Below are 461,373 nucleotides of genomic sequence, written 5' to 3'. Positions count from 1 at the left end.
AATATTTATAGGTCAGATGAATATTATGATCGATGTGAATTTGAAAATAGGACAGGAACCCGCGTGACACTGTTTGCTTTTATTGATCAGAGATTGGCGGGTTGTTCGCATTTGAAGTATGTGTCGGACTATCCGTATTTTAAAGCACAGAATATACCTGAGATCAATGATCTGAATGTTTTCCCTGAATACAGGAGGCTTGGAGTTGCAAATAAGTTGATCGAAGAGTTTGAAGGTATTACACAGTGCAACTATAAACGTATAGGAATCGGTGTAGGATTATTTAAAGATTATGGTGCAGCACAACGGATTTATTGCAGAAGAGGCTACATACTCGATGGGAATGGTGTTATGTATAACAATAAGGAAGTTAAACCAGGTGAAATGGTGCGCGTTGACGATGATTTGAATCTTTATTTTATTAAAGAACTTGTTTAAGAATTAGTACTAGGAGGTATGTCTATGAATTACGAATTCAATCGTGAATGGCTCATCAAAAAGTTTGGTGAAATTAAAAGACGGACTTTAATGGTGATCGATCAGCTAGATGATGCAGAGTTGAACGATTCATCGGATTCTATCAGTCATAACATTCCTACTTTATTAAGACATATTGAAGGAAATATCAACGAGAGAATTAGAAAAAGCATCTGCAAAGAGGAAGTTATTCGAGATCGGGATCAGGAGTTATCTAAGACGTTTATGACAAAGTCTGAAGCAGAAGCGTTAGTTCATATCAATATGGACTATGTAATAGATGTGATCAAACATTTACCTCAGGAAAAGTTCGAGGAAACTCAAATTGTGAGAGGCAAAGAGCGATTACACATTGATATGCTGCATCAGTGCGCAGCGCACTACTCGGAGCACATGGGACAAATATTATATATAGCCAAACAATGTTTAAAGGAAAACTATAAATCCACTTCTGTATGAGTGAAGGCAAATAAGGATAAGTATAAGAAAGTGGGTCAATTAATGAGTTTGTTCTCTTTTGTCGTATCTAATCAACCATTACCCGAGATTAACTTAACTGATACTGTAACGATAAAGTATGGTGAGTATAAGAAGTTGAACATACCACAAGCTGAAAACTCCATATTAAATCTTATCAATGATAAGAAAGATGATTTAGATATACTCATATTGGATCCGTTGAAAATGGACTATCTCCGTATTATGCTCTGTACTAATCCACCCTATGGCTTAGAAGAGTATATTCAGAAACCTTACACAAAAATCATGACGGACTTGAGATATGGTCAATATGGTTCGGGGATGGTCAACAACATATCGATAAGTTGAATATACAACTATCCGAAATGCAATTATCAGACCTGGAATTCTTAAATAGTACAAATATGAACTATTGTATAACATTTGAGTAGAAAATAATGGAAGTTCAATTGGGGTTTGATGATATAATAGAGATTGACGAGTGGATGGAAGAGTAACTTTTGTCCACTTTTTAATTTGCACATTTTCGACGCTATAAAAATTTGGTAGGAATGGAATGATGGTAAGTCCAGTAGAATTAGATGCAGCGTATCGTCATGTCATAGAGCAAGGTGCAAAGTTTGTAATAAAGAGGATGAAAAGTAGAAAGAGTTAGTTCAAGTATTACATTAATTAATTGAAATACGAAGCGGCTCTCTGAAAAAATATCAAATAGAGGGAAAAACTCGTTTTAACTGGTGGTGTAGACATGATCAGAAAAGCAGAAATCGTAGATCTCGATCTTATGATTCAAATTGACCTAGATGATGAAGGTGTTACGACTTCTGATTCGAATATGACGGAACAAGAACTGAAGGATCACTCAGACAAGATATTGAAATTTGTCACCGAAGAAGATCGTGGTGCATTTATTTTTGAAGAGGAAAAGAGTAACAAGAAAGTTGGCGTACTCATGTACTCTATCAGTAACAGAGATCGGAAATTACCTGTGAAAACCGTGTACGAAGAGCTGGATCGAAGTTTGTTTCAATAAGACGGACGATTCATAACAGTCTTTCAATTATGGGTGGATCGCGAACATAGAAGAGGTGGAATTGCAACTAAGCTTAAACAAAAACTCGAGGAATTGGCAAAGACAATTGATGTCAATTTAATATACACACATACCGAGGAGAAGAATTCACACGTAATTGAGCTTAATGAGAAGCTTGGATATAAGATAATTCGAAGAGGTCCAATATGGGATGAAATTGTAAGAGTAAGTCTCATCAAACAACTAAAGGGAGAGGAATAGAATGTCTATTTTCACATTAAAAACAGCAATGGAGTACGCCGCTAATGATGATATTGAAACTTGGATTCATCTTTTTCTAAATGGAGAAGGTGGTAATGTTGGGTTATCGAATGGGCTAAAACTAAATAAAAGATACTGGTTAGGACCCATAGAAGTTGATATCAGCAGCTTGGATAGAATTGTCGGACCTGAATTACATATGGAGTATGTGGAGAATGAAGAGAGATGGAACTACAGGATCGATCAAATCTACTCACGATTAGAAGAGGGTTGGGATATGCCACCCTTAATTGCTGAAAACAGAAATGGGTTATTAAGTGTAAGAGATGGTAATCACAGATTAGGCGCTTTACAAAAAATGAAGAGGGAAAAGTGCTATGTGATTGTATGGGATGACACAAGTGTAGGTAACATTTTGAAGGATTTTCCCTACATCAAACAGGAGCCACATTCATGCCTATAAACTCACGGATCTATGAATATCAGCTAATCGAAATTATTGGTCTTGAGGATCTGTTTCAGTTAAACATCCGCGCGAATAAGAGGCTAATAGGAATTAAACATGATTCTTTGGAATGAGGTATGAAAAATGGAGTTAAGGCAGATGGCATCGGCATTCTTGTTTCATGATCATCATGTGCTAATGATGCGCAAAGAGAGTAGTCGTAATTTTCAAAATGAGTTCTGGATGGGATTAGGCGGACACGTCGAACCAGCAGAATTAAATGATCCGAAGCAAGCTTGTATACGTGAAATTAAAGAAGAATCCGGAATTACAGAAAATAGAATTGAGGATTTAAAACTAAGATACATCCTGTTTCGAGTGAAGGAAAATGAAATTTGGCAGCAATTTGTATACTTCGGTAAAACAACAGATGGGAATATAATTCTTCAGAAGAAGGGGAGTTATTCTGGATTGAAGAGAAAGAGATATTGCAAATCCGAACATCTAAGATTGTAAATTTCATGCTGGAACACTATTTTGCAAATCACGATTCAGAGGATGTAATGATAGGGACGATAGCCTTGAATGATGAAGAAGAGCCGATTATTCAATGGGCAAAAATGATTGATCCGATAATTTTCTAGAGGTAAAACGTAGCTCGAATAAATGGGAGTAGGTGAACATGGTGATTGACTCAAATATTCAAGTGCTATTGGCAACGGCGAATGACGCAAGTGATCTTGCTAAACTTAATGATGCTTTTAACTGATCAGGCGTTACAGAGAAACAAATTATCGAAAACTTGGCGAACCCCAATGAGCTTGTTGCGTTAGCCGTAATGAATGAGGTTTCAGTAGGGTTTGCCTGTGCACAATGTTACAGATCAATCTGCTATTCGAGGCCAAATGCTGAAATTACTGAGTTGTACATTGTGGCAGAAGCTCGAAGAAAAGGAATAGCAACATTGTTAATCAGTTTTATTGAAGAGGAGCTCCGTTTACGGGGGGTTAAATCAGTAAAAGTATTAACAGGTCAAGATAATGAAGTTGCTATTAATACCTATGAAAGATCGAATTATATCAAAGAAGATGAACAATTACTGCAGAAGAGATTGTGATCGGAGATTTCATCAAGCCAGCTACTATAAAGGAGCACATAATGACGAATGCGGAGCTTTTAAACATCTTAAGCAAGTACGAGATCCAGCAGCCTGAGATTATTTTCTTACGACATAATGAGAACAGAACCTATCGAATACAGGATCAAGTAGGTAGATCATATTTACTTCGTATTCATGATCCCATTGTACCTGACATGAGAGGTCTTCAACATACATACAATGGCATTCTTGGAGAATTGCAAATGCTTGAGAAATTGGGGAGTTGGAGTACTAGCGAAGTACAAACCCCAGTTAGAAATAAAGATGGGGAATTAATAACGATTATCGATATTGAAGGAGAGTTGCTAAATTGCTCTGTCCTTACTTGGCTGGATGGGAGGGACTTGAATAAGGACGATTTTAATAATCTTGAACTTGTAAAAATGCTGGGATCACAAATAGCAGAACTACACACCTTCTTTCAACAATACGAACGCTCAGGCATGGAGAAACGTCCGAGTCAAGGTAAGGCATATAATGAGCGGATGATACGAGTTATTCATTCAGGTGTGCAAAAGAATTTGTTTACGCCATCTGACGCTACCTCAATTGAGCAAACGCTGCAGTTGATTAATTCAAGATTAGATGTCCAGAGTGATGAGGTAGGACCTGATTTTATTCATGGGGATTTGAGTTTGGGAAATATGATTATTACATCTGGGGGAGCGATCCGTTTTATCGATTTTGGCTTCTTTGGAACAGGATATGCCTTGTTAGATGTGGCGATGGGGGCTTTAATGCTGCCTTCCGATCGAAGGGACATTTTCCTAGAAGGATATTTTAGGAATCGTAACTACACAGCAAATGAACTCTTACAGCTTGAAGGTTTCATGTTGGTCGCGATTATCGGATATTACGTCTTCCAGATGGAAAATGAAAATGTCCAATCATGGATGCGTGAGAGAATGCCGAAGTTATGCGCTGAATATTGTGTTCCGTTCCTTAGAAGTGAAAGCATCTTTTATAACGTATAAAACAGTTCTCAATATCGAGTAGGTGTAAATATGACTACAACCATTGGACTAATTAGACATGGAATAACGCAGTGGAATGAACTTGGTAAGGCACAGGGAATTTCGGACATTTCTCTAAACGAAACTGGATTTAAACAGGCTAGAGAACTTGCTACAAGAGTTTCAGGTGAACACTGGGATCTTGTATATTCAAGTAAACTGAACAGAGCATTCCAGACAGCGGAAGTTGTTAGTACGTCATTAAGGATTCAGCCCATACTTATAGATGACCGTCTAAGAGAAATTAACTGTGGGCTAGTTGAAGGCACAACGGAAGAAGAGCGAATTGAGAAATGGGGAGCGAATTGGCGTTCCCGGAGCTTAGGGATGGAATCTTATGAGGATGTTGGTAGACGCGGAATAGACTTCATCAAAGAAGTTAGTGTCAAACATGCAGGTAAACGAATTCTTATCGTTAGCCACGGTGCATTAATTGGTTTAACACTCCAACATCTCCTTCCTGACGTTTTCATTAAAACTTATATAGATAACACCTCAATAACAATCTTACAGCTGAGAGATGAAGTATGGGAGTGTGTTCTTTACAATTGCACAAAGCATCTCTCAGTGTTTGGTTAAAAACATTTATAAATATTTCTCTCTATTGAAATGGATTCGGTTATCCAGATAAGCTCAGTATAGTTCCCAAAGTTAGGGGACTATGAGTGTTTACATATACGACATTGAATCTGTGGGGGAAATATTATGAATAACTATAAATTAGAACAAGCTGACAAGAATGAATTTGCGGTATTTCAAGTTGTATATTCTAACACCGATGTTGAGATGTGGTAAGACCTAATAAAAATTAGAGAGGCAATGAGATCAGGTTACGATGGTGGAATCGACTATGAGATGTTTGGTGTTCCCAGCGATGAGAAGATGATGGAAGATATAACGTATCTGTTACAAGCTTACAAACATAAGAATTTATCGATATATATGGTAAATGAATCAAATAAAGAAGTAGTTGGAGTTTGTATTGCTGGTACCTATGAAAAGATGCCTTTAGGATTCGCGGAAATAGGAGAAATTAGTGTAGTTCCTGAGCATAGGAATAAGGGAATTGCTAACTTCATGCTTAATTATATAAAAGAGGAAGCGAATACTTATACAGAGGTTGTAAAGCTGTGCATTACTGTCGGTAATCCCGCAGAATTACTTTATAACAAAGTAGGTTTTCAAGCAGGTCCTCGATTCGCTAGAATGACAAGATCCATTTAATTAGGAGGAGAAGTATGTTTAAGTCCATTCATCCCACTTGTTTTCTGGATTGTTTATTATGTTTGTGCTTATCTTATCAATCGTAAAAAGCGACAAAACTAATCGAATGGAGATGGTTTCATGATGACTTGTCCCAAATGTGGTGGTCAGGATATTGTAAAAGGAATTCAAAGCGGCTATGCCAATGTTTTTCCTGAAGCGGGTATTTTCAAGATGGGTTCTGAAATTGTACATGTACTCTGTGCAAGTTGCGGCTTTATCATTGAGAGCTATGTAAAGAAACCAGAGAAATTTAAGGGGAAATAAATATATTTAGTGTTTTGAAAAGAGACTATTTCCGGAGGGAAGATTGAACATGAAAATTCAACAGATTAATAGCAGAAATATCGTATTTTCGGATGATCGAGCGGATCGTTTCTTTGACTTAAACATTCATTTGATAATGGGAACGAAGAACAATTATTTAATTGATACAGGACTGGGTTCTGAGTTTGTGCAACCAGTTCTGGAGTACTTAGAACACAGTGAGAAGTCATTAGTTATTATTAATACGCATCATCATTGGGATCATGTTTTTGGAAATCATGTATTTAAAGATCACTTAATCGTATCTCATCAGTTGTGTAGGGAGTTAATTATTAAGAATTGGGACGAAATGCTTGATAAATATTCTAAATTTGGTATGGGTACGGTGGAACAGCACCTCCCTAATTTGGTCTTTGAGAATGAATTATATTTTCCAGAAGATAAGGTCAGATTGATCTACACACCAGGTCATACCATTGATTCCATAAGCGTAATTGATGAAGAAGAGAAAGTGATTAATGTTGCGGATAATATTGGAGATTCGATGGATGAGATTATTCCGAACCTTTATTGTGATAAGCAATTATTTGAAGAAACCATAAAGAGATATAGTGAAATGGATATGGAAACATGGATATCCGGTCATAATGTGGTGCTACAGAAGGATGTAATAGGGAAAATAGAAGAGGCGATGAAAAAGCATTCTTATTAAGGAAAATTCAACTGTGTTTGTCGAAATTATCGTTAAGGATGGTTTTGCAGCTTCTTATCATGAATTGGATATGGATCAGTTTCGTGGATTTGTATTTCGTGGTCTAAATAAACAGATGAAATTATAACATTTGGAAGATAAAGTGGATTAATCCACACATAAAGGAGTAAACCGATGATCAATTTACAGCAAGTTCTTGCACTCGACTTTGCCTATCTGGACACCTTCACTTCACGAACGGATACCGAGTGGGGCTCGATATTTTTTAATGCTGAACAACCCAATTATTATGATGCTAATCATGCCCATATCAGTGATGTGTGTACGGATCCAGAATCAGTTATAGATGAAGTGATCCATTACTATCAATCTATAAATATCATTCCAAGATTTTATATCTATAACGTGGATTACCAAGAGCGGCTACTTACCGAACTAACCTCAAGAGGTTTCGGGTATGAAGAGTTTATCACCCCAGTTCAATTATGGGATCGTAAAGTGATTGAGACAACACATAATAACAAAATTTCTATTGAATTGGTTACTAATATTAATTACGACGAAGCATTAGAGATAGAGGGAAGTATTAAGGAATTTGGTGGTAAAGAAACAATTGAGAAAGTATTTAAAGCACAATTCAATCACCATGCATTCACCCATTACCTCCTTCGATATGATGGAGTAGCTTGTTCAACTGCTTGTATTTTTGATGATGGGAAGCTAGCACGCATGGAAAGTGTAGCAACAATAGAACAGTTCAGGGGAAAAGGATTGGTTGGCGAAATAATTAGACACATTCAAAGAGAAGTAGTTAATAGAGGTTTACAGGACCTTTGGGTAATCCCGATTAATGAATCCGTTGAAAAAGTGTATCAAAGATACGGATTCCAAACAGTTAATAAATTAAAGACGGGACATGCTTTTCTTAGTGGAAGAAGTATCAAGGAAATTCAAGGATAAGTAAGGAGATAGTCGATCATGATCGTATATTTGGATTCTCTTTAAACTTTTTATACGATGCTCAAGAACTCGACCTATATTGTGCTTGCCTATGATCAAGATAGAAGTAAAGTAGTCGGATTTATTAATGCCATATCAGACAAGGTACTCAGTGCATATATTCCACTACTAGAAGTTATTCCAGACTACAAGAATCAAAGAATTGGAACTCAATTAGTGGAAAAGATGCTAGAGCAGCTAAATGAATACTACATGATCGATTTATTGTGTGATATCAAGCTGCAAGACTACTATATGAACAAAGGCATGATAAAAGCAACTGGAATGATGAAGCGAAATTATAGAAATCAATATCTGGTCGTGTTTAATTCTTTTTCTGTGATCTATGCAAAACGAATAACAAAAAAATAATTTTTACATATTTTTCCTGAAAGGAACTTCCATCCCTTACGATGAAATATACAGAATCACATAATTCGAACCTGCAAATGCGCAGATGTTTGGAAACCTTGATCGGCGACTTGCTGATCAGGGTTTCTTTTGTAAAGAGGAGATTCAAGATTTAATAGGTTGTGAATTTGGCAGGTTGCTTCACTTTTATATGTAAAAATAGATTGGAGGATGCACAGATGCGAGTGACCAAAAGCACTAATACACTGAAGAATGCTTCACCTGAGGATGTAGTTCAGGCATTTTCTCAATATCCTGTAATTCGGTTGTTTATGCAAGAGCAGACGCAATTTGATACACTCCTCTCTTTTTTACAAGATGGTACGGAAGAGAACATGCAGGCACTCAATCAAGCGTTTCGAACCTTCTACACCGAGATGAGATTGATAAGATACATTTCCTCATTAATTCACTATACATCCATCGACTACGACAAGAGATATCGCAGATATGCGCAGCGATTCCCTCTGACCTTGGATGAACCGTTGACTAACGAGGATACAGGTGGTTCGAGTAAGCGGGAGCAGGTAAGAGCAATGGATTCAGATCAAGTGGGTGACCGATTAGAGCAATTGGATATCGATATCAAGCTGCATACGGCGATACTAGAACTCACTGCCAAAGAAAAGTTAATCCTCACACGTATCTATATCGAACAGCTTACAGATACCGAAGTTGCTAAGCAGCTTGAGCTATCCCAGCAAGCCGTCAGTAAGATGAAGAATCAAGCACTCAAAAAATTGCGTAAAGCCGTGAAGGATGAATAGGGTTCATGAATGATACGAAAGGAGAATCGATATGGGAATGCTGACATCTTTAGTCCATGAAGCGAAGAATCACAATCCGCAGGCAATGGAAGGTATCATCAGCATGTTCGCACCCAAATTAAAAAAGTCCCTGTATCAGACTACACAGCAGCAGCGTGACGACTTGAAGCAAGATGTATGCCTCAAAATTATGGAGGTGGTTCATCGTTACGATCTAGAGGCAGTACCTGGATTTTTCGAATATCTCAAAGAGACGGAGTTGGATAATGGGATCAAAGGTAAATAGAAGGGAGAGGAGATTGATGTATGAGTTATCTTTCAAAATGATCTCAGCAACCGCCGGTTGTATCATCAATTACTTCTTCGGCGGATGGAGCGAATTACTCGGATTTTTTACATTAACGATTATCATCGATTATGTTACAGGTATTCTTGCGGCGCTAAAGACGGGACAAGGGTTAAGCAGCTCCATTGGATTTTGGGGCATCACGAAAAAAGGTTTAATGCTTGTCGTGATCCTCCTTGCACATCGGATTGATCTATTATTTGAAGTGGATTATGTCATGATCGGAGCCATATACTTCTACCTTGCGAATGAATTGATCTCCATTGCGGAAAATTATGCGAGAATCGGGCTGCCGATGCCAGAACAGTTCAAGAAGATTATTAGCGCTATGAAATCGCGAAGTGACAATTCGACAGACTCTCAGAAAAGCGGATAATTCCTCACTTATTAAATCCGTCCTTGTATAACATGATACGATCCTCTCGCACTCGCGTAGAGGATTTTTTGTTGTCTTCTCTAACACTTATCATTTTTTGAAAAATAATCCTTCGCAAAAGGTTGTGAATCTCACTCGTAAACACTCTTTATAGATTAAGCTGGCCAGCGGATAACCAATCTAAAGTTAAAGGGGAAATGACAAATGGTAGATTTCACAATTGATGCTGGACACGGTGGATATGACCCAGGTGCGAATGGACCAACAGGTTTAACAGAAAGTGCGACTACATTAAAACTTGCACTTAAAGTAGGAAGTTTACTTACGGCTAACGGTGTGTCTGTCAATTACACAAGAACAACAGACACTTTCGTCGGACTTTCGGAGCGGGCAAACTACGCGAATAATACAGGGGCTAATTACTTCCTAAGTATCCACTTGAACAGTGCAGGTGCAACGGCTACTGGTACGGAAACATACGCATTTGACCCAGGTGGTTCGGATGAGCGATTGGCATCTTTTGTCCAGAGTAATTTAGTGTCTGCAATAGGCCTTCCGAATCGTGGTGTGAAGTTCGCGAACTTTGCGGTACTAAGAGAAACGAATATGGCAGCTGTTCTAACCGAGGTGTGCTTTATCTCGAATCCAAGCGAAGAGTCACTGCTTAAGACAGATGCCTTCTTGACGAAAGCAGCAACAGGCATTGCCAAAGGGGTGGTCGCGTTCCTCGGACGTACTTGGAATGGTGGTGGCACGACTCCTCCAGCCAAGCTATACCGTGTTCGTAAAACATGGGCAGATGCTGCTTCGCAAATCGGAGCCTACAACGTATTGGAGAATGCGATTGCCTTATGTGATCTGAACCCGGGCTATTCCGTATTTGATGAGAATGGGGTGAAGGTTTACCCGAACACATCTCAGCCATCGGATGGATTGTACCGCGTTCGTAAGACATGGGATGATGAAACTTCACAGGTCGGTGCATACAGCATTTTGGAAAATGCAAAGATCGAGTGTGATAAGCATTCAGGTTACTCTGTATTTGATGAACATGGGATTAAGGTGTATCCGCTGAATGCTGCGCTATGGAGAGTGCGTAAATCATGGACAGATGCGGCTTCACAGGTTGGAGCATATAGCATCCTAGACAATGCGAAGGTGGAGTGTGACAAGCATCCAGGCTTCTCGGTGTTCGACGATATCGGTAACAAGGTGTATCCCCCCATACGCTGACGATGATTCGAACAACACGATGATGGCAATTATGGGTACGGCGAAGGCGACGGCAGAACAGATGGTTTCTTATTCTTTGAAAGCTTACTCCTCGCCGAAGCTGCCGAACTGCACAATTCAGCAGCTTGCCCAGATGTTCATTGAGGAAGGGCAAGCGGAAGGTGTTAGGGGAGATATAGCCTGGGCGCAATCGCTTCAAGAGACCGGATATTTCCGTTATGGCGGTGCGGTCCTTCCTTCTCAGAACAATTACGCTGGGATTGGTGCAGTGAATTCGGGTGCTACTAGTCCTGCTACTTTCTCAAGTCCAAGGATAGGCGTCAGAGCACAAATTCAGCACTTGAAGGCATATGCGAGTACAGTAGCTCTTAATCAGGCAGTTGTTGATCCTCGATTTGGCTATGTGACCCGGGGAACCGCTCCTTATGTGGAATGGCTCGGTGCTGCAGACAACCCGAATGGAACCGGCTGGGCTTATCCAGGGGCTGGGTACGGCGCAAGCATCATCGCAATGCTAAGTGGAGTGCTCAGTGAACCGAAGTAAGCGTATGGTGTTGTAATCTAACGGTGCAGGGATTTCTCTCCTGTACCGTTATTTGCGTGAAACACATGGAACGAGATAGAAGGAATACCGTATCGTGACATCGAATAAACGCTTCAGGACATGTAAAGAAAGGAACAATCATGCAATGAATCTTACTCACTTTATAGAAGATATTATCCATAAACACAATGAAACCCTCCCATTCTCCGGGGCTGTTCTAGTTCGTGACAAGTCTAGTGTTTTTGAAAAAGGTTACGGCTACGCCAATCGATCCGAGCATATTCTCAATCGTACTGATACAAGATTCGGGATCGCTTCAGGTTGCAAAATATTCACCGCTGTGGCAATTTGTCAGCTTGTGCAAGAGGGTTTACTTTCTTTTGATACCTACTTAAAAGACTGCCTTGATCATTCTTTTCCTGAGTTCGATCCGGGTATTACGATCCATCATTTATTAACCCATAGCTCGGGTGTGCCGGATTATTTTGATGAGGATGTGATGGGTTCTTTCGAAGAGTTGTGGAAAGACACCCCTATGTACTCCCTTCAGTCCCCAACAGATTTTCTACCCTTATTTCAGAGTAAACCTATGCAATTTGCTCCAGGAGAAAGATTTTCATATAACAATGCAGGTTTTATCTTGCTAGGTTTAATCGTGGAACAGCGAAGCGGGATGGCATTTACAGATTATGTGGAGAGCCGTATTTTCCAAAAATGTGGGATGCTAGATTCAGGTTACTATAGAATGGATCAGCTCCCTGAGCGAACAGCGAATGGATATATCGATCAAGATGATCGAACTTGGAGGACGAATATTTACTCATTACCGATCAAAGGCGGACCAGATGGAGGAGCTTTCACGACTGTGTGTGATCTAATTAAGTTCTGGGATGCGCTGTTTAATCATCAATTACTATCGCCAGAAATCACGAATCGAATGCTAATTCCACATGAACAAGAAGGTGAGCAGACTTACTATGGTTACGGAGTCTGGATTTTGAAGCGCGATAACAAGATTTTCAAATACTTTGTAATGGGCAGTGACCCAGGTGTCATCATGCAATCCTCTGTATATCCCGAAAGCAAGATCCACGCGCATATTATCGGTAATATCAACAAGGGTGCGGGCATGATCGCTGGTAAGATTGATGAGGTTATCGAGAAGATTTAATGTTGTTTCTGAGAGAAGGTGTTCTTACATGATGACTCACAAAGAAATGATCCATATCGTTCAATCACAACTGGCGATTGATCTCAATTGCACGATTGATGACTTGAATAGTGAAACCGACACGGTCATTTTTGTTGAGACCAAAGATAATCCCGGACGCAAGCCTTTTCCAAGAAAAGAGTGTCACTTTGATATATTGTCCATGGGGAAATCCATTGTTGTGTCAGCAACACCGGAAAGACTAGCTATTGCTAGAGAACAGATGCAAGGTAAGACTCGAGATTATATCTTTTCCTTACCGTTCATCAGAGGTTTGTACTTACATTTCCTGCCGGATATTGAGAAAATAAAGCCGATGTTGCCACCAGCTCATTTTACCTATGAAATAGTTGATAAGGATGAAGTCTATCAGTTATTCGGGCTTGATGGATTTAATAATGCACTTATAAAGAACGTGAATCATCCTTATCAGACAGTATTGGTTGTTCTTGCTAAGAAAGATGGGAAAGTTGTTGGTATGGCCGGTGCGGACAATGTAAGTGCGAAGAACTGGCAGATTGGTGTGGATGTACTTCCAGATTATCGTAATCATGGCTTGGCCGCGTATCTCGTGAATAGATTGACGTTTGAAGTGCTGGAGCGTGGCTCTGTGCCACTTTATGACGTTATCGCAAGTAATATTGCCTCCCAACGAGTGGCTAACCGTGTAGGGTATTATCCCGCTTATGTGACGGATTGGCGCCTTAATTTCAACGATTATGAAACATAAGATGTGACACTACTAATGAGTAAGCGAACCCTCCTATTTATGCTGATATGTATAGCCTTAGTGGGCTTAATTGGATGCAATACAGATAAAGAAACGGCAATGAAACCAAGTCCAATCTTTTATTCAAATGATAGCCCGATGGTTGAAGTTAAAGGAAGATTAGGCATTCTTGGACCAGATTTTATAGCGAATCAAGTGAATAAATACATGTGGCATTTTTGGGGAACGAAAGAAGAATTGGCATTAAAGCCATTTCGAGTAGAAGCAATAAACATGCGTATGAATGAGAAAGTTATGGCACTTGTAACAAATAGCGGAACACCTCGAGAGGAACATGTTTGGGAATACAGCGGGCTAGGTGGCCCTAACAATGGTGCAGACGCTCATATTCCATCTAGTCTTCAATTACCTTCAAGTGGGCAGTGGCAGTTAAATACTTACTTGGGCGGCAAGTTTTTTGGTGCTATCATTGTAGATGTGATGGAGAAGAACTTGTAATTATAGAAGGAGGATATTTAATGTCACAGGAAGCTTTCCAATTCATTGACTTTATCTTTGTGTTCTTTATTATCATCCTATCACTGCTGTTTGTTAAGAGTATTTTCTTTAAAAGGTATTTGCAAAATATCAATGGTTTCTCACTTGCAAGTATTTCTCTTATTAGTGTAATCGTCTCAAGTGCTCTACTCTATTTCTTAGGCTATGCCGCTGATGAATTACCCAAATTAGAATTAGTAAGACATAACACTTTCAAGTACCTGGCAATTGTTATTCTTGCTATTATTAATTCAGTCATTGCAGTAAAGATAAGGAACAACACTCCATAATGCATCTCCAATATCATAAACTGAGTTTACGTACGCCGCAGCCTAAGAGAAGAAAGTTCTAAGGTTGTGGCGTTTTATTTATATATAAACCAATAAAAATTCCATGTGAAAAGAGGAGTAAGTGTATGCAATTAGAAGCAGGTAAATTTAATTTGGAAATGAAGGATATCTCGAGCTCTACTTTTAAGAATGTGAATGCACAAGAGTTAGATTTTCATAATGTAAATTTGTCAAAAATGAAAGTAACGAACGCGAATATGAGTGAGGCAACGCTAAGTGATATTAATGCAGCGAGTTGGAATTTATCCGATATTAATTTATCTCATTCATCTATTCAAAACGCGAACATGAGTCATATGCAAATTGATCATGTTCATTTATTCGGAACAGAGTTCGCCAATATTGCACTCCCTCAAGAAGGAGACTACAACTATCAACCCGATGGCGACTACAAATCCATTAAATTCACGAACTGTGACCTAACGAATATGGAGATTACAGACTGTAATATCACTGGATTAACAATCAACGGAATTAACATAGAAGACTTAATGAAGAAACATTTAGGTATCATGTAACAACGTATTTTTGCATAAATTGTAACTTATATTAAGGGGAGCGTGATTACGATGGAACTTCAAGAAATCAATCACAAGTTAAAGGAAACGAGAGATGACTTGTTAGTACTCCTTGCTCGGTTGAACGAAGAACAATTAATTAAACGTAAAGATTCCGACAGCTGGAGCATTGCTCAAATCTTTCAGCATTTAAGTAAGACCGAAGAGCTTTATTCCATCGCGATCAAAAGAGGATTAAAGACCGATGAAGATTCTATTATGGAACATAAGTCAATGGATGTATTGATTGATCGAAGTAACAAGTTAGAAGCTCCTGATATGGTTATACCAGTTGATGAAACGCTAGATCACAATGAAATCATCGCTAGACTTCGTAATTCAAGAGAAAAGTTGCATGCCATCCTAAATGCAGTTGAAGATCCAAGCATTCTGAGCAGAAGATCCTTTGTTCATCCGGTTTTTAAAGAAATGTTATTAATCGATTGGGTGGAATCCTTATATGTACACGAACAAAGACATATGAAGCAAATTAACGAGATTCTAAACGAATGTAAATGAGTGATTGTTGATAGCAAAATGATGAAGAGATTAATTGTCGGAACTATTGTTATTGCAATCATACTAGCAGCCCTCATTGGACTATTCTTGTATCGTAATGGATATTTCAATGAAAATATATCTAGAAGAGAAATCCAATCATCCGATATACCGAATATTTTGCTTGTTAAAGTTATGCCGGTTATACCGGATTGGGAAATTGATAAAATTGTAGAATACAATGATCATTTTACCTTACCAACCTGCACGATCCATTTTACAAATGGTCTTCAATTATTACTATCGAGGAGCCCAATGCAATTTAAAGAAATGGATCAAACACTAACGACAATAGGCAATACGACGTACACGTTATTTTCAAATAACCAGAATAAAGTGTATCAGTACAATACAGGGATGTTGTATTATTCCTTTCAAACTACAAGAGGTCCGAATGAAGAAGTTATCGAAGCTTATTTGAGGACAAAATCAAGCAAATAGACGAAGTATATTTCCTAATGTTACACCCTAGAGTATCGTGTCGGTCGTATGTAGTATTATATTTGCTCTTATCGTTTGGACGATAGCGATGATGCCGATCGTCACTGCTAAATAGAGTAAAGTTTTTCATGAAAAAAAGGCTGCCGAGAACCTCTCGACAGCCAGTGGATGGCTACTACGCCATCCTTTTTCATTTTCAACAATCCAATAATAATATCCACTTACACAAGCGTCGCACTTGCCTCTACGTCTTTCAGAACCATCTTCGCCGCGCTACGTGCGCTAGAGAAGGAGCGTTCAGCAAGCTCTCCCTTGCCTTGGCAACCATCGCCGCAGAAGTAGAATGGAACATTCTCTACGCGATTTGGTAACAAGGAGTTCGTGGAGATGTTCTTAACGGACGCAACCATTGCCTTCTTAGACACACGCTTCACAGCAACGTGATCTCTCCAGCCTGGGTAATAAGTATCGAACAAAGCTTCCATTTGGATTGTTTTCTTTTCCAAGTAAGCCTTGCGCTCTTCTTCGCTGTCGAAGTTATCGCTGAGGTATGCGATCGCCTGTAGCAATTGTCCGCCTGGCGGGACTAAAGTGTGATCAGTTGCAGATACATCTGTAATAAAGAGTTTATTATCCATATCCGAGATGTAGCTGAACGGACGCGCCACAACTTTACTAAGACCGATGTCGTACACCATTACTTCTGTAGAAGTATTGTTCTCATAGTCGGATAAGAATGGCTCCCAAGGCGTATTGCGAAGCAATTTCACGACTTGTTGAACAGGCATTGCGAAGATTACTTTATCAAAAGCCATCTCGCGATTTTTCGTTGTTAATACGAATTTCTTGTCTTGATACTTAATGCCATCCACGCCTTCTTGCAGTGCAATCTCAAAGCGGCTCGAGTCTGTAATCTTGGTGCGTAGTCCGTTTGTGATGACTGCCCATGAGCCTAGCACATAGTTCACAGGGCGCGTGGATAGGAATAGATTGTGGTAATATTCTGAAATTACTGAGCCAGGTACTTTACGGGCTTCTTCTGGTGTGATAAAGAAGTTCGAGCATACAAGATGCTCCCACAATTCTTTAATGTCTTCACTTGCATCGGATTCTGCGAGGTAATCACCTAGTGTTGCGTAATTTTTCACGTTATGAATATGACCGATAATTGCGGCAATTTCGCCGACAAATCGAACCTTCTCGAGCGGGTTAAGCAGGTCTGTACGCATTAAGTTAACAAAATCCAGTGGTGCTGGAGTCAATTGACCATGTTTGGCATACATCACTTTACGCTTATCAACTTGCTTCGAGGAGAATGATAGACCTAATTCCTTTTCAAGGGCAGAAATATTATGACGATCAATGCCGTAGATGGCATGTGCACCATAGTTTAATGTGAAACCAGCTTTTTCATACGTAAACGCACGTCCGCCAAGCTGAGGACTTCTTTCGAATAGAACACCTTCAATTAAACGATTCTCTGATAAATAAGCTGCTGCTGTAAGTCCCGCAAGCCCGCCTCCAATAACTGCGACCTTCATTACAGACTCCTCCTTGATTTCCGGTTCTAGTTGAAAAGGAATGGATGTACCTTCGACTCGAAGTCCTGCCCATACCCAAGACAAGTTACTGCGAAGCAAATGAGTGAGAACATCATCAGATTCATCTTCTGCACACCAGCGTAGTAAAGTCCCCATGTACGTTGTGATCAATAATTCTGCCTTTCTGGTATCTGGCAACCAATGACCAATAGCTTCACGAAGCGTTGTCATGAATTGTTCCTGTACGGCACCCGCGGTTTCATTATGAAGCGCAAGAGCAGTCATAGAGCGCATGAGACGTGGATAAGCAACTGCATTAGACGCTAAGTCTACAAATAGGCGATTAATATGACCCTCAACCGATAAGACTTGGGATGGTTTATGCAGCATCCAAGCGTTCACGATCTGGATTTGTTTAAGTGCGATCTCGCATATGATTTCATCTTTGGCTTGGAAGTAGTGGTAAAAAGTTCCTTTGGAAATGCCGCTTTTGGCGATTATATCATCAACGGAAACGCTCTCAAAACCATGTTCTGTAAACAGCTGGAGTGCCGTTTCGACCACAGTTTCCCGCTTTTTTCGAGTACTGGCTCGCATGAATGGATTCATTCGGACATCCCCCATTTCAAATGCTTTTCTTCAGTATATCGCGAGGTGGAATGAATCGTCCATAGGAAATTAGACTGATAGTCTAAAATATTTAAAAAACTTAGTTTTTGCGATTTACTTTATAATTCGGTATTATAGTGATAAAGTGTAATAGAAGGGTTGGAGTTCAATGGATTGTATCTTTTGCAAAATTGTTAATGGCGAGCTTCCTTCGAAGAAGCTGTTTGAGAACGATGTTGTGGTAGCTTTTCATGATATTAACCCTGCTGCACCCGTTCACGTAGTCATTATTCCTAAAAAGCACATCGCTTCCATGAATGATGTGGAAGATGAAGATTGGCCAATTATTGCGGAGATGAACCGCGCAGCACAAGTTGTTGCTCGTGAATTAGGTATTGCGGAGTCTGGATACCGAACCGCGAATAATTGTGGGAAAAATGGGGGCCAAGAGGTGTTCCATTTACATAATCACCTGCTTGGTGGAGCAAAGCTTAAACCGCTTGCTTCTGTTTAATACCCAGGATTGACTTGCGTGGCATAAGATGGTGTTGCAAAAGTAGCCCGTTTTTTATTGACAGGTGGCCCATCTTTCACGTATAATGTAGTTTGATGAACCGCTTTGTTGTCTTGGACGGTCTATTCGGAGGGAGGGAAAACTGGTGTCGGAAACTCGCGTTCGAAAGAATGAAACTATAGATGCTGCTCTTCGTCGTTTTAAGCGTTCCATTGCGAAAGATGGCGTTTTAGCAGAAGTAAAAAAACGCAAACACTATGAGAAGCCAAGTGTGAAGCGCAAATTGAAGTCTGAGGCTGCTCGTAAGAGAAAGTTCTAGGAGGCAACACGTTACATGAATTTAAGCGAACGATTGAACGAAGATATGAAACAAGCGATGAAGAGTCAGGACAAGTTTAAACTCTCCGTAATCCGTATGGTTCGTAGCGCGGTAAAAAACATTGAAATCGACCAGCGTAAGGCTTTAGATGACAATGAAGTGCTTGACGTTCTTAGTCGCGAGATCAAACAGCGTAAAGATTCCCTCCAAGAATTTGAAAAGGCAGGTCGTAATGATCTGGCTGAACCACTTAAAGCAGAAATTGACATTCTCATGGAATACCTACCGCAACAGTTGTCTGAGGAAGAAGTTAAAGCAATTGTACAGCAGACCATCCAAGAAGTGGGAGCTTCCTCTAAAGCGGATATGGGAAAAGTGATGAGTGCTCTTATGCCGAAAGTAAAAGGACTTGCTGATGGCAAAATTGTTAATCAGTGCGTTCAACAATTATTATCTTAAGACTTAAACATAAGACCGGGAGAAGGTGACTTCTTCCGGTCTTTTCTTTGTTTTGAAACCAAATTTGTCGAATTACGTATTACTTAGTATCTGATATGACAAAATGATTGAGAAAGGGGGCGCTTCCGATGGTTGGTGCACTTGCATCATCACCTTATCTTTATGTAATCTTGCTCCTTATTGGTTCAGTTGGAGTCTTACTCGAAATTCTGTTTCTTAAAAAAGGATTATTCTTACTTGCTGGTGTGGTCGCATTTGGTCTTTACTTCGTGCTACAATTCACAGGCGGGTCAGCGGAATATACCGATTTGATCTTGTTCGGAGTTGGGGTTATATTCTTACTTTTGGAATTAATCGTTGTGAGCTTTGGCATCCTAGGGATAGTCGGCGGTTTGTGCGTATTTACTGGCGTTATCCAAGCGGCTCCGAACCCAACTGAAGCATTGTATGCTGCGATCGTAGCGGTTGTGCTCGCAGTTGGAATCGTCTTAATTGTCCTGAAGAAATTTGCTCGGAGTAGTTCATGGCAGCGTTTCATCCTCAAGGAACAATTAACGACTGAAGAAGGTTACATTTCTGCACCAGACCAAAGGTTTCGCCTTGCTCAGCGAGGTGTAGCGCTTACGCCGCTTCGTCCTGCAGGCACAGCTTCTATCGATGGAACTCGTGTGGATGTTGTGACACAAGGAGAATTTATTGCAAGTGGAAGTCAGATTGAAGTCATTCAAGTTGAAGGTGTACGTGTTGTTGTGCAATTGGTAAAAGAAAACAAGTAGTTCGTCGGTTAATTTGAAGGAGGAAAAAGAATGGATCAACAGATTTTTAGTTTTATCATTATTGGACTTGTTGTGATTGCCCTTATTATTTTCTTTAGCTTTGTGCCAGTGATGTTGTGGATTTCCGCATTGGCATCAGGTGTGAAAGTTTCCTTGTTAACACTAGTTGCGATGCGTATTCGTCGTGTAACACCAAGTCGTATTATTAACCCTCTAATTAAAGCGACAAAAGCAGGTATTGATCTTAATCTTAATCAATTAGAAAGTCACTACTTAGCTGGTGGTAATGTTGACCGTGTTGTAAACGCATTAGTAGCTGCACACCGTGCCAACATCACGCTAGAATTTGAACGTGCAGCAGCGATTGACTTAGCTGGTCGTGATGTCCTTCTAGCGGTACAGATGAGTGTTAACCCGCGTGTAATTGAAACACCGGTTGTATCTGCAGTAGCTAAAGATGGTATTGAAGTACGTGTAATTGCTCGTGTAACGGTTCGTGCGAACATCGACCGTCTAGTCGGTGGTGCGGGTGAAGAGACGATTATTGCGCGTGTAGGTGAGGGTATTGTAACAACAGTAGGTTCCTCCGTTTCCCATAAGAATGTACTTGAGAATCCAGATCTTATTTCTCGTACGGTACTTGATAAAGGTCTTGATGCAGGTACAGCATTCGAAATCTTGTCCATTGATATTGCAGACGTAGACGTAGGTAAGAACATTGGTGCACACTTGCAGACTGAGCAAGCAGAAGCTGATAAGCGTATTGCACAAGCAAAAGCAGAAGAGCGTCGTGCAATGGCAGTTGCACAAGAGCAAGAGATGGTTGCGAAAGTTGTTGAGATGCGTGCGAAAGTTGTGGAGTCCGAGTCTGAAGTTCCACTTGCTATGGCAGAAGCATTCCGCTCTGGGAACTTAGGAATTATGGATTACATGAACTATAAGAACGTAAGCGCGGATACGCAAATGCGTCAATCGATCAGCGAAATGAACGACGGCAAATCGGATAAGGAATAAATCATATGGAGAAAATCCTAGATTTTATTTTTAGTAATTGGATTTTTGTGCTCATCATTATTAGTGCAGTATCTTCGCTCTGGGGTAAACTATCGAAATCTCAAGAAACTGGCGAGAAGAGCAAGCCTGTGAAAGAGATGCCTTCGTTCGGAGGCGGATCAGGTTTACCTCGCAAGGAGCGAGATCTCTATCCTGAGGTTAATGAGCACGAGGACGATGATGAATTACAGATCGACAAGAGAGGGCAATTTGCCCCTGCAACAGCTGCAATGGACAGCGATACCGTGATTCGGACTCGCATGGTCACGCGCGGTCATGTGGAAGGTCCACTCGATTCGTATGAGCTATTAAAGCCAGCCGCACCTATGCGGGTAGCAAAGCCTGCTAAGTTAGCTGGTGAGAAGAAGAATACGGGATCGGTATTGTCACGTAAAGACATGACGCAAGCCATTATTTGGTCTGAAATATTAGGACCGCCGCGTTCGAAGAAACCGAATATCCGTTAATACAAACAACAATGGCTAGGGAAGACATATAATGTCTGCTCTAGCCATTTACATGTAACGGTTTAACTACTAACTGTTTCTTCACTGTATTGCATCTTGGACTCTGCACTGATGAGCGTCCCAATATGATGACCGGTTAAGATTTGTTTCATGGAGCCTGGTTTGTCGAAATCGAATACATGAATCGGCATTTTGTAGTCTCTTGCCAGAATAAAGGCAGATTGGTCCATCACCTTCAGGTCATGGAGCAGCACATCATTATAGTGCAAGGAGTCATATTTTTTGGCGTCGACATGATACTTTGGATCTTTATTGTAGACACCGTCTACACCTTGCTTCGCAACGAGAATGGCGTCACACTCGACTTCAATGGCACGTTGAACGGATGGATAATCGGTCGTGACGTAGGGTTGACCATTTCCGCCTGCGAAAATGACGATGTATCCTTTTTCCAAATGATGAATGGCCTTTAAACGGATGTAAGGCTCTGCGACAGAGCTGACCGGGATAGCAGTCATGACCCGAACTTCGGCATTCGTTCTAGCTTTGAGTACACCTCTTAACATTAGGCTGTTAATGACGGTTGCGAGTGTGCCGATGTTATCTGCTTCTGCACGTTCAATGCCCCAAGTCTCACCCATATTCCCTCGAAAAATATTGCCCCCGCCGATCACAATGGATACTTCAATCCCCATCGTTACCACCGACAATACTTCACTTGCAATGTGCTCCAGCTGCATCGGATCAAATCCAAAGTCATTACTGCCGGCAACAGCACCGCCGCTGAGCTTAATCAGAACTCTTTTGTACATGTTCCCCACCTCCATCAGCATAAAAAAACACTAAAGCTTAAATAGCCTTAGTGTCATCAATGGGAAAATATGAAATGGAAATAATCGAAGTGCTCCGCATTAACTTCCGTTTCATACTTCCACCTCCTGAATATTCTTAATATTTAACTATATTCCAAACCGTGTGAAATTACAATCCTGAATTGGAATCTTCATAAAATTCATGGCTGTCGCATAAGGATGTTAAAAGCTATGCCTATGTCTGCATGATGCTGTAGATAGGGGGAGGATGGGAGCATGGGCCGTATAACACGTAAATTGAATCAATTAGCTGCAAAAATGTTGGATTTACCACAAGATGTTGTTCAGGACTTGCCGCGTATTACGCTGATTGGCAACGTTCAATTGTATTTGGAAAATCATCAAGGGGTGCTCCACTTCTCCGATGAACTTCTTAAATTGCAGCTCAGTAAAGGACAGGTGGAAGTGACAGGCAAGAAGCTTGTCATTCGAGCGATTTTAACAGAAGAAGTGTTTATTGAAGGCATAATCGATAGTGTGAGGTATATTCCTTGATAATAATGGAGCGGGGGGATTGGACATGCAGTCGCCGATAATCACTTGGTTGCGTGGTTCTGTTTGTGTAGAAATAAAGGGTAAAGACACAGATGGTTTTCTAAATGCGGTATTATCGCGTTCCTTGCATGTTTGGGATATTCGTTATCAAGGTGCTAATAAGATTCAATTGGAGATAAACGTAAGTGACTTTTTTAAATTACGCCCGATTTTACGTCGGACAGGCTGTAGAGTGCATGTGACTGCACGCCGAGGTGCGCCATTTGTCCTTGAGAAAATGAGTAGGCGAAAAGTGTTCTTAGGTGGAATTGCTGCTTTTGTAATCGCTCTTTACATGCTGACCTCACTCGTGTGGCAAGTATCGATCACAGGTAATGATAAAATATCGGATACGACCATATTGGAAGCTGCTGCAAAACAAGGGGTATATCGGTTTCAATGGAAATTTAGGCTCAAGGATACCGCTGAACTAGCCAAGCAGTTGCAAGCAAGCCTTCCAGAAACGTCATGGGTAGGTATTGAGATGAAAGGCACTCATTTACATATTCAAGTCGTAGAAGCACGTATTCCGGAGAAGAAGCCGCTTCGATCGCCACGTAATCTTGTGGCATCGAAGAATGCACTCGTTACGGAGATACTAACGACCAAGGGTAAGCCGCTTGTCAAACCACAGATGTATGTGAGACAAGGGGATGTGTTAATATCGGGCTATATTGGGGATGAGAATCATAGCCAGATTGTCGTAGCTGAAGGTAAAGTTAGAGGGATTGTATGGTACACGTCGAATATTGAGTCACCACTCACACGTCAGTACAAAGTGTTAACGGGTGAAAGCAAGAGTCGCAATTATTTGGTGATTGGCTCTCGTGCGCTTAAACTTTCGGGTTTTGGCGATCCACCATTTAACCAATATGAAACAAATGTGAAGCGCAGTACGCTGCAATGGCGTAACTTTTCGCTGCCGATTGGCTGGATGTCGGAGAAGCTCATGGATATGCGTGTAATTGAACAATCCATTGATGTAGATCAAGCTAGAGAGATGGCAATAGCCCAAGCACGCCAAGAATTACTTTCCCAGACTGGTGCAGATTCACGCATAATTTCCCAAAAAATTTTGCATGAGAAAACAGAGAGTGGTAAAGTTTATATGGAAGTTCATTTTGAAGTAGAAGAAAATATTGCGCAGGAACAACCTATTGTTACACAAGGAGAATGAATCTATTGGCAGATTACAGTTCACATGCAAAAATTACACTTCGTAACCCGTCAGAAGCACTTGCTTTATTAGGTCCTCAGGATACCTTCCTTAAATGGATTGAAGAACAGACCGAAGCTCAAATCCTTACAAGAGACGCTGAAATAGCGATTCAAGGATCAGCTGCCGAAACTGCTTCACTTGAGCAGATGTTTAATGTGCTATTGGAACTTATTCGTGCAAATTACGTAGTGACACAGAGAGATATTCAGTACGCATGGGAGCTTGCAAGAGAAATGCGTGCGGATCAACTTCTCGATTTATTTAAAGCAGTGATTACGAATACAAGTAAAGGTAAGCCGATTCGTGTTAAGACGATTGGTCAGCGCAAGTATGTTAACCTGATCAAGAAGCTGGACATCGTATTTGGAATCGGGCCAGCTGGTACGGGTAAAACCTATCTTGCTGTTGTGCTAGCGGTTCTAGCACTAAAAGAAGGACATGTGAAGCGTATTGTACTTACACGTCCAGCTGTTGAAGCTGGAGAAAGTCTAGGATTCTTACCAGGCGATTTGCAAGAGAAGGTAGATCCGTACTTACGTCCACTCTATGACGCGCTGTATGACGTTCTAGGGACGGAACCCGTTGCGAAGATGTTAGAACGCGGAATGATCGAAATCGCGCCTCTAGCCTATATGAGAGGTCGTACACTCGATGATTCATTTATTATCTTGGATGAAGCCCAGAATACGACACCTGAGCAGATGAAAATGTTCCTCACACGCCTTGGATTTAATTCTAAGATGGTTATTACAGGGGATGTTACGCAGATTGATTTGCCTAGAGGGAAATCGTCTGGCTTAAAGGAAGCGGAACGTATTTTGAATCGAATCGAAGATATCGGTTTTATGTATTTTTCAGAAGGAGATGTCGTCCGTCACTCACTCGTTCAGAAAATTATCGTAGCGTATAACGAAGATAAGGAATGATTCCATTGACCCCAACACCCGTACATGCGTCAGACAATCAAGATGGTCGTCTTCAAGGCTGGAGATACAGCAAATGGGTACGATTTACAATGTTTGTCGTTCTTGGCATCATGTTTTATTTTTCCCTGATCAACCCGCTCGTTCCGCAGACGTACAACATTGTGAAAGGTCAGCGTAGCGACAAGACGATTTATGCACCTAAGCAGTTGGAAAATAAAGAGGCAACGGATCAAGCGAAAGAAGATGCAGCAAAAAAGGTAATGCCTGTTTACAAGACGGTTAATTTTAAAAATGAAGACATAGTCGACGCAATCTTTTTCAAAATTAATTCAATAAACAGTGATACCGAAGCGAAATACGAAGAAAAAGTAAATATGTATCGGACTGTGATTCCGTCAATCATTCAAGAGGCAGAAGAGCAGATGATTAAGGGCTTTGTGGCAAGTGGTCTGTATGGCCCTGAACTCATTAAGGAAATTCGGCAAAAAATAGACGATCAAACCTATCGAATCTCGGATGAGCGTTTCTACAAATTTCCTCGACTAACGAAAGAAGAAGTAGCAGAAATGCTGCCGGTTGCAAGGGAAATTGTATACAAGCTAATGTCGGATCAGATTACAGATGCACAAGTAACGCGCTCTAAGGTCGTAGAGCTTGTGAATACATCGAATTTGTCGAAGAATACAGCGCGTGAGCTTGTAACGGAAATTTGTCGCTCTGTTATTACCCCGAATCGTTTCTATGATGATAAGGGCACAGACGAAGCGAAAGCGAAAGTGAAAGAAACAGTTAAGCCCGTTTTAATTAATAAAGGTGATCTGCTTGTAACTTCAGGTGAACTCATTACGGATGACTTGTACGAGCAGCTCAAAGAATTCGGATTATTGAAAGACAAAGCGAACTATTGGCCGCACGCTGGTTTATTCATTCTGGTACTTCTGTTCTGCTTCCTGATCTTTATGTTGGTTAGACAGAGCCGGCAACCAATTCGACATAATAATGCGCAGCTGCTCATGTTGTTCGTCATCATAGCAATTAGTATTATCATTATGAAAATATTTGCGATCGCGCAAAACTTGGAGTATCAGAATCTAGCTTATTTAGCACCAACTGCTGTTGGAGCCATGCTCATCGCAATTCTACTTGAAGCGCCGATTGCGTACATTGCAGCTATCTTATTATCGATATTGGCTTCGATTATTTTTAATATGGATCACCTGCAGCCGTTTGATTATCGATATGGGTTTGTGACCCTTGTGGTCAGCTTTGTATCGGTATTCTCGATTCAACGTGCAAGTCAGCGCTCTTCGATCTTGAAGGCAGGTCTTGTGATCTCCCTTGCAGGGGTTGTAGCTATTGGTTGTTTATTAATGCTAGATGGAGGACTGAATCGCAATGAGTCCTTGCTTTCGCTCGGTTATGGCGTTGGAGGCGGATTACTAACATCGGTTCTTGTGATTGGTTTACTTCCATTCTTCGAGACGGCGTTTGGTATCTTGTCACCGCTTAAGATGGTAGAGCTGTCGAACCCGAATCATCCGTTACTTCGTAAGTTGTTGACGGAAACGCCAGGTACGTATCATCATTCGATTATGGTGGGCAACCTAGCAGAAGCGGCTGCTGAATCAATTGGCGCAGATGGATTGTTATGTCGTGTAGGCTCTTATTATCATGATATTGGTAAAACAAAGCGTCCAAGCTATTTTATCGAGAATCAGACGAGTATCGAGAACCCGCATGATCGTATTGATCCAGAGCTGAGCACTTCAATCATTACCGCACATCCGCGCGATGGCGTTGAGATGCTTAAAGAATACAAGATGCCGAAGGCGATTCGTGATATTGCAGAGCAGCATCATGGGACAACCCTCTTGCAATATTTCTACCATAAGGCGAAGCAGCAAGCGGCAGAGGGCGAAGAGGTATTGGAGGAAGATTTCCGTTACCCTGGGCCTAAAGCGCAGTCTAAGGAAGCAGCTGTTGTTGGTATTGCGGATTGTGTAGAAGCGGCGGTTCGCTCGATGCGTAACCCGACGATGGAGCAAATTGATTCGATGGTACGCAAAATTATGAAGTCCCGTCTGGATGATGGGCAATTTAACGAATGTGATCTAACACTCAAAGAATTGGATACGATTGCGAAGACACTGAATGAAACGCTACTCGGCATTTTCCATTCAAGAATCGAATATCCAAGTGACCCCAAAGCGGAGGGAAAGTAAATGGCTAAATTAAGATTAGATTGGGTAAATGAACAAGAAGGATTAGATATTTCTGCGGCTATGATTGGACAACTTAAAGAGTTGCTAGAGATGGCAGCTGAACAAGAAGGAATAAGCGAAGGTGAAGTATCACTTTCTTTCGTTGATGATGAGACGATTCAGGAGCTAAACAAGCAATATCGCGGTCTTGATAAACCGACGGATGTTCTGTCTTTTGCGATGCAAGAGATGTTCGATGGTGAACTTGAGATCAATTATGATGGCGATTATGAGGAAGAAGAAGTTGAGATTGACGCTGAAGATGAAGAAGACGGTGACAGCGATGATGCAGACGATGACGGCTCCGATTTGCTGGCTCTAGGCGATATTATCATCTCGATTCCAACGGCTCTGGCGCAAGCAGAAGAATACGGACATTCAGTTGAACGTGAAATTGGCTTCTTGTTCGTACACGGCTTCTTTCATTTGATCGGGTATGATCATGAGAATGAAGAAGCGGAGAAAGAGATGTTCGGTAAGCAAGAGACCGTTTTAGCGAAAGCGGGGCTTACTCGTTGATAAATCGACCTGCTTTTCATAAAAGCTTTGTATATGCTTATGAAGGCATTATTTATACGCTTCAAACGCAGCGCATGATGAAATTTCATTGGTGTGCGGCGATTATTGTGATGGCGGCTGCACTCCTTGTGCGGCTGCCTCTTTTATCTGCGCTATTTGTCCTCTTATCTATTTTTCTTATTTTTGCGGCAGAAGTGATGAACACAGCAGTTGAGGAAGCAGTTGATCTTACAACGGATCAAATCCATCCAATTGCGAAGATAGCGAAGGATTGTGCAGCGGGTGCAGTGCTCATTTGCGGTGTATTTGCTATACTAGTAGGTGTAATCGTTTTTTGGGAACCTGCGATACTGCTTTTGCAGGGTGAGCTTCCATATGTGGATAAGAAGCTGACTGTACAAACGGTTGCTTTTACATTTATACTGATTATCCTCATTACTGGACTTCCACACTTAATTTGGGGCACTTTAAATAAGCCGGTTACGATCCATGCGTTTGTGGCATTGCTATTTGCAGGTGCGACAATGACCGGGTTTATCACCTCAAGTGGTGTGCTTGTTGGAATGGGATATGTACTTGCTATTCTGATATCAACTATTGTGATATGGAATAGACGTACACTTCGATCTGCCTTTCTAGGCGTAATTGTTGGTTGTGTAGTTACGCTACTCGTAGCGGTATACTATACATAAAACAGGATCACGATAGATCAAGTAAAGGGGTAATGAATGATGGAAGTTAAACAATTAATGGAGCTAGCCGCTCAGGCTAGAACGAAAGCATATACACCTTATTCGGGGTTTCAAGTAGGGGCAGCTTTGCTTGGAAAAGATGGAGTTGTACACATGGGTTGTAACGTGGAGAATGCAGCTTACAGTCCAACAAACTGTGCGGAGCGTACTGCACTTCACCGCGCAATTGCGGATGGTTATGCACCAAGGTCGTTCGAAGCTATTGCTGTAATTGGAGATACAGATGGTCCAATCTCACCATGTGGCGTATGCCGCCAAGTACTAGTTGAATTGTGCGATCCGGATATGCCGGTATATATGACTAACTTAAAGGGTGACGTGCTCAAGATGACTGTAAGTGAGCTGTTGCCAGGTGCTTTTGGACCGCAAGATTTGAAATAAATAAGTTCCATAAATTAAGATCAGCTGGGGGACATTCATGAGTCAGAAACAAAAATTCAAGTCCGGGTTTGTATCCATTATTGGACGCCCGAATGTTGGGAAATCAACGTTAATGAACCAAGCAATTGGACAGAAGATTGCAATCATGTCTGATAAGCCACAGACAACGCGGAATAAAATTCATGGCGTATATACAACAGACGAATCACAAATCGTATTCCTCGATACACCTGGTATCCATAAGCCGACTTCCAAGCTTGGCGATTACATGATGAAGACAGCGCACAGCACATTAAACGAAGTAGATGCGGTATTGTTCCTCGTCGATGTTGTAGAAGGTTATGGCGGCGGTGATCGTTACATTATTGAGCAATTGAAGAATGTGAAGACGCCAGTCTTGCTTCTACTTAACAAAATTGACATGGTACAGCCTGAAGAGCTTTTGCCGATTATTACGAAGTATAAGGACATGTATCCTTTTGCCGAAATTATTCCGGTATCCGCACTTAAAGGAAATAACGTAACGACAATGCTGGATCAAATTATCAAATATTTGCCAGAAGGTCCGCAATACTATCCAGCTGACCAAGTAACGGATCATCCAGAGCAGTTCGTCTGTGCAGAGCTTATTCGTGAAAAAATTCTGCATAAGACGCGGGAAGAAATACCACATTCTATTGCTGTAGGGATTGAAGATATGAAGGTAGAACCTAGTGGAATGGTTCGCATTCATGCTGTGATCTTTGTAGAGCGTGATTCGCAAAAAGGAATTATTATCGGCAAGCGTGGTGCATTGTTAAAACAAGTAGGTCAAGAAGCACGCAAGGACATTGAAGTGCTGCTCGGCTCCAAGGTATACTTGGAGCTATGGGTGAAAGTGAAGAAAGATTGGCGTAATCAAGAGCGCGTACTCAAGGATCTCGGATTCCGTGACGAGTAATTACTTGTTTATTCCTGCCATTTATTGCAACGCATAGGCTAAGGCTCTTCGCAACATCCTATACGTATCAACTGCTTCACCAACCGATGTTGAACGGAGAGGATGAGCGTCATGAGAGATTTTTCATGGAACATGTTCTGTGCAACTGGAGATGTGGATGCGTATTTGCTCTACAAGGAAATTAGTAATGGCATATCGGATAATCTGGATCAAGATGTTGAAGAGGTCAGTGTGAATGAAGATATGATAAGTGAACATTTAAGTTAGCTTATACTCTTGCGAAGAGCTAAAGCGGCATGGGGGAAGAGCAAGTATGATTCATCGGGTTGAAGGTATCATTCTGCGGGGAATTGATTACGGAGAAGGCAATAAGATTATTACTTTATATACGAAAGAAATGGGTAAGGTTAGCGTCATGGCACGCGGGGCGAAGAAAGTGAAAAGTCGCCTCGGTGCGGTGACGCAGCTTTTTATTTATGGTGATTTTGTCTTTTACAAGCAAGGTGAAATGGGTACACTCAATCATGGTGAGATTATTAACTCGTATCGAAAGCTGAGAGAAGATCTGTATCTATCTGCTTATGCATCGTATATGACAGAGCTTGTAGATCGAATGACGTCGGCTGAAGATGCAAGCGGTTACTTGTTCGAGCAGTTAAAGGCAGGGCTGCAAGCACTGGATGAAGGCAAAGAGATGGTGGTTGTAAGCCATCTTTTTGAAATGAAAATGTTAATGCTGACTGGTTATTCACCTGAGCTTGATGCTTGCGTGAGTTGTGGTGAGGTAGCGCCGAATATGTTCTTTAGTGCAACACTCGGTGGTGTGCTGTGTGCAAGATGTCGCAATAAAGACACGAGGGCTATACCCATTACTGAGGGAACTTGGAAACTGCTCCGATTATTCCGTGATATGGATATGCGCAGGCTCGGTAATATTGGGCTGAAGGAACAAACCATTGCACAGTTGAAAGCATGCATGCGAGCATATATGGATACTCATGTTGGTATTCAGTGGAAGGCGAGATCGTTCATCGAGCAACTGGAAAAGTACGAATTATAATATACGTAACTTCGTGATACGTTTCGTTGACAATGGCATTTCAGTTTGCTATTATTTTGTATTACTAATACTTATATAGCGTGCAATGAAGGATAAAGAGTAGTCGATAACCGAAGTCTAGCGAGCCGGAGATAGTGGAAGTCCGGTCTAACGAATCGATGAAGGGCGTTTCCCGAGTGCGTTTTGATGAAGGTGGGCCAAGGCATCCGATTGCCAAGGTCAAATAGGGTGGAACCGCGGGTACATACGTATCTCGTCCCTATGTCTGTGTACCAGACGTAGGCGCGAGATTTTTTTGCGTTTATATGTCTGAAAAATGTTTAGGTGGTCGTCATTGCGATACATCAAGCGGAGAAGAAAAAGCACTGTAGGAGCGAAGCGTTCGACTTTGAAATAAGTGAAATCACCATAAATTCTAATCAAATTTCATGGTTTTCACGGAGACCGAAGTGCTTTTTCTTCGCAGTGGTGTAGACGCCATATCGATCATACTCACAATTTTGGAAGGGGCAAGTGCTATGAATTTTCAATCCATGATCCTTACGTTGCAGCAGTTCTGGGCAGAACAGAATTGTATCATCATGCAACCGTACGACAATGAGAAAGGCGCAGGTACATTCAACCCAATGACATTCCTGCGTTCAATCGGTCCAGAGCCGTGGAACGTTGCTTACATCGAGCCTTCTCGTCGTCCGACAGATGGTCGTTACGGGGAAAACCCGAACCGTCTCTACCAGCATCATCAATTCCAAGTCATCATGAAGCCATCACCAGACAACATCCAAGAACTATACTTGGAGAGCTTGCGTAGACTTGGTGTAGAACCGCTGGATCATGATATTCGCTTCGTTGAAGACAACTGGGAATCACCAACACTAGGTGCTTGGGGATTGGGCTGGGAAGTATGGCTTGACGGCATGGAAGTAACACAATTCACATACTTCCAACAAGTGGGTGGTATTGATGCGAGCCCAGTATCTGTAGAAATTACGTATGGTTTGGAGCGACTAGCTTCATATATTCAAGATAAAGAGAACGTATATGATTTGGAATGGGTGGAAGGCGTGAAATACGGTGACGTATTCTTCCAACCTGAATATGAGCACTCCAAATACACTTTCGAAGTGTCTGATGCGAAAATGCTCTTCGGCTTATTTACAACTTATGAAGCAGAAGCAAAGCGCGCATTAGAACAAAACTTAGTATTCCCTGCCTATGATTATGTACTGAAATGTTCCCATACGTTTAACTTGCTTGATGCTCGTGGTGCGATCTCTGTAACCGAGCGTACAGGTTACATTATGCGTGTTCGTAACTTGGCACGTGCTTGTGCTTCAACATTCTTGGAAGAGCGGGAACGTCTAGGATTCCCATTGCTGAAGAAAGGGGATGCGTAAGATGACAAAGGATCTATTAATTGAAATTGGTCTTGAAGAGGTGCCAGCACGTTTCGTATCCGATGCAGTGAATCAGCTTGCTGATAAATTAACGAAATGGTTGCAGCAATCCCGTGTTGAATTTGGTGATGTGAACGTTTATGGTACACCTCGTCGTCTGACTGTTCATATTCATGAAGTAGCGGACAAAGGTTCCGACATGAGTGAGCAAATGAAAGGCCCTTCCCGCAAAATTGCGAAGGATGATAGCGACAACTGGAGCAAGGCTGCTCTAGGGTTTGCACGTTCTCAAGGCGTGGAGCCGGAAGATTTATATTTTCAAGAGCTACAAGGTGTGGAATATGTGTATGCCACGAAGAATACCCTTGGGATAGATACTGCTCAGTCACTTAGTGAAGCGCTTGAAGGTATGATTACGTCCATGACGTTCCCGAAAAACATGCGTTGGGGTGCGAATGAATTGAAATTCGTACGTCCAATTCGCTGGTTAGTGGCCCTCTTTGGCACAGAAGTGATTCCTTTTGCGATCACAGGTGTGGAAGCAGGCAGAACAACTCGTGGTCACCGTTTCTTAGGAACTGAAGTAGAAATTGCAGATGCATCGTCCTATGTAGAGACACTTCGCTCTCAGTATGTTCTTGTTAACAGTGAAGAACGTCGGGAGATTATCATTAAAGGTATTCAAGCTATTTCAAAAGAAAACGGCTGGGTTGTTCCGATGCAAGAAGATCTTCTTGAAGAAGTTGTCTACCTAGTTGAGTACCCAACACCGCTTGTTGGTACATTTAGCCCTGATTTCTTGGAAATTCCGCAAGAAGTATTAATTACTTCGATGCGTGAGCATCAGCGTTATTTCCCAGTACTGGATGAAGCGGGTAACTTAAAGCCGAACTTCATAACAGTTCGTAATGGTGACAGCCGCTCCTTAGAGACTGTTGCTAAAGGTAATGAGAAAGTACTTCGTGCTCGTCTATCTGATGCGAAATTCTTCTACGCAGAAGATCAGAAAGTGACGATTGCGAGCCGTCTAGAACGCTTGGAGAACATTGTCTTCCAAGAGGAGCTTGGTACAATCGGTGATAAAGTACGTCGTATTGTTAAAATTGCGGATAGCCTTGCAACTCTAATTCAAGTTGATGAATCAGTGCGCAGCAACATTCGTCGTGCGGCTGAAATTTGTAAGTTCGACCTTGTATCCCAAATGGTGTATGAGTTCCCTGAATTACAAGGAATTATGGGTGAAGACTATGCCCGTATTGCAGGTGAAAAAGAAGAAGTAGCTGTTGCAATTAATGAACACTACAAGCCACGCTTCTCAGGTGATTCTTCACCAGCTTCAATCGTAGGTACTCTCGTGTCTATCGCAGATAAGATCGATACGATCTCTGGCTGCTTCTCAATCGGAATTATTCCGACTGGATCACAAGATCCATACGGACTTCGCCGTCAAGCAGCTGGTATCGTGCAAATGACACTTGATCATAAATTACCTGTATCACTTACTCAAATTTTCGGAGCAGCGATTGATGTGCTTCAAGATTCGAATTTGGTGAAACGTGATGCACTAGAAATTAAATCCGATATGCAGGACTTCTTCGGTCTTCGTGTGAAAAATGTATTGACGGAAAAAGGTATCCGTTATGACGTGATTGATGCGATTATGGGCGCAGGTATTGATAACTTAAGCGCTGCAGTACGTAAAGCAGACGTTCTTGGAACAGCTGTTCAAGAAGCAGCATTCAAGACAACGGTTGAATCTTTCAACCGTGTTGGGAACTTAGCTTCGAAAGCTGATTCAGCTGCTACTGTTCAAGCAGACTTGTTGCAAGAACAAGCAGAACAGGATTTATTCGCAGCTTGGCAATCTGCTCGTCCAGCATTTACGGGCTATTTGGCAGATGAACAAGAAGCGAAAGCGCTTGTCGTGCTAACAGATATGAAAGATGTAATCACGACATTCTTCGACAGCGTCATGGTCATGGCAGAAGATGAGAACGTTCGTCGTAATCGCCTTGCATTGCTTCATGGTATCGCTGCTGATTTACGTCAATTTGCTGATTTCTCGAAGCTTGTTTGGCAATAAATTTGCTTACCATCTGTTACCAGCTAAATCGTGCAACTTAATGTGTTAAAATTCGTATGATATTTAGGCAGGACTTTTGTCTAGTTTCAAAGAATAATACGAATCGTATCAAAAACAAATCTCATCTCATGAATGAATTGAGGATACTTGAAGTATGCCTACTGCACATCGCGTTATCGTCGATGCGGATTCTTGTCCCGTCAAGCATGAAATAATTGCTGCGGGACAGGCTAATTCCGTACCTGTTGTACTTGTTGCTTCTTTTGATCATGTACTTAAAGAAGCAGGTGATCATGTGTCGATCGTGCAAGTGGATCGCTCCGATCAATCCGCAGATTTGTATATTGCCAATCATATCAAGCGGGGCGACATACTCGTCTCAGGAGATTTTGGTTTGGCAGCGATGGCCCTTGGCAAAGGGGCTTATGCAATGTCTGTACGAGGTCAACAGTATACGAATGAAAATATTGACTATTTACTCGATCGGCGTCATGCGCAAATGAAAATGCGACGCAGCGGCAAGCACTCTAAAGGGCCGAAGCCGTTTACGGATGAGGATCGAAAAAATTTTCTACAAAGTTTGACACGACTTTTGCAAATATTGCAGGAGAACAGCAAACCAAGCGCGAATAGTAATACGTGCATTTGAAACGAAGGTGAATTGAATGGGCAATGGACGCATTCCTGACGCCATAATTGATGCGGTATTGAAGCACCATGATATCGTTGACGTCGTTGGAAGGTACGTAAGTTTATCGAAGCAAGGCCATTATATGAAAGGGCTGTGTCCTTTTCATTCTGAGAAATCGCCTTCTTTTACAGTTACACCAGAGAAACAGATTTATCACTGTTTTGGGTGTGGAGCAGGCGGTAATTCCATTCAATTCATAATGGATAAAGAAGGATATTCCTTCGGGGAAGCCGTGCGACAATTAGCAGAAGATGCAGAAATACCGATTACTTGGGAGACGAGTTCTCCGCAAGAAACGGGTGCACAAAGAGATCGTTCTGCTGTCATGAAAGCACATGAGCTTGCCACGAAGCTTTATCAATATATTTTGCGAAACACAGATCAAGGTAGAGGGGCACTTGAATATCTTCGCTCAAGAGGACTTACTGATAAGCATATCGAAACTTTCGGTATTGGGTATGCACCTCCGATGTGGGAAGCTCTTGCCAAGCAGCTAGAGAAGCATGAATTTGATCTTTCTCTGATGGAGAAAGGCGGTTTGCTATCTGCTCGTCACGAAGGTGGCGGTTATATTGATCGGTTTCGGGATCGCATTATGTTTCCAATTCATGATGCATTGGGTAATGTCATTGCATTTGCAGGTCGAGCACTTGGAGATGTGCAACCCAAATATTTAAACTCTCCGGAGACGATGCTCTTTAATAAAAGTCGTTCTCTTTTTCATTTGCATGGAGCTCGTCCTCATATACGCAAGACGGGGACAATTGTACTTTTTGAAGGTTATATGGATGTAATTAAAGCTTGGGAAGCTGAGGTTCTTACCGGAATTGCGACGATGGGAACTGCACTGACGCCAGAACAAGCGGATATGATATCTCGCATGGCAAAACAAGTGATCCTATGTTACGATGGGGATTCTGCGGGTCAGGCTGCTGCTTACAAGAACATACCTATTCTTGAAAAAGCAGGCTGCGATGTTTCGATTGCGATGATACCAGATAATAAAGACCCAGATGACTATATTAGCAGTTTCGGTTCCGAACGTTTTGTGAAGGAAATTATTGAAGCTGCTGTCCCTACGGTTCGATTCCAATTGCTGCATATCCGCAAAAATTTCAAGCTAGGTGAAGAGCGAGATCGATTACGTTATTTACACAAAGCGATGGAAATGATCGCAGAGCTTCCTTCTCCACTGGAACGTGGACATTATCTGCGCGATTTGTCATCCGAATTTCATGTATCCTATGAAGATTTAAAGCATCAGGTGAATGAGACGCGGCTTAAAGAGGAAAAAAACAAATCGTTAGGGGATAAGAAACAAAATCCGTGGAATAATGTTATGAATAATGGGAGGAGTGAGGAGAGAAATGCCCTCTATCCTGCTTATCATAACGCCGAACGGCAATTACTAGCTCTAATGATGCATGACGGAGAAATCTGCATGTATGTACAGGAACATTTGGGAGACGGATTTAACATTGAAGCTCACGCAGTGTTAGCTGCTTATTTATACGCTTATTATACGCAACACCAGGAGCCTAGCCCGAGTCGTTATATGACGATGCTTGAAGATGATGGGCTTAAACGACTTGCAGTCTCGATTGCATTAATCGGGGATGCGCATGCTGTCAGTCATCAAGTTATTGACGATTATATTCGCGAAATTCGCAAATATCCGAAGCAACAAGCCATTATACGTAAAAGAGAAGAAATGACGCGTGTTGAACGGGAAGGAAATCCACAGCGTGCAGCACAAATTCTTACAGAAATCATTTCCCTAGAAAAAGAGCTTCACCTGCGAAAGTAGATCGTGACCTTCTAGGGAGGAGGGAGTTAAAATTTATGGCCAACGATCAACGTACTGAACTTGAGACGGATCTAACTTTGGAGCAAGTAAAAGAACAGCTGATTGAAATTGGAAAAAAACGTCACTCGCTGACTTACAAACAAATTATGGAGAAACTCGCTCCCTTTGAGCAAGATCAGGATCAGATCGATGAGTTCTATGAACATCTATCCGAACTTGGTATTGATGTCGGTAATGAGTCAGATGATGATGACGATGACGACAACGATAACATGCCAAACAGACGTGAGGAGCGGGAATCAGACGATTTCCATTTTGATGATGATCTGTCATTGCCCCCGGGTATAAAGATTAATGACCCAGTACGTATGTATTTGAAAGAAATTGGTCGTGTACCTCTATTATCTGCTGATGATGAAGTGGATTTAGCGAAGCGAATTGAACTTGGAGATGAGGAAGCGAAGCGTCGCCTAGCTGAAGCGAACTTGCGCCTTGTTGTATCGATCGCGAAGCGCTATGTAGGTCGTGGGATGCTATTCCTGGATCTGATTCAAGAAGGTAACATGGGTCTAATCAAAGCCGTTGAGAAGTTTGACTTTACTAAAGGGTTTAAGTTCTCGACATATGCTACTTGGTGGATTCGTCAAGCGATTACTCGTGCAATCGCGGACCAAGCAAGAACGATTCGTATTCCTGTTCATATGGTGGAGACGATCAATAAGTTGATTCGTGTTTCCAGACAACTATTGCAAGAACTAGGACGCGAACCTACTCCAGAAGAAATTGCTAAAGAGATGGAACTTAGCACAGATAAAGTTCGTGAGATCATGAAGATCGCTCAAGAACCCGTATCACTTGAAACACCGATTGGTGAAGAAGATGATTCACACTTAGGCGACTTTATTGAAGACCAAGAAGCATTAGCACCTGCGGATGCAGCGGCTTACGAATTGCTTAAAGAGCAGCTTGAAGATGTGCTAGATACACTCACAGAACGTGAAGAGAACGTACTTCGTTTACGTTTTGGTCTAGATGATGGCAGAACACGTACCCTTGAAGAAGTAGGTAAAGTGTTCGGTGTTACGCGTGAGCGTATTCGTCAAATCGAAGCGAAAGCACTTCGCAAGCTTCGCCATCCAAGCCGTTCCAAACGTTTGAAAGATTTCTTAGAATAGTAAATGATCAAACAGAGATCACGTTTTTTTCCTTTCTTAGGGAAGAAGCGTGATCTTTTTTACTAATTAATCGAGGAGAATTCGCCGATAATGTTAGGGGAAGGTGATCAAATGGATGCAGATAAACGAAAGACGATCATGAATGAAATTACCCATTGGCGTAGAAGTAAACTTCTCCCGGAGCAATATTGTGATTTTCTAATGAACCTATATCGCGATGAACATACAGGGCAAGCCTATCCGAAGCCAAGTGGGAAAGCAGCTGTGATTTCGAATAGTCATTGGCGTTATTGGTTGTATGCGGTGCTTGGACTTGGCTTGTTAGGGTTCTCATTATTTCATTTTGCGAGTATGAGTTTGATACTTCAAATGGGGATTTCTTGTGTTTTTGTGTTAGGCTGTTATATGATGGGCTTAGGACGCAAGAAGAACTCGCCATTCGTGTCCACGATGTTATGCTTAGCTGCGTCATTAATTTTACTGGTGTCGGGGATGTATGTGATTTCGAAGACTACATATAATGAACCGACTTATTACGTTGAATTCATTGCATGTTGTGCGATGATCTGGTTAATTATTGGACTTACGAGCAAGCAGTATATCTTGCATTTGTTTGGATGGTTGGCACTTATCTTCGTATATGCGTGGTTTATAAATGCCAAGCTAGATCATGTGAATATAGCGTATTTACAGCTAGGTTGGGTAGGATTAGTTGGTTTGTTTACTTGGTTAGGATGGCTGACACATCACCGAAGCAAAGAGCATGCAAAAGTACTATTCATCGTTGGGGCTGTTTGTTGGTTCGTCCCTGAAGTCATGAATTTGGTAACAGGCCATGGCGGAACGCTTGAATTTGTACAGATGCTGTTATTTGGCAAGCTGGCAGTGGGTGCGTTATTATTATTTGTTTTACGAAAAAAATGGACAGAGTGGGTTGTATAATTACATGATTAAATTATCTAAACGATTAGAAATGATTGCACAAAGAGTGCCACAAGGCTCTCGAGTTGCTGATATTGGTTCGGATCATGCTTTGCTGCCAACATATTTGGTTCAGCAGGGCATGATTTCTTTTGCTGTGGCGGGGGAAGTAAATGAGGGGCCTCGTGATGCTGCGCAAAATCAAGTGCGTATGGCGGGACTTGCTGAGAAGATTTCCGTGCGATTAGGCAATGGTTTAGCTGTTATTGAGCCTGGTGAAGTGGAGACAATCACAATTGCAGGGATGGGCGGCAGCCTTATTTCCACCATTCTTGAGGAAGGTAAGCATAAGCTTACAGGTGTGCGTACGTTAATCTTACAACCAAATGTCGGAGAAGACTTTGTTCGCCGCTGGTTAGATGAGAATGGTTGGTTACTTACAGGTGAAACTATTCTTGAAGAGGATGGCAAGATCTATGAGATCTTAACTGCAACACGTAATGAGTCTGATGAGAATCGTGAAGCGTTTGAAAGTATGCGTGGACAGCTCTATGCACAGCGTGTGATCGGGCAGAATGGGGAAGTGAGTCTTGATAAAGAAATGCTTATGCGCTTAGGGCCGTGGCTTGTTGCAGAAGCTTCTCCTGTATGGGTTAATAAATGGCAATCTGAATTGTTGAAAATGGATCGTGTGCGTTCAAGTATGGGACAGTCTGAGCAAGAATCTGCGAAGCTCAAGAAAGAAAGCCTGACACAAGAGATGAATCAAATTCAGGAGGTGCTGACATGTTTGCAAAAGGTGCAGCTGTAATTCAGTTATTTGAGGAACTAGCACCGAAGCATTATGCCATGCCGGATGACAAGATCGGCTTGCAGTTAGGAACGCTAAATAAGGAAATCCGTCATATTCTCGTGGCGCTTGATGTAACAGAAGCAGTTGTGGAAGAAGCGATCAGCCAAGGAGCGGATCTCATTATTGCGCATCATGCGATTATTTTCCGAGCACTCGCACATCTTCGGACAGATACGACGGCGGGGCGTTTATATGAGAAGCTCATCAAACATGATATTGCGGTTTATATTGCACATACGAATCTGGATGTTGCAACTGGCGGTGTGAACGATTTGCTTGCTGGACAGCTGGGTTTAACAGATCTTGGACATCTGGAAGATGTACACACAGAGAAGTTGAACAAATTGGTGGTCTTCGTGCCGAAGACACACCATGAAGAAGTACAGCGTGCGCTATTTAACGCGGGAGCAGGTCATATCGGGCAGTATAGCCATTGTTCCTTCAACACGGAAGGACAGGGGACATTTATGCCCGGAGATAGCACGCAGCCATTCATCGGTGCGCAAGGCAAGTTCGAACGCGTAGACGAAGTACGCGTGGAGACGATTGTGCCTGAGGCAGCGGCTCGCCGCGTGGTTCAGGCCATGCTCAAGGCTCACCCTTATGAAGAGGTGGCCTATGATCTATATCCCCTTGATCTCAAGGGGAGAGTGTTTGGGCTTGGCCGGGTAGGTAAGCTCCCGGCTCCTGTGACGCTTGCTGAGCTCGCAGGTACTGCGAAGCAAGCGTTCGACGTGCCGACGGTTCGCGTCGTCGGCGACTTAACCCGCACCGTGCGCAAGGCGGCGGTGCTGGGTGGATCTGGCGCGAGGTACTGGCGCAGCGCCAAGTTTGCAGGCGCCGATGTGCTCGTCACCGGCGACATTGACTACCATTCCGCGCACGATGCGCTCGCGGATGGAATGACGATAATCGACGTGGGCCATAACGTCGAGAAGGTTATGAAAGAAGCCGTTGCGAAGTACATGCGCGAACGCTTTACAGAGAAGCGTTATACAACGACGGTAACGGCATCAACCATTAACACGGAAGTGTTCCAGTTCGTCTAGAATGCGTGAAATAGCTCCCACTTATTTTAAATGGAAGCATGGGAAGTCATTTGTAAGTCATTCTCAGTTGTAACATCGGTCAATTCCTAGTATAATCAATCGTTAGAGACGGAAAGTTTGACAGACAATCGCTGGTTGCAGGAGACTGTAACGAGAGGAAAGTCCGGGCTCCATAGGGCAGGGTGCTGGATAACGTCCAGTCAGCGCAAGTTGAAGGATAGTGCCACAGAAATGGACCGCCGATGACGCTTATAGCGAACAGGCAAGGGTGGAACCGTGGTGTAAGAGACCACGAGGAGCGTGGGTGACTACGTTCCTGGTAAACCCCACTTGGAGCAAGACCTAAGAGGGACGCAGCTAGCTTGACTAGCAGCTTTAGCCCGAAGCGCGTCCGGGTTGGTCGCTTGAGCCATATAGCAATGTATGGCCTAGATAGATGATTGTCACTTCAATAGTGGGAGGAGTTGCATCCGTCGTACCACTGGAAGTACAGAACCCGGCTTACGGAAAGCTTTCCGCAATGCACGCGAAGAACTACCCAATTTTGGGTAGTTTTTTTGCGTTTATGAAGAAGAATCAGCCTAAATAATAAAATAATGGAAAAATGGGATGCTATAGGTGGTGAATAACAAAGAAAATAAACGAATGTAGATGTATGGAGGGGTTTGCATATGAAGAGGAAAACGAATATTGTGCTGATGGTCTTACTATCCATTATGCTTATAGTTGCAGGGTGCGGCGGCAATCAGGCTAAGAAGGGTGAAGAGGCTACTCCCGCACCGAAAAAGGAAGAGAGTGAAGGTACATCAGGCGCATCGAAGGCGACTTATACCCCGATTGGTGAGCTAAAGGACAGCTATGACATTGTCATTGTAGGTTCAGGCGGTGCGGGAATGTCAGCTGCGCTTGTCGCTAAAGCGGCTGGAATGAATCCCGTGATTTTTGAGAAAATGCCGGCAGCAGGCGGAAATACGAATAAGTCGTCCTCAGGTATGAATGCTTCAGAGACGAAGTTTCAAAAACAGCAAGGCATACAAGATAAGAACGATTTATTCTATGAAGAGACGTTAAAGGGCGGGCATGATACGAATGACAAGGAAATGCTACGTTATTTTGTCGATAACTCCGCGGCAGCAATTGATTGGTTAGACTCCATTGGTATTACCCTAAGTAATATTACGATCACAGGCGGTATGAAGGAGAAGCGTACGCATCGTCCTGCAGACGGTTCAGCTGTTGGGCAGTATCTTGTAAATGGCTTAGTAAAAAATGTGCAAGAAAAGGGAATCCCGCTTTTCGTGAATGCGAATGTAAAAGAAATTACGAGTAAAGACGGCAAAGCCACTGGTGTTAAAGTTAGCTTTAGTGAAAATACGGATAAAACCATTTCAGCCAAGTCTGTCATCATTACATCCGGAGGATTCGGCGCGAATATGGACATGATTGCGAAAGTCCGCCCAGACTTAAAGGGCTTGGTGACGACAAACCAGAAGGGCAGTACAGGCGATGGTATTAACATGATTGAAAAGATGGGTGGTACAACAGTCGATCTTGATCAAATCCAAGTTCATCCGACGGTACAACAAGAACAGTCTTACCTCATTGGGGAAGCGCTTCGTGGGGAAGGGTCCATTCTTGTAACGAGTGATGGCAAACGGTTCACGAATGAGATGGCAACACGTGATACCGTAACGGCAGCCATTAATAAAGTTAAAGATAAATCCGCTTGGCTTGTATTCGATTCTGGTGTTCGTTCTCGGGCCAAAGCAGTTGAGCAATATAACAAGATGGGTTTTGTGAAAACAGCGGATTCGGCAGAAGCGTTGGCAAAAGAAATAGGTGTTCCTGCTGATGAACTCAAGAAGACGTTAGATGGCTGGAACAGTGCTGTTAATAACAAAAAAGATGCAGAATTCGGAAGAGCGACAGGAATGGAACATGATCTAGCAACAGCTCCATACTATGCAATTAAAATCGGACCAGGTATCCACTATACGATGGGTGGTGTAAGAATCAATACGAATACAGAAGTATTGGATAAGAGCGGGAAACCGATCCCTGGTCTTTATGCAGCTGGTGAAGTAACAGGAGGCTTACACGGTCAAAATCGGATTGGCGGTAACTCGGTGGCTGAAATCATTATTTTCGGTCGTCAAGCAGGTACGAAGTCGACGGAATACGCTAAGGCTGTTAAATGAGAACGGTGTTCCTGTCAATCATGTTCAACAACAAACAACCCCATCTTCACAATATGTGATGGATGAGGTTGTTTTTATTTTATATGTGAATTGAAAATTATTTAACCGACATTTGAGCGGCTCTTACTGCTTTGGCGACATCAATTATTCCATGCCCGTAAAGCGGATCTCGACCTGCTACACCTAAGTCTTGTGCGGTGCTTCGTATCATATCCATGACTTCAATATTGTGAAGGGCAGGATTAATGGAGCGTATCATAGCTGCTAATGCTGCCACATGTGGGCTTGCCATTGATGTACCTGACAATGCCGCATACTGGTGTGGAGGATACGTTGAAGCAATACTAACCCCAGGAGCAGCTACATCAACATAATCCCCGTAATTAGAGAATGGTGCTCGATTACGATTGATGTCCGTCGCAGCAACTGCGAACACCTCGGGGTAATAAGCAGGGTAGGAAGGGCGACCCGTATTGTCATTCCCGCTAGCTGCTACAAGTACAACATCGCGCTCATACGCGTACTTGATGGCATCGTGCAAAAATTCGGATGGCGCATAGTTGCCCAGACTCATGTTAATCACTTTCGCACCATGATCCACCGCCCAGATAATACCTTGTGCAACCGTATACGTACTGCCTGCTCCTGTTTGATCGAGGGCTTTGATCGGCATTAGTGAATTATTCCACACCATCCCTGCAACACCAAGACGATTGTTTACAACAGCTCCGACAACCCCTGATACATGAGTGCCATGACCTACATCATCATTTGGCGTCGTCGTAGGGTCAACGAGGTTGTATCCGTTTATCAGATGAGCTTGTAAGTCAGGGTGTGTAAGATCAACCCCTGTATCGATGACTGCAACAATCGTAGTGTTATTACCGCCCCGCTCGGCTTGCCAGCCTGCTTCTGATCCAATTTGTTTCAAGTTCCACTGGTAACGATCATACAGGACGTCATTAGGTTCAATTAATGCAGGTGTATTCGCTGCTGGCATGGAACTACCTTGCCCTTGTACTGGGCGGTAGGGATATGGAGGGCCAAAGTATACACTTTCATCCGTCTGACGAATTTGCGGGCGATTATAGTGCAGCGTATTCGTTACATAGAAGAAATGCGGCTCTGCATAAGCAACATTCCATTTATGGAAGTATTTCACCAGATCTTTTGCCACAATACGGCGCGACTTGAATACATAAGTTCCATTCACATGTTGGGTGATCTTACCATCAGTCTCTTTAAGAATCTGGTTCAGTTCAGACTTTGTGGGACGACGATGGAACTTAACGACAACTTCGTGGGTTTCGTAGTGGCTTGTCCCTTCATTATCTTCAGGGGTTACGACGCGTTTAGGTAGATGTGTTCCTGACTCAACAGTCTTCATATGCACGCGATTCGTATTTGGAAAAGGTTCTAACCGCATATTCTTATGTTGATGGTCAGCCACTTTCGTAAGGATACGCTGATTCACAACCGCAATGACTTGTAATTGTGTTTCTTGAGATCGCTCACCAAGGACAAAGTAAGATGAGTCGCCTACTTTGAACTCTTTTGACATATAAGATTTGGAAGTACTCGCACTGAGTTGTTTTTTCGCTTCATCAATGAATGGTTTGGAGGCCGTAACAGCATCTCCTTTTAGCTGTCCAATCGTCTGCGGTTTATTCTGTGGGTTTGAAAGCTGCTCCCAGATCATATATTGAATATGCGGATGCTTCTGTTGCCAATCCGTTAGAGTTGGCTTGCTTTCAGTAAGAAGCGCTTGTAGGTCAAGTTGACAGCTGCTTCGACACAGTTCCTCTGTTACTTTAATATCTTGTGCAACAAGGGCATGTTTCATGGCGACCTCTTGTTCAGCGGAAGGAACAACTTGCGATTCGTGTAAATTGGAACGAGGGTTATTGTTGATACACGAAATAAGTAGGGAGCTTAGGAGTAACGTGACACTGTAAGTCAATAATTTGCGGCGCATCAAGGTAGTAGTGCCTCCTCTAGTTGTACGTAATTCATCCTCTCGTTAGAGTTCGAAGAAGAGGTCGATTTTATGCGGTTTTCTATTCACTTGCCTTATGTTTGGATATTACTTTTATTGAGAAATTGTGGTAGGATAGAAGTGAAATTTTATCGTAAATTTTTCGTGTTGGAATGAGACGGAGGAGGTCTTGCTGCAGTGGCAATGTTTAACGTTAAGAACATTTGCGAATCAAGTCGTGCTAGATTGAAGGATTCCATTGATAAGATGGAACAGTTCCTTAACCATCACTCGCTTTCGCAGCTAAATGTTGAAAATGATCCAGCAATGGATGAATTCTATCGCAATTACTTGCAAGATACTCGTCATTTACTAGTATTCTGTGAAGTATCATATGAGAAGTTGGGGGTTGCACTACGTCGTCCAACATTTAATACCGATTATGCTGAAAAAGCACTATATGATGTATTCCACTCATGTGTAAGCAGCTTTTTCTATCCGAAGAATGAATGTTATTCCGAAGATGGTCGTTATGCCTATACAGGTCAAGACGCCATTCGGTTTCGGAAGAAGCCTTGCCGTGAAGCACGCGATCTAATAATAGATTTATCAAAAATATTCGAAGAGCTCCGCGAGGAGTTAGCTTACTACGAGACGGATTACGTGACACAGCGCCGTTTACAAGGCGAGAAAATTTAACCTCATCCATAATGAATGAAGAGATGGCAAATGCCGTCTCTTTTTTATTTTCGTAAGATTCTGGAACTTTAGGGGATCTGGATTGTCTAATTATTGAGGTGATCGATTTGGAGGGCCATTATTTAGCTTCTCTTTCTTATACAGATGATGCGACGACCGTACTTGGTGAGCTTATGCGAGAATATGGGGATGATGTATGGAGATTCGCTTATTTTATGACAAAAAGCAAAGACCTTGCAGATGACATCTCACAGGATGTGTTTCTCAACGTATATGAAAAGTTGTATACATATAGGGGACAATGTTCGATCAAGAGCTGGTTGCTTACGATTACGCGTAATCGGTGTCTGAATGTAATGAAATCGTTCTTTTTACGAAAAGTCTCGCTTGTAGGCTGGATTTTCTCTACACAGACCGTACGTTCTGCCGAACATGAACTGTTTGACCGATTGGAGACTAAACATATTTGGACATGTGTCATGCAGCTGCCTATAAAGTTTCGCGAGCCATTGTTATTAGAAAGTCATTATGAGATGTCGATGAAAGATATCGCATATGTACTTGGTATTTCAGAAGGAACAGTAAAATCAAGATTACATCGTGCACGGAAGAAGTTACAGATGATATTGAGCGAAAAGGAGGGGGAGTAACATGACGAAGCGTAATAATGAATGGCAACAATCGCTGAAACAATCTCCTTTTACTCAAAATTATTTTACAAGAGAACATGAACAAGCAGTCTTCAATCGGATTCAAATGGATAAAAGGGGAGAGAAGGTGAAGGTAGGTAAGGTGAACAGATGGTTTATTCCTGCTATGATGATCAGTTGCCTATTCTTTCTCATGGCGGTTGCTATTCCATTTGTAGTGAAAGAAATCGAGCATCGCGCAGCGGTAAAGAAAGAATGGGATGTAAGGCAGGAATATTGGCAGGATGGGGGGCGGGTATTTAGTTTATTTCCTGGAGGAGATGTTCCTGCGGGTAAAATTAATGGATATAAGATCATAGTGGACCAACCGATGGAATCACTAAAGAATATGCAATTTTTCATAAAAGCTATCCATCAAGGCTCGGGTAATACGCAAGAAATAAAAACAAGTTTTAATGTGAAGCGTTATGAGGATAATTTAACTTGGGTTACGACGAGCTTTGGTTTACCACTTAGTGGTCATTGGAAATTAGAGCTGTACGGAGATGAGAACGAGCAGGGAGTAATTCGTTATTTTGGAGATGTTGTCATTGATATTCCAGAACATTCATGGGAAGTTAGTCCGACATTTAAGTATAATATTTATCAATTAAGAGGGATAGAAAATCGGATGGGAGTTATGGATCATGAAATCATAGCTGGGAAACCGAATAAGTATATGTGGTTCTTTTGGGGAGATAAATCTATTCTGAGAGGTGAATCTCCGGTATATGCAGTGCGTAAGGGGACGAATGAGTTGATTCTAATAGAAAAGTCTGGATTTAGTTATGGTAGCGCTTTTGAAATTGACCATGACAATTCTATAATTACTAGCTTAAACATACCCAAACCCGGTATCTGGCGTTTGATGGTATACGCTAACAACAACTTGTTCGACAGCGTCGTAGTTGAAGTAAAACAAGCGCCATAAATCATACGCCAATTAGTTTTTACCAAGAATCATTCTCAAGAATAACTCCATATCATCACGGGAAAATTGTTAATGAGGTGATGAATATGGATAAGCCAATCGTTAAATGTTCAGTTGCGAACTGTCACTATTGGGGACAGGGCAATAATTGTAATGCAGAGTCGATCATGATTGAGATTGATGCACATGCAAACAATCAGTATGATTCGGAGTTTGCTTCTGAATTTGAGGAGCACCAAGATCATGCGAGTTCAGCTGCCAAGACCTGCTGCCACACCTTTAAAGCTAAAGCAAAGTAATGAAAGCAAGACCTCAGGAAACTTTAAGAAACGAGCAGGCTTTTCTTACGGAGCAGGCTCGTTTTTTAGTTCTTGAGACCCTGTTTATGGCACTTGTCTAATCTTTTGACTCCCAAATGCCGTTAATATCATGTATAATACATATTATTAGGCTTTGGAGGACGGCAGATGAACCAAATTGAACCGCAAAAGATGAAACAACTGCTGCAAATGCAAATGCTTGATCGCACACCTTTACTCTCTTCAAATAAAGGTACGAATTCGACAAGTGATAGTGATGCTTTTGGTAATGTGCTTTCGCTTGTGATGTCACAACAGGGTGGACTATCTGCGGAAGATACATCCGTACAAGCTGAAGCTTTTAATAACCCATTAGATCGTCTGAATTCATCAACATCCATTATTCCAAGCTCGAACCATACACAAACATTCTCCGGAGATTCTTCGTATGATGCATTGATCGAACAAGCGAGTCAGCAGTATGGTGTTGATTCAGCACTTGTAAGAGCAGTTATCAAACAGGAGTCGTCGTTTAATCCTAACAGTGAATCACATGCTGGTGCTAAGGGACTTATGCAGCTCATGGACGAGACAGCTAAAGGCTTAGGTGTAAGAGATTCATTTGATCCTGTGCAAAATGTACATGGTGGTACGAAGTATTTATCAGGTTTACTTGATAAGTATAATGGCCATGAAGGTGTGGCGCTCGCTGCCTATAATGCTGGACCCGGACGAGTGGATCGTCTAGGTATTCGAACGAATCAAGACTTGCAAGAGAAATTGCAATTTTTGCCGAAGGAAACTCAAGGCTATGTTAGCAAAGTACTTGGTTATAAACAAGGTTACCGTATGTAGGTCAGAAAAAAAGCTGAGCCCGTTGCATTGGGAGCGGCTATTTTTATTTTTGTCACATATAGATAGAAGGGACGAGTCTTTTTATGTTATATCTAGACCATGCCGCTACGACCCCTCCTTATGATGAAGTTATTGATTCCATCACGGAGGTTATGCGCAAGTTTTATGGGAATCCTTCGTCTCTCCATCAATTAGGTGTAGAAGCAGAGCGCTTATTAATAAAGGCTAAAGAGCTCATTGCATCTACACTTGCTGTAAAACCATCTGAGATCGTCTTGACATCAGGGGGTACAGAGAGTAACAATTTGGCTGTTAAAGGTGTTGCCTATCAGCACCGCGGTAGAGGTAACCATTTGATTACTTCACAAATTGAGCACCCCTCAGTACTGGAAGTGTTTCGTGAACTTGAAAAAGAAGGCTTCCGCGTCACATACTTACCTGTCGATGACACAGGGCAAGTTATTGTACAGGCTTTGCAAGAAGCGTTATGTGATCAGACGATCCTTGTCAGCATTATGCATGTGAATAATGAGATGGGACGCATTCAACCGATTCATACGATAGGCAAAATATTGGCGGGGTATCCGAAAGTTATTTTTCATGTCGATGCGGTGCAAAGTATAGGTAAGCTTCAAGTAAAGCCCCATGAGCTAGGTGTCGATTTAATGTCAGCATCTGCCCATAAGTTCCGTGGTCCTAAAGGAGTAGGTTTCCTATTCCGCCGTGAAGGTTTATTAATTAAGCCGCAACTTATTGGTGGCGGTCAGGAACAAGGGTTGCGCTCAGGTACGGAGAACGTACCTTTAATCGTCGGAATGGCGAAAGCGCTTCGTATGACGACAGAACATTTGGATGCAGCAATTAAGCATAAATACGAACTTCGTCAAATATTAAAAGAAGGAATTAGAGATATTCCGGCACTCATACTTACCGGAGCTGAGCAGGAAGCAGAGATGGCGCCTCACATCGTTCATTTCTGTTTCCCAGGAATGAAGTCGGAAGTGGTTGTTCACGCCTTGGAGAAACATCAGTATTACATTTCATCGAAATCCGCTTGTTCTTCGGAAGAATTGAAACCAAGTGACGTCTTAACGGCGCTCGGATATGACCGGGATCGTGCAAGCAGCGGTTTACGGGTATCCTTTGCCGAGACATGTTCAATAGATGAAATGAAAGGGTTTGTGCAGAAGTTGCAACAAACGGTACAGGGGCTGCAGGGAGCAGCAAGAATTAGAGGGGAGAGAAAACTGTAGTGAATTATCCTGACACAATTGTAGTCCGTTTCGGCGAGATGATGCTAAAGGGACGTAATCGCAGACGGTTTGAAACGAGTATTTATCAACATATTAAGCGGGTATTATCACCTTATGGTGAAGTTGAAATTACGTTTGATTATGGACGTATATTTATTGATGGATTAGGTTCTTCGTATGAACAGGTGAAGGGGCATCTAAGCAAGGTGTTCGGTTTGACTTCATTCTCACCTGCTTACTCCACGGAACTAGATGTAGAAGCGATGCAGAAGCAAGCGCTAGCGATGGTGCAATCTTTACCTGAAATGCCGAAGACATTTAAGGTGTCTACACGCAGAGCGAATAAACGTTTTCCACATGATACGTATGAAACGAACAATCTGATCGGTGGATACATCCTGGATCATTGCCCAGGTCTGAAAGTGGACGTGCATAACCCTGAGCTGGAAGTACGTATTGAAGTACGAGAGAAAGCACTTATTTTCTCCCAAGTTGAGGAAGGTCCAGGTGGTTTCCCGCTGGGTACGAATGGCAAGGGAATGTTGCTATTATCCGGCGGTATTGATTCACCAGTTGCTGGGTATATGGCGCTTCGTAAAGGACTTACGATTGAAGCTGTTCATTTCCATAGCTATCCATACACGAGTGATCGTGCGAAGCAGAAGGTAATCGACTTGGCACAGATCCTTTCGGAATATGCAGGTGAAGTAAAGCTTCATCTTGTACCATTTACGGATATACAGACGAGCCTGAACAGTGCGCATAAAGGAAACTTTATGGTAACGTTCATGCGTCGTGCGATGTACCGTATTGCACAGCGTTTAGCGGAGAAGAATGGTGCACTTGCACTTGTTACAGGTGAAAGTCTGGGTCAGGTGGCATCACAGACATTGCCAAGTATGCATGCGATTGGACATGTGGTCGATATTCCGATCTTGCAGCCACTTGTGATGATGGATAAGAAGGATATTGTTAAGATTGCTGAGAAGATTGGCACTTATGAGACATCCATTCTGCCTTATGATGATTGCTGTACGCTATTCTTACCGAAATCGCCAACAACGAATCCGAACTTACGCGTTCTTGAAGGAATCGAGAATACGTTTGAGTTTATGAATCCGATGATTGAAGAGGCGATCGAGAAGACAGAAACGATTGTGCTTCGTCCTGGTGAAAAACAAGCTGTTGAGCTTGAACATGCGCATTTATTCTAAATGGTTATAAAAAGTTGCAATCGCGGATTCATTCATTTGACGGATAGGATGAAAATGTGAGGGGGCGTTACACATGATATGGGACAGCCTGATACTTTTTCTCAAAATCATGCTTATAAACATCATACTCAGCGGTGACAATGCTGTTGTAATCGCAATGGCTTGCAAGAACTTACCTGTATCACAGCGCAAACAAGCAATATGGTGGGGGACATTTGGCGCCATTGCGCTACGGTTATTATTAACGCTCGTAGCGGTGACTGTGCTAAGCATCCCCTACATACAAGCGCTTGGATCCGTGTTCTTGCTATGGATTGCTGTAAAGCTGCTCATCGATGATGGGGATCACTCAGACATTCGCGGCGCCTCAACTCTGGGGAAAGCGATCTGGACGATTATTGTGGCGGACTTGGTTATGAGTTTGGATAACGTACTGGCGATTGCTGCTACGGCACAGAATAATGTAGGGATGGTTATATTAGGTATTACACTGAGTATCCCACTCATTATTTGGGGCAGTACCGTTGTGATGAAGCTGCTCAATCGCTTTCCGATTCTTGTGTATCTTGGAGCGGCGATTCTTGGTTACACGGCGGGGGATATGTTTGCAAGTGATGAGAAGATGCAGATGTATGTACTGCATGATTTACCGGAATGGATTATACCGATTGGAGCAACGCTTATCGTAATTGTGGCCGGTTTAATTAAGAAAATGTCACATAAGCATGATGATGCAAGCACGACCACCTAAACAATTTGTTTAGGTGGTTTTTACTAGCAATTCACAGATAATTAGGCTAAACTATGTGTAGAATGATGTCGAACTTGGCTTGTTTAATTTGGCTTGTACGTCAGATGCATGGCTGAAATATGAAGGGGGAAGCTAAGATGGCGAGAAAGAATTATTCACTAGGTGTAGTACTCCTAGTCGTTGCGTTTATTTTGCTACTGGGTAAATTAGGCGTATTTTCATTTATTGGAGTGCATCTGTGGCCGCTTTTAGTTATCGGACTTGGGCTTTTGCTTCACTGGCTATATTTTAGTCGGCACATGCCTCCCACCGTATTAATTCCAGGCGGTGCACTTGTGACGTACGGTGTTCTATTCTTCATCTGTACACTGTTCGGATGGGGTTTGATGAGCTCGTTATGGCCGGTATTTATACTTGGTATAGCTGTGGGTTTATATGAGGTTAGTATGTTTGAACGACAGACGGGGCGCTCATTCTTAACAGCTTCCATTGTACTTGGTCTTGTGTCGGTCGGGTTGTTTGTTCTAACGCTACTTGTTCAGGGCGGCGTTTACATGATTATTATTTTGCTAATACTTGCAGGTGTTTACATGATCTTTCGTAAACCGCGGTTATGGTAATATAAGAGAATTGCTTTCCATTGATAACCGGTTTAGCTTGCCTTTTGCAGTTACCGGAAGTATAATGATGTTTAGTGTGAAAGCGTCGGGAGGATAATCCGGCGCTTATTTTGTGGGAAAAAAGAGAGGAATGAAAGCATGCACGCAAGAGATAAGATCAAAAATATTGCCATTATTGCGCACGTTGACCACGGAAAAACGACGCTAGTGGATAAGCTGCTACAACAATCAGGAACTTACCGTGATCATGAGCACGTGCAAGAACGCGCAATGGATTCCAACGATCTTGAGAGAGAACGCGGTATTACCATTTTAGCGAAAAATACAGCTATTAATTATAAGGATCATCTCATTAATATCGTGGATACACCTGGTCACGCTGACTTCGGTGGTGAAGTTGAACGTATTATGAAGATGGTTGACGGCGTACTTCTTGTTGTCGATGCATTCGAAGGTACAATGCCTCAAACGAAGTTCGTACTTCGTAAAGCACTTGAGCAAAAGCTAACACCAATCGTAGTTGTGAACAAAATTGACCGTCCGAACGCAAGCCCAGAAAAAGTGGTAGATGAAGTATTAGATCTATTCATCGAGCTTGGTGCGACTGATGATCAATTGGACTTCCCAGTTGTGTATGCATCTGCGCTTCAAGGTACTTCTTCCATGAACGTAGACAAACAAGATGAGAACATGCAATCTCTATATGAGACGATTATTGAGCATATCCCATCCCCAACTGAAGATACAGAACAACCTCTTCAATTGCTTATTACACTAATGGATTACAACGAATACCTAGGCCGTATTGGTGTAGGTCGTGTAAACCGTGGTATTATCCGTGCGGGTCAGACTGTTGCTGTTATGCAGCGTGATGGTTCTGTGAAGCAAGGTCGTATTGAGAAATTGTTCGGATTCCAAGGTCTTAAGCGTCTTGAAATTGCAGAAGCTGGAGCAGGGGATATCGTTGCGATTTCCGGTATTAAAGATATTAATATCGGTGAAACAGTTGCAGATCCAACTAAGCCTGAGGCTCTTCCTGTTCTTAAGATCGATGAGCCAACACTACAAATGACGTTCCTAGTGAATAACTCACCATTCGCTGGCCGCGAAGGTAAATGGGTTACTTCCCGTAAAATTCGTGAGCGTCTATTCAAAGAGCTTGAAACTGACGTATCCTTACGCGTTGACGAAACAGATTCTCCAGATGCGTTCATCGTATCCGGCCGTGGTGAACTTCACCTTGGTATCTTGATCGAGAACATGCGTCGTGAAGGATTCGAGCTTCAAGTGTCGAAACCAGAAGTAATCATTCGTGAAGTTGATGGCAAGAAAATGGAGCCTATCGAGGGTCTGATCATTGACGTTCCAGAAGAAAGCGTTGGCGCTGTTATGGAAAGTCTAGGAACTCGTAAAGCTGAAATGGTAAACATGATCAATAACGGCACTGGTAATATCCGTCTTGAATTCTTGATTCCTGCTCGCGGCTTGATCGGTTACCGTACACAATTGCTAACACTTACTCGCGGTTATGGTGTAATGAACCATGCATTTGATTCTTATGGTCCATATGCAGGCGCTGGCGTAGGTGGCAGACACCAAGGGGTTCTTGTATCTTCTGATACAGGTATGTCCACTCTATACGGCATCTTGTCTGTTGAGGATCGTGGTGTGTTGTTCGTACACCCATCAACTGAAGTTTATGAAGGTATGATCGTAGGTGAACATACACGTGATAACGATATTATCGTTAACATTTGTAAAGAAAAAGCAGTAAACAACATTCGTTCTGCGAACAAAGAAGAAACAGTGAAGATGAAAGTCCCACGCGCGTATTCTTTGGAGCAAGCTCTTGAGTACTTGAACGATGATGAGTATTGTGAAATTACACCTAAATCCGTTCGTCTTCGTAAGAAAATCCTTAATAAGAGTGAGCGTGAGCGTGCGGAGAAACACCGCAAAATGGCTCAAGCTAACGCATAATTGCATAGCAGTCTTAACCATCAGTGGGTAAAAGGGGAGTAGAAGTATGGATACGCTAAATGAGTGGTTTACGGATCATCTTTATATCACGTTCATCATCATTTATCTATTCATGACGTACGTGTATAACAAAGTGTTCCGTGTTAAAAAGCTACCGCTTCTTAAAGCTCTGATTGTGTACGTACTCATGGGGGTCGGCGCATTTATGCTGTTGATTTTCCAAGTCGATGCGAAATTACCGATTGTACTTTGTTTATCTGTTGCGATTTTCCTCATGCTTCTTGTTCGTATTCGCTACTTTGTCGAGGGTAGACAGAAAAAGCAAGCGTCCAAAACACAGAATCATTCTTAAATAGTAATGAACGTGGATGGGGGAAAGCCACTTGAAGCTTCAAGATGCACTCTTTAATTGGTTGCAAATTCGCGTTGTCTCTGAGGCGCGCGAAGATGACAATGCGGCTCGTGAGACGATGGATTTCTTCGAGACGATCTTACGTGAAGACCACAACTTGAGTCACTTTGCTATTGTTCAGACAGATGACTCGATGTATGTGCTGGACTATGTCCATGAAGGCGTTAGTAAGAAGCAAATGTTTGATCGGATTTCCGTGGAAGCATTATTGCACGATATAAACTCCAATCCTAAATATAATTCATAATTGATGATGGTTAAATCAGGTCCCTATTTGCCGACATAACTTGAACCCTTTTCCGATACAATAGGTATAGGAGCAGATCAAAGTTTATGTTTGGCGAGTGGGGTGTCATACATAGCAACGATCGCTTAACGTTCATATAATAAGTAAAACTCATTCCTGCTTGTAGGAGGGTATTGCAATATGACAGAAATGATCGCAGTTCAACCATACCAATTATGCAACGTATTTTTTGATGCGATGAAAAAAGCCTAGGCGCTCCTGCCTGGGCTTTTTTCTTGAGTATAGAAGTTACCAACGAATCGCATGGTAATGGTAATGGAGTTCCAAACGCCTAATTCCGGGAGGTCTCTCACATGGAGAAAATTTACGTGCTCGATACGAATGTCTTACTTCAAGATCCAAATGCGATTTATGCATTTGAAGATAATGAAGTGGTAATTCCGGCTGTGGTGTTGGAGGAAATCGACTCGAAGAAAAGATTGGCGGACGAAATTGGTCGTAATGCCCGTACGGTATCACGACTGCTAGATGGACTACGAACGAAAGGCAGGTTATTTGACGGTATAGCGCTCGATAATGGTGGAATGGTGAAGGTGGAACTCAATCATAAATCATTCGCTAAGATGCAAGAGCTGTTCGTGGAGCTAACGAATGATAATCGAATATTAGCGGTTGCGCTGAACTATCATGTAGAAGAGCAGAGCAAACCTGCGCCAAGACCTGTTATTCTCGTTAGTAAAGATGTGCTCGTCCGTATTAAAGCGGATGTTCTGGGCATTACAGCCGAAGATTATTTAACAGACCGGGTCGTTGATGGTTCCGAAATGTATATGGGTTATTTGAGTATTCATGTCCACCCTTCTGTGATTGATGAATTCTATTCATTCCGGCAATTATCTGTTTCAACTCTTAACTTGGGCTATACGCTTAACCCGCATGAGTTTGTCATTCTGCGTGATGAGCTAGGCACTTCTAAATCAGCACTGTTAAAAGTGAATGCTGATGGTAAGAAACTCGAGCCGCTGTATTTAAGCAATGAGCCTGTCTGGGGAATTGCAGCGCGAAATGCACAACAAAGAATGGCACTGGAGCTATTATTAAATGATGATATTCCGTTAGTCACCTTGAGTGGTAAAGCGGGAACAGGGAAAACGCTACTCACACTTGCATCTGGACTGATGAAAGTTGAAGATGAGCATAAATATAAGAAATTGTTAATTGCAAGGCCAGTCGTGCCAATGGGTAAGGATATCGGTTATTTACCAGGGGAGAAGGATGAGAAGCTGCGCCCATGGATGCAACCGATCTATGATAATCTGGAGTATTTATTCGATACGAAGAAGTCAGGCGATATTGATAAAATCCTAGCAGGGCTTGGTTCTATTCAGGTGGAGGCGTTGACCTACATCCGCGGACGCTCGATCCCGGGGCAATTTATTATTATTGATGAAGCACAGAACTTATCCAAGCATGAAGTGAAGACGATCATCTCTCGCGTTGGTGAAGGCAGTAAGATCGTACTTGTTGGCGATCCTGGGCAGATTGATCATCCTTACCTAGATGCGGCAAGCAATGGGCTCACGTACGTCATTGAACGCTTTAAGAATGAACAAGTCAGTGGACACATTACACTTGAACGCGGGGAACGTTCACACCTCGCACAGCTTGCTGCGGATCTATTGTAAAAGAAAGAAGAGCCTGCTACTCTTATCCAATAATCGGATGGGTAGCAGGCTCTATTGTTAATAGATGATGAATGATTTAGAACGTTATTTTGAGTGAAATTACAAGTTTCCCTGGTTCAATCGTAACATCAGTAGGTTTGACGAAAGCAGATACTTTCTGGGTATTAATGCCGAAATCGTGTTGTTCTTCAAGCAATTTACTTGTCGATTCCGGTAATAGCAGACCGTTAAATTTCATGCCTGTAATATTAAACTTGATGTAGTTGTTTTCTAAGGAATAGTTGCCCTTCATCTCAAAGGCCATGCCTTCTTTCTGACCGCTTGCAATAAGTTGTTTATCAACGAATGTAAAGGCGAGGTCGTTAAAGATGGAGTCTTTTTTACGTAAAAAATCATTCAGTTGCTTTTCAGTAATTTGGAATATAGCGGATTGTAAACCTGTGAATTTAAAGTTATCGCCCTTGGCATCCATTAATTCACCAAAATCATTAAAAGCTCGATTTAGTGCAGAGGTGAATTGTTCAAATAGCGGCAGCCCCCTCAGCTTCCATTCTTGATTGAGGGCATCGATTTGCGTTTGTAATTCTTCTTTCTTGCCGCTAACAGCTAGAGCTTCATCGAGATCTTTTTGCAAGGTGAGAATACGGTCCTTCTGAAGAATGAACTGATCTCTTGTTTGCTGCAAAGCCGCTCGCTCACTTGTGTACTCGGCCTCAATTTCTTTAAGCTTGTTCGTGGATTGTTTGTGCGATTTGAGTGCACGCTCGTCATTCTCTACAATTTGGTTCATATATTCGAGCGTCTGGAGCAGGTCAGTTAATGAGGTTGGGGAAAATAAATATACCCAGATCGACGGACGTTCACCGGTATAATAGGCACGCAGCGTCTTGCCTGCCTTCTTCTTCGTTTTCTCTACTTCTAGCTTTTGCTTTTCTGTCTGTGCTTCGTTCTCATGTAATTTGACGACAAGTACTTCGTCTTGCTTCGATAAATTCAGGAGCTCTCGGTCAATTTCTTGAATCGTTAATCCTTTTTGTAAGAAAGACTGTAGCTCGTCTTGTTTGGACTTGATCACGGTTTCCTCTTCGGCGTGAACGTATACCATAGGGGATACACACATTAAGATTAGGATTAAGGTCAGTAGGATTGGAAAAATTCGTTTCATCACTTGTCCCCCCATGACAGATTACCATAATTTTATTAATTAGATAATAAAAAAATACTTGAATTCCATGAAAGGAGAACAAGTATTTCGAGATTGTTATTATTTTTTCGCTGGATTTAACAGTTTCAGTACGTCTTCAAAGCTCTTAACGTCTTTCGGAATTTCTTTTTTAAACGCAGGAGCTGCATTGATATCATTGAATTGTTGGTTCATAGTTAAGCTATGTTTGTTCACCGCACCATCTGCACCTGTAAATGCGAGGTTTAATTCCGTCGTTTGCTCACGAATGAAACCTTTATCATCGATCACAAAGCGTAATTTACTAGGGGCTTGAACGGTAAATTTCAGTTGATTTTGAGATTTTAACTTATCCGCTTGTTCGTTTGATAAGATGCCGCTCGTTTTCAATGAATCATACAACTCGCCGCTTTTGGAATTAAGCATGTCGTTAATTGCTTTCTCATTCTTATCATTTATTTCAATCGTATACGCTTTTGCAGATGAACCATCTTTCAATTTCGCAGCTTCCTTCTCTTCTTGGAAGTACTTCGGATCTACTGCGCTTGTTATGGATTTAACGAAGGAGGAGAATACGGAAGTTGCATTCTTTAGTCCTTCAGGTTTGACAGTTCCACTTGCTTGGCTCCCAGCTGCTGCTAAATCAATGGAATAGAATTGATTCTCTTTATTAATAGCTGGCATGTGAAAATACAATTTGTTATCTTTAATGAGGACAGGAATATTAAAACCTTCTGTTCCACCTTTAGGGGTAACATTGATATCAGCTTCAAACGCCACAGGATCATAATTGGTAACGCCGTTCCACTTTATTGTGCTTTCTTTGAATACATTGAAAAATGTTTGTGTGACGAGATCCGTCGACGGAACAAGTCCATCACCTAGCTTTATGTCGGCGGATCCTTCAAAGGCATAGGATTTCATTTCGGATTGCTTCGCAATTCCTTGTAATACTGCAGTTTGGGTGGCCTTGTTATCGGTACAAGCAATTAAAAGTGAGCTCATGAGGACCGTAACGAGGACTAAAGATAACCATTTTTTCAACATGATGTTGTCATGCTCTCCTCTCTATTTTGACCAACTCTATTATTATAATAGTTAATGAACTTTTTGTCATGAAATAACGTAACGGGGGAACAAGTGTGGTACATAGGACTGGAAAATTAGTAATTATTGATGCATTGAAACAGCTTATCGCGAATAGTCCGATTGATATGATTTCATTTCGAGATTACATGGATCTATGTCTTTATCATGAAACAGCAGGGTACTACAGGAGCAGGCAGCTTAAGATTGGGAGAGAAGGAGATTTTTATACCAGCTCGTCCGTCGGTACGATTATGGGAGAGATGATTGGTCAATTTATCTTAACAAGTGCGCGGGAGCGAATAAATGCTAGTGATCCCTTGCATGTGGCGGAATGGGGAGGTGGGAATGGGAATCTCGCGCTGCACGCGCTGGATGAAATTCTAAAGAACGCTCCTGAGCGGTATGCGAATTTACAGTGGACAATGATTGAGACAAGCTCATTCCATCGTGAATTGCAGCAGCAAACCCTACATAAACATGCTGATAAGGTAATTTGGGTGGACGATCAAGAGTGGCTATTCGCTCGTAAAGATGATTATACAATTGTGATTGCCAATGAATTGCTGGATGCTTTTCCCGTACATCGAATTCGTTGTGATCAAGGGATCTTGCTTGAGAATTGGGTGGGATGGGACGAGGAGAAGAATCAAGTGATTGAAAGTTGGTTGCCGCTTCAGAATAATGATATTGTTACTTATTTGGAAAAAGGGGAGATTCAGCTCATCGACAACCAAGTCGCTGAAATTAATTTAGCTGCGCCGATATGGACTACAACTATCTTAAACTCTCTACATCAAGGACATGTAGTAGTGATTGATTACGGGGATGTGGCAAGCGAGATTTATAGTGCACATCGATTGAATGGGACACTCCTATGTTATCGTAAGCATCAAGCCCATGATAACCCTTATGTAGATTTAGGGGAGCAAGATATGACTGCGCATGTGGATTTTAGCAGTTGCATGCGAGAGGCAGCTGAGAGTGGAGCAATTAGCATTCAATTGCAAACGCAGCGTGAGTTTCTTGTAGAGCAGGGTGTATTTACACGATTGCAACAGACGATGAATAGGGATCCTTTTTCAATAGAGGCTAAGCGTAATCGAAGTATTCGGCAATTGTTGCTTAGTGATGGGATGAGTGAGTTATTTAAAGTCATGATCATATCCAAATAGAATCAAATTAAAAAAAGGTGCCTCACGTCAACCGTGAAGCACCTTTCTTGTTTAAATCGTAAGTTTAAAGACTGACCAGTACGTAAAGCCCATGAAAGCGATTACCATGTATCCCCAGAACATGAGGATGTATGTTTTTTCTTGTAGTTTCAAATAACCTAGGATTACAAACAAGGCTGTTTGAAAGAAGAAAATCAATGCCATTGGAATCATATCGCCAGCTAAGCTCATTAGACCAATAACTAGTGTCCAAAAACCAAGTACACGGAACATGCGACCCATTACGTTTCCGCCTCCCTTGCAATTGAAGCCATTTTTCTAAATTTTATTATAACCGTAACAAATATCACTGTAAACTTGAAAACATGTCAAAAATGAAAACATTTTGAGAAATCGGAATATATAAAAAGGGACAAGGTATGAGCCCTAAAAAAAATGGAAATAACGAATAGTATCAAATAGATTCTATGAACTCTAGTATGGGCATAGAAATTTAATAATGGGATGCTTACACCCTTTTATGAAACTTAAATAGAACAATAGTTAAATGTGATTTTGAAGTTAGGAGGATTGTTTATATGACAGCAATCAGGCAAGATGCTTGGAGCGAGGATGACGATTTAATATTAGCTGAGGTTACACTTCGGCATATTCGTGAGGGTGGAACACAGCTTTCTGCCTTTGAAGAAGTAGGTGAAAGAATTGGAAGAACAGCTGCAGCTTGTGGGTTTCGTTGGAATTCATTCGTTCGTAAAAAGTATGATGCCGCGATTCATATTGCCAAAGCGCAGCGCCAAAAGCGCAGTCAGCTCAAGAAACATGCCTCTGTGGCAGCTGTATCAAGCACGTTCAGTGTTGATACCCTAGATACTTCTGAACTGACATCAATGAAAAGTGATTCCATTTCGGAAGAGACTCTATCTATTGATTCGGTTATTCGTTTCTTGCGTCAATGGAAAACAACTTATGCGGACATGACGAGACAAATTCGTATGTTAGAGCGTGAGCTTCACGAAAAACAAGATGAAATGATTCGGATTCGCAAAGAGAATGACAAGCTAAATCGACAAGTTAATGATGTGGAGATGGATTATCGCGTCGTTAATGATGACTATAAAGCGCTCATTCAAATCATGGATCGCGCACGTAAGATGACGCTTCTAGGGGATGTAGAAGAAGAGTCAAAAGCTCGTTTTAAGATGGATGCCAATGGAAATTTAGAACGAATTGAATAATTTACAAGAAAATCAGTCCTCTGGCGATGGAATGTCTTCCTTCTCCAGGGGATTTTTTGTAAGATAAGGAAGAAAGGAATGAATACATAGATGAAATTACTAATTATTGGTGCAGGCTCTATTGGGATGTTATTGACAGCTAAGATCGCACCTTATTGCGAGCAATTGACGCTTGTGACTAGAACTGAGGAGCAAGCAGCGCAATTATGCAAGCAAGGATTACAGCTAGGTGATCAGATCGTACAAGCAGGTTCAAAGGTTCACTTTCAAGCTATTGATAGCTTAGGGGTAGAACAGGATCATGTAGAATGGGATTATATTGTTCTTACGGTCAAGCAAGGCGCGCTAGAGGAAGAATTATTAATAAGAATTGCTAGTCTGATTGGTGTATCTACTAAGATTGTCTGTTATCAAAATGGCATGGGACATATTGAGCGTATAAGTGACTACGTAGACCCTATGCGCATTGTCGTGGCAGTCACAACAGAAGGGGCTTTACGCTCCTCGCAAACAGCCGTGAAACATACAGGGCACGGAGTAACATTTATCGGATATGCATCGTCTAATTTGCACGAGCAGTCTAAACTATATGAACAAAGCTTGGTAGATTTCGCACATATGTTACAATTGGCTGGCTTTAACGCGGAAACAACTGAAACAATTATGGACAATGTATGGGGGAAAGTGGTTATCAATTCCATTATTAATCCCTTGACTGCCATTCTTGATGTGAATAATGGAATGTTAATCGAGCATCATTCAAGCCGTAATACGATGCGTCAATTGTTCGAAGAGGCACTGCTCGTTGCAGGTGCAGAAGGTGTACAACTTGATGAGGTGCTATGGGAACAGGTGATGGAAGTTTGTAGACGAACAGCAGGGAATATATCATCCATGCGACAAGATTTACTCGCGAGGCGGTTAACTGAAATCGATTACATTAATGGTGCCTTACTGCAAGTTGGGGAGAAGCATGGGATCGAATTACCCGTCCATGCAACGATGTACAATATAGTGAAAGCCAAAGAATGGATGATTCGTAGTGGGGGGTGAGTCCTATTGCTTGAGTTTTTGAAAAATACATATGTTGTATTAGCGACTGTGCCATACCTAACATTTCTTGTTATATGGGGAATTGCGTATTTGTTTATAAAAGAGAGAAAAGCAGCGATTCGCGTTGCGACAGATATTACAACTTTTTTTCTAGTAGGCTCGGTCGCGGGGGTTGTTAAAACCGTGTTTGGTTTCAGTTTTATGCTCTGGTTTATCATTTTACTCCTTTTAATCGCGTTTGGATTGATCGGTGGACATCGATACGAAAAAGAAAAGAAACCCAATTTAATTCGTGTTGGGCGTACCGTGTGGAGAACTGCTTTTATAATTTTGGCAGCACTATATATAGTTCTTTTACTGGTCCAGCTAATCGGGGCAATCCTCGGTTAGCTTTTTTTTAGATTTTTAATTGACCATTGGTTATATTATAATATATTATTAAAATTGGATTTTTACATAAAAATTTGAAAGCAAAAAAATTACACTAGACAAGCTTACTCGATATGTTATAATAACTCACATCACTACATTACAGTGGTCAATTAATTACGTATCGACTCTGTTGCTTTCTCACCGGGTGTAAAATCAAACACTTGTAAATATTCGGAATATTAACTCATGGTTTTATAACGGGTTTGTGGTGTTCTTCACCTAAACATACAAAACTTAACTACACGAGGGGGACTCTACAATGAAAGCGAAAAAATGGTTAACTACTGCTGTAGCTGTAACGATGGTAGGCTCAGTAACTGCAGGCTGCGGAGGCGGCAATGCAAGTGAAGGATCTAGTAAAGAACAAGCAATTAAGATTAACATTACAGCTGAACCGCCGGTTTTGGATAGCTCTAAAGGTACTTCCAACTCTGCATTTACAGTAATTAACGCACTTCACGAAGGATTGTACCGTAATGACAAGTCTGGACAACCTGTACCAGGTCTTGCGAAGGATATGCCTAAAATTTCCGAAGACGGTCTAACATACACGATTGAACTTCGTGACAATGCAACTTGGTCTGATGGGAAACCAGTAACAGCGAATGATTTTGTATACTCCTATAAGCGTACACTTGACCCAGCTACACAAGCGCAATACAGCTTCATGGTGGCATGGATTAAAGGTGGAAACGCAGTAATGACCGCGAAGACACCAGAAGAAGTAAAAGCGAAGCAAGATGCAGTTGCTGTTAAAGCAATTAACGATAAAACAATTGAAATTAAACTAGAGAAGCCTGTTGCATTCTTTACAGAATTGCTTGGATTCCCAGTATTCTTCCCGCAACGCGAAGATTTCGTACAAGCGCAAGGTGAGAAATATGGTGCTGACGCGGATAAAATTATTGGCGCTGGTCCTTATACACTCACGAAATGGGATCATGGTCAAACACTTGAGTTCGTGAAGAACGAGAAGTATTGGGATGCTGCAAACGTAAAGCTTGAAAAAGTTACTTTGAATATCATAGATAACCAGAATACAGGTCTTAACCTGTATGAAACAGGCGCGGCTGATGTGACTGACCTTAAAGGTGAGCAATTGAAGTTATATGAAGGTAAACCCGATATTCGTACGAAGAATGAATTGACAAACAGCTACATTATGTTCCAACAAAAGAAACAGCCTGCACTAGCTAACGCTAAAATCCGTCAAGCACTTGGAATGGCGATTGATCGTCAAGCCTATGTAGATACGGTTATGATGAACGGTTCCGTTCCTTCAACAGGTCTTGTGCCAAATGGTACAAAGGACGGTAATGGTAACGAATTCCGTAAAGAAGCTGGCGAAACACAACCTAAATACGATGCAGCTAAAGCGAAGCAATTGCTCGAGGAAGGCTTGAAGGAACTTGGTTTAACAGCCTTGCCGAAAATGAAGTTAACTGCTGATGATACAGAGAATGCTAAGAAATCACTTGAGTTTATCATCTCGCAATGGAAATCAAACTTAGGCTATGAAGCGATTGCAGAACCGCTTCCACACAAATTGCGTGTAGATAAAGGTTCCAAGCATGACTTTGATATGATTCTATCCCTATGGGGCGCTGATTATAACGATTCAGTATCTTTCCTTGACATGTGGATCACAGGCGGCGACTTCAATGAAGTTGACTGGTCCAACAAACGTTATGACGAGCTTATGAAGAATGCTGCTCAAGAAGTTGATACTGCTAAACGTTCTAAAGATTTGATCGAAGCTGAGAAAATCTTGATGGACGAAATGGCTGTAGCTCCGATTTACTTCCGCAGCCGTGTATACCTAGTTAGACCGGGTATCGAGAATCTCCTTCTACCTTCTTTCGGTATGGAGTGGGATTTGAAATGGACAGAAGTGAAGTAACACACATCTTGAATACGTGAATTGGAAGGGGACGTTCCCAACACCACGAGAACGTCCCCTTTGGTTTACATTAGACATCTTAGAATAAGGAGGGGCAGCTATGTTAAAGTATATTTTGCGCCGTCTCGGATACTCACTTGTGACGTTATGGCTTATTATTACGATTACTTTTTCACTCATGCATATCTTGCCTGGTGACCCATTAGGTGAAGGTTCAGAAAAATTGCCGCAAGCAACGAAAGAAATGCTCCTTAAACAGTATGGTTTAGATAAACCAATGTGGGAGCAATATGTAACTTATATTGGCAAAGTCGCAAAAGGGGACCTAGGTTTCTCCTATCAATTCCCTGCACAGAAAGTTACCGACATTATTAAACAATCATTCCCTGTTTCTATGGAACTTGGACTCATTGCACTTACTTTAGCTATTATCGTCGGGCTTACGCTCGGAACGATTGCAGCGTTAAATCATAATAAGGGGCTTGATTATTCTGCAAGCTTTATCGCGGTAATTGGTATATCTATCCCGTCCTTCGTTCTCGGACCCTTACTTGCCTACTATTTTGGTGTAGAACTGAAGTGGTTGCCTGTAGGTCTATGGTTAGGACCTGAATATCGCGTTCTACCATCGATTGCATTGTCTTTTGGTACAATTGCAATCCTAACGCGTATGATGCGTACTTCGATGCTGGATGTATCTAGTCAAGATTATATTAAGACAGCCAAATCCAAAGGTTTATCGAAAACTTCGATTGTTGGCCGTCATATGATTCGTAATGCGATTTTACCTGTCATTACGGTACTTGGTCCGATTTTTGTAAGTGTGATCACGGGTACGCTAGTCGTGGAGCAAATCTTCGCGGTTCCTGGTCTTGGAAAGCACTTTGTGAAAGCTGTAACATCTAACGACTATACGATGATCTCAGGGCTCACGATTTTCTATTCCGTACTCTTGATTGTAGTTATATTTATTACGGATGTTATTTATGGATTGATTGATCCGAGAATACGTCTTGGGAAAGGCGGGAAATAAACAATGACAACAGAAAATAAGACAGCAATGGATAAATCAAAATTTGTTCCCGTATCCAAAGACACGTTCAGTGGGGAAACTATTGTTCGTCCTTCCATGAACTACTGGCAGGATGCATGGCGCCGACTTCGGAAGAATCGCCTGGCGATGACAGGCTTGATAATATTGATCACTTTAAGTTTACTTGCTATTTTTGCACCGTTCTTCTCGCAATACGGATATGATGCAGTCGATATTACTTCGAAGAATGCGAAACCCAATGGGACTCACTGGTTCGGTACAGACGGCTTTGGCCGTGACTTATGGACAAGGGTATGGCTCGGTACTCGCATTTCCTTGCTTGTAGGTATTCTTGCAGCAACAGTTGACCTTATTATCGGGGTAATCTATGGCGGTATTTCCGGTTACTACGGTGGTAAAGTCGATGAGGTTATGCAGCGCTTTATCGAAGTGATTTATGCAATTCCATTCTTGATCATTGCGATCTTGCTCGTTATGTTCATTGGGCCTGGTTTCTCCTCCATCGTGATCGCTTATGCGCTCGTAGGTTGGGTTCCAATGGCGCGTCTCGTACGTGGTGCCGTTCTGTCACTGAAAGAGAATGAATACGTACTTGCTTCCCGTACTCTAGGTGCTGGACCATGGCGCATTATTATGCGTCACTTGATTCCGAATGCACTGGGTATCATTATCGTACAAATTACATTCGCTGTTCCATCAGCGATCTTCTTCGAGGCTTTCCTATCCTTTATCGGACTTGGAATTCCAGTACCAATGGCATCACTTGGAGCTTTGCTCAATGACGGTGCTAGTGTAATGCGATTGTTCCCATACCTTCTGTTGTTCCCAACGATGGTATTTAGTTTAATTTTGTTAAGTTTCAACCTGTTAGGCGATGGTCTGCGTGATGCGCTTGACCCTAAGATGCGGAAGTAAGGGGGGATACCGGATGAAAAAAGATAACTTACTAGAAGTGAAGGACCTGAAGGTGTCTTTCAATACGTATGTAGGTGAAGTACAAGCCGTTCGTGGCGTAACGTTTGATTTGAAAAAAGGTGAAGTGCTCGCGATCGTGGGTGAGTCAGGCTGCGGGAAGTCCGTAACGGCGCAGACATTAATGCGTTTGATTCCGACTCCACCTAGTGTAATTAAAAGCGGCTCTATCTTGTTTGATGGAGATACAGAGATTACGAAACTTAGTGATAAACAGATGGAGAAAATCCGTGGGTCTGAGATCGGGATGATTTTCCAAGATCCAATGACATCCCTTAATCCAACGATGACAGTTGGTAATCAAATCGGTGAGGGACTGATCAAGCATCACAACATGACCAAAGCTCAGGCTAAAGATAAAGCAATTGAGATGTTGAAGCTTGTTGGTATTTCAAACCCAGAAGGACGTTTGAATCAATATCCACATGAATTCTCAGGCGGTATGCGTCAGCGCGTTATGATTGCGATCGCTCTAGCATGTACACCTAAGCTGCTTATTGCGGATGAGCCGACAACGGCACTTGACGTAACGATTCAAGCCCAAATTATTGAACTGATGAAGAAGCTATCCAAGAAAACGGACTCATCCATCATTGTGATTACACATGATCTAGGAGTAGTTGCGGATATGGCAGAACGAGTTGTCGTTATGTATGCGGGTAAAGTGGTGGAGCAAGGTACAGTAGATGAGATTTTCTATGACTCCGTACATCCTTACACATGGGGATTGCTTCGCTCTGTACCTCGTCTTGATCATAAAGGTGAAGAACTTGTTCCGATCCCTGGAACACCTCCAGACTTGTTTGCACCGCCTAAAGGCTGCGCGTTCGCTGCTAGATGTCCATATGCGATGCAAGCATGTCTAGAAGCAGATCCTGAGACGACAAGTATAACGGATACTCACAGCGCAGCTTGTTGGTTATTACACCCGGATGCACCGAAAGTGCAGCGTCCGATTGAGGCAGGAGGACACCGTCATGGCTGATAAAATTTTAGAAATTAAAGATATGAAGAAGCACTTTAATCTAGGTGGCGGTCAAGTTCTGAAAGCCGTTGATAACTTTTCCATTGATATTTACCGTGGAGAGACATTCGGTCTAGTAGGGGAATCAGGTTGTGGTAAATCGACAACAGGACGTACGATTATTCGTCTTTATGAGCCGACTTCAGGACAAGTTATTTTTAATGGCGAAGATGTTTCCAAGCTTCAAGGAAAGAAATTGAAAGAGTTTAATCGTAAAATGCAGATGGTTTTTCAAGATCCATACGCATCCTTAAATCCAAGAATGACTGTTGGAAATATTATTGCTGAAGGTATTGACATTCATGGTTTGTGCAAGGGTGAAGAACGAAAAAAGCGCGTGAATGATCTGTTAAAGGCGGTAGGTCTTAACGAGGAGCACGCAAGTCGTTTCCCGCATGAATTCTCAGGCGGTCAGCGACAACGTATCGGTATCGCACGTGCACTTGCTATTGAACCAGAGTTCATTATTGCCGATGAGCCGATCTCTGCACTTGATGTGTCTGTTCAAGCACAAGTTGTGAACTTGTTTAAGAAGTTGCAAAAAGAACGTGGTTTAACTTACTTGTTTATTGCCCACGATCTTGCGATGGTGAAGCATATTTCCGATCGAATCGGGGTTATGTATCTGGGTAACCTGGTGGAAGTTACAACTGCAGAAGAACTTTATGCAAATCCACTTCATCCCTATACAAAATCGTTGTTATCCGCAATTCCGATTCCGGATCCAGAAGTTGAGCGTACTCGTGAACGTATTATTCTGGAAGGTGATGTACCATCTCCGCTTGACCCGCCGAGTGGTTGTCCATTCCGTACGCGTTGTCCGAATGTAATGCCGGAATGTGCACTTTCGATGCCTCCGATGAAAGAGGCTGCACCTGGACACTTTGTGTCCTGCCATTTGCATAAATAAAAAATGATCAAGAACTGGTGGAATTTGTCTGCCGGTTCTTTTTTTGGGAAAAATTGACCGTTGTATAGGCGTTGAAGGAATTGATAAACCTGTAAAAATGTTCTTTTTCAAAAAAATTGACTGATAATAAGCAAAATTCAAAAATTATGGTGGACAATAATCCATTCGTGTATTAAATTTACGTTATCCAGTATTTTATGGATGCGTTTTCACTTGGTGGATGCCTAAGGGTTGGGACGAGATTCGACCCAAACTGACAGCTTGATCGAGTAAAGTTTCAGAATCTTTTAAATAATCATTTTACGGGGGGATTACTATGAAAAAAGCTAAAAAGTTTGTAGCAACAGCTGCAACAGTAACGCTTGTTGGCGGTCTACTTGCTGGTTGCGGTGACTCCAAACCAGCTGCTGAAGGCACAGCAGCACCTGCAACAACTCCAGCTGCAACAACTGGCGGAGAGACGAAGAGCAATGCGAAACAAGAGATTACAATTAACTTTAGTGCTGAGCCACCTGCACTTGATACAACAATGGCGACTGCGTCAGCAGCGCACAACATGCTAAATGCAATCAACGAAGGTTTATATCGTCTTGATAAAGATGGCAAGTTAACACTTGGTCTTGCAAAGGATAAGCCTAAAGTATCCGAAGATAAGTTGACTTACACGGTCGAACTACGTGATGCAACTTGGGCTGATGGCGTTCCTGTTAAAGCACAAGACTTCGAATATTCCTTCAAACGTACTGCTGATCCAGCGAATAAATCGCAATACGGATTCTTCATGGAATTCCTTAAAGGTGGAGCTGCTGTACAAAGAGCGAAAGATCCTGCGGAAGTTACAGCAAAACTGGCAGATTTCGGTGTGAAAGCAATCAACGAAAAAACTTTAGAAATTAAACTTGAGCGTCCATTGGCATTCTTCGATGAGTTGTTGGCATTCGGTCTGTTCTTCCCGCAACGCGAAGATATCGTGAAGAAGAATACAGATAAGAACGGTGCAGATGCAGATAAAGTTATCGGCGCTGGTCCATTCAAACTTGCAAAATGGGATCATGATCAATCCCTTGAGTTCGTGAAGAACGATAAGTACTGGGATGCTAAGAACGTAAACCTAGAGAAATTTACAGTGAACATCGTGAAGGATCAAGCTACTGGTGTGAACTTGTATGAAACAAAAGCAGCAGATGTTACAGGCGTACGTGGCGATCTTATGAAGCCGTACGAAGGAAAGAAAGATTTGAAGTTGAAGCCAGAGCTTACAAACGCTTACTTGCAATTCCAATCGAAGAAAAACCCAGCTCTTGCGAATGCAAAAATCCGTACAGCGCTTGGTTTAGCAGTTGACCTTCAAGCATACATCGATACGGTTTCTCAAGATGGCTCCGTTCCAGCAACTGGTCTTGTTCCTGTTATTACGAAAGACGGTAATGGTAGCGAGTTCCGTAAAGTAGCTGGTGATGTTCAAGGTAAGTTTGATCCTGCAAAGGCAAAAGCATTACTTGCTGAAGGTCTGAAAGAAGCAGGCTTGGATAAGCTCCCTGCTCTGAAATTATTAGGTGATGACACTGAAAATGCGAAGAAAACATTAGAGTTCTTCGTATCCCAGTGGAAAGCTAATCTAGGTGTTGATATTGCACCAGAGCCAGTTGTTCACAAATTGCGTCTTGAGCGTTCTGCTAAGGGTGACTTTGATATCGTATTCTCCCTATGGGGCGGCGACTACAATGACCCTATGACATTCTTGGATCTGTTTGTAACAGATGGTCCATTCAACGAAGGTAAATGGTCCAACAAAACATTTGACGAGAAAATTAAAGCTGCAGGCACTGAAAAAGATGGTGCTGCACGTTCGAAGTTGCTAGTGGAAGCAGAGAAAATTTTAGTTCAAGAAAGTGGTGTGTATCCAATTTACTTCCGCACACGTCCTTTCTTAGTTAGAGAAAATATTGAAAACTTGATTCTTCCTTTATATGGCAATGAGTGGGAATTGAAATGGGTTAAAGTTAAATAAGTTAGTCAACCTAATTATTGCTTAGGCTCAAAGGGACGTTGCTACTTGAGAGCGTCCCTTTTTTAATTCACCAATAAGCCAGATCGGGAGGAACAGCTCAATGTGGAAGTACATCTTGAATCGTTTATTTTATTCTATCGTGACACTGTGGGTCATTGTAACTATCGTTTTTGTCCTCATGCACTTTTTACCGGGTGATCCGTTTGCAAACTCTGAAAAACTGAGTGCTGCAACGAAAGAGATGCTTATGCGTCAATACGGATTGGATAAGCCGATCTGGGAGCAATATCTCGTCTATATGAACAATCTGTTACATGGTGACCTAGGGGCTTCCTATCAGTTCCCTGCACAAAGTGTAACTAAAATTATTAAACAAGGTTTTCCTGCCTCACTTGAACTTGGGATTATCGCATTAATTGGTGCGGTTATTGTGGGTCTAGTATTCGGAACCGTTGCGGCACTGAAGCATCAGAAGGGTGCTGACTATACGCTGAGTTTACTGGCTATTATTGGAATTGCAGTTCCTTCTTTCGTATTAGCTCCACTGTTCTCTTACTATATCGGAAATAAGCTTGGATGGTTGCCTGCTGGTCTTTGGAAAGGTCCAGAACATCGCGTGCTTCCAGCGATTGCGTTATCGTTCGGAACGATTGCTACACTTGCACGTCTCATGCGGACATCGATGTTAGATGTGATGCAGAATGACTATATTAAAACAGCTAAGTCCAAAGGTTTATCTTATACTACGATTGTCAGAAGTCATATGATTCGTAATGCGATATTACCTGTTATTACTGTAATGGGACCTATATTTGTAAACGTTATTACAGGCACATTCGTTATTGAACAAATTTTTTCTATTCCTGGGCTCGGGAAGCATTTTGTAACATCGATTCAATCCAATGATTACACGATGATTACAGGTATTACTATTTTCTATGCGGCGATATTGATCGCAGTTTTATTCATTACAGACATTATTTATGGATTAGTTGATCCTCGAATTCGTATTGCGAAAGGTGGTAAATAAGCCATGGAAACACAACCTCCCAAACAACCACCGACGATCTCTTCGAAATTTACTTCGGTACTAAGTAAGGAAATTAATCGGGAAGTCATCCTCCGACCTTCTGTGAACTATTGGCAAGACGCATGGAGGCGGTTGAAGAAAAATCCACTTGCAATGGCAGGGCTTATTGTTCTAATCCTCTTAAGCATTTTGGCGATTTTTGCACCGATGTTTTCCAAGTTTAGTTATGAAGCGATGAACACGACGATGAAGAATGTTCGTCCAAATTCTGTACATTGGTTTGGAACAGATGACTTCGGTCGTGATATATGGACGCGCGTATGGATAGGAACGCGTATTTCTTTGCTAGTAGGTATATTGGCAGCACTCATGGATTTAATTCTTGGTGTTATTTATGGCGGGATATCGGGTTATTACGGAGGAAGAGTGGATACAATTATGCAGCGTATAATTGAGATTATTTACTCTATTCCATTCTTGCTCGTAACGATTCTTCTTGTTATGTTCATTGGCCCAGGTGTTTCTTCTATTATTCTTGCTTATGCGATAGTGGGCTGGGTGCCGATGGCAAGACTTGTGAGAGGTCAAATTTTGACTTTAAAAGAAAGTGAATATGTACTTGCATCTCGTACATTAGGCGGTAGCTCAGCACGGATTATCTTACGTCATCTTGTACCGAATGCACTTGGTATTATTATCGTTCAAATTACATTCGTTGTTCCGTCGGCGATATTTGTTGAAGCGTTCTTGTCCTTTATTGGACTCGGGATTCGCGTGCCGATGGCATCACTTGGTAGTCTCATGAATGATGGTGCGAGCGTGCTTCGTAACCATCCACATCGATTGTGGTTCGCAACTGGTGTGTTTAGTTTGATTTTACTTAGCTTTAACTTGCTTGGCGATGGTTTACGTGATGCGCTTGATCCAAAAATGCGGAAGTAGTTAGGAGGGGAACCAATGGAGAATAAATCGAGTTTAAAGGATGAACTTGTTCTTGATGTTCAAGATTTAAAGGTATCGTTTAATACGTATGTAGGTGAGATTCAAGCTGTTCGTGGTGTTTCTTTTGATTTGAAAAAAGGTGAAGTGCTTGCGATTGTAGGAGAGTCTGGTTGTGGAAAATCTGTAACAGCGCAGACGCTCATGCGTCTAGTTCCTTCCCCTCCAAGTGTGATTAAGAACGGTTCCATTATGTTTAAAGGTAAGAAAGGAAACGTTGATATAGCGAAATTAAGCAATAAGCAAATGGAAAAGGTCCGTGGATCAGAAATGGGAATGATTTTCCAAGATCCAATGACCTCTTTGAACCCAACAATGACAGCAGGTAAACAAATTACAGAAGGATTAATTAAACATCAAGGTTTATCTCAAGCAGATGCAAAAAAACGTGCAGTAGAAATGCTAAAACTAGTTGGAATTGCGAATCCAGAGGAGCGCGTGAATCAATATCCGCATGAGCTTTCCGGCGGTATGAGACAACGTGTAATGATTGCCATTGCACTTGCGTGTTCACCACGCTTACTAATTGCGGATGAGCCAACAACTGCACTTGACGTAACCATTCAAGCTCAAATCATTCAATTAATGAAAGAGCTCGCTCAAAAAACAGAAGCATCTATTATTCTGATCACGCATGATTTGGGTGTAGTTGCTGATATTGCACAGCGCGTAATCGTAATGTATGCAGGTAAAGTTATTGAAAAAGGGACAGTAGATGAGATTTTCTATGAATCTCGTCATCCATATACATGGGGCTTGCTTCGTTCGATGCCTCGTCTTGATAGTGTCGGTGATGAGCTTGTGCCTATCCCAGGTACGCCGCCAGATTTATTCGCACCACCTAAAGGATGTGCCTTTGCTGCAAGATGTCCGTATGCGATGGAAGTATGTTTAGAAGTAGATCCAGAACAGACGAAGTTAAGTGCAACTCATAGCGCTGCATGTTGGTTGTTGGACCCTGAAGCGCCGCAAGTGGAACGTCCGGTGGAAGCAGGAGGTCGTCAGCATGTCAGATAAAATTTTGCAAATTACAAATATGAAGAAGCACTTCCACATTGGTGGTGGTAGAGTGCTTAAAGCAGTTGATAACTTTTCAATCGAAATCGAGCGTGGCGAGACGTTCGGACTTGTAGGGGAATCGGGCTGCGGTAAATCAACTGCGGGTCGTACCATTATTCGGCTCTATGAAGCGACATCAGGGGAAGTTCTTTTTAACGGGAAAAATGTTCATAAAATGCGTGGCGGCGAGTTGAAGGAATTTAACCGCAACATGCAAATGATTTTCCAAGATCCGTATGCATCGTTAAATCCACGTATGACCGTTGGTAATATCATTGCTGAAGGTATTGATATTCATGGCTTGTCAACGGGTAAAAAGCGTAAAGAGCGCATTTCGGAGCTTCTTCGTGCCGTTGGTTTAAATGAAGAGCATGCTGGACGCTTCCCGCATGAGTTCTCTGGTGGTCAACGTCAACGTATCGGGATTGCGCGTGCACTTGCAATCGAACCACAGTTCATTATTGCCGATGAGCCGATCTCCGCACTGGACGTATCGGTACAAGCTCAAGTTGTTAATTTGTTGAAGAAATTGCAAAAAGATCACGGATTAACGTACTTGTTCATTGCACACGATTTGGCGATGGTGAAGCATATTTCCGATCGTATTGGTGTAATGTACTTGGGGAACATGGTTGAGGTGACAACTTCGGATGCACTGTATGCAAATCCGTTGCACCCGTATACGCAGTCTTTGTTATCTGCGATTCCGATTCCTGATCCAGAGGTAGAGCGCACTCGTGAGCGTGTTATTCTGCAAGGTGAGGTTCCATCACCACTTAACCCACCAAGCGGTTGTCCGTTCCGTACACGTTGTCCGAAGGCGATGGATCAATGTGCAGCGACTATGCCTCCAATGAAAGAAGTTGAGCCAGGGCATTTCGTATCCTGTCATTTGTACTAAATTAGGTGAATTCATGTTCAGAAGAAAGCCGTTTCGAGTTGATTCGAAATTGGCTTTTTTCTTTTGACGATCTTCCAGTAGGAGTGTACAATTTAGAGTAGATTATGTATTATCGAAACATTAGTTACTTATTTTCGATAGGTGACTTTATTGTTTGAAGTAGTCCTGTTGTTTAGATAGAGGAGGAGTGGCAATGCGGCTGGAGCATTGGAAATGGAAAAAAGTGCAGCCTTTGGCTGGCAATTATATAGATGATTATGAAAAGGTACGTGAGTTGTATACATATGACCCGCAAGACATCGGGTCATGGGAGAGGCGCGCGGCGGAGCTAGATCGCCGCGAAGGCGCTCGCGTGGATCGTAGCGCGCTCGCAGACGCGCTAGGCGCTTACAACCGCCGTGCGGGTGCCCCCGCGGCGGTGCAGAGCAACATCGAGCGGCTGCGCCAGCTCGATAGCGTTGTTGTGTCCGGCGGCCAACAGGCCGGACTGTTCACTGGACCGCTGTATGTGATCCATAAAGCGGTCACGGTCTTGCAAGCGGCGCGTGAGGCGGAGCGCCGCCTGGAACGTCCAGCAATCCCTGTATTCTGGATTGCTGGGGAGGATCATGATTGGGACGAAGTCAATCATATGTATTACCTCACCGATGCGGCGCGAGAACCTCGCGTTGATCGTATTCGGGTAGCCAGCAGCGTGCCGCTGCCGCGGACAGCAGTCTCGCGCCTCCCGCTGGAAGCGGAGAAGTGGCAGGACGCTTTGCAGCGACTGCTAAGCACATTGCCTGATAGCAAGTTCAAAGGTGAGTTGAACACAAAGTTAGGTGATTTACTTTGTACAGGCGAGTCCCTAACGCTGCCAGACGCTTTTGCACGGATTATGACATGGTTGTTTGGTCACCATGGACTCGTCCTTCTTGATGCGGATGATCCCGCAATACGGAGGCTGGAAGCACCGATGTTTGAGCGAATCGTGAAGCAGAATGTGGAGCTAAATGCTGCGATTCAGCAGGACGATCAGACCGTGCGTCAAGTTGGTTATACCCCGCAAGCAGAAGTCGCTGATGATGCAGCGAATCTGTTTATTTTTGAAGGAGAAGAGCGGGTGCTGCTGCGCCGTGATGGGAACATTTTTACAGATAAGAAGAAAGCCCGTACTTACACGATGGATCAGCTAGTGGAGATCGCCCGCAAATCACCTGAACGCTTAAGTAATAATGTATTTACGCGACCGCTTATGCAAGATTACTTAATGCCTGTACTTACAACCGTATTGGGCTCAGCAGAAATCGCCTACTGGTCGTTAACGAAATCTGCGTTTGCACTCATGGATATGGATATGCCAATCTTGCTGCCTCGCCTCGAATTTACAATTGTGGACGGAACAGTCGATAAATATATGCAGAAGCATGAACTAACATTTGAAGATGTGGTTTATCGTTTCGCTGATCGTAAGTCTGCATGGTTGGATCGCCAAGATACGGTTCGTTTCCACGAGAGGTTTGCCGCAGTGCGTAAACGCATCGAAGAGGAATATCAAGAACTGATTGGTATAACGACTGAGATTAATAATGGGCTGCGTGATCTAGGGGATAACAACCTGGATAAAATTACAGCACAAGTCGATTATTATGAACGTAAGACCGAAGAAGCTTTTCGAATGAAGCATGATGTCGCACTTCGGCAGCTTGCTCGCATTGAAAATAGTGTGATTCCTTTTGCCAAGCCGCAAGAGCGAGTTCATAATGTGTTTGCCTATTTAAATCAATTTGGACGCGGATGGATTGATTATTTAGTAACATCTGCCCTTCCACTTGATGGGGAACACCGTATTTTATACGTATAGGGGGAATGTAGGGATGACAAGTGCAGCAAACAGTATCATCACAGATTTAGCTCTAGCACCAGAGGGACATCTTAAAATTGATTGGGTTCAAGCGCACATGCCAGTATTAAATCGGATTCGCGAAAGTTTCGAGAAGGAACTGCCGTTCAAAGGTTTAAAAGTGACGATTTCTCTTCATTTAGAAGCGAAAACGGCATATTTGGCAAAAGTCATCCAAGCAGGGGGAGCAGAAGTTACGATTACGGGCTCTAACCCGCTGTCTACACAAGATGATGTATGCGCAGCACTCGTAGAAGATGGAATTACAGTCTTTGCAAAATACAACCCAGACCCACAAGAATACAAAGAATTGCTCATTAAATCACTAGAAACACGGCCTGATCTTATCATTGATGATGGTGGAGATTTGGTGTCGATTCTGCATGCAGAGCGTACGGACCTTCTAGAAGGCGTTCGTGGTGGTGCAGAAGAGACAACAACAGGTATTCTACGTTTGAAGTCATTGGAAAAAGAGGGCAGCCTGAAATTCCCGATGGTTGCGGTAAATGATGCGTACTGCAAATATTTATTCGATAACCGTTATGGTACAGGTCAATCCGTATTCGATGGAATTAATCGTACGACAAACCTTGTTGTAGCAGGAAAAACGGTTGTTGTTGCTGGTTACGGCTGGTGCGGTAAAGGTGTTGCGATGCGTGCCAAAGGTCTTGGTGCAAAAGTCGTAGTTACGGAGATCGATTCCATCCGCGCAGTGGAAGCGTATATGGATGGTTTTGAAGTGATGTCCATGGATGACGCGGCTAAAGTGGGTGACTACTTCGTAACAGTTACGGGTAATCGTGACATTATTCGCGGTCAGCATTACAAAGTGATGAAGGACGGAGCGATCTTGTCCAACGCAGGTCACTTTGATGTCGAGATCAACAAGCCTGAGCTTGAAGCATTATCTACATCCAAACGCACTGTTCGTCGCAATATTGAAGAGTTCGTGCTTGTTGATGGACGTAAAGTGTATTTACTTGCAGAAGGTCGCTTAGTGAATTTGGCGGCAGGTGACGGGCATCCAGCTGAAATTATGGATATGACGTTCGCGCTTCAAGCGATGGGACTTAAATATATCAATGAGCAATATGAACAAGTAGGAAAGAAAGTTGTGAATGTACCTTATGAGCTAGATGAGCAGGTTGCACGCTTTAAGCTTGAGTCTTTGGGAATCGCAATTGATACACTAACTGCTGAACAAAAATTATATCTAGAATCTTGGGTAGAACACGAATAATTCACTTTCAATAATTGAACTTATCCTTTCATGATAACCTGTATTTGACCACGTAGTGTGGCGAATGCAGGTTTTTTATTTTTTTAATCGAATCCTCATAGCTAGGAAACATTTTCCAAAACTGTGCGTCTAGGAAAGTGTATTCCAATAAATAGAGAAGAGGGTCGATATTCATGCAAAGGTGGTTGAAAGTGTCATGGAGTAAAGGATTAATTGTGTTGATGGCGTTTCTAGTTCTTACTGCCTGTTCATCGCCAAAAGGAGCAATGGACAACACTTCAAGTAAGCAAGTGCAATCGAATTCAGGGGCAATGGCGGATTCCAACAGTGCAACTGCAAATGTTGTAGAAGCTGGAAAAACATCACTTGCGACACAGGCAAAGGAAGATCCATCACGTAAAATTATCTACAAGGCTAATCTAGAAATGCCTGTAAAAGACTATCGCAGCGCACAAGAGAAGCTTCGCCAGTTGATTAGCGCAAGCGGGGGCTACATTCTTGATTTTACAGAGAACACAACAAACAACCAGATCAGTGGCAGTTTTATTATCAAAATTGAAGCAGGGCAATTCGCTCCACTACTCGATCAATTGGAGACGATTAGTCCATCCATGCAGCGGAGTGTCAAAGGGGAAGACGTCAGTGAAGAGTATGTGGATCTGACAGCTAGATTAAAAGCGAAACAGACTGTGGAATCACGTTTGCTTAGTTTTATGGAAAAAGCTACGAAAAGCGATGAATTGCTTGCTTACTCGACAGAGTTGGGTAAAGTGCAAGAAGAAATAGAACGCATTAAAGGTAGAAAGAACTACTTGGATCAGAATGTCGCTTACTCGACGATTCAGCTTCAGATGTATCAGAATAACAATCCTGCACCGGTGAATCCAAATAAAGAGACGTTTGGTGGTGAGATTGCGAGTGCTTTTGGATCATCTGTTAAATCTGTTCTAGCTTTCTTTAAAAGCTTAGTTGTATTCCTGACGGCTATAATTCCAGCCCTTATTCCCCTTGCTATTATCCTTGTTCCAATCTGGATACTTGTTCGTAAGCGGCAAAAGCGTAAGGGAAAAGAATGGGATCTTCGTTACCAGAATCGATCCGAAGTATCTCTAAACCGAGCAGAAGAAATACAAGAAGAACCAATAGAGGGTCTACAAGATAATGATGACAAAGAATTAGATGAGAGAGAAACGAATAGCTCTGAAGTAGCACCAAATAACCCGAAAAAAGATAATTAAAAATTATCCAAATAAGACTAAAGAATGTTTTTTTGCAATCCTGCTTCCCAGAAGCAGGATTTTTTGTTTTAATGACGAAAGACTTTAAATGTGGTTTAAAGTGGTGAAAAGTGGGAGAAAGGGGGGCAAGCGAAATGTTCATGGGGGAATATCTTCATTCCATTGATGAAAAGGGACGCATTATTATTCCTGCCAAGTTTCGTGAAGCTCTCGGCGAATCCTTTATTGTCACTAGAGGTTTAGACCAATGTTTATTCGTATATCCACAGACAGAATGGACTGTACTCGAAGGAAAGCTTAAAGCTCTATCTTTAATGAAATCTGACGCCAGGGCTTTCACACGTTACTTTTTTTCAGGGGCAACAGAGTGTGAATTGGATAAACAAGGACGTATTAACTTACCTAACAATTTGATTGGACACGGGCAATTGGAAAAGGATTGTGCTATCATTGGAGTTTCCAATCGAGTGGAGATTTGGAATAAAGCAATCTGGGAAAACTATTTTCAGCAATCACAAAACGAATTTAATGAAATTGCCGAAAAGCTTGTTGACTTCAATTTTGACTTATAACATCACGCTTTTTACAAAAGCTTTTAGGAGGCATTACTTTGTTTCATCATATAACAGTTCTTAAAGAAGAAGCAGTAGAAGGATTAAATATTAACCCTAATGGGGTTTATGTCGATTGTACACTTGGCGGTGCGGGACACAGCTCTCTCATTGCATCGAAATTGGGACCTAATGGACTTCTTATTTCGATCGATCAAGATGATGTGGCATTAGCAAATGCGAAGAAAGTACTGACTCCCTATGAGGATCGCGTACAATTGGTGAAATCTAATTTCCGTATGCTAGAGTCGATTCTTATGACGATTCCGCGTGCAATGGAAACAGGCAAACCGCAAGTGGACGGGGTCTTGTTCGATCTTGGTGTATCTTCCCCTCAGCTTGACGAAGGAGATCGTGGTTTCTCCTATCACCAAGATGCTGAGCTTGATATGCGCATGGATCAGACAAGTGACTTAACAGCGAAACAAATTGTGAACGAGTGGCCGGCTGGTGAGCTTGTTCGAATTCTTTTTGCCTATGGAGAAGAAAAGTTCGCGAAGCGTATTACGTCAGCGATTATGGATGCACGGGCGAAGGGACCGATCGAGACTACGGGTCAACTTGTTGAACTTATTAAAGAGGGCATACCGGCAGCGGCACGCCGTACAGGCGGTCATCCAGCTAAGCGTAGTTTCCAAGCGCTACGTATTGCTGTAAATGACGAATTAGGTGCTTTTGAAGATGCATTAGAGCAGACGATACGTTGCTTAAAACCAGAGGGCAGAGCTTCTGTTATTACATTCCATTCCCTAGAAGATCGAATTTGCAAATTGGCTTTTGCTAGTCATGTCGCGAAATGTACATGCCCGCCAGATTTTCCTATATGCGTCTGTCAGAATGAGGGGGTACTAAAACTAGTTAATCGTAAACCAATTGTTCCAAGCGAAGAAGAGTTGGAACACAACCAAAGAGCACGTTCGGCGAAACTAAGAATAGCTGAAAAGCTTTAAATATTGAATTGTGAAAGGGGAGAGATGATAAATGGCGTATTATCAGGGGAATTTAGCACTTGATGAGAAAAAACGCCCGCAAAGGCGCAAAGAAGTGCCAAAAACTCGGACCAAAACAACGAAACAACAACAAACTTATCCATCACGTAAAACACAGCCTAGAGTTTCTTCGATCCCAACAAAGGTGAAATTGACTCGACTCGCTTGTGTAGCCTTGATCGCTATTGTTTCTGTTCTAGTTATGTGGCGATACACACAATTGTATCAAACAAGCTTGAGCATAAAGAAGACGCAGCAACAAATCAAAGCTTTGCATTCTGAAGTGAGTACGCTGAAACAACAAGTAGAAACATTACAAAGCCCAGAGAGACTACAGCAAAAGGCAGAGGAGCTTGGTTTTAGTCAATCTCATTCAAACGTAACTAAGACAACAACTGAGACTAACCAGAATAAAACGGGGAAACCCGCCAAACAAGGCACAACAAAGCCATAGGTGAGGTGAGGGGTAATGATTAAAAAAACACGAATTCGGACGCTATTAATTGGGGGGCTATTTACCCTCCTTTTTCTTTGTTTAGCAGGACGAATGTATTGGATTCAAGTCGTTCAGGCGTCTGATTGGCAGCAAAAAGCGGAAGAAAAGTGGAATGAGAATCAGATACTAAAACCAGATCGCGGTGCAATTGTAGATCGCAATGGAAAAGTACTGGCGGAAGATGTTCCAGCTTACACCATTTCGGTGAATCCAAAGTTAATTGATCAGAATGGGCATGGAGATGCCATCGTTAAGGGTTTAACGAGCATATTGAAGGATCCGAATGATAGCGGTGCGGAATTAGAAAGTAGAATACGCACAGCTGTGTCGAAGAAAAAAGAAGATGGAACTTTCTTACAAAATGTACCTATCAAAGAAGGTTCTCGCCTTAGTCGAGAAAAGCGAGATGAAGTTCAGAATTTAATTACGGAATTACAGAAAAAACAAAAACGCAAGCTTGATAATACAGGAATTGACATTACCGAAGAGAAGAAGCGGTATTATCCAGGTGGAACGCTTGCCGCTCATGTAATTGGTTACACGAATAAAGAGGATCAGCCCGTTCAAGGCTTAGAAAAGCTAATGAAAGATACGCTAATAGGCGTGCCTGGTCACTTAAAGACGCAAACCGATGGCAAAGGTGTTGAATTTATGAATGCCAAGGTCGATCTTAAGCCAGCGGTGAATGGGAAAACCGTTCGTACAACCATTGATCAGAACATCCAATTTTATATGGAAAATGCATTAAGCAAAATGTACGACAAGTGGCAGCCAAAAAGTATATCCGCGGTCGCTGCTGATCCGAAGACGATGGAAATTTTAGGTATGGCTTCTTACCCGAATTTCAATCCGAATGAATACTCAAAAGTGAAAAATATTGGGGATTTAAACAACATAACGGTTTCCGATCAATACGAACCCGGTTCTACATACAAAATTGTGACATTAGCCGGTGCAATTGAAGAAGGCGTATTTAATCCGGAAGATAAGTTTCAATCCGGATCGATTCAAGTACAAGGTAAGCCTGTATTTGATTGGAATCGTGTAGGCTGGGGACGCATCACGTACTTAGATGGACTCGAATATTCTTCTAACGTTGCCTTCGTTAAATTAGGTACGGAGAAGATGACACATGATAAATTGAAAGACTACATGTTAAAATTTGGTTTCGGTGTGAAGACCAATATCGACTTGCCTTCCGAAGTTAGCGGGTCTTTACCGATGAAATACCCGTCTGACTTTGCACGTTCTACTTTCGGACAAGGGGTATCGGTAAACACTGTTCAACAAGTTGCGGCTTTTGCGGCTATTGCCAATGGCGGTAATTTGATGAAGCCCCATGTCGTCAAGGACATCTTAGATAGCAAGACAGGTGAGGTTTTGCAAAGCTTCCAACCAGAAGTTATTCGTCGAGTGGTATCTGAAGCGACAGCTAAGAAAACGAGCGGTTACTTGGAGAATGTCGTGACAGGTAAGCACGGTACGGGTAAAACTGCAGCGATGGAAGGCTTCCGAGTTGCAGGTAAGACAGGTACAGCCAATAAGGTTATTGAAGGTAAAAGGGGATATGCGGAAAATGTATGGATCACATCATTCTGTGGTTATGTTCCAATTGAAGATCCGCAAGTCGTAATGTGTGTCATTGCCGATGAAGCCGTAAAGGACTACCATCAAGCGAAGGAAGTTGCACCAGTTGCATTTAAAGAAATCATGACACAGACAATGAAATATTTAGGGGTGAACTCTTCGAAAACTGTAATTAAGATGGATAAGAGTGAACCACTTCAATTCAAGGCACCAGATTTAAGCAACATGACCTTTGCAGAAGCGAAGGAAGCAGTAAAGAATAGCGGAATTGTACTCGAACAATTTGGTCAAGGGGACAAGATAGTAACCCAATTTCCAAGACCAGGTATGGATATTAGGGAATCTGAACATATGTATGTGGCGATGCAATCGACGAATACGATTAGTGTACCTGATCTAGCAGGGAAATCACTGCGTGAGGCGATGGAGATCACCTCATTCCTCGGTATTAATATTAAAGTGACAGGAGAGGGGTATGTTGCTTCACAGCGATTAGATGGAGAAGGTTCTGTACAAACATTAGTACTTGAACTAATGACACAAGAGGAACTTAAGAATAGACCTTCGCCATCACCATCACCGCCTCCAACGAACAAAGAAAATAAACCAAAATCGAAAAAATAGACGCTTGTCGTCCAAGCTTGTCATAACCCCTGTTTGTCCCGAATAGGCATGAAGAAAACGATCATGTCTTATGTAGGAAGGGGCTTCACTCATGAAAGCATCTGGGGTGACAGTTAGACGCCGATTATTCATTTCACTTATCGTTGGTACGGTTATATTCGCTGCATTGCTCTTTAGATTAGGTTATGTGCAGCTCTGGAAAGGGTCTGAGCTTTCGAAGATGGCAGAGGACACTTGGCGGAGGGACATTAAATTTGCGGCGAAACGTGGAGATATTGTAGATCGTAATGGGACGCAACTCACTTATGACATTACAACACCTTCCATTCTCGCCGTCCCTGCACAGCTAGGAGATGCGAAAGATACGGCAGCAAAGCTAGCAGCAGTTCTCGGTGGATCAGAAGAGACGATTTATAAACAAATCACGAAGAGGGCTATTTCCAACATGGTAACGCCCACTGGACGGAAGATTACGCAAGAGAAAGCGCAGGAGATTCGTAACTTAAAGTTACCTGGTATATTCGTAGCAGAGGATAGCAAGCGATTCTACCCACTAGGGAACCTAGCTTCGCATATTCTAGGCGTAACGGGGATTGACGGAGGGTTAACGGGTGTTGAGAAAAAATACCAAGATGGTCTAACTGGAATTAAAGGTTCCATCTCTTATCTTGCAGATGCTGTTGGCAGATCCATGCCAGGTTCAAGTGAGAAATATACACCGCCCAAAGACGGCATGACTCTACAACTAACAATGGACAGTCATCTGCAAGCCATTGTGGAGCGAGCGATGGATCAGACAATGGTTCAATATCAAGCACAAAATGTGATTGCACTAGTGATGGATCCTAATAATGGTGAAATATTGGCAATGGGATCACGTCCAACTTATGATCCTGCTAATTATCGGGAATCACCGACAGAGCTATTTAATCGTAATTTACCGATCTGGATGACTTATGAACCAGGGTCGACATTCAAGATTATTACGCTTGCAGCAGCCCTTCAGGAGAAGAAAGTGGATCTGAAGAATGAACGTTTCTATGACTCTGGTGTGATCGATGTGGCAGGTTCGAAGCTACATTGCTGGAAAAAGGGTGGACATGGTAGTGAAACCTTCTTGCAAGTTGTGGAAAATTCTTGTAATCCAGGATTTGTCGTTATGGGTGAGCGATTAGGTAAGGATACATTGTTCGATTACATCAATCGTTTCGGTTTTGGTAAGAAGACAGGAATTGATCTCGGCGGGGAAGCTAGCGGAATCTTGTTCAAGCCTTCTCAAGTGGGTCCTGTTGAACTTGCAACAACTGCTTTCGGACAAGGGGTCTCAGTCACTCCGATTCAACAGATCGCAGCAGTATCGGCTGCAATTAATGGTGGTAAATTGTTTAAACCACATATCGGTAAAGCATGGATTGATCCAAAAACGGGAAAAGCCTTTAAAGAGATGGAGCCAGAGCTAGTTCGTAACGTCATTAGCGAGGAAACGTCGAAGGAAGTTCGTGAAACACTGGAGAGTGTGGTTGCGAAAGGCACGGGGCGCAATGCGTTTATTGATGGCTATCGAGTAGGTGGCAAGACAGGTACTGCGCAGAAGGTTGTGAATGGTCGCTACTCACCAACAGAGCACATTGTATCCTTTATTGGATTTGCACCTGCAGATAATCCGAAACTTGTCGTCTACGCCGCGGTAGATAATCCGCAAGGATTGCAATTCGGGGGTTTGATTGCCGCTCCTCTTGTTAAGAGCATCATGGAAGATTCTCTTAAATATATGGGGATTGAGCCAAGCAAAAATCAGCTGACGAAAGATTACAAATTCGATGAGGTGCCGATCGTCGAAGTACCGAATCTTGTAGGTATGACGGTTACAGACATCTACGAAAATTTGAATCAAAATTTCAACTTGGCGAAATCCGGAGAGGGAAATACCGTTATTTCTCAAGTGCCAGAAGCTGGTACTAGAGTAGACCGTGGGTCAACGATTCGTGTATACTTATCTAATCAAAACAGCAATTAATGATTCAAGTTAATTTTGCTGGAAAAATGTACATACTAGTGCATATACTATATATTTTTAAGAAAAATCATTCTTAATAACATGCACTAGAACTTGGAGGAATGGTATGCAACTCTCGGAATTAGCTCAAACACTTGTGATTAGTCAACTTATAGGAGACTCATCAACATGCATCAATGGCATCCAAACCGATTCACGTCAAGTGAAACAAGGGGATTTATTTATTTGTATTCCAGGCTTTGTCCATGATGGACATGATTATGCCGATAAGGTTATCGATGCTGGTGCAGTAGCACTTGTAACAGAGCGTTTACTCAATGTTTCAGTCCCACAATTGATTGTGAAGGATGCGCGCCATGCAATGGCCGTTCTTTCAAGTCATTACTATAACTATCCAAGTATAGAGATGAAAGTCATTGGAATTACGGGCACGAATGGAAAAACGACGACTAGCTTTTTAGTTGAAAAAATATTAAGTGATGCTGGTTACCAGACAGGTCTCATGGGTACCATTCAGATGAAAATTGGTGACCAGTATACAGAGATGGAACGTACAACGAAAGAAGCGCTTGAGATTCAAAAGTCCATGCGATTGATGCGTGACGTGAATACGGATTATTGCATTATGGAAGTGTCTTCCCACGCACTAGAATTAGGTCGTGTGAAAGGCATTCAATTCCGCTCAGGCTTGTTTACTAATTTAACCCAAGATCATCTGGATTATCATAAAACGATGGACAATTACCTTGCTGCGAAGACGTTATTATTTGGTCGAATGAATAACGTATTCTGCGCAGATCCGGCGAAACGCCAATTTGCCATTCTAAATGGAGATGATCCAGCTTCTGAGAAAATGGGCAATGCGACTGCTGCACAAGTCATTACGTACGGGATTGATAACGATTGTGATGTTCGTGCAACTGACATTCGCATTACATCAAGCGGTACTGCATTTACGGTACATACGTTTGCAGGTCAAGCGCAAATCAGCATGAAACTCGTCGGTAAATTCAACGTATATAATGCACTTTGTGCGATTGCCTCAACTTTAGTGGAAGGTGTGCCCCTTCTTGAGATTAAGCATAGCTTAGAGAATGTGAGTGTTGTGGACGGTCGGATGGAAGTTGTTGATCAAGGACAGGATTTCGCCGTACTCGTTGACTATGCGCATACACCTGACGGCTTGCGAAATGCATTATCTACGATTCAAGAATTTGCGGAAGGCAAAGTCATCACGGTGTTCGGTTGTGGCGGCGATCGTGATCGGAAGAAGCGTCCGATTATGGGGAAAGTAACAGCTGAATTAAGCGATTATTTGTATGTAACATCGGATAATCCTCGGACTGAGGACCCCAATCAGATATTGGCTGATATCGTTCCAGGGCTAATGGATGCGAACTTATCCTCCGATCAGTATGAGTTAATTGTGGATCGCAAAGCGGCGATACAGAAGGCTATTGCCGAGGCAGGCCCCAAAGATGTAGTATTGATAGCGGGTAAAGGACATGAGACTTATCAGGATATCAACGGAGTCAAACATGATTTTGACGATCGCGTGATTGCAAGAGAAGCGATAAGGAGCAAAGTCTAATGATAAATCGTACATTAAGTGAAATCGTGAACATGTCAGGCGGGTCAGCAACAAATGTTGAGCCTGACTTGCGTATAAATGGTTTCTCAACAGATACACGCACGATTGAGCCGGGTGTCTTATACATTCCGCTCATTGGTGCGAACTTTGACGGTCATTATTACGTCAAAGATGCTATAGCCAAAGGAGCAGTTGCTTCATTTTGGCAGAACGATCATGCGAATCCACCAGCAGATTGTAATTTGATCTTTGTTGAGGATACGTTACAGGCGATGCAGCAGCTTGCTAACAGCTATCGCAATCAGCTGAATGTCAAGATTGTTGGTATTACTGGCAGTAATGGCAAGACGACGACAAAGGATCTAGTGGCATCTGTTCTGAGTACGTCGTTTAACGTACATAAGACAATTGGCAATTTAAACAATCACTTTGGTGTACCGATGACCTTATTATCCCTTAAAGAAGATACAGAAGTAGCGGTTCTTGAGATGGGGATGAGTGATCGTGGTGAGATTGAATTGCTGTCTAAGCTTGCTGAACCAGACATTGCAATTATTACGATGATTGGCGATTCTCATATGCTACAGCTTGGTTCTCGCAAAGAGATTGCAAGAGCAAAAGTAGAGATTATTGAAGGATTGCGCCTTGGTGGTACATTTATTTATTATGGAGATGAACCTCTTATTGAAGAAGTGCTAGAGGAGCTAAATGCTAAGTCTCGTAACATGAATAATATTCGCTTTGGTGTTCAAGAAGATAATGAGTATTATCCACAGCACATTCAAATGCAAGAAAGCGGTACTTCGTTTAAAGTAGGTACGCTTGCGAATGCAACTTTATATATTCCACTACTTGGAGCGCATAATGTAACGAATGCTTTGGCTGCAATCGCAGTTGCCAAAGCCCTTGGTGTGTCTGATGAGAAGATTACTGAAGGTTTATCTTCAGTACAAATGACGAGTATGCGTATTGAGAAGCTACAAGCTCAAAGTGGACTTACGGTACTTAATGACGCATACAATGCGAGTCCTGCATCTATGAAAGCGGCGATTACACTGCTTCATGAGCTTAATGGATATAATCGTAAGTTTATTGTTCTTGGTGATATGTTGGAACTTGGACCGGATGAAGAAGAATATCATCATCAAATCGGTACACTCTTACAGCCTGAACGTCTTGCAGGAGTATTCACATATGGTGCTCTAAGTCATCATATTGCCGAAGGAGCAAGAGCAAATTTTGCCGATCAGCTTGTTCATGAATTTACGAATAAAGAAGAGTTGATTGCAAATTTGAGAGGAATCGTAGAGCCAAACGATGTTGTGTTAGTCAAAGGTTCACGAGGAATGAAGCTAGAGCAAGTTGTACAATCATTACTATAAATCTTATTATTTTTCATTGGTTTTTTAGGAGGAGCACATCGTGGAATTGAAAGTCGTTTTATTTACCTTGGGAACTGCATTTATCTTATCGATTATTATGGGACCTTTATTCATCCCGCTTTTGCGCAGGTTGAAATTCGGTCAGACCATTCGTGAGGACGGTCCGCAAGGGCATCTCAAGAAACAAGGGACGCCAACGATGGGCGGCATTATTATTATGCTTGCTTTATCTATTGCTGCACTGCAATTCTCTGATAAAACGATGTCATTCTTCGTGTTGATTATTGCTACACTGGGTTATGGTTTAGTCGGATTTTTAGATGATTATATCAAGATCGTGTTTAAGCGTTCACTCGGTTTAACAGCTAGACAGAAGCTGATTGGACAACTGCTTGTATCGGCAATCGTCTGTGTGCTGCTCGTATCGATGGGGCATTCCACAGAGATTAGTATTCCACTTATCGATGTTAAGTTTAATCTAGGTTGGTTCTACTTCCCGATTATGGTGTTCGTCATGTTAGGAGCTACGAATGCTGTTAACTTAACAGATGGACTTGATGGCTTGTTAGCAGGAACGAGTGCAATTGCATTTGGTGCATATACGATTATTGCGATGAATAACACGCAACCGGAAGTTGCGATTTTTGCAAGTGCAATGGTTGGTGCAGTTCTTGGATTCTTGGTCTTTAATGCGCATCCAGCTAAAGTATTCATGGGTGATACAGGATCACTTGGTATTGGTGGCGGACTCGTAGCTGCAGCGATTTTAACGAAAGCAGAAGTGTTGCTCGCTATTATTGGATTTGTATTCTTGATGGAAGTAATGTCTGTAGTGATTCAGGTCATTTCTTTTAAAACGACGGGTAAGCGTGTGTTCAAAATGAGTCCTATCCATCATCACTTTGAATTGGTAGGATGGTCAGAGTGGCGTGTGGTCATTACGTTCTGGACCATTGGACTTATCGCGGCAGCGTGTGGATTATACATTAATGAGGTGTTGTAATAGATGAAGCATCCGCATGATTATGCAGGAGAAAAAGTGGTTGTTCTAGGCTTGGCCAAAAGCGGTGTTGCTGCGGCTAAGCTTTTTCATCGCATGGGGGCAAGTATTGTTGTAAACGATCGTAAAGATCGGGATCAAAGCCCTGAGGCGGCAGAACTTGAAGATTTAGGCATTGCGGTCATTTGTGGTGGGCATCCAGATGATTTGATCGACGAGAATGTTAAATTACTTGTTAAAAATCCAGGTATCCCTTACATAGCTCCACCTATTGTGCAAGCTCAGCAATTAGGCATTGAAGTTGTGACAGAAGTGGAAGTGGCGTATCCGATATGTGCAGCGCCAATGATCGGGATTACAGGCTCTAATGGTAAGACAACAACGACGACTCTAGTCGGCCAAATATTAGAAGAAAGTAGACTTAAACCGATTGTTGCAGGTAATATCGGTCGTGCACTATGCGAAGTGGCAGAAGAAGCGAACTCCGACAATTGGATGGTCGTTGAACTGAGTTCGTTCCAATTGAAAGGGACTAGTACATTCAAGCCACGTATTGCATGTTTATTAAATGTGTATGAGACCCATCTGGACTACCATGGAGATATGGAAGATTACACAGCTTCAAAAGTAAAGCTGTTTGCGAATCAGACGGCAGAAGATACAGCTGTCATCAATTGGGATGATGCGGCATGTCAAGCAATCATTCCGACATTAAACGCGCATATACTGCCGTTTTCGATAGAAGTAGAGCTTTCTTACGGAATGTATGTTGATGCGGATACAGGTATGTTGATCTATAAGGACGAGGCTGGCGAAACACATGTTATTTTGCATCAAGATGAATTAGGTATTGCCGGTTCGTTTAATGTAGCAAATGCACTAGCAGCAGCAGCGATCACGATTCGTGCAGGTGCAGATTTTGCAAGTATTGCAAAGGTGCTGCGTGAGTTCCATGGGGTGGAACACCGTCTTGAGTTTGTGAAAGAAATTGAAGGTGTGAAATTCTACAACAACTCAAAGGCAACGAATGCGGTCGCAACGATTAAATCCGTAGAAGCATTCAAAGGCAATATCATACTTATTGCAGGTGGGCTTGATCGTGGTTCCGATTATATGGAGCTACTGCCTGTACTGGGTAAGCAAGTGAAAGGGCTAGTCACATTGGGACAAACTCGCAATAAAATCAATAAAGTTGCTGAGCTCGCAGGGCTAACAGCAGTCAAAACAGTCGATAATGAGGATGACGCGAGGGAAGCGATTCACCTTGCAGTACAGGAAGCTTGGACGCTTGCTGAAGAAGGCGACATCGTATTATTGTCACCTGCTTGCGCATCTTGGGATATGTTTCCGTCTTTTGAGCAAAGAGGAAGCATGTTTAAGGAGTCCGTGCATAACCTGTAGAAAGGCTCTTTTCAGCCAAGCTATCAAGTGGCAGCACATGCACCGGACAAGCTGACCGAAGCATCCATTAGCTGAGAAGAGCCTTAACCCTTATTGTACGAGGTGTTGTATGGGTAAAGCTCGCTCTGCTCCAGATTTATGGATCTTGATCACAACCTTGTTGATATTAACAATCGGCGTTATTATGGTGTACAGTGCATCAGCTGTACTCGCGTTTCACGAATTTGGAGATTGGTACTACTACTTGAAGCGTCAGCTTATCTTTGCTGTGCTTGGGGTGGTTGCGATGTTCGTGACGATGAACATGGATTATTGGATTTGGAAAAAATATGCCAAAATTATCTTGTTGATCTGTTTTGTCTTCCTTGTTATCGTGTTAATTCCAGGAGTTGGGGTAGTACGTGGGGGAGCAAGATCATGGATCGGGATAGGCTCATTCGGGATTCAACCTTCTGAATTTGCCAAGATGGGCATTATTATGTTCCTTGCCAAATGGTTGTCGGAAGAACAAGCGAAAATTACGGAGTTTACGAAGGGTTTATTACCGCCTCTTGGGCTTGTCGGACTCGCTTTTGGACTCATTATGCTGCAGCCCGATTTAGGGACAGGTACTGTACTCGTCGGAACTGCTGTACTGATGATCTTTATCGTGGGGGCACGACTTCGCCATTTATCCTACTTTGCTATGGCAGGTGTAGTCGGCTTTATTGGCCTCATCATTGCTGCTCCGTATCGAATGGATCGAATCATGGCATTTATGGACCCTTGGAAGTATCCAAAAGATGAAGGGTACCAGATTATTCAATCTCTGCTTGCCATTGGTCCGGGTGGACTTGTCGGTCTTGGGCTAGGTATGAGTCGGCAGAAGTACAGCTACTTGCCTGAACCGCAGACGGATTTCATATTTGCTATTATTTCAGAAGAGCTAGGTTTTATTGGAGGATCTTTCGTCTTATTATTATTTACAATTCTCGTCTGGAGAGGCATGCGTGTTGCGATTACTGCGCCAGATACATTCGGTTCGCTGCTTGCAGTTGGAATCGTTGGGATGATTGCTGTGCAGGTCATTATTAACATTGGTGTTGTGATTGGGATGTTCCCAGTTACGGGGATTACACTACCGCTTGTTTCTGCGGGTGGATCGTCCTTAACCTTGATGTTAACCGCTCTAGGCATTTTACTTAACATATCCCGTTATTCGAGGTGAATGCTGTGCGCGTCGTACTTAGTGGAGGAGGTACTGGTGGTCACGTCTATCCTGCGCTTGCGATTGCAGAACAAGTCGTTAAGGAAGACGCCCAGTCCGAATTTTTATATATTGGCACAAACTCGGGCTTGGAGCGCGACATTGTCGCGAACTCCAAGCTTACTATGCCTTTTGAGGCAGTTGAAATTTCTGGCTTCCGTCGGAAGCTGTTTTCTCTAGACAATGTAAAGACGATTGCTCGCTTCTTTCGTGGTGTGAGCGATGCGAAGAAAATGCTGCGTGAGTTTAAACCGGATGTCGTGATCGGCACAGGGGGCTACGTATGCGGACCCGTGCTCTATGCGGCAGCGAAGCTGGGCATCCCGAGTATGGTGCATGAGCAGAACGTCATCCCGGGGATGACGAATGCTTTCCTTAGTCGCTACGTCTCAACCGTAGCGGTGTCCTTCAAGGGAACCGAGTCGCGGTTCCCTAAAGCGCGGAATGCCGTATACACCGGCAATCCGCGTGCAACGTCGGTCGCTCTTGCCGACCGACGCCAAGGCCTACGCTCCCTCGGCCTCGCCGATGACGACCAACTGGTCGTCGTCGTAGGCGGCTCGCGGGGAGCGAAAGCGATCAACGAGGCGATGATTACCGTCGCCTCGCAGGCCACGAAACTGCCGCAGCTGCAGTTTCTGTTTATTACCGGGCAGCCGCATTATGAGGCTGCCGTAGCCGCTATCCGCGGCGCTGATGGCGCTGCGCCGCGTAATGTACATGTTGTGCCTTATATTCACAACATGCCGGAAGTGCTTGCCGCGACGAAGCTAATCGTGTCGCGCGCTGGGGCGTCCTTCCTCGCGGAGATTACATCGCTCGGCATTCCGGCGATTCTCATTCCATCGCCTTACGTGACGAATAATCATCAAGAGCACAACGCTCGCATGCTTGTGGATGGTGGTGCTGCTCAGATGATCTTGGAGAAAGATCTTAACGCAGATACGCTTCTAGCAAGCATTCAGCGCATTACTGGATCACCGTTTCGCATTGAAGAGATGGCGAATGCCTCTCGCAAAATGGGCCAATCCGATTCCGCAAAGCTAGTCGTAAGTGAGATGCATAAGCTTGTTCGCAAGCTTTAGCCTCTCGCCCATATGGGCATTTGTCACACTCTACTCGATATTACATAAACTACACTATAACCGTGACAGACATCGAAGCTTATGCTAGTCAAATCTTAGCGCAACACTTTAAGTTTTGGTGGCATATCGTTCTTATGTTCTGTGAAGGAGGTTCCCATGCACGCCTATATATCTGACTTGCAAGCAGCGAATGCTTGTGAGATTCGTTTCCAAGAAAAACTTGCACCTTACACAACATGGAAGATTGGTGGTCCAGCAGACGTCTTCTTAATACCGGAAAATAAAGAGAAGCTCGTCGAAACGCTGCGTATTCTCCACCAACATCAGGTTCCGTGGATGGTCATTGGCAAAGGCTCGAACATGTTAGTATCGGATAAAGGTGTTCGTGGTGTTGTCATTAAACTTGGAAAAATGCTAGATACGTTACACTTCGAAGACACACTCGTGTATGCCGGTGGGGCTTATTCTTTAATTAAGTTATCCGTCATGACAGGTAAAGAAGGCTTAACGGGTCTTGAATTTGCAGGTGGGATACCTGGTTCAGTGGGAGGCGCTGTCTACATGAACGCAGGAGCACATAGCTCCGATGTGTCACGCATACTTAAGCAGGCTGAAGTGCTCATGTCCACCGGTGAGGTGAAGATCTTGCAAGGAAGTGACCTCGAATTCGCTTACCGTCATTCCAGATTGCAGCGTGAACCTGGCATCGTCCTCGAAGCAGTGTTCCAGCTTGAACCTGGTGACCGCAAAGAAATTGCAGCTGCTCTAGCTGCTAATAAAGACCGTCGCTTACGGACACAGCCGTTATCTGCTGCTTGTGCAGGTTCGGTATTCCGTAATCCAGTAGGCACATTTGCTGCCAAGTTGATTGAAGAGGCAGGTCTGAAAGGTTTGCGAGTAGGTGGGGCTGAAGTTTCGTCCTTACATGCGAATTTCATCGTGAACACAGGGGATGCGACAGCCGAAGATGTGCTTACTTTGATCGCTCGAATTCAGGATATGATTTTGACACAAAAAGGAATCAAGCTTGTACCTGAAGTATTGATGGTCGGTGAGCAGTAAATCGGAGGTGAAACATTGGAGAAGTTGGTGATCGAAGGCGGGAGACCTCTATCGGGAACCATCCGAATCCATGGCGCAAAGAACGCTGCGCTGCCTATTCTAGCAGCTAGTATTATGGCGGAAGGAACACATGTTTTGCATAACGTTCCGGAGCTGCTAGATATAGGGGTCATGCTGCAAATTCTCCGTGATCTCGGTTGTCGAACCGAGCAGGAGGGCAGTGTCGTTACAGTTCATACATCTACTATTCATTCCTCGCACATTCCCGAACAACTCATGAGACAAATGAGATCTTCCATCTTTCTAATGGGACCACTGCTGACCAGATTCGGTTTAGTTCGTTTGTATCAACCCGGGGGCTGTGCCATCGGCGAACGTAAGATTGATTTACATTTAAAAGGCTTGGAAGCACTCGGTGTGCGCATTCATGAGAAAGGCGATACCATCGAATGTCAAACAGATGGTCTCAAAGGTGCGGAGATATTCCTTGACTTCCCAAGCGTAGGAGCAACAGAAAACATTATGATGGCGGCTGTGATGGCAGAAGGCATTACCGTCATTACGAATGCGGCAAGAGAACCGGAAATTCAAGATTTGCAAAATTTCCTGAATCAAATGGGAGCTGACATCATCGGAGCGGGAACCGACACGATTACCATTCGTGGGGTTAGCGTGCTGCAGCCCTGTTCATACCGGATTATCCCTGATCGTATCGTAACAGGCACTTGCATGGTTGCAGCTGCTGCAACAAGAGGAAGCATTACCTTGCAAGATGTTTGCCCTCAACACTTAACTTCGCTTATCCATGTGCTTCGGCGCGTTGGTGTGCAAATCCATTGCTCGGATGATATAATACAGGTAAGCGCATTGACTCGACCGAAGTCCATTGAAAGAGTCGTTACAGCGCCACATCCGGCGTTTCCTACAGATTTACAATCGCAAGTTATGGTACTACTATCCTTAGCGGATGGTCTTAGTGTAATGAAAGAAACGATATTCGAAGGTCGATTTAAACATGTTGATGAATTAACTCGAATGGGAGCTGACATCCGTGTGGACTTAAGTTCGGCATTCGTCCGAGGCGTCCCAAGGTTATATGGTGCCACGGTAGAAGCTACCGATTTACGAGCAGGTGCTGCACTGGTCATTGCCGGCTTAGCAGCGCAAGGAACGACAATCGTGGAGCAAATTCATCACATTGACCGGGGATACGATCGTATTGAGCGAATGTTTACTGAATTAGGCGCGAAGATGAGTCGCTACTCACCCCGTATTCATGATGAAGTCAATCAACAGGGTTCATACTAGATGATAAACATCCCCAAGTCCCTTTCTGGCAGCAGAAGGGGATGCAAGGATTTTTTCGTCGTTAAAACTAAATAATAGAGTAGCTTTTGCCGATAATAGCGTGATTAGACTGATAGAGTCAGGTGTTATTTGGTGAAAACTTCCTCGGAGGTGTCTTTTTTTGCGAGAAACAATGCGAATGCCTACGGTGCCGAACCTTTCACCCCCTAAGCCGCCTAGAAAAAAAGGGCGCAAGCTGCTTGTTTTTTTGGTTCTTTTTTTTATGGCTTTACTTTTGTTGCTATTTTTCCGTTCACCACTTAGTAAAGTTTCGAAGATTGAGATTACAGGTAATCAACTTGTCCTTAGTGAAGACATCATGAAAGCTTCTGAGGTGCAGGTAAGCGATCAATTCTTCGGTGTTTCATCAAGTGCTGTGGAAGAGAAATTAAAGCATATGAAAATGGTTTCTAGTGTGAATGTGAGTAAGCAATTCCCAGGTACGATTCAAATCCAGATTACGGAGTATCCGAAAGTCGCTTTCCAATTTGGTGAAGATGGAAGTACCCAATTTGTGTTGGCAGACGGTACAGCCGTTTCCACGCAAGGCTTGTTGTCTGTTGTGGACAAGCCTATCCTAACAGGTTGGAAAGCTGAAGATCCGAATAAAGCCTTGCTTTGCAAGACGTTAGCGACTTTGTCATCGAATGCGCTCTACGAAATTTCGGAGATTAAGCCATTTGAACAGACAGAAGCTTACCCAGATAAAATCAAGCTTTACACACGATCGGGTTATGAAGTCATCACAACAGTCGGCTATTTTCCGGATAAAATGGAGTATTTAAATGCTTACATTCAGAATTTGAAAGAAAATAACTTGAGTTCTAGGAGATTGACACTGCTCGAAGTCGATAGCCATGCTGATTTAGATGGTACTCCTAATAAAGAGGCTCAAGCACCAACTAAAGCGGATGATTCAGTCAAAGATCAGGGGAAAGAACAGGTGAAAGAGGATAAGAATGCGAAGCAGAATACGCCCTCTCAGACGCCTAATGCTACCCCGAAACCGAATCATACTTCAGTAAAACCAACACCAACTCCAACAAGCACACCTAACCGTTAATCAGGATGGATGGAGTGTGAATGTAATTTATGTCAGGGTCTTAACGTAGTCTTAAAAAAATAGCAAAAAAAAGGACTAGCACTACTCAATCTATGAAAAGAATGATAAAATGGTAATGATATAATACTTTTACTAGGAATTCATTCCAGAAAAAGTATTTGCTGTCCTTTAAAACTACGAAGAGAAACTGTGAAAAAAGAGGGAATACGATACTTTTGTTGAATTACAACAAGAATTACGATGTGAATTCTTTTAACACATTAAGTGCAGGAGGTGCCAAAGCTTGAGCGGCAATGACATCATTGTGAGTTTAGACATCGGTACATCCAAAGTTCGCGCTATTATTGGAGAGGTTATTAACGGCTCCATTAATATAATTGGAGTAGGATCAGCTGAGTCTGAGGGTATTCGAAAAGGGGCTATAGTTGACATTGATCAATCTGTACAAGCCATTCGCAATGCGATTGATCATGCCGAACGAATGGTTGGCATAACAATATCCGAAGTTTATGTTGGAATTACAGGCAATCATATCTCTTTACAATCATCTCATGGCGTAGTCGCTGTACAGAATGAGGATAGAGAGATCGGCGAAGATGACATCGAACGTGTTATCCAAGCAGCTAGAGTAATCGCATTGCCTCCTGAGCGTGAAATTATTGGCGTGGTGCCGAAGCAGTATTTAGTGGATGGTCAAGAAGGAATACAGGACCCCCGAGGAATGATTGGAGTCAGACTTGAAGTTGAAGCGACGATAGTAACCGGAGCGAAGACAAGCATACATAATTTAAAACGAGTAGTTGAAAAAGCAGATTTAAACGTCGGCGGACTCATACTTATGTCGCTTGCATCTGGGCAACTCGCTTTAACGAAAGACGAGAAGAATATAGGAACAGTGCTTGTAGAAGTAGGAGCAGGTTCCACAACACTTGCCGTCTTTGAATCTGGCAATCTAGTTGCGACCTCAACTCTACCCATTGGTGGGGAATACATTACGAGTGATATTGCATATGGTCTTCATACACAAATGGATATCGCTGATCGCATTAAACTCAAGTATGGGTGTGCAATTGTGGAAGATGCTGCAGCGGATCAGGTATTCAAAGTAACGCGTATGGGCAGCAATGTCGAAAAGGAATTTTCACAAATTGATTTAGCTAACATAATTGAGCCTCGCGCGCAAGAGATTTTCCAATTGATTCGCGCAGAAGCACATCGTTTAGGACATGGGGATGCATCAGGTGGGTTTGTACTCACAGGTGGAGCCGTATCCATGCCAGGTATGCTAACAATAGCTCAAGTTGAGCTTGCGACATCGGTTCGTATTGCAACACCTGAGTATATTGGTGTTCGTGATCCGAGTTTTACTAGTGGCGTTGGTATCATTCAATTCGTACATAAGAATATCCGCAATCGTCACACATCTCAAAACAAAAAGACTGTGGCAAAAACAGTCTCGAAAACCACCTCTGTTAAAAAAGAAGGCTGGTTTGAACGCATGAAAAACTTGGTTAAAGATTTCATTTGATAATCCGCAACCGATGGATAAGCGAATGTGAAATAAGGGGATGACTATTAATGTTTGATATTGAACTGGATTTGGACCAACTCGCGCAAATTAAAGTCATCGGCGTTGGCGGCGGCGGTAGTAATGCTGTAAACCGTATGATCGAGAATGGCGTTCAAGGTGTAGAATTTATCACTGTTAATACGGATGCTCAAGCGCTACACCTAGCAAAATCTGTTCATAGACTTCAGATTGGTGATAAGCTGACTCGTGGTTTGGGAGCAGGCGCTAATCCGGATGTAGGTAAAAAAGCTGCTGAAGAGTCACGCGAATTAATTATGAACACACTTCGTGGTGCGGACATGGTGTTCGTAACTGCGGGTATGGGTGGCGGAACAGGAACTGGTGCAGCTCCCGTTATTGCAGAAATTGCAAAAGAATGCGGTGCGCTAACAGTTGGTGTTGTTACAAGACCATTTACATTTGAAGGACGTAAACGTTCTCTACAAGCAGAGCAAGGTATTGCTGCACTCAAAGAGAAAGTAGATACGCTCATCGTAATTCCGAATGATCGTCTACTTGAAATCATTGATAAGAAAACACCTATGCTAGAAGCATTCCGTGAAGCGGATAATGTTCTTCGTCAAGGTGTTCAAGGGATTTCTGATCTTATTGCAACTCCAGGTCTCATTAACCTTGACTTTGCCGATGTGAAGACGATTATGACAGAGCGTGGCTCTGCGTTAATGGGTATCGGTATAGCGACAGGTGAGAACCGTGCTGCAGAAGCAGCGAAGAAAGCAATCATGTCTCCACTCTTGGAAACTTCGATTGAAGGTGCTCGCGGCGTATTGATGAATATCACAGGCGGCGTGAACTTGTCTTTGTATGAAGTTAACGAAGCGGCAGACATTGTGCATTCTGCTTCAGACCAGGATGTAAACATGATTTTCGGTGCTGTGATTAATGACAACTTGAAGGATGAGATTCTCGTAACGGTGATCGCGACTGGATTTGAGCATAAGCCAGCTCCAATACCTGGACAGAGAAGACCTGTAAATCCAGGTCCAGGTGTTCAAAGTCATGAGCCTCCTGTAACTCAAAGACCGAATATGCAATCTTTCCATGGTTCCAATAACCATCAAACAACAGATTTTGATATTCCTGCATTCTTACGTAAACAACCACGTAGAACAGAAGAATAGTCAATTCATAATAAGACGAAGAAGCTCTCGATTAAGTATCGAGGGCTTCTTTTTTTGTGATGTCATTTTGCGACAAAAATAGTGGACGCCTGCCCCCAATTTTAGACAGACTTTGATGGGGGTATTCATTATACTGTTCTTATCTCTCAGGAGGTGAGAGAGTGACGGTTTACTTGGATCTCATTTTTTTATTCAACTTTTTCATGGATGGAGCCATTCTTTATACCACAATAAAAATTCGTAAAGAGCCAGTCATATGGTGGAGGTTACTACTGTCGTCAGCGATTGGAGCCTCATATGTCGTGATGATGTTCTTTCCTGCACTCTCTTTTTCGATGACTTTTTTTGTGAAAATCATATTTTCTCTTCTTATGATTTGGGTTGCATTCCCATTTAAGAGTCTTGCAAATTATTTGCGGCATTATGGACTTTTCTATGTCGTTAATTTCGTCGCTGGCGGCGGGATTTTCGGTATTAAGTATGCACTGCAATCATCTGGAGAGATCATGAATGGCATTTGGTTTACTCATACCGGATTCATGTATACGCCTCAAATGACAGTTTTATTCATTGTGCTCGTGGCTATCTTGATGCTTGTATTGATCCGCAAAATGTTTGCAATTCAAAGGCGAAGAGAGCAGCTTACGACATACTTGGCAAAAGTGACGGTAGAGGTCGATGGTAACACGTGGAGTTGTACTGGACTAATTGATACGGGAAATCAGCTGTATGATCCACTTTCAAGGCTTCCAGTTATGGTGATGGAAGTGGGGCAGTGGGAGGCAATTCTGCCAGAGAAGTGGGTAACGCTTATCCGACAATCAAAGACTGAGCAGTTGCTTGCAACGATAGGTGATGAAGAGTGGAAGTGGCAGGATCGGCTTCGACTTGTACCCTATCGAGGGGTGAACCGATCGAGCCAATTCATGTTAGCTATTAAACCGGATCGCGTTATTATTTCACAAGAAAATGGACAAACAGAGTCTGCGAAAGTCCTGATTGGACTCGATAGCGGACACTTGTGCCGAGATGGTTCCTATCAAGCCATTATTCATCCTGCATTAGTTGCAGGAGGTGCTCTGTAAAACTAATATTCGTCTAATTGGGAGGAAGTTACATGCTCGTGAAATGGAAGCTATGGCTGCAAATTCAATATTATCGTCTTTTGTTGGTACTGAAAATTAAAGGCGAAGAAATTTATTACATCGGAGGCAGCGAAGCGCTACCACCACCCCTTACGAAAGAAGAAGAGGAGTACTTGCTAGATAAGTTATCTACTGGTGATGGTGCCATTCGAGCCATGTTAATTGAACGTAATTTACGACTTGTTGTGTACATTGCACGTAAGTTTGAGAATACAGGAATCAATATCGAAGATTTAATATCGATTGGTGCTATAGGTCTCATCAAGGCAGTGAACACGTTTGATCCGGAGAAGAAGATTAAGCTTGCCACCTATGCTTCCCGTTGTATTGAAAATGAGATTTTAATGTATCTGCGTCGAAATTCCAAGATTCGTACTGAAGTTTCATTTGACGAACCGCTAAATATTGATTGGGATGGGAATGAACTACTACTCAGCGACGTTCTCGGTACAGAGAATGATACGATTTATCGCAATATTGAAGAGCAAGTGGATCGAAAGCTACTACAGAAGGCGCTAGACAAGCTGACAGAGCGTGAGCGAATTATTATGGAATTGCGCTTTGGCCTCCAGGATGGGGAAGAGAAGACCCAGAAGGATGTTGCCGATTTACTCGGTATCTCACAATCCTACATATCCAGATTGGAAAAACGAATCATCAAGCGTCTTCGAAAAGAATTTAATAAGATGGTGTAAGCGACATCAATTCTGCGCAGTTACCATGTAAAGCGTTTACAGATGGTGGATCATGTTAAAATGACCACCATTTTTTGCGCATAAAATTCACTCTCAAGGACATAATTGACATTAATGTTTCTCCTTGGGAGGTATTCACGATGACCCGTAATAAAGTTGAGATCTGTGGCGTTGATACTGCCAAACTACCTGTACTAACCAACGTTGAGATGCGTGATTTATTTACCCGCTTGCAGACCCAGAATGAGCGTGGTGCAAGAGAGAAGTTAGTAAATGGCAACCTTCGATTAGTGTTGAGTGTCATTCAGCGATTTAACAATCGCGGAGAATATGTTGATGATCTATTTCAAGTTGGATGTATAGGCCTTATGAAAGCAATAGACAATTTCGATTTAGGGCAAAATGTGAAGTTTTCAACGTATGCCGTACCGATGATTATTGGTGAAATTCGCCGTTATTTACGTGATAACAATCCAATTCGTGTATCCCGATCTTTGCGTGATATAGCATACAAAGCACTTCAAGTACGTGATTCTCTTACGAATATGAATTCGCGTGAACCTACAATTTTTGAAATATCAGAAGCAATCAATGTTCCCAAAGAAGACGTCGTATTCGCACTGGATGCCATCCAAGATCCGGTTTCATTGTTTGAACCGATTTATCATGATGGTGGCGATCCAATCTATGTGATGGATCAAATTTCGGACGAGCGGAACAAAGATATGACATGGATCGAAGGAATTGCACTACGAGAAGCAATGCGACGCTTAGGTGATCGTGAGAAGTTGATTCTATCGATGCGCTTCTTTGACGGAAAGACGCAGATGGAAGTAGCAGATGAGATTGGTATTTCCCAAGCACAGGTTTCAAGGCTGGAGAAGTCTGCGATCTCACAAATGCAAAAGCATGTAAAATCGTAGTCAATGTTTGGCTACTGCCCACATATACTAGAAAAAAACAAGGATATGTGGTGAATTCCCGTGAAAATATCGGATTTTCAAACGAAGGATGTTATTAACATTGTCGACGGGAAAAAGCTTGGAGTAGTTAGTGATTTAGAGCTGGATCTCAAGCAAGGTCGTATTGATGCTATTATTGTCCCGACGCAAGGCAAGTTTTTTGGAATGTTCGGGAGCAGTACAGACGTTATTATCCCGTGGAAAAATATTGTGAAGATCGGGGCAGATGTTGTACTCGTAAAGCTTGACGAAAGTCGCTCTTTTCGAGCAGTTGAAGAAGGTGATACGGCTTATGAGTATAATAAGCAGTATCGTTAACGCACATGAAACACACGTGAGGGGCTAACTCGGATAGCCTGAACCGCGTGTGTTTTTATGTTTCGGGTGTGTTACACTATTAAGGAGCATGTTAAAGGAACGGGGGATCATCATGGAGAGCAGAGAACCGTTTACAAGAGTAGATCAAGAGAAGCACCCGACATTATTGGAGATATCCACATGGATGAAGCAAGGCAGCAGGTTAACAGCGGGATTTACGTCTCGTATTGGTGGTGTGAGTGAAAAGCCGTTTGATTCACTGAATTGTGGATTGCATGTATTGGATCGACCAGAGGATGTTGTGTGTAATCGGCAGCGGTTAGCGAGTGCCATATCGATTCCGTTGGATCGTTGTACATATGCCGAACAAGTACATGGCAATGATGTGGTTGTTGTAACGAGTGATAATCAAGGCAAAGGTCATGCGATTCGCGAAGAAGCCATCCAAGATACGGATGGTATGATTACGAACGAATCTGGAATTGCACTTTGCATGATGTATGCGGATTGTGTGCCGTTATTTTTCTGGGACCCGTCTAAGCGCGTTATCGGTGTGTCACATGCAGGCTGGAAAGGGAGTGTCCTTGATATTGCGGGAGCTACGGTAGCTAAGATGAATGCTGTTTACGGCTCTGAGCCGCAGCATATTCAAGCGGCAATTGGTCCTTCCATTGGAGGTTGCTGTTATGAAGTTGATGAGCGAATAGCAAATCAGGTGACACAACATTATGAATCTTTACAAATCCAAGGTATTTCTACAAATGATATTTTGCTACCTAGTGAACACATTGGTAAATATATGCTAAACTTGAAACTTTTCAATCAAGCGATGTTGCTAAAAGCAGGAATCGTGTCGAGTCATATCGAAGTATCAGGATTATGCACGAGCTGCCATACAGATTTATTTTTCTCTCATCGTAAAGAACACGGGCAAACGGGAAGAATGGTTGCTTGGATGGCGATGAAAGAGTCGTAAGGAATGAGAAGTGAGGTGAAGACAGCAATGACGATGCAGCAGCGTAAACAATATGTGGAAGCTTCGATTGCGAAAGCTTGTCAGCAAGTTGGGCGTGATCCCAAGTCTGTGGAAGTAATCGCCGTTACTAAATATGTTGGTATCCCAGAGACCGCAGAAGTGCTTGAGCACGGATTTAAACATATCGGTGAAAATCGCTGGCAAGATGCGAAAGCGAAGTGGGAACAATTAGGGAATCAAGGGCAGTGGCATTTTATCGGTCACTTGCAGACTAATAAAGTAAAGGATGTTATTGGCAAATTTGCTTATATTCATTCTTTAGATCGAATATCTTTAGCAACAGAATTGAACAAAGCTGCCGAGAAGCTTGGAATTGTACAGCGCTGTTTGATTCAAGTGAATGTATCTGGCGAGCAGTCTAAGTATGGCTTACCACCTGAACAATTGTATGATTTTGCTGAACAGATCAAGTCACTCCCACACCTTCAAATTGAGGGTTTGATGACGATGGCTCCGTTTGAAGGAGAAGCAGAGGATACAAGACCTGTCTTTGGAGGTTTGCGCGAATTACGCGATGAGCTCAATAAACGTCAAATCTTTCCTTATGAAGTTCGTCATCTATCAATGGGAATGTCTAATGACTATGAAGTGGCAGTTGAGGAAGGTGCAACCTTTGTAAGACTGGGCTCCATAATTGTGAAACCAGCGGAGGAGGAGTAGAAGATGGGAGTCATTAAGAAGTTCATGAACTACATCGGACTGCAAGAAGAAGAGCAAGATGTGGAGTATGACAAAACGAGAGAACGTGAGATGGACAAGTTCCAACAACCGAATCAGCAGCATGAAGAAGAGGAAATGGAATTTGTAGCTACTGAGCCGCGTCCACGTCCCAAAAATAATATCGTTCCAATCCATTCTCAGAAAAATTCGCGTGTGATGCTCTATGAACCTCGTTCCTTTGAAGATGCACAGGAATTGGCAGACCATCTTCGCAATCGCCGCGCGGTTGTTGTGAATTTACAGCGTATTCGTTCGGAAGTTGCACTGCGTATAGTTGATTTTTTGAGTGGTACTGTGTATGCTTTAAACGGTTCGATCTCTAAGCTAGGTCCGGGCATTTACTTATGTACGCCTGACTCCATGGAGATTCAAGGCTCTATTTCGGACATCATGTATGAGAACTAGACAATATAAGAAATAAGGCAGGTGAGTTCGTGTCTACTAACATTTTTAACATTATCGACAATCTATTTTTAGTGTATCGCTATATGATTATCGGTTACATCTTACTTAGTTGGTTCCCGAATGCTCGTGAGAGTTCTTTTGGTGCTTTTCTTGCTAGGATAGTTGAGCCATATTTGACGCCATTCCGTCGGTTTGTACCGCCACTAGGTCCGATTGACTTCTCGCCAATCGTAGCTTTGTTTGCACTCATTTTCTTGCAGCAAGGTGTTAAATACGTCATTCAGTTATTCTTCTTTTAGTTGGTGAATGATTATGAATAAAGACTTTTATGCACATTTTCACCCCGATGAGCGCCACTTTGTGGATCGTGCGATGGAATGGGTAGAACGTGCAGCACACAATCATGCGGTGACGAGGACCGATTTTCTGGATCCTCGTCAAGCTTTTATTGTGACTTCACTCGTGAATCGCGAACTGGATGCACACTGTATATTTGACGGAGGTAACTTAAGTGCAGAGCGGAAGCGTGCAATTATTGGTCCTACTTACCGTGATTTATCCGATGAAGATTTCGGACTGGAAGTGCTGCACATTCGATCGGATGATAGCAAATTTATTTCCCTTGAGCATGGCGACTTTATGGGAGCAGTCTTGAACGTTGGAATGAAACGAGATAAAGTTGGCGATATCCATGTACATGTGAATGAAGCGCATATCGTAATTGCTTCGGAAGCTATTGCATTCATGCATATGCAGTTGTCCCAAGTCCATCGGGTGCATGTCCAGACGGAGATTTTGTCGATAGACAAGCTAGAGGTAGCGAAGCAGAACTTTGAGGAAATGAGTTTCTCAGTCGCATCGATGCGCCTTGATGGCATTCTAAGTGATGCATGGCGACTATCTCGTGCTAAGATCGTACAACCGATACAAGCAGGTAAGTGTCGTGTTAATTGGAAGCCGGAACTAAGTCCAAGCAAAGAGCTCAGAGAAGGCGATGTTGTCTCGCTACAAGGGTTCGGACGCTTTAAAGTGCTTGAAGTAGAGGGTCTTACAAAAAAAGGTAGATTGCGTGTGAAAATAGGAAAATATGCCTGAAGAACTAGTCAATTCATGAAGGATTTTTCTTCTTTTTGTCGAAATTAGTGTTAATCGTTTTGTTTCTTTTTATTTATCAGGGGGTGCAGCAATGCCGATCATGCCATTAGATATTCACAACAAAGAGTTTTCAAGATCTTTTCGTGGATATGACGAAGATCAGGTTAATGAATTCTTGGATCAGATTATTAAGGATTATGAAGCATTAATTCGCGAAAATAAAGAAATTCAAAATAAGGTGCTAGCGATGGAAGAGCGCTTAGGCCATTTTGTAAACATAGAAGAAACGTTAAGCAAGACGATCATTGTCGCACAAGAAGCGGCAGACGAAGTGAAGAACAACGCGAAGAAAGAAGCGCAACTTATACTTAAAGAAGCAGAGAAGAATGCAGATCGTATTATTAATGAGTCGTTAGTTAAATCCCGTAAGGTTGCACTGGAAGTGGAAGAGCTGAAGAAGCAAGCATCTATCTACAGAACAAGATTCCGCACACTACTTGAAGCGCAGCTTGAATTGCTGAGTAATGAAGACTGGGCTTCCTTAGAAGCAGCTCCTGCGGAGCATCGTAACGAATTATAGTCAATATTGTAGGAAACATTGACTATAAAGGGTGAATTCGATATACTCCTGTTAACTGAACATGTTCTGAAATCGAGGACTGGGCCCGAGTATTCCGTTGTATGCAGTGTCAGCGAGTTAGGAGATGGTGTGAGCCTAACCACTAGCGCCGGATGAAAATCCCCCAGGAGTATCTCTTGAAATGGAAGTAGAGAGTATCGGGTAATTCCGTTATCAATTAACGAGTGAGAACGATCGGGCTATGTTATCGTCCGGACTTGTCAGCTTCTAAGCAGGCTTGTTTGATTGTCGTTCTGAACTAGGGTGGTACCGCGAGCATAACTTCTCGTCCCTTTTGGGGATGAGGAGTTTTTTTGTTTTTGTATTGAAGGATATATGAAGGAGTGGACAGGTATGGATTATGGCAAAACATTAAACTTACTTAAAACTGACTTTCCGATGAGAGGAAATCTGCCTCAAGCAGAACCTAACATGCAAGCATGGTGGGATGAGATTGACATTTTCTCCAAGGTGAAAGAGAGCCGTCAAGGCAAGCAGAAGTTTATTCTTCACGACGGTCCTCCATATGCGAATGGAGACATCCATATCGGACACGCGATGAATAAAGTTATTAAAGACATCATCGTTCGTTTCAAATCGTTACAAGGCTATGATGCGCCTTTCGTACCGGGTTGGGATACGCACGGTTTGCCAATTGAGCAAGCAATCACAAACTCCGGTAAAGTAGATCGCAAACAAATGGGAATCTCCGAGTTCCGTGAGTATTGCAAGGAATATGCGTTGCAATGGGTGGAGAAACAGAAAACACAATTCCGTCGTCTAGGTGTTCGCGGTGATTGGGACAATCCTTATATCACGTTGCAGCCAGAGTTCGAAGCGCAACAAATCCGTGTATTCGGTGAAATGGTGAATAAAGGATATATCTATAAAGGTCTTAAACCGGTTTACTGGTCTCCATCTTCTGAAAGTGCGCTTGCAGAAGCTGAGATCGAGTATCGTGAGAAAGTATCTACTTCCATCTATGTGGCGTTCGATGTGAAAGATGGCAAAGGCAAGCTTCCACAAGATGCTGCGATCATCATCTGGACAACAACGCCTTGGACATTGCCAGCAAACTTAGGTATTTCCGTTCACCCTGACTTTGAATATGTGGTCGTGAATGTAGAAGGCAAGAAGTATGTAGTTGCTGAAGGATTACTGCCAGCTGTGACCCAAGCAATTGGTTGGGGCGAAGTTGAAGTACTTTCCAAAGTTAAAGGCAGCGAACTTGAATTCGTAACTTGCCAACATCCATTCTATGACCGTGAATCTCTTGTAATGGTTGGCGAGCACGTAACGCTTGATGCGGGTACAGGCTGTGTTCATACAGCTCCAGGACACGGGGAAGAAGACTTTGCAATCGGTCAACGTTATAAGATTGGTGTGCTTTGCCCAGTTGACGATCAAGGTCATATGACAGTTGAAGCACCTGGTTATGAAGGGTTATTTTATGAAAAGGCAAGCAAAGTTGTTGTTGAGAACTTGGTGGAGAATGGTCACTTGTTAAACCAATCCACGATCAAGCACCAATATGCGCATGACTGGAGAACGAAGAAGCCAGTTATCTACCGCGCTACGGAGCAATGGTTCGCTTCAATCGATAAATTCCGTACAGAAATGTTGGATGAAATTAAGAAAGTGAAATGGACACCGCGCTGGGGTGAGACGCGTCTTCACAACATGATCGCAGACCGTGGAGATTGGTGTATTTCCCGTCAACGTGTATGGGGCGTGCCAATTCCAATCTTCTACTGCCGTAAATGTAGTGAGCCACTAGTGAATGAGCAAACAATCGAGCACGTGGCGAACCTATTCGCACAAGAAGGATCAAATGCTTGGTTTATTCGTTCGGAAAAAGAATTGATGCCAGAAGGTTCAACTTGTGGATCATGTGGTCATAATGATTTTGCAAAAGAAAAAGACATCATGGACGTATGGTTCGATTCCGGTTCCTCTCACCATGGTGTACTTGCAGCCCGTGAAGACTTGCAATGGCCAGCAGACTTGTACATGGAAGGTTCTGACCAATACCGTGGATGGTTTAACTCCTCGCTTATTACAGGCGTAGCGATGCATGGTCAATCTCCATATAAAGCGATTCTATCCCACGGTTTTACGCTAGATGGTGAAGGTCGCAAGATGTCCAAGTCACTTGGAAACACAGTTGATCCGATTAAAGTTGCAGATAAACTTGGTGCAGATATCCTTCGTCTATGGGTATCTTCCGTTGATTATCAATCCGATGTACGTATCTCTGATAACATACTGAACCAAACAAGTGAAGGCTACCGTAAGATTCGTAACACGCTTCGTTTCTTGCTTGGTAACCTAGGTAACTTTGATCCGAAGACAGATCGTGTAGATTTTGCAGAGATGAAGGAATTAGAGCGTTACACGCTTATTAGCTTGAATCGCATGATGGATAAAGTAATGAACGCTTATGAGAACTACGAGTTCCACGTGGTTTACCAAGAAATTCACCACTTCTGTGCAGTTGAGATGAGTTCCTTGTTCATGAACGTACGTAAAGATTGCTTGTATGTTGATGCAGCGGATAGTGCGGATCGTAAAGCAGCACAAACAGTGCTTTATGATGTTCTAGTAAGCATCACGAAGTTGATCTCTCCAATCTTACCTCATACTTCTGACGAAGTGTGGAAGTTCATTCCGGGTGTAGAAGAGATCAGTGTTCAACTAAGTGAAATGCCAGCTGTAGACACAACTATTTTTAATGCAGAATTGGAAAATAAATGGGATAAATTCTTAGAGCTTCGTGATGAAGTGTTAAAAGCACTAGAAGATGCACGTAAAGCAAAAGTGATCGGTGATCCACTTGGAGCTGCCGTTCATCTGTATCCAAATGCAGAAGCACATGCTCTATTTGCACAAATGCAAGAGTTAGAGCAGTTGTTCGTTGTATCCCACGTTCATATTCATGTAGCTGGGGAGCAAGCGCCTGAAGGTGCACTTCAATCCGAGAAACTGGCTGTTGCGGTTACAGTGGCTGACGGTGAGAAATGTGAGCGCTGCTGGATGGTGAAAGAGGAAGTAGGAACAATCGAGCAATATCCAACTTTATGCGTAAGATGTTCCGAAGTTGTCGATACTCATTATAAAGAAATGATGGAGTAACCATACAAAATAAACGAGCCTTCGCTTTATGCGGAGAGCTCGTTTCCATCGTTTTTATACGATAATGAGTCAATAACTGGAGGTCAGAAGAATGAATCAGAGTAATGATCCTACACAAGACGAACACAATCAAGAGAAAGATCATGATCCACTTCTAGCCCAAATCAATAATAAAGTCTCTGAACTCACAATATTCATGCAACGACTATATCGACCGGGTAGATTTATTTGGCTTAACTTCTTAGGTGGAATATCCAAAGGGTTTGGAATTGCGGTTGGGATTACAATTTTTACAGGAACGGTTCTTTATCTGTTAGAGAAGCTTGGCGCGTTGGAACTGCCGATTATTGGTGATTACATTACATCACTTGTGAACTATGTGCAGAATGGGCTCGAACTGCGTAAATAATTCTTTTCGCATTAGGAATACGATTCTGGGTTATCATCAAGTTCGAGCAGATCTTCACCTTCGCCATTTTGCATATAGTGTTGATATGTTTTGTTGCGGACTACAGACAACTGCTTACCATACATGTCGGTTGCAAGGAAGCTTTCGAATGGTTCAACATAGCCGTCTGATTCATCATTCTCGATTGTCATTTCATCGTAACCAGACACTTCTCGATTCTCAGACATGGCAGGAGAGTTGGAGTTGCCCCAGCTTGCAACAATTTGCCAAGCGTCTTCACCGTCGAAGCCTGTCCACTCGGAATCTTCATCTCGGCTTGTGCGTCCAAATGCTGGTGACAACACATCTTCCTCAACAGGGCGTCGATCCGATGAATGCTGACTAGGTGAATGAGTTTTGCAATAAAGGGTCGTAGGTACAGCTTGAAGTCGCTCGTAATCAATGGGAGCATTACAAGTGCGACAAATACCGTAATTACCGTTTAACATCGCGGTTAAGGCAACTTCAATTTCTTGGAGATGAGCTTCATAATGTTCTTGTAAACCAATATCTTTCTCGCGTTCGTATAACTCGGTTGCTGTATCACCAGGATGGTTGTCATAGGCTGACAATTCACCGCTGCCTTCGCGTAGTGATTGTGATAGACCGAATGTGCCGTCACTACCTGCGTGTGTTTTAAGAAATTGCTGTTCATTTTGCAGTTGTTTTTTTAATTCCAGTAACTCTGCATTAGTTAAGTGATACACGAAATGTACACAGCTCCCTTCTGAGTGGGTCTTCTTACTCAGTATTGTGAGCAGAGCGGGATATTTTGAATAGAGGTAAATCCTTGCTACAATAGTAGGGTATATGTTTGGATACAAAGGGGAAATGGACATGCGATACTATATTTACGCACTAATTGTCGTGATTGTGGATCAAATTACGAAATGGCTTATTCGTAGTCAAATGGATGTGGGACAGTCCATCTCCGTTATCGGTGAATTTTTCCAACTTACATCCCATCGAAATCGCGGTGCAGCATTCGGCATCTTGATGGGTCAGCGTTGGTTTTTCATCGTCATTACAACAGCAGTTGTCATTGGAATTGTTATTATGATACGTAAAACAATGAAAGAATCAGGACGCGGACTATTCTCATGGGCATTGTGTTTGATTCTGGGAGGCGCAATTGGCAACTTTATTGATCGTCTGGTGTCAGGTGAAGTGACGGACTTCTTCCATTTTAATTTTGTTTTTGATTTCTTTGGTAAGCATGTGGATTATGACTTTGCGATTTTTAATGTTGCGGATTGTGCGATTGTGATCGGTGTTGGATTAGCACTGCTAGATACATTAATCGTGTGGAGACAAGAAAGTAGAGGGAAAGCGAATGAGTAATACGGGCGAACGCCTAGAATTAAATGATGAAACGGTATGGAATGGACAGGAAGAACAAGAATGGATCGTTGACCAGACGCAATGTGGAGATCGCATCGATAAGTTTCTAACTGAATGCTTGGATGATGTGTCACGTACACAAGTGCAGAACTGGGTGAAGGATGGACATGCTCGTGTGAAACAGTCTGTTGTGAAGCCGAATTATAAGCTGAATGCAGGCGATGTTGTAACACTCGTCATTCCGGAGTCTGTCGAGACTGAAATCGGTCCTGAAGATATTCCAATTGAAGTCGTATTTGAAGATAGTGATGTCATTGTAGTCAATAAACCTCGTGGCATGGTTGTGCATCCAGCGGCAGGTCATCCGAATGGAACGCTTGTAAATGCACTGCTTCACCACTGTAAAGATTTATCTGGGATTAATGGCGTTATGCGCCCAGGTATTGTGCATCGTATTGATAAGGATACTTCTGGGCTTCTAATGGCCGCGAAGAATGATCTTTCTCATAATAGCTTAGCGGCACAACTTAAGGAACATAGTGTGAATCGCAAATATTTGGCAATTGTTCATGGGGATGTGGCACATGAGCAGGGCACGATTGATGCTCCGATTGGACGCGATCCTCATGATCGTAAGCTATTTACGGTAACAGAGAAGAATGCGAAGCATGCGGTTACACATTTCTCCGTCATTGAGCGTTTTGGGGACAGCACGCTTGTTGAACTGAAGTTGGAGACGGGCAGAACGCATCAAATTCGTGTGCATATGAAGTTTATCGGTCATCCACTCGTGGGAGATCCCGCTTATGGTGGTCGCAATAAGCATATTACAATGGCAGGTGGGCAAGCACTGCATGCTGCATTATTAGGATTTGTTCATCCGCGTACAGGGGCGTATCACGAGTTTGAAGCTCAGCTGCCAGAGGATATGGAACAACTGCTGCAAAACTTACGTAGTCGCTAGAGATGATGAAACATGGGGGAGAGAACATGGAACATCTTATTAATCCAAGGGTAAAAGAGATTCAAATTTCCGGTATCCGTAAAATTGCGAATCTCATTAGTCAATATGATAATGTTCTTTCTTTAACAATTGGTCAACCTGACTTTCCAACGCCGGAACATATTCTGGAAGCGGGTATTGAAGCGATTAACAATCACAAGACGGTCTACACACCGAACCATGGGTTGTTAGAGCTCCGCAAGGCGGCAAGCCGTTTCATGGAGCAAAAATACGGTCTTATGTACAAAGCAGAAGATGAGATAATCGTGACGACAGGTGCGAGCGAGGCGCTTGATATTACACTTCGCACCATTCTTGAAGAAGGTAGTGAAGTGATTCTTCCTGCACCGATTTATCCGGGTTATGAGCCATTAATTCGTCTAGCAGGTGGCGTGCCTGTACTTGTCGATACGACAGCACATGAGTTTAAGTTAACAGCAGAGCTGATTGCAGCGAATTTGTCGGAGCGTACAAGAGCAATCATATTGTGTTATCCTTCGAATCCGACAGGTCAACTACTGAATGCGGACGATTTGCAGGCGATTGCTAATCTTCTACGCGACAAAAATGTATTTGTCATCTCCGATGAAATTTACAGTGAACTGATCTATGGGCCGAAGCATCATTCGATTGCAACGATTCCGGGTATGCGTGAGAAGACGATTGTTATTAACGGATTGTCCAAATCTCATTCGATGACAGGATGGCGTATCGGATTCACATTCGCTCCTATAGAGCTGACGCAGCATATGGTGAAGGTGCACCAGTACAATGTCACTTGTGCAAGTTCGATCAGCCAATATGCAGCTTTGGAAGCACTGACGAATGGTGTTGACGATGCAGAGCCGATGAAGATCGAGTACAAAGCGAGATTGGATTTTGTGTATGATCGCATGGTATCTATGGGCTTTGAAGTGGTGAAACCTGAAGGGGCATTTTACATTTTCCCATCGATTACGAAGTTCGGATTAAGCTCGTTAGACTTTACGATGAAACTGCTTGAGCAGGAGAGAGTCGGCATTGTACCTGGAGATGCGTTCTCCGCTTATGGAGAGGGCTATGTTAGACTTTCGTATGCATACTCGATGGAAGTTCTAGTAGAGGCGATGGAGCGCCTAGAGCGCTTTGTGAGGTCTTTAGAGGCGTAGATGTAACAGAAGCAATAAAGAAGACCAACCAGTGCGTGTAATTGGGTGGTCTTTTTTACTCTTAAAAGAAAAGCGCAAAAACCTTCAATACAAAGGATTTTACGCTAATCATAAATAGGCATGCAAATTTATGCATGATTCTGCATAGATTTCCAACTGATATATTCGCTCATGAGGCGAATCGCTTGTTCAATCGCACCCTCATCAGGTTCAAGCTTGGCGTGATGCAATCCATAGGGTGTATCTACACCTAGCCAGAACATGAATCCAGGGATTTCATCAAGGAAATAACCATAATCCTCACCAGTCATCGCTTCGCGGCAATGAACGACCTTCATCAAGTCTTGTTCTTCTACAAAATTCATAAATTCACTAGTCAATTCTCCATTGTTGTACACTTGGCGATAATTCGCACCGTAATCGATCATAGCTTCACAGGCGAAACCCACTTCAATTCCTTTGACAAGAGCTTCGATTCTAGACTTTACAAGTACCATCGTATCTGCAGAAAGTGTACGAATCGTGCCTTCCAGTCTTGCTTTTTCCGCGATAATGTTCTGCTTCGTACCGCCTTCAATTTTACCTACTGTAATAACAGCGGAGTTTAGAGGGTCGATATTACGCGAAATTATCGTCTGGAACTGAGTCAGCAATTGAGCAGCGGCTACGACCATATCGTTGGCTTGATGCGGATAGGCAGCATGTCCACCTTTACCTTTGAGATCGATAAACAGCTCTGACGTATTGGCAAATAGAATGCCAGGTCTCGTCGCAATGGTACCGACTGGATATTCCGGCGCAACATGCAGCGCGAATATTTGATCAGGTTTCCAAGCTTTGAACTGTTCACTTGCTAGCATCGGCAGGGCACCACCAGGACCTTCTTCAGCAGGTTGGAAAAGGACAACTAAATTGTCTTTAATCGCATTTTCCACAAAATGAGTGAGAACCCCGAGTCCAATCGTCATGTGCAGGTCATGTCCGCAAGCGTGCATAAACCCTTCATGCAAGGATTGGAACTCATAAGACGTGTCTTCCTTGATTGGAAGCCCGTCCATGTCTGCGCGATAGCCATACGTCATCTTCGGGTTTGTTCCAAGAACTTTGACGAGAATGCCTGTCTCCCAAGTCTGTACTTCTAAGCGATCTTGTGGAAGCTTAGTGATATAGTCGAGAAGAAAGCGCTGTGTCTTGAATTCTTGGAATCCAGGTTCTGGAATTTGATGCAGCTCTCTACGAATCGCCGTATAACGGCTTGTTGCGGTTTCCACTAGAGTAACCTCCTTCGCAATTACAGCTGACGAAGTTCTTGCATGATTTCTGTCTTGGATTTTGTTTTAGCGTCTACATTTTTAATGATCTTAGCAGGAGCGCCAGCAACTACTGCGTTCTCAGGAACGTCAGCAACAACGATTGCACCAGCAGCTACTACAGCACCTTGTCCAATGCGTACGCCTTCAAGAACGACTGCGTTAGCACCGATTAGTACGTTGTCTTCAATAACTACAGGTTGTGCGGAAGGTGGCTCAATTACGCCAGCAAGGACGGAACCTGCGCCGATGTGGCACATGTTACCAACTTGTACACGACCACCGATTGTTACGTTCATATCGATCATTGTGCCAGCACCTATGCTTGCACCGATGTTAATTGCTGCACCCATCATGATAACCGCGTTGTCGCCGATGGATACTTTGTCACGAATAACTGCACCTGGCTCGATACGAGCGTTGATGCCTTTCATATCTAGTAATGGAATAGCGGAGTTACGACGATCGGATTCGATCTCATAATCTGCTTCGTTTGCTTGGTTTGCTTCGAATACAGGCTGAATGTCTGCCCACTCACCGAAAATTACACCGCTGTCTCCTGAGATGAATGCTTTTACATTGTCGCCGTAGTTAAGGCTAGTTAGAGCACCTTTAATGTATACTTTTACTGGTGTTTTCTTTTTGCTGTCACGGATAAAATTAATGATTTCCATTGTGTTCATTTCACTCACGAATGTCATCTCCATTCAATATTATTAGAAACTTGGGACTAACTTGATTATGCATTGATTACATCTTTATAGCATAAAAGAAATGTTCAATCAATGTAAGAATAGATTTCATGAGGTGAAATGATATTGGCTTGTTGACTTTTCTTGTCGAAAGTGCGATAATCTCAGTAATCGAAAAGTACCTTTAAAAACAGTCCAGAGAGGCTGGCAAGGTAAACGCTACAGTATTTAGGGTCGGTTCACGAATGTGAATCGAGCATCTGAGTCTGTCTAGACGCGTGTCTAGATTGTGAACAGATGGATTTGACCTGTCTAAAGTAGAGCTCCTTGCCATTATGGTAAGGAGCTTTTTGTTTTGCAGTCAATAACTGTTGTGTAATTATCTAGGAGGTGCCTATCAATGGCTGAAAAAACGCATTCTTTAATGGATCAAATGGGGATTCGTCGAGCGCTGACACGTATTGCGCATGAGATTTTGGAAAAGAACAAAGGGGTAGATGATTGTATCCTAATCGGAATTCGAACGCGAGGTATTTATTTGGCTCAGCGAGTAGCTGGATTAATCGAAGAGATCGAAGGAGTAACACTCCCAGTAGGAGAGATCGACATCACTTCTTACCGAGATGATCGTGTGCAAGTTCAATCCGTAGAAGAAATCTCAAACGGACTTAACCTTCCGATTAAAGACAAGAAAGTCATCCTGTTCGATGATGTGCTCTTTACAGGACGAACCGTGCGTGCAGCCATGGATGCGCTAATTGATCTAGGCAGACCTGGAATGATTCAACTTGCAGTACTTATTGATAGAGGACACCGAGAACTTCCGATTCGACCTGACTACGTAGGTAAGAATGTTCCTTCATCTAAACTTGAGTCAATTGAAGTCTTACTTCACGAAGTCGATGGTCAGGACGCTGTAGTGATTCAAAACTAAGGGGGAAATAAGATGAGCACGGTACACACAATGATAGGGAAGAGCCTTTTAGGGCTTAAGGACATGAGTGCAAGTGAGCTAGTGAGTATATTGGATCGTGCTGCTTATTGGGAAAACCACCCGAACAAGATTTCTAATGTCATGAACGGCAGATTCGTTGCGAATCTATTCTTCGAGAACTCAACAAGAACGAGGGTTTCATTCGAAATTGCGCAGAAGAGATTAGGTGCGGAAGTGATCAACTTCTCAGCTGCTGAATCTTCTGTGCAAAAAGGAGAGTCCATCTACGATACGGTGCGCACGATTGAATCCATGGGCATGGAAGTTGGCGTCATTCGACTGAAACCAATCGGCTTACTACCTGAGCTTGCAAGACGAATTAAAGCTCCGCTAGTTAACGCGGGTGATGGCAATAACGAACATCCAACACAAGCATTGCTTGATATATATACAATGCGTAACCATTTTGGCAGCATAAAAGGTCTGACTGTTGCGATAATTGGCGATATTCTGCACAGTCGTGTTGCACGCTCAAACTTATGGGCACTGCGCACATTAGGAGCGAAAGTCGTATTCTGCGGACCACAAAACATGCAAGCTCCGGAACTTAATGAGTTTGCAACATACGTAACGATGGAAGAAGCGCTGAAGGCAGATGTGGTCATGATGCTGCGTGTCCAACTAGAGCGTCATGTGAACGGAGAATTACGCTCCGCTGATGAATACAGAGCGAACTTTGGACTAACAGTAGAGCGCGCTGGAAGAATGGCACCACATGCAATCATTATGCATCCCGCACCTGTGAATCGTAATGTAGAGATCGATGACGAGCTAGTTGAACATCCGAAGTCAAAGATATTCACACAAATGAGTAATGGCGTTCCAATCCGCATGGCTGTAATCGAACGCGCTTTGGGCTAGACAATCGGTCAATAAAAAGGTATCTTATTATTAATAATTATCAATAAACTTGCATATTTATACAAACATATCGGAGGTCAACAATGGGAATTTGGATTTTAAACGGAAATGTGGTTGATGGACAGAATACGCAGCAGAAGAAACACATTCTAGTAAATAACGGAATCATTGAGACAATCCTACCGGGTGATGAAGCACCAAATACAGCAGGTCACGAAGTGATCGATGCAACGGATAAGCTGGTGTCCCCGGGATTCATTGATATGCATGTACACTTACGCGAACCAGGTTTTGAACATAAAGAAACAATCGCAACAGGAACGCGCTCCGCAGCTCGCGGCGGATACACAGCAATCGCTTGTATGCCAAATACACGACCTGTTATCGATACACCTGAGACAGTAAAGCTTGTTCTGGATAAAGCAGCAAATGAAGGTTGTGGCGTACACGTACTTCCTTACGGAGCGATTACGAAGAATGAATTAGGGCGTGACCTAACTGACTTCGACGCTTTGAAAGAAGCGGGTGTGGTTGGGTTTACAGATGACGGTGTAGGCGTACAGAACGCCCAGATGATGAAGAACGCGATGTATAAGGCAAAGTCGATTGGGATGCCAGTCATTGCACACTGTGAAGATGATTCCTTAGTTGAAGGTGCTCCGGTTACCGAAGGTGCTTTTGCTAAGAAACATGGACTCAAAGGTATTCCGAACGAATCCGAAGCGATCCACGTTGGACGCGACATCTTATTATCTGAAGCAACAGGCGTTCACTATCACGTGTGCCATGTATCTACTGAACAATCCGTTCGCTTGATTCGCCACGGGAAGTCAATCGGAGTTAAAGTGACTGCAGAGGTTTGTCCGCACCACTTGTTACTATCAGATGAAGACATTCCATCTCTAGATGCGAATTGGAAAATGAACCCTCCGCTTCGTACTCCGCATGATGTGGATAAAATGATCGAAGCATTAGAAGACGGCACGATTGATATGATCGTAACCGACCATGCACCACATAGCGCAGAAGAGAAGGCTAAAGGCATGATGGCAGCACCATTCGGAATTGTCGGACTTGAGACAGCATTCCCACTTTTGTACACAAAGTTTGTAGCAACAGGACGCTGGACACTTGAATTCTTGATCGACAAAATGTCTACAAAGCCAGCTGAAGTGTTCGGCTTACCGTGGGGTGTGCTTGAAGTGGGTCGCCCAGCAGATTTAACAATCGTAGATTTGGATACAGAAAAAGAAGTGGATCCGACGCAGTTCCTAAGCAAGAGTCAGAATACACCATTCGGTGGTTGGAAGCTTAAAGGCTGGCCGGTAGCAACAATCGTGAGCGGCAAAGTAGTTTGGTCCGAGTAGAACAAGCTTTGATATAGATGGAGAAGGGGTTGAGCAGCATGCAGGCAAAATTATTGCTTGAAGATGGAACGTTGTTCGTAGGTAAAGCGTTCGGTGCGGAAACAGATTCCGTTGGTGAGGTTGTATTTAACACAGGAATGACAGGTTATCAAGAGGTATTATCTGATCCATCTTATTGTGGACAAATCGTAACGATGACATATCCTTTGATCGGAAACTATGGGATTACACGCGATGACTTTGAATCAGTACGCCCATTCATTCACGGCTTTGTAACTCGTCGTCACGAAGAAGCACCAAGTAACTGGAGAGCACAATTAACGCTTGACCACTTGCTTAAAGAGTATGACATTCCAGGTATCTCTGAGATTGACACGCGTATGTTAACTCGCATAATCCGTCAGCACGGTGTAATGAAAGGTCTAATCACAACTTCAGATAAATCGGTAGCAGAATTGCTTGAGATGATGAACAAAGAACCGCTTATGCGCGACCAAGTGGCTCGCGTATCAACAAGCAACGTGTTCAGCGCACCAGGCAACAATGAGCGTGTTGTACTCGTTGACTTTGGAGCAAAAAGCGGAATTGTTCGCGACCTATCCAAGCGTGGATGTGACGTAGTAGTCGTTCCACAAGATGCAACAGCAGAGCAAATTCGTAAATTAAATCCAGATGGCGTTCTTCTATCGAACGGCCCTGGGGACCCGAAAGACGTTCCTCATGCAGTGACAATGATTCAGGAACTTCTTGGTGAAATTCCACTCTTCGGAATTTGCTTAGGTCACCAGCTATTCGCACTAGCTTGTGGTGCAGACACAGAGAAACTGAAGTTCGGACACCGTGGTGGAAACCACCCTGTTAAGGATCTTCGCTCTGGTCGTTGCTTCATTACATCACAAAACCATGGCTACACAGTAAATGAAGAGTCCGTGGCAGGCACTAGCCTAGAAGTGACTCACATTAATAATAATGATCGTACAATTGAAGGATTGCACCACCGCATTCACCCTGCATTTTCGGTTCAATATCACCCAGAAGCAGCTCCAGGACCATTCGATTCATCCTACTTGTTCGATGACTTTATCGAGATGATCCGTAAATTTAAAGAAGAACACCCAGAAGCACCACGACAAGCCCAAATGTTAGCGTCTTGGCAGCAATTGAACGTACAGAGCGCGCCTGCAGCGAAAGGAGAACTTCACTATGCCCAAAAATAATGAACTTAAGAAGATTCTAGTGATTGGCTCCGGCCCAATCGTAATTGGTCAAGCAGCAGAATTTGACTATGCAGGTACACAAGCGTGTCAAGCGCTTAAAGAAGAGGGAATGGAAGTTGTTCTAATTAACTCCAACCCGGCAACAATTATGACAGACACGAACATGGCAGATAAAGTATACATCGAGCCAATTACACTTGAATTCGTTACACAAATCATTCGTCAAGAGCGTCCAGATGGACTTCTTCCAACACTAGGCGGTCAAACAGGTTTGAACATGGCTGTTGAACTTGCTCGTGCAGGCGTTCTTGAACAAGAGAATGTAAAATTGCTGGGAACACAGCTTTCTGCAATTGAAAAAGCAGAAGATCGCGACCTTTTCCGTGACTTGATGCGTGAACTTGAGCAGCCGGTACCTGAGAGTGTGATCGTAACAACTGTTCAAGAAGCGGTTGAATTCGGCAGAGAAATCGGCTACCCAATCATCATCCGCCCTGCATACACACTGGGTGGTACGGGCGGTGGTATCTGTGCAACAGAAGAAGAGTTGATCGAGACTGTAGCATCCGGTATTCGTTACTCGCCAATTGGGCAGTGTCTAGTTGAGAAGAGCATTGCGGGTATGAAAGAAGTCGAGTACGAAGTAATGCGCGATGCGAACGACAACTGTATCGTCGTATGTAATATGGAGAACTTTGACCCGGTTGGCGTACACACAGGTGATTCCATCGTAGTAGCACCGAGCCAAACCTTATCTGATCGTGAATATCAAATGCTGCGTTCTGCATCACTTAAAATCATTCGTGCGCTTAACATTGAAGGTGGATGTAACGTACAATACGCACTTGATCCGCACTCATTCCAATACTATGTTATTGAAGTAAACCCACGTGTAAGTCGTTCGTCTGCACTAGCATCTAAAGCAACAGGTTATCCGATTGCGAAGATGGCAGCGAAAATTGCGATGGGCTACACACTTGATGAGCTTGTAAACCCAGTAACAGGACAAACATATGCTTGCTTCGAGCCTGCGCTTGATTACATCGTATCGAAAATTCCTCGCTGGCCGTTCGATAAATTTACGGCTGCAAACCGTAAGCTCGGTACACAAATGAAAGCGACTGGCGAAGTCATGGCAATTGGCCGTACGTTTGAAGAGTCGATGCATAAAGCAATCCGCTCCCTTGAGATCGGTGTTCACCGTCTATGGCTTAAGGAAACGAATCTACTTGACCAAGAAACACTTGAAATGCGTCTTATGAAACCAGACGATGAGCGCTTGTTCTTACTTGCAGAAGCTTATCGCCGAGGATATACAATTGAACAACTTCAAGAGCTTACGAAAATTGATTGGTGGTTCTTGCATAAGCTTGATCGCATGATTCGCTTCGAAGAGCAAATAGTAGGCGAGCTTAACGCAGAACTTATGCTTGAGACGAAGCGTATGGGCTTCACAGACCGTGCAATCGCAGAAATTCGTACACAAGCAGGATGCACAACATTAACGAAAGAAGCAGAGGTACGTGTATATCGTCTAAGCCTGAGTATCAAGCCAGTATACAAAATGGTTGATACTTGCGCAGCAGAATTCGAAGCAACAACACCTTACTACTACTCGACATATGAGCAAGAAGACGAAGTGCTTGAGACAGAGAAGAAGAAAGTAATCGTGCTTGGTTCCGGTCCAATTCGTATCGGTCAAGGTATCGAGTTTGACTACTCGACAGTTCACGCGGTATGGGCCATTCAAGCTGCTGGTTACGAAGCAGTTATCATCAATAATAACCCTGAAACGGTATCTACAGACTTCAGTACATCCGATCGTCTGTACTTTGAGCCATTGTTCTTCGAGGACGTAATGAACGTGATCGAACGTGAAAATCCAATCGGTGTAATCGTACAATTCGGTGGACAAACAGCGATTAACCTTGCTGCTCCGCTTGCAAAAGCTGGCGTCAAAATTCTAGGATCTGACCTAGAGAGCATCGATGAAGCTGAAGATCGTAAGAAATTCGAAGCACTGCTAACTCGCCTTTCTATTGCACAACCAGCAGGTGAGACAGTAACTTCTGTTGACCAAGCAGTTGGTGTTGCATCAAGACTTGGATACCCTGTACTTGTTCGCCCTTCCTATGTACTAGGCGGACGTGCAATGGAGATCGTATACTCCGATGAAGATCTTCTAAGCTACATGGAGTATGCGGTGAAGATTAATCCTGAGCATCCGGTTCTAATTGACCGCTACATGTTGGGTAAAGAAGTTGAAGTAGATGCAATTTGCGATAAGGAAACAGTCCTAATCCCAGGTATTATGGAACACGTAGAGCGTGCGGGAGTTCACTCTGGTGACTCTATCGCAGTATACCCACCACAAAACTTGTCGGATGAGCTGAAACAGAAAGTTATCGACATTACGATCAAGATTGCTCGCGAGCTTCGCGTAGTCGGACTGGTTAATATCCAATTCGTAATCTTTAAGAATGAAGTGTACGTGATCGAGGTTAACCCTCGTTCATCCAGAACGGTTCCATTCTTGTCCAAAGTAACCAATATTCCAATGGCGAACGTAGCAACACGTGCGATCATGGGTGAGAAGCTTACGGACATGGGTTATGAAACAGGTCTATGGAAAGAAGACACGATGGTATCCGTTAAAGTACCGGTATTCTCCTTCGCTAAATTGCGCCGTGTAGATACAACGCTTGGTCCTGAGATGAAATCAACAGGAGAAGTAATGGGTCGTGATGTTAACTTTGCAAAAGCGCTGTACAAAGGCTTGATTGGCGCAGGGATGAAGATTCCATCTGCAGGTACGATCATTGCAACGGTTGCAGACAAAGACAAAGAAGAAGCAGTTGAAATTTTGAGAGGTTTCGCTAGAATCGGTTACAAAATCATGGCAACAGGCGGAACGGCAATTGCGCTGCAAGAAGCTGGTCTGAACGTAACCGTAGTGAACAAATTAAGCGATGGTACACCAAATATCTTAGATATGATTCGCGGTGGGCAAGCACAGTTTGTTGTCAATACACTAACTAAAGGCAAGACACCTGAGCGCGATGGATTCCGAATTCGTCGTGAAGCAGCAGAGAACGGTGTAGTATGTATGACATCACTAGATACAGTACGTGCGCTGCAAAACATGCTTGAAGCAATTAACTTCGCTTCACGCCCAATGCCAGCACACTCATAATTAAATGATAGGAGCGGGGGCAGGATTGTGTCGATTGACGCAATCAGGTACCCCGCTCACTTATGGATATCGAAGGGGGAGCAAATAAGATGTTAACTACAAAAGATGTTGCAGGACGGATCATGGTCGCACTGGATTTTGCGAGCGTGGATGCAGCTGAGAAATTAATTGCTGAACTGAAAGGTATTCCATGTTATATGAAAGTCGGTATGCAGCTGTTCTATACAGCAGGTCCAAGCTTTGTAGCGAAGCTTAAAGAACAAGGCTATCATGTGTTTCTTGATTTGAAAATGCACGACATTCCGAATACGGTAAAAGGTGGTGCAGAGAGCATCACATGTCTTGGCGTAGATATGTTCAATGTGCATGCAGCTGGTGGTAGGGCGATGATGGAAGGCGCACTTGAAGGTGTTGATAAAGCACTAACAGGAATCAATGGTGCGAAAAGTCCAATCGTAATTGGCGTGACACAGTTAACATCTACAAGTGCGGAAGTGCTAAATCAAGAGATCGGTATTGCAGGATCTGTTGAGGATTGTGTGATCCGCTATGCAGAACTAACGAAAGCTGCTGGACTACACGGCGTAGTTGCGTCTCCTCTTGAGGTAACGGCAATTAAAGCCGCTTGTGGTGAGTCGTTTATATCCGTAACCCCTGGCATTCGCCCAGCAGGAGCAGCAATGGGTGATCAATCACGTGTCATGACGCCTGCAGAAGCATTTGCACAAGGAACAGATTATGTGGTAATTGGTAGACCAATTACAGCAGCGCCAAGCCCAAGAGAAGCAATTGAGTCTATAATTGATTCCGTACTTGTAAAAGCATAATTTATAATACTACGACTTTTGAGGAGGTCATTTACGATGACACAGGTTAACGAGATGAATGAACTAGATCAAATCGCAAGAGGAATTGCAGCGGCATTATTAGAAATTGAAGCAGTTGCTCTTCGTCCACAAGAGCCTTTCACATGGACTTCAGGTATAAAATCTCCGATCTACTGTGACAACCGTCTAACGATGTCCTACCCAGAGATTCGTGATTTGATCGCTTCTGGTTTCGCAACGTTAATCGAACAGAAGTATCCAGATGCTGAAGTTGTTGCAGGTACAGCAACTGCAGGTATTCCACACGCAGCTTGGGTTGCACAAAAGCTTGGTTTACCGATGATCTACATCCGTGATAAAGCGAAAGGTCACGGCAAGCAAAACCAGATCGAAGGCGCACTTAAGCCAGGTCAAAAAGTGATCGTGATCGAAGATTTGATCTCCACTGGCGGCTCTTCCATTAAAGCAGCTCAAGCGGTTAACGAAGCTGGCGGACAAGCACTAGGTGTTGCAGCAATCTTCACTTATCAATTAGATAAGGCCGTTCAAGGCTTTGCAGATGCAGGAATTGCACTTGATACATTGTCTAACTATTCGATCTTACTTGAAGAAGCTGTTGAACTTGGCAAAATTAGTGCAGACGATCTAGCATCCTTGCAGTCTTGGAGACAAGATCCAACTTCGTATGGTGTGTAATCGTTGAAAATAAAAAGGCTTCCCATATGGGCAATGTCATAAGTTAAGCTCAAAGAAAAAACGGGAATAAGAATAAATCTGAAACGGCGTGGGACAAAGTCCTACGCCGTTTTTTTTTTGTGCAAACATGGAAAAATGCGTACAGCAAACAAAGCGGATACAATATCCGCTTAAAAAATGTTCATATGAAACGAATTATGCTAATCTGTAGACGAAGCTAACAGCTGATTTTTATCGGATTTTTCGCGTGTTCTTCTACCTGGTCGAATGGGTCGAATCGGCAAAATGTTATTGCGAATCAGAGCTTCAACATCGAGCAGGGGTTTTATCCATTTGGGAAATGACTACTGTAAATCTCGGGAATAGCCTTGACCTCTTTGGTTTGTTTTTTGGTGAGTATCAGATGAATGTCACGATCAAACGCTCCGCATGCGGGCAACCTCAAGCCCGAAAGAATACCACTCGAATCCAAATCCTTTACCCGTATGTCGTAATTCCACCCTTTACGCTCTATATGCGCGAAATTGTTGTAACTTCATAACCTCGATCAGCTATAACGATGGTTTTTCCCTTGATGGGGGAACGACCAACCATCGCAGCTAGCGCCCTTCTCTCACTGCATAACCTTCGTGGCTTAACAATGGCATCTACGTAAAGCCTGTTGCACAAGTCATAGGCTGCGTTCAAATGTAGGAGATTATAACCTTTCGTGTCCGGTTGATTTTGAAAATAAAATAGCTGTCTGTATCCGCAGAGTCCGTTACGATGTGCAAATCCGAACCGTCAACGGCAAGTAGTTGATACCCACGATAGTGCTTGAGACGGCAAGATTTTATTCCTCTGTTGAACAAAAATAGACGTGGTTGCGGTGTTTACGTCATAACCTGCTCTTGTTCTTGACTTTAGACTCTGTGCCTTAACTTAATAACATTGCCCTAAAGGGTGCTCTTTTTCTATGTTTCAAGGTAAAGAATAGGGCTCATTGCGGTTAGAAATCCTTAATAACACTGGCTTTATAAGCAACGTTGGATCTATGTAGTATGATTGTCTCGGATACCTTTTTTAAATGTAGACGACTCCAGTAGAAATATAGTCTAGTCTTATAGACTTAGTAGGTTCGGAGGATATGTCAAGCTCAAACGGTATTTCCAAGGGACAGGTAAACAAATGTATACGAAAGGTAATAATTTATCTCTTTGAAACAAGGGTAAAGTTTCATAATGTTACAGTAAGGACAGTGCTACAAGCTTCTACGACGTGTCGGAATCACGGAAAGGAGGAAAGAGCATCAAGATAAGCTTGAATGGAAAAGACGTACCATTGAAAGTTTGATGTTTCTTGACTCAAGAATCGGAAGGGAGTTAGCATTTATGAGAAGGAGTAAAAGATGGGCAGCTATCGTCATGGTTGTAACCCTTTTAGTCACAATGATACCAGTCGCGCAAGCGGCAGAGTCGCTGCCGCCTACACAAACAGAAGAACAGACGCCATTGGATCCGTCAAGCGGAGTTGATCCGATGAACCCGGTAGAGGTCCCTGATCCAATCGACCAACCGGGAGAGTCCGTTCCGGATGGGGGTGCGGAAGGTGTGGTGTCGGCCGAGGATGGGTTAATGGCAGCAACGCGTAATCTCGCAGCAGGGCTCTCTTATATGTGGTCGGAAGACCCGGAAGCATCCTATCTGGATGACAGCAACAAACTTACGGATGGCAAATATGGGGCATTGAATATTTCAGATCCAGCATGGGTTGGACATCTCAAGAAGAAAACGCGCGAAGTGGTGTTTGATTTAGGGGAGAAGAAGTCGATCTCGAACATTAAAGCGCATTTTCTACAGGATTGGCCAACCAACAATGTACTATTACCTTTGACGGTCTCGATGTACGTCTCTGATGACAAGATGAATTGGGGATTACTCAAAGATAACGCGACCCAAGTGCTATGGATCGATGGACTGCACGATGAGACCTACCAATGGGATGGACACAAGGATGGTATTAAGAGCTTAAGCTCCAATCCGAATGCAAAGTTAGCTTATGCTCAATATGTGAAAGTCACATTCACCATGCATACGCGAGCAATGACTTTCGTGGATGAGATCGAAATTCTCGGTGAAGACGGTAAAATTGCTGGAGCGGAAACGGTTCCAACGCAGCAGCCTAAATTTTTAGCGCCGGGTGAAGCCACGGCGGGAATTAAAAATCTTGGATTGCTGTATAACGGGCAATATTCGGATAATTTGGGAACATGGACGAAGGAACGAATCATTCCGAATATCAGTTATGTGGATAATACAGGGAAACCTGTAGACTGGCTGTTTGACGGTGTCCTTTATCTCGGGATTAACCCACCAACGCCGAATCGTGATTTTGGCGGAAGGGCGTACCTGGAAGACTGGAAATGGTATCTAGAGAAAACCTTCGCGAATAACGGCGATATGGACCAGTTGAATGCAGCGACAATGGAAGTTGCAACAGCGTTGAAACAGCCAGGAAATAAGGAAAAGGTTATCCTTATGATCCCAGACCCAGGTGAGTCGATCGAGAACTTTGGTGCTATCGATGTCAATGGCGAATCTTTAAACTTCAATGCTTCTGATGTTGGCGAAGAGAAAGCGCTTACGAATCGAGAAAAGGCAGTTCAGTGGTGGTTGCAGCAAGTAAAAGATGAGTGGGAAGCCAAGCAATATTCTAATCTTGAGCTTGTGGGCATGTACTGGCTGGAAGAACAAATCAGCACAAGCTCGACAGGACCGGATTTGCTTCGTTCCGTGAGTCAGAGTGTGCATGACATGAAGATTGCTAATATGAACTTAAAGTTTTTCTGGATTCCGCACTTCTTCGCATACAAGAGCTACATGTGGAAAGATGTTGGGTTTGATGCGGTCACGATCCAACCTAATTACTTCTTCGAGCCGACAGACTATGAGCGCTTGGAAGATGCAGCGAACCTCGCGAAGCAGTATGGAATGTCCAATGAACTCGAGTTCGATGATCGGATGCTGAAGGATGGCGTGTTCCGTGAGCGGTACATTGATTATCTGAACAGCGGTGCTGCAACGGGGCTGATGAAAGAGGGCTTCAAATCCTACTACCAAGGGAATAATGCCGTCTATGATAGTGCGGTGAGTAAGGACCCTGCCACACGAGTTCTATATGATTGGCTGTATCAGTTCGTGAAAGGTGACTACAAAATCAACAATGCATTGCCTTCAGAGTTGGAAGTTCAAATGAACGGAAAGCCGTTCCAAAGCGGTGAAACCCTGCCGGACAGCCAATCCGTTTCGTTTACATGGAAATTAAAACAGGATGATGGACTGACGAAAGTAACGGCAAAGTTTGATGGAAAGGTGTATACTGCAGGCGATGTCGTTTCTCTAGCGGGCAAGCTCGGCAAACATGAGCTGGTTATTACTGCAACAGGGGGCAAATTGAAGAAAACATCCTATGTAATTGAAGCAACAACCAATGCATCCGGAATCAAAGCGTTAGTCGATCGTTTTGATCAAGATAAACAGTTTACGAATGCTGCTGTAGCGCCTTCCTTAAGCAACTATCTGGAAATGATGAAGCGCTTCGAAGGAAAAGATCCGGTGCAAGTAGCTAAATATCTAAGAGGCTTTAACGCAAAGTTGGATGAATTCAAGGAAGCGGGCACGATGAAAGATGAGGCGTTCAACACGCTTAAGGAAAGCGTCTATTATCTCACAGGCAATTTGGCGCAGAATAAAGCGGTAGAAGCTTCGTCAACCGAAGGCAACAATCCCGATTACACACCAGCAAAAGCCATCGATGGATTCCCTGCTTCGAGATGGTCGAGTGAGATTGTGGATAATACCTGGTTCCAGGTTGATCTCGGTGAGCCAACATCGATGGATACGGTTCGAATCGATTGGGAATATGCTCGTGCCGATAAATACAAACTTCTTGTATCTGACGACAAGCAGAAGTGGACCAATGTCATACCAAATGACGAAACCATTACGGCGCATGATGGTAAAGAAACCGTTCAGTTCAACCCGGTCAAAGCGAGATACATCAAACTCCAAGGAATTAGCAGAGCTACCGATTATGGGTATTCTATCTACGAATTTGGTATCTATAACCTCTCCGGAGCCGTGGACGTGAAAGCCATTGATGGTCTGCAAGCAACGGTTGACGCGGCAGTGAAAAAAGTAACGCTAGCCGGATTAGTGATGAATGGCGACCTTGCAAAAGTGAATTTGAAAGTATTGGATCCGAAAGGCGCGGTTCATTACGAAGCTCAGACGAAAAGTACAGAAACGGGAAGTTTCCAATTTACATTCACACTTATGGGTGATGTAGAAGGAACCTACGTAGCGTATCTATCCACGGATGGTATGAATGAGCATGAGAAAGTGACCTTTGATTACAAGAAAGCAAGCACTGACGAAGGCCACAGTGGCCCTGGAAGCAGCGAAGGTGACGGAGTTCAGATCGTTGGAGCTCCAAATCCTGATGGAATCCAGCCGCAAGCGGATGGTTCAGTGAAAGTCATAATGAGCTCTAAGCTCGAATCCGATGGAAAAACGGCAGTCGGTGCGATAGGTGAGTATGAAATGCGGAAAGCGATGTCGCAAGCGAAAGCCAATCAAGATGGCAAGCTGAAAGTTAAGATTGAGCTGAAGAACAACGGTAATGCAGCGAATTATGCGCTGGATCTTCCAGCATCGTTCTTTTCTAGCTATCCGAACCTGTTGATTGAGGTCAGTACGCCGAAAGCAATCATTGTCCTTTCGGGTCAGATGTTCACGAAATCGGCAGAGCTTGGTAAGCAGGTGCGCTTTATCCTTGGTGAAGGAGATCGCAAATTACTAAACAAAGCGGCGCAAGCTCAAGTCGGCAACAGACCGTTCGTCGTGCTAGAGGCAAAGATGGATGGTAAGTCAGTCGCGTGGAAGAATGAGAAGGCGCCTGTGACCATCATCATTCCATACGTACGCCCTAACCAAGAAACAGTTTCGAGAATCGGAATGTTGTCGATTAACAATCAAGGTGCGGCTGCTGTGATTGCGGGAGCAGCTTATTCCGATGCTAGCAAGGGAATTCGAATCCAAACCGATCACGCAGGCATGTATGCGGTATTCTACGATCAATCTGCAGCGCAGTTCGCAGATCTCGATAAGACCGCATGGGCACAGGAAGCAGTGGAGAAATTAGCTGCCTTAGGTGTCGTGAAAGGAACATCGGCGACAACATTCAGTCCAGCTGAACAGGTGAGCCGGGCAGACTTTATCCTCATGCTGGTGAGAGCACTTGATTTGAAGTCGGAAGCGAGTGCTGCATTCACAGATGTTCAAGCGCAAGATTATTATTATGAGGCTGTATTAATCGCGAAGCAGTTAGGTATCGTTATTGGCGTGGATGGTGATAAATTCGCACCGAAAGACAATATTACACGACAAGACATGATGGTGATGGTAGCGCGGGCGTTGAAGGCAACGAAAGCGAAGGAGATCACAGGAGATCTCACAGCGTTTGAAGGCTTTAAGGATGCAGACAAAGTATCCGATTATGCAGCAGGCAGTATTGCGGCCATGATCGAGCAGGGTCTGATTCAAGGTGATGGGGGAATGATACATCCACAAAACAATACTACCCGTGCTGAAACAGCTGTGTTCCTGTATCGGTTATTGAATTTTCTATCCGAGTAACAGAGGATAGACCATGAATAAAGGATGTTTCGTAGTCATAAGTGATCGAAATGTCAGTCAGTAGCGTTGATGGACGTTATTGACGTTAGGTTTTTTAAGTCATATTCCCATGCTTTCTTAGCATCGCGTGTCGGCGAATTGTGGTTTTGCACAGCCACGGCTCGCCTCCACCATGTAAATCCACAACCGTATGAGGTTGTGGATTTTTGCTTTCTATTAGTATTCAATAACTATGTATCCGACTCTTGACAAGTGAGGTTTACTACAATAAACTAATTGTTGAAAGGGTTTACTGCAATAAACTCATCAAGATCAAGGGGGCGATCAGAATGGAACCGTACAAATTGTTCGATGCCGAATACAAATTTGCATGTTTGATTTGGGATAATGAACCCATTAATTCTACAGAACTTGTAAAGCTAAGCCAGACAAAGCTTGGCTGGAAGAAGTCCACGACCTATACAGTTTTAAGAAAGCTGTGTGAGCGGGGAATCCTTAGGAACGAGGAGGCAACAGTCACTGCCATTGTTAAAAAAACAGATGCGCAGAAATACGAAAGTCAGACGGTTATTGAAAAAGCATTCAATGGGTCTTTGCCGCAGTTTTTAACCGCTTTTCTAGGTGAAAAGAAACTGTCTGAGGAGGAAGCTGAGGAGTTGAAGCGTATTATTGAGGAGGCAACTAGATGACGAAACTGTTTCTTATTATTTTAAATATGAGCATTACGGCAAGCTATGTTGCACTTGCGGTTATCATCGCGAGATTACTTTTGAGGCGCGCTCCTAAAATATTCTCCTATATCTTATGGTCGGTCGTAGCCATCAGACTCGTAATACCCGGTAGTTTCACTTCAAGTCTCAGTCTATTACGACTGGTACAGCCCCAGGCCAAATCTGGCACAGGCATCATGGAGTTTGTGCCGCAGGATATGGGGATGCTGAAAAATCCTGTTGTAGACGCTGGTATTAGAGGGATAAGCAGCTTTGTAAATTCATCTCTTCCAGCTGCTGCCCCGATGGCAAGCACAAATCCTATGCAACTCATCATGTGGATCGGATGTATAGTCTGGATCACGGGCGCAGCCATTCTCCTTCTTTACAGCGTTACTTCGTACTTGAAATTGTTGGCCAGAATCCGAACGGCGACCCTCGTTAAGGATAATATTTTTGAGACTGACCAGATTGCCACACCTTTTGTCTGTGGTTTTCTGAAGCCGAAAATATACATTCCGACCGGCCTGAGTGAGCATGAGCTATCTTACATTTTACTGCATGAGCAAACTCATATCATAAGACGAGATTATCTGATAAAACCTTTTGCATTTATGATGCTTATCGTCCATTGGTTTAATCCGCTTATGTGGCTGTCTTATGCGCTCATGAGTAAAGATATGGAAATGTCTTGCGATGAGCGTGTCGTGGGCAAAATGGGGGACCAGATTAAAGCAAGCTACTCAACAACCTTGCTATCTCTTTCAGTAAGCAAAAGCGGGTTACCAACCGGTAGTCCGCTTGCCTTTGGTGAGAGTAATGTTAAGGCAAGAATAAAAAATATTCTCACTTATCGTCAGCCCTCTTCTTGGATGGTTGCATGCTCTATGTTCATTATTGCAGCCTTGGTTATAGGATGTACAGCCAATCCTAAGCCTTTACAGCAATCATCGCAGCCATCCTATTCCGGATTTAATATGGATAAAATTATGGAGAACAAAACACTTTATGTGGGTAACCATGCAAAGGTAGGCGGTCTCATCAGTGGAATGCCCAAGCCAATAGGTTTTGAAGGTAAAGGGATTGAACTTCAAACGAAGGCTCAGCCTTATGGATTGATCATCAATTATATAATGAATGACTCTACTGATGTGTTAAAAGAGGGGGCAATGAGCGTCGAATCTTTTTATCATAATTCCATTCTGCTCTTAAGCCTGATTGATAACGTCGATAGTATTACCACTTCGATTGTTGACAACACGGGTCCAAATGATGGGGTAGCTTATAGGTTTACGTTCACAAGAGAACAGGTCGACAAAGTGCTTGGAGAGGATGTCCGGCATTATGCCGCAGACGAAACAAGCCTGAGGCAACTGATCGATCGTTTAAACAGTCTGCCCAATTATGAAATCAGTAACACCATCTAATGTATATCCAAGTAAATAAAACTCGAGCGATGGACACTTTAAGGTGGTCACACTCGGACTTTATAGGGAGGTCAGCTTCAGCGTGCGGGAATCGACGCGGAGTGTCCACCTACATAAACGAGGGCGAGTTCGTTGCGGTTAAGTGATGTTTGCGTTGAGCGGAAGCTTGAAAAGCGCGACATTGCCGTCAAAAACGACCTTTCCGTCATTAACGCCATCCGTTAAGCCGAGCGCTTATGAATACAGGGATTTATCGGCGGTCGGGGAGAATGAGCTTTCAGATATACGCAGAATAAAAATGGGATTTGTATTCCAATAGCCGACGGCAAGATTTTATTCCTCTGCTGAACAAATTTACGTCATAGCCTTGCGATTCCAAGAGTTCCTTATATAGGATGTTACCACCCATGGAGATCAGGAGCTGCATAACCGTTTCAAAGGGCAGCGTTTTATCAAGGGGCTTCGCCACACATTTCTAACAGCTTTTCAAGTTCTGTTTTTCTTTTTCGCACGCAAAAAAAGAGCGAGCTATCTTTTCGATAACCTGCTCTTGTTCTTGACTTTAGACTCTGTGCCTTAACTTAATGACATTCCCATATAGGAAGCCTTTTCTCGTGCAATTATTCAGATGGAAGTTCATCTGGTTGTGGTGTTTGAATGCGACCTTGCTGTTTCCAATAGCGAATGGAGGCTTCGATGACGGATGAAATAACCATCGAGAAGAACAACCATTCAATCTGTAATAATTGATAGCCCAAGATGACAAGAATGACGAAGAAGCAGGCAACAAGGGCAATTTTTTGAATCGGAGCTACTGGCAATTTTCCAATTAGATGCGGTACACCAATAACCATGATCACGAATATTAACGCGGTAATAATCTGCATAACCATGTGTGACTCCTCCTCAAATTTATTTTAACTCTAGCTCTGCGACATTTTGCAAGTAATAGCTTGTTGTCTCAAGACCTTTTGCAAAGTTGCCTAGATCAAAGTTCTCGTTGGGTGCATGTAGATTCTCACCTGGTAAGCCGAAGCCCATGAGGACAACAGAAGCTTCAAGCAAGCGAGAGAATGATTCAACAATTGGAATGGACCCACCGCCACGTACATAGATAGCAGGCTTGCCGTATGCTTTCTCGTAAGCATCTGATGCCGCACGAACAGCAGGGTGATCAATTGGTGTCATATATGGATTGCCTCGTAATACTTTCTTAACGCTTACTGTAACGCCTGTTGGGCAGTGCTCATGAATATGACGTTCTACCTTATCTAGAATATCGTCTGGCTTCTGAGGTGGCACAAGGCGGCAAGCGATTTTAGCGGATGCCTGACAAGGTACGATTGGTTTAATTCCCTCCCCTTGGAAGCCACCAGTTACAGAAGTAATTTCTAGTGTAGGGCGAGCTGTCGTGCGTTCAACAAAAGAGTAGCCTTCTTCTCCATAGAGTGCTTTTAGTCCAAGACTTTCTTTCACTTGATTCTCATCAACAGGCTGCATACTGAAATTGTGACGTTCTTCATCACTTAAGGGTTCAATACCTTCATAGAAACCTTCTACAGCGATACTGCCATCAGCAGAATGTAAGGAACTGAGTAGATCGGTTAATGCATGAATGGCATTCGGAACACCACCGCCAAAAAGTCCAGAATGAAGATCACCGTTAGCGGCTTGAACATGAATTTCAAGTCCAGCTACACCGCGAAGTCCATACTCAATGGATGGCTGACCATCAGCAATCATAGGACCGTCTGAGATCAGCACGATGTCACAGCTAAGCTTCTCTTTATTTGCTTCGAGGAATGCAGGTAGGTTAGGGGAAGTAATCTCCTCTTCACCCTCGATACAGAACTTCACATTTACCGGTAATTTACCGTAAGTATGTAACCAAGCCTCAACAACTTTAGCGTGAATGAAGAGCTGCCCTTTATCGTCAGTTGCCCCACGAGCATAGATTTTACCGTCACGGATTTCCGGCTCGAATGGTTCGGATTTCCATAAATCTAGTGGTTCAGCAGGTTGCACATCATAATGACCATATACGAGAATAGTTGGTTTGCCTTCGGCATGAAGCCAGTCTGCGTACACAATCGGGTGACCTGCTGTTTCGATGACTTCAACATTCTCCATACCTGCAGCACGCAAAGAATCAGCCGTCCATTTCGCACAAGCGTGCATATCCGATTGATGCGCAGAAAGCGCACTTACGCTTGGAATGCGCAAATATTGTTTAAGTTCTTCAAGAAAGCGTGATTCATGCTCTTTAAAATAAGATAAAATTGCGTCCATTCTAATGATCTCCTTTAAACTTCAAATCTAACGGTTAATTCCTATCATCGCCATTATACCGAATTTTGTTATATTCAACAATTTGTCATGTGCATTTATTATGGCATATGTTTCATTAATTTGATGCAGTTTGGGTTAAACTACTCATTAACGAACATCAAGTTATGGAGTGATATGCATGAACTGGGTTTACTGGGCTAAATTATATGATAGTAAATTTCAAGCAGGCTGTTTGGCAAAACGAATGGAAGAAGACTGGTGGATCTATGGTTATGAGTGTCCGCGTGATGTGCAAGTGTTTAGATCGAGGAAGGGTAGATTCGGTGTTCGTTACAGTAATTAATATTTCCTGAAAAAATAACTTGACTGTGTAGTGTAATATCTGTTATATTATTACTTGTCGCTAAGTTGGCGGTAACGTCGCGGGGTGGAGCAGCTCGGTAGCTCGTCGGGCTCATAACCCGAAGGCCGCAGGTTCAAATCCTGCCCCCGCAACCAAATTTCATACGCTTGATCCAAGCCTATTATTGTGGGCCCATAGCTCAGTTGGTTAGAGCGGTCGGCTCATAACCGATTGGTCGGGGGTTCGAGTCCCTCTGGGCCCATTTTTATCTATTACATAGGTAACTCTCTGAATCTAGCAATTGCAATTAGAAATAATGCTTGAATTAATAAAGACTTTGTGCTATAATATAGTTCGTTGATCTTTACTAACTAGATTCAACTCAAGCCGGGGTGGCGGAACTGGCAGACGCACAGGACTTAAAATCCTGCGGTAGGTGACTACCGTACCGGTTCGATTCCGGTCCTCGGCATACTGATTTTTTAAAAATAACGTATTACTTCGTTCTAATGGAGCGTTGTAGTACGTTATTTTTTTATATTGTGGATTCGACAAACTTTTCGAACTTGTATATTTTTACCTAGTCATTGTATATGCGGGTCTATATAATAGACACATATGGTATAGATTGGATGATGTGGGGTGAGATCGGATTGTCGAAAAAAATATTATGGCTTATTCCAATTGCATTAATCGTTTTTTTTGCCTATCAATTAAAAAATGATGCAGAAAAAGACAAAGCAGAGGAGATTCGGGCAGCAGCAGCCTTTGAGGCGTATAAACGCGAAAATGATCTAGTAAGTATGGATCTAAATGAATTCCATAATTATTATTTAAGTAAGACTACTGCACAGCGCGACATGCTAGTGGACTCCTTAAAAGGTAAGTCTGTAGAGTGGACAGGGAAAGTGGATAATGTGGAGAAAGGGGAAGTTCGTGTTGTAGTGAACAAGAATATATCATTCTATGCACAATTTTCTGAATCAGATACGCAAGATCTAATTGAATTAAATCGAAATCAGAAAGTTACCATTCGGGGTAAATTGATTAGAACAGGAATTCTTGCGAACTGGATTATTGGTGAGGCTAAAATAATCAAATGAATAATATCCCTCTAGCATTAGTTGCTGGAGGGATATTTATATTGACCCACTTATTTCTTCTTACTCGGCACATGAATGTCCTGAATGACCCAATGGCCTGGAAGAGAAGGATGCACCATGAGAAATTCGAGTGAACCATACTTTTTATTGCCGTTCTTGGCATTGGTTAATGAATAGCGGATCTGCGAAGAGATTGTTGTTTGAAATGGTTCGGCTATCGACTGGATGGCATCTACTTTCTTCTTAGTTGGTTTAGAAGTTCGAATAGCTGAAGCAAAAGGAATTGTCGTCACTTTCGCACTCGGTTGACCTGTTACCGCTGCATAAATCGCGGCGTCCTGTCTGTTAATCGCAATTGTCCACAGCTCCATAAGCTGTACCGGAGTTAAAGTGGCAAGATAATCAGGTAGCTGTCCTGCTGCCATATAGGTCATGGCTTGATGTGCGGTGTCCAGCGTGAGATTACCATGAGTTACACTACCCGCAAAATGGATGCAGAAGTGACCCTTGAAGTCATTATCCGGTATGCCATCACCGCCATGAGGCATGCCATGCATGGAACCTGCATAGAGGCTTCCCTCGTGTTTGATTAGCACAGCACGTCGTAGCCAGCTCCACTTACCACCGTATATTTTTTTCATGATGGCGGAGTCTGCTTTCGTTAAGGGCTGGACGTCTGCATGTGAGCTGCCAGCTCGCCGCTGTCCCTGAAACTCTTGCCCGGTCTCTAAGTCTTTTATCGTAAATTTGGCGTATTTGGGCAATAGAACGTGAATTTCCTCCCATTTAAGCAGCTTGCCATAGTGCTTAGCATGTAGAGCTGCTGCTTCGGTGCGCAGTTTGCTCATGATCGTGTGATCGAGCTGAAGCATCGTTCCTTTATCAAGATCCATGACCTCGCCTTGTTGCGTCACTGCATAGGAAGGTTGAATCAGATTATTTGTAAAAGAAAGATACATGTCAGCATAAGGAGCGGGGAATGGAATTGGTTTTTGAGCGGCTAGCTCCAAATCTTTTTGCAGATGACGAATATGAATTTCTTGAGTCGTTCGATATGTTGCTGTAGGTGAAGATTGGACGGTTAGATTGGCTGTATCGGAGTCATTAGCTGCAACCACTACGGGTAGGAAAGTTGTACATAACATGGATAGCAGCACGATACTGCCTAATTTTCGGAACCATGGAGATTGGATATATCGCATCGCTTTGCACGCCCTTCATCATTTTCCATATGCACACTAGTTTTTGTCATAAATCCACAAATTATTTAGAAAACTTGGTACAATGATTACAGATTGTTTATAAAGGACGTGATCATACGATGCTGACAACTCGCCGATTAATCGGAATTGTAAGTGTTACTGTATTCGGTCTGCTGCTGGCATATACCCTGGATCTACCGCTATCTGTTGGATTTATCGCCGGATTAATCGTGTTGATTGTCGTCACACTTAAGAGTGGAACATCAGCCATTGTTATGCGCGAAGCGATGATGAAGGGGGTTAAACATACGAAAGAGGTCGTCTGGATACTATCATTAGTCGGTATTCTTATCCCGGCTTGGACAGCCTCAGGTACGATACCTTTTCTTATTGATGCGGGGCTTTCTTTACTCAACCCTGGGTACTTCTTAACCTTTGCATTCTTATTCTCGAGTGTAATTTCGATGATTCTCGGGACCTCGACTGGAACGCTGAGCGCGGTGGGGATTCCTTTGATGGGGGTAGCGGCATCCCTTCAAATTCCACTTCCAATTGTTGCGGGAGCCTTGATATCGGGAGCATTTGTTGGGGACCGTACTTCTCCGTTTTCCTCGGCACATCGTCTAGTTGCTTCATCTACTGGCAGCACAATTCGAATGCAATTTAGAGCACTGTTGCCATCGACAATACTTGCGGTCATCACATGCACAATTGTGTACGGACTTTTTGATTGGTTTGGAAAATGGGGTTCGCAAGCTGCTCTAGCGAATGTGAGCACGTATGCATCTTTTTTCAAATATAGTCCGTATTTGTGGATACCGCTTGTCTTGTTATTAGGGGCAATATTGTTGCGATTTCCAACGAAATACGCATTCTTACTATCGACTGTAGCAGCCATGATGATGGGATCGATTCTGCAAGGAGTGGATGCTTGGCAGTGGGTACATACGTTATGGGTTGGGTATGACAATACACTTGTTCCGTTCTTACATGCCAAAGGATTGGTGGATATGATTGATCTTGTTATACTCATTGCACTAGCAGGGGCGTTTAACGGTATATTAGAAGACACGCGTATGATAGAACCGTATATGCAGAAATTATTGGGATCATCTACGTCTATGGTGTCTGCGACTTGGCGAACGGGGTTATTCGGACTTGGACTTGGGCTATTGTCTTGTACACAGACATTGCCAATTATGATGAGTGGGCGCAATATATTGCCGCTATGGAGCAGTAAATTTCCAACACAGCATCTATCACGTGTGATTGCGGATACTTCATTGGTATTCCCAGCCTTGGTACCTTGGAATTTACTTGCGATTCTATGTATGACACTCATTGGTGTTCCGTTAGAGTCGTATGCGATATATGCGGTGTTCTTATGGAGTCTACCGTTATTCGCAATAGGTTTATCCTGTTATCAGGACTATCGCAAGTCTAAGCAGGGACAAGTTCGAAATATGGAGGCACAGCTTTAAGTTTTAATAGCGATCTTTGTCATCACCTTGATCGTCATTTTCTTCTTTTGCTTCTTTTTGTTCATGAAATTCAACTGTCGTCTGACCGGTAATATAGTCAAAAGGTGTATAGTTACTTTCGGGAAGCTTCTTGCCCTTCACAATTTTGATTGAAATAATGAGAAGCAGGGCTAATATAGGCACGATAAGAGAAAGCATGACGAATAGACCGAAATTTTCCATCTAATCACTCCTTTTTTGGAAAACGAAATAGGCATGACTTGAATTATTCAAGTCATGCCTATTGTAGCATTTATCATAATGTGAAAACCAATATGTTCAATTTAGTACGGAGATAACATTGGGTAGTGATGGTCTGTGCTGTTGGTCTCTAACGAACGTAATGTGTTGAGTACACTTGGAACAATAGTTGCTTTATTACAGGATAGACAGATGATACTTCCACTAAATCGGCATTTGATACTTTGATTCACGTTCATACGACTGGAACAAGATTCACATAACATCATGTCAATCACCTCATCTTGTGGGATGACTTAAGTATAGGTCAAAATGTATGCGCTTACAGTTATAAAAGTCACAAATTTTTCATAGGTGCAGCATTATAGAAAAAGCCGCAAGTCAAATTGACCTACGGCAATCCACAGTTGTATTCTACCTACCCAAAAGAGGGTAAAATTAACGGCACATCATTGTGCAGCTAATAATTACTAAAAGTATGAAGAGCACTAAGATAGATCCTGTCGATGAAAATCCTCCGCAACCATGTCCGACTTCTCCCATTTCACCCAACTCCTTTCATCATTCACGTAGCCGTGAGAAGGTATAGAACGTGGGATATTATGAGCGAACTACGATATCGATTTAGGTGTAGACCACTCCATGACCACAGTTCAGTATATTGATCGAATACCTATTCGGTATGAGACATTCGTGTAGTTACGGGAAAATTATTTGGATGATTTGTACGTATGAGCGCTATTGTGACTGGGTAGAGGCCTCGTGAAAGTGGTGTTATCCCGTACAAGTAAACATTATTTGAGAGCGTTGTGACAAGTCTTCTTTCTTCTAGATATGCTGTAGTAGAAAGAGAGGTGATAAGACATTGACACCATCTGATTTTTTTGCACAAATTGCTCCGATCGCGAAGGAGATTCTTCTGGAAGGCTCTACAATCTTTGCCTCACTACGAATTGCCCAATCTGCACATGAGACAGGTTGGCAAATCCCGTCGTGGCGTAATTTGGGTGGCTATAAAGTTGGTAGTGGCAAGCCGAACTCGTATTGGAGAGGAACGGTCGTGAACAAAGGTACTTGGGAAGTTTACGATGGGAGGAAAGTTAATATTCAAGCTGCATTCCGCGCATATGACAGCATTGAGGACTTTTACCGAGATCAAGACTTGTTATTCGAGAATTCACGCTATGATCGCGTTCGCAAAGCGAAAACAGCAAACGAGCAAGCGCAGATGTTACAAGCATGCGGGTACGCAACAGATCCGAAGTATGCTGCTAAATTGATAGCACTTATGGATATGTATGATTTGCATAAATATGATGAGGAGGTCGTGGAGGTGAGTGAGAAAATAACACAATTGGAAACAAAGATCGCAGAATTAGAAAAGCGATTGTCGGATATGGAAGCTAAACAAACGTTGTCCTCACCGCCAGATTGGGCACAGGAAGCAGTGAAATCTGCTGTCAATACGCTCGGTGCAAATGGCAAGCCGATTCTTTCTGAGCCTAATGGAGGCAGCTATGATTTCTATCGCGTACTGACGGTACTGCATCGCAAAGGGCTTATATAATGTAGAATCCCACGAACCAGTATAGGGTCGTGGGATATTGATTTTGATTTACTCTATGTAATTGGATTAGAAAATTAAACGAAACAAAACTAAGAGACTAAAAATAAAACCAATAACTCCTGTGGGGCGCGTTATGAATAAAGAAGTATCGATTGGCTCAATATCCCCTTTATATTTCCAGCTTTCGTTTACATATTGACTCGAATAAAACATATTAAACAAAGAAAAAAGCCATGATACATCAAGGCTTTTAAGTATGATCTGAGCGGGAATCGAACCCACGACCTCTACCCTGTCAAGTCTCGTTTTGACAACGTTTGTCCAACAATAGTCCATCGGAGGTATAAAATACGTGGGGAAATGGCGCTATATAAGGTTTTCCGTAATTTCGTATATGTAACGTACTCATTCGATTAATTAATATTATATCGTATAGGACCGCTAACTTGCAAATTTTGGGAGCGATACCCTATACAAAAGTTATAACGTCATAACAAATACACACTTTAATATTTCCGTAGACTGCTATTGCGGTACAGTTCTTAAATTACAAGTCTTTTTATTGTGCGCAATTATAATATAATAGGTAAATATAACCTATTAGTAGGGAGGTGACATATGAAGAGGACAGGTTCAACATTTTTTTTATTTTTATGTTTATTAATGATCGTGGGTTGCGGGAACTCAAAGAGTATAGTCGGGCTTTGGGAACGAAATGATGGTAGCGTTTTTAATGGCATGCAAGTACAAGTTGAGAAGTTGGACAGTGGGGAATACAGAGGTATAATTATTAAACTCGGTGCACAAAAAGATTTCAAAGAAAATGATACTAAATGGAAAGACATTAAGAAAATTAAAGAAAATGGTTTTGATTTTGTAGATTTAGGTGTAGGTGCAAAATACGATATGCATATGATGTTGAGTGAGAATGGAGAATCCTTAAAGATGCGGAATCTAACAGGGTCGGAAGAAATCGGATCCGAACAGGCTTGGAAACGCATTAGTAAGTGATCGCTCTATACGGTGATCATGTTATGTTGATAATCTCGTCAGTAAAACGTTAGTTCTGTACATAGCGCCATCTTCCGTAACCGTAACGGAGGGTGGCGTTCTTCTTTTTTACGCAGATTTACCGTACAAATTATCGCTACATGTATCCGACGACTTAATCTTCGTCAATGAATAGCGAAACGTTAATTCCACGTGAATGACACGGTAAATTCACGGCAAATAATTTTCACGTATCTTGTGCGAAATCGATTCGGTCGGCAACGAATTAGTATAACGGCAACAACAGAGAGGAGGACGCGTGTATTGACGGTAAGTAATCTCGTATCGGTTGAGTCGCAAACGGAGTACTCGTTAACTACTGGTGAATCGGAAAGACGCATCTTTGTAAAGATGTACGTCGACGCTGCGAAATGCGGCTTAATCGCAGACATTGGGCCGCAAAATTGGACAATGCTACGCGCAATAGCCTCGTTTATGGATGTGCAGGGCAATTGTTATCCTACACAAGCTCAGATTGCAAAACTGCTCGGCGTTAATCGGCAAACAGCGAATAAATACGTTGATCGATTGGTTGACTATCGCTGGCAGGGACAATCAGTTATAAATGAATATTTCGAGGAAACGAAGTGACTGAGACGATGAAGTCGATGAAGAAAAGATATCGCAACTTACTACGTTCATCGCGAAAAGGTTTTAATAACCTACTATTCATAACAATTGAAACTTCGCGGTCTACTTTCTCTTTATACCCAGTTAATTTAGACAAGAGTAGATCGAGTATTTCAACGACTTTATACACTTATCCACACATTTTCAGAACCTACTACCACTGTAATGAAAATATCAATATCACATTGAAATTGGATTTCTATAGACGCTAATTACCGATAATATGCGTTTCAAATGCACTACATTAACTAATACGGAGGTATACGTAAATGAACGTAAATCTAACGGAAAATTATCGCCTTAAACGCAGTTTATCGTTGAGGAACGCCGCATCGTCGATCCCACGAAAGCGCCGAACTGGACGCAGCGAGAGGCGGAAGGTGCCGATCCTACTCTACGTGAGACTTGGCGCGACTCTGGCTACTACACGTTAAGTATGACCGGATTGCTATGAGCGATCGAAACGGTATCGGAAAGAACCGCAGCCATTTCCGGAGCCACTACATTGACGGAGTTTATTGCGAAAATTACGGAGACGTCTAAAGGTATTCAATCCGCGATTAATGCGGCATTTTTACGGGGAGAACACGGGGAATTAGCGGCGACAGTTTATGCGGAGGTCGAATGATCGATTGCAGATTAAGACAGGTAAATCAACGGTATTTTAAGCGGAAGGAGGCGGTCAAATGATCCGTGTAGGAAAACCGTTAGCGCATAACACTTTCGTTGTTTACCTAGGAACGGCCCTCGTTTTTTTCGTCCGGCCCTCGGCAACTTTCGAATTTAGAAACCGTTCGAACAACGACTCAAGTTGGTACGATAAAGCCGACCGCATCTTCTCCGATTTCACACGTTCAACCTTCGTTCTTTTTCCAGCGCGTTTATCCATACCTTCCGTCAATTAAAAAACCTCCCAATCGTCATAATAACGAATGAGAGGTTTCATTTACGAAGCGGATACCTGTATAGCGCTCGAGCTGTACCCTGCGTACAGTTTACGATAGTCCAACGTTTAGTCCTACGTGGGGAAAACGTTGATACTACGCGGTTTTTGATAACGTATGATCTGAGCGGGGATCGAACCCACGACCTCTACCCTGTCAAGATAGCGCTCTCCCGGCTGAGCTATCAGATCTTATGAAGTTACAAAGAGAATGATAGCAAAAAATGCTAGGGATTGTCAACCGTTTTCATACGAATAATTAGCATCTTTTGGGTACATAATACAACTTGGAAACTATTGGTGGAGGCGAATATGATGCACGTTTGGTTCAAGAAGAAGGCAGCGCTAGCTGTGATCTTATTAGGAGTAAGCTCTTTGGGTACAACTTCCGCTCTTGCAGCTGTGAAGAATGAACCCGGCGTTATTGCTCCAGTCCATGTGGAAGTTAAGAATGGTAAAGGTGAGAAGATCGGTGATGCCCATTTTTCACAAGAAAAAGACGGGGTGCATGTTAAAGTAACAGTTAGTGGTCTAACACAAGGAGAACATGGCATCCATTTCCATGAAAAAGGCAAGTGCGAAGGACCTGATTTTGCTTCTGCGGGTTCACACTTCAATCCGTATGGTAAGCATCACGGGCTTAAGAATCCAAAGGGGCCGCATGTCGGTGATTTACCTAACTTAGTTGTAGATTCTAATGGAAATGCTGCTGTTGAGTTTGTGACGAAGATGGTAACATTAAATCCAGATGCGAACAACTCACTTATGAAAACGGATGGAACATCACTAGTTATTCATGAGAAGGCAGATGATATGATTACAGATCCGGCAGGTAATTCAGGAGCAAGGATTGCATGCGGTGTGATTCATTAATTCGTAAAGAAGATCAATAGACAGCCTTCTGGTGATTGCGATACAATGTTCTCTACGTTCACTAGAAAAAGGGAGGTTGCCATACCTATGAATCTTGAGTTTAGACAAGTAAAGACAGATGAAGATTTGCAGCAATGCTTTTATATTCGCAAAGAAGTGTTTGTCATTGAACAAGGCGTACCACAAGATCTAGAGTATGATGAATATGACGTAACACCTGACGCGGCTCATCATGCTCTTGTCCTTGTAGATGGTAAACCAGCGGGCGCTGCTAGATGGATTCCTTACAAAGAAAATACAGCTAAGCTGCAACGCGTAGCTGTATTAAAGGAATACCGAGGGTTAAAGGTAGGAAACAGCCTGATACTCGGTATGGAGAATGAAGCGCAGGGGTTAGGCTATGAGGAATCTCTATTAGATGCACAATGTCATGCTGAAGTATTCTACAATAAGCTCGGCTACTCCACGATTTCGGATGAGCCGTTCGATGATGCAGGAATTCCACATGTTCGGATGACGAAGAAACTTAATTAGCCGTTCGCATTGGAAGAGCAGTAGAAGTTGGAGTGGCTAGAGGGAACCGAATCGTGAATTTGGTTCCTTTTTCTTGTACACTTTCGACTTCTATGGTGCCGTCATGCTCTTGGACAATTTTATGGCAGATGGACAGACCTAGTCCAGTACCATTGGCTTTGGACGTGTAGAATGGATGGAAAATTTTATCCAGTGCATCATGTGGAATGCCTTTTCCATTGTCGATCACTTCAATGACAGCCATTTGCTGCGATTCATAGAGACGAAGTAGAACGAATCCATCGGCTGTGAGTGCTTCATAGCAGTTTTTAACGAGATTGAGCATTAATTGAAGGATCTTATCTGCATCCATCATAATTTCAAGCGGTTCGTCCGGTAAAATATAGTTCATTTGATACCCAAGCCTTACAATTTCTGATTCCGTTAATGAGATCACACGTTGAATACAATCTTGCACACTTAGCAGCTGTAATTGAGTTGCATGCGGTTTGGAGAATTGAAGGAATTCAGCTGTAAGCGTATTCATACGTGAAATTTCTGCCATGATGAGTGGGAACCATTTTTCAATATTATAATTATTGGCTTGAGAGATTTGCAGAAATCCCTTAATGGTTGTTAGTGGATTTCGAATTTCATGTGCCATTCCCGATGCTAATTCCCCAACCACTTTGAGCTTCTCAGAACGAAGCATATTCTCTTCTCGCTTTAACCAAATCTCTCTTTTCATATTAAAAAGATTACCTTCTGCAACTGAGATCAATTCGTCCTTCGTCGTACCATTCTTAGGGGACATCGCAAACCCATACGTAACGTTCATGCCAATTCGACTTGGTAGTTCCACATTCAAGCTTTGTTCAACGTTACGGATCGTGGCGATTTCATCTTCATAATGAAGGGTGATGGCGAATTCATCTCCGCCGTAGCGGGCAATAATGCGTGCATCTTTGAACAGTTCTTTCAGTATATCTGCAGCTTGCTGTAAGAATAAGTTACCGGCTTGAAAGCCTTGTGTCGTATTCATAGACTTCAAATCTGTACAATCGATTAGGATTAAGAGGGTATTCGAAGCCTCAGCACTAAGAAGATTATCCAGCTTTCGATGGTACTCCTCGTAGTTAAACAATCCTGTGAGTGGATCTTGGGTAATCAATTGGTTTTTTTCAAGATGCAGCTTTTGTGTGAGTGTCGTAGATTGTAGGACGAATCGGAACAGAATAATCGTTGTCGCGAAAAATATAACATTGTATACCATGTGAAATGCAGGTGAAGCTAGTTGAACACGTACGCTGGCAACCAGGAAAGAAATTAGTTCATAAGAAAAACAGTAAACAAGAAACGATAGGATCAGTCTTGCTCGGGTCGATAGAAAATCAATGTCTCGCCAGATTAGCAAGAAGTACAGCACAATGGACCAGTTAGACAATGTCAGATAATGCAGCAAACATACAGCTAGCAATCTTAGCAGTACCATGTAACTTTTCTTGTTCTTCAACTGGAAAATCCATGCTAACAATAATGCACTTAGAAGCATAAGGATGGGCGCATTTGTCAGTTTCATGACTACCGAAGTAATGACAAGGAAAGCCACATTCACGTAAAAAGCGAGGTATAATAACAAATTTTCCCCCCCTATTAGCAGACGTTCATCGCAACACGTAATGATTCTCCAATTGTTAGATAATTCCTGCTAAAAGGAAGAAATTTGTTAAAAACTTTATTATTTTACCAATTTACCGTCAGAAAATGTGTAAATATGCTGTTGTTCGATAAACGTCATTCGACCTGTTCGACCCACATATTGTGGCATTTCGTCACTGTAATGCATTAAATATATGCTTGATTGTAGGGAAGCGGGTAATGATATCAGTTGTTCCAATGTCGTATGGACATGGCCCTCACCTTCAAGCTGACATTCATGCAGAATCGTCGTACATTTACGATTGTTAACTATTTCTTCGATCAAGAATTCGGGTAGAAAAATGGTGTCTGCACTGTAAAATAAATGTTGATTGATTATAAGCGAGTAGCTCTCTTTACCCGTAATATGCTGGGTGCGAATTGGTTCGATGGTAAGGCCTTCGCAAATTGTCGCAGGTGTACCCACATCAACAGGAATCACATCAAAATAACTGCCTAGCTCGGTCAACTGTTCAGCTTCGACTTCAAGCCCACCTTTTAATGTATGATTCCAAAGTGTATCCGCAAGGGTCTTTGGTATAAATAACTTGATTCGCCGCTTAAAAGTATAGTAACTTTGAAAGGCGAATTCTTCCAAACCCCCAACATGATCGGCATGGATATGGGTGATGAAGATGCCGTCAATATCGGAGACGCATAAGCCAAGTTGATGTAGTGCGCGACCAGCCGTTGCCCCACAATCGATTAATAATTTGAAATTCGGTGTTCGAATTAAGGCATTGTTATTATAATAATTTCGGGAAAAGGCGCTGCCCGTTCCAATCATTTGCAATTGATAGTTCACAGTTGTCCCTCACTTATTTATGGAATTATGTACAAATTGTATCATTAATAGGTCTTATTTTGCAGTGAATAAATGGTAATTATAAGGTGGAGTAAACGTATGTATTGGATAATTGGGGTCATAGGGCTAGTCGTTGTTGCATGTATCGTGCCTGCCATATGGGTAGGCTTAAAACTCACGCACCCTATTCGTAAAGTGGTAACAAATCTGCCTTCAGATTATGGCCTGGCGTATAGTGAAGTTACGTTCCCTTCGCAGGAAGGGGATGTCTTACTAAGTGGTTGGCATATGGAAGCGTCCGAGAATCGGCAAGAGTTAACGGTCGTATTTGCACATGGATATTCAGGTAATCGCTTGGAAGAAGGTCTTCCTATTCTATCTCTGGCACAATCCATTATTTCGCAAGGTTATGATGTACTGATGTTTGATTTTCGAAATTCAGGAGAGTCAGGCGGGAAGATGACGACAGTTGGTTACATGGAAAAACAAGATTTATTAGGTGCAATTCAGTGGGCGAGTCGTAAAGCTCCTCATCATCGCATTGTATTAGTTGGATATTCTATGGGGGCTATGACCTCATTACTTGCAGCGGCTGAAGATAAGCGTGTAGCAGGTGTTATCGCAGATAGCCCGTTTAGCCAATTGAGAAGCTATCTGAGTGCTAATTTGTCTTACTGGTCGGGGCTGCCTAAATTTCCGTTTACATGGCTCATTATGGTCATATTACCGTTAATAACAGGAATTAAAGAGAAGCAAGTTGATGGAATCAAGGCTGTAAATCGAATATTCCCAAGACCGATTTTGTTCGTACATAGTGATGGAGATGAAGCGATTCCCTCATCAGAGAGTGAAAAACTCTGGCAAACACACCCAAATACATTCGAGTTTTGGCGTACGCAAGATGCACCGCATGTGGGAACATATCGATTGCAGCCAGTTGAATATACGAATAAGATGTTGAAATTTTTACGTAATCTATAGATTGATGCGCAACTCTAAGTCTATTTCGGAGTATAAAAATTATCGGATTATCGACGAAATAGATTATTTAGAGGAGGAATTCATCATATGAAAGCTCGACGTTTACTTGCCCTCATATTATTTGGCACTCTTGTGATGGGTACTGTCGATGTTGCAGCACAGACGCTGTGGGGCACATTTGAAGGCTATAACAAAATTAAGGTGAATGTGAACGACAAGGAGACGGATTTCAACAACTCCGAAGCACCTGCGTTATCGATGAAGGGTGCTGTTATGATGCCGCTACGTCCACTTGCCGATTCGCTTCATGCGTTGGTGAAGTGGGACAGCGAGAATCAGACTGTCGATATATATAAACCCAATGTACATATTTCACTCGTGAAGGATGTTACTCAATCTAAAACAGGGGAATACACACTGAAGTCACCATTCGGTGTCGTGAAAAAAGGGGAGATCATCGATTTCGTTGCTTTTGCCGAAGTGGATAATCTCAAGACAAAAGTTTCTGCGATTCGGGTATCGATCTTGACTCCAAGTGGAGATAATGTGAAGTCATTTGAAGATGATGTGAATAGTCAAGGGGAATCATTCTGGTATCCAATGAAATTGACGAACATCTCTTTTGCGGAAGCTGGGACATATAAGTTAACGTTATCCATGAAATTAGCAGGATCGAATGACTTTACAGTTGTGTCAGAGAAAAACATTGTTTCTCAATAAGGTGGGATTCTATCGTCATTTCTCCCGCTATGTTTACGTTTGACCTGTTTATGGGAAAGTGATACGATTACTTGGAATACCTAATATGATGATAGAAATGAGGTTCTGACATGAGCGATAAACACGATCACGTACACGGCCCTGACTGTGAACACGACCATGAGCACGATGAAGATATCTTTATAGTTACGGATGAAGAAGGCAAGGAACATGAAATGGTGATGGTTTATACGTTCGAGTCACAGGACCAAGCTTATGCTGTTCTGCTTGATCGCAATAACCCTGAAGCTGATGGTGTTATTTTCCGCGTTGAAGAAGAAGATGACGATGCTTTCCTTGTGAATATCGAAGATGAAGAAGAGTGGACTCGTGTTGTAGCGATTTACGAAGAAATCGTTGCTAACGACGGCGAAACGAACTAAACAATAAGCCCCGAATTTCCTTTACAGGAAGATCGGGGCTTTTTTGGGTTTACTTACGTGGATTAAAGTACATGGTACGACCATTAAATAATTGCAATTCCGCTTTGAACTTTTTCGCTAAGTGTTTACCGAATTCATTCCCTTTGGATTTGTCTCCATGGGTTGCATCTTCTGGTAACACCATCTGAATAAAGTGAACTTCGGCATCGTTCTCCAAACGACTGCCTACACCAAGAACGATATAGTTGTATCGTCTATCGGTTCCTTTGAGATAAAACCATTTGCCCTCTGCTTCAGGTTTTTGTTCGATGGTGTATGGAAATCCAGCTTCTTCGTATTCCCAATCTAGTTGTTTACCTGTTTTGGACAGTTGTTCACGGTAATCGTTCAGCTGCTCTTTGAGCTCGTCCAGTGTCATGGATGGAGCCGTAGAACCATTGACAAACCGAATATAAGCACTCTGACTCATGGTAACACTCCTGCCTACATACTTGGTAATTTGATCCAAAAAGATAGTAACATCATAGCATTCTAGGCTGTGCTTTGACAATATTGATTAGTCGATTGCCTTCGTCTCCACGATGACTTTCACATATTCACAAGAGCGATCTTCTGGACCTTTAACCGGAAGTCCAACTTCCACATGCTCCACAATATAGTTGATATTGCTTTGGGAGATAACTTCACCTGGCAGCAAGATTGGAATCCCCGGTGGATACACATAGATAAATTCTGCAATGATTCGTCCAGCAGATTCTTTGAATGGTACAACTTCTGTTTCCCCGTAAAATGCATCGCGCGGAGATAGGGACAGTTGTGGAATTTCTGGAATGATTACGACAAGCTCATGTGCCTTTGCGTCCTCAATATGCTCGTCAGACAGTTGTTTCAGTGCTTGAAGCAGTGTATCGATATTTTCTTTGTGATCACCTGAAGTAACTAAACACAGGATGTTGTACATGTCACTCATTTCAACTTCAATGTTGTAGCGATCACGCAGCCAATTCTCCACATCATATCCGGTTAATCCAAGGTGGCGCACATGAACGGTCACTTTAGTTGGATCATACGCATAAGTAGCTTCTTGCCCCAGCAACTCCTCACCAAAGCAATACAATCCTGGAATTTCGTTAATGGCATCTCTTGCGTATCCAGCAAGCTTAATCGCGTTGTCGGCGATTTCATATCCGCGAGTTGCGAGTTGACGACGAGCTGCATCGAGCGAAGCAAGTAAAATGTAAGATGTTGATGTTGTTGTAAGCATACTCATAATTGTCTGAATTCTCTTCGTATTCACACGTGGTCCTTGTACATTTAGTACGGAACTTTGGGTTAATGAGCCGCCTAGCTTATGCACACTCGTTGCCGCCATATCCGCACCTGCTTGCATCGCAGACATCGGCAACTTGTCGTGGAAGTGCGTGAGTACACCATGCGCTTCGTCTACAAGTACGGGAATGTCATAAGAATGAACGAGTTCAACGATCTCTTTAAGGTGAGTAACGACACCATAATAAGTTGGGTTAATAACAAGTACAGCTTTTGCATCGTGATGCTTCTCTAATGCTTTGCGAACAGCACGTGTTGTAATTCCATGGTCAATCCCGAGGTTCTTATCACGAACTGGGGAGATAAATACAGGTTTAGCACCTGCAAAAATGATGGCAGCCATAATCGATTTATGCACGTTGCGCGGGACGATGATCTTATCACCTTCCGAACAAACCGACATAATCATGGTAATAATTGCACCACTTGTTCCTTGAATATTAAAATAAGTGTGGTCAGCGCCAAACGCATCAGCAGCAAGCTGCTGCGCCTCTGCAATTACACCCGTAGGTTGATGTAAATCATCCAGTGGGGCTATATTAATCAAGTCAATTGATAAGGCGTTATTTCCAATAAATTCGCGGAATTCAGGGTCCATGCCGACCCCTTTTTTATGACCTGGGATATGGAATTGCAATGGGTTTTTCTTCGCATGATCTTGAAGTGCGGAGAAAAGCGGAGTACGGTTATGGTCCATCAATAAATCTTCCCTTCTCTACTTTATTCTTGGTGATTTTTTAACAAACAAATTGAGTATAGCAGAAAGGGGGCGACATGCAAGTTATTTTCCAAAAAATAGTTTACCTTAGATGTTCTAGAGTTGTTCATGTTATTTAAAAATAGATTGTGGTACGATGAACAGAAATCATTTAGATAAGGTTAGGAGCTACAACCAAATGAATAAGCAAATGGGAGTTATCATGCTGCTTCTCATGACGATCTTCATTGGCTTTGGGGTTATTATTCCGATTATGCCAGAGGTCATCATACACAGTGGGGCAGACAAGTTTCACAATTTCATGTTGCTGTCTGTTTACTCACTTTCTTCATTCTTAATGTCGCCATTCTGGGGAGCGCTATCGGATCGTATCGGTCGTCGTCCCATTATTCTGACTGGCTTGATCGGTTTTGCAGTCTCTTTCTTTGTTTTTGCAATTGGACAAGACCATCTGTGGCTCATGTATGTGTCACGTATTCTAGGTGGATTGTTCTCAGGTGCTGCAACAGCTTGTGCGGTTGCTTATGTGGCAGATATTACGACGGCAGAGAATCGGACGAAGGGCATGGGTTTAGTCGGAATGTCCATCGGCTTAGGCTTTATCTTCGGGCCTGCTATCGGTGGCTTACTCAGTCAATACGGATATCAAGTGCCGTTCTTCGTATCGTCAGGTCTTGCACTTGCATCGTTCTTCTTTGCATTTATTGTTCTGAAGGAATCACTTCCGCCTGAGGCACGTAGATCCAGTAGTGAGCCTCGCGAATCACGTTGGAAAGCTTTTGCCGGGTCATTAAAATATTTATATGTATTATCTTTCTTTGTGACATTCACTTTAGCGGGATTGGAAGCAACTCTGCAATATTTTCAAATGCAAAAAATTGGGGCAACACCAACTGATATTGGGCTAATGTTCCTAGTAAGCGGTATTGTGGGGGCTATTATTCAAGGTGGAGTCATTCGCAGATTGGTGAAAAATGGGGCTGAACAGCGTGTCATTGCTATTGGCTTAATTTTGTCAGCACTTGGATTTATTCTATTACTATTCTCATCTAGCGTATGGACAGCTGCAATTTATTTATCGGTGTTTGGTGCGGGTAATGCGCTTATTCGTCCGTGTGTCACTTCACTTCTTACACAGAAGACGAAAGTTGCACAAGGGGTTACGACAGGTCTAAGTTCATCGATGGATTCCTTAGGTCGAATTGTTGGGCCATTATTAGGTGGATTGGTATATACACTACATGTATCTATGCCATATATCATTGGGGCTGTTCTTTGTATGGGAGCGTTACTACTGCTTGCACGGTTTGTCCAGATCGATCGTAAAGACTCACAAGCAATATCGCATACTTAAATTGGCGTATGTCCTCCTGCTAGTGTCCATGCCCTCTTAGACGAAGAGACATATACTGTCTTAAATGTTTAGGGGGGTGTCAGATATGGGATGTATGCATGTCTCACAAGCTTTTACACTATGCAATCAATTTCACGGTCATAATGTCCGTATTCATACCAACGATGGACTTATTCATGTTGGAACAATTGTAAGAGTTGATCAAAACCATGTATTTGTTAGAACATTTGGAGAAAATGGTTGCGGCGGGCGTGCTCACGTTAAAGGGGAAAAAGCCCAAATTAGCGGTTTCTGGGGATGGAATAATGCGATTATTCCGTTATCCTTATTTACACTGCTTGCGATTGCTTTAATCTAATACATGACAGAAAAAGCTGCTCAACATCTGAGCAGCTTTTTTTGACGATTAATTCGCTTGTTTTTCTTTCTTACGATCGACCATTTTCTCAATTTTTGGTGATAAATCTTCTTGGATCGATTGGATGAGCTGAGCTTTAGTTAAACCACGTTCCTGTGCGATTTCAGCTAAGGATTGACCACTTTTCATCTTTTGGCGCAGCTCATCTTGTGTGATTCCTAGCTTCTTCGCGAGTTTTTCTTGGGAAGGGAGCAGACGAGTTGCGTGACGACGTGCATGCCACATTCCTTTGTGCTGAATCATCTTATCGATATTCGCATTTAGCTTATTCTTGATCTCTTTGGCTTTATCTTCGGTCATTGCACCAGACTTCACAGCTTCATCAATGCGAGATGACTTCTGGCTGATTAGCGCAGATTTCAACTTCTCTGTAGAGATGCCCTTGCTGCTTGCAATATCACTTAGACTCTTACCAGATTCAAGTTGCTGACGAACCGCATCCTTCTGCATACCTAGTGCTTGTGCGGCATCCTCGAGTGGGTTACGCATCATTTTGTGACCGTCATGGTTGTCCGTATGGGACTGCGAAGGTGCCTCACTTGCTGCGAATACAAGCTGCTGCATGCCTCCCATCGATATTGCACCCATAGCTAGTGTTAATGCGAAGGTGCGAACGATTTTGCCTGACTTGAAGCTTTTGTACATCGAAAAACGCTCCTTTAATGTAATATTTGCTTGCACATTTTCTAGTGTTGACAAATAACAAATTTTTACATTAAAGGAAGCTTAATTTGAAATAAATATTTTAAAAAATGAACTCAAAAGTCAAACGTAAGAGAAAAGAAGAAACTGAAGGAGCGAAGCGATCGACTTTGAAAGAGTGAAAACACCTTAAAATCAATTTAAATTTCACGATTTCACGGAGACCGGAAGTTCTTCTTTTCTCTGGAGTGACCGGACTTTTTAGTTCCTATTAAAACGACAAACGGTACAAAGGCACTACTTTATGGAATGTATCTTCGATCAGCGCTTGCAGCTTCTCTGGATTTTGCAGGATCGGATCATCCTTACGGATTTCGAGACCACATAATACTTCGGACTTCTTCACATTCTCAAGGCGATGGATCAAGTTGTCGAAGTTCTCACTTGTCATATCAGCATGTGGAGTCGTTTCTGGCTGCATATGATCAATGGACCAGAAGAAATGGCCTGGGATGGATGATTTCATTTCGGATAAGTGCTGATTCAAGTGACGGGCAAATGTATTCTTGTTCTCACATTCATAAATGATGGCAAATTGCACAAATACGTGAGTTGACCATAAACCAACTTGGAAATGCGGGTGAGCTTTATAGCCGCGCTTGTTCGGTGCCCAAGCAACCCAAGTGTCATTCGGCGGATGCACTTTACGGCGAGCATGCTTCGCAACATGAGGGAACATCTCTTCTCCACAAATGGTAGACAAATAAGGGCTTAACGCATCGCCTAGGGCGAATAATTTAGGGCGAACAGTTGCAATTAGTGCTTCCATTCGAGGTTCAAGACCGGGAATATGAAAAACATCGAAATCTTCGTTCGTAAATGTTGGGAATGTCGTCATTGCAGTTCCTCCTGAATTGTACAAGTATCCACTAAATTATAGCACAAGTACGAACGTATAGTCGTGTGCTTGACCCATTGCTGAAATATAGCCTCATTTTTACGAAAAATATGTCAAGGACCAAGTTGCAGATACATATGAATCTTAATAAGATATCTTATCTCATAAGTTTGTCTTCCTAACAGAAATACGAAATGAAAAGGGTTTCAAGAATGTCATGCGCCAAAGGAGGAATTGCCGTGAGTAAAAACAATGAAGTTGAATACTGCAATTTGGAACTACGTTTTGACCGCCGGCGAATCCGTATTTTCATTAAAGCATTGATTCAAGAAGGGTACTCCTTGTACTGGAGTGAGAATGAAGGACAATTTATCGTGTCCATTCGCTCTGGACGTAAGCTCGTCAAATTGAAGTTTGAACGAATTGGCGATCGTTACAAAATAGTGGGTAACTACTCTTTTCGCGATGAGAAGCTTGTAGAGATGATGGAGAAGCTGATCGGGGATACACGAGGTCATGCGATTGTAAAGCGGTTCCGTGATCGGCAGGTGGTTATTGAGAATATTATGTTTGGTGAAACGATCCGCATGGTTGAAATTACAGGTGTTGAGCATAAGGTGCTTTTTCAGAAGGAGCCAATTGTATCAATTGAAGACATGATAAAAGCATTTCGTTCGAAGCGGACGGATGAACGCATTCCTATACTCCGTATGGAGCTGGATTATGAGCTCGCAAGTTTATTCGATGCAATAAATGGTGGAGATACAAAAGAAATTCAAGCATGTAAAGGGCGGCTCGCAGAGCTGAGACAGGAGATGCTTTTACTTGAGATGTGAAAGAAGTCGAATCGAATATGATGAGAAATAACCCGGAAGCCGGAAATATTTGGCATCTGGGTTTATTTATGTTTTGTGTGAACGAAGAAATTGACATCCCCTTGCCGCAAGTTTATCATCTAAAGATAGCAAGTGAAGGTAATCAGTAGATGGATGAGTTATCCTTTTACGGGAACGTTAAATTAGAGACAATAATGGCTCGCGGTATACTTCAATATTGCTAGAAGCTGTATAGAGGGAAGGATAGGTGTCAGAACCATATGTCAAAAGGACAAATCGGTGTTATTGGACTTGCAGTAATGGGTAAAAACCTTGCGCTAAACATTGAAAGCAGAGGCTATACGGTATCCGTATTCAATCGTTCTGCTGAGAAAACGAGAGAATTGCTTGAGGAAGCATCTGATAAGAAGCTAATCGGCACTTTCACATTAGAAGAGTTCGTACAATCCTTGGAAAAGCCCCGCAAAATCTTAATTATGGTTAAAGCTGGCGGCCCAACTGATGCAACAATAGAAGGTTTAGTTCCACTTCTTGATGAAGGGGATATTCTAATTGATGGCGGTAACGCATATTTCCCTGATACCGTTCGTCGTAATAAAGACTTGCAAGCAAAAGGTTTCCGCTTCATCGGTACTGGTGTATCCGGTGGTGAGGAAGGCGCTCTTCTTGGTCCTGCAATTATGCCAGGTGGTCAAAAAGATGCTTACGAGCTTGTTGAACCGATTCTTACAGCAATCTCAGCTAAAGTTGGCGAAGATGCTTGCTGCACATATATCGGACCAGACGGTGCTGGACACTATGTAAAAATGGTTCACAACGGCATCGAGTATGGCGACATGCAATTAATTTGCGAAGCTTACCAATTACTTAAAGACGTTGTAGGTTTGGATGCACCAGCACTTCACGAGATCTTCTCGGAGTGGAACAACGGTGAACTTGATTCCTACCTCATTGAAATTACAAGAGATATTTTCACAAAATACGATGAAGAAACAGGCAAGCCAATGGTTGACGTAATCTTGGACACAGCGGGTCAAAAAGGTACTGGCAAGTGGACAAGCCAAAGCTCTCTAGATCTTGGTGTACCTCTTTCCATTATCACGGAATCTGTATTCTCCCGTTTCATCTCCGCGATGAAAGAAGAGCGTGTAGCAGCTTCTAAAGTATTGTCTGGACCAACGGTTCCAGCATTTGATGGCGACAAGAATGAGTTTGTAGAAGCGGTACGTAAAGCGCTTTATGCAAGTAAAATTTGCTCTTATGCACAAGGATTCGCGCAAATGCGTGCAGCATCTGAAGAGTACAATTGGGACTTGCAATACAGCTCCATCGCGAAAATTTTCCGTGGCGGCTGCATTATTCGCGCTCGTTTCTTGCAAAACATCATGGACGCATACGATAAAGATCCAGGTCTTAAAAACTTGTTGCTTGATGAGTACTTCAAAACGATCGTTGAGAACTACCAAGACGCATGGAGAAACGTAGTTGCAATCGCAGTAAAACGTGGTATTCCAGTACCAGCGTTCGCTTCTGCACTTGCATACTTCGATTCCTACCGCTCTGAGCGTCTGCCAGCAAACTTGCTACAAGCTCAACGTGACTACTTCGGCGCACACACATTCAACCGTGTGGACAAAGAAGGCGTGTTCCACTACAACTGGTTGGGAAATTAATTTTTTTCAGCAATAAACTAAAATAAATAAAAGGTTGGGGTTGATTCTGATTAGTCAGAGTCACTCCAACCTTTTTTTAGGTAAAATATTTGATAAATAAGAAGACTCGTTCTATGATTGGGGTAAAAAGGAGTTGTCATCATAGATGGGGCAATTTACTCTTCATCAATCCGACATTTCGGATGTTGAGATCCTAGCTGATTTGCGGGCAATTGTATTACGCGATGATTTAACAAGATTAGGAGTCTTTGATGAAGTGAGGGTTCGCGAGCGTTTTCGTGGTGCATTCGATCCTGAGCATACTTGGATAATAAAGATGGATTCATCCTTTATGGGTTGTATTGCGTTTAAACCGATAATAGATGGCTATCTGTTAGAGCATTTCTACATTCATCCGGATTACCAAGGCAAGGGTATTGGTGGCCAGGTATTAGAACACCTACTTAATCAAGATGTTGTTCGTGGAAAAAAGGTGACTTTAAATGCTTTGCAAGGAAGTTCTGCTAAGCGATTGTATGAACGATTCGGTTTCAAGGTAGATCGTGAGGACTCCACTGATATTTACATGTCTGTGGTCGTATCATTATAAATTGAAATTAAGCGATAGAAATGTCGATGATATAGGGGAGATTACGTAATGGAGAGAACGGTACCAATACATAACATATTGCTAATTGGCTTTATGGGGACGGGGAAATCTACAGTTGGTTTGAAGCTTGCTGAACAATTAGGATGGACATTTGTCGATACAGATCAAGAAATTGTGAAGCAGGCAGGAAGAACGATTCCACAAATCTTCGCAGAAGATGGGGAAGGTTATTTTCGTGAATTAGAAAGTGAAGTCATTTGTCAGGTGCTAAGTGGAACGAATCAAGTCGTGTCATTCGGCGGTGGAGCTGTTCTAAACCCAGTTAACTGTACGAATATGCAAAAGAACGGCTGCGTGATCACTCTTACAGCTCCTCTGGACACAATTGTCGAGAGGGTGCAAGGGGATACGAACCGTCCTTTGTTACAAGGTGATGTGCGTGAGCGCGTCGCAACCATGATGGAGCAGCGTCAAGGCTTGTATGACTTTTCTGACTTTAACATTGACACTACCATGGGTAGTGCGGATGAACTTGTCGCGCTCATCCAAGAACAATTTGGCAAGATTAGTCGAGTGTAACCCACTCTAACATACCACCAACCATGTTACGAAGACCTGTATAGCCAAGTGAATCTAAGTAATCTTGTGCAGTTCCACTGCGGCCGCCACTACGGCATACAAGAATGATTTCTTCGGATTCTGGAATTTCATTGTGACGGTGTGGCAAATCATGTAGACGAATATGTACAGCAGTTGGAATCATGCCTTGTGCTACTTCTTCATCTTCACGAACATCAATAATCGTTAATTTCTCGCCATTCTCAAGACGGGATTTAACTTCCGAAGGGTATATAATAGGGTCCATCTGGATCGCCTCCTATAAGATAATTGTGATGAATGTCATCTTCATCTTAAGGAAGCCCGCCATCATTTGTCAAACATTAAGGAGTGAGTGAACTTGACGACCTTCTATGTCGGATTTGCAGGGGTCATAGGTGCACTATGCCGATATGGACTTTCGAGCCTTGCAAATCCCTCTCAAGCGGGTAGCTTTCCATGGGGAACTTTAGCCTGCAATTGGATCGGCAGCTTTATCCTTGGATTTTTGTCTTATGTGCTATTGAAGCGGTTAACCGATCAGCTTCGAGTCGTGATAACGACAGGATTTATTGGCTCGTTCACAACTTTTTCAACATTCAGCTGGGAGACGGTTCAGTTTATGGAGCTGGGACAGTATGGTGCTGCTTTGCTCTATGTCATGATCAGTGTAATTGGAGGGCTTGGACTGTGTTATCTAGGGGTACAGCTTGCTGAGCGTGGTCGTAACAAGGAGGTGAGCACCGATTGAGTTTTGAATTATGGTGGCTCGCCTTGATATGTGTAGGTGGATTTTGCGGCGCTATTGCGAGGTATAAGCTGGCTTCCTTTATCAGCAAACGATTCCCAAGTAAGTTGCCATATGGTACACTGTCAGTTAATATACTTGGCTCATTTGCACTCGGGTGTATGTGGGGAGTTGCCGCGATCGAGCCAGTTAAACTCGGTTTTGGAACAGGGTTTCTTGGCGCATTCACGACATTTTCGACGATTCAACTTGATAGTGTGAAGCTGCTCCGAGGTCGAGGTAAACGTAATTTTATATTGTATACATTATTTACTTATGTTATAGGTATTGGGTTTGCCTTTATCGGTTATATGGTGGCAAAACAATTTAAATAAAAATAGCCAATTTTTATTCAAGGAGAGAGACGTATGAAAGCGATTGTAAAACCAACATCCAAGCTTCAAGGAAGTATTAATGCATTATCTTCAAAAAATTATACCACTCGCTACTTGCTGCTAGGTGCATTAGCAGAAGGGACAAGTACGATCTACTATCCGGCTCATAGTGAAGATAGTGATGCGATGCGCAGATGTATTCGCGATCTGGGTGCAATTGTTGAAGAAGACGATGAGAAAATGACCATTCAAGGCTTTGGTCGTCATCCGAAACATGTGAGTGAACTTAATGTAGGCAACGCAGGTGCAGTACTTCGTTTTCTTATGGGTACAGCGGCATTCTGTGAGGATGTTACATTCGTTAATACATATCCTGAATCGCTCGGTAAACGACCGCATCAGGATTTAATAGATTCTTTAGAGCAGATGGGTATTAAAGTTACGCATAATGAAGGCAGACTCCCAATCCGTATCCAAGGTGGTAAGCCACGCGGTGGTAAAATTACCGTATCAGGAAATGTTTCTTCTCAATATTTGAGTGCGCTTCTATTCATGGCCCCTCTATTAGAAGAAGATTCAGAGATTGAAGTTTTGCATGATTTGAAATCGAAAATTATCGTGGGGCAGACGCTCGAAGTATTGGCAGAAGCGGGTATTGTGGTGCATGCGTCGGAAGATCTAATGCATTACAAAATTCCGGGTCGTCAAGCATTTAAAGCGCAGAAATACGTCGTACAAGGCGATTACCCTGGATCTGCAGCAGTTCTAGCAGCAGCAGCGGTAACAAATTCTGATGTTACGTTAAATAGACTTTCGGAGCACTCCAAGCAAGGTGAACGAGCGTGTGTCGATGTGCTACAAGCTATGGGTGTGAATTTAACGCATGAGAATGGTGTTGTGCATGTATTAGGGAACTCGAAGCTTAAGGCTGGCGAGTTTGACGGGGATCATTTCACAGATGGCGTACTGGCAATGGTTGCAGCTAGCGTTTTCGCAGAAGGAACTTCACGTTTCTACAATGTAGAAAATTTACGTTACAAGGAATGTGATCGTATTACCGATTACTTAAATGAACTGCGCAAAGCGGGCGCGAATGTTGAAGAACGTCAAAGTGAAATTATCGTGCACGGTCGCCCTGAAGGGGTTGAAGGCGGCGTAGAGATTAATGCGCATTATGATCATCGTGTTATTATGGCACTAACGGTTGTAGGACTTCGTTCCAAACAAGGGCTTACGATCAATGATGCTCACCATGTAGCAAAGTCGTATCCACAATACTTTGACCACTTGGAGGCACTAGGTGCTCAGATCGAACGAATCGAAGACTAGCCGCTTATAGCGAGAATGATGAATTGGTGATGAGTAAATGACCGTACTCTGGAGAGGAATAAAAGTATGGACAGCTTTTGTTCTTATACTAGCCTTACTTGCAACTAGCGGTGTCATCGTAGCAATATTCTATGATCGCTATCAGCATTCGAAACAGATGCCGCTAGCGTTAACAACGCCGCCAGCTATTGTGGAGGCAACCCCAGCACCTGAACTGACACCTGTGGCACATCCTAGTTCAGCTATGATCACAGCACCATTAATTCGGCAAAATCCAGAGCTTCCCGCTGGATGTGAAATTACGTCGCTTGCGATGTTGCTTCAATATGCTGGAGTGAATAAATCGAAGATGGAGCTTAATGAAGAAGTCCCAAAAGACGAAACGCCGATCGAGTGGAACAAGGACGGTACGATTAAGTCTTGGGGGAATCCGAATATAGGTTATGTTGGGGATGCAACACCTAAAGCAAAGGGATTTGCCATTTATCATAAGGCACTATTGCCGCTGATGCAGAAGTATGTGCCTAGCTCATTTGATTTGACAGAGCGTCCTTTCGCAGATTATGAAGCACAAATTGCGCAAGGCAAGCCAGTCTTAATATGGACGACGATTAATTTCATGGAGCCGACGAATTGGGTTGTGTGGGATACATCAATTGGCCCTATCAAGACGACCTTTTCCGAGCATGCTGTACTATTAGTCGGTTATGATGAAGAAAATGTGTACGTGAATGATCCGTATGGCGGGAAGGCGGCATATAAGATTAACAAGGAGCAATTCTTAGGGTCTTGGGAAGCGCTTGGCAAGCAAGGACTGTCATATACGCAATAAGAGGTTCATATTTAGGAGGGATTCCAAATGACTTTTGAAAATCCATCACGTGAACAGATCAAACAAATTCTAGCTTCAGCAGGTACTATTGCTGTTGTGGGTTTGTCGGATCGACCTAACCGCACTTCCTATATGGTAACAGAAGCGATGCAAGCCCGCGGATACCGCATTATCCCTGTTAATCCGAATTCAAAGTCAGATTACATACTTGGGGAGAAATGCTATCCATCCTTGCTTGATATTCCAGAGCCCGTGGATATTGTGAATGTATATCGTCGTCCAGAGGAAGTCATTCCTGTTGCAGAGCAGGCCGCACAGATAAAGGCTCGTATATTCTGGTTGCAGCTTGGCATTGTGAATGAGGAAGCCGAGCGTATCGCACGCGAAGCGGGACTAACCGTTATTATGGATCGCTGTATCAAGGTGGAAGACTCCATTCTTAAACCTGAACGCCCTTAAATAAGAAGCATTTGAGATTCATTGAAAAATGAATTTCAAGTGCTTTTTCTTTTTTAAGACGCCTCCATAAATAAATTGGAATTGAAACAGGTAGACTACGAAAGATGTGTTTACCTAGTTCTTGCAACTTTTTGAAAAAGGAGGGGGTAATGCGATGGACAACAGTCTATATTTCGATCGGGATAACGCTAATTATGCCAATGATGAAGGCATGCATGCTTACGCGGATGTTGAATTTGCAACGAGTCAGACTGTAGAAGCGTTGTATAACGAAGAGTTCGATGCGTATGAAGATGAGATCGACTTCCACTCGGAGGCGAATTACGCGAATCAGTATTCTTTTTAAAAAAAGAAATGAATAGGTAGGTGCTCACTAAGATGCCAAACAGCAACAGTAACGCTAACAGCAGCAATACGACAACAACATCGGATCGTAATCAGCTCACAGATAAAGAACTAAGTTATGTGAAGGATTACTTGTCATGGGAACTACTCATGATTAAAAAATGCAATGATGCAGCGAATCGTTGTCAGGATCAAGAAATCGGGAATTTGATTCGGTCTACAGGAAAGAAGCATCAACAAAATTATGAAACAATACTTGGATTCTTACAGTAATCAGGAGGTGTAAACGATGACAAAAGTTGAAATTGCAATGCCGCAAACTGGACAATTACCACAAGTGAAAGGTCCAGAGATTAATGATCGTGACTTGATCAATGACATTCTCGCTTATGAAAAATATTTGACGAATGGGTACAATACAGGACTTAATGAAATGCAGATGCCGCGGTTACATGACTCGATCCAGACGATCTTGAATAACGTACACAAATCCCAAGTCGAACTGTTCGATCTCATGTTCCAAAAGGGTTGGTACAAGATGAAAGCAGCCTGTGATCAAGATAAACAACAAGCATACCAGCAGTTTAGTGGATATAAGACACAGTTTCCTAATGGATAGTAGTTGGTGAACGAATGATTGTGTGTAATTTAGAAGAAGTTGTCTCTTTGTAGACAGCTTCTTTGTCGTTATGCGATCATTTTGACAAAAAAACAATATGCCCTTACCATTAAGCAAGAGAGGAGGTCGCGGCAGTTGAATTGGATGGGGAATTTGCAGCAATTAGGACGATCTTTAATGCTTCCTACAATTGCGCTTCCATTAGCAGCAATATTGCTGTTTCTAGGTAATTTACCGTGGGACGCTGTGCATGCAGGGCCATTTGCAGACACATTGCGCTTAGCGGGTAATACGATTTTTGCTTATTTGCCATATATATTTGCCGTTGGCGTCGCTCTAGGTTTGACAGAAAGCTCGGCAATCTCAGGAATGTCAGCACTTCTATCCTACTTGTTGTACACAGAGCTCATTAAAGGTGTAAACCCAGGTATGCAGTTCGGTGTGCTTAGCGGCATTCTTGTTGGAATTATGGCAGCTATTATTTATCATCGATTTAAAAATGTTCGTTTACCTGAGTATTTGCAATCATTCGGAGGTCCGAGGATTGTGCCGCTCGTGGCGGGGATCGCAGCAATTGGACTTGCTTATGTGTCCTTGCTGATTGAGCCAATCGTTACAGGTGGACTGACTCAAATTGGAAATACGCTCATTGGAATGGGTGGAATCGGTTCATTCATGTATGGTGTGCTACTGCGGTTATTGATTCCAACCGGATTGCATCATATATTAAGCAACTTCTTCTCATTCGAAGTCGGGACATTTACAACTGCAAGCGGAGCTATCGTACACGGTGATTTACCGCGATTCTTTGCTGGAGACCCGACAGCTGGTATTTATATGGCAGGGATGTTCCCGATCATGATGTTCGCACTGCCTGCTATTGCACTGGCGATCATTCGGGAAGCACGTGAGGATTTACAAGGGAAAGTCAAAGTGATATTCTTGACGGCTGCGTTAACATCGTTCCTAACGGGTGTGACTGAGCCGATTGAATTTGCATTTCTTTTTGTAGCTCCGTATTTGTTCTTCATTCATGCATTTCTTTCAGGGACTGCGATGTGGCTGGCTTATCAGCTGGACATTCATCATGGATTCTCTTTTTCACCAGGTGCAATTGACTTTCTATTAAACTTGCATCTATCAACGAATGCGTGGCTTCTTATTCCAATAGGACTCGGATACGGCGTACTCTATTATCGGTTGTTCCGCTGGGCGATTCGTAGGTTCGACATTCCGACACCAGGTCGAGAAGAAGGGTCATCACTCGAAGAGTGGGCAGGCGATATTCCTTATCGCGCGCCGCTAATCGTACAAGCATTAGGTGGAAAAGATAATATTAAGAAGATAGAAGCATGTATTACAAGGTTAAGACTGACGCTTGCTAACGATCGTTTGATGGATACAGGGGCGCTGAAGCACTTAGGTGCAGCAGGCGTCATTCGATTAGGTGGGGGTAATGTGCAAGTGGTATTCGGTACATATTCCGAACTGATTCGAGAAGAGATTGCCAAGGTACTTCGTAAAGAACAAAGTTTAGTCATGTTCAGTGCACCGATGCAAGGGAAGATGATTGAACTAGCTGAAGTACCAGATCGAATTTTTGCTAGTAAAATGGTTGGAAATGGTGTTGCCTTTATCCCTGAAAAAGGGGAGTTATTAGCTCCTGTGGACGGGCGGATTATTCAAGTGTATCCTTCGATGCACGCGCTAGGAATTGAGACAGAAGAGGGATTAGAAGTACTGCTTCACATCGGTATTGATACATCTAATTTACCTGGGGAATGGTTCCAAGCGCTCGTTAAAGAAAATGATATCGTGGAGACGGGGCAACTACTCATTAAATTTAATTTGGAGCAGGTTAAGAAACATTGTCCATCATTGGCAACTCCGATGGTGATTACCAATTCGGATCGTGTGAAGTCTTGGAGTTTCGCTCCGTATAAAGCGGTTAAGAAGGGGCAAAGATCGGTCATGTCGGTCGTGCTGAAAACTAAAGAAAATACCGGGGGGAATACCGAATGATCAAAGGCATCGGCGCATCGTCGGGAATAGCAATGGGACGGGCATTCGTCGTTCCGACGTGGGAGTGGGATTTGCCGGAGAAAATCATCGATGTATCCGATCTGGCGGGAGAGTTTGAGAAGCTATACAATGGTATCCGTTCATCCAAAGATGAGCTCGAACACATTAAGCAAGATATTGTGGAAGTCATCGGTCCAGAACCATCACACATTTTTGATGCGCATATGGCGATCTTAGAAGATCCTGTCTTCATGAATGAGATTGAAGATATTATCGAGCGTCAATCCAAAGCAGCCGAAGTGGCAGTTAAAGAAGTAATTGATAAATTTGTCGATATGTTTAATGGCATCGATGATGAGTATATGAAAGAGCGTGCGCTAGATATCAAGGATGTCGGCAATCGACTGCTCAAACATCTATTAGGTGATCATGAAGAAACCCTTCTGCCATCTGATGAACCGTATCTCTTAGTCGGCAAAGAATTAACACCTTCACAGCTTGCCCATCTAGACCCGAATCAAGTGCTTGGGGTCGCAATGATGCTTGGCGGGATGAACTCGCATACGTCAATTATGATGCGGGCGATGTCTATTCCGTATGTACTTGGACTTGAAGGTAAGTTACTCCGTCCGATTCATACAGGGGATTTCCTCATTCTAGATGGGGATGAGGGTGTTATTTATGTGAACCCGGATGATGCAATTATTTTTAAATATCAAGAACGTAAGATGAAATGGCTGCGTTCCCGTGAAAACTTAAAGGATATTGTAGGTCTTGAGTCTGTTACACAAGATGGACGTGAAGTTCACTTGGCTGCGAATATGAGTTCAGATAAGGAGTTAGAGAAAGCACTTTCGTATGGGGCATCTGGAGTTGGATTATTCCGTTCAGAGATGTTGTATATGGATCGCGCGACGCTCCCGACCGAGCAAGAACAATATGAAGTATATGTGCGGGCTGCAGAAACTCTAGGTGATAAACCGCTTGTCATTCGAACACTCGATATTGGTGGCGATAAGAAACCAGATTGCTGGCCGCTTGTGAGTGAAGATAATCCATTCCTTGGCTATCGTGCAATTCGTATTTCACTAGATCGCAAAGATCGATTCAAGGCGCAATTAAGGGCAATACTACGAGCGGCAGCAGTAGGGAATGTGAAAGTGATGTACCCGATGATTAGCTCGCTAGCTGAGGTCAGAGAAGCGAATGCGATGCTTGAAACAGCGAAAGCAGAATTGATGGCAGAAGGTATTGCCTATGCACAGGATATTGAAGTTGGCATTATGATCGAAGTTCCTGGGGCTGCATTAATAGCGGACGTACTTGCGAAGGAAGTGAGTTTCTTCTCCATTGGTACGAACGATCTTGTTCAATATACGCTTGCGGTTGACCGAATGAATGAGAAGGTGGCTTATCTGTACGAGCCGTTCCATCCTGCTGTTATTCGATTGCTCAAGCTAATTGCAGATGCTGCGAAGCGGGCAGGTATCTCGATTGCGGTATGCGGAGAGATGGCGGGTGATGTGAGGGCATTGCCGCTATGGCTCGGACTTGGCATTCAGGAACTGAGTATGTCTGTACCTTCACTGCTCCAAGTGAAGCAGCAAGTGATGCGCTTAAATGCGTCAGAATGTGAAGCGATGCTCGAACCGCTGCTTGCTTGTGGCTCAAGTGAGGAGATTCATACAATGCTAAGTGAAGTGAATGAGAAAAATGCGTGTGAATCCATCTAAGTAGTTGATGTATGAATAGGAAAGCTCCCAAGCCTAATGGCTGGGAGCTTTTTACATGGATTCCTAAGCACGAGCTGCGATCGCATCGCAGAATGCTTTTGCATAAGGTGGCAAATCTGGCGGTCTGCGCGCGGATACGATGTTGCTATCTACAACGACAGCTTCGTCAAACCACTCACTTCCTGCATTCTCCATATCGTCTTTAATACCTGGTGTTGAAGTGACTTTGCGTCCATTTAAGATTTTGGCAGAGATGAGTACCCAGCCTGCATGGCAAATTTGCCCGATTGGTTTACCCGCAGCATCCATTTCCTGCACCATTTGTAGCACTTTACTGTAGCGGCGAAGCTTATCTGGTGCCCAACCACCAGGAACAAGAATCGCATCATAATCGTTACTGTCGATTTCATCGAATGAATAGTCGCTTTTCGCAGGAACGCCATATTTGCCCATGTAAGTATGGCCTTTCTCTGCGCCAACTAAATGGACTTCAGCGCCTTCCTCACGAACGCGATAAATCGGATACCAAAGTTCTAAATCTTCAAATTCTTCATCTACTAAACAGATTACTTTTTTATTAGCTAAACGCATAAGATATGCCTCCTGTATCGAGTAAGTACTTTGTTCTCCTAGTCTAGCATATTTTCACGAATCGTTAAAATGTAGGAGTCAGAATAGAAGGAGAACAGGGAGTGAAAGTAGAAATAGAGAGTGTCAATTGGAACAATTGAGGTGTCATTCATGGAAAAAAACTGTTCATGCGGAAATTCGATACATATTACACTTCGAACGATTATTTTTCAAAGCAAGCTAGAAATTGAGAATGTGCCCGTATATAGTTGCGAACAATGTGGCAGTAATGAAGTGTATCCGATCATTAAAGAAGACCTGAAGAGTACAATTAGTCAGTACGAGAAGCAAGAAGAGCGTCTAACGGTGATGTTCGAGGAGAAGTCCGAGATTGTGGCACTACTTATGAAACATTTGGAATATCCGATCTCTATGGCTGTCTTTCGCAAGTCCCTGGATGAACGAATGAATGAGCTGCTTGATATGCTACTGCTCGCGCAGACGCTGCAAGATCCGTGTTGGACTCAAGACATTCATAGGCGACTGGCACAAATCAGCGAAATTCGACTCAAACCGGATCGATTTGCGATTTAACAGCACGGTTCGTTGCATTAAGCTTTCATTTATCGTATGATAACCTGTATAACATTTTGGGAGCGTAAACATTTTTGAAATGGAGAGTGTGCCGTGACCGTAACGATTTATGACGTAGCAAGAGAAGCTGGCGTATCGATGGCAACCGTATCGCGTGTTGTGAATAACAACCCGAATGTGAAGCCACAAACTCGTAAGAAAGTATATGAGGCAATCGAGCGTCTAGGCTATCGTCCGAATGCAGTAGCAAGAGGCCTTGCATCGAAGAAGACGACAACTGTTGGTGTAGTGATTCCGGATATTTCGAACTCGATCTTCGCTGAAGTCGCACGCGGGATTGAAGATATTGCGAATATGTACCACTACAATATTATTTTGAGTAATGCGGATAAGAAGAAAGATAAAGAAATTCGTGTCATTAATACATTGCTTGAGAAGCAAGTGGACGGGCTGCTCTTCATGGGTGGTGTTGTTACTGAGGATCACTTGGCAGCATTCCAGACGGCTTCCATTCCGATTGTACTTTGTGGAACAGTGGACGATGAGCGCAAGATTCCATCCGTAAACATTGACCACGAACAAGCGGCTTTCGATGCAACGCAATTATTAATCGACAACGGTCACCGGAAAATCGCGATGATTTCAGGAAGTCTGCAAGATCCAGCGAATGGATATGCTCGTTACCAAGGCTTTAAGCGCGCACTAGATAATGCCAACATTCCGCTCCCTGAGGAATATGTGCGTGTAGGAAATTATCGATATGATTCCGGTATCGAAGCGATGAATTATTTTCTTGAGTTGGAAGACCGCCCGACGGCTGTGTTCTCCGCAACGGATGAGATGGCAATTGGCGCGATTCACGCGATCCAAGATCAGGGCTTAACGGTTCCTGGCGACATCTCGGTGATGTCAATTGATAACATCAATATGGCATCGATGGTTCGACCGCTTCTAACGACAGTTGCACAACCGATGTATGACATTGGTGCAGTTGCAATGCGTCTACTGACGAAGCTGATGAACAAAGAACAAATTGAACAACCACAAGTTGTTCTACCGCATTCAATTATGAAAAGAAATTCAGTGGCTCATCTCTAATGAGCCATTTTTTCTTGCGAACTGAGGGGGAAATGGAATGAAAATGGATCAAATCGCGCTAATTGGCGCAATGAATGAAGAGATTGAGCTTTTGCTTCAAGCTATGGACAATGTGACTCAGACGAAGAGAGCGGGCATTGTGTTCCATACTGGTATTTTTCATGGGAAAAATGTAGTGGTTTGTCGTACAGGCGTAGGTAAAGTGAATGCTGCGGTATGTACACAAATCTTAATTGATACATTTGAGGTGAAATCTATCATCTTTACAGGTGTAGCGGGTGCGCTTGATCCGGAACTTAACATTGGCGACATTGTGGTATCCAAAGAGTGCATGCAGCATGATATGGACGTAACCCCACTTGGATTCGCTCGCGGCATCATTCCATACGAAGAAATTTCAATATTCCAAGCTGATCCACAATTAGTTGAATTAGCATTAGCATCTAGCTCCCGACTATTCCCAGGACGCTCTAAGCATGGACGCGTTCTATCAGGTGATCAGTTCGTGGCTAGTCGTGAAGTGGTGAGTCAGCTGCATACAGAACTTGAAGGAACTTGTACAGAGATGGAAGGGGCTTCTGTTGCTCAGGTGTGCTCCATGAATGAGATACCATTTGTGATCATTCGTTCGATGTCGGACAAGGCAGACGGCTCTGCACATGTGAACTTCGGTGAATTTACGGTACAAGCTTCAAGGAATTCATTCCGCATGATTGAAGATATAGTGAAGCACTTGGCTTAAGCCAATCCATAAGAAGAAGCTGTCGCGTGATGCGGCAGCTTCTTTTGTGTACAAGTTATATGATTGTTAGTCTACACGTATTGTCTTATTAGTGATTGTTTCTCTTCAGCAAGTGGCTGCATGCTTAAGTTTGCACCAAGGGATTGAAACGTCTCCACGAAGCTGTCATAGCCGCGCTCAAAGTGATGAACACCGGAGATCGTTGTCGTACCTTCTGCCGTAAGTCCCGCAATAAGTAAACAGAAGCCTGCACGGATATCGGTAGCATGTACATGACTGCCTCGCAGAGGGATCCCGCCTTTGATAAAAGCAGTACCTGAACGCACCTTCATGTCAGCACCTAGCTGCATTAATTGTGGAACATGACTAAAGCGCTTCGGATAAATCGGATCGGTAACGATACTCTTGCCTTGCGCTTGAGTGAGTAGGGCAGTCATTGGCTGCTGCAAATCCGTTGCAAAGCTAGGGTACATGCCGGTGCGAATCCGTGTTGCCCGTAGTTTACCTGTGGAGGAGGCAGTAATGGAATTATCATTCGTCTGGATATCCACACCGATCTCAATTAACTTGGCTAGGCATGAACTTAAATGCTCGGGAATGATATCTTCTACCGTAATGCTACCACCTGTTGCACCAGCTGAAATGAGAAGTGCACCTGCGATCAAGCGATCGGGTATGACCGTGTAAGAGCATCCATGTAAGGAGCTTACGCCTTCAATATGGATTAGATCTGTTCCAGCACCTTTCACCTTGGCTCCCATCTGATTGAGCAGATTCGCGGTATCTACAACTTCAGGGTCTCTAGCCGCATTGCGAAGGGTTGTGCGTCCTTTGGCACGAACAGCAGCAAGCATCGCATTAATCGTAGCGCCAGATGTGATCATGTCAAAGTAAATGTCAGCGCCGTGAAGCTCACGTGCTTCAACGACATATGTATGTTTGTGAAGGGTGAACGTAGCACCCATCGCTTCGAACACTTTATAGTGCTGATCGATTGGACGACTAACGAAATCATCCCCACCTGGATAGCCAATCTCGACTTTTCCATGTTTCGCAAGTAATGCCCCTGCAAAATAATAGGCTGTACGCACTTTCAATGATTTTTCAGGAGCAATATAAGTTTGATATATGGATCGAGGATCGATAAGCACATCTTCATTGTCTAGACGCGTCATCTGCGCGCCAAGATCACTTGCAATGCTCGTAATCACATCAAAGTCAGCAATATTTGGAATGCCTGTTAAGACAACTTGTTCATCCGTTAAAAAAGAAGCCGCGAGTAAAGCTAACGCGCTATTCTTGGAACCTGGTATTTTAACATTGCCCTGCAAGTTCAGGGATTGTTCGATCTGAAGGCACTTCATCAGTTAAATTCCTTTCATTATGAGGGGGAGCGAGAAGGACTTGTACACCTTGCGCCTCCATGTGCTGAATGAATGATTGATCAGCTTCCTCATCTGTTATGACAATATCTATATCTTGTAATCGGACAGAACTAGCAAATTTTTGAATACCTATTTTATCAAATGGAGCCAAACCGATTTTTTTACGTGAAACCTTACTTACTGCTCGTGCAAAGCTTGCACCATCGGGTGTAGCTGTGCTGAGCCCTTTCTCTGTTAGACCCGCGCCCGTTAGAAAACATACATCAAATGAGAAGCTCTGAATTTGCTCAATGGCAAGTGAATCATTCAGGTTTCCAGATTGGGCATGCAGCTTGCCACCAATGATGTAGGAATCGATATTGTCCCACTCTCGAATGGTCTGAGCTACTTTGAGCGAGTTCGTTACAACGGTGAAGAACATGGATCGAGATAGATGTTTCAGCATGCCGTAGTGAATACCAGCACCGCCAATGAACACCGTTTCATTTTCTTTGATATAAGAAACCGCCAGCTTCGCAATCTCGTCTTGACTCGGTGAACCCTCTCTATATCTCATGGATTCAGGCAGGGGAAATGTACGTACTTTTGTTGGCGGAATGGCGCCTCCGTACGTTTTTTTCAGTAAGCCTTGGTCTTCCATAATAGAGAGATCCCGCCTAATGGAATCGATCGATAATTGGAACTTCTCTGCTAGATCTTTAGCAACGATGCGTGATTCTTGTTCGAGAATGTCCAAGATTAATTGTCTACGTTGTTCAGCTAACATAAGTGAAAGGCTCCTTTTATTTTGGAAAATAGTTCATGTTCCTGTTTGATTTTACTTATTAAGGCTTGTGGTTGTCAATTGATTTTTCATGATTAATCAGGTTGTTTCATGGTGTTTCATTATTTTGTTACATTATAGTCAAAAATAACCCAAAAGCCATCACTTTATGCAAGTGAGTGTGCTCTTGGGTTATCGATGTTTTGCCTGTTTAGAAGTTGGTATTTACATACAGAATGCATACGGGAATTGCTGAATGATCCCTTTTGTAAAAAGGTCTGCCATCATTAGAGCTTCTGCTTCAATCTGATCGTAGGCTGCGATGTCAGCAGCAAAATTGCCTTGCAGTCTAGCGACTGCTTCTTTCTTCGTTAAGGCTAAGTGCTCATAGAACATCGGCTTCATCTCATAGATAGGCCAGAATGGATTGATGCTGTTCATGAAAGCGACAATGTCATCCGCATTCTTATACCAATTCTTCTCTTCCTCATTCACTTTCGCTGTATTGCCGGCTTTAGCGGCTTTGACGAGTCGATCTGCAATGACAAGATGATCGCGAATTAATGCTTCGAACTGAGCAGCAATCTCATTGCCGTAGTATGGCTTTAAGAGAGCTGCCATGTCTGTTGCATTGCGCAGCAAGCGCTCAGTTACAAGCTTTTCATCTGGGAGTCCTGCAGCAATGCTAATGATGGTCATGCGAGTCCATGCTACATGTTGTTCCCAGACGGATCGCATGCTATTAGATAGTTGGAGGGCTGACATCGTTATACAGCAGGGTGGCATATACCGCATTGGATAAGCAAACATTGTGAATTAGCTCCTTTTATCGAAATAATTCACAATATGTGCGAATGCCTAGGATGGTGAGCAAATGCCTATTTTTTTCATCAAAAAGGAAACGTTGTACTATTTCGCTGCTTCTATAGCTTTATTCGTAATTGATTTATACTCGGTTTCACTCACCAGCGTCTGATCTTTATTCATAAGCCACGTATACGCGAGCATGGAGATGACTAAGCCGAATATCCACGCATTATCCCACACAAAAGTAAGGGAAGGAATGAATTTGCAGGCAAAGGTGATCGCAAGTCCGAAGACGAGCGCCCATATTGCTTTTAAGTTAAAACCACCTCGATAATTGTATCTTCCATCCACTTGGTACAATTCTGCCAAATGAATTCTCCGCTTACGAACGAACCAATAGTCGGCGATGGCAATCCCGTCAATCGGTCCAAGCAGGGCTCCATACGTCCCAAGCCAGAGGAAAATATAGTTGCCGAAGTTGTCTAAGATGTACCACGGTTGCATGAGAAGGGAGACGACACCTGTAATGAGTACCCCCATGCCATACGTTATTTTTCGAGGAACAAGATTCTCAATCGCTCTTGCGGGTGCAATCATATTCGCTGCGACATTCGTGGTAACGGTTGCAAGAATAATCCCTAGTGTTCCTAGGAAAATGACAAACGGTGGGAATTTCGCAAGCAAAGCTGCAGGATCCCAAATGGCTTCGCCATAAATAACGACAGTTGCAGAAGCCACGGCTACGCCAATGAAGGAGAATGCGCCCATTGTTGTAGGCAGGGAAGTGGATTGACCCACAATTTGCGCTTTCTGACTCTTAGAGTATCGACAGAAGTCAGGAATATTCAGTGCAAGGGTTGCCCAGAAAGCAATGGCCCCTGTTAGGGCTGGGAAGAATACGGTTAAAAACTCGCTTGTTGTTGTGAACTTCGAAGGAGCGGATAGCATCGGACCCCAACCGCCTGCAGCTGTTAAAGCCCACCCAAGTAGGGCAAGGCTCATGACAATTAGAGTAGGAGCTGCCCAAAATTCCATTCGGCGAATCGCTTCAGGACCTCGATATGCTAAATAGACATTAAATGCCCACATGACAATAAAGCTGATCCCAAGATGTCCGGGTACATTCTCCCAACCACTCATGGCAACGAGTAATGTATCCATCGCAGCGCCAGCGAACCAGCAATTGATGCCAAACCAGCCTGCACCAATAAGACCTCGGGCGAGAGAAGGGATGTGCGTGCCCTTAGAGCCGAACCACAACCTTGCAAAGACAGGATACGGAATTCCATACTTGGTGCCGGCATGAGAGTTGAGCAAGATCGGGATGAGGACGATGAGATTGCCTAGAATAATTGTGCTGACAGCCTGCCACCAATTCATGCCAAGTGAGATGAGACCTGCAGCAAGGGAGTAAGAAGGCAGGCAGATGCACATGCCGATCCATAAACTCGCAAAGTTGTACGATGTCCAATTGTGCTCACTCTTGCGGGTTGGACGTAATCCCTCGTTGTACAAAGGACTATCTTTGACCAAATTCTCACCTTCGACACTTAGCGTTACAATTCCGTTCTCCTCATGTTGAGATTGCATACGATCCCTCCTCTACGAGTGGTTGCCGATGCATAGAAGACAATGCCCTCTAACAACGATTGTACTCGGGTGCTTTCTTGAATATTCATGTACTATATGAAAACCCTTCATTAATAGAATAGTAATGTCAGCGTAATATGGGCATGTGTGGGAAGGGGTAATGTAGCTTGAGTCAGATTGAGGATGCAGGAAGTAAGGAAGACTTATTAGCAAAAGATCGTAAATATGTGTGGCATCACATGTCTCCACATAATGATAATCCGATGATATTCGCCTCAGGTGAAGGCAGCTGGATCACAGATGTAGATGGAAATCGCTACTTAGATGGTATGTCAGGTTTGTGGTGTGTCAATGTAGGTCATGGTCGTGAAGAAATTGCGCAAGCGGCTTATCAGCAAATGAAAACGCTTGCATATTCTCCGATGTCTCAGTCCCACGAACCCGGAATTCAGCTTGCTGAGAAGATTAGTGATTGGTTGGATGGTGAGTATCGGATTTTCTTTTCGAATTCAGGTTCTGATGCAAATGAGGTGGCATTTAAGATCGTCAGGCAATATTTTCATCAAAAAGGTGAAGGAACACGCTATAAATTTATTTCGCGCTATCGTGCTTATCATGGTAATTCCATGGGGGCGTTAGGTGCGACAGGGCAGTCTTCAAGAAAAATCAAATATGAACCGCTTGGAACAGGATTCGTGCATGTGCCACCTCCGTATTGCTATCGCTGTCCTTTCGGGCAAAAACATGATACCTGTGCCATGCAATGTGCCAAAGCGTATGAGGATACGATTATTGCGGAAGGTCCAGAGACGGTTGCAGCCGTCATACTAGAGCCTGTTATTACAGGTGGCGGTGTCATTGTCCCACAGGACGAGTATCTTGCTAAGGTTCGATCGATCTGTGATAAGTACGGCGTTCTAATGATCGTGGATGAAGTAATCTGTGGGGTAGGGCGCTCTGGCAAGCGATTCGGACATCAGAATTATAATGTGAAACCAGAGATCGTTACGATGGCAAAAGGATTAACCAGCGCTTACGCGCCATTATCTGCGACGGCTGTCCGTGCAGATTTTTATGAGAGTTTCAAAGCACCTGGTGCTACATCGCACCTTAGGCACGTGAATACATTCGGGGGTAATCCTGTTTCATGCGCCGTTGCGCTTGAAAATATGAACATCTTGGAGCGGGAGGGACTCGTTGCGCGTGCAGCAGAGCTTGGTGAGAAGCTTCGTGAAAAACTGTCTATTGTTGCAGCCCACCCCAATGTAGGTGAGATCCGCTATTTCGGATTCATGTGCGGAATAGAGATGGTGGAAGACCGGGTATCTAAGACGCCTGCATCGGCAGATAAAGTGCTTCGAGTACTCCAAAGCTGTAAGCAACAAGGACTCATTGTCGGTAAGAATGGGGATACGGTACCGGGATATGCGAACATCTTAACGATTGCACCTCCATTTGTTACGTCAGAGGAAGAGCTTGATTTTATTGCTAGTACGCTTGAGAATGCGTTTGCGAACTTGTAGGGAAAGGAGCTAATGACGATGATACAATCCTCAACTTTAACGATACAAAGCGAGCGATTACATAAACGCATTCATGATTTATCACAAATCGGGCGGATTGGTGAGACTGGCGTCTGCAGGCTTGCTTTGTCCAAGGAAGATTATGAAGGTGTTCAGCTTGTGAAGTCTTGGATGGAAGAGATCGGACTTACGGCACGAGTCGATGATTATGGAAATTTAATCGGTCGTCTGGAGGGTCGAGATCCTACTCTACCTATTCTCATGCTTGGTTCTCATATTGATTCGCAGCCTTATGGGGGTAGATTCGACGGGTCGATTGGTGTTCTGGGTGCGCTTGAAGTTGTCCAGACTTTAATCGAAGCGAAGTTCGTACCGGAGATGCCGATTGAAGTGGTCGCCTTTTGCGATGAAGAAGGATGTCGGTTTAATAAGGGATTGTTCGGTTCAAGGGGCATGATGGGGCGCTTGGAAGAGGGGGAGCTGGAGCGGACAGATAAGCAGGGAGTTTCGCGCAGAGAGGCGCTTATCAGTTTCGGATGTGATCCAGAGCGATTTGAGGAGTCCAGATATCCAGAGGGAAGTATTGGAACGTTCCTTGAGCTGCATATTGAGCAAGGACCTGTACTTGAATCCAAAGGGGCACAGATTGGCATTGTGACGGGGATAGCAGGCCCGCTATGGTTGACGGTTGAGATGATAGGTGTTGCAGGGCATACAGGTTCAGTTCCGATGAATTTACGTCAAGATGCGCTTATGGGCGCTGCGAAAGTCATTATTGGCTTAAATGAAATTGCACGAAGTGAGCCGGGGGCACCGACGGTGGGAACGGTTGGCTCTCTATCGGTATTTCCTGATTCTCGTAACATTATTCCAGAGAAGGTGAGCTTCACTGTTGATTTGCGAGACATCGATTTGGATCGTCGTCATGGGCTGGAAGTGAAGCTGGCGAATCTATTAGAGGATACGGCTGCTGAGCATGGACTGACGTACACCGTACGGGAAGATACGAACAGTGAATCTCGTTATTGTGCGGGATGGATTCAAGACATCATGCGTGAGCAGGCTGCTGAACTCGGTGTAACACCTCCTGAGCTGATGAGTGGGCCATTCCACGATGCGCTCGTGCTGTCCTATTATTGCGACTATGGAATGATCTTCGTGAACTCTCGGGCAGGCATTAGTCACAATCCTCAGGAGTATTCGGCGCCAGAAGATATTAGTTTAGGAACCGAGCTGCTCTACCGCACCGTGCGAGAACTGGCATCGAAGCTGCAAAGGGGGAATTCCAGTGAATAAAGTGAAGATTGGACTTATTCAAGCTTCGCATGAGGTGCATGGAGATGAACCAGTCGAGGTGCACAAGCGAGCAGCGGTGGAGAAGCATCTGAAGCTTGTGCAAGAGGCGGCAAGTAAAGGGGCACAAATCATTTGCTTGCAGGAAGTGTTCTATGGACCCTACTTCTGTGCAGAGCAGAAGACGAAGTGGTATGACGCTGCCGAAGAAATTCCGAATGGCCCGACGACGAAGCTGTTTCAAGATTTAGCGCGTGAACTGGGTGTCGTCATTATTTTACCAATCTATGAAAGAGAAGGAATTGCTTCTTACTATAATACAGCAGCGGTGATTGATGCCGATGGGAGTTACTTAGGGAAATATCGGAAGCACCATATCCCACAAGTGGCGGCAGGAAATAATGGATGTGGGTTTTGGGAGAAGTACTATTTTAGACCAGGAAATGTTGGTTATCCTGTGTTCCAGACAGCATTCGCGAGGGTTGGTGTTTACATTTGCTATGATCGGCATTTCCCAGAAGGGGCGAGATTGCTCGGACTTAATGGGGCTGAGATCGTGTTCAATCCTTCGGCAACGGTGGCGGGGACATCGGAGTACTTGTGGAAGCTTGAACAGCCTGCACATGCCGTGGCAAATGGATACTATGTGGCAGCAATTAATCGCGTTGGTTACGAAGCACCTTGGAATATGGGCGAGTTCTATGGTCAATCTTATCTCGTTGACCCAAGGGGCAATATGGTGGCGATGGGCAGTCGGGACCAGAAGGAGGTTGTAATCGGTGTGATGGATAAGGAACTGATTCATGAGGTACGGGATGTCTGGCAGTTTTACCGAGACCGACGTCCTGAGACGTATGGTGCGATGACGGATTTGTGAAAGGGTGCTCATAAAGTAAAACGTAAGAGAAAGAAGCACTGGAGGAACGAAGTGTTCGCCTTTGAAATCGTGAAATAACCACCTCATCTAATCAAAATTTTCACGATTTCAACAGCGACCGGAAGTGCTTTTTTCTCTGAAGTGGTCCAACTTTATGAGCACGCTGAGATTAGCGATAACGCGAAAGAAGGTGATGCTTGTGATGAGTCGTGTATTTATTTCAGTGGATGAGTTAAAACGGAATTTTGCAGAGATCAAGCCTGGCATGCGGCCCAAAGAAGCACAGGAGGAATCGAATCGCTGTCTATATTGCTATGATGCACCATGTATTAATGCTTGCCCGACAGGGATTAACATTCCATCTTTCATCAAGCGAATTGCAACTGACAACATCAAAGGAGCTGCACGCGCCATTATGGATGCAAATGCACTTGGTGCTAGCTGCTCGCGTGTATGTCCGACTATCGAATTGTGTGAAGGTGCCTGTGTACTTAATGACACATCGAATCCGATTCGAATCGGTGACTTGCAGCGCTATGCCACAGATTGGGCTATTCACAATAAGCAGCAATTGTTCACTGCCGGACCTCGCAATGGAAAGAAGGTTGCGGTCATCGGCGGTGGTCCAGCTGGACTTGCGGCAGCACGTGAACTTGCTAGATACGGTTTCAAAGTTACAATCTATGAGGCAAAGCCAATGGCTGGCGGATTAAATACGTATGGAATCGTGTCGTTCCGATTGCCGCAGGAAGTGTCGCTCTGGGAAGTGGATCAAGTTCGGCAGCTAGGAGTGGAAATTCGTACAGGCGTAAAGGTTGGTGTGGATATTTCGGTGGATGAGCTGTTAGCGAAGTTCGATACCATTATGCTTGCAGTAGGGATGTCCAGTGTGCCGATGCTTGGAATTGAGGGTGAAGATCTGGCGGATGTGTATGATGCGATAGAGTTTGTAGAATCAACCAAGCAGGGAGAAGCGGTTGATTTACATGGAGCGAGGGTAGCGGTCATTGGGGCAGGCAATACGGCCGTGGATGCGGCTACTTGTTCGGTCCGACTTGGAGCGAAGCAAGTGAAAATGGTATACCGTCGGACTCGCGAGGAAATGACGGCTTATGATTTCGAATATGAATTTGCGAAGCAAGATGGAGTCGAGTTCCGCTGGCTGACAGCACCGAAACGGATCATTGGCAATGATGAGGACCGTGTAGTAGGGCTCGAATGCGTGCGTATGCGCTTAGTGGAGGTAGAGGGCGGTGGTCGTCCACGTCCGGTTGCCATTGAAGGTTCTGAATTTGTGATAGAAGTAGATGCAGTCGTTAAAGCGATTGGGCAGACGCGTCACTTGCCACTTATCGAATCCATGGGAATTGAACATCGAGGTGGAGTTGTCCGTATTGATGCGGGATCGTATCAGACATCGAATCCACGCATCTATGCCGCAGGGGATGTGGTGTTCGGCGATGGACAAGGTGAAGCGATGGTAGTGGCCGCATCCCAGCAAGGGAAGTTGGCAGCTCGTGCGATCTACAAACAGCTCATAGGGGAGGAATAGGCATGGCTGATCTACGTATTAATCTTGCAGGAATTACAGCTCCTAACCCATTCTGGCTTGCTTCAGCACCTCCGACAAATACGGGTTATCAAGTGCAGCGTGCATTTGAATCGGGTTGGGGCGGCGCCGTCTGGAAGACGTTAGGCGATCCGATTATTAACACTTCTTCACGATTTGCAGCGGTTCACTTCAACGGACAACGGGTTGCAGGGTTCAACAATATTGAACTCATAACCGATCGTCCACTGGAAGTGAACTTAAAGGAAATATACGAGACGAAGAAGCGATTTCCCGATCATGCGGTGGTTGTGTCCTTAATGGTGGAACCGAAGCAGCGTAAGTGGCATGAGATTGTGAAAAGGGTGGAAGCTGTTGGTGTTGATGGACTTGAATTGAACTTCGGTTGTCCGCATGGAATGGCTGAACGTGGGATGGGAGCTGCTTCAGGGCAGCAGCCTGATCTCGTTGAAGCACAGACGATGTGGGTGAAGGAAGTGGCGACGACGCCAGTTATTGTGAAGCTGACGCCGAATATAACGGATATTACGACTACGGCAAGGGCTGCTGTACAAGGTGGGGCGGATGCGATCTCCCTCATTAATACGATCAACTCATTAGCAGGTGTCGATCTTGATACGTGGAACACGATTCCACATGTTGGTGGCAAAGGGGCACATGGTGGTTATTGCGGCCCTGCCGTGAAGCCGATTGCACTCAATATGCTGTCAGAGTGTGCTCGTGATCCAAGGGTTGGCGTACCGATCTCTGGAATTGGTGGTATCTCTACTTGGCGTGATGCAGTGGAGTTCATGCTAATGGGAGCATCGGGCGTTCAGGTTTGTACCGCAGCGATGCATCATGGCTTCCGTATCGTCGAGGAAATGACCGAAGGATTGAACGATTATCTGGATGATAAAGGCATCGCCAGAGTCATGGATATCGTGGGTCGCTCTGTAGAGCGATACTCGAATTGGGGCGATCTGGATTTGAACTACAAGATTGTCGCCAATATCAACACTGATACTTGCATCAACTGCAACAAATGCCACATTGCATGCGAAGATACGGCACATCAATGTATTGAGCGATTAGTTGATAGCAACGGAAGAGCATATCTTCAAGTGCATGAAGAAGATTGTGTCGGCTGTAACTTGTGCTCGATCGTCTGTCCAGTAGAAGGCGCCATTAACATGGTGGAAGTTCCATCTGCCGATGCACCTATGTCTTGGAACCAGCGTCAGCAGGCCTTGGCGGAGTTAGCGCAGCGGATAGTCAATTAAGGGTGAGGGTGTGATCGATAAGTTTAACGTAGAAGAAGAAAGAAACTGGAGAGGCGAAGCGTTCGCCTTTGAAATCATGAAAATACCACATAATAAATTCAAAATTCATGATTTCGAGAGTGATCGGAAGTTCTTTTTTCTTCGTAGTGGCCAAACTTATCGAACACACGATTAAGTTGTAGGAGGCGATACCAATGACCATCAAAATTATTCGAGGTGGAACGATAGTAACAGCAAGAGATAAGTACCAAGCTGACATTCGCATTCGCGATGGCAAAATAGAAGCGATTGGTGTTCATCTAGAGGATACAGATGCTGAAATCGTCGATGCATCCGGTTGTTATGTGTTCCCTGGCGGTGTAGATCCGCATACGCATCTGGATATGCCATTTGGCGGGACGATTACGGCAGACGATTTTGAAACAGGCACGATTGCAGCTGCATTTGGTGGAACGACGACGATCGTCGACTTTTGCTTGACGAATAAAGGTGAACCACTTCGCAATGCCCTTCAAACTTGGCATGCAAAGGCAGAGGGCAAAGCAGTTATTGACTTTGGCTTTCACCTGATGATCTCAGAGATCAACGACCAAGTGTTAAGTGAACTTCCACAGGTGATTAAAGAGGAAGGTGTAACATCCTTCAAAGTGTTCATGGCTTACAAAAACGTGCTGCAAGCCGATGATGGGACGTTGTACCGCACTTTGCTGCAAGCCAAAGAACTCGGTGCACTCGTTATGGTGCATGCCGAGAATGGTGATGTGATCGATTATCTCGTTCAAGAGGCGCTAAAGAACGGTCAGACAGACCCAATCTATCATGCGCTAACAAGACCTTCTGAATTGGAAGGCGAAGCCACAGGTCGGGCTGCAAGGCTGACTGGACTTGCAAATTCGCGTCTATACGTTGTGCATGTCACTTGTGCAGAAGCAGTACAGCAAATTGCAGAAGCCCGCAATCAAGGACTTGAGATATGGGGCGAAACATGCCCGCAGTACTTGGTACTCGATCAATCCTACTTGGAGCGTCCGGAATTTGAAGGAGCGAAATATGTATGGTCACCACCACTTCGCGAAGCTTGGCATCAAGAAGTATTGTGGAATGCCCTGAAGAACGGACAGTTGCAAACAGTTGGTTCAGATCAATGTTCATTTAATTTTAATGGGCAAAAAGAGCTCGGTCGTGGTGACTTTAGTAAAATTCCGAACGGTGGTCCGATTATTGAGGATCGTTTTAGTTTGTTATTTTCCGAAGGGGTGTTGAAAGATCGGATCTCGATTCATCAATTCGTCGATCTGGTGTCCACTCGAAGTAGCAAGTTGTTCGGTCTCTTCCCGCAAAAAGGAACGATTGCTGTAGGTAGTGACGCTGATCTCGTCATCTTCGATCCGAATGTAGAGCGCGTCTTATCCGCTGAGACACATCATATGAATGTGGATTATAGTGCGTTTGAAGGTATGAAAGTGACGGGAGAACCTGTCTCGGTGCTGTCGCGTGGTGAATTTATTGTGCGGAATAAACAGTTTGTCGGTACAGTTGGTTCGGGTCGTTTTGTCAAAAGAAAACCGTATAACGTGAAATAGGAGGGATGAGCAGTGTCATTCTTTCATGAAGTATTAGAAGAGAAACGGCAGATTGATCATTATCTCGCTGATAAATATCGAATCACGGGTGTGCAGGAGGATTTAAGCGGTATGCTACTTGAATTGATGCCTCCAGATGAATCGGATAACTTGATCAAACTGCAAATTTTAACGGCAGAAGCACGTACTTACTTATCGAATTTGCTTATAAAGCAATTCCAAAGAGATCGTGTAGAGAAATCGAATCAAGACGAAGTATAGATCGCTAGAATGAAGTCAGGAGGGATTAATCCGATGACAGTTGGGACGAGGGAGAGGCTTAACAATTTTATCGATGGGCAATGGGTTATATCTAATTCAGGTAAGTGTGATCCGGTGTACAACCCGGCGACAGGTGAAGTGATCGCAGAAGTACCGTTATCGACTAAGGATGAGTTGAACTTGGCGGTCGAAGCAGCTGAGAGGGCATTTGTCTCGTGGAGCAAGACACCTGTTCCGAATCGAACACGGATCTTGTATTCATTCATCCATCTGCTCAATCAACATACAGAAGAGCTTGCACACTTAATCGTCATGGAACATGGGAAAAATCTCAAGGATTCGCTAGGTGAAGTGCAGCGTGGGATTGAGACGGTTGAAGCAGCGACTGCAACTCCGGCACTCATGATGGGGCAGACATTACCTGAGATTGCGACGGGTATTGAAGGTTCGGTGTATCGGTATCCGCTTGGGGTTGTTGCAGGGATTACCCCGTTTAATTTTCCCATGATGGTACCGTTATGGCTGTTCCCGATGGCGATTGCTTGCGGCAATACGTTCGTGCTCAAACCTTCGGAACGCACGCCGTTACTTGCTGAACGCTTGGTGCAGCTGATGGTGGAAGCGGGATTGCCGTCGGGTGTACTGAATATGGTGCATGGAGCGCATGATGTGGTGAATGGGATTCTGGAACATCCGACCATCAAAGCGGTATCGTTCGTCGGTTCGCAGCCCGTTGCGGAATATGTATATCGAACAGGTACGGGAAATGGGAAGAGAGTGCAAGCGCTCGCTGGAGCGAAGAATCATGCTATTGTAATGCCGGATTGCAACTTAGAGAAGACCGTTCAGGGGATTATTCTAGCTGCTTTCGCGAGTGCTGGAGAGCGCTGTATGGCAACATCAGTTGTGGCAGTCGTCGATGAAATTGCGGATCGCTTCATTGAACTTCTCGTGTCGGAATCACAGCAATTGAAAGTTGGCAGCGGGCTTGATCCAACCGCATTCGTAGCCCCTCTGATTCGGGATACGCATAGACAGCGTGTCATTCGCTTGATTGAAAGTGGGGTCGTAGAACAAGCAGATTTGCTGCTAGATGGCAGGAATGCGGAGACAGACGATCCGAACGGGTATTATCTTGGAGCAACGATATTCGACCATGTGACGATGGATATGAAAATATGGCAGGAAGAAATTTTTGCACCAGTCCTAAGCATTGTGCGAATTAAAGATTTGGATGAAGGTATTACGCTCACCAATCAATCCAAGTTCGCGAACGGAGCAATCATCTATACCTCCTCTGGTGAACATATGAGGCACTTCCGTGAAAATATTGATGCAGGAATGATCGGCATTAATGTTAACGTACCAGCTCCGATGGCGATGTTTACGTTTGCGGGGCACAAGGATTCTTTTTACGGTGATTTAGGTGTGAACGGGACGGATGGTGTTATGTTCTATACCCGCAAAAAAATGGTTACCTCCCGTTGGTTCTAAGATGTAAGAGATTTGAAGAAATAGCGTCTGTCCTTTCTAGGATATGACGCTTTTTTAATATCACCCCTGTATTGACTGATACTGGAAATCATTTTATACTAAAATTACTTCATACGTTATTTTCACGTTATATTGATATTTTGTTATACGATTTAATGAATATTTATGAATTTTAACTTGAAAAAGGGGTGCAAGAATGGTCAAATTGGTCGCGATTTATAAGATGCCGGAGGATGTTGAAGCATTCGATAATCATTATGAAGAGGTGCACAGCCCGCTTGCAGCGAGTATGCCGGGACTCATTAAGCTTGAAGTAGGTCGTGTGTATGGAACGCCAATGGGTGAAAGTGACTTGCACTTGATCGCAGAGATGTATTTTGACAATCAAGAAGCGTTGACTAATGCCTTATCATCTCCAGAAGGTCGTGCTGCAGGAAAAGATTTGCGTGGATTCGCAGGCAAGCTTGTGAGCATGTACTTTGTTGAGGTTGTCTAATCGCATTATAGTAAGCGCTTTCTTCAGTAGAGAGGTGACACAAGTTTCATGGAGCAGGAACAGAAGAGCATCAATCATTTTAATCGTTATTTAGGTATTGAAATTCAGCATATAGATGAAGAAGGCTGTACAGCCATTCTGAAAATACGCCCTGAGCACTTCAACTCCCTCGGTACTGTGGTACATGGAGGTGTGACGTCTTCACTTGCGGATGTAGCCATGGGACATGGTGCAGCGCCTCCTATTAACGGGGTACAGCAGTGTGTGACCGTGGAATGCAAAATGAATTATCTCGCACCTGCAAATGGTGATATGTTGATTGCGCAGTCCAAAGTGTTAAAAAGAGGTCGAATCATCGTCATGGAAGCGCGTGTAACGACAAGTGACGGGAAGCTCGTTGCGATTGCGTTAGGCACGTATGCACGGGTTAATCCCGAACATTTTCAGAAAAAATAAGAGATCTAACGTTCGATCATTCACAAATTGCAGAGGAGCTATTCGATGTTGAGTGAATCTGTTGGTTTAGAGAAGCAAGGTTATATCGCGATCCTGCGATTAAATCGTCCTGATGATCTGAATGCACTTAATTACGAGACTTTGGTTCAATTGGGCGAAAAGATCGAGGAGCTGCGTCTAGATGTCAAAGAAACGCGCGTTGTGATTCTGACAGCATCGGGCAAGGCTTTCAGCGCAGGGGCAGATTTGAAAGAACGTCGTACGCTAAACGAACAGCAAGTTCGGCGGAATGTGAACAAGATTCGTGAGGTGTGTACGCTTCTCGAACGATTGCCACAACCGACGATAGCTGCGATGAACGGTCATGCGTTTGGCGGGGGGCTTGAGCTTACACTTTCCTGTGATTTTCGTTATGCAGTGCGAGGGGCGAAGCTTGGACTCACTGAAGTTAGTCTAGGCATTATTCCGGGTGCAGGTGGCACGCAGCGTCTTCCGAGGTTGATCGGGATTGCTAAGGCGAAGGAATGGATTCTGACTGCTCGCAGAGTTGATGTGGAAGAAGCACTCGGATGTGGACTGCTGCAAGGTGTAGCGGAGGATCAGGAGCATCTGATGGAGCTGTATCAGCAATTGGCATCAGAAATCTTGGCAAATGCGCCACTGGCGGTGTATCAGGCAAAATATGCGGTAGATCGCGGATATAGTGTGGATATGCAGACAGGGCTGGATTTGGAAGCGAAAGCTTATGAAGTTATCATTCCAACTCAAGACCGTATTGAAGCGTTAGAAGCATTCCGTGAGAAGCGAAAGCCGATATTCCGAGGCGAGTAGCTTGTCTACGATAAGTGAATCAATTGGAAGACGTTCGAACAAAGTAAGCGGGGTGAAGTGATGACGTATACGCATATTTTGGTGACAATCGATCAAGGTGTCGGACTTATCACACTCAATCGACCGAAGGTGCTAAACGCACTGAATACAGAGCTGATTGAGGAACTTGTGAATGCTTTAGAGAAGATGGATCGAGATGAATCCGTTCGGGTCTTCGTCATTACAGGTAATGAGCGGGCATTCGCAGCAGGGGCAGATATTGGGGAGATGGCAAATGAAACGGCGATCCAGATGTTGCTTAAAGATCAGTTCGCTGTATGGGATCGAATTGCTCATGTATCGAAACCGATCATTGCTGCGGTCAGTGGATTCGTCCTCGGCGGTGGATGTGAACTGATGATGAGCTGTGATATGGTCATTGCGTCAGAGTCGACGAAGATCGGTCAACCTGAGATTAAGCTTGGTGTGATGCCTGGTGCTGGAGGAACGCAGCGACTGGCGCATGCCGTTGGGAAAGTCAAAGCGATGGAGATGCTGCTCACAGGTGAGCCGATTACAGCAAGTGAAGCGCTACGTTATGGCTTGATCAATCGCGTAGTGCCAATTGAAGTATATTTGGACGAAGCGTTGAAGCTTGCAAGGCAGATTGCGAGTCAGCCTCCGATTGCCGTACAGATGATCAAGAAAGCTGTTCACAAAGCAGTTGGCCATGGCCTCGATGAAGGGATTGCTTACGAGCGCAATTGTTTCTACTTATTGTTTGCAAGTGAAGACCAGACCGAAGGCATGCAGGCATTCATGAACAAGCGTAAGCCTAATTTTACGGGACGATAGGAGTAGCCGAACCATGTATGAGACGATTTTGTATGAAGTAACAGGTGGAGTAGCTCGAATTACGCTCAATCGCCCAGATAAATTCAATGCTTTTACACAAAAGATGTTGCTAGAAATTACCGAAGCGTTCAAAGCAGCAGGTAAAGATTCGGCTGTGCGCTGTATCGTCCTAACTGGCTCAGGTAAAGCGTTCAATGCAGGTCAAGATTTAACCGAATATGGCGGGCATGATATTGACTTTGGTGGTGTGATTCGCACGAGCTACAATCCAATGGTCATGCAGATGCATCAGACGGAAAAGCCGATCATTGCGGCAGTCAATGGGGTTGCAGCAGGAGCGGGTATGAGCTTAGCACTTGCATGTGATATTCGTCTTGTGTCGGATAAAGCGGTGCTTGCGAATGCATTCGTAAACATTGGTCTTGTGCCAGACTCTGGCGGGTGCTATTACTTACCTCGAATCGTGGGGATTGGGAAAGCACTTGAGCTAGCAATGTCTGGTGAACGTATATCCGCAGATGAGGCACTTCGAATTGGAATGGTTAATCAGGTTATTCCACACGCTGAATTTGACGAAGCGGTCACTGCATATGCCAATAAATTAGCGGCACTTCCAACGAAAGCGATTGGGTTGATCAAGCGTGCTATGTATAAGGGACTTCATATGACACTTGAAGACACGCTCGAATATGAGGCTTACTCCCAAGCCATTGCGGGGCATACGGAAGATTTTAAAGAAGGTACAACAGCCTTTATTGAAAAAAGAGCCCCTGAGTTTAAAGGGAAATAATGAAGGAGGAGCGATTGTGACTCCGCAAATCATTGGCGTTATCGGTGCTGGTACGATGGGAGCAGGGATTGCATTTGTCTGCGCAAGCAAGGGGCATCAGGTCAAGTTAATTGATACGAATATAGATGTCTTGCACACAGCACAATCTTATTTAGAAAAGACACTCGCTAGCCAGTTGGCAAAGGGCAGAATCACAGAGCAGGACAAAGCGGAAACGCTGAGTCGCTTTATTTTTTCACAAGAAATGCCGGTACTTGCCAATTGCGATATCGTCATTGAAGCGGTGTCGGAGCGAATCGAGCTGAAGAAGTCCATTTTCACAACATTAACGGATATTTGCAGGTCAGATGCGCTGCTTTTATCTAATACATCCTCCTTGTCGATTACAGCTATTGCTGGGGGATTAGCTCATCCTGAGCGGATAGCGGGTATGCATTTCTTCAATCCAGCCCCCGTAATGCCGCTTGTAGAAGTAATCCGAGGTAAACAGACAGGAACGGAGCAGGCCGAGCGGGTATATCAACTAGCCGAATCGCTTGGTAAAATAGCCGTTTATGCGAATGACACACCAGGGTTTATTGTGAATCGCATCGCACGTCCCTTCTATAACGAATCTCTTCGGATTCTTGGGGACCATGTGGCGACGGTCGAACAGATTGATGATATTTTGACTCAAGCAGGTGGGTTTAAGATGGGACCATTCGCCCTCCAAGATTTAATTGGGATTGATATAAGCTTTGCAGTAACTGAATCTGTCTACAACAGCTTTTTCCAAGAAGGGCGATTCAAGCCAAGTCGCATCCAACAACGCATGGTGCAAGCTGGCACTTTAGGCCGGAAGAGCGGGGAGGGGTATTATGGCTACAACTCCTAACGTAATCTTGCTTGCAGGGCAAGGACCACTCCATGTTGAACTACAGCAGCTTCTTGAAAGTAAGCATTACGATATCATCACGCCACACACCTACGAACAATCTCCACAAGCGATCTTACTCGCGATTGAAGTCACCAATTCAGATTTATCTTTGAAAAAGACGACTCTCCAGCATCTAGACCACCTCCTTGATCCAGACATTCCAATTCTTACAACATCCATGGCTGTATCGGCAACCGAAGCCGCGTCATGGGTGAAACATGCAGGTCGTATCTGTGGATTCGGTTCGTTTATACCTTTACATGAAAGACAGTTAATTGAGATCGCTCCAGCCTTACAGACCGACTCTTGTTGGGTAGAGCTTGCGGCGAACTTTTTCCACACGATTGGTAAAAATGTCGCTGTCGTGCAGGACGAAGTTGGGCTCGTCTTTCCAAGAGTATTGTCGCTCATTATTAATGAAGCCGTGTTTACAGTGATGGAAGGAACAGCAACCATATCAGATATTGATCTCGCGATGAAGAATGGCACGAATTATCCGTATGGTCCATTAGAATGGGCAGATCGAATCGGTCTAGACGAGGTGCTTGCGGTGATTCAAGGCTTGCATCGTGATTTAGCAGAGGAACGTTATCGCCCAGCCCCACTGCTGCGTAAGATGGTATTAGCAGGGCGCATAGGCAGAGGAAGCGGGCAAGGTTTCTATTCATATGAACCGGTATATAAGGGGGATGAAGCGTGAGAACACCTGTAATCGTAGATGCTGTAAGAACGCCGATCGGTCGGTATGGAGGTGTACTCAGTGATATTCGTCCCGATGATCTTGGAAGTATTGTGATTCGTCAATTGATGGAACGTAACCCGATTGATCCTGCCTTTATCGATGACGTCATGTTCGGTTGTGCGAATCAAGCGGGTGAGGATAATCGAGATGTAGCCCGAATGTCACTCTTGCTTGCAGGACTTCCGGTTTCAGTGCCCGGAGTAACTGTGAATCGCTTATGTGGCTCAGGACTCGAAGCGATTAATCAATGCGCGAATGCGATTGCGGCAGGCAATGGAGATGTGTATATAGCAGGCGGTACGGAGAGTATGACGCGAGCACCGCTTGTCATGCTGAAGTCGGAAGGTGCATTCGGTCGTGGAAATCAGCAACTCGTCGATACGACGATTGGTTGGCGATTCACGAACCCGAAGCTTGCAGATATGTACTATCCATACAGCATGGGAGAGACAGCGGAGAATGTCGCTGAGCAGTATCAGGTAAGCCGGGAAGATCAAGATTCTTTCGCATGGCAGAGTCAGCAAAAGTATGCACAAGCAAAGGCAGAAGGAAAATTTGCTCGTGAGATCGTGCCCGTAGAAATTGTCGGTCGCAAGGGAGATGTGACGCTTGTTCAAGAGGATGAGCACCCAAGGTCTGATACGTCGATGGAACAGCTTGCGAAGCTAAAGCCAGCCTTCCGTCAAGGCGGAAGTGTTACAGCAGGTAATGCTTCTGGTGTGAACGATGGGGCTTCCGCACTACTGATGATGTCAGACGAGATGGCAAGTCATCTTGGACTCATGCCAAAAGCACGGGTTGTAGCATCTGCAGTAGCTGGTGTTGACCCATCGATTATGGGTATGGGTCCTGTACTTGCCACGCGTAAGGCGCTGAATCAAGCGGGACTTCAGATCGATCAGATTGATCTCGTGGAGCTGAACGAAGCATTCGCCGCACAAGCACTTGCATGCATCCGCGAACTCAAGATTGATACAACACGTGTCAATGTGAACGGAGGATCGATTGCACTCGGTCATCCACTAGGATGCAGTGGTGCACGGATCATGACAACGCTGCTCTACGAGATGGAGCGCCGCGAAGCCCGCTACGGTCTAGCGACCATGTGCATCGGCGTCGGTCAGGGGATTGCCACAATAATAGAAAGGTTATGAGTGGAAAAAGCGATCGCTACAGTGAAAAAAAGCACTTCCGGTTGCTGTCTCAATCGTGAATTTTGAATTGGATTTATGGTATTTTCACGATTTCAAAGGCAAACGCTACGCTCCTCCAGTTGCTATTTTTCCCTTCCGCTTCACTTTTCCCACTCATAAATAGGGGACAACAATGAAACAACCACCGGAATCCGGTTTATCCGCATTGCTTACAGTGACTGTCACCGAGGACATGCGGCCTGTTTTTTACGGGCAAGTAATCCATGATGTGATGTCAACTGTATCGATGATGTACTACATGGAGCTAGCAGGTCGTGAAGTGCTACTTCCACTGCTTGAGGACAGTGAAGAAGGAGCAGGACTTGGAATGGATGTGAAGCACTTTGGACCTGCTGTTGTCGGGCAAGAAGTACGCATTCGTGCAACCTGTATTGAATTGACTCCGAAGAGACTCATCTGCGAAGTTATTGCAGAGACAGACGAGAATATCGTCGGCAAGGGCACGTTTATTCAAGCGGTTTTCCAAAAACAAGAGCTGCAAGAACGTATTGATAAGCTAAGGGAGAAACTTAGTCAAAGACAGCAAGTTTGAACAGTCCTTAAGTGTAGTGGATTTCATAGCAGGGACTCTTATGATACAAAAATATGGATCGTTCTCGAGAGGAGGCGTGCGATTTGGTGACCGATGGTAAATTAACCACGACGTCAGTTGAACCGATCACGCATCAGACAAAGGCAACCGAGCACAAAGTACCTGAGTTATTTGAAGTCTTATCTCAAGAAGGCGAGTTATTGCAACAGCTGGACGGGGATTTGAGTGATGAATTGATACTTCGTATGTATGAGCAGATGAACCTCGTTCGCGTGTTCGATCGCAAGTCGGTCCATTTACAGCGACAAGGTCGGATGGGGACCTATGCGCCGTTTGAAGGGCAAGAAGCTTCTCAAGTTGGCAGTGCAATGGCACTCTCACCTAAAGATTGGATGTTCCCAACGTACCGTGATCATGCAGCGACAATAACACATGGTCAGCCTATGCAGCGTGTGTTCCTCTACTGGATGGGGCATATGGATGCAAGTGTTTGTCCCGATGACAAACGAATTTTACCACAGTGCGTTCCGATTGCAACGCAAATGGTGCATGCCGTTGGTGCAGCATGGGGCAGTAAACTCAAAGGTGAGCCGAACGTAAGTATTGCTTACTTTGGAGATGGAGCAAGTTCGGAAGGCGACTTCCATGAGGCACTTAATTTTGCAGGTGTATTTGAGGCGCCAGTTATCTTCTTCTGCCAAAATAATGGGTATGCGATCAGTGTGCCTTTCGATAAACAATCCGCATCTAGAACAATTTCGCAGCGTGCTGCTGCTTATGATGTTCCGGGTATACGTGTGGATGGGAACGATATCCTCGCTGTATGGATGGCGGTCAGACAGGCGATGAAGCACGGACTAGCTGGCAAAGGTCCGACTTTAATTGAAGCGATTACGTTCCGTTATGGTGCGCATACCACAGCCGATGATCCGAAGAAATATCGCGATCAGGAAGCCTTGTCTGAACAGTGGCGCACGCAGCGTGATCCGATTCATCGCCTAAGACTCTTTTTAGATAAGAAGGGGCTCTGGAACGATCTGAAGGAGCAGCAAATGCTGCAAAGGTTAAGTGAGCAGGTCGAAACGGCGCTGCACGATGCAGAGAGTTATCCAAAAACCAAGCCAACCGCCATGTTTGAGCATGTGTATGCAGAAGCACCATGGCAAATTCAGGAGCAAGAGAAGCAGATGCAGTCAATGATCGCACAGGGAGGATTATTGGCATGAGCCGTAAGATTACCATCATACAAGCGATAACAGAAGCAATGGATCAAAAGATGGAGCAAGATCAGCGCGTTATGCTGCTAGGTCAAGATATTGGCGTCAATGGCGGTGTGTTTCGCGCAACAGAGGGTTTAATTGAGAAGTATGGCGCTGAGCGCGTTGTTGATACGCCACTTGCCGAAGCAGGTATTGTGGGGTCATCGATTGGGCTTGCACTAAGTGGTTTTATTCCGGTTGTGGAAATTCAGTTTCTTGCTTTTATCCAACCTGGTCTAGAACAGATTATCTCTCATGCAGCGAGAATGCGATTCCGTACAAGAGGTCAATTCCCAGCAGGGATGGTCATTCGTACGCCTTATGGTGCAGGGATTCGGGGTCCAGAACTTCATTCGGAAAGTATTGAGACGTTCTTCGCACATACTCCTGGACTTAAAGTGGTTGTGCCGAGTAATCCATACGATGCCAAGGGTCTATTAATTGCTGCAATCGAAGATCCAGACCCGGTTATATTCCTAGAGCCAGCGAAGATTTATCGTGCTTTTAAAGAAGATGTGCCTGAAGAGTTGTACCGTGTACCGCTTGGGAAGGCAAAGGTTGTGCAAGAGGGGGAAGACGTCTCCATATTCGCTTGGGGCTCGATGCTGCGAGTTGCTATGAATGCGGCAAAGCAGATGGAAGCGGAGCGAGGATGGCGCTCTGAAGTCATTGATCTTCGCACGTTATACCCACTGGATCGCGACACGATTGTGGATTCTGTGAAAAAGACGGGTCGAGCGCTTATTGTTCATGAAGCTCATAAAACAATGGGAATCGGTGCTGAGATTATCTCTCTCATTAACGATGAAGCCCTAGTCTACTTGAAAGCTCCTGTTAAGCGTATCACAGGCTATGACGTTCCTGTTCCGCAATTCGCGATTGAAGATGATTACCTACCGTCTGAACAACGGGTGAAACAAGGGATTGCAGAAACTATTCTTTTCTAAGTACGGTAAGGAGGATCGCGTTCATGGTGGAGTTTAAGCTGCCCGATGTAGGCGAAGGCATGCATGAAGGGGAGATTTCGAAGTGGCTAGTGAAGGAAGGCGATCAAGTACAGAAAGACCAGCCGATTGTTGAAGTGCAGACGGATAAAGTGAATGCAGAATTGTCCTCACCTGTAACCGGTATTGTGAAAAAGATTCTGTTCGCTGAAGGCGATACGGTTCATGTCGGGCAGACATTGTTCGTCGTAGATGATAACAGTGAGGTTGAAGTTGCGGCAGCCATTGAAGTCGAAGGTATTAGCTGGACAGAAGAGAAGCTTGTGCTTGGTGTGGAAGAAGATCGACAAGTCGTTTCTGTTCATGCGCTTCAGCCTAAGTTAAAGCGTGCGCTAGCAACCCCTTATGTTCGCCAATTAGCAAGGGAGCTCAAGGTTGATATTGAACAGGTAACGTCAACAGGGCCATCAGGGCGGATTACAGAGGAAGATGTACAGCGCTATGCGGCAAGTTTGCACCAGAAGCAGACAGTAGTTGAGGTGGAAGTTAGCCCTATTTTTGCGAAACAAGATCTGAATGAGATTGTGTCAGAAGTGATGAATCATTCGCGAGAAGTGGAACAGCGCCAACCGATCAAGGGCATCCGTAAGAAGATCGCTGAGCACATGGTGAAGTCCGTATCGATCATTCCGCATGTGACCCATGTTGATGAGATTGAGATGGATGGATTACTCGCGATGCGGGGTAAGCTGAAGTCGATTGCTGAGCAGCGTTCAATTAAACTGACATTCTTGCCGTTCTTTATCAAAGCGTTATGTTTCGCGTTAAAAGAGTTCCCACAGCTAAACGCATCCATTGATGATGCTACTAATGAGATGATTCTCAAGCAGTATTATCATATCGGAGTTGCAACAGATACGCAGGATGGCTTGATCGTTCCAGTTGTGAAGCATGCGGATCAGAAGACGATTTTCCAAATCGCAGAGGAAATTAGCGCGTTAGCTGCACAAGCAAGAGATGGCAAGCTGACACTTAATCAGATTACAGGTGGAACGTTCACAGTGAGTAATGTGGGGGCTATTGGCGGCTTGTATGCAACACCGATTATTAACCACCCGGAAGTCGGCATATTGGCTCTGCATAAAGTGGAGAAGCGCCATGTCGTGCGACAAGATGAGAGTGTCATTCGCTCGATGATGTATATGTCCTTATCCTTTGATCATCGGATTATTGATGGTGTGATGGCGGTACGATTCACGAATCGGATCAAGCAACTCTTGGAAAATCCAGAAATGTTAATAGCGGAGATGGTCTAATGGTAGTCGGAGAAATTGCAGTTGAAACCGATGTTGTCGTCATTGGCGGGGGACCTGGCGGTTATGCCGCAGCGATTCGTCTTGGGCAACTTGGTAAATCGGTCATCTTAATTGAAAAAGAATCCTTAGGCGGTGTATGCCTCAATCATGGCTGTATCCCTTCGAAATCGCTGATTCATGCTGCAGAGCAGTTTCATAAGCTTGATCAACTTGACAAAATGGGCATTCATTTGCCTGAGGGTAAGGCGCATTTTGACATGAGTGGATGGCAAGGTTGGAAGGATAATACGATTCAGACTTTGCAAAAAGGAATTGCGCATTTGTGTGAGCGAAATAATGTGACCGTTGTAAAAGGTCATGCGACTTTCTTTTCCAAAGATCGGATTGGGGTAGAGACGAAGGCAGATTTTCAAACATTCAAGTTTCAGCAAGCGATTGTGGCAACAGGATCAAGACCTTTTATCCCAAGGGAAATTGAAATCGATGGGAAATATGTACTCGATTCAAGCGTAGCCTTACAGCTGATGGAGCTACCAAAGCGACTATCGATTATTGGTGGCGGATATATCGGCATGGAGCTTGGAATGGCGTATGCCAAATTAGGCTGTCACGTTACGATCATTGAAATGGCAGAGCGGATATTGCCGCAAGTGTCTGCTCACCTCGTTAAAGAAGTCGAGAAACAGGCGAAGAAGCTGGGAATGGTCATTCATACCTCTACGAAAGTGGAACAATCCGTTGTACAGGACAATCAGGTGACGCTCCACGTGAACGCTATCGGCAGTCAACGTACAGACACTGTGGTGTCGGATAAAGTGCTCGTCACGATTGGACGCACACCGAATACTGAGCATCTTGGACTCGATCAGCTTGGTGTTCATGTGGATGGACGCGGATATGTTCCTGTGAATGCACAGTGCCGCACGAATGTCCCGCATCTATATGCAATAGGCGATATTACACCAGGTGTCGCTCTCGCGCATCGAGCTGCGAAACAAGGGGTCATTGCGGCAGAAGTGATCGGTGGTCGATCCAGCGCGATGGATTCAGCGTTCATCCCTTATGTTATATTCACAGAGCCACAGATTGCAGGGGTAGGACTAACACGAGAAGAAGCGGAGCAGCGAGGCTATCTAATTAAAGTCGGTCAATTCCCTTATCGTGCGAATGGCAGAGCACTTGCGACAGATTGCAGTGCAGGATTTGCTGAGGTGATCGTGGATGCGCAAAGCCATATCTTGCTTGGTATGCATGTGGTAGGTGCAGATGCATCGAATTTGATTAGTGAAGGGATACTCGCGCTTGAACTTGCCGCACGTGTGGAAGATTTGAGCTTGACGATACACCCTCATCCGACACTGAGCGAAGTGTGGTTAGAGGCGGCTGAAGCGGCTTTGGGGCATGCGATTCATGTGGTGAATAAGGAACACTCCATTCTTTAACAACCGAATGTTTGTTGGTATAATGAACGACAACTGTACCAAGTTGCGGAAAATGTCGAATGGAGCTGAATCAAGTTGAAGCCACAATCCTTACTTTTTACTATATATGGAGAATATGTACGTCATCACGGAGGTGAAATCTGGGTCGGCAGTCTAACACGCTTAATGGCGAACTTCGGTATGTCCGAGCAAGCGGTTCGCGTCGCGATCTCTCGAATTGTAAGCCAAGGATGGTTAACAGCGCGAAAAATTGGAAATCGTTCTTATTACTCGATGACAGGTAAGGGCAAGAAGCGTTTAGATGAGGCAGCAGACCGGATTTATAAGCAAGCACCTCGTCCATGGGATGGCAAGTGGCATATGGCAACCTACAGCATTCCAGAGCACAATCGGGCGATGCGAGATCAATTTCGCAAGGAGTTAGCTTGGCTCGGATATGGTATGTTGGCGAATAGCCTTTGGATTAGTCCGAATAATTTAGCCGATCGGGTCAAGGAGATTGCTGAAGCCTACGAAATTGCAGATTGCATTGAGCTGTTTAGCTCCGAGCACATGGGCATGAGTTCTGAGCAGGATTTAGTAGCGAAGTGTTGGAGTCTCGATAAGATCAATGAGGCGTATGCAGGTTTTATTGAAACGTATCGTCCAGCTTATGAGAAGTTGCACGATCAGATTGAGCAGAATCATGAAATCGAGGACAGTGACTGTTTTGTTGTCAAAACACAGCTTGTTCACGAGTATCGGAAATTCTTGTTCATCGATCCAGGCTTACCGAAGGAGCTGCTACCCGAGCTATGGAATGGGCATGAGGCGGATGCATTATTCCGCAGTTATTATGCGTTGCTAGATCCAGGTGCAAAGCGATATTTTCTCCATTTATTTGAAACTGCCCCTGATGCGAATTAGCTATATAAACAACCACATGGAGGTTTTTCGAAAAGCAGACAAAGACCTCTATTTATTTACCATAACACAATGATATTATTACGTTAAATAAACGTTATATAATTGGAGCGTGATGAAAATGAGCGTAATTGAAGCAGATCGGCTGGGGCATTTTCTGGATCGAATCGATAGAGGCGACAAAATCGAGGCTGACGATTGGATGCCAGACGATTATCGGGCGCAGCTCATTAAATTGATATCGATGCATGCCATTAGTGAGATCATGGGTGCTTTACCGGAAAAAGAATGGGTACCTAAAGCCCCGACGCTGCGTCGTAAACTCGCGATTATGGCGAAAGTCCAAGATGAGATGGGTCATGGTCAATTGCTCTTGCGGGTAGTGGAAGACCTGCTTGCTCCGCTTGGCAAAACTCGTGAAGACCTGATGAACGATTTATTTACAGGTAGACTTAAATTTCATAATGTATTCCACATGCCAGCTACGACTTGGGCAGATGCAGGGATTATCGGGTGGCTAGTCGATGGGGCAGCCATTATTACACAGACAATGTCGCTAGAATCCTCCTATGCACCGTATGCTCGCGCGCTAACTCGAATATGTGCCGAAGAGAAGTTCCATGCCCAACATGGAGAAAGTATTGTCCTCACCCTTGCTGAAGGCACACCTGCTCAGTTCCAAATGCTCCAAGACGCCGTCACCCGTTGGTGGACACCACTTCTTATGTTCTTCGGACCTCCTGATAATGGCAAGATCACAAGCAACCAGAAGCTCAACATCCAATACAAAATCCGTACACAGACGAACGAAGAGTTACGCCAAATCTTTTTAACAAAATATGTACCACGAATATTCCATCTTGGACTGACCTTGCCAGACGAGACAATTCACTACGATCCTACTACTAAGATGTGGCAGTACCAGCAACCAGACTGGGATGAGTTCAAGCAAATCGTGAGCGGTCATGGACCTTGTTCCGATCAGCGCTTGCAGCTACGAAAATTATCCTACGAAGATGCCAAGTGGGTGCGCGATGCCCTCATGTCTAAGCAGCATCATGCGGTTTAAGGGGGAGTGAGTGTGGATCAACAGTCTAAGGAATCAAATGGATTCTTCGTCTTTGAAGTGTTTAATCGCAAATCACCTTCTGCTCATTTTACGCATCAATTCAGCTTGCTTGCACCGAATCATGAGATTGCGATGGCCATGGCTCGTGAAAACTTTTTGCGGCGTGAAGCTTGTGACAACATCTGGGTTGTGAAGCGGGAGCATATTCACGAGATGCCCCCAGAAGAGCGTCAATATCTGGAACGCCTCGATAATAAGAGTTATCGAGAGACGAAGGGATATGGTGATCTGCAAACCAAGTGGCGTCTGCACAAAGAACGATACGAGCAAAACCAGTTAAAGGATGGTTGACGATGGATACGAATAACCAGATCAGAAAAATCGAATCGGTGAATGAAGCCACTGGGCAACCGGAATATACAGCAGCTTTGAAAGAACTGTTGTTTCAACTTGCAGATGATGATTTCATTCTTGCCTATCGGGGATCGGAATGGCTTGGGCTTGCACCGCATATAGAAGAAGATGTCGCATTCTCATCCATGTCGCAGGATATGATGGGGCATGCGGTGATGTTGTACACCTTATTGGAAGAGCTTGGAGCAGGGAGCAGTGATGATTTGGCACAGCTTCGTTCACCCGAACAATTCCGTAACTGCATATTGGCAGAGCGAGTGAACGGCACTGGGGGATATATGGAGCAGCCGCACTATGACTGGATGTATGCGATTGTGCGCTTCTATATGTATGGCATGTACAAACAGATTCGTCTAGATGCCTTGCTGGATTCGTCATTTACCCCTCTTGCCCATCTCGCTCGCAAAATGATCACCGAGCATCGCTATCATATGATGCATTGGCAAACTTGGATGAAACAGCTGGCTACGAGTAATGAGGAAGCAACTGCACGGATGACTCAGGCAGTTCAGAGCGTGTGGGAGGACTTGGATGGCTTGTTAAGCCTAGGTGCACATGGTGATGCGTTTAATAAGCACGGCTTGATCGAGGCGGAAGAAGTGATGCGGGAGCGGTTCAATGAAAAAACACAAGCTGCATTTGCTGCTTTTCACATCGCATGGTTAGGTGATCCGCAAGTTTCACAAGTGAATGGACGATTGGGTCAGCATACAGAAGAATTGGCTAGTGCGCTCACTAACATCTCGGCTGTCTACAAGTTGGACCCTACAGCGAATTGGTAGAGGAGTGCAGCGATCATGGAAGCAAGCCCAAATGTAGAGCGTGAGCAATTGTTATGGAAGCTTTTAAATGAAGTGAAAGATCCAGAAATTCCACCAGTGAGTATGGTAGAGATGGGCATGATTTACGCCGTACAAGAGCAGGATGGTGTTATTACAGTCGAAGTGTTGCCTACGTTTCTAGGCTGTCCAGCGCTGGAAATTATGCGCCTGGCGATTGTTGAGAAGCTTTCTAGTATAGAGCATGTATTCGAAGTTCAGGTGCAATTCAGGTATGACCCTGCATGGTCATCGAATCGAATCAGCGATCCAGCAAGGGAGAAGTTGAAGCAATTCGGCATTGCCCCGCCTCCACGAAATCACAATCCAGAAGATCCATGGGAAATCGAATGTCCTTACTGCAATTCCCCTTATACCACCTTAGATAACTTATTCGGTCCGGCAGCCTGTCGCAGCATTCTTTATTGTAAATCGTGCAAGAATCCATTTGAAGCGTTGAAACCGGTATAACGAATTTGAATCTTGGAGGTATTCGATGATGGAAGCGACAAAATCAATTTTTATTCAAGGTGAGTGGTTAGAGTCAGAAAGCGAAGAGACACTTACGGTTGTGAATCCTGCTACGGGCGATCAAGCAGGTATTGTAGGATTCGGGGATGGTCGGGATGCAGATAAGGCGATAGATGCAGCGCATGCTGCTTTCGCTAGCTGGTCGCAATTAACGGCAAGAGAGCGTTCGAAGTATTTATACAATTTATATGAACTCGTTCGCAATCATCGCGATGAATTGGCTGAGTTAATCTCTTTAGAAATGGGTAAACCGCTGCGTGAAGCGAAAGGTGAGGTTCTCGGTGCTGCTGATAACTTCATGTGGTATGCAGAAGAAGCGAAGCGGGTATATGGAGACACCGTGCCTTCCTCTGTCTCGAACAAACGAATCATGGTGCTTCGTCAGCCAGTTGGTGTTGTCGCAGCGATTACACCTTGGAACTTCCCTGTGAATATGGCAGCACGCAAGCTTGCTCCTGCGCTTGCGGCAGGTTGTACGGTGGTATGGAAACCAGCAGAAGGTACGCCACTTAGCGCGATTCGATTGTTCCAATTGTTCGAACAGGCAGGATTCCCTAAAGGCGTCGTGAATATGGTCGTAGGGAAGCCAGAGTCAATCGGTCAAGCGTTCATTGATAATCCGAAAGTACGCAAAATTGCGTTCACAGGTTCAACGCGTGTTGGTAAATTACTGATGGAAGGTGCAGCCAAGCAAGTGAAGCGCGTTAGCATGGAGCTTGGTGGCCATGCGCCGTTCATCGTATTTGATGATGCAAATTTGGATGCGGCAGTGGAAGGCTTATTCGAGAGCAAGTTCCGTAACTGCGGTCAGATGTGTATTAGTGCGAACCGTCTGTATGTGCATGAAGCGGTTGTAGAATCTTTTACAGAAAAGCTAGTTGAACGATTGAAGAAAGCAAAAGTTGGCGATGGCAGGAAGAAAGATACGGAGATTGGACCACTCGTGAATGAACGTGGACTGAATAAAGTGCTCGATCATATCCGTGATGCGATGTCGCAAGGCGCGCGCGTTGCTCATGGTGGGAGCCGATTGACAGATGGGGATTATGGCAATGGTTTCTTCATCGAACCAACGGTGCTTGTAGAGGCGAATGAAGAGATGAAGATCGTGTACGAAGAAACCTTCGGCCCTGTCATTCCAGTCATTGCTTTCAAGGATGAAGCTTCGGTTGTTACGATGGCGAATAACTCGAATTATGGTCTGGCTGCCTATGCGTATTCAGAGAATGTGAGTCGTTGCTTCCGCATGGCAGAGCAATTGGAGTACGGTATTGTTGGGATAAATGATGGTTCACCTACACAAACCCAAGCGCCATTCGGCGGTATGAAGGAAAGCGGTATCGGTCGGGAAGGCGGCGTCTATGGGATGGACGGTTTCTTAGAGACGAAGTTTGTGTCGATTACGGTGTAGAGTGTGTTCAAAAAGTCGGGTCACTACAGAGAAAAAAGCACTTCCGGTCGCTGTCTCAATCGTGAATCTGAATTGATTTAATGGTATTTTCACGATTTCAAAGGCGAACACTCCGTTCCTCCAGTGCATTTTTCTCTTTCGTTTAACTTTTTGAACACACTCATGTGTTTCAGTATAAGAAGGACAGCTTCTCTAATCGAGGGGCTGTCCGGTTTTATTTTATAAGGAGAAATTTATTTCTGAATTGAAAAAAGAGGCTTCTCAGCAACAGGATGGAATTGGTATGATTTGACTATAATGATCGTGATGGGGAACGGTGTGGTAGCGATGATTTTGTTCGGGATTATTTTTACGATTGTTGGAGGATGCATGCTCCTATTTCCGGCAGTCGTATGGTTAATAACAGAGAGCTGGAAATCAAATGACGCTACAGAACCTTCCGATCTGTATAAATTCTCGACTCGGTTTGGGGGAGTTTGCTTTTTCCTTATCGGGTTATTTATATTATTTAAGGGTTAGCGTGTTGTGAAAGGAAGGATATCCATGTGCGGACGTTACACCATAACCGTAACGGAAGAGGAATTAATGCTGCGCTTCTCCATTTATGGAGATAGGCGTATACAGTACGAACCCAGGTACAATATTGCACCTGGGCAACTGTTACCAGCGATCATTAACGATGGACAACATAATCGTCTAGGACCTCTGAAGTGGGGATTGGTTCCGAATTGGGCGAAGGATGAGAAAGTTGGATTTCAAATGATCAATGCGAGAGCGGAAACGTTATTGGACAAGCCTGCCTTTCGCGTACCTTTGTTACGTAAACGATGCATGATTCCTGCTGATGGATTCTATGACTGGCAGCAATTAGGTCGTGGGAAAGAGAAGCAGCCGATGCGGATTGTAATGAAGAGTAGAAGTTTGTTTGCGATGGCTGGATTGTATGATATGTGGGTAGCTGAAGATGGACGAAAAGTGAGTTCGTGTACGATTATTACGACGTCGTCAAACCCTGTTGTTGCACCGATTCATGATCGTATGCCCGTCATTCTACAACCCGAACATGAACAGTTATGGCTAGATCGCGACATGCATGATGTGGCGGCATTACAGAAAGTGTTAGTACCATTTCCTGCTGCTGACATGCAAGCCTATCCGGTTTCCCCGCAAGTTGGGAAGGTCGCAAATGATAATCCTTCGCTCATCGAACCGTGTGGAATGGACACCTTATTTTGACATTTATATCAAAAAGGTCGCTATCACTTAGAAGCAAGCAACCTGAACAAGGAAGTTACAATTCAAGGAAGCTTTTGACGATTAAGAACGGCAAAGCCCCGATCGAAATAAAAGCAAAACTAACGCCTTTACAGAAGGAAACGAAGTTTCTGTTCATTGCCATCCCTCCAAACTAAGTGTTTTGATCTATTTCCATTATAAGTAAATTATTTAGTGGAAACATGAAAGTAAGCTTAAAAAAGGATGACAATGTAATTGAGAATAAAAATCATTTACAGATTCGAATAGCCTCATTTATAATAAGCATGGTTGTATTGTTCGAATAATAAGAATGATTTGGGGATGAAGAGACAATGAATATAAAAGAAGCGATTCAAAATAGACGTAGTATCGGAAAAGTAAAACCGGATGCAGTAGATACGAAACTAATCGAAGAGTTGTTAGAAGCAGCAACTTGGGCGCCGAACCATAAGAAGACCGAGCCTTGGCGCTTTTTCGTTATGACAGGTGAAGGCCGTAATGTTCTTGGACAAGCGTATGCAGACATTGCCTATGAAGGTCAAGATGATGAGCTAGTTGGTGAGCAATTGGATCAGTTCCGCGCTAAACATGCACAAAAAGCGTTCCGTTCCCCAGTTGTAATTGCGATTGCTGCAACACCAACTGCGAATGCAGCTTGGATTGAAGAGATGGCGGCAGCGCATGCTGCTGTGCAGAACATGTTGTTAACAGCTCACTCCCTGGGACTTGGTGCAGTATGGCGTACAGGTGATCCTACTTATCACGATAAAATGTCCGCTGCTTTCGGTCTTAACGAAGGTGAACAGTTCGTTGGCTTTGTCTACGTTGGATACCCAGACATGGATCAGCCGCTAGCGAAACGCGTTTCTTTTGCAGATAAGACAGTGTGGTTAGACGCTTAATAGAAAAGCATCTATGATAAGAATGACACAGGCATTGGTCCCAGCGGACGAGTGCCTTTTCTTTTTTTTGTTTAAGCTGATCATTTAGGAGGTGTAAGGTTGAGTGAAGTGCTTTATTTCGAAACTCCCTCTGATTTTCAAAAATGGCTATCAGCCAACCATAAGGAAAAACTGGAGCAATGGGTTGGTAGCAATGGGTTGGCTTTTACAAAACGAATTCAGGTAAACAAAGCATCACGTGGCCGGAATCGGTAGATGAGGCGCTCTGTGTAGGCTGGATTGACGGGCTGCGCAAAGGGATTGACGAGCAAAGTTATAAGATTAGATTCACACCTCGTAAGCCGGGTAGTATCTGGAGTTCGGTTAATATTGGGCGTGTCGAAGATTTAACTAGTCAGGGCCGGATGCAAGCTGAAGGACTGCAGGCTTATGCAAAGCGTTCGGAGAAAAAGTCGGGTGTCTATTCGTTTGAACAACGTGATGAAATAAAGTTCGATGAAGCTTCGGAACAACAATTCCAATCCAATCAAATCGCTTGGGATTTTTTCAATAAACAACCGGAATCTTACCGAAAAAAATTGATTTGGTGGATCATCAGCGCGAAGAAGGAAGAGACGAAGCTGAATCGACTCTCTCAATTAATTGCTCATAGCGCAGATGGTAAAAGGATGTAGAAGGTAAAATGCAATAGCTAGGAATCTTTCCTTCTCTACAAATTGATGTATAATGAAGGCAGCAATGAGAAGGAGTGACGAGTATGCTGACGATTACAGGCTACAGTGTTGAATTAATTAAAGATCCATTTGGCATCTTAACGGGAGAGCGATATGAGTTTATCGTCGATATCGAAGTCCCTGAGGATGACGAATTGTATTCAGATAAAGGCATTTATGTAAGAGCAGTTTATCGCGTTGAAGACGCGAAGATGGACATGCTTAAGCATGAAATTATTGAGCGCGGATCGCTGAATGTGCTTGATTTTGAATTGGAAGATGAAGAGGCAGCGGTGCTAGATGAATTCTGCAAAGAGAAATTAGTACAAGCGGTTGAATAAATAGAAGTAAACGAAGGATAAGTAGATCTGGAAGTATGTCGGATTACTTATCCTTTTTCTTTGTGAGAGGTGGTAGATGATATGGAAAAAAGAAGGTTCGTCGTCTTATTCAGCATAGCACTGGGTATGAGTTTACTTGCGGGCTGTGCTGGAAACAGCTCTAATTCATTAACGGTTGCAACACAAACCCAATCACCATCCGCATCGGCTGTAAACACTGCAACACCTCAATCATTGCCATCTGCCCTACCTTCTCCTACACCATTACCGAATGTGAACAATTCGTTCGACAGACAGAAGCTGATGGATCAATTCGCGCATCAGACCCCAACGCAGTGGGGAGAAAGAGTTTCAGGCGTCCGTACACGTTTGCAAACGACAGATAAAGTGATCGCCCTAACATTTGATGCATGCGGAGGCGGGCAAGCGGGTAATGGCTATGACAAAGAACTGATCGATTATTTGATACAAGAGCAAATTCCAGCAACGTTGTTTATAAATGCACGGTGGATTGATACGAATGCGGATCTTTTTCAGCAATTAGCTTCTAATTCCTTGTTTGAATTGGAAAATCACGGACATGAGCATCGTCCACTATCGGTTACAGGAAGGTCTATTTATAACATCGTGGGTACGAAAAGTGTTAGCGAAGTCATTGATGAGGTCAAGATGAATGCGGATAAAATCGAATCATTGACCGGTCGTAGACCACTTTTCTTCCGCTCAGGTACGGCCTACTATGATGAAATTGCTGTAAAAGTTGTGCAGGCACTTGGGATGCAAGCCGTGAATTTCAATGTACTTGGCGATGCAGGAGCTACATATAACACCGATCAGATTGATCAGGCATTAACCAAGTCTAAGCCCGGTTCAATCGTACTCATGCACATGAATCATCCTGAGAAAAGTACAGCAGAAGGTGTCATGAAGGCTGTACCGAAGCTGAAACTAGCGGGTTTCTCTTTCGTGAAGTTGTCTGCTTATCGACTAGAGTAAGGATAACGATAACCGTCCAATTATTCGTAACCATCGATACGTCGATGAAGGATATTTTGGCGCGGTAGAAGCAGTTGGAGTGGTAGCTTTTGTTCGTGCTACGTTAACAGCATAGGAAATGGAGTCGTTCTTTGTTGAGAATGGCTCCTATTTGTTATTCAAAGATACCAGAAACTCAGACATTCATCGGTTCTTTCACGATTCGTTCAGCGTTCATCCTGAAGAGCGCGGTACACTTTAGACAGCCCCTTTTCGATAGCCGTACGTTCTTCTTCGTCCAAGACGCTGAGAAAATAGTTCGATATCCCATCCGCATAGGTTGGCCAGGTGGCGAGAAACGCTTTTTTGCCTTCTCGTGTTAATACTGCGAAAGCCCCCCGACGATCTTCTTCCGTTCTTTCTCTCGTAACAAATCCTTAACGGATCGAAACGATCTATATGGAGGGCATGGATACAAACAAGGATGCAGCTCCAGGGAAAAAGGAAAGAGTGATCAATCAAGCGATAGAGATCGCCAGAACACTGTAATAATTGTTTATACGATGTGATCATCCTACTTGGCGCGTTAGCAAACCAGATTAAGGCGGTTCGTGGTATAATGGATGTATTCGATTAAAGTTTTCATGAGGTGATAGACATGGCAAAGAAACAAAGACACCAAGCTACGAGCACGAAACCGGCTGCACAAGACCAGCCTTCCACACTGAAAGATATGCTTCGTTCGGATGTACTGGAGAAGCTTCAAGCGGCTTCCAAGGGTCTTAAAGATGCTGAAGATCAACGTAAAGCTGAAGTTCGTGAGAAGGCAGAAGTCGAGCGCAAAGCAGAGCAGAAGCGTCTGGATAATGATTTTGGACACTTGCTCGAGAACAGCAAATTAGATTGGAAAAAATATAAAAAATAATCCATCGCTCAACCCCGTATAAACGTCCAAGCAACGAATCATGAAATTCATATGATACCGATAGCTGGACCGAGAGGGGGATGAAACCATGGGTGAAGTAGTTGGTTGGGGTGGTGGAGGCTTTACTTCCACAGGTTCAATTCTTGTGTTATTTATTCTTTTAGTTATTATCTCTTGCACGGTTTGTGGAAATTTCTTCTAAATATAAAAACATGCAGCGAACCCTTAAAGCCACCTCTATCTTAATAGAGGTGGTTTTTTTCCAACTTGTGCCATCTGAACATGACAATAAACAGATAAAAACCCTCGTTAGATAAGCTAACAAGGGCTTTTATCTGGGACCCTCTTACGAGAGTCCCTTCATGGGAGAGGAGAAACCGGACGAAGAGCTTATGGGGAAACGTAAGTCTTCTCCGCGGTTGTCTACGACACTTTTGATGTCGATGATAGTAGGATTGACGATTTGGGATGAATATATACGCGCACAAAGTTAAATATTTTAAAGGAAACATATTTATGGTTTTGTGCAATTTAAGCGTAATGTGTTACGATAGCATGGAATAAATGCTTATAACAGGAGTCGAACATTCGTGAGAGTCATTTCAGGTAAGGCTAGAGGTAGATCATTACAAGCGGTTTCGGGCATGAAGACACGCCCAACGACAGATAAGGTAAAAGAAGCTATTTTCTCGATGATTGGTCCTTATTTTGACGGCGGCATGGTGCTTGATTTGTTTGCAGGTACAGGTGGACTCGGGATCGAGGCACTTAGTCGCGGTGTGGACAAGGCGATCTTTATCGACATGGATAAGAAAAGTATAGATACGGTCGTACATAATTTGGACGTGACGAAATTACGCGATCAAGCGGAAGTTTATCGCAATGATGCGAATCGTGCCATTAAATTGCTTGCGAAGCGTGGAGTTAAGTTTGACTATGTGTTCTTGGACCCGCCGTATCGATTGAAAATAATTGAAGAATTGCTGACGCTTCTTGAAGAAGGAGAGCTATTTGCAGAGGACGCTGTTATCGTCGTGGAGACGGATTCAGCTGATGAGTTGCCGAAGACGATCGGAGGCTGTGTTTGGGAGCGTCGTACGGAGTATGGTGAGATTGCTGTAAGTATTTATAATTATAATCATATAGATTCATCCCATAAGGAGTGAATGTAATACCATGGAACAATCCGTGAAAAATATGAGGGTTGCGGTATATCCAGGAAGCTTTGACCCCGTAACGAACGGGCATTTGGACATTATTCATCGTGCTGCAAAAGTGTTTGATAAGCTAATCGTTGCTGTGCTTAACAATACGTCGAAAAATCCACTCTTTTCATTAGAAGAACGGATGGAATTGCTTCGCCTTGCGACCAAAGATTTGCCGAATATTGAGATTGATGGATTCCGTGATTTACTCGTCAATTATATGAGAGATCGTCAAGCCTACGTCGTTGTAAGAGGCTTGCGTGCAGTATCTGATTTTGAGTATGAGCTGCAAATGGCTTCGACGAACCGTAAATTAAGTGATGAAGTAGAGACATTCTTTATGACGTCAACACCGCAATATTCGTATTTAAGCTCATCGATCGTACGTGAAATTGCTAAATTCCACGGTCCGATCTCAGAGCTCGTACCGCCAGAAGTAGAGGAAGCGCTTCGTGTGAAGTATCCTACTTCGCTCGGCAAAAGCTAACTACGCTTCGCAAGGCGCATAGCTGCGCGTAGAACCCAAGATATGCAGCAGATGACGGCTAAGGTTAACGCAAGCGTTACCGCCATCTGCTGCATCATCGGCCACATGCCATAGGCTGTGGCCTGTTCGTGCGCGGCGCTCGAGCCTGCCGCCGCGTCGAAGAAGCTGGGCTGGCTGCCACCGCCCAGCGCAAGCCACGGTCGCCAGAGGGCGACCGTAAGACCCGCCGCCAGCACGCTGTGTAGCAGGCGGAAGCGTAGAAACGGACCGTACCGGAGGTCCGTTTCTTGCGTGAGCGCGCGCACCTGCGCGTGCGCGGAGAGGCCGCCCCAGCCGAGCACGGAGGCGGCGCCAGCGACCTGCCACATCAGAGGCAGGCCGCTCTGGCTCCACGCGTACGCGCCCAGATGCGGCTCAAGGAAGCCGCTCAAGAGGGCACGTACCGCTGCGCTCGCTGATGCCGCAACGTCGTGCGGCATGACCACACCAAGCAGCGAAGTTAGACCCGCTGCTACACCTGTCATCGTTAGCGCATGCAGCAGAACAGAGAACATCAAGATATAGCCACCAATCACCATCAGATTGCCCACAGAGCTCGTCACAGAGTCGCCGAGCAGCTTTCCGAAGGAACGTCCATCTCTTACATGGGCAGCCTTCATAGCGGCCAAGGGAGAGCTCCTACGGCTGTGAGCATTCAGTCTTTCCGACTGTTGATTTTCTTTTGCAACGACAAGACGTTCTTCATTTCCATTACGTTCACTAATCGCCTCATGTGATTTCCCCTCAACACCCACGTTGAGTTGCCCAACTCCACATGGCTTCTCCTTCTTACGACCCTCACGAAAATGCACAATCGCCGCCATGATCGCAGTTAAATAATGCACAGTAAGCAGCAATCCACCGATAGCAGGACTTGCAAAGAACGACACGCCGATCACAGTAAGCACCAGTGCTGGCGATGCAAGATGGGAGATTGCAAGGAGTCGTTCCCCCTCATGTTGTCCGATGAGATTCTCAGATCGCAGCTTGGCTGTTGCCTTTGCCCCAGTCGGAAATCCACTAATCGCTCCAACTGCAATTGCCCACCCGCTGACCCCTGGAAGACGAAGTGTCCAACGAAGAAGTGGATCTAAGAGTGTGCCGATCCCGTGAATAAGTCCCATACCGACCAGCAGTTCTGTTAGAATGAAATAAGGCAGTAATGCGGGGAATACATACTTCCACCACACTTGCAGCCCATTTAGCGAAGCTTGAAATGCTTGGTCTGGAAATGCGATAATAACAGCTACGCATGCAGCTGATGCAAGGCTTAGTAATAAGGTGCCACGTCTTGGCGTTACTATTTTTTCATTCCAAATTGACATCACGACCATCTCCATCACATTCATTCGTACATATTTACGCCCGAAAAAAATCGTTTAGACCAAGCCCTCGTTACATAATATAGAAGTACCTAAAAGCGTAGGGACAACTTTTATAGAGGAGAGATTATAGATGTCAGATCGGGAAGACCAGGAGCCGGCCATACCGGAGGATATACGTGAAGGGGCAGGCTATGAACCGAAGAAAGTGAAGAAGAAAACTTCGAATACACGGATCTTTACGTCCGTTATTATTGGAATCATATTGATTTATGTGCTCGTGTTTATTCGACTACCGTATGTCATTTATAAGCCGGGAACCGCAGAGCAGATAAAGCCAATGGTAACGGTACAAGGTGGAGCGGATGAGGAGAGAGGGGAGCTGATGCTCACGACAGTGCTTGTTGCAAGCACGAATGTGGTCAAGTATTTGGTTGCACTCGTTCACCCTTATCAAGAGCTGCATATGCGCAAAGATCTGTTTCAACCGGGTGAGTCTGAAGATGAATATGCCCATCGCCAGCAATATGTTATGATGTCTTCACAGAGCAGTGCGATTCAAGCTGCTTATAAAGCTGCGAAGGTGCCTTATCACATCTCGGGCGACGGCGTTATGACGATGCGGATCATTGACGGCATGCCTGCTGCATCTGTACTTCGAAGTGGCGATATCATTACGAAGATTAATGATCAGACGATTGGTTCTGCGGAGGATTTGCTTAAGTCGCTTGAAGGCAAGAAGGAAGGCGACACCGTGCAGGTTGTATACACACGTGAAGGTAAGCCGAATACAGCATCGATTGCACTTGGTATTTTGCCAGATGAGAACAACAACGCTGCCAAACCAAACGGGTCTCCAGTTCCAACGAGCACACCAACACCAGCTCCTAAGCGTGCAGGTCTTGGTATTACGAAGCTTGCCGATGTACAATCTGTGAAAGCAGATCAGCCTGAGAAGCAAGTGGAAGTGCATGCCGGAGAAATCGGTGGACCCTCTGCGGGTCTAATGTTCGCGCTTGAGATTTATAATCAACTCATGGCGGGAGATATTACCAAAGGACACCGGATCGCAGGAACGGGTACAATTACCGTTGATGGGCAAGTTGGACCGATTGGTGGGATTAAGCATAAAGTGGTTGCCGCTTCGCGTGAAGGAGCAGAAATCTTTTTTGCGCCGAAAGATTATGTGACAGCCAGCGGTCAGAAGGTGAACAATTACTCTGAGGCACTAGAGAGAGCCAAAGATATTGGAACTAAAATGAAAATTGTGCCGATTGGTACGATGGAAGATGCGCTCAAATACTTGGATAGTTTGTCCCAGCAATAATGGGTGTTTTGCATTATCAGGTTGACAAAGGGTTGAATAAGTCGATATAATTATTTTTGTTTGTTTGGAGTGATCGTCATGCTATTAAACATTAAAGAATTAGCCGCCCAGGAACAAGCGGTTCCAATTACAGGTCAAATTGACCTCTCTTCAACTTTGAAAGTTCGTAAAGATGTATTAACTTTCGGACCCTTACAGCTTAATCTTCATGCAAGTCATGTTGGTGGAGTTGTTAAAGTAGAAGGAACGATGGATTTGGAGCTCGAACAGAGCTGTTCACGTTGTTTAGGACCCGCAAAGCAAATTCTCCATATCCCTTTCCAAGAGCTGTTTACGCAGAAAAAGGAAGCGATAGAAGGTGTTGAGTCGGAAGACATTTACCTTGTATCCGAGGATAAGGTTGATTTATTGCCTTTTATCGTGGAAAATGTACTTGTTGAGCTGCCGTATGTACCTCTGTGTAAAACGGATTGCCTTGGCCTATGTCCCACTTGTGGACATGACCGTAACGAAGGCGAATGTGGTTGCAAAGAAGATAACATTGATCCCCGTTTAGCGGGACTAGCTGATTTTTTTAAGCAATGAAACCATGCACAACAACAGCAATGTGAATTTTATAAAGGAGGTGGGAAGAGATGGCAGTACCTCAGAGAAGAACATCTAAAACACGCCGCGACATGCGTCGTACTCACTTTAAATTAGCAGTTCCAGGAATGGTGAAATGTGAACAATGTGGAGAATTGAAAATTTCTCATCGTGTTTGCAAAACTTGCGGAACATACAAAGGCAGAGAAATCGTTAAGGCATAATATACTTATCGCCGGGAAAGATAGCACTTCATCATTAAGATGGGGTGCTATTTTTTTGCTTACTAAACTGTTTCTAGTTGTCTCTTAAACAAGCAAAGCTTTCCTTTTGGACACAATTTATATATACTACACTTTAGGATCAGGTAATAGAAGTTCCTTATACATCACAAGGGGGTGCTCCTGATGGCACGTCTTCCCAAGAGGCAAAGACAGCAAGAACTCCAACAAGCGATTGTGGATAATCCATTCATGACAGACGAAGAGTTAATGCGCCGCTTTGAAGTGAGCATCCAAACCGTTCGTCTGGATCGCCTAGAACTAGGCATTCCAGAATTGCGAGAGCGGATTAAGCAGATGGCGGAGTCTTATGATCAAGTTCGTTCTTTGCCGCTTAGCGAAATTATTGGTGAAGTGATTGATTTGCAGCTCGATAAGAGCGGAATCTCTATTTTTGAATTAAAAGAAGAACACGTTTTCTCGCGTACGCAGATTGCGCGGGGTCATCATATTTTCTCACAAGCCAATTCCCTTGCAGTTGCCGTTATTAATGATGAAATTGCGCTCACGGGATCAGCGAACATTCGCTTCATTCGTTCGGTAAGGCTCGGTGAGAAATGTATTGCAAAGGCTTACGTTCGTTCCATATCGAAGGGGAAAGCGAAAGTTGAAGTATTTACTTATGTGGGGGATGAGTTAGTGTTTGAAGGCACGTTCGTCATTGTACACTCAATGGGAGCTGTACCCTTATGATCGAGCTTTTCGGCATTACGACAGAGCCAATATCTATAGATGCTGTCTCGAAGGCTGTCATCCATCGCAACGCTGGAGCTGTGCTTACATTCACAGGGACCGTGCGTGAGATGACACAAGACAAGCAGACACTTTTTTTACAATATGAGGCCTATAAAGAGATGGCTGAGAATAAACTACGTCAGATTGGTGATGAGATCGCCGAGCGTTGGTCCGGTACGGTTACTTCGATCTGGCATCGAATTGGGCGCCTTGAGATTAGTGATATTGCGGTCGTAATCGCAGTTGCAACTGCCCATCGTGCAGAAGCTTATGAAGCGAATCGATATGCGATTGAGCGGATCAAAGAGATCGTGCCGATTTGGAAAAAAGAACATTGGTCCGATGGTGAGATGTGGATCGGAGATCAGTTAGGAACAACGCCATATCCAACTGGTAAACCAACTGGAGATGATCAAGGATGATTAAAGTGCTGCTGTTTGCTCGAATGAGGGAAGTTGTCGGCGATGCGCAAGTCTTGATTGATCAGGATCGGATGACGATTCAGGAATTGAAGCAACATATGAGTGAAAGATTTGGTTTGCAAGAACAAGAAGTTATGATGGTCGCCGTAAACGAAAAGTTTGCAGACGATCAGCAAGTGGTTAAGCGTGGAGAGGTTGTCGCTTTTATACCGCCAGTCAGTGGAGGATGATCTGCTAGAGCGGTGCGGTTTACATATTATTTTTTTTGACCATCGTTTTATAAGCATGATATGATGAGCTGTGGCTTAGGAGGCTAGAGTATGCGGATAGCAATAGACGTCATGGGTGGCGACCATGCGCCGCAGGCAATTGTCGAAGGTGCTTTGGCAGCGGCAAAAGAGTGGTCAGATGTGAATTTGATCTTGGTTGGAGATCGTGAGCAGATTCATGCGATTTCACCTACCCTTCCTGCAAATGTAACGATTGAACATACAGTAGAAGTCATTGGTCCTGATGATGAGCCTGTGAAAGCGGTTCGTCGCAAGAAGGATGCTTCCATGGTAATCGCGGGTAGACTAGTAAAAGAAGGAGCAGCGGAAGCGATGATTTCTGCTGGAAATACAGGGGCATTGCTTACAACTGGTTTACTTGTTGTTGGTCGTATCCCAGGTATTGAACGTCCAGCGCTTGCTCCAATGCTTCCGACTATAGATGGAAAAGGCGTACTTGCGCTTGATTTAGGCGCGAATATGGATGCTACACCCGAGCAGCTTAAGCAGTTTGCTGTAATGGGAAGTGTGTATCGTGAGAAAGTTCATGGCGTTGCAAAGCCGCGAGTTGGTTTGCTTAACGTCGGGACAGAAGCGATGAAGGGTAACGAGCTGACAAAGGCAGCTTTCCCAATCTTGGAACAAAGTCCGATTCATTTTGTAGGTAATATTGAGTCGAAGACGATTCTGCAAGGAACATGCGACGTGATTGTGTGTGACGGGTTTGCGGGTAACATTATGTTAAAAACGCTTGAAGGCGCAGCAGGAACATTGCTTTCCATGTTGAAGAAAGAATTCATGCGTTCTGCGTTTACAAAGCTTGCAGCACTCATTATGAAACCGGGATTATCCCAGTTTAAGAAGTTTGATTATAAAGAGCATGGAGCGGCTCCGCTGCTTGGAACGAATGGTCTAGTACTTAAAAGCCATGGATCATCCAACGCAGTTGCGATTAAGAATGCCGTACGTCAAGCTCGGATTGCGATCCAGAATGATTTAGTGGGAACTATTTCGAAGGAAATCGGTCAGGGGAAGTGAGAGAAATGATGCAGTTAACCCCAGTAGGGATATTAGGAACAGGTAAATATGTACCAGAGCGCGTACTTACGAATCAAGAGTTGGAATCGATGGTGGAGACGAATGACGAATGGATTGTATCGCGTACAGGAATTCGTGAACGTCGTATTGCAGCACCCGATCAAGCAACGTCTGATCTCGCGTATATCGCAGCACAAGAAGCGCTGAAGAATGCAGGAATCGGCCCGGAAGATTTGGATTTAATCGTTGTTGCAACGATTACGCCTGATATGTCCTTCCCATCGACATCTTGTATTTTACAAACGAAATTAGGTGCGAAGAAAGCAGCAGCTTTTGATATTTCCGCAGCTTGCTCTGGATTTATTTACGGACTTGCGAACGCTTCTAATTTTATTGCTACAGGTACTTATAAGTATGCACTTGTTATTGGTGCTGAATGCTTATCCAAGATTACAGATTATGAAGACCGTAACACATGCATTCTGTTCGGAGATGGTGCGGGTGCAGTTGTACTTGGCCCTACGACAGAAGGACGCGGCTTCCAATCGTTCGAGCTTGGCGCAGATGGTTCAGGCGGCGAACTGCTTAAGATTGAAGGTGGGGGCTCACGTTTCCCGTCTTCCATTGAGACCGTTAATGGTAAGAAGCATTACATTTATATGGCAGGCAGTGAAGTGTTCAAGTTCGCTGTACGTATCATGGGTAATGCAGCAGAGGAAGCACTTCGCAAAGCAGGCAAGACGAAAGAAGACATTGATCTTCTCGTTCCGCATCAAGCCAATACGCGTATCATCCATTCTGCACTCAATCGACTGAACTTGACAGAAGATAAGTGTATGATGAATTTAGATAAATATGGCAACATGTCGGCAGCGTCCATTCCTGTAGCATTAGCTGAAGCCGTTGAGAGCGGTCGTATTCAAGAAGGTAATTGCATTGTCCTTGTTGGATTTGGCGGCGGTCTTACTTGGGGCGCTTCGGTTATTAATTGGTAGAGGAGGATACTTGCCTAATGAGTAAAATTGCGTTTGTATTTCCGGGGCAAGGGTCCCAATCTGTAGGTATGGGAAAAGATTTGTATGCTTCCTTACCTGAGGCTAAAGCTTATTTCGACCGTGCAGATGATGCACTTGGAATTAAGTTGTCAGACCTGATGTTCGAAGGTCCTGAATCCGATCTTAAAATTACTTATAATACACAGCCTGCGCTTCTTACAATGAGCGTAGCTTGTCTAGAAGCTTTCAAAGCGAAAGGCATTACACCTGACTTTGTTGCAGGTCACAGCCTTGGTGAATACAGTGCGCTTGTCGCTGCTGGTGTGATGTCCTTTGAGGATGCGGTTCGCACCGTTCGCGCGCGTGGTGAATTCATGGAGCAAGCTGTACCAAGTGGTCAAGGTGCAATGGCAGCAACACTTGGCGCTGAGCGCCAAACACTCGCTGATCTTTGTGCAGACATTACAAGCAAGGGTGCTCTTGTTGAACTTGCAAACATCAACTGCCCAGGCCAGATCGTCGTATCCGGATCTAGCGAAGGTGTTGGCGAAGTTGTTGCTCGCGGCAAAGAAGCAGGTGCTAAGCGTGTGATTCCACTTGAAGTAAGTGGTCCATTCCATTCTTCTTTAATGAAGCCAGCTGCAGAGCGACTCGCTGAAACATTACGTGGTGTATCCATGTCTGAGGCTGCTATTCCTGTGGTTGCGAACGTAACAGCAAATCCGGTGACTTCACCTGACGAAATTCGCAATTTGCTTGTTGAGCAAGTGTACTCCCCAGTTCTTTGGGAAGATACAATTACTTACCTTGCTGCACAAGGTGTAGATACGTTTATTGAGCTTGGTTCTGGTTCTGTTCTAGCAGGACTGATCAAGAAAGTCGATCGTTCTTTGAAAACAGTATCGATTAACTCACTTGAAGCTGTGGTGAAATTCGCAGCTGAACAAGAATAGCACGTATCTTGACGTGCATGGAGGAGATAAATCAAATGCTTACAGGTAAATCCGTATTAGTAACAGGTGCATCTCGCGGTATTGGACGAGCAATCGCGCTCTCAATGGCAGAAGCAGGTGCTGATATTGCGGTGAACTTTGCAGGTAATGAAGCTGCGGCTAGCGAAGTTGTACAAGCGATTGAAGCGATGGGACGCAAAGCGATTAAGATTCGTGCGAATGTTGGATCTGTTGCTGAAGTAGATGCAATGGTGAAAGAAACAATCGAAGCTTTCGGCAAGATTGATATTCTCGTGAATAATGCAGGTATTACGCGTGACAATCTAATTATGCGTATGAAAGAAGAAGAATTTGACGATGTGATCACGACGAACCTCAAAGGGGTGTTTAACTGCATCAAAGCAGTAACACGTCCGATGATGAAACAACGTTATGGCCGCATTATTAATATAACATCTGTTGTTGGTGTACTTGGCAATGCGGGACAGGCTAACTATGTAGCAGCTAAAGCTGGTGTAATTGGTTTGACGAAATCAGCAGCTAGAGAATTGTCCTCTCGCGGTATTACAGTAAATGCTGTAGCACCAGGCTTCATTGATACGGATATGACGGATCAATTGCCAGAGGAAATTCGCACGACGATGCTGGGTCAAATCCCACTAGCTCGCTTTGGTCAGCCTGACGATATTGCCAAGACAGTCCGCTTCTTAGCATCTGATGATGCATCCTATATGACAGGTCAAACCCTGCATGTAGACGGCGGCATGTACATGTAATTCAAGGGTGAACACTTACGCTCTGGAATTTTGATGTAAAGTTATATATAATACCAAGGAGGAGGTGAACCGGATGTCCGACGTATTAGATCGCGTTAAGCGTATTATCATTGATCGTCTAGGGGTAGACGAGGCAGAAGTTACCCTCGAAGCATCTTTTAAAGATGATTTAGGCGCTGATTCTCTTGATGTAGTTGAATTGGTGATGGAACTTGAAGATGAATTTGATTTGGAAATTTCCGATGAAGATGCGGAAAAGATTACTACAGTAGGTCAAGTTGTAGACCACATTAAATCTCATACCTAAGAGTTACGAGTCCCGTTCTTAACAAAACGGGACTTCTCCTCATTATAAGAAACTTTACTAGTCTGAAATATAAACACGGTTAATCATATAGAGGTGGTCAAAATGAAACGAGTCGTCATTACGGGTTTAGGTGTTATCACCTCACTTGGTAAAGAGGTTGAAACGTTTTGGGGTAATCTATTAGATGGAAAGTCTGGTGTTTCACTTGTTGAAGCATTCGATGTGAGTGAGTATACGACACGCATTGGGGCTTCCATTAAAGACTTTAACCCTGAGGATTATAACATCGATCGTCGTGAAGCGCGTCGTATGGATCGCTTTGTTCAGTTCGCAGTTGCTGCAACAGACAGAGCGATGAAAGATGCGAAGCTTGACGTTAGAGAGCTTGCAGATCCTGAGAGAGTCGGCGTTTCCGTTGGTTCTGGTATCGGTGGTTTGCAGACTTGGGAAGAACAACATAAGATCTTGCTTGAAAAAGGACCGAAACGCGTTTCGCCATTTTTCATTCCGATGATGATCGCGAATATGGCTTCAGGCCAAATCTCGATGATTACCGGAGCGAAAGGGCCGAATACGACTTCCGTAACGGCTTGTGCGACGGGGACTCACTCCATCGGTGACTCTTTCAAACTTATCAAACACGGTGAAGCAGATGTTATGATCTGCGGCGGAGCGGAAGCGACGATTTCACCAACAGGCATGGCTGGATTCTGTGCACTTCGTGCGATGTCTACTCGCAATGAAGAGCCGGAGAGAGCAAGCCGTCCATTCGATACAGATCGTGATGGATTCGTAATGGGTGAGGGTGCAGGGATTCTAGTTCTAGAAGAACTAGAGCACGCTAAAGCTCGCGGTGCACACATCTATGCGGAAGTGATCGGTTATGGTATGAGCGGTGATGCTCATCACATGACAGAACCAGATCCAGATGGTGCAGCACGTTGTATGATCAAAGCGATCAAAGATGCTGGAATTTCTCCAACTGAGATTGATTATATCAACGCTCATGGAACTTCCACACCAGTTGGTGATAAATCGGAAACGATTGCAATTAAGAAAGCATTAGGCGATCACGCCTATAAAGTAGCAGTTAGCTCAACAAAATCGATGACAGGTCATTTGCTTGGAGCAGCTGGCGGGGTAGAGGCAGTCATTTGTGGTTTGACAATTGAGAACGGTATTATTCCACCGACAATCAACTTGGAGAACCAAGATCCTGAATGTGATCTTGACTATGTGCCTAACCATCCGCGTAAAGCTGAAGTCAAAGTTGCAATGTCGAACTCATTTGGTTTTGGTGGACATAACGCAACCATTGTACTTAAAAAATTCGAAGAGTAAATGCCATTTAGCCATTGACCAAAGCTAGCATAATGTCAGTCTCATGGGGTGGTGAATTGCATCATGAATCGGAATTTAAAGCACTTACAATCGGAGCTTGGAATTCATTTTCGTAATGGTGATTTGTTAAAACAAGCTTTTACACATTCGTCCTACGTGAATGAACATCGGATTGCGGGACATCGAGACAATGAGCGGTTAGAGTTTCTTGGGGATGCTGTCCTCGAACTATCTGTCTCGGAGTACTTATATGAAACGTATCCCGATCGTTCAGAAGGAGAATTGACGAAGCTGAGAGCCTCCATCGTATGTGAACCATCACTTGTTACTTTCGCTGAGAAGTTGAATTTTGGAGCCTTTGTCCTACTAGGTAAAGGTGAAGAGTTAACAGGTGGGCGTACGCGTCCATCTCTCTTAGCGGATGTATTCGAGTCGTTTGTTGGTGCATTGTACTTGGATCAAGGTTTGCTTGCTGCAAGTTCCTTTTTACGGAAACATGTATTCGGGCATATCCCAACTGCAGGCAAACATCTCATCATCGATTACAAAACTTTTTTACAAGAACATACCCAGCAGCATAGTATGGGAACGCTGGAATATCGGATTGTGGATGAGCGGGGACCTGCTCACGAGAAGCAATTCGTGGCAGAGGTGCACATGGACGGCGCAATGTTAGGTCAAGGCTTAGGCCGATCTAAGAAAGAAGCAGAACAAGGTGCAGCGGCGCAAGCGTTAGAAAAGTTAGATGTCAGTATTGAAATTAAATAATGGCTAACGAGCTGGACATACAGCTGCATGAATCGACTTCAGTATCACTATGAAGTCGATTTTTTTTTTTTTTTAAGTGGATAAGGGGTGGGGGAAATGACTTTGGTATTCAAAAAAATAAGTACATATGCAATCGCATTTATGTTGGTATTCGTTTCTTTGTTGGGAGGAACTGCTGAAGCGAGGACAGAGAAAGCGCCGATTGTTATTGATCAGCAATTAGATAAAATTATTCGTAAAGAGATTTATAAGCCTACGGGGACACTTGTTAAAGCAGATTTGCTAAAACTTAAGGTGCTGCAAATTCCGGAGCAAGCGAAAGTAGTTAGCTTAGAAGGTTTGCAGTATGCGACGAATTTAAGAGCGCTTATTGTGGAAGGAAATCAAATTACGAGTCTTGAGCCGCTTACGAATTTGATTAAACTTAGCAGTGTTGTATTGGATCGTAATCAGATTCTTGATATTACGCCGCTAACAGGACTAAAGAACTTGCAATATGTATGGCTGGATCATAATCAAGTGAGTGATCTTTCGCCTATTGCTTCGCATAAACAGATTGCTGAATTGTCGGTTTCTGGTAATCCGTTAAATGAAGCATCCCTTCAAATCGTCAAAGGTTTTGAAGAACAAGGAGTCATAGTGAAGAATGAACAAGTTGATCCTGAATCAGAAACATCAGGGGAAGGACAAGCTGAGAAGCCTTGGTCTGTGTACTTTGGAAACAGCTTGATTTATTCGGGGGCTGTACCAGAGATGCGCAAGTCCGTCATGATGGTACCTCTTCGTCCGCTGGCTGAAGCACTGCATATGACGATGGATTGGGATGAAGAGAAGCAAGTGATTAAAGTCGCGCGTGAGCGTATTAAGATCGAATTACAGATTGATAATCCGAAAGCTACAGTTCAGGGAAAAGAAGTGACTTTGTTACAGGCACCTCGCTTAGTGGATGGAGATACGTTTATTCCACTGCAATTAATTACAGATGCAACTGAACATGAAATCAGTGTGAATGAAGAGCTTCAAGAGGTTGATATCCGATCTGGTTTTCGTTCGTATGTCAATGAGATGTTGCATTCTTATTTTTTGAAATATGAAGGAGCAACGAAAGATGGCAAGCCGCACGGCAAAGGTAAGTACATGTGGGAAGATAACAAAGTATGGTACGAAGGTGACTTTGTAGAAGGTAAAATGCAAGGTAGTGGCACGATGCATGATGTGTACAATCCAGATGCGTACTATATAGGAGCTTTCAAGAACGGACTTCCCGATGGGGATGGCAAGTATGTACATGCAGATGGTGGATATGATGTTGCGCATTACATCAATGGCAAGCAAGAAGGCCTAGTGAAATCTTATAATGCCAAGGGCGTTCTTGTGTTTGAAGGTCAATACAAGGATGATGTGACAGATGGCCAGGGTACGTATTATGCAGCAGATGGGTTTAAATTTGTGGGCAATTACAAGTCTGACGGTTCACTCACAGGTGAAGCGAAAATTTATCGTAAAGATGAACTTATATATGAAGGTAATTTTGCGGATCACTTCCGAAACGGGAAGGGCAAGCAGTATGTGGACGGCAAGGTGGAATATGAAGGAGATTTCTATCGCGATGTTCCGTATGGCTGGGGAGCTAGCTATGATGAGCGAGGCAAGAAGCAGTATGAAGGTGAAGTTGTGAATAGCTACTTTATCGGGCAGGGTACTTCTTACATGTCAAATGGCGATGTCTACACTGGTGAGCACTATATGGGGCAACCTGACGGCTACGGCGTATTGAATAATGCGGCAGGAAAGGTACTGAGTGAAGGGCAATTCCTAGCTGGTAGGTACGATCCGACTCCTGAGCAGACGAAGCAGACCGAAGCCTATGCGATTCAATCTTTGCAGAAGAAGTTAGACTATGGGGTTAGCAGTGGAAATGAAGATAAAGATGAGGATGAACTAGAATCCGACTCCAAGCCTGTGAATATGTATTTGGAGTTTGCAGATGAACAGGATTTCAGTAAGTTTAAGACTTTATCGGAAGCAGGTAAACGTAAACTGATTACATCTTTTGTGCAAGATCATTGGCAAGAACTCACCGATGTAAAGGATTGTCTGGTTGTACTTAAATTTGATGAGTTAACGTATGTCTCTGCTATTGTGAGTGAGCATGCAGATGCAGCTGCGGTGCAGTTTCAATATTTTCCAAGTGGACACTAGTACTAAAATGGTTTTAGTGGAGGACTCCAACCAGGGCGCGGGTTGTGTTACAATAGGGCTGAGGTGAGACCATGTTTTTGAAACGGATTGAATTGTCCGGCTTCAAGTCATTTGCAGATCGTACGGAGCTGGAATTTGTACAGGGTATTACAGCTGTAGTAGGTCCGAATGGGAGCGGGAAGAGTAATATATCCGACGGCATACGCTGGGTGCTCGGTGAACAAAGCGCAAGATCCTTGCGTGGTGGGAAGATGGAAGATGTCATCTTCGCGGGAAGTGACGCGCGTAAAGCGGTAAATTTCGGTGAAGTATCGCTAACACTGGATAATGCTTCGCAGACGTTGCCGCTTGATTATGGAGAGGTAACGGTTACGCGTCGTGTACATCGAAGTGGAGACAGTGAATATTTTATCAATAAACAGGCATGTCGTCTGAAAGATATAACGGAACTGTTCATGGATACAGGGATTGGTAAAGAAGCCTATTCCAGTATTGGACAAGGACGTATTGAAGAGATCTTAAGTACGAAGTCAGAGGATCGCCGTAACATCTTTGAAGAGGCTTCAGGGATTGTGAAATACAAGTCGCGTAAGAAAGAAGCGGAGAAGAAGCTGGCGGATACGGAGCAGAACTTGCTGCGGATTCATGACTTGGTGTCGGAACTAGATGCACAGGTAGAACCCTTGCGGAAGCAGTCAGTGAAGGCGATTCGATTTAAGGAACTCAAAGAAACACTCAAGAAGAGTGAAATTGCGCTCTATGTCCATGAGATTGAAGGTATTCATGCTTCTTGGGAAGAGGGTAGCCAGAAGCTCGTGGAATTGGGTAGGGAGCAAGAGAAGCTCTCTACGGTTGTGCAACTGCATGATGCACACTTGGAAGAGCATCGGCTAGCTGAACGTCGCTTGGAAGAAGAAGTGAATGCTTTGCAAGCGGACTTGCTTCGTCTAAGTGAAGAAGTCGAGAAGAGCGAAGGTTACGGTGAAGTGTTGCGGGAGCGTAAGAAGCATTTTGCCAGTAATCGTGAAACCTTACTCCAAAGTATCGCTACACAAGAGACGCGCATTGTAACTCGCCAGACGGAGCTTAAGGAGCAGCAAGATAAGCTGACGGTCGTTACACATGATCTTGGAGAACTGGAGAAGGTGCTGAAGGAAGAGGAAATTCGCTTGCTTGGTGTAAGCGGGGGACTTGGAACTGAGGCAGAAGAGACCTTGAAGACGGAGCTGCTTGAAATTATGAATGCCATTGCGGCAGCTCGTAATGATATACGCTACTCGGAGCAGCAGGTTGAAAGTTTAAACCGCCGATTGGAAAAGCTGGAAGAAGAGCGCCAGAAATGGTCGCAGCAGCAGGCGGAACTTGTTGAACGCAAACAGCAATTGGATCATGCGATTGAAGAAGCGACGAAAGCGCTGGATGATGTGCGTACGAAGTATATCGAAGCGACTCGTCAGCTTAGGGATAAAGAAAAGACAGCTGAAGAAGAGCAGGCGATTGCACGTAAAGCGGAAGGTCGGATGGATGCGCTCACTTCACGTCGGGATACGATGGTGGAATTGCAAGACGACTTTGACGGATTTATGCACGGGGTTAAAGAAGTACTTAAGGCCAAGCGCAGTAATAACCTTAGAGGGATTCGCGGGGCAATTGCTGAACTCGTTCGCGTACCAGCAGAAGTTGAGGTAGCGGTTGAGACAGCACTTGGCGGTGCCTTGCAAAATATCGTGGTGGAGACGGAGAAAGATGGTCGAAGTGCGATTGCATTCTTGAAGCAAAGACAGCTTGGACGTGCGACCTTCCTGCCGATGGATGTTATTCGCGGACGTTCGATCAATGATAATGAGCGCAGAGCGATGCAAGAAGGAGCAGGGTTTGTTGGAGTTGCGGTTGATCTCGTGAACTTTGATTCGGAATACGCAGCGATTATTGGCAGCTTACTCGGTAACGTAGTGATCGCAGAGTCGCTTGAAGACGCGAACCGTATTGCCGCTAAGGCTGGTTATCGTTATCGGGTTGTAACGCGCGAAGGCGATGTTGTGAATGCCGGCGGGTCGATGACAGGGGGTTCGCAGGCGAAGAAATCCGCGAATTTACTCGGTCGTAAGCGTCAGATTGAAGAGCTTGAGAAAGAGATTGTTCTCGCTGATGCGGAGCTCAAAGCATGCAAGCAGCGCGTTGTGAATGTGAAGGCAGAGATTGGTCAAGCAAATCGTGACTTGCAAGAGCTGCGCGATTTAAGTGAAACGAAGCGAATTGAGGAGCAGAGCCTTCTAAGCGAACGTAGTGCGCTCAATTCGGAAGCACGCTCCATTGATGAAGGCTTACTCGAAGATACACAAGACCGTGATACGCTTATTGCCGAGCGTGATGAACATATCGAGAAGAAAGAGCAAAGTGCGACTCAGCTTACTGAGCTTGAGAAAGTAGACGCGGAGCTCCAACAAAAGCTTCGTGATGCTGAACTAGCGCGTAAAGCAAGTGAATCCGCGAAGGAAGAATTGCAAGAGCATTTGACAGGGCTCAAAGTCAAAGTGGCTTCCACATCCCAAGCTAGACAAGGGATGCTCGCCGAGCAGAAGCGAATCGAGCATGAACTCACTCAGGTCCAGCGTGAGCTTGGAGATAGTCAGGAAAGCTTGCGTCAACTTGAAGAGAATGCGAAGACGAATGAAGAAGAATCGGTTACACAGCTTGAAGTATTGAATCAAGCGAAACTGCGCCGCAGTGAGTGTGCCGAGCAGATTGACTTCAAGCGTGCAGAGCGTGCAGATTGGTTGCGCAAGATTGAACAAGAAGAAAGCCATACGCGTGAGCAGCGTACAGCACTCAAAGAAATCGAAGCAACCCTGCATACAACGGAAGTTCGGGTTAACCGACTGGATGTGGAACTCGACAACTTGCTGAAGAAATTAAGCGAGGAATACGAACTTAGCTATGAACTGGCGAAGGAACGTTATCCGATTCCAGAGGATATCCCAGCAGCGCAATCCGAAGTGCGTGAAGTCAAGCGGGAGATTGCATCACTAGGCAGCGTCAATTTAGGTGCGATTGAAGAATACGAGCGCGTATATGAGCGTTACGACTTCTTATCTGCCCAGCAGAATGACTTGATCGAAGCGAAGACGACTTTGTATGGTGTTATTCGCGAGATGGATGAAGAGATGTCTAAGCGATTCAAGACGACATTCGATGCGATTCGATCACATTTTGGCACGGTATTCTCGAAGTTGTTTGGCGGCGGTCGGGCAGATCTCATTTTATCTGAACCAGACAACTTGCTTGAGACAGGTATCGAGATTGTGGCACAACCCCCAGGGAAGAAGCTGCAAAACTTGAGCTTGTTATCTGGTGGCGAGCGAGCACTTACGGCGATTGCGCTTCTGTTCTCCATCTTGCATGTGAAGCCTGTACCTTTCTGCGTACTGGATGAGGTTGAGGCGGCGCTGGATGAGGCGAACGTATCCCGATTTGCGGAATACCTTCGTGAATTTGCGGAATCCACGCAGTTTATCGTCGTGACACACCGCAAAGGAACGATGGAAGAAGCCGATGTACTCTATGGGGTAACGATGGAAGAGGGCGGCGTGTCCAAGCTCGTATCGGTTCGTCTGGAGGAAGAGGACAGCTTTATTTCAGCATCTTAAGGGATAATTGGAAGAAGTCAGTGCAGTAAGCTTAAACATACAAGAGGAGTGGACAAGACAAGATGAGTTTTTTTCGTAAATTAAGAGAGAGTATTTCTTCCAAAGCAGAGCAAGTCACATCGAAGTTTAAAGAAGGTTTAGCGAAGACACGCGATGCGTTCGTTGATAAAGTGGAAGATTTATTTTCCCGTCGTAAAAAGATTGATGAGGATTTCTATGAGGAATTAGAAGAAATTCTAATCGGCGCTGACGTGGGTGTAAACACGGTTATGGACTTGATGGACGAGCTCCGTGCTGCGGTGCGCAAGAACAAGATCGAAGACCCGAATGATCTGCAGCCAATCTTGTCTGAGAAGTTAATTGGACTTCTTCGTAGTGAAGAAAATAATGAACTGCGTATGTCCCCAAATGGACTAACGGTCATTCTTTTCGTAGGTGTGAACGGGGTTGGTAAAACAACGACGATCGGAAAGATGGCGCACCGTTTCAAATCCCAAGGTAAGAAGGTGCTTCTTGCAGCAGGTGATACATTCCGTGCAGGGGCAATTGAACAACTTGAGACTTGGGGCGAACGTGTAGGTGTTGATGTGATCAAGCAGCAATCGGGTTCAGATCCAGCAGCAGTTATGTTCGATGCGGTGCAAGCGGCTAAGAATCGTGGTGTCGATGTCCTGTTGTGTGATACAGCGGGCCGTCTTCAGAATAAAATTAACTTGATGGAAGAACTGTCGAAAATTTACCGCGTTATTCAGCGTGAAGTGCCAGATGCACCGCATGAGACATTGCTAGTTCTTGACGCAACGACAGGTCAGAACGCACTCAGCCAAGCGAAGATGTTCGGTGATAAGGCGGGTTTAACAGGTCTTGTACTTACGAAGCTTGATGGTACTGCTAAGGGTGGTATCGTAATTGCGATCCGTCAGGAACTGAATATTCCAGTGAAATTCGTCGGTCTTGGCGAGAAAATGGACGACTTGCAAGTATTCGATTCGGATCAATTCGTGCATGCATTGTTCGGAAAATGGGCAGCTGAAGCAAGTGCTGAAGTAGCAGAATAAAAATTCTCACATACTGACAAGGTAAAAGCCTTGACATTGCAATTGAGATCAAGTAAGATAGTCAATGTTGCAGATGTAAAGGTATTTACCTTGACGGAGGCGGGAACAATGAATGATGAATTGCTTGCAAAGACGAATCGCATGAATCTGCTGTTTGATTTTTACGAGCTCCTGCTGACGGAGAAGCAACGTACGTTTCTAAGCTATTATGTTCACGATGATTATTCATTAGGTGAAATTGCGGAGAACGTAGGGATCTCACGCCAAGCTGTGTACGAGCATATCAAACGTGCAGAGAGCATGTTGCAAGAATATGAGGCGAAACTTGGATTGCTTCAGAAATTTGAGCAAAGACAGAAGTTGATGCGCGAATTGGATGAAGTAATTGTGAGCTTGGATGATGATTATCAAACAAAAGTACGATTACTGATTGAACAAATAGAACGGATCGATTAGAGAGAAGGTGAGCGCTCATGGCATTTGATGGATTGGCAAGTCGTTTGCAGAACGTGTTTAGCAAGCTACGCACAAAAGGTAAGCTTACGGAAGAAGATGTCACTGAAGCGTTGCGTGAAGTTCGCCTGGCATTACTCGAAGCCGACGTCAATTTCAAGGTTGTAAAAGAATTTATCTCGAAGGTTAAAGAGAAAGCGATTGGCCAAGAGGTAATGAAGAGCTTTACACCAGGAATGGTCGTTATTGATATCGTAAATAAAGAATTAACGGATTTGATGGGTGGTACGCAAAGTAAGCTTGCACGCTCGAACAAGCCTCCAACAGTTATCATGATGGTTGGTTTGCAAGGGGCGGGTAAGACAACTTCGTCAGGTAAGCTTGCAAAGCTTCTTACGAAGGAAGGTCGTAGGCCTTTACTTGTAGCAGGTGATATTTATCGTCCTGCAGCCATCAAGCAGCTTCAAGTATTGGGTGAACAATTGAAAGTACCTGTGTTCTCACTTGGAGATCAGGTAAGCCCAGTTGAAATTGCGAAACAAGCATTAGCACATGCTGCTGACCATGGTCATGATTATGTCATTGTCGATACAGCAGGTCGCCTTCATATTGATGAGACCTTAATGGATGAACTTCGTAATGTTCATGCTGCGGTTAATCCCGATGAAGTATTGCTCGTAGTTGATGCGATGACTGGACAAGATGCAGTTAACGTAGCAGAGAGCTTCCATAAACAGTTGACACTTACGGGTGTCGTGCTGACGAAACTCGATGGCGATACACGCGGTGGTGCTGCACTATCCGTTAAAGCTGTGACAGGTTGCCCGATCAAGTTCGCCGCTATGGGCGAGAAGCTAGATGCATTAGAGCCGTTCCATCCGGAACGTATGGCATCACGTATTCTTGGCATGGGTGACGTACTTACCTTAATCGAGAAAGCACAAGCAGGTATTGATGCTGATAAAGCGAAGGAAATGGAACGTAAGATGCGTACTGCAGAATTTACGTTTGATGATTTCCTTGAGCAAATGGAGCAGGTTCGTAAGATGGGCCCGCTAGATCAGATCTTAGATATGTTGCCTGGTGCCAACAAGATGAAGGGCATGAAGGACTTGAAAGTCGACGACAAGCAATTGACTCGTGTTGAGGCGATTGTACGCTCGATGACGAAGGAAGAGAAGTCGAAGCCTGAACTTCTGAATCATAGCCGTCGTAAGCGGATTGCCGCAGGTTCTGGTAATTCCTTGACTGAGGTTAACCGTTTCATTAAGCAATTCGAGGATATGCGTAAGATGATGAAGCAATTCTCAGGCATGATGGGTCCTAAAGGCAAGGGAATGAAGGGTTTAAAAGGCAAGATGGGTAAAGGGTTCAAATTTCCTTTTTAATTAAGGGAATGAATATATAGCTTTTATTCTATTATGGAGGTGAATTATACATGGCAGTTCGTATTCGTCTAAAGCGTATGGGTGCTCACAAAGCTCCTTTCTATCGCGTAGTTGTTTCTGATTCCCGTTCCCCGCGTGATGGTCGTTTCATCGAGGAAATCGGTTTCTACAACCCGATTGCACAACCAGCGGTTGTGAAAATCGACGAAGAGAAAGCTCTTAAATGGCTTTCCAACGGTGCGCAAGCATCCGATACAGTTCGTAACCTGTTCTCTAAAGCAGGTCTTATGACTAAGTTTCACGAGCTTAAATTGCAGAAGTAATAATCTGCTCACTCGGAGGGAATTATGAAAGATGTAATCATCGTTATCGCGAAGGCGCTCGTTGATCATCCCGAGGATGTAAGCGTAGGTGTTGAAGAGAGCGCGAGTAGTATCGTCTACAAATTGTCTGTGAACGCTGAGGATATCGGCAAAGTAATTGGCAAGGGCGGTCGGATCGCGAAGTCTCTTCGCTCCATCGTCACATCCGCAGCAGTGAAACAAAGTAAACGTGTGACTGTAGAAATTGTTTCATAAGAAGGGTTAGGACTTGATCCTAACCTTTTTTCTTCTTATCAGAAGGTATATCCTTGTTTAACTATGAATTTTAACTATGAACATATTCGGGAGGTTGAGTCATCAGCATGAGTGAACCAATGTATACAGTAGGTGAAATTGTGAACACGCAAGGCATCCGCGGTGAGATTAAAGTTGTGCCGCACACGGATTTTGCTGAACAGCGTTTTGCCAAGGGAAACCAACTTATTATTGTAGATGTGAAAGGAACGCAAACACCTGTTGTCGTTCAATCTTCTCGTTTACATAAAAAGATGTATATCTTATCGCTTAAAGATTATACAAACATCAACATGGTCGAGAAGTTTAAGGGATCTTTACTCAAAATCACCGCTTCAGAGCAAGAGGAACTGGATGAGGACGAGTACTACTATCACGAAATTATTGGCTGCTCCGTTGAGACCGAAGAGGGCGAAGTACTTGGAACAATCAAGGAAATCTTGACTCCGGGTGCGAATGATGTGTGGGTTGTTAAACGTCCTCAGGGCAAAGACTTGCTGCTACCAGTTATTGATGATGTGATTCTTGATATAAATGTGGATGAGAAGAAAATCCTCGTTTACTTAATGGAAGGTTTGCTGGAAGAATGAGAATCGATGTGATGACGCTTTTTCCGGAAATGTTCGAAGGGGTGTTCAATTCTTCAATCTTAGGTAAAGCGAAGGATAAAGGGATTGTACAGCTCGGCACCGTTAATTTCCGGGATTACGCGAACAATAAACATAATACAGTAGATGACTACCCATATGGCGGTGGAGGCGGTATGGTGCTCAAGGCAGAGCCGCTATTCACTGCTGTTGAATCGCTTACTGCTCAGCTGCAGGAGTCGGCAGGTTCTGATGAACCAGTCAAGAAGCCGCGTGTTATCTTGATGTGTCCACAGGGTGAGCCCTTCTCGCAACGTAAAGCGGAAGAATTATCGCAGGAAGAACATTTAATCTTCGTATGCGGTCACTACGAGGGCTATGATGAGCGTATCCGCGAGTTTCTTGTGACGGACGAGCTGTCGATTGGAGACTACGTGCTAACAGGTGGTGAGCTGCCTGCGATGGTTATGATTGATGCGGTCGTACGTCTCAAGCCAGGTGTTCTAGGTAATGAAATGTCCGCCGTGACAGATTCATTCTCTACAGGACTACTTGAGTACCCTCAGTACACAAGACCAGTCGAGTTTCGCGATATGCGTGTCCCGGATATCTTAATGTCGGGTCACCATAAGAACATTGATGCGTGGCGTCGTCAGCAGTCCTTCTTACGTACGTTAAAACGTCGTCCGGACATGCTTGCGGGGCGCAAATTATCGAAAGAAGAAGCACAGTGGAAGCGTGAATACGAGCAAGAACTGCGTGAGAAGAAGTGAAAATATTTATCATAGGGAAATGCTTGTAATATGCTGCTGCCTATGTTACAATATAATCTGTTGTGAATCTGATGGTCCTCTACGCTATTGAGCGGTATGAACATCTGTGTGGAAGGAGGAGTCATATATGAATCTTATTCAAGAAATTACAAAAGAGCAATTGCGTACGGATCTTCCTAACTTCCGTCCAGGGGATACTCTTAAGGTACACGTTAAAGTTATCGAGGGATCTCGTGAGCGTGTTCAGCTGTTCGAAGGTGTTGTAATCAAGCGCCGCGGCGGCGGGATTTCTGAAACATTCACAGTTCGTAAGATTTCTTACGGCGTAGGTGTTGAAAGAACATTCCCATTGAACAGCCCGAAAATTGAGAAGATTGAAGTGGCTCGTCGTGGTAAAGTACGTCGCGCGAAACTTTATTATCTTCGTGGTCTTCGTGGTAAAGCTGCAAGAATTCAAGAAATTCGCTAATAATGAAGGGGCTTGTTATGCAAGCTCCTTTTTAGTTTCTAATATCATAAATATGGCATGTTCATGATGTCGAGCTTTTGAGGAGGGTGGACGATTGTGGAACGCAACGAGAAGAATGAACCAACACATGTAGAAGAATCAAATGCAAGTGGGGAAGGCGCTGCGCCTAATCCAACTACGAGTAAGTGGAAGAAAGAAACATGGGAATGGGCGAAAGCATTGTTGATTGCCGTTGTCATCGTTGTCGTACTGCGCGGCTTCCTATTTGAGCCATTTAAAGTCTCAGGCCCTTCGATGGAACCTAATTTCTTTGATGCGGAGCGATTGATTGTCAACAAAATTACGTATACTTGGGGTAAGCCAAAGCAAGGTGATGTTGTTGTATTCAAAGCGAATGCAGAAGAGGACTACATCAAGCGAGTCATCGGTCTTCCTGGAGATACGGTTAAAGTTGATGGCGACAAAGTGTTCGTCAATGGTAAAGAGCTCGATGAACCATACTTAAAGACAGCAATAGAGAAAGCCCAAAGTGAAGGGCATCCTTATAATACAGCACGTAATTTCGCAGAGTCGAAAGTACCGGATGGAAAGATATTTGTATTAGGCGATCATCGTCCTGTATCCAAAGATAGCCGATTTGAAGATGTTGGCTTTGTTGATATATCGCAAGTTGTAGGGCGTGCTGACGTTATTTTCTGGCCGCTTGATAAATTTAGCCTCGTTGACTAGCATATCGCGATCAGGCTGTAAGAGGTGAAGGTATGAATATTCAGTGGTTTCCTGGTCATATGACGAGGGCTAGAAGACAAATTCAAGAAAAATTAAAATTAATTGACGTTGTGATTGAGTTGCTTGATGCGCGTATTCCGCAATCCAGCCGTAATCCGATGATCGATGAGATTTTGAAAGATAAACCGCGCTTAGTCGTTTTGAATAAGAATGATTTGGCTGATCCAAAAGCGACTGCTGAATGGATTCAATATTTTGCAGAAACAGAAAATCTGGATGCGCTTCCGATCGATTCGACGACAGGCCATGGCGTGAAAGAAATTATTCCGCGTGCGAAGAAGCTGTTCGCGCATAAGATTGAAGCGCAAATTCGCAAAGGGATTCGTCCTCGTGCGATTCGTGCACTGATCGTAGGTATTCCGAACGTAGGTAAATCAACTTTGATTAACCACATGGCAGGGAGAAAGATTGCAGCAACTGGAGATAAGCCAGGTGTGACGAAAGCCCAACAGTGGATTAAATGCGGTACAGAGATGGAACTGCTTGATACACCGGGGATTTTGTGGCCGAAGTTCGAAGACCAACAAGTGGGTCTTGCTCTTGCTGCAACTGGCGCGATTCGTGAAGAGATTCTGCATATCGATGAAATTGCGTACTATGCGATCCAGTACTTAATTGTGAACTATCCAGAAGAGCTCAAGGAGCGTTATAGCTTAGATGAGCTTCCTGAGGATATCGAAGATAATCAGGCGATCTTAGCGGTTATGGAAGCGATTGGACGCAAGCGTGGAGCGATTGTAAGTGGTGGGCGTGTCGATCTGGACAAGGCGTCTGTTATTATCTTACGTGAGCTTCGCAATGGTAAAATTACACGTATTTCGTTAGAGAGACCGGGTGCGAAAGTGTCTTACGGAATGAAAGATGTTACGGAACTAACGGAAGAATAGATGAAGTTTGAGGAAGTGCCTTCGGGTACTTCTTTTTTTATTTCCTTTTTATGGTGAAATTCCATAAAATGCCCTTGCATAACGAACGTTTGTTCTGTATATAATATATTATAGGAATATACGTTCGTATTTTGGTGGTGGGATAAATGAGTATCAACCCGAGAGTTGAAGCAGAAGAAGATATTCAGATCATCAAGGAGTACACGCTACTGCCCATTTTGCTCAATATGTTAGTTCGAGATATTGATGAACTGAAAATTTACAAGGATAAGCTGGTGTTTAATCATGTTATTTTCTACTTAATGGAGGTGGAGGATTCGATTTACCCGCAGCTTCAGAGCTTAAAAGCAGAGATGAGAAAGCGGGATATTAAAGTGTTAAATACCGAAATGAACGCCAAGGGCATTCAGGTGGAATATAAGGTGCGCGGTTATATTCACCAATTCACCATGTTGCGCAGTTTGGTTAAGGCAGAGCTGATGACGACGCTAATGAATATGCGGAGGCGGTTATGATGGAGCAGGCAGGTAAACAGTCAGCAGCAGGCAAACGGACGATTTTCCTAGCAGATTGCCAAAGTTTCTATGCGAGCGTCGAGAAGGCGGAGAACCCGGGATGCAAGGATCGGCCTGTTGCTGTGGCGGGGGACCCGCTGCGCCGTTCAGGGATTATTCTAGCCGCTTGTCCAATGGCGAAAGAATATGGCGTGGTGACAGCCGAACGATTAGGTGAGGCGCTCAAGAAGTGTCCTGATCTAGTCATTATGCGTCCGCGTATGCAGCATTATCTCGATATATCCTTGCTTATTACACATATTTATGAGGAAATTACGGACTTGGTTGAAGTATTCAGTGTTGATGAGCAGTTTCTTGATGTAACGGATAGTTTGCCCTTTTTCGGAGATTCGCATGCGATTGCTCAAATGATTCAGGATAAGGTGATGCAGCAGACAGGTGTACGCGTGAGAATCGGGATCAGCTCGAACAAGATACTCGCGAAGATCGCGACGGACATTTGGGCGAAGAAGAACGACAGCGGTATTTTTACATTGCCGACATCAGATGTAGAGGAGTTACTGTGGCCGCAGCCGGTACACAAGATGTTCGGTGTTGGATCACGCATGACGGCGCATCTGACCCGCCTTGGCATGACAACGATTGGTGACATAGCTCGGACACCGCTGCCGCTATTGCAGGATAAGTTTCGGGCTCGCTTCGGCAAGCAGTCGAATATTCATGCGGAAGTGTTGTGGCGTACGGCTAATGGCCTCGATGATAGCCCTGTTAGCCCACAGACCTTCGATACGCAGCCTAAGTCAGTCGGTCATATGATGACATTGCCTCGTGACTATGAAGAGTCGTCTGAGGTCGATACGATCTTGTTGGAGTTGACAGAGGAAGTGTGCCGGGATTGCAGGCGCAGAGGCTATATGGGCTCGGTTGTGACGGTTAGCTGCATGTGTAGTCCTTATGAAGCACCTACAGGCTTTTCACGCCAAATCAAGATGCCTGACCCGACGAATCATACGAACACGGTATTTGCGATGGTGAAGATGTTGTTCTATAAATTTTGGGATCAAATGCCGGTTCGCCGTGCAGGTGTGACATTAAGCGGACTCGTTCGTGACGGCGAGTATCAGCTGACTCTTTTTGAAGATCAAGTTAAGGTAAGATCACTAGATCAGGTGACAGATTGGATTAAAGATCGTTATGGCAGTGCGGCCATTGTACGTGCATCATCCTTAACAGCTGCGGGTCAAGCGGCAGAGAGAGCAGTTAAGATTGGAGGGCATTATAAATGAGTAAAAAGCTGGAGAAGAACGGTCTGTGGGAGTCTAGCCGGATGATGCTACCTCAGCATAAGGAGATTCTAATTGAGAGACGAAAGTTCAAGCTTGGTGATGACAAGGAAGAGCGAGTGTACCCGACAGCAGAGGAACTAGAGCTAATGAAGGATTCCGTATTGCTACCGGTCATGCATGCCTTCGTACTTAAGCGAGTGGAGGTTGCCAAGCATTCTTCTGAGCCGTTAAGAGAGTTGTATGTCAAGACAGCTGAGCTGCTTGCTAAATACATTCAGATTGATCTGATTCAGGTGAAGAGAAGTCTGGTCGAGAAGAAAATCGTCGTCATGGAAGAGGAGAAGGACGAATGCATGCTACATTATCGCTATAAGTATCGGGGGCATGAGGATCGTTTTACAATCACGAGAGACTATATGCGAGCAGAGATCGGGATGCGAGTGAGAGGGTATGCAGATGGGCTCGTAACGGGACTTTATCATATGGAAAAACCAGATAAACATCTAGAAAAAAAGCCCCGATGAGAAATCTCGGGGCTTTATTTTCCTTTTGATTTGCCGGGCTTGATAGCAAACAGAGCTATTAAACTGCAAATGAGGCCAGTTCCTGCGAATATAGAAAACATCAATCGCTCTTTATCCAATAATAGTGCAGTGATTAGTGGTCCGGCAGCCACACCGATAAAGCGCATACTGCTGTATAGGGAAGTGATCGTTCCGCGTTGTTCCTTTTGAATCCCTTCTGTAATAAGAGCATCCAGACAAGGAAGAACGAGTCCAATTCCAACTCCGCTAATCGTTAATAGAATTAATAGAATCCACATGCTTTTTGTATAGATTAGCAAGCATATTATCATGCTGGAAGTTAAAATTAGTGAACCGACAACATTGATCCATTTCATCCTGCTCATGTTGGTTCCGATTACTTTTCCGGCAATATAGGAAGAGAGACAGATTGCACTTAAAGGAATAGCTAGCAGGAGACCTTTTTTAATACCATCGATATTGTAATGGTCTTCTAATGTGGAGGACAAGTAATAGAGGAAACCAAACATGATGAACATGACGCATCCGCCAATTGCGAATATGCCATATAACCATCGACCTTTTTCCTTTAAAATCCCACGAAGACTATGTAGGAAAGATTTGAGTGTAACCTGCTGCTGACTGCTTTTCTTAGGAACTTTAACGAATATACCGATCGCGAGGATCGAGATGAGACTAATGAAGGGAATAACGGCTAAAGGCAGAAACCAGATTAGAAGGGTAAGGGCAGAGCCTAAGATAGGGCTGATTACTTTTCCAAAAGTATTGGATGTCTCGATAACGCCAAGTGCGCCGCTCACTTCTTCTTTACTGTCAAACATATCGCCGACTAGGGGGATTACGATTGGAAACGCTCCAGCAGCACCGATCCCTTGAACAAATCGACCCGCAAGAATACCGTAGAAAGCCGAATAATGCTCAAGCTGCCATGCAGAGAACGCAGATATTAACCCGCCAATTGTAGCTAAGGAGAGTCCGATGAGAATAATACGTTTTCTCCCAAAACGATCTGACAAATATCCAGCAATAGGGATGCAGACAATAGATACTGCCGCGTATATCGTGATAATAAGGCTTGATTGGAGTGAAGAGATCCCTAATTTCTTTTGCATGAGAGGAAGGACAGGTATGAGCATAGAGTTGGCTAAGGTCATAATCAAAGGGATGGAAGCAAGTGCGATTAGGTCATGTTTTTTTAATTTGTACATATATACCCCTTTATCTTTTTTGATAAGTCCAAGCAAGCTGTAAATACAATTTCCTAAAAAGATTGAGTTTATTCTAAATTAATCGGATCGGAATTATACAGCATGCCGCTTATGACAATTCTGTAAGTTTGGTGTAAGTAAACTGTATTACTTGAGGGTAGGTGAATCGAGTAAAGTATAGGAGTAGACACCAAAGACAGAGGAGAATGAACAGAATATGAAAAAGTTATTATCCATTGGTTTAATTATGATGTTATCGATGAGTTTACTTACAGGTTGCGGGTTAATTGATGGTATTTTCGGAGAAAAAGCGAATGGAGTTATCATCTATGGCGAGACGCAGCAAATCGACAAGGCGATTGAAAAGCATAAAAGCAAAATTTCCGAAAAAAATACGTTTCCAGTTAAATTAATTGAAGCACAAGACAAAAAAGTGTTAGCTCTTAGCTCCAAGACAGCTGAGGAATTGATCAAGAAAGAATTGTTGAAGAAAGTAGTTAAAGATTCCGATACACAAATCATTACTTCATTGCCAAGCATACCTGCTGACGGTGCAATTTTATTTGCCAAAGAGAAGGTATCGAATTTGCCAATAAATGGTATTACTGCTAAATACGAAGACAACATCATCATTGGAGATGGCCGTTCATATGCGGATATGTTCCTAATCGTAGACGAAACGGCTTTCGCGAAGCTGCAAGGTACAGATAAATCGATGGCAGCACTAAAGTATAGCAAAAATCCGAAGAATGAAATGCAAGATCTCTCATCGGAAGTAGAGAAAGCTCAAATGGTTACAATGAAGAAGTAATTCGGAATGTAAAATGAAATGTCCCGACATAATAAAGGGAGCATCCAATTGGATGCTCCTTTTGTTATTCCTCAGACTCCGTGGTGTGTTCAAAGTAATATTCCATCGCTGCATCCAGCCATTCTTCTTCCTCTGGTGTAAATGGGGATGGAGGAAGTTGATATTCTTCTGGTTCTAGATTTTCAATTTGCTGTTGCAGTTCTTCGTCCATAAGTTTCATAGTGGAAACCAGGTGGTCGTTAACCGCTTGAAGCCATTTCGCTATAAATTGTTGGACGATTGCACTTTCTACAGGCATTCCTGCTACTTCTTTTACTTTGGCAATATGACGTACATAATCCTTGTCGGATTGAGCTAATTGTTCCTCAGAATATTGATCAAATAGAACCTCAGCTAATCGCTCAGAAGTATGTTCCTCAAACCACTGACGTTCTTCGCGTTCCATTTGCATGGTTTTAATTAAACTCATGAGAATCGCGCTGTCAATTTCCTTTTCTTCCTCTAGAAGGAGTATGGTTCGGTTGATGGATTTCAGAGTGTTTCGGATATGCTCTTCTTTATCTTCTAATGCTTTTTGCTGAATCTGAAGAGATTCGAGTAAGCTTACATCAAAGCTTGAGCTGCTAAGCATCCCACTAATCTCATTTAAGCTGTAACCGAGGAACTTAAACGTCACAATTTGCTGTAGTGTCAGAGCATCTTCATCTGTATATAAACGGTGCCCCGAACTAGGATTTTTCACAGGTTGAAGTAGTCCGATCTCATCATAATAGTGAAGTGTTCGAATCGGAGTTCCTGTTTGCTTAGCGAATTCGCCAATCGAATAGTATTTCTTTGTTGTAGTCATATTTTCTTTACCCCTCGTCTCTTATTATGATCTTAAGCCCCATGTCATCATACAACCTCACGTTACTGTAGGTTCAAGAGGTGAGGGTGAAGGTAATTATTAGTAATTATGATTTGCTATGAAAAATAGTTCACCTAAACGCAAAACTGCGACTCTTAGGAGGTCGCTTTTGTCCAAAGCGTTTTCTCTAAAGTCGCAGTTCACATTATAAAACCAATATCTTATTTTATAAATATAAAAGTGCAAGATCCTTCATCTGCCGGTTCTGCTGTGTAATGATGTCTCGGCGCGGCATCGGTGTCCACTCGCTGATTGGATCAAGCCAAGTTGTAGGCAGTGGCAGTGGACTCTCGGAAGAGTAGCGTGCTAGCCAAGCCTCAGGCAGCTTTAGAAGCGGGTCTTTCGTAATCCGGTCAAGTAGTGGGTGATCTGACATAACGAGCCACAATAGGCTCCAAGCGCGTGGTACGACCCGCCATATATCGTAGCCGCCACCACCAACTGCGACCCATCGACCGTTGCAATATTGATGAGCGTATCGGTGGATAATTTCCGGCATCTGTTTGTAAATGTTCATCGAACAATGCACGTGTGCAAGTGGATCGAAAGCATGCGCATCACAGCCATGTTGCGATACGATAATATCTGGACGAAACTGCTTGATCGTGCGTTCTAGCACTTCTTCGAAACATTCCATCCATGATTCGTCCTCGGTATATGGTTGAACAGGAACATTAATGGAGCTGCCGAAGGCAACTCCTTCTCCTCGCTCATTGACCTCCCCAGTACCCGGGAATAAATACTTGCCAGTCTCATGAATCGAGAATGTACATACATCGGGGTCCGCATAGAAACTCCACTGCACACCATCGCCATGATGCACGTCCGTATCGATATAGAGCACCCTCGCGCCGTAACGGTATTTGAGGTGAGCAATCGCAGCAGAAGCGTCATTGTATACGCAGAATCCAGCTCCCTTATTCTGAAGGGCATGATGCAAGCCACCGCCTAAATGCAGCGCATGATCAACCTTGCCTGACATAACAAGATCTGCAGCAGCGATTGACCCTCCGACAATATGAGCCGTCACCTCATGCATCCCTTCAAAGAATGGCGTATCTTCCGTATCCAGTCCATAGCGTTCTGCTGTCTTAAGCCATGCTTCTTCAGGGCCTGCAGCACTCAGCTCTTTGACCGCTTCTACATAACTCGCATGATGTACACGAAGTAGTTCATCGTCGCTCGCGACGCGCAAGGGAACGATAGAGGCAGGATCAAGTGCACCTGCCTCACGCAGTAAATCGACCGTCATTATTAAACGCTTTTGATTAAAAGGATGGTCATCATTGAATTTATAGCGAACTTCATGCTCGTTATAAATAAAAGATGATGTTGCACGACGTATGTTCATGAAACTTACGATCTCCTTATGGTCGAATTAATACATAAACCGTTGATGGAAACGGATGCGGTCGAATTGCTCGACAGACTCATGTGGTACTTCTTTACCAATCCGAACCATGAGACAGTTCGCAGGATGGGAGCAGATTTCGGGATCGTCCGTTGCGAACCAGACCATATCTACACACTTCATCAGCTTCTCCATCATTGCTCGGTAATCCCAGACGTTCAGACCGCTTTTCTCTAGATCCCAATGCCAATAGTATTCAGTAGTAAAAACGATCATGTCCTCAAGCTGACCATCCATAAAGGCAAGCTGAATTAATTTCTTACCTAAGCTAAGTCCGCGGTAATCGTCTGCAACTTCAATAGCGCCAAGCTCAACTAAATCCTGCATATTACCTTCCGACCAGCGCTCAATCGGGTCTGGATAGTGAAAGGTTACATAACCAACGATTGTCTCATGCTCACGTGCGATGATAATACGGCCTTCAGGTAATTCAGCAATTTCCACAAGAGCTTCATGTTGTTCTTTCGGACGTCTGAATGCATCCAGATCTTTGTGCATCTGAAGCAGTCGGAGGTGCTCTGGCGTAACGGGTCCTTCTAGGATGATTTCAGTCTCTTGCTGCGTAGGTGTAAGACAGAGTGAATGATAGATTTTGCGATGCTCCATAGTAGACTCCTTTAAAAAACGACTATATTCCCACTTATAACACACAATTCATAATATTTAAAATGGATAGTCAAAAATATTTTTCGTATGCTATAATTATTTTGTCACAATTCATTCAATTCTGTTTAATTAGAAAAAGACGCGTTCAATTGCTTTTTTGTCAAAAGTGTAAGCGGTTAAACTAGTTCAGGAGGTAGGAGAATGGAACTGCAAAAAGTTGAAATTATTGATGTAGTAGCCGACAGCCCAAATATGAAAAGTTACGAGGAAGCACGTGAAAGTTTCAGTTGGGAAGATGTTGAGAAGGATTTCTCATGGTATGACACTGGAAAAGTTAATCTAGCTTACGAAGCCATTGATCGTCATGCAGAGTCTGCATTAAAAGACAAAGTCGCATTGTACTACAGCGATGATAAGCGTGATGAGAGCTTTACGTTTGAACAAATGAAGCAAAACTCGAATAAATTTGGTAACGTGCTTCGCAAACTGGGCGTAGATAAAGGCGAGCGTGTGTTTATTTTCATGCCTCGTACCCCTGAACTTTATTTTGCATTACTAGGTTCCATTAAGGTAGGCGCAGTTGTAGGACCGCTATTTGAAGCATTCATGGAGACGGCGGTACGTGATCGTCTGGATGATTCACAAGCAATTGCAATTGTTACAACGCCGGCCTTGTTGCACCGTGTACCTGTAGCGGAGTTGCCTAATTTGAAGCATGTGATTCTAGTTGGGTCTGATCTTGAACTAGGTGAAGGCCAAGTGGACTTCCATCAAGAAATGGCACAAGCATCAGATATACTTGATATTGAATGGGTTGATCGTGAAGACGGATTAATCTTGCACTATACATCAGGTTCAACAGGTAAACCGAAAGGTGTATTCCATGTTCACAATGCGATGGTGCAGCATTACTATACAGGTAAAATTGTACTTGATTTGAAAGAAGACGATATATACTGGTGTACAGCTGACCCAGGTTGGGTAACGGGTACTTCTTACGGAATCTTCGCACCGTGGCTTAATGGAGCAACGAATGTTGTTCGTGGTGGCAGATTCTCTCCTCAAGACTGGTATGGCGTGATTCAGAAGTATGACGTAACGGTCTGGTACAGTGCGCCAACCGCATTCCGAATGCTAATGGGTGCAGGCGATGATGTTGTGAAGCAGTTCGACATATCTTCCTTGCGTCACGTGTTAAGTGTAGGGGAGCCACTCAACCCAGAAGTTGTACGCTGGGGAATGAAAGTATACAACCATCGCATTCATGATACATGGTGGATGACGGAAACAGGTGGACAATTGATCTGTAACTACCCAGGTATGCCAATTAAACCAGGCTCCATGGGTCGTCCAATTCCAGGGGTTGAAGCTGCAATTATAGATGATAACGGGAATGTCGTTCCTCCTTATCGGATGGGTAATTTAGCCATTAAGACACCTTGGCCATCGATGATGCGTAAGATCTATAACAATCCATCGAAGTATGAAGAGTACTTCCGTATTCCGGGTTGGTACATATCAGGTGATTCTGCTTACTATGATGAGGATGGATATTTCTGGTTCCAAGGCCGCATTGATGATGTCATCAATACATCGGGTGAGCGCGTAGGTCCGTTTGAAGTTGAGAGTAAGCTAGTTGAGCACCCAGCAGTTGCTGAAGCGGGTGTAATCGGTAAGCCAGATCCGATGCGCGGTGAAATTATTAAGGCGTTCATTGCACTTCGTGAAGGGTACAGCGCATCAGATGAGCTCAAAGCTGATATTGCTAAATTTGTAAAAGAAGGCTTATCCGCTCATGCTTCACCACGTGAGATTGAATTCAAAGACAAACTTCCGAAGACACGCTCCGGTAAAATCATGCGCCGTGTGCTTAAAGCATGGGAGCTTGGCTTACCGACAGGCGACTTGTCTACTATCGAGGACTAATTCAAACTTCATCGTATTTCTTATAAAATAAAAAAACTCGAACCATTCTCGGTGACTGTTCACCTTGCATGGCTCGAGTTTTTTTCAATTCTATATCTTATTAATCTTTAAAAATAAAGGGTGCAGACGGTTTGGACTCTCCTGCTTCATTAACTGCCGTTACTTTGTAATAGCCTTTGTAGCTGACATCAAAGTAATTAAATTCGTTAGTCGTTCCAGGGGAGGAGCCGATCTTCTTGTAAATGCCATTCTCTTTATCACTGTAGTAAATGCTGTAGCTTTTCACTTTATCTTGCGTGTCATTCGCGTTCCAGCTCACTTTAAGCGCAATACCCTCACGCTTGATATTCACCCCATGTGGTGCGGATGGTGGGGTAGAGCTACTAGGATTCGTTGTATTCCCACCTGGTTGTGAAGGATCTGTCGGCCCTCCGCCAATGTTAGGAGGTAACTGAGGATCGTAAATGGGATCGATGAATGAACCGTCACTAGCTGAAGCATTGCTAGGTACAGATGTTTTCCCTACAACATCAACGGCTACTAAGTAATATTTGTAGACCTTATCCGGATGGACGGTCTCGGTATATTTCGCTTCTGCTCCTGCTAGGATCACTTTACCGTTTAATATTTGGAATGGACCGCCATTCTCCGAACGGTAAATGCGATATCCGACTAGGTCAGGTGATGCACTTGGCTGGAAGCTGATTGTAGCTGTTTCTCCTGATTTCGTCGCAACAACAGAAGTAGGCGGAGCAGGGTTCTTGCCATCATCTACCCGTGGATCTGGATCCGATGGTGCATCTGTATCGTAATCTGTCGTTTTGTAATAATCGATTGATCGTTTGTTCGTATCTCGAATCTTAGGTAATACTTCTTCTAATTCCTTCAAGATTTGACTCATTGGCTTTTCGCGTTTGACAACGGTTTTCTCTTGAACAAAATCTGCAGGTGTTGCTTCATTGGCCACATAGTTGATACTGTTGTATGTTGAGATTTTCATCTTCGTCATTACATTATCGACTTCAGTCGGTAAATATTTGCGATTGAAAATGTCGGTAACGCTAAGGTTTGCTGCTGTTGTAAGTTCACTTGGCAGTTTACCTGAAACGGAAGAAACGGTTGCCGATACGATGTTATTCGGCTTTTTGAATTCTTTAGTTGGGAACAGCTCAGGCTTTTTCTCCACAATCGAGTTCATAACCATTGCCCAGATCGTATTCGCACGCTGTGTGCCGCCTGTCTTTTTCTCGAGCTTATAGATCGGCTTGTCGTAACCGACCCATACCCCAAGTGTAATGTCAGGGGAGTAGCCCATGAACCAAACGTCGCCGTCATCTTGCGTCGAACCCGTCTTACCAACAATCGGTGTCTTCTTCGCGTATTTATAGTTCTTCGAAACGGTTCCGCCAGTACCTTGAGTAACAACGGTACGCATCATATCTGTGATGAGATAAGCGGTTTCTTCGGAGAAGACTGTTGTTGGCTTCTGCTCATATTGATAGATGATTTTACCGTCTGTGTCTGTAATCTTGCTGATCATATGGCTTTCATTGTATACGCCACGGTTGGAGATCGAAGCGAAAGCCCCAGTGAATTCTTTAACGGAAACCCCTTTGGATAGACCGCCGATTACACCAGTTTGAGCTGCGTAGTCTTCTTTCGTAATTGACGTTACCCCCAACTTCTTCACAAAACTCCAAGCCTCATCAATGGTAACCATATCGAGAAACACCTTGAGTGCTGGAATGTTGTACGATTGGTCAAGCGCTGTACGGGCTGTAATGAGTCCATGGAATTTATGGTCATGGTTGTCCGGGATATGGAACCCTTTCTGACCGTCTTTCAAGATAAGAGGCACATCATCAATAATAGAACCAGGCTGGATAAGTCCTTTTTCCATCGCAGGGATGTAAGCTGCCAGTGGTTTCATCGTAGAACCAGGCTGACGGAATGCTTGTGTGGCATGGTTATACTGCTCCTTAGTGGAGAAACCACGTCCTTCAATCATACCGAGAATAGCGCCAGTCTTGGAGTCAACCATAACTGCACCGACTTGTTCTTTGCCTTTTACTTTATCATCAGGACTAAAGTTCTTATCATTCTCGGAAATTTCGTGCATCGCGTCATAGATTGTCTTATCAATCGTCGTGTAAATATGGTAACCACCATGCAGGAGTTCTTTTTGTGTCTTTTCCTTCGCTGCGTTGTATTCTTTTGCATTCTTCGTCGGATCAAGCTCTGGATATTTCTGTTTTAATAGAATCTCTGTCGCTTGTTTCTCCGCTTCCAGCATTAAGTATGGATATGTATTGTAAGCTTTCTCTGTGGATTCAGCGAGTGATGCTTTCAGGTCAAAATTGAGTGCAGTCTGGTACTGATCCTGCGAAATTTTGTTCTCCTCCAGCATACGCTTTAGCACGAGACGTTGACGGTCAGTTGCACGCTTAAAGGCAGCTCCATCAAACTTTCCTTCCCCTGTAAAGGCAGAGAAGTTACTCGGTAATTGCGGTAATCCAGCTAAATACGCAACTTGTGCGATACTGAGCTTATTCAGATCATTTTCGTTGAAAATCCCTTTGGCTGCCGCTTTAATGCCATATAAGTTGTAACCAGATGAACCGTTTCCATAAGGAATCTTGTTCAAATAGGCAAGTAAGATTTCATCCTTGGATAACAGTCGATCCATACGCAGTGCTAGCAGGAGTTCCTTCGCTTTACGGTCATTTTCTTTGTCTAGCGTTAGGAACACCCGCCTAGCAAGCTGCTGGGTGATCGTACTGCCGCCGGTCTGAACATCTTCATTTAACACTTTTTGTTTCACAGCGCGAAGTAATCCATTCATATCAATTCCGAAGTGATTGTAGAAATCTTTATCTTCGATCGAAAGCACGGCATCCACGACAACTTGTGGAATTTCATTTAATTTAATCATGCGCCGATCTTCTTCGGATCGCATTTGGCCAATTGTGTCACCGTTGTTAAAATGGACAAATCCAGTCATCACATTTTGTTCCATCTCTTTGAGCATGAACTCTTTGCTACGAATCGGATCGTCTTTAACAAGAGCACTGACAAGGCCAAAAGCGGCGGATCCCCCTAAGATTCCGACTGCAATAATGGCGACAATGAGCCACTTTAAACTAATAAAAGTCCATTTACCTGTTTTACGTACACCAGGTTTATTAAAGAAGTTTGTAATCTTTCCCATAAATCCCCCACTTCCTCCTTCGGGCAGTCCAATTAATTATACCATAATTGGGTAACGAGAGGGAGTGCTTAGGTGTTGATTACACGCGGATGTGCGCTGTTTGGTAGGTCTCAGGTGATTGTTCAGTTATAAAATGACTAGGTGTGCGCAAAGCGTAAATGTGCAAGTAGTGCATCGCTCTCGTACACGCCGTGTAGAACAGCTTGCGTTCATGTTCCTTGCTGTACTGCTCATTTGACCCGTCATAGATCAATACGGCATCAAATTCCACACCTTTTGCTAAGTAAGCAGGGAGCACGAGTATCCCTTTTTCAAAAGTAGGGGAATTTTTAGTGATTAAGCGTACAGGTAAGGTGTGGCTTAGTTTCTCATACACAGCTTCACTTTCCTGTGCCGTTTTACAAATAATCGCGACGCTTGCGTAGTTGTTATCTAACAGCGACTTCACTTGATCCACAATTGCTTGATGTAGGGCTTGGCTGTCAGGTAGAACCGTTACAAGCGGCTTATCACCGTCTCGATTAAATGGAATGATCGCATCGCCGCCAGGAACCATACCGCGTGTAAACTCCACGATTTCTCTTGTTGAACGATAACTGCGCTGAAGCCGAATCCACTGCGTTTGTTCAGGGCCGAATAAGGCAGACATCGGATGTTCTTGCGTAAGTGCAGCGTCATGGACATAGATGGCTTGATTCAGGTCACCCAGCACTGTCATTTTCGCGCGCGGGAACAGTCTCTTGATAAATTCAAATTGGAATGGCGAGTAGTCCTGCGCTTCATCAATCAGAACATGCCGTACAATCGTATTGACTTGGAAGCTCTGCAGCAGTTCTTTCAAATATAAGAACGGTGTCGCATCCTCATAAGCAAGTTCTTGTTCATCAAGACGACGAATTGTGGATTCACAAATTTTGGACCAAAGTTCAGGAAGCTCAGCTTCACCTAAATCTGCATCCGCTAAACGTGCTATTAACGCAGGATTACGGAACAATTGACGATAGATTGCCGATGTATGAACGAAACCTAGCTGCTGAACCCACTCGTTAATGGGTTTGAAGTGCTTTTTCACAATTTTGCGAGCTAGGAATTCTTTTTCAACATCATAATCGTTAAATGTTTCTTCTTTGCGATTTTTTTCATGATGCAGGTGGTTGAATGAAGCGTGAAAATCTTCGATATCTAGCAGATCCATTTCATCCTCAACCCACGGTGCCTCAATTTGAGTCGTCGCAAACTTACGGATTTTTTTCTTCAGCCATGTGCGCATCAGATCAATCCGATTAGGTAAACGAATCGACGAATCATAGGAGTAGAACTGAGTGATCATCTCCTTATTCGATACGATCTCATGCCCTCTAAACATAACAGGTTTAAACAACATGCCTTGCTTAAGAAGATCATTCCGATAATTCGTAATGACATGCAAGAATGCAGTCGAAGACTTATACTGAATACCTTGCAAGCGAGCTGCATAATCGGGAGTAGGTGCAACAGATAAGACATATTCTAATTGTGAAAAAGGATCTTCGACATCAAACTCATCGGCTAGACGATGATTCAAGTATTGTTGGAACGTCGTCTGTTGCATATTCTCCTCACCGAGTTCAGGAAGAACACTCGAAATGTAGCTGTTAAACATCGAGTTAGGGGAGAACAGAACGACTTGATCCGCGGATAAGTGGTCACGGTGTTTATATAGTAAATAGGCGACACGTTGAAGCGCGGCAGATGTCTTACCACTACCGGCAGAACCAAGTACGATTAGCAATCGGCTATGATCGTTGCGGATGACAGCATTCTGCTCCTTCTGGATCGTTGCCACAATGCTCTTCATCTGTGTATCGGAAGTGCGGCTTAGTACTTGCTGTAGCACTTCATCGCCAATCGTGTCATTCGTATCGAACATAAAATCAAGTTCGCCATCACGGAAGCCATATTGACGCTTCACTGTAATATCGCCTTCGATCTTACCCATTGGTGTTTCGTAAGTCGTGTGACCGGGCCCAGAAGTATAATATAAGCTGGAGATGGGAGCACGCCAATCATAAACCAAGAAGGAATGTTCATCTTCATGAAGCAAAGAGGCAATCCCTAAATAAACGGGTGTCGATGTTTGCTCGCCATCTTCTTTAAAGTCAATTCTTCCGAAATAAGGGGACTGTAAAAGTCGAGACATTCTGCTAAGAGAAAGTGATGCCTGGCGGTGATTGAGTTCACGCTGTGATAGCATCTCGGCCTGCTGTTTCAAGCTGAGCGCAGTCTCTAGCTTATCATCGAAGCTGCTTAAGTCGATGGTAACGTCGTCCCAAAAGTCTTTACGAATTTCAATAACATCTGTTCGAACCTGCCCGACGATATCGGATAGTGTTTCTATGCGCCTCTGAATTTGCTTCGTTACGAGCTGTGAGTGGGCGACTTCTTCGTTCCAGTTGTGATTGATCATTCTATATTTCCCCCTTCATAATGGCATATGCCTGGTTGACTTCCTATTTTGGATGTGGTATATTTAGATTAGGAAATCAAAATGGAGTTACTTTACACTTGTTTTCGATTGAAAACAGACTGTGTTCAGTATAACATCAACAACTTCTTTATTCAATGGGGAAGTTTATTTTATTTTTGAGAGGGCGCCGCGAGGTGTCCTTTTTTTGTGCCCTTGAAAAAGGAAAAAAAGAAGCATGAGATCCGAAGATCTCATGCTTCTTAGCAAGCAGTCCAACAAGGAACTGCTATAGGGATTAACGGGAGTAGAACTCGACGATTTGTTTCTCGTCAATTTCTTGAGGAAGCTCAGCGCGCTCAGGAAGACGAATGAACTTACCTTCTAGTGCAGCTTCGTTGAATTCCAAGTATCCAGCCAAGAAGTTGCGGTTAGCAATAGCTTCTTTAACTACGGATAGACCTTTACTTCTTTCACGCAAGGAGATTACATCACCTAGGGAAACTGTGTAAGAAGCGATGTCAACTTTTTTACCGTTAACTACAACGTGACCATGGGATACTAATTGACGAGCACCAGCACGGGAGTTGGAGAAACCAAGACGGTAAACCAAGTTGTCAAGACGGCTTTCAAGAAGAACCATGAAGTTCTCACCGGAGATACCTTGTTGCTTGGAAGCTCTGTTGTACAAGTTACGGAATTGTTTTTCGTTCAAACCGTACATGTGACGCAATTTTTGCTTCTCAAGTAATTGCATACCGTAGTTGGAAACTTTCTTGCGTTGTCCTGGACCGTGTTGACCTGGAGGGAACGGACGCTTCAAATCTTTACCATTACCGCTAAGAGAAATGCCGAGACGACGGCTTAATTTAAATTTAGGACCTGTATAACGTGACATATTAAGGTTGCTCCTTTTTCGATTCAAGTTTGTTTGATTAGTTAAATGTTCCAAATAAATTGGTGATGTAGTGCGCTAATTATGTTTACGGCAAGTCCTTCTTGTAAGAAGAACGCCTCTGGCAAGCACCTCAGCCGCAGTCCTGACAGCAACATAATTAGAGAGGGTGGAACACAACAAACAATCACCGGTCGTAATATTGTTCACGATATCATATTTTAATTAAAAAAGTAGGCTATGTCAAGTTGTTGTTCGAAATAATGGGTCTATCGATATCGTTTGAAGTTAACTAAAAAGTAGTGCATTCCTCCTAGATTAGTAGTAATATAACATAGAAGAACTTCTACATACATAAAGAGTATGAAAAGGAGTCATCGTATGAATGAACAAGCGGAGCTGGGAAAACAATTGATTAAGCTGGAATCAAATCGTCATAAGCCTATTAACTATAGGCTTATTTTGCCATCTGCAGCTTTGGAAGTCAGCTTAGAATTTAAGAAGGCACTTAAATCTTCATATGTGAAATGGTCGGGACAATTTACCTATTTACCAGAAACGTTAAATGGTACTTTTGTCATGTTGGATGCGGATTATCGGATTGTATTTAAGCATTCGATTGGAGAAGCCGATCATAGTTGGATTGAAGAACAGATGAATTGGACAGATATTAGTGAGGGTCATGATGCGATCTCCATTTGTATTACAGAGCAATCTGCGCAAATCGTAGAAGGTGTCTCTTGTGCAATTCCTATATTTTTGGCCCCACATGAAGAGTTGTATGGGATCTTCGGGTTTATTGGTGAGCCGCTGCAAGAGAGTATGGATTATCTCTTCTATCTATATACATACGGATTGGAATTCATCAACAACCTGGTGCTTCTGGCTGAGACGGAGAAGAACCGGAAACTTTCTCGTGAAATTAATAAACGGGAAGTGTTGTTCTTAGCTTCACGTCGACTGCATTCTTTAATTAGTACAGAAGCGGTGCTAACAGAAGTGGTACAGAGCTTAAAGAGTGTATATCCGATCATGAGCTTGGATTTGTATTTATTGCAAGATATTCAGTCTGCAAGTCTGCCTATTAAACAGCTTGATCTGCAAAAAATGGACAATGCGATGTATGTGCGTGCCTTTATGGATGATCAGCTTGTGATGGAGCAGTATCTTGGGGTGGATATGGGTACTATCGAGCTGGCAGTTCCACTCTCAGGTAAGCAAGGTGTTTATGGTGTACTACACATGCAGTGTGAGACGGATACGCTTGATCCTAGCGATATTCAATTTATTTCGATGCTAGCCGATAGCGGGGGTTCTGCATTTGAGAATGCGAAGCTGTACGAGCAGTCTTACCTTCTTATTAGCGAACTTCGTCTGATTAATGAAATAACAAGAAGGCTCAATCAGAGCCTGAGCTTGAATGAGATTATTGACTTTGTGTCCGCGGAGCTCATTCAAATTTTCGGTGCGGAATACTTCTGTATTTTGCAGCGGGAAAAAGAAAGTGATCGCCTTGCGGTGCAAGCGACGAATATGCCGGCGATGTTCAGTGAATATTTTACAATTAATAGTGGATTCTCAGGTGTTGTGTTCAGTACCAAAGAGCCTGTCATTATTTCCGATTATTGGGCAAGTCCATTAGTTAGTTCGAAGCTCATGGAGTTTACGGGTGGACGTTCCCTTATTGCTTCTCCTATTATTGTGAATGAAGAAGTAATGGGTGTAATTATGGTTGTCCATCATAAACCAAGTTATTTCTCATATGATAATTATAAGCTCTTACAAGTGCTGTCCGGGCATATTGGACTCGCCATGACGAATGCTTCCTTGCATGCAGAAGTGAAGCGAATGGTCATTACTGATAATTTAACCGGTCTTTATGTACGCCATTACTTGGACGAGCAGATCAGCAACTTCCAGAAAGAAGATTTCTGTGGATCCTTTGTGTTGATTGATATCGATAATTTCAAAAAAATCAATGATACGTATGGTCATCAAGTTGGAGATCAAATTCTCAAGCAAGTGTCTGCGATTATTCAAAATTCGGTACGCGAAAGCGATGTTGCAGCACGTTGGGGCGGCGAAGAGCTTGCGATCTATTTACCGCATATTTATAAGGAACAGACACTCAAAATTGCAGAGCGTATCCGGCAAAATGTGATGAAAGAAACGAATCCAACCGTGACGATCTCGTGCGGCGTATCGGATTGGAATTGGGAAGATGAGAAAATTAGCGTAGAGACATTGTTCTACAAAGCCGACATGGCGCTGTATCAAGCAAAGAATGATGGTCGTAATCGAATCATTATGGATTCATTATAGCTTTGTGAGTATTTGCGCTTGCAAATGGGGATGTTATACAGTTGTAGGGTTCTTTTGGGGTGATTTGTAGAATGAAACATTGGAAATGGATTGTAGGCAGTGTCATTACCGTCATTGTAATTGGACTGGCTGTGTATTATGGGAAGCAAGTACATTTCTCGCACTTATCGCGTTATTTGGTGTCACTTGGCGTGAGTGGAATGATCATTGGAGCGGTGCTCATCTATCTGCAGACGTTCTTTCCGTTTATACCGTTTATTGTGCTAGCAGGTGTGAATGTTGCGATATTCGGGCTTAAGTGGGGATTTGTAATTAATTATTCCATGTCTTGCTTAGGTGCTGTTTCTGCCTTTGTCGTTGCGCGGCACTTCGGTCATGCATGGGTTGATCGTAAGATAGCGAAGTATCCGATGATACAGAACTTTAATCGGCTGCTCGAGAAGGACGGTTTGTTCTATACATTAATGGGTCGATTAGTTCCAATTATTCCGTCGAGTGCTGTATCATTCGGCGCGGGTGTGACAGCGATGCGTATGAGTTCGTTCGTCATTGGGACGGTGATCGGGAAGATTCCGATTATTATCTTGGAATCGATGATCGCTCATGATGTGCTGAATTTTAAACAAAACAAATTTCGGCTGCTCGTTCTGATGATCATATTCAGCTTAATCGTTGCGATTGGATATGTGGTGAAGAAGAAATGGATGGATCCCAAAGTTCCACCAAAAGTTCCACCCAAAGATCATTAGCGAAATGGGCAGAGCACATAATAAGTTGCCAGATGGTGAAGCTAAGAATTCAATATCTGAGAATTAGGTGTAAAAAGGGTAGAGAATTGGAAGATGTGCAAATTTATGTTGCACATCACTCTGTGAAACATGTATCATAGTGTATGTACATCAATTAAATTAATTAATGAACTGATTTTAGGGAGGAATGCTTCATGGCACCGACAAACAACTCAGCAATCGTAGAAATTTCTCAAACAGCAGGCAAATTCACATCTTCGATTGTCCTTCAATACGATAACAAGTATATCGATGTTAAAAGTATTCTTGGATTGTTCACAACTTTGTTGGACTCCAGTAAGTATGACCTTCACGTACACGGACAAGATGCTGTAGAAGCGAAACAAGCAATGGTAGAAGTGTTCGAGAAGTACAATCTACAAGTCAATATTGTTGAAGACTAAGAGACCTGAGTATCTCCAACTTTGTTGGAGATACTTTTATTTTACATACGTATTCGTGCAAAAGTTTTCTGAGAAACGAGCGTGGAAACTTGTATATTCTCACGTTTTCGTCTAATATATTTCTTATAGAGGAATGGATGATTCTAAATGAGGGGGAGCCTAAAATGTCTTCATCTGAAGTACTAATGAGCTTGAACCAAAAGGCACTTCTTCTTCTACAAGAAGATGCCGATAAAATAGAAAAATTGATTGAAGTACAGATGGGTAACCTAACAACTCGAAAGTGCCCGTTGTATGAAGAAGTGCTCGATACACAAATGTACGGATTGTCTCGTGAGGTGGACTTTGCGATTCGAGCAGGTTTGATCTATGAATCGACAGGCAAAGAAATTTTAAGCAAACTTGAGCGCAACTTGGCGCAGTTATATGAGATGCTAAACAAAAAATAACCCTGACCGTGGTGTTAACTCCAGCGGTGGGGTTATTTTTTTGTGTCTTAAATATCGAACTAATAAGACTTATTGCCAAAATGACTTGAGATTTCGTGTGTCGTCTCAAGTACTTTCTCCGTCCAGTGCGCAAGATTATCTTGCATGCGATCAGTAGGTCCAATTAAGCTGATGGATGCGGTGACGTTGCCATCAGCATCGAAGATTGGGGCAGCGACCGCAGTGACACCGACATTCCGAAGATTTGAGCTTGTCTCGTAGCCGTTCAAGCGAATATTCGCTAAGCGTTCTTTAACAACGGCTGGATCACTAATGGAATAAGGTGTGTACTGTCGGAGTGATTCACTAAGTACTAGGTCGATAGCGCTTTCAGAACGATACGCGAGAATTGACCTAGAAGCGGATGTTGCATACAGCGGGAATCGTCTAAATGCATCGACATTGAAGCGAATCGGGTGCTGTGACTCAATTTTATCCACATAGATCGCGTCGTTGCCATCGATAATACACAAGCAGACAAGCTCTTTGGTGTAACCAGCCAGTGATTGTAAGAAAGGACGAGAAAAGTCTGCCCAATCGTCGTGCTTTTTTACTTTGTTGCCAAGCTCAAGTAGCGTATAACCAAGTGAATATTGTTTGTTGACAGGGTTTTGCTTAATAAAGCCTTCATGTTCGAGCGTCGTTAGCAGTTTATGTATAGCGCCTTTCGAAAGTTGCAGTCTTCTGCTTAATTCACTAACACCTAGTTCTTTTTCAGAGTCCAAGAAAATTTTGAGTAGTTTACAGCTCTTCTGGACGGAAGTTAATAGTTGATCCATCGTACAACCTCTATTCGAAATTTTAATAATTTGAAAATACAAAAACGTTAGATAAATCAAATAATTGTATTGAACATACCATGATCCCGTGATAAAATCAATTTCATCGGTTACACATAGTAAACGCTGTTCACGAATAGTGAACGAATACAAAGACATATGGAGGGGTTCATTTGAAAAAGGTTAAGGTATTAAGTGTACTATCTGCAGTTACTTTGTTCGGAACAATTTTGGCTGGTTGTGGTAGCAGTTCTGAAAGCGCTGCCGGTAAATCCAGTCCAGCACCTGCTGCGGCTACTCCAGAATCGAAATCAGCCTTAACACCTGAGAAGGAGCTTGTCATCGGGGGTAATGGTGCAACAGTTGAGAAATTAATGAAAGATGAAATCTTTCCTAAGTTTAATAAAAAATATCCGGATGTGAAGCTTACATACGTTTCTGGTGTTTCTACAGAGCTAGTAGCGAAAGTAAAAGCACAGAAAGCAGCACCACAAATCGACTTGACGGTTATTGAAGGCGGCGAGCAAGAATCCGGTCGTGTGGAAGGACTGTGGGAAACACTTTCGGACAAAGACATTCCGAACATGGCTAAAGTTGGTGCAGATCTGAAAGTGAAAGACAACAGCGGGGTAGCGGTTAACTTTACACCGATGGGGATTTCCTACAATAGCGAAGTTGTAAAGGCGAAAGGGCTGCCTGTTCCTGAGTCTTGGAACGATCTTGCAAAGCCTGAGATGAAAGGCAATCTTACATTAACTGAAATTTCAAGCAATTTCGGTCGCTCAGCAACAATTATGATGGCTTATGCGAACGGTGGCTCTGAGAAGAGCATGGATGCTGGTTTTGACAAGTTGAAAGTGATTGCTGGATACATGCCAACTTTCGCAAAATCAGCTGCACAATTGCAACAGAATCTACAAGACAAAACAGCTGCGTACACCGCATGGACGATGGCAAGAAGTATCGTACAGAAGAAAGAAAGCGGATTGCCGCTTGAGTTCGTGATTCCTAAAGAAGGTTCGAACTTGGTACCGAACGTAGCGACTCTTGTTAAAGGTGCGCCACACCCGAATGCAGCGAAATTGTTTGCAGATTACTTATTATCAGATGAAGTTCAAACGATGTACGCAACGAAGTTGTACTACAATCCTGCTGTAAACGTGAAGCTACCAGATGACATTGCGAAGCTCATTGAATTTGACCGTAAGAAAGTGGTTCAGTTCGACTATGAGGTACTATCCAAGAGTACAAAAGCTTGGTTAGATCGTTTTAACAAAGAAGTTGCTCCTTTAGTAGGGAAAAAATAAGTGATGGGTGATAATATGACCAAAAAAGTGGATGTCGAGCTGAAGAATATACAGAAGAGCTTTGGGTCAAACGTAGTTGTCGAAAATTTCAATCTTCAAATTGCACAAGGCGAATGTGTATCATTTCTTGGGCCCTCTGGATGTGGAAAAACAACAACGCTTAACATGATTGCTGGCTTCTTAGAACCTAACCAGGGTGAACTTATTATTAAAGGTAAAAAGATGAATGGGGTTCCGTCTAATAAACGGGACCTCGGTATGGTGTTCCAAACGTATTCCTTGTTCCCGCATATGACGGTTGCAGAGAATGTGGCTTACGGTCTTAAATTACGTAAAGTGCCGAAAGCAGAAGTTCACGAAAGAGTGCAGAAAGTGCTCCAACTTGTAAAATTACCGCATGTATCCGATCGCTACCCCAAGCAATTATCGGGTGGACAACGCCAACGTATTGCGATTGCACGTGCCCTTGTTACAGAACCGTCGGTACTATTGCTTGATGAGCCACTAAGTAACTTGGATGCGAAATTGCGTGAGGAACTGCGTGAGGAGTTAAAGCGTCTACGTCAAGTAATTGGGGTAACGACAATTTTCGTTACACATGACCAAGAAGAAGCGATGTATTTATCTGATCGCATTGTTGTACTTGATCATGGCAAAGTAGAGCAGATTGGTACACCATGGGATATTTACAACAATCCTGCTTCTGAGTTCGTACACGAGTTTATCGGTAAATCGAACCGTATGGAAGGTATTGTAGAAGCGGTTGATGATTCTTCGATACGTATACTCACGAGTGCTGGCGCTTCAATCGAAGCCAAACGCCGCAATATTGCGGTAAGAGCAGGTGAACAAGTATCGGTTTATGTTCGTCCTGAAAAGATTATGATTGCAGATTCAGTGAAAACATCGGATGCAGCATGTAATGAAACGACAGGTGTTGTTCGTTATTCTTCCTTCTTAGGCTCCTTTACAGAATGTATGATTGAAGCAGGTGATGGACTTCTTAATGTTCGTCTACAAGCTGCCCCGCAAGATCTAGGTATGGATCAAGGTGGAATCGTCAAGTTGAATTGGAAAACTGAGGATGTCTATGTATTTCCCAGAAAGGGGAGCTAGAGAGCAATGAAAACACAAAGATCAACAGGTAGAATGGTTGCATTATTGCTGCTCGCTCCCGCTTTAATCGTCATGCTTGGCGTTTTCGTTCTTCCGATGGCCTACATTTTCATCCTAAGTTTCCAGCAAGAGAGTGTGAGTTTTACCTTTGCTAACTATGCGTTAATTCTGAAAGACATTTATTATTATGAAGTACTGTGGAGAACGATCAAAATTAGCTTGATGACTGTAATATGCTGTTTGGTGCTGGGATACCCCGTTGCAATGTACATGGCTAAATCGTCACCGAAAATGCGAGGCTTCATTACGTTCCTTATTATTTCCCCTCATCTGATCAGTGTCGTGATTCGTAACTTTGGATGGGTAGTTATTCTGGGGCAAAAAGGATTTGTTAATACGACATTAATGAAGTTTGGCCTGATCGACGAACCTTTGCGATTGCTCTATAACGAGCTTGGCGTTGTTATCGGTTTAACAGACTCGATGATCGTCTATATGATTCTAGGCATTGCAACAAGCTTGTATACGATTGATCAATCGTTATATAAAGCATCTGGCATTCTCGGTGCCTCAACGATCAGGTCATTCTTTAATATTACATTGCCGTTAAGCTTACCGGGTATTGTCGCAGGTACAACACTCGTATTTAGCTTATCGATGAGTTCATTCGTAACACCTGCACTAATGGGTGGTACGTCAGTTAAAGTGATGCCTGTTCTTGCTTATGAGAAAATTATGGCGACGCTGGATTGGTCGCTTGGTGCTGCTCTTGCCTTTATTTTGCTAGGATGCACATTGGGGCTAGTCGCATTGTTCACGAAGTTAATTGAAACCAAACGCTATAAGGAGGTATTCTCCTCATGAGAAATCGAATCTCCTTACTTGGTGTGATAACGTTTATCGTCGTGTTAATGGTTATATCGCCATTACTCATCATTATTCCGACTTCCTTTACTTCCGCTGGGTACTTATCGTTCCCGCCTGAAGGGTTTTCTTTTAAGTGGTATGAAAAGATTCTAGATCGTCCTGAATTCATTGATTCATTCTGGTTTAGCATTAAGCTAGCTGTCATTACCGCAGTCATCTCAACAATTATAGGAACGATTGCTGCACTGGCGCTGCATAAGTATAAGCCACCTGGAAGTAGCTTTATTAATGGATTAATTCTTTCACCTCTTACCGTACCTGCGATTATTATCGGGATCGGGGCATTGCTCTTTTTTACAAGAATTGGACTAGCAGGGACTTTCACGGGACTATTGCTAGCGCATATTCTAATCACGATACCGTATGTGGTTCGGCTAGTACTCACGGGACTCAGTTCCTTTGACTACACACTTGAACGTGCAGCGTACATCTTAGGTGCGAGTTCATTCAATGTATTCTGGAAGATTACGCTTCCGCTACTTAAGCCGGCGATATTCTCCGGTATGATTTTCGCATTCTTAACTTCGTTTGATAATGTGACGATCTCCTTGTTTATGATTACACCATCTACGACAACGCTGCCAATGGCGATCTTTAATCACATGCAAGAATCACTGGATCCGCTTGTGGCGTCGATTTCCGCTGTGTTGATCTTAGTGAGCTTACTATTTATTTTTATATTGGAACGTGTGTATGGCTTAGATCGTTTATTCGGATCAAATACCCAGTCCCATTAAGAAAGGCTGCTTGGATATGAATCTTGTGTCACAAATTCAATGTTACATGACGGAGCTGCTTGAACACCTCGAAGAAAGTGTGAACATGGATTCTCCTTCTGCGGACAAAGCTCTAAACGATGAAATGATGGCTTGGTATAAGCACCTGTTTATCCAATTAACGAATGGTACGGTGGAGCGGGTTCCTAATGACTTATATGGGGACCGTCTACTCTGCAAACTTGGAGAAGGCAGCAAGCGTATTCTAATTGTTGGACATAGTGATACCGTATGGCTGAAGGGTGAGGTCGCGCGTAGACCATTCTCAATCTCAGATAATAAAGCCTATGGGCCAGGTGTGTATGACATGAAGGCTGGTGTGCTTCAGGCGATGTATGGAATGAAGGCTTTGATGGACTTAGGGCGATTACCTAAAGACAAAGAAGTGATTCTTCTAATCAACAGCGATGAAGAGATCGGTAGTCCAACTTCACGCACATGGATTGAAGAGGAAGCGAAGAAGTGCAGTGCAGTGCTTGTGTTGGAACCACCAATGGAACCAGGCGGAGCACTCAAAACGTGGCGTAAAGGCAGTGGACGCTTTACACTTACAGTGCAAGGAAAGTCTGCGCATGCAGGGGTCAACCCGCAAAGTGGAGTATCTGCGATTGAGGAGATTTCCAGACAAGTGCTGAGTTTAGGCGCGATGAATGATTACGAAGTAGGCACAACTGTCAATGTTGGTGTCATTAAAGGTGGAATCGGTTCGAATGTTGTGGCCGCTGAAGCAGAAGCGCTTATTGATGTTCGTGTCAAAACGATGGAAGAGGCAGAGCGCATAAACGCTCTCATACACGGATTAACGTCTGTACATCCTGAAGCCATTCTCACGATAACCGGAGGCATCACTCGTCCTCCAATGGAACGTACAGATGCAATTGCTGAGTTATATGAACTCGCAAAGCAAGTATCGTTAACCGAGCTTGGAGAAGAAGTGCAGGAGATGGGAACAGGCGGGGTTAGTGATGGTAACTTCACAGCGGCGTGCGGCATTCCTACTTTGGATGGACTCGGCGCTAGGGGGGACTACGCGCACAGCCCGCTAGAGTACGTCATGATCGATGAAATTCCGAGGCGTGCGGCACTGCTTGCAGGTATTGTAGAGAAGTTATAAGTTGGTATTCACAACAAAAGGCAACCTGGGTGGTTGCCTTTTTGCATTAGATGAAGATCAGTGATTCCTACAACATGAAGAACACAACACCCAGAATGCCGTATACGGCAAGCAATAGAACCCCTTCATACCAGTTCGTCGAGCCGTCTTGGGAAATGGACTTGGTGATGAATACGGCGACAGCAATGGCGATAAGTTCATATACTTCGAAGACAATGTCCATCGTGTTACCCATGAAGAAACTTAGGAAGACGAGAACAGGGGCAACGAATAAGGCGATCTGTAGGGAGCTTCCAACGGCAATCTCTACCGTTGCACCGACTTTATTCTTAAGTGCCATCATGACAGCAGCACTGTGCTCTGCGGCATTACCAACAATAGCGATTACGAATGCACCTACGAATAGATCCGATAATCCGAATTGACTGGTCAGATCGTCTAAGGTGGAGACAAGCCATTCACTTTCAAAACCGACCATCACTGTTGCGATCACTAAATAGAGGATGGATCGACCCTTGGACCAAGCGGGTTTGCCATGCTCAACAGCTGCAAGATCGGCTAGTTCATTCTTATGGGTTATCATGGAGAAAACTAACCAGAGTATGTAGGCGAGGATTAGAACACCGGCTACAATGAGTGAGAGGGCCGTATTCTCTGTTGGAGTTAGGGACTTAGCAAATACCGCGGGAATGAACAAAGCAATTACTGCAAGAATCATCAGTGAAGAGTTGTGAGACGCAAGCTTGACGTTGAATGTTTGTTCTTTGAATTTGAAACCGCCTACAAGAATACTGAATCCTAGCACAAGGAGCAAGTTTCCAATAATCGCACCTGTTAAGCTTGCTTTCACGATACCGAACAGGCCATCTTTGACAAGGAAGAAGGCGATAATTAATTCTGCTGCATTACCGAATGTGGCATTGAGGAAGCCGCCAATTCGATCTCCTGCATAGTGGGCCACGCTTTCTGTCGCTTTTCCGAGAAATCCAGCAACGAAGATGATCGCAATACAGGAAATGAAAAATTGTAGTGTATTGCCCCAATGTAAATAGTGCGCTAGGATACTGAGGATAAAGGAAATGAGCAGCCCAGTTATGAATCCATATTTCTTTAGCATGATGGTTCTCCTTATGGTTTGATTAATCAAATTATTACTCATTAGCATACATCTATTGCAAAATACTGTAAATATCCTTTGATAATGATGGATTTATTTGCTTCGCATAGCATTTACCATTACAATAAAATCATACTGGAACTAGAAGGAGTGATCCGCATGTCTGAAATGAATCCAACGAATGAAACAGGACTAATCCGAATCTCTGATGATGTAGTGTCCACAATTGCCGGTCTAGCGGCATTAGAAACTCCAGGTATCGCTGGTATGTCTGCTGGTATATCCGAAGGTCTAGCGAAAAGATTAAGTGGTAAGAATGTGCAAAAAGGTGTTTCTGTCGAAGTTGGACAACTGGAAGCAGCAATTGATCTTCGTATCATTGTACACTATGGGTCCAAAATTCAAGATGTTTGTCGAGATTTGCAAAATAATGTTCGCGAACAGGTTGAGAATATGACAGGATTAAACGTTGTCGAAGTGAATGTGAAGGTTGAAGGCGTTGCTTTCAAAGAGGAAGAGAAAGAGTTGGAAGAAGAGTCACCAAACCGCGTTAAATAAAGAGCGTACATAAAAGGACAGCCCCATAAGGGACTGTCCTTTTAGTTTGGTTTGGTTATAAAGCTAAGTATCAATTTGATTGTGGGATCGCGAAACGCCAAGTACAATTCCAAGTCCAGCAAGTGTTACGATCAAGGATGAGCCTCCTGCAGAGATTAGAGGAAGCGTGACGCCTGTTAGTGGAATACTCGATGTAACCCCGCCTATATTAATGAGGGTCTGGAAACCGATCATCCCAATGATCCCAACTCCGGCTAGCATACCGAACTTGTCTTTACAACGAACGGATAGAATAAGCCCTCGCCAAATTAACACAATGTAGACGGCAATGAGCAGGAGGGAACCGATTAACCCAAATTCTTCACCAATAGTGGAGAAAATAAAGTCATTATGCGCTTCAGGTAAGTAATGAAGCTTCTGGATGCCTTGCCCATAGCCAGTCCCAGTTATGCCGCCATGACCAAATGCATAAAGTGATTTCGTGATTTGGTAACTTGCATCATTCTCGTATTTTTCCGGGTCCATAAATGCTAGGAAACGATCCACTCGATAGTTACTACCGGTGTCTGCCTTCATGAACATATATATGGTTGCAAATGAAGCGACGACCATCAGTACCGTACCGACTGCAAATAGATGTTTCATCTTGGCGCCGCCTGCGAAAATAACGGTAGCAGCACATAGGATGAGTACCAAGGTGGATCCTAAATCAGGCTGTAGCATAATTAAGAATGAGACAAGTCCTACGACGATAAGCGCAGGTTTCAGGCCTTTATGGAAGGTACGGAATTGCTCGTCCTTATTCGAAATCAACATAGCCAGATAGAGAATAATCCCGACTTTGGCAAACTCGGTAGGCTGAATCGAAAATCCAGCAATTTCTATCCAGCTTCGTGCACCATTTACGTTATCTGCAATTAAGGGCATGATAGCCAGCATGCCAAGAATCACGATAAATACAGGAAGGACAAGCTTTTTGAGCTTGTCCAGTGGGATGTTCATACAGATGAACATCGCGACAATACCGATAAGAGCAAAAATAAGTTGTTTCTTGGTAAACATCCAAGGATCATTAAAGCGGATCGTAGTAATAATGGAACTTGAACTAAAAATCATAACCAAACCAAAACAAACAAGTACGAAGGTTAGAAATAAGAACAAAAAGTCCGGCGTACCTTTGCGTGGTGGATTCAAGAGTTTTTCACCTACTTCTTTAGGAAAGCGATGTCTGTAGTTGACTTAATTTCTGCTGAGCAAAGCGCATCACGTTATCTGGAATCGGCGTTTCGTAGTCGAGACCGTGTGGGAAAGTAGATTTACCAATATAAACATCTTCTACATATAAAACAGCGTACGGAGATTCTAATTTACCTGTTTCAACGCGTGTATTAATACGCAAGAAGTAATCAGCTTTAGTAGATTTATCTTCAATTTTCAAGTCGTATGTAGCACGGTAGTATTCCCATTGCCACCGCACGAAGCCAAGCTCAGCGGTTACATCGTCCAAATGAGCTAGATCGCTTTTTACGCCTTTCAAACCAGTAGCTTCGATAATCACTGTTTAAACGCCTCCAATTTTCGTAAATACTCGGGTAAATACAATGTTTTTCCATGTATTAAATATGATAGTATGTTTCATGGGCTTCTGCAAGTTAAATGCAACGGCTAATTTCTAACATTTGATGTCTTTTTTCTGTTAAAATAAGAGAGGTTGATTGGTTATTTCCAATCGAAGTAAATAGCATGGGGGAAATCATGATGCTCGATATCGAACAAATGAAAATCCAGCTGGATGACAATTATGCCGAAATGGTTCAAATGAGAAGATATTTGCATCAAAACCCAGAGTTGTCTTTTCATGAATACAAAACAGCTGCCTTTGTGGCAGATACACTGCGAGGTTATGGGCTTGAGGTTCGTACACAAGTAGGTGGCAATGGTGTTGTTGCGAAACTACAAGGTGAGCTTCCAGGACCGACTGTTGCACTGCGTGCAGATATGGACGCACTACCAATTCAAGACGAGAAGAAGTGTGAGTATACTTCTAAAGTTCCGGGAGTGATGCACGCTTGCGGACATGATGGACATACAACGTCATTACTTTTCGTGGCAAAAGTGATGAGTGCGCATCGCGCGACGCTTCAGGGTAATATCGTGTTTATTTTCCAACATGGAGAGGAATTATCCCCAGGCGGTGCAGTTAGCATGATTGCAGATGGAGCGCTTGAAGAAGTGGATGTAATCTATGGTGTGCATCTGTGGAGTCCTGTTCCACTTGGTCAAGTAACTTCGCGTCCAGGCGCATTTATGGCTGCTGCGGATGAGTTTACTTTCCACATTCATGGTAAAGGCGGACATGGCGGTTTACCGCATCAAACGGTAGATACAATTGTGGTCGGCTCGCACTTGGTCGTGAATTTGCAATCTCTTGTCGCAAGGAATGTGGATCCGACGCAATCTTGTGTGGTGAGTATTGGTTCATTCTTAGGTGGAGGCGCGTTTAACGTCATCGCTGAGAAAGTATCGATTAATGGAACTACGCGTACTTTCGATCCTCAGGTTCGACTCTATGTGAAAGAGCGATTGAAGCAGATTGCAGAAGCGACATGCCAGATGTTCGGTGCAACCTGTGAATTAGAATATATCGACGGCTATCCGCCTGTAGTGAATGATGGGAGTGAGACAGATAGATTCATGCGTGTTAGTGAATCTGTGGTCGGTAGTGATAACGTACATACAAGTGAACAGAACATGGCAGGAGAAGATTTCTCTTACTATTTGCAAAAGATTCCGGGCTGCTACATGTTCGTAGGTGCAGGCAATGTGGAGCAGGGCATTATTCATCCTCATCATCATCCGAAGTTTGACATTGACGAGCGTTCGATGCTTGTATCTGCGAAGCTGTTAATGTCGATGGCAATGGACTATATCGAACATCATCGCGCGTAAAGTAAGAATGCAGCCTAACTCCAAGGGGAGATTGGCTGCATTTTTCATAACATATCTGACTTCTTATTTACGGCACAAGTTCAAGCGCCAGCTATCTGATCTGCTTAAGGTTAGTGTCTTCTTCGAGCGATTGATGGCACTGATTAATAGGAAAATGATGACGGTGTCACCCGTATTGTTGTTGAATAAAACTTTGTTCGGGGTAAGGTCGCCAAATCCGTCTCCTCCAATAAATACACCGGGTGACGGCTGGGCTTCGACTTTAATGGCGAACTGGTCATTGCTTAGCAAATAGTTGATTTCTCGTAATATAAGCTTGCGTCCATTCGGTACATTAATGACGATTTGCTGGAGAAGCTTCGTCTTACCTGCACCAACGGGTACATCTGCGTTTCCACCTACGACTCCACTTAATTGGAACAAATCTATCACCTCCTCATATATTCATAGCGTATTCACGAGGTTGTAAGAATGATTGCATTTTTTCAAATAATAGACTTTAAGGAGTTGAATGGATCATGAAAGTGAATCAGTCGTTAATAGACCCCCTCCAAGCTGCTACGTACATAGTTGGTGGAAATGCACCGAGATTCGTCCAGGAGCTAAAAAATGTGTTAGATCAAGTAGATGGAAATCTAGTGGGTGATACGTATGGATCAGGTAAAATGATTGAGGATTTTCAGAATCAAATGGCTGCCTACTTAGGAAAAGAGTCTGCGGTCTTCTTCCCAAGCGGGACAATGGCACAACAAATTGCGCTTCGAATCTGGTGTGATGAGCTCAGATTACCGAAAGTCGCCTATCATCCGCTCTGCCACCTTGAAATTCATGAGCAGGATGGCTTGAAAGAGCTCCATCATATTCAGCCGATTCTACTAGCTGACAAAGATCGATTGATTACGCTAGACGATGTGGTTCAATTAGAAGACAATATTTCTTGCTTATTACTTGAACTGCCACAGCGTGAGATTGGCGGACAGCTGCCTGCATATAGCGAACTTGAAGCAATCTCAGCCTATTGCCGCGACAAAGGGATTAAGCTGCATCTAGACGGTGCTAGATTGTTTGAGATTACGCCGTATTATCAAAGATCGGTAGCTGAAATTTGCGCGCTATTCGATAGCGTGTATGTATCCTTTTATAAAGGGATTGGAGGCATTGCGGGTGCTATTCTTGCAGGCGATACGGCGTTTACAGAAAAGTCTAAGGTTTGGAAAAGAAGACATGGCGGCGATCTGATCAGCTTGTACCCGTATATCCTCAGTTCGAAGTATTACTTTGATCAAAGAATCGATAAGATGGGGCAATATTACGAGGGGGCGAAGGAACTCGCAGCGATTATGAATCAGTGTGAGGGGATACAGACCAAACCAATTGTGCCAGTATCGAATATGTTTCATGTGCATATGGATTATTCTGCAGATGTAATCTCGCCAATACTTGCTCAAATTTATGAAGAGACGGGTGTTGGATTAACGGGTTATCTCATCGAGACGAGTGATAAGAGTTGTTCGTTTGAGTTAAGTATCGGGGATCGTTATTCCAAAGCGCCGAAGGATAAACTGAATGAGGTATTCCGATTATTAGAAATGAGATTGAAAGTGAATGGCAATTAATTAGAGGTTTCTCATGAGTTCATTGAACTTGTGGGAAGCCTCTTTCTTTGTTGAAAAAGATAAACAAACGTTAAGATTTCGTTAAGATTTATCGCATAGGACCGTTAAGCTTTGATCGGTATACTCTTTTTCATATCTATGAAGAAAAGAGAGAGGTTCCGACACAATGGTATTTTCAAGCTTGTTATTTTTGTATCTGTTTCTGCCTTCGCTACTTATTGTTTATTATTCATGCCGAAAACCGGCATTTCGGAGTTGGTTGTTAATTGGTTTTTCATTTCTGTTCTACGCTTGGGGAGAACCGATATGGGTTGTGTTGTTAGTAATTGCAGCCCTGATCGGCTACCTTTTCTCACTTGGCATAGGGAAAACGAGAGGAAGCTTGGTGTCAAAAGCCATGTTTGTAATCGCAATCGCCATAAACATCGGCATATTGAGTTTTTTTAAATACGCAGACTTTCTCGTCGATAACTTGAACGCTATGCTGCCGATTCATATTCCAAGTCCCGAAATCGCGTTGCCAATCGGCGTATCGTTCTTTACTTTCGAAATTATTTGCTACTTAACCGATGTGTATAAGGGAACGATCCAAGCGCCAACCTCTCCTAGAAACATCCTCTTCTATGTTTCTTTCTTTCCTCATTTGGTTGCTGGACCGATCATCCGTTACAGCGATATTGAGCAACAGATTGAGCGGCCGAGGGTGTCCGCGGCTAGCTTCAGCGAAGGAATTACCCGGTTCGTTATTGGACTAGGCAAAAAGGTCATTTTCGCTAATTTGCTTGGGGAGAGTGTGCAGCAGCTACTTCAACCGGGGGCAAACGATGCTACCGTGTTCGGAATCTGGTTCGGCATCTGTCTGTTTGCCTTGCAAATTTATTTTGATTTCTCCGGTTATTCGGATATGGCAATCGGTTTAGGTAAAATGTTTGGTTTCGAGCTGCGTGAAAATTTCAATTATCCCTACGTCTCGAAGTCTGCGGGCGATTTTTGGCGCCGCTGGAATATGTCACTCGGTGGTTTCTTTCGAGATTATGTGTATATACCACTGGGAGGTAACCGCAAGCGTGTTGCACGCAACTTGTTTATTGTCTGGTTTCTAACCGGTTTATGGCATGGGGCAAGTTGGAACTTCATCATCTGGGGGCTATATTTCGGCGCACTCATCTATATTGAAAGACGATGGCTCGGCAGATGGTTGGAAAAGAGGGTAGCAGCGGTAGCTCATATATATGCGACAATAGCGATGCTGATCGGCTGGGTGTGGTTCTATTTTACCGACCTTAATGATGCTGTGCTAGCGCTACTAACAATGTTCGGATTGAATGGTCGAGAACTGGCTACACATGAGCTTTCGATTTATTTTCGAGAAAACGCTCTGCTGTTCGTCACGGCTATTATTGCCTGCACACCGCTAACCAAAATAGTGTTAAAGCTTCTAACCCGCAAACTATCACGGCTTGGAAACGGGGTAACTGCTGTGGGTATAGTACTCGTGAATGCCTTCGTACTTCTTGCTGCCACCGTACTTCTGGTCGGAAGCACTTATAATCCTTTTTTGTATTATCGATTTTGATAGGAGACTCAAAAAATGAAAATGAAACCGGTATATCAATATACGGTCAATATCTTATTGTTCTTGCTGATCGTGTTCGTAATAGGAACCGTTACACTTATAAATTCAAGTTCGGTGGGTATGTCGGAGTTGGAGCAACGTGACCTTGGGAAGAGACCCGTATTTTCTTGGAATCGCCTAATAAGTGGTGAATATACTCGCATGCTAGAGAGCTATTACTCCGACCGTTTCGCGTTTCGATCTACGCTTGTTCAGGCGGGTTCGGAGCTTAAGGGACTGAGAGGGTTACCTGATAAGAACGGGGAGAGTATTATTGTTCGACATGGCGATAATACAGCATCGAACAGCTCGGTTATTGAATCAGATGCTGTTAAGTATTTGATTACTAACGACCAAGCCTATACGTTGTTCACATTTTCCTCCGAGGCTGCTAAGCAATACGCGGCAGCGTTGAACCGCTTCAGAGTGTCCATTGATTCGAATATACGAGTCTACTCCTTGCTAGCACCGTCATCTGCGGCTTTTCTAGATCATTCGAAGTACCGGGACATGTCTGATTCGCAAAAAGATGCTTTTGCAGCGATTTATGGGCAACTGTCCGAAGGGATTAAGGCGGTGGACGTCTACTCGACACTCGAGGAGCATCGCTCAGAGTATACGTATTTCCGTACCGATCACCATTGGACGGCACTTGGAGCTTATTACGCCTACTCCGAGCTGATGAAGACGATGGGAGAGAGGCCGGAGCTGCTTAGCACATATAAGAAGGAGACGATCGAAGAATTTCTTGGATCTAGTTATAAGGCTACACTTAGCGGCGATCTCAAATCCAATCCGGATACGATCGAGTATTATGTGCCGATAGTCGACTATAAGTTTACGGTTCGATATGGGAATGCTCGGAGTAGCTCTCGCCATGTTGTCGATCCCCAGTTTGCGACTGCAAGCAATGGTTACGCAGTGTTTCTAGGGGGAGACTTCCCGCAAGGTAAAATTACGACTGGAGCTAATAACGGTAAAAGGCTACTTGTAGTAAAAGATTCTTACGCAAATGCGCTCGTTCCTTTTTTAGTTCCGCATTTTGAGGAGATAGATGTCATTGATCCAAGACATTTTGAAGGCAGCCTCACAGCGTACATGAAGGAGCATAGATTTACCGACGTTCTATTCCTGAGTAGTTCCACGGCGGCTCGAACGGCGGTTGTGGCCAAGCTGCTAAGCGACAAAATAGGTGCGGCATGAGGTGAGGTACTTATATCACCAAAAGAAACGATCCTTATCATCGACGACGAGAGAAACGTTGAAGCGCACAGTGGAAATATAAATTATAAAGATAATGACCCTGAAGTACGACGTTATGATCTAACGTTTGTCTCAGGGTCATTTCAGCTATTTGCGTTTAAAAGCACCGTCGTAATCTTTCCAAATTCCATTACCTTTCTTGCGAGCGGCTTCTTGATCTTTCTTAAATGTATCCACGTATTTAACATTCGGTTGAAATGTTACCATGCGGCCATAACCTTCTTGAATAAGTGTGCGATTGAACATCTCATCATCGATCCATATATAAGCGAGATAGCGTCCATATTGATCTTTGGGTTCGACGTCCCATTCAAGCTCGACCGTTTTCCCCTCTAAGCGCTTCTTCGTATAGGCACTTGCTTCCTCTCCCCAGAACATAACAGGAGTATCGGCTTTCTTCGTTTCTGGCGTATCCACACCGATTAGGCGTAGCCTCTCTTTGGAACCATTGATCGTAATTTGCAACGTATCACCATCGACTACACGTTCTACCTTTACTTTGGTGCGATCAGAAGCCTCTTTTTTTGTGGACGGACTCGGATTTGAACATCCTAGCATTGCTAAGCACAAACTAAGTACAAGCCCTATGTACATGAACTTTCTCATCTTGTTGTCACCTCTTCGGCTTTCATTATAGTGCTGTGGCGCGGCGACTTCAAGTCAAATGCACAGGACATACTAGAGATTGGAAATGATGGCAGCTTAGCAGAGTAGGAGGGTTCAAATTTGCAATTACATATGGATAAACCCTTAATTGTTCAAAAAAATGGTAACGTGCTTCTGGAAAGTTGGCATGTCGATTTCGATCAGACGCGCATGGAACTCGCAAGTTTTGCAGATTTAGTGAAAAATCCGGATGGGTTACATACATACCGAATAACTGCACTCTCATTATGGAATGCAGCAGCTACAGGGAAGCAATTGGAATCGATTGAAGGTTTTCTTGATCAACAGGCCAAGTTCGGTATTCCACAGAAGATAAGAGATCACATTCGAGACTGGTATACCAGGTATGGAGTATTTGAGTATCGATTGGTGGATGAGCAGTGCATCTTGCATGCTACTGACTCGAACCTATTAACGCAGCTTCAAGGTCATTCAGACATTTCACCTCTACTCGGCACGCGATTATGTCCGAATCAAATTCATATTCCAACTGACAATCGGGGGCTTTTGAAAGAACGGTTAATGAAGTTAGGCTATCCTATTCAGGATAAAGTAGGTTTTCATGAGGGAGAGCAATTAAAGTTTGAGCTTGAAGCGAAGTGTCAGCTTCGTTCCTATCAGATCGATGCGATTGAAGCATTTTGCCAGAAGGATGCTGGAAGTGGCGTGCTTGTACTGCCTTGTGGAGCGGGGAAGACCCGTATCGGAATTGGGGTGATGGAACGATTGCAGTGTGCGACACTTATCCTGACCACGAATACGACGTCTGTTCGGCAATGGATGAAGGAAATTACGGGCAATACGACAATTGATCCTGGGCATATTGGCGAATATTCGGGTTCGATCAAGCAGGTTAGACCGATTACGATCGCCACTTATCAAATTATGACACACCGTAAATCCACCGATGATGCCTACATCCATATGGGATTGTTTCATGAAAGAGATTGGGGTCTTATTATTTATGACGAAGTACACTTGCTGCCAGCTCCTGTGTTTCGAATGACAGCCGATATTCAAGCCACACGTAGACTTGGACTCACTGCAACCCTCGTGCGTGAGGATGGTCGTGCAGAGGAAGTCTTCTCACTTGTTGGTCCTAAGCGCTACGACCTGCCTTGGAGAACGCTTGAGCAAGTAGGGTGGATTGCAGAGGCTCACTGTCATGAAGTCCGCGTGGGGTTAGGTGATGATGGGTTGGAACAGTATCAATGGGCAGATTCGAGGCGTCAAGGCAGGATTGCAGCAGAGAATCCGAACAAACTAGGTGTCTTGAAGCAGCTGTTAAAGAAACACGAGAATGAGCCAACGCTCATTATTGGGCAATACTTGACGCAGCTTAAACAAATTGCAAGCAGTATTGGCGCGCCCTTCATTCATGGACAAATGCCGCAAGATGAACGTGATGTCCTGTATGAACAATTTCGATCCGGTACTAATAAAGTGCTGGTCGTGTCTAAAGTGGCTAATTTTGCAGTTGATTTGCCAGAAGCAGCTGTAGCACTGCAAGTCTCGGGGTCTTTCGGTTCAAGACAAGAGGAAGCACAACGTTTGGGACGAATTTTGCGACCGAAGACAGGCGAGAATCAAGCTTATTATTATTCCATTATCTCGGAAGGGACGAAAGAATGTGATTATGCCTTAAATCGGCAATTATTCCTTGTCGAGCAAGGTTATTCATACAGCATTATGGACTGGAAAAGTGAAGCGGGAATTGGAGATGACGTGGATGAGTAATGGTGTAACACCCTTTCGTGGACTGCTGCGAGATTTATTCATCCTGCTGGCCTACGCTTATCGCGGTGAGTTAGTGGTTTCTTCTAGGGGCTGCTTACAGCAAAACAAGATTAAGAAAGTAACAGATAGCTTACAAGTATCAAGTACAATTCTTCGACAAACGAAGCTGACATATACATTCTGTGATCGGTATGAGCCGCAGCTAGCGCTTGCTTTGGATGCTGCGATTTTCCTAGGTTTATTGACAAGTGATCTGAAACGATATTTGATCCAAGTAGATTGTCTCATGGAGTGGCTATCTTTACCTGAGCAAGAACAAAGTTTGCAGCTGTATACGTATTGGAAGCAAGTTCATGATCCGCAGGATGAGAAGACGCAGCTTTTTGTGAAAATAATTGAAGAAATTCCTCATGGGAATGAAGTCTCACTCCATGATTTAATCAACGATCTAGAAGACGATGCATTATTGACAGACGAATGGCTGCAACACATGCAAAACATCTGGATTGCACCGCTATGTGCGTTAGGGTGGTTGGAACAGCGAGAGGTAAGTAGTGATAACTTGTATTTATGCTCATTCCTGCCTAAATCAAATCCTATAGAAGTCGCAAGTAGTCCTCTTCCGTCACTCTATGTTCAGCCTGATTATGAAATCATCGTTCTCCCGCATGCGTCATTTGCGACGAGATGGCAAGCTATGCAATTTACAGCGAATTGGATATGGGATGAAGTAACAACACTGCAATTGACGTCACAGAGTGTTAGCGCGGCTCTAGATAATGGGCAAACGTACGAATCGATCCGAGGGTTTATGAACGAACATTCCATTCATGAAATACCTGATCACGTACTCGATATGATGGAACGTTGGGCAAACCGGGAAATGATGAGATCCGAGCAGAAGAGTATGTCTCAAGCAGGTACAGGGGTGTGTACGAGTGTTGAATGTGATCCGCCTAGACGAATTATGCTGATCCGCCAAAATGTTGCAGTACTAGGCGACTTTGACCCTGTATGATATGATAGTAAAAAAAGCATTAGCCTGTCTTAAGCAGGTTTTATAAATTGAAAAGGATGGTACTGAAACGATGAGTATGATAGAAGACAATGCTCTTGATATGTCTGCTATCCTGATGCAAGCCTACGATGTTGGGGACATGATTAAGGGTTCTGCAGAACTAGCAGACTATTTATATTGGAAACAAGCGGTCAGTAATGACCCAGAAGTCCAAGAGTTAACGAAGCTTTTTGCGAAGAAAAAAGAGATGTTCGAAGAATGTGAGCGGTTTGGACATTTTCACCCAAGCTATCATGATGCACTTGAACAAGTGCAGAAGGTTCAGGAACTACTCGATCAGCAAGAAGTGATTCGTCGATATAAAGAAGGCGAAGAGCGACTAGATGATTTGCTATATAGTGTATCGGAGCTCATTGCGCAATCCGTATCGAATTCGATTAAAGTACCAAGCAACAAAACCCAGCCAGTCAGCGGTTGCGCTTCAGGCGGGGCTTGTAGTGGTAAATGCAGTTAATTAGTGCTTAATAAATGTAGCTTCAGGAACAATAGCTCCAACAAGTGTACCTTGCCAATTACGAGTTGTTGGTAATCGGTAAACGTCTAATGCTTGGAGCTCTTCTTCTGAAAGCAATCCAAGTTCGTGAAGTACCTCGGCAGCAGCAGGTTCTAATGCACGTTTGGAACCGTCTTGGATTTTGAGAACAATGCCCCAACCCTTCTCAGGAATGGTAATGGCGTATACACTCTCAGCACCTAGTTTTCCAATTATTCTTCCTTTTGTGACTTCTGCAAGTGTGGTATCGAATCGCTCTGATCCTGCTAAGTAGTAAGGTTCATTCTTAATGGCCCCAATGATTCTACGGCAAGCATCAGCACGCTTAGGTTCTAATCCTTCAGGATTGCCTAGTCTAGCGTATGCAAGGGCTAATTGATGAATACCCATTCCGAATACGGGAACTCCACAGCCATCGACACCAATGATGAGTTCATCAAGTGGAACACCTGACATTTCGGAGACCGTTTGACGCATTAATTGTTGAACAGGGTGATTGACTGATGCATAGTGCTTTGTTGGAGCGTGTACATGCATAGCAAGAGCAAGCATTGCGCTATGCTTACCGGAGCAGTTGTTATGAAGCGGAGTTGCAGGAATGCCTTCTGCTCGCATACGTTTGGTTGTCGGAGCATGGAAAGGGTCATGAATGCCGCAAGTGAGGGCATCGGACGTAAGACCTATTTTGGATAAAATGGATTGGGCAATCTCGACATGCTTTTCTTCTCCATTATGGGATGCACAGAGTAAAGCAACTTCTTTATCTGTTAGATGATAATGATTAGCAGCACCTGATTCAACGACAGGAATGGCTTGAATTAATTTCGCTGTTGATCTAGCATATGTAACAAAGTTCGGGTCTCCAGCCGAATATAGTATTTCACCTTGTGTATTCACGACGACGGCATGGCCGATATGAAGTGATTCTGTAATTGGTCCGCGAAGTACACGAACAGTTAAATTCGAATTTTTGGTCATTTTTAAAATCAACTCCATTTACTTATTGATTGAAAGCAGGTGAAGACATGTTTACCGAACGTAGCGGTATCATCATTTGGGTAAGCGACTTGAAACATACGAAGAACTTTGAACGATACGGAACGGTTCATTACGTCTCTAAACGAATGAATTATGTTGTATTATATGTCCACACCGAGCGTTTGGAAGATGTTCAGCGCAATTTACAGCGATTACCTTATGTTAAGAAAGTAGAAAAATCATATCGTGGTGAGATCAAAACTGAGTATGAAAGTGATTCCCCAGACAAGACTCGATTTTACACCTTATAATCCAAGTTAGCAATGCGACCTTTCAGAGATGAAAGGTCTTTTTTTGTTAAAAAAATTTAATAAATTGAAATTTAACATTGGAAAAATTTCTATAATTAATGTAGAATCATAAATATAGTCTTAAAGTCCTATTACAAAAGAAGGAGTGTAAATTATGAGGGACCGTACAATGGTCAGATGGAGTACATACGAACCTTTTTTTGTTACCTTGGGCGACTATCGGGTTGCTGACATCGTGGTCACTCATCATGCGCATTCCCGGTGGACAGAACGTGTCGAAGAGGAAAGTGCTGGTTTTGATAAGATATGCGACTATATTTGGGGTAAATTAAAGGATGACAAGATTACCCCGTACCATAAAAATGAGAAAGATGTGTATCTCATTGATAGCGACCTCGTTATGGTAACAGAGTTTACTGAACTAGAAGGTGAGACGGATTTAGTAGGAAATCCGCTTCATCGGATGATTATTGTTACATTCTTAGGACGGATGTCTGAGTCTTTGGAACTACGGGACTTAAAGACCTATTATTCTTGGCTGCGCCATTCCAGAAGAATGACTTTAATTAAAAATGGTCGAAAAAGAAAGTAATTATAGATTCATACATATTGTCCTTCTTGAGCTGAAGAGTATGCATATCGCATGCTCTTTTTCATTTAGTTGTATCTGTTATAATAAGTACATGAACATCATTTGAACGAAGAAGGGGAGAACGAGCAATGGCATTAACCTTACATGGCCTTCATATCTTCTACACAGTTGCCGAAAAAAGTTCGTTTTCACATGCGGCAACCGCACTTCATATGACACAACCTGCTGTTACGATGCAGATTCAATCATTGGAGGAATATCTAGGTGTTAAATTATTTATGCGGTCTACGAAAAAGATTGAGCTGACAGAAGCGGGACGAGCACTGTTTCCTTATGCCAAGAGAAGCATTGAGCTGATTAGGGATACAGAGGCTGCGCTAGCACGTTATACGACAATGGTCGAAGGGAGATTGCAGCTTGGTGCAAGCTTGACGATGGCAGAGCATATTCTGCCGCGGTTACTAGGACCATTCTCGCAATCGTATCCGAATATCTCGGTATCGATGAAAGTAATGAATACTTCTCAAATTGTGGATGAAGTGATTGCGCATCATCTAACATTTGGATTGGTTGAAGCACCAGTGTTCCATGAGGACTTGCATTCAGAGGCTATATTAAACGATGAACTAAAGCTTATTGTCCCGGCTTCCCATCCGCTTGCTGGTGAAGAGGCGATCACTTGGGATATGGTGATTCAGTATGGGTTTGTCCTACGTGAACAAGGTTCAGGAACGCGTAGAGTGATGGAAGAAGAATTAGCACATCGAGGCTTGGACTATACTGCAATGAAAATTGTGATGGAGCTTGGATCGACAGGTGCGATTAAATCAGCAGTTGAAGCGGGACTTGGCATCTCCATTTTATCGGAAAGTGCTGTGAAGCACGAAGTGGCGCTTGGATTACTTAAAGTGAAGACGATTGAGGAAGTGAAGTTCTTACGGAACTTCTATGCGATATGTCTTAACAAAACATTACTGCCGCTATCCGCAGTATCGTTTATGGGATTTTTGCGTAATGAGAACTTGAGTCAGTGGCTCTAACAGGAGGACGTGCCGATGGAATTGCAACAAGCGGATCTACACACACATACAACAGCTTCAGATGGGATGCAGCCGCCTCGTGAGAATGTTCGTCTAGCGAAAGAAGCGGGGCTGCATGCAGTTGCCATTACGGATCATGATACGGTTGCTGGGGTGCGCGAGGCGATGGATGCAGGTCAGGAGTATGACATTACTGTTGTGCCCGGTGTAGAAATTTCTACATTTGCAGGTGGACAAGATATCCATGTTCTGGGATATTATGTAGATATAGATAATATTCAGTTCTTGGATCGTTTAGCATCACTACGCGATACTCGTATTTTGCGAAATCAAGCATTGCTTGCAAGATTAAGTGAGATTGGGATGCCGATCACACACGATGAAATCCAAGAGGCGAATCAAGATACGAAGAAAGCTGGCGATCCGATTGGTCGTCCGCATATTGCACAAACGCTGATTCACAAAGGCTATGTAGCATCGATGCAAGAAGCGTTCGATCGTTATCTTGGAAAAGAAGGTGCTGCTTATGTAACTGTCCCTCGGATTGATCCGCATACAGCTGCAGCGTGGATTCATGATGCAGGTGGTACGGCTGTTCTTGCGCATCCAGGGATTTATAGTGATGATGAGCTTGTCTATGAGCTGCTCACGAAACATTTTGATGGGGTAGAGGCGTGTCATTCCGATCATACATCGGAGCAAGAACGAGATTATGAAGCATTTGCGAAGAAAAATGGACTCGTTGTCACAGCAGGATCAGATTTTCATGGTATTCGCGAGGGACACCTTCTTCATGGTGCAATTGGAAATCGGAAAGTAGATATTCAGGTGCTCACAGCCCTGCATGAGAGGAGAGGCATGAATGCGAATTCGTAAGGCGATTATTCCAGCAGCAGGTCTCGGCACACGATTTCTCCCAGCAACTAAGGCACAGCCCAAGGAAATGCTTCCCATCGTAGATAAGCCTGCCATTCAATACATCGTAGAGGAAGCGATTTCCTCGGGTATTGAAGATATTATTATCGTTACAGGTCGGAATAAACGAGCGATCGAGGATCATTTTGACAAGGCAGCTGAACTCGAAGTGATGTTAGAAGAGAAGAACGCCGTTGATTTACTTACTAAAGTCAGGACGGTTTCGAATCTAGCAGATGTACATTATATTAGGCAAAAAGAACCGCTTGGTCTTGGACATGCCATCTATTGTGCACGTAAATTTATCGGCAATGAGCCATTTGCTGTATTACTTGGTGATGACATTATTGAGTCGAGCCCACCCTTTTTACAAGGCATGATGGAACTGTATGAGGAAACGCGCTCCTCGATCATCGCAGTGCAAGAAGTGGCATGGGAAGAAGTAAGTAAATATGGAATTATCTCTCCAGCAGATACACATGATAAATATAAGCGCATTGCTGATCTTGTAGAGAAACCGGAAAGAAGTCAAGCGCCTTCTAATCTAGCTGTTATTGGACGTTATATTATTACGCCGGAAATTTTCTCTATCTTGGAAAAATGTAAACCAGGACGTGGTGGCGAAATTCAACTGACAGATGCTCTGCGTGTGTTAAATCAATCTCAATCTATGATCGCCTATCCGATGCACGGTAAACGTTACGATGTCGGGGATAAGCTCGGTTATATCGAAGCGACAATTGAACTAGCGTTAGAAAGACCCGAATTACAAGTACAACTTAAACAATACTTAACATCACTTGTAGATACTTGGAGTAAATAGCCCTTATATAGAAAGAAGGCTTACTGACATGAAGGATGGAAGATCAGCCACCAGGAGGTTGTACTACGGTAGTATTGCCCTAGTCTTGGCTAGCTTTCTGATACTGTCGGGATGTCTCGGAGCACAGGAACCTAATACTTTAGAAAAAAAAGAGTCAGCCCCAAAAGAAAGTGTACAACCAAGTTTGATCCCTAGCATTGAACCAAACCCGCAATCGCTTGTGACACCTAGCCCCACTCCAGAGCTAACACCAACTTTGATACCCGCGCGGACAACGTCCAAAATAACACTAGGTGCAGTAGGAGATGTCCTGCTGCATCAATCCATTTATAGTGAAGCGAAGAAAGAAACAGGATACGATTTCGATCATATTTTCGAACAAGTGAAGCCTTATTTACAAAAGCCAGATCTAACATTCGCCAATTCAGAATCCTTAATAGCTGGCGAAGCCTATGGAATATCTTCATATCCAAGATTTAATAGTCCAATTGAGCTTGGTCACACATTACAAGCAGTAGGCGTAGATATTGTCACAATGGCGAATAATCACATGCTGGATAAAGGTGAAGCAGGCTTGATTGCCGCCATGAGCAATTGGAAAACAATTGGAATTGAGCGAGTCGGTGCTTATGAAAGTGTTGAAGATCGAAGTCGAGTTCGTGTACTGAGTGCAAATGGTATTAAAGTCGCATTCGTCGGTTATACATACGGAATGAATGGTCTACAGCTTCCAGTAGATAAATCTTTCATGCTCGGCACGTTAGATAAAGAGATAATGAAAGCTGAAATTCAGCAAGCCCAAAAAGAGGCAGATGCTGTCGTCGTGAGCCTACATTTTGGAAATGAATACGACATCTTACCGAATGACTTTCAGAAGGAATGGGCTAAATACGCTGTCGATCAAGGCGCAGATATCATTCTCGGTCATCATACGCATGTACTTCAACCTGTAGAATGGATGACGCGCGAAGATGGAAGTAGAGCATTCGTCATCTATTCACTTGGCAATTTCCTCGCTGCTCAAGAACTAAACGAACCTCGACGCTACATTGGGGGCATTCTGAACGTGGATATTGAATTGGTGAAAGAAGGGGACAAGAAAACACTTCAAGTAACAAACCCTACATTCCTTCCAACTTACGTGGATCACCGCAAATGGCGTAAATATGAGATCCAACTATTGTCTAAAGTGACCGAAGAAAGTTTGCCGAATAGTAAAATGTGGCTTTCCAAGCTGCGTGTCGAAATGACACGCTGGATGCCTGAGCTTAAGATTGTGGAGGAGTGAAAACGGGATTACCCCCTTAAGTCACAAACTTTAACTCTAAGTAGCGCTATTTCGTTTTGACAAATGGCAACGATGGTACATCTGCTTTTTAAAAGAAAGACATAAATTATGTCATTTTTATTGACGCAATTTATGTCTTTTGATATATTATTGACATAAATTACGTCATGGAGTGATGGTATGAGGCAGAGGGAAGAGGTCTTTTCCAAAACAGTATTGGAATACTTGGTTATGATTAACGAGCAATCGTATTCAGGAATTGGTCGTCAGCTTCACATCACACCGCAACAGTTTTCGGATTGGATTAAAAAGCGACGACCAATTCCGCAAGAACGGCTACAGTCTCTAGCGAATTATTTTGGGGTAGATGGGACTGTTTTCGTAGATAGCAACAACTTTGCAGAACCGTTGACACCTGTGAAGAAAGTAGATGTTCATATCTTATTGTTAGAGCTGAAAGTGGCACAATTTGAAGAGGATGGAGTTGATGACGAAGACATCAAACCATTTAGAGAGAAAAAACAAAATCTTCTTAAAGAGAGGACAAGGCAACACCAATTAGCTAAAATGAATGCCTTACTTCAGCTAAACGACGAACGAATTAATAGATTATTAGATTACGTAATATTTGAACTCGAATCCGAACGGGTGGAAGAACTTGAAATGAAGTTAAATAAAGAAGAGGAACAAAGATGAGTACTGCAATTTTTTTCAACCCGGAGAGTCAACGGCTTCTGGGCAAAAATCAGGATATCCCATACGATGGAGTATACATATTTACGAATAAACGTGGTGTAGCCAAAAGCGCCCTTGTGAAACCGCCAGAGCTTCCTGCAAGATGGATATCCCGATATGGCAGTCTTACCATTTCGCAAGTCGGCAAAGAAATGCCAAACGGCGGCATCAATGAAGCGGGACTTGTTGTTGAACAGACGACACTATGGCAATCTTTTTATACAGATGACGATCGTCTGCCGGCTATTGGAGAGTTGCAGTGGATTCAGTTGATCCTAGATACTTGCGCCACAGTAAAGGAAGCGCAACAAGCTGCTAACGAAGTACGCATAACGCAGCCGATGTCTAGGTTGCATTATATGATAGCTGATCGCTCTGGAGATTGCGCGATAGTTGAATTCCTAGGTGGTGTTATGCACATATATCGAGGAAACTCTCTGCCTATTTCAATTATGGCAAACACGCCTTACTTAGAAGCGATTAGAGATATGGAAGATAAAGAAGCACACTGGCGTAACGTATACAGCGATTACGACTCCAATTCTATGAATCGATTCATTAAAGGGGCGAATCGCTTTGCGTGTGTGAACAAGGCGAGTGAGGGAGAGCGACTCCAATTCATTTTGGAGACATTAGAATTAGTGCGCAGGGAAGATACTGCATACAGTATTATCTATGACTTAAAGCAGATGCAGCTTCATTTCGCGACAAGTATATATCCAGAGCTGAAAACAGTGCGGATTAACGAGGTAGATTTTTCTTCAGTTGCAGTACCGGTGGCGCTAAACCTTCAACAGCCCGCTGTTTCCTATATCAACTACAACTTGGATTTGAACCGAATGGTTGCAGGATCGTTTTTCAGGGATCCTATTTTGACAAAAGCATTTGATTGGCGTATTACCGATGAAATGATTGACTTTATCGCGTCATTTCCAGACCATTTTCCGAACAGGGGAAATTAGATACTATCGAAATAGAGTTTGTGAAGTAAAATGGGAGAGCCATCAGAATATGAGGGCTCTCCCATTTGTAGTTTTAAATATTGTGTTCCGTTAGCAACCATTCCCTACATGTATTTGCATGTAATTGTAATTCATTAAACAGCAGACCCGCGTGGTAGCCGTCACAAACAGCATGGTGGAATTGTCCCGATAAAGGTAACAGTATTTTCTCGTCTTGCTGAGTATATTTCCCCATTGTAAAGATGGGAAGTAAATACGTTCCCTCGTTATACACGTTCAGGTTAAAACCTGTGAAGCTAACCCACGGAATGCTAGAAATAGGGAAGGTGTTAGGTGGTTCGTTTGCTTTAGCTGCAAATTGTTTAACACTTCCGTATCGTTTCATATCATCCAGATAACGGTTGTAGAAATCGTTAAATTCTTCACTGAATACAGTCCAGATGCTTGAAAAAGTCTGATCATCATCATGGAAAATGGTAAAGCTGGGAGACATGCAGTCCCAATAACCTAATTGACCCTCACCATCAAAACAAGTGCGAAATTCAACATGTCGGTTTACTACCGTAGAGATCATGTGAATGAGTGTAGGATACAACTTAATCGTTTTTTTCTTAAGTTCTGGCAATAGACACGTGATATCAATATTTGCCGTCATGCTGTAAGTGCATATGATATTGTTTAAATAATGTTCAAAGTAGGGTTTTCTGCTCCAAGTATCAATGGTAATCGGATTGAAAATCATTTTTAATAACCTCCTAAAATGTATTGCATGTTAATTTTAGGAGGTTTGATCAACTGCTTTAACCATATCCACATCACACTCTCTTGAGAAATTATTCCTTAATGAAGAGTATACCATCATTTACATGCAATGATAATTTTTCAGCGGCTTCAACGGTGTGTTTGAGTAATGTTGCAATTGTTACTGGACCAACCCCTGCTGGAACAGGAGTAATCGCAGAGGCATCCTCTAAACAAGCATCATAGTCAACATCCCCAATATTTCCTTCATTGTAACCCGCATCTAATACGGTAGCACCTGGTTTAATCCAATCACCTTGAACAAATTTCGGCTTACCGACCGCCGCTACTATTATATCGCCTAAACGAACCACATCTTCTAAATGAGTTGTTTTAGAATGACATGTAGTCACCGTTGCATTTCTGTTTAAAAGCATTGCAGATACAGGTTTTCCAAGAATTGGACTTCTCCCAATCACAACAGCGTGTTTCCCTTCAATAGGGATATTGTAATAGTCTAGAATCGCAATTATCGCTGCTGGTGTACAGGATGGAAAGTCAGCAAACCCAAAGGCATTTTGTGCAAATCCAAGTGTTGTTACTCCATCAACATCTTTTTCAATACTAATTGCTTCAAATGCGGCTCTTTCGTCTATTTGATTTGGAACAGGGTGTTGCAATAATATTCCATGAACATTAGGATCAGCATTCAGTTTGTTAATAGCTGCAATTAATTCATCCGTCGAGGTATTCTCCGGAAGATCAACACGAATAGATTGAATGCCAAGGCGCTTACATGCGTTTCCTTTCATCCGTACATACGTAGCTGAAGATGGATCTTCACCTACTAAAATAGTCGCCAAACATGGAACAATACCTTTCTCAGACAGGCGATTGATTCTGTCCACTAATTTACCCTTAATGTCAGCTGCAACTAAATTTCCGTCCAATATTATTTTTTCTGCTGTCATCTTATCATCCCTCTCTAGTTGGATAAAAACATAAAGAGGTAAGGGGATATCCCCTTACCTCTGCCCAGGCGTACGGCTATTTATCCATGTGCTCCCTCATGGTTACCCATGCTCCGCCAGTTACACATAGTCGATTATTGATCTAATGATATCAACTAAATACAAATAATTCAATGAATTAATTATGGACACTTCGTGCATATTGTGTGGGACTGCGATAAGCCTATATCCTTACGTGCTCTGTTGAAAACGTGTTCCTTTTTATTAGGTTGGAAGGGTGGAACACGTTTTCAAAGGATCACCGCTGACGCTCTTCAGGACATAGGCTTCTCTTCGTCTCATTCATTGAAGCACTTTTTAGTTATTTGATCACAACAGCCATCTGCTTAATCTTCTGCTCATCAGGCGTCACGAATAGAGTCTTCTGATGCGTGTAAATCACATACCCCGGTTTCGCGCCATTCGGCTTATGCACATAGCGGATTTGTGTATAATCCACAGGAACACTCGCCGATTCACGAGCTTGAGAGAAATACCCCGCAAGCATTGCTGCTTCATGCAGCGTCTCTTCTCCGAAATTCGCCTCCCGAATCACAACATGAGAACCCGGAATGTCCTTCGTATGCAACCAAGTATCACCCGTATGCGCAAGGCGACAAGTCAGATACTCGTTCTGCTTATTATTTTTTCCTACATAGATAGCAATACCTTCAGACGAGGTATAGCAAGCAAGTTGTGGTTTGTCCGGTTTCTTCGATTTACGAGACTTTAAGCCCCGTTGACGTACATATCCGCCTTCTGCAAGCTCCTCACGAATCTCTTCAATATCCCGTAGTCCAGCCGTATGAAGCTGTCCAAGCATATCCTCCATATACCTAATTTCCTCATTCGCTTGCGCCATTTGTTCATCGACATGGAGTAGGCTTGTTTTGCTTTTTGTATATTTTTTAAAATAGCGCTGAGCATTCTCAGAAGGTGTAATCAGTGGATCAAGCTCAATTGTCATCATCTGTTGATTTTCATCGTAATAATTCACAACCTCAACAGACTTATCGCCTTTTTGAATGGAATAGAGCGAAGCTGTTAGCAGCTCTCCGAGAATACGGAATCGATCTGCATCTTTCGCTTCCACTTTAGTTTCTTCCAGTTTGATCAGCTTTTTACGGTTTTTGTTGATCTCATTTTGCAAGAAGCGAATGAGGTCACTCGTCTTCTGCTTGACCATGTCACGTCCAGCTTTATCCCCATAATACTGCTCCAAACATGCAGATAACGATTCGAACGATTGTACTGCTCCATCAACATGAGTTAATGGGTACACAGCAAAGAATAGCTTTCCTGTCTCTGTTTCCTCTGCAATGTTCGGTGAGAACTGCCCATCACGAATCAAACTCATCATCTGAAGAAAAGCTTGCCACAATCTCTCTCCCTCAGACACTTGTTCATTATTTTGAACAGATCGATAAGCAATTTCTCTCGCAGCAAGTGGACTAACCCCGCTGAAATGTTGAATTAACTGTGATTCGATAGGCTCTTCGAACTGAATTTGCGATAGGAACTGTTCCTTATTCACTTCAAGTGGATTCAATTTATGCTGCTCAGGTGGAGCTGTATATGAACTTCCCGGCATCACGATGCGATAAGAAGAAATCGAAGGTGTAATATGACTAATGCCATCCACGATCGTATTCGTCGCTTCATCCAGCAGAATGATGTTGCTATGACGTCCCATAATTTCGATGACAATCGTCTTATAAGACTCATCACCAAGCTCATCACGCTGCTTGAGGCGGATGTGCAAAATGCGCTCCATCCCAACTTGTTCGACGCTCTGGATAACGCCGCTCTCGCAGTGTTTACGCATGAGCATACAGAACATCGGTGCATCTTTCGGGTTCATGAATTGTTCTTCTGTAAAATGTACCCGCGGATAAGTCGGGTTAGCGGACAATAACAGCTTGTAGTTCTGGCCGAGTGCACGAATCTGGAAAATTAAATCTCGCTGCGTCGGTTGATATATTTTGTTAATTCTGCCTCCTACGCAAGCTTGCAATTCATGGGCAAGTGCGCGGACCAGGATTCCATCTAATGCCATAATAACGACCCCTTAACTTAAGTAATCAGTTGAAAAGTGTACTTCTTCTATCATGACACATTTTGGGCAAAAATTTAAGCTTTTTACCTCAAACCATGTTTTCAGGGATATTTTCCAGCTTGTCTGAATAGATTTGTCCTAAGAATAGTTTTGTACTAGCAGGCAGGTGTTTTTAATGTGAGATGCGATATGGGAGGGAATCGGGAATGAGTCAGAAAGAGTGGTATCAATTAACCGCAGAGGAGGTTCTGCGAGTCAGTAAAGTTGATCCTCACAAAGGTTTAGAGTGGGAAGAAGCAAAGGGTCGTCGAGAAGAAGCGGGTTATAATGAGCTGTCAGAAGGACCGACTGTATCGCCGATCACTTTATTTTTAAACCAATTTAAAGACTTTATGGTGCTCATCTTAATGGCGGCAACCTTAATCTCAGGTTTGCTCGGTGAATATATGGACGCGATAACAATTGTCGCTATCATCATTATAAATGGGGTGCTTGGATTCATTCAAGAATTCCGCGCTGAGCGATCTCTTCGTGCATTGAAGGAGCTAACGGCTCCGTCTACGAAGGTCATTCGTGGTGGTACACTGCATCAAATCCCTGCGAAAGAACTTGTGCCAGGAGATATTATTATGCTTGAGAGCGGGGATCGCATTCCTGCTGATGTGCGGTTCTTAGAAGCAAATTCGCTCTATGCAGAGGAATCCGCTCTAACGGGTGAATCTGTACCTGTTAATAAAATGCCGGATATCCTGCGTGAAGGTGAGATTTCGCTTGGTGATCAGCATAATCTTGGTTTCATGGGGACGCTTATCACACGAGGTACTGGTAAAGCAGTTGTCATACGAACGGGTATGGAAACTGAAATGGGTAAGATTGCGAATTTGATCCAGAGCACAGAAAGTCAGGAGACCCCACTACAACATCGTTTGGAACAACTTGGGAAAATATTGATCGTCGTCTCCATTGCCTTAACAGTCGTCGTCGTTGTGGCAGGAATTATTCATGGACAACCTCCATATGGGATGTTCTTAGCTGGTGTTTCACTAGCTGTAGCAGCAATACCTGAAGGTTTACCGGCAATTGTGACCATTGCGCTTGCACTTGGTGTACAGCGAATGATTAAGCGTAAAGCTATAGTGCGTAAGTTACCATCTGTTGAAACACTAGGCTGTGCGTCTGTCATTTGTTCAGATAAGACAGGTACCCTCACACAGAACAAGATGACAGTCACCCACCTTTGGGTTAGCGGACAAACCCTTGAAGTGACAGGAGATGGCTATACACCTTTTGGAAAAATATATCGAGAAGGCATGATCATTGAACCTGCTAAGAATGAGACATTGCGTCAATTGTTGCAAATCGGAGTGTTGTGTAGTAATGCGGTATTGTATGAAGAACCGCAAGATCCGAAGCGCAAGAAAGGTAAGGATGAAGGACCACAGTGGCAGATCAAGGGAGATCCGACGGAAGGAGCTCTTGTTGTGCTTGGTGCGAAGGAAGGCGTCACCAGGCAATTGTTAGATAAGATGTATCAGCGTGTTAAGGAGTTCCCATTCGATTCCGAAAGGAAACGGATGTCAACGGTGGTATCTTCTTCATCTGGACGTTCTGTTTATACCAAAGGTGCTCCAGATATGTTGCTTGCACAGTGTTCTTATGTCTTATGGGACAATAAAGTGATACCTTTCACTCCGACATTAAAAGCGAAAGTGATGTCTGCGAATGAAGGTATGGCACGTAGCGCACTTCGTGTTCTAGGTTTAGCGTATCGAGATTTGAAAGTAGCAGATCGAGCAGAAGATGAAGATGATGTGGAGAACAATCTGGTATTCGTCGGATTAACGGGAATGATTGACCCGCCACGTAAAGAAGTGCGAGAGGCAATTTCCAAGTGTCGTAAAGCAGGCATTAAGACGGTGATGATCACAGGCGATCACCAGACTACGGCTGAAGCCATCGCACGGACATTAGGCATGATCCCGCAAACCGGTGGACTCGTCCTTAGTGGAGTTGAATTGTCTACACTTAGTGATGAGCAGTTAGATGCAAGGGTGGATGAAGTCTACGTATTCGCTCGCGTGTCGCCAGAACATAAACTGCGGATCGTCAAAAGTTTGCAGCGTAAAGGTCACGTTGTTGCCATGACGGGTGATGGAGTGAATGATGCTCCCGCCATTAAAGCAGCCGACATCGGGATAGCAATGGGGATTTCCGGTACGGACGTGACGAAAGAAGCCTCCGCTCTTGTACTGAGTGATGATAATTTCTCTACGATTGTATCTGCAATTGAAGAGGGTCGTGGTATTTATGAAAATATTCGTAAGTTTATTCGATACTTGCTAGCGTCGAATGTAGGCGAGATTCTCACGATGTTCATTGCAATGATTGCTGGATTACCATTGCCACTCGTTCCGATTCAAATCTTATGGGTGAACCTCGTTACAGATGGATTACCTGCGATGGCACTTGGCGTCGATCAAGCAGAGAAGGATTTGATGCAGCAAAGTCCGCGTCCTGCTAAAGAAAATATTTTTGCACGTCGTTTAGGTTGGAAAATATTATCTAGAGGTTTCTTGATCGGTATTTGTACGATTGCGGCTTTCTATCTGGTACTGCAAGAGCATCCAGGTTCAAGTGTCAATCTTGTGCGTGCACAAAGCGTTGCTTTTGCAACACTCGTCATGGCACAGCTCATCCATGTGTTTGATTGTCGCTCCTCCAGGTCGATTTTCCACCGTAACATTTTACAGAATAAAGTGCTTGTACTTGCTGTGTTGTCATCCTTGCTCCTAATGCTTGCCGTGATGTATGTACCAAGCTTGCAACCGATCTTCAAAACGGTACCAATTGGCTTCCGTGACTGGTGCTTAGTGTTTGTCTGTGCAGGAATTCCGACTTTCTTAATGGGGATTGGGTCGGTTTTACGGACACCGAAGAAGACGGACAAGAAGAATTTCGGAACGAAACCGAGCTATCGATAAGGTCATGAACCGTGTGATTTGCTGACTCAATAGGCGATCGCACGGTTTTTTGATTCTGATACAAAGTGTCATGAGACTTCCACAATATCTCTATGCACAGGGGGCATTTTCAGGTATGATATTTGCTAAAAGTAAGTGAGAGAGGAAATTCCCATATGAAATTTACGAAAATGCATGGTCTTGGAAATGACTTTATTATCGTAAGTGGAGAAGCAAGCTTGCCTTCAAATGCGGCTCAAATGGCTATAAAGCTATGTGATCGTAATTTTGGAATCGGGGCGGACGGGCTTGTTTTCATTCTACCTTCTATAAATGCAAGTTATCAGATGCGAATTATCAATTCAGATGGTTCAGAAGCTGAACAATGCGGCAATGCGATTCGCTGTGTTGCGAAATATATTTACGATCACAAGATGGTAGAGTCAGAAGAATTAACGATTGAAACCATTGGAGCTGGCGTTCAGAAAGTAAATGTAACGGCAGCAAATGGTGTTGCCAAACTAGTTCAAGTGGATATGGGTGCACCGATATTAGAAGGTTTGCAGATTCCTACGACGATCGATTCGAATCCCGTCATTCATGAACAGATTGAAGTAGCGGGTAGAGCGTTTCATATGACAGCATTATCGATGGGTAATCCGCACTGCGTCATTTATGTGGAGGATGCAATTAATTTCGAATTAGCAACTTGGGGGCCACTTGTAGAAACCCATCCCGTTTTCCCAAAAAAGGTAAATGCCGAGTTCGCGACTGTACGCTCTCGTGATTATGTGGATATGCGTGTGTGGGAACGAGGAGCAGGACCAACACTCGCTTGCGGGACTGGTGCATGTGCAACTCTTGTAGCATCGGTGCTAAACGGATTCACAGATCGCATCGCAACAGTCGCTCTTAAAGGCGGCGAGCTCTTGATCCAATGGAATGAAGAAGATAATCATGTGTATATGACAGGACCAGCTGAGATTGTATATACAGGCAATCTCAGCTTATAAATAGAGATAGGTGAGGGATGACGATGAAACCGGATTTACGTACAGCACTGAAGACGAGCGTGTTAGTAGGGGACGGAGCAATGGGAACTTTGTTATACGGACAAGGGTTCCCAGTAGGTATTTCGTATGAGGAATTAAATTTAATTCATCCAGATGTCATTGCAGATGTGCATCGCAGGTATTATGAAGCAGGTGCCAGGTTTATAGAGACGAACACGTTCTCTGCGAATCGTGAGAAACTATCGAAATTTGGCTTGGAAGGCGAAGTAGATGCAATTAATCGTGCCGGGGTTGAGATTGCTCGCAAAGCGGTTGGCAGTGATGCTTATGTTGTTGGGGCAGTAGGTTCAATTCGTGCAGCGAAGCGTAACAATGTAGAGACTGAACAAGTTGAGTTTGCCTTGAGAGAACAGATTGCTGCTCTATTATCGGCAGACGTAGATGGGTTTATATTAGAAACTTTCTTCGATTTAGAAGAGTTAGAATTGGCACTCAAATTAGTTCGTGATGTAACGGATCTTCCCGTAGTTTGCCAATTCGCTGTAGAGGGAACACTAACAACACATGATGGTGTACCGCTACAAGAAGCGTTTGACCGATTAGCTGCTGCTGGAGCTGATGTTATCGGTTTTAACTGCCGCAGTGGTCCGCATGGCATCTTGAAGACGATGGAGCAGATTCAAGCTCCTAATGGTGTACCTTTCTCTTCATTCCCGAACGCCGGTTTACCAGACTTTGTTGATGATCGCGTAACATTTGCTGCGACACCGGAATATTTTGCTGAAAGTTGCTTGCGCTTTGCAAGTCTTGGTGCACATTTGATCGGTGGTTGCTGTGGAACGACGCCAGAGCACGTAGCGGCGATTGCCAAAGTATTAAACGGATATGATATCGAAGCAAATCGTGCACAAACGACGGCAACACATGCTGTTGTAACTCCACCAACTGCAACTCCCATTGACTCTGATGTAACGGGAAATGCAGGTAAAGTAAGTGTGGATGGAAGCGGTGAAGCGATCCGTCCGAGTTTGCTAGAATTGGTACGTGAGAGACATACGGTTATCGTGGAGCTGGATCCTCCGAAAGATTTGGACATTCATAAGTTTATGAAAGGTTCTGAAGCTTTACACTTAGCTGGGGCAGATGCGATCACTATGGCAGATAATTCACTAGCGGTTACTCGAATGAGCAATATGGCACTCGGTCATCTTGTTCAAGCACAGTACAATGCACGTTCACTGATCCATATTGCTTGCCGTGATCGTAATATGATCGGTACCCAATCTCACCTAATGGGACTGCATGCTTTAGGCATTGATCATGTCCTTGCCGTGACAGGTGATCCAGCTCGATTCGGTGATTTGCCAGGGGCAAGTTCGGTTTATGATTTAACTTCATTCGAAATTATCCGAATGATCAAGCAGTTAAATGAAGGCATTGCATTCTCGGGTAAACCACTAAAGCGTAAAGCGAATTTCGTCATTGGTACTGCGTTTAACCCGAATGTAAAACATCTAGACAAAGCAGTGCAGCGTTTGGAGAAGAAAATCGCAGCAGGTGCTGATTATGTCATGACGCAGCCCGTATACGATAATCAATTAATTGAACGTATGTATGAAATGACTAAACATTTAAATGTCCCAATCTTTATCGGAATTATGCCACTTGCTAGTGGCCGTAATGCGGAATACTTGCACAATGAGGTGCCTGGTATTCAACTATCAGATGAAGTACGCGCGCGGATGGCAGGTACTGAAGGGGTAGAAGGACGTAAAATCGGCGTTGATATTGCCAAAGAATTGCTGGATACGGCGATGAAGTACTTTAATGGCATCTACTTAATTACGCCATTCTTGAATTATGAAATGAGTGTAGAATTGACCAAGTATGTATGGGAGCGAGCAGAGCGGTAAAACGCCTGTTCGCGTACCACTTGTACCGCATTGCAAAATGAATTACAATAACATAATGGATGTGATGTAATGATTCGTAGTATGACTGGATTCGGACAAGCCAAATTGTCTGCTGGCGGATACACGGTATTTATCGATGTGAAATCCGTTAACCACAGGTACTGCGAAGTATCTGTTCGCTTGCCCAAGGATTGGGCAATGTTCGAAGAACCGATGCGTAAACTGACGACGAGCTTTGTTAAGCGTGGTCGGATTGATCTGTTCGTAACGATAGAACGTGCAGCTGGAAGTGCGAAATCTGTATCTGTGAACTGGGATTTAGCTGACGGTTTTATGCAAGCTTCGGAACAATTGAAGCAGCGTTATAACATTGCGAATAGTGTAAGTCTAACCGATGTTCTTCATCTACCAGGTATTATGGAAATGAAGGAAGAACGAGATGAACAAGTTGCTGAAATGGAAGAAACATTAATCACTTGTTTACGCGAAGCACTCCAAAGTTTATTGTTTATGAGGGAGCGAGAAGGGCAATTTTTGACTCGCGATCTTGAAGACCGATTAAGTCGATTAGAGAACATGCATCAAGAAGGTTCATCATTTGCACCGCATGTTGTTACGGAGTACGCGGTTAAGCTCAGACAAAGAGTGCAAGATCTTGTCGGAGACGCTGGACTCGTTGATGAGAGTCGTCTAGCTACGGAGATTGCGCTGTTTGCCGACCGCTGCTCGATTGAAGAAGAATTAACTAGACTCAGCTGCCACTTTGAGCATTTTCGAAGTCTGCTGCAGTCTGCAGAGCCAATTGGACGCAAACTCGATTTTCTCATTCAGGAGATGAACCGGGAAGTCAATACGATTGGTTCCAAAGCAAATCATGCTGAGCTTGCAGAAAAGGTCATCAACATGAAGGCCGAACTTGAGAAAATGCGTGAACAAATTCAGAATATCGAGTGAGTTAGAGAATTCTCTCTCACGAGGAGGACGTTGTATGGCGATTAAACTCATCAATATCGGCTTCGGAAACATCGTGTCGGCCAATCGTATTATTTCGATTGTTTCACCAGAATCCGCACCGATTAAAAGAATTATTCAGGAAGCCAGAGATCGGCACATGCTGATAGATGCAACGTACGGAAGAAGAACCCGTGCTGTCATTATTACAGACTCTGATCATGTGATCTTGTCTGCTGTTCAACCTGAAACTGTTGCACACCGACTTTCAAATAAGGACGATGATCATGACGAGTAATACCAATACGTTGGAACGTGAAAGAGGCATTTTGATCGTACTGTCTGGCCCATCTGGAGTAGGTAAAGGTACGGTATGTACAAGTTTGCGTAAATCATCCCCTGAGCTGGTTTATTCAGTTTCCGCTACAACACGCACTGCGCGTCAAGGTGAAGTGGATGGGGTTAATTATTTCTTCAAATCACATGAACAATTCAAGTCCATGATTGCCAATGATGAAGTATTGGAATGGGCAGAATATGTAGGTAACTTCTACGGTACACCTCGCCAATTTGTTGAGGATACACTGCGCAGCGGGAAAGATGTTATTCTTGAAATTGAAGTTCAAGGTGCTCTCCAAGTGAAGCAGAAGTTCCAAGAAGGTGTCTTTATTTTCTTGCTTCCTCCGTCACTAAATGAATTGGAAAATCGTATCGTATCTCGTGGTACTGAATCTGATGAGTCCATTCGTAGCAGAATGTCTGTTGCAGTGGAAGAAATGCGGATGATGGAACATTACGATTATGCGATTGTGAACGATCATGTAGAAACAGCTGGCAACAAGATCAAGGCGATCCTTGATGCTGAGCATTGTAAGAGAGAACGTGTATTTCCGAAACTAATGCATTGGATAGGTGAGGTGAAGTAATGTTATATCCGTCAATCGATAAGTTGTTGTTGAAAGTAGACTCCAAGTATTCACTAGCTGTAGCTGCGGCTAAACGTGCTCGCATGCTTCGTGAAGGAGCAAGAACAGATCTTCGTACACCAAAAGCTCACAAACAAGTGGGTGCAGCTTTAGAGGAATTGTACGGTGAATATATCGGTTATGAAAAAATTGAAATGCCTGAGATTGTGAAAAAATTTCAATAGTCGATCCGCATCGACTGACACATTTCTAAGCAGAGACTAGAGAAAATATGTAGTACGACCATACAACAACCCTTGTGGTTGTTATTTTTTTCTGAATTGAAAGGGGCGTCTGCCATGTTGAAGGGGAAAACGATTGTACTTGGCGTTACTGGTGGAATTGCAGCATTTAAAGCAGCGGCTTTATGTTCCAAGCTTAAGCAAGCAGGAGCAAGTGTCCATGTGATCATGACCGAAGGAGCAACTAAATTTGTTACTCCCTTAACGTTTCAATCTTTGTCTCGAAGCTTGGTGTTCACCGATACATTTGATGAGCAAGACCCTTCGCAAATTTCGCACATTGACTTAGCTGATCGAGCAGATTTATTCATCGTAGCGCCTGCTACGGCGAATATTATTGCTAAGATGGCACATGGACTTGCGGATGACATGTTATCAACGACTTTGCTTGCAACTATGGCACCGGTCATGGTTGCTCCGGCAATGAATGTGCATATGTATGATCATCCAGCGACACGGGCGAATATGCAAACTCTTCGCGAGCGTGGTATCCGTTTCGTAGAGCCAGGCGTTGGACAACTTGCATGTGGTTATGTGGGCAAAGGTAGACTTGCTGAACCCGAAGAAATCATGATCGGAATTCACTCTTTTTTTCATGAGAAGCAGTTGTTAAAAGGTAAGAAAGTGCTTGTAACAGCAGGTGGGACGATTGAACGTATCGACCCTGTTCGTTATATTTCGAATGACTCTTCTGGTAAAATGGGCTACGCAATCGCGGGCGAAGCATATCGTGCAGGAGCGGAAGTGACACTTGTGTCAGCGCAGACGAATTTACCAGTGCCAGACGGTGTGAAATTCGTGAAAGTGAATTCTGCACAAGATATGATGGATGCGGTGCTCGCTCGATTTGATACTTTAGATGTCGTATTTAAGTCTGCCGCTGTATCGGACTACCGACCGGTTGAGCAGCTTGATCATAAGATGAAGAAAAAAGAAGATGAGTGGGTAATTCGTTTAGTAAAAACCCCTGACATTCTACAAACGCTAGGTGAACGTAAAACTACGCAGTTCGTCGTGGGGTTTGCAGCAGAGACGAATAATCTCGATGCCTATGCGCAGGACAAGCTTAAGCGTAAAAATTGCGATTTACTCGTTGCCAATGATGTGTCGCAAGAAGGCGCAGGCTTTGGTGTGGATACGAATATTGCTAAAGTGTTTGATGCGAATGGTGTCGTTGAAGAGCTACCCTTGCAAAGCAAGCAGGATATGGCACGTCGACTGCTGCAAATTGTGGCTCTGCGTTTAGAATCGAAACCTTCATCGGAGGAAAATTAATGTTTGCTAAAGTCATAGTCGACGTTCCCGCAAAAGGGACGAGTCGTGGATTTGACTATATTGTACCTGATGATCTGCTTTCAGTCGTGGAAGTAGGATCTCGGGTTGAAGTGCCTTTTGGTCCTCGTGTGCTTCAGGGATATGTTGTAGAAGTAGGGTTACATGCGGACTATAATGTGAAGAAAATGAAGCCGATTCGTCGGATTTTAGATATGGAGCCTCCTTTGACGGAGGAGCTTGTGAAGTTAGGGTATTGGATGAGTACGAAGTACCTATGCCGGGAAGCCGCTGCGCTCTCCGTTATGGTACCGAGTGCTTTGAAAGCGAAGTCGGAGCGTTATCTTGTCGTGAGTAATCAAGTGGGTGAAGATGCGAGCAAGGGGCTAGTTGCGGCTTATTCGGGTGGGCAAGCAGATTATGCACGGGGTGGGTTATTACCTTTTTTCGATCGGGATGAAATCATTCAGTATTTACAAAAAAAGGGTAAGGACACGCTGGACAATGTGTTGCAAAAATTCCCGCAAAGCGCGGCAGATATTAAGTCGATGCTAGCAGAAGGTGTTCTGGAAGAAGTGCAATCGGTCAAGGACCGTCTATCTGTCAAAACAAGATTAACTGTATTTCCATTGCTAACGGAAGATGAACTGGTTGAAGCAGCTGCTAAGTTGTCGGGTCAAGCTGTGAAGCAGAAGGAAGTACTGCTTTACCTTGCTGAACATATGCAGCCGATTGCGGTTACAGAGCTTAATACACATATTCCAGGCAGCAGTGGTGCAGTAAAGTCGCTCGCAAGTAAAGGATTCGTTGAACTTCGTGAGATGGAAGTGCTGCGTGATCCTTATGCAGATCGAGATTTCAAGCGTACAGAACCGTTAGACCTGCGGGATGAACAGCAAATTGCTTATGAAGCGATTCGATCTTCTCTCGATACAAGCTCACATCAGACGTTCCTTCTGCATGGTGTGACGGGAAGCGGAAAGACGGAAGTGTATTTGCAGACGATTCAACATTGCTTAGATTTGGGACGCGAAGCGATTGTGTTAGTACCTGAGATTTCACTGACACCACAAATGGTGGAGCGATTCAAAGGTCGTTTCGGTGACTTAGTTGCTGTTCTTCACTCTCGTTTGTCCCACGGGGAACGTTATGATGAGTGGCGCAAAATTACACGAGGTACCGTTAAGGTTGCGATTGGTGCCAGGTCGGCAGTATTTGCTCCTTTTAAAAATGTGGGCTTGATTATTATTGATGAAGAGCATGAGACATCTTATAAGCAGGAAGAAACGCCAAAGTATCATGCGCGTGATGTAGCCATTAAACGTGCGATGCTGAGTCAAGGCGTCGTTATACTTGGTTCGGCGACCCCTTCACTTGAAAGTATTCATGAGACGTTGTACCGTGCTGATGGAACAGGTCGATATGAACTGCTGACGATGAATAAGCGTGCGAGTGGTGGATCACTACCTGAAGTGCACATTGTCGATATGCGTGAGGAATTGAAGAATGGCAATCGTTCGATGTTTAGTTCGGGGCTCTATCAAGCGTTATTAGATCGGTTGAGAAAAAATGAACAATCGATATTCCTGCTCAATCGCAGGGGGTATGCAACGTTTGTCATGTGTCGAGGCTGTGGATATGTAGGGCAATGTCCGCATTGTGATATATCATTGACTTATCATCAGACTTCCCATATGATGCGATGCCACTATTGTGGGTATGCGGAGCGTGAACCGAAAGTATGTCCAAGCTGTAGTTCAGAGCATATCCGACATTTTGGAACAGGAACACAGCGGGTGGAAGAGGAATTAGTGAAGCTGTTCCCAGGTATTCGAGTCATCCGAATGGATGTGGATACGACGACAGAGAAGGGTTCGCACGAGAAGTTGTTAACTCGCTTCCGTAATCAACAAGCAGATGTGCTGTTAGGGACGCAGATGGTTGCGAAGGGACTGGATTTCCCGAATGTGACATTGGTTGGCGTAATCGCAGCAGATACCGTGTTGGGATTACCTGATTTCCGTTCCGCAGAGCGAACGTTCCAATTACTAACTCAAGTCGCGGGACGCGCAGGTCGTCATGTATTACCAGGTGAAGTATATGTCCAGACGTATATGCCTGAGCATTATGCCGTAACTGCTTCAAGTGAGCATGATTATGGTGCATTTGCAAGAACAGAGCTGTCGGTACGTGGTGAGCGGGGCTATCCGCCTTACAGTAAGATGATGCTGATTACATTCTCTCATCAAGAAGTACAACCCTTAATTCGTTGTGCTGAGGCATTCGTAGCTGAGCTTCGTAAAGTAGCGAGACTGGCAGAGATGCGCGCGGGACATGAGGGTGGAGCTATTTATGGATCGCCACAAGGAGTGCATGAAGTGCTGTCTGTTCTAGGACCTGTTGCATCGCCGCTTGCTAGAATCAAGGATAGATATCGATTTCAATGCATGGTAAAATACTGGGAGGGTTCGCTCGCATCCGAGCTTGTTGCACAAGTGGTGGAGACGTTCGAAGAGCCATTTTCCAAAGCAAAATTGCTTGTTTCGGTTGATGTTGATCCGCAATTTTTAATGTAAAATTATTGAGATATAAATGAATAGGACGGTGTATACAATGGCGATTCGTATGATCGTACAAGAACCAGATCCGGTACTACGTGAAAAAGCGATTACAGTGAGGAACTTTAATAAAAACTTGCATAAACTTCTAGATGATATGGCAGATACCATGTACGATGCACCAGGCGTAGGTTTAGCAGCGCCACAAGTTGCTATATCCAAGCGTGTAGTTGTCATGGACTGCGGTGAAGAATATGGGGGTCTGATCGAACTTGTGAATCCTGAGATCATTGCACAAGACGGCGAGCAAATCGGTCCTGAGGGCTGTCTTAGTATTCAAGGTCTAGAGGGTACAGTTAAGCGCCCAATGCTAGTAAGACTCAAAGCACAAGATCGTAACGGTGAATGGTTTGAAATTGAAGGGGAAGAGTTTCTTGCACGCTGCATGATGCATGAGCTTGACCATCTGAATGGGGTGCTGTTTACAGATTTAGCACTTCGCATGTACCGCCCAGGGCAAGATGACGAAGGTGGTAATCAAAAATAATGAGAATCGTATTCATGGGGACGCCGGAATTTTCCGTGCCGTCCCTTAACGTGCTAATTGAAGAAGGTTACAATGTCGTTGCTGTCGTTACACAACCGGACCGACCGAAAGGCCGTAAGCGTGTGCTCACACCTCCTCCAGTGAAGGTTGCTGCTGAGGCGCACGGAATTCCAGTGTTTCAACCCGAGCGACTGCGTAAACCAGAAGCGGTTGAAGTTATGCGTGAATTTGCACCTGACTTGATCGTGACGGCTGCTTATGGTCAAATTTTACCTAAATCGGTGTTGGACTTACCTGCACATGGATGCATTAACGTGCATGCTTCACTGCTGCCTAAATACCGCGGCGGTGCGCCGATTCACCACTCCATTATGAATGGAGATCCGACAACGGGTGTGACGATCATGTATATGGAAGAAGGACTTGATACTGGGGATATGATCTCGAAAGTCGAGCTTCCAATTTCAGATGAAGATTCAACAGGAACAATGTTCGATAAATTAAGTATTGCAGGAAGTGAACTTCTGCGTACAACATTGCCGGACTTGATTGCGGGTCGGATCACAGCTGAACCACAGAACAATGAAGAAGCAACTTATTCGCCGAACATTAATCGCGAAAATGAGCTTATCGATTGGACGAAATCTGCGCGCGGTGTGTTCAATCAAGTGCGAGGACTTAATCCTTTCCCGGGAGCATTCACTTACTTTAACGGTGAAGTGTTTAAAGTGTGGGCAAGTGAATTGCCAGTGCAGAATAAACAAGCTGGAAATGCAAATCCGGGTACGGTATTGCATACGGATGAGCAAGGTATTCATGTGCAAACAGGCGATGGGGTTATTATCTTGAAGCAAGTTCAACCTGCTGGTAAAAAGGCAATGGAAGCGGCCGGACTTGCTCGTGGTAATCAAGCCTTGTTAAACGCCGTGTTTGGGGCATCTAGATTAGCAGAAGATGAGGATAAATAATCGTGAGTCATAAAAATAATAAGAATCATAAAGAGACGCGCAAGCTAACAGCACGTGAAGTGGCACTCCATGTGTTAACAGGTGTTGATCAGGATCAAGCATATAGTAACTTACTTCTGAATCAAACGTTAAAGGACAATCAATTAGAGCGTGCAGATGTAGGGCTTGCAACCGAAATCGTGTACGGCACGATTCAGCGTATGAATACGATTGATTACTTCTTGGAACGGTTTGTTGCAAAAGGATTGAAGAAACTGCAGCCGTGGGTAAAGAGCTTACTCCGGCTTAGTTTTTATCAGCTTCATTATTTAGAGCGCGTGCCAGATCACGCGGTTGTTAGTGAAGCTGTGAACATCGCGAAGCGCCGCGGCCATGCTGGCATCTCCGGCATGGTCAATGCCGTGCTGCGTAACATCATCCGCAGCCGCGAAACCCTGCAGCTCCCGGCGGAGCTGCCTAAAGACCAGCGCCTCGCGCTAGAGCATTCCCACCCGCTATGGATGGTGAAGCGGTGGGTGAAGCAGTTCGGCGCAGATGCAGCTGAGCGCATTTGCGCGGCGAATAACGTGCCTCCGCACGTGTCCATTCGCGCCAATACGCTGCAAGGCTCGCGTGAGGAATTGCTTCGCGCCCTCACAGACAAGGACATCGCGGCGACTTCATCGCCGCTAGCACCAGCCGGTGTAATCGTCACCGGCGCTGGCAACATGGCGCTCACCGCGGAGTTTGCTGCTGGACGTTATACCGTCCAGGACGAAAGCTCCATGCTCGTCGCGGAAGTTGTTGATCCGAAGCCGGGGATGCAAGTGCTGGATTGCTGCGCTGCGCCAGGTGGCAAGACTACGCACATGGCAGAGAAAATGCAAGATCAGGGTATTGTCTGGGCATGCGATGTGCATGAGCACAAGGAGCAGCTAATCGCAGATGCTGCACACCGACTGGGTCTGAATGCAGTAAGAACGATGATTACAGATGCTCGTGAACTCGCAAGCCGCTTTGAACCCGAAACATTTGATCGAATCTTGCTTGATGCTCCATGTTCGGGTCTAGGTGTAATTCGACGTAAACCAGATCTGAAATGGGCGAAGAAAGAGTCTGACATCAAGGAAATCGCAGCATTGCAGCGCGAATTGCTTGAAGCGGTTCAAGGCTTGCTCCGTCCTGGTGGAGTACTCGTGTATAGTACATGTACGATCGAGAAGGATGAGAATGAAGGGAATGTTCTTCAATTCTTAGATAAGCATTCGAACTATAAGCTCACTTCTATCGCGATTGAGAACATGCCGAAAGAATTAGAAGCTGGTGCGAAGGAAGGGATGTTATCCATTAATCCGGATCTATTCCATTCCGATGGATTTTTCATTGCAAAGCTGGTTAAATCACAAGCGTAATCACGTGAATATACCGTGTTCTTCTTGTGTTTTCACTTTTATGATAGAATAGTTGGATGAAATGCTTACAAGTTGTACAAAACTTAAAGTAAATAGCGATATAGGTTGTGATCAAAGTGAAACCTTATGTATATGATTATACGTTAGAAGAGTGGCAGAGTTGGATTAAAGAGCAGGGTGAACCGGCATTTCGTGCAGGTCAAATTTTTGACTGGTTGTATGTGAAGCGCGTGTCTGGGTTTGACCAGATGTCGAACCTGTCCAAATCACTACGTGAAAAGTTAGAGCATGGCTTTGAATTTGTAACGCTCAATGAAATTGCACGCTACGAATCCAAAGACGGTACGGTGAAGTTCTTGTTCGAGCTGTCGGACAAGAATGCGATTGAGACCGTTATTATGAAGCACAGCTATGGTCATTCCGTTTGTGTAACTACACAAGTCGGATGTCGTGTAGGCTGTACGTTCTGTGCGTCAACGCTAACAGGACTTAAACGCAACTTGACTTCAGGCGAAATTATTGCACAAGTTGTTCGTGCGCAGCAGCTTCTTGATGGTCAGAATGGCCGTGTATCCTCGATCGTAATCATGGGGATTGGCGAACCATTCGAGAACTATGAAGCGACAATGAGTTTCCTTAAAGTGATGATTCATCCGAAGGGACTTAACATTGGTCAGCGTCATATTACTGTCTCTACATCAGGAATTGTACCGAACATTTATAAATTTGCGGATGAAAATACGCAAGTCAACTTGGCGATCTCTATTCATGCGCCGAATGACAAGCTTCGCTCCAAGCTTATGCCTGTGAATCGTCGCTTCCCATTCGAAGATTTAATTGAGGCGTGTAAGTACTACACCGCGAAAACGGGTAGACGGATTACATTCGAGTATGCCTTAATGGGTGAAGTTAATGATCAAGCTGAGCATGCAGAAGAACTTGCTCAAATCTTGAAGACATTCCCGCTTTGTCATGTGAACTTAATTCCGGTGAACTTTGTTGCGGAACGTGATTTCAAGCGTACGCCTAGAGAAGATATCTTTAACTTCCAACGGATTCTCGAACGCAACAAAATCAATACAACCATCCGTCGTGAGCAAGGTGGCGACATTGCAGCAGCTTGTGGACAGCTTCGTGCAAAACATATAGATAAGAAGTAATAACGAGGTGATAGTACAATGTTAATGGCAAGCCGAACCGATATTGGACGTGTTCGTTTAGTAAACGAGGACCGGGCCTATATTCAACATCAATTAAATGGATTTGAGTTGGCGATTATTGCTGACGGAATGGGTGGTCATCAAGCGGGGGATGTTGCATCGCAAATGGCAATTGATTTTATTGCGAGAGAATTGCAGCAAATCTCATTATCGATGACATTCGATGAGCGCGAGAAGCTTGTACTATCTGCCATCAATACGGCGAATGGGCGCATTTTTCAATATGCATCTGAACGTGAAATCTATCAAGGGATGGGCACGACTGTAGTCGTTGCACTTGCAGCGGAGGATCAACTTCTTCTCGCACATATCGGTGACTCTCGGGCATATCGTGTACGTGGTAATGAAATTACTCAACTGACGATAGACCACTCTCTTGTTAATGAACTCGTGAAGAGCGGGCAGCTAACCCCTGAGGAAGCTGCCCACCATCCGCGTCGTAATGTAGTTACAAGGGCACTAGGTACAGAGGCTACCATTGAAGCAGATATAAAGACGATTCAACTTGATCCTGAAGAAATTATTCTTTTATGTTCTGATGGTCTAAGCAATATGATTGAATCTGACGATATAGTGCGTATTATACATAATGGGCCTAACTTAGAGGCAGCTGTTGATAAGTTGATCCATGAAGCGTTAATTGCTGGTGGAGACGACAACATCACTGTTGTACTTATGCACAATATAGACAATGCCGAATGGAAACGAGGTGACAGTGAATGATCGGTCACACCTTAGGGGGCAGATATGAGATTCTGGAACTGATCGGTGGCGGCGGTATGGCGCTTGTATATAAAGCGCAAGATTTACTGTTGCATCGTAAAGTTGCCATAAAGATATTGCGTCAGCAATACATTCACGATGAGGAGTTTATTCGTCGTTTTCGTAGGGAAGCGCAATCTGCTGCTTCTTTATCTCACCCAAATGTGGTCTCCATCTATGATGTAGGTCAAGAAGAAGATACGTACTACATCGTGATGGAATATGTAGAAGGCAAGACGCTTAATGATCTTATTAAAGAAAAAGCGCCACTCCAAGTGGAAGAAGCGATTGGAATCGCGTCTCAAATAAGTGATGCGCTGGATCATGCTCATCATAATGAAATTATTCATCGAGACATCAAGCCCCACAATATTCTCATTGGAAGAAATGGACGTGTGAAAGTAACGGATTTCGGAATTGCTCGTGCGACGACGTCATCTTCCATCACACAAACAGGGTCAGTCATTGGCTCCGTTCATTACTTCTCACCTGAACATGCTAAAGGAACGAATGCAGGAGAGAAATCCGATTTGTATTCACTAGGTATCGTTCTATTCCAAATGCTAACAGGTAAGCTGCCGTTCCGTGGGGAAAACCCAATTTCAGTGGCACTGAAGCATTTACAAGAAGAAGTGGCTTCACCAAGATCTGTGAATCCACTTATTCCACAAAGTGTAGAGAATGTGATTCTCAAAGCACTTCGTAAACGTCCAGAAGAGCGTTATCAGTCAGCGAAGCAGATGCTAAGTGATCTTGAGACGTGTTTGTCGCCTGAACGTCGTAATGAACCTAAGGCACAATTCTGGAGTGATGAGGGACTCGATGAGGAAAGTACGCGCATCTTACCAGCGATACGTTCCACTCAACAATACTCACCAATACCAGATGATGAAGAGGATGAGGATGATATCCAAGAAATCCAGCCTGATCGTAAGAAAAAGAAGACATGGATTAAGCCGACGGTATGGATTGTGTCTTTGCTTATCGTTCTTGCTGGCATGTTCTTGCTCGTGAATTATGTAAGAGGTTTACTAACACCTCAAGAAGTAAGTGTGCCTGATCTGATGGGACTGACGAAAGAACAAGTGGAGCTTAAGTTAAAAGATGCTCAACTTACCTTGAACCCAAAGGTTGATACAAGGGTGAGTACGAAAGAAGAGAAAGACAAAGTCGTACTGCAGTATCCGGATAAAGATATGAAGCTAACAGCGAATTCCAGTGTATCCATTACCATTGGTGCGGGTCCTGAACATCCGAAGATGGCTGATTACAAAGGGAACAATATAAAAGACGTAACTGAACAATTAGTTGCTCTGGGGGTTGATCCAAAACGGATTCAGTTAAACCCACCAGTCTTCATTGATCAAGATCCAGATACTGTTGTCAAAACAGAGCCGGCTGCAGGAACAGAATTTGATCCTGCTAAAGTTGAAGTGAAGATTACCGTGTCCAAAGGGAAAGAAACGGTGAAGATGCCGAATCTCGTTGGAGATACGATTGCTGAAGCGAAGGCAAAGCTGACGAAGCAAGGGCTGACGCTGCAAGAAAGTGATATTAAGAAAGAGAAGAGCTATACGGTTGCAATGGGCAAAGTCATCAGTCAGTTCCCTTACAAAGCGAATGATGATGTGCCTAAAGATGCTCAAATCTCAGTTATCATATCGGAAGGTTTGCCAGAGGAAGCTGGAACGATGAATGTCTCCCTTCCTTTTAAACCTTCTGAGGAAGGCAAAGAATCTGTTTTCCGCATTGTTGTAACAGATGCACAGAATACTGCATTGGAAGTCTATAAACAGACGGTCAATAAAGCACAAATCAAGGATATCAAAATTGTGTTGTCACCAACAAAAGGCGCTAAGATTGAGCTCTTTGAGAATGACAAATTAGTCAGAACAGAAACACGCACGTATCAAGACTATTTGGATCAGAGAAATGGTCAAGGACGCAGCGTCTCATAATTGAACCATTAGGAGGGATAAGATGCCGCAAGGAACGATCCTTAAAGCACTGAGCGGCTTCTATTATGTGCTCCCCGAAGGAGAGAATGCAGTGGGTGCGACATTGATTCAGTGTCGTGCCCGCGGCGTTTTTAAGAACAGAGGCGTATCACCTCTTGTTGGAGATCGCGTTGAGTTCGAAGTTGAAGCGACAGGGGAAGGAACAGTCACATCTATTGAACCGCGTACATCTGAATTGATCCGTCCACCTATCGCCAATACGAAACAAGCGGTACTCGTCTTTTCGGTAACGGAACCTGTCTTGAACCCTTTATTGTTGGACAAGTTCCTCGTTCATATTGAAAAAGAAGGCTTGTCAGCAGTCATTTGCTTAACGAAGCAAGATCTGCTCCAAGAAGGCAGCAAAGAGCAGCAGGAAGTGACCCATGTTATTGATCTTTATCGTCAAATTGGGTATAAAGTCATTGTCACTTCAGCAAAAATGAAGCAAGGGATGGCAGAAATTGAAGATCAACTTGCCCATAATGTGTCTGTATTTGCAGGGCAGTCTGGTGTTGGGAAGTCATCACTACTCAATGCACTAATTAGCGATTTACAATTAGAGACGAATGAAATTTCACACCGTTTAGGTCGTGGTAAGCATACGACAAGACATGTGGAATTAATCGCGCTGCAAGATGGCGGTTTTGTCGCGGATACACCGGGGTTCTCTCAGCTTGATTTCATGGAGCTAGAACCCGAACAACTTGGGGATTGCTTTATTGAGTTTGCAGCGCTTGCTGAGAATTGCAAATTTAGAGGTTGTCAGCATATGAAAGAACCAGGTTGCAAAGTTCGTGAAGCTGTAGAGGAAGGCGTAATGGCTCAGTCTCGCTATGATAGCTATGCGCAATTTTATCAAGAAATGAAAGACCGAAAAAGGAGGTACTAAACCTTATGATTACAATTGCACCATCGATATTATCTGCCAATTTCGGAAAGTTAGGTCAAGAAGTACAAGAGGTGGATCAGCAAGGCGCAGATTGGCTTCATGTGGATGTCATGGACGGACATTTTGTACCAAATATGACGTTTGGGGCACTTGCTGTAGACGCTATTCGTCCCTTAACGAAGCTGCCACTTGACGTGCACTTGATGATTGAACAGCCTGATCGATATATTGCGGACTTCGTTAAAGCAGGCGCTGACATTATTACAGTTCACGCGGAGGCATGTACGCATTTGCATCGCACCGTCAATCATATTAAAGAACTTGGAGTAAAGGCTGGGGTTGCACTGAATCCTGCTACACCGCTGCACGTACTTGAATATGTGTTAGATGAAAATTTGGACTTGGTCTTGATCATGACAGTTAACCCTGGGTTTGGCGGACAAAAGTTCATTCATGCGACATTGCCGAAGATCCGTGCATTGCGCAGTAAATTGAATGAATTAGGCTTGTCGCATATCGACATTGAGGTTGACGGCGGCGTAAACGCCGATACAGCTCCTCTAGTCGTTCAAGCGGGTGCTAATGTGCTTGTTGCGGGCAACGCCGTATTCGGGCAATCTGACCGCGCAGAAGCGATTCGTCTTATACGGGAGAAAGCACAAGCATAGCTTTTGACGATCACGCATACAATGGTTACGAGAACAACGTTCTTGTGACCGTTTTTTATTTTCAACCCGATTACGTTCCAGTTGAAACTTGCTTCTTTCGTTTGTATGAGAAAGAATTTTTGTACAAATAAAGATTGTAAGCACGTTTTTCTGGGCTCATGAATATATTGTGGATAAGGATAATGGGTTCTCGGTGGTGATCTTGGCGAGCCCTTGTGTGAACTTTGAAGGAGGGGTAGAGGGTGAAATTTTACACAGTCAAACTACCAAAGTTTCTAGGTGGGTTTGTAAAAGCGATTCTGAATACATTTAGTAAAAGCTAAGCCTGATACAGTCGCATGATCACATCACGAGAACGCACGGTCATAAAGATGTATTCTGTTCGTACAGATAACTGTACAGAAAATTGTATGCAATAATGCACAAATGGACAAAAAAAAGCACCCGTTACAGGTGCTTTTTGTTTATCGTGCTAATTAAACGCGAGTCACTTTGCCTGATTTCAAGGCACGAGCGCTAACGTAAACACGTTTTGGCTTACCATCAACAAGAATACGAACTTTTTGTACGTTTACGCCCCAAGAACGCTTGTTTTTGTTGTTAGCATGAGAAACGTGATTACCTGTTCTAGGTGACTTCCCAGTAATGTAACATTTGCGAGACATGAATGACACCTCCTTGTAAGTATACGAAGCTAAGCGCATGGCAAGCCTAAAGCTTACAAGGCGTTTAGCAATTCTTCTTTTACGTCGTTTGATTTCAATAATAAAGTCATACGTAAAAACACACTTAGATATAATAGCACACTGTAAAAGGGATCGTCAACGAAACCTGGGTCTTTTTTCACCCCCGTTTATTTCTTGTCCCCTTTATAGTAAAATGATAGTTGGTTCATTTACCTTTTGCAAGAAGGAGTTGGTGACAGTGCCAATCGAAGTGAAAAACGAATTGGGTAGTATACAAGTGATGAACGAAGTGATTGCTACACTCGCAGGATCTTCTGCTCTTGAGTGTTATGGGCTTGTAGGAATGGCTTCGCGCAATCAGTTTAAAGATGGTATTGCAGAGTTACTCGGTCGAGAAAACTTGCGACGCGGTGTGGAAGTGCGTCGGGAACAAGATCGTACCGAAATCGACTTATACATTATCGTGAGCTATGGAACGAAGATTTCTGTTGTCGCACAAAACGTTCAAGCAAAAGTGAAATATGTAATGAACGAGGTCGTTGGCCTTCAAGTGAATGCAGTGAACATCTTTGTTCAAGGTGTAAGGGTAGCTTGATAATGAGGAAGGAGAATCGCTTTGGGTAAGCGCTTTAATACGATTAATGGTAAGGATTTTATGGCGATGGCGATTGCAGGTGCGGAGCATTTAAATCGGAACGTCGAGAGAGTAAACGGTTTAAATGTATTTCCGGTTCCGGATGGGGATACAGGAACGAATATGAGTTTGACGATTAATTCCGGTATTGCAGAATTGAAACGGAGACCATCTTCGCATATCGGTCAAGCCGCAGAGGCGCTTTCTAAAGGATTATTAATGGGCGCACGCGGAAATTCAGGTGTTATTTTGTCTCAACTATTTCGTGGGTTTTCGAAGTATGTTCACGATTTTGAGGAGATTAACCCTGTCCAATTCGCTCATGCGCTTCAAAACGGCGTAGAGACAGCTTACAAGGCTGTTGTGAAGCCTGTTGAAGGAACCGTTCTTACTGTATCCAAAGATGCTGCGAAGAGCGCTATCGCGTTCTCTAAGCATGCTGAGGGTATTCAAGATTTAATGGCAGAGGTTGTGGAGAAGGGACGCGAGTCCTTGAATCGCACACCAGATCTATTGCCAGTCTTAAAGCAAGTTGGTGTTGTAGACGCTGGCGGCGAAGGATTAATGTGCGTATATGAGGGGTTCCTTGCTGTATTAAAAGGACAGACCGTTGATTCCTTATTGGTTGATGCTGAAGATGTAGGTGTTCCTGAATCATTGGATGTCATGAAAGAAGTGATTAAGAACCCAGCTCAAACTATGAATCCTGGTCATGAGCCGCGCCGTGCACAGGCACACATGGCAACGGAAGATATTGAGTTTGGCTATTGCACAGAGTTCTTAGTCAAGCTTGTACCGGATAAAACTAAAGGCATGGCATTCAATGAGGATCAATTCCGCAGCAAGCTGAGCGAGCACGGGGATTCTTTACTTGTTGTTGCAGATGATGATCTTGTGAAAGTTCACATTCATGCAGAGTACCCAGGTGAAGTGATGACCATCGCCCAGAAGTTTGGGGATTTGATCGGCATTAAGATAGAGAACATGCGCGAGCAGCATTTACACATTTTACAAGAAGAAGCAAGTGAATATGATGCTTACGAAAAGCATGCAGTGCGGGAAGAGGAAGTTACTACTCCAGCTGCAGGACTTGATTTGGCAACGGAACCGAACAAGCCATTTGGTATCATTGCAGTTGCAATGGGTGAAGGGATTACAGAGATTTTCACCTCAGTAGGTGTTGATCATGTGATTTCAGGTGGACAGACGATGAATCCAAGTACAGAGGATTTCGTTAAAGCGATCGCAGATATTCCAGCTGATTCGATTTATATTTTACCGAACAACTCGAATATTGTTATGGCTGCAAAACAAGCGGCAGATTTGGTTGATGACAAAAAGGTGTATGTGATTCCAACCAAAACGATACCTCAAGGTATGGCTGCGATTCTTGCTTTCCAAGAAAAAGCAGAGCCGCAAGTCAATGTGAACGTGATGACACAAGCAATTTCTAATGTGCGTTCTGGTTCGGTTACTTATGCTGTTCGTGATACATCCATTGATGGTGTAGACATTAAGGAAAATGATTTCATCGGAATTGAAGATGGTGAAATTGTGGTTTCCGAACCAACAGCTCTTGATGCATCCAAAGGGTTGTTATCCCGTATGATGGATGAAGGCACAGAAATTGTGACGATTTTGATTGGTGAGGATGCTTCTGAGGAAGAGACTGACACACTCGTTGCCTACATTCAAGAAATGAGACCAGGTGTAGAAGTCGAATTATATCCAGGTGGTCAACCGATTTATTTATACTTGTTTTCAGTTGAATAGTCGTAAGTTAACAGGATGTACTAAGTTATATGGGAGACGTGAAATTGTTGAGTAAAGTTCGCATCGTAACAGACAGTACGGCAGATATACCGGAGGAAATTCGTAAGGAATTAGGTATTATATGTGTTCCTCTAAAAATTTTATTCGGCGAAGAGACGTTTCTGGATGGGGTAACGATGACGCAAGATACATTCTATGACAGGCTCGTTACCTCCTCTGTTATTCCAACGACTTCACAGCCATCGCCACAAGAATTTCTTGATGTTTATCAGCAGTTAGCGGATGAGAATCCGGAAGGTTCGATTATCTCGATTCATCTTGCTTCCGTTCTTAGTGGTACGTATCAGTCGGCTTTGATCGCAAAATCCATGATGGAAGATCAAGTGCCGATTGCAGTAGTCGATTCGAAGTCAGCCTCTTACGGGATTGGCGAATTGGTGGTTGAGGCAGCGAAAGCCGCGAAAGCAGGTAAAACAGAAGCGGAAATCCTCCAGCTAATCGAAGATATCCAAAGCAATCATGCTATTTTCTTTATGGTTAATACACTTGAATATCTTCAAAAAGGTGGACGAATCGGCAGAGCTTCTGCATTAATCGGCTCTCTACTTAATATCAAACCGATTCTAACGATTGATAATGAAGGTTATGTTTCTTCCAAGGATAAAGCCCGCGGACAGAAGAAAGCATTGTCTCGAATTGTTGAGTTGTTAGAAGAACAGTTCCCGAACAATACGCCTTTGAATATCAAAATGGCACATATTCGCAATCCAGAAACAGCGGAGCAATTGCAACATATGATCGCAGAAAAGTTTGATGTGAAAAGTGTGGAACATGTTACAATCGGGCCTGTAGTTGGAACGCATGTAGGTCCAGGACTCGTTGCTGTCTTTGCTTTCTTGGCAAAATAGGAGTTGTTACGTAAATGAAAGATATATATACAACACCGATAGACGAAATCAATGGCGTGGGATCATCTAAAAAAGATGATCTTCATGCCATTGGCATTTATACAGTAGGTGAATTACTTGAATATTACCCGTTTCGCTATGATGATTATTCCATCCGCGATTGGAGTACCGTTAAGGACGGGGATAAAATCACAGTTAAAGGGGTACTCGTTAGTGAACCTGTTACGCAGCGATTTGGAAAAGTAAAATCACGTATGATTTGTAAAGTGGTCATCGACCACTTTTTTGTTACCGCCGTTTGGTTTAATCAAGCTTACTTGAAGGACAAGCTGACGCTCCAAAGTGAGATTGTGATGACGGGTAAGTGGGATGCTCAGCGTAAACAGATTACGGTAGCAGAGACGGAATTTGCACAAATGCATAACTCAAAATCTTCTAAAGTGGGTACGCTGCAGCCCGTATATTCAATCACTGCGGAGCTAAATCAAAAGTGGATGCGCAAAACGATTAAGCAAGCTTTGACCCAGTTTGGTGCACTTATTCCTGAAATTTTACCGAGTCAACTTCTGGATCAACATCATCTGATGATAAGACGTGATGCAATTGCTGCGATTCATTTGCCAGAGCAGATGGATGAAGGGCAAGGAGCCCGTAAACGAATGGTTTATGAAGAGTTATTCTTGTTTCAGCTCAAACTTCATGCCTTGCGGACGATAAATCGTAAACGTGGTGGCGGAATCGCGCAAGAAGTGGATTTACCGGCAGTACGGGCTTTTGTTCGAGCGCTGCCATTTACCTTAACTCCATCCCAGAAGCAAGTGATTGCGGAGATTTTGGAAGATATGCAGGCACCATTCGGGATGAATCGTTTGCTACAAGGGGATGTTGGTGCGGGTAAGACTGTTGTAGCTGCCGTGTCATTGTTCACTACGGTGAAGGCAGGCTATCAAGGGGCATTAATGGTTCCAACGGAGATTCTTGCCGAACAGCATCTGAAATCACTTACGAAGCTATTTGAGCCTTACGGAATCACGGTAGGCTTATTGAGAGGGTCTTTAACGGCCAAGCAGCGTCGTGAAGTGTTGGGGTCTTTGCAGATGGGTTTACTTGATATCGTAGTCGGAACCCATGCTTTAATCCAAGAAGATGTGTTCTTCCGCAAGCTTGGACTTGTTGTAACTGATGAGCAGCATCGATTTGGCGTTGCGCAGCGTGCCATTCTTAGACGAAAGGGAATAGCACCAGATGTCTTGTCGATGACGGCTACGCCGATTCCTCGTACGCTTGCGATCTCTGCGTTCGGTGATCTGGATGTATCCTCGCTTCGTGAGCTGCCGAAGGGACGTATCCCGATTAAGACGTATTCGGTTAAACATGAGATGTTAGATCGGGTATTGGGCTTTATTGCGCGTGAAGTGGAAGCGGGTAGACAAGCGTATGTCATTTGCCCACTGATCGAAGAGTCCGAGAAATTAGATGTGCAGAACGCGATTGATGTGTTCGTGCAATTACAGGGACATTTTCCAAACTTAAAGATCGGGTTACTCCATGGTCGGATGACAGCTAGCGAGAAAGAAGAAGTTATGCGTTCGTATAAAGACAATGAGCTGCATGTTCTTGTCTCGACAACAGTAATTGAAGTTGGAGTTGACGTTCCGAACGCGACACTGATGGTTGTGTATGATGCGGATCGGTTCGGACTCTCACAGCTGCATCAGCTTCGTGGACGCGTAGGAAGGGGTGCTCATGCCTCTTATTGTGTTCTTATAGCCAATCCTCGTACAGAGACCGGTAAAGAGCGTATGCGGGCCATGGTGGAGACGAATGATGGTTTTGAGATCGCAAGACGTGATCTCGAATTACGTGGACCAGGTGATTTCTTCGGAACGAAGCAGAGCGGTCTGCCCGAGTTTCGAATTGCTGATATCGTAGCCGACTTTGAAGTGATGGAGATGGCTCGTGATGATGCAGCTGAACTTGTAGCTTCTGACCAATTCTGGACAGGTGTTAGTTACATGGGGCTGCGTCAATATTTACAAAGAGAACATGTGCTAGACGGAGAAGTACTCGATTAATTCAAGCAAGTTTTGAAGCTTTCGTTCATATGCTGAAAGGGATGGTGAACGGAGGTGCTTCAAATGGGTTATCAAAAATACGGTGTAGACTCAATTCTGGTGGAACGTATTAAGAAGAAGCTAAAAAATCCGGATATTAAAGAGAAAATCAAACAGCTTCTAGATGGTGTGACGAAATCAGATTTACAAGATCGCGTTAAAGTAACGAAATTACTTAACCAAGCATCCAAAATATTAGGCGAAAATTTATCTACAACCCAAAGCAATAATATTGTCGATTTTGTTGTCGCTCAGAAGATTGATCCGAATAATACGTTTCACTTGATTAAATTATGGGGCATGTTTCGCTAATAGAATGGAGAATCAGACTGCATGTAACGTGCATGTCTGATTTTTTTTAATTTAATCATTGTAAAATATTGGTATAATGGTTTTGAGGTGATGGGAGTGCGATCAGGTAATTGGAAATCGAGCATTCAAATTGTAGCAAAAATCGGTCTCTGTATGGCGATTTGGTTCGTTGGTGTTGTCCTCTTAGATGGTGTTGCGATGCTTCTGATGGCACTACGTAGTCAAGCTAGGTCGTTATCTGATGTAGATGCTGACCCGCTATATCAGGCTGTCATGACGTATGGAGGTATGGGACTACTCATGCTTATCGTATGGGTGGTTTACCGGTTATTTGACCGTAAGAAGGGCTGGAAGTTAGGTCTTGCCGGGCAGTATCCTGTAAGGAGATTTGTTCAAGGCACAGTAATGGGGCTATGTATGATTGTTGCTGCATGTGGGCTTATCTGGTTACTTAGTGGAGCGCCAGTAATAAGATTGAACAACTTTGAGTATGCAGCGTTATGGAAAGGGATCTTGTTATTTATTGTTGTTGCTCTTAATGAAGAATTATTCATCCGCGGTTATGTACAAGGTCTTGTGCGTCATCACTTCGGAATATGGAGTGCCGTTGGTATATCGTCGCTTATATTTGCCATCATGCATGTATTTAATCAAGGTATGTTTACAACGCCGATGCCTGTGATTAACTTGCTCGTTGCCGGTGTGTTTTTTGCTATATGTCGAGAGTGGACAGGCAGTTTGTGGCTGCCGGTCGGGCTTCATTTTGCATGGAATTATGTACAAGGCCACTTGATTGGGTTTCCGGTTTCAGGTCAGAGAGTTGTATCCGTGCTTCAAATTCAGCCTAGTCGTGTTTCGTGGATTAGTGGCGGCGAGTTTGGTGCGGAAGGAAGTTTGATTACTACTGTTGTTATGCTATGTAGTACAGCGTATGTAATGAAAATATGGCATAAGCAGCGATTCCAAGCAGGAGAATCTATACATACCGATCATTCAATTGTAGGAACAAAGGCCATCTAGTGGCCTTTGTTTTGCATGACGCTTTTCATCGTATCGATGAACGCTTTGGCTGCATTGGATACATATCTACCTTTGCGATAAGCAAGAACAAGTGTACGAACTGGCTGGATCGCTAATGGTAAATGAACAGGCGTAAGATCAGATGAAGCACGCTTCGTAATCATGTAAGGAACAAAAGCGATCCCCATACCTGCTGCAACAAGGGATTGCACGGTTTCTATATTGGAGCTTTCGAATACAATTGTTGGTGTGAAGCCGCTGTCCTCACATAACTCGCGCGTAAATTGACGCAGCCCTTGGTTTTTTTTCAAAGCAATAAAAGGTTCATGAATAAGCTCATCAATCGTAATCGGTGTTGTAGTGCCATCAGCGTTCAGATGCGACTCTACAAGTCGGTGATTCGGCGGAAGAGCAAGCATAATTTCCTCATCTAGCAAGTGCTCATAACTGAGTGATTCGTGTTGAAGTGGTAGGGAGAGTAAGGATAGATCGGTTCCTCCATTAGCTGTCAGAGTCTCTAAATTCGTCGAGGTTTCCTCAACGAGCACAATTTCGATCTGTGGGTATTGCTGCTGAAAGATAGGAAGGACAAGTGGCAAGATTGTAGAGCCCGTGATCGGCATGGAGCCGAAGACAAGACGACCTTTCTTCATTTGGGAGATGTCTTCCATCTCTCTACGCAGTCCGTCAACGTTATCTAATATTTGCTGAGCTTTATCTACGAATAGCGCGCCTGCATGCGTTAGTTCAACAGAGTTTGTATTACGCTGGAATAGCAGGACACCGAGTTCTTTCTCTAATTTGGAGAGTTGTTGGGACAATGATGGTTGTGCGATATGTAATTTCTCTGCTGCACGGGAGAAGTTACGCTCTTTAGCGATTTGAACCGTATATAGCAATTGACGAAGTTCCATGATGTGATTCCCCCTCAGTATGAAATATGGCGAGTTACAGTTATTGTTTTTACCTATCAATATTATAGATATTATATCTTGGATCAATGAGGAAATAAATGCTAGGATATGAACATCAAATTGAAACGACGGATTTTAATGATGGGGTGAATAGTGATGAGTAAACAAACAATGTTTGAAAAGATCTGGAATAACCATGTGATTCATCAAGAAGAGGGTAAGCCAAGTGTCATTTATATTGACCTTCACTTGGTGCATGAAGTAACATCTCCTCAAGCATTCGAAGGGTTAAGAATTGCAGGCCGTAAGGTGCGCAGACCTGACCTCACGTACGCAACGATGGATCATAACGTACCGACGAAGGATCGATTTAACATTACAGATCCAATCTCCAAACAGCAGATTGATACACTTGCTAAGAACTGTGCGGATTTCGGGGTTACTTGTTTCGATCTAGACTCCCTTGATCAAGGTGTTGTTCACGTAATGGGTCCAGAACTTGGACTTACACACCCAGGCAAAACAATCGTATGCGGTGACTCTCATACATCTACACACGGTGCATTCGGCGCACTTGCTTTCGGTATTGGTACGAGTGAGGTTGAGCATGTACTTGCTACACAAACCCTGCAACAATCCAAAGCGAAGACATTGGAAGTTCGCATTGTTGGTGATCTTAAGCCAGGTGTAACGGCTAAAGACTTGATTCTTGGTGTGATTGCACAATATGGAACGGATTTCGCAACAGGTTATGTAATTGAATATACAGGTGAAGCGATTCGCAAGCTTTCGATGGAAGAACGCATGACTGTATGTAACATGTCAATTGAAGCGGGTGCTCGCGCAGGTCTAATTGCACCAGATGAGACAACATTTGCGTACCTGCGTGGTCGTGAATATGTGCCGCAAGGCGAAGCATTCTATGCTGCAGTTGACGAGTGGAAGTCACTTACGACGGACGAAGGCGCAACTTATGATCTAGTTGTTGACTTCGATGCTGACTCTTTAATTCCACAGGTAACTTGGGGAACAAGCCCAGGTATGGGAACAAGCATTACGAATAATGTTCCAAACCCGAATGATTTTACAACAGATAATGAACGTAAAGCAGCTGAAAAGGCGCTTGAATATATGGGACTTACACCAGGTACACCGATGAGTGATCTGAAAGTCGATTATGTGTTTATCGGTTCTTGTACGAATGGTCGGATTGAAGACCTACGTGCAGCAGCAGCTGTGGCGAAAGGTTACAAAGTATCTTCTGCAGTGACAGCAATTGTTGTACCGGGTTCAGGACGTGTGAAAATTCAGGCGGAAAAAGAAGGTTTGGATCAAATCTTCATCGATGCAGGGTTTGAATGGCGTGATGCAGGGTGCTCGATGTGCCTTGCGATGAATCCAGACGTCTTACAACCGGGTCAACGCTGTGCGTCTACATCGAATCGTAACTTTGAAGGTCGACAAGGTCGTGGCGGACGTACACACTTGGTGTCACCAGCAATGGCAGTTGCGGCAGCGGTTAAAGGTCACTTCTACGATGTGCGTGATTGGGAATTGAAGAAAGAAGCTTAAATAGCGCGAAATGAAGATGCGAGGAGAGAATAACGATGGAAGCATTTAAACAGCATACAGGTCTTATAGGCCCTGTGGATCGTGTTAACGTAGATACAGATGCAATCATTCCTAAACAATTTTTGAAGCGTATTGAACGCACAGGCTTTGGACAATTCCTATTCTTTGAATGGAGATTCCATGAGAACGGTGAAGTTAATCATGAGTTCGCTTTGAATCAACCTCGTTATGAGGGAGCGTCGGTACTTCTATCAAGAGTAAACTTTGGCTGCGGATCATCGCGGGAACATGCGCCTTGGGCGATTCAAGACTATGGATTTAAAGTCGTCATTGCTCCTACATTCGCAGATATTTTCTATAACAACTGCTTTAAGAATGGGATCTTGCCAATCAAATTATCGGAAGAGCAAGTCGAGGATCTGTTCCAACGAACCGCCCAGTATGAAGGATATAAGTTGAATGTGGATCTTGAGAAGAAGACAATCGTGGACGATCATGGTCTACATATTGCCTTCGATTTAGACGAGCACCGTCGTCAATTCTTGCTTCAAGGGTTGGATGATATTGGTCTAACCTTGAAACACGCTGATGAAATCACTGCTTATGAAGAGCGTCATGCATCTCGCTTAGCATACAAATAAGTTTGTACGGAGCCAAAGACCTTGTCCCTTCATTGGGATGGGGTCTTTTTCGTTTGTGGCAAAAAAAGTACAAATAAATTTTTTTTGGAGAGTCAGCAACCTTTTTAGGACAAGCAGCGTCTAAAAACCGTCGCTTTGTGTCGATATACACATGAACAATACAATAATTCCGTAATTCTTGACTAAAAAAGCAGGGGATTTGCTAATTTTGTAGAATTATTGGGAAGCGATGTTAAATTTCGAAGAAATCTGAGGTGTATGATGAAACTGTGGAAAGTACTGTTGTCCGTCTGTCTATTCTCGCTTTTACTACCAACTTTGTCTGCTCTAGGAGCAACGGCAAACCCTACAATCCATCTGGTACTTAATGGTGTTGAACTTAAACCGTTAGTTCAACCGCGTTTCGTCAACGATTATACGATTGTACCGATTCGTGTTATTTCGGAAGGACTCGGTGCGAAGATCGGCTTTGATCAGAAGCAGCAAAAAGTAACGATTACGAAGGACAAGACGAAAATTGAACTTTTCATTAACAAGAAGGAAGCTCTTGTTAATGGAGAGAAGAAACAACTTGATTTAACGCCCGTATTAGAAAAGGATACTACACTTGTTCCACTTCGCTTCGTTGGGGAACAGTTTAATGTGAAATTCCGATATGATCCTGATACAACGACTGTCTTAATGGATTCCAAAGAGGAAGACAAGAACCCGACACCGACCCCTCCTCCTAAACCGGAGAAACCTACAAAACCTGATGAGAATGGGTCGACAGACAAAGAAACGAAGCCGGATAAGAAGCCAGATACGAATAATTTGACAGTGTCTCAAATTGAAACAACGGAAACTTCGTTTGCAATCAAGACAGATTCAGATCAATCCAAACCGAAAGTGATGGAATTGCAAAATCCACACCGTCTTGTGTTTGATATTGAGAATGCTGTGCTTGGGAAAGAGTTGCTCACGAAAGTTGAGAAAACCGAAGGAAAGATTGATTCAAAGCATCCGCTTATATCTCAAATTCGATACTCGCAATTCTCTAATGATCCTGCGACTGTCAGAGTGACACTGGATTTAACAGCAACTGCTAAATATCGTCTCATTCCTAGTGTAAAAGGCTCAACAGAAATTCGAGCTGAAATTTATACCACAACGATTGGTGAAAAGAAAGATAAATATATTATTGTGTTGGATGCAGGTCATGGTGCTCATGACCCAGGCGCAAGTGCAACTTCGGCAAATGGTCGTACGGAGAAGGAATTTACGCTTGCTATGGTGAAGAAGTTAGGAGCACTTCTTGAGAAGGAAGCGAAACTTCAGGTATTATATACACGATCCGACGATACGTTTGTTGAGTTGGATGACCGTGTGAGTTTTGCCAATAATTACGGTGCAGATTTATTCTTATCCATTCATGGTAACTCATTTACGAGTAAATCTCGCGGAACAGAAACGTATTACTATAATCCTAATAGCTTAGACTTTGCAAGTGTTATTCATCAATATGCCGTTGATGCAACTGGATTCATAGACCGTAAAGTGCAGAAGAGTGGCTTTAGAGTGATCAAAGGTACGACGATGCCTGCGGCACTTCTCGAAGTCGGATTTTTGTCAAATAAGGAAGAAGCAGATATGATGTATCAAGAAGTATTCCAGAATAAGCTAGCAAATTCGCTTGTTAAAGGCATTAAGGAATACTTGAATTTGAAATAAGGGGTGAACCAAGTCGTGAAAATGATGAACTGGAAAGGGTTCGCACTCATTCTGACGATTGCTCTTATGATCGCAGGCTGTGGGCAGAAGCAAGCACTTCAAGGCAATGTATCAACATCGACACCTGTTCCAACTGTTGAGCCGACACAAACACCGACTCCAACACCTACAGCGACTCCAATTCCGAAAAAGACGAAACAGGTTAAAGTGTATTATTCGGATGATAATTTAGAAGAGCTTGTTGAGAAAGTTGCAACCATCACATATCTGAATGATGGCGATCTGTATCATGAAGCATTAGAGAAATTAAAGAAGTCCGATGATCCGAAGTTAACTTCACTATTTGAGAAAGTAACATTTAAGCATGTGACGATGGAGAAAGACGGTTTGCATGTGGATCTGACGTGGTCACAGGGCGGTCAAATGGGGGCTCCTGGTGAAGATTTCTTCATCAAAGCATTAGAGAAAACGGTGTTCCAGTTCCCAGAGGTTAAAGCCTTATATGTGAAAAAAGATGGAAATCAAGTGGAATCACTAATGGGGCATATGGATTTGCCTTATCCAATTGTACGTTCTGCAAAATAATATCAAGCCTCTCAATGTGGATGCATATTCATCATTGAGGGGCTTGATTTATGTTAGAATGAATTGTTTGAATATTGCAAAAGAATGTGAGGGTGGCGCAAAATGGCAATCAAGATGAATGAAATCATCAAAACCTTTCATATTGGTGGAACGACATATACAGCGTTAAAAGGAATCGATCTACATATCCATGAAGGTGAATTCGTTACAGTAATCGGTAAGTCAGGCAGTGGGAAATCAACACTTATTAATATGATGACAGGTATAGATGTACCTACCTCGGGTAAGATTCAAATTGCAGGCACAGATTTATCTCAGATTAAGAAAAGGCACTTATCACAATGGCGTGGTCGTCACTTGGGTATCATCTTTCAATTCTTTCAATTGCTACCGACACTTTCTTTATTAGAGAATGTCATGCTGCCAATGGATTTCTGTGGGGTATACGGCGTTCGTGAACGCAAGCGTAAAGCAATGGAGTTACTCGACCAAGTTGGGATGCTAAATCACATGAACAAGCTGCCTTCGGCTGTGTCAGGCGGTCAGCAGCAGCGTGTAGCAATTGCGCGAGCACTTGCTAATAACCCATCGATCCTAATTGCAGATGAGCCGACAGGTAGCTTGGATTCAAAGACAGCAGAATCGGTATTCCAATTGTTTGAACATCTTGTGGAGCAAGGGAAAACTATTGTCATGGTTACACATGATAACGATCTAGCGAGTCGGGTCAAGCGATCCGTTGTGATGGTAGACGGACAAATTGTAAATGAGTATGTCATGCAAGCTTTGCCGAATTTAAATGTAGACCAATTAACCCATTTGATCCCGCAATTACAGACAATCGATTATGAGCCAGGTACGGTTATTATTCGAGAGGGTGATGTGGCGGATAGTGCGTATATCATTACGCAAGGTGAGGTTGAAGTGTATTTAAATCATCCTGGAGGACAACAGATTCTAGTCAATCGACTGGGCAAAGGGCAATATTTCGGAGAGATTGCATTGATTCAAGGTGGTACTCGAACAGCAACTGTTCGAGCAGCAGGTGATCAACAGGTAATGCTAAGAAAGCTCGATCGGACTCTTTTCCAAGAATTAATCAATAGTTCTGAACTAACACGTGATGAAATTGAGCGAATAACCCATCAACGATTAACTGAACTCTTTCGAGTAGAGGAGGGGCAATAAAAGGTGCTTAAACCACGTTGGAAAAAGGTATGGCAAGATTTATGGAGCTATAAAGCAAAGACGGCATTAGTCGTTCTGTCTATAACACTGGGTGTGATGAGTGTGGGTATACTTGGACAGGCGAAGTCACTACTGGAGCAAGGGATGGATGCAAGCTATAAATCCGCACATGCCTCAAACTTTACATTATTTACAAAGCCTTATGAGTCTAAATTGTTGGATTCCATTAAGCAGATGCCAGACATAGGTGAATTGGAAGAAAGAGCGATATATTCCGCCCGTATTAATGTGAATGAAGATGCAAGTGGGCAGCCGACTGTGGAAGATTGGCGTGATTTAAGAATGACTGCGATTGCAGATTACAACGCTGTTAAGATGGATACATTTTATCCTGATCAAGGCGTGATTCAGCCGCAAAAAGATGAAATTGTACTCGAGCGTACGGCACTTCCTTATCTAAATGTACAGGTAGTGGATGAGGTTTGGATTGAAATGCCGACAGGTTTAAGAGTGAAATTGAAGCTTGTTGGTACGGTATACGATCCAGGGAAGGTGACAGCTTCGATTGATGGTGTAAACTTTGGGTATATCAATTATGAGACGCTTGTTTCTTTGCAATTGCCAAAGCTTGCTAATACCATCTCTGTACAAGTAAATAAACAAGTAAGCCAAGAGGATGACATCAAAAAATTAGCGGCAAATGTTAGAGATGAGGTGTATGCCCAAGGTGGACATGTCTATTCAACGTGGATACCGGAGCAGAACAAGCACTGGGCATCTAATATTTTGCAATCGCAAGCGGTCATTTTCGAGCAACTTGGATTATTAATCTTAATTCTAGGATCAATTATCGTTATTAATACGATATTTGCATTATTAACCGGACAGATGAAGCAGATGGGTGTGATGCAGGTTATTGGTGCTACACCTAATATGCTCATTCGAATGTATATAAGTGTTGTACTGCTCTATGGATTGATAGCTCTATGTATTGGTGTGCCGATTGGGTTATGGGGCGGTAGACTGATGGCAGGCTTAAGTGTGAATGTGCTCAACTTTGATACTTCAGCATTTGGAATCTCACCACAGATTCTGCTTATTCAAATTGCTGTAAGTCTTGTGATTCCTCTGTTAGCGGGACTGTATCCCATTATGCTCAGTACGCGGGTAACCCTATTAGATTTAATCAATGGTCGATCAGCGGGTGGAGATTATGGTCATTCCCGCATAGATCGACTGATAGAGCGGATCAAAGGTATTTCACGTCCGATGCTGCTATCTCTGCGCAACACAGTTCGGCGTAAAGGCAGACTTGTCATGACCTTGATTATATTAAGTTTAGGTTGTGCGATGACTTTATCCGTTCTCAGTGCATATGCATCCACACAAAGAACGACAGACAATTCCATTGCGTATTCAAATTATGACATTAGCTATGAGTTCGCAACGTCATATCCTGCATCAGATATTGAGCGAGTGACGAGTCAAGTTAGTGGTGTAACCAAATTCGAATCTTGGGGATCGCGCACGGTGAATAGAGTCCGCGCGGACGGGGTGGAAAGCGATGACTTTACACTGGTTGCGCCACCTGCTGGCAGCCAAATGATTCGGCCAGAAATTACAAAAGGTCGATGGCTTGCGCCTGATGATCGTAATGGAATTGTAATTGAATCTTATGTTCTAGTCGGAGAACCTGATCTTGATGTGGGTCAAGAGATAACGCTTAAAATTGGCGGAAAAGAATCAACATGGCATATCGTAGGTATTGCTCGAAAGGTAGCGGGTTCAATTCGTTCTTATGTGAACTATGATGCGCTTGTCGATGTGACAGGAGCAAGTGGACAAGTGGACATGATCCAAATTGTGACAGGAGCTCACGATCGAGATGCACAAGCGAAGGCCGCCGCTGCATTAAGTGAGCAATATCGAGGTCAAGGATTCTTAGTTAACACAAGTCAATTAACGACGGATCTACATGATATTATTAGCTCTAAGATGTCGCTTCTAATCAATCTCCTTACTGTACTCGTCGTCTTACTCATGACTGTCGCAGGACTTGGTTTGATGGGAACGATGAGTCTGAATGTGATGGATCTTACAAGAGAAATCGGTATTATGCGAAGTATCGGGGCGTCTGATTACCGTCTGTGGTGGATTATTGTTGCAGAAGGGCTCATAATTGGAGTTATAAGTTGGGTAATCGGCTGTTTACTCGCAATCCCAATTAGTCAGGAATTGTGTAAAGCGATCGGTCTATCCCTATTTAAATCTCCACTTGATTACGTTTATCCAATAAGCGGAGTGGTCATCACATTCGTCATGATGGTGACTTTATCCATTCTAGCTAGCTTCGGACCCGCGTGGAATGCCTCAAGACTAGCAGTACGAGATATACTTTCTTATGAATAATGTGAAATTATTTTTTAAAAAGTATGGTGTTTCATGTAGAATCGTTTGCGATATTGGACTGATTCATATAAAATGATTGAGTTAAGTGGATTGTTATTCAAACTGGGGGAACGTTTCGATGAGCAAAACGAAAGTCAGACATGTCTTGGACACGATCGCTGAGATGTATCCCGATGCCCATTGCGAGTTGATCCATTCGAATCCATTTGAATTGACGATTGCAGTTCTGCTTTCCGCACAGTGTACGGATGAAACGGTTAACAAAGTAACCAAAGATTTATTTCAAAAGTATAAGTGCCCAGAAGATTATATCGCGGTTTCCCTTGAGGAGTTGCAACAAGATATAAGGCGGATCGGTTTATTCCGTAACAAATCGAGCAATATCCAGAAATTGTGTCACCTGTTACTGGAAAAATACGATGGACAAGTCCCTGGTGAGTATGAGAAACTAGTGGAATTGCCCGGTGTTGGTCGTAAAACTGCGAATGTGGTCATGTCGAATGCTTTCGGTGTTCCTGCGATCGCTGTTGATACACATGTAGATCGTGTATCTAAGCGCCTGGGGCTTGCTGCCGCAGATGATTCCGTTCTTGAAGTGGAAAAAAAACTGATGCGCAAGGTGCCGTGTGATGAATGGACGATAACGCATCATCGTTTAATTTTCTTCGGACGTTATCATTGTAAAGCACAGAATCCGCAATGCGCAGTGTGTCCACTGCTGGATGTGTGTGCAGATGGAAAGAAACGAATGAAAACAACTCGCGTTAGAAACACTACAAAACAATAGATATAGAAGTAAAGGATGGGATGGTATGAAGTGCATTTCTGTGTATACAGCAGACTTCGAAGCTTTTTCGGATATTTTTGAACAGGTGCTTGCAACAAAACTTGCTGATAATGAGGAAGTTGAAATTGATGGTATCGTCGTTTCTGAAGCTGGCGAAGTTCCAGACAACTACATCGAGCGCATGCGTGCAAAGCTTGAGTGTGTCGTTATGAAACATAAAGAAAGTAATGCAACGATTTTGCAGCATGGCAACGTGTTTGAGATTATTCTTCCTCAAGCAGATGCTGTAACTGTCTAACACATAAGAGATCACAAAAAAGACTTGCGAAATGTTTTCGCAAGTCTTTTTTGTGTTTAATAAGATCGATTGTGTTTATTGCGTCTCCAAAACCAGATGCATATGAATAGAATGCTACTGCTAATAAGAAAGCCGCCAAGCACATCGCTTGGGTAATGTACGCCCACATAAATGCGAGAGATACCGATCCCAAGAATCATGAGGGTACTGAAAATAATTAACACGATACGGCCTATGAAGCTTGAGATATGGCGCCATAGCAAGAAGGTGATAACGCCAAAGAAGGCAACCGCAATCATCGAATGTCCACTAGGAAAACTGTGACCGGATGCTTCGAGCAATCGATCAACATCAGGACGTGCTCGGGTGAAAATTCTTTTGAGTATCGTATTCGTGAGTGGAACAAAGATCATTACGGCAAAGAACAAGATCATCTCTGCTCGATGTTTTAACACAAAAAATAAGAATATAGCTGTTAGGGCAGCTATGACGACGACAGTTGTCGGGTTGCCAATGAAAGATAGTACTTTCATCAGTGGAGTTACACCTTCTGATCGAAATGACCATACGGTTGAAGTAACGGCTTCATCGAAACCAGTAATTTGCATGGACATCACGAAGTAAGTAACGATTGCAAAGCAGATAGCTAGTCCGATACTTAAGGCAAGTAAGGGTTTATTACGGGTAGTTGATTTCACGAATAACCTCCTGATTGAAACTCGAAATAGAGACATGCAACATTTAGTATAACAAAATTAACTCAATTTTAGAAAGTGAGGCTGTTTTAGGTATTGCCAGTTGCAGTAGCGGCGTTTACACTGAAATTCGTAGTCTGTCTAACAATGTAGAAGTGGGGAGAATGGAAATGTCACAGACCGAGCTAGAACTACAGAGTCGGGAAATCAATCCTGCCAATATAGATCCAATGTCCGTTAAGTTAGAAAAGCTGATTAAACAGATGGAATTGAAAGGTGATACACAGCAGCAGATAAAATTTATAGGGTTACTTGAAAAATGGCGTAAGCAGCGTTCATATATCGCGTTCTGTGGTCACTTCTCAGCAGGGAAGTCTACAATTATTAACAGCTTATGCGGACACGTATTGTTGCCGTCTTCACCTATTCCAACTAGTGCCAATATTGTGTCTATTGCTAATGGCCCTGCGATTGCGAGCGTCTATCAGCAAGCCGATAGTGGTGAAGTGTTATCAAGTAAAGAAGTGCCACTCGAAGAGTTGGAGCAGTACTGTATTGATGGCAAAGCGGTACAGCGTGTTGAAATTACATATCCATTGCCGATGTTAGGTGAACATACTGCACTTCTGGATACGCCGGGAATTGACTCGACAGATGATGCCCATCAGATGGCGACGGAGTCTGCTTTGTATTTGGCCGATGTTGTGTTCTATGTGATGGACTATAATCACGTCCTATCGGAAATGAATTTAGCTTTTGCCAAAAAGATGGCAGAGCGCGGCAAGCCGCTCTATCTCATCGTAAATATGATTGACAAGCATCGCGATGCGGAACTCTCCTTCGAGTCTTACAAGGAAGGGGTTATTGCGTCCTTCCGCTCGTGGGGTATCGAGCCGAGCGGCGTGCTCTATGTGTCGATGAAGGTCCGTGACCATCGACATAATGAGTGGGGCCAGCTGCGCTACTTGCTGGCCGAGTTAATCGCGCGCGCAGGCGAATTGCGCGCGTATAGCGTGGACCAAGCAGCCCGTCAGCTCCTGGTGGAGCATGACGACTGGCAGGCGCAGGTCCACGCCCCCCGCAAGGCCGAGCTGCGCGAGGCCTTGGGGGACGACGGCGCGCAGCTCATCGCGCGCCGGGAGGAGCTTCTTCGCGGCGCTGCAGCCGCGAAGGAGGAGCCACAGCGCGTGCTCGCCGCGCTGCGCAAGGACCTTGTTGGCATTATTGACAATGCCAACATTATTCCCGCGGTGACACGGGACACCGCGCATGAGTACCTGCAAAGCCGTAAGTCCGGCTTTAAGGCAGGCTTCTTCGCACGTGCCGCTCAAACCGAGGCAGAGATCCAGCGTCGGCTGGATAAGCTGCATGCGGAGTTTAAGGCAGGCGTGACGACGCAACTGGAGCGCCATATACAGACGATGCTTCGGGAGGCGTATGAAACGTCTGGTATTGAGCAGCAAACGCTTCTAAGTGAGGCTACAGCGCTTCACGTGGATATTACAACATCATGGCTCGCTGACCAAGTGAAGACAGGAGCTGTTTTCACAGGTGAATATACACTGAATTACATGAAAGACGTTGCAAGTGAAGTGAAGAGTCAATATCGCCGTCTAGGAAGTGATCTGGCAGAGCGTATGGCTAATGAGATGGAGCATGCGGCATCTAGCCGTGAACCCGAACTTACAGCTCAAATTGCTGAGCTTGATGAGTCTCTTATGGCGTATCATGAGTTATCTTCTCTGGAACAAAGTGAACAACAAGCTAGTGTGAAGTTACAACACATCGTAAATGAAGAGCGAGTGACAGTTCCTACTCTGCCGGATATGAAGCGTTATGTGCCAGATGTATCCGATCAAGGACCAACACTTGGTTTGAAGCAAGCTTCTATGGATGTGATTTTGCGTGCCGCGCATACGTTCCGTGAGGAACAAGGTGGAGAAGGCTCAGCGCAATCGGGTACTTTACAGTCTAATGAAAGCCAGACAGTAGGCTCCATAATAACGCCGTCTGCTGCATTTGGCACAGAACTTACGAACGAGGCAGAGACGCGTGCGAAGCAGTTCCATCAAGCAGCTCAGATCATGGAAGAAGTGCCAGCGCTTCGCTCGATTGCGCGTTCCTTGTCTGACAAAGCTTCGAGGATATTGGATCGTACGTTTACTGTTGCGTTATTTGGTGCATTCTCAGCTGGTAAATCATCATTTGCCAATGCTCTCATTGGGGAACGTGTTCTTCCTGTATCTCCCAATCCAACAACGGCTGCAATCAATCGAATTTTGCCGCCGCAAGAAGGTTGGGCACACGGCACCGCCAGAGTGAAAATGAAAAGTTTGGACGCTTTAGAAAGTGATGTCTTGTACTCGCTACAAGTACTAGGGCTTCAAGCTCAGGAGATGAACAGTGCTTTACAAGCGATTGCGACGTTAACTCCGGATAAAGCAACAGCCAAAGGCAAGCCGCATTATTCCTTCCTAACAGCTGTACAGCGGGGATGGGTGGATGCGAAGGATCATCTTGGACAAGAGCTAGTCGTGAATCAAGAGCAGTTCGCGGCCTATGTCGCGGAAGAAGCGAAATCTTGTTTCGTTGATGGCATTGAATTGTTCTATGCCAATCCACTAACCGATCAAGGTGTTGTCATTGTAGACACTCCTGGAGCGGATTCCATTAATGCGAGACATACTGGCGTAGCATTTAATTATATTAAGAATGCGGATGCGATTCTGTTTGTCACGTACTATAACCACGCATTTTCACATGCGGATAAGGAGTTCTTGCTTCAACTTGGACGGGTGAAAGATGCTTTTCAACTGGATAAAATGTTCTTTATCGTCAATGCGGCCGATCTCGCTTCATCAGAAGATGAACTTGATGGCGTTATTCGACATGTGGAGACGAATTTACTATCTCATGGCATTCGTTTCCCACGAATTTATCCGATTTCAAGTCAATGGGCAGCTGAAGGTAAGCTGAATCAAGATCCGAATTTAGTTGCAGCTTCAGGTATTACAAGTTTTGAAAAAGACTTTGCTTCCTTCACATTCCGTGAGTTGACACAGCTTGCAGTAAGTTCAGCAGAAGCGGAACTTAAGCGTGGCCTACACACGATGGATCGTTGGATATCTGGTGCCAAAGAAGGCGAAAACACGCGTCTAACGCGAATTGAGCAGCTTCGAGCTTCTAATCTGAAGGCGAATGAACTGCTACAAGTGTGTGATGAAACGGGATACAGTCGGGATCTCTCACAAGAGATTGAAGATTTGTTGTTCTATGTGAAGCAGCGTACGACTTATCGATATGGAGAATTGTTTGCGCAAGCCTTTAATCCATCGGTGTTCCGTGATCAGACACACTCGCAGAAAGACATGCTCCAAGCGGCCTGGAATGACTTTAAACGGATGATAGCGTTCCAACTGGAACAAGAGGTTCTAGCAACAACACTGCGCATAGAGAAGAAGGTTAATGAACTTGGTGGGAAGCAATATGCAGCTTGGGGGACTTCAGCATCTAACTTGATCGAAGGGTTTGAATATGAAGCCTATCCGAACCAAACGTACACCACTCCTCAAATTGCCATTCAACTTGAAGTTGCAGGGGTTGATGTCAAGATGCTGCAAGGCTTCTTTAAGAATGCCAAATACTTCTTTGAAGGTGAAGGTCGCGATAAACTAAAAGTTGCGCTTGAAACTCCTATTTTAGATGGTTTAACAGCTGTAATGAATGCGCAAAGTGACAAGTTTAAGCAGCTTTATAATAATCACTTGTCAGATGTACTTTCAGCGATGAAGAGTCGTCAACTAGACGCGATTGCAGATCATATCGAAGGGTCTGTATCCGCACTTGAGCTTAAAGTGGATTTGGACGATTTATATAAGAAGCGAGAGGAAGTATTCCGATTGCTGTAATGAGGATTATAGGGTAAAAAATAATTATAAACGAACGCCTGACTGCTTTTTTGGTCAGGTTTTGTTCGTTTGGGAGTGAAAGGGCTTTCATTAGAGGGAAAAGGCAACATTTAGCTGAATAGTGGCTTTTTTGTGACTATTTTGCAAAGATAACACGTTACCTGCCTTGTTACGGTCCCTTAGGCTCTTTGCCCGCTGTGTAAAGATGATGTTAAGATGTCACTCAAACATAGCAGAGAGACAGGGGGATGACAAATGGAAGCGTTTAAACAGCTGAAGCCTTATTATTGGCCAGTCAAAGGATGGTCGATTTTTTCTTTGCTGACGCTTATTGTGACAACAGGGCTCGGATTGATCTACCCAAGCATGCTGCGTCGATTAATTGATGATGCGATTTCACCTGGAAATTATGCACTCGTACCTCAATTGACACTGATGCTTGTAAGTGTAATGGTCGTGAAAGCTATTTTTTCATTTTTGCACGTATTCTCAGGTGCAAGGTTTGGGGTTAGCATGGTATTTAATTTACGTGCGGCGTTGTATCAGAAACTCCAATACTTATCTTTTCCTTACTATGATGGTGCGCGTACGGGAGATTTAATGGCACGATTAACTTCCGATGTTGAGGCGATTCGTTTATTCTTGTCCTACGGCATGGCTCAGTTATTCAATATTGTCCTCATGCTTTTGTTCGGTGCAGGGATGATGTTCTCCATTGATTGGAAATTGACTCTTGCGACGATGGTTCTTATGCCTTTTCTCGTACTTGCAGCCTTTCGATTTGAAACTAAAGCTGCACCAGCGTTTCGTGCGGTACGACAAGCATTCTCGGGACTTACGACGACCGTACAGGAGAACATTACAGGTGTTCGAACGGTCAAATCGTTTGCTAGAGAGCCTCACCAGATCGATAAGTTCCTAGAGCGTAATGAAAATTATCGGGCATCGAACTTAAAAACGTCTCAAATTTGGGCGAAATATTTCCCGTTCATGGAATTAATCTCAAACTTGAGTGTTGTTATTTTATTAGGCTACGGTGGTTACCGTGTAATTCAAAATGATATTACATTGGGTGATTTTGTCGCATTTTTCAGTTTAATTTGGTTTATTATCGGACCGCTCTGGCAGTTAGGGTTTCTAATTAACAATTACACGAACTGTAAAGCTTCGGCAGAGAAAGTACTCGAACTGCTCAATCAATACGTTCATGTTAAAGATGAGCCACAAGCCATATCGATACATAAATCTGATTACAAAGGACATGTTCGCTTTGAAAATGTTACGTTCGCATATGGAGAGAAGGAACCAGCACTTCACGACATTACAATTGACGCACCAGCAGGTTCTGTCATCGGTATATTAGGTGGAACAGGATCAGGTAAGACGTCGATTGTGTCGCTGCTTATGCGGGCTTACAACGTGAAGAATGGTCAGATTACACTCGATGGGCATGACATCCGCAAAGTTAAAATTGAAAACTTACGTGCAGGCATTGCAACGGTGTTTCAAGAGACATTCTTATTCTCGTCGACGATTCGTAATAACATTGCATACGGTCGTAAAGATGTGACACAAGATGATATTGAGCGAGCAGCTAAGCTTGCGAAAGCGCATGATTTCATTATGGAATTACCGCTTGGTTATGACACGATTGTCGGGGAGCGGGGGCTTGGTTTATCTGGTGGACAGAAGCAGCGAATTGCCATTGCTCGTGCACTTCTAACTGACCCTCGAATTCTCATTCTGGATGATGCTACAAGCGCGGTTGATATGGAGACGGAGCATGAGATTCAAGCAGGCTTCCAAGAGGTAATGGAAGGGCGTACGACATTCATTATTGCGCATCGGATCTCGTCACTTAAGCGTGCTGATGAAATTATCGTCTTAGAAGAAGGGCGAATTGTGCAGCGTGGTACACACGAACAATTAATTCAGCAAGAAGGTCCTTATCTAACAACCTATAACATTCAATATGGTGATCGTCCACAAGTAAGTGAACTTGAAGTCGCTGCTGCGATGGATGGAGAGCAGATGGAAGAAGTACGTGTAAGCATGAGTGCTAGTTCCGCTGAAACGGAGCTCATAAGGAGGAATCCAGAGTGAGTAAACAAGCTAAGCTCCGATTAGGTGGCGATCAAGCTGATTTGCATCAAACAGGTCGGTTTGTATATACAGATGATGAAGTGATTGAACAGAAATTTGACTGGAAGCAGGTTCGCAGACTGTTCTCCTATATGAAGCCCTATGCGAAGCAAATGCTGCCGATTATTCTGATCATGATGTTCATTGGTGCAATTACGAAATTAACTTATCCATTAATTATTTCATATACGATCGACCATTCTTTAGCAAAGAATAATAGTGATCTGCTCTTCGTGATGGTAGGATTACTCCTCGTTGTATATATCGTGCAATGGGTTGCGAATATGTTTCGTATTAAATTTACGAATATGATCGGACAAAATATTATTTATGATTTGCGCAAGCATGTATTCTCGCATATTCAAAGTTTGTCCTTCCGTTTCTATGATCAACGTCCAGCAGGGTCGATTCTCATTCGTGTAACCAACTATGTGAATTCCTTGCAAGACTTATTCACGAACGGTGTCGTGAACTTGATGATCGATTGTGTACAGCTCATTGGGATTATTGTGATCTTGCTCGTTATTAACTTTAAGTTAGGGCTTGCCATCATTGTCACTGTTCCACTCATGTTCTTGATTTCAACTAAGCTTAGACGAATGATTCGTCGTTCTTGGCAACTCGTGCAAATTAAACAGGCGAGACTCAATTCCCACTTGAATGAATGTATTCAAGGCGTTCGCGTTACACAGGCTTATTCGCAAGAGCAAGAGAACATGAAGTTCTTTGAAGGAATTAACAAAGAGAATCGTCGTGTATGGTACAAAGCAACAACGGTGAACCAAGTGATGGGGCCACTAGTTGAGATTACAGGTGCACTTGGATATGGGATCTTGTTCTTGTATGGTGCATCACTCATTGAAGTTAAAGAAATATCAGTAGGTACACTCGTTGCATTCTCGACTTATATCGCCTTCTTCTGGGATCCGATTAACCGTCTAGGTCAAATGTATACCCAATTGCTACAGGCAATGGCTTCAGCCGAGCGTATCTTTGAATTTATCGATGAGAAGCCAACGGTTGCTGAGAGCGAGCAGGCTAAAGATTTGCCTCCAATCGTCGGTCGCGTGAAATTGGAAGATCTTGTTTTTGCTTACGAAAAAAATCGTCCAGCGTTAAAAGGAATTTCCCTTGATGTAGAAGCGGGTCAGTCGATAGCGCTTGTTGGACATACTGGTTCAGGTAAAAGTACGATTATTAACATGATTTGCAGGTTTTATGATCCTACAGCGGGTCGTGTATGGATTGATGGCACTGATATTAGCCAAGTGTCCATTACGAGTTTGCGCTCGCAGGTAGGAATCGTGATGCAGGATACGTTTATTTTTGCAGGATCCATTCGAGACAATATTGACTTCGGAAAGCCAGGTTCAACAGATGAGGAAATTATCGCAGCTGCCAAAGCCGTAGATGCTCATGATTTCATTATGAAATTGCCGAATGGCTATGATACCGAAGTCGAAGAGCGGGGCAGCATGCTCTCCATGGGTCAACGTCAACTTCTGTCGTTCGCACGTGCACTACTTGCCGACCCGCGTATTCTCATTCTCGATGAAGCGACTGCAAGTATTGATACAGAGACCGAAGTGAAGATTCAGACGGCACTTAAAACCTTGCTTCAAGGACGCACATCCTTCATCGTCGCTCACCGCCTATCTACGATCCGCCATGCCGACCGCATCGTCGTGCTTGACCATGGCGAGATCGTCGAACAAGGCAGTCATGTTGAGCTCATGCATATCAAAGGCACTTACCACGGCCTCATTGAATCACAATATAAATATTTATAGGTTTATCATTAGGGTTAGGTTTATCTTCATGTTTGCTAACTCCGCCAATTGGATCGAATCGATCGATTGGCGGTTTTTTGTATGAAAAGTAAGTTTAAAAATTGAAACGAAAGAGAAAAGAGCACTGGAGGAGCGTAGCGTTCGCCTTTGAAATCGTGAAAATACTATAAAACCAATTCAAAAATTTCACGATTGAGACAGCGACCGGAAGTGTTCTTTACTCTGCAGTGTCCCAACTTTTTGAACGAACGCAAGGGGATTGCTACCCACACCTCCCATCTGCTACAATACGATAGGAACATTTGTTTGGAATTTGCAAATTCATCCCAGAAGCTTTACTCTAAAAACAGTTGATTTTCGACAATACTGGGGGAATTTGATGAAATCTTCTCGTACGATTTGGAATGTCGTTGCCATTATTTCCGTTAGCGCAACCCTCTTCTTTGTAGGAGGATTTGCTTATGCAGTTAAACAAATTTTATATCCAACAGCCGTATCCAGTGAAGCGACTCCATCTAAGCAATCGCCTGTAAAGCATGAGATCGGCTCATCGGACAAGATTTCGATACTCGCATTAGGGGATTCCTTAACAGCGGGTTCAGGAGATTCAACGGGCAAAGGATATGTCGTTAGGCTCAAAGAGAAGTTGCAAGCGGATACCGGTAAGCAGGTGTATGTTCGCAACAATTTATCGATCCCTGGTTATGTGACGGACAAGTTACTAGCCGATGTCAGTCAGAAGAAAACACGCGATGCAATTAGTGAAGCAGATATGATTCTAATCAGTATTGGCGGTAATGATATTTTTGCAGGTGGAGCGGGTATGTTCGGTACTGAAGTTGAATTTAATCCTGAGGCCGCTAAGGAACGCGTAAAGCCAGCTTTAACGAAACTTTCGCAAATCGTAGAACAGATCAATCAAGTTAATCCAAAGGCTACGGTAATGTATCTTGGACTTTATCACCCGTTCATTGATATGGACTCTGCACGAGAAGGTGGACCAATTGTTCAAGCATTTAACCTTGAAGCATTTAACATCATGAATAAATATCCACAGATGATATTTGTCCCTACATACGATTTATTTGAGCGCGATGGTGTTCGCTTCTTGAGCCTGGATCATTTTCATCCAAACGGCGATGGGTATGAACGAATTGCAGATCGTTATGCACAAGTATTAAAATAAGCAATTGGTTAGGATAGGAGGCGTCTACCTTGGTGCGAAGTGAATCGGTTGTCATGTCTGTTCAAAATGTGAAGAAGCGTATCGGGAACAAAGAAATCATTAAGGGCATTTCTTTTGAAGTTTATGGCGGCGAAATATTTGGTTTTCTTGGACCGAATGGATCGGGTAAGACGACGACTATTCGAATGCTCGTTGGCTTGATTAAACCGACATCTGGTCGTGTGGAAATGTGTGGATATGACGTGGAGAAGCATCACAATGAAGCGCTCGCTCATGTGGGGTGTATCGTTGAGAATCCAGAAATGTACCCTTATTTAACAGGGTGGGAGAACTTAGAGCACTTTGCACGTATGTTAGACGACGTTGGGGAAGATCGAATTCAAGAGGTCGTCAACACGGTTGGTATGGATGCTCGAATTCATGATAAAGTCAAAACCTACTCATTAGGTATGCGCCAACGATTAGGCATTGCACAAGCGCTGCTTGGACGTCCGAAGCTATTAATATTGGATGAACCGACGAATGGTCTTGATCCGCAAGGCATTAAAGAAATGCGTCATTTTATCCGCAAGTTAGCTGAAGGTGGTCTTTCTCTGTTTGTCTCCTCTCATTTACTGAGTGAAATTCAACAGATGTGTGATCGTGTTGCGATTATTTCTCATGGTGAAGTGATGCAAGTGGGGAAAGTAGAGGATCTAATCGCTGCTGCAGGTTCTCGCGTGATCTGGAAGGTTGCTCCTATAGACCAAGCCATTGCAATTATTGAGCAGGATGAATCGATACAGGTGTTTCAATCTACAAATGCGCAGTCCGAGAGTCATTTCGTGAGTCCAGTTGATCCACAAGAACTTGTAACTGCGATGAATACAGAAGATGTGGCAGGTTTAAATGCCAAGTTCATTCAAGCAGGTGTACAAGTATTTGCAATTGAAACTCGAAATCCTACACTAGAAGACTTATTCTTAAGTGTGACAGAAGGGGGATCGATTGAATAATATGGTTGCTCTTGTGAAGAATGAAGTTATTAAGATGATTAAAAAGCGCCGCTTTTACATTTGCCTATTAATTATGCTAGTCTTGATTCCGATGTTTACATACGCGCAGATGCGAGTCGCGCAAAATAATCAAAAGCAATTCGGTACGACGCAGTGGCAAGTAGAAGCTCGTGAGAAAATTAAAGATTGGACAAGAGCACTTGGCTCACAGCGAGTTGCAGAGGAATGGAAGCAGTTCTATAAAGTTCAAATTAAACAGTACGAATATTATTTGGAAAAAGATGTAGACCCATCTTCACCAAATGGTGTTACGTTTACTCGAGAATTTGCTAAAAACGCAATTTCGCTATTCATTCCACTCATTATCATGATAGTTGCAGCAGATATCGTATCATCGGAACATGGGAGTGGGACAATTAAATTACTATTGACAAGACCTGTATCCCGATGGAAAATCCTATTGAGCAAACTAATTACCTTAATGTTGTTCGTATCGCTCATAGTACTGTCGCTTGGCGTACTCTCGTATGCGATATCCGGACTCATATTTGGTTACGGAGGATGGGATGCACCGATATTTATCGGCTTCCGACCGATTGGGACAGATGTGGATTTATCCTATGTACGAGCAATTGATCAGTGGCTCTACATCATTATGGAACTCAGTCTAGTCTGGTTCGTCGGGATTACGGTTGCGATTATGTCATTAATGTTTTCTGTGCTTGTTCGTTCCACAGCAGCAGGAATGGGCATCATGCTTGCCGTATTAATATCTGGAACGATCCTAACGAACATGGTTTCCTCTTGGGAATCTGCCAAATACTTATTTATGGTCAACTTGCGGTTAACAGACTATTTAAGTGGGACGCTTCCGCCGATAAAAGGTATGGATCTTGGTTTTTCACTTATCGTCTTGTCTGTTTGGGCACTTGGTGCATTGATCGTTTCCTTTACTGTATTTACACGTAAAGATATATTAAATTAATGGATTGTTGTAAGGAGGGCCTATGGCCGATAAGCTAGAGATGAGAACTTCCAGCGGAGGAACTCCGACTGGATATGACGCAGATGATATTCAGATTTTAGAAGGGCTAACAGCCGTACGTAAGCGTCCCGGAATGTACATTGGATCGACGAGTTCATCCGGTTTACACCATTTGGTGTGGGAAATCGTAGATAACGCAGTAGACGAGCATTTAGCAAAGTATTGTAACAAAATTATCGTAACACTCCATAAAGATGGTTCCATTACATGTGATGATTATGGTCGTGGGATTCCAACTGGGATGCATAAGACGGGGATTCCAACACCTCAAGTCGTGTATACGATCCTTCACGCTGGTGGTAAGTTTGGCGGCGGAGGCTATAAGAAGTCCGGTGGTCTTCACGGGGTAGGGGCATCGGTAACGAACGCACTATCTGAATGGCTTGAAGTTGAAATTTACCGTGATGGTAAAATTCATAGGCAGCGATTTGAATACTGGGTTGATGACAAAGGTATAGAGCACGTTGGTGAACCGGCAACAGGTCTTGAAGTTATTGGAAATACTAGACGTACAGGTACGAAAGTATCCTTCAAACCGGATAAGCGCGTGTTTACAGGCGGTACTACATTTAGCTATGACACCCTTGCAGAGCGTCTGCAAGAGATCGCATTCTTGAACTCAGGCTTAGAAGTGACGATTAAAGACGAGCGTTCTGACAAGCATGAAACGTTTCTTTATGCAGGTGGTGCGAGTGAATTCGTAGCCTATCTGAATGAAGAAAAGACTGTGCTGCATGATGTGATTCATTTCTCTGGTGAACGTGATGAGATTGAGATTGAAGTGGCAATGCAGTACAACGATGGGTATACAGAGACGATTGCTTCATTCGTAAACGCCATTCCAACACGCGGCGGCGGTACACATGAGACAGGTTTTAAGACAGCTTATACTCGCGTGATGAATGAATATGCGCGAAAAGCAGCAATTTTGAAAGAAAAAGATAAGAACTTAGACGGCTCTGACCTTCGTGAAGGCATGATGGCTGTTATTAATATTAAAATGGGTGAAGTTGAATTCGTCGGTCAGACGAAAGATCAGCTTGGTTCAGCTTCTGCAAGAAGTGCGGTTGATGCTGTTGTTTCCGAGAAAATGTCCGTATTCCTTGAGGAGAATCCGCAAGTTGCGCAGATGATGCTTAAGAAAGCGGTACAAGCTTCTAAAGCCCGCGAAGCTGCGCGTAAAGCCCGCGAAGAAATTCGTAGCGGGAAGAAGGGGAAAAGTGAGAGTTCCAATCTAAATGGAAAACTCACACCTGCTCAATCGAAGGATTATACGAAGAATGAATTGTTCATTGTCGAAGGGGACTCCGCCGGTGGTTCTGCGAAGCAAGGTCGTGATTCGAAGCATCAGGCGATTCTACCGCTTAAGGGTAAGCCAATGAACCCAGAGAAAGCGAAACTGCTGGATATTCTGAAGAATGACGAATATAAAGCGATTATCGCGGCTATTGGTGCAGGCGTAGGTTCTGAATTTGATGCCGAAGAAAGCAATTATAATAAGATTATTATTATGACGGATGCGGATACAGATGGTGCTCACATTCAGGTATTGCTTCTGACGTTCTTCTATCGTTACATGAAGCCTTTGATCGATTCGGGCAAAGTGTATATTGCACAGCCGCCGCTCTATAAAGTGACGAAGAAAACAGGCAAGAAAACAGTTAGTCACTATGCATGGACGGATGAACAGCTTAATACTTTAACCAAGGAAATGGGTAAAGGTCTTGAATTACAGCGGTACAAGGGACTAGGTGAGATGAATCCAGACCAATTGTGGGAGACGACAATGGATCCTGAGTTACGGACACTGCTTCAAGTTCAGATTGAAGACGCAGCTAAAGCGGAGCGCCGTGTATCGACACTTATGGGTGACAAAGTAGACCCGCGTAAGCGTTGGATTATCGATAATGTAGATTTTACCGAGTACGAGGAATAAGAAAGGTGGGAACTTATCAAGCATGAGTATGTTAGAGCAGTTTTTGCCTGCTTTTCTAGAAGATGTTGTTGGTGACCGTTTCGGTCGCTATTCCAAATATATTATTCAAGATCGTGCGATTCCCGATGTTCGAGATGGACTAAAGCCTGTTCAACGACGCATTCTGTATGCGATGTACGACTCAGGGAATACGCCAGACAAACCCTATCGTAAATCAGCAAAAACCGTCGGTGATGTAATGGGTAACTATCACCCGCACGGTGATCAATCCATTTATGATGGTATGGCGCGAATGACGCAGCCATGGAAAATGGGGCATATGCTCGTTGATGGTCATGGTAACTGGGGTTCGATGGACGATGACCCGCCTGCAGCAATGCGTTATACTGAAGCACGGCTTTCTGAGATTGCGATGGAATTGCTTCGAGATATTGAGAAACGTACGGTTCAGTTCAAGGATAATTTTGATAACACTGCGAAAGAACCCGTTGTTCTTCCTTCGCGGTATCCAAACTTGTTGGTGAATGGTGTTAGCGGGATTTCGGCAGGTTTTGCAACGGAAATTCCAGCACATAACCTGCGAGAAGTTATTAATGCTTGTACCGCACTTATCGATAATCCGGATTTGACTGTGGACGAACTCATGCAAATTGTGAAAGGTCCTGATTTCCCAACTGGTGGTATTATTATGGGAGAAGAAGGCATTCGTGAGGCATATAAGACAGGTAAGGGACGTATTTACATACGCTCCAAAACAGCAATTGAAGACATGCGCGGCGGTCGCGAGCAAATTGTCATTACGGAGATTCCTTATGGGGTTGTGAAATCACGTCTTGTAACGGCAATGGAGAATGTTCGTTTAGAGAAGAAGGTTGAAGGTATTGCAGAAGTGCGGGATGAGAGTGGTCGTGAAGGACTGCGTATTGTCGTTGAGCTTCGTAAAGAGGCGGATGCCAAAGGGATCTTGAACTATTTGCTCAAGAAAACCGATCTTCAAGTGACGTATAACTTCAATATGGTTGCCATCGTGAATAAAACTCCGATGCTACTTGGTATTAAGCAGATCTTGGACGCTTATATCGAGCACCAGAAGGAAGTTGTAACGTTCCGTTCTCAATATGAACTTGAAAAAGCGCTAGATCGTGCGCATGTGCTCGAAGGGCTTGCCAAAGCATTGTCGATTCTCGATGATGTGATTGCAACGATCAAGGCATCTAAGAATCGTCAGGATGCTCAAGCAAATTTGGTTGCCAAGTTTGGATTTAGTGAGCGTCAAGCGGATGCGATTCTAACGCTCCAATTATACCGCTTAACAAACCTTGAGATTACTTCAATTGAAAAAGAATTAAAGGAAATGCAAAAAACGATTGCGTATCTAGAAGGAATTCTAGGTTCAATGAAGAAGCTACTAAATGTGATCAAGAACGAAATGAATGAAATCCGTGATAAATACGGGATTGATCGTCGTTCTGTGATTCAAGGTGAAGTGGAGGAGCTCAAGGTAAACTTGGAGGTTATGGTGACACCGGAAGATGTAATCGTGACTTTATCCCGTGAAGGATACATCAAGCGCACATCGCAGTTATCTTTCACAAGATCAGGCGGGGAAATTGATTCAACGGGGCTTAAAGAAGGCGATTACGTACAATACGTGGGTGAAGTGAACACGATTGAGAATCTGCTAATCTTCACACAACGTGGTCAATACTTCCTATTACCAGTCCATCAAATTCCAGAATACAAGTGGAAAGAGAATGGAACGGCAATCGTGAATGTGATTCCAATTGCCAAAGAAGATCGCATTATCTCTGTTATTCCTGTTAAGGACTTTAACGAGCCGATGCAATCGCTGCTCTTTATCACGAAAGGTGGACAAGTCAAGCGTACCGAGCTTAAAGACTACATGACGAATCGCTCGGCTGCAATTGTAGCTTGTAAAGTTGCAGAAGGTGATGAAGTGATCCAAGTATCAATAAGCGATGGTTCACAGCAAATGCTGCTTGTTACAAAGCTTGGAATGAGCATTCGCTTCCGTGAGAATGAAGTGAATGCGATGGGACGCGTATCGGGTGGTGTAAGAGGCATTCAGCTCAAAGATGGCGATGAAGTCATCTCGGCCCATTTTGTACAAGAGGATGAAGGGGAACTATTAGTTATCTCTGATATCGGCTTTGCCAAACGCTCCTTGATCTGTGACTATCCTGTCCAAGGACGTGGAGGTAAAGGGATTATGACCTTTGAATTTAAAGAAGGCAAGCGAGTTCGTCCGAACGGTAGCACGCTGTTCCGCTCCTTTATTGTGAAGCTGGATTATGAACTAACAGCGATTGTAAGTACAGGAGAACGAGTGCGATTCTCTACAGAAACAGCACCGCTGGATGACTGCAGATCAACAGGTAAGCAGCTTATTCCGGTAGCGAAAGGTCAGTCCATTGTGGACGTACTCAAATTACCTCAATCTTAAAAGTTAATCATAACTGGAATACGTAGATCCAATCGTATCCATCACACGTAACGCAATTTCTAAAATGACCCACAAAGGCACTTTCTCATCCAATTGAAGCAGCCATTGTGGGTCTTTTAGTATACCTAGCTCCAGTGCTCGTTTACCGATCATTTCTTTCCATTCTTCCACGTGATTCACCTCATATTCGGGACATTCGCCTAGATTTTTTCCTATACGGATAGTGTATGTATGACATCTTCAAAAGGTTATCCTTTTCATCTTGACCTCTTATGCTATAATAGAAATAGAATAAACTGGAAGTTTTCCATTCGGGAGTGATGATACAATGTATTCAACCGAATTTGCCAAGTTATGGTTTAAGATTTCTAAGGAAATCAAGAATCATATGGAAACCGAGTTGTCACCTGCTTTGACAGAAGGGCAACTGAATGTGCTTGAGCTTTTGACTGAACAAGAGTCAATGAAGCCGTCTGATTTTCTTGAATATTTGGAAACCACGCCAGCTGCGGTAACAACACTATTAGATCGAATGGAACGAGGCGAATTGATAGAGCGACGTAGAGATGAGAAGGATCGTAGAATTGTCTGGGTACATGTGACAGATAAAGGAAAAGCGGAATACGAACGTGGTATGCGTATCAGACAAGAACTTCTGAACACGTACCTGGATCGTATTTCCGCTCATAATCAGCAGTTATTCATGTATTTACTAGGTAAGATTGCGAATTAATTCACTCCACAAGCTCCAAGGATGTTCTGCAGGTGGGTAAGACGTAAAGTGCAACCATTCTTTCGTTGTTGGATGTTCAAAAGACAGGAACGTAGACCAGAGTGCAATTTGCTGGCCTGGTTTTGTCTTGCTCGCACCATATCTTTGATCACCATAAAGTGGACAACCTATTGTTGCTAGTTGAACACGAATTTGATGAGGACGACCTGTATGAAGCTTTACCTTGATGAGTGAGAAGCCATCTTCACTACCGAGAACTTCGTAATCAAGAATGGCTTCTTTAGCACCGGGTGTTTTAGAGGATACGACAGATACCATATTGCTTTGTGTATCTTTGAGCAAATGGTGTCGCAGGGTACCTTGCAGTGCATTGGGTGTACCATGTACAACAGCAAGATAAATTTTATCCAAATCTCTTGTACGTACCGCGTCCGATAAACGGGATGCGGCTTTTGACGTTCTGGCAAATACCATTGCACCGCCAACTGGACGATCAAGTCGGTGCACGAGACCTAAGTAGACATTACCAGGCTTGTTATAGCGAACCTTAATGTCATCTTTAAGGGCAGTCAGCAAGTCCAAATCACGGGAACTGTCTTCTTGTGTAGGCATGTTGACCGGCTTCTCAACCACAAGGATGTGGTTATCTTCGAACAGAATTGGTATACGTCCATCATGGGTATGTGTAACATCACGCATGAATTACGCCTCCCAGCGACCCAAAATACCGCAAGGTAATTGCAAGCCGGATGTAGTGATTGGCAAGCCAATTTCTCCACTTGTAATGCTACCTCCGTATTTAGGCGTAAGCGCCATCGATAGGATGTTCTTAATTACGGTAGAAGAAATTCCTGTTGTATATGAATTCACGAGCATAAATAGCGGCTTATCTGTCATGATATTCATGCAGCTCTTGATGAAAGGAAATAAATTCTCTTCGAGTTGCCACGTTTCACCGTTGGGTCCACGTCCATAGGAAGGTGGGTCCATGATGATCGCATCGTATTTGTTGCCACGACGCTCTTCACGTTGTACGAATTTAAATACATCATCTGTAATAAAGCGAACAGGACGATCGCCAAGTCCAGATAATTGCAGATTTTCTTTGGCCCATTGTACAACACCTTTGGAAGCATCCACGTGACATACTTCAGCACCTGCATATGCACATGCAACCGCAGCTCCGCCTGTATATCCGAACAAATTAAGTACTTTAATTGGACGTCCTGCCGTTTGGATCTTATCGATCATCCATTTCCAGTTCGCCGCTTGTTCAGGGAATAGCCCTGTATGTTTGAAACCTGTTGGTTTGATGTAGAATTGCAAGTCGTTCCACTTGATCGTCCAGCGCTCAGGCAGTTCCGTACGGAAATCCCATTGTCCGCCGCCGCTATTGCTGCGGTGATAATGACCATCAGCTTGTCTCCAATCACTTGTTTCCTTGCCAATCGGCCAAATAATTTGAGGATCTGGACGACGCAATGTGTACTCACCCCAGCGCTCCAGCTTCTCTCCATTCCCTGTATCTATTACTTCATAATCGACCCAATCTTCAGCCATAAACATCGCAAGCATTCCTTCCTATAATAAGCATTCTAACATCCTATTGTACATGACATTCGACATAATATCCAATGGTGAGGTCGAATTACCCTAGATTTTGTATGGAAATATTAACCTATTCTAGAAAGGGTTTTATAATTTCATGTCGTATTTCTAAACGATAAGGATTATTTTCCAATTATAAGGAGAGATGGACCATAGAGAGAGGGATAGGACTACTAACCGATTACGATATGTATCTGTTTCATCAAGGAACACTCTACCATGCATATAACAAGCTAGGAGCGCATCCGATGGCGTGTAAGGGTGTAGATGGTGTTCGTTTCACGGTATGGGCTCCTCATGCGAAAAATGTGAGGGTAAGTGGTGATTTTAACGATTGGCATGGTGAACTGGCTTGCATGAATCGCGTTAACGAGATTGGTGTATGGTCTTTATTTATACCGCTTGCCAGTGTAGGTGATCATTACAAGTATGAGATCCATACGTGGGACGATCAGGTGTTATTAAAGGCTGATCCGTATGCGTTCCATGCGGAACTTAGACCTGGAACGGCTTCTAAGGTAGTTAATCTTGATGCATATAAATGGAATGATGAGGTGTGGCAGGAGCAGAAGCTGCAATCGAGTCCTTATGAGCAGCCAATGTCCATCTATGAAGTGCATCTCGGTACTTGGAAAAAGAAAGTTCCCAAAAGTGAAGATTTCTATACGTACCGGGAGCTAGCAGAAGAGCTGATCCCTTACGTGGTGGAGATGGGATATACCCACATTGAGCTGCTTCCATTAGCAGAGCATCCATTTGATCGGTCTTGGGGCTACCAGGCGACAGGGTATTATGCGGTGACGAGTCGGTATGGAACGCCTGATGATTTTAAGTACTTTGTAGACTGCTGTCATCAGCAGGGGATCGGCGTCATTATGGATTGGGTTCCAGGTCACTTCTGCAAAGATGATCATGGTTTGCGCCTGTTCGATGGAGATTGTGTGTATGAATACGAAGATCCTCGAAAAGCGGAAAAACCAGAGTGGGGAACACTGACCTTCGATTATGGAAAACCCGAAGTACGGTCGTTTTTAATCTCGAACGCGGTCTTTTGGATGGAGGTCTATCATATTGATGGTATACGGGTGGACGCTGTTGCATCCATGTTGTATACGAATTTCGGTAAGCCACAAGATTTATGGGTGCAAGAAAATAGTCGAGGAGATAATCCACATGCGGTTGCCTTGCTCCAACAATTGAATCAAGCGATCTTTGCGCGTTTCCCCCATGCCTTGATGATGGCTGAAGATTCCTCTTCGTGGCCGAAAGTGACAGCTCCTGTACATGAAGGAGGACTTGGTTTTAATTACAAATGGAACATGGGCTGGATGAACGACATGCTTAAGTTTATGGAGGAAAGCACCGTTCATCGCAAGTGGCATCATCACCTCATTACATTCTCATTCATGTATGCTTTTTCGGAAAATTATGTATTGCCACTGTCGCACGATGAAGTTGTGCATGGCAAGCGATCGCTATTGCACAAAATGCCGGGCGATTATTGGCAAAAGTTTGCGAATTTGCGTGCATTTTATGGGTATATGATGGCGCATCCAGGTAAGAAGCTGCTCTTTATGGGTGGAGAAATCGGTCAATTTGACGAATGGAAGGATTTGGAGTGTGTAGATTGGTTCTTGCTTGAATACGATTCTCATCGCCAGATGCAAGAGTATGTAAAAGCACTGAATCATTTTTATAAACAGGAGAAGGCGCTCTGGGAGCAAGATCATTCTCAAGCTGGATTCAAATGGATTAATCCGCACGATAGCATGCAAAGTATAGCGGTGTTTCTAAGAATGGGGAAGCAGCCTATGGATCAGCTGCTCTACATTGGTAACTTTACCGAATATGTACATGCCAATTATCGAGTTGGTGTCCCCAACGCAGGTGTGTATGCGGAAGTTTTTAATAGCGATCAAGCGATATATGGGGGTTCGGGTCAATGTAATTCGATTCCTCTTGTGAGCGAACCGATCCCTTGGAATGGAATGACACATAGTATTATGGTTCGTGTTCCCCCTCTAGCATCTGTGTTTCTCAGAATGGTAACTGTTGCACCTGAGCGAGCTGATAATGAAGGGAGTAATGAAGATGAGGCAAAAAGAATGCGTAGCAATGCTCCTCGCCGGAGGGGAAGGAAAAAGGCTGGGGGCGCTCACGACTAATTTGGCAAAGCCTGCTGTTCATTTTGGAGGGAAGTATCGGATTATCGATTTCACACTCAGTAATTGTACGAATTCTGGGATCGATACGGTGGGTGTCTTAACGCAGTACCAACCGTTGGTTCTTAATTCATATATAGGAATCGGATCTTCATGGGATTTGGATCGAAAATATGGTGGAGTGACTGTCCTACCTCCTTTTATGGAGCAAAGTGGCGGGGAATGGTACAGCGGAACGGCAAATGCGATTTATCGTAATATCGGGTTCGTGGATCGGTATGATCCGGAATATGTACTCGTGATCTCGGGTGACCATATATACAAAATGGACTATGACCTCATGCTTCAGTTCCATAAGAAGAATCAAGCAGACGCAACAATTGCGGTCATTGAGGTGAAATGGGAAGAGGCGAGTCGATTCGGTATCATGAATACGGACGACGAGCATAACATTACAGAATTTGAAGAGAAACCTAAAGAACCGAAGAACAATAAAGCTTCGATGGGGATTTACATATTCAGTTGGAAGGCACTGAAGAGCTATCTCACTCAGGACGAGCAGAATCCGAATTCTTCGAAAGACTTTGGTAAAGACATCATCCCGCTAATGTTGCAGGATGGGGCGAAGATGGTTGCTTATCCGTTCCAAGGGTATTGGAAAGATGTCGGTACGATTAACTCCCTCTGGGAAGCGAATATGGACTTGCTGGATGAGGAGAATGAGCTTAATCTCAACGACCATGATTGGCGTGTCTATTCGGTCAATCCGTATCAACCACCGCAATATATCGCACCATCTGCACACATTACACGTTCACTTGTGAATGAAGGTTGCTCTGTATTCGGACATGTGGATCATTCGGTACTGTTCTATGGGGTACATGTATCGGAATCAAGTAGTATTCATGACTCTGTGATCATGCCGAATGTCAAGATTGGGCAGAATGTGACAATCCGTAAAGCGATTATTGGAGAAGGCACGATTGTAGAAGATGGAGCAGTGATCGGAAGTAGCGATAATGAAGTGGTCTTAATTGGTACGAATGAGCGAATCACGAAATCAACGGCAGGGAGTGGAGCATATTGAATCGTGTGATGGGTGTCATTAATTTAGTGAATGAGCCAGATGATCTTGAGGAACTAACGTTAGCACGGTGTGCAGCATCGGTTCCTTTTGGGGGACGTTATCGATTAATCGACTTTGCACTATCTTCGATGGTGAATTCAGGTATAGATAATGTGGCGGTCTTCACGCAGCATAAGTATCGCTCCCTCATGGATCATCTCGGTTCTGGAAAAGAATGGGACTTAGATCGTAAACGTGGAGGGTTATTCGTCTTACCTGCTGTAATGGATGATCCGACAGGACGGGCACGAGGCGATTTGTACCAGTTTTACTCTCATCGGGACTATTTTCATAGAGGAAAAGAAGAGTATGTATTGATTGCGGGCAGTCATATGGTGTGCAACATTAACTACAATGAAGCGGTTCAGTTCCATGTGGATAATCTTGCGGATGTGACAGTGATTTATAAGGATATGCCAGTGGAGGAGTCTTGTTCATTCCGTCGGTTAGCCATTCGTGAGGATGGTCGAATTACGGTCATGGAAGATCATACGGGACGACTGCGTACAAGTAACATCTCGATGGAAATGTATATCATGAGTAAGTCGCTGTTGCTGGATATGGTGGAGTCGTGCTTAGCGCAAGGTTATGACAATCTCGTACGAGATGGCATTATGAAAAATATATCAAGGCTCGCTGTATATGGATTCAATTATGGTGGACATGTCGGTATCGTAAATTCCATTCCAAGTTATTATAAGCACTCGATGCAACTGCTCAATCCAAAGACATGGCACGATCTATTCTTACAAAAAAACTTGATCTATACGAAAGTGAAAGACGAACCGCCGAGCAAGTACGCGGAGACGGCTACCGTCAAAAATTCACTTATCGCCAATGGATGTATCATTGAGGGACGTGTTGAGAATTCAATCTTATTCCGCGGGGTCAAAATATGCAAAGGTGCTTACGTGAAAAATGCGATTGTGATGCAAAATTGTATCATTGAAGATAACGTCATTATTGAGAACGCAATTCTTGATAAGAATGTGTTTATATCTAGAGGGCGTGTACTGACTGGGGATTTGAAAGCTCCGTTCATATTAGCCAAAACAAAGATAATTTAATCGAAGGTGGGAGAGAGAGATGAACATACTGCATGCTGCGTCTGAAGTTGTACCTTTTGCCAAAACAGGAGGACTTGGGGATGTGCTCGGATCACTTCCTCAAGCTTTGCACAAGCAAGGAGCCGATGTACGCGTTATTATGCCTTTATATGAGAACATTCCTCGTGTATTGCTGAAAGAAGCAAGAAAAATTGCAGAGTTTACCGTTCAAGTTGGGTGGCGCAGCCAGTATTGTGGCATCTGGGAAGTACATAAAGACGAAGTGATCTATTATTTGGTCGATAATGAACAATACTTCTTACGTTCAGGTTTGTATGGATATGAAGACGATGCGGAGCGATTTGCCTTCTTTAATCGGGCGGTCATTGAAGCAATTCCAAGAATAGATTTCGATCCAGACGTGATTCATGTCCATGATTGGCAAGCTGCGATGATACCGGTTTTACTTAAGACACAATATGCACATGAGCCTGCCTATCAAGGCATTCAAACTGTGATTACCGTACATAATTTAAAATATCAAGGAACGTTTAGCAAGGACATCATGATGGATGTCTTTGGTCTAGGATTCGATTTCTTTAATGGTTTACAGCTTGAAATGGATGGTGGAGGCAGTTTCTTGAAAGGCGGACTCTTATATGCGGATAAAATTACGACGGTGAGTAAGTCGTATGCGCAAGAGATCCAGACTCCATTCTACGGTGAGCAAATGGATTCCTTGTTACGGTATCGCAGTCATGACCTCAGTGGTATCGTAAATGGTATTGATTACGATCTGTATGATCCGATGCAAGATCCCCATTTGTTCATGCGGTATCGAGATGCATTGTCGAAGAAACGGCAGAATAAGCTTGTGTTGCAAGAGCGTCTTGGCTTGCCGCAAAGCGATGATGTACCTGTGATTGCCCTTGTGACACGCATGGTTCAGCAAAAAGGATTAGATCTCATTGCGCATGTGCTACCAGAACTGATGCAACTGGGTGCGCAGTGGGTAGTAGTTGGAACCGGGGATGAGCCATACGAGCGAATGTTTCGCCATGCAAGTGAGCAGTATCCAGATAAGATTGCTGCCCAATTGGTGTTTGATGATGCGCTCGCACGTCAAGCCTATGCAGCTTCGGATCTGTTCTTGATGCCGTCCTTGTTCGAACCTTGTGGAATCGGGCAGTTAATTGCAATGCGATATCGCTCCGTGCCAATTGTTCGTGAGACAGGTGGGCTGCAGGATACGGTTCAACCTTATAACGAGTTTACTGGTGAAGGGACAGGGTTTACGTTTGCGAACTATAATGCCCATGACATGCTGTACACGATCAATCGAGCTATCGATATGTATCAATATGATCATCAAGCATGGGGGAACATGCTCGTAAACATGAAGAAAAACGACTATTCGTGGCGCAAATCCGCACTTAAATATATGGATCTATACGAGCAATTACACAAACAAGCGGCAGTCGCTGTTTGAAAGCACCGGCAGACGGCCATGACTGCCTTGACTCAGTCGGAGCGGGAACTTCCCTCTCCGATTGTAGATCGACAATGGTGGAAAGAAAGTGTTGTGTATCAGATCTACCCTCGGAGCTTTATGGATAGCAATGGGGATGGAATTGGCGATATACAGGGTATTATCAGTAAGTTAGATTACTTGCAGCAGCTTGGGGTAGATGTCGTGTGGTTGTCACCTGTATATGCATCGCCTAATGATGATAATGGGTATGACATAAGCGATTATCAAGCCATAATGGATGAGTTCGGAACTTTGGATGATTGGAAAATGCTCCTTAGTGGTCTAAAGTCACGTGGGATGAAGCTCATTATGGATTTGGTGGTGAATCACACTTCGGATGAGCACCATTGGTTCGTGGAATCGCGAAAATCGGCAGATAATCAATATCGGGATTATTACATTTGGCGTTCTGGAATTGACGGGCAAGAGCCGAATAACTGGATCTCTTTGTTTAGCGGTTCAGCTTGGAAACTAGATGAAGCGACGGGTCAATATTATTTGCATTTATTCTCGCAGAAGCAGCCTGACCTCAATTGGGATAACGAGCTTGTGCGCGCTAATATTTATAAGATGATGATGTGGTGGCTGGACTTAGGCATTGATGGTTTCCGAATGGATGTCATTAATCTGATTTCCAAAGATCAGGCACTGCCTAGTTCGCCAAGCAGTGATCGTTATGCATGGGGCGGACAATATTTCATGAATGGTCCGCGTGTGCATGAATTTTTGCAGGAGATGAACCGTGAAGTGTTGTCCAAGTACGATTGTATGACCGTTGGAGAGACACCGGGGGCTGATATTGAAGAAGCGTGTCGTTATGCAGCGTGTGATGGATCTGAGCTTAATATGATTTTTCAATTCGAGCATATGGGTCTGGACAGTTGGGGAGATAAATGGGATGTGAAGCCGTGGAACTTACACGATCTGAAAGCTGTCATGACGAAGTGGCAGAAGGGACTTGAAGGGCGCGCCTGGAACTCCTTGTACCTGAACAATCATGATCAACCTCGAATGGTATCACGGTTCGGAAATGATGGGGAATATCGTATGCAATCAGCGAAAATGTTAGCAACTTTCCTTCACGGTCAGCAAGGGACTCCGTATATTTATCAAGGAGAAGAGATTGGCATGACGAATGTCAGATTCGCTGATCTTAATGACTACAAGGATATTGAAACGCACAACATGTATCGAATTCGCGTACTAGAGCGGGGCTATCGACATGAGGATGTGATGGAATCTATCTATCTCAAGGGGCGAGATAATGCCCGAACACCGATGCAATGGGACGATTCGCCACATGGTGGATTTACATCGGGAACCCCTTGGCTTGGAGTGAATCCAAACTTTAAGGATATTAACGCTGAGGCGGCACTTCGTGATACGGACTCTATTTTTCACCATTACAAGCAGTTGATTACGCTACGCAAGAAACATGAGGTGATGGTGTACGGGCGGTACGATATGATTGCAGATGGTCATGATCAGATTTATGCTTACACGCGTACATTAGGGGATGAGAAGTGGATTGTTGTCTGTAATTTCTTTGGTGGTGAACCTGAGTTCAGGTGGAATGACTACGGGATTGACAAGGTACATTTGATTCTTAGTAACTATAAATCATTGGATAATGGGATAGGTGTCGAAGGATGTGACGAAAGCGTAAGCAGCATTCGATTACGTCCATATGAGGCGAATATTTATCAGGTTGTTGGATAAGTTGTACATTAACAGCTCTTTGGAGCTGTTTTTTTATTGGAAAATGGAAAGTAAATGTCATTATGAATTAAACAATTCGGAGTATTCTTATGAGTTTGCAGAGAAATGTGATTTTATAGTGTGTTTTTAAATAAAAATAGGTTGTATGAAACATAATTAACAGCTCTATATCGCAATGTTCTAGAGGATGATTTAAAAATGAAATAAAGTCTTGTATAATAAAGGTATGAAGGACAAAGGGTGGAGGGGATTGAATGAAGACGTTCGGAAGTCAATTTCGAGAGCTTGGAGAGATCTTCTGGAGTTTTTTGAGAATTGGTCCTGTTACCTTTGGCGGTGGATACGCGATGATCCCAGTAATTGAAAAAGAAGTGGTTGAAAAGAAGGCTTGGTTTTCTGAAGAGGAGATGGGGGAAGCCTTATCACTTGCAGGGTCTGCACCTGGTGGAATAGGAGTTAACTTATCGGCATTCGTGGGTTATCGTGTTGCAGGAATTAAAGGTGCTGTTGCAGCTGTCTTAGGGATTACACTCCCTACGTTTATCATTGTGTTTCTATTAAGCTTGGTATATATGCAATTTGCAAACAACCCGAAGTTAGATGCAGCGTTTCAAGGTATTCAATTAGCGATTATTGCGTTAATTCTTGTAGCAGCTCTTCGGATGTGGAAATCTGCTGTGCTCGATAAAACGACGATGGTGACAGCCATAGCAACTGTTGCGATCTTGTTGTTGTTCAATATTCACCCGCTGCTCGTGATTGTAATTGGCGGTATTATTGGGAATGTGTTTATTTTGTTAAAGGTCAGATTTGGTATGCAGGTACAGTTTGAGAAGAAGCGTAGTGAAGAAGAAGCAGCGAAATCGCCATATAAATACGCAGATTATTTTATAGCGGATGGGATATAGAGAAGGAGTGAGTGACAATGGTGTTTGGGTTATTCACGACTTTTTTTAAAATTGGAATGTTGTCCTTCGGCGGTGGTTATGCCATGCTCTCAGTGATTCAACATGAAGTTGAAGTCAATTCGTGGATGTCGATGGAGAGGTATACAGAAATTGTTGGATTAGCAGGGATGGCGCCGGGTCCGATTGCGACGAACAGTGCGACGTTAGTTGGGTATGAGACGGCTGGTGTTCTAGGCGCGATTAGTTCCACACTCGGCATGGTTCTGCCATCGTTGCTCTTGATCATTGTAATGGCTGCGTTCTTCTATAAAATTCATCATAAGCAATGGGTGAAAGCGACGTTCTATGGATTAAAACCTGTTGTGACGGGACTTATTATATATGCGGCGATTCATTTTGGAATGGCAAATAGGCAGGCGGAATTGTTGACTTGGCATAATTTGGGAAGTGCTATCATTTTGATATTGGCTGTTGTGGGGATATTACGTTATCGGATGCATCCACTGCCTGTGATTGTGATTTCAGGACTTTTAGGAATAGCTTTTTTTAGTTGATATAGGTGGTGGACAATTGGCAACTCCGTGGGGAGTTGTTTTTTTATGTGGAAAATAGACTATCGACCATACGATGTGGAGGTCACCTACGTACAATTAGTTATGCATAGACGGGGAGGAGAGGGGGTATGGATGGTTTTCGAAAGAAAAAACGGAAAAAGATAAAAATTATTGCTCCGAAAAAGAAACGAACGAAAGTGAAACGTAAACATTGTCATGACGATGATGTGAATTGTACTTTCGTTAATAAGATTACGAAAATCCAAGAGGGACGAGGAAAAAAAGGAGCAACAGGGGCAACAGGTGAGCAAGGGGTAACAGGTCCTTCTGGCCCTGCTGGTGGCGTGACTGGTGCAACGGGTGCAACTGGAGATCCCGGTGCAATTGGGGATACAGGTCCTACTGGACCGACTGGTCCGACAGGAGCAGGTGATACAGGAGCGACTGGGGTAACAGGTGCTACGGGTGTGACGGGTGTGACGGGTGCGACTGGACCTGGTGTGGGCGAGACGGGAGCAACAGGTGTCACCGGAATAACAGGGGCTACGGGTGTAACTGGAGCAACTGGAGATGTAGGTGCGACGGGAGCAACAGGTACAGGTACGACGGGCGCGACAGGTGATACAGGAGCGACAGGCGCTACAGGAGCCACAGGTGCGACAGGAGCAACCGGGGCAACGGGAGCAACAGGTACGGGTACGACGGGCGCGACCGGTAATACAGGAGCAACAGGAGCCACAGGAGCAACAGGAGCCACAGGAGCAACAGGAGCAACCGGGGCAACGGGAGCGACAGGTACGGGTACGACGGGCGCGACCGGTAATACAGGAGCAACAGGAGCAACAGGTGCCACAGGTGCGACAGGAGCAACCGGGGCAACGGGAGCAACAGGTACGGGTACGACGGGCGCGACCGGTAATACAGGAGCTACGGGTGCAACGGGAGCGACAGGAGCAACAGGGGCAACGGGTGCAACGGGGGCAACCGGAGCAACAGGTGCAACAGGTGCCACAGGAGCAACAGGAACAGGAGCCACCGGAGGAACAGGAGCTACGGGTGCAACAGGAGACACAGGTGCAACAGGTGCCACAGGAGCAACAGGAGCAACAGGTGCCACCGGAGCGACGGGAGCCACCGGAGCAACAGGAGCCACGGGTGCGACAGGAGCAGCCGGAGCAACAGGAGTAACAGGTGCAACCGGAGCAACAGGAGCAACGGGAGCTACAGGAGCGACAGGTGCAACAGGAGCCACAGGAGCCACAGGAGCAACGGGAGCCACGGGAGCGACAGGAGCAACGGGAGCGACAGGAGCCACAGGAGCAACCGGAGCAATAGGTGCGTCAGGAGCCACAGGAGCAACAGGAGCGACAGGAGCCACAGGAGCAACGGGAGCCACAGGAGCAACCGGAGCAACAGGTGCGTCAGGAGCCACAGGAGCAACAGGAGCGACAGGAGCAACGGGAGCAACGGGAGCAACGGGAGCAACGGGAGCAACGGGAGCAACAGGAGTGACGGGAGCAACAGGAGCAACGGGAGCAACCGGAGCCACGGGAGCGACAGGAGCAACGGGAGCAACCGGAGAAACGGGTGCAACAGGAGCCACAGGAGCCACAGGAGCAACCGGAGCAACAGGTGCGACAGGAGCCACAGGAGCAACAGGAGCGACAGGAGCAACGGGAGCAACGGGAGCAACGGGAGCAACAGGAGTGACGGGAGCAACCGGCACCACGGGAGCAGCAGGAGCCACAGGAGCAACGGGAGCAACGGGAGCAACAGGAGCGACAGGGGCAACCGGGGCAACGGGAGCAACAGGTGCAACAGGGGCAACCGGGGCTACAGGATCTACCGGAGCTACAGGAGCGACGGGTGCAACAGGAGACACAGGAGCAACAGGAGCAACCGGGGCAACGGGAGCAACAGGAGCAACAGGAGCTACAGGTGCAACGGGAGAGACAGGAGCAACAGGAGCAACAGGGGCAACCGGTGCAACGGGAGCAACCGGAGCAACAGGAGCAACAGGAGCAACGGGTGCAACGGGAGCCACTGGAGCGACAGGAGCCACAGGAGCAACAGGGGCAACGGGAGCAAAGGGTGCAACAGGAGCAACAGGAGCAACGGGAGCCACAGGAGCCACGGGAGCGACAGGAGTAACGGGAGCAACCGGAGCCACGGGAGCGACAGGAGCAACCGGAGCAACGGGTGCAACAGGAGCCACAGGAGCCACAGGAGCAACGGGAGCAACCGGAGCAACAGGTGCGACAGGAGCCACAGGAGCAACAGGAGCGACAGGAGCAACGGGAGCAACGGGAGCAACAGGAGTGACGGGAGCAACCGGCACCACGGGAGCAACAGGAGCCACAGGAGCAACGGGAGCAACGGGAGCAACAGGAGCGACAGGGGCAACCGGGGCAACGGGAGCAACAGGTGCAACAGGAGCCACAGGAGCAACAGGAGCCACGGGTGCAACAGGAGCAACAGGTGCGACAGGAGCAACAGGGGCAACAGGAGCCACAGGAGCAACAGGTGCCACAGGAGCGACAGGAGCAACAGGAGCAACGGGAGCAACAGGTGCGACAGGAGCAACAGGGGCAACAGGTGCAACAGGAGCAACGGGAGCAACAGGTGCGACAGGAGCAACAGGGGCAACAGGTGCAACAGGAGCGACAGGAGCAACAGGCGCTACGGGTGCTACGGGTGCAACGGGTGCGACAGGAGCAGCAGGTGCAACCGGAGCCACGGGAGCAACAGGAACAGGAGCCACGGGAGCAACAGGAGCTACGGGAACAGGAGCAACAGGAACCACGGGAGCCACGGGAGCCACGGGAGCAACAGGAGTCACAGGAGCCACGGGTGCGACAGGTGCAACCGGAACATCAACAACATCGACGTATGCTTTTGCAGCGAATACATCTGGACCAACTATTGCTGTTGTACTAGGTGGTACGAATGTTCCTTTGCCTAACAGTCAAAATATCGGGGCGAACATTACGATCAACGGGGCTAATACAACATTTACTGTTGCACCTGCAGGAAACTATTTTATTTCGTATCATGTGAATACAACAGCTACATTGCTTGTCAGCACGCGATTGATTATCAATGGAACGGCTAATACAGCTTCAACGATTACTCCAATTCTGTCTTTGGCTAATTTCTCGAATGATATAATCGTCAATTTACCTGCAAACTCTACTATAACCCTCCAATTGTTTGGTTTGCTGGGAGCGGCGACATTGCTTAGTGGCAGCGCAGGAGCATCAGTTGCTATAATACAAGTCTCTTAAAGAGGGGATTGTCAAAATCATTTTCTGGAGTATGATAAACATGTATATCTGATTGTGCGATAATTACAAATATTGCGAGGTACATGTTTATGGGGAGAAGAACGTTAGTCATTTCAGACATTCATGGTTGTTATGAAGAATTTAAAGAATTATTAGAGTCAGTAGAATACAGACCGATTGAAGATGAGCTAATCTTATTAGGTGATTATTGTGACCGCGGATTCATGAGCAAGGAAGTTGTGGAATATGTCATGACTTTATGCCTTGAAGGCGATGTGAAATGTCTCCGCGGTAACCATGATCAGATGTTGCTAAACGCACTCGATAATATCAACGATGCGTCATTCCTTCGCAATGGAGGGATTACAACGATTGAGAGCTACTGCGGCTCAGATTGGTTCGATCCTGTCATGAGATACGAATTCGATCGTTATTGTGAAGGTAAGGATTATATGCTCGCGAACTACCAGACACATATTGATTTTCTAAGAACGTTACCTTTTTATTATGAAAATGATGCGTTTATTTTTGTCCATGCAGGGCTTAACCCCGAATATGGACTTAACTGGAAAAATCAATCCGAACGTGATTTTATTTGGATTCGTGATCCTTTTTATAAGTATCCAACGAAGGTGGACAAGACAGTTGTATTCGGGCATACGCCAACGAAAAACTTCCATGACTCCAATGATGTGTGGTATGGTGATGGAATAATTGGAGTGGACGGAGGGTGCTGCTTCGGGCGTCAGTTAAACTGTCTTGAAATTATTGATGCTAAGCTCCAGACATATGCGGTGAAACGTAGAACGAATTAATTCTAATACACAACAACAAAGACCCCAGATTACGCTCTGGGGTCTTTGTCATATGCTAGCATGCAAGTATGTGTATTACTCGGAACTAGCCAAGTTCCAGAGGTTAAGAAGAACAGTTACAGCGCCAAGAATAATGCTGGTCAACGTTACGTCGGATGAGAGCGTGAATAGCGATGGCAACACGATAAACCATACCCCTGTTAGGAGCGAGATCCAGTTCTGCCATGTACCCCATCCGGATTTGCCATAAGCAAGTGCGGAAGCTGCGAATTGAAGGACCCCTACGATTACACTTGTAAGGACTACATTCGAATCATCCGTAAATCCAAGTATCCATGGAGCAGCGATGAACCATAAGCCGATCAGTGCAACGAGCGTATTTCTTACCTTCATGTATAACACCTCCATCTAAGAAGATTTAGGTAAAGAAACTTACATTACATCTTATTCAGAAGATCGCAGGAAGTGGCTAGTTGAAAGGATTATTTTTAGAAAATGGTTCAAGGTGGATGGACGAGTGTGATGAAAATGGTCATTTCTGATATAATAGAAAGAAGTGTTATAAGAAGGAGTGTTAGAGAATGCTGATAACAAGATGCATAACATGTGGAGGTCAGCAGCTGTTAAGTGTTGTTGAGACTGTAGAGATTAAAGTGGACGGTTCTTTAATGGTTATTGATAATTTAAAGTTGACCAAGTGCAACAATTGTGGTGAGAAATACTTGGATAAAAAAGCGAACGACTATATTGATAAAAAAGTTAAAGAGAAACAAACGCAGCAAAGTTCTCCCGCGGAATAAAGGAGCGATACCGATTGGATCTTCAAGTTGCATATAAGGTCAAGGTCAATAATAAATTCGTAGATAAAGTGGTAGATCTAACAGAGGTTGGTGGAAGCAATCCGGTTGAGTTCTACCATCATGCTTTAGCCAAAATAGTTGTTATTGAAAATGTACCCGAGGAACATGTTAAGATCGTGTCTATCGGTTAAATAAGTAGGAAGAACGATCCTTGAGCGTGAGATGACGCTTAGGGGTCGTTTTTTTAATGGAAAAGGGAATTACATACTTATTCCACACTTTTACCATATTGAGTCCACAGGATGGTTGTAACATGGGGATATATAGAAAAAGATATGGATATAAAGGAGTACAAAAGATGAAACGAATGGCAATGACTGCGCTGAGTGGCGCATTACTAGTATTCTCTTTAGCTGCTTGCAGCGGTGGAGATTCCAAAGCAGATGGGAATTCTAACGGTAAGAAGGTAATATCGGTAGCAGTACTTCAAGCGGATAAGTTCTTACAATTAGCGGAGCAAAAATATGAACAGCTTCACCCGGATATCGACATTCAAATTAAGCAATATGTGGCTGGTGAAAGCGGCGGTCAAGGAATGGACCAAGCGGCTTTCGAGAAATATTTGAATACAGTAAACACAGAGGTTCTATCGGGTAAAGGGACGGATTTAATTTCCTTGGAAAACTTGCCAGTAAATAAATATGTAGAGAAGAAAGTGCTTGAAGACTTGTCAGCAATGATGAAGGAAGATAGTTCTTTTCAAGTTGATAACTACTATGCGAATATCATGGACGCTTATAAGGTGAATGGTTCTTTATTCGGAATGCCGACTGGCTTTACGCTGAACATGATGCTTGGTGATGGAGCAGGAGTTAAAGATTCGGGTGTGAAATTCGATGATAAAACTTGGACATGGGATACGTTTAAAGAAGTTGCGACTAAGATGATGAAGGATGAGAACGGTGACGGCACACCAGATAAGTTCGCGATGACGAATGTACAGCCTACAGGCTTATTGTTGGACTTGCTGGAGAATGACTATAAAACATATGTCGATGAGGCGAACAATAAATCCGACTTTGATACAGCTAACTTTAAGAAAATGATGCAGCAAGTTAAAGCGATGTTCGAAAGTAAAGTAGCATCCGATAAGAATACACATTGGGGCGATCAGTACTTCACGAACTGGACTGCAAGTTCTGTATCCAGCTTGATCCTGTATCCGCAAAGTGTATCCAGCGGTGAAGGTAAAGTATATCGTCAACCTAAAGTTGGTGAAGGGGATAAGGGCATTACATTCTCCTCCAGAAGCATTCTGGGGATTAATTCTAAGTCCAAAATGAAGAAGGAATCTTGGGAGTTCTTGAAGTTCTTACTCTCTGAAGAGATGCAAAGTTCGCCAGAATTAAATGGCTTTGCGATGAACAAAGGTGTCGTTGAGTCGCAATTTGATGCGATTCAAGATGCGCTTACGAAAGATCCTATGCAGCTTAATGGTGGGAAGGTTGCCAAACCACTCTCCCAAGTAGATTTAGATTCGCTGAAAGCGATGGTAAACGACGCAGGTACAGTGTCCAAAGTGGATGGTAAAATTGTAAACATTCTTTTTGAAGAAGCATCTGCATACTTTAATGGTCAGAAATCGGTAGATGAAGTTGCGAAAATGATTCAGAACCGTGTTACCACTTACTTGAATGAATAGGTTAGTTTAATCAGAAGACGTCACTTCTTTCGAGGAGTGGCGTTTTCCCTTATTTATTGCATGGATGAGCTATGCTATAATCAATTTTATATAGGTAGAAGGGATTGGGGATTATGAACATGGAAAATGAAGACTCTGTCCAGGAAGAATTAAGTTTGGACTCTTCCAGTTGCAGTCACCGTAAAAGTCATCATTCCGATAAAATAAAGAGCAATTTAATTAATCGTCTGAATCGAATTGAAGGTCAAATTCGTGGAGTTAAAGGTCTTATTGAAAAGGACACGTATTGTGATGATGTACTCAATCAAGTATCATCTATCCAATCTGCGCTAAATGGCGTTGGCAAGCTATTGCTTGAACATCACATGAAGAGCTGCATCATTGAACGCATCCAAGACGGTGACCATGAGGTCATCAATGAACTTCTAGTTACGATGAATAAGTTGATGAAATAAGCTGGTGGGGTGCGTGTATGGCTATTTATTGCGCTTTGTTACGAGGAATTAATGTTAGTGGTCATAATATGATCAAGATGGCTGAACTGAAGAAAATGTTCGAGCAATTGGGATATGAGCGGGTTCAGACATATATCAACAGCGGTAATATCCTGTTTGAATCTGAGGAAAGTATGGATGCAATTCAATCCAAACTGGAGCAAGGGATATCCAATACGTTCGGTCTCCAGATTGCTGTGATCCTAAGAACAGACGAAGAGATTAAAGGGATTATCGCAACTTGTCCATTTTCCGAGGATCAACTGGCAGGTGGGAAGAAAGTATACATCACAATGCTGCGCGTTGCTCCAACTCAGGCGGATTATGATAAAATGCCAGAAGTTGAGCAAGGACAAGATCTGTATCATATTATCGATCGTGAAGTTTATGTGTATTATCAGGGCGTGATGCACGAATCCAAATTAACGAAGAAGTTCCAGAAGCTCATGCCGCAAACCACACGCAATTGGAACACCATGCAGAAGTTATATGCGCTAACACAAGCTATGAAGGCATAAAGGAAGACCAGCCGTTCTTTAATGAGCGACTGGTCTTTTTCTCATATATAGGATACTAGAATATCAACTTACATTTCAAAAAAATTATCCCGCTCCACTTTACATACGCGAAGTCCAAACCGCTTATACCATACGGATTTCCCTTTATCTTGGGCGACTTGATGCATGGAGTTCTCTTTCCAGTTCTTAATGGACTCTAACGAATCCCAGTAAGATACAGTAATGCCTAGACCCTCTTGATTCCGATCACTACTTTCAATTCCGAGGAAACCGGGCTGTGCAGCAGCAAGCTCAACCATTTTGTCTGCCATGATCCCGTAGCCATGCTCCCCTGCCGTAAGTTCAGATGTGAGAATCACTGCATAATAAGGTGGTTTTGGCGTGTGTGCAATCGTGCTCATAATCTTCTCCTTCATCGTAATCAATATAAATTTGAAAAGCACCAAATCGATTAGAGTGATCTAAAAGGTTTGGTGCTTCTTTGTTAGAAAGTTAGAGAGGATTTTCTTCGTTACGATAGCTAAACTGCCAGTTAATTCCGAACTTATCTACTAGGCTGCCGTAACATTTACTCCAGAAGGTTTCCTGTAATTCCATTTCAATGGTACCGCCTGCTTTCATTTTATGAAAATAGCTTTGCAATTCTTCCACATTGTCATGGACGATTGCTACCGTAATATTATTTCCATGTGTGAAAGGTCTGCCTGGGAATACATCGGAGAACATGACGCTGCTGCCGCAAATCTTGAGGTTTGCATGCATGACGAGATCCTGAGTTCCCTCAGGGAGGGGATGATTAGGGTCAGCCGGGACATCACCGAATGCCATGATTTGCGGGTCTTCGATTCCGAATACTTCCGCATAGAACTCTACAACTTCACGTGTGTTTCCATTGAAATTAAAATATACATTTACTGACATTCGATTCGCTCCTTCATGATTTAAGGTTGTCCTTCATTTCTATTATGAAGAAATTGGAAAATATTTTCAAGTGCAATGAAAATATTTAATCAAATAAATAAAATGCCTTGTATAAGGATAATTTATTCGCTACAATGTTTAGAATTATTTTAAAAATGAAAGGGGCAACGATATGAAAAAAGTAAGAAAACTACAACCAGGTTCAAAAATCGCAATTATATCCCCTTCGAGTGGATTACCTTATTTGTTCCCTGAAAACTATGAACTAGGTTTGCAAAATTTACGAGATATTCTAGGGTTTGAGATTGTCGAAATGCCGACAGCGCGTATGTCACCGGATGAGTTATATCAGAATCCGAAGCTGCGGGCAGACGATATTAACGCTTGTTTCCAAGATGATTCGATTGATGGCATTATCGCATCCATTGGCGGATATGAATCAGTTCGGATCTTACCCTATCTAGATACAGAGCTAATCTTGAACAATCCGAAGATGATCATGGGGTTCTCAGATGCAACAACGTTCTTAACGTACTTGAATCAGCTGGGGATGGTGACTTTCTATGGTTCATCTGTTCTAGCAGGATTTGCTCAGATGCAGCATCTGCCGGAAACGTATACTAAGCATGTAAAAGCAGTGTTGTTCGGTAGCGACTATCCTTATTCCTATCAGCCATATGCGTCATATACACAAGGATATTTGGACTGGAGCAAACCAGAATTCGCGGGTCAATGTAAGGAATTTATTAGCAATGAATCAGGATGGACTTACTTGCAAGGGGATACAGCTGTAGAGGGCTATCTCTGGGGCGGCTGTATTGAAGTACTAGAATTTATGAAGTCTACAAAATACTGGCCGGACGCAGATTCCTGGCATGATAAAATCTTATTCTTCGAAACATCAGAGGAAAAGCCTACTCCGGATCAAATCGGATATATGCTGCGCAATTACGGCATGCAAGGACTATTTTCCAAGGTGAAGGGGATTATGTTCGGTCGAGCGAAGGATTACACATCAGAGGAAAATGCAGAGCTACATAAGATGATCGTGAATGTTGTAAAAGGTGAGTTTGGTGCATCTGATCTGCCGATTGTCGTAGATGTAGACTTCGGACATACAGACCCGAGGGTGATCCTGCCGCTGGTGTGAAGTTTGAACTTGATCCAAGTGCAAATGCGATCACGCTGTTGGAAAGTCCTTTTGAAGCATAATAGGGGAAGAGATCTGTTTAAAGAAGCAGGTCTCTTTTTTTGATTGATGGTGATTTCCATTAAATGTATAATAGTCTGGTGCGAGTAATCCTAGCTTGGGAGGGGAAGAGAGAATGGCAAAGTATGTGTTGATTCATGGTGCATGGCATGGGAAGTGGTGTTGGGACAAGGTGAAGCCGCTGCTCACACAAGCTGGACATGAAGTTGAAGCCATAGATTTACCTGGACATGGAGACGATCAGACTCCGCTGGATCAGATGTCCCTTGCTACATATGTAGATAAGGTTGTTCGCGTTTTAGATGAGGCGAGTGAGCCTGTGATCCTTGTCGGTCATAGTATGGGTGGGGTTGTGATTACGCAAGCTGCTGAATATCGACCTGATAAAATCGCATCACTCGTATATTTGTCAGCATTTATGCCACTCGATGGCGGAAGTTTAATGGGGCTTGCGATGACAGATCGAGGAGCGCTTGTGTTTCCGAATATGGTTATGGCAGAGGATCGATTGTCTTGTACGATTCGTGAAGAGGCACTTCGGGAAATATTTTATATGGATTGTTCGGAAGAGGATTATGAACGAGCAGCATCATTAGTGGGGAATGAAGCCACAGCGATCTTGGAGGCTGCTGTCTCATTGAGCTCAGATAACTTTGGACGTGTTCCAAAGTACTATATTGAATGCTTGAAAGACAAAGCGTTATCCAACGATCTCCAGAAGAGAATCATTGCTTCTTTGCCTTTCGAGCAAGTATTTGTCTTGGATACGGATCATTCCGCGTTCTTCTCAGCACCTGAGAAATTGGTTGAGCACTTACTTCTGTGTATCCCTGAAAAATAATTTATACTGGAGCGCGGCACTGTCTGCTTTCACCTGCTTGTTTAAGACGAGAACTCGTGCCAACTAATTTCCAGTTTCGTCCGTAGTTGTTAACGGTCAGAATCACATCGTGATAAGGCGGGTTATGTGCACCGGTAAAGGTTTCGACTTGCAACGTGATCTCCATAAAGTAGGAGCCCGCCTCACGTTTCGTTATCTTCAGGATGGTTGGACATTGGAATTGCCGATTTGAGCCGCCAAACTCATTACGAATTGCTTGTTGCGTATATGGGTAGAGCAACGTATAGATTGCGTCTTCCTCCATGGCTCTGAGGTAAGAATCGTCAGGCTCAGCGAGAACTTGTGTGATTGATTTAGATGGAAGCAGTAGTGACTCTCGTGCCACTTGTGCATGTGAGATATGGGTGCTTGCTGCAAACAGCATCATGCTTAGACCTAGCGTAGCTAAAGATTTTCGTTTCATTGTATACGCCCCTCGTTGTCATAATTAGCTTGGAATAGTATGTCCGAGGCTGATGCAAAATATGTTATTTCAATTAGTAAGTACCAAGATATGGTATGGTAGATGGGGATGATAATCCAGCGATTATATTGTGGTTTTTCGCTATTCCTACATTGATCGTGTATATCGGGATGATAGTTATTGCTGGGCTCAGAGATCAGAAGTTTATTCGGGTTACGACACAGCCATTTTATCTGTTGATGCAATTTCTTCTGCTGGAAATTTCGATTTATGGTTTGTATCGGAAGATCGTAAATGTGTTCGGTTTGCTTGAAGGCAGGGTGGAGAACACCCATATTATTAATGCTTATACGAATGATGTATTTATTAATTCTAATACGTTTATTATCGCGCAGTCGTTTACTTAGGTTGTACTTGGGGTTTATTGGAAAGTGAAGCTGTGGGAAGCAAAACAGGATCGGATTGAAATGCAACGTACGGGGGTGTAGGAATTGCAGATTAAGCTTCGGATCGTACAGTTTTTAGTATTTAGTTCATTGTGTCAAATATTTTATATCGTGCTGAAGTTTGTATTTAACGAACTGCCATTTTCAACGACTTGGAAAGTTATTCAACTAATGCTAATTGGGTTATGTGGGATAATTGCTTGGGTGCTTACTATCGTACTGACTGATCCTAATGCATTGAAAGAACATTGAATTTAGATAGAGCTAGGGGAGAATCTATTGTGGAAGTACATAATAAGATCGATGAGAAGAAGTGCCCACTATGCGGTGAGCATAATGAATGTGGGGTACGTGACGGCAATTGCTGGTGTTTCCATCTGAAAGTGCCAATGGAGCTCCGCGAACAAATTCCAGCAGAGCAACGCGGCAAAGTGTGTATTTGTAAGAAGTGTGTGGAGGAGTTTAATAGTCAATCTATTGAATGAACGCGTGAAAGTATTATTTATGTCAGATTAAAAGTTTAGCTAGCGTTCGTCATGTCGTTCCCTCGAGGGGAGTATTTTACCGCACAAAGAAGCAGTGCAACCAATAGGTTATTCTGCTTCTTTTGATTATGAAATATAGTTAAATTTTTACAGAATTATAATGAAGCATTCGCTCCACCCACTTGTAGCACTCCTCAAGTTTTTCCTCACTAATGAGACTCGAGTTATGCTCGAACATGATACGCACATCAGGATTTTCATCGCGAATGATAGTCAAGTATTCCTCGATTGGTGCCCACCCATCAATAGGGTCATGTTCAGGTAGTACCGGACAACGATGATTCTTGATTTCTCCATTAATGAATTGAAAATTCCATAAGTGAATGCTGTGTGCATACTTGGCATACGTACGAATGATCTGCCGGCTATCGAAGTTAGGATCAATCGTTTCTTGTGAGTATAATCTTCCTGTATCCAGACATAGGCGAATCGCGGGGTATTTTTGTAGCAATTTCTCTAGAAAATCTGTTTCATATATGTATCTGTTCAAAGCGTCTAATTCCAAGACAGGGATAAAGCTGAAACGTTCACTTTGCTTGGTAAGCCATTGGAAAAGTGTCTCGGTTCGCTGAACCAATTCCTCGTACGAATAGTTGCTTTCCTTCACATACTCCCGCGAATCGGTAAATCTCCATCTCGACCAATCGACGCGATCATCTAGTATAACTGGCTTCGGATAATGAAAGAGCACATATTCAGGCTGAATACGCTGTAAATACTCTATTTCTTCAAGAGCATGTTCAAAAGCCTCTTCGCGTAATTGAACATCACTTGCTAGAAAGGGAGCGTCCCGCAATCGCGATGGATTCGCGCGAAAAGGATAGTGTACACCGATCTGAAACGAAAGTTCTCTAGCTTCTTTCACAAGATTTAGCTCATCTTCAGTAGTTTCAAACAAGCAATTCTCAATTCCATAGAAGTTACTTCTGAAGTCTTTGCTAAACTTCGAATAATCAAAACCTCCGTACTGCCCGATCATGAATCGCTTCAATTGCTTGTCCTCCTTGTGATTTCCTGTATATTTCGTAAATAAGAAGTCTGAATTATTATACGTCATCTCGTTTGAAAAGGTTGCTATTACTCTTCTTAGTGTTCGAAAGAACTAAAAGTTTTATGTGGAATTAAATGTTAATATCATGTACAATCCTAATGTATTAAAAGATTAATGTCATTAATCTGATAAATATGAAAACTTTTTTTTGTAAAGGAGAGAAATAATGAAGAAAAAAATCTCTGTTCTGCTTACAACTTGTGCTTTCATGGGGGCAATGCATTCAAATGTGTATGCAGTTCAAGTAATTGAAAAACCAATCTCGAACACGATTATTGATCAGAGTATTGCGGCAGTTCCTGTGTTATCCACAACAGTATCACCTGGCAAGATGACAAGTACAACCGCAATTACAGCATTAATAGACTCTGGGAACTCGCTTGTGGTAAAAATATCGGATCAAGTCATGTCAGCACCTAGTGAGGGAGAAGCAATACCTAACACCGATCCTAGCTTGAAAACATATGTGAGTGGGCAGGATCTAGCCGGTGTAGATGCCCTGAAGAATAAATACATTGGTGTATATGAAGTAGAAACGAATCAACTTATTAAGAAATTCACAATGATAACGCTAACAGCTGCAGATATTAGTTCAATAACTACTCCTGCTGCTCCAATTCTTGCTATGGATGATAAAAGTAACAATGACTTCTACATACTCGACTGGAACTCAGATAGTCAGATTAAGTATTATTCTGTTTATGAGAGTCCTACACCGCAAGCAGATGGTAGATTAGTAATGAAAGTATCAGGAAATGTAAATCAATTATTTATCAATAAATCAAAGTTAAAGAAGGGTACGGCTTACTATTATTATGTAGTTGCCACTAGAGATGGTCTTACATTCAGTGAGCGATCAAATGAAGTCAACTTTACTACACCATCCACAGTCGCAAATGCTCCTACGAATGTTCAAGCTGCAGCGGGAAATGGGCAAGTAACAATTACTTTTGATGTACCAACTGATACCGGTGGAAGTCCGATTAAAGAGTATGAAGTCTTACATTCAGGGTCAGTGGTTGCAAAGGGTGCTTCGAGTCCGATAACAGTGACGGGCTTAACTAATAATACGCTATATACATTTCAAGTTCGGGCAATTAATGGAAAAGGTGTAGGTAAGACGTCTAGTGAATCAAATACTGTAATACCAACTGCTCCTCCAATTGAGGAGCATCATAAAGAAGACAAAGTTCCGACTGATAAATGGAATGAACCATCCGTATCCTTGTCAAATTCAGATTCTGCTCCAAATCTTGCTCACCCTAATTCATATGAGATCTTAATTAATGATAAGAGAAAGCTTGCAGGAACTCACACGGTGTCAGTAAGAAATAATCAAACCCTTCATAATATCAAGATAGATACTAAAGTACTGTCAGACTTTGTAGCAAAAAGTAAATCTCATGCTGTAATCACTATACCGATAAGACAAAAATTTGATGTAGCGAACATTGAACTGGATGGTCGATTATTAGGCGATTTGGCAAAGAAGCAAGCAGTTATCCAATTGAAAGCAGATCATGCTAACTATGAAGTTCCTGCCGACCAGATCAACTGGCAGTATTTTGTTGATCAATTAGGTAATTCACTATCTCCTGAAGATGTTCAGATTCAGATTGAGATTGCGAATGGAACAGTAGAAGATAAGAAACTTACCGCACAAGCAGCAGCTAGCGGGTATTTCACTTTGATCTCGGAGCCCATACATTTTACAGTGAGGGCAATTCATCAATCGGCGATCGTAGAACAGTTCAATTTCAATAAATTTGTTAAACGTGACATCGCTATTCCTAATTCCGCTGATACAAAGAGCATAATTACAGGAATTGTTATTGAACCAAATGGTTCAGTTCGACAAGTACCAACTAAAGTTAGCTTTAAAGAAGGGCAGCTAGTGGCAACCGTTAGTAGTTTATTCAATAGTACTTATGCTTTAATTTCATCTTCAGTAAATTTTGAAGATGTGTCAGATCACTGGGCTCAAAAAGCAATTGACGATATGGGAACACGCAGGATAGTAAGTGGCAATGAGAGTCACTTATTTCATCCAGATGAAGCAATCACTCGTGCAGAATTCGTTACTATTTTAACTAGAGGATTAGGTTTGAAACTGGAAGATGGGAAATCTCCATTCGTAGATGTTCTTGCTACCGACTGGTACAATAGTGCGGTCTATACAGCTGCTGCCCGCCAAATGATTAAAGGTGGCGGGGATAGAAGATTCTTACCTGAAAATAATCTAACCAGAGAAGAAGCTATTACAATACTGCAAAGAGCAATCGATTCATACAATCTTTCGGTTAAATCCTCCTTAGTAGTAGAAGGATCGTATACGGATATGAAGGATGTTTCTTCATGGGCAAAAGAAGCTATGATTAATGGCTTGCAGACAGGTATCGTTACCGGAGTTAGCTCTACTGAACTTGCACCGAAGATAAATTTATCACGAGCAGAAGCAGTTTTACTAGTTCAAAGATTACTACAACAAGCTGATTTAATATAATTTACATCTAATTTTTACAGAGATCTGTCTCATTTGGAGACCGGTCTCTTTTGCATACTTACAGGATCTGCAATTGACCATCTAACAACTCTATGCTACATTCATTACTGATAATGATTATCATTCGCATATTTTGAGGTGTTCAACGTGTTTAATCCAATTATTCAAGTTCATGAACTTTATAAGAAGCTGGACAAGTTATGGTGCAAGCTTCAAGGGGTCGAGGTTTTACATATAACGGAAGTGGAACCACAATTACTGGATTCGCATGTTCTTTATGTGCTTAAAAGTGGGGAAGGCCACCTCATCCTGGACTATGAGAATTATCGCTTGCGCCAAGATGCCGTTCATTTTGCCGCTCCTGGTCAGACTGCTGGACTGAAGTCGCAAAGTGGCAGGGACATGGAAATATACAGAATTACATTCGATGTATCCTGGGACAACGACGGATCAGTGCCCCCCAACTTTCTTCACTTGCAAGGGGAGCTTCCTATTCATCGAGATACGCAGTCCATTGTGCTTTGTGAGAATATGAACTCAAGTTATTCAAGTGAGCTTCCGCTCGAACGATATCGTGGGCAATCCATTTTTCAAGAGCTTCTATATTCTTTATTGAAAAATGTTCGATTGCAGCCTGAATCTGATTCTCATACCGCATTAGATCGTGCCAAGAACTATATTGATGTTCATTATGGAGAAGCTCTAACTGTAGATGAATTAGCTGGTGTTGCAGAGCTGAGTGCAAAGTACTTTGTTGATTTATTTAAGAAAACATACGGGAGAAGTATAGGTGATTACATTACCGATGTGAGATTGGGGCATGCGAAGCTGCTAATGACACAGACAGATGCCAGACTTCGAGATATTGCACATCAGGTTGGGTATCAGGATGAGTTTTATTTTAGCCGCAAATTCAAAAAAAATATTGGGATCTCACCTTCCGCTTATGTGAAAAAGCGTAGACAGCGTATTGCAGCCTATTCACCATCCATACTCGGTCATTTGTTAGCGATGCAAGTTTATCCCTATGCAGCTCCACTTCATCCCAAATGGACCAGCTATTATTATGACACTTACCGTACAGATATCCCCCTTCACCTTAGTGCATATCGATACAACCAAGACTGGGAAGCGAATATGGAATTGCTTCGATCCGCTCAGATCGATCTTCTCATATGTGATCGGGACAAATTGATGGCACATGAACAAGAGCAATTGGAATCGCTCACGAATGTGTTCTATATTTCAGCAGCAAGCAGCTGGCGCGCTCAAATGTTACAGATCGCAGAGCAGCTTGGAACGGTGAAAGAAGCAAACGACTGGCTTCATAGGTACGATAGCCGAGTTGTGGAAGTAAGAGAAAGTGTTCAGCATTTACTTGCAGGTGAAACGACATTAATGCTTAGCATTCATAAACATGACTATTATGTATCGCCAACGCGAGGGGCTCATGATGTGCTCTATCATGATATACAGCTGGTTGACGGAAATGATCTGCATGTGAAGCAGAGCAAACAGCCCATTACCTTACAACAAATTGCACGGATTAATCCGGATCATCTGTTTATTAACGTATGTCAGGAGCAGGATTCTATAAATGAATGGCAAGCCCTGCAGGCTACTCGTATGTGGCGTGACCTTACAGCCGTTCGCAAAAATCATGTCTATCTGGTCTCATCAGACCCATGGCGAGAGTACTCCGCTTATGCATGCGCACGCATGGTTGGTGATGTTGTGGGACATTTAGTTGGTGGATAAATCAAATTGTCCATATTAATTCTGGATATCGTCCATGTTCGGATGAAGAGGAGTCCATTATAATCTCTATTGAGAACGATTATCATTAAATTGATAATAATTCTCAACATAAAATACAGCGGAGTAGAAATGGAGAGGAAGTCCATGTATAAGAAATTAGGATTTGCTGCACTTACGATTGTGATGGCGGCTAGCTTAGCAGCTTGTGGGGGGAAAGAAGCAGCTCCTTCAACAACCAGTCCGAATAGCACAAGCACACCTGCAGCAGCAAATGATAATAAACCAAGAACGGTTCAGTACTTGGGTAAAGAATACACAGTTCCAGCGAAGGCAGAAAAAATCGTCATTACAGGTTCTGTAGAATCTATGGAAGATGCACTTATACTTGATGTGAAGCCAACAGGTGCAATGACATCTGGCGGCAAGTTCTCACCACTATTCACTAAGATTACAGCTCAATCTGAGAAAATCGGAGAGAAAATACAGCCGAACATCGAGACGATTTTAAAATTAAAACCTGATGTGATTCTAGCAAGCACGAAATTCCCAGCAGAGATGATTGATAAACTAAACAAGGTAGCGACGACAATTCCTGTGTCCCACATTTCAACGAATTGGGATGCGAACTTGAACTTACTTGCGGAGCTAACAGGTAAGCAAGAGGATGCGAAGAAACTATTACAGAAGTATCAAGACGAGATCAAGTCGCTTAAAGAGAAGATTGGTCCAGTCATTAAAGATAAGAAAGTACTGGTGCTTCGCGTTCGTACAGGCAGTACCTTTATCTATCCACAAGATGTATTCTTTAACACTTCGATCTATGGGGACCTAGGTGCAACTGTACCTGAGGAAGTGAAGCAAGCTAAAGCGCAGCAGTTAGTGTCAATTGAGAAATTGTCTGAAATGAACCCGGATTACATCTTTGTTCAATTCTTAGAGGATGAGAATAAAGACAAACCTAAATCATTAGAAGATTTACAGAATAATCCGATTTGGAAAAGCATCAATGCAGTGAAGAACGGAAATGTGTTTGTCAATATCGTAGATCCTGAACTTCAAGGTGGTACAGCACACAGTAAGATGACCTTCTTAGAAGCAATCAAGAACAGTAAGCTTGTACAAAAGTGAGACATTTATCATGAAAAGATCTAGAACTTCACCTTTACTTATATTGTGCAGTGCACCGATATTGATGGTCGGAGTGATATTCTTATCGATTCTATACGGGGCGAAGAATATCGAACTTAGTACTGTGATCGAGGCGATTTTCCATTTTAATACAGATAATGCGGATCATCAGATCATTATGCATTCCCGATTGCCAAGAGCAGTCGGGGCGCTCATGATTGGTGCTTTTCTAGCGATATCTGGTGCTTTGATGCAGGGGATGACAAGGAATGACCTTGCGTCCCCTTCTATTATGGGTGTATCTGACGGCTCAGTGTTTGCGATCACGTTGTGCATGGTGCTGATGCCGGGTGCTTCGGGAATGGAGATGATCTTGTATTCCTTCGTTGGATCGGCATTTAGTATTGTCTTGGTTTTTGGTATGGCATCTTTACTGCCAGGTGGACTGTCACCCATGCGACTTGCGATATTAGGTACGATTATCGGTACATTCTTAAGTAGTGTATCCGTAGCTGTATCAACTTTCTTTCACATCTCACAAAATGTGAGCTTATGGTACAACGCACGTCTACATCAGATGAATCCAGAGCTAATGAAGCTTACGATTCCTTTTGCCATCGTGGGGATAGTGATTGCGATTCTACTTTCACGTTCCATTACGATTCTCTCCTTGGGAGAAGAAATTGCAACGGGTCTCGGACAAAAGACAGCTGTTATTAAATTTGCAACAATCGCATGTGTTGTGATCTTAACAGGAATTTCCGTAGCACTGGCTGGCAAGATTGGATTCGTAGGACTCATCGTACCGCATATTGCTCGTTTTTTAACGGGGATGGACTATAAATGGATTATTCCATGCTCAGGTGTACTTGGCGGTCTATTCTTGGCGCTATGTGATGTAGGAAGTCGCTTCATGAATTATCCGTTTGAGACGCCAATTGGTGTCGTTACTTCCTTGATAGGTGTGCCGTTCTTCCTTTATTTAGTTCGGACGAGGGGAGGAGGCAAACATGCATAGGAAGAAAGAGCGACCACTTAAACTGACTATGTTGATAGGCTTAATATTGCTGATAATTACGATGTACATGAGTTTGACGAATGGTGAGTTCGATATGAGGGTCAGCGATGTCCTTCGTACTTTATTTCGATATGAGCCGAATCCTGTATATGATCTTGTTATTATGGAGTTTCGTTTGCCTCGAATTTTGATTAGTATGCTCGTTGGTATGGGGCTTGGTGTAGCAGGTGCGGTCATTCAAGGTGTCACGCGTAACGGACTTGCCGATCCAGGTATTCTCGGAATTAACGCGGGTGCAGGTGCAGCCATCGTCATTTTCTTGTTCTTTTTTCAAGGAAAGATCAAGGGAGCGGGTCTTGCGTCGTTAATGGCAATGCCGTTGTTCGGCTTAATTGGCGGGGTAACGGCTGCGGTAATCATCTATTTGTTCGCTTGGAAGAATGGCCGTATGGACACACAGCGCTTGCTATTATCCGGGATTGCGGTTGCATCGGGACTTGGAGCTGTTATTCTCTTTTTGACTTTAAAAATGAATCCGAACGACTTTGAAATGGCACTGATGTGGAACTCTGGCAGTGTATACCATGCAGATTGGCGCTACATTGTATCGATTCTGCCATGGCTTCTCATCTTAATTCCGTTTATTCTTCGGAAGGCGTACATCTTGGACATTTTACAATTGAAAGAAGATACAGTCTTAAGTCTTGGCGTAGCCTCGGAAAAAGAAAAGGCGATCTTGCTATTATGCAGCATCGGGATCGTCAGCGGTTGTGTGTCGGTGTCTGGTGGTATCGGCTTTGTCGGACTTATGGCACCTCATATTGCGAAGCAGCTAGTCGGACATGCGCACAGACGAATCATTCCGATGTGTGCGTTAGTGGGAGCCATTCTAGTTACCATGGCAGATTTTATAGGCAAAATGGTGTTTGCTCCAGCTGAACTTCCAGTAGGAATTGTGATTTCAATTATTGGTGTACCGTATTTCATCGGGCTGCTATATAGACAAAGAGGACGCAGAGTATGACTTGGAAAGGTTGGAAGTGGGATGAGTGATCAAGAATTTATAGGTCGTGAGAAGTTAGGCGAGGGATTGAGCGGTTGTGAGGTGAGAATGCCACGGTCGAAAGAGTGGCAGATGGTTGCAAAAGAAAGCGGTCGAGAGTATCGGATATTTGTTGCATCTCCGAGTGAAGTGCCACCACCATCTGGTTTTCCGGTTATTTATATGCTAGACGGCAATGCGATATTTGGTACGATGGTTGAAGCTGTACGTGTTCAATCCAGACGACCTGAGAAGACAGGCGTAACCCCTGCAGTGATCGTTGGAATTGGTTATCCGACAGATGAACCATTTAATCCAGCACGATTCTATGATTTCACAATGCCTACGGAGCCTAGTGAATTGCCGAAGAGCTATGACGGAAGTCCTTGGCCAGAAATGGGCGGTGCAGAGTCGTTCTTTCAATTTATTGAGCAAGACTTGAAACCAAGAATTGAAAGTATGTGCAACATTGATAAGAATAGGCAGTCCATATGGGGACATTCCCTAGGAGGATTGTTCGTTCTGCAAACGTTGTTCAATCATTCCACATCGTTTCAGACGTATATCGCAGGAAGTCCTTCGATACATTGGAACAAGTCGCGGATTCGCGAGATGGAGCAGCATTTTACAGAACAATTGAAGCTTAATCCGCATAAGATAGACTTACTGATAACGGCTGGAGAGCTAGAACAATCCCATCCAAGCCGTATGAATGAATATGCAAAAGCTTTAGCTGAGCGACTATTCGGATACGCGGATTGCGGTATGCATGTTGAGTACAAAGAGTTTGAAGGGGAGGGGCATGTATCGGTTCTTCCTGGACTTATTAGTCGAACGGCAAGGTTTGCATTTCAACCATTGAAATAGAAAAAACCAATAGACCTTCGTAATGAAGGGGGGCTATTGGTTTTCTTTACGTATACTGCTTAGATGGTATTTAACGATTTGTGTAATCTCATCAGGCGTACAGTTATCTGGATTCGTGACGCCATGTACGAGCAAACCGTCTAGTAAAGCATGCAGACGCCTTGCCTCAAGTCGTTCGTCTAGATGGAGTCTCAAGACGTCGAGCTGGCGATAGACACGAATGACGATCTGGCTGAACTCGGATAAGCCTTGATACATCTCTTGGTTTAATGATTTCAAAGTAGGATCTGTCAGTGCTTTGCCGACAAAAGCCAACCAAACCTCACTTTCTGCTAAACGTTCCACATCGATTGGAACCAATTGAAGGATCGCATTTTCAATCTCCACAATTGGATTGTGATTTATTGCAAGCTTTCCAATACGCTCTGTAATTCGGTCTGCGACTAGCCGCATCGAGAATTCAAGCAGTTCGGATTGTGTTGTAAAATAATGACGAAGTGCACCTAAGGACATTCCAGCCTCATCTGCTACACTTCGTACAGAAACTGCTTCGAGTCCATTTTGGCGAATTATTCGCCACGCGGCTTCTGCTAATAATTCCCGACGAGCATCATGATCTACGATTTTTGGCATAAGGACATTATATCACCGTTGTTTTTATAGTACAATCGTGCTAAAATAATCACATCATAATAATACAAATGTATTAAAAAAGAGGTGGAGAGCGGATGTTAGGTTTAATTATTGCATGTGAAATTGGCTTTTGGGTGTTCGTGCTCGGTGGATTATTCTTCCGTTATATTCTTCGTATGAAAAGAATTGGCGCAATATTGCTACTATTGACTCCAGTAGTGGATCTTGTACTCGCAGTTGCTACTGTGATGGATTTACGTCAGGGGGCGGTTGCGACGACAATGCATGGAGTAGCAGCCATATATATCGGTGTATCTGTCGCATTTGGTCATCGGATGATCAAATGGGCAGATGAACGATTCGCACATCGCTTCGCGGGTGGTCCGAAGCCTAAGGGGAAACCGAAGTTTGGCTTTGAACATGCGATGTATGAATGTAAAATGTGGGCGCTCCACCTACTCGGATGTGGAATTGGCGTTGGTATGTTGTACGGGATGATCTATTTCGTAGGAGATGCTGCCCGCACGGAAAGTTTGATGAGTATAATTCAACTATGGGGCGTGGTACTTGCGATCGATTTCGTCTGGTCGTTTAGCTACTTGATCTGGCCGAAGAAGTCTAAGGGTGAACGTGCATTGAAATTGTAGAGTATTAATAATTGCAAGGATCGCGTACATCATCCAAGAACAAGTGAAATATCATTCATAATGAAAATAAAGGGAACGGACACGATATAGAATGAGACAGCATGAGAACCGAAGATCAAGTTAAGCGCATGTTGATGCAGTTAGATGTTGCATTGCAAAGAACCGATCAAGCTAGTAATCCTAATGAATTTTAAGAGTTGCAAGCTCGAATTGAGATGTTGGAATGGATGTTGAATACACCGACTGGTAAATATCACATGTAAGTAATAAAGGACAGACATCCGAATTAAAAGCCCGGATCCTGTCCTTTTTCTATATGGTTGCATTCTTCGAACCTTATCTCGCTTTTAAGTTCGTTCCAATCACGCTATCGATAAGTCGGTACGTTTCAAAGACAGCAATCCCTGCACTCTCACGAAATACATAGTACTTTAAGTTAATAGGTTCAATTTGAACAGGTTCGACAGTTGAGCGAATATCAATTGCATTTGCCATCATAGAAGCACGCAGCGCATGAAACCCATGAGTAACAAGGATAGCATTCTCAAATTGATGATCTTCCATGATTTTTTTACTATTAGACAAATTCTCGAAGGTGTTGCGAGACTGATCCTCCAGAATAACGTTGGATGCAGGTATACCTTTATCGACAAGATATGTCTTCATCGCTTCAGCTTCGGAGATCTCTTCATCGGCACCTTTACCGCCAGATACAATAATAAATTCACTTAGCTTCTCGTTATACACCTGGATCGCAATATCTAGTCGCTCTCGCATAGCAGGGCTTGGCTTTCCATCCCATACAGCAGCTCCGAGTACAATCATGCAATCACTCGGCTTTCCATGTGCATTTTTCCATGTGGACATCACTTTATAACTCATGATACCGAAATATGCGCCAGCAAGGATAATAACAATGAGAGCACTCCATGCGAGCTTTTTCATAATTTTCTTCATAAGATGCCTGACCTTCTTCCTCAAATCATGATAATGAGAATGATTGTATCAGAATCTAGCAACAACAACATCTTTTTGATTATTATATTAAAATATTCCATTCTATCAATTCGCACAAACTCAATGAATCGCTCCAGCATATTTTACAAAGATAGATCAATTTAAGAGAGCTGCGCAACTGGAGCGAGCTGCATATAGAGGATGATGGGATAATGAAAGTGTTGATGTTGGTTACGAAGCTTAATACCGGCGGTACGGAAAAATATATTCTGTCTGTCGCAAGATACTTAATGGCTCATGGTGTTCAAGTCGGAGTAGCCTCAAGAAGAGGACCATTGCTGAAGCAGTTTGTGCAAGCGGGTATTCAGGTTCATCTGCTTCCTCCCAATCGAAATTTGATGCGTACACAATTGCAAGTACTGTCTTCTATCCTTAATGACGGTGGTTACGATTTGATTCATGCGCATGATACAGAAAGTTATCGATATGCATCTATTTTGCATGCCAAACATGCACAGCCGATAATCGCTACAATTCATGGAACGTACCATGGTCGCGTTGCACTTCAATCTATTGCAAGAGTTGCAAGACGTCTGATCGTCATATCTCAGAATTTATCTAGTTGGTTGATGGAGAGTGTTCATGATGCCAGAGGTAAAGTTGTGTATATTCCTAATGGTATTAATACGACCTTCTTCAAACCGAATGCACAGCAGTTGAAAGCCCGAAATTCGCTGGCATTGCCGCCACAAGCGCAGCTTGCAATTTACGCAGGCAGGGTGTCACCCGATAAGTTTCCGATTGCTGTCAAAATGGTATTATCATCTGAACAAGTAGCAAAGAACAATCCGCGCTATGTAGCGGTTATATTCGGCGCTGGAGCTCCGCACAATCGATTGAAATTGAATAGGTTAGCAGCAAATGTGAACCGTCGATTAGGCAGACAAGCAATTATTGTTCGTATGGCAATACCGAATATTCAGCGCGCGTATCATGCAGCAGATGTAGTAGTAGGCACAGGGCGTGTGGCGATGGAGGCACTATCTTGTGGAAAACCAGTAATAGCCGCTGGTGTTGCAGGATATTGTGGGATCGTTCGTAAAGCCAATATGAATCGAGTCAGTCAAGCGAACTTTGGTGACCATGGAGCTACCGGGCCGATTACGGTTGAACAATTAACCAAAGATCTTACAAATTTGATTCAAGCTCCTCTTAGATTAAAGCGATTAGGTCAATACGGTGCCAAAACAATTCAGGAGCGGTTTACATTGGAAGAGGTAGGCGCGCGGATAATGGAGGAATACCGAAGTGTGATGGTTCCTATAGAGGGATAAACAAATGGTACTAACCCTTGTGCATAAGGGCAGTACCATTTGTCATTTCACAATAAATTAATCAGTTGAAAGTTCATTTCCATGTTCGTCTACACCAAATCCAGCACGAGCCATTGCATAGTAATCTTCAAGTCCTGAACGCTCTGCAAACAATGCGACAGCAATCGGATAGGCAGAAGAGAGCTCAATGATATGCTCTTGCATACGTGGGCATGTCTTACCGCCAGCTTGCTCGTATAACTTAATCATCTCAGCTAGCTTCTCTTCGCCGAATAAGAAGTAGAAAATGACAAAATCAGTTGCAGGATCAGCTACTTCACCTTCTGTCCAATCTAACAATCCGGTTACACGTCCATCTGGAGTAACAAGAATATGAGCAGGGTGTAGGTCTCCATGAATAAATGAAGAATGTGTCGGCCACATCGATTCATCTGCGAGCCATTTTTGCCAGCGACCCCATAATGCTTCAGAGACACCGAATGTTTGCTTGATCTTATTCATCTTTGCAGCCATTGACTTCTTGTGAATTGTGAACTCGAATGCCTGCTTGTCTAGCTTCTTCATGATCAATCCGGTGCAAGGCAACCATTGCCTCCACTAGTGATTGATTGAATACTTGCGGCAAGTTGCTTGAGTCCAAATACCATTCATAATTTTGGATTACTAGATTGATCGTCGCTATTGGCACGCCTTCCAATAAGGGATAGGCAATTAGCTCGGATGTGTGAACTTGCCAATTCGGAACGCTAACTGGAAGATGTTTGGATACAAGATCAAGTACTTTTTTCTCATAAGCAGCGGTATCAATGACATCTTGGCGTCTTGGTACACGCAGAACCCATGGTACTTGGTCACTTATCGTTTTTCCAAATACAGCTAAGAAATCCAGACCACTTTCATTAGGAGTGAAAAAAATCAATCGGATAGAAAATTAATTGTATCGCCTCGTGCATCAATAAAACTTTGGTTATACTACCCAAATTAATGACTGCATCGAGAGCACCAATAATACAAAGGGAAGGAGTATCGATTACCTTGGAACAATCGATTCTAACGACCATTACGAAATCAATGGGTAGAAAGTCGCTGTATCATTTTACAAGAGTGAGTAATTTGCCTGTGATCGCTCACTTGGACAGCTTGCTATCCAGTTATCTGCTGTATCCACATGAAATTGGAGAACGGCGATTGCAGCCACGTGAAGTGCAGGTTCAGGATTATACGGTAACGATTAATTCACACCTAAGAATTCCTGAAATGATGATCGACCCCTCTTGCACGTTGGAACAATTCCGAGCGAATTTGGATCGTCATGTCTTTCTCTGGCCAACAATACGCGATTGCAAGAAAATGCTTGAAACTTACACACGTAGAGAACCTGAGGGAGCTTTTGCGATTCTAGAGTTTGATGCTTACACATTACTTTCTGATCATTATCCAAAAGTGAAACTTTCCAAATATGATTCTGGCAGCTCACCGCGGTTTCCTAAGCATTGTACGTATCGCAAAAGTCCCCAGATGTATGTGCCGTTATCTGATTTTCAAAAGCGTACAGACCCAATCTATCCCTCCAAGTCTTCCGAAATTAAAGAGGTATTGATCGAAGATCAATTAATGGGGTTGTCGAAGCATTTAAAGGCGATTTATGTGGATGATTGCAAAATGGTTCCTATGTGCTGGAAAGAACTTGCGAGGTCATTAGAGAGGTTTCGAATATGAAATAGTTAGACAAACTCACATTGTGTCGAAATTGCGGCTTTTTTTGTAAAAAAGGATTGCTTTTTTTCGTATCATTCCTTACATTAGGGAAGGCTTATTTATATGTATGGAAAAAAATTGACGAAAATGTAAAGGGAGGCACTTCATGAGTCGTGTTATTCAGGTGGACGAGCGTCCATCGCTGATTCAAAGTATTCCACTAAGCTTTCAGCACTTGTTCGCTATGTTCGGGGCGACGGTATTAGTACCGATCTTGCTACAAGTCAACCCAGCTACGATTCTACTAATGAATGGATTTGGGACGTTGCTCTACATCTTTATTTGTAGAGGAAAGATACCAGCATTTCTAGGTTCAAGTTTTGCTTTTATCTCACCTGTTACATTAGTGATCTCGCAAGGCTCATATAACAATGCGCTTGGTGGATTTATTATTACAGGTGGGATCTTTGTAGTAGTTGCCTTAATAATTATGCTAGTCGGGACATCGTGGATCGATGTGATCTTCCCTCCTGCGGCGATGGGGGCAATCGTAGCGGTAATCGGTCTTGAATTGATCCCAACTGCAGCAGGTATGGCTGGATTAATTAATACAACAGGTGCTTCAGATTGGCAAATGGATTCGACTTCTGTAACAGTCGCAATGATTACACTGCTTGTAACGATTATCGGCTCTGTGATGTTCCGCGGGTTCCTGAAGATTATTCCGATTCTAATTGGGGTAGTTGTTGGTTATTTGACAGCATGGTATTTCGGAATTGTTGATTTTACAGCAGTTAGGAATGCTCCTATGTTCGCAGTTCCAACATTCTACAAACCAGAGTTCCATTTATCAAGTATCCTAATCATTGCTCCTGCCGCACTTGTTGTTGTTGCTGAGCATATTGGTCACTTGATCGTAACAAGCAATATCGTAGGACGTGATTTATCTAAATCCCCGGGTTTACACCGCTCTTTATTGGGTAACGGGGTTTCTACCATGATCTCTGGATTTGTCGGTTCTACTCCGAATACAACTTATGGGGAAAATATCGGGGTTATGGCGATTACAAAAGTATACTCTACTTGGGTAATTGGCGGCGCGGCAATACTTGCGGTGTGTTTATCATTCCTAGGTAAGTTCGCTGCACTAATTACGACGATCCCAACACCAGTTATGGGCGGAATCTCCTTGGTGTTGTACGGAGTAATCGCTGCATCGGGTCTACGCATGTTGGTTGAGACGAAGGTGAATTATTCCAAGCCGACGAATTTATTCTTAACAACGATTGTATTTGCAGCAGGACTAAGTGGCTTTACATTTACATGGGGGCATTTGGTACTAAAAGGCATGGGGCTTGCAACTGTAATTGCAATCATCTTCGGGATCTTTTTTAAAGTCATTGAAGTATTAGGTCTTTCTAATGAAGACAAAGAGGGCAAAGAAAGCGCCCACTAAACGGAAACGGATAGGGGAGAGGAAACTATGCTAAAGAAAGCAAGTCTAGCAATATTTGCAACGATGACACTACTTGGAAGTAGTGAAGCTCTCGCATATCAGGCACAGATGAACACCTTTATGGATGTAGGGACAGATTGGGCTACAGCTAGTATATACAAGCTTTCAGCATTAGGTGTTATCTCGGGTACTGGCAACGGTACGTTCCAAGGCAGCGGTGTTGTGACAAGAGAAGCGTTCGTCAAGATGTTGATGGCATCGAGTTCAACACTGTCTAGCCAAACTACTAAATCCATGTCAATACAGGATGTAAGCGACCCTGCGCATTGGTCGTATTCTTATATCCAGCAAGCATTCTCGGCAGGATTGCTAGATGATATTATCGTAGATAACAGATTCAAGCCAAGTCAAGAGATTACGAGAGAAGAAGTAGCGGTACTTACAGGAAAGTTCTTACTTCAATCGCTAACGGCTGCTGATCGAGATAAATGGCTTCAAACAAGTTGGCAAACAGAGAAGACAAGTCGTGCATTTGTAGATGGCACTAAGATTAAAGATGCGAATCAGCCAGAACTCTACTATTCATCTTCACTAGGTATCATTGTTGGGGATGAGCAGAAGCAATTTCGTCCTCAAGATTCTTTAACTCGGAAAGAAGCGGCAGCCATTATTGAACGTGTAATGAATACTGCGGCTGAGAAGCATCAGCTTCAAGGTGTCGGATTCTATGCCATTCAATCCTATAGTAATGTTGACAAAATGAGCTTATTGCAAGACGTGAAGTTCGGTTGGTCGCAACTGGCGTACAGCGGAAGCGGCTCTGCAAGTTTAGATATGAAGACAGCGCCATTCGCTGTTCCAGATGGCTGGCAAGCAGCGATGGATAAGGCGAAATCCTACAATATCAATCGCAAAGAACTCATGATATACGCTGATAATAAGGACAATCGTCTAAGCTCATTCTTAACCGATCAAGCTGCACAGAAAGCATTTATTGGGTCGGTTCATGATCTATTAACTAGCAATAATCCATATGGTTTTAATGGTATTTCGATAGATTTTGAGGGCCTGTTAAAAGTAGAAGAGCAGGGTGCATATACGAGCTTTTTAAGAGATGTGAAATCGGCAATTAAAGGGTATACATTATCCGTAGCTGTTCCACCTACAGATTGGTATAAAGGCTATGATATGAAGCAGATCGGACAAATTGCTGATCAAGTCATTCTAATGGCTTATGATTACACGCACAAAGACAGTAAGCTACCGTCTGCGCCACTCCCGTTAGTGAACGATGCCATTCAAACCGCTTTATCTGTCATTCCGAAAGAGAAACTTGTACTTGGTATATCCAAGCAAGCGAATCAGTGGATCACAAGCCCTGATGGAAAGATAAGCTTAGAGAATCCAGCTATTAATCTAGTGGAAGAACGTGCAGTTAAGGCAGGAAGCAAGCTTGAGTTCATGCTCCCATACTTCCTTGAGCAAATTACGTTCCAAGACGACCGCGGATCTCATGTAATCTGGTATGAAGATAAGAAGAGTATTGCGGAGAAGATGTGGCTAGCGAAGTATTATCAGCTGCAAGGTGTGTCATTATGGCACATGGGCAACTACAATGCTGCAGATTGGGATATCGTGAAGCAATATATGGCTCCCTAAAAAATAAAAAAAGTATGCAAAAAAAGCTGATCATCGCCTAATACAAGGCAATGATCAGCTTTTTCTATCTTAGAGGAGATTAGTAGCTTTGCTGAATATCGGCTACAATTTCCTCATCTAATACTAATTGAATTTGATCTCGGAAGATACGTTGATCATATTGTTGATACATATACTGCTCGATTGCTTCCAGAATGGTAGCCTGTACAAGAATTTGGTTGCGTCCACTTACATAAACTTCAGCAGAGAAGCCATAATCCTCATCCCACATCATAGATACATCTACGTCAGTTGGCTTAACCATTCTGCGTTGTGCAACACTCACACAGATCGCATTCGTAATCTCTTGTTCAGTTAAGCGCATGATTAATATCTCCTGTGGTCATCCGGTTTACGATTCTTGCGTGCACGAATTAGGGTTACAACTTTAATAACGAGTGATACGAGGAATACAATTGCAAGTACGTTGATAAGAAGTCCAAGCATATCGCCTAGGAATCCCATACCTCCGAACATTCCACCGAACAACATACCAGCTAGTCCACCAATCATAAGGCCTTTCATAAAGCCTCCACCACCGAAGAATCCTGGTTTCGCGTTAGGTGTAGTACCTACATTCTTGGAGGTATTCATATTGTTACTACCTACATTACTATTGGTTGAATTCGTATTGGATTTGAAACTTTTTGGTGATGACTTGTACCCTTTTGCATCGACAGAAGCTGTTCCTGCTACGGCAAATACGAGCATGAATGTCATCATCAATATTGTTAACTTTTTCCACATGTTTGACCTACCCCCGAAAAATGTTTTGGAAAATTTAGAGTTTCCCTATATGATGTATACGTATCCACGTTTTTTTGGTTTCAACTATTTTATTTTTTTCTATAAAATTTTTCGCAGGTGTTTAAGGGGGCATTAAGAATGGAGTATCCGCAAGCCTATATCGACTATCTCGTCTTTTTCCACGCGGATCGAGATTATTTTGAATGTCATGAGGTGCTCGAAGAATATTGGAAAGAACATCCAAGGGATCCTTTTGCACAGACATGGGTAGGTCTGATTCAGATTGCAGTCGGCTTGTATCATCATCGTCGTGGCAATTTAGCTGGCGCTCGTAAGATGTTAGGCAGCTCGCTGCTTCGCTTGCATGGAGAACATGTTCAGCAGCTCGGACTCGATATGGGAGAGTTAACTAAGCGGATATCTACTATTACGGATCGCCTTCAAGTCAGTGATCTTGTGGAATATGAAGATATCGAATTACCGATCGCAGACCAATTATTGTTGGATCTTTGTAAAAGAGAGTGCCAAGCGCATCACAAAGTATGGGGTAATCCAAGCTTAATGACAGATTCTAGTCTTATCCATAAGCATACGCTTCGTGATCGTTCAGGTGTCATTGCAGAGAGACAGAAGCAGGCGCTGCTCAAGCGTAAACCTCGTGAAACCGATTCACCATTCATATAAACACATAAGCCAAAAAGGTCAAGCCAAGGGATACGTCCCAAGGCTTGACCTTTATTTATGATAATCAATGTTATTTATTTCTTATTATCGTATCCATCAGCAATTAGATCTAATTTCCCTGTAACAGGGTCAATGACTAAGCCGTGAACAGGAATTGTTTTCGGTAGAAGCGGGTGGTTGCGGATGATGTTGACACTTTCCTTCACGCTATCACTTACTTGTTCGAAGCCGCTTAACCACTTGGATAAGTTAATTCCTGAATTGTTGATTGTGTCAATGACATCAGGGGATACGCCACTAGCTAGTGCTTTCTTAAGTACAGAAGATGAGTTCAAACCCGTCATCCCGCATTCGTTATGACCAATGACGAGAACTTCGTGCGCATTAAGTTCATAGATAGCAACGATAATTGAGCGCATAACTGAACCGAAAGGGTGTGTAACGAGTGCGCCAGCATTCTTAATGATCTTGGCATCACCATTGCGTAGATTCATTGATTTAGGCAGAAGCTCAACAAGTCTTGTGTCCATGCAAGTGAGAATTACCATTTTTTTATCTGGAAACTTGGTGGTGTAGTATTCCTCATATTGCTTCGTGTCAACGAATGTATCGTTGTGATCCAAAATTTCTGATATTAATGACATGCGGTTTCCTCCCTCAATGGTAGATCTACAATAGATATTTTATGGTTATGGTGCAACCGTAATAAGTCGCATAGATGCGTTATAGATTTGACCATTGCTCTTTAGTATAAAAGATTTTTGGTCAACAGAAAAGTCAATCGTCATCTTTTCTTCAAAATAAACTTCGTGATTTCTTTGCATCAAAAGGTCGAATGGTTGCCCTTTTATGATCATATCGTATGGCCCTTGCTCATGTGTAATCATTAATGTTGGAATCCCATTTACGGCACAACCGCAGCCTTCAGTATCAAACATCAATTTTAAGTAAGTATGGTTTTCTTGTAACCATGGGGCGATCTCGCGGACCGCGTTCTCTGTATAAGTAATCTCCATAAAGAAAAACTCCTTTCCTTCTATGTATTGTAACATAAATCACAGCAATCGTTCGCGGTTGATTATACAGCTTGAAGAAAGTATGATGGAGAAGAAGTACAATTCCACATGGGAGGGATTTATTTTGACAACAGAAGTGAAAACCGTACAACTTAGTGACTTCAAAAAATACATACGTAAAATGAAATCTTATGAAGAGGCAATTGCCCTTCTGAGCTGGGATTTAAGAACAGGTGCGCCGAAGAAAGGTGCAGAGTTCCGTTCTGATTCGATTGGAGATCTTTACGGCGAATACAATAAGATGCTGATATCTGATCAAATGGCAGAATTTTTAGAGCATTTCTTGCAAAATGAAGTAATCACAACCCTCGGAGATGTGGAACGTAAGATGCTGACAGAATGTAAACGTGAGTATGACTTCAGCAAGAAGATTCCGCCAGAAAAGCTCCAGGAGTATGTTGTTCTTACTACAAAGACGGAATCGTTATGGTCAGAGGCGAAGGGTAAGAATGATTGGGATTCCTTCGCACCAAGCTTACAGAAAATCGTAGATACAAATATTGAGTTCGCTGAACTAAGGGGATACGAGGGTCACCGTTATAATGCACTTCTAGATAACTATGAGCCAGGGATCACCGTTGAGAAGCTAGATGAAGTGTTCGGTGCATTGCGTGAGAAAGTAGTACCACTTCTTGCAGCGATTCGTCAATCACCAAACCAACCCGATTGCTCGTTCCTCGATCAAGCATTTGATAAGGACAAGCAGCGTCAATTCTCACTGGATACGCTCAAGCAATTGGGCTATGACTTTGAAGCAGGTCGCCTAGATGAGACCGTTCACCCGTTCATGACTGGTATTAACCCACGTGACAGTCGTATTACGACTCGTTACTTACCTCGTGATGTAAGAAGTGCGCTATTCGGCACAATCCACGAGTGTGGTCATGCGATGTATGAGCAGAATATTAGCGAAGAGCTTTCCGGTACGAATCTTAACTCCGGTACTTCGATGGGTATTCATGAATCCCAATCCCGCTTCTGGGAAAATGTGATCGGTCGTTCCAAGCAATTCTGGGCACATAATTATGATGCACTTAAAGCCAAATTCCCAGGCCAATTGGATGATGTTGGTTTAGATGATTTCTACCGTGCATGTAACCATGCAGAATCCACACTCATTCGTATTGAAGCAGATGAACTTACTTATAACTTCCACATCATGATCCGCTATGAGCTTGAGAAAGCGTTAATTGGCGGCACGCTTCAAGTAAGCGATCTACCTGAGGCTTGGAATGAGAAGTACCGTGAATATCTAGGTATTGAGCCTTCAAGCTATAGCGAAGGTGTCATGCAAGATGTTCACTGGTCTGCTGGCTTGTTCGGTTACTTTCCATCTTACTCACTTGGTAACATGTATGCTGCGCAAATGCTGAACAAAATCGAGAATGAGTTCTTGCCGAACTTCTATGAGTTAATTGAAGCAGGCGACTTTGCTCCGATCAAGACACTACTTACTGAGCATGTGTACCAATATGGTAAGCTGCTTACACCTAACGAAATCATTGAGCGTATGACCGGTGAAGAATTAAACCCTGAATACCTTGTGAAATACTTAACGGATAAATACAGCCCAATTTACGGGTTGTAAAATAGAAGTAGCCCTGACTGCATGAGATTGCGGTCAGGGCTACTTTTTTTAAAAGAATGAAATCATTTTAAGCGTTCTGCGGTTGTACAGATTGACCCTCAGATGAAGTTTCTTGTTTCTGACTTGGCAGAGATCCTGGACCAGCAAGTAGACTTGCAATGAGTCCGATCGAGCAGAAGCATATCGCCAAGATGAATCCGTGGTTAATCGCTGAACCTAGCGCATCTCGCAGGAAGTCATGGACAGCAGGTGGCAGTGGCGTAGAGCCTGCATGGATGAGGAGCTGTGGATTAGCTAATGTGTCTATTTTATCTAATGGAATGTGAAGGGACTCAGCTCCGCTAGCGATCGTATCTTTCAAGTTATTGTTCACAATCGTCGCCATCATTGAAGCCCCGAGTATTCCCCCGAAGTTACGCCAGAAGCCAACTACAGAAGAAGTAACACCGAGATATTTGGCATCCACACTTACAGCAACCGCATTCTGAGCAACGCTCATCAGTGGACCAATTGCACCAAATCCAAGCAGTACCATTAGGAAGATCATATAACCGGATGTCGTGTCATATCCAATGGATGTGAGTAAGCTTGCAGCAACAATACCTGAGATCATCGTAAAGGACATTAAGCTACGGAAGGAGAACTTGCTTTGCAAAAAGCCGAATGCAATCGCACCAATGATTAGGGAGAGCATCATTGGAGTTAAGGTTGAATTGGAGTTCTCATGTCCCATCACAGCAACGGTGAACATCGGTAAGTAAGTGATCGCAGAGAACATAATGACACCTTGGCATAGGCAAGCGATTGTCGTGCTGATCACCATCCGACTGCGATAGATTGCGAAGGGTAGAACAGGTTCTTCTACGCGGCGTTCAACGAGAATGAATAAGCATAGTCCGACAAGTCCAAGTGCGAATAGTCCAATGATTTGCGGTGAAGTCCAAGCATAATCTTTGCCGCCAAACTCTAAGCCGAGCATAATCGATAACGTCGTAACGATGAGAAGGAACGTCCCGAGATAGTCAATTTTCGGTTTGGTTGTGGAGCGGGATTCTTTAAGTCTAAATAAAACAATGAAGAACGAGAGAATACCAAGCGGTACGTTCACATAGAAGCACCAAGTCCATCCCCAATGTTCGGAGATAAACGTTCCGATTTGTGGACCTGCAACAGATGAGAGTCCGAACACAGCTGCCATAATACCTGCCACTTTACTAGCTTGCTTTGGATCGGCAAAAGTGGAGTAGATGATGGTGAAGGAGATCGGGAAGATGGCACCTGCACCAATGCCTTGTATTGCGCGATAGAGGATCAACTGATCCATACTCGTCGCTGTTCCGCATAGAGCAGATCCGATCAGGAAGAATGTGATTCCGATCAGGTACATAAGCTTTCGTCCGAATATATCGGACATTTTACCAAAAATAAGGATCGTTGACGTAGAAGCCAGCATGTAGCTTGTGAATACCCACGATACGCGTTCAAACCCACTCAGGTCTTGAATAATGTGACTGATTGCAGCAGAAGTAATGGTGTTATCCAAGGCTGACATAAATAAACCTAGTGCGATTGCAAATAGAATAAGCCCGGAACTTCTGGTATTCATTGTTCACTCTCCTGTTCTAATCGAGCGAAGCGATCCATCGCTTCATTGGCAAGCTTTAAATTATTTTCAAAACTGGTAATTCCAATTTGGATACTCAATTCTTGTGTAGGACTTAAATCACCTTGGTTATCCAATTGGCATTGACACAAGCCCTCTAATTGCAATTGTTTCTGCGCGATATACAGTTCAAGCCATTTACGAATAATAGATGGATCAGCGAATTCGCCAAAATATAAGCGAGTTAGGAAATCTGAGCGCGTAACATCAGCAGTTAGTGGACTTCGCAAGTAATGGGCGAACATCTTCTTACCCGATTCGGTAATGCTGTATTCATGTTTACTTGGTTTGCCTTCTTGCGCAATGGTTACTTTCGTAATGAGTTGATCTGCTTCTAATCGCTTGAGCGTCGGGTAGATCGTACCGAAGCTGGCATCATAGAAGAAGGAGAATACCGTCTGGAAACGCTGCTTGATCTCATATCCGGAATAATTCTTTTCCATTAACACGCCTAAAATAACATCTTGTGAGTTCATCTCTCTTCTCTCTCCATCCTTCATTCTTATATATATCAGATATTTATATATCGATCGAACATATATCAGTTCGATATATAAAATATAGAGCCTTCATTCTAAATTGTCAATTATTAAGTTTTAAAATGGGCGAAATGAAATTCACAATAACTTCCGCATGGGCTCCTGCATAGACTGTAGTACTTTATTGAGAATGTAGGGGGGAAGTCCATGAATCGGAAGTTAATCTCTGGTTTACTGGCAGCAATGCTCATTATTCCACTCATGCTGTCTGCGTGTAGTTCCAGTAAACCGGAAGTGAACAAGGTGCGTATTGGCGAGGTGACGCGTTCTATTTTCTATGCACCGCAGTATGTCGCGATTTCGCAAGGATTTTTTAAAGAAGAAGGTTTGGAGATTGATCTTCAGACAACACCAGGTGGCGACAAGACGATGACGGCGCTGCTATCTGGCGTGATTGATGTAGCGCTTGTTGGATCAGAGACGTCGATCTATGTGAAACAGCAAGGCTCGGATGATCCAGTTATTAATTTCGATCAGCTAACTCAGACAGACGGCACGTTCCTTGTGTCGCGCAAGCCAGTTGCTAATTTTGACTGGAATATGCTTAAAGGAGTGACGTTCCTTGGTCAGCGTAAAGGCGGTATGCCGCAAATGGCCGGGGAATTCACGCTTAAGAAGCACAACATCGATCCTAAGAGTGATCTAACGATGATTCAGAACGTCGATTTTGCCAATATTCCATCTGCATTCGTCTCGGGAACTGGGGATTATGTGCAAATGTTCGAGCCGCAAGCCACGATGATTGAGAAAGAAGGCAAGGGCACGGTGATCGCATCTTTCGGTAAAGAAAGTGGTGCACTTCCATATACCGTGTTCATGACGAAGAAGAGCTTCATGACGAAAAACCCAAATACTGTCCAAAAATTCACAAATGCGATTCAGAAAGCACAAAACTGGGTTCGCGATCATAGTGTGGATGAGATATCTGCGAGCATCGTGAGTTATTTTGCCAATACAGATATCGATGTTGTAAAAAATGTAGTGAAGCGATACAAAGAGCAAAGTTCATTCGCTACGGATGGCATCATAGACCAAGCAGAGTGGAACAACTTGCTTGATGTAATGAACGCTGCAGGTGAACTCAAGTCTCGTGTAGAGTGGAAAGATGTTGTCGACAATTCATTCGCAGAAAAAGCGAAGAGTAATGTGAAGTAAGCTCTGTAAGGGGCAGGATTGGAGGGAGAAGCTCTTGGATCATGCGGTGGAATTGAATGAGGTTACACATATATATGTCACTGAGCAGCGTGCATCACTTGTGCTAAGTCACATTAGCTTCACTGTTAAATCTGGTGAGTTTGTCTCCCTGATCGGTCCAAGTGGATGTGGGAAAACGACACTTCTCTCAATTATTGCAGGTTTAATTAAGCCAACAGAAGGCAGAGTCAAAGTAGCTGGTGTTGAAATCAAACGTCCAACTGAGCGGATAGGCTACATGCTGCAGCAAGATTATTTGTTTCCTTGGCGGACCATTTGGTCCAATGCAACCATAGGTTTGGAATTGTTAGGCAAGAAAACGAAAGAAGATAAGCAATATGTAGAGCATCTATTAGAAGAGATGGGCTTGATCCATACGAAAGATTATTTACCTAATCAATTATCCGGTGGCATGCGCCAACGCGTGGCGTTAGTCCGTACAATGGCGACGAAACCCGATATTTTACTATTAGATGAGCCTTTCTCAGCGTTAGATTACCAGACGAAGCTCCAACTTGAAGATTTGGTCGTGGATACGCTCCGTGCCCATCATAAAACAGCTGTCCTCGTCACGCATGATATATCCGAAGCAATTGCAATGAGCGATCAGATTATTGTACTAGAACCAAATCCAGGTCAAATCCGCAAGACGTTCGATATCCCCGAAGATATTCGTTCACGACTTCCTCTAGATGCAAGAGAGCATACGGGCTTTCAACCGCTTTTTCGCAGCATATGGACGGAGTTCGAAGCGATGGAGCGTAAAGGGGGGAGCAAGGGATGAATATGCTGCAAACTGGAGGGCCGTCTAAGTCGGATCAGTTGTATCAGCAGTTTATGGCAGCAAAACGTAAACAACTTGTACATGTGCGAATTGTACAGTTCATCATCTTATTCGTATGCCTTGGTTTATGGGAAGTCGCAGGTCGCTTGAAGTGGATCGATGTGCTGCTATTCTCATATCCGAGTAAAATAGCGGTGCTTCTATGGAACAACAGTATAGACGGTTCGATCTTTCCGCATATCGGTGTGACGATGTGGGAGACAATAGCAGGTTTTATTCTCGGAACACTATTCGGAACGTTACTTGCGATGGTGATATGGTGGTCGCCTTTCTTATCGAAAGTGCTGGATCCCTATCTCGTTGTGCTCAATGCACTTCCGAAAGTTGCTTTGGGACCGTTATTTATCGTCGGCTTTGGACCGGGCTTAGTTGCCATTATCGCGACATCGCTATCGATATCCGTAATCGTTACAACGCTTGTTGTATATGGTGCATTTAAAGAAGTAGATGCGAACTTCGTGAAAGTGATACAAGTGTTCGGTGGAGATCGCAAGCAAGTGTTTCGTAAAGTCATACTTCCTTCATCAGTACCAGCGATCGTCTCCACCTTAAAGGTAAACGTTGGTTTATCATGGGTTGGGGTTATTGTAGGGGAGTTTCTTGTTGCAAAGGCAGGACTGGGGTATTTAATTGTTTACGGATTCCAGGTGTTTAACTTTACACTCGTACTTGGGACACTAATGATTATCGGGCTTATTGCAACACTTATGTATCAAGGAGTTTCCTATATTGAGCGCAAAGTAATGAAGCGTTTACAATGAAATTTGCAATAGATTTCAATATCAAATGTGAGCTATGACTTTGCGTCATGGCTGTTTTTTATGTATGCTACCGTTATTAAACTTTAATAGATGGTGGTATACGGTGAAGTATTTTCCTTTTATTGGTGTTCGTATTCTCAAAACTGCCGCGGCTGTCTTCGTTTCCATTTTGGTTGCGCAGCTATGTGGGCTTGGCTCTCCTGTAAGTGCAGGTTTGCTTGCGATTCTTGGCGTTCAGGTGACGAAGAAGAAGGGGCTTCTTAATGTCTACGCACGTATTGGTGCATCGGTACTAAGTATTATTGTTGGAGCGATTCTTCTATCGACGTTCGGATTTCATGTGTGGGTTCTGTCTATTTATGTTCTGCTCACATTCCCGATTATGAATCGACTGAAGTTCAGTGATGGGATCATTACGGGCTGTGTCGTGATGTTCCATATGTTCAATGCGCATGTCATTACGATGGAAGTCATCATTAATGAACTGCTCTTATTACTTGTCGGTTTCGGCTCTGCGACATTGATTAATATCATCTACATGCCACCGACTGATAAGGAGCTTCAGCAGTATAAGAACAAGCTGGAGGAGCTGTTTTCTCTTATTTTTATGAAAATAGGCGCACATCTGCGTGATCAGAATATGGTATGGGACGGGGCAGAACTACTTCAAGTAAATGAAGTTTGTGATAAAGGGAGTATGCTTGCGCGCAAGGCGGTTGAGAATACGCTCTTCTTCGGCTCTCCAGCGTCCTGGGAACTATACTTCTTTATGCGTTCCGAGCAGCTAGAGATGATTAATCGCATGGTAGATCTCGTCGCACAGGTCTATCAAAGTGTACCGCATGGAGAACTGCTGGCAGACATTTTTGATGAATTAAGTCAGGATGTGAAGTCAGATTACTATGTAGGTCGTAGTGAAGAAGATTTAGCTACACTTGCACGAAGCTTCAAATCATTGCCTCTACCCCAAACGAGAGAGGAGTTTGAAGTTCGGTCCGCACTTCTGCAACTCATTCGCGAACTTAAATCCTATTTAAACATCGCCAAAAGGCAAAAAAATAAGAAGGAACTCATGCGCTCCTCCTAATCTTATGGAATAAATTTGTGATTCTGTAAGAGTTGGAAAAGTTTTTGTCACTCTAGACGAATGTCCTGCATACACTTTTAATGAATGATTGTATGGAGGAGGTTGAACAGGATGTCAATAGATAAAGATTTGCAGAGCCGAGAAATCATAACGAAGGCCGTCTGCGGTAAAGGCCGGAGATTTTCGCATGTAAGTCATACAGTGACACCTTCCCACGCTCCGACCAGCATCTTGGGTGCTTGGATTATCAATAACCAATATGAAGCAGTCAAGTCTGGCGGCGACGGTGTGGAAGTAGTTGGGACTTACGACATCAATATTTGGTATTCGTATGATCGAAATACGAAAACCGACGTGGCAAAAGAAACAATTTCTTACGTTGAAGTGGTTCCATTATCTTTCTTAGACAAGAGACATCGGGCTTCAACAGCTGAAGTCTCCGCTCTTGCTACACAGGAGCCGAACTGTGTAGAAGCTAGTGTCGCATCAGGTGGCAGAGTCATTATCCGCGTGGAACGGGAATTCCAAGTGGAGATGATTGCGGAAACCAAAGTTAGCGTATACGTCAATCCAAGAGGTCTCTCTGACAGCGATGATAAGATCGCTGATTTCGATGACAGCTCGGTTGAGGGCGATTACGAAGATTTGGATCCAGATCTACTTGAAGACGACTTTTCCTAAGCCTACATTAACATATGCCGCGATTTGACTGGTTGTAGAGGGCTTTCGCCCTCTTTTTTGTTTCGAGGTAAAAATAGGCTGTTCACAGGGAAAGGGACATGTATGATGGATGTTTTCTTGTTGCATTCAGGTGAAAAAGAATTAGACCCTTTGCTGCCACACCTCACAATTGCGCATGGTGATCGATTGCCGCAAGCTTATAGAGGTGAGGTGGTCATCGGGTGGGGAAAGTATCGTAAAGCGCACGCAACAGGTCTACATCCCTATGTGCAGATGCAGCCACTCATGCCTATGATTCGAAACATACAGCTAGTCAAACGCGACGAGATCTTACTTCTGCATGGCGTGAAGACGCTTCGCTCACATGGTGGGATGACCCAAGAGGAGTTAGAACAATATGAAGGGGCTCAGCTATCTCACTATTACCGCGTGTCGGTGTTTGGCCTAGAGCCTATTTCAGTATATCGTCGTAAAAATCGCGGTGTATATTATCCACAACGAACTTTGCCAGAACCACTAGGATTTGAAGAGGTAGATCTGCAAGAGTCACCTCTACCTTTTCATATTAACCGGGCTATGCGTGAAGCCGTAAAGACGATTTACGTGCTTGGACTCGATTATGGTGATGTATGGGTAGGGATTACTTCAAATGGACACACGGTTATTATCGATGTGAATGCAGAGCCAGATCTGACTTTGGATCGGAATGCAGAAGTGTATGCACAGGCGATGAATCGTTATGCCGATGCATGGGTAGAGGAGAAGCAGAACAAGCAATCTTTCTTGCTTGGGGCTGATCCAGAGTTTTTACTCATGAATGAACAGGGCAAGGTTGTGGCTGCTTCAAATTATATGGAACGAGCAGGTGAAGTTGGCTGTGATGCAATTGTACTTCGTGGTCAACGGCTTATTCTGCCGCTTGCTGAACTTCGCCCGGAGCCAAGCGCCGAACCGCGTGAGCTCGTTCGAAACTTGCGACGTACGATGCTCGTTGCTGCAGAAATTATTGATAATCAGGCGCTCAAATGGATCGCAGGTGGTATGCCTGTTAAAGGTTTCCCGCTTGGAGGTCATATACATTTCTCAGGCGTAATGTTGCAAAGTTCGCTTTTGCGGACCTTGGACAATTACTTAGCTTTGCCTTTATTTATGATTGAAAATGATCTCGATCTACGTAGACGTCCACGATACGGCTCATTAGGTGATTTTCGTCGTCAACCTCATGGAGGCTTTGAATATCGTACGCTTCCATCTTGGCTGGGCTCACCTACTGTTACCAAAGGTGTACTTGCGCTCGCGAAGCTGATTGGGCTCAACCACCGACGCCTTCAAGTACGACCACTTGATCAAGTCGATGTACAGCGTCACTTTTATCAAGGGAAGAAAGATCAATTAGTAGGATACGTACAGAAGTTGTGGCAAGAACTTGAGTTGCTGCCAGACTATGAGCGGTATTCGACGTATTTGGAGCCCCTTAAAGATCGAACACTGAATCGAAAAGAAATGAAGAGTCTAGATGATTTTCGTAAACACTGGAAAATAAATCCAAGTAAAACGAGCGTCATCCAATAGCTACCAACTTTTTTTGGAGAAGCCATGCTATAATAGACACAGCGAGAAATGGACTACGATAGTTGGAGGAAGTTATGACGCAATATACACCGATGATACAACAATATTTAGCAGTCAAGGCGCAAGTGCCTGATGCTTTTTTGTTTTTTAGATTAGGCGATTTTTATGAGCTGTTTTTTGAAGATGCAATCAATGCTACACGTGAACTTGGGATTACACTGACAGGTCGTGGTGGGGGTACAGAAGAGAAAATTCCGATGTGCGGGGTGCCGTATCATGCTGCAGAGGGCTATATTGCTCGTCTCGTTGAAAAAGGATACAAGGTTGCCATCTGCGAGCAGGTGGAAAACCCAGCAGAGGCGAAGGGCGTCGTGCGTCGTGAAATCGTCCGTATTGTCACACCAGGAACAGTAATGGACAGCAAGCTGCTCGGTGAGAAGACGAACAATTACATCGTAGCGGTTGTAAGTAACGGGGATGAAAGCGCGCTTGCCGCATGTGATATTTCAACCGGTGAGTTGTATGTGACGACTTTAATCGGCGGTACATCTTCGATCATGGATGAATGGAATGTGTATGATCCGTCTGAGACGATTGCAAGCGGAGCACTTATAGAGGAGTTGCGATCGAGTCTTGCACTTGGAATGAAACCAGCGGTGTTTACACCTTGGGAACAGGAAGATGAAGCGCTCTTGAATGAACATTTCGGTGATTCGATTGCAGAATTACAATCGCTGCCTGCACATGGAAAACGCTGTGTGTCGATGATGCTTACGTATTTACATGAAACGCAAAAGCGGGCATTGACGCATGTGAAGCAGATTAGAAGGTACGAAGCTGCGCAGTACATGACGATGGATCCTTTTACAAGAAGGAACTTGGAGTTACTGGAAACCGTTCGTGAGCGCAGCAAGAAAGGCTCACTACTCTGGATGCTGGATAACACCGTAACCGCGATGGGCGCGCGAACGTTGCGTCGCTGGATTGAGAAGCCGCTGATGAGTAAAGTGCTGATTGATGAACGATTAGAAGCGGTAGAACGTCTGCATGGCAATTTGATTGCCCGTGATGATGTGCGTACGGCGTTGAAGGAAGTGTATGATCTTGAGCGACTTGTTGCACGTATCTCTTACGGGAATGCGAATGCGAGAGATTTAATTGCACTGAAGGTGTCAATTGCGCAAGTTCCTGGTTTGCAAGAAGCATGTTTAGCATCGAACTCGACGACACTCGCAGGTCTTGCGAATCAGATGGATCCTTGTGCCGATATTCTGGAATGGATCGATCAAGCATTGGTTGAAGATCCACCTGTATCCGTACGTGATGGCGGGATGATCAAGCAAGGTTATGATGCTTATCTGGACAAGCTGCGTGAAGCAAGTGCTGGTGGTAAACAGTGGATTGCGGAGCTAGAGCGCAAAGAACGTGAAGCGACGGGCATTAAGTCTCTAAAAGTAGGGTTTAATAAAGTATTCGGCTATTTCATTGAAGTGACGAAGGCGAACGCGAATGCATTGCCTGAAGGACGCTATGAGCGTAAGCAGACACTCGCTAATGCTGAACGATACATTACACCTGAGCTCAAAGAGCAAGAAGCGCTTATTCTTGAAGCACAAGATAAGATGGTGGATTTAGAACTAGAGTTATTCACAGCGCTACGTGAGCGGATATCAGCGCAAATGTCACGTTTACAGCGATTAGCAGAGCGTATTGCATCCGTCGATGTCTTACAAGGATTCGCTCATGTGAGCGCGTCAAATCGTTATACGAAGCCGAACGTAACAACTGGATATCATTTCCAAGTGAAAGCGGGACGCCATCCAGTCGTAGAAGCGGTAACAGAAGGCAAGACGTTTATTGACAACGCTACGGACTTATCGGAAGAATCGAGTCGTATGCTGCTTATTACAGGACCGAATATGGCAGGTAAAAGTACGTACATGCGCCAAGTTGCTGTAATCTCGATTATGGCACAGATTGGTTGCTATGTTCCTGCTGATGAAGCGACGATTCCGATTATTGATCGGATCTTTACACGTATTGGAGCAGCCGATGATCTTATTGGCGGTCAAAGTACGTTCATGGTCGAGATGATGGATATTCAAGTGATGACAGAGAAGGCTACAGCTCGATCCCTCGTCATTATTGATGAATTAGGACGTGGTACCTCAACGGGAGAAGGCATGGCGATTGCGCAGGCAGTAATTGAACATCTGCATAATCATACAGGTTGCAAAACGCTTGTCTCGACGCACTTCCATGAGCTTGCTCACCTCGAAGAAGGATTACAATTCTTGCGCAATTATTGCATGGCGGTAAAAGAAAGCGACTCGGGCGTGACGTTCCTTCGTAAGCTAATACCAGGTGCGGCGAGCACTTCCTACGGCATCTATTGTGCCGAAGTAGCGGGTCTGCCGCAGGGAATCATCTCCCGCTCGTACGAGCTGCTTAGCGCCTTCGAGGCGCGAGCGGGGAGCCTTGAAGCCGCCGCAGCACTTGTCGGCGGCGAGGTAGCGGCTACAGCAAGCGCAGCTGTAGCCGTGGGCACGGCTGCGTTCACAGCGCAGCCGCAAGAACAGGCAGCGTCGCACAGCACGCCGCCGGCAACACCACCAGCGGCTGCGGATCGCAGCGCCGCTGAGCGCATTGCTGAGCCTGCCGTGCAGCAGCTCAGCCTGTTCGAGGACGCGGCAAGCGAAGCCGCGTCAGAGGCAGCTCCGCTGCCGGAAGCAGCAGCTAACGAGGCTGCTGTCGGCAGCGCCGTGGATGCGAAGCAGCGCGATGTACTCGACGCGCTGAAGGCGATCGATCTCATCAACATGACGCCGCTTCAAGCAATGAATCTTTTATATGAACTCAAAACAAAGATAGGGTGAGACCATGGTAGGTAGAGGTTCTTTTCGTAAAAAAATGATCACGGCAGTCACTGCCGTCATGGTAACCCTTGCAGTGCCAACTTCTGTCCTTGCTGTTACGAATCAGACGGTCAAAGAAGTGCGGGATATGCTGTCCAAGCATCATTTAAGCGGGGTTACTGCCGATCAACTAGCGAATATGTCTATCACACAGATGATAGAGAAGTTAGATGATCCTTATACAAGCTTTTTTACAGCAGATGAAATGAAAAGATTTCTTGCCTTGGTAGACAACACGTATGTCGGTGTTGGTATTCAGTTAGCTGTAGATACCAAAGGCATTCTCATTCAACAAGTATTTAGCGATTCACCTGCTGACAAGGCAGGCTTGGTAGCTGGAGATTATATTTATGCAGTCAACGAAGAGCCAATTGGCAGTTTGACGTCTGCAGATGTGAGCAAGCGGATTGCGGGCAAAGAGAACACGGTCGTAATGATCACAGTGGATCGTAATGGGAAGAAGCTTGATTATCCAATGACGCGTAAAGAAGTGAAAATTCCAGTCATCACAACTAAAAAATTCGATAATGGTGTAGGCTATCTTGCCATGAGCACGTTTGCGAGTGATGCGGATGAGCAGTTTGCGAAAGCAATGGATACATTCCGTGGATCAGATACGAAAGCACTTATTATTGATCTTCGTAGTAATGGCGGCGGTGTTGTATCTGTCGCTGAGAATATGGCGAAAAACTTCATTCGTGAAGGGGAGGTCTTACATACCCTCGATCGCAATCATAAAGATGAAATTACTACAATAACGGATGGGAAAACATATGATAAACCCGTGTTTATCCTTGTAAATGGGGAAAGTGCAAGTGCAACTGAGCTATTTACGGGTATTCTACAAGACTATGGCAAAGCGCGTGTTATCGGGCAGCAGAGCTTTGGTAAAGGTGTGATGCAAGGGCTGTTCGGGCTATCGGAAGGCAGTTACTTGAAAATCACGACGCATGAGTACTTAACACCGAAGATGCACAGGGTGAACAAGGTTGGAATTACACCTGATGATAAGGTGTATGGAGATATGGCACAGCTCATATTTGCCTTGAAAAGTGCAGATTCGACCCACTTGAAGCTAGAATGGAGCACGAAAGGCTATGTTCTTAATGGCATTGAAGTGGGGGATGGAACGAAGATTGAACGTAAGGACAACCATGTGTATGTGCAAGCACGTACTGCTGCTGCCTTACTTGGTGCAACAATTGAGTGGAATGCAGAACTAAGTGCAGTGGAGCTGACAACAGAGAAAGGTACGACAACTTTCAAAGAAGCATCCGATTCCATGTTCCGCGACGATTTAGGATCTTCATACTTAGAGGTCACGAAGTTGTTGAAAGCAACAGATCGCATGACTTTCACAGATCAAAGTAATCATGTCACGTTAGAAGTTAAGAAGGAGTAGTCACATATGGGTAACATTCGATTGCTTAGCGAGCAGATCGCCAATCAGATTGCAGCCGGTGAGGTGGTTGAAAGACCGTCTTCCGTTGTCAAAGAGTTAGTCGAGAATGCAGTCGATGCAGGATCAACGCGCATCGATGTCGCCATAGAAGAAGGTGGATTGCAGTATATTCGTGTTGCTGACAATGGGACAGGTATGGAGCCAGACGATTGCGAAATTGCGTTTAGCCGACATGCGACGAGTAAGATTGCAACCACTAAGGACTTATTTGCGATTCGTACACTAGGATTTCGTGGAGAGGCGTTGCCGAGTATTTCAGCCGTCTCTAAGCTGGAGTGCACCACCTCTTCCACAGAGGATGGTTTAGGTCGCAAAATTGCAATCGACGGAGGTACCGTACGCGAATTGTCAGAAGCAACAGCGACGCGCGGAACGGAGATGGTCGTGCGCGAGCTCTTTTACAATACACCTGCTCGTCTTAAGTATATGAAAAGCATTCAAACAGAGCTTGGACATGTCTCCGATTATATGTATCGACTGGCGCTTGCTCATCCGAATATCGCGTTTACGTTGAAGCACAATGGAAATTCACTTATGCAGACATTAGGCAACGGGGATATTAGGCAAGTAATTGCAGCGATTTACGGGACAGCAGTTGGCAAAGGTATGCTTCCGATTCAAGGCGAGACTTTGGACTATCAGATTACAGGTTTTATCTCCATGCCTGAAATTACGCGAGCCAATCGTGGAGGCATTACACTCGTTATTAACGGTCGGTATGTGCGCAATTTTGCACTTAACGCGGCTATATTACAAGGTTATCATACGCTGCTTCCGATTAATCGTTATCCGATTGTTGTTCTGCATATCGAGATGGACCCTTCACTGATTGATGTGAACGTGCATCCTGCTAAACTTGAGGTCCGATTCAGTAAAGAAGCAGAACTCACACAATCTGTGGATCAATTAATCAAGGAAACGTTAAGTAAGAAAGTCTTGATTCCAAGCGCGGGAACAGGTTCAATTCCTACTCGGACGAAAGGTGTCGTGATTCAAGAGCAGATGGATTTGTACCGTCCACAGGCGGGCAATCAGAGTGATCAGACGGCTCCTATTGCTCCGAAAAAAGGAGACGTTAATCCTTCTCTCCAAAGTGAAGTACGCCAAGATCGTACATTTGACAAACGCTCGGAACCTTTGCCAATATCCTATTCTAAATTTCCGGAAACAAATGGGATTACAGGCGAGAATTTGCCCTCGAATCGTTTCCAAGGTACAATGAACAGGAGTGCTGAGCCTATTCGCAGCACAAGTCCAATGTCGCATCGAGCCGAACATTCTTCAGCTGATATCCGACAGGCAACGAGAGCTTTGATGGAATCGATGCCTCTTCCTGATGAAGAGCATGAGAAGACACCAAAGTTTCCAAGTCTATCGCCCATTGGACAGCTGCACGGTACGTATCTGCTTGCCCAAAATGAGCAGGGCTTGTATATGATTGATCAGCACGCTGCTCATGAGCGAATGAATTATGAGTATTACTACTACAAGTTCGGTAATCCAGAGCAAGCAAGTCAGCAATTGCTTGTCCCACTCACACTTGAATTTACACCTTCTGAAGCCCAAATTCTGGAGCAAAAACTCCCTCAGTTGGAACAAGTAGGCGTCTATTTAGAAAGTTTCGGTGGGAATGCATTTATCGTACGTTCTTACCCGCATTGGCTGCCTGATGGCGAAGAGAAAGCGATTGTGGAAGAAATGTGTGATCTATTGCTGAACGAGAAAAGAGGCATCGATCTTGCTAAGTTTCGTGAGAAAGCGGCGATCATGTGCTCTTGCAAAGCATCAATTAAAGCAAATCAGAATCTAAGCATAGCAGAAATGGAAGCCCTGTTAGACAAACTTGGGGCATGCTCCAATCCGTATACATGTCCGCATGGTAGACCGATTGTAGTATCCTTTACGACCTATGAATTGGAAAAAATGTTTAAACGGGTGATGTAAACAGCGTGATAGTAACAACTTCGTACTTCCCATCCTCGGAACTTCTCGCTAAAGCACATAAGCTTGCAAAAGAATTGGGCTGGCGATTTGTTCCACGATATCGGGAATCCATGGAAAGCCTACGTGTTAAACATAACTGTGAACAAATTTTGCTCGTAGGTAGAGATCAATTGCAATGTTTTGTAGGGGATGCACCCCCGATATATTTCCATCCAAGCATGGCGCAAATTCGAGTGAAACGCTTAATGCATGATGAACAGGATGGTTTGGTTACAGCAGCAGGCGTAGAGCCTGGTGATCAAGTACTGGATTGCACAGCAGGACTTGCTGCTGACTCGGTCGTTCTCTCGTATGCAGTAGGTGTGACCGGATCAGTCGTAGCACTCGATAGTCAGCTTGTCATTTGCATGCTACTTGCAGAAGGGTTGCAACACTACTCTTCAGAAGTGAAAGCGCTTGAAGATGCAATGAGACGTGTGGAAATTAAGTGCAGCGAACATTTAACGTACTTGCAGCAGCAGCCAGATAAGAGTGTGGACATCATTTACTTTGATCCGATGTTCCGTCGTCCAATTGAAGAGTCAAGTTCGATTAGTCCACTTCGTCAAGTGGCGAACCCGGACGCTTTAACACTCGAAGCTGTTGCCGAAGCAAAGCGTGTAGCTCGCAAGCGAGTTGTAATGAAAGAAGTGTTCTATAGTGGTGAGTTCGCTAGGCTGGGCTTTACAACCGTACATCGGAGTGGCTCGAAACTAGCTTACGGAGTGATAACATGTTAACGAATGAAAAGGCTAAACCGCTACTACTTGTTTTGGTTGGCCCAACAGCAGTAGGGAAAACAAATTTAAGTTTAACACTTGCAGAGCAGCATCAATGTGAGATTATCTCAGGTGACTCGATGCAAGTGTATCGCGGGATGGATATTGGTACAGCTAAAGCAAGTATGGAAGAGCGTGCACGCATTACGCACCATATGATCGACACGCATCATCCTGATGATCCTTTTTCTGTAGCCGAATTTCAGGAGCGAGTTCGGACATTAATTCCAGAGATCCATAGTCGTGGAAAACTTCCGTTTATCGTTGGTGGTACAGGTCTTTATGTCGAATCGGTCTGCTATAATTATCAATTTTCTGAGGCAAATTCAGATGAAGATCTGCGTCAACAGTTAGATGCATTTGCCATCCTACATGGTGACCAAGCCTTACATGATCAATTAAGAGAAGTGGATCCAGCATCTGCTGAGCGCTTACATCCGAATGATCGCAGACGTATTATACGTGCTATTGAAGTCTTTCGTGTGACTGGAACGAAGTTGTCCGAACAGCTGGCTAACCAGACCAAAGAATCGCCTTATAATCTGTGTATTGTAGGTCTTACGATGGACCGTGCACTACTTTATAAGCGGATTGAAGAACGAATTGACATCATGATAGAGCAAGGGCTTGTGGATGAAGTCAAGCGATTAATTGACGAAGGCTGCAATCCAGATTCCGTCGCAATGAAGGGTTTGGGCTACAAAGAGATCATTGGATACTTGCGTGGCGAGTATTCGTATGAAGGAGCAGTTGAGCTACTTAAGCGAGATACAAGACGGTTCGCTAAGCGACAGCTGTCTTGGTTCCGTCATATGAAAGATATTCAGTGGGTTGATGTGACCGAGACCACAAATTTTTCTGCCCATTTGGCAAATATTAATGATATAATAACAGGAAAGTTTGTACAATAAAGCGAATATACTTCAAGACAAAAGTTTCGAACACAATAGACGACTATACCATGATAGCTTATTTATGAGGGGGACCTTCTGATGAAAAATTCTATTAATATTCAAGACACTTTTTTGAATCAGTTACGTAAAGAAAGCATTCCTGTAACCGTTTATTTAACGAACGGTTTTCAGATCAGAGGGATTATCCGCGCTTTTGATAATTTTACCATTATTATCGATTCTGAGGGACGTCAACAAATGGTGTATAAGCATGCCATTTCAACGTTTACACCGCAGCGCTCGGTGTCTTTAATGCAAGAAAACCAGTCTAATGCATAGAATCGCAACCTTTACCACAAATTGAACGTATAATACAATACGAAACAGATGAGCAACCTTATCTAAATAGGGTTGTTCTTTTGTTGAGGATCATATAGAGAACTCGATTTAATAATCGAGGCTAGAGACAGAAAGGGAGTCGGTAGAGGATGGAATCATCTAACAAGAAGCCTAACCGCAGGTCCAGCTCACAGCCGAGAACGAAGCAAGTAAAAAAGAAATTCAATGTAAAAAAATTAATTTTCGGTTTAGTGATCACCGCGATAGTCGGAATGATATGTGCAGTTGCCTTATATATTTTCGTTATGATTAGCGGTAATCAATTGTTGGAGGAAAATAAAGATAAGTACGATATGCCTGCATCTAGTAAAATTGTTGACCGTAATGGTGACGAGATTACAAGCTTATATCGTGAAAATCGTGAAATTGTAAGTGGAAGTGAAATTCCTAAAATGGTGAAGGACGCTTTCGTAGCGACAGAAGATCAACGGTTCTACAGCCACCAAGGCATTGATTTTCTCGGGATTGGACGCGCGATTGTGAAGGATATCACGCATCGTACTGCGCTGCAAGGTGCATCTACGATTACACAGCAGCTTGCGAAGAACATGTTCTGGGAGAAAGCACCGAAGACGTTCTTCCGTAAAGCGACTGAAGCTTCTCTTGCGATTGCGCTAGAGAATAAGAATACTAAAGATGAAATCTTAACGATGTATTTAAATCGGATTTATCTTGGAAGCAATGCCTATGGAATTAAGGCTGCAAGTAAGAAGTACTTTGGTAAATCGGATTTAAATGACTTAGAAATATGGGAGATCGCAACACTTGCTGCACTTCCAAAAGCACCAACTACGTATTCACCATTACGTGATCCAGATAAGTCTAAGGAGCGTCGTGCAGTTATTCTACGCTTAATGACTGAACAAGGATACATTACAGAAGCTCAGCGCCTTGAAGCGGCAGCGGTGGACTATGATTCGAAGAACAGTACAGCGGATAACCAAGCCTACCCTTCTTTCACAGACTATGTGTTAAAAGAAGCTGAAGTTGAGTACGGCATCGAAGAAGGGGCACTACGAATCGGTGCTTATACGATAAAGACGACGATGGATCCGAATGCACAGCAGATCATGGAGTCGACTTACGCACAAGATAAGTTTTTCCAAAAGCCAGCAAAAGACGGTACGAAGATTCAAAGCTCAATGGTGATTCTAGACAATAAAGATAATGGGATTATCGCGATGATAGGTGGTCGTGACTATAAGACCAAAGATCTCAACCGCGTATACCGTGCAGAACGTCAGCCTGGATCAGCATTTAAGCCTCTTGTAGCTTTTGCACCTGCATTAGAATCTGGAAAGTATACACCTTATTCCATGTTGAATGATAAGAAAGAGTGTATCGCGGGATACTGCCCGAATAACTACAACAACCAATATCAAGATCAAGTGACGATGATGGAGGCTGTTCGTGTTTCGAAAAATATTGCTCCTGTGTCATTGTTGAATGATATTGGTATCAAAACAGGCATGGATATGGTAGAGAAAATGGGTATTCCATTAGATAAAACCAAAGATCGAAATCTTGCTATTGCACTTGGTGGTTTAACCAAAGGTGCAACCCCGATGCAAATGGCAGAAGCCTATGCGATATTTGCAAATGGTGGTATCAAGAACAAAACACACTCCATTATCGAAATTACGAGTTCAGATGGTAAGACGAAAGAGTTTAAACAAGAAAGTAAACGAATCGTGTCTGAGAAGACTGCTTATTATATGACTCAGATGCTGCAAGGCGTTGTTCAGAGTGGTACAGGTAAGAATGCGAACTTCGATCGCCCTGTAGCAGGTAAGACAGGCTCCACGAATTTACCTTGGAAAGGTCTTGAGAAATATGACCGTGACATCTGGTTTGTAGGGTATACACCTGAATGGTCTGCCGCTGTTTGGCAAGGATTTGATCTTACAAACAAAGATAAGGGCCACTTTGTAACAGTAGGTAGCGGTAGTACGGCAACAATTTTTAAAGAAGTCATGTCGAAGTCATTAGCCAAGATGCCGAAGAAGGGCTTTACGAAGCCTGGTGGTGTGGAGGAGCTCAAAGAGCCGGCAAAAGGTATTACGGATCTGGCGGGCAGTTTTGTTCGTGAGACGAGATCTATCAAGTTAACTTGGAGTTCGCAAGGGGATAAGTATCAATATCAAGTGTTCCGTCGTGGGTTACTCGATGCAGATTACAAGCAAATCAGTGCATCGGCAACAGCTGAGTTTAATGATATTGCAATTGAACCAGGAAATAAGTACTCGTATTACGTAATCGGTACAGATGGTACGAATACGACGGACAAATCGAATGCAGTTGAAGTTGAGGTTTCTACGGATGGAATTACACCTACACCTAGCCCAACACCAACACCAGATATTGGTGGAGGAGATCAATCCCCTTCTCCTAAGCCTACGAAATCACCAAAACCATCAGTTCCCCCTACAAATGAAAATGGAAATGGGAATAATGGTAACGGAAATGGGAATGGAAACGGAAATAACGGCAATGGCAATGGTAATGGCAATGGAAACAACGGTAACGGAAACGGAAATGGGAACCAGCAGGGTCATAATGGCAAAGAACCACCGAACAAGAATGCCAATGGTGATGGTGACCCGAATACAAATCGTCAGATTGGACCTTAAGCGTGAGATGAATTGATCCAGAATAACAAATTATGATGGTCAAGAATGAAAGGGACGTAGCGAATCTATGAAGACTTTTCGTAACCGTAAACGCAGTCTAATAAATGCACTTGCAATCGTATCGCTAGTTGCGGTGTTAGCAGGTTGTGGACAGAAGAATGCAGCACCATCTTCTGCTCCAACTACACCACCACCAGCTACAGAAGCACCAGCTAAACAAGGTAAGCAGTGGGATACACCACCCCAAATGGCAATTAAACAAGATAAGAAGTATGAAGCAGTAGTAAAAACGAATAAAGGTGAGTTTACAATTGAGTTATTTGCAAAAGACGCACCTCAAACCGTCAATAACTTCGTTTTCTTATCCAAGCAAAATTTTTATAACGATATTGTTTTTCACCGAATTATCAAGACGTTCATGATACAGACAGGTGATCCAAAAGGTAATGGAACAGGTGGGCCAGGTTACAAGTTCAAAGATGAGCTTAGCAAAGCACACGAATATGAACCAGGTATCGTTGCGATGGCAAACTCTGGACCGAACACGAATGGTTCGCAGTTCTTCATTTGTTCAGGTGATGACTCAACGCATTTGAACTCACAACCGAACTACACGATTTTTGGAAAAGTGAGCAAAGGTATGGAGACTATTACAGCAATTGCAAACACACCCGTTGTGATGAATCCGAGCTCTCCTGATTCTTCACCAAGCAAACCTGTAGATGAGATTAAGATCGTATCGATTGAAATTGTTGAGAAATAAGCAGCAAGATTAAAGGAGGAGCGTGGAGTCACGCTTCTCTTGATTTTTTTGTAACCGTTTTGTAACCAAATGAAGATCTCAGCGTTTATAATTAACAAAGCGTATATTTATTCATCTTGGAAAGTAGGTTGCGTGGATGAGGAGAGCTGCAAGACGATCATCAAAAACTCGAAAAGCACTATGGATTATACTTACGACATTACTTATTGCTGTTATGGGCATGGGATCTTGGGCTGGATATTTATACTATAAAGGGAATGAACTAGTGGGTAAAATTAGCACAGTTGGCCCTGATGAAAGTGGTAAAGAGGTAACAACAACAGCCGTTGAACCCGCCAAGCCAATTACCTTGCTCTTAATGGGTATTGATTTTAGAAAAGAAACAGGTTCACTGAATTCAGATGTTATTATGGTTGCATCATTAAATCCTGAAACAAAATCTGCGACGATTGTATCCTTGCCGCGTGATTTTCAAATGAAGCCGAAAGATCGCAATTTACAATCGCGTAAAGCGAACTATTACTATCCACATTTTTATTTGCAAGATAAGTTAACAGCATTTTCAAATACGAAAAAATTGTTTAGTGAGTTCTTACAAGTTCCGATTGACGCAGCTGTTACGATTGATTTTGACGGATTCCGTAAAGTCATTGATGAACTTGGCGGTGTTGACGTTAATGTAAGTATGGATATGCGTTATGTGGATGAAGAAGACGGCACGAATATTAATTTGAAAAAAGGTCAGCAAAAACTTAACGGTAAGCAAGCACTAGATTATGTACGTTATCGGAAGTCTAATATGGGAACTGACGGTACCACCGACTATGATCGAAATATGCGCCAACAAGAAGTCATTCATCAAGTGATGGAGAAGGTCATGTCGCTAGGCGGCGTTATGAAACTTGGTCAACTGATGGATGTAGCAGGGGATAGTATTCGGACGGATATTCCAGGTAAACAATTGATGGGCTTTTTCCAGAAGTATATTGGGATTGACCGGAGCCAAATTGATTTTATTGGGCTTGAAGGTGAATGGGAGAGCCCATTTATCATTCTAACACAAGAAGAGATTGACCTTGCACGATTATCGCTGAAGACTGAATTACAAATTCCATAGTGAAATAGACGAATAACCATTTAGGTCATAAGATCTGAATGGTTATTTTTTATATTTTTTGGTATAATGCAAATAAGTTGCCTAAGTACAAATTTTATTGTCATTCACAAAATTAATGGTATATTCATATTCTAATTTGAATATTCTTTTTTATAAAAGTTGCGCTAGACCAATTAATTTAGAGCCGAGCAAGATGTAAACGGATAAGTTGCTGGGCTTTGTTTCATATTAAGGAGGGAAGCTTCTATGAATGAGGAATCGCCTGCTTCACTAATTCAACGAAACAAACAAGGATGGCGTATGGACAAAGAATCTCAAAGTTTACCTGAGGTATACCGGTCGATCAAAGTTCCAACGAGTGGATCATCGTTCAAGAAGTTTCTTGCTTTCGTTGGGCCTGGATATTTAGTAGCAGTTGGCTATATGGACCCTGGGAATTGGGCGACGAGTATTGCCGGAGGCTCTCAATTTGGTTATACACTTCTATCCGTAATCTTGATCTCTAACTTAATGGCGATCTTGCTTCAAGCATTGGCAGGTAAGCTAGGGATTGTGACAGGTCGGGATTTAGCACAGGCTTGTCGTGATCACTATTCGAAACCTGTTGCGATGGCATTATGGGTCATATGTGAACTCGCGATTGCAGCATGTGATCTAGCAGAAGTTATTGGATCTGCCATTGCTTTGCAGTTATTATTCGGGATACCACTAATCTACGGGGTATTGATTACAGCGGTGGATGTGCTGTTGGTCTTATTTTTACAAAATAAAGGATTTAAATTCATCGAAGTTCTAGTCATCGTTCTCATTGTTACGATAGGTGGATGCTTTGCCATTGAGCTAGTACTGGCTAAGCCTAATATGGGTGAGATCGCAAGAGGTTTCATTCCGAATTCGCAAATAATAACCAATCCGGGGATGTTGTACATCGCAATCGGGATACTAGGTGCAACTGTGATGCCACACAATCTTTATCTACACTCTTCCATTGTTCAAACAAGGGCATTCGAGAATACCGAACTTGGTAAGCGACAAGCCATCAAATTTGCGACATGGGATTCTACGATTGCCTTATTCTTCGCACTATTCATCAATGCAGCAATACTGATTCTCTCTGCAGCTACATTTCATCAAGCAGGAATGACAGATGTTGCAGAGCTGAATGATGCCTATAAGTTCTTAACACCATTGTTAGGTACGGCGGCGGGTTCAATCCTCTTTGGTGTTGCGTTACTTGCTTCAGGTCAGAACTCAACATTAACAGGTACGTTAGCAGGGCAGATCGTGATGGAAGGCTTCTTAAGGATTCGACTAGCGCCATGGTTGCGGCGTTTAATAACACGGTTAATCGCTATCATTCCAGCAGTTATCGTAACGGCTTTGTACGGTGAGAGCGGGACGGTAGATCTCTTGATCTTATCGCAAGTTATTTTATCGCTTCAGTTATCTTTCGCCGTTGTGCCTCTCGTTCAGTTCACAAGTGATAAGCAGAAGATGGGTGTCTTTGCGAATAAACCATGGATGAAATGGTTAGCTTGGTTTGTAACTGTCATTATCATCGTGTTAAATGGATTCTTGTTGTACGGTATATTTTTCGGATAATTTTTTATAAAATATGTAGGTTTATTGCAGCTATTTCTTTGAGAGAAGTAGCTGTTTTTCTATGTGAATATAGCGAAAAATGTTTGGACTTTTATCAGAATTGTGTGTATATTAAAGTTCTTATCTAGATAGAGGGGGGAGTGAAGGGGATTGAAATATAGAGATTTTCATCCGAACGTGAAAGTGCGAATCTGGTTAACATTCATGAATCATACGCTTAGAATGATGGTTATACCTTTTATGGCTATTTACTTTGCTGAACGTTTAGGCGCGTCAATTGCAGGAGCAGTAATTGTCTCCTTCATTATTGTAGGTCTTATATCTTCTATTATTGGAGGATATTTATCCGATCGATTGGGTCGCAGGCAACTCATGATTCAAGCAGAGATTGTCATGTTACTCGGATATGCCGGGATGATGTTGTTTAACTCCCCTTGGCTCGATTCTGCTTGGATGACTTTTGTAATGATGATTATTATATCTGCAGCGGGAGGGATCCATTCTCCAGCTAATCAAGCCATGCTAGTGGATGTGACAGAACCGCACACTCGTAAGTATATGTATCAAATGATGTATTGGCTTCGTAATATAGCAAGCGCATTCGCAGCAGTTATCGGAGCATACTTGTTCCGAGATTATTTCTTCGAGCTATTAGTTGGTCTAAATATTGCAACAATCTTATCCATCTTGATTACATATTTCTTCATTCAAGAAAGTTATTTCCCGAATAAAGATATCGCACAGGACCAGCAAGGTTTTATTGCACAGGTCGCTCAAATGGGTAGAAATTATGCTGAAGTATTGAAGGATTCGACTTTTGTTATTTTTATAACGTCTACGATGCTAGTTGTATCTGTTGAATTCCACTTATCCAATTATGTGGGTGTTAGGTTGTCACAGGAGTTTGCAGAGACATCCGTGTTCTCATGGGGAAGCTTCAATTGGACGATAGATGGAATACGTATGATGGGACTTCTACAAGCGGAGAATACAATAATTATTGGCGTCTTCTCCATTATGATGGGGTATATCCTGAAGAATACGAGTGAGAAGAAATTAGTGTTTTACGGATATCTCGTATACGTCCTTGGGTATAGCTTTATTGCATACAGCAATTCATTGTGGCTGCTTATCATTGCGATGTTATTAGCGACAATTGGAGAGATGTGCTCAGTGTCTGTAAGACAAGCATACTTTAGCTACATTACACCTGATCATGCGAGAAGCTCGTATTTGGCTGTCAATGATATGTCCTTTCAAGTTGCAATGTTTCTAGCTGGTGCTATGGTATCACTTGGTTCGGTATTACCATCGATTGTGATGGCGGGTATTATTGGTTCTTTAGGTTTAGTGGGGATTTTGCTATTTGCGATCATTTTACCTCGATTAGAGGGGAAGCGCGATGCGGCGATAGGAAGCAATTCAACTAGTGTATCTGCTTAATGGATTAATTACAGGACATGCGAGTTAAATTGGGCTCGCATGTTTTTATTTACCGCTTGAATAGAATAGGGGGGTATGGTATTATAAAGACATAGAAAACAACATAATTTTGAAGGGGAGATGACAGATGGAAAAATTAGTGCTTAATGTTGTTGGAATGACTTGTGGCGGTTGCGCGAAGAAAGTAGAGGGCGCTCTACAGAATCTGGGAGCAGAAGCGAAGGTTGATCTAGCGGCGAAGACGGTAACGGTTGAGTATGATAAGAAAGTTACAAGTGCAAATGCGCTTCAGCAGGCTATTACAGATAAGGGATATCAAATCATTGCATAATAGGAACTATAGAATAGGCTGCTTTCAGAGCTTTAATTACCTCAGAAGCAGCCTGTTTGTATGTACGTTATACTCGTTAAACTAGATGACATGCAACATAATGTTTATTGCCCATGTCACGGAACGCTGGTACTTCTTGCTTGCAGCGATCAGTTGCAATCGGGCAACGAGTGTGGAACTTGCAGCCGGATGGTGGGTTAGCCGGGCTTGGAATGTCGCCTTGCAATACGATTCGATCTCTCTTGTATGTAGGGTCTGGGACTGGAATTGCAGAGAGAAGAGCTTTCGTATATGGGTGTAACGGATTTCTGAACAATTCATCCCGCGGAGCTAGTTCAGCCATAGAACCTAAGTACATTACACCGACTTGGGTACATAAGTGCTGAATAACGCTAAGGTCATGTGAGATGAACATGTACGTTAATTGCTTCGTTTGTTGCAAGTCTTGGAGTAAGTTAATGACCTGAGCTTGGATAGACACGTCAAGAGCGGATACAGGTTCGTCTGCCACGATGAAGTCAGGATTGAGGATAAGCGAACGAGCAATGCCGATACGTTGTCTTTGTCCACCAGAGAATTCATGTGGATAACGATCAATGTGGTAGGAAGAAAGCCCACATATCTTCATAGTTTCAAGCACAATCTCACGTACTTCTTTTCTACTATTGTAAATTCCATGATCCAGCAAAGCCTCTCCAATCGCATCGCCAATCTTAATACGAGGATTAAGTGAGCTGTATGGGTCTTGGAACACGATTTGTAGTTTTGGACGCATTGCACGAAGTTGCTTCTTAGATAGGCTGTGGAGATCAGTTCCTTTGTATAGAACTTCACCCGACGTTTTTTCATGCAAGCGTAATATGGTTCGTCCGATTGTACTCTTACCGCAACCAGATTCACCTACAAGTCCGAAAGTCTCGCCTTTGTTAATATGGAAGGAGACGTCATCGACGGCTTTTACATGACCAACTGTACGTTGCAATACACCGCCATGAATAGGGAAGTATTTTTTAAGATTGTTGACTTGAAGTAGTACTTCACTCATTGTTGTCCCTCCTCATATAACCAGCAAGCTACTTTATGACCATTAGGATCTGCTTTTAGAGGAGGCTGTTTTACTTTGCATATGTCCATGCACCGGTCACAGCGATCACTGAAATAGCAGTTTACACCAAGTTCGATCGGATTAGGTACTTGGCCAGGTATGGAATAAAGACGTTCTGTTCTTTGGTTAATAATTGGTTTTGCTTTTAGCAGACCTTGCGTATAAGGATGTTGTGGATTTTTAAATAGATCATTAACGGGTGCTTCTTCAATTACTTTTCCTGCATACATAACGACAACATAATCTGCCATTTCAGCAACAACCCCAAGGTCATGTGTGATTAACATGATGGCAGTTTTTACTTTAGTCTTAATATCTCGCATAATGTCAAGAATTTGAGCTTGAATCGTAACATCGAGAGCAGTTGTGGGTTCGTCCGCAATTAATAATTTTGGATTACAACTGAGTGCCATTGCAATCATGATTCGCTGACGCATCCCACCGCTTAATTCATGAGGGTAGGATTCATAGATTTGTTCTGCTCGTGGGATACCTACTAACTTAATAAGATCGATCGCTTTTTCACGTGCCTCTTTTTTTGATTGCATTAGGTGTTCCATAATGGGTTCAATGATTTGTTCACCAATCTTAAGGACTGGATTTAATGAAGACATTGGTTCTTGAAAAATCATTGCAATGTCATTGCCACGTATGAAGCGCATTTCTTTATGTTTAAGCTTTAATAAATCTTGTTCATTAAATATGATTTCGCCTCCGACAATTCTTCCGTTAGGCTTCTCAATTAAACCCATAAGTGACATGGCAGTTACACTTTTACCACAGCCAGATTCACCTACAACGCAAAGGGTTTCCCCTTCGCGGATTTTAAAGCTAACATCATTGACAGCTTTGACAACTCCAGCTTCTGTATGAAAATGAGTTTGTAGATTGCGAAATTCCACTAGATTCTTAGCCATAAGTAATCTCCTACCTCTTCATTTTTGGATCTAATGCATCACGTAACCCGTCGCCAATAAAATTAATAGCAAGGACAGTAATAATAATAAAAACGCCAGGTGGAATCCAGATCCAAGGCCGTTTTTGCAGTTCTAGTAAGGTCAGTGCGGCTGTGATCATATTCCCCCATGATGGAGTAGGAGGGACTACACCAAGTCCAAGGAAACTGAGTGTAGATTCACTAAGAATTGCACCTGCTACAGATAATGTGGCAACAACTATGATGATTGGAACTGTATTAGGCAGTAGATGTCTAAAAATTTTGCGTCGATCTCTAAGCCCTAACGCCTCTGTTGCAAGCATAAATTCTTGTTCACGAAGAGTGAGGATTTGACCACGTACTAGGCGTGCAAGTGATGGCCATGATAGGAAGCCAAGCAACAACATGACAATATAGATCCGTTGATCGGGAGGGATTTTCATGTCAGATAGAAGTGTACCCAATATAATGAGTAATGGTAGTCCAGGTATTGAATTAATCACATCAGCAATACGCATGATGATGGTGTCTACGAAACCTTTATAATAACCGGCAATTGCACCTAATGTACTACCAATAAGAACATTGATAACAGCTACGATGATTCCAACAAGTAGTGAGATTCTACCTGATAACATCGTCCGTAGTAAGATGTCTCTTCCAAGGTTATCAGTGCCAAATAAGTTAGTTGAATTGGGTGCTTTGTTTCCTTTTATAATATTAATAGGATCATCCGCAGTAAATGGAGATAGAAGAGGGCCAATAAAGCAAATGGTGAACATAAGTACGAGAAGAATAAGGCCAAGCATGGCAAGTTTGTTTTTACGTAATCTGCGAAGAGCTGACTTCCATGGCGAGGAAGCATTTTTTGTTTTCTTGTATGCGTCTACATTCGATGGTGTTACTTCAAGTGACAAAGTGTACTCCCCCTTACTTGAGTCGAATTCTTGGATCGGCCATACCATACAAAATGTCGGATATGTACGTTCCTATTAAGGTTAGAACAGCACTGAACATTGTAAAACCGAGCATAAGTGGATAATCTCTTATGTTGATAGATGCCAAATAAACTTTACCAATACCAGGCCATATAAATATGGATTCTGTAATAATTGATCCAGCGAATAGTCCAGGAATCTCAAATCCTAGAAGTGTAATAGCAGGAAGAAGAGCGTTTCTTAAAGCGTGTTTGAAAATGACTTTACTCTCTTTTAACCCTTTGGCACGTGCTGTGCGAATGTAATCTTGTCGGATGACATCAAGCATGCTTGTACGGAAGAAACGGGTTAATTGACCTGCATTGATCATGACTAATACAGTTACGGGTAGAACCATATGATTAACAACGTCTTTAAAATAACTCATCCCGGTAGCACCGCTGGCACCTGCAGTTGTCATGCCTCCGATTGGAAAATAACCTAAGTCTACTGCAAATAACTTAATTAGTAGGAGTCCGAGGAAGAACGAAGGTAATGACATGGCTGTAAATACAAAGAATGTAGTTGTTTTATCGATAAGTGAATACTGTTTAATTGCGGATATCGTTCCTACGATCAAAGCAACCGTCCAACTTATTACAAGGGATGCAAGAGAGATAATAAAAGAATTCCAAATATAAGTCTTAATGACTTTCGTTACAGGCATTTTATGCTGTAATGAATCTCCTAGATTTCCCTGAATCATATTACCAGCCCAAGTGAAATAGCGAATATGTAAGGGCTGATCCAAACCATATAAAGATCTTAATTGAGCAGCCCGCTCAATAGACAAATTTGGATTTTTGTTGGAATCAACGAAATCACCAGGAATGAGAACAGAAATGAAAAAGATGATAATGGATATACCAATAAGTGTAGGAATCATTTGGAGAAATCGTCTAATCATATATTGCCACATATACATCCTCCTAAGGAGTAATGGATATGCTCAGCCCATATTGGGCTGAGCATAGAGGAATTATTGAGAAATTTGAGCTTTAGCGATACTCCACGTGAAGTTTTTGTATGGTGATAAATCAAAACCTTGTAATCTATGGTTGATTGGCCACATATCGCGTCTTTGGTACATGAAGATGAAGGGAGGATCGTCATTGATTTCTTTATATAACTGCTGGTAGACTGGCTTACGTTTATCGAGATCAACATATTTCAAACCTTCTGCAAGCAATTGGTCAACTTTAGGATTGGTATATTTACCTTGATTCTGACTACCATTTGTTTTAAACATTGTACTTGCATCAGGGTCAGCCCCTAGACCAGTAGCTAGGAATGTCATATCAAAATTACCGGCTTTACGCTTTGCTTGCATCGCATTGAAATCCATTTGTTCTGCAATAAACTTAATGCCCAGTGCTTTATAATTTTCAGTAGCAACTGGAATAAGGGCAGGGTTTACTGAGTTAGGTGTTGTAGCAACGAAGTTAATTACAAATTTCTCACCGTCTTTTTCTCGAATGCCATCAGCGCCAACTTTCCAGCCTGCTTCGTCAAGTAACTGCTTCGCTTTATCGAGATTAAATTCATATTTGTTTATTCCTTCTTCCGTGTATGCCCATGATTGCTTCGATTGAGGAATATTAATTACATCAGCAAAGCCTTGGAAAACAGCATCAACAATTTGTTTGCGATCTAATCCATAGGTTAATGCCTGAATAACACGCTTATCTTTGAATTTTGGTTTTGTGTGGTTGATGTCAATAAATCCATAACCATTTGTAGGATAGATATTGATATCAAGGAATCCGGAATTCACTAAAGATTCAACATTGTCTTTACTTACTGTAATCATATCAGTGTCAGTTTCACCGGCTTGAACAGTTTGCATTCTTGTTGAGTCATCGGTTACTTTGAAAATTAAGTTAGGTGTTTTTGGTGCGCCTAAGAAATAGTTAGGATTGGCTTTTAATATTACTTCTTGCCCTGCTGAGTACTTCGATAGTATGTAAGGACCAGATCCCATTGGTTTATCATTTAAATTTTTTAGAGGGGAAAGATCACCTTGTTTATAATCTTTGCCATAGTAAGCTTTGGACATGATGCTTGTTGTTCCAAAGTCATACAAACCAGAAGCTACGACTTGAGTAGTTGAAAATTGAATTGTGTTAGCATCTACAACCTTGATGCCTTCGATTGAAGTTGCTTTTCCGTCACGATATGCATCTCCACCTTTAATATGGTCAACGGAGATATCGGCAGGTCCGTCATAAGATTTATCATGTAGTGTTGTAAATGTAAATGCAACATCATCCGCTGTTACTGGAGAGCCATCGCTAAATTTTGCATTTTTATTTAATTTGAAAGTGTATGTCAAGCCATCAGGGGAAACCTCATAACTCTCAGCGAGTTTTGGTTCAAGTGTACCATCCTTCTTATATGCTAACAGGGTATCAAAGATTACGTTTACAACATATTGGTCGTAAGTGCTATCGCCATAGATAGCACTAAATACGCCCTCAGGTGCATCAAGACCTATTACCATCGTATCTTTACGAGCCAGAGCATTTGCTGGGTTTTTGGATAGATCCCATGCAGGAATAACACCATTGTTAACAATCGGTGGTTTTTCAGCTTTCTTAGGCGCTGGAGTTGCTGTTGCAGCTTGAGTTGCAGCTGCAGTTGAAGCAGGAGTTTCGCTAGTTGTAGCTGTTTTGTCAGAACATGCTGCTAGTAGTGTTGTCGAAGAAAGTACAAGACCCAATGAGATTGTAACAAGTTTCTTCAAAGTTAAATCCTCCCTTTTATAGTTAAATTGTCCATTCACGAACAGTATACATGATAATGATTCAGAATTGTTAGAAAAATTTAAAAATTATGAAAAATTAATTGCGTAAATTAACTTTAGGTCTAAAAAATATATCCCTAGAGCACCTAAGAGTAAGGCTTCATCGGTAAATGGGATCAAATATGATAGGACGCTGAACAATTTATAATGTTCGGCGTCCTTTTATTACATACTAATTACAATAATGGCATACTATTTGCTATCTCGAATATTGACGAATACATTTGTCATAAATAAGAGAGCGCCAAGTGATACAATCGTACTGTCAGTGGTGACTACTGTTTCGAATCCAATACCGATTACAAAGACAGTGAGGCGGTTTTTAGTAGTTTAAGCCTATGTAAGTCATTTTATATTACCCAAAATAATATTTACGCTAAGTGCTTGCCCTTTCACTATCAGATGTATTGTAGGAAGATTTATAATCTGTCGGCTAAACCGATACTACATTAGAAAGAAATGATCTAGTATTAGTAATACTCTCATTAGTAATTCTGACATCTTTGAAGAAACGTTCCATTTGTTCAGCTTTTTTATCGTCAGCTACCATCTTAAAAATCTGAATAGATTGCTTGACATCACTTTCGCCATCAATTCTTTTACCACTGTTATATTTTATTATGCCTTGAAAATATAATAGTATGGTTTTCTCATATAATTGAGTAGATAACTTCACGTGACGCCCTAATTGTTCCACAAAATTTTGTGCTAGTTTATGCTTTCCAAGCGATAAATAGTGAGAAATAGCATTTATGAAAAATGTAAATAAAGTTTTTTCGAACAAGCGAATTCGGCTATAACTATTCAAATCTCTTATTAAACGTTTGGACGCACCTAGTATGAAATCATCATCAAATATGTATAGGCAATTTATTAATATAGATAGTTCAAACGCACTCCAATTTTCAACCTTTCCAATATGCCCCTTTAGCGCGCGAACGTATTGTTGATGTGTACTTAGAAAATCCGTAATTGATTCTCCCGAAGTTTTAATGACCGCTCCTTTTATCCCCATGTACAGAGCGAGATAATATATGTCATTTGTGCTTTTATATAGCTGGAGTATTTCGCTCAAACGTTTATCATGGATCGTTATCTTTGAATAAAAATCCTCGAATAATTGTGCTGACAACTTATGTTTTTCGGTTAATTCCAAACCTAAGAAATATTGAAATTCATCTAATCTAACGTTCAATTTATCTAAATACAGAATAAGATTTCCAAGAGGAATATCATTTGTTTGAGTTTCGTATGAAGCAAGAGTAGTTCTACTAGAAATGCCATAACTCAATGTAGTCTGACTAATATTTCGCTCTACCCTTAATTTTTTCAATAGTGCTCCAGTCTTCATGAAATTTCCCCCTTAACAAGAAAACTATCTTATTTTTGGTTAATATTAACATTATACTCGATTTATGTTGTAATATGTAAGTATTCTATTGAAAGGAGCGAATAGAGATGTGGGAATTATGCCCTATGCGGAAATATTAAGCGCAGCACATAGACATTAATTGAATTGTCTTCTAATTGCCATTCAAAGTTACAGTGGACTTACTACCGTCTTGAAGATAAGCGAGCTAGCAAGATAAATCACCATGTAAAGAAAAAATTATGTCGAAATTCTGGTCAATATTTACATAATATTCAGTTTGCATTATAAAATGAAAGCGTTATATCAAGATATAGGCAGAGTAACATAGTGAGCACTTCTTCTCTTTTATGGAGCAGGATATTATATGGTGCTACTATCATGTAGAAAGGAGGAGATGTATATGTCGATTAATGAACTACGTGCTCAATATCGTTCTTCTAAGGGGCGAGTAAAGCAAGGATTTGTTTCTCCGATTGGCGAAGTAAATGAGGAACAGTTAAAGGAAATTGTTGTAGGTAATGGGGCTGAACCAAGAGCATTAGCACAAGGTTGGACTCAAAACAATTGTACGTACAGACCAGAAGATATACCATTTTGCTAGCAAATAGCAGGTAACTGATCAGAAGTGTGATGGTGAAGTTTACCTTTACACTTCTTACTCTAATGTGGAAATAATGATTCTTACACTTCATATGACGAATAGTCTCTCTTCCTAGATACACTTTTATTGTGATTATTCAAGGAGGGAATAGTTAATGAGTAGAAAGTTAGTTCAATTAGGTAAGAGCAGTGTTAAACCTACAACATGGGAGGAGGATTTGGACCGAATATTAAATTCCTCTAAAGTTAATGAGTTTATTGAAATAGAACGTAGTCCTATAATCCGTTCATTTCTAGCGGAATTTTATTGCAATATTCAGGAAGCTATGAATAATGTTAATGATGATATTATTGATAAACTTCAAGTTCAAGAAGGACTCATGCAATCATGTGTAAAATGTTTGTCTGCTTTGCAGTATAAAACAACAATGCTTGAGATATCCATTGCAAGTCAGTTAGGTGAATTAACAACTGAAACGCCGAATGAGCGATACCTAGAGTATTTTAAACTATTGGAAGATTCGCTTCATTTAAGAGAGTTCTTCGATACATACCCAGTGTTAGCGAGATGCTTGACAGAACACACGATAATGTTTAGCTCATATGTACGTGAAATTATGGTTCATTACAATTCAGATTGGATAAAATTCAAGTCGAAGTTGAAAAATGGCTGCGAATATGATTGTCTAACTGGGATAGAAATTGGAACAGGAGATACCCATAACAAAGGTAAATCAGTTGCAATTTTTAAGTTTAACAGTGGTGCTAAACTAGTGTATAAACCCCACTCCTTACGTATAGATGAATGTTATAGTCATATGCTGGATTGGATTAATCAGAGAGGTATTAAGTATATCTTGAGTAGTCCAAATGTGTTTAATTGTGGGGCTTATGGATATCACGAGTTCATTAGTCATAATCCATGTCAATCTATCATGGAAGTAGAACAATTTTATTATCGTCTAGGTGCATTAACAGCATTATGCTATACATGTGGGGCTACCGATTATCATTCCGAGAATATAATTGCAAGCGGAACTCAACCCGTATTAATTGATTTAGAAACAATATTTACTCCCTTAACAGAGTCCCAATTGCAGAATATGCTAGGAGAGCAAAATCTGCGAACGGTATTTTCATCACTTATGCTACCAGGAATTCATTCTCCTAATCCACTATTGGATATTGATTTAAGTGCAGTAGGTGCTCGAGGTGGACAGAAGTCGCAATTAATGAAGATTCAGCGTATTAATAATATTGGCACGGATGAAGCTTGTTTGATTGACGACTTTTATACGACGGATGAGAAACAAAATCGCCCCCTATTGAATGGCGAATATATGGATGTTTCAATGTATACAAAGCAGATGACCGAAGGGTTCTGTGACTTGTATCGCTTAATACTTATGCATCGCGATACTTTTGTTCGTGACATACTTTTACCTTATTCTGATGCGATGGGTCGTCATGTATTTCGGGCGACATCCTTGTATGGTAAGTTATTATCGCATAGTATGCATCCAGATTATTTACAGAGTGAATCAGATCGTAATCGCTTATTACATATAATGGTTAATGACTCGGTGTATCCACCACAAGCTGTTTTTGAATTTGAATTGGAACAAATGCAGAGGCAAGATGTTCCTTACTTTAAGTTTTCAATTAATAGTCATGACTTGTATGATACAAGTGGAGTCTGTATACGCAATTTCTATCCGATGTCAATTATTGAGTTAGTTGAACATTACCTGATGCTATTATCTGAAGAGGATCTTAGTAAACAGCTGCAATATTTGCGCTGGTCTCTGTCCAGTTTGGAAGACAATGATCTTTCTAGTGATGGTCATTCGTATAATCAGCGTTCTGAAATATATAATCGCCATATTACAGTACAAGTTCAAGCTCTCATTAATAATGAGAGTAGAGTTACACAATTTCAGCAATTCGTGACATCAATAGGTAATAGTATAATGCGTCGTATTGTCAAAACAAATAATAGTAACATTTCGTGTATTGGGTTTGCTATGGTTGATGAAGAGAATAAACATAAGCCAGTATGGTTAGAACACAATATATATAATGGTTTAGGTGGTTATGTATTATATCTTGCTCAACTAACGTATATCACTTGCGACCAACAATATCGAGAGATGGCGCAACAACTATTGAATGCTATGCAGTTAAATAAGTTGGAACTAGATAAAGCAAGTGAATTGAATAAAGAAGTAACAATTTCGACTTCAGCTTTTTTTGGAGAAGGTGGTCATATTTATGCACTCATTTATTGTGGGTTGTTATGGAAAGATGATACCTTGCTAATAGATGCCAAGAATAGGTTACCCGTATTGATGAGGGCAATAGAACAAGAAACTGAGTATGATATTATTGCGGGACTTGCAGGTTGTATTATCGTTCTGCTTCGTGTATACGAAGCTATGCGTGATGTAGCGTATTTGCATGTGGCAAAGGCGGCTGGAGAACGTCTTTACACATTAGTGGAGAAATTGAATATTGATGCTGGTTTGACAATAGAACCTGATGGACTGACGAACCAAGAAGTAGTCGATAAACATAGTATAACGAATAATCAAGTGTTGTTGACGGGTTTATCTCATGGTGCAGCGGGGTTAGCATGGGCGTTCATATGGCTTACTAGAACAAGTAATAATCCTATTAAACCGTCTAGCTGTGAACATTATCTGATCATGGCAAAAAAATTGCTCATGTATGAAAATCATTACTATTCGGAAAATGAACAAAATTGGAAAGACTTGCGCTATACAGATAGACTTGTATATGCTGACTTTTGGTGTCATGGTGCACCTGGTATCGCACTTGGTCGCGCAGAGATTATGCATCAACTTGATGCAATGAGTCTTCTACAATCACAAGAATGGGAATTTGTTACTCAAGACTATAAGAATGCACTACAGACTTTGTTGAATCGTGGGAGTATGTATAGTAGTTTTTGTTTGTGTCACGGTATATTAGGCAATGCTGGAATTTTGCTACACTTAAGTAAACTGATGAATGATTCTAGTCTTTCCGATATTGCAAATAATTGGGCCATGGAAGCGATTGTGGATTATAAAGCATATCAGTCATCTGATCGCTTAATTGCAAGATTGGAGTGTGATGGATTGATGACAGGGACTGTTGGGATGGGGTACGAATATTTACGATTGTTAGATAATCGGGTGCCGTCTATTCTTGCATTTGAATTGCCACGATAACTCTAATGTTATCGTTTAGTTAGATATGGAGCTAGAGGTCAGCGACAACGAATTGTAATAGCCAAGGCATTGCTAACTAAACTGAAAGTCTTAATGCTTGATGAAGCAACAGGCTCATTTGATCTTTTGAGCGAAGAGAGAATTGATCTTTATTGCACTCCGCATTATTACATAAGTCAGATTATTATCGGCAAACTAAAAATTTATAGTGTTAAGCAAGGCTATTACAAAGGAAAATCACAGATTTTGTACATTGGATAGCGTAGAGAATCTGCAAGTGCAGATGTCGTGATAGTCAATGAGAACAACGCAACCAACCCTAGCAAAACTAATTTCTATTACAACCTATGTATATAGAAATTAGTATAATTTTAAAAAAAGAAAATTATGTAAATAAATATAATCTTATGTAATAAAAATGAAATCTAAATTATATGATTTTCGACAAAATATTTTCTATTAAACCCCAAAATTACCTGATATAATGAGGATAAGCTGGGACAAGAGTTCTAGTAACTTGGGAGGGATTAGATATGGAAAACTTAAACGAAGAAGTAGTAGCAGCATCAGAAGAAACTGTTGAAGAAGTAGTAGAAGAGGTTGTAGCAGAAGAGGTAGAAGAAGTTGAAGCTGAGCTTGCAGAAGCGGAAGCTGAAGCAGCAGCATCCGAAGAAGTTTCTGAAGAAGAAGCAGCATCCGAAGAAGCAAGCGAGTAATATCTAATCATCCGTAGTTCCACTTCCCATAAGTCAGTAATTATCTTTAAACTTCATACAAGTCACAAACCTGTTCTTTTTTGAGCAGGTTTATTTATTTTCCAGAATATTCTATTATAATTAGATAGAATATACCTTTTTAAAGGGGAGGAAATGTTAAATGAAGGCGGAAGAAATGATAATTAATGATCAAATACGCAAGCAAGTCATTGAGGGCATACTAGAAAAACTAGTAGCAATTTATATTTTTCCTGAAATAGCAGATTCGATCGTACAGCGTATTCGTGAACGACTGGAGAACAACGAATATTCACAATTACATACAGCGGCCGAATTAGTTGCAACTTTAAACGAGCATATGAGAGAAATTAATGGGGATAAGCATCTAAGATTGCGGTATAGCGAGGATGTCATTGAAGAGAATGAAACCGAAGAAGATGTGGCTTCCGTCAATCAGGAGAAAGAACGTCTGGAACATGTTAATTATGGAGTATATAAGGTTGAACGACTTGCAGGTAATATCGGTTATTTCGACCTTCGAAACTTTCATAATCCTGAACTTGTTGGAAGTAAAATCGTAGCTGCAATGAATATACTATCCGATACATCTGCTCTCATTATTGATTTGCGTCACAATGGTGGAGGTTATCCGGGAACGGTAGCCCTGTTGTGCAGCTATTTCTTCACTTCCGAGCCTGTTCATCTCAATAGCATGTATTTCCGAACCGATGAACAATATTTCCAATCCTGGACGTTACCTTATATTCCTGGGAGCAGATACTTGGACAAACCGGTTTACCTATTAACTAGCAATTCTACATTCTCTGCAGCAGAAGAATTTGCTTATAACATGCAGCAATTAAAGCGTGTCACGATTATCGGAGAGGTAACGGGAGGTGGGGCGAATCCAGGTATGGAGTATATTTTGCATGATCATTTTCATGTTTTCATACCGAATGGACGCTCCATTAATCCTGTCAGCCAAATGAATTGGGAAGGAGTAGGCGTACAGCCTGATATTCTGACTTCTAAGGAAGAAGCCTATAACACAGCTTATATCGATGCCCTGCAGCATGTCATCAATAATACCAAGCAACGTGAGCAACAGAACTCTATTCAACGTATAATCCTTGAGGAAGCTGAAAAAGCATTAAGTGGCTTGAAAGAACCGGCTCCACAAATCCAGTAGTTGAAAGAGTAATATCCAACTTATCTGGGACGGTATAGAAGAAAAGACTGTATTGAAATCAAAATCAGGGAAATAGATGAACCTGTTCTTTTTGAGCAGGTTTATTTATTTTTCGCAAATAATTCTCGTCTTACCCAATATAATATTAGATAGAGACAGACGATGGGAAAAGAGGTGATGGCTGTGAATGGACGTAAGTCGAGCGACAGCTTAAGCGCCGTGCGAAACTCAAATCAGATTAACGTTGTGCTTCGGCAAAATGATGGACCAATCCCAACTTTGCAGCAGTTACCTGTATCTGCGAGTTCTTCTATTGCGAATCGTGCTTTTCCAGGTCAAGTTCAATTTACTGAAGTGATGCAGGAGCTAGATCGGATGATTGGTTTGGAAAATGTAAAAGAATTGGTGTATGAAATTTATGCTTTGCTTCAAGTGGGGCAATATCGCTCAACCGCAGGATTACATTCAAGCGCGCAAGTGTATCATATGATATTCAAAGGCAACCCTGGGACTGGCAAAACGACTGTGGCACGAATTATGGCTAAGTTGTTTCAGACGATGGGTGTGTTATCCAAAGGGCATCTCATTGAAGTAGAACGTGCAGATCTCGTCGGTGAATACATCGGCCATACGGCGATTAAGACACGTGAATTGGTAAAAAAAGCGCTTGGTGGCATCCTATTCATTGATGAAGCTTATTCGCTCGCGCGTGGTGGGGAGAAGGATTTCGGTAAGGAAGCCATCGATAGTTTGGTAAAAGCTATGGAGGACCACAAGAACAGCTTCATTCTTATACTTGCTGGATACTCATTAGAAATGGAGCAATTCTTAATGACGAATCCAGGCTTACCCTCACGATTTGCGATTCAAGTCGATTTCACTGATTACTCGGTGGATGAACTGATGCAGATTGCAGATTTGATGACGAAGGAGCGGGAGTATACTTTTTCAAGTACAGCAGAGATGAAGCTACGGCAGCATCTCGCTGCGGAGAAGTTGATGACATTAACCTCCTTCAGTAACGCAAGATATGTGAGAAACATAATTGAGCGTGCGATGCGTCATCAAGCAGTACGACTCTTACAGCAAAATCCACATCCTAAACAGCCGTCTAAACAAGAATTAATGCAACTCCGCCCGGAGGATATTCGTTTTGAGAAAAAGGCTGGATTATTCTAATCGTTATGCGCGGTGAATGCCGCGTTTTTCTTATGTTTACTTTAGGGTGATAAGTTGGTCTTAATTGTGCTTTAGTGGTATGCTATATACAAAAATTACAGGCTAATTGCTTGAGATACATAGGTGATGTTATGCGAACAACCTTACATGAAGTTAAGGTTAAAACACAGGATCGAGCAGTACTTGTCTCTCTCGTGACTCAAAAATTGAAAAAGCGTGAAGAGCTGAACGAATACTCCTTACAAGAGCTAATTAAATTGGCGGAGACCGCGGGTGTTGAAGTACTAGAGACGTTGGTTCAGAATAAAGAATCAGTCGATACGAAATGGTTTATTGGAAAAGGAAAAGTTGAGGAGCTTAGAGAGCGACTTGAAACATTAGATGCGAATACAGCAATATTTGACCAAGAACTTTCAGGTGCTCAGGTACGTAATCTAGAAGCTGCACTAGATGTGAAAATTATCGACCGTACGCAGTTGATTCTGGATATTTTTGCTCAGCGTGCGCGAACGCGTGAAGGTATTATTCAAGTTGAGCTTGCTCAGCTTAGTTACTTGTTACCTCGTTTATCTGGACATGGTAAAAACTTATCGCGTCTAGGTGGCGGTATTGGAACGAGAGGTCCGGGTGAATCCAAGCTTGAGACAGATCGTAGACATATTCGCGGTCGGATAGACGATCTGAAGGCGCAGCTTTTCGAAGTAACGCGTCATCGTATTTTACATAGTGAACGTCGTAAGAAGAGTGGTGTGTATCAAGTTGCGCTTGTCGGCTATACGAATGCAGGGAAATCGACATTGCTGAAGCAATTTACGGATGCGGATGTATATGTGGAAAATCAACTATTCGCGACGCTTGATCCGACTTCCCGTACAATGAAACTGCCTAGTGGCAAGGAAATTGTACTTACGGATACGGTTGGATTTATTCAGAATTTGCCGCATGATCTCGTTGCAGCATTCCGAGCTACATTAGAAGAAGTTTGTGAGGCGGATTTGATTCTACATGTTGTGGACTCATCTGCAGAGATGCGTCTAGAGCACATGCGTGTTGTTGAAGAAGTTTTAAGTGAGCTTGGGGCACAAGGCAAAGAGCAGATTACGTTGTTTAACAAAATTGATCTATGTCCACCAGAAGAGTTAGAACTACTGCCAATGGGCGGTGGAGATACAATGAAACTTTCTGCTTATAACAGTGAGGATCTGGAAAAATTAAAAATTATCATTCAAGAAAAATTAATGGGTGATTCCATTCAATTTGCGATTCCAGTTGAGCGCGGAGATATGACGGCTTTGGTGTATCGCATTGGGGATGTGTTAAATACAGAAGTGTTGGATGATAAAATGTTGTTCGAAGTTCGAGTGAATGCAGACGATTATGCGAAACTTGGATATAAATTAAAGGAATTTGTTGTTGGTGATGAAGTAACTGCGTCTGAAGAATTAGAATAAAACTTCTAATATAGAAGCAATAACTCGATCAGCATGAGTGGAACTAAGGATGGGAGCGTTAATTTAAATGTTTTTTGATCAAAAGATTACAGATATGGCTACACAAGCTGAAGTAAAAGTACAAGAACGATTTCGTGAGATTGATCATGTTATTGATCACAACCAGTGGAAGGTCATACGTGCTTTTCAAAACCATAAAGTAAGTGATTTTCACTTTGCAAATTCTACTGGTTATGCGTATAACGATCGTGGTCGTGAAACGTTAGATTTGGTTTATGCAGAAGTATTCGGAGCGGAGGCGGCACTTGTGCGTCCGCATTTTGCTTCGGGAACACATACAATTGGAACGGCTTTGTTCGGAGTGCTTCGTCCGGGGGATGAATTGCTGTATATTACGGGGAAACCTTACGATACACTTCATAAAGTGATTGGAAAAGAAGGAGATGGAACAGGATCGTTACGCGATTTCGGTATCGCTTATAATGAAGTTCCACTTCTAGGCGGTGTAGCACCTGATTGGGAAGCAATACGAGCAGCGATTAAACCGAACACAAAAGTAATTGGTATTCAGCGCTCGCGCGGTTATGACTGGCGTCCATCTTTCACTGTTGCGGAGATCGGAGAGATGGTTCGTTATGTGAAAAGCATCAAAGAGGATGTCGTTGTGTTCGTCGACAATTGTTATGGTGAGTTTACCGAGAAAATGGAGCCAACTGAGGATGGCGTGGATTTAATGGCAGGTTCGCTTATCAAGAACCCTGGAGGTGGCATTGCCGCTACGGGTGGATATATCGCAGGTCGACAAGATCTCGTGACACTTGCTGCGAATCGGTTAACAGCACCAGGGATTGGTGGAGAAGTAGGAGCAATGCTAGGCGAAACTCGGAACATATTCCAAGGTTTCTTCCTTGCACCGCATGCGGTGGGACAAGCAATTAAGGGTGCTGTGTTTGCGGCAGCTTTATTTGAAGGGCTTGGATTTACGACAAGTCCGGCTTGGAATGCACCGCGTACGGATCTGATTCAAGCGATTCGTTTCACAAGCAGCGAGCATCTGATTAGCTTCGTTCAAGGGATCCAGAAAGCATCAGCTGTTGATGCACATGTCGTTCCTGAAGCGTGGGATATGCCTGGATACAAGCATCCTGTCATTATGGCGGCAGGTACTTTTATTCAAGGAGGTTCACTGGAATTATCGGCAGATGCACCGATTCGAGAACCTTACATCGCCTATATGCAAGGTGGTTTAACTTACTCCCACAGCAAGTTTGGAGCACTTAATGCACTTCAGAATTTAGTGAATCTGAATTTGTTGTGAACTTTCCTAACATGTTATTGACACGTTTGTGTGATCAAAGGTACAATGAGCACATGTTAATTGTTACGGGAGTGATGAATCTTGAGCGATGAAATTCGAAGAAACATGGCGCTTTTTCCGATTGGAATCGTAATGAAATTGACCGATCTTACTGCGCGTCAAATTCGTTATTACGAGCAGCATGAATTGATTATTCCGGCACGTACTGCAGGAAATCAACGATTATATTCGTTTAATGATGTTGCTAGATTGCTAGAAATCAAAGCCTTAATTGAAAAAGGTGTCAATATCGCCGGTATTAAACAAGTGCTGCTTCCAGTGTCGAAGGACTCTGAAGAAGCAACTGTACTCAACGAGCAAACAGAAGTGAAACGTAAAGAGATGTCAGATTCTCAACTACACAGAATGTTGAAACAACAGCTGTTTGTAGGGAATAGACATGGGCAGGTATCGCTGATTCAAGGCGAGCTATCCCGCTTTTTTCACTAATGTTCTCTAGATAAATTAGAGCTTGTAACCATGGAGGAGGAGTTAAGATGAGTTTCACAAAAGAAGATATTCTGCGTATTTCTCGTGAAGAAAATGTTCGTTTTATCCGTCTACAATTTACGGATCTATTAGGTACAATCAAAAACGTAGAAATCCCTGTGAGTCAACTTGAAAAAGCGCTTGACAACAAAATGATGTTTGATGGTTCTTCCATTGAAGGTTATGTTCGTATTGAAGAGTCCGACATGTACTTAGTACCGGATCTCAGCACGTGGGTAATTTTCCCATGGGTAACAGAAAGCCGTGTTGCTCGTTTAATTTGTGATGTTTACATGCCAGATGGCAATCCATTCGATGGAGATCCACGTGGTATTTTGAAAAGAGTACTTAAAGAAGCAGAAGAAATGGGTTATACGGCGATGAACGTAGGGCCAGAACCTGAATTCTTCTTATTCAAAACAGATGAAAAAGGCAACCCAACATTGGAACTGAATGACCAAGGTGGCTACTTTGACCTTGCTCCGACAGATATGGGTGAGAACTGCCGTCGTGAAATCGTATTGACACTTGAAGAAATGGGTTTTGAGATCGAAGCTTCTCACCATGAGGTAGCACCAGGTCAACACGAAATCGACTTCAAATATGCAGATGCGATTAAAGCAGCTGACCAAATCCAAACATTCAAGCTTGTTGTTAAGACGATTGCTCGTCAACACGGTTTGCATGCAACATTTATGCCGAAGCCATTATTCGGTGTGAACGGTTCGGGTATGCACTGTCACCAATCCTTGTTCAAAGGCAAAGAAAACACTTTCTATGATGAGAGCGATAAGTTGGGTTTAAGTGAAACAGCTCGTCAGTACATGGCTGGTATCTTACACCATGCTCGTGCTTATGCAGCGATAACAAACCCAACGGTTAACTCCTATAAGCGTCTAGTTCCTGGTTATGAGGCTCCTTGTTATGTAGCTTGGTCCGCTTCCAACCGTTCACCAATGGTTCGTATTCCAGCTTCACGTGGTCTAAGTACACGTATTGAAGTTCGTAATCCAGATCCAGCTGCGAACCCTTACCTTGCACTTGCAGTTATGCTAAAAGCAGGTTTAGATGGAATTAAGAACAAGATGCAAAGCCCTCCTCCAACAGATCGTAACATTTACGTGATGACGGAAGAAGAGCGCATTCAAGAAGGAATTCCAAGCTTGCCACTTAACTTGAAAAATGCACTTGATGAGCTTGTAGCAAGTGAAGTAATGAGTGAAGCACTTGGTGAGCACGCATTACAACACTTCTACGAACTGAAAGAAATCGAATGGGATATGTATCGCACGCAAGTTCACGCTTGGGAACGCGATCAATACATGACATTATACTAATATCATCTACCCCTTGGCGCTCTAAGCGTTGAGGGGTTTTATTATTGGAGGGTACTTATGTATAAACAATGTAATGAATGATCATGCCCGACAATCAGCTGAACATTATACATAAGAATGAAGCAGTTCTAACTGGTTTTAGTAATTCGTCTATCACCGTGTGAACAATAAAAATCCCCTCCAGAATCATTTCTTACTGATTCTGGAAGGGATCTTTATTGTATTCATGATGATTAAATATCTCTAAATAATCCAATCACTTTACCTAAGATCGTTACGTTGTTCAAACGGATCGGCTTCATTGCTGAGTTCTCCGGTTGTAAGCGGATATGATCCTTTTCTTTGTAGAAACGCTTAACCGTCGCTTCATTCTCTTCTGTCATTGCAACAACAATTTCACCGTTGTGGGCAGTCTGTTGCTGACGAACAATAACATAATCTCCATCATGAATGCCTGCATCGACCATGGATTCGCCCATAACGCTTAACATAAACACGTTATCTTCCTTCACAAGATGAGCTGGAAGTGGGAAGTAATCTTCGATATTCTCTGTTGCAGTAATCGGTAGACCAGCAGTAACTTTACCAATCAGTGGAACACGGGCAACGGAAGGGAAGTTTTCAATTCCATTCTCGTTATCATTACCATGTAGGACTTCAATTGCTCTTGGTTTAGTTGGATCTCTACGAATGAGTCCTTTTCTTTCAAGACGATCAAGGTGTCCGTGCACAGTTGATGAAGAAGCAAGTCCAACGGCCTCTCCAATTTCACGAACGGATGGTGGATAACCTTTGGCTTTTACTTCAGTTTTGATAAAATCAAGAATAGCAAGTTGACGCTGAGAGACCTTGCTCACGAGTATCCCTCCATAATATGTAATAATTAATTTTTATTATATCACAGAACTCGAGTTCGTACAAACATAAGTTCGAATATTACCTGAATTTCTCAATAAATTGCGATTCATCTCAAATTTTGTCATTGTTCGCATTGACACAAACGTTTGTTCGTGTTAATTTATGAATAAGAACAAACGTTTGGGGTGTGTTAATCATGTATTTTATGACAAGTGAACATTCAACTACTATATCTAAACCTACTATGAATAAGAGAGCTAATATTGCGAATCCTCGCAGCGTAAGAACGACTAAACAATCTGCGAACCTAAATGGAACTTTAAAGAAACATCGTCGTCTTGTTCGTGTCATGTTATTGGTTCTATTAATTGTAGTCGCTGCTTGCGGCGGTGCAATTGTACATACTTATGCTGCTCAAGCAGGAAATTCGGTTTCAAGCTCGCAACCAGATCCATCTATTCCTTTTCATGGTGCGAATGATAAAATTATTGTAAATCCAGGTGAGAGTCTCTGGTCAATTGCAACTGAATTTGTTCCTAAAGGAATGACTGTACGAGAATATATGCGTAAGCTTCAACAAGTAAATGGAATGAAACATACGAATTTAGAAGCAGGACAAGCCCTGATTATTCCTACTTATTAATAATATCTAAAGACTTTTTAAAGATTTGAGTGTGTTGTCATCGTTATTCGTTCCTGTGTGATAATCAGTAATTTTTTCTTCATATCCTCCAACTAGTCCTCAAACTTGACATTGATCGTATGTAGTGGCAAAGTATTAGCAGAATCCACTGTACGAATGATGTTACGAGGAGGCAATAGACAGATGGAAGATACAATTAAACGCATAAATGAATTGGCCCGTAAACATAAAGCACAGGGGTTAAGTGAAGAAGAAACTGCAGAGCGTGATGTACTTCGTAAAAAGTATATCCAATCTGTTACTGGTAATTTAGAGTCACACTTAAAAACAATCACAGTTGTTGATGAACATGGGAATGAATTGAAGCGAAAAAAGGGGAAATAGAGATGACAATTAAAGCAATTCTATTCGATCTTGATGACACTTTACTATGGGATGAGAGAAGTATTAAAGAATCTTTTCGTGTGACATGTGAAGAAGCAGCTAAACATGCGAATGTACTCCCGAATGAATTAGAGGATGCTGTACGTAAAGAAGCGCGTGGGTTATATTCAACTTATGAAACATTCCCGTACACGAAGAATATTGGAATTAACCCTTTTGAAGCACTTTGGGGTAATTTCTTAAAGGGTGAAGATGAGAATCTATTCAAACTTCGTGAGATTGCACCTACATATCGTATGGAAGCTTGGACACGTGGATTGCGTGCTTGTGGGGTTGAGAATGAAGAACTCGGACAAAGATTAGGTGAAATGTTTGCAGCAGAACGTCGTATGCGTCCAATTGTATATGAAGAAACGTTCAAAGTACTGCAACAGTTGAAAGAAAAGTACAAGTTGCTGCTTCTAACTAACGGCTGCCCTGACTTGCAACAAGAGAAACTAGATGGGGTTCCTGATCTTGCACCTTATTTCGATGAAATTATTATTTCTGGTAATCATGGTCAAGGTAAGCCAGCAGATACGATCTTCTGGCGTGCTGTTGAGTCCTTAGGAATTGATCCATCAGAAGGTATTATGGTTGGCGATAAGCTTACGACTGATATTCTAGGATCGAATCGAATCGGCATGAAGAATATGTGGATCAATCGTCATGGTGCGACTCGCACAGATGAGATTATCCCATCTTATGAGATTGACCACTTATCGCAAATTGATCAAATTATTGAAAGTGAACAGCTCTAATACTTTTCATACGAACAAACCGCTCTATTCTTAAATCAAGAATAGAGCGGTTTTATTTGTATTTCCTACCTATGATCCAATTAGGCCTTAATAAATGATTCATCTTGGAACGGATGTGCAATCCAGCCTTCTGTTTCAATAAACAAGCGAACTGCAACGATTTGTTTGTTTTCCATTAAAGTGAAGAAATGCGGCTTGTGCTCTGGAACGGAAATAACATCGCCAGCTTCAAGTTCAACATCGAAGTATCCGACTTCGTCTGTTCCCTTAATGATAAAGATACCTTTACCAGCAGCAATTGCACGTACTTCATCTTCGGTATGTGTATGAACTTGCTCGAATTTTTTGAGAAGTTCATCTAAATTAGGGGTTGCTTCGGATAGTGCAATAATATCCCACGTTTGATATCCACGGCGAGCAGCAAGATCCTTGATCTCAGGCTCGAATGTACTTAGGATTTGTTGTTTCTCTTCGTCAGAAAGTATGAATTTTTCTTGCAATTCAGCTGGCAGCTTGCTGGGGTTCCAATGTTCGTATAAGACTTCTTGTGAATCTAGAAAAGCGCGAACATTCTCTTCGCCACTAATGCGCTCACCTGTATTACGAATATGAATTTCAGCCATGATAATCCCTCTCTTTTCCCATAGGATATTAAGTATTATAGTGTAATTTCATACTGATGTCGATGAAACTGCCTATCTATTTTGAAAATAGGAAGGATATTCTTTTCAGTAGGGTTTGATTCTGATACACTTATTTTTAAAATAATTCATTTTTATATTAATTATTGAAAAAATTGTTGAAACAAATGAAATTGGTGACCTGGAGTAGAGAGAAGGAGAGCAGAGAAATGACCAAACGTACCTTACAAGAACAGTTAAAACATAAAATATTAATATTAGATGGTGCCATGGGAACGATGATCCAAGCAGTAGACTTAACGGCTGTGGATTTCGGTGGAGACGAGCTTGAAGGTTGTAATGAGATGCTCGTATTGACTAGACCTGAAGTGATTCGAAATATACATGAACAATATTTTGCCGCCGGTGCAGATATTGTAGAAACGAATACATTCGGCGCAGCAAGTGTCGTGCTTGCAGAGTATGACATTCCGCAGCGTGCCAGAGAGATCAACCTTGCAGCAGCAAAACTTGCGATAGAAGCAGCAGAGAAATATTCGACGCCAGAGTGGCCACGTTATGTTGCAGGTGCTATTGGGCCAACGACGAAGACTTTGTCTGTAACAGGTGGTATCACTTTCGAAGAATTGGAAGAGAGTTACTACGAACAAGCTCTAGCATTAGTTGAAGCTGGTGTTGATGCCATATTACTAGAAACATCTCAAGATACACTTAATGTAAAAGCGGGCTCAATTGCGATTCGAAGAGCTTTTGCTGATGTAGGTGTTGAATTACCCATAATGATTTCAGGAACGATTGAGCCAATGGGGACTACCCTTGCTGGGCAAAATATCGAGTCTTTCTATATTTCACTTGAACATTTAAAGCCGATTTCGATTGGACTTAACTGCGCGACTGGCCCAGAGTTCATGCGTGATCATATCCGTACGTTATCTGAGATTGCGAGTACGTCTATTTCTTGTTATCCGAATGCGGGGTTACCCGATGAGAATGGTCACTATCATGAATCACCAGAATCATTAGCGAAGAAGATGGCAGCATTTGCAGAGCAAGGTTGGCTCAATATTGCTGGAGGTTGCTGTGGTACAACACCTGATCACATCCGTGCATTAGCAGATGCGCTCGCACCGTTCACGCCACGTCCATTAACAGGTTCACATGTTCCAGCTGTATCTGGTATTGAAACAGTTTACATCGAGCCAGAGAATCGCCCATTCATGGTTGGGGAACGTACGAATGTATCGGGTTCACGTAAGTTCAAACGCTTGATCAAGGAAGGTAAATTTGAAGAGGCTTCCGAAGTCGCGCGTGCCCAAGTGAAGAATGGGGCGCATATCGTTGATATTAACTTACAAGATACAGATATTGATGAAGCGTATGCGATGGAGACGTTTATCCAACAAGTAGTGAAAAAAGTAAAAGTGCCAATCATGATTGACTCGACATATGATCATATCATTGAATTAGGACTTAAATATTCGCAAGGAAAGTCAATCATTAACTCCATTAACTTAGAAGATGGCGAAGAGAAGTTCAAGAATGTGGTCCCTCTTATGCATAAATACGGTGCTGCGGTTGTCTGTATTCTTATTGATGAACGTGGTCAAGCTGTGAGTCGCGAAGCGAAGATGGAAGTCGCGACAAGATCCTATGAACTCTTAACTGGAAAATATGGTATTCAGGCACATGACATTATTTTTGACCCGAATATGTTCCCAGTTGGTTCAGGAGATCCACAATATATTGGTTCTGCTGTAGAGACAATCGAGGGAATTCGGATGATTAAGGAGAAATATCCTGCATGCAAAACGATTCTTGGTCTAAGTAATATCAGCTTTGGTCTGCCTGATGCAGGTCGTGAAGTATTAAACTCGGTATACTTGTACCACTGTACAAAAGCAGGTCTAGATTATGCGATTGTAAACACAGAGAAGTTGGAACGTTATGCATCGATCCCCGAGCATGAACGCAAGCTGGCTGAAGAATTGATCTACAATACGACAGATGAGACGTTAGCTAGTTTCGTTGCTCATTTCCGTGAGAAAAAGGTGGAGAAGAAAGAGAAGATTTCGAATCTAACCTTGGAGGAGCGTTTGTCCTCTTATGTGGTGGAAGGAACGAAAGAAGGGTTAATTCCAGACTTGGATTTAGCACTTGAAAAATATCCGCCGCTCGAAATTATCAACGGACCGCTTATGACAGGAATGGCAGAGGTAGGTAGACTGTTCAATAACAATGAGTTGATTGTAGCTGAGGTACTGCAAAGTGCGGAAGTAATGAAATCATCTGTTGCCCATCTGGAGCAATTCATGGCAAAGGATGAAACCGCGGTTAAAGGGAAGATCATTCTTGCAACTGTTAAGGGCGATGTACATGATATTGGTAAAAATCTTGTAGAAATTATTTTATCGAATAATGGGTATCAGATTGTGAACTTAGGCATTAAAGTACCGCCTGAACAATTAATTGAAGCTTATCGCAAGGAAAAGCCTGATGCGATTGGTTTATCTGGACTTCTAGTTAAATCTGCTCAGCAGATGGTTGTAACGGCTCAGGACTTGCGTAACGCAGGTATTGATGTGCCAATCATGGTTGGTGGCGCTGCACTTACACGTAAATTTACGAAAACTCGAATTGCACCTGAATATGAGGGACCTGTTCTCTATGCTAAAGATGCGATGGACGGTCTGGATCTTGCGAATAAATTGAGCGATCCTATACAGCGCAAGCGTTTAATCCAAGAACTGCGCGAAAGCAAGGAATCCGATGTAATGGAATCGGGTAAAGCAGATGTGTCGATGCCTACGCTCACGCGAGTCAAGAACTCAACGGTAAAACGTGATCTACCTGTACAAGTACCTCCAGATACGGAGCGCCATGTCCTTCGTGATTATCCGATTGGCCACTTGATGCCTTATGTGAATATGCAAATGTTGCTCGGTCATCACTTAGGGTTAAAGGGAAAAGTAGAGAAATTAATCGCAGAAGGTGATGAAAAGGCGATTGGACTTAAAGAAACCGTAGACGGTATTTTGCAAGAAGCTCAGCGAGACGGTATTATTAAAGCACAAGGGATGTATCAATTCTTCCCGGCGCAGTCACAAGGTGAGACTATCTTTATTTACGATCCACAAGATCACACGAAGGTGCTGCAAACTTTCACATTCCCACGTCAAGCGACAGAGCCTTATCTGTGCTTAGCGGATTATTTGAAATCCGTTGATAGTGGGGTTATGGATTACGTTGGATTCCTTCTTGTTACGGCAGGACATGGTGTCAATGAGATTGCTCGCGAGTGGCGCGATTCTGGGGATTACTTACGTTCCCATGCGCTGCAGTCTACAGCACTCGAGCTTGCGGAGTCGTTCGCAGAACGAATTCATCACATCATGCGTGATGTATGGGGGATTGCGGATTCGGCGACAATGACGATGCAAGAGAGATTTGGTGCAAAATACACCGGACAACGCTTCTCCTTCGGATATCCAGCATGTCCGGACTTGGATGATCAGAAGCAGCTATTTGCGCTGATGAAGCCGGAGGATATCGGTGTTGAATTAACGGAAGGATCGATGATGGAACCAGAAGCATCTGTTTCGGCAATGGTGTTCGCGCATCCTGAGGCTCGTTATTTCAACGTAGATAAAGTGTAATTCATTACGATTGGAGCAAGAAATAGATTGGAACTCTATTTTCTAGGTACGGGGGCAGGAATGCCCTCTAAAGAACGAAATGTAACAGCGATAGCACTTAGCCTGCTCGCTGAGCGTGGTACGTATTGGTTGTTTGATTGTGGAGAAGGTACACAGCATCAAGTACTTCGTACACCTGTTAAGCTGAGTAAGCTGGAGAAAATTTTCATTACACATTTGCATGGTGATCATATATTTGGGTTGCCGGGACTATTGTCTTCACGTTCGCATCATGGTGGTGATACACCGCTTACGATATATGGACCACGTGGTATAGAAGCGTATGTACGTCAATCACTTGCTATCAGTGGCTCTCATCTTAACTATGAATTAATGATTACTGAACTTGATAATGAAGGTATTATCATAGAAGATGAGACATTTACAGTAGAGATGAAACGACTGGATCATCGGATTGAATGTTTCGGATACCGGATCATTGAACGTGATCTTCCAGGTCCGCTTCTTATTGATAAACTTCGACAGGAACGAATTCCTTCGGGTCCGATTTACGGTCAGATTAAGCAAGGGGGAATAGTTACTCTACCTGATGGAAGGGAAATCAACGGGGCAGACTATATTGGGGCAACTATTCAGGGACGAATAATTACAATTTTAGGAGATACGAAGCCGTGTGCAAACTCGCTTGAACTTGCCAAAGGTGCTGATGTACTCGTGCATGAAGCGACGTTTGATGCACAGAAGAGTGATCTAGCTAGAGATTATGATCATTCGACATCGGTTGAAGCTGCTACGACTGCAAGAGATGCAGGAGCTAGAGTGCTCATCATGACACATATTTCGGCTCGTTATCAAGAGGATGGGGCAAAGCAATTAATTAATGAGGCACAGGAGATTCATTCGAATGTGCATCTTGCTGAAGATTTTTGGGTTTATGCTGTTCGGCGATAGTACTTACGATCTTTCTATAATTTAACTAGTCTGATAATGCAACATTTGAACTTGAAATGCGTATATATCATGGGGGGGACATGTCGATGAAGCATGCCATGATTCGGATCATGACCATTGTATTAATAATCGGAGTACTACTCGTCGGCTGTTCTCAAGCACAAGCGCGGCCTAGCAAACAGACGAATATCGAAGTTTCTCCATCACATGTATCAAGATTTTCATATCGGAACTTGTTAAATACACATAATATTTATAAACAGATGGACAATATTTTCTTTTTAATGAAAAGTTCGAAGAAGATGAACGGATTTATGCGTTGGACACGTCCCAATTCAAATACGTTCAAAGACAAGATTAAAGGCAGCCTTAAAAACTTTTATCACAAGAAACGAAAAGGTTCGTCTAAGCGTATTACATTAGAAGCATAAGAAGTTCTCCATTTGTTGAATGAGCACACCCTTTTCAGGAAAAAATAGGGTGTAGATTACTTTGCTGAGGTGAAATGATGAAATATACGAGTCAAGACATTATCATTATTGAGCAAGCCCTGCAAACTGCTATGCAAATAGAGACGAATCCAAGTAAAATTGAGGGAATCCGTGAAGTTTTAACCAAACTTCGTGAAAGTGCAGAGGTTGCTCTGCAAAGTGATCGTGATGACTTACTAGAAGAAGAAGCCTACAGCAGTACGCGTTTCGATTACGATGATTCCTCTGATCCCATTTAACTTTTCCCGGGAAAGCGCAGAAACTGACAGCAATGTCAAATCTGCGCTTTTTTTGCGTATAAAGAAGTAGATAGTCTATTGTTGAAAAGCGAACGTGTATTCTGTAAGATGTTAGTATATAGCAGTAAAGGGGAACGAATGGATTATGAATCATTTGACCGGAAAAGTTGCCTCGATTGAGGAGTTTATAGATGTAATGCGTCAGAAGGAAGAGATCATGTCAGGGATTACGTATTGGCATACAATTCCGGAGCGAGAAGCGAAAATCGCAGATTTTCCAGAAAACCTTCATCCTAAAATTCGCGAAGCGCTGTCTGGGCGTGGCATTCATCATTTATATACGCATCAGCGAGATGCTTTTGTAGGAGCTACTTCAGGTAATCATGTTGTTACAGTAACACCTACTGCATCAGGTAAGACGCTTTGCTATAACTTACCAGTACTACAGCAAATTCTAGAGAATGATAGCAGTAGAGCACTTTATTTATTTCCCACCAAAGCACTTGCGCAAGACCAAGTGTCAGAGCTTCAAGAAATGATTCAAGTAATGGGTGTTGATCTTAAATCGAGTACGTACGACGGAGATACGCCACCTTCGGCACGGACAGCCATTCGCAATGCTGGACACATTGTTGTGACGAATCCGGATATGCTCCATTCCGCGATATTACCCTTACATACGAAATGGGTGAAATTGTTCGAGAATCTAAAATACATTGTCATCGATGAAGTTCATGCGTATCGCGGGGTTTTTGGTTCACATGTGGCGAACGTGATTCGTCGATTGAAGCGGATATGCCGATTCTACGGGTCTAATCCGCAGTTTATTTGTGCATCAGCTACGATTGCGAACCCGAAGGAACATGCTGAGAAGCTGATTGGGGAAACGGTTCAATTGGTTGATAATAACGGTGCACCATCAGGCGAGAAGCATTTTGCCTTCTACAATCCACCAGTTGTGAACCCGCAGCTTGGTATTCGCAGAAGTTCGGTTCTGGAGGCTCGGAAAATAGCGGCACTGCTTCTTAACAGCGGCATTCAGACGATTGTGTTTGCGCGTTCGCGTGTACGAGTTGAGATATTACTATCGTATTTACAAGAGCTCATACGTAAAGATCTAGGTCCAAAGTCAATTCGTGGTTATCGAGGTGGCTATTTACCTCAGCAGCGAAGGGAAATCGAGCGAGGTTTACGTCAAGGGGAGATCCGTGGTGTTGTCAGTACGAATGCCCTTGAACTTGGCATTGATATTGGTCAACTGCAAGCCTGTGTGTTGTGTGGGTATCCGGGCACGATTGCGTCGACTTGGCAGCAAGCAGGTCGTGCAGGACGTCGAATGGAAAGTTCACTCACTGTACTTGTTGCAAGCTCAGGACCACTGGATCAGTATGTGATCTCTCATCCAAGATTTTTCTTCGACCGTCCGCCAGAGCAAGCGCGGATTCATCCGGACAATTTGCTCATTCTTGTTGATCATGTGAAATGTGCGGCATATGAACTTCCTTTTGAAGAGGGAGAAGAGTTCGGTGGTGAACCTCTGACAGATCTACTTGATTTTCTTGCGGAGGAGAAAGTGCTGCATCATGTCGGTAATCGCTGGTATTGGATGGAACAATCATTCCCTGCACAGTCGATTTCCCTTCGATCTGCAGCGCAAGAGAATTTCGTCATTATCGACATTTCCCATGGTTCCCGCGTTATCGGTGAGGTGGATCGATTCTCAGCGCCGACCTTAATTCATGAAGAAGCAATCTACTTGCATGAAGGCGTACAGTATCAAGTGGAAAAGCTCGATTATGAAGAAAAGAAAGCGTTCGTGCGGGAAGTCAGTGTTGAATATTATACAGATGCGAATTTATCTGTGCAGTTAAAAGTACTACATGTGTTTAAGGAAGAGCAGAAGTTTAGTCTGGATCGGCAGTTCGGCGAAGTGACGATTAACGCACAACCCACGATTTTCAAAAAAATCAAACTGCACACGCATGAGAACATTGGATCTGGACCGATTCATCTTCCTGAAGAAGAATTGCATACAAGCTCTTACTGGTTCTCCTTCCATGATGAAGCAGCGAAGCAATTCTCGAAAAATGATATGCAATACGCATTACTTGGGCTTGCAAATGTACTCGTTCATATTGCGCCGCTATACTTGATGTGCGATCCACAAGATATTCGCGTTGTACCGCAGGTACGTGCTTTGCATAACAAGAAACCGACGATTTTCTTCTATGATCGTTATCCAGGTGGAATTGGTCTGAGTGAGAACTTGTATGAGATACATGGTTCCTTGTTAGAAGAAGCACAGCGAATTATTCGAGAATGCGGCTGTCTTAGCGGATGTCCGGCATGTGTAGGTCCTATAGAAGAAGTAGGTTTACAGGGAAAAGAATTAGCGATGAAGCTACTGAATGTGATGGATGGTTCATTAACGTGATAAATAGTTTCTGTAGGGATAAGATTAGTGAATACCTAGTAATAGCCAAGAAATACCATTTGAAAGTGAGGTGAGGAAATGAGCGGACTTCGTGATCGATTAATGCGATTAAAGAGTGCAGGGCACTTGAAAAATGCTGAGCAAGAAACAAGGGATGAACGCAATGACATGGATATTGAGACGAATAAGAACGAGGATGTTCGACAGGGACTTGGTGAAATTAAGGTTGAAGGCAGATACAATCATTTTAGTGATAATGAGTATAGGAACAAGGACGACAGGGATGTTGAGACACCAATTCGTTACCGTAAATTCATTGAGCTGGAATCAGAGCGTAAACCTAGTGAACAAGAAGTAGCGCAGAACCATGATCATGTCGATCCGGCAATCGAACCTGCGAATGATGCTGGTGCTGAGTCGTTGACAGGAGAACTTTCGCAGTTACCTGTAGGATGGCGACTTCTGGGTGCGCATCTTGTTACCAACGAGTGGGGTTCATTTATTTTACGTCGTAAAGTATATCCGAGTACGGCGTTTCACGGTAACTATGAACTAAGTATGCTCCGTAGTTATGTCTCTTCACTTGAAGCTTTTCAAAAAGAAGGGCAAGTAGAGGTTATTGCAACACAAGAGCAGTTGTTGTTCTTCGATACGGAGACGACAGGACTTGGAGTAGGAGCGGGTAATGTTCCATTTATGATCGGAATGGGGTATTACGAGGATGACTCCTTCATTATGGAGCAGATGTTCATTCGCAATGCGAGCGAGGAACGCGCGATGCTGCACTATTTTCTCGAGCGATTAAAGAAATGTACACACATTGTCTCCTATAATGGAAAAACTTTCGATTGGCCGCTCGTGCTTAGTCGCCTTGTAATGAATCGGATGGCAAGTGAATGTCCAGAGCTTCAACATATTGACCTACTCCATTGTTCACGCAGTGTGTGGAAGCATACACTTCCTACTTGTAAATTAAGTACGGTGGAAGAGGATCGCTTAGGTGTACATCGACATGATGATGTACCTGGTTCGCTTGCTCCAATCCTCTATTTTCAATATTTAGCAGAAGGAAATCCGACGATACTTAGCGGGGTATTCGATCATAATGAACTGGATGTGCTGTCACTTGCAGCGCTTTCGATTCATTTTGCGAAGCTATTAGATGGGGTTGTACTGACTAGCGATGTACCTACTGAAGAGCGGTTTCGATGTGCATTATGGCTAGAGAAAATGGGTCGTACGGAGCTTGCTGAAGAGAGAATGGATGAGATATTACAAGAAATTTTGTTATCTTGTTCGGAAAATGACCGCATCTGGCGCGGTGATGTACCCGTTCAGATGGCTGCTTGGTATAAGAAGCGAGGTATCACAAAGTATGCAGTCGCTTTATGGCAACGTTTGATCGATTATAGTACGGATCGTTTCGGCACGTCTGTTCAACCTTTCGTAGAGCTAGCCATGCATTATGAGCATCGTGAACGCAACTTGGTAAAAGCACTTCATTATGCGCAATCCGGCGAACAAATGCTGAGAAAGCGCAAGTCGCTAAACCGTTACTCGAATGTGGATTCAACACCTTTGTCGGAAATGACCCACCGGATTCAGCGTTTGAAGCGTAAATTAGGCGATGAGCAGCAGTTATCTTTGTAAAAGAAATGAAATGTCTTCAACTTGTAACAGTTTGTTTCGAATATTTTAACCTTAATATGGCAATATAGATGACGTAGTGATGATCACACATCTTAGATTCGTGGTTTGGAGCGAAGATCATGTATTATGTAGGTGCCCATGTCTCAACTTCCAAAGGCTATTTAGCTGCTGCAGAGCGTGTTCATGCGATGGGTGGGAATGCGTTTCAATTTTTCCCAAAAAATCCACGAACGTTAATCCCTAAGAAATCGATTAATGAACAGGATGCGAAGGCTTGTGCAGCTTATTGCAAAGAGAATGAGATTGTTTCCATTACGCACGCACCCTATCCACTTAACTTGGCAGTAGGTCCAGAGAACTCGGCAATTATGCTGGAGTCCATGCTCAACGCGCTTATGATATCTGATGCATGTGGAGCTATGGGTCTTGTTGTGCATTTCGGCAATTATCATGGTGAAGATCGCTTACAAGGGTATCACAATCGCATTCAGCTACTGAATCAGGCGACTTCGTTATGGTCTGGGAATACGCTTATTCTAATTGAGAATCAAGCAGGTGAAGGGCATGGTGAGGGTTCGACTTTCGAGGAAATGACGACGATTCGGAATTTATGTCAAGAACCTGAGAAGATCGGATTTTGCCTGGATACGTGTCATGCGTATGCATCAGGATTGTGGAAGGGATTCGATTGGGAAGAAGTTGCGCTTAAAGGGCAAGCGGTTGGTTACTTTGATCATTTGAAAGCGGTTCATTTGAATGAATCGAAGTTTGCTGCAGGCGAGAAGCGGGATCGGCATGCACCGATTGGTTATGGAAAGATTGGAGAGACACATTTGAAGTCGATGCTCCAGTCCCCATTTTTACAAAACATACCGATTGTACTGGAGACACCTGCAACTGATTATGCGACACATCCGCAACAATTAAATGACGTTAAACGATTATTGTTAGAATCATAAGGGGGAAAATGATAGTGATTCATGTTTACTTGGATGATGCGCGGCGCTGTCCGCAAGGGTTCGTACTTGCGAGGAATGTGACAGAATGTATTCTTTTGTTAGATTCGAGTGAGGTAGATATTCTATCCTTGGACTATGATCTGGGTTGGGATCAACCAAGTGGTGGTGAAGTAGCCAGATGGATCGTATCAGCAGGTAAATTTCCTCGTGAAATCTACTTACATACCTCTTCAAATATTGGAAGAATAAAGATGTATGAGATGCTTTATGCCGCGAAACCAGAGGGCGTTAAGGTACATAATGGACCGATGCCAGATGAATTGATTGTACAAATCGCCCAAAAAGATACATAATTAAGGGTAGGGCATTTTTTCATGGGGATTTTTTTAGAGAGAATCGGGGGAAGCGTCATGATTACGTTGTCGAATATTGATTTTATACGTGAAGAACGTCATATTTTGCAAGATATTCAATTAGAGATCGGCAAAGGTGAGCATTGGGTCATTCTTGGACGTAACGGTTCTGGAAAGACGACGATGCTCGAGCTTGTTAATGGCTATGAGTTCCCGAGCAAAGGGAAAGTGGAAGTGCTTGGTAATGTGTATGGAACATGTGATGTGCGTGAAGTTCGACGTCGCATCGGTTATATTTCACAATCGTTATTCGAAAAGCTAAACCAAGGGGATCCTGTATGGGAAGTCGTTGCAACGGGTCAATATGCATTCTTAAGATTCTATGAAGCAATTGAAACTGAAGTGATTGATAAAGCAGTTGCGATGCTAAAGCGTATGGGACTTGATCATTTGAAAAATCAGCCTCTAGGTACGTTATCACAAGGTGAGCGGAAGAAAGTGATGCTCGCTCGTGCGCTTATGACGGACCCTGAGATTCTAATTATGGACGAGCCTTGCTCTGGTCTAGATTTGTATGAGCGTGAGAAATTGCTCGCTACAATAACGGAGATGAGCAGCAGTATTACAGTTGTCTATGTGACACACCATATCGAAGAGATTGTGCCGATGTTCACTCATGTAGCGCTAATCGAGAGTGGTCGATTAATTGCCGCAGGCTTGAAGAATGATGTACTGACAAGTGAGAATTTGCAGCAGGTTTACGACGTTCCGGTGGAAATTGAATGGTTCCGTGAGCGTCCGTGGATCAAGGTGTTATAGGTTTGTTATAGGTTTTATTTAATGAAGGATGTGTAAAGAATGGAAACTCAACTAGATACTAACAACTCCCGTTCCAAGTGGATTGGTACGTCAAATCGCGGTTTTGCAGTTCAAGCGGTTGAAGAATTAAGAAGACTTTTTACAGGACTTAAATTTTCCTATTTGATGCCTGCAGAAGTGTTCATGTTTGATGTGCCAATGGCGAAGGAAGAAGCGCTAGAAATTATTAATCGGGATATGCCGATGTTCTTGCGTCACTTGCAACCTGTCGATCATGAGATTGAGCGCGCAGCAGTGGATGGTGATCAGCAAGATACAGAGGGTCAAGATGAGATAGCTTCAGAAGATGCGTCGAATCACGTGGATCTCAAGGCATTAGCACAATTGTTAGCTGAGCAATATACATTTGAAGCTGGCGAGAAAGTAACCGTTCAAGTTCGCAAATCCGAAGGAATACCGATGGCTTATTCAGTTGCTTCGATTCGTGAGACGGCAGATCGTGTTCTACATGAGAAAATCGAAGCAGAGACAGTTGTTCGCGGTGCAGATCGCATTATCTCAATCTACGTTGTAGAAGATATGATGTTCATCGGGGTATCTCGCCCACAGGAGAATGTATCTGACTGGTCGGGTGGAGCAATTCGTTTCCGTAAGGAAGATGGTCAAGTTTCTCGTGCGAAGTTTAAGTTGCTGGAAGCGGAGTACGTGTTCAGTCTTGATTTTACCCAATACCGCAGTGCGGTTGATCTAGGAGCTGCTCCCGGGGGCTGGACGAGCTTGCTGCTGGAACGTGGCTTAGATGTAACAGCTGTTGACACGGGTACGATGGACCCGGCATTAATGAAGAACCCGAAGCTGAAATTTATTCGTAAGAATGCAAGCTCTGTGAAGCTGGCTGAACATGGATTCGACCTCATGGTATGCGATATGAGTTGGCATCCCAAACAGACGGCTGGGTTACTTAAGGACTTGTTGCACGCCCTAAAATATGGGGGTACAGTTATTGTGACAGTCAAGTTGATGAATAAGAAAGCATTCCAGACTGTGCGCGATTTCGTGCGTATCTTGGAGCCAGAACTTCAACTTCAAGGCGCGAAGCAATTGTTCCACAACAGAGAAGAACTAACATTATTTTTGATGAAAAAATAATTTGAGTGTGCCAAAAGTTGTTCACTGCAGATAAAAGAAGCACCTCCGGTCGCTGTTGAAATCGTGAACTTGAATTGATTTGGTGGTATTATCACGATTTCAAAGACGATACAACTTTTCCGAAGGAAAAGTACATCGGAAGCATCCTCCAGTGCTTCTTTTCTCTTACGCTCTACTTTTGACACCCTCTCGTGGAGAGGTAGGAAGCGTATAATGAATATCCAATTCCTAGGTCATTCTTGTTTCTTAGTTGAAGCTGGCGGTTATCGTGTGATTATTGATCCATTCTTAACAAGTAGTCCCGTAGCAAAGGTGAAGGCAGCAGACATTAAGGTCGATGCGGTGCTGCTTAGTCATGGTCATTTCGATCATATTGAAGATGCACAGTCGATTGCGCTTGCGAATGATTGTGAAATTGTTGCTAACTACGAGATCAGCATGTACTATGCATCTCAAGTTGTTAAGATTGCTCCAATGCAAGCTGGGGGAACCCGCGTGTTTGAATGGGGGAAGTTAAAGCTAACGAATGCGATTCATGGTTCTGGTCTGGAACCTGGTGATGGCACCATTTTACATGGCGGTAATCCGAATGGAATTGTGCTTACGATGGGTGGCAAAACATTCTATCATGCAGGTGATACCGCGTTATTTGGTGACATGAAATTAATTGGGGAAATGCACACGATTGATGTAGCAGCTCTGCCAATTGGTGATGTGTTTACGATGGGACCTGAAGAAGCGGGTATAGCGGCAACATGGATTGGTGCGGGTCACTACATTCCGATGCACTACAATACGTTCGAACCGATTAAGCAAGATGGGAAAGCTTGGGTAGATGCGCTATCTGTGAAGGGTATAAGAGGAACAGCTTTAGCCCCGAATGAGTCGCTAGAGGTATAGAAATTCATAAAAATAAGGACTATGCGGGGATATCTTCCTCGTCGTAGTCCTTTTTTTATTGTTGCATATTAACGGCTTGTGTATCCGTTTAGTGTTTGTTCAGCCATTTGAACCAAGCGCTTCGTCATGTTTCCACCGATCGTTCCAGCATCACGAGTCAACATGTTTCCGTAATAACCATCAGAGGATAGTGCAATTCCGAATTGTTGAGCCACTTCAAGTTTGAGTTGTTCCATCGCTTGTGCAGCGCGTGGTTCTAATAGGCGATTCGAACTTTTACTTCTTGCCATGTGGTAGACCTCCTTAAATATTGGGTTCAGATGTATTGTTAAACATTTTCACAAATATTATCCATGTATAAGTTGAAAAAGTAGTCTGGATTTACTGAAATTTCTGTGAGATGATTAGAAGGCTTGGACTTTTACGTGTGATCCTAACATGATGAATGAAGAAGGAGAGATGAAGAATGCAAGAACGATTATTACGTAGTGAAGTGCCGATTGAAGCGACATGGAATTTAACAGATCTATTCACATCAGATGAAGCTTGGAAAATGGAACTGAGCAGCATTCAAGATGACTTATCTTCTGTTACCCAATACCAAGGTACACTACACAAGGGCCCTGAGCAGTTATATGCATGTTTGCAAGCATCCGATACAATTACAGTTCGAGCGGTAAGAGCAGCTACATACGCAAGTCTGAAACAATCTGGAGATAGTACAAATCCAGATAACCAAGCAAACTCGGGACTTGCAGGCGATGCCATGTCTAAGATGAGTGCTGCACTATCTTTTGTGAATTCGGAGATTTTGGAGCTACCAGAAGGAACAATTGGGCGTTACTTAGCTGAATTGCCGGAACTCACTATTTTTCAAAAAAAACTAAATGATTTACTTGAACATAAGCCCCACAAGTTGTCTGCAGAGACAGAGAAAGTATTAGCGTCTTTGGGTGAAGTGATGGGACTGCCGCAGCGTGTTTATTTACGTGGTAAATTATCTGATATGACCTTTGCAGATGTGGAAACATCGGATGGTGAGAAGTTGCCGGTTTCATTTGCCTTATTCGAAAATAAATACGAAGGATCGCCTGATACCGAGCTGCGCCGCAGTGCGTATGGCTCCTTTTCCAAAACATTGTCACAATACAAGAATACGTTCGCAGAAGCTTATGGCACGGAAGTGAAGAAGCAAGTCGTCATGTCACGGTTACGTGGTTATGAGTCCGTTACACACATGTTGCTTGAGTCCCAACAAGTGTCGATCGAGATGTACAACAATATTCTAGATATTATCCAAACAAATCTAGCGCCACACATGCGTCGCTATGCACGATTGAAGAAGCGTGTACTTGGTCTGGATAAAATGATGTTCTGTGATCTAAAGGCTCCGCTTGATCCTGGATTTAGCCCGAAAATTTCTTATGATGATGCATGTGCGCTCATTCAAGACTCCCTTCAAATAATGGGAGAAGAGTACAGTGAGATTATGAAAGAAGCGGTAGAGAATCGCTGGATTGATTATGTTGATAATGTTGGAAAATCCACGGGTGCATTCTGTTCGTCTCCGTATGGTGCGCATCCGTACATCTTGGTTTCATGGTCAGACAGCATGCGTGGTGCGTTCACGCTTGCTCATGAGCTTGGTCATGCAGGACACTTCCGCTTAGCGGGTCGGAACCAAATTTATTCAAATACACGTCCTTCTCTTTATGCAATCGAAGCTCCATCCACGATGAATGAGATGCTGCTTGCAGATCATATTATGAAACAGTCGAATGATGCTAGACAGAAGCGCTGGGTCATTACGCAATTATTGCATACGTACTATCATAACTTTGTAACCCATCTACTTGAAGGCGAAATGCAGCGTAGAGTGTACGCACTCGCAATGGCAGGTGAGTCTCTAACTGCGAAGCGTCTGTGTGAGCTGAAAGCTGGTGTACTGTCTTCCTTCTGGGGTGAAGAAGTTGAGATTGATAAGGGTGCGTCGTATACATGGATGCGTCAGCCGCATTATTACAGAGGTTTGTATCCATACACGTATGCTGCTGGATTAACAGTATCCACAGCTGCAGCTCAGATGATTAAAGAAGAAGGTCAGCCTGCGGTTGATCGTTGGCTTCGCGTGTTAAAAGCAGGTGGGACGCTCAAACCACTCGAATTGTTCCAAATTGCAGGTGTGGACATGAGCGGAACAGCGCCGATTGAACGGGCTGTTGCATATGTAGGTTCACTTATTGATGAATTGGAAGCCTTGTACGAAGACCAATAATTCTTATCTTGTCTGCTATTGGAAAATATGCTACAATTTCCACAATTCAATACTGTTAAATAAAGCGGAAGCACCGCTGAAGGCAATGAACTTGCCTTCGGCGTGTGCTTTTTTTGTTTTATCCCAATCATTTATGGGATTAATTGAAAGGGGCATGTGGGTTAGAGGTGAAGAAATCAATCATGATACGCGGCGCTGTAGCGCTTGCTGCTGGAGGAATTGCGCTGCTCATATACGGCATTATGAAAATGTAATTAGCAATGAGAGGAGAGAATGATGAAGCCTTATACGTTTGTCGTAGTTATCGAAGATCAGACTTATACCGAGGGTATGATTGCGTTCCTGCATGGATCAGGATTTGGTAACAAAGTGGAGTTAGTTGTGTTTACACAGCCAGCTGCGGCTTTTGAATATTTGGATCGAAGCAGTTACAAGCCTTTAGTTCTTGTCTCAGAAGCGTTAGAACAAGAAGCGATCAAGCGTGTGGATCGTTCTGGGGTTGTTGTCTTGCATGCGAGGTCTGAACTACAGAGTAATGAGAATGTTGGAGAAGTTGGGGTCTATAAATATCAACCGCTAACGAGGTTGTTTAATCTGCTCTGTGCGTACGAATCCGAGCGTCAGCTGCAAAATGCAAAATCAGGTCAAGATGGGGTCAGTCGTACGAAAGTGGTATCCGTATTCGCAGCTGCTGGAGGTTGTGGGAAAACAACAGTATCCCTTCATGCAGCAATGGGACTCGTGGGTATGCAGCATCAGGTGCTATATGTATCGCTAGAGTCGATCGGATCAGCCTTGCAGCTGTTAAAAGGTACGGAAAGTGAAGATTTGAAAGGGAATACACTGTCTCAGCTGCTTTATCATTGGAAAACGGATGCATCAAGGTTGTTATCCAAGCTGGAACTACTGAAAGGGCATGACAAAGCAAGTAGCCTTGATTACATCGTGAACACGAATCAGATGCGTGAGATGGAAGTAATGTTGCGCAGTGATATCGCTGGATTTATTGCAGCATTGAAACAGACGAATCGCTACGATTGGATCATCTTGGATCTCGAGACTTCTGTACATCCACGAATACTAGGTGCACTAGAGTGTAGTGATGTGGTGCTATGGCTGCTGGGGGATGACACGATCTGTTTGAGTAAGACGAAAGCGATGAAGAAGCTGCTTCCAGTTATGAAAGAAGCACATTATATCGTAAATAAATACACGGGTACGATGCATAATGACCTTCATCAATATGATCTCGCTGCTTCCTACTATTTGCCTTACATACCTGCATGGAAGACTGTTTCTGAGCCAGTGACGATGCTCGTAGAGCCTCATTTTCAAGAAAGTATTCGTGCCTTATTGCTTCGCTTTACATCGGATGCTCATGTTGGGGGAATGAAGTAGTGCAGCTCGAACAACTCCGTGTATTGAAAAACAAAGTGTCACAGCAGATGGATCTATCGACTTCAATCTCAGATGATGAACTGTTTGACATGATCGAAGATGTCGTATTGTCTGAACAGCATGCTGTAGCGCTTACGGCTTCAGACATTCAAGCTTATGTGAAACGAATCTTTAGCAGTTTTCGTGGGCTGGATGTGCTACAACCTTATGTGGATGATCCAGCGATTACAGAGATTATGGTTAATGGCCATGAAGATTTGTTCGTTGAAAAAGATGGTCGTGTCATAAAGCTTGAAGAAGGCTTTGAGAGTAAGGAGCGTCTGGAGGATATTATTCAAGGCATTGTGGCGAAGGTCAATCGAACAGTGAATGAGTCATCACCTATTGTCGATGCAAGATTGCCTGATGGATCACGTGTGAATGTCGTGCTACCGCCTATTGCGCTGCAAGGACCGATCATGACGATTCGTAAGTTCCCAGAAAGTCCAATGACGATGGATAATTTGATAGCCAGAGGTGCGATTACCCAGGAAGCTGCAGAGCTGCTGCATCTATTCGTTAGAGGGAAATATAACATTTTTATAGCGGGAGGAACGGGTTCAGGAAAGACGACATTCTTAAATGCCTTGTCCCAATGGATACCACCAGGAGAGCGGATTATTACGATTGAAGATTCTGCCGAGCTGCAAATTCGTACGGTTCCGAATCTTGTGTCGCTTGAGACGCGGAATGCGAATACAGAAGGCAAGGGAGAGATCTCGATGCGTGACTTGATCAAATCTTCGCTGCGGATGCGACCGAATCGAATTATTGTCGGCGAGGTACGTGGAGCAGAAGCACTGGATATGTTGTCGGCGATGAATACGGGGCATGATGGTTCATTGTCTACTGGTCATGCGAATTCCTGCCAGGATATGTTAAGTCGACTGGAGACAATGGTACTGAGTGCAGCTCCACTACCCATTGAAGTGATTCGCAAGCAAATCTGCTCAGCAATTGATGTGATGGTGCATTTATCGAGGATGAGAGATTCTTCTCGGAAGGTGTTAGAAATTAGTGAGATCGTGGGCATGAAAGATGGGGAAGTGCAGCTTCATTCTATTTTTAAATTTGAAGAAGAAGATCTTGAAGATAAGACGAAGGTGCAAGGGAAGCTGCAGTATTGTCATAACGGATTGAAACACCTGCTTAAGTTACAGATGGCTGGCTTACATCCGCCTAAATGGCTGTTTCCGTTAGGGGAGGTGTCGGATTGATTTGGTTGATTGTTATAGGGGTCATTGGCGGCAGCTTTCTTGCATTTAGTGTGTGGGACCGATTGAAGGCTAGGAAGATAAGTATGAAGTCGGCACAGGATATTCCCATACAGATGGAATCCAAGGTTAGATTCGCTAAGACAACGTCCGAAGTACCTGTTATGAAAACGTCGCGATCGATAGTGTATGACAACTATGTGCTGAGTAAGAAAGAACGATTTACAGTTGTCTTGATTGCAGCTTTAATCGCAGGCGGGATAGGATTTGTATTCTATAAAAATGTGATTGTGGCGATCTTGTTCGCATGTAGTGGACTGCTCTTCCCAAAGATCTGGCGCAAAACGCAAATAACTAGACGCAAGGACAAGCTATTGCTGCAATTTAAACAAGCATTATATTGCTTATCCTCCTCTCTAAACTCTGGAAAATCGATTGAAAATGCATTTAGTGATGCACTCAGTGATTTGAGGATGCTCTACATGGACAGCTCAACACTGATCATTGTGGAATTTGAGAACATCGTCAATCGAATGGAAAATGGGGAGCCGATGGAACGGGCGATTGCAGATTTTGCAGATCGTGCCAACATCGATGACATCACAAATTTCTCTGATGTCCTGATTACTTGTAAACGTACAGGTGGGAATCTAATGGAAGTGATGCGTCGTACTGCATCTATTCTGGGAGATAAGTTAGAAATTCAGATTGATATTGCTGTTATGATCTCGCAGAAAAAGTTTGAATCAAGAGTGCTCATGGGAGCTCCAGTTGCCATTGTCGGCGTGTTAAGTCTGACTTCGCCAGATTATATGGAACCTCTTTTTCAAGGGGTGAAAGGTCCGATTATTATGACGATATGTCTACTAGTTCTGGGACTATGCTTCTGGTTATCGCAAAAAATAATGAGAATTCAGGTGTAAGGTATGTGGATGTTCATTCTATTTGGAGTTGAGATGCTTCTACTATTCGTCGTGATTTACTTAGGACGAGGAAAATATACCGAGCTATTTGCAAGCATCCCTTACAAATTTAAGTTGCCAGCTGCGGCTGTTGGTGCGATGTACGCGCTGGAGCATTTAAGGTTAATGAAATACTTAGATTTCATCACTGTAAAAGCACACGAGAAGATTATCGTGATTCATGGGAATAAGCATGCGCGTGAGCTGACGCAATTTTTCACAGCCGATACGTTGATTACTTCTTACATGTGCCTGCTTGTAGGTACGCTCCTTGGTGCAGTGAGTGAGGGAGATGTGAGCTTGCTTGGCATCGGATTGCTATTCATGCTCCTTATTCCTGTCCTATCACTGAAAGGCTTAACCACTGAGATGGAGCGTAGAAAGCGCAGCATCGTACTGGATTTGCCTGAAGTGCTAAACAAGATAATCCTGCTCATTAATGCAGGCGAGACGGCTCAAGGCGCGTTCGTACGCGTTATCAAAGGAATGCAAGTGGAAGAAAAGCGACCGTTAATCGAACAGTTACAACTAACAGCTTTGGAGTTACAGATGGGTGTATCTTTTGCAAAAGCACTAGAGAATTTAAGCCGTCGCTCTTCAGTAAGTGAAGTGTCACTGTTTACGACAACACTCATGCTGAATCACAAAAGGGGAGGTGATGAGCTAGTAACGGCACTGCGTGGCTTAGCCAAAGAATTATGGGATCGCCGTAAGGCTGTATGCCGGACGCTAGGGGAAGAAGCTTCATCTAAGTTGCTTTTTCCAATGGTACTGATCTTCGTTATCGTTATGGTCATCGTCGGTGCACCAGCGATCATGGTAATGAATAGTTAACACATACTCTAAGGGGGAAATGAGATGAATAAAGTAATGGCAGGGTTAAAGCGTTTTTGGAACAATGAAGAAGGTTTAGGGACTTTAGAAATTTTGTTAATTGTAGCGGTGCTCGTTGCGATTGCGATTATTTTTAGAAAGTGGATTGTAGACTAAATAGGTTTAATTGACAATAATCAAAAATGTAGATTGTTTTTCAGCACACAAGAATATGATAAGATAAGTAGATGTTCAGTAATGATTCAGTGTATTTTCGTATTTGGAGTGAGGATAAAATGTCTTATTTATTCGGGAATGGATTAATTAAATGTGGCGAATGTGGCGGGAAGTATCGCGGAAAGAAGCAACGAGATAAAGTAGTGTACATATGTTCCACTTACAATAAAGACAGTTCAAAATGTGTTCGTTTCGTAATAGAGGAGAAACAGCTTCTAACAGTCTTAAATAGCCATTTAAAGCTCAATGAGAAAAAAACAGGGGTTGATACCTCTTTATACGATCTCATCCTTTACATCGAAGCTAAGGGTGGGGGATATATGATTAAATACCGTGATGGGAAAGAATCAATTATAAATTTACAAAACGACTATGGAATCAAGGTTCAATTTTAAAATTTTTCCTCCTCCCCAAATAATTTGGATAAATTAGTAAATAGGGGCAACATTGGAATTTTTCCATTTTCACTGGGGAGGAGGCTAAACCCGCAATACATCAGCATAATTGAATATTCTTAAGGGGCAACATATTTTCGTCAAAAGGTGAGAAAAAGTAAAAAAAAGACTCATAAATCCCTTTGAAATTAGGGTTAAATGAGTCATTTTTTATATTAATATAAATATTTTGCTGCTACATTAATTGGCTTCAATTTTATGTTTTTCAGCTATTAGAATAGCCTTGTCAAATAATTCTTGTGCTAGTTTTTGAAATAAATCTTTGCTAATTACAAGTCGAACATAGGAAGGTAAGTTATCATAGCCATTAGTAATAACCCAATCCATTTTGTCTTTACCTGTTTTAAGAACAAGCTCTTCAGCATACTTTTCGGCAGATAACATTAATTCGTATAATTTCTTTTTAACATATGAATAAGATGCCTGACGATGAGTAGCAGCATAAACAATAGCACCAACTACAGCAATAATTAGACCCCAATATTGCTCAATAATTTCCATTAGATTTTTTCTCCTTTGCGTCTTTCATTTATGATCATTTGTATATAAGTGAACTCAGCACTTGTCAATTTCTTATCTCTGGCTTTTTGAACCCAATCCCAATCTAAGATAATCTTTTCGTTGTAAGCATTTCCTAGAAACATATCAATTCTTTCCCACGCATCATTACTTAAACTCATTGCCATATTCTCATCATCCTCATCATTTTTTTCTTGCAGTTCACTATAAAGTCTCTCCCAAGGAAAATATTTTCCCGGGCACATAGGTTTATATGGACTAACTTGGTAGTGTCCTATAACGTCGTATTGAGTAAGTTGGATCGTAATGCCCCATTTTTCTTTCACATAATCTCGTATGTATTTATGCAGCCAGAGTGTTGCTTGAAACTGTTCTTCAGTTAAATTACCATCAGTTCCTTCATGCTCAATAGAGACTGAGTATTTATTCGGATTAATACCTTTATGCTCTTGCACAATAGGAGTCTTGCTACTTGTAATATCCAAGGCATCAATACCATTTGCCCATGCCATTCTTTCCATGTCTACAAATTGTACAATTTCACCTTTTTTGCTAACTCCAAATGTTGATGATGAGACAGTATTGTTTGGAGTTGTAAACCAACTAAGTAGGCTTGACCAACTTCCTGCTGAGATATGGTCAACTATAAGACATGGAACGTTTCCATCTCTCTTACTAGAATTTGTGTGTTCATTACCAACAAATTTGATTGTGTAACTCATTTATTCACCTCATTTGTATCATCCTTAATTTCTTTACGCTTTAAAATTTCAACGACTTGTTTAAGCTGTGGTGGCAAAGGACAGTTTGCTCTTCCTAAGTTTTCTATAATGCTTATTAACTCGTTTGCAAGATAAAAATAAATTGAACCTGTCATTAAGAAGCTTAACTCAAATACAATATCAGCTCTGTGCATAACGATGATTACCAAGAACATCAATCCTTTTTTAGCTAAACCAATAGAACCTTTTTTACTACTTAATCCCTTATTTTTATTTGAGCTACGTCCTTCTTTAATAGAAGCTACAATTCCTGTTATGTAATCAACAACAACTAATAAAACTAAAAACTCTAACAAGGCACTCCAACCTCCAAACAAATAACTTCCCATACTACCAAGGGCTGCAACGACTATGTTTGCAAATTTTCCATACAATTTGTAAATCCTCCTTAAGCATCATGTATATAATAAAAGAGACTGCCATTTGGCAATCCCTTGTGTTTAAAACCCTTATAAACATTGGGTTATTTCTTGCATAATTCCCCATGAAAGTGATATTTCATTGGGTATTAAATTATAAGTACATATCCACCTTCAATATTATCACTATCAATATTAATTGTACTTCGTATGTCATTGATCCATTTTACACGAACAGTTAAACGACCTCTTATGTCTGCTGTTTCATATGCAGGGATAATAATATTTGATCGTAGATATCCAGATATTATGTATAAATTACCTATAATCATGTCGGCATATGTAACCTCAAGTGATCCTTTGATATTGTCACGATATGGTACAAAAATATTGGAAGGTATTTCAGTGTTCTCTGTTCTTCTAACAGTAAGAGTACTCTCAATCTTATTGCTTAAAACCACATCGATATGTCCCGATACTTCTCTGCGGTTAATAAAGATAGAGCTATTTACCTCAGTCTTTTTGTTACCCATGACAAATAAATTACCATTAATCTCTTTGTCAGACTTTGCTATGATTGATATCTTTCCAAGTACATTTCTTCGATTGACAGTGATCTTACTTGTTAGTTTTTGATCAAAACCTTTTCGAATAGTTATATCCGATGGAATATTAGAACGATAAGGAATTTTAATTGTTGCTCTTGTTTCTCTTCTGTTTACTCTCAGGCTTGAAGGAGTGTCTGACCATTTAGTCTTGCGGACAGTCAACTTAGATTCGATAGTGTTAGAATATGGAATGAACAATCGACTGACCAGTGAAGGATAATTTATTCCAATCTTATTATTTATTTCACTGATTTGCTTCTGTCTGACAATCAGATTAGAATCAATCTTACTCGAATCACTTTGTCTAATCTTAAGCTTCGAACCAATAAATGGTTTATTGGTCTTGATGCTTGATTCCATATAATAATTTGGATTGAATACGTGAATTCTTGCATCAAAGTTGAACTTGTCGTTTTGGCTTGGAATGAAGATCCGTGCTGTAATTTCTTTCTTGTCTTTGTATGATACAAATAATTTAGATTCTAATTCACTTCTACCACTACTGTATACTACATTTTCTTCATATGTAATTTCAAGGTAAGGTTGGTTGTCTACACTCTCTCTTGTGTAAAACTGTAATTGTCTAGGTACAGTTTCATTCATTGCTTTTAGAGTAAATCCATTATTATCCTCTTCATTGTTATGCCACTGTCTAACTTTCTCAGAAGCATCAAAAGTTAATAATCCCACTTCACTTCCTGAAGTTTGAATATCAAGTAATGCTCCACTATTAGGTTGAGTTGCCCACGTTACGCCTCGTTCAGTCCATTTTTCGACTGACGAAAATAGACCTATTTGATGCGGTTGTTTTACGTTGTAGCTATAAAGATTTAGTTTTGATTCAATTACCGTTATATCTTTAGGTAATTGGTTTAAATCAAATTCTAAAAAAGAACGATATCTCTCGGGAAATGAAGGGTTGTACCCCACAAGCATAGATTGCTCAGATCCATAATTAAGAGTCGGAACACTTTCTCGAACAAAAGCATCCTTAACAGGAAATAGTTTTACAGTATACTTAGGTTTTAGAGCTACATCAACAATACCAACCATTCTATTCTTTGGTGAGATTTGAATGCTACTACTCAAGTCGTTACGATATAGCACATTCATTGTTCCTCTTCGTTGATTACCTAGTGTTGGAGGGAACGATGGATCAACAATAACAAAGTCACTATATATTTTTAAGTTACCATATATGTTATTGTGCTTTTTCACGCTAATTGATGAAGTTAAATTACTTTTATCTACACCAATAACATTAAATTTACCTGTCATTCTATTTTTGGGAGTTATGACCAACCTCCCTTGAATGTTATCAAATACATCTGTCAGAAATAATCACTTCCTATTCCATTGTATTGGAATTAAATTGGTTCAGCACTTACACGAACATCAAAATTCCCACTACTTGCTTTAGCAGTCGAATCTACAACCAATCGAACATAGAACTCAATAACACTATCGAATTTCATTTCCTGTTCATAAAACAGTTCACTTTCTGCAATGAAAGGATTAGTTTGCTTACTTAACTCTATTGATAATCCATTTATATTATGCTCAGACCATAGTTTAATATTTTTCACATCAAATGGATATGTATTAGAAAGTTTTACTTTTATGTCGAGGGATGTTTGACCTGCAATAAGAGTTCCCATGTCTAAATATTTTAGAATCTCACCAATAGAACTTGTATAGTATTGCTGCGTCGTGTCCATAAACATAAGTCCCGAGTATTTCTTATCAAGTTCATCGTAAATGATGGACAATGAATTAAGAGCTGGCGTTTCTGTTGTTGAAGACTCTGTAGAAATCAGTGATTCGATTTTAATATCATCAATTACATCATCTTGTTCGAGATAATACGCGAACCTAATTCTTTTAATAGGAGATAACTTAATCCAATCTAACATGCTTATCAAGTTGAATTCAGATGGTGCTATTCCGTTTCTCTTCACATTTGCTAAATCTCCAATATTAATATTTTTCCATTTTTTATTTTTAAACGTCTTCCAAGTTACTCCTTGATCTACGCTACAGATTACCTTAATCGATTTGGTTGTTGGGTTTAATCCAAACTGTACCACATTTAATACCAGTTTCTGTGAATCACTTTTAATATCTATATCCTTCATTGGAATAACCAATTGCGGTCTTGGTATTGCACTTATATCTAATTGTTTGGTTGTAGTGCTTGTATCGTTAGTCCATACAATGAGTTCAGGATCTTCTAATTCATCAAGTGGACTATAGTTAGTTGAAACATTTAATTCAACAGATTTTTTGCTTGGATCATCTGTATAATACAAAACATCTACGCTATCTCCACACTCATCATAGATTGAAAATGGTTCCGTTTCGAATGTAACTGTTGATTCAGTTTGAGATAGATCGTCTGTATATTCAATGACTTTGATTGTCTTATCTTCCCATTCTTCAGCAAGAGTAAAGGGTTCTGTTTCAATGTTAAATGATGCTTCTGTTTTTGATAGATTATCAGTGTAGTAACATAATTCAACATCTCCTATAAGTTTTGACCATGCTGATTCTGGGATTAAAGCCATCTCTTCAGTGGTATTACCATTGAAATAATCACTTTCTGTTGGAGAGTCAGATGTTATTGTTAACCAAGACTCAGAAACATATTTTAAATAGTTGTTATTAAAAATTAAAATCCTATTAATATCATATCCAATGTATGGGTTAAAACCACTTGGAATAGGATATGCGAAAGGAGTTGCTCCAAAATTTACTGTAAGTGTCTTTGAGCTAGTTTCCATTGAAGATATCATTGGGAATACCTCGCCCAATACATTTAGATTAGTATGGGATATGCCCATATTTACTCCATTCTTATAGAAAGTAAGTGAATATTTATCTAAATCTAAAGCTACTCCTATCACATCACCAATTAACCATCCGTCTGCGTATTTTGTGTTTTCAGGATACTTAAAACCTCCATTTCCAGCATAAGAGCGCACATTCAGATCGGTATTCATTCCTGTATTAATATTATATGTTTTATTAGCTACACCTATAATCGAACTTATAGCGCCAGCGTTCCACTTAACTTCCCAATACCATTTTCCTTTTGTTTTACCATGGGTAGCACGAACAGATGAATATACTTTTGTATTAGTAATTGTTAGGTTTCCATTCGACAATACATTCCCTATGCCTGTGTCATTAGGGTTTAATGTTACGTTTACAGTTGCCATATGTTCGTCTCTCCTTTCTCATTAAAACAATCATTTCATTTACAATTATTATGTGATTGATACTTTCTTAATTGGTATTTTAGATGTATTGATTTTTTGACTAAACACTTTCCCAGAACCAAGTGTGGTTTGGTTCGAATCAACAAATGATTTTAATACTATCTCTTCATTTAAGTCTAGTATAGTTACTCTATCCATACCATATTTGATGAAATCTTGTTCAGTTTGAGATGGAATTTCTTTAATCTCATATACTCTAGGTGATATCAATTCAATACTATCAATTCTAATTACATTCCCGCTATTAGTTGATAATGTGAGTATTCTATAGTACAAATAAGGAGTTTTGTTTTTAGTTTCAAAAACTCTTCTTGTTTTTACAACCCAATCTGTTACTGAAAACTCTTCACCCAAGTTTGTGAAAACTATTCCATCATCAGAACCTTGTAATTTAAAGTTATTTGGGGCATATGGTAAATGGCTTATCAATAATGCAAATGATGATATCACAGTTTTCTTGACAAATTTATACTGAATCCATTGATTTATTGATGGTGAGTTTGTTTGCCAAAATGTAGTATCATCATTATCAAATGCTCTATAATGACCATCTGGTGTATATGTATTTGATGTGGTAACCTCACCAGATGGACTCGTTGGGGATGTCATTTTAGGAACCTCACTTTTCCCACTTGTTATCTGAATACTATGTGTCTTCCCATCCCCCGATGAAATCAAGAATTTATTCGAAATATTAATATACATACTTAGCTCTACAATATATAAATAAGTATCGCCGTTATTTGCTGTTACTTTAATTCTATAGTATCTATATTCTTTTGGTGATAAAACTTCAAAAATTTTGATTTCACTACTCTTCCACGCTATATTTGTCCGAGTATCCAAGATATCAATATCTTTGACGAAACTATCATTAGACCCTTCAAAAGTCCAGTTTTTTGGTGATTTTAAAATATCTGAATTTACTTGTATTTTATATTTATCTACCCTTTGTTTTCTCCCATAGTCTAGCATTAACCAACTTGGAAATACGTTAGATACCCAATGAGAATCAGTTGGCGAAAATCCACCATCAAAGGCTTTCCATGCAGGATACCATGACGTATTATAAACACTACTCGCACTTACAATATAAGGTGACGGAGATGTATCACTTGTCATTATTGGAGAAACTCTTAATTCATCCATTGTTTCACTCTCCTCTTAGAATAAATATATATATTTCTTCAATTTACTTGTTTACTTACTGAAACGAAATCTTATTTACTTTATTATTTGCTAAGTCAATTAAATGTTCATAAGTTTTTCCAGAACCTAATGCTGTATTATCAGAAATGACATCTATCACTTTGTCGAAGAAATTAAGACTGTTTGGAGTACTCGCTGCTATTCCATATTTAATAAAATCGCTTTCGTTGTTAGTTTGTAATCTCACTACTGAATCGTAAATATTTTTACGCTCGAACATGCTAACATTTGCAACACTTATGGCGTTACTCCCATTATTGAGAGTAACGTTTATCCTATATTTCATATATTTTGTCTTATTATTAATGGGAAATTCCTTAACTACATTTTGAATCCATGTTACATTGGTTTGAGTATCTAGTATTGTCCATATAACACCATCGTTGCTTGCTTCGAAAGTCCAATTTTTTGCCCCTTCGCCTACCCAATTTGCTGTGAATGAGTACTTCCCTATGCAAATTGCTTTTAAGAATGTATAACCAATCCAACCAACAATATTTCCAACTGGAGACTCCCATCCATTTGTATTTCCATTAAATGCATTATAATTATAGTAGGAACCATTTTGACCTGCGGGGTAAGACTCAACTAAACCACTTGGAATATTTGTAGAATTCATCTTTGGTATAACTGTTGATTCTGAAGTAGTGTTTATATTATTTACTTTAATAGATTTAATGTTTTTATTTTCAGATGAAAGTAAGATTCTATTTTCATATTTAAGTTCAAACATTTCAATTCTCTTAATTGCCAAGTTAATGTAGCTACCGTTTGGAGTTCCAGTGGTTACTCTAATTCTATATTTCTTTAAATATTGCGGCTTAGATATGTCAAAATACTTAAAAATAAGTCCACTCCCATTATCCCACGGTGAAACATTGGTTTGAGAATCCAGTTGAAACCAATTGACATTATCATTAGTTCCTTCAAAAACCCAACTTTTAGGATTATACATAGTAGTATCGTTTCCAATTGCATATCTAAATATAAGTTTAGGTTCATTAAATTCATATGCAATCCATCCAGTTAATACCCCATTAACCAACCATCCTGAACCATTATCACTAAAAGCACTCCAAACACTATAAGTTGGAGCATAAACGCCACTCGCACTAGCTTCACCACTTGGAGTAGTATTTGATGTCATGACAGGAATAGCATTTACTATATAAGCCATTTTCCTCATTCTCCTATTCGAAAATAAATAATAATCAATATCAAAATTTCATTCATAATCTATAAAAAAGTCGTGCCAAGTATTTATTGGATGGCTTATTTTTTCTACTATTATTCTTTAGTATCCTACTTCACACTGATTGTCTTTATATCAATAAACCTCTTTAAGTCAATATTCTCTTTAAACAGTTTTCCTTTACCTGAAGCTTGTCCAGCTGCTCCATTGTCATCCATTGGAAATGTGAAGTTTGTTAGTTTCCTATCTAGTAATGAAAGGTCATCCATTCCATCACTTTTAAAAGTGTCTACAGAAGGCAATGTTGTCGAAATTGTTTTCCATGAAGGTGGCGTGGCTGGAATGTATGGTGTATTTTCATACATCTCTAAATCTCCAAAACCAACATAACGTGCATGTCCATTGTTCAAGGTTATATTAATCCTATACTTCTTGTAGAAATTGGGGTTTGGTATTATAAAACTTTTTATTTCTGAGGGACTTAAAAATGATTGCTCCTTTTGTATGTCTAATACCACCCAATTCGTACCGTCATTTGTACCCTCGAAAGTCCAATCTTTAGGATGAGCATTCAATTCTATACTAACAACAGTTCCAGTTGATTTTACCCTATATGCATCTATTTTTTTGGCTGTTGTAAATTCGTATGTCACCCATCCTGTAGTCTGTCCATTTGCTGAAAGCCATCCATAAGCAGTAGAATTATCAAATGCCACCCATGAGTCATAAAAAATAGTATTATAACTACTACTTGCACTTGCAATACCACTAGGAGTCGTATTGCTTGTCATGATTGGTATAGAATTTTTTGCGAAATATCCACCACTTTCAGATACACCATTTATCCACTTCTTATACTCACCATTCATTAGAATAAATGTTTTATGTAGTAGAAGCGTTTCATATAACAAAACTGGTCGGAAACCCATATACAACCCTGTATCTTTTGTATCTGTCCATCCATACGTATTAAGTGTTTTACTTCCACGAGTCATTCTAAGATCTGTTTTTTGCTTTCCATTGATAGTGCTGCTACTCCATGATACTCGATTAGTATTAGTCCATATCCACATGTCTTTATCAAGTGTTGAGTTAAGTATATAATTATCCCATTCGTTATCTGTATCAAATTCTGATACACCGCCAGTTGGAATTCGAATAGTTAATTGTTTTTTTTCTATTTTATCTATACTTATGGGCAAACCCGATCCAGAACTTATACCACTTGTATTCAGTGTATCCCATGAAATGCCAATCTGAACATCTCTATCAGCAATCAATATTTTTCTTCCCAAATGATCATTATCTACATATATAAAGTAAAAAGAGCCATTTGGAGTTGTTGATGAAGTTGGAGGAATAGGCGGTTTAATCGATGTGCCTAATTCTGAAAATGCTCCAATTGCATTTGATGTTGCTACATATGAACATATGATTTTATCTCCAATATTCATTTTTGATAAATCCGTGACAATTGCCATCTAATCGCTCCCATTATTCTTTGTATTCTAATACTGGTCGTAAACCATGACCTTGGAAAGAAGCAGATGTAACATAATTACCCCAACTCATTACTTTTTTCGAATCATAAGGTCTAGCAACTCTATAACTTGAAGCTACTATACTTAAAATAGGTGTTTCTTGACACCTAGTTATTGCTTTACTCCAATTAAATACATCATCTGATGTCTTTCCATTTTGAATTAATTGAATAGGAAAATTTGCAATGTATTTATCCCACTCATTATTAGTGGGAAATGCGCCAAATCCTTTATCAGTAGTAGAGATATTTCCATTTGCATCTGCGTAAGCTACACCACCTGTTATAGAACGGATGATGCTTCCTGTAAGCCAAGGAAGCCCTTGAATTAATTTCGCCACATTTAGAGATTCCCAACTAGTAGAATGAACTACTCTGTCAGCAATCAATAATCCTTTAGCTACTTTAATAAAATAGAAGCTACCATTTGATATACCTGGCAAAACTATTGGAATTTCATTTGCTGTACTTGCCCCCAATTCACTAAATGTTCCAAGGTTACCATTTGGTTGACCAACATATTTACAGACAATGTAATCACCGATCTTCATTCCTTTTAAGCTTGCTCTTAATTTTCCATTGGTAGCTGGCACACTCATTATTCATCAATCCTTACTCTAATGGTATTTATTTTCTTGAGCTTTGTTTTGTTCAATGGTTTCCTAAATAATTTTCCCTCTTCTGACCAACTAATATCCCTGATCATCTCATTTGAATAGTTGATTTTTAATCGTAAACTTCCATCAAACATAATTAAATCATTGTGTTGAAACTGGCTTTCCTCTCCAACAAAAAAATCATTTATAACTTTATCGATTATTTTCGTATCCCCAAGAAATTCAACTTTTATCTTTATATATCTCCCTTGTGGTGATGTAATTAAACCAGTGTCATTATTCAATAAGGAGAAATCTGAGTATGTAATATTGTTTCTAGATGTAGAAGTAAATATTTTTAAACTTGTAGCTTCTGGAATATTCTTAATGGCTGAGATTGAATTGATTTGTTTAAAATGTGAGCCTAAATCGATTGATGGAAATTCAATTGTTCCAGAAGGTGAATAGAAGTATTCATTTTTGTACTCTCTCATTTCTATTTCTTTAATTGAAGTGTATCCCCTGTTATCATAGCTATCTAGAACAGTTAATTTATATATCTTGTACTTATTTAAATTTATAAAATTATACTCTACTCTCTCTGTTGAATTAGGGTGAACATCGGAATAAATCATATTAAAATTAATGTCATCATTACTTCCAGATAAGTTGAAAGTCTTTATACCAACATCAGTGCCTGATGATGTGTTGGCAGTAATTGCTATTTTTTCTATTTGTTTTACCACATTAGATCCAAAATCATACTTTATCCAATGACCTCCCACTGGTGGCGTAGTGTCTCCCCTCCAATATGTAATGTCATTTCTATCAAATGCATGCCAAGCTGGATAATATGCCGCACTTGCAGTTGCTGTGCCGCTTGGAGTTGTGTTTGATGTCATTTTAGGAATGTTACTTTCCTTGTAAGGAACTAAGCTAGTACCTACAACCTCCAACTGTACCCTTCCATTAACAATTTCTACATTGGTTCTGAATCCTTTATTGAAATCCAAATTCAATGTCTCTGTTTTAATAATTGCCACTATATCTTCAACTCCCAATTTACCTTGTAAGCTTCATTTGCTTCCATAGGAGCATCAATTTCTTCAAAAGCAGCACCACTCTTCTTTATGCATAACTTTCCATTCAAATCTTGATCTGAAACTAAATGAACACTGATATATGCTGGTTCGCCATATGGCATGCAAAGTATCGGTTTAAAGTAAAAATTAACATTATCTATGTTTAAATTGATCTTGTAACCAAGGTTGTACTGATCAATTCTTGGTGGTTCCTGTTGACCTCCATTAATATTAATCGTTGTTGAAGCATTTTTATAGGTAATGATATCGTTGTACGTAATGTTTTGTCCTGTAAGTGAGTACTCTTTTTCACCAACAACATAAGCTATTTCAAATCTTTGACCTGCTATTTTAAATATTCCACTATTGACTTCAAAGTAATGGTTCATACTATACCCAACTAAACCGAAACGAACCAGATTGTTTTTATCAATAGAATAAAAATCATTGGCTTCTAGATTGTCATAATTGAATTCGGAAAGAAATGTTCCATCT

456 protein-coding genes, 4 tRNA genes, 1 other RNA gene, 2 pseudogenes, 1 riboswitch and 1 other annotated feature (2 of these 465 running past the window's edge) are annotated in these 461,373 nt (G+C 43.1%); of the genes and pseudogenes, 375 read left to right on the top strand and 88 right to left on the bottom strand.

The window, feature by feature from the left end; all coding sequences use genetic code 11:
* The 28 genes from NV379_RS05035 to NV379_RS04900 form a co-directional block, all read left to right on the top strand.
* Positions 1–438: the 3' portion of a GNAT family N-acetyltransferase gene (locus NV379_RS05035; RefSeq protein ID WP_258206159.1), read on the top strand. It extends 72 nt beyond the left edge of the window; 438 of the gene's 510 nt are visible here — the last part of the coding sequence; its start codon lies beyond the left edge, outside the window; its stop codon occupies positions 436–438.
* A 24-nt stretch (positions 439–462) separates the two neighbouring features.
* A complete protein-coding gene (locus NV379_RS05030; RefSeq protein WP_258206158.1) occupies positions 463–936 on the top strand; it encodes a DUF1572 family protein in 474 nt (157 codons plus the stop codon).
* 30 nt (positions 937–966) lie between these two features.
* Positions 967–1,305, top strand: coding sequence for a hypothetical protein (locus NV379_RS05025; protein ID WP_258206157.1), 339 nt, complete (start codon positions 967–969; stop codon positions 1,303–1,305).
* Positions 1,306–1,705: 400 nt separating this feature from the next.
* Positions 1,706–1,990, top strand: a complete 285-nt coding sequence (locus tag NV379_RS05020; RefSeq protein WP_258206156.1) for a hypothetical protein — start codon at positions 1,706–1,708, stop codon at positions 1,988–1,990.
* 12 nt (positions 1,991–2,002) lie between these two features.
* Positions 2,003–2,251: a GNAT family N-acetyltransferase gene (locus NV379_RS05015; protein WP_258206220.1), complete on the top strand. Its 249-nt coding sequence runs from the start codon at positions 2,003–2,005 to the stop codon at positions 2,249–2,251.
* Between the two features lies 1 nt (position 2,252).
* Entirely contained in the window at positions 2,253–2,714 is a 462-nt protein-coding gene (locus NV379_RS05010; protein WP_258206155.1) for a hypothetical protein, read from the top strand.
* A 126-nt stretch (positions 2,715–2,840) separates the two neighbouring features.
* Positions 2,841–3,212: an NUDIX domain-containing protein gene (locus NV379_RS05005; protein WP_258206154.1), complete on the top strand. Its 372-nt coding sequence runs from the start codon at positions 2,841–2,843 to the stop codon at positions 3,210–3,212.
* Between the two features lie 5 nt (positions 3,213–3,217).
* Positions 3,218–3,340 (top strand): hypothetical protein, encoded by a 123-nt coding sequence (locus NV379_RS05000; RefSeq protein WP_258206153.1) that lies wholly within the window; start codon positions 3,218–3,220, stop codon positions 3,338–3,340.
* Positions 3,341–3,486: 146 nt separating this feature from the next.
* Positions 3,487–3,813 carry a GNAT family N-acetyltransferase gene (locus NV379_RS04995; protein ID WP_308860247.1) on the top strand — a complete coding sequence of 109 codons (327 nt, stop codon included), beginning with the start codon at positions 3,487–3,489 and terminating at the stop codon, positions 3,811–3,813.
* Between the two features lie 41 nt (positions 3,814–3,854).
* Positions 3,855–4,829 carry a phosphotransferase enzyme family protein gene (locus tag NV379_RS04990; protein WP_258206152.1) on the top strand — a complete coding sequence of 325 codons (975 nt, stop codon included), beginning with the start codon at positions 3,855–3,857 and terminating at the stop codon, positions 4,827–4,829.
* Positions 4,830–4,859: 30 nt separating this feature from the next.
* Positions 4,860–5,447, top strand: a complete 588-nt coding sequence (locus tag NV379_RS04985) for a histidine phosphatase family protein (protein WP_258206151.1) — start codon at positions 4,860–4,862, stop codon at positions 5,445–5,447.
* A 240-nt stretch (positions 5,448–5,687) separates the two neighbouring features.
* Complete coding sequence (locus NV379_RS04980; protein ID WP_258206150.1) at positions 5,688–6,092, top strand: GNAT family N-acetyltransferase; 405 nt, start codon at positions 5,688–5,690, stop codon at positions 6,090–6,092.
* A gap of 120 nt (positions 6,093–6,212) precedes the next feature.
* Positions 6,213–6,398, top strand: coding sequence for a transcription initiation factor TFIIIB (locus NV379_RS04975; protein WP_258206149.1), 186 nt, complete (start codon positions 6,213–6,215; stop codon positions 6,396–6,398).
* A 49-nt stretch (positions 6,399–6,447) separates the two neighbouring features.
* A complete protein-coding gene (locus tag NV379_RS04970; RefSeq protein ID WP_258206148.1) occupies positions 6,448–7,110 on the top strand; it encodes an MBL fold metallo-hydrolase in 663 nt (220 codons plus the stop codon).
* A 174-nt stretch (positions 7,111–7,284) separates the two neighbouring features.
* Positions 7,285–8,070 carry a GNAT family N-acetyltransferase gene (locus NV379_RS04965; protein ID WP_258206147.1) on the top strand — a complete coding sequence of 262 codons (786 nt, stop codon included), beginning with the start codon at positions 7,285–7,287 and terminating at the stop codon, positions 8,068–8,070.
* A 57-nt stretch (positions 8,071–8,127) separates the two neighbouring features.
* Positions 8,128–8,481: a GNAT family N-acetyltransferase gene (locus NV379_RS04960; protein WP_258206146.1), complete on the top strand. Its 354-nt coding sequence runs from the start codon at positions 8,128–8,130 to the stop codon at positions 8,479–8,481.
* A gap of 218 nt (positions 8,482–8,699) precedes the next feature.
* Positions 8,700–9,287, top strand: coding sequence for a sigma-70 family RNA polymerase sigma factor (locus NV379_RS04955; protein WP_258206145.1), 588 nt, complete (start codon positions 8,700–8,702; stop codon positions 9,285–9,287).
* A 37-nt stretch (positions 9,288–9,324) separates the two neighbouring features.
* Positions 9,325–9,573: a helix-turn-helix domain-containing protein gene (locus tag NV379_RS04950; protein ID WP_258206144.1), complete on the top strand. Its 249-nt coding sequence runs from the start codon at positions 9,325–9,327 to the stop codon at positions 9,571–9,573.
* A 16-nt stretch (positions 9,574–9,589) separates the two neighbouring features.
* Positions 9,590–10,009, top strand: coding sequence for a phage holin family protein (locus tag NV379_RS04945; protein WP_258206143.1), 420 nt, complete (start codon positions 9,590–9,592; stop codon positions 10,007–10,009).
* 204 nt (positions 10,010–10,213) lie between these two features.
* Positions 10,214–11,242 (top strand): N-acetylmuramoyl-L-alanine amidase family protein, encoded by a 1,029-nt coding sequence (locus tag NV379_RS04940; protein WP_258206142.1) that lies wholly within the window; start codon positions 10,214–10,216, stop codon positions 11,240–11,242.
* 19 nt (positions 11,243–11,261) lie between these two features.
* Positions 11,262–11,786, top strand: coding sequence for a glucosaminidase domain-containing protein (locus tag NV379_RS04935; protein ID WP_258206141.1), 525 nt, complete (start codon positions 11,262–11,264; stop codon positions 11,784–11,786).
* Positions 11,787–11,931: 145 nt separating this feature from the next.
* Positions 11,932–12,957, top strand: coding sequence for a serine hydrolase domain-containing protein (locus NV379_RS04930; protein WP_258206140.1), 1,026 nt, complete (start codon positions 11,932–11,934; stop codon positions 12,955–12,957).
* 28 nt (positions 12,958–12,985) lie between these two features.
* On the top strand, positions 12,986–13,726 hold the full coding sequence (locus tag NV379_RS04925; protein WP_258206139.1) for a GNAT family N-acetyltransferase: 741 nt from the start codon (positions 12,986–12,988) through the stop codon (positions 13,724–13,726).
* A gap of 3 nt (positions 13,727–13,729) precedes the next feature.
* Positions 13,730–14,224: a DUF4871 domain-containing protein gene (locus NV379_RS04920; protein WP_258206138.1), complete on the top strand. Its 495-nt coding sequence runs from the start codon at positions 13,730–13,732 to the stop codon at positions 14,222–14,224.
* A 20-nt stretch (positions 14,225–14,244) separates the two neighbouring features.
* Positions 14,245–14,553, top strand: a complete 309-nt coding sequence (locus NV379_RS04915; protein WP_258206137.1) for a hypothetical protein — start codon at positions 14,245–14,247, stop codon at positions 14,551–14,553.
* 125 nt (positions 14,554–14,678) lie between these two features.
* Complete coding sequence (locus NV379_RS04910) at positions 14,679–15,131, top strand: pentapeptide repeat-containing protein (RefSeq protein ID WP_258206136.1); 453 nt, start codon at positions 14,679–14,681, stop codon at positions 15,129–15,131.
* Positions 15,132–15,182: 51 nt separating this feature from the next.
* Positions 15,183–15,689, top strand: a complete 507-nt coding sequence (locus NV379_RS04905) for a DinB family protein (RefSeq protein ID WP_258206135.1) — start codon at positions 15,183–15,185, stop codon at positions 15,687–15,689.
* A 21-nt stretch (positions 15,690–15,710) separates the two neighbouring features.
* On the top strand, positions 15,711–16,169 hold the full coding sequence (locus tag NV379_RS04900; protein WP_258206134.1) for a hypothetical protein: 459 nt from the start codon (positions 15,711–15,713) through the stop codon (positions 16,167–16,169).
* A 221-nt stretch (positions 16,170–16,390) separates the two neighbouring features.
* On the opposite strand, the gene NV379_RS04895 is transcribed toward NV379_RS04900, so the two are convergent.
* Positions 16,391–18,307 (bottom strand): FAD-dependent oxidoreductase, encoded by a 1,917-nt coding sequence (locus NV379_RS04895; protein ID WP_258206133.1) that lies wholly within the window; start codon positions 18,305–18,307, stop codon positions 16,391–16,393.
* 181 nt (positions 18,308–18,488) lie between these two features.
* Between NV379_RS04895 and NV379_RS04890 the strand changes: the two genes are divergently transcribed.
* From NV379_RS04890 to NV379_RS04865, 6 genes are all read left to right on the top strand, one after another.
* Complete coding sequence (locus NV379_RS04890; protein WP_258206132.1) at positions 18,489–18,833, top strand: histidine triad nucleotide-binding protein; 345 nt, start codon at positions 18,489–18,491, stop codon at positions 18,831–18,833.
* 145 nt (positions 18,834–18,978) lie between these two features.
* Positions 18,979–19,152 (top strand): 30S ribosomal protein S21, encoded by a 174-nt coding sequence (rpsU, locus tag NV379_RS04885; RefSeq protein ID WP_258206131.1) that lies wholly within the window; start codon positions 18,979–18,981, stop codon positions 19,150–19,152.
* 15 nt (positions 19,153–19,167) lie between these two features.
* Complete coding sequence (locus NV379_RS04880) at positions 19,168–19,611, top strand: GatB/YqeY domain-containing protein (protein WP_258206130.1); 444 nt, start codon at positions 19,168–19,170, stop codon at positions 19,609–19,611.
* 128 nt (positions 19,612–19,739) lie between these two features.
* Positions 19,740–20,387 (top strand): NfeD family protein, encoded by a 648-nt coding sequence (locus NV379_RS04875; protein ID WP_258206129.1) that lies wholly within the window; start codon positions 19,740–19,742, stop codon positions 20,385–20,387.
* Between the two features lie 30 nt (positions 20,388–20,417).
* Positions 20,418–21,401 carry a flotillin-like protein FloA gene (floA, locus tag NV379_RS04870; protein ID WP_258206128.1) on the top strand — a complete coding sequence of 328 codons (984 nt, stop codon included), beginning with the start codon at positions 20,418–20,420 and terminating at the stop codon, positions 21,399–21,401.
* Between the two features lie 5 nt (positions 21,402–21,406).
* On the top strand, positions 21,407–21,907 hold the full coding sequence (locus tag NV379_RS04865; protein ID WP_258206127.1) for a YqfB family membrane protein: 501 nt from the start codon (positions 21,407–21,409) through the stop codon (positions 21,905–21,907).
* Between the two features lie 62 nt (positions 21,908–21,969).
* Here NV379_RS04865 and pyrH read toward each other — a convergent pair whose 3' ends face one another.
* Positions 21,970–22,719: a UMP kinase gene (gene pyrH, locus NV379_RS04860; protein WP_258206126.1), complete on the bottom strand. Its 750-nt coding sequence runs from the start codon at positions 22,717–22,719 to the stop codon at positions 21,970–21,972.
* A gap of 276 nt (positions 22,720–22,995) precedes the next feature.
* Here pyrH and yqfC point away from each other — a divergent pair, with 276 nt between their 5' ends.
* The 20 genes from yqfC to NV379_RS04760 all read left to right on the top strand — a co-directional run bounded on the left by yqfC (position 22,996) and on the right by NV379_RS04760 (position 43,545).
* Positions 22,996–23,274 carry a sporulation protein YqfC gene (gene yqfC, locus NV379_RS04855; protein ID WP_258206125.1) on the top strand — a complete coding sequence of 93 codons (279 nt, stop codon included), beginning with the start codon at positions 22,996–22,998 and terminating at the stop codon, positions 23,272–23,274.
* A 25-nt stretch (positions 23,275–23,299) separates the two neighbouring features.
* Positions 23,300–24,490 carry a sporulation protein YqfD gene (gene yqfD, locus NV379_RS04850; RefSeq protein ID WP_258206124.1) on the top strand — a complete coding sequence of 397 codons (1,191 nt, stop codon included), beginning with the start codon at positions 23,300–23,302 and terminating at the stop codon, positions 24,488–24,490.
* Complete coding sequence (locus NV379_RS04845; RefSeq protein ID WP_373426073.1) at positions 24,487–25,458, top strand: PhoH family protein; 972 nt, start codon at positions 24,487–24,489, stop codon at positions 25,456–25,458. Before yqfD ends, NV379_RS04845 begins: the two co-directional genes overlap by 4 nt.
* Complete coding sequence (locus tag NV379_RS04840; protein ID WP_258206122.1) at positions 25,455–27,680, top strand: HD family phosphohydrolase; 2,226 nt, start codon at positions 25,455–25,457, stop codon at positions 27,678–27,680. Before NV379_RS04845 ends, NV379_RS04840 begins: the two co-directional genes overlap by 4 nt.
* Entirely contained in the window at positions 27,681–28,238 is a 558-nt protein-coding gene (ybeY, locus tag NV379_RS04835) for an rRNA maturation RNase YbeY (protein ID WP_258206121.1), read from the top strand.
* Positions 28,235–28,930: a diacylglycerol kinase family protein gene (locus NV379_RS04830; protein WP_258206120.1), complete on the top strand. Its 696-nt coding sequence runs from the start codon at positions 28,235–28,237 to the stop codon at positions 28,928–28,930. Before ybeY ends, NV379_RS04830 begins: the two co-directional genes overlap by 4 nt.
* A gap of 39 nt (positions 28,931–28,969) precedes the next feature.
* Positions 28,970–29,371 (top strand): cytidine deaminase, encoded by a 402-nt coding sequence (cdd, locus tag NV379_RS04825; protein ID WP_258206119.1) that lies wholly within the window; start codon positions 28,970–28,972, stop codon positions 29,369–29,371.
* A gap of 37 nt (positions 29,372–29,408) precedes the next feature.
* Entirely contained in the window at positions 29,409–30,311 is a 903-nt protein-coding gene (gene era, locus NV379_RS04820) for a GTPase Era (protein WP_258206118.1), read from the top strand.
* A 111-nt stretch (positions 30,312–30,422) separates the two neighbouring features.
* The gene (locus tag NV379_RS04815) at positions 30,423–30,578 is read left to right on the top strand and encodes a YqzL family protein (RefSeq protein WP_258206117.1); all 156 of its coding nucleotides are present in this window, start codon (positions 30,423–30,425) and stop codon (positions 30,576–30,578) included.
* A gap of 46 nt (positions 30,579–30,624) precedes the next feature.
* The gene (gene recO, locus NV379_RS04810) at positions 30,625–31,371 is read left to right on the top strand and encodes a DNA repair protein RecO (RefSeq protein ID WP_258206116.1); all 747 of its coding nucleotides are present in this window, start codon (positions 30,625–30,627) and stop codon (positions 31,369–31,371) included.
* Between the two features lie 518 nt (positions 31,372–31,889).
* Entirely contained in the window at positions 31,890–32,768 is an 879-nt protein-coding gene (gene glyQ / locus NV379_RS04805) for a glycine--tRNA ligase subunit alpha (RefSeq protein ID WP_258206218.1), read from the top strand.
* Position 32,769: 1 nt separating this feature from the next.
* Positions 32,770–34,851 carry a glycine--tRNA ligase subunit beta gene (gene glyS / locus NV379_RS04800; RefSeq protein ID WP_258206115.1) on the top strand — a complete coding sequence of 694 codons (2,082 nt, stop codon included), beginning with the start codon at positions 32,770–32,772 and terminating at the stop codon, positions 34,849–34,851.
* A gap of 154 nt (positions 34,852–35,005) precedes the next feature.
* Positions 35,006–35,500, top strand: a complete 495-nt coding sequence (locus tag NV379_RS04795; RefSeq protein ID WP_258206114.1) for a YaiI/YqxD family protein — start codon at positions 35,006–35,008, stop codon at positions 35,498–35,500.
* Between the two features lie 16 nt (positions 35,501–35,516).
* Positions 35,517–37,349, top strand: coding sequence for a DNA primase (gene dnaG, locus NV379_RS04790; RefSeq protein WP_258206113.1), 1,833 nt, complete (start codon positions 35,517–35,519; stop codon positions 37,347–37,349).
* Positions 37,350–37,384: 35 nt separating this feature from the next.
* Positions 37,385–38,524, top strand: coding sequence for an RNA polymerase sigma factor RpoD (rpoD, locus tag NV379_RS04785; RefSeq protein ID WP_258206112.1), 1,140 nt, complete (start codon positions 37,385–37,387; stop codon positions 38,522–38,524).
* A 90-nt stretch (positions 38,525–38,614) separates the two neighbouring features.
* Positions 38,615–39,466 (top strand): hypothetical protein, encoded by an 852-nt coding sequence (locus NV379_RS04780; protein WP_258206111.1) that lies wholly within the window; start codon positions 38,615–38,617, stop codon positions 39,464–39,466.
* A 4-nt stretch (positions 39,467–39,470) separates the two neighbouring features.
* Positions 39,471–40,256 carry a tRNA (adenine(22)-N(1))-methyltransferase gene (locus NV379_RS04775; RefSeq protein WP_258206110.1) on the top strand — a complete coding sequence of 262 codons (786 nt, stop codon included), beginning with the start codon at positions 39,471–39,473 and terminating at the stop codon, positions 40,254–40,256.
* On the top strand, positions 40,232–41,347 hold the full coding sequence (locus NV379_RS04770; protein ID WP_258206109.1) for a Nif3-like dinuclear metal center hexameric protein: 1,116 nt from the start codon (positions 40,232–40,234) through the stop codon (positions 41,345–41,347). The genes NV379_RS04775 and NV379_RS04770 overlap by 25 nt, the downstream gene beginning before the upstream one ends.
* Before the next feature lie 112 nt (positions 41,348–41,459).
* Positions 41,460–41,866, top strand: an RNA gene (gene rnpB, locus NV379_RS04765) — RNase P RNA component class A.
* Positions 41,867–42,018: 152 nt separating this feature from the next.
* Positions 42,019–43,545: a flavocytochrome c gene (locus NV379_RS04760; RefSeq protein WP_258206108.1), complete on the top strand. Its 1,527-nt coding sequence runs from the start codon at positions 42,019–42,021 to the stop codon at positions 43,543–43,545.
* A gap of 97 nt (positions 43,546–43,642) precedes the next feature.
* Here NV379_RS04760 and NV379_RS04755 read toward each other — a convergent pair whose 3' ends face one another.
* The gene (locus NV379_RS04755; RefSeq protein WP_258206107.1) at positions 43,643–45,520 is read right to left on the bottom strand and encodes a S8 family peptidase; all 1,878 of its coding nucleotides are present in this window, start codon (positions 45,518–45,520) and stop codon (positions 43,643–43,645) included.
* Between the two features lie 198 nt (positions 45,521–45,718).
* On the opposite strand from NV379_RS04755, the gene NV379_RS04750 reads away from it, so the two are divergent.
* From NV379_RS04750 to NV379_RS04690, 13 genes are all read left to right on the top strand, one after another.
* Complete coding sequence (locus tag NV379_RS04750; protein WP_258206106.1) at positions 45,719–46,219, top strand: YpuI family protein; 501 nt, start codon at positions 45,719–45,721, stop codon at positions 46,217–46,219.
* A 98-nt stretch (positions 46,220–46,317) separates the two neighbouring features.
* Positions 46,318–46,869: an RNA polymerase sigma factor gene (locus NV379_RS04745; RefSeq protein WP_258206105.1), complete on the top strand. Its 552-nt coding sequence runs from the start codon at positions 46,318–46,320 to the stop codon at positions 46,867–46,869.
* A 1-nt stretch (position 46,870) separates the two neighbouring features.
* Complete coding sequence (locus NV379_RS04740) at positions 46,871–47,839, top strand: DUF4871 domain-containing protein (protein WP_258206104.1); 969 nt, start codon at positions 46,871–46,873, stop codon at positions 47,837–47,839.
* Between the two features lie 86 nt (positions 47,840–47,925).
* A complete protein-coding gene (locus NV379_RS04735; RefSeq protein ID WP_258206103.1) occupies positions 47,926–48,138 on the top strand; it encodes a DUF1540 domain-containing protein in 213 nt (70 codons plus the stop codon).
* Positions 48,139–48,306: 168 nt separating this feature from the next.
* Positions 48,307–48,993, top strand: coding sequence for a lytic transglycosylase domain-containing protein (locus NV379_RS26035; RefSeq protein ID WP_308860240.1), 687 nt, complete (start codon positions 48,307–48,309; stop codon positions 48,991–48,993).
* An 83-nt stretch (positions 48,994–49,076) separates the two neighbouring features.
* Positions 49,077–50,246, top strand: coding sequence for a cysteine desulfurase family protein (locus NV379_RS04725; RefSeq protein WP_258206102.1), 1,170 nt, complete (start codon positions 49,077–49,079; stop codon positions 50,244–50,246).
* Positions 50,246–51,460 carry a tRNA uracil 4-sulfurtransferase ThiI gene (gene thiI / locus NV379_RS04720; protein WP_258206101.1) on the top strand — a complete coding sequence of 405 codons (1,215 nt, stop codon included), beginning with the start codon at positions 50,246–50,248 and terminating at the stop codon, positions 51,458–51,460. The genes NV379_RS04725 and thiI overlap by 1 nt, the downstream gene beginning before the upstream one ends.
* Positions 51,461–51,533: 73 nt before the next feature.
* A complete protein-coding gene (locus NV379_RS04715) occupies positions 51,534–52,211 on the top strand; it encodes a TerC family protein (RefSeq protein WP_373426072.1) in 678 nt (225 codons plus the stop codon).
* A 137-nt stretch (positions 52,212–52,348) separates the two neighbouring features.
* Complete coding sequence (locus NV379_RS04710; RefSeq protein WP_258206100.1) at positions 52,349–52,831, top strand: hypothetical protein; 483 nt, start codon at positions 52,349–52,351, stop codon at positions 52,829–52,831.
* Positions 52,832–52,969: 138 nt separating this feature from the next.
* A complete protein-coding gene (typA, locus tag NV379_RS04705; protein WP_258206099.1) occupies positions 52,970–54,811 on the top strand; it encodes a translational GTPase TypA in 1,842 nt (613 codons plus the stop codon).
* 46 nt (positions 54,812–54,857) lie between these two features.
* Entirely contained in the window at positions 54,858–55,163 is a 306-nt protein-coding gene (locus tag NV379_RS04700; protein WP_258206098.1) for a YlaH-like family protein, read from the top strand.
* Positions 55,164–55,194: 31 nt separating this feature from the next.
* Positions 55,195–55,470, top strand: coding sequence for a hypothetical protein (locus NV379_RS04695; protein WP_258206097.1), 276 nt, complete (start codon positions 55,195–55,197; stop codon positions 55,468–55,470).
* A 353-nt stretch (positions 55,471–55,823) separates the two neighbouring features.
* Positions 55,824–57,155 carry a PhoH family protein gene (locus NV379_RS04690; protein WP_258206096.1) on the top strand — a complete coding sequence of 444 codons (1,332 nt, stop codon included), beginning with the start codon at positions 55,824–55,826 and terminating at the stop codon, positions 57,153–57,155.
* A 76-nt stretch (positions 57,156–57,231) separates the two neighbouring features.
* Here the strand turns inward: NV379_RS04690 and NV379_RS04685 are convergent, their stop codons facing one another.
* Together NV379_RS04685 and NV379_RS04680 are read right to left on the bottom strand one after the other, a co-directional pair.
* Entirely contained in the window at positions 57,232–58,320 is a 1,089-nt protein-coding gene (locus tag NV379_RS04685; protein ID WP_258206095.1) for a coiled-coil domain-containing protein, read from the bottom strand.
* A 99-nt stretch (positions 58,321–58,419) separates the two neighbouring features.
* Positions 58,420–59,343: a hypothetical protein gene (locus NV379_RS04680; RefSeq protein ID WP_258206094.1), complete on the bottom strand. Its 924-nt coding sequence runs from the start codon at positions 59,341–59,343 to the stop codon at positions 58,420–58,422.
* A gap of 137 nt (positions 59,344–59,480) precedes the next feature.
* Here NV379_RS04680 and NV379_RS04675 point away from each other — a divergent pair, with 137 nt between their 5' ends.
* Entirely contained in the window at positions 59,481–60,599 is a 1,119-nt protein-coding gene (locus NV379_RS04675; RefSeq protein ID WP_258206093.1) for a class I SAM-dependent methyltransferase, read from the top strand.
* A 51-nt stretch (positions 60,600–60,650) separates the two neighbouring features.
* Here the strand turns inward: NV379_RS04675 and NV379_RS04670 are convergent, their stop codons facing one another.
* A complete protein-coding gene (locus tag NV379_RS04670) occupies positions 60,651–60,881 on the bottom strand; it encodes a DUF2626 domain-containing protein (RefSeq protein ID WP_258206092.1) in 231 nt (76 codons plus the stop codon).
* Positions 60,882–61,177: 296 nt separating this feature from the next.
* Here NV379_RS04670 and NV379_RS04665 point away from each other — a divergent pair, with 296 nt between their 5' ends.
* The 44 genes from NV379_RS04665 (at position 61,178) to NV379_RS04450 (ending at position 110,288) form a co-directional block, all read left to right on the top strand.
* Positions 61,178–61,834 (top strand): RsfA family transcriptional regulator, encoded by a 657-nt coding sequence (locus NV379_RS04665; protein WP_258206091.1) that lies wholly within the window; start codon positions 61,178–61,180, stop codon positions 61,832–61,834.
* Between the two features lie 90 nt (positions 61,835–61,924).
* Entirely contained in the window at positions 61,925–62,887 is a 963-nt protein-coding gene (locus tag NV379_RS04660) for a 2-dehydropantoate 2-reductase (RefSeq protein WP_258206090.1), read from the top strand.
* Positions 62,888–62,893: 6 nt separating this feature from the next.
* Positions 62,894–63,277: a DUF3397 family protein gene (locus NV379_RS04655; RefSeq protein ID WP_258206089.1), complete on the top strand. Its 384-nt coding sequence runs from the start codon at positions 62,894–62,896 to the stop codon at positions 63,275–63,277.
* 301 nt (positions 63,278–63,578) lie between these two features.
* On the top strand, positions 63,579–65,219 hold the full coding sequence (locus NV379_RS04650) for a peptide ABC transporter substrate-binding protein (protein ID WP_258206088.1): 1,641 nt from the start codon (positions 63,579–63,581) through the stop codon (positions 65,217–65,219).
* Between the two features lie 100 nt (positions 65,220–65,319).
* Positions 65,320–66,252 carry an ABC transporter permease gene (locus NV379_RS04645; RefSeq protein ID WP_258206087.1) on the top strand — a complete coding sequence of 311 codons (933 nt, stop codon included), beginning with the start codon at positions 65,320–65,322 and terminating at the stop codon, positions 66,250–66,252.
* Positions 66,253–66,255: 3 nt separating this feature from the next.
* Positions 66,256–67,188, top strand: coding sequence for an ABC transporter permease (locus NV379_RS04640; protein ID WP_258206086.1), 933 nt, complete (start codon positions 66,256–66,258; stop codon positions 67,186–67,188).
* A 13-nt stretch (positions 67,189–67,201) separates the two neighbouring features.
* Entirely contained in the window at positions 67,202–68,230 is a 1,029-nt protein-coding gene (locus tag NV379_RS04635; protein ID WP_258206085.1) for an ABC transporter ATP-binding protein, read from the top strand.
* Entirely contained in the window at positions 68,223–69,179 is a 957-nt protein-coding gene (locus NV379_RS04630) for an ABC transporter ATP-binding protein (protein WP_258206084.1), read from the top strand. The genes NV379_RS04635 and NV379_RS04630 overlap by 8 nt, the downstream gene beginning before the upstream one ends.
* Before the next feature lie 316 nt (positions 69,180–69,495).
* Complete coding sequence (locus NV379_RS04625; RefSeq protein WP_258206083.1) at positions 69,496–71,190, top strand: peptide ABC transporter substrate-binding protein; 1,695 nt, start codon at positions 69,496–69,498, stop codon at positions 71,188–71,190.
* Positions 71,191–71,290: 100 nt separating this feature from the next.
* Entirely contained in the window at positions 71,291–72,220 is a 930-nt protein-coding gene (locus NV379_RS04620) for an ABC transporter permease (protein ID WP_258206082.1), read from the top strand.
* A gap of 3 nt (positions 72,221–72,223) precedes the next feature.
* On the top strand, positions 72,224–73,162 hold the full coding sequence (locus NV379_RS04615) for an ABC transporter permease (RefSeq protein WP_258206081.1): 939 nt from the start codon (positions 72,224–72,226) through the stop codon (positions 73,160–73,162).
* Between the two features lie 15 nt (positions 73,163–73,177).
* Positions 73,178–74,236 (top strand): ABC transporter ATP-binding protein, encoded by a 1,059-nt coding sequence (locus NV379_RS04610; protein WP_258206080.1) that lies wholly within the window; start codon positions 73,178–73,180, stop codon positions 74,234–74,236.
* Positions 74,226–75,179 (top strand): ABC transporter ATP-binding protein, encoded by a 954-nt coding sequence (locus NV379_RS04605; protein WP_258206079.1) that lies wholly within the window; start codon positions 74,226–74,228, stop codon positions 75,177–75,179. Before NV379_RS04610 ends, NV379_RS04605 begins: the two co-directional genes overlap by 11 nt.
* Before the next feature lie 193 nt (positions 75,180–75,372).
* On the top strand, positions 75,373–77,022 hold the full coding sequence (gene bshC / locus NV379_RS04600) for a bacillithiol biosynthesis cysteine-adding enzyme BshC (RefSeq protein WP_258206078.1): 1,650 nt from the start codon (positions 75,373–75,375) through the stop codon (positions 77,020–77,022).
* 13 nt (positions 77,023–77,035) lie between these two features.
* Complete coding sequence (locus NV379_RS04595) at positions 77,036–78,301, top strand: adenosylhomocysteinase (RefSeq protein WP_258206077.1); 1,266 nt, start codon at positions 77,036–77,038, stop codon at positions 78,299–78,301.
* A 173-nt stretch (positions 78,302–78,474) separates the two neighbouring features.
* A complete protein-coding gene (locus NV379_RS04590; protein WP_258206076.1) occupies positions 78,475–79,539 on the top strand; it encodes a DUF4349 domain-containing protein in 1,065 nt (354 codons plus the stop codon).
* 134 nt (positions 79,540–79,673) lie between these two features.
* Positions 79,674–80,111, top strand: coding sequence for a division/cell wall cluster transcriptional repressor MraZ (gene mraZ, locus NV379_RS04585; protein ID WP_258206075.1), 438 nt, complete (start codon positions 79,674–79,676; stop codon positions 80,109–80,111).
* 38 nt (positions 80,112–80,149) lie between these two features.
* On the top strand, positions 80,150–81,100 hold the full coding sequence (gene rsmH / locus NV379_RS04580; protein WP_258206074.1) for a 16S rRNA (cytosine(1402)-N(4))-methyltransferase RsmH: 951 nt from the start codon (positions 80,150–80,152) through the stop codon (positions 81,098–81,100).
* 31 nt (positions 81,101–81,131) lie between these two features.
* Positions 81,132–81,593: a septum formation initiator family protein gene (locus NV379_RS04575; protein ID WP_258206073.1), complete on the top strand. Its 462-nt coding sequence runs from the start codon at positions 81,132–81,134 to the stop codon at positions 81,591–81,593.
* A gap of 15 nt (positions 81,594–81,608) precedes the next feature.
* Complete coding sequence (locus tag NV379_RS04570) at positions 81,609–83,846, top strand: penicillin-binding transpeptidase domain-containing protein (RefSeq protein WP_258206072.1); 2,238 nt, start codon at positions 81,609–81,611, stop codon at positions 83,844–83,846.
* Positions 83,847–83,937: 91 nt separating this feature from the next.
* Positions 83,938–85,863 carry a stage V sporulation protein D gene (locus tag NV379_RS04565; protein WP_258206071.1) on the top strand — a complete coding sequence of 642 codons (1,926 nt, stop codon included), beginning with the start codon at positions 83,938–83,940 and terminating at the stop codon, positions 85,861–85,863.
* 106 nt (positions 85,864–85,969) lie between these two features.
* Positions 85,970–87,454: a UDP-N-acetylmuramoyl-L-alanyl-D-glutamate--2,6-diaminopimelate ligase gene (locus NV379_RS04560; RefSeq protein WP_258206070.1), complete on the top strand. Its 1,485-nt coding sequence runs from the start codon at positions 85,970–85,972 to the stop codon at positions 87,452–87,454.
* Complete coding sequence (locus NV379_RS04555) at positions 87,454–88,836, top strand: UDP-N-acetylmuramoyl-tripeptide--D-alanyl-D-alanine ligase (protein ID WP_258206069.1); 1,383 nt, start codon at positions 87,454–87,456, stop codon at positions 88,834–88,836. The genes NV379_RS04560 and NV379_RS04555 overlap by 1 nt, the downstream gene beginning before the upstream one ends.
* A 40-nt stretch (positions 88,837–88,876) precedes the next feature.
* Entirely contained in the window at positions 88,877–89,839 is a 963-nt protein-coding gene (mraY, locus tag NV379_RS04550; protein ID WP_258206068.1) for a phospho-N-acetylmuramoyl-pentapeptide-transferase, read from the top strand.
* A 3-nt stretch (positions 89,840–89,842) separates the two neighbouring features.
* Positions 89,843–91,237, top strand: coding sequence for a UDP-N-acetylmuramoyl-L-alanine--D-glutamate ligase (murD, locus tag NV379_RS04545; protein ID WP_258206067.1), 1,395 nt, complete (start codon positions 89,843–89,845; stop codon positions 91,235–91,237).
* Between the two features lie 109 nt (positions 91,238–91,346).
* Positions 91,347–92,444 (top strand): stage V sporulation protein E, encoded by a 1,098-nt coding sequence (gene spoVE, locus NV379_RS04540; protein ID WP_258206066.1) that lies wholly within the window; start codon positions 91,347–91,349, stop codon positions 92,442–92,444.
* A gap of 5 nt (positions 92,445–92,449) precedes the next feature.
* Complete coding sequence (gene murG, locus NV379_RS04535; protein ID WP_258206065.1) at positions 92,450–93,568, top strand: undecaprenyldiphospho-muramoylpentapeptide beta-N-acetylglucosaminyltransferase; 1,119 nt, start codon at positions 92,450–92,452, stop codon at positions 93,566–93,568.
* Positions 93,569–93,724: 156 nt separating this feature from the next.
* Positions 93,725–94,630, top strand: coding sequence for a UDP-N-acetylmuramate dehydrogenase (gene murB, locus NV379_RS04530; RefSeq protein ID WP_258206064.1), 906 nt, complete (start codon positions 93,725–93,727; stop codon positions 94,628–94,630).
* Between the two features lie 15 nt (positions 94,631–94,645).
* Complete coding sequence (murA, locus tag NV379_RS04525; RefSeq protein ID WP_258206063.1) at positions 94,646–95,938, top strand: UDP-N-acetylglucosamine 1-carboxyvinyltransferase; 1,293 nt, start codon at positions 94,646–94,648, stop codon at positions 95,936–95,938.
* A 262-nt stretch (positions 95,939–96,200) separates the two neighbouring features.
* A complete protein-coding gene (locus tag NV379_RS04520) occupies positions 96,201–97,040 on the top strand; it encodes a cell division protein FtsQ/DivIB (protein WP_258206062.1) in 840 nt (279 codons plus the stop codon).
* Positions 97,041–97,323: 283 nt separating this feature from the next.
* Complete coding sequence (ftsA, locus tag NV379_RS04515) at positions 97,324–98,568, top strand: cell division protein FtsA (protein ID WP_258206061.1); 1,245 nt, start codon at positions 97,324–97,326, stop codon at positions 98,566–98,568.
* A 50-nt stretch (positions 98,569–98,618) separates the two neighbouring features.
* The gene (gene ftsZ, locus NV379_RS04510; protein WP_258206060.1) at positions 98,619–99,752 is read left to right on the top strand and encodes a cell division protein FtsZ; all 1,134 of its coding nucleotides are present in this window, start codon (positions 98,619–98,621) and stop codon (positions 99,750–99,752) included.
* 161 nt (positions 99,753–99,913) lie between these two features.
* The gene (spoIIGA, locus tag NV379_RS04505) at positions 99,914–100,837 is read left to right on the top strand and encodes a sigma-E processing peptidase SpoIIGA (RefSeq protein ID WP_258206059.1); all 924 of its coding nucleotides are present in this window, start codon (positions 99,914–99,916) and stop codon (positions 100,835–100,837) included.
* 32 nt (positions 100,838–100,869) lie between these two features.
* A complete protein-coding gene (gene sigE, locus NV379_RS04500; RefSeq protein ID WP_258206058.1) occupies positions 100,870–101,592 on the top strand; it encodes an RNA polymerase sporulation sigma factor SigE in 723 nt (240 codons plus the stop codon).
* Positions 101,593–101,732: 140 nt separating this feature from the next.
* Positions 101,733–102,515 (top strand): RNA polymerase sporulation sigma factor SigG, encoded by a 783-nt coding sequence (sigG, locus tag NV379_RS04495; protein WP_258206057.1) that lies wholly within the window; start codon positions 101,733–101,735, stop codon positions 102,513–102,515.
* 60 nt (positions 102,516–102,575) lie between these two features.
* Positions 102,576–102,872, top strand: a complete 297-nt coding sequence (locus tag NV379_RS04490; protein WP_258206056.1) for a YlmC/YmxH family sporulation protein — start codon at positions 102,576–102,578, stop codon at positions 102,870–102,872.
* Between the two features lie 112 nt (positions 102,873–102,984).
* On the top strand, positions 102,985–103,848 hold the full coding sequence (gene pgeF / locus NV379_RS04485; RefSeq protein ID WP_258206055.1) for a peptidoglycan editing factor PgeF: 864 nt from the start codon (positions 102,985–102,987) through the stop codon (positions 103,846–103,848).
* A 27-nt stretch (positions 103,849–103,875) separates the two neighbouring features.
* The gene (locus tag NV379_RS04480) at positions 103,876–104,568 is read left to right on the top strand and encodes a YggS family pyridoxal phosphate-dependent enzyme (protein ID WP_258206216.1); all 693 of its coding nucleotides are present in this window, start codon (positions 103,876–103,878) and stop codon (positions 104,566–104,568) included.
* Between the two features lie 3 nt (positions 104,569–104,571).
* A complete protein-coding gene (locus tag NV379_RS04475; RefSeq protein WP_258206054.1) occupies positions 104,572–105,033 on the top strand; it encodes a cell division protein SepF in 462 nt (153 codons plus the stop codon).
* A gap of 29 nt (positions 105,034–105,062) precedes the next feature.
* Positions 105,063–105,332, top strand: coding sequence for a YggT family protein (locus NV379_RS04470; RefSeq protein ID WP_258206053.1), 270 nt, complete (start codon positions 105,063–105,065; stop codon positions 105,330–105,332).
* Between the two features lie 13 nt (positions 105,333–105,345).
* Positions 105,346–106,128 carry a YlmH family RNA-binding protein gene (locus NV379_RS04465; RefSeq protein ID WP_258206052.1) on the top strand — a complete coding sequence of 261 codons (783 nt, stop codon included), beginning with the start codon at positions 105,346–105,348 and terminating at the stop codon, positions 106,126–106,128.
* 91 nt (positions 106,129–106,219) lie between these two features.
* Positions 106,220–106,708 carry a DivIVA domain-containing protein gene (locus NV379_RS04460; RefSeq protein WP_258206051.1) on the top strand — a complete coding sequence of 163 codons (489 nt, stop codon included), beginning with the start codon at positions 106,220–106,222 and terminating at the stop codon, positions 106,706–106,708.
* A gap of 66 nt (positions 106,709–106,774) precedes the next feature.
* Positions 106,775–107,044: a binding site (T-box leader), on the top strand.
* A 57-nt stretch (positions 107,045–107,101) separates the two neighbouring features.
* On the top strand, positions 107,102–109,879 hold the full coding sequence (gene ileS / locus NV379_RS04455) for an isoleucine--tRNA ligase (protein ID WP_258206215.1): 2,778 nt from the start codon (positions 107,102–107,104) through the stop codon (positions 109,877–109,879).
* A gap of 91 nt (positions 109,880–109,970) precedes the next feature.
* Complete coding sequence (locus NV379_RS04450; protein ID WP_258206050.1) at positions 109,971–110,288, top strand: DUF5665 domain-containing protein; 318 nt, start codon at positions 109,971–109,973, stop codon at positions 110,286–110,288.
* Positions 110,289–110,299: 11 nt separating this feature from the next.
* Here NV379_RS04450 and NV379_RS04445 read toward each other — a convergent pair whose 3' ends face one another.
* The gene (locus NV379_RS04445; RefSeq protein ID WP_258206049.1) at positions 110,300–111,034 is read right to left on the bottom strand and encodes a TraR/DksA C4-type zinc finger protein; all 735 of its coding nucleotides are present in this window, start codon (positions 111,032–111,034) and stop codon (positions 110,300–110,302) included.
* A 130-nt stretch (positions 111,035–111,164) separates the two neighbouring features.
* Between NV379_RS04445 and lspA the strand changes: the two genes are divergently transcribed.
* Genes lspA through NV379_RS04430 form a run of 3 tightly spaced genes read left to right on the top strand, consistent with a single transcriptional unit; the run spans position 111,165 to position 113,819 of the window.
* Positions 111,165–111,668, top strand: a complete 504-nt coding sequence (gene lspA / locus NV379_RS04440; protein ID WP_258206048.1) for a signal peptidase II — start codon at positions 111,165–111,167, stop codon at positions 111,666–111,668.
* Complete coding sequence (locus tag NV379_RS04435) at positions 111,661–112,632, top strand: RluA family pseudouridine synthase (protein ID WP_258206047.1); 972 nt, start codon at positions 111,661–111,663, stop codon at positions 112,630–112,632. Before lspA ends, NV379_RS04435 begins: the two co-directional genes overlap by 8 nt.
* A 26-nt stretch (positions 112,633–112,658) precedes the next feature.
* A complete protein-coding gene (locus NV379_RS04430) occupies positions 112,659–113,819 on the top strand; it encodes an aminotransferase A (protein WP_258206046.1) in 1,161 nt (386 codons plus the stop codon).
* 128 nt (positions 113,820–113,947) lie between these two features.
* Here NV379_RS04430 and NV379_RS04425 read toward each other — a convergent pair whose 3' ends face one another.
* Both NV379_RS04425 and dapD read right to left on the bottom strand, forming a co-directional pair.
* Positions 113,948–115,090 carry an N-acetyldiaminopimelate deacetylase gene (locus NV379_RS04425; protein ID WP_258206045.1) on the bottom strand — a complete coding sequence of 381 codons (1,143 nt, stop codon included), beginning with the start codon at positions 115,088–115,090 and terminating at the stop codon, positions 113,948–113,950.
* A gap of 20 nt (positions 115,091–115,110) precedes the next feature.
* Positions 115,111–115,830 carry a 2,3,4,5-tetrahydropyridine-2,6-dicarboxylate N-acetyltransferase gene (dapD, locus tag NV379_RS04420; RefSeq protein WP_258206214.1) on the bottom strand — a complete coding sequence of 240 codons (720 nt, stop codon included), beginning with the start codon at positions 115,828–115,830 and terminating at the stop codon, positions 115,111–115,113.
* A 391-nt stretch (positions 115,831–116,221) separates the two neighbouring features.
* Here dapD and pyrR point away from each other — a divergent pair, with 391 nt between their 5' ends.
* The 10 genes from pyrR to NV379_RS04370 all read left to right on the top strand — a co-directional run bounded on the left by pyrR (position 116,222) and on the right by NV379_RS04370 (position 132,788).
* Positions 116,222–116,755: a bifunctional pyr operon transcriptional regulator/uracil phosphoribosyltransferase PyrR gene (pyrR, locus tag NV379_RS04415; RefSeq protein WP_258206044.1), complete on the top strand. Its 534-nt coding sequence runs from the start codon at positions 116,222–116,224 to the stop codon at positions 116,753–116,755.
* Between the two features lie 12 nt (positions 116,756–116,767).
* Entirely contained in the window at positions 116,768–117,676 is a 909-nt protein-coding gene (locus NV379_RS04410; RefSeq protein WP_258206043.1) for an aspartate carbamoyltransferase catalytic subunit, read from the top strand.
* An 83-nt stretch (positions 117,677–117,759) separates the two neighbouring features.
* Positions 117,760–119,043 carry a dihydroorotase gene (gene pyrC, locus NV379_RS04405; protein WP_258206042.1) on the top strand — a complete coding sequence of 428 codons (1,284 nt, stop codon included), beginning with the start codon at positions 117,760–117,762 and terminating at the stop codon, positions 119,041–119,043.
* A 38-nt stretch (positions 119,044–119,081) separates the two neighbouring features.
* Positions 119,082–120,260 carry a glutamine-hydrolyzing carbamoyl-phosphate synthase small subunit gene (carA, locus tag NV379_RS04400; protein ID WP_258206041.1) on the top strand — a complete coding sequence of 393 codons (1,179 nt, stop codon included), beginning with the start codon at positions 119,082–119,084 and terminating at the stop codon, positions 120,258–120,260.
* The gene (carB, locus tag NV379_RS04395) at positions 120,247–123,453 is read left to right on the top strand and encodes a carbamoyl-phosphate synthase large subunit (RefSeq protein ID WP_258206040.1); all 3,207 of its coding nucleotides are present in this window, start codon (positions 120,247–120,249) and stop codon (positions 123,451–123,453) included. Before carA ends, carB begins: the two co-directional genes overlap by 14 nt.
* A gap of 89 nt (positions 123,454–123,542) precedes the next feature.
* Complete coding sequence (gene pyrF / locus NV379_RS04390; protein WP_258206039.1) at positions 123,543–124,280, top strand: orotidine-5'-phosphate decarboxylase; 738 nt, start codon at positions 123,543–123,545, stop codon at positions 124,278–124,280.
* Between the two features lie 54 nt (positions 124,281–124,334).
* Positions 124,335–124,976, top strand: coding sequence for an orotate phosphoribosyltransferase (pyrE, locus tag NV379_RS04385; protein ID WP_308860246.1), 642 nt, complete (start codon positions 124,335–124,337; stop codon positions 124,974–124,976).
* Between the two features lie 1,370 nt (positions 124,977–126,346).
* Positions 126,347–130,651: a DUF4855 domain-containing protein gene (locus tag NV379_RS04380; RefSeq protein WP_258206038.1), complete on the top strand. Its 4,305-nt coding sequence runs from the start codon at positions 126,347–126,349 to the stop codon at positions 130,649–130,651.
* 329 nt (positions 130,652–130,980) lie between these two features.
* The gene (locus NV379_RS04375) at positions 130,981–131,340 is read left to right on the top strand and encodes a BlaI/MecI/CopY family transcriptional regulator (RefSeq protein WP_258206037.1); all 360 of its coding nucleotides are present in this window, start codon (positions 130,981–130,983) and stop codon (positions 131,338–131,340) included.
* Positions 131,337–132,788 carry a M56 family metallopeptidase gene (locus NV379_RS04370; RefSeq protein WP_258206036.1) on the top strand — a complete coding sequence of 484 codons (1,452 nt, stop codon included), beginning with the start codon at positions 131,337–131,339 and terminating at the stop codon, positions 132,786–132,788. The genes NV379_RS04375 and NV379_RS04370 overlap by 4 nt, the downstream gene beginning before the upstream one ends.
* 620 nt (positions 132,789–133,408) lie before the next feature.
* Here NV379_RS04370 and NV379_RS04365 read toward each other — a convergent pair.
* Positions 133,409–133,681: a hypothetical protein gene (locus tag NV379_RS04365; RefSeq protein WP_258206035.1), complete on the bottom strand. Its 273-nt coding sequence runs from the start codon at positions 133,679–133,681 to the stop codon at positions 133,409–133,411.
* A gap of 19 nt (positions 133,682–133,700) precedes the next feature.
* Entirely contained in the window at positions 133,701–135,077 is a 1,377-nt protein-coding gene (locus NV379_RS04360; protein ID WP_258206034.1) for a dipeptidase, read from the bottom strand.
* A gap of 178 nt (positions 135,078–135,255) precedes the next feature.
* Here NV379_RS04360 and NV379_RS04355 point away from each other — a divergent pair, with 178 nt between their 5' ends.
* The 5 genes from NV379_RS04355 (at position 135,256) to NV379_RS04335 (ending at position 136,523) form a co-directional block, all read left to right on the top strand.
* Positions 135,256–135,420 (top strand): hypothetical protein, encoded by a 165-nt coding sequence (locus NV379_RS04355; RefSeq protein WP_258206033.1) that lies wholly within the window; start codon positions 135,256–135,258, stop codon positions 135,418–135,420.
* A 78-nt stretch (positions 135,421–135,498) separates the two neighbouring features.
* Positions 135,499–135,575, top strand: a tRNA-Met gene (locus NV379_RS04350).
* A 33-nt stretch (positions 135,576–135,608) separates the two neighbouring features.
* Positions 135,609–135,682: transfer RNA gene (locus tag NV379_RS04345), tRNA-Ile, on the top strand.
* A 124-nt stretch (positions 135,683–135,806) separates the two neighbouring features.
* A tRNA-Leu gene (locus NV379_RS04340) sits at positions 135,807–135,892 on the top strand.
* A 181-nt stretch (positions 135,893–136,073) separates the two neighbouring features.
* A complete protein-coding gene (locus tag NV379_RS04335; protein ID WP_258206032.1) occupies positions 136,074–136,523 on the top strand; it encodes a hypothetical protein in 450 nt (149 codons plus the stop codon).
* 50 nt (positions 136,524–136,573) lie between these two features.
* On the opposite strand, the gene NV379_RS04330 is transcribed toward NV379_RS04335, so the two are convergent.
* Positions 136,574–137,725, bottom strand: coding sequence for a hypothetical protein (locus NV379_RS04330; RefSeq protein ID WP_258206031.1), 1,152 nt, complete (start codon positions 137,723–137,725; stop codon positions 136,574–136,576).
* Between the two features lie 119 nt (positions 137,726–137,844).
* Between NV379_RS04330 and NV379_RS04325 the strand changes: the two genes are divergently transcribed.
* Positions 137,845–139,206 carry a Na+/H+ antiporter NhaC family protein gene (locus tag NV379_RS04325; RefSeq protein ID WP_258206030.1) on the top strand — a complete coding sequence of 454 codons (1,362 nt, stop codon included), beginning with the start codon at positions 137,845–137,847 and terminating at the stop codon, positions 139,204–139,206.
* A gap of 3 nt (positions 139,207–139,209) precedes the next feature.
* On the opposite strand, the gene NV379_RS04320 is transcribed toward NV379_RS04325, so the two are convergent.
* Both NV379_RS04320 and NV379_RS04315 read right to left on the bottom strand, forming a co-directional pair.
* Complete coding sequence (locus tag NV379_RS04320; protein WP_258206029.1) at positions 139,210–139,428, bottom strand: DUF3951 domain-containing protein; 219 nt, start codon at positions 139,426–139,428, stop codon at positions 139,210–139,212.
* 456 nt (positions 139,429–139,884) lie between these two features.
* Positions 139,885–139,989 carry a YjcZ family sporulation protein gene (locus NV379_RS04315; protein ID WP_258206028.1) on the bottom strand — a complete coding sequence of 35 codons (105 nt, stop codon included), beginning with the start codon at positions 139,987–139,989 and terminating at the stop codon, positions 139,885–139,887.
* A 322-nt stretch (positions 139,990–140,311) separates the two neighbouring features.
* On the opposite strand from NV379_RS04315, the gene NV379_RS04310 reads away from it, so the two are divergent.
* A complete protein-coding gene (locus NV379_RS04310; protein ID WP_258206027.1) occupies positions 140,312–141,013 on the top strand; it encodes a glycoside hydrolase family 73 protein in 702 nt (233 codons plus the stop codon).
* A 66-nt stretch (positions 141,014–141,079) separates the two neighbouring features.
* On the opposite strand, the gene NV379_RS26255 is transcribed toward NV379_RS04310, so the two are convergent.
* Positions 141,080–141,349, bottom strand: a complete 270-nt coding sequence (locus NV379_RS26255) for a DUF6199 family natural product biosynthesis protein (protein WP_506737376.1) — start codon at positions 141,347–141,349, stop codon at positions 141,080–141,082.
* A 282-nt stretch (positions 141,350–141,631) separates the two neighbouring features.
* Between NV379_RS26255 and NV379_RS04305 the strand changes: the two genes are divergently transcribed.
* The 3 genes from NV379_RS04305 to NV379_RS04295 all read left to right on the top strand — a co-directional run bounded on the left by NV379_RS04305 (position 141,632) and on the right by NV379_RS04295 (position 143,321).
* Positions 141,632–142,024, top strand: coding sequence for a DUF2147 domain-containing protein (locus NV379_RS04305; protein ID WP_258206026.1), 393 nt, complete (start codon positions 141,632–141,634; stop codon positions 142,022–142,024).
* A 303-nt stretch (positions 142,025–142,327) separates the two neighbouring features.
* Positions 142,328–142,654, top strand: a complete 327-nt coding sequence (locus NV379_RS04300; protein WP_258206025.1) for a helix-turn-helix domain-containing protein — start codon at positions 142,328–142,330, stop codon at positions 142,652–142,654.
* Positions 142,655–143,198: 544 nt separating this feature from the next.
* Positions 143,199–143,321, top strand: coding sequence for a hypothetical protein (locus tag NV379_RS04295; RefSeq protein ID WP_258206024.1), 123 nt, complete (start codon positions 143,199–143,201; stop codon positions 143,319–143,321).
* A 102-nt stretch (positions 143,322–143,423) separates the two neighbouring features.
* Here the strand turns inward: NV379_RS04295 and NV379_RS04290 are convergent, their stop codons facing one another.
* Complete coding sequence (locus tag NV379_RS04290) at positions 143,424–143,594, bottom strand: hypothetical protein (protein ID WP_258206023.1); 171 nt, start codon at positions 143,592–143,594, stop codon at positions 143,424–143,426.
* 161 nt (positions 143,595–143,755) lie between these two features.
* Positions 143,756–143,828: transfer RNA gene (locus NV379_RS04285), tRNA-Val, on the bottom strand.
* A gap of 123 nt (positions 143,829–143,951) precedes the next feature.
* Between NV379_RS04285 and NV379_RS04280 the strand changes: the two genes are divergently transcribed.
* Positions 143,952–144,509, top strand: a complete 558-nt coding sequence (locus NV379_RS04280; protein WP_258206022.1) for a superoxide dismutase family protein — start codon at positions 143,952–143,954, stop codon at positions 144,507–144,509.
* A gap of 87 nt (positions 144,510–144,596) precedes the next feature.
* Positions 144,597–145,043 (top strand): GNAT family N-acetyltransferase, encoded by a 447-nt coding sequence (locus NV379_RS04275; RefSeq protein ID WP_258206021.1) that lies wholly within the window; start codon positions 144,597–144,599, stop codon positions 145,041–145,043.
* Here NV379_RS04275 and NV379_RS04270 read toward each other — a convergent pair.
* Positions 145,036–146,661, bottom strand: coding sequence for an ATP-binding protein (locus tag NV379_RS04270; RefSeq protein WP_258206020.1), 1,626 nt, complete (start codon positions 146,659–146,661; stop codon positions 145,036–145,038). The two genes, NV379_RS04275 and NV379_RS04270, sit on opposite strands and share 8 nt — an antisense overlap.
* Before the next feature lie 99 nt (positions 146,662–146,760).
* Complete coding sequence (locus NV379_RS04265; RefSeq protein WP_258206019.1) at positions 146,761–147,525, bottom strand: MBL fold metallo-hydrolase; 765 nt, start codon at positions 147,523–147,525, stop codon at positions 146,761–146,763.
* A 99-nt stretch (positions 147,526–147,624) separates the two neighbouring features.
* On the opposite strand from NV379_RS04265, the gene NV379_RS04260 reads away from it, so the two are divergent.
* The 3 genes from NV379_RS04260 (at position 147,625) to NV379_RS04250 (ending at position 149,648) form a co-directional block, all read left to right on the top strand.
* A complete protein-coding gene (locus NV379_RS04260) occupies positions 147,625–148,506 on the top strand; it encodes an alpha/beta hydrolase (RefSeq protein ID WP_258206018.1) in 882 nt (293 codons plus the stop codon).
* Between the two features lie 87 nt (positions 148,507–148,593).
* On the top strand, positions 148,594–149,226 hold the full coding sequence (locus NV379_RS04255) for a stalk domain-containing protein (protein ID WP_258206017.1): 633 nt from the start codon (positions 148,594–148,596) through the stop codon (positions 149,224–149,226).
* Positions 149,227–149,336: 110 nt separating this feature from the next.
* Positions 149,337–149,648 (top strand): DUF1292 domain-containing protein, encoded by a 312-nt coding sequence (locus NV379_RS04250; RefSeq protein WP_258206016.1) that lies wholly within the window; start codon positions 149,337–149,339, stop codon positions 149,646–149,648.
* A 49-nt stretch (positions 149,649–149,697) separates the two neighbouring features.
* On the opposite strand, the gene NV379_RS04245 is transcribed toward NV379_RS04250, so the two are convergent.
* Both NV379_RS04245 and NV379_RS04240 read right to left on the bottom strand, forming a co-directional pair.
* The gene (locus NV379_RS04245) at positions 149,698–150,117 is read right to left on the bottom strand and encodes a DUF1885 family protein (RefSeq protein WP_258206015.1); all 420 of its coding nucleotides are present in this window, start codon (positions 150,115–150,117) and stop codon (positions 149,698–149,700) included.
* Positions 150,118–150,204: 87 nt separating this feature from the next.
* Positions 150,205–151,674 (bottom strand): aminotransferase class I/II-fold pyridoxal phosphate-dependent enzyme, encoded by a 1,470-nt coding sequence (locus NV379_RS04240; RefSeq protein WP_258206014.1) that lies wholly within the window; start codon positions 151,672–151,674, stop codon positions 150,205–150,207.
* A 199-nt stretch (positions 151,675–151,873) separates the two neighbouring features.
* On the opposite strand from NV379_RS04240, the gene NV379_RS04235 reads away from it, so the two are divergent.
* The gene (locus NV379_RS04235) at positions 151,874–153,049 is read left to right on the top strand and encodes an MFS transporter (protein ID WP_258206013.1); all 1,176 of its coding nucleotides are present in this window, start codon (positions 151,874–151,876) and stop codon (positions 153,047–153,049) included.
* 85 nt (positions 153,050–153,134) lie between these two features.
* On the top strand, positions 153,135–153,407 hold the full coding sequence (locus NV379_RS04230) for a hypothetical protein (RefSeq protein ID WP_258206012.1): 273 nt from the start codon (positions 153,135–153,137) through the stop codon (positions 153,405–153,407).
* 48 nt (positions 153,408–153,455) lie between these two features.
* On the opposite strand, the gene NV379_RS04225 is transcribed toward NV379_RS04230, so the two are convergent.
* Together NV379_RS04225 and NV379_RS04220 are read right to left on the bottom strand one after the other, a co-directional pair.
* The gene (locus tag NV379_RS04225; protein WP_258206011.1) at positions 153,456–154,112 is read right to left on the bottom strand and encodes a hypothetical protein; all 657 of its coding nucleotides are present in this window, start codon (positions 154,110–154,112) and stop codon (positions 153,456–153,458) included.
* Between the two features lie 268 nt (positions 154,113–154,380).
* Complete coding sequence (locus NV379_RS04220) at positions 154,381–155,007, bottom strand: YktB family protein (RefSeq protein ID WP_258206010.1); 627 nt, start codon at positions 155,005–155,007, stop codon at positions 154,381–154,383.
* A gap of 239 nt (positions 155,008–155,246) precedes the next feature.
* Between NV379_RS04220 and NV379_RS04215 the strand changes: the two genes are divergently transcribed.
* The 4 genes from NV379_RS04215 (at position 155,247) to NV379_RS04200 (ending at position 158,684) form a co-directional block, all read left to right on the top strand.
* Complete coding sequence (locus NV379_RS04215; RefSeq protein WP_258206009.1) at positions 155,247–155,843, top strand: YkzI domain-containing protein; 597 nt, start codon at positions 155,247–155,249, stop codon at positions 155,841–155,843.
* A 260-nt stretch (positions 155,844–156,103) separates the two neighbouring features.
* Positions 156,104–157,516, top strand: a complete 1,413-nt coding sequence (gene gnd / locus NV379_RS04210; RefSeq protein WP_258206008.1) for an NADP-dependent phosphogluconate dehydrogenase — start codon at positions 156,104–156,106, stop codon at positions 157,514–157,516.
* A gap of 145 nt (positions 157,517–157,661) precedes the next feature.
* Entirely contained in the window at positions 157,662–158,105 is a 444-nt protein-coding gene (locus NV379_RS04205; protein ID WP_258206007.1) for a GNAT family N-acetyltransferase, read from the top strand.
* A gap of 48 nt (positions 158,106–158,153) precedes the next feature.
* Positions 158,154–158,684: a shikimate kinase gene (locus NV379_RS04200; RefSeq protein WP_258206006.1), complete on the top strand. Its 531-nt coding sequence runs from the start codon at positions 158,154–158,156 to the stop codon at positions 158,682–158,684.
* Here the strand turns inward: NV379_RS04200 and NV379_RS04195 are convergent.
* A complete protein-coding gene (locus NV379_RS04195; protein WP_258206005.1) occupies positions 158,671–158,970 on the bottom strand; it encodes a rhodanese-like domain-containing protein in 300 nt (99 codons plus the stop codon). The two genes, NV379_RS04200 and NV379_RS04195, sit on opposite strands and share 14 nt — an antisense overlap.
* Positions 158,971–159,063: 93 nt before the next feature.
* Here NV379_RS04195 and crcB (NV379_RS04190) point away from each other — a divergent pair, with 93 nt between their 5' ends.
* The 10 genes from crcB (NV379_RS04190) to ptsP all read left to right on the top strand — a co-directional run bounded on the left by crcB (NV379_RS04190) (position 159,064) and on the right by ptsP (position 167,163).
* Entirely contained in the window at positions 159,064–159,453 is a 390-nt protein-coding gene (gene crcB, locus NV379_RS04190) for a fluoride efflux transporter CrcB (RefSeq protein WP_258206004.1), read from the top strand.
* Entirely contained in the window at positions 159,450–159,824 is a 375-nt protein-coding gene (gene crcB, locus NV379_RS04185) for a fluoride efflux transporter CrcB (RefSeq protein WP_258206003.1), read from the top strand. Before crcB (NV379_RS04190) ends, crcB (NV379_RS04185) begins: the two co-directional genes overlap by 4 nt.
* A 33-nt stretch (positions 159,825–159,857) precedes the next feature.
* Entirely contained in the window at positions 159,858–161,153 is a 1,296-nt protein-coding gene (gene aroA / locus NV379_RS04180) for a 3-phosphoshikimate 1-carboxyvinyltransferase (protein WP_258206002.1), read from the top strand.
* Positions 161,154–161,190: 37 nt separating this feature from the next.
* Positions 161,191–161,985, top strand: coding sequence for a C39 family peptidase (locus NV379_RS04175; protein WP_258206001.1), 795 nt, complete (start codon positions 161,191–161,193; stop codon positions 161,983–161,985).
* A 27-nt stretch (positions 161,986–162,012) separates the two neighbouring features.
* Complete coding sequence (locus NV379_RS04170) at positions 162,013–162,444, top strand: CoA-binding protein (RefSeq protein WP_258206000.1); 432 nt, start codon at positions 162,013–162,015, stop codon at positions 162,442–162,444.
* Positions 162,445–162,598: 154 nt separating this feature from the next.
* Positions 162,599–162,790, top strand: a complete 192-nt coding sequence (locus NV379_RS04165; protein ID WP_258205999.1) for a hypothetical protein — start codon at positions 162,599–162,601, stop codon at positions 162,788–162,790.
* Positions 162,791–162,822: 32 nt separating this feature from the next.
* Positions 162,823–163,062, top strand: coding sequence for a hypothetical protein (locus tag NV379_RS04160; RefSeq protein WP_258205998.1), 240 nt, complete (start codon positions 162,823–162,825; stop codon positions 163,060–163,062).
* A gap of 16 nt (positions 163,063–163,078) precedes the next feature.
* Entirely contained in the window at positions 163,079–163,408 is a 330-nt protein-coding gene (locus NV379_RS04155) for a spore coat protein (protein WP_258205997.1), read from the top strand.
* A 135-nt stretch (positions 163,409–163,543) separates the two neighbouring features.
* Positions 163,544–165,430, top strand: a complete 1,887-nt coding sequence (locus NV379_RS04150) for a glucose PTS transporter subunit IIA (RefSeq protein ID WP_258205996.1) — start codon at positions 163,544–163,546, stop codon at positions 165,428–165,430.
* Entirely contained in the window at positions 165,427–167,163 is a 1,737-nt protein-coding gene (gene ptsP, locus NV379_RS04145) for a phosphoenolpyruvate--protein phosphotransferase (protein WP_258205995.1), read from the top strand. The genes NV379_RS04150 and ptsP overlap by 4 nt, the downstream gene beginning before the upstream one ends.
* Before the next feature lie 63 nt (positions 167,164–167,226).
* Here ptsP and NV379_RS04140 read toward each other — a convergent pair whose 3' ends face one another.
* The gene (locus tag NV379_RS04140) at positions 167,227–167,754 is read right to left on the bottom strand and encodes a type 1 glutamine amidotransferase domain-containing protein (RefSeq protein ID WP_258205994.1); all 528 of its coding nucleotides are present in this window, start codon (positions 167,752–167,754) and stop codon (positions 167,227–167,229) included.
* A gap of 120 nt (positions 167,755–167,874) precedes the next feature.
* Between NV379_RS04140 and NV379_RS04135 the strand changes: the two genes are divergently transcribed.
* The 3 genes from NV379_RS04135 to NV379_RS04125 all read left to right on the top strand — a co-directional run bounded on the left by NV379_RS04135 (position 167,875) and on the right by NV379_RS04125 (position 170,167).
* The gene (locus NV379_RS04135; RefSeq protein WP_258205993.1) at positions 167,875–168,327 is read left to right on the top strand and encodes a hypothetical protein; all 453 of its coding nucleotides are present in this window, start codon (positions 167,875–167,877) and stop codon (positions 168,325–168,327) included.
* Positions 168,328–168,420: 93 nt separating this feature from the next.
* Entirely contained in the window at positions 168,421–169,425 is a 1,005-nt protein-coding gene (gene ccpA, locus NV379_RS04130) for a catabolite control protein A (protein WP_258205992.1), read from the top strand.
* A 37-nt stretch (positions 169,426–169,462) separates the two neighbouring features.
* On the top strand, positions 169,463–170,167 hold the full coding sequence (locus NV379_RS04125) for a 5'-methylthioadenosine/adenosylhomocysteine nucleosidase (RefSeq protein WP_373426071.1): 705 nt from the start codon (positions 169,463–169,465) through the stop codon (positions 170,165–170,167).
* Between the two features lie 71 nt (positions 170,168–170,238).
* On the opposite strand, the gene murA (NV379_RS04120) is transcribed toward NV379_RS04125, so the two are convergent.
* The 4 genes from murA (NV379_RS04120) to NV379_RS04105 all read right to left on the bottom strand — a co-directional run bounded on the left by murA (NV379_RS04120) (position 170,239) and on the right by NV379_RS04105 (position 174,712).
* A complete protein-coding gene (gene murA / locus NV379_RS04120; protein WP_258205991.1) occupies positions 170,239–171,531 on the bottom strand; it encodes a UDP-N-acetylglucosamine 1-carboxyvinyltransferase in 1,293 nt (430 codons plus the stop codon).
* On the bottom strand, positions 171,482–172,318 hold the full coding sequence (locus NV379_RS04115; RefSeq protein ID WP_258205990.1) for a DeoR/GlpR family DNA-binding transcription regulator: 837 nt from the start codon (positions 172,316–172,318) through the stop codon (positions 171,482–171,484). The genes murA (NV379_RS04120) and NV379_RS04115 overlap by 50 nt, the downstream gene beginning before the upstream one ends.
* A gap of 222 nt (positions 172,319–172,540) precedes the next feature.
* Complete coding sequence (locus tag NV379_RS04110) at positions 172,541–173,125, bottom strand: acetylglutamate kinase (RefSeq protein ID WP_258205989.1); 585 nt, start codon at positions 173,123–173,125, stop codon at positions 172,541–172,543.
* Between the two features lie 99 nt (positions 173,126–173,224).
* Positions 173,225–174,712 carry an NCS1 family nucleobase:cation symporter-1 gene (locus tag NV379_RS04105; protein WP_258205988.1) on the bottom strand — a complete coding sequence of 496 codons (1,488 nt, stop codon included), beginning with the start codon at positions 174,710–174,712 and terminating at the stop codon, positions 173,225–173,227.
* Positions 174,713–174,879: 167 nt separating this feature from the next.
* On the opposite strand from NV379_RS04105, the gene NV379_RS04100 reads away from it, so the two are divergent.
* The 39 genes and pseudogenes from NV379_RS04100 to coaD all read left to right on the top strand — a co-directional run bounded on the left by NV379_RS04100 (position 174,880) and on the right by coaD (position 208,298).
* Complete coding sequence (locus NV379_RS04100; RefSeq protein WP_258205987.1) at positions 174,880–176,235, top strand: aspartate aminotransferase family protein; 1,356 nt, start codon at positions 174,880–174,882, stop codon at positions 176,233–176,235.
* Positions 176,236–176,253: 18 nt separating this feature from the next.
* Positions 176,254–177,531: a M20 family metallo-hydrolase gene (locus NV379_RS04095; RefSeq protein ID WP_258205986.1), complete on the top strand. Its 1,278-nt coding sequence runs from the start codon at positions 176,254–176,256 to the stop codon at positions 177,529–177,531.
* The gene (locus NV379_RS04090; protein ID WP_258205985.1) at positions 177,524–178,405 is read left to right on the top strand and encodes a nitrilase-related carbon-nitrogen hydrolase; all 882 of its coding nucleotides are present in this window, start codon (positions 177,524–177,526) and stop codon (positions 178,403–178,405) included. The genes NV379_RS04095 and NV379_RS04090 overlap by 8 nt, the downstream gene beginning before the upstream one ends.
* Positions 178,406–178,607: 202 nt before the next feature.
* Positions 178,608–179,957 (top strand): NAD(P)-dependent oxidoreductase, encoded by a 1,350-nt coding sequence (locus NV379_RS04085; RefSeq protein WP_373426070.1) that lies wholly within the window; start codon positions 178,608–178,610, stop codon positions 179,955–179,957.
* Between the two features lie 2 nt (positions 179,958–179,959).
* Positions 179,960–181,237, top strand: coding sequence for an NAD-dependent dihydropyrimidine dehydrogenase subunit PreA (preA, locus tag NV379_RS04080; RefSeq protein ID WP_258205984.1), 1,278 nt, complete (start codon positions 179,960–179,962; stop codon positions 181,235–181,237).
* 194 nt (positions 181,238–181,431) lie between these two features.
* Entirely contained in the window at positions 181,432–182,820 is a 1,389-nt protein-coding gene (hydA, locus tag NV379_RS04075; protein ID WP_258205983.1) for a dihydropyrimidinase, read from the top strand.
* A gap of 12 nt (positions 182,821–182,832) precedes the next feature.
* Positions 182,833–183,081, top strand: coding sequence for a hypothetical protein (locus NV379_RS04070; RefSeq protein WP_258205982.1), 249 nt, complete (start codon positions 182,833–182,835; stop codon positions 183,079–183,081).
* A 33-nt stretch (positions 183,082–183,114) separates the two neighbouring features.
* Positions 183,115–184,575: a CoA-acylating methylmalonate-semialdehyde dehydrogenase gene (locus NV379_RS04065; protein ID WP_258205981.1), complete on the top strand. Its 1,461-nt coding sequence runs from the start codon at positions 183,115–183,117 to the stop codon at positions 184,573–184,575.
* A 196-nt stretch (positions 184,576–184,771) separates the two neighbouring features.
* On the top strand, positions 184,772–185,071 hold the full coding sequence (locus NV379_RS04060; protein WP_258205980.1) for an EthD family reductase: 300 nt from the start codon (positions 184,772–184,774) through the stop codon (positions 185,069–185,071).
* Between the two features lie 48 nt (positions 185,072–185,119).
* A complete protein-coding gene (locus NV379_RS04055) occupies positions 185,120–185,527 on the top strand; it encodes a PaaI family thioesterase (protein ID WP_258205979.1) in 408 nt (135 codons plus the stop codon).
* Between the two features lie 45 nt (positions 185,528–185,572).
* Positions 185,573–186,358: an enoyl-CoA hydratase-related protein gene (locus NV379_RS04050; RefSeq protein WP_258205978.1), complete on the top strand. Its 786-nt coding sequence runs from the start codon at positions 185,573–185,575 to the stop codon at positions 186,356–186,358.
* Positions 186,359–186,418: 60 nt separating this feature from the next.
* Positions 186,419–187,192 (top strand): enoyl-CoA hydratase-related protein, encoded by a 774-nt coding sequence (locus NV379_RS04045; protein WP_258205977.1) that lies wholly within the window; start codon positions 186,419–186,421, stop codon positions 187,190–187,192.
* 13 nt (positions 187,193–187,205) lie between these two features.
* Positions 187,206–187,982: an enoyl-CoA hydratase-related protein gene (locus NV379_RS04040; RefSeq protein WP_258205976.1), complete on the top strand. Its 777-nt coding sequence runs from the start codon at positions 187,206–187,208 to the stop codon at positions 187,980–187,982.
* A gap of 16 nt (positions 187,983–187,998) precedes the next feature.
* Positions 187,999–188,856 (top strand): 3-hydroxyacyl-CoA dehydrogenase NAD-binding domain-containing protein, encoded by an 858-nt coding sequence (locus NV379_RS04035; protein WP_258205975.1) that lies wholly within the window; start codon positions 187,999–188,001, stop codon positions 188,854–188,856.
* On the top strand, positions 188,840–189,598 hold the full coding sequence (locus tag NV379_RS04030; RefSeq protein ID WP_258205974.1) for a 3-hydroxyacyl-CoA dehydrogenase family protein: 759 nt from the start codon (positions 188,840–188,842) through the stop codon (positions 189,596–189,598). Before NV379_RS04035 ends, NV379_RS04030 begins: the two co-directional genes overlap by 17 nt.
* Positions 189,595–190,794: a 3-oxoadipyl-CoA thiolase gene (gene pcaF / locus NV379_RS04025; protein WP_258205973.1), complete on the top strand. Its 1,200-nt coding sequence runs from the start codon at positions 189,595–189,597 to the stop codon at positions 190,792–190,794. Before NV379_RS04030 ends, pcaF begins: the two co-directional genes overlap by 4 nt.
* Positions 190,795–190,966: 172 nt before the next feature.
* Positions 190,967–191,386 (top strand): thioesterase family protein, encoded by a 420-nt coding sequence (locus NV379_RS04020; protein ID WP_258205972.1) that lies wholly within the window; start codon positions 190,967–190,969, stop codon positions 191,384–191,386.
* Between the two features lie 125 nt (positions 191,387–191,511).
* Positions 191,512–192,612, top strand: a complete 1,101-nt coding sequence (gene pdhA, locus NV379_RS04015; RefSeq protein WP_258206210.1) for a pyruvate dehydrogenase (acetyl-transferring) E1 component subunit alpha — start codon at positions 191,512–191,514, stop codon at positions 192,610–192,612.
* Complete coding sequence (locus tag NV379_RS04010; RefSeq protein ID WP_258205971.1) at positions 192,609–193,592, top strand: alpha-ketoacid dehydrogenase subunit beta; 984 nt, start codon at positions 192,609–192,611, stop codon at positions 193,590–193,592. Before pdhA ends, NV379_RS04010 begins: the two co-directional genes overlap by 4 nt.
* 23 nt (positions 193,593–193,615) lie before the next feature.
* Entirely contained in the window at positions 193,616–194,905 is a 1,290-nt protein-coding gene (locus tag NV379_RS04005) for a dihydrolipoamide acetyltransferase family protein (protein ID WP_258205970.1), read from the top strand.
* Positions 194,905–196,347, top strand: a complete 1,443-nt coding sequence (lpdA, locus tag NV379_RS04000; protein WP_258205969.1) for a dihydrolipoyl dehydrogenase — start codon at positions 194,905–194,907, stop codon at positions 196,345–196,347. The genes NV379_RS04005 and lpdA overlap by 1 nt, the downstream gene beginning before the upstream one ends.
* Before the next feature lie 75 nt (positions 196,348–196,422).
* Positions 196,423–197,253, top strand: coding sequence for a phenylacetic acid degradation operon negative regulatory protein PaaX (gene paaX, locus NV379_RS03995; RefSeq protein ID WP_258205968.1), 831 nt, complete (start codon positions 196,423–196,425; stop codon positions 197,251–197,253).
* 118 nt (positions 197,254–197,371) lie between these two features.
* A complete protein-coding gene (gene paaA, locus NV379_RS03990) occupies positions 197,372–198,319 on the top strand; it encodes a 1,2-phenylacetyl-CoA epoxidase subunit PaaA (RefSeq protein ID WP_373426069.1) in 948 nt (315 codons plus the stop codon).
* 12 nt (positions 198,320–198,331) lie between these two features.
* Positions 198,332–198,670: a 1,2-phenylacetyl-CoA epoxidase subunit PaaB gene (paaB, locus tag NV379_RS03985; RefSeq protein WP_258205966.1), complete on the top strand. Its 339-nt coding sequence runs from the start codon at positions 198,332–198,334 to the stop codon at positions 198,668–198,670.
* 2 nt (positions 198,671–198,672) lie between these two features.
* On the top strand, positions 198,673–199,515 hold the full coding sequence (paaC, locus tag NV379_RS03980; protein WP_258205965.1) for a 1,2-phenylacetyl-CoA epoxidase subunit PaaC: 843 nt from the start codon (positions 198,673–198,675) through the stop codon (positions 199,513–199,515).
* A 15-nt stretch (positions 199,516–199,530) separates the two neighbouring features.
* Positions 199,531–200,022, top strand: a complete 492-nt coding sequence (gene paaD / locus NV379_RS03975) for a 1,2-phenylacetyl-CoA epoxidase subunit PaaD (RefSeq protein ID WP_258205964.1) — start codon at positions 199,531–199,533, stop codon at positions 200,020–200,022.
* A gap of 28 nt (positions 200,023–200,050) precedes the next feature.
* Positions 200,051–201,493, top strand: a complete 1,443-nt coding sequence (locus NV379_RS03970) for an NAD-dependent succinate-semialdehyde dehydrogenase (RefSeq protein ID WP_258205963.1) — start codon at positions 200,051–200,053, stop codon at positions 201,491–201,493.
* A gap of 297 nt (positions 201,494–201,790) precedes the next feature.
* A complete protein-coding gene (locus NV379_RS26155; RefSeq protein WP_373426068.1) occupies positions 201,791–202,012 on the top strand; it encodes a DUF6199 family natural product biosynthesis protein in 222 nt (73 codons plus the stop codon).
* 24 nt (positions 202,013–202,036) lie between these two features.
* Positions 202,037–202,729, top strand: coding sequence for an SOS response-associated peptidase (locus NV379_RS03965; RefSeq protein ID WP_258205962.1), 693 nt, complete (start codon positions 202,037–202,039; stop codon positions 202,727–202,729).
* A 353-nt stretch (positions 202,730–203,082) separates the two neighbouring features.
* Positions 203,083–203,652 (top strand): nitroreductase family protein, encoded by a 570-nt coding sequence (locus tag NV379_RS03960; protein ID WP_258205961.1) that lies wholly within the window; start codon positions 203,083–203,085, stop codon positions 203,650–203,652.
* 99 nt (positions 203,653–203,751) lie between these two features.
* On the top strand, positions 203,752–203,907 hold the full coding sequence (locus tag NV379_RS03955) for a hypothetical protein (RefSeq protein WP_258205960.1): 156 nt from the start codon (positions 203,752–203,754) through the stop codon (positions 203,905–203,907).
* Positions 203,886–204,017, top strand: a pseudogene (locus NV379_RS26250) (YdeI/OmpD-associated family protein); the annotation flags it as partial. The gene NV379_RS03955 and the pseudogene NV379_RS26250, both read left to right, overlap by 22 nt.
* A gap of 39 nt (positions 204,018–204,056) precedes the next feature.
* Positions 204,057–204,326: a YdeI/OmpD-associated family protein gene (locus NV379_RS03950; RefSeq protein ID WP_258205959.1), complete on the top strand. Its 270-nt coding sequence runs from the start codon at positions 204,057–204,059 to the stop codon at positions 204,324–204,326.
* Positions 204,327–204,409: 83 nt separating this feature from the next.
* Positions 204,410–204,706 (top strand): DUF6509 family protein, encoded by a 297-nt coding sequence (locus NV379_RS03945; RefSeq protein WP_258205958.1) that lies wholly within the window; start codon positions 204,410–204,412, stop codon positions 204,704–204,706.
* 81 nt (positions 204,707–204,787) lie between these two features.
* Positions 204,788–205,702, top strand: a complete 915-nt coding sequence (locus NV379_RS03940) for a polysaccharide deacetylase family protein (protein WP_258205957.1) — start codon at positions 204,788–204,790, stop codon at positions 205,700–205,702.
* Positions 205,703–206,339: 637 nt separating this feature from the next.
* Entirely contained in the window at positions 206,340–206,606 is a 267-nt protein-coding gene (locus NV379_RS03935; RefSeq protein WP_258205956.1) for a YqkE family protein, read from the top strand.
* 88 nt (positions 206,607–206,694) lie between these two features.
* Positions 206,695–206,808 (top strand): sporulation protein YjcZ, encoded by a 114-nt coding sequence (locus NV379_RS03930; protein ID WP_258205955.1) that lies wholly within the window; start codon positions 206,695–206,697, stop codon positions 206,806–206,808.
* A 388-nt stretch (positions 206,809–207,196) separates the two neighbouring features.
* A complete protein-coding gene (gene rsmD, locus NV379_RS03925; RefSeq protein WP_258205954.1) occupies positions 207,197–207,772 on the top strand; it encodes a 16S rRNA (guanine(966)-N(2))-methyltransferase RsmD in 576 nt (191 codons plus the stop codon).
* A gap of 10 nt (positions 207,773–207,782) precedes the next feature.
* On the top strand, positions 207,783–208,298 hold the full coding sequence (gene coaD, locus NV379_RS03920; protein ID WP_258205953.1) for a pantetheine-phosphate adenylyltransferase: 516 nt from the start codon (positions 207,783–207,785) through the stop codon (positions 208,296–208,298).
* Here coaD and NV379_RS03915 read toward each other — a convergent pair.
* Positions 208,295–209,662, bottom strand: a complete 1,368-nt coding sequence (locus NV379_RS03915; RefSeq protein WP_258205952.1) for a sporulation protein — start codon at positions 209,660–209,662, stop codon at positions 208,295–208,297. The two genes, coaD and NV379_RS03915, sit on opposite strands and share 4 nt — an antisense overlap.
* Before the next feature lie 130 nt (positions 209,663–209,792).
* Between NV379_RS03915 and NV379_RS03910 the strand changes: the two genes are divergently transcribed.
* The 28 genes from NV379_RS03910 (at position 209,793) to NV379_RS03775 (ending at position 234,651) form a co-directional block, all read left to right on the top strand.
* A complete protein-coding gene (locus tag NV379_RS03910) occupies positions 209,793–210,986 on the top strand; it encodes a YlbL family protein (protein WP_258205951.1) in 1,194 nt (397 codons plus the stop codon).
* Between the two features lie 78 nt (positions 210,987–211,064).
* The gene (locus NV379_RS03905) at positions 211,065–211,571 is read left to right on the top strand and encodes a YceD family protein (protein ID WP_258205950.1); all 507 of its coding nucleotides are present in this window, start codon (positions 211,065–211,067) and stop codon (positions 211,569–211,571) included.
* A gap of 50 nt (positions 211,572–211,621) precedes the next feature.
* On the top strand, positions 211,622–211,795 hold the full coding sequence (gene rpmF / locus NV379_RS03900) for a 50S ribosomal protein L32 (RefSeq protein WP_258205949.1): 174 nt from the start codon (positions 211,622–211,624) through the stop codon (positions 211,793–211,795).
* A gap of 183 nt (positions 211,796–211,978) precedes the next feature.
* Entirely contained in the window at positions 211,979–212,545 is a 567-nt protein-coding gene (fapR, locus tag NV379_RS03895) for a transcription factor FapR (protein WP_258205948.1), read from the top strand.
* The gene (locus tag NV379_RS03890; RefSeq protein ID WP_258205947.1) at positions 212,542–213,009 is read left to right on the top strand and encodes a molybdenum cofactor biosynthesis protein MoaE; all 468 of its coding nucleotides are present in this window, start codon (positions 212,542–212,544) and stop codon (positions 213,007–213,009) included. Before fapR ends, NV379_RS03890 begins: the two co-directional genes overlap by 4 nt.
* Complete coding sequence (moaD, locus tag NV379_RS03885; protein WP_258205946.1) at positions 213,006–213,239, top strand: molybdopterin converting factor subunit 1; 234 nt, start codon at positions 213,006–213,008, stop codon at positions 213,237–213,239. Before NV379_RS03890 ends, moaD begins: the two co-directional genes overlap by 4 nt.
* A gap of 90 nt (positions 213,240–213,329) precedes the next feature.
* Positions 213,330–214,316, top strand: a complete 987-nt coding sequence (gene plsX / locus NV379_RS03880; RefSeq protein WP_258205945.1) for a phosphate acyltransferase PlsX — start codon at positions 213,330–213,332, stop codon at positions 214,314–214,316.
* An 8-nt stretch (positions 214,317–214,324) separates the two neighbouring features.
* Complete coding sequence (locus NV379_RS03875) at positions 214,325–215,311, top strand: beta-ketoacyl-ACP synthase III (protein ID WP_258206209.1); 987 nt, start codon at positions 214,325–214,327, stop codon at positions 215,309–215,311.
* Positions 215,312–215,328: 17 nt separating this feature from the next.
* Positions 215,329–216,264 carry an ACP S-malonyltransferase gene (gene fabD / locus NV379_RS03870; protein WP_258205944.1) on the top strand — a complete coding sequence of 312 codons (936 nt, stop codon included), beginning with the start codon at positions 215,329–215,331 and terminating at the stop codon, positions 216,262–216,264.
* Positions 216,265–216,299: 35 nt separating this feature from the next.
* Entirely contained in the window at positions 216,300–217,040 is a 741-nt protein-coding gene (gene fabG, locus NV379_RS03865; RefSeq protein ID WP_258205943.1) for a 3-oxoacyl-[acyl-carrier-protein] reductase, read from the top strand.
* 73 nt (positions 217,041–217,113) lie between these two features.
* On the top strand, positions 217,114–217,347 hold the full coding sequence (acpP, locus tag NV379_RS03860; protein ID WP_258205942.1) for an acyl carrier protein: 234 nt from the start codon (positions 217,114–217,116) through the stop codon (positions 217,345–217,347).
* Between the two features lie 102 nt (positions 217,348–217,449).
* Positions 217,450–218,688 (top strand): beta-ketoacyl-ACP synthase II, encoded by a 1,239-nt coding sequence (gene fabF / locus NV379_RS03855; RefSeq protein ID WP_258205941.1) that lies wholly within the window; start codon positions 217,450–217,452, stop codon positions 218,686–218,688.
* A gap of 63 nt (positions 218,689–218,751) precedes the next feature.
* A complete protein-coding gene (gene rnc / locus NV379_RS03850; RefSeq protein WP_258205940.1) occupies positions 218,752–219,456 on the top strand; it encodes a ribonuclease III in 705 nt (234 codons plus the stop codon).
* Positions 219,457–219,552: 96 nt separating this feature from the next.
* Positions 219,553–221,658: a stalk domain-containing protein gene (locus NV379_RS03845; protein WP_258205939.1), complete on the top strand. Its 2,106-nt coding sequence runs from the start codon at positions 219,553–219,555 to the stop codon at positions 221,656–221,658.
* A 71-nt stretch (positions 221,659–221,729) separates the two neighbouring features.
* Entirely contained in the window at positions 221,730–225,305 is a 3,576-nt protein-coding gene (gene smc, locus NV379_RS03840) for a chromosome segregation protein SMC (RefSeq protein ID WP_258205938.1), read from the top strand.
* 62 nt (positions 225,306–225,367) lie between these two features.
* Positions 225,368–226,363 carry a signal recognition particle-docking protein FtsY gene (gene ftsY / locus NV379_RS03835; protein WP_258205937.1) on the top strand — a complete coding sequence of 332 codons (996 nt, stop codon included), beginning with the start codon at positions 225,368–225,370 and terminating at the stop codon, positions 226,361–226,363.
* A 108-nt stretch (positions 226,364–226,471) separates the two neighbouring features.
* On the top strand, positions 226,472–226,819 hold the full coding sequence (locus NV379_RS03830; RefSeq protein WP_258205936.1) for a putative DNA-binding protein: 348 nt from the start codon (positions 226,472–226,474) through the stop codon (positions 226,817–226,819).
* A 17-nt stretch (positions 226,820–226,836) separates the two neighbouring features.
* The gene (ffh, locus tag NV379_RS03825; protein ID WP_258205935.1) at positions 226,837–228,204 is read left to right on the top strand and encodes a signal recognition particle protein; all 1,368 of its coding nucleotides are present in this window, start codon (positions 226,837–226,839) and stop codon (positions 228,202–228,204) included.
* Between the two features lie 50 nt (positions 228,205–228,254).
* Positions 228,255–228,527, top strand: coding sequence for a 30S ribosomal protein S16 (gene rpsP, locus NV379_RS03820; protein WP_258205934.1), 273 nt, complete (start codon positions 228,255–228,257; stop codon positions 228,525–228,527).
* 24 nt (positions 228,528–228,551) lie between these two features.
* The gene (locus tag NV379_RS03815) at positions 228,552–228,782 is read left to right on the top strand and encodes a KH domain-containing protein (RefSeq protein WP_258205933.1); all 231 of its coding nucleotides are present in this window, start codon (positions 228,552–228,554) and stop codon (positions 228,780–228,782) included.
* 107 nt (positions 228,783–228,889) lie between these two features.
* Positions 228,890–229,411, top strand: coding sequence for a ribosome maturation factor RimM (rimM, locus tag NV379_RS03810; protein ID WP_258205932.1), 522 nt, complete (start codon positions 228,890–228,892; stop codon positions 229,409–229,411).
* Positions 229,408–230,181: a tRNA (guanosine(37)-N1)-methyltransferase TrmD gene (gene trmD / locus NV379_RS03805; RefSeq protein WP_258205931.1), complete on the top strand. Its 774-nt coding sequence runs from the start codon at positions 229,408–229,410 to the stop codon at positions 230,179–230,181. Before rimM ends, trmD begins: the two co-directional genes overlap by 4 nt.
* Before the next feature lie 127 nt (positions 230,182–230,308).
* A complete protein-coding gene (rplS, locus tag NV379_RS03800) occupies positions 230,309–230,650 on the top strand; it encodes a 50S ribosomal protein L19 (protein ID WP_258205930.1) in 342 nt (113 codons plus the stop codon).
* A 96-nt stretch (positions 230,651–230,746) separates the two neighbouring features.
* Positions 230,747–231,379 (top strand): signal peptidase I, encoded by a 633-nt coding sequence (gene lepB / locus NV379_RS03795; RefSeq protein WP_258205929.1) that lies wholly within the window; start codon positions 230,747–230,749, stop codon positions 231,377–231,379.
* 32 nt (positions 231,380–231,411) lie between these two features.
* Positions 231,412–232,326 carry a ribosome biogenesis GTPase YlqF gene (gene ylqF, locus NV379_RS03790; RefSeq protein WP_258205928.1) on the top strand — a complete coding sequence of 305 codons (915 nt, stop codon included), beginning with the start codon at positions 231,412–231,414 and terminating at the stop codon, positions 232,324–232,326.
* A 146-nt stretch (positions 232,327–232,472) separates the two neighbouring features.
* Complete coding sequence (locus tag NV379_RS03785) at positions 232,473–232,841, top strand: YhjD family protein (RefSeq protein ID WP_258205927.1); 369 nt, start codon at positions 232,473–232,475, stop codon at positions 232,839–232,841.
* The gene (locus tag NV379_RS03780) at positions 232,841–234,127 is read left to right on the top strand and encodes a DNA polymerase IV (protein ID WP_258205926.1); all 1,287 of its coding nucleotides are present in this window, start codon (positions 232,841–232,843) and stop codon (positions 234,125–234,127) included. Before NV379_RS03785 ends, NV379_RS03780 begins: the two co-directional genes overlap by 1 nt.
* Positions 234,124–234,651: a YhjD family protein gene (locus NV379_RS03775; RefSeq protein WP_258205925.1), complete on the top strand. Its 528-nt coding sequence runs from the start codon at positions 234,124–234,126 to the stop codon at positions 234,649–234,651. Before NV379_RS03780 ends, NV379_RS03775 begins: the two co-directional genes overlap by 4 nt.
* 14 nt (positions 234,652–234,665) lie before the next feature.
* Here the strand turns inward: NV379_RS03775 and NV379_RS03770 are convergent, their stop codons facing one another.
* On the bottom strand, positions 234,666–235,880 hold the full coding sequence (locus NV379_RS03770) for an MFS transporter (protein ID WP_258205924.1): 1,215 nt from the start codon (positions 235,878–235,880) through the stop codon (positions 234,666–234,668).
* Between the two features lie 217 nt (positions 235,881–236,097).
* On the opposite strand from NV379_RS03770, the gene NV379_RS03765 reads away from it, so the two are divergent.
* Entirely contained in the window at positions 236,098–236,691 is a 594-nt protein-coding gene (locus NV379_RS03765; RefSeq protein WP_258205923.1) for a lipoprotein BA_5634 family protein, read from the top strand.
* Between the two features lie 64 nt (positions 236,692–236,755).
* Here NV379_RS03765 and NV379_RS03760 read toward each other — a convergent pair whose 3' ends face one another.
* The 3 genes from NV379_RS03760 to NV379_RS03750 form a co-directional block, all read right to left on the bottom strand.
* The gene (locus NV379_RS03760) at positions 236,756–237,538 is read right to left on the bottom strand and encodes a MerR family transcriptional regulator (RefSeq protein WP_258205922.1); all 783 of its coding nucleotides are present in this window, start codon (positions 237,536–237,538) and stop codon (positions 236,756–236,758) included.
* 226 nt (positions 237,539–237,764) lie between these two features.
* Positions 237,765–238,949 carry an acetoin utilization protein AcuC gene (locus NV379_RS03755; RefSeq protein WP_258205921.1) on the bottom strand — a complete coding sequence of 395 codons (1,185 nt, stop codon included), beginning with the start codon at positions 238,947–238,949 and terminating at the stop codon, positions 237,765–237,767.
* A 27-nt stretch (positions 238,950–238,976) separates the two neighbouring features.
* On the bottom strand, positions 238,977–239,615 hold the full coding sequence (locus NV379_RS03750) for a GNAT family N-acetyltransferase (RefSeq protein ID WP_258205920.1): 639 nt from the start codon (positions 239,613–239,615) through the stop codon (positions 238,977–238,979).
* A gap of 201 nt (positions 239,616–239,816) precedes the next feature.
* On the opposite strand from NV379_RS03750, the gene acsA reads away from it, so the two are divergent.
* Positions 239,817–241,541 carry an acetate--CoA ligase gene (gene acsA, locus NV379_RS03745; protein ID WP_258205919.1) on the top strand — a complete coding sequence of 575 codons (1,725 nt, stop codon included), beginning with the start codon at positions 239,817–239,819 and terminating at the stop codon, positions 241,539–241,541.
* Between the two features lie 100 nt (positions 241,542–241,641).
* Here acsA and NV379_RS03740 read toward each other — a convergent pair whose 3' ends face one another.
* The 3 genes from NV379_RS03740 to rpsD form a co-directional block, all read right to left on the bottom strand.
* Complete coding sequence (locus NV379_RS03740) at positions 241,642–244,749, bottom strand: transglycosylase domain-containing protein (RefSeq protein ID WP_258205918.1); 3,108 nt, start codon at positions 244,747–244,749, stop codon at positions 241,642–241,644.
* Positions 244,750–244,828: 79 nt separating this feature from the next.
* Positions 244,829–247,195, bottom strand: coding sequence for an RNA polymerase recycling motor HelD (helD, locus tag NV379_RS03735; protein ID WP_258205917.1), 2,367 nt, complete (start codon positions 247,193–247,195; stop codon positions 244,829–244,831).
* 295 nt (positions 247,196–247,490) lie between these two features.
* Entirely contained in the window at positions 247,491–248,090 is a 600-nt protein-coding gene (rpsD, locus tag NV379_RS03730) for a 30S ribosomal protein S4 (RefSeq protein WP_258205916.1), read from the bottom strand.
* Positions 248,091–248,468: 378 nt separating this feature from the next.
* Between rpsD and NV379_RS03725 the strand changes: the two genes are divergently transcribed.
* From NV379_RS03725 to NV379_RS03710, 4 genes are all read left to right on the top strand, one after another.
* The gene (locus NV379_RS03725) at positions 248,469–250,409 is read left to right on the top strand and encodes a sensor domain-containing diguanylate cyclase (RefSeq protein WP_258205915.1); all 1,941 of its coding nucleotides are present in this window, start codon (positions 248,469–248,471) and stop codon (positions 250,407–250,409) included.
* A 71-nt stretch (positions 250,410–250,480) separates the two neighbouring features.
* The gene (locus tag NV379_RS03720; RefSeq protein WP_258205914.1) at positions 250,481–251,158 is read left to right on the top strand and encodes a TVP38/TMEM64 family protein; all 678 of its coding nucleotides are present in this window, start codon (positions 250,481–250,483) and stop codon (positions 251,156–251,158) included.
* Between the two features lie 194 nt (positions 251,159–251,352).
* Positions 251,353–251,601, top strand: coding sequence for an HPr family phosphocarrier protein (locus NV379_RS03715; protein WP_258205913.1), 249 nt, complete (start codon positions 251,353–251,355; stop codon positions 251,599–251,601).
* Positions 251,602–251,765: 164 nt separating this feature from the next.
* Positions 251,766–252,050, top strand: coding sequence for an Fpa/YlaN family protein (locus NV379_RS03710; RefSeq protein WP_258205912.1), 285 nt, complete (start codon positions 251,766–251,768; stop codon positions 252,048–252,050).
* Positions 252,051–252,109: 59 nt separating this feature from the next.
* Here the strand turns inward: NV379_RS03710 and NV379_RS03705 are convergent, their stop codons facing one another.
* Positions 252,110–252,868 carry an IclR family transcriptional regulator gene (locus tag NV379_RS03705; protein WP_258205911.1) on the bottom strand — a complete coding sequence of 253 codons (759 nt, stop codon included), beginning with the start codon at positions 252,866–252,868 and terminating at the stop codon, positions 252,110–252,112.
* A 173-nt stretch (positions 252,869–253,041) separates the two neighbouring features.
* On the opposite strand from NV379_RS03705, the gene NV379_RS03700 reads away from it, so the two are divergent.
* From NV379_RS03700 to NV379_RS03680, 5 genes are read left to right on the top strand one after another with little or no spacing between them, the layout of a single operon-like run.
* Positions 253,042–254,175: an ABC transporter substrate-binding protein gene (locus tag NV379_RS03700; protein ID WP_258205910.1), complete on the top strand. Its 1,134-nt coding sequence runs from the start codon at positions 253,042–253,044 to the stop codon at positions 254,173–254,175.
* 15 nt (positions 254,176–254,190) lie between these two features.
* Positions 254,191–255,291 carry an ABC transporter ATP-binding protein gene (locus tag NV379_RS03695; protein WP_258205909.1) on the top strand — a complete coding sequence of 367 codons (1,101 nt, stop codon included), beginning with the start codon at positions 254,191–254,193 and terminating at the stop codon, positions 255,289–255,291.
* Positions 255,292–255,297: 6 nt separating this feature from the next.
* Positions 255,298–256,155 carry an ABC transporter permease gene (locus tag NV379_RS03690; RefSeq protein WP_258205908.1) on the top strand — a complete coding sequence of 286 codons (858 nt, stop codon included), beginning with the start codon at positions 255,298–255,300 and terminating at the stop codon, positions 256,153–256,155.
* Positions 256,152–256,955, top strand: coding sequence for an ABC transporter permease (locus NV379_RS03685; protein ID WP_258205907.1), 804 nt, complete (start codon positions 256,152–256,154; stop codon positions 256,953–256,955). The genes NV379_RS03690 and NV379_RS03685 overlap by 4 nt, the downstream gene beginning before the upstream one ends.
* A gap of 16 nt (positions 256,956–256,971) precedes the next feature.
* On the top strand, positions 256,972–258,108 hold the full coding sequence (locus tag NV379_RS03680) for a M20 family metallopeptidase (RefSeq protein WP_258205906.1): 1,137 nt from the start codon (positions 256,972–256,974) through the stop codon (positions 258,106–258,108).
* A 67-nt stretch (positions 258,109–258,175) separates the two neighbouring features.
* On the opposite strand, the gene cax is transcribed toward NV379_RS03680, so the two are convergent.
* Positions 258,176–259,225 (bottom strand): calcium/proton exchanger, encoded by a 1,050-nt coding sequence (gene cax / locus NV379_RS03675; protein ID WP_258205905.1) that lies wholly within the window; start codon positions 259,223–259,225, stop codon positions 258,176–258,178.
* A gap of 168 nt (positions 259,226–259,393) precedes the next feature.
* Between cax and NV379_RS03670 the strand changes: the two genes are divergently transcribed.
* Positions 259,394–259,783, top strand: coding sequence for an Asp23/Gls24 family envelope stress response protein (locus NV379_RS03670; RefSeq protein ID WP_258206208.1), 390 nt, complete (start codon positions 259,394–259,396; stop codon positions 259,781–259,783).
* 63 nt (positions 259,784–259,846) lie between these two features.
* Here the strand turns inward: NV379_RS03670 and ftsW are convergent, their stop codons facing one another.
* Both ftsW and NV379_RS03660 read right to left on the bottom strand, forming a co-directional pair.
* Positions 259,847–260,977 (bottom strand): putative lipid II flippase FtsW, encoded by a 1,131-nt coding sequence (ftsW, locus tag NV379_RS03665; RefSeq protein ID WP_258205904.1) that lies wholly within the window; start codon positions 260,975–260,977, stop codon positions 259,847–259,849.
* A 19-nt stretch (positions 260,978–260,996) separates the two neighbouring features.
* The gene (locus NV379_RS03660) at positions 260,997–261,341 is read right to left on the bottom strand and encodes a YugN family protein (RefSeq protein WP_258205903.1); all 345 of its coding nucleotides are present in this window, start codon (positions 261,339–261,341) and stop codon (positions 260,997–260,999) included.
* 185 nt (positions 261,342–261,526) lie between these two features.
* Between NV379_RS03660 and NV379_RS03655 the strand changes: the two genes are divergently transcribed.
* On the top strand, positions 261,527–262,732 hold the full coding sequence (locus NV379_RS03655) for a M20 metallopeptidase family protein (protein WP_373426067.1): 1,206 nt from the start codon (positions 261,527–261,529) through the stop codon (positions 262,730–262,732).
* Positions 262,733–262,795: 63 nt separating this feature from the next.
* Here NV379_RS03655 and NV379_RS03650 read toward each other — a convergent pair whose 3' ends face one another.
* Positions 262,796–263,155 carry a hypothetical protein gene (locus tag NV379_RS03650; protein WP_258205902.1) on the bottom strand — a complete coding sequence of 120 codons (360 nt, stop codon included), beginning with the start codon at positions 263,153–263,155 and terminating at the stop codon, positions 262,796–262,798.
* Between the two features lie 95 nt (positions 263,156–263,250).
* Between NV379_RS03650 and NV379_RS03645 the strand changes: the two genes are divergently transcribed.
* From NV379_RS03645 to NV379_RS03635, 3 genes are all read left to right on the top strand, one after another.
* On the top strand, positions 263,251–264,348 hold the full coding sequence (locus tag NV379_RS03645; RefSeq protein WP_258205901.1) for a threonine aldolase family protein: 1,098 nt from the start codon (positions 263,251–263,253) through the stop codon (positions 264,346–264,348).
* Positions 264,349–264,514: 166 nt separating this feature from the next.
* Complete coding sequence (locus NV379_RS03640; protein ID WP_258205900.1) at positions 264,515–265,924, top strand: MBOAT family O-acyltransferase; 1,410 nt, start codon at positions 264,515–264,517, stop codon at positions 265,922–265,924.
* A gap of 15 nt (positions 265,925–265,939) precedes the next feature.
* On the top strand, positions 265,940–267,166 hold the full coding sequence (locus NV379_RS03635) for a DHHW family protein (protein WP_258205899.1): 1,227 nt from the start codon (positions 265,940–265,942) through the stop codon (positions 267,164–267,166).
* Between the two features lie 147 nt (positions 267,167–267,313).
* Here the strand turns inward: NV379_RS03635 and NV379_RS03630 are convergent, their stop codons facing one another.
* Complete coding sequence (locus tag NV379_RS03630) at positions 267,314–267,832, bottom strand: thermonuclease family protein (RefSeq protein ID WP_258205898.1); 519 nt, start codon at positions 267,830–267,832, stop codon at positions 267,314–267,316.
* A 132-nt stretch (positions 267,833–267,964) separates the two neighbouring features.
* On the opposite strand from NV379_RS03630, the gene NV379_RS03625 reads away from it, so the two are divergent.
* From NV379_RS03625 to NV379_RS03615, 3 genes are all read left to right on the top strand, one after another.
* Positions 267,965–269,629 (top strand): DNA repair helicase XPB, encoded by a 1,665-nt coding sequence (locus tag NV379_RS03625; RefSeq protein WP_258206206.1) that lies wholly within the window; start codon positions 267,965–267,967, stop codon positions 269,627–269,629.
* Positions 269,622–270,647 carry a helicase-associated domain-containing protein gene (locus tag NV379_RS03620; protein WP_258205897.1) on the top strand — a complete coding sequence of 342 codons (1,026 nt, stop codon included), beginning with the start codon at positions 269,622–269,624 and terminating at the stop codon, positions 270,645–270,647. Before NV379_RS03625 ends, NV379_RS03620 begins: the two co-directional genes overlap by 8 nt.
* Positions 270,648–270,717: 70 nt before the next feature.
* Positions 270,718–271,161 (top strand): YlbF/YmcA family competence regulator, encoded by a 444-nt coding sequence (locus tag NV379_RS03615; protein WP_258205896.1) that lies wholly within the window; start codon positions 270,718–270,720, stop codon positions 271,159–271,161.
* Here the strand turns inward: NV379_RS03615 and NV379_RS03610 are convergent, their stop codons facing one another.
* Positions 271,162–272,178: an asparaginase gene (locus tag NV379_RS03610; RefSeq protein ID WP_258205895.1), complete on the bottom strand. Its 1,017-nt coding sequence runs from the start codon at positions 272,176–272,178 to the stop codon at positions 271,162–271,164.
* A 47-nt stretch (positions 272,179–272,225) separates the two neighbouring features.
* Here NV379_RS03610 and NV379_RS03605 point away from each other — a divergent pair, with 47 nt between their 5' ends.
* From NV379_RS03605 to NV379_RS03570, 8 genes are all read left to right on the top strand, one after another.
* Entirely contained in the window at positions 272,226–272,489 is a 264-nt protein-coding gene (locus NV379_RS03605) for a YlbG family protein (protein ID WP_258205894.1), read from the top strand.
* Positions 272,490–272,643: 154 nt separating this feature from the next.
* Entirely contained in the window at positions 272,644–273,081 is a 438-nt protein-coding gene (locus NV379_RS03600; protein WP_258205893.1) for a hypothetical protein, read from the top strand.
* A 128-nt stretch (positions 273,082–273,209) separates the two neighbouring features.
* Positions 273,210–274,121, top strand: a complete 912-nt coding sequence (locus NV379_RS03595) for a selenium metabolism-associated LysR family transcriptional regulator (RefSeq protein WP_258205892.1) — start codon at positions 273,210–273,212, stop codon at positions 274,119–274,121.
* Positions 274,122–274,136: 15 nt separating this feature from the next.
* The gene (locus NV379_RS03590; RefSeq protein WP_258205891.1) at positions 274,137–274,997 is read left to right on the top strand and encodes a PHP domain-containing protein; all 861 of its coding nucleotides are present in this window, start codon (positions 274,137–274,139) and stop codon (positions 274,995–274,997) included.
* A complete protein-coding gene (gene galU, locus NV379_RS03585; RefSeq protein WP_258205890.1) occupies positions 274,984–275,859 on the top strand; it encodes a UTP--glucose-1-phosphate uridylyltransferase GalU in 876 nt (291 codons plus the stop codon). Before NV379_RS03590 ends, galU begins: the two co-directional genes overlap by 14 nt.
* Before the next feature lie 184 nt (positions 275,860–276,043).
* Positions 276,044–277,147 (top strand): CapA family protein, encoded by a 1,104-nt coding sequence (locus NV379_RS03580; protein WP_258205889.1) that lies wholly within the window; start codon positions 276,044–276,046, stop codon positions 277,145–277,147.
* 231 nt (positions 277,148–277,378) lie between these two features.
* On the top strand, positions 277,379–277,843 hold the full coding sequence (locus tag NV379_RS03575) for a helix-turn-helix domain-containing protein (RefSeq protein ID WP_258205888.1): 465 nt from the start codon (positions 277,379–277,381) through the stop codon (positions 277,841–277,843).
* Entirely contained in the window at positions 277,840–278,844 is a 1,005-nt protein-coding gene (locus NV379_RS03570; protein ID WP_258205887.1) for a linear amide C-N hydrolase, read from the top strand. The genes NV379_RS03575 and NV379_RS03570 overlap by 4 nt, the downstream gene beginning before the upstream one ends.
* Positions 278,845–278,917: 73 nt before the next feature.
* Here NV379_RS03570 and catA read toward each other — a convergent pair whose 3' ends face one another.
* The 3 genes from catA to NV379_RS03555 form a co-directional block, all read right to left on the bottom strand.
* Entirely contained in the window at positions 278,918–279,586 is a 669-nt protein-coding gene (catA, locus tag NV379_RS03565; protein ID WP_258205886.1) for a type A chloramphenicol O-acetyltransferase, read from the bottom strand.
* A 91-nt stretch (positions 279,587–279,677) separates the two neighbouring features.
* On the bottom strand, positions 279,678–280,556 hold the full coding sequence (locus tag NV379_RS03560) for a bifunctional 5,10-methylenetetrahydrofolate dehydrogenase/5,10-methenyltetrahydrofolate cyclohydrolase (RefSeq protein WP_258205885.1): 879 nt from the start codon (positions 280,554–280,556) through the stop codon (positions 279,678–279,680).
* 55 nt (positions 280,557–280,611) lie between these two features.
* Positions 280,612–280,690: riboswitch (ZMP/ZTP riboswitch) on the bottom strand.
* 227 nt (positions 280,691–280,917) lie between these two features.
* The gene (locus NV379_RS03555; protein WP_258205884.1) at positions 280,918–282,651 is read right to left on the bottom strand and encodes an Rqc2 family fibronectin-binding protein; all 1,734 of its coding nucleotides are present in this window, start codon (positions 282,649–282,651) and stop codon (positions 280,918–280,920) included.
* Positions 282,652–282,857: 206 nt separating this feature from the next.
* On the opposite strand from NV379_RS03555, the gene NV379_RS03550 reads away from it, so the two are divergent.
* The 18 genes from NV379_RS03550 (at position 282,858) to spoVM (ending at position 303,293) form a co-directional block, all read left to right on the top strand.
* Positions 282,858–285,632, top strand: coding sequence for a calcium-translocating P-type ATPase, SERCA-type (locus NV379_RS03550; RefSeq protein WP_258205883.1), 2,775 nt, complete (start codon positions 282,858–282,860; stop codon positions 285,630–285,632).
* A gap of 155 nt (positions 285,633–285,787) precedes the next feature.
* On the top strand, positions 285,788–286,624 hold the full coding sequence (gene dapF, locus NV379_RS03545; RefSeq protein ID WP_258205882.1) for a diaminopimelate epimerase: 837 nt from the start codon (positions 285,788–285,790) through the stop codon (positions 286,622–286,624).
* 23 nt (positions 286,625–286,647) lie between these two features.
* Positions 286,648–288,537 (top strand): bifunctional homocysteine S-methyltransferase/methylenetetrahydrofolate reductase, encoded by a 1,890-nt coding sequence (locus NV379_RS03540; RefSeq protein WP_258205881.1) that lies wholly within the window; start codon positions 286,648–286,650, stop codon positions 288,535–288,537.
* Between the two features lie 69 nt (positions 288,538–288,606).
* The gene (locus NV379_RS03535) at positions 288,607–289,491 is read left to right on the top strand and encodes a YicC/YloC family endoribonuclease (protein ID WP_258205880.1); all 885 of its coding nucleotides are present in this window, start codon (positions 288,607–288,609) and stop codon (positions 289,489–289,491) included.
* Positions 289,492–289,525: 34 nt separating this feature from the next.
* On the top strand, positions 289,526–289,786 hold the full coding sequence (gene remA, locus NV379_RS03530) for an extracellular matrix/biofilm regulator RemA (RefSeq protein WP_009672664.1): 261 nt from the start codon (positions 289,526–289,528) through the stop codon (positions 289,784–289,786).
* Positions 289,776–290,414 (top strand): guanylate kinase, encoded by a 639-nt coding sequence (gmk, locus tag NV379_RS03525; protein WP_258205879.1) that lies wholly within the window; start codon positions 289,776–289,778, stop codon positions 290,412–290,414. Before remA ends, gmk begins: the two co-directional genes overlap by 11 nt.
* Complete coding sequence (gene rpoZ / locus NV379_RS03520) at positions 290,414–290,638, top strand: DNA-directed RNA polymerase subunit omega (RefSeq protein WP_258205878.1); 225 nt, start codon at positions 290,414–290,416, stop codon at positions 290,636–290,638. The genes gmk and rpoZ overlap by 1 nt, the downstream gene beginning before the upstream one ends.
* 114 nt (positions 290,639–290,752) lie before the next feature.
* Entirely contained in the window at positions 290,753–291,970 is a 1,218-nt protein-coding gene (gene coaBC / locus NV379_RS03515; RefSeq protein ID WP_258205877.1) for a bifunctional phosphopantothenoylcysteine decarboxylase/phosphopantothenate--cysteine ligase CoaBC, read from the top strand.
* Entirely contained in the window at positions 291,970–294,543 is a 2,574-nt protein-coding gene (gene priA / locus NV379_RS03510; RefSeq protein ID WP_258205876.1) for a primosomal protein N', read from the top strand. The genes coaBC and priA overlap by 1 nt, the downstream gene beginning before the upstream one ends.
* A gap of 37 nt (positions 294,544–294,580) precedes the next feature.
* Positions 294,581–295,072, top strand: a complete 492-nt coding sequence (gene def, locus NV379_RS03505) for a peptide deformylase (RefSeq protein ID WP_258205875.1) — start codon at positions 294,581–294,583, stop codon at positions 295,070–295,072.
* Positions 295,072–296,040: a methionyl-tRNA formyltransferase gene (gene fmt / locus NV379_RS03500; RefSeq protein WP_258205874.1), complete on the top strand. Its 969-nt coding sequence runs from the start codon at positions 295,072–295,074 to the stop codon at positions 296,038–296,040. Before def ends, fmt begins: the two co-directional genes overlap by 1 nt.
* A gap of 2 nt (positions 296,041–296,042) precedes the next feature.
* The gene (gene rsmB, locus NV379_RS03495; protein WP_258205873.1) at positions 296,043–297,431 is read left to right on the top strand and encodes a 16S rRNA (cytosine(967)-C(5))-methyltransferase RsmB; all 1,389 of its coding nucleotides are present in this window, start codon (positions 296,043–296,045) and stop codon (positions 297,429–297,431) included.
* A 116-nt stretch (positions 297,432–297,547) separates the two neighbouring features.
* Complete coding sequence (gene rlmN / locus NV379_RS03490) at positions 297,548–298,591, top strand: dual-specificity RNA methyltransferase RlmN (protein WP_258206205.1); 1,044 nt, start codon at positions 297,548–297,550, stop codon at positions 298,589–298,591.
* 18 nt (positions 298,592–298,609) lie between these two features.
* Positions 298,610–299,374: a Stp1/IreP family PP2C-type Ser/Thr phosphatase gene (locus NV379_RS03485; protein ID WP_258205872.1), complete on the top strand. Its 765-nt coding sequence runs from the start codon at positions 298,610–298,612 to the stop codon at positions 299,372–299,374.
* Positions 299,371–301,371 (top strand): Stk1 family PASTA domain-containing Ser/Thr kinase, encoded by a 2,001-nt coding sequence (pknB, locus tag NV379_RS03480; RefSeq protein ID WP_258205871.1) that lies wholly within the window; start codon positions 299,371–299,373, stop codon positions 301,369–301,371. Before NV379_RS03485 ends, pknB begins: the two co-directional genes overlap by 4 nt.
* A 22-nt stretch (positions 301,372–301,393) precedes the next feature.
* Positions 301,394–302,302 carry a ribosome small subunit-dependent GTPase A gene (rsgA, locus tag NV379_RS03475; protein WP_258205870.1) on the top strand — a complete coding sequence of 303 codons (909 nt, stop codon included), beginning with the start codon at positions 301,394–301,396 and terminating at the stop codon, positions 302,300–302,302.
* Between the two features lie 5 nt (positions 302,303–302,307).
* Positions 302,308–302,970, top strand: a complete 663-nt coding sequence (gene rpe / locus NV379_RS03470; protein ID WP_258205869.1) for a ribulose-phosphate 3-epimerase — start codon at positions 302,308–302,310, stop codon at positions 302,968–302,970.
* Between the two features lie 242 nt (positions 302,971–303,212).
* Entirely contained in the window at positions 303,213–303,293 is an 81-nt protein-coding gene (spoVM, locus tag NV379_RS03465) for a stage V sporulation protein SpoVM (protein ID WP_258206204.1), read from the top strand.
* A 153-nt stretch (positions 303,294–303,446) separates the two neighbouring features.
* On the opposite strand, the gene rpmB is transcribed toward spoVM, so the two are convergent.
* On the bottom strand, positions 303,447–303,635 hold the full coding sequence (gene rpmB, locus NV379_RS03460) for a 50S ribosomal protein L28 (protein WP_258205868.1): 189 nt from the start codon (positions 303,633–303,635) through the stop codon (positions 303,447–303,449).
* 259 nt (positions 303,636–303,894) lie between these two features.
* Between rpmB and NV379_RS03455 the strand changes: the two genes are divergently transcribed.
* The 6 genes from NV379_RS03455 (at position 303,895) to NV379_RS03430 (ending at position 310,417) form a co-directional block, all read left to right on the top strand.
* On the top strand, positions 303,895–304,251 hold the full coding sequence (locus NV379_RS03455; protein WP_258205867.1) for an Asp23/Gls24 family envelope stress response protein: 357 nt from the start codon (positions 303,895–303,897) through the stop codon (positions 304,249–304,251).
* Between the two features lie 21 nt (positions 304,252–304,272).
* Positions 304,273–306,063: a DAK2 domain-containing protein gene (gene fakA / locus NV379_RS03450; RefSeq protein ID WP_258205866.1), complete on the top strand. Its 1,791-nt coding sequence runs from the start codon at positions 304,273–304,275 to the stop codon at positions 306,061–306,063.
* A gap of 38 nt (positions 306,064–306,101) precedes the next feature.
* Entirely contained in the window at positions 306,102–306,971 is an 870-nt protein-coding gene (fakB, locus tag NV379_RS03445) for a DegV family protein (protein ID WP_308860244.1), read from the top strand.
* A 14-nt stretch (positions 306,972–306,985) separates the two neighbouring features.
* Positions 306,986–309,046: an ATP-dependent DNA helicase RecG gene (recG, locus tag NV379_RS03440; protein WP_258205864.1), complete on the top strand. Its 2,061-nt coding sequence runs from the start codon at positions 306,986–306,988 to the stop codon at positions 309,044–309,046.
* 63 nt (positions 309,047–309,109) lie between these two features.
* Positions 309,110–309,397: a stage VI sporulation protein F gene (locus NV379_RS03435; RefSeq protein ID WP_258205863.1), complete on the top strand. Its 288-nt coding sequence runs from the start codon at positions 309,110–309,112 to the stop codon at positions 309,395–309,397.
* 96 nt (positions 309,398–309,493) lie between these two features.
* Positions 309,494–310,417, top strand: coding sequence for a CPBP family intramembrane glutamic endopeptidase (locus tag NV379_RS03430; RefSeq protein ID WP_258205862.1), 924 nt, complete (start codon positions 309,494–309,496; stop codon positions 310,415–310,417).
* On the opposite strand, the gene NV379_RS03425 is transcribed toward NV379_RS03430, so the two are convergent.
* Complete coding sequence (locus NV379_RS03425; protein ID WP_258205861.1) at positions 310,414–311,331, bottom strand: LysR family transcriptional regulator; 918 nt, start codon at positions 311,329–311,331, stop codon at positions 310,414–310,416. The genes NV379_RS03430 and NV379_RS03425 overlap by 4 nt on opposite strands.
* A gap of 156 nt (positions 311,332–311,487) precedes the next feature.
* Between NV379_RS03425 and leuC the strand changes: the two genes are divergently transcribed.
* The 8 genes from leuC to NV379_RS03385 all read left to right on the top strand — a co-directional run bounded on the left by leuC (position 311,488) and on the right by NV379_RS03385 (position 320,521).
* Positions 311,488–312,903: a 3-isopropylmalate dehydratase large subunit gene (leuC, locus tag NV379_RS03420; RefSeq protein ID WP_258205860.1), complete on the top strand. Its 1,416-nt coding sequence runs from the start codon at positions 311,488–311,490 to the stop codon at positions 312,901–312,903.
* 35 nt (positions 312,904–312,938) lie between these two features.
* Entirely contained in the window at positions 312,939–313,544 is a 606-nt protein-coding gene (leuD, locus tag NV379_RS03415; protein WP_258205859.1) for a 3-isopropylmalate dehydratase small subunit, read from the top strand.
* Between the two features lie 261 nt (positions 313,545–313,805).
* Entirely contained in the window at positions 313,806–315,254 is a 1,449-nt protein-coding gene (locus tag NV379_RS03410; RefSeq protein WP_258205858.1) for an N-acetylmuramoyl-L-alanine amidase family protein, read from the top strand.
* Between the two features lie 24 nt (positions 315,255–315,278).
* Positions 315,279–315,839, top strand: a complete 561-nt coding sequence (locus tag NV379_RS03405; RefSeq protein WP_258205857.1) for a GerMN domain-containing protein — start codon at positions 315,279–315,281, stop codon at positions 315,837–315,839.
* Positions 315,840–315,941: 102 nt separating this feature from the next.
* On the top strand, positions 315,942–317,027 hold the full coding sequence (locus tag NV379_RS03400) for an ABC transporter ATP-binding protein (RefSeq protein ID WP_258205856.1): 1,086 nt from the start codon (positions 315,942–315,944) through the stop codon (positions 317,025–317,027).
* Between the two features lie 3 nt (positions 317,028–317,030).
* Positions 317,031–319,436, top strand: a complete 2,406-nt coding sequence (locus NV379_RS03395; RefSeq protein ID WP_258205855.1) for an ABC transporter permease — start codon at positions 317,031–317,033, stop codon at positions 319,434–319,436.
* A 118-nt stretch (positions 319,437–319,554) separates the two neighbouring features.
* On the top strand, positions 319,555–320,223 hold the full coding sequence (gene nth / locus NV379_RS03390) for an endonuclease III (protein ID WP_258205854.1): 669 nt from the start codon (positions 319,555–319,557) through the stop codon (positions 320,221–320,223).
* A gap of 25 nt (positions 320,224–320,248) precedes the next feature.
* Positions 320,249–320,521, top strand: coding sequence for an NAD/NADP transhydrogenase alpha subunit (locus NV379_RS03385; RefSeq protein WP_258205853.1), 273 nt, complete (start codon positions 320,249–320,251; stop codon positions 320,519–320,521).
* A 56-nt stretch (positions 320,522–320,577) separates the two neighbouring features.
* On the opposite strand, the gene NV379_RS03380 is transcribed toward NV379_RS03385, so the two are convergent.
* Positions 320,578–321,219 carry a phosphatase PAP2 family protein gene (locus NV379_RS03380; protein WP_258205852.1) on the bottom strand — a complete coding sequence of 214 codons (642 nt, stop codon included), beginning with the start codon at positions 321,217–321,219 and terminating at the stop codon, positions 320,578–320,580.
* 167 nt (positions 321,220–321,386) lie between these two features.
* On the opposite strand from NV379_RS03380, the gene NV379_RS03375 reads away from it, so the two are divergent.
* The 8 genes from NV379_RS03375 (at position 321,387) to gyrA (ending at position 336,682) form a co-directional block, all read left to right on the top strand.
* A complete protein-coding gene (locus tag NV379_RS03375; RefSeq protein WP_258205851.1) occupies positions 321,387–325,124 on the top strand; it encodes a dynamin family protein in 3,738 nt (1,245 codons plus the stop codon).
* Positions 325,125–325,379: 255 nt separating this feature from the next.
* Positions 325,380–327,227 carry an ABC transporter ATP-binding protein gene (locus NV379_RS03370; protein ID WP_258205850.1) on the top strand — a complete coding sequence of 616 codons (1,848 nt, stop codon included), beginning with the start codon at positions 325,380–325,382 and terminating at the stop codon, positions 327,225–327,227.
* A complete protein-coding gene (locus tag NV379_RS03365) occupies positions 327,224–329,056 on the top strand; it encodes an ABC transporter ATP-binding protein (protein ID WP_258205849.1) in 1,833 nt (610 codons plus the stop codon). The genes NV379_RS03370 and NV379_RS03365 overlap by 4 nt, the downstream gene beginning before the upstream one ends.
* 379 nt (positions 329,057–329,435) lie before the next feature.
* Positions 329,436–330,242 carry a GDSL-type esterase/lipase family protein gene (locus tag NV379_RS03360; RefSeq protein ID WP_258205848.1) on the top strand — a complete coding sequence of 269 codons (807 nt, stop codon included), beginning with the start codon at positions 329,436–329,438 and terminating at the stop codon, positions 330,240–330,242.
* A gap of 53 nt (positions 330,243–330,295) precedes the next feature.
* Positions 330,296–331,237 (top strand): ABC transporter ATP-binding protein, encoded by a 942-nt coding sequence (locus NV379_RS03355; protein ID WP_258206203.1) that lies wholly within the window; start codon positions 330,296–330,298, stop codon positions 331,235–331,237.
* A complete protein-coding gene (locus NV379_RS03350; RefSeq protein ID WP_258205847.1) occupies positions 331,230–332,222 on the top strand; it encodes an ABC transporter permease in 993 nt (330 codons plus the stop codon). The genes NV379_RS03355 and NV379_RS03350 overlap by 8 nt, the downstream gene beginning before the upstream one ends.
* A 22-nt stretch (positions 332,223–332,244) precedes the next feature.
* Complete coding sequence (gene parE, locus NV379_RS03345; protein WP_258205846.1) at positions 332,245–334,218, top strand: DNA topoisomerase IV subunit B; 1,974 nt, start codon at positions 332,245–332,247, stop codon at positions 334,216–334,218.
* Between the two features lie 22 nt (positions 334,219–334,240).
* Positions 334,241–336,682, top strand: a complete 2,442-nt coding sequence (gyrA, locus tag NV379_RS03340) for a DNA gyrase subunit A (RefSeq protein ID WP_258205845.1) — start codon at positions 334,241–334,243, stop codon at positions 336,680–336,682.
* A gap of 3 nt (positions 336,683–336,685) precedes the next feature.
* On the opposite strand, the gene NV379_RS03335 is transcribed toward gyrA, so the two are convergent.
* Positions 336,686–336,853: a hypothetical protein gene (locus NV379_RS03335; protein ID WP_258205844.1), complete on the bottom strand. Its 168-nt coding sequence runs from the start codon at positions 336,851–336,853 to the stop codon at positions 336,686–336,688.
* Positions 336,854–337,010: 157 nt separating this feature from the next.
* Here NV379_RS03335 and NV379_RS03330 point away from each other — a divergent pair, with 157 nt between their 5' ends.
* Positions 337,011–337,415, top strand: coding sequence for a MarR family winged helix-turn-helix transcriptional regulator (locus tag NV379_RS03330; protein WP_258205843.1), 405 nt, complete (start codon positions 337,011–337,013; stop codon positions 337,413–337,415).
* On the opposite strand, the gene NV379_RS03325 is transcribed toward NV379_RS03330, so the two are convergent.
* Together NV379_RS03325 and NV379_RS03320 are read right to left on the bottom strand one after the other, a co-directional pair.
* Positions 337,395–338,114: an RluA family pseudouridine synthase gene (locus NV379_RS03325; RefSeq protein WP_258205842.1), complete on the bottom strand. Its 720-nt coding sequence runs from the start codon at positions 338,112–338,114 to the stop codon at positions 337,395–337,397. The genes NV379_RS03330 and NV379_RS03325 overlap by 21 nt on opposite strands.
* 3 nt (positions 338,115–338,117) lie before the next feature.
* Positions 338,118–338,981 carry a class I SAM-dependent methyltransferase gene (locus tag NV379_RS03320; protein ID WP_258205841.1) on the bottom strand — a complete coding sequence of 288 codons (864 nt, stop codon included), beginning with the start codon at positions 338,979–338,981 and terminating at the stop codon, positions 338,118–338,120.
* 206 nt (positions 338,982–339,187) lie between these two features.
* On the opposite strand from NV379_RS03320, the gene glgB reads away from it, so the two are divergent.
* The 9 genes from glgB to NV379_RS03275 all read left to right on the top strand — a co-directional run bounded on the left by glgB (position 339,188) and on the right by NV379_RS03275 (position 352,168).
* The gene (glgB, locus tag NV379_RS03315; RefSeq protein ID WP_258206202.1) at positions 339,188–341,188 is read left to right on the top strand and encodes a 1,4-alpha-glucan branching protein GlgB; all 2,001 of its coding nucleotides are present in this window, start codon (positions 339,188–339,190) and stop codon (positions 341,186–341,188) included.
* Positions 341,115–342,272: a glucose-1-phosphate adenylyltransferase gene (locus NV379_RS03310; RefSeq protein ID WP_258205840.1), complete on the top strand. Its 1,158-nt coding sequence runs from the start codon at positions 341,115–341,117 to the stop codon at positions 342,270–342,272. Before glgB ends, NV379_RS03310 begins: the two co-directional genes overlap by 74 nt.
* Positions 342,269–343,378 carry a glucose-1-phosphate adenylyltransferase subunit GlgD gene (gene glgD / locus NV379_RS03305; RefSeq protein WP_258205839.1) on the top strand — a complete coding sequence of 370 codons (1,110 nt, stop codon included), beginning with the start codon at positions 342,269–342,271 and terminating at the stop codon, positions 343,376–343,378. The genes NV379_RS03310 and glgD overlap by 4 nt, the downstream gene beginning before the upstream one ends.
* Positions 343,379–343,397: 19 nt before the next feature.
* Entirely contained in the window at positions 343,398–344,846 is a 1,449-nt protein-coding gene (glgA, locus tag NV379_RS03300; RefSeq protein WP_258205838.1) for a glycogen synthase GlgA, read from the top strand.
* A gap of 18 nt (positions 344,847–344,864) precedes the next feature.
* Complete coding sequence (locus NV379_RS03295; RefSeq protein WP_258205837.1) at positions 344,865–346,607, top strand: glycoside hydrolase family 13 protein; 1,743 nt, start codon at positions 344,865–344,867, stop codon at positions 346,605–346,607.
* 254 nt (positions 346,608–346,861) lie between these two features.
* A complete protein-coding gene (locus tag NV379_RS03290) occupies positions 346,862–347,515 on the top strand; it encodes a chromate transporter (protein ID WP_258205836.1) in 654 nt (217 codons plus the stop codon).
* Positions 347,516–347,532: 17 nt separating this feature from the next.
* Positions 347,533–348,069 carry a chromate transporter gene (locus tag NV379_RS03285; protein WP_258205835.1) on the top strand — a complete coding sequence of 179 codons (537 nt, stop codon included), beginning with the start codon at positions 347,533–347,535 and terminating at the stop codon, positions 348,067–348,069.
* A 128-nt stretch (positions 348,070–348,197) separates the two neighbouring features.
* Positions 348,198–351,353: a BclA C-terminal domain-containing protein gene (locus tag NV379_RS03280; protein WP_258205834.1), complete on the top strand. Its 3,156-nt coding sequence runs from the start codon at positions 348,198–348,200 to the stop codon at positions 351,351–351,353.
* Positions 351,354–351,442: 89 nt separating this feature from the next.
* Positions 351,443–352,168 carry a metallophosphoesterase family protein gene (locus NV379_RS03275; RefSeq protein ID WP_258205833.1) on the top strand — a complete coding sequence of 242 codons (726 nt, stop codon included), beginning with the start codon at positions 351,443–351,445 and terminating at the stop codon, positions 352,166–352,168.
* 75 nt (positions 352,169–352,243) lie between these two features.
* Here NV379_RS03275 and NV379_RS03270 read toward each other — a convergent pair whose 3' ends face one another.
* Entirely contained in the window at positions 352,244–352,561 is a 318-nt protein-coding gene (locus tag NV379_RS03270) for an SPW repeat protein (RefSeq protein WP_258205832.1), read from the bottom strand.
* A 188-nt stretch (positions 352,562–352,749) separates the two neighbouring features.
* Between NV379_RS03270 and NV379_RS03265 the strand changes: the two genes are divergently transcribed.
* The 5 genes from NV379_RS03265 to NV379_RS03245 all read left to right on the top strand — a co-directional run bounded on the left by NV379_RS03265 (position 352,750) and on the right by NV379_RS03245 (position 355,682).
* Positions 352,750–352,968, top strand: a complete 219-nt coding sequence (locus NV379_RS03265; RefSeq protein WP_258205831.1) for a YgiT-type zinc finger protein — start codon at positions 352,750–352,752, stop codon at positions 352,966–352,968.
* Positions 352,969–352,982: 14 nt separating this feature from the next.
* Positions 352,983–353,159 carry a hypothetical protein gene (locus NV379_RS03260; RefSeq protein WP_258205830.1) on the top strand — a complete coding sequence of 59 codons (177 nt, stop codon included), beginning with the start codon at positions 352,983–352,985 and terminating at the stop codon, positions 353,157–353,159.
* Between the two features lie 167 nt (positions 353,160–353,326).
* Positions 353,327–354,670, top strand: coding sequence for an ABC transporter substrate-binding protein (locus tag NV379_RS03255; protein ID WP_258205829.1), 1,344 nt, complete (start codon positions 353,327–353,329; stop codon positions 354,668–354,670).
* Between the two features lie 119 nt (positions 354,671–354,789).
* Positions 354,790–355,125, top strand: a complete 336-nt coding sequence (locus tag NV379_RS03250) for a metal-sensitive transcriptional regulator (RefSeq protein WP_258205828.1) — start codon at positions 354,790–354,792, stop codon at positions 355,123–355,125.
* A gap of 17 nt (positions 355,126–355,142) precedes the next feature.
* Positions 355,143–355,682: a DUF1697 domain-containing protein gene (locus tag NV379_RS03245; RefSeq protein WP_258205827.1), complete on the top strand. Its 540-nt coding sequence runs from the start codon at positions 355,143–355,145 to the stop codon at positions 355,680–355,682.
* A 68-nt stretch (positions 355,683–355,750) separates the two neighbouring features.
* Here NV379_RS03245 and NV379_RS03240 read toward each other — a convergent pair whose 3' ends face one another.
* Together NV379_RS03240 and NV379_RS03235 are read right to left on the bottom strand one after the other, a co-directional pair.
* Complete coding sequence (locus NV379_RS03240; RefSeq protein WP_258206201.1) at positions 355,751–356,083, bottom strand: antibiotic biosynthesis monooxygenase family protein; 333 nt, start codon at positions 356,081–356,083, stop codon at positions 355,751–355,753.
* Positions 356,084–356,174: 91 nt separating this feature from the next.
* Positions 356,175–356,603 carry a VOC family protein gene (locus NV379_RS03235; protein WP_258205826.1) on the bottom strand — a complete coding sequence of 143 codons (429 nt, stop codon included), beginning with the start codon at positions 356,601–356,603 and terminating at the stop codon, positions 356,175–356,177.
* A gap of 172 nt (positions 356,604–356,775) precedes the next feature.
* Here NV379_RS03235 and NV379_RS03230 point away from each other — a divergent pair, with 172 nt between their 5' ends.
* Entirely contained in the window at positions 356,776–357,753 is a 978-nt protein-coding gene (locus tag NV379_RS03230) for a S66 family peptidase (protein WP_258205825.1), read from the top strand.
* A 175-nt stretch (positions 357,754–357,928) separates the two neighbouring features.
* A complete protein-coding gene (locus tag NV379_RS03225; protein ID WP_258205824.1) occupies positions 357,929–358,654 on the top strand; it encodes an alpha/beta fold hydrolase in 726 nt (241 codons plus the stop codon).
* A 1-nt stretch (position 358,655) separates the two neighbouring features.
* On the opposite strand, the gene NV379_RS03220 is transcribed toward NV379_RS03225, so the two are convergent.
* Entirely contained in the window at positions 358,656–359,117 is a 462-nt protein-coding gene (locus tag NV379_RS03220) for a DUF3888 domain-containing protein (RefSeq protein WP_258205823.1), read from the bottom strand.
* 95 nt (positions 359,118–359,212) lie between these two features.
* Here NV379_RS03220 and NV379_RS03215 point away from each other — a divergent pair, with 95 nt between their 5' ends.
* The 3 genes from NV379_RS03215 to NV379_RS03205 all read left to right on the top strand — a co-directional run bounded on the left by NV379_RS03215 (position 359,213) and on the right by NV379_RS03205 (position 360,048).
* Positions 359,213–359,524 (top strand): hypothetical protein, encoded by a 312-nt coding sequence (locus NV379_RS03215; RefSeq protein WP_258205822.1) that lies wholly within the window; start codon positions 359,213–359,215, stop codon positions 359,522–359,524.
* Positions 359,525–359,608: 84 nt separating this feature from the next.
* Positions 359,609–359,815 carry a hypothetical protein gene (locus NV379_RS03210; RefSeq protein ID WP_258205821.1) on the top strand — a complete coding sequence of 69 codons (207 nt, stop codon included), beginning with the start codon at positions 359,609–359,611 and terminating at the stop codon, positions 359,813–359,815.
* 29 nt (positions 359,816–359,844) lie between these two features.
* A complete protein-coding gene (locus tag NV379_RS03205; RefSeq protein WP_258205820.1) occupies positions 359,845–360,048 on the top strand; it encodes a cysteine-rich CWC family protein in 204 nt (67 codons plus the stop codon).
* A 139-nt stretch (positions 360,049–360,187) separates the two neighbouring features.
* Here the strand turns inward: NV379_RS03205 and NV379_RS03200 are convergent, their stop codons facing one another.
* Positions 360,188–361,099 carry an IolE/MocC family protein gene (locus NV379_RS03200; RefSeq protein WP_258205819.1) on the bottom strand — a complete coding sequence of 304 codons (912 nt, stop codon included), beginning with the start codon at positions 361,097–361,099 and terminating at the stop codon, positions 360,188–360,190.
* A gap of 226 nt (positions 361,100–361,325) precedes the next feature.
* Here NV379_RS03200 and NV379_RS03195 point away from each other — a divergent pair, with 226 nt between their 5' ends.
* The 6 genes from NV379_RS03195 to NV379_RS03170 all read left to right on the top strand — a co-directional run bounded on the left by NV379_RS03195 (position 361,326) and on the right by NV379_RS03170 (position 369,475).
* Entirely contained in the window at positions 361,326–363,662 is a 2,337-nt protein-coding gene (locus NV379_RS03195) for an S-layer homology domain-containing protein (protein WP_258205818.1), read from the top strand.
* A 147-nt stretch (positions 363,663–363,809) separates the two neighbouring features.
* Entirely contained in the window at positions 363,810–365,420 is a 1,611-nt protein-coding gene (locus tag NV379_RS03190) for an ABC transporter substrate-binding protein (protein ID WP_258205817.1), read from the top strand.
* A gap of 144 nt (positions 365,421–365,564) precedes the next feature.
* Positions 365,565–366,548 (top strand): ABC transporter substrate-binding protein, encoded by a 984-nt coding sequence (locus NV379_RS03185; protein ID WP_258205816.1) that lies wholly within the window; start codon positions 365,565–365,567, stop codon positions 366,546–366,548.
* A 10-nt stretch (positions 366,549–366,558) separates the two neighbouring features.
* On the top strand, positions 366,559–367,566 hold the full coding sequence (locus tag NV379_RS03180; protein WP_258205815.1) for a FecCD family ABC transporter permease: 1,008 nt from the start codon (positions 366,559–366,561) through the stop codon (positions 367,564–367,566).
* Entirely contained in the window at positions 367,559–368,590 is a 1,032-nt protein-coding gene (locus NV379_RS03175) for a FecCD family ABC transporter permease (protein WP_258205814.1), read from the top strand. The genes NV379_RS03180 and NV379_RS03175 overlap by 8 nt, the downstream gene beginning before the upstream one ends.
* 21 nt (positions 368,591–368,611) lie before the next feature.
* Positions 368,612–369,475 (top strand): alpha/beta hydrolase, encoded by an 864-nt coding sequence (locus NV379_RS03170; RefSeq protein ID WP_373426066.1) that lies wholly within the window; start codon positions 368,612–368,614, stop codon positions 369,473–369,475.
* Between the two features lie 33 nt (positions 369,476–369,508).
* Here NV379_RS03170 and NV379_RS03165 read toward each other — a convergent pair whose 3' ends face one another.
* Complete coding sequence (locus NV379_RS03165; RefSeq protein ID WP_258205813.1) at positions 369,509–370,108, bottom strand: TetR/AcrR family transcriptional regulator; 600 nt, start codon at positions 370,106–370,108, stop codon at positions 369,509–369,511.
* 95 nt (positions 370,109–370,203) lie between these two features.
* Here NV379_RS03165 and NV379_RS03160 point away from each other — a divergent pair, with 95 nt between their 5' ends.
* On the top strand, positions 370,204–370,755 hold the full coding sequence (locus NV379_RS03160) for a hypothetical protein (protein ID WP_258205812.1): 552 nt from the start codon (positions 370,204–370,206) through the stop codon (positions 370,753–370,755).
* 336 nt (positions 370,756–371,091) lie between these two features.
* On the opposite strand, the gene NV379_RS03155 is transcribed toward NV379_RS03160, so the two are convergent.
* The gene (locus NV379_RS03155) at positions 371,092–371,712 is read right to left on the bottom strand and encodes a YdcF family protein (protein WP_258205811.1); all 621 of its coding nucleotides are present in this window, start codon (positions 371,710–371,712) and stop codon (positions 371,092–371,094) included.
* Between the two features lie 212 nt (positions 371,713–371,924).
* Between NV379_RS03155 and NV379_RS03150 the strand changes: the two genes are divergently transcribed.
* Positions 371,925–373,046, top strand: coding sequence for a glycosyltransferase family 4 protein (locus tag NV379_RS03150; protein WP_258205810.1), 1,122 nt, complete (start codon positions 371,925–371,927; stop codon positions 373,044–373,046).
* 57 nt (positions 373,047–373,103) lie between these two features.
* On the opposite strand, the gene NV379_RS26030 is transcribed toward NV379_RS03150, so the two are convergent.
* Positions 373,104–373,610, bottom strand: a complete 507-nt coding sequence (locus tag NV379_RS26030) for a phosphotransferase (RefSeq protein ID WP_308860239.1) — start codon at positions 373,608–373,610, stop codon at positions 373,104–373,106.
* Positions 373,540–373,965, bottom strand: coding sequence for a phosphotransferase (locus NV379_RS26025; protein ID WP_308860238.1), 426 nt, complete (start codon positions 373,963–373,965; stop codon positions 373,540–373,542). Before NV379_RS26025 ends, NV379_RS26030 begins: the two co-directional genes overlap by 71 nt.
* A gap of 116 nt (positions 373,966–374,081) precedes the next feature.
* Here NV379_RS26025 and NV379_RS03140 point away from each other — a divergent pair, with 116 nt between their 5' ends.
* The 3 genes from NV379_RS03140 to NV379_RS03130 all read left to right on the top strand — a co-directional run bounded on the left by NV379_RS03140 (position 374,082) and on the right by NV379_RS03130 (position 377,859).
* Positions 374,082–374,765 (top strand): DUF7002 family protein, encoded by a 684-nt coding sequence (locus NV379_RS03140; RefSeq protein WP_258205809.1) that lies wholly within the window; start codon positions 374,082–374,084, stop codon positions 374,763–374,765.
* Positions 374,766–374,910: 145 nt separating this feature from the next.
* A complete protein-coding gene (gene uraA / locus NV379_RS03135; RefSeq protein ID WP_258205808.1) occupies positions 374,911–376,200 on the top strand; it encodes a uracil permease in 1,290 nt (429 codons plus the stop codon).
* A gap of 27 nt (positions 376,201–376,227) precedes the next feature.
* Complete coding sequence (locus tag NV379_RS03130) at positions 376,228–377,859, top strand: glycosyl hydrolase family 18 protein (RefSeq protein WP_258205807.1); 1,632 nt, start codon at positions 376,228–376,230, stop codon at positions 377,857–377,859.
* 79 nt (positions 377,860–377,938) lie between these two features.
* Here the strand turns inward: NV379_RS03130 and NV379_RS03125 are convergent, their stop codons facing one another.
* Positions 377,939–378,223 carry a DUF2653 family protein gene (locus NV379_RS03125; protein ID WP_258205806.1) on the bottom strand — a complete coding sequence of 95 codons (285 nt, stop codon included), beginning with the start codon at positions 378,221–378,223 and terminating at the stop codon, positions 377,939–377,941.
* Between the two features lie 2 nt (positions 378,224–378,225).
* Complete coding sequence (locus tag NV379_RS03120; RefSeq protein WP_258205805.1) at positions 378,226–378,645, bottom strand: hypothetical protein; 420 nt, start codon at positions 378,643–378,645, stop codon at positions 378,226–378,228.
* A gap of 138 nt (positions 378,646–378,783) precedes the next feature.
* Between NV379_RS03120 and NV379_RS03115 the strand changes: the two genes are divergently transcribed.
* On the top strand, positions 378,784–379,329 hold the full coding sequence (locus NV379_RS03115; RefSeq protein ID WP_258205804.1) for a DUF309 domain-containing protein: 546 nt from the start codon (positions 378,784–378,786) through the stop codon (positions 379,327–379,329).
* A 74-nt stretch (positions 379,330–379,403) separates the two neighbouring features.
* Here the strand turns inward: NV379_RS03115 and NV379_RS03110 are convergent, their stop codons facing one another.
* Complete coding sequence (locus NV379_RS03110; RefSeq protein ID WP_258205803.1) at positions 379,404–379,973, bottom strand: beta-class carbonic anhydrase; 570 nt, start codon at positions 379,971–379,973, stop codon at positions 379,404–379,406.
* A gap of 45 nt (positions 379,974–380,018) precedes the next feature.
* Positions 380,019–380,345, bottom strand: a complete 327-nt coding sequence (locus tag NV379_RS03105) for an iron-sulfur cluster biosynthesis family protein (RefSeq protein WP_258205802.1) — start codon at positions 380,343–380,345, stop codon at positions 380,019–380,021.
* Between the two features lie 124 nt (positions 380,346–380,469).
* Here NV379_RS03105 and NV379_RS03100 point away from each other — a divergent pair, with 124 nt between their 5' ends.
* Positions 380,470–381,993 (top strand): carboxypeptidase M32, encoded by a 1,524-nt coding sequence (locus tag NV379_RS03100; protein WP_258205801.1) that lies wholly within the window; start codon positions 380,470–380,472, stop codon positions 381,991–381,993.
* Positions 381,994–382,060: 67 nt separating this feature from the next.
* Here NV379_RS03100 and NV379_RS03095 read toward each other — a convergent pair whose 3' ends face one another.
* Both NV379_RS03095 and NV379_RS03090 read right to left on the bottom strand, forming a co-directional pair.
* Complete coding sequence (locus NV379_RS03095) at positions 382,061–383,599, bottom strand: DHA2 family efflux MFS transporter permease subunit (protein ID WP_258205800.1); 1,539 nt, start codon at positions 383,597–383,599, stop codon at positions 382,061–382,063.
* Positions 383,596–384,132, bottom strand: a complete 537-nt coding sequence (locus NV379_RS03090) for a PadR family transcriptional regulator (protein ID WP_258205799.1) — start codon at positions 384,130–384,132, stop codon at positions 383,596–383,598. Before NV379_RS03090 ends, NV379_RS03095 begins: the two co-directional genes overlap by 4 nt.
* 210 nt (positions 384,133–384,342) lie before the next feature.
* Between NV379_RS03090 and NV379_RS03085 the strand changes: the two genes are divergently transcribed.
* The 18 genes from NV379_RS03085 (at position 384,343) to NV379_RS03000 (ending at position 406,651) form a co-directional block, all read left to right on the top strand.
* A complete protein-coding gene (locus NV379_RS03085; protein WP_258205798.1) occupies positions 384,343–385,350 on the top strand; it encodes an ABC transporter substrate-binding protein in 1,008 nt (335 codons plus the stop codon).
* A gap of 34 nt (positions 385,351–385,384) precedes the next feature.
* Positions 385,385–386,173: an ABC transporter ATP-binding protein gene (locus NV379_RS03080; protein ID WP_258205797.1), complete on the top strand. Its 789-nt coding sequence runs from the start codon at positions 385,385–385,387 to the stop codon at positions 386,171–386,173.
* A complete protein-coding gene (locus NV379_RS03075; protein WP_258205796.1) occupies positions 386,170–386,994 on the top strand; it encodes an ABC transporter permease in 825 nt (274 codons plus the stop codon). The genes NV379_RS03080 and NV379_RS03075 overlap by 4 nt, the downstream gene beginning before the upstream one ends.
* A gap of 103 nt (positions 386,995–387,097) precedes the next feature.
* Positions 387,098–388,081, top strand: coding sequence for an aromatic acid exporter family protein (locus tag NV379_RS03070; RefSeq protein ID WP_258205795.1), 984 nt, complete (start codon positions 387,098–387,100; stop codon positions 388,079–388,081).
* Between the two features lie 111 nt (positions 388,082–388,192).
* Positions 388,193–388,762, top strand: a complete 570-nt coding sequence (locus NV379_RS03065; protein ID WP_258205794.1) for an outer spore coat protein CotE — start codon at positions 388,193–388,195, stop codon at positions 388,760–388,762.
* 102 nt (positions 388,763–388,864) lie between these two features.
* A complete protein-coding gene (locus NV379_RS03060; protein WP_258205793.1) occupies positions 388,865–390,334 on the top strand; it encodes a putative amidoligase domain-containing protein in 1,470 nt (489 codons plus the stop codon).
* A 74-nt stretch (positions 390,335–390,408) separates the two neighbouring features.
* A complete protein-coding gene (mutS, locus tag NV379_RS03055) occupies positions 390,409–393,210 on the top strand; it encodes a DNA mismatch repair protein MutS (RefSeq protein ID WP_258205792.1) in 2,802 nt (933 codons plus the stop codon).
* A 4-nt stretch (positions 393,211–393,214) separates the two neighbouring features.
* Complete coding sequence (locus tag NV379_RS03050) at positions 393,215–394,651, top strand: S41 family peptidase (RefSeq protein WP_258205791.1); 1,437 nt, start codon at positions 393,215–393,217, stop codon at positions 394,649–394,651.
* Positions 394,652–394,657: 6 nt separating this feature from the next.
* A complete protein-coding gene (gene mutL, locus NV379_RS03045) occupies positions 394,658–396,655 on the top strand; it encodes a DNA mismatch repair endonuclease MutL (protein WP_258205790.1) in 1,998 nt (665 codons plus the stop codon).
* Positions 396,656–396,660: 5 nt separating this feature from the next.
* Positions 396,661–397,434 (top strand): class I SAM-dependent methyltransferase, encoded by a 774-nt coding sequence (locus NV379_RS03040; protein WP_258205789.1) that lies wholly within the window; start codon positions 396,661–396,663, stop codon positions 397,432–397,434.
* Positions 397,428–398,384, top strand: a complete 957-nt coding sequence (miaA, locus tag NV379_RS03035; RefSeq protein WP_258205788.1) for a tRNA (adenosine(37)-N6)-dimethylallyltransferase MiaA — start codon at positions 397,428–397,430, stop codon at positions 398,382–398,384. The genes NV379_RS03040 and miaA overlap by 7 nt, the downstream gene beginning before the upstream one ends.
* An 81-nt stretch (positions 398,385–398,465) precedes the next feature.
* The gene (gene hfq, locus NV379_RS03030; protein ID WP_258205787.1) at positions 398,466–398,705 is read left to right on the top strand and encodes an RNA chaperone Hfq; all 240 of its coding nucleotides are present in this window, start codon (positions 398,466–398,468) and stop codon (positions 398,703–398,705) included.
* 149 nt (positions 398,706–398,854) lie between these two features.
* A complete protein-coding gene (locus tag NV379_RS03025) occupies positions 398,855–401,395 on the top strand; it encodes a transglycosylase domain-containing protein (protein WP_258205786.1) in 2,541 nt (846 codons plus the stop codon).
* A gap of 67 nt (positions 401,396–401,462) precedes the next feature.
* Positions 401,463–402,158 (top strand): peptidylprolyl isomerase, encoded by a 696-nt coding sequence (locus tag NV379_RS03020; RefSeq protein WP_258205785.1) that lies wholly within the window; start codon positions 401,463–401,465, stop codon positions 402,156–402,158.
* A 136-nt stretch (positions 402,159–402,294) separates the two neighbouring features.
* A complete protein-coding gene (locus NV379_RS03015) occupies positions 402,295–403,275 on the top strand; it encodes an LCP family protein (protein WP_258205784.1) in 981 nt (326 codons plus the stop codon).
* Between the two features lie 300 nt (positions 403,276–403,575).
* The gene (locus NV379_RS03010) at positions 403,576–404,877 is read left to right on the top strand and encodes an Nramp family divalent metal transporter (protein WP_258206199.1); all 1,302 of its coding nucleotides are present in this window, start codon (positions 403,576–403,578) and stop codon (positions 404,875–404,877) included.
* 177 nt (positions 404,878–405,054) lie between these two features.
* Entirely contained in the window at positions 405,055–406,320 is a 1,266-nt protein-coding gene (locus tag NV379_RS03005; protein ID WP_258205783.1) for an MFS transporter, read from the top strand.
* 127 nt (positions 406,321–406,447) lie between these two features.
* Positions 406,448–406,651: a heavy-metal-associated domain-containing protein gene (locus NV379_RS03000; RefSeq protein WP_258205782.1), complete on the top strand. Its 204-nt coding sequence runs from the start codon at positions 406,448–406,450 to the stop codon at positions 406,649–406,651.
* 76 nt (positions 406,652–406,727) lie between these two features.
* On the opposite strand, the gene NV379_RS02995 is transcribed toward NV379_RS03000, so the two are convergent.
* The 6 genes from NV379_RS02995 to NV379_RS02970 form a co-directional block, all read right to left on the bottom strand.
* On the bottom strand, positions 406,728–407,696 hold the full coding sequence (locus NV379_RS02995) for an ABC transporter ATP-binding protein (RefSeq protein WP_258205781.1): 969 nt from the start codon (positions 407,694–407,696) through the stop codon (positions 406,728–406,730).
* Positions 407,693–408,673: an ABC transporter ATP-binding protein gene (locus tag NV379_RS02990; RefSeq protein ID WP_258205780.1), complete on the bottom strand. Its 981-nt coding sequence runs from the start codon at positions 408,671–408,673 to the stop codon at positions 407,693–407,695. Before NV379_RS02990 ends, NV379_RS02995 begins: the two co-directional genes overlap by 4 nt.
* Before the next feature lie 10 nt (positions 408,674–408,683).
* Positions 408,684–409,610, bottom strand: a complete 927-nt coding sequence (opp4C, locus tag NV379_RS02985) for an oligopeptide ABC transporter permease (RefSeq protein ID WP_258205779.1) — start codon at positions 409,608–409,610, stop codon at positions 408,684–408,686.
* A gap of 13 nt (positions 409,611–409,623) precedes the next feature.
* Positions 409,624–410,589: an ABC transporter permease gene (locus NV379_RS02980; RefSeq protein ID WP_258205778.1), complete on the bottom strand. Its 966-nt coding sequence runs from the start codon at positions 410,587–410,589 to the stop codon at positions 409,624–409,626.
* A gap of 60 nt (positions 410,590–410,649) precedes the next feature.
* On the bottom strand, positions 410,650–412,413 hold the full coding sequence (locus tag NV379_RS02975; protein ID WP_258205777.1) for an ABC transporter substrate-binding protein: 1,764 nt from the start codon (positions 412,411–412,413) through the stop codon (positions 410,650–410,652).
* 493 nt (positions 412,414–412,906) lie between these two features.
* Entirely contained in the window at positions 412,907–413,824 is a 918-nt protein-coding gene (locus NV379_RS02970; RefSeq protein WP_258205776.1) for an Rgg family transcriptional regulator, read from the bottom strand.
* A gap of 421 nt (positions 413,825–414,245) precedes the next feature.
* On the opposite strand from NV379_RS02970, the gene NV379_RS02965 reads away from it, so the two are divergent.
* From NV379_RS02965 to glnA, 10 genes and pseudogenes are all read left to right on the top strand, one after another.
* Positions 414,246–414,446, top strand: a complete 201-nt coding sequence (locus tag NV379_RS02965) for a hypothetical protein (protein ID WP_258205775.1) — start codon at positions 414,246–414,248, stop codon at positions 414,444–414,446.
* A gap of 154 nt (positions 414,447–414,600) precedes the next feature.
* Positions 414,601–417,678: a type 2 lanthipeptide synthetase LanM family protein gene (locus NV379_RS02960; protein WP_258205774.1), complete on the top strand. Its 3,078-nt coding sequence runs from the start codon at positions 414,601–414,603 to the stop codon at positions 417,676–417,678.
* Positions 417,679–417,723: 45 nt separating this feature from the next.
* A pseudogene (locus tag NV379_RS26020) lies at positions 417,724–417,939 on the top strand (hypothetical protein); the annotation flags it as partial.
* A gap of 272 nt (positions 417,940–418,211) precedes the next feature.
* Positions 418,212–418,394, top strand: a complete 183-nt coding sequence (locus tag NV379_RS02950; protein ID WP_258205773.1) for a hypothetical protein — start codon at positions 418,212–418,214, stop codon at positions 418,392–418,394.
* 160 nt (positions 418,395–418,554) lie between these two features.
* The gene (locus NV379_RS02945; protein WP_258205772.1) at positions 418,555–419,583 is read left to right on the top strand and encodes a S41 family peptidase; all 1,029 of its coding nucleotides are present in this window, start codon (positions 418,555–418,557) and stop codon (positions 419,581–419,583) included.
* A gap of 162 nt (positions 419,584–419,745) precedes the next feature.
* Entirely contained in the window at positions 419,746–420,762 is a 1,017-nt protein-coding gene (locus NV379_RS02940; protein ID WP_258205771.1) for an AAA family ATPase, read from the top strand.
* 131 nt (positions 420,763–420,893) lie between these two features.
* Positions 420,894–422,213: a GTPase HflX gene (gene hflX, locus NV379_RS02935; RefSeq protein WP_258205770.1), complete on the top strand. Its 1,320-nt coding sequence runs from the start codon at positions 420,894–420,896 to the stop codon at positions 422,211–422,213.
* A gap of 67 nt (positions 422,214–422,280) precedes the next feature.
* A complete protein-coding gene (locus NV379_RS02930) occupies positions 422,281–423,531 on the top strand; it encodes a methionine gamma-lyase family protein (protein WP_258205769.1) in 1,251 nt (416 codons plus the stop codon).
* An 81-nt stretch (positions 423,532–423,612) separates the two neighbouring features.
* Positions 423,613–424,020, top strand: coding sequence for a MerR family transcriptional regulator (locus NV379_RS02925; RefSeq protein ID WP_258205768.1), 408 nt, complete (start codon positions 423,613–423,615; stop codon positions 424,018–424,020).
* Between the two features lie 47 nt (positions 424,021–424,067).
* Complete coding sequence (glnA, locus tag NV379_RS02920; RefSeq protein ID WP_258205767.1) at positions 424,068–425,396, top strand: type I glutamate--ammonia ligase; 1,329 nt, start codon at positions 424,068–424,070, stop codon at positions 425,394–425,396.
* 233 nt (positions 425,397–425,629) lie between these two features.
* On the opposite strand, the gene lexA is transcribed toward glnA, so the two are convergent.
* Complete coding sequence (lexA, locus tag NV379_RS02915) at positions 425,630–426,253, bottom strand: transcriptional repressor LexA (protein ID WP_258205766.1); 624 nt, start codon at positions 426,251–426,253, stop codon at positions 425,630–425,632.
* A gap of 245 nt (positions 426,254–426,498) precedes the next feature.
* Here lexA and NV379_RS02910 point away from each other — a divergent pair, with 245 nt between their 5' ends.
* The 3 genes from NV379_RS02910 to NV379_RS02900 all read left to right on the top strand — a co-directional run bounded on the left by NV379_RS02910 (position 426,499) and on the right by NV379_RS02900 (position 428,081).
* Complete coding sequence (locus tag NV379_RS02910; RefSeq protein ID WP_258205765.1) at positions 426,499–426,897, top strand: LysM peptidoglycan-binding domain-containing protein; 399 nt, start codon at positions 426,499–426,501, stop codon at positions 426,895–426,897.
* Between the two features lie 183 nt (positions 426,898–427,080).
* Positions 427,081–427,281, top strand: a complete 201-nt coding sequence (locus tag NV379_RS02905; RefSeq protein WP_258205764.1) for a DUF896 domain-containing protein — start codon at positions 427,081–427,083, stop codon at positions 427,279–427,281.
* 2 nt (positions 427,282–427,283) lie between these two features.
* On the top strand, positions 427,284–428,081 hold the full coding sequence (locus tag NV379_RS02900) for an HAD family hydrolase (RefSeq protein ID WP_258205763.1): 798 nt from the start codon (positions 427,284–427,286) through the stop codon (positions 428,079–428,081).
* 80 nt (positions 428,082–428,161) lie between these two features.
* On the opposite strand, the gene mtnD is transcribed toward NV379_RS02900, so the two are convergent.
* Positions 428,162–428,704: an acireductone dioxygenase gene (gene mtnD, locus NV379_RS02895; protein WP_258205762.1), complete on the bottom strand. Its 543-nt coding sequence runs from the start codon at positions 428,702–428,704 to the stop codon at positions 428,162–428,164.
* A 227-nt stretch (positions 428,705–428,931) separates the two neighbouring features.
* On the opposite strand from mtnD, the gene metH reads away from it, so the two are divergent.
* The 11 genes from metH (at position 428,932) to NV379_RS02840 (ending at position 442,320) form a co-directional block, all read left to right on the top strand.
* The gene (gene metH, locus NV379_RS02890) at positions 428,932–432,375 is read left to right on the top strand and encodes a methionine synthase (RefSeq protein WP_258205761.1); all 3,444 of its coding nucleotides are present in this window, start codon (positions 428,932–428,934) and stop codon (positions 432,373–432,375) included.
* A 27-nt stretch (positions 432,376–432,402) separates the two neighbouring features.
* Positions 432,403–433,326, top strand: coding sequence for a ribonuclease Z (gene rnz, locus NV379_RS02885; RefSeq protein WP_258205760.1), 924 nt, complete (start codon positions 432,403–432,405; stop codon positions 433,324–433,326).
* A gap of 86 nt (positions 433,327–433,412) precedes the next feature.
* Positions 433,413–433,757: a hypothetical protein gene (locus NV379_RS02880; RefSeq protein ID WP_258205759.1), complete on the top strand. Its 345-nt coding sequence runs from the start codon at positions 433,413–433,415 to the stop codon at positions 433,755–433,757.
* A gap of 77 nt (positions 433,758–433,834) precedes the next feature.
* The gene (locus tag NV379_RS02875; RefSeq protein ID WP_258205758.1) at positions 433,835–434,056 is read left to right on the top strand and encodes a hypothetical protein; all 222 of its coding nucleotides are present in this window, start codon (positions 433,835–433,837) and stop codon (positions 434,054–434,056) included.
* Between the two features lie 145 nt (positions 434,057–434,201).
* The gene (locus NV379_RS02870) at positions 434,202–436,490 is read left to right on the top strand and encodes a DEAD/DEAH box helicase (RefSeq protein ID WP_308860237.1); all 2,289 of its coding nucleotides are present in this window, start codon (positions 434,202–434,204) and stop codon (positions 436,488–436,490) included.
* 78 nt (positions 436,491–436,568) lie between these two features.
* Positions 436,569–438,140, top strand: coding sequence for a ribonuclease H-like domain-containing protein (locus tag NV379_RS02865; protein ID WP_258205757.1), 1,572 nt, complete (start codon positions 436,569–436,571; stop codon positions 438,138–438,140).
* Between the two features lie 119 nt (positions 438,141–438,259).
* Positions 438,260–439,099 carry a deoxyribonuclease IV gene (locus tag NV379_RS02860; protein ID WP_258205756.1) on the top strand — a complete coding sequence of 280 codons (840 nt, stop codon included), beginning with the start codon at positions 438,260–438,262 and terminating at the stop codon, positions 439,097–439,099.
* Between the two features lie 14 nt (positions 439,100–439,113).
* A complete protein-coding gene (locus tag NV379_RS02855) occupies positions 439,114–439,452 on the top strand; it encodes a cyclic-phosphate processing receiver domain-containing protein (RefSeq protein WP_258205755.1) in 339 nt (112 codons plus the stop codon).
* A 57-nt stretch (positions 439,453–439,509) separates the two neighbouring features.
* Complete coding sequence (locus NV379_RS02850) at positions 439,510–440,271, top strand: ABC transporter ATP-binding protein (protein WP_258205754.1); 762 nt, start codon at positions 439,510–439,512, stop codon at positions 440,269–440,271.
* A 39-nt stretch (positions 440,272–440,310) separates the two neighbouring features.
* The gene (locus tag NV379_RS02845; protein ID WP_258205753.1) at positions 440,311–441,420 is read left to right on the top strand and encodes an SAM-dependent methyltransferase; all 1,110 of its coding nucleotides are present in this window, start codon (positions 440,311–440,313) and stop codon (positions 441,418–441,420) included.
* A gap of 213 nt (positions 441,421–441,633) precedes the next feature.
* Complete coding sequence (locus NV379_RS02840; protein WP_258205752.1) at positions 441,634–442,320, top strand: metal-dependent hydrolase; 687 nt, start codon at positions 441,634–441,636, stop codon at positions 442,318–442,320.
* A gap of 68 nt (positions 442,321–442,388) precedes the next feature.
* Here the strand turns inward: NV379_RS02840 and NV379_RS02835 are convergent, their stop codons facing one another.
* Entirely contained in the window at positions 442,389–442,610 is a 222-nt protein-coding gene (locus tag NV379_RS02835) for an alpha/beta-type small acid-soluble spore protein (protein ID WP_258205751.1), read from the bottom strand.
* 176 nt (positions 442,611–442,786) lie between these two features.
* Between NV379_RS02835 and pepF the strand changes: the two genes are divergently transcribed.
* From pepF to NV379_RS02800, 7 genes are all read left to right on the top strand, one after another.
* Positions 442,787–444,595 (top strand): oligoendopeptidase F, encoded by a 1,809-nt coding sequence (gene pepF, locus NV379_RS02830; RefSeq protein ID WP_258205750.1) that lies wholly within the window; start codon positions 442,787–442,789, stop codon positions 444,593–444,595.
* Positions 444,596–444,871: 276 nt separating this feature from the next.
* Positions 444,872–445,993, top strand: coding sequence for an AAA family ATPase (locus NV379_RS02825; RefSeq protein WP_258205749.1), 1,122 nt, complete (start codon positions 444,872–444,874; stop codon positions 445,991–445,993).
* Between the two features lie 47 nt (positions 445,994–446,040).
* Positions 446,041–447,249 carry a TadA family conjugal transfer-associated ATPase gene (locus NV379_RS02820; RefSeq protein ID WP_373426076.1) on the top strand — a complete coding sequence of 403 codons (1,209 nt, stop codon included), beginning with the start codon at positions 446,041–446,043 and terminating at the stop codon, positions 447,247–447,249.
* Positions 447,246–448,169 carry a type II secretion system F family protein gene (locus NV379_RS02815; RefSeq protein ID WP_258205747.1) on the top strand — a complete coding sequence of 308 codons (924 nt, stop codon included), beginning with the start codon at positions 447,246–447,248 and terminating at the stop codon, positions 448,167–448,169. Before NV379_RS02820 ends, NV379_RS02815 begins: the two co-directional genes overlap by 4 nt.
* A 9-nt stretch (positions 448,170–448,178) precedes the next feature.
* Positions 448,179–449,042 carry a type II secretion system F family protein gene (locus NV379_RS02810; RefSeq protein WP_258205746.1) on the top strand — a complete coding sequence of 288 codons (864 nt, stop codon included), beginning with the start codon at positions 448,179–448,181 and terminating at the stop codon, positions 449,040–449,042.
* 24 nt (positions 449,043–449,066) lie between these two features.
* Entirely contained in the window at positions 449,067–449,198 is a 132-nt protein-coding gene (locus NV379_RS02805) for a Flp1 family type IVb pilin (protein ID WP_258205745.1), read from the top strand.
* A gap of 119 nt (positions 449,199–449,317) precedes the next feature.
* Positions 449,318–449,653: a recombinase zinc ribbon domain-containing protein gene (locus NV379_RS02800; RefSeq protein ID WP_258205744.1), complete on the top strand. Its 336-nt coding sequence runs from the start codon at positions 449,318–449,320 to the stop codon at positions 449,651–449,653.
* Between the two features lie 240 nt (positions 449,654–449,893).
* Here the strand turns inward: NV379_RS02800 and NV379_RS02795 are convergent, their stop codons facing one another.
* The 11 genes from NV379_RS02795 to NV379_RS02745 all read right to left on the bottom strand — a co-directional run.
* Positions 449,894–450,214 carry a hypothetical protein gene (locus tag NV379_RS02795; RefSeq protein WP_258205743.1) on the bottom strand — a complete coding sequence of 107 codons (321 nt, stop codon included), beginning with the start codon at positions 450,212–450,214 and terminating at the stop codon, positions 449,894–449,896.
* Positions 450,214–450,954 (bottom strand): N-acetylmuramoyl-L-alanine amidase, encoded by a 741-nt coding sequence (locus NV379_RS02790; protein ID WP_258205742.1) that lies wholly within the window; start codon positions 450,952–450,954, stop codon positions 450,214–450,216. Before NV379_RS02790 ends, NV379_RS02795 begins: the two co-directional genes overlap by 1 nt.
* Positions 450,951–451,388, bottom strand: a complete 438-nt coding sequence (locus NV379_RS02785; RefSeq protein ID WP_258205741.1) for a phage holin family protein — start codon at positions 451,386–451,388, stop codon at positions 450,951–450,953. Before NV379_RS02785 ends, NV379_RS02790 begins: the two co-directional genes overlap by 4 nt.
* A gap of 134 nt (positions 451,389–451,522) precedes the next feature.
* Positions 451,523–453,259 carry a DNRLRE domain-containing protein gene (locus NV379_RS02780; RefSeq protein ID WP_258205740.1) on the bottom strand — a complete coding sequence of 579 codons (1,737 nt, stop codon included), beginning with the start codon at positions 453,257–453,259 and terminating at the stop codon, positions 451,523–451,525.
* A gap of 89 nt (positions 453,260–453,348) precedes the next feature.
* Positions 453,349–455,199 (bottom strand): SPRY domain-containing protein, encoded by a 1,851-nt coding sequence (locus NV379_RS02775; RefSeq protein ID WP_258205739.1) that lies wholly within the window; start codon positions 455,197–455,199, stop codon positions 453,349–453,351.
* Between the two features lie 48 nt (positions 455,200–455,247).
* A complete protein-coding gene (locus NV379_RS02770) occupies positions 455,248–456,408 on the bottom strand; it encodes a discoidin domain-containing protein (RefSeq protein ID WP_258205738.1) in 1,161 nt (386 codons plus the stop codon).
* 55 nt (positions 456,409–456,463) lie between these two features.
* Positions 456,464–457,645, bottom strand: a complete 1,182-nt coding sequence (locus tag NV379_RS02765; protein WP_258205737.1) for a discoidin/SUN/FTP domain-containing protein — start codon at positions 457,643–457,645, stop codon at positions 456,464–456,466.
* 125 nt (positions 457,646–457,770) lie between these two features.
* Complete coding sequence (locus NV379_RS02760) at positions 457,771–459,141, bottom strand: discoidin domain-containing protein (protein WP_258205736.1); 1,371 nt, start codon at positions 459,139–459,141, stop codon at positions 457,771–457,773.
* 13 nt (positions 459,142–459,154) lie between these two features.
* Positions 459,155–459,799, bottom strand: a complete 645-nt coding sequence (locus NV379_RS02755; protein ID WP_258205735.1) for a hypothetical protein — start codon at positions 459,797–459,799, stop codon at positions 459,155–459,157.
* Positions 459,799–460,839 carry a discoidin domain-containing protein gene (locus tag NV379_RS02750; RefSeq protein ID WP_258205734.1) on the bottom strand — a complete coding sequence of 347 codons (1,041 nt, stop codon included), beginning with the start codon at positions 460,837–460,839 and terminating at the stop codon, positions 459,799–459,801. The genes NV379_RS02755 and NV379_RS02750 overlap by 1 nt, the downstream gene beginning before the upstream one ends.
* Positions 460,839–461,373, bottom strand: partial view of a hypothetical protein gene (locus tag NV379_RS02745; RefSeq protein WP_258205733.1) — the 3' portion only. 68 nt of this gene lie beyond the right edge of the window; the window shows 535 of its 603 coding nt (coding positions 69–603); the start codon falls outside the window, past its right edge; it ends in the stop codon at positions 460,839–460,841. The genes NV379_RS02750 and NV379_RS02745 overlap by 1 nt, the downstream gene beginning before the upstream one ends.

Source organism: Paenibacillus radicibacter (assembly GCF_024721995.1).
In the GTDB taxonomy this organism is placed as follows: domain Bacteria; phylum Bacillota; class Bacilli; order Paenibacillales; family NBRC-103111; genus Paenibacillus_AM; species Paenibacillus_AM radicibacter.
The sequence above is the reverse complement of the archived record's forward strand: the minus strand, read 5'-3'. Positions and strand labels throughout refer to the sequence as shown.

What these genes read in the sequence shown, in the direction of transcription:
- NV379_RS05030 (WP_258206158.1), top strand. Translation starts at nt 463, where the DNA reads ATGAATTACGAATTCAATCGTGAATGGCTCATCAAAAAGTTTGGTGAA.
- NV379_RS05020 (WP_258206156.1), top strand. Translation starts at nt 1,706, where the DNA reads ATGATCAGAAAAGCAGAAATCGTAGATCTCGATCTTATGATTCAAATT.
- NV379_RS05010 (WP_258206155.1), top strand. Translation starts at nt 2,253, where the DNA reads ATGTCTATTTTCACATTAAAAACAGCAATGGAGTACGCCGCTAATGAT.
- NV379_RS05005 (WP_258206154.1), top strand. Translation starts at nt 2,841, where the DNA reads ATGGAGTTAAGGCAGATGGCATCGGCATTCTTGTTTCATGATCATCAT.
- NV379_RS05000 (WP_258206153.1), top strand. Translation starts at nt 3,218, where the DNA reads ATGCTGGAACACTATTTTGCAAATCACGATTCAGAGGATGTAATGATA.
- NV379_RS04990 (WP_258206152.1), top strand. Translation starts at nt 3,855, where the DNA reads ATGACGAATGCGGAGCTTTTAAACATCTTAAGCAAGTACGAGATCCAG.
- NV379_RS04985 (WP_258206151.1), top strand. Translation starts at nt 4,860, where the DNA reads ATGACTACAACCATTGGACTAATTAGACATGGAATAACGCAGTGGAAT.
- NV379_RS04980 (WP_258206150.1), top strand. Translation starts at nt 5,688, where the DNA reads ATGAGATCAGGTTACGATGGTGGAATCGACTATGAGATGTTTGGTGTT.
- NV379_RS04975 (WP_258206149.1), top strand. Translation starts at nt 6,213, where the DNA reads ATGATGACTTGTCCCAAATGTGGTGGTCAGGATATTGTAAAAGGAATT.
- NV379_RS04970 (WP_258206148.1), top strand. Translation starts at nt 6,448, where the DNA reads ATGAAAATTCAACAGATTAATAGCAGAAATATCGTATTTTCGGATGAT.
- NV379_RS04965 (WP_258206147.1), top strand. Translation starts at nt 7,285, where the DNA reads ATGATCAATTTACAGCAAGTTCTTGCACTCGACTTTGCCTATCTGGAC.
- NV379_RS04960 (WP_258206146.1), top strand. Translation starts at nt 8,128, where the DNA reads ATGCTCAAGAACTCGACCTATATTGTGCTTGCCTATGATCAAGATAGA.
- NV379_RS04955 (WP_258206145.1), top strand. Translation starts at nt 8,700, where the DNA reads ATGCGAGTGACCAAAAGCACTAATACACTGAAGAATGCTTCACCTGAG.
- NV379_RS04950 (WP_258206144.1), top strand. Translation starts at nt 9,325, where the DNA reads ATGCTGACATCTTTAGTCCATGAAGCGAAGAATCACAATCCGCAGGCA.
- NV379_RS04945 (WP_258206143.1), top strand. Translation starts at nt 9,590, where the DNA reads ATGTATGAGTTATCTTTCAAAATGATCTCAGCAACCGCCGGTTGTATC.
- NV379_RS04940 (WP_258206142.1), top strand. Translation starts at nt 10,214, where the DNA reads ATGGTAGATTTCACAATTGATGCTGGACACGGTGGATATGACCCAGGT.
- NV379_RS04935 (WP_258206141.1), top strand. Translation starts at nt 11,262, where the DNA reads ATGATGGCAATTATGGGTACGGCGAAGGCGACGGCAGAACAGATGGTT.
- NV379_RS04930 (WP_258206140.1), top strand. Translation starts at nt 11,932, where the DNA reads ATGAATCTTACTCACTTTATAGAAGATATTATCCATAAACACAATGAA.
- NV379_RS04925 (WP_258206139.1), top strand. Translation starts at nt 12,986, where the DNA reads ATGATGACTCACAAAGAAATGATCCATATCGTTCAATCACAACTGGCG.
- NV379_RS04915 (WP_258206137.1), top strand. Translation starts at nt 14,245, where the DNA reads ATGTCACAGGAAGCTTTCCAATTCATTGACTTTATCTTTGTGTTCTTT.
- NV379_RS04910 (WP_258206136.1), top strand. Translation starts at nt 14,679, where the DNA reads ATGCAATTAGAAGCAGGTAAATTTAATTTGGAAATGAAGGATATCTCG.
- NV379_RS04905 (WP_258206135.1), top strand. Translation starts at nt 15,183, where the DNA reads ATGGAACTTCAAGAAATCAATCACAAGTTAAAGGAAACGAGAGATGAC.
- NV379_RS04900 (WP_258206134.1), top strand. Translation starts at nt 15,711, where the DNA reads ATGAAGAGATTAATTGTCGGAACTATTGTTATTGCAATCATACTAGCA.
- NV379_RS04895 (WP_258206133.1), bottom strand. Translation starts at nt 18,307, where the DNA reads ATGCGAGCCAGTACTCGAAAAAAGCGGGAAACTGTGGTCGAAACGGCA.
- NV379_RS04890 (WP_258206132.1), top strand. Translation starts at nt 18,489, where the DNA reads ATGGATTGTATCTTTTGCAAAATTGTTAATGGCGAGCTTCCTTCGAAG.
- NV379_RS04880 (WP_258206130.1), top strand. Translation starts at nt 19,168, where the DNA reads ATGAATTTAAGCGAACGATTGAACGAAGATATGAAACAAGCGATGAAG.
- NV379_RS04875 (WP_258206129.1), top strand. Translation starts at nt 19,740, where the DNA reads ATGGTTGGTGCACTTGCATCATCACCTTATCTTTATGTAATCTTGCTC.
- floA (WP_258206128.1), top strand. Translation starts at nt 20,418, where the DNA reads ATGGATCAACAGATTTTTAGTTTTATCATTATTGGACTTGTTGTGATT.
- NV379_RS04865 (WP_258206127.1), top strand. Translation starts at nt 21,407, where the DNA reads ATGGAGAAAATCCTAGATTTTATTTTTAGTAATTGGATTTTTGTGCTC.
- pyrH (WP_258206126.1), bottom strand. Translation starts at nt 22,719, where the DNA reads ATGTACAAAAGAGTTCTGATTAAGCTCAGCGGCGGTGCTGTTGCCGGC.
- yqfC (WP_258206125.1), top strand. Translation starts at nt 22,996, where the DNA reads ATGGGCCGTATAACACGTAAATTGAATCAATTAGCTGCAAAAATGTTG.
- yqfD (WP_258206124.1), top strand. Translation starts at nt 23,300, where the DNA reads ATGCAGTCGCCGATAATCACTTGGTTGCGTGGTTCTGTTTGTGTAGAA.
- NV379_RS04845 (WP_373426073.1), top strand. Translation starts at nt 24,487, where the DNA reads ATGAATCTATTGGCAGATTACAGTTCACATGCAAAAATTACACTTCGT.
- NV379_RS04840 (WP_258206122.1), top strand. Translation starts at nt 25,455, where the DNA reads ATGATTCCATTGACCCCAACACCCGTACATGCGTCAGACAATCAAGAT.
- ybeY (WP_258206121.1), top strand. Translation starts at nt 27,681, where the DNA reads ATGGCTAAATTAAGATTAGATTGGGTAAATGAACAAGAAGGATTAGAT.
- cdd (WP_258206119.1), top strand. Translation starts at nt 28,970, where the DNA reads ATGGAAGTTAAACAATTAATGGAGCTAGCCGCTCAGGCTAGAACGAAA.
- era (WP_258206118.1), top strand. Translation starts at nt 29,409, where the DNA reads ATGAGTCAGAAACAAAAATTCAAGTCCGGGTTTGTATCCATTATTGGA.
- NV379_RS04815 (WP_258206117.1), top strand. Translation starts at nt 30,423, where the DNA reads ATGAGAGATTTTTCATGGAACATGTTCTGTGCAACTGGAGATGTGGAT.
- recO (WP_258206116.1), top strand. Translation starts at nt 30,625, where the DNA reads ATGATTCATCGGGTTGAAGGTATCATTCTGCGGGGAATTGATTACGGA.
- glyQ (WP_258206218.1), top strand. Translation starts at nt 31,890, where the DNA reads ATGAATTTTCAATCCATGATCCTTACGTTGCAGCAGTTCTGGGCAGAA.
- glyS (WP_258206115.1), top strand. Translation starts at nt 32,770, where the DNA reads ATGACAAAGGATCTATTAATTGAAATTGGTCTTGAAGAGGTGCCAGCA.
- NV379_RS04795 (WP_258206114.1), top strand. Translation starts at nt 35,006, where the DNA reads ATGCCTACTGCACATCGCGTTATCGTCGATGCGGATTCTTGTCCCGTC.
- dnaG (WP_258206113.1), top strand. Translation starts at nt 35,517, where the DNA reads ATGGGCAATGGACGCATTCCTGACGCCATAATTGATGCGGTATTGAAG.
- rpoD (WP_258206112.1), top strand. Translation starts at nt 37,385, where the DNA reads ATGGCCAACGATCAACGTACTGAACTTGAGACGGATCTAACTTTGGAG.
- NV379_RS04780 (WP_258206111.1), top strand. Translation starts at nt 38,615, where the DNA reads ATGTTAGGGGAAGGTGATCAAATGGATGCAGATAAACGAAAGACGATC.
- NV379_RS04775 (WP_258206110.1), top strand. Translation starts at nt 39,471, where the DNA reads ATGATTAAATTATCTAAACGATTAGAAATGATTGCACAAAGAGTGCCA.
- NV379_RS04770 (WP_258206109.1), top strand. Translation starts at nt 40,232, where the DNA reads ATGTTTGCAAAAGGTGCAGCTGTAATTCAGTTATTTGAGGAACTAGCA.
- NV379_RS04760 (WP_258206108.1), top strand. Translation starts at nt 42,019, where the DNA reads ATGAAGAGGAAAACGAATATTGTGCTGATGGTCTTACTATCCATTATG.
- NV379_RS04755 (WP_258206107.1), bottom strand. Translation starts at nt 45,520, where the DNA reads ATGCGCCGCAAATTATTGACTTACAGTGTCACGTTACTCCTAAGCTCC.
- NV379_RS04740 (WP_258206104.1), top strand. Translation starts at nt 46,871, where the DNA reads ATGACGAAGCGTAATAATGAATGGCAACAATCGCTGAAACAATCTCCT.
- NV379_RS04735 (WP_258206103.1), top strand. Translation starts at nt 47,926, where the DNA reads ATGGATAAGCCAATCGTTAAATGTTCAGTTGCGAACTGTCACTATTGG.
- NV379_RS26035 (WP_308860240.1), top strand. Translation starts at nt 48,307, where the DNA reads ATGAACCAAATTGAACCGCAAAAGATGAAACAACTGCTGCAAATGCAA.
- NV379_RS04725 (WP_258206102.1), top strand. Translation starts at nt 49,077, where the DNA reads ATGTTATATCTAGACCATGCCGCTACGACCCCTCCTTATGATGAAGTT.
- NV379_RS04715 (WP_373426072.1), top strand. Translation starts at nt 51,534, where the DNA reads ATGATATGGGACAGCCTGATACTTTTTCTCAAAATCATGCTTATAAAC.
- NV379_RS04710 (WP_258206100.1), top strand. Translation starts at nt 52,349, where the DNA reads ATGGCGAGAAAGAATTATTCACTAGGTGTAGTACTCCTAGTCGTTGCG.
- typA (WP_258206099.1), top strand. Translation starts at nt 52,970, where the DNA reads ATGCACGCAAGAGATAAGATCAAAAATATTGCCATTATTGCGCACGTT.
- NV379_RS04700 (WP_258206098.1), top strand. Translation starts at nt 54,858, where the DNA reads ATGGATACGCTAAATGAGTGGTTTACGGATCATCTTTATATCACGTTC.
- NV379_RS04690 (WP_258206096.1), top strand. Translation starts at nt 55,824, where the DNA reads ATGGAGAAAATTTACGTGCTCGATACGAATGTCTTACTTCAAGATCCA.
- NV379_RS04685 (WP_258206095.1), bottom strand. Translation starts at nt 58,320, where the DNA reads ATGAAACGAATTTTTCCAATCCTACTGACCTTAATCCTAATCTTAATG.
- NV379_RS04680 (WP_258206094.1), bottom strand. Translation starts at nt 59,343, where the DNA reads ATGAGCTCACTTTTAATTGCTTGTACCGATAACAAGGCCACCCAAACT.
- NV379_RS04670 (WP_258206092.1), bottom strand. Translation starts at nt 60,881, where the DNA reads ATGGGTCGCATGTTCCGTGTACTTGGTTTTTGGACACTAGTTATTGGT.
- NV379_RS04665 (WP_258206091.1), top strand. Translation starts at nt 61,178, where the DNA reads ATGACAGCAATCAGGCAAGATGCTTGGAGCGAGGATGACGATTTAATA.
- NV379_RS04660 (WP_258206090.1), top strand. Translation starts at nt 61,925, where the DNA reads ATGAAATTACTAATTATTGGTGCAGGCTCTATTGGGATGTTATTGACA.
- NV379_RS04650 (WP_258206088.1), top strand. Translation starts at nt 63,579, where the DNA reads ATGAAAGCGAAAAAATGGTTAACTACTGCTGTAGCTGTAACGATGGTA.
- NV379_RS04645 (WP_258206087.1), top strand. Translation starts at nt 65,320, where the DNA reads ATGTTAAAGTATATTTTGCGCCGTCTCGGATACTCACTTGTGACGTTA.
- NV379_RS04640 (WP_258206086.1), top strand. Translation starts at nt 66,256, where the DNA reads ATGACAACAGAAAATAAGACAGCAATGGATAAATCAAAATTTGTTCCC.
- NV379_RS04635 (WP_258206085.1), top strand. Translation starts at nt 67,202, where the DNA reads ATGAAAAAAGATAACTTACTAGAAGTGAAGGACCTGAAGGTGTCTTTC.
- NV379_RS04630 (WP_258206084.1), top strand. Translation starts at nt 68,223, where the DNA reads ATGGCTGATAAAATTTTAGAAATTAAAGATATGAAGAAGCACTTTAAT.
- NV379_RS04625 (WP_258206083.1), top strand. Translation starts at nt 69,496, where the DNA reads ATGAAAAAAGCTAAAAAGTTTGTAGCAACAGCTGCAACAGTAACGCTT.
- NV379_RS04620 (WP_258206082.1), top strand. Translation starts at nt 71,291, where the DNA reads ATGTGGAAGTACATCTTGAATCGTTTATTTTATTCTATCGTGACACTG.
- NV379_RS04615 (WP_258206081.1), top strand. Translation starts at nt 72,224, where the DNA reads ATGGAAACACAACCTCCCAAACAACCACCGACGATCTCTTCGAAATTT.
- NV379_RS04610 (WP_258206080.1), top strand. Translation starts at nt 73,178, where the DNA reads ATGGAGAATAAATCGAGTTTAAAGGATGAACTTGTTCTTGATGTTCAA.
- NV379_RS04605 (WP_258206079.1), top strand. Translation starts at nt 74,226, where the DNA reads ATGTCAGATAAAATTTTGCAAATTACAAATATGAAGAAGCACTTCCAC.
- bshC (WP_258206078.1), top strand. Translation starts at nt 75,373, where the DNA reads ATGCGGCTGGAGCATTGGAAATGGAAAAAAGTGCAGCCTTTGGCTGGC.
- NV379_RS04595 (WP_258206077.1), top strand. Translation starts at nt 77,036, where the DNA reads ATGACAAGTGCAGCAAACAGTATCATCACAGATTTAGCTCTAGCACCA.
- NV379_RS04590 (WP_258206076.1), top strand. Translation starts at nt 78,475, where the DNA reads ATGCAAAGGTGGTTGAAAGTGTCATGGAGTAAAGGATTAATTGTGTTG.
- mraZ (WP_258206075.1), top strand. Translation starts at nt 79,674, where the DNA reads ATGTTCATGGGGGAATATCTTCATTCCATTGATGAAAAGGGACGCATT.
- NV379_RS04575 (WP_258206073.1), top strand. Translation starts at nt 81,132, where the DNA reads ATGGCGTATTATCAGGGGAATTTAGCACTTGATGAGAAAAAACGCCCG.
- NV379_RS04570 (WP_258206072.1), top strand. Translation starts at nt 81,609, where the DNA reads ATGATTAAAAAAACACGAATTCGGACGCTATTAATTGGGGGGCTATTT.
- NV379_RS04565 (WP_258206071.1), top strand. Translation starts at nt 83,938, where the DNA reads ATGAAAGCATCTGGGGTGACAGTTAGACGCCGATTATTCATTTCACTT.
- NV379_RS04560 (WP_258206070.1), top strand. Translation starts at nt 85,970, where the DNA reads ATGCAACTCTCGGAATTAGCTCAAACACTTGTGATTAGTCAACTTATA.
- NV379_RS04555 (WP_258206069.1), top strand. Translation starts at nt 87,454, where the DNA reads ATGATAAATCGTACATTAAGTGAAATCGTGAACATGTCAGGCGGGTCA.
- murD (WP_258206067.1), top strand. Translation starts at nt 89,843, where the DNA reads ATGAAGCATCCGCATGATTATGCAGGAGAAAAAGTGGTTGTTCTAGGC.
- spoVE (WP_258206066.1), top strand. Translation starts at nt 91,347, where the DNA reads ATGGGTAAAGCTCGCTCTGCTCCAGATTTATGGATCTTGATCACAACC.
- murB (WP_258206064.1), top strand. Translation starts at nt 93,725, where the DNA reads ATGCACGCCTATATATCTGACTTGCAAGCAGCGAATGCTTGTGAGATT.
- NV379_RS04520 (WP_258206062.1), top strand. Translation starts at nt 96,201, where the DNA reads ATGGCTTTACTTTTGTTGCTATTTTTCCGTTCACCACTTAGTAAAGTT.
- ftsZ (WP_258206060.1), top strand. Translation starts at nt 98,619, where the DNA reads ATGTTTGATATTGAACTGGATTTGGACCAACTCGCGCAAATTAAAGTC.
- sigE (WP_258206058.1), top strand. Translation starts at nt 100,870, where the DNA reads ATGCTCGTGAAATGGAAGCTATGGCTGCAAATTCAATATTATCGTCTT.
- sigG (WP_258206057.1), top strand. Translation starts at nt 101,733, where the DNA reads ATGACCCGTAATAAAGTTGAGATCTGTGGCGTTGATACTGCCAAACTA.
- pgeF (WP_258206055.1), top strand. Translation starts at nt 102,985, where the DNA reads ATGGAGAGCAGAGAACCGTTTACAAGAGTAGATCAAGAGAAGCACCCG.
- NV379_RS04480 (WP_258206216.1), top strand. Translation starts at nt 103,876, where the DNA reads ATGACGATGCAGCAGCGTAAACAATATGTGGAAGCTTCGATTGCGAAA.
- NV379_RS04475 (WP_258206054.1), top strand. Translation starts at nt 104,572, where the DNA reads ATGGGAGTCATTAAGAAGTTCATGAACTACATCGGACTGCAAGAAGAA.
- NV379_RS04465 (WP_258206052.1), top strand. Translation starts at nt 105,346, where the DNA reads ATGAATAAAGACTTTTATGCACATTTTCACCCCGATGAGCGCCACTTT.
- NV379_RS04460 (WP_258206051.1), top strand. Translation starts at nt 106,220, where the DNA reads ATGCCGATCATGCCATTAGATATTCACAACAAAGAGTTTTCAAGATCT.
- ileS (WP_258206215.1), top strand. Translation starts at nt 107,102, where the DNA reads ATGGATTATGGCAAAACATTAAACTTACTTAAAACTGACTTTCCGATG.
- NV379_RS04450 (WP_258206050.1), top strand. Translation starts at nt 109,971, where the DNA reads ATGAATCAGAGTAATGATCCTACACAAGACGAACACAATCAAGAGAAA.
- lspA (WP_258206048.1), top strand. Translation starts at nt 111,165, where the DNA reads ATGCGATACTATATTTACGCACTAATTGTCGTGATTGTGGATCAAATT.
- NV379_RS04435 (WP_258206047.1), top strand. Translation starts at nt 111,661, where the DNA reads ATGAGTAATACGGGCGAACGCCTAGAATTAAATGATGAAACGGTATGG.
- NV379_RS04430 (WP_258206046.1), top strand. Translation starts at nt 112,659, where the DNA reads ATGGAACATCTTATTAATCCAAGGGTAAAAGAGATTCAAATTTCCGGT.
- dapD (WP_258206214.1), bottom strand. Translation starts at nt 115,830, where the DNA reads ATGACATTCGTGAGTGAAATGAACACAATGGAAATCATTAATTTTATC.
- pyrR (WP_258206044.1), top strand. Translation starts at nt 116,222, where the DNA reads ATGGCTGAAAAAACGCATTCTTTAATGGATCAAATGGGGATTCGTCGA.
- NV379_RS04410 (WP_258206043.1), top strand. Translation starts at nt 116,768, where the DNA reads ATGAGCACGGTACACACAATGATAGGGAAGAGCCTTTTAGGGCTTAAG.
- pyrC (WP_258206042.1), top strand. Translation starts at nt 117,760, where the DNA reads ATGGGAATTTGGATTTTAAACGGAAATGTGGTTGATGGACAGAATACG.
- carA (WP_258206041.1), top strand. Translation starts at nt 119,082, where the DNA reads ATGCAGGCAAAATTATTGCTTGAAGATGGAACGTTGTTCGTAGGTAAA.
- carB (WP_258206040.1), top strand. Translation starts at nt 120,247, where the DNA reads ATGCCCAAAAATAATGAACTTAAGAAGATTCTAGTGATTGGCTCCGGC.
- pyrF (WP_258206039.1), top strand. Translation starts at nt 123,543, where the DNA reads ATGTTAACTACAAAAGATGTTGCAGGACGGATCATGGTCGCACTGGAT.
- pyrE (WP_308860246.1), top strand. Translation starts at nt 124,335, where the DNA reads ATGAATGAACTAGATCAAATCGCAAGAGGAATTGCAGCGGCATTATTA.
- NV379_RS04380 (WP_258206038.1), top strand. Translation starts at nt 126,347, where the DNA reads ATGAGAAGGAGTAAAAGATGGGCAGCTATCGTCATGGTTGTAACCCTT.
- NV379_RS04375 (WP_258206037.1), top strand. Translation starts at nt 130,981, where the DNA reads ATGGAACCGTACAAATTGTTCGATGCCGAATACAAATTTGCATGTTTG.
- NV379_RS04370 (WP_258206036.1), top strand. Translation starts at nt 131,337, where the DNA reads ATGACGAAACTGTTTCTTATTATTTTAAATATGAGCATTACGGCAAGC.
- NV379_RS04365 (WP_258206035.1), bottom strand. Translation starts at nt 133,681, where the DNA reads ATGGTTATGCAGATTATTACCGCGTTAATATTCGTGATCATGGTTATT.
- NV379_RS04360 (WP_258206034.1), bottom strand. Translation starts at nt 135,077, where the DNA reads ATGGACGCAATTTTATCTTATTTTAAAGAGCATGAATCACGCTTTCTT.
- NV379_RS04355 (WP_258206033.1), top strand. Translation starts at nt 135,256, where the DNA reads ATGAACTGGGTTTACTGGGCTAAATTATATGATAGTAAATTTCAAGCA.
- NV379_RS04330 (WP_258206031.1), bottom strand. Translation starts at nt 137,725, where the DNA reads ATGCGATATATCCAATCTCCATGGTTCCGAAAATTAGGCAGTATCGTG.
- NV379_RS04325 (WP_258206030.1), top strand. Translation starts at nt 137,845, where the DNA reads ATGCTGACAACTCGCCGATTAATCGGAATTGTAAGTGTTACTGTATTC.
- NV379_RS04320 (WP_258206029.1), bottom strand. Translation starts at nt 139,428, where the DNA reads ATGGAAAATTTCGGTCTATTCGTCATGCTTTCTCTTATCGTGCCTATA.
- NV379_RS04315 (WP_258206028.1), bottom strand. Translation starts at nt 139,989, where the DNA reads ATGGGAGAAGTCGGACATGGTTGCGGAGGATTTTCATCGACAGGATCT.
- NV379_RS26255 (WP_506737376.1), bottom strand. Translation starts at nt 141,349, where the DNA reads ATGGACTATTGTTGGACAAACGTTGTCAAAACGAGACTTGACAGGGTA.
- NV379_RS04305 (WP_258206026.1), top strand. Translation starts at nt 141,632, where the DNA reads ATGAAGAGGACAGGTTCAACATTTTTTTTATTTTTATGTTTATTAATG.
- NV379_RS04280 (WP_258206022.1), top strand. Translation starts at nt 143,952, where the DNA reads ATGCACGTTTGGTTCAAGAAGAAGGCAGCGCTAGCTGTGATCTTATTA.
- NV379_RS04275 (WP_258206021.1), top strand. Translation starts at nt 144,597, where the DNA reads ATGAATCTTGAGTTTAGACAAGTAAAGACAGATGAAGATTTGCAGCAA.
- NV379_RS04260 (WP_258206018.1), top strand. Translation starts at nt 147,625, where the DNA reads ATGTATTGGATAATTGGGGTCATAGGGCTAGTCGTTGTTGCATGTATC.
- NV379_RS04255 (WP_258206017.1), top strand. Translation starts at nt 148,594, where the DNA reads ATGAAAGCTCGACGTTTACTTGCCCTCATATTATTTGGCACTCTTGTG.
- NV379_RS04250 (WP_258206016.1), top strand. Translation starts at nt 149,337, where the DNA reads ATGAGCGATAAACACGATCACGTACACGGCCCTGACTGTGAACACGAC.
- NV379_RS04245 (WP_258206015.1), bottom strand. Translation starts at nt 150,117, where the DNA reads ATGAGTCAGAGTGCTTATATTCGGTTTGTCAATGGTTCTACGGCTCCA.
- NV379_RS04240 (WP_258206014.1), bottom strand. Translation starts at nt 151,674, where the DNA reads ATGGACCATAACCGTACTCCGCTTTTCTCCGCACTTCAAGATCATGCG.
- NV379_RS04235 (WP_258206013.1), top strand. Translation starts at nt 151,874, where the DNA reads ATGAATAAGCAAATGGGAGTTATCATGCTGCTTCTCATGACGATCTTC.
- NV379_RS04230 (WP_258206012.1), top strand. Translation starts at nt 153,135, where the DNA reads ATGGGATGTATGCATGTCTCACAAGCTTTTACACTATGCAATCAATTT.
- NV379_RS04225 (WP_258206011.1), bottom strand. Translation starts at nt 154,112, where the DNA reads ATGTACAAAAGCTTCAAGTCAGGCAAAATCGTTCGCACCTTCGCATTA.
- NV379_RS04220 (WP_258206010.1), bottom strand. Translation starts at nt 155,007, where the DNA reads ATGACGACATTCCCAACATTTACGAACGAAGATTTCGATGTTTTTCAT.
- gnd (WP_258206008.1), top strand. Translation starts at nt 156,104, where the DNA reads ATGTCAAAAGGACAAATCGGTGTTATTGGACTTGCAGTAATGGGTAAA.
- NV379_RS04205 (WP_258206007.1), top strand. Translation starts at nt 157,662, where the DNA reads ATGGGGCAATTTACTCTTCATCAATCCGACATTTCGGATGTTGAGATC.
- NV379_RS04200 (WP_258206006.1), top strand. Translation starts at nt 158,154, where the DNA reads ATGGAGAGAACGGTACCAATACATAACATATTGCTAATTGGCTTTATG.
- NV379_RS04195 (WP_258206005.1), bottom strand. Translation starts at nt 158,970, where the DNA reads ATGGACCCTATTATATACCCTTCGGAAGTTAAATCCCGTCTTGAGAAT.
- aroA (WP_258206002.1), top strand. Translation starts at nt 159,858, where the DNA reads ATGAAAGCGATTGTAAAACCAACATCCAAGCTTCAAGGAAGTATTAAT.
- NV379_RS04175 (WP_258206001.1), top strand. Translation starts at nt 161,191, where the DNA reads ATGACCGTACTCTGGAGAGGAATAAAAGTATGGACAGCTTTTGTTCTT.
- NV379_RS04170 (WP_258206000.1), top strand. Translation starts at nt 162,013, where the DNA reads ATGACTTTTGAAAATCCATCACGTGAACAGATCAAACAAATTCTAGCT.
- NV379_RS04165 (WP_258205999.1), top strand. Translation starts at nt 162,599, where the DNA reads ATGGACAACAGTCTATATTTCGATCGGGATAACGCTAATTATGCCAAT.
- NV379_RS04160 (WP_258205998.1), top strand. Translation starts at nt 162,823, where the DNA reads ATGCCAAACAGCAACAGTAACGCTAACAGCAGCAATACGACAACAACA.
- NV379_RS04155 (WP_258205997.1), top strand. Translation starts at nt 163,079, where the DNA reads ATGACAAAAGTTGAAATTGCAATGCCGCAAACTGGACAATTACCACAA.
- ptsP (WP_258205995.1), top strand. Translation starts at nt 165,427, where the DNA reads ATGATCAAAGGCATCGGCGCATCGTCGGGAATAGCAATGGGACGGGCA.
- NV379_RS04140 (WP_258205994.1), bottom strand. Translation starts at nt 167,754, where the DNA reads ATGCGTTTAGCTAATAAAAAAGTAATCTGTTTAGTAGATGAAGAATTT.
- NV379_RS04125 (WP_373426071.1), top strand. Translation starts at nt 169,463, where the DNA reads ATGAAAATGGATCAAATCGCGCTAATTGGCGCAATGAATGAAGAGATT.
- murA (WP_258205991.1), bottom strand. Translation starts at nt 171,531, where the DNA reads ATGAAGTGCCTTCAGATCGAACAATCCCTGAACTTGCAGGGCAATGTT.
- NV379_RS04115 (WP_258205990.1), bottom strand. Translation starts at nt 172,318, where the DNA reads ATGTTAGCTGAACAACGTAGACAATTAATCTTGGACATTCTCGAACAA.
- NV379_RS04110 (WP_258205989.1), bottom strand. Translation starts at nt 173,125, where the DNA reads ATGTTTGCTTATCCAATGCGGTATATGCCACCCTGCTGTATAACGATG.
- NV379_RS04105 (WP_258205988.1), bottom strand. Translation starts at nt 174,712, where the DNA reads ATGCAATCTCAACATGAGGAGAACGGAATTGTAACGCTAAGTGTCGAA.
- NV379_RS04095 (WP_258205986.1), top strand. Translation starts at nt 176,254, where the DNA reads ATGATACAATCCTCAACTTTAACGATACAAAGCGAGCGATTACATAAA.
- NV379_RS04085 (WP_373426070.1), top strand. Translation starts at nt 178,608, where the DNA reads ATGAGTCGTGTATTTATTTCAGTGGATGAGTTAAAACGGAATTTTGCA.
- preA (WP_258205984.1), top strand. Translation starts at nt 179,960, where the DNA reads ATGGCTGATCTACGTATTAATCTTGCAGGAATTACAGCTCCTAACCCA.
- hydA (WP_258205983.1), top strand. Translation starts at nt 181,432, where the DNA reads ATGACCATCAAAATTATTCGAGGTGGAACGATAGTAACAGCAAGAGAT.
- NV379_RS04065 (WP_258205981.1), top strand. Translation starts at nt 183,115, where the DNA reads ATGACAGTTGGGACGAGGGAGAGGCTTAACAATTTTATCGATGGGCAA.
- NV379_RS04060 (WP_258205980.1), top strand. Translation starts at nt 184,772, where the DNA reads ATGGTCAAATTGGTCGCGATTTATAAGATGCCGGAGGATGTTGAAGCA.
- NV379_RS04055 (WP_258205979.1), top strand. Translation starts at nt 185,120, where the DNA reads ATGGAGCAGGAACAGAAGAGCATCAATCATTTTAATCGTTATTTAGGT.
- NV379_RS04050 (WP_258205978.1), top strand. Translation starts at nt 185,573, where the DNA reads ATGTTGAGTGAATCTGTTGGTTTAGAGAAGCAAGGTTATATCGCGATC.
- NV379_RS04045 (WP_258205977.1), top strand. Translation starts at nt 186,419, where the DNA reads ATGACGTATACGCATATTTTGGTGACAATCGATCAAGGTGTCGGACTT.
- NV379_RS04040 (WP_258205976.1), top strand. Translation starts at nt 187,206, where the DNA reads ATGTATGAGACGATTTTGTATGAAGTAACAGGTGGAGTAGCTCGAATT.
- NV379_RS04030 (WP_258205974.1), top strand. Translation starts at nt 188,840, where the DNA reads ATGGCTACAACTCCTAACGTAATCTTGCTTGCAGGGCAAGGACCACTC.
- NV379_RS04020 (WP_258205972.1), top strand. Translation starts at nt 190,967, where the DNA reads ATGAAACAACCACCGGAATCCGGTTTATCCGCATTGCTTACAGTGACT.
- NV379_RS04010 (WP_258205971.1), top strand. Translation starts at nt 192,609, where the DNA reads ATGAGCCGTAAGATTACCATCATACAAGCGATAACAGAAGCAATGGAT.
- NV379_RS04005 (WP_258205970.1), top strand. Translation starts at nt 193,616, where the DNA reads ATGGTGGAGTTTAAGCTGCCCGATGTAGGCGAAGGCATGCATGAAGGG.
- lpdA (WP_258205969.1), top strand. Translation starts at nt 194,905, where the DNA reads ATGGTAGTCGGAGAAATTGCAGTTGAAACCGATGTTGTCGTCATTGGC.
- paaA (WP_373426069.1), top strand. Translation starts at nt 197,372, where the DNA reads ATGAGCGTAATTGAAGCAGATCGGCTGGGGCATTTTCTGGATCGAATC.
- paaC (WP_258205965.1), top strand. Translation starts at nt 198,673, where the DNA reads ATGGATACGAATAACCAGATCAGAAAAATCGAATCGGTGAATGAAGCC.
- paaD (WP_258205964.1), top strand. Translation starts at nt 199,531, where the DNA reads ATGGAAGCAAGCCCAAATGTAGAGCGTGAGCAATTGTTATGGAAGCTT.
- NV379_RS03970 (WP_258205963.1), top strand. Translation starts at nt 200,051, where the DNA reads ATGGAAGCGACAAAATCAATTTTTATTCAAGGTGAGTGGTTAGAGTCA.
- NV379_RS26155 (WP_373426068.1), top strand. Translation starts at nt 201,791, where the DNA reads ATGATCGTGATGGGGAACGGTGTGGTAGCGATGATTTTGTTCGGGATT.
- NV379_RS03965 (WP_258205962.1), top strand. Translation starts at nt 202,037, where the DNA reads ATGTGCGGACGTTACACCATAACCGTAACGGAAGAGGAATTAATGCTG.
- NV379_RS03960 (WP_258205961.1), top strand. Translation starts at nt 203,083, where the DNA reads ATGAATATAAAAGAAGCGATTCAAAATAGACGTAGTATCGGAAAAGTA.
- NV379_RS03950 (WP_258205959.1), top strand. Translation starts at nt 204,057, where the DNA reads ATGCAAGCTGAAGGACTGCAGGCTTATGCAAAGCGTTCGGAGAAAAAG.
- NV379_RS03945 (WP_258205958.1), top strand. Translation starts at nt 204,410, where the DNA reads ATGCTGACGATTACAGGCTACAGTGTTGAATTAATTAAAGATCCATTT.
- NV379_RS03940 (WP_258205957.1), top strand. Translation starts at nt 204,788, where the DNA reads ATGGAAAAAAGAAGGTTCGTCGTCTTATTCAGCATAGCACTGGGTATG.
- NV379_RS03935 (WP_258205956.1), top strand. Translation starts at nt 206,340, where the DNA reads ATGGCAAAGAAACAAAGACACCAAGCTACGAGCACGAAACCGGCTGCA.
- NV379_RS03930 (WP_258205955.1), top strand. Translation starts at nt 206,695, where the DNA reads ATGGGTGAAGTAGTTGGTTGGGGTGGTGGAGGCTTTACTTCCACAGGT.
- coaD (WP_258205953.1), top strand. Translation starts at nt 207,783, where the DNA reads ATGGAACAATCCGTGAAAAATATGAGGGTTGCGGTATATCCAGGAAGC.
- NV379_RS03915 (WP_258205952.1), bottom strand. Translation starts at nt 209,662, where the DNA reads ATGTCAATTTGGAATGAAAAAATAGTAACGCCAAGACGTGGCACCTTA.
- NV379_RS03910 (WP_258205951.1), top strand. Translation starts at nt 209,793, where the DNA reads ATGTCAGATCGGGAAGACCAGGAGCCGGCCATACCGGAGGATATACGT.
- NV379_RS03905 (WP_258205950.1), top strand. Translation starts at nt 211,065, where the DNA reads ATGCTATTAAACATTAAAGAATTAGCCGCCCAGGAACAAGCGGTTCCA.
- rpmF (WP_258205949.1), top strand. Translation starts at nt 211,622, where the DNA reads ATGGCAGTACCTCAGAGAAGAACATCTAAAACACGCCGCGACATGCGT.
- fapR (WP_258205948.1), top strand. Translation starts at nt 211,979, where the DNA reads ATGGCACGTCTTCCCAAGAGGCAAAGACAGCAAGAACTCCAACAAGCG.
- NV379_RS03890 (WP_258205947.1), top strand. Translation starts at nt 212,542, where the DNA reads ATGATCGAGCTTTTCGGCATTACGACAGAGCCAATATCTATAGATGCT.
- moaD (WP_258205946.1), top strand. Translation starts at nt 213,006, where the DNA reads ATGATTAAAGTGCTGCTGTTTGCTCGAATGAGGGAAGTTGTCGGCGAT.
- plsX (WP_258205945.1), top strand. Translation starts at nt 213,330, where the DNA reads ATGCGGATAGCAATAGACGTCATGGGTGGCGACCATGCGCCGCAGGCA.
- NV379_RS03875 (WP_258206209.1), top strand. Translation starts at nt 214,325, where the DNA reads ATGCAGTTAACCCCAGTAGGGATATTAGGAACAGGTAAATATGTACCA.
- fabD (WP_258205944.1), top strand. Translation starts at nt 215,329, where the DNA reads ATGAGTAAAATTGCGTTTGTATTTCCGGGGCAAGGGTCCCAATCTGTA.
- fabG (WP_258205943.1), top strand. Translation starts at nt 216,300, where the DNA reads ATGCTTACAGGTAAATCCGTATTAGTAACAGGTGCATCTCGCGGTATT.
- acpP (WP_258205942.1), top strand. Translation starts at nt 217,114, where the DNA reads ATGTCCGACGTATTAGATCGCGTTAAGCGTATTATCATTGATCGTCTA.
- fabF (WP_258205941.1), top strand. Translation starts at nt 217,450, where the DNA reads ATGAAACGAGTCGTCATTACGGGTTTAGGTGTTATCACCTCACTTGGT.
- rnc (WP_258205940.1), top strand. Translation starts at nt 218,752, where the DNA reads ATGAATCGGAATTTAAAGCACTTACAATCGGAGCTTGGAATTCATTTT.
- NV379_RS03845 (WP_258205939.1), top strand. Translation starts at nt 219,553, where the DNA reads ATGACTTTGGTATTCAAAAAAATAAGTACATATGCAATCGCATTTATG.
- smc (WP_258205938.1), top strand. Translation starts at nt 221,730, where the DNA reads ATGTTTTTGAAACGGATTGAATTGTCCGGCTTCAAGTCATTTGCAGAT.
- ftsY (WP_258205937.1), top strand. Translation starts at nt 225,368, where the DNA reads ATGAGTTTTTTTCGTAAATTAAGAGAGAGTATTTCTTCCAAAGCAGAG.
- NV379_RS03830 (WP_258205936.1), top strand. Translation starts at nt 226,472, where the DNA reads ATGAATGATGAATTGCTTGCAAAGACGAATCGCATGAATCTGCTGTTT.
- ffh (WP_258205935.1), top strand. Translation starts at nt 226,837, where the DNA reads ATGGCATTTGATGGATTGGCAAGTCGTTTGCAGAACGTGTTTAGCAAG.
- rpsP (WP_258205934.1), top strand. Translation starts at nt 228,255, where the DNA reads ATGGCAGTTCGTATTCGTCTAAAGCGTATGGGTGCTCACAAAGCTCCT.
- NV379_RS03815 (WP_258205933.1), top strand. Translation starts at nt 228,552, where the DNA reads ATGAAAGATGTAATCATCGTTATCGCGAAGGCGCTCGTTGATCATCCC.
- rimM (WP_258205932.1), top strand. Translation starts at nt 228,890, where the DNA reads ATGAGTGAACCAATGTATACAGTAGGTGAAATTGTGAACACGCAAGGC.
- trmD (WP_258205931.1), top strand. Translation starts at nt 229,408, where the DNA reads ATGAGAATCGATGTGATGACGCTTTTTCCGGAAATGTTCGAAGGGGTG.
- rplS (WP_258205930.1), top strand. Translation starts at nt 230,309, where the DNA reads ATGAATCTTATTCAAGAAATTACAAAAGAGCAATTGCGTACGGATCTT.
- ylqF (WP_258205928.1), top strand. Translation starts at nt 231,412, where the DNA reads ATGAATATTCAGTGGTTTCCTGGTCATATGACGAGGGCTAGAAGACAA.
- NV379_RS03785 (WP_258205927.1), top strand. Translation starts at nt 232,473, where the DNA reads ATGAGTATCAACCCGAGAGTTGAAGCAGAAGAAGATATTCAGATCATC.
- NV379_RS03780 (WP_258205926.1), top strand. Translation starts at nt 232,841, where the DNA reads ATGGAGCAGGCAGGTAAACAGTCAGCAGCAGGCAAACGGACGATTTTC.
- NV379_RS03775 (WP_258205925.1), top strand. Translation starts at nt 234,124, where the DNA reads ATGAGTAAAAAGCTGGAGAAGAACGGTCTGTGGGAGTCTAGCCGGATG.
- NV379_RS03770 (WP_258205924.1), bottom strand. Translation starts at nt 235,880, where the DNA reads ATGTACAAATTAAAAAAACATGACCTAATCGCACTTGCTTCCATCCCT.
- NV379_RS03765 (WP_258205923.1), top strand. Translation starts at nt 236,098, where the DNA reads ATGAAAAAGTTATTATCCATTGGTTTAATTATGATGTTATCGATGAGT.
- NV379_RS03760 (WP_258205922.1), bottom strand. Translation starts at nt 237,538, where the DNA reads ATGACTACAACAAAGAAATACTATTCGATTGGCGAATTCGCTAAGCAA.
- NV379_RS03755 (WP_258205921.1), bottom strand. Translation starts at nt 238,949, where the DNA reads ATGAACATACGTCGTGCAACATCATCTTTTATTTATAACGAGCATGAA.
- NV379_RS03750 (WP_258205920.1), bottom strand. Translation starts at nt 239,615, where the DNA reads ATGGAGCATCGCAAAATCTATCATTCACTCTGTCTTACACCTACGCAG.
- acsA (WP_258205919.1), top strand. Translation starts at nt 239,817, where the DNA reads ATGGAACTGCAAAAAGTTGAAATTATTGATGTAGTAGCCGACAGCCCA.
- NV379_RS03740 (WP_258205918.1), bottom strand. Translation starts at nt 244,749, where the DNA reads ATGGGAAAGATTACAAACTTCTTTAATAAACCTGGTGTACGTAAAACA.
- helD (WP_258205917.1), bottom strand. Translation starts at nt 247,195, where the DNA reads ATGATCAATCACAACTGGAACGAAGAAGTCGCCCACTCACAGCTCGTA.
- rpsD (WP_258205916.1), bottom strand. Translation starts at nt 248,090, where the DNA reads ATGTCACGTTATACAGGTCCTAAATTTAAATTAAGCCGTCGTCTCGGC.
- NV379_RS03725 (WP_258205915.1), top strand. Translation starts at nt 248,469, where the DNA reads ATGAATGAACAAGCGGAGCTGGGAAAACAATTGATTAAGCTGGAATCA.
- NV379_RS03720 (WP_258205914.1), top strand. Translation starts at nt 250,481, where the DNA reads ATGAAACATTGGAAATGGATTGTAGGCAGTGTCATTACCGTCATTGTA.
- NV379_RS03715 (WP_258205913.1), top strand. Translation starts at nt 251,353, where the DNA reads ATGGCACCGACAAACAACTCAGCAATCGTAGAAATTTCTCAAACAGCA.
- NV379_RS03710 (WP_258205912.1), top strand. Translation starts at nt 251,766, where the DNA reads ATGTCTTCATCTGAAGTACTAATGAGCTTGAACCAAAAGGCACTTCTT.
- NV379_RS03705 (WP_258205911.1), bottom strand. Translation starts at nt 252,868, where the DNA reads ATGGATCAACTATTAACTTCCGTCCAGAAGAGCTGTAAACTACTCAAA.
- NV379_RS03695 (WP_258205909.1), top strand. Translation starts at nt 254,191, where the DNA reads ATGACCAAAAAAGTGGATGTCGAGCTGAAGAATATACAGAAGAGCTTT.
- NV379_RS03690 (WP_258205908.1), top strand. Translation starts at nt 255,298, where the DNA reads ATGAAAACACAAAGATCAACAGGTAGAATGGTTGCATTATTGCTGCTC.
- NV379_RS03685 (WP_258205907.1), top strand. Translation starts at nt 256,152, where the DNA reads ATGAGAAATCGAATCTCCTTACTTGGTGTGATAACGTTTATCGTCGTG.
- NV379_RS03680 (WP_258205906.1), top strand. Translation starts at nt 256,972, where the DNA reads ATGAATCTTGTGTCACAAATTCAATGTTACATGACGGAGCTGCTTGAA.
- cax (WP_258205905.1), bottom strand. Translation starts at nt 259,225, where the DNA reads ATGCTAAAGAAATATGGATTCATAACTGGGCTGCTCATTTCCTTTATC.
- NV379_RS03670 (WP_258206208.1), top strand. Translation starts at nt 259,394, where the DNA reads ATGAATCCAACGAATGAAACAGGACTAATCCGAATCTCTGATGATGTA.
- NV379_RS03655 (WP_373426067.1), top strand. Translation starts at nt 261,527, where the DNA reads ATGGGGGAAATCATGATGCTCGATATCGAACAAATGAAAATCCAGCTG.
- NV379_RS03645 (WP_258205901.1), top strand. Translation starts at nt 263,251, where the DNA reads ATGAAAGTGAATCAGTCGTTAATAGACCCCCTCCAAGCTGCTACGTAC.
- NV379_RS03640 (WP_258205900.1), top strand. Translation starts at nt 264,515, where the DNA reads ATGGTATTTTCAAGCTTGTTATTTTTGTATCTGTTTCTGCCTTCGCTA.
- NV379_RS03635 (WP_258205899.1), top strand. Translation starts at nt 265,940, where the DNA reads ATGAAAATGAAACCGGTATATCAATATACGGTCAATATCTTATTGTTC.
- NV379_RS03630 (WP_258205898.1), bottom strand. Translation starts at nt 267,832, where the DNA reads ATGAGAAAGTTCATGTACATAGGGCTTGTACTTAGTTTGTGCTTAGCA.
- NV379_RS03625 (WP_258206206.1), top strand. Translation starts at nt 267,965, where the DNA reads ATGGATAAACCCTTAATTGTTCAAAAAAATGGTAACGTGCTTCTGGAA.
- NV379_RS03620 (WP_258205897.1), top strand. Translation starts at nt 269,622, where the DNA reads ATGAGTAATGGTGTAACACCCTTTCGTGGACTGCTGCGAGATTTATTC.
- NV379_RS03615 (WP_258205896.1), top strand. Translation starts at nt 270,718, where the DNA reads ATGAGTATGATAGAAGACAATGCTCTTGATATGTCTGCTATCCTGATG.
- NV379_RS03610 (WP_258205895.1), bottom strand. Translation starts at nt 272,178, where the DNA reads ATGACCAAAAATTCGAATTTAACTGTTCGTGTACTTCGCGGACCAATT.
- NV379_RS03605 (WP_258205894.1), top strand. Translation starts at nt 272,226, where the DNA reads ATGTTTACCGAACGTAGCGGTATCATCATTTGGGTAAGCGACTTGAAA.
- NV379_RS03600 (WP_258205893.1), top strand. Translation starts at nt 272,644, where the DNA reads ATGAGGGACCGTACAATGGTCAGATGGAGTACATACGAACCTTTTTTT.
- NV379_RS03595 (WP_258205892.1), top strand. Translation starts at nt 273,210, where the DNA reads ATGGCATTAACCTTACATGGCCTTCATATCTTCTACACAGTTGCCGAA.
- NV379_RS03590 (WP_258205891.1), top strand. Translation starts at nt 274,137, where the DNA reads ATGGAATTGCAACAAGCGGATCTACACACACATACAACAGCTTCAGAT.
- galU (WP_258205890.1), top strand. Translation starts at nt 274,984, where the DNA reads ATGCGAATTCGTAAGGCGATTATTCCAGCAGCAGGTCTCGGCACACGA.
- NV379_RS03575 (WP_258205888.1), top strand. Translation starts at nt 277,379, where the DNA reads ATGATTAACGAGCAATCGTATTCAGGAATTGGTCGTCAGCTTCACATC.
- NV379_RS03570 (WP_258205887.1), top strand. Translation starts at nt 277,840, where the DNA reads ATGAGTACTGCAATTTTTTTCAACCCGGAGAGTCAACGGCTTCTGGGC.
- catA (WP_258205886.1), bottom strand. Translation starts at nt 279,586, where the DNA reads ATGATTTTCAATCCGATTACCATTGATACTTGGAGCAGAAAACCCTAC.
- NV379_RS03560 (WP_258205885.1), bottom strand. Translation starts at nt 280,556, where the DNA reads ATGACAGCAGAAAAAATAATATTGGACGGAAATTTAGTTGCAGCTGAC.
- NV379_RS03555 (WP_258205884.1), bottom strand. Translation starts at nt 282,651, where the DNA reads ATGGCATTAGATGGAATCCTGGTCCGCGCACTTGCCCATGAATTGCAA.
- NV379_RS03550 (WP_258205883.1), top strand. Translation starts at nt 282,858, where the DNA reads ATGAGTCAGAAAGAGTGGTATCAATTAACCGCAGAGGAGGTTCTGCGA.
- dapF (WP_258205882.1), top strand. Translation starts at nt 285,788, where the DNA reads ATGAAATTTACGAAAATGCATGGTCTTGGAAATGACTTTATTATCGTA.
- NV379_RS03540 (WP_258205881.1), top strand. Translation starts at nt 286,648, where the DNA reads ATGAAACCGGATTTACGTACAGCACTGAAGACGAGCGTGTTAGTAGGG.
- NV379_RS03535 (WP_258205880.1), top strand. Translation starts at nt 288,607, where the DNA reads ATGATTCGTAGTATGACTGGATTCGGACAAGCCAAATTGTCTGCTGGC.
- remA (WP_009672664.1), top strand. Translation starts at nt 289,526, where the DNA reads ATGGCGATTAAACTCATCAATATCGGCTTCGGAAACATCGTGTCGGCC.
- gmk (WP_258205879.1), top strand. Translation starts at nt 289,776, where the DNA reads ATGACGAGTAATACCAATACGTTGGAACGTGAAAGAGGCATTTTGATC.
- rpoZ (WP_258205878.1), top strand. Translation starts at nt 290,414, where the DNA reads ATGTTATATCCGTCAATCGATAAGTTGTTGTTGAAAGTAGACTCCAAG.
- coaBC (WP_258205877.1), top strand. Translation starts at nt 290,753, where the DNA reads ATGTTGAAGGGGAAAACGATTGTACTTGGCGTTACTGGTGGAATTGCA.
- priA (WP_258205876.1), top strand. Translation starts at nt 291,970, where the DNA reads ATGTTTGCTAAAGTCATAGTCGACGTTCCCGCAAAAGGGACGAGTCGT.
- def (WP_258205875.1), top strand. Translation starts at nt 294,581, where the DNA reads ATGGCGATTCGTATGATCGTACAAGAACCAGATCCGGTACTACGTGAA.
- fmt (WP_258205874.1), top strand. Translation starts at nt 295,072, where the DNA reads ATGAGAATCGTATTCATGGGGACGCCGGAATTTTCCGTGCCGTCCCTT.
- NV379_RS03485 (WP_258205872.1), top strand. Translation starts at nt 298,610, where the DNA reads ATGTTAATGGCAAGCCGAACCGATATTGGACGTGTTCGTTTAGTAAAC.
- pknB (WP_258205871.1), top strand. Translation starts at nt 299,371, where the DNA reads ATGATCGGTCACACCTTAGGGGGCAGATATGAGATTCTGGAACTGATC.
- rsgA (WP_258205870.1), top strand. Translation starts at nt 301,394, where the DNA reads ATGCCGCAAGGAACGATCCTTAAAGCACTGAGCGGCTTCTATTATGTG.
- rpe (WP_258205869.1), top strand. Translation starts at nt 302,308, where the DNA reads ATGATTACAATTGCACCATCGATATTATCTGCCAATTTCGGAAAGTTA.
- rpmB (WP_258205868.1), bottom strand. Translation starts at nt 303,635, where the DNA reads ATGTCTCGCAAATGTTACATTACTGGGAAGTCACCTAGAACAGGTAAT.
- recG (WP_258205864.1), top strand. Translation starts at nt 306,986, where the DNA reads ATGAAAGATATATATACAACACCGATAGACGAAATCAATGGCGTGGGA.
- NV379_RS03435 (WP_258205863.1), top strand. Translation starts at nt 309,110, where the DNA reads ATGGGTTATCAAAAATACGGTGTAGACTCAATTCTGGTGGAACGTATT.
- NV379_RS03425 (WP_258205861.1), bottom strand. Translation starts at nt 311,331, where the DNA reads ATGGAACTTCGTCAATTGCTATATACGGTTCAAATCGCTAAAGAGCGT.
- leuC (WP_258205860.1), top strand. Translation starts at nt 311,488, where the DNA reads ATGAGTAAACAAACAATGTTTGAAAAGATCTGGAATAACCATGTGATT.
- leuD (WP_258205859.1), top strand. Translation starts at nt 312,939, where the DNA reads ATGGAAGCATTTAAACAGCATACAGGTCTTATAGGCCCTGTGGATCGT.
- NV379_RS03410 (WP_258205858.1), top strand. Translation starts at nt 313,806, where the DNA reads ATGAAACTGTGGAAAGTACTGTTGTCCGTCTGTCTATTCTCGCTTTTA.
- NV379_RS03405 (WP_258205857.1), top strand. Translation starts at nt 315,279, where the DNA reads ATGAACTGGAAAGGGTTCGCACTCATTCTGACGATTGCTCTTATGATC.
- NV379_RS03400 (WP_258205856.1), top strand. Translation starts at nt 315,942, where the DNA reads ATGGCAATCAAGATGAATGAAATCATCAAAACCTTTCATATTGGTGGA.
- nth (WP_258205854.1), top strand. Translation starts at nt 319,555, where the DNA reads ATGAGCAAAACGAAAGTCAGACATGTCTTGGACACGATCGCTGAGATG.
- NV379_RS03385 (WP_258205853.1), top strand. Translation starts at nt 320,249, where the DNA reads ATGAAGTGCATTTCTGTGTATACAGCAGACTTCGAAGCTTTTTCGGAT.
- NV379_RS03375 (WP_258205851.1), top strand. Translation starts at nt 321,387, where the DNA reads ATGTCACAGACCGAGCTAGAACTACAGAGTCGGGAAATCAATCCTGCC.
- NV379_RS03370 (WP_258205850.1), top strand. Translation starts at nt 325,380, where the DNA reads ATGGAAGCGTTTAAACAGCTGAAGCCTTATTATTGGCCAGTCAAAGGA.
- NV379_RS03360 (WP_258205848.1), top strand. Translation starts at nt 329,436, where the DNA reads ATGAAATCTTCTCGTACGATTTGGAATGTCGTTGCCATTATTTCCGTT.
- NV379_RS03355 (WP_258206203.1), top strand. Translation starts at nt 330,296, where the DNA reads ATGTCTGTTCAAAATGTGAAGAAGCGTATCGGGAACAAAGAAATCATT.
- parE (WP_258205846.1), top strand. Translation starts at nt 332,245, where the DNA reads ATGGCCGATAAGCTAGAGATGAGAACTTCCAGCGGAGGAACTCCGACT.
- gyrA (WP_258205845.1), top strand. Translation starts at nt 334,241, where the DNA reads ATGAGTATGTTAGAGCAGTTTTTGCCTGCTTTTCTAGAAGATGTTGTT.
- NV379_RS03330 (WP_258205843.1), top strand. Translation starts at nt 337,011, where the DNA reads ATGTATTCAACCGAATTTGCCAAGTTATGGTTTAAGATTTCTAAGGAA.
- NV379_RS03325 (WP_258205842.1), bottom strand. Translation starts at nt 338,114, where the DNA reads ATGCGTGATGTTACACATACCCATGATGGACGTATACCAATTCTGTTC.
- NV379_RS03320 (WP_258205841.1), bottom strand. Translation starts at nt 338,981, where the DNA reads ATGTTTATGGCTGAAGATTGGGTCGATTATGAAGTAATAGATACAGGG.
- NV379_RS03310 (WP_258205840.1), top strand. Translation starts at nt 341,115, where the DNA reads ATGAGGCAAAAAGAATGCGTAGCAATGCTCCTCGCCGGAGGGGAAGGA.
- glgA (WP_258205838.1), top strand. Translation starts at nt 343,398, where the DNA reads ATGAACATACTGCATGCTGCGTCTGAAGTTGTACCTTTTGCCAAAACA.
- NV379_RS03295 (WP_258205837.1), top strand. Translation starts at nt 344,865, where the DNA reads ATGACTGCCTTGACTCAGTCGGAGCGGGAACTTCCCTCTCCGATTGTA.
- NV379_RS03290 (WP_258205836.1), top strand. Translation starts at nt 346,862, where the DNA reads ATGAAGACGTTCGGAAGTCAATTTCGAGAGCTTGGAGAGATCTTCTGG.
- NV379_RS03285 (WP_258205835.1), top strand. Translation starts at nt 347,533, where the DNA reads ATGGTGTTTGGGTTATTCACGACTTTTTTTAAAATTGGAATGTTGTCC.
- NV379_RS03280 (WP_258205834.1), top strand. Translation starts at nt 348,198, where the DNA reads ATGGATGGTTTTCGAAAGAAAAAACGGAAAAAGATAAAAATTATTGCT.
- NV379_RS03275 (WP_258205833.1), top strand. Translation starts at nt 351,443, where the DNA reads ATGGGGAGAAGAACGTTAGTCATTTCAGACATTCATGGTTGTTATGAA.
- NV379_RS03270 (WP_258205832.1), bottom strand. Translation starts at nt 352,561, where the DNA reads ATGAAGGTAAGAAATACGCTCGTTGCACTGATCGGCTTATGGTTCATC.
- NV379_RS03265 (WP_258205831.1), top strand. Translation starts at nt 352,750, where the DNA reads ATGCTGATAACAAGATGCATAACATGTGGAGGTCAGCAGCTGTTAAGT.
- NV379_RS03255 (WP_258205829.1), top strand. Translation starts at nt 353,327, where the DNA reads ATGAAACGAATGGCAATGACTGCGCTGAGTGGCGCATTACTAGTATTC.
- NV379_RS03250 (WP_258205828.1), top strand. Translation starts at nt 354,790, where the DNA reads ATGGAAAATGAAGACTCTGTCCAGGAAGAATTAAGTTTGGACTCTTCC.
- NV379_RS03245 (WP_258205827.1), top strand. Translation starts at nt 355,143, where the DNA reads ATGGCTATTTATTGCGCTTTGTTACGAGGAATTAATGTTAGTGGTCAT.
- NV379_RS03240 (WP_258206201.1), bottom strand. Translation starts at nt 356,083, where the DNA reads ATGAGCACGATTGCACACACGCCAAAACCACCTTATTATGCAGTGATT.
- NV379_RS03235 (WP_258205826.1), bottom strand. Translation starts at nt 356,603, where the DNA reads ATGTCAGTAAATGTATATTTTAATTTCAATGGAAACACACGTGAAGTT.
- NV379_RS03230 (WP_258205825.1), top strand. Translation starts at nt 356,776, where the DNA reads ATGAAAAAAGTAAGAAAACTACAACCAGGTTCAAAAATCGCAATTATA.
- NV379_RS03225 (WP_258205824.1), top strand. Translation starts at nt 357,929, where the DNA reads ATGGCAAAGTATGTGTTGATTCATGGTGCATGGCATGGGAAGTGGTGT.
- NV379_RS03220 (WP_258205823.1), bottom strand. Translation starts at nt 359,117, where the DNA reads ATGAAACGAAAATCTTTAGCTACGCTAGGTCTAAGCATGATGCTGTTT.
- NV379_RS03215 (WP_258205822.1), top strand. Translation starts at nt 359,213, where the DNA reads ATGGTAGATGGGGATGATAATCCAGCGATTATATTGTGGTTTTTCGCT.
- NV379_RS03195 (WP_258205818.1), top strand. Translation starts at nt 361,326, where the DNA reads ATGAAGAAAAAAATCTCTGTTCTGCTTACAACTTGTGCTTTCATGGGG.
- NV379_RS03185 (WP_258205816.1), top strand. Translation starts at nt 365,565, where the DNA reads ATGTATAAGAAATTAGGATTTGCTGCACTTACGATTGTGATGGCGGCT.
- NV379_RS03180 (WP_258205815.1), top strand. Translation starts at nt 366,559, where the DNA reads ATGAAAAGATCTAGAACTTCACCTTTACTTATATTGTGCAGTGCACCG.
- NV379_RS03175 (WP_258205814.1), top strand. Translation starts at nt 367,559, where the DNA reads ATGCATAGGAAGAAAGAGCGACCACTTAAACTGACTATGTTGATAGGC.
- NV379_RS03170 (WP_373426066.1), top strand. Translation starts at nt 368,612, where the DNA reads ATGAGTGATCAAGAATTTATAGGTCGTGAGAAGTTAGGCGAGGGATTG.
- NV379_RS03165 (WP_258205813.1), bottom strand. Translation starts at nt 370,108, where the DNA reads ATGCCAAAAATCGTAGATCATGATGCTCGTCGGGAATTATTAGCAGAA.
- NV379_RS03160 (WP_258205812.1), top strand. Translation starts at nt 370,204, where the DNA reads ATGTTAGGTTTAATTATTGCATGTGAAATTGGCTTTTGGGTGTTCGTG.
- NV379_RS03155 (WP_258205811.1), bottom strand. Translation starts at nt 371,712, where the DNA reads ATGAAGAAAATTATGAAAAAGCTCGCATGGAGTGCTCTCATTGTTATT.
- NV379_RS03150 (WP_258205810.1), top strand. Translation starts at nt 371,925, where the DNA reads ATGAAAGTGTTGATGTTGGTTACGAAGCTTAATACCGGCGGTACGGAA.
- NV379_RS26030 (WP_308860239.1), bottom strand. Translation starts at nt 373,610, where the DNA reads ATGAAGAAGCTAGACAAGCAGGCATTCGAGTTCACAATTCACAAGAAG.
- uraA (WP_258205808.1), top strand. Translation starts at nt 374,911, where the DNA reads ATGAGTCGTGTTATTCAGGTGGACGAGCGTCCATCGCTGATTCAAAGT.
- NV379_RS03130 (WP_258205807.1), top strand. Translation starts at nt 376,228, where the DNA reads ATGCTAAAGAAAGCAAGTCTAGCAATATTTGCAACGATGACACTACTT.
- NV379_RS03125 (WP_258205806.1), bottom strand. Translation starts at nt 378,223, where the DNA reads ATGCGCTTAACTGAACAAGAGATTACGAATGCGATCTGTGTGAGTGTT.
- NV379_RS03120 (WP_258205805.1), bottom strand. Translation starts at nt 378,645, where the DNA reads ATGTGGAAAAAGTTAACAATATTGATGATGACATTCATGCTCGTATTT.
- NV379_RS03115 (WP_258205804.1), top strand. Translation starts at nt 378,784, where the DNA reads ATGGAGTATCCGCAAGCCTATATCGACTATCTCGTCTTTTTCCACGCG.
- NV379_RS03110 (WP_258205803.1), bottom strand. Translation starts at nt 379,973, where the DNA reads ATGTCATTAATATCAGAAATTTTGGATCACAACGATACATTCGTTGAC.
- NV379_RS03105 (WP_258205802.1), bottom strand. Translation starts at nt 380,345, where the DNA reads ATGGAGATTACTTATACAGAGAACGCGGTCCGCGAGATCGCCCCATGG.
- NV379_RS03095 (WP_258205800.1), bottom strand. Translation starts at nt 383,599, where the DNA reads ATGAATACCAGAAGTTCCGGGCTTATTCTATTTGCAATCGCACTAGGT.
- NV379_RS03090 (WP_258205799.1), bottom strand. Translation starts at nt 384,132, where the DNA reads ATGAACTCACAAGATGTTATTTTAGGCGTGTTAATGGAAAAGAATTAT.
- NV379_RS03085 (WP_258205798.1), top strand. Translation starts at nt 384,343, where the DNA reads ATGAATCGGAAGTTAATCTCTGGTTTACTGGCAGCAATGCTCATTATT.
- NV379_RS03075 (WP_258205796.1), top strand. Translation starts at nt 386,170, where the DNA reads ATGAATATGCTGCAAACTGGAGGGCCGTCTAAGTCGGATCAGTTGTAT.
- NV379_RS03065 (WP_258205794.1), top strand. Translation starts at nt 388,193, where the DNA reads ATGTCAATAGATAAAGATTTGCAGAGCCGAGAAATCATAACGAAGGCC.
- NV379_RS03060 (WP_258205793.1), top strand. Translation starts at nt 388,865, where the DNA reads ATGATGGATGTTTTCTTGTTGCATTCAGGTGAAAAAGAATTAGACCCT.
- mutS (WP_258205792.1), top strand. Translation starts at nt 390,409, where the DNA reads ATGACGCAATATACACCGATGATACAACAATATTTAGCAGTCAAGGCG.
- NV379_RS03050 (WP_258205791.1), top strand. Translation starts at nt 393,215, where the DNA reads ATGGTAGGTAGAGGTTCTTTTCGTAAAAAAATGATCACGGCAGTCACT.
- mutL (WP_258205790.1), top strand. Translation starts at nt 394,658, where the DNA reads ATGGGTAACATTCGATTGCTTAGCGAGCAGATCGCCAATCAGATTGCA.
- miaA (WP_258205788.1), top strand. Translation starts at nt 397,428, where the DNA reads ATGTTAACGAATGAAAAGGCTAAACCGCTACTACTTGTTTTGGTTGGC.
- hfq (WP_258205787.1), top strand. Translation starts at nt 398,466, where the DNA reads ATGAAAAATTCTATTAATATTCAAGACACTTTTTTGAATCAGTTACGT.
- NV379_RS03025 (WP_258205786.1), top strand. Translation starts at nt 398,855, where the DNA reads ATGGAATCATCTAACAAGAAGCCTAACCGCAGGTCCAGCTCACAGCCG.
- NV379_RS03020 (WP_258205785.1), top strand. Translation starts at nt 401,463, where the DNA reads ATGAAGACTTTTCGTAACCGTAAACGCAGTCTAATAAATGCACTTGCA.
- NV379_RS03015 (WP_258205784.1), top strand. Translation starts at nt 402,295, where the DNA reads ATGAGGAGAGCTGCAAGACGATCATCAAAAACTCGAAAAGCACTATGG.
- NV379_RS03010 (WP_258206199.1), top strand. Translation starts at nt 403,576, where the DNA reads ATGGACAAAGAATCTCAAAGTTTACCTGAGGTATACCGGTCGATCAAA.
- NV379_RS03000 (WP_258205782.1), top strand. Translation starts at nt 406,448, where the DNA reads ATGGAAAAATTAGTGCTTAATGTTGTTGGAATGACTTGTGGCGGTTGC.
- NV379_RS02995 (WP_258205781.1), bottom strand. Translation starts at nt 407,696, where the DNA reads ATGAGTGAAGTACTACTTCAAGTCAACAATCTTAAAAAATACTTCCCT.
- NV379_RS02990 (WP_258205780.1), bottom strand. Translation starts at nt 408,673, where the DNA reads ATGGCTAAGAATCTAGTGGAATTTCGCAATCTACAAACTCATTTTCAT.
- NV379_RS02980 (WP_258205778.1), bottom strand. Translation starts at nt 410,589, where the DNA reads ATGTGGCAATATATGATTAGACGATTTCTCCAAATGATTCCTACACTT.
- NV379_RS02970 (WP_258205776.1), bottom strand. Translation starts at nt 413,824, where the DNA reads ATGAAGACTGGAGCACTATTGAAAAAATTAAGGGTAGAGCGAAATATT.
- NV379_RS02965 (WP_258205775.1), top strand. Translation starts at nt 414,246, where the DNA reads ATGTCGATTAATGAACTACGTGCTCAATATCGTTCTTCTAAGGGGCGA.
- NV379_RS02960 (WP_258205774.1), top strand. Translation starts at nt 414,601, where the DNA reads ATGAGTAGAAAGTTAGTTCAATTAGGTAAGAGCAGTGTTAAACCTACA.
- NV379_RS02950 (WP_258205773.1), top strand. Translation starts at nt 418,212, where the DNA reads ATGGAAAACTTAAACGAAGAAGTAGTAGCAGCATCAGAAGAAACTGTT.
- NV379_RS02945 (WP_258205772.1), top strand. Translation starts at nt 418,555, where the DNA reads ATGAAGGCGGAAGAAATGATAATTAATGATCAAATACGCAAGCAAGTC.
- NV379_RS02940 (WP_258205771.1), top strand. Translation starts at nt 419,746, where the DNA reads ATGGGAAAAGAGGTGATGGCTGTGAATGGACGTAAGTCGAGCGACAGC.
- hflX (WP_258205770.1), top strand. Translation starts at nt 420,894, where the DNA reads ATGCGAACAACCTTACATGAAGTTAAGGTTAAAACACAGGATCGAGCA.
- NV379_RS02930 (WP_258205769.1), top strand. Translation starts at nt 422,281, where the DNA reads ATGTTTTTTGATCAAAAGATTACAGATATGGCTACACAAGCTGAAGTA.
- glnA (WP_258205767.1), top strand. Translation starts at nt 424,068, where the DNA reads ATGAGTTTCACAAAAGAAGATATTCTGCGTATTTCTCGTGAAGAAAAT.
- NV379_RS02910 (WP_258205765.1), top strand. Translation starts at nt 426,499, where the DNA reads ATGAATAAGAGAGCTAATATTGCGAATCCTCGCAGCGTAAGAACGACT.
- NV379_RS02905 (WP_258205764.1), top strand. Translation starts at nt 427,081, where the DNA reads ATGGAAGATACAATTAAACGCATAAATGAATTGGCCCGTAAACATAAA.
- NV379_RS02900 (WP_258205763.1), top strand. Translation starts at nt 427,284, where the DNA reads ATGACAATTAAAGCAATTCTATTCGATCTTGATGACACTTTACTATGG.
- mtnD (WP_258205762.1), bottom strand. Translation starts at nt 428,704, where the DNA reads ATGGCTGAAATTCATATTCGTAATACAGGTGAGCGCATTAGTGGCGAA.
- metH (WP_258205761.1), top strand. Translation starts at nt 428,932, where the DNA reads ATGACCAAACGTACCTTACAAGAACAGTTAAAACATAAAATATTAATA.
- NV379_RS02880 (WP_258205759.1), top strand. Translation starts at nt 433,413, where the DNA reads ATGAAGCATGCCATGATTCGGATCATGACCATTGTATTAATAATCGGA.
- NV379_RS02875 (WP_258205758.1), top strand. Translation starts at nt 433,835, where the DNA reads ATGAAATATACGAGTCAAGACATTATCATTATTGAGCAAGCCCTGCAA.
- NV379_RS02870 (WP_308860237.1), top strand. Translation starts at nt 434,202, where the DNA reads ATGAATCATTTGACCGGAAAAGTTGCCTCGATTGAGGAGTTTATAGAT.
- NV379_RS02865 (WP_258205757.1), top strand. Translation starts at nt 436,569, where the DNA reads ATGAGCGGACTTCGTGATCGATTAATGCGATTAAAGAGTGCAGGGCAC.
- NV379_RS02860 (WP_258205756.1), top strand. Translation starts at nt 438,260, where the DNA reads ATGTATTATGTAGGTGCCCATGTCTCAACTTCCAAAGGCTATTTAGCT.
- NV379_RS02850 (WP_258205754.1), top strand. Translation starts at nt 439,510, where the DNA reads ATGATTACGTTGTCGAATATTGATTTTATACGTGAAGAACGTCATATT.
- NV379_RS02845 (WP_258205753.1), top strand. Translation starts at nt 440,311, where the DNA reads ATGGAAACTCAACTAGATACTAACAACTCCCGTTCCAAGTGGATTGGT.
- NV379_RS02840 (WP_258205752.1), top strand. Translation starts at nt 441,634, where the DNA reads ATGAATATCCAATTCCTAGGTCATTCTTGTTTCTTAGTTGAAGCTGGC.
- NV379_RS02835 (WP_258205751.1), bottom strand. Translation starts at nt 442,610, where the DNA reads ATGGCAAGAAGTAAAAGTTCGAATCGCCTATTAGAACCACGCGCTGCA.
- pepF (WP_258205750.1), top strand. Translation starts at nt 442,787, where the DNA reads ATGCAAGAACGATTATTACGTAGTGAAGTGCCGATTGAAGCGACATGG.
- NV379_RS02825 (WP_258205749.1), top strand. Translation starts at nt 444,872, where the DNA reads ATGAAGCCTTATACGTTTGTCGTAGTTATCGAAGATCAGACTTATACC.
- NV379_RS02820 (WP_373426076.1), top strand. Translation starts at nt 446,041, where the DNA reads ATGGATCTATCGACTTCAATCTCAGATGATGAACTGTTTGACATGATC.
- NV379_RS02810 (WP_258205746.1), top strand. Translation starts at nt 448,179, where the DNA reads ATGTTCATTCTATTTGGAGTTGAGATGCTTCTACTATTCGTCGTGATT.
- NV379_RS02805 (WP_258205745.1), top strand. Translation starts at nt 449,067, where the DNA reads ATGAATAAAGTAATGGCAGGGTTAAAGCGTTTTTGGAACAATGAAGAA.
- NV379_RS02800 (WP_258205744.1), top strand. Translation starts at nt 449,318, where the DNA reads ATGTCTTATTTATTCGGGAATGGATTAATTAAATGTGGCGAATGTGGC.
- NV379_RS02795 (WP_258205743.1), bottom strand. Translation starts at nt 450,214, where the DNA reads ATGGAAATTATTGAGCAATATTGGGGTCTAATTATTGCTGTAGTTGGT.
- NV379_RS02790 (WP_258205742.1), bottom strand. Translation starts at nt 450,954, where the DNA reads ATGAGTTACACAATCAAATTTGTTGGTAATGAACACACAAATTCTAGT.
- NV379_RS02780 (WP_258205740.1), bottom strand. Translation starts at nt 453,259, where the DNA reads ATGACAGGTAAATTTAATGTTATTGGTGTAGATAAAAGTAATTTAACT.
- NV379_RS02775 (WP_258205739.1), bottom strand. Translation starts at nt 455,199, where the DNA reads ATGGCAACTGTAAACGTAACATTAAACCCTAATGACACAGGCATAGGG.
- NV379_RS02770 (WP_258205738.1), bottom strand. Translation starts at nt 456,408, where the DNA reads ATGGATGAATTAAGAGTTTCTCCAATAATGACAAGTGATACATCTCCG.
- NV379_RS02765 (WP_258205737.1), bottom strand. Translation starts at nt 457,645, where the DNA reads ATGGCTTATATAGTAAATGCTATTCCTGTCATGACATCAAATACTACT.
- NV379_RS02760 (WP_258205736.1), bottom strand. Translation starts at nt 459,141, where the DNA reads ATGGCAATTGTCACGGATTTATCAAAAATGAATATTGGAGATAAAATC.
- NV379_RS02755 (WP_258205735.1), bottom strand. Translation starts at nt 459,799, where the DNA reads ATGAGTGTGCCAGCTACCAATGGAAAATTAAGAGCAAGCTTAAAAGGA.